The following is a 430502-nucleotide window of genomic DNA, read 5'->3' as shown; positions in this document are numbered from 1 at the left end:
CCTGCGCCTCGATCGGATCACCCAACGTCGTCCCCGTACCGTGACCCTCCACCACATCCACATCAGCAGCCACCAGCCCACCACTGGCCAACGCCTGTCGAATCACCCGCTCCTGCGACGGACCATTCGGCGCCGTCAAACCATTACTCGCACCGTCCTGATTCACCGCCGAACCCCGCACCACCGCCAGGACTTGGTGGCCGTTACGGCGCGCGTCCGAGAGTCGTTCGAGGAGGAGTACTCCGACTCCCTCGGAGAAGCCGACTCCGTCGGCGGCGGCCGCGTACGGCTTGCAGCGGCCGTCGGGTGACAGACCGCGCTGGCGCGAGAAGCCCGCGAACATGTCCGGGTCGGCCACGACGGAGACACCGCCCGCGAGGGCCAGGTCGCATTCGCCCTGGCGCAGTGCCTGTGCCGCGAGGTGGATGGAGACGAGGGACGAGGAGCACGCCGTGTCGACCGTCACCGCCGGGCCTTCCAAGCCGAAGGTGTAGGCGACCCGGCCGGACACCATGCTGCCGGTGCTCGCCAGGTAGGCGTAGCCCTCCAGTTGAGGGTCGGCCTCGGGGAAGGACTTGGCGTAGTCGTGGTTCATCAGACCGACGTATGTGCCGGTCAGGCTGCCCTTGAGCGTCGTCGGATCGATACCCGCACGCTCGAACACCTCCCACGACGCCTCCAGCAGCAAACGCTGCTGCGGATCCATCGCCAACGCCTCACGCCGATTGATCCCGAAGAACGCGGCGTCAAAATCCCCCGCGTCCGGCAGGAAACCGCCCTCGTCGGCGTAGCTGGTGCCGGGGTGGTCCGGGTCGGGGTGGAAGAGCCGTTCCAGGTCCCAGCCGCGGTCGGTGGGGAAGGCGCCCATCGCGTCCGTGCGGGCGTCGAGCAGGCTCCACAGGTCCTCGGCGGAGGTGACACCGCCGGGGAATCGGCAGGTCATGGCGACGATCGCGATCGGGTCGTCCGTGTCCGCCGTCGCCCGGCGTGAGCGTAGGACGACGGGGGCGGACGCCGATGCGGGTGCGGAGGCCGAGGCGCCTGCCAGGCGGTGCGCCAGGTGGGCGGCGAGGGCCTGGGGGGTGGGGTGGTCGAAGACGAGTGTGGCGGGGAGCCGTTCGCCGCAAGCGGCCGACAGCCGGTTGCGCAGTTCGACTGCCGTCAGCGAGTCGAAGCCCAGGTCCTTGAAGGCGACGTCGACCTTCACCTGGGCCGCCGACCCGTGGCCGAGCACGGCCGCGACGTACTCGCGTACGACATCGGTGAGGAGTTGCAGGCGGCCCTCCGCGTCGAGGCCCGCCAGGCGCCCCGCGAGGGCCCCGTCGGCGAGGCCCTCCGAGGCCACGCGCCGCCGGGTGCCGATGGCGGTGTCGGTGAGGGTGCGCAGGAGCGGGGAGAGGCCGTCGGTCACGGCGCGCGGGTCGAGGTCGGCCGCGACCACGTACGCGCGGTCGTGGGCCCGGGCGGCGTCGAACAACGCCAGGCCGCCTTCGTCGGTGAGCGCGGCAAAACCGGTGCGCTTCATGCGTGCCAGGTCCGTCCGGCTCAGCTCGCCCGTCATGCCGCTGGTCGCCTGCCACAGGCCCCAGGCGATGGAGAGGCCCGCGAGGCCCTGGGCCCTGCGGTGCTGGACGAGGGCGTCGCAGTACGCGTTGGCGGCGGCGTAGTTGGCCTGTCCGGGACTGCCGAGCGAGGCCGCCGCCGAGGAGAACACCACGAACAGGGCGAGGGGCGTCTCGCGTGTCGCCTCGTGCAGATGGCGCGCGGCGGTCGCCTTCGCTGCCCACACCCGCGCGAGGCTCTCGGGGGTCTGGGCAGTGACCACGGCGTCGTCCAGGACACCGGCGGCGTGGACCACCCCGGTCAGCGGATGCGCCGGGTCGACGGACGCGACCAGCTGGGCGACCGACTCCACGTCGCTGACGTCGGCCGTCGCGATGGTCACGGTGGCGCCCAACTCGGCCAGCTGCGACACGAGTTCCGCGCTCCCGGGTGCCGCGTCGCCCCGTCGGCTCGCGAGGAGCAGGTGGCGAGCCCCGCACTTGCGTACGAGGTGTTCGGCGACCAGTCGGCCCAGTACTCCGGTGCCGCCGGTGATGAGGATCGTCCCCCGCGGGTCGATGTCCGCCGACCCGCCGGACGTGCCGGAGCCGTTGGACGCGCCAGGCTCGGCGGCTGGTGTCATTCGGGGTTCGGCTCGGATGAGCCGCGGGACTCGTACCTCACCCTCGTGCACGGCGAGTTGGGGCTCGTCCAGGCGCGCCGCCATTATGGCCGCGGCGAGCGTGTCGTCCGGGCCCAGGTCGACCAGCGTGAAGCGGTCGGGGTGCTCGGACTGGGCACTGCGGACCAGGCCCCACGTTGCCGCGGCCGCCACGTCCACATCCACGTCCGCCCCACCATCGCCGTCCGTGCCGTCGCCCCCGCCGTCACCCTCGAAGGCCACCGCGCCCCGTGTCACCAGCACGAGGGGGGAGTCGGTGAGAGGTGCGGCGAGCCACGTCCGGACCAGGTCGAGGACTCGGGTGGCGAGGGCCAGGCCGTCGTCGCCGGAGTCGGGCGTGACGGGGGCGGCCACCAGCGACGGCACCGGAGCGCCGGCTTCGACGGACGCCAGCAGGGCGGGCAGGCTCGCGACGTCCTCGCCGAGGGTCACCCAGTCGGTGTTCTCGGGCGCGGTGTCAGGGGCGTTCTCGGGGGCGTTGCCAGTGACGCCCCCGGCTGCTGCCGCGACCGGCGTCCACTCCAGGTCGAACAGTCCGTGCCGGTCACGAGCCCCCGCCGCGGCGAGGCGGCCGGTGTCCGTGGGGCGGGAACGCAGATCCCGCACCGTGAGCACCGGTGCGCCCACGGCGTCGGCCACGGTGATCCGCAGGCCTTGGTCGATCCGGTCGCCGAGCAGGGTGAGCCGTACCCGGACCGTGGTGGCCCGCACAGCGTGCAGGGCCACGTCGTTCCAGGCGAACGGCAGCCAGACGTGTCCGGCTTCGGCGGCGGGGAGCAGCAGGGCCGCGGGCTGCAGAACCGCGTCGAAGAGGGCCGGGTGGATGCCGAAGCCGTCCGGTTCGCCGGCCTCCTTGGGCAGCGCCACCTCGGCCAGGACGTCGTTGCCGTGCCGCCACAGGGCGCGCACGCCCCGGAACGCGGGCCCGTAGCCGTATCCGGTCCGGTCGGCCCGCGCGTAGAGGTCGTCGAGGTCGGCCGGTTCGGCGCCGGCGGGGGGCCAGGGGCCGTCCAGGGCCTCGGCCGCGGCGTCCGCCGGCTCGGGGCCGAGCACGCCGGTGGCGTGGCAGGTCCAAGGGTGCGACGACGCGAAGGCGTCGTCGTCATCGGGGCGGGAGAACACGTGGACGTCGCGGCGGCCGTGGGCGTCGGCCGCTTCCACGACGACCTGGATCCGCAGGCCCCCGGAGTCGGGCAGGACGAGCGGCGTCTGCAGCGTCAGCTCCTCCAGGGCGGGGCAGCCCGCCTCGTCGGCAGCGCGCAGCACCCACTCCACCTGTGCGGCGCCGGGGACCAGTGCCTGGCCCACCACGGCGTGGTCGTCCAGCCAGGACGCCGACTGCCGGGAGAGACGGCCGCTCAGCAGGTGTACGTCACCGCCGGCGAGGCCGACGGAGGCACCGAGGAGCGGGTGTCCCGACGCGGCGAGGCCGAGCCCGGCGGGGTCGCCCGCCTTTCCGGCGGCGGGGGCGATCCAGAAGTCCTGACGCTGGAAGGCGTAGGTGGGCAGGTCGACGGTACGAGGAGCGGGGTCGGCCGGGAACCAGCGGCGCCAGTCGACGTCGGCGCCCGCCGTGAACGCCTGGGCGGCGGCGCGGGCGAGCTGGGTGGCGTCGCCGTGATCGCGCCGGAGCGTGGGGACAACGGTGGCGGAGACGTCCGCCCGTTCGATGAGCGCCTCCGTCGCCAGGTTGAGGACGGGGTGCGGGCTGACCTCGATGAACAGGCGGTACCCATCCGCAAGCAGCGCGTCGACCGTGTCGGCGAAACGTACCGTTCGACGCACGTTCCGCACCCAGTACGCGGAGTCCAGGGCGGTGGTGTCGGGGAGGTGTCCGCCGGTGACGGTGGAGTAGAAGGCGATGTCGGTGGGGGTGGGGTCGATGCCGGCGAGGCCCTCGGTGAGCTGGTCCATGATCGCGTCCAGCTGCGGTCCGTGCCCTGCGACGTCGGAGGCGACGGCGCGGGCGCGCAGGCCACGTTCCTTGGCGTCGGCGACGACGGCCTCGATACCCTCGGGCGGGCCCGAAATGACGGTGGACGAGGGGCCGTTGACGGCGGCGACGACGACGCCCGGGTGGCCGTCGATCAGTTCGGCGGCCTGCTCCTGGCTCATGCCGAGGGACGCCATGCCGCCGTGTCCGGACAGCTGTCGCAGCAGGATGCTGCGGACCGCGACGATACGCGCGGCCTCCTCCAGGGAGATCGCGCCGACGACGCATGCGGCGGCTATCTCGCCCTGTGAGTGGCCGACGACCGCGGCGGGCTCGATGCCCTGGTCGGCCCAGACGTCGGCGAGCGCGACCATGACGGCCCACAGCACCGGCTGGATGACGTCGATCCGGGACAGTTCCGTGCCGTCCGCGCGCAGCACGTCGGTCAGGGACCAGTCGACGTACGCGGAGAGTGCCTGCTCGCACTCGGCGATACGGGACGCGAACACGGGTGACTGGTCGAGTAGGTGGACTCCCATGCCCACCCACTGGCCGCCCTGTCCCGGGAACACGAGGACAGGTCCCGGGCCCTTCGCGCCCGCCGTGCCCGACACCACGTCCGGTGACACCTCGCCCGCCGCCAGCGACCGCAGGCCGGCGAGGAGTTCCGTGCGGTCCGCGCCGATGACGACGGCCCGGTTCTCGAACACCGATCGTGTGGTGGTGAGGGACCAGCCCACCTCGACGGGCGATGCCGATCGCAGGTCCGTCTCCACGTGCTCGGCCAGCCGGGCGGCCTGTGCCCGCAGCGCGTCCTCGCCGCGCGCAGAGACCACCCAGGGCACCACCGTGTCGGCCACCGGTCCAGCGGTCGTGGGCCGCTCGGTGGCCCCCTGGGGCGTCGTCCCCTGAGCCTCACCGGGCTCCGTAGGTTCCTTGAGCTCCGTGGGCGCCTCGGGCGCCTCCTCCAGGATAACGTGGGCGTTCGTCCCCGACATGCCGAAGGCGGACACGCCCGCGCGGCGCGGGCGTTCGCCGCGCGGCCACGGCACCGGTTCGCTCAGGAGCCTGACGGAGCCCGCGGACCAGTCGACGTGCGGGGTGGGCTCGTCGACGTACAACGTGGCGGGCAGCAGTTCGCGCCGCAGCGCCATCACCATCTTGATGACGCCCGCGACGCCCGCGGCGCCCTGCGGGTGACCGATGTTCGACTTGACCGAGCCGAGCCAGAGCGGCCGGTCCTCGTCCCGGTCACGGCCGTAGGTGGCGAGCAGGGCGCCGGCCTCGATGGGGTCGCCGAGCCTGGTGCCGGTGCCGTGCGCCTCGACCGCGTCGACCTCGGCGGCGCCCAGGCCCGCGTTGGCGAGGGCCGCCCGGATGACGCGTTCCTGCGAGGGGCCGTTGGGCGCGGTGAGACCGTTGCTCGCACCGTCCTGGTTGACGGCCGAGCCACGTATCACGGCCAGGACCTCGTGGCCGTTGCGGCGCGCGTCGGAGAGCCGCTCCAGCAGGAGCAGACCGGCGCCCTCGGAGAAGCCCGTACCGTCGGCCGAGGCCGCGAACGCCTTGGAACGGCCGTCGGGCGACAGCGCGCCCTGCCGCGAGAACTCGGTGAACGCGCCGGGCGTCGACATCACGGTCACGCCACCGGCCAGCGCCAACTCGCACTCGCCCATGCGCAGCGCCTGGGCCGCCAGGTGCATCGCGACCAGCGACGAGGAGCACGCCGTGTCGACACTCACCGACGGGCCCTCCAGGCCGAGGGTGAAGGAGATGCGGCCGGAGAGGACGCTGAGCGCGTTGCCGGTCAGCAGATGGCCCTCCACCGTCCTGTCGGGCTGCGCGCCGCCGAAGCCGAGCACTCCGGCCCCTACGTAGACGCCGGTGGCGGTGAGCTTCAGGTCCGCCGGGTCGATGCCGGCCCGTTCGAGGAGCTGCCAGGCGGTCTCCATCAGCACCCGCTGCTGCGGGTCCATGGCCAGCGCCTCGCGCGGGCTGATCCCGAAGAAGGAGGCGTCGAAGGCGGGGGCGTCGTGCAGGAACCCGCCGCGCCGCACGTAGCTGGTGCCGGGGTGGTCGGGGTCCGGGTGGTAGAGGCCCTCCAGGTCCCAGCCCCGGTTGGCGGGGAAGTCGCCGATGGCATCACCGCCCTCGGCCACCAGGTCCCACAGGGCCTCGGGCGTACGGGTGTCGCCGGGGAAGCGGCACGCCATGGAGACGATGGCGATCGGCTCCTGGGAACGCTCCTCCACCTCGCGTAGGCGCTGACGGGCCTGGCCCAGGTCCACGGTGACCCGCTTCAGGTACTGACGAAGCTTTTCTTCGTTACTCGCCATCGAACGTCACTTCTCCATCAGTGAAGGGCACCGGGGGTGGGGGAAGGTTGGGGGGCAGAGGGTCGCTGCTCTCGGTCGGTAGGGCGGTAGAGCGGTAGGGCGGTAGGGCGGTAGTTCAAGCGGCAGGTCGGCAGGTCATAGTTCGCGGTCGATGAACTCGAACATCTCGTCGTCGGAGACGTCGTCGAGTGCCTCCAGGCCCGCCACGCCCGCCGCTCCGGCCGCGGCACCGGCCCCCGCGCCGTTCACCTTCGCCAGCAAGGTGTTGAGGCGCCTGGTGACCCGGCCGCGCGCGTCGTCGTCGAGGGCCTGACCGAGGGCGTCCAGGGTGGACTCGATCCTGCCGAGTTCGTTGAGTACGGGGTCCGCGGCGTCCTTGAGGGGCGGCGGGGCGCCGTCGGGCGACAGGCGCTCAAGGAGGTGTTCGACGAGTGTGGCGGACTCCGGGTAGTCGAAGACGAGCGCCGCGGGCAGCTTGAGGCCGGTCGCCGCGGCCAGCCGGTTGCGCAGTTCCACGGCGGTCAGGGAGTCGAAGCCGAGCTCCTTGAACGAGGTGTCCGGGCGGACGGCGTCGTGGTCGGTGTGCCCGAGGACGCCTGCGACGTGTGTCCGGACGAGGTCGAGCAGCAGTCGGCGCCGTTCGGCGGGCGGCAGTCCGGCGAGCCGGGTGGCGAGACCGGCCGCCGCGGCGGCCGGAGCGCCCGCCGCCGCGGTCCGCCGGGCGCTCCGGCCGCCCGGAACCGTGGCGGCGATGGCGCGCAGGAGGACGGGCCGGGCATCGGTGGGCTGCGCGGCGACGGCTCGCGCGTCGAGGTCCAACACGACGACGTTCGGCCGGCCGTGGGCGCGGGCGGCGTCGAGCAGCGCCAGTGCGCGCTCGGTGGTCAGCGGGGTGAACCCGGTGCGTTTCATGCGTGCCAGGTCGGTCTCGCCCAGATGCCCGGTCATGCCGCTCGCGGTCCGCCACAGGCCCCAGCCGATGGAGAGGCCGGTCAGTCCCTCGGCCCGGCGGCGCTGGACGAGGGCCTCGGCGTAGGCGTTGGCGGCCGCGTAGTTGGCCTGGCCAGGGCTGCCGAGGGTCGCGGCTGCCGAGGAGAACACCACGAACAGGCCGAGCCGCATCCCGCGTGTCGCCTCGTGCAGATGGCGCGTCGCGGCCGCCTTCGCGGCCCACACCCGGGCGAGCCGGTCGGGGGTCTGCGCGGTGACGACCGCGTCGTCCAGGACGCCGGCGGCATGGATCACTCCGGTCAGCGGGTGCGCCGGGTCCGTCCTGCCGACGAGCTCCGCCACGACATCCGCGTCACTGACATCGGCCGCGACTACGCTCACCTCGGCGCCCAACCCCCTTAGCCGCACCGCCAGTTCAGAGCTTCCGGGCGCCTCGGGTCCACGCCTTCCGGCCAGCAGCAGATGCCGTACGCCCCACCGCGTGACCAGGTGCTCGGCCACGGCGGCAGCGAGGACACCGGTACCTCCGGTGATGAGCACCGTGCCGTCCGGGTCGAGAGCGGGCGGGATCTCCAGCACCAGCTTGCCGGTGTGCTTGGCCTGACTCATGAACCGGAAGGCGTCCCGCGCCCGCCCCAGCGGCCAGGACGTGACCGGCGGCGGGGCCAGAGCGCCGGAGGCGAACAGCTCTCCCAGCTCCGCCAGCATCACCCCGATCCGTTCGGGTCCGGCGTGCGGCACGAGGTCGAAGGCCCGGTACCAGGCGCCCGCGTGGTCGGCCGCGACCCGGTCGGGGTCCCGTTTGTCGGTCTTGCCCATGTCGACCATGCGTCCGCCCTCGGCGAGCAGGCGCAGCGAGGCGTCGGTGAACTCCCCCGCCAGGCTGTTGAGTACGACGTCCACGCCCCGCCCGCCCGTTGCCTCCCGCAGGACCTGCTCGAAGCCGAGATCGCGGGACGACGCGCGGTGGGCCGTGTCGATGCCCATGCCGTCGAGCACACCGTGCTTGCCGGGGCTCGCGGTGGCGTACACCTCGGCGCCCAGATGGCGGGCGATCTGGACGGCGGCCATGCCCACGCCGCCGGTACCGGCGTGGATGAGCAGCGACTCACCCGCTTGGAGGCGCCCGAGGTCGACCAGCCCGTACCAGGCCGTCAGGAACGCCACGGGCACCGCTGCCGCCTCCCGCAGACTCCAGCCCTCCGGCACCGGGACGACCATCCGGGCATCCGCGACCGCCAGCGGGGCGAACGCGCCCTCGAAGAGGCCCATCACACGGTCACCGACCGACAGATGGGTCACGCCGGGCCCGACCTCCGTCACATGGCCCGCGCCCTCGCTCCCGGCGAAGGTGCCCTTGTCGGGGTACATGCCCAACGCGATCAGCACGTCGCGGAAGTTCATGCCCGCCGCCCGTACGGCGATCCGCACCTGACCGGCCTCCAACGGTGCGAGCGCCTCCGGGGCGTCGATGACCGACAGGTTCTCCAGGGTGGCGGTGCCCGAGGTGCCGAGACGCCAGACGGAGGCGCCGGCCGGGGGGACCAGCTCTTCGGGCGCGCCCGCGGGCATCATCCTGGGGACGAGCACGGAGCCGCTGCGTAGGGCGAGTTGGGGCTCGTCGAGGTCTTCGACGGCTTGACGCAGCAGGGTTTGCGGCAGCTCGCCGCCGCCCAAGCCATCCAGGCCGTCCAGGCGGTCCAAGCCGCCCACCGCGGCACCGGGCTCGACGTCGAGCAGGGCCAACCTGCCCGGGTTCTCCGACTGCGCGGTGCGCACCAGGCCCCACACGGCCGCGGCGGAGGCATCCACGTCCGCATCGCCATGGGTGGCCACCGCGCCCCGCGTCACCACGAGGAGCCGCGAGTCCGCCAGCTCCGGCACGGCCAGGAACTCCTGCACCAGCGCGAGGACCCGCTCGACGACCGGCATGCCACCGTCACCGGCGGAGGCCTCGACGGGAGCGAGCACCGCCCAGGGCACGTCGCCGCCACCCGTCGGCACCACGTCGGCCGGACCGGCTCCGTTCGTCAGCCCGACCCAGCCGCCGCCGTCCGGCGCGGCGGCCCGCGGCGCGGGGAGCGGCGTCCACTCCACGGTGTAGAGCCCGTCGACACCGGTGTTGACGGCGGACGCCAGTTGCCGGGGGTCGGCCGCGCGCAGTGTCAGCGCGTCGGCCCTCAGAACGGGCGCGCCGGTACCGTCGGCGATCTCGACCCGCAGCTCCCGCTCGGCCGCATCCCCCTGCGGGCTGAGCCGGACACGGACGTGGGTCGCACCGTCCGCACTCAGGGACACCCCGCGCCACGCGAACGGCAGCCACATCTGTCCGTCGCCGGGCCGGTCGAGGAGCATGAGCGGGTGCAGGGCGGCGTCGAGCAGGGCGGGGTGAATCCCGAACCCGTCGCGTGTGCCCGCCTGTTCGGGCAGCTCAACCTCGGCGAGCAGATCAGAGCCGTGCCGCCACAGCGCCCGCAGCCCTTGGAACGCCGGTCCGTACGCGTATCCGGCCTCCGAGGCCCGCGCGTAGAAGTCCGCGACGTCCACCGCTTCGGCACCGGACGGCGGCCACTCGCCTGCCACCTGCGGCTCCGCAGGCACAGGTTCAGGGCTCACCGCGCCAACGGCATGGCACAGCCAAGCGGAGCCGCCATCCGCTCGGTCCAGTCGCGAGTACACGTGTACGTCACGTCGGCCGTCCTCGTCCGCCGCCCCCACGGTCACCTGGATCTGTAGCCCGCCGGAGTCGGGGAGTATCAGGGGCGCCTGGAGCAGCAGCTCGTCCAGGGTGGCGCAGCCCGCCTCGTCCGCCGCTCGCAGCGCCCACTCGACCATCGCCGCACCGGGCACGAGGGCCGTTCCGGCCACCACGTGTTCGGCCAGCCATGAGGGCGCCTTGGGCGTGAGCCGCCCGGTGAGCACGTACGAGTCGGACTCGGCGAGCTCCACGCAGGCGCCCAGCAACGGATGACCGACGGAGGACATCCCGAGGCCTGCGGCGTCACCCGTGCCTGCGGTGGGTTCCTCCAGCCAGTAGTGCTGGTGCTGGAAGGCGTAGGTGGGGAGGTCGACGGTACGGGGGGTGGGGTCGGCCGGGAACCAGCGCCGCCAGTCGATGTGGGCGCCTGCGGTGAAGGCGTGTGCGGCGGCGCGGGTGAGCTGGGTGGTGTCGCCGTGGTCGCGGCGAAGGGTGGGGACGACGGTGGCGGAGACATCCGCCTGCTCGATGGTCTCCTCCATACCGAGGTTGAGGACGGGGTGGGGGCTGGCCTCGATGAAGAGCCGGTAGCCGTCGGCCAACAGCGTCTCGATGGTGTCGGCGAAGCGGACGGGCCGGCGAAGGTTGGTGACCCAGTAGGCGGTGTCGAGGGCAGTGGTGTCGGCAAGCCGTTCCGCGGTCACCGTGGAGTAGAACGCCACGTCCGTACGGGAGGGCCGGATGTCGGCGAGACGCTCGGTGAGCAGGTCGTGGAGCTGGTCGATCTGAGGGCCGTGGGAGGCATACCCGACGTCGATGACCCGGGCGCGCAGGCCACGTGCCTCGGCATCCGCCACGACAGCGGCCACATGCTCGGGCGGGCCGGAAATCACCGTAGACGAGGGCCCATTGACGGCGGCGACGCACACGCCGGGCCGGTCGTCGCCGATCAACTCAGCCGCTTCCTCCGCACTCACCCCCAGCGAGGCCATGTCCCCGTGCCCCTGCAACTGCCTCAGCGCCTCACTGCGTACAGCAACGATCCGCGCCGCATCCTCCAACGACAGCGCACCGGCCACACATGCGGCGGCCATCTCGCCCTGCGAGTGACCGATCACAGCAGCGGGCTTGATGCCGCAGTCCGCCCACACGGCCGCCAGCGACACCATCACCGCCCACAACACCGGCTGCACCACCTCAACCCGGGACAGCTCACTCCCGTCCCCCCGCAGCACCTCCGTCAACGACCAGTCCACATACGCCGACAACGCCCGCTCACACTCAGCAATCCGACCCGCGAACACAGGCGACTCATCCAGCAGCCGAGCCCCCATCCCCACCCACTGCGACCCCTGCCCCGGAAACACCAACACCGGACCGGCACCGGAAGCCCCCCGCACAGCCCCTTCGACCACATGCGCCGACGGCTCACCCGCAGCCAGCGAACGCAACCCCGCCACAAGCTCCGCACGCTCCCGGCCCACCACCACAGCCCGGTTCTCGAACACCGACCGCGTCTTGACCAGCGACCAGCCGACTTCCGCCGACGCTGCCGCCGAGGTGCTCAGTGAATCCGCAGTCGCCAGGAACTCGCTCAGCCGACGCGCCTGTTCCCGCAATGCGGCCTCGCCACGTCCGGACACCACCCACGGCACCACAGCCCCGGGCGCCTCCTGCGACACCTCGGGAACCGTCTCCTCCGGCGCATCCTCCGGCGCTTCCTCCAGGATCAGATGCGCGTTCGTCCCCGAGATACCGAAGGACGACACCCCGGCGCGGCGCGCACGTTCGCCGCGCGACCACGGGACCGGTTCGGTCAGCAGGCGTACTCCGCCTCCTTGCCACTCCACGTGGGGGCTCGGCTCGTCGGCGTGCAGGGTGGTGGGCAATTGCTCGTGGCGCAGCGCCATCACCATCTTGATGACACCGGCGACGCCCGCCGCAGCCTGCGTATGGCCGATGTTCGACTTGATCGAACCGAGCCACAACGGCCGTTCCGCATCGCGCTCTTGGCCGTACGTCGCAAGGAGCGCCTGCGCCTCGATCGGGTCGCCCAGCGTCGTGCCGGTGCCGTGCGCCTCCACCGCGTCGATGTCTTCGGGGGCGTGGCCCGCGCCGGACAGGGCGGCGCGGATGACGCGTTCCTGGGAGGGGCCGTTCGGGGCCGTCATGCCGTTGCTGGCGCCGTCCTGGTTGACCGCCGAGCCGCGCAGCAGGGCCAAAACCTTGTGGCCGTTGTGGCGGGCGTCGGAGAGGCGTTCCAGGACGACGAGTCCGGCGCCCTCGCCCCAGCCCGTGCCGTCGGCCGCGGCGGCGAACGGCTTGCAGCGGCCGTCGGGGGCCAGGCCGCGCTGGCGCGAGAACTCGACGAAGGTGTTCGGGGTCGCCATGACGGTCGCGCCGCCGGCGAGCGCCAGGTCGCATTCTCCCTGCCGCAGCGACTGGGCCGCCAGGTGCATCGCGACCAGTGAGGAGGAGCAGGCGGTGTCCACCGTGATGGCGGGGCCTTCCAGGCCGAAGGTGTAGGCGATCCGGCCGGAGGCGACGCTCGGTGTGCTGCCGGTCATGATGCGGCCCTCGAAGCCGTCCGGTTTGCGGGCGAGGAAGCGGGAGCCGTAGTCGTCGTACATGATCCCGGTGATGACGCCGCAGGAGGTGCCCCGCAGGGCGGCCGGGTCGATGCCCGCGTGTTCGAAGGCCTGCCAGGCGGTTTCGAGCAGCAGTCGCTGCTGCGGGTCGGTGGCCGCTGCCTCGCGCGGGCTGATGCCGAAGAACCCTGCGTCGAACCGGGCGGCGTCGTAGAGGAAGCCGCCTTCGCGGGTGTAGCTGTGGCCGACCCGGTCGGGGTCGGGGTCGAACAGTGTGTCCGTGTCCCAGCCGCGGTCCTCGGGGAACGGGCCGACGGCGTCGGTGCCACTCGCCACGAGCTGCCACAGCTCTTCGGGGGAGGTCACGCCGCCCGGGTAGCGGCAGGCCATGCCGACGATGGCGATGGGGTCGTCGTCGGTGGCCGTGGTGCGTGCCGTCGGCGCGAGGGCGGCCGGGGCCGTGTGCCGGTCGCCGTCGGGCAGGAGGCTGCGCAGGTGGCGTACGAGGGCGTTGGGGCTGGGGTGGTCGAAGATGAGGGTGGCCGGGAGCCGGATGCCGGTGGCGGTGGAGAGGCGGTTGCGCAGTTCCAGGGCGGTGAGCGAGTCGAAGCCCAACTCCTGGAATGCGCGGCCCAGTTCGATGGCGTGCGGGGAAGGGTGGGCCAGGACGGTCGCGATGTGCTCGCGGATGAGTTCGCTGAGTGCGCGGTCGCGGTCGGCGTCGGTCAGGCGGGCGAGCCGGGCGCTCCATGAGGTGGGCGCGCTCTCTTCGGCGGTGGCGGCGGTGGCGGCGGTGGGGCGCGGGGCTCGTACCAGGCCGCGCAGGGCGGGCTGCAGGGTGCGGGCGGCGGCCTGGCCGCGCAGCACGGCCCGGTCGAAGCGGGTGGCGAGGACCGTGGGGTGCGGGGAGCGGAGAGCCGCGTCGAAGAGGGCGAAGGCCCGGCCGTCGTCGAGGCCGCGCACTCCGGTACGGAGGATGCGGGCGCGGTCGGCCTCGGCGAGCCGGGCGGCCATGCCTCCGGACGCCGACTCCCACAGGCCCCAGGCGACCGAGGTGGCGGCCAGGCCGCGGGCGCGCCGGTGCTCGGCGAGGGTGTTGAGGAAGGCGTTGGCGGCGGCGTAGTTGGCCTGGCCTGCGTTGCCGATGACGGAGGCGCCGGAGGAGAAGAGGACGAAGGCCGCGAGGTTCATGTCGCGGGTGAGTTCGTGCAGGTGCCAGGCCGCGTCGGCCTTCGGTGCGAGGACGGTGTCGAGCCGGTCGGGCGTCATCGCCGCGATGAGGCTGTCGTCGATGACTCCCGCGGCGTGGACGACGGCGGTGAGCGGATGCGCGGCGGGAATGTCGGAGAGGAGTCCGGTCAGCGCGTCGGGGTCGGTGATGTCGCAGGCCGCGGCGCGCACGTCGACGCCGTCACCGAGGTCGGCGAGCTCGGCGCGCAGCTCCGCGACGCCTTCGGCGGCTTCGCCCCGGCGGCCGGCGAGGAGCAGGTGGCGGGCGCCGTGTGCGGTGGCCAGGTGCCGGGCGACGGCCCGGCCGAGCCCGCCGGTGCCGCCGGTGATGAGGACGGTGCCCTCGGAGGCGATGGGCGGGGCAGAGGTGTCGGGGCGGGGCGGGGTGACGGCGAGGCGCGGCACGAGTGCGGTGCCCGCGCGGAGGGCGAGTTCCGGCTCGGCGTGGCTGACCGCGGCAGCCAGGGCGGACGGCAGCGCGCGGCGTGACGCGGCATCCTGGTCGATGTCCACCAGCAGGACGCGGTCCGGCTGCTCGGCCTGGGCGGCGCGGACCAGCCCCCAGAGGGGCGCGGTGGTCAGGTCGGCGGGGCCGTCGCCGGTGCGGGCGGTGACGGCACCGCTGGTGAGGATGACGAGCCGGGCGGCGGTGAGGCTGTCCGCGGCGAGCCAGTCGCGCAGCAGCTCCAGGGCGCGCAGGGCGTGGGCCCGTAGCTGGGTGGGGACGCCTGCCACGCCCCCCTCACGGGTGGGGGTGGCCGTCGTGCCGTCGACCTCTGCGGGGAAGGGAGCGAAGACGAGATCCGGCTCGGGTTCGCCGTTCGCGACGGCGGCCGTCAGGGCGGACAGGTCCGGGTGGTGGGCGGCGGGGCCGATTCCCGTGTCGTCGGAGCCGAGTACGGCCCAGGTTCTGCCGGTGAACGCCTCGTCCGCCAGCGGGAGTTGCTGCCAGTCCAGGTGGTACAGGGGTGAGGTCGTGGTGGGGCGGGCGGCGCGCCAGCGGTCGGCGGGGATCAGGCGCAGCCGCAGGGCGTCGATGGTGGCGACCGGGGCGCCCTCGGGGTCCGTCAGCGTCAGCCGCAGCTGGTCGTCGCCGCGGGGGCTGAGGCGGGCCAGCAGGCGGGTGGCGCCGGTGGCGTGCTGGCGTATGTCGCTGAAGGAGAACGGCAGCCGGACCGGGGCCTCCGCCTCCCCCTCACCGTCGTGGTAGAGCTCGTCGACGGCGTGCAGGGCGGCGTCGAGCAGGGCGGGGTGCAGGCCGAACGCGTCGGCTTCGGCGCGCTGTTCGTCAGCGAGGCGGACGTCGGCGTACAGGTCGTCGCCGTGCCGCCAGGCGGCGTGGACGGCGCGGAAGGCGGGCCCGTAGTGGTAGCCCTGCGCGTCGAGGCGGTCGTACAGCGCGTCGACGTCCAGAGCGGTGGCTTCGGCGGGCGGCCAGGGCGCGGCATCGGGCGCGGACGGTTCGGTGGCCGGGCCCGCTGCGAGGACGCCGGTGGCGTGGCGGCGCCAGCTGTGGTGTCCCGCGCTGTCGCCGCCGTCGTCGGCATCGGTATCGGCCCCGGCTCCGCTTCCACTTCCCCTGTCGGTGCCGGTGTTGTCGTCGGCTGGGCGGGTGTGGACGGTGAGGGTACGGCGACCGGACGCGTCCGGGGCGGTGAGGGCGACCTGTATGTGAACGGCGCCGGAAGCGGTACCGACACCGGGAGCGGTACCGATATCAGGACCAGTACCGATACCAGTACCGGCGCCCGCCTCGTCGAGCAGCAGCGGGCTTTCCAGGGTCAGATCGTCGACGGTGTCGCAGTCGGCGTACCGCCCCGCGAGCAGGGCGAGTTCGACGAAGGCGGTGGCGGGCAGCGGTACGCCGCCCGCGATGGTGTGGTCGGCGAGCCACGGGTGCGTACGCAGGGACAGGCGTCCCGCGAGCAGGAGGCCGCCGTCTGCCTGCCGGATGACGGCGGGCAGGAGCGGGTGGCCGGTTTCGTGGAGGTCGGCGGCGCGGGCGGGTGCGGCGACGTCGGGAGTCGTACGCCAGTAGCGCCGACGCTGGAAGCGGTAGGTGGGGAGCGGCAGTTGCGCGGCCCCGGCCGGGACGAGGGAGGTGAAGTCGGCGGTGTGGCCGTCGGTGTGCAGCGCGGCGACGGCGCTCAGGAGCGTGCGTGTCTCGTCGTGTCCGGCGCGCAGGACGGCGGTCACGACTGGCGCGGCCTCCTCGGCGGCGTCGGTGCCGGTGCCCGTGTCGGTGTCGTCCGCCGGAACCGCCCGGCCCGGGAGGCAGTCCTGGACCATGGTGGCGAGGACGGGGTCGGGCCCCAACTCCACGTACCGCACGACGTTCTGGCCGTCGAGCGTGACCAGCCCGTCGAAGAAGCGCACGGGGCGGCGGACGTGCCGCACCCAGTACTCGGGGTCGGTCAGGAGTTCCGCGTCGGCGAGTCGGCCGGTGAGGTTGGAGACGACGGGCAGCGTCGGTGGGTGGAGAGTCAGCGTGCGGACCACGCGCCGGAAGTCGTCGAGCATCGGCTCGATGAGCGGCGAGTGGAAGGCGTGGCTGACGTTGAGGCGCTTGGTCTTCACTCCGCCGGTCTTCCGTTCACCGTCCTTTGGTCCCCGCCCCCGCAGGGCCCGTTCGAGCTCCGTGACGGCGGTGGCCTCGCCCGAGACGACGACGGCGGTGGGGCCGTTGACTGCGGCGAGGGAGAGACGCTCCTCCTTCCCTTCGAGCAGCGGGAGCACGTCGTCCTCGGCCGCCTGGACGGCGAGCATGGCGCCGCCGGGGGGCAGGGCCTGCATGAGGCGACCGCGCGCCGCGACCAGTTTGCAGGCGTCCGGCAGGGAGAACACTCCGGCCACGTGTGCGGCGGCGATCTCGCCCACGGAGTGCCCGGTCAGCTGAGTGGGCTTGATACCGAAGGAGGTGACCAGGCGGTACAGGGCGACTTCGAGGGCGAACAGGGCGGCTTGGGTCACCCCGGTCCCGTGCAGCGCCGCCGCCTGCGCGGTGTCGGCTGCGGCGAACAGGACGGGCTTCAGCGGCTGGTCGAGCAGCGGGTCCAGGTGGGCGCAGATCTCGTCCAAGGCATCGGCGAAGACGTCGAAGTCCGCGTACAACTGAGCGCCCATGCCGGTGCGTTGGCTGCCCTGACCGGTGAACAGGAAGGCGGTGCCGCCGGGCCTCGCCGGGCCCGCGGCGCGGGTGAGGGCGGGGTGGGAGCGGCCCGCGGCGAGGGCTGCCAGCGCTGCGGCACACGCGTCGTGGTCGTCGCCGAGCACCACGGCGCGGTGCTCGAACAGGGTGCGGCGCAGCAGTGTCGCGCCGATGTCGGGCGCGGGGCTTTCGGGCCGGGCGGTGAGGTACCCGGCCAGCGCGTCGGCCTGGGCGCGCAGTGCGGCGGGGGTGCGGGCGGAGAGCAGCCAGGGCAGCGGCCGCCGTTCGGCGGTCTGCGGGAGTTCCGCAGTCTGCGGGCGTTCGACGGTCTGCGGGAGTTCGGCGTTCAGCAGCCGGGTGACGGGCCGTGGCGCGGCGCCTTCATCGGGGGCGCTCTCGGCGGCTGTCGGTTCGGCGCCGGTCGGAGGTGCCTCTTCGAGGATGAGGTGGGCGTTGGTGCCGGAGATGCCGAAGGAGGAGATGCCCGCCCTGCGGACCCGGCCGTCCCCCTGCGGCCAGTCGACCGGTTCGGTGAGCAGGCGTACCGCGCCCGACTCCCAGTCGGCGTGCGGGGTGGGCTCGTCGGCGTACAACGTCGCGGGCAGCGTCTGGTGCCGCAGTGCCTGGACCATCTTGATCAGGCCCGCGGCGCCCGCCGCGCCCTGGGTGTGGCCGATGTTGGACTTGACCGAGCCGAGCCACAGCGGCCGGCTCCCGTGCCGTTCCTGCCCGTACGTGGCGAGGAGCGCGTCGGCCTCGATGGGGTCGCCGAGCCGGGTGCCGGTGCCGTGCGCCTCGACCGCGTCGACCTCCGCGGGCGAGAGCCGCGCCCCGGCGAGGGCGGCGCGGATGACCCGCTGCTGGGCGGGGCCGTTGGGGGCGGTCAGGCCGTTGCTGGCGCCGTCCTGGTTGACGGCGGAGCCGCGGATGACGGCGAGCACCCGGTGGCCCGCGCGGCGGGCGTCGCAGAGGCGTTCCAGTACGAGGAGTCCGGCGCCCTCGGAGAAGGCGGTGCCGTCGGCGGCGGCCGCGAAGGGCTTGCAGCGGCCGTCGGCGGCCAGGCCCCGCTGGCGGGAGAACTCGGTGAACACGTACGGGTTGGTCATGACCGTGACGCCTCCCGCGAGCGCCAGGTCGCACTCCCGGCGGCGCAGCGCGTGGGCGGCCAGGTGCACGGCGACCAGCGACGACGAGCAGGCGGTGTCAATGGTCACCGCCGGGCCTTCAAGGCCGAAGGTGTAGGCGAGTCGGCCCGAGAGGACGCTGGGGGCGCTGCCGGTGACGAGGTGGCCCTCGGCCGCCGGGTCGATGTGCGGGGTGCCGAAGCCGGGCAGCGCGGCCCCCGCGTACACGCCGGTGCGGCTCCCCCGCAGGGACCGCGGGTCGATGCCCGCACGCTCCAGGGCCTCCCAGGCGCACTCCAGGAGCAGCCGCTGCTGCGGGTCGAGTACGGCGGCCTCGCGCGGGCTGATGCCGAAGAACTCCGGGTCGAAGAGGTCGGCGTCGTGGAGGAACCCGCCCTCGCGGGCGTAGCTCGTCCCCGGGTGGTCGGGGTCGGGGTGGAAGAGCCGCTCCAGGTCCCAGCCCCGGTTGTCGGGGAAGGGGCCCAGCGCGTGGCCGCCCGCGGAGACCAGGTCCCACAGGTCCTCGGGGGTGCGGATGCCGCCGGGGTAGCGGCAGGCCGTCTCCACGACGGCCACCGGTTCCTGGTCGCGCTCCTCGGCCTCGCGCAGCCGCTGTCGGGTGGCGTGCAGGTCCGCGGAGACACGCTTGAGGTAGTCGACCAGCTTCTCTTCGCTCACCATGTGCGCTTTAGCTCCCCGCCCGTGATCGCGGGGTGCGCCGCCGCCATGCGGCTCACACCCCGAGTTCGTTGTCGATGAAGTCCAGTACCTGCTCGGCGGTGGCCGTCTCCAGCTGGTCCGCCGCGTCGTCACCGCCCGCGCCGGTCGCCGTAGCTGATGTGGCCGATGCAGCTGATGCGCCTGATGCACCTGATGCGGTTGCCGTCGCCGTCGTCGCTGTCGCCGTCGCCGTCGCCGCTGTGAAGTGCGCGAGCAGCGCCTCCAGGCGGGCTGCGACCGCCGCCTGGTCCAGGCCCTGCGCGAGGGCGGCCGACAGGGTGTGCTCGACCCGTGCCACCTCTTGCAGGACCTGGGCGGTGGCGTCACCGGCCTGGGCCCGCGCCCCGTCGGGGGTGAGGCGTTCAGCGAGGTGGGCGGCGAGCAGGTGGGCTTGCGGGTAGTCGAAGACCAGGGCCGCGGGCAGCTTCAGGCCGGTCGCGGCGGCGAGCCGGTTGCGGAGTTCGACGGCGGTCAGGGAGTCGAGACCGAGCTCCTTGAACGGCGTGTCCACCTGCACCGACTCGGGATCGGCGTGACCGAGCACTCCTGCCGCGTGGGTGCGCACCAGGCCGGTGAGGAGTTCCCGTCGCCCGTCCGGGGTGAGGGCGGCGAGCCTGCTCCCCCAGTCCTCCGCCCCGGCGGCCGCGGTCGCCGCCGCGGTGGGGCGGGCGGCAGCCGGTGTCCCCGTGGCCGCGAGGGCGCGGAGCACGGCGGGAACGGCGTCGGGAGTCGCGCCGGAGCCGGCCGGTACGCGGGTGTCCAGGTCCATGGCGAGGAGGTCGGGGCGCCCGTGGGCGCGCGCGGCGGCCAGCAGGGCGCAGCCGCGGGCGGCGCTGGTCGGCTTGATGCCGTACCGGTCGATGCGGGCCCGGTCGGCGGCGGACAGTGTCCCGGTCAGGCCACTGGTGGTCTCCCACAGCCCCCACGCCACGGACAGTCCAGGGCGCCCCTGCGCCCGGCGGTGTACCGCCAATGCGTCGCAGTAGGCGTTGGCAGCCGCGTAGTTGGCCTGCCCAGGGGTGCCCAAGGTGGAGGCGAAGGAGGAGAACATCACGAAGAGCCCGAGCCTCATATCCCTTGTCGCCTCGTGCAGTTGCTGTGCGGCGGCGGCCTTGGCCGCCCACACGCGGGCAAGGCTTTCGGGGCTCTGCGATCCGATCAGGGCGTTGTCGAGTACGCCCGCGGCGTGTACGACACCGGTCAGCGGATGCGCCGGATCGATTCCCGCGATCAGCGACGCGACCGTGCCGGGCTCGCTCAAGTCGGCCGCGACGAAGGTGGCCTCGGCGCCCAACTCGGCGAGTCGCTTCCCCAGTTCGTTCGCTCCATCGGCGGCGGGTCCACGGCGGCCGGCGATCAGCAGGTGCTTGCTCTCGCCGGTACGCGCCAGGTGTTCGGCCACGGTGGCGCCGATGGTCCCGGTGCCGCCGGTGATGAGGACGGTGCCCTCGGGGTCGAGCCGCGCGGGTACGTCGAGGACCAGCTTGCCGGTGTGCTTGGCCTGGCTCATGAACCGGAACGCCTCCCTCGCCCGCCCCAGGGGCCACCCGGTGACCGGCAGCGGCTCCAGCGCACCGGAGGCGAAGAGTTCACCGAGCCGGTCGAGCATCTGCCCGAGCCGCTCGGGCCCGGCGTCGGCGACCAGGTCGAAGGCCCTGTAGGCCACCCCGGGGTGTACCGACCCGATGAATTCGGGCTCACGGAGATCGCTCTTGCCCATCTCCACGAACCGGCCGCCGTCGCCGAGCAACCGCAGGGAAGCATCGATGAACTCGCCGGTGAGGCTGTTGAGTACGACATCCACGCCACGCCCGCCCGTGGCCCGCCGGACGGCGTCCTCGAAGGCGAGATCCCGCGAGGAGGCCCGATGTTCGGCGTCGATGCCCATCGCTTCGAGCGCGGCGTGCTTGCCGGGACTGGCGGTGGCGAAGACTTCCGCGCCCAGGTGACGGGCGATCCGCACCGCCGCCATCCCCACACCGCCCGTACCGGCATGGATCAGCACACGCTCCCCCGGCCGCAAGCCCGCAAGCTCCACGAGGCCGTACCAGGCCGTCAGGAACGCGGCGGGGGCAGCGGCAGCCCGACGCACGTCCCAGCCGGCCGGGACAGGGGCAAGCATGCGCGCGTCGGCGACGGCCCACGGGCCGAAAGCGCCGTCCAGCATGCCCATCACACGGTCGCCGACCGACAGACGCGTCACGCCGGGCCCGACCTCCGTCACGACACCGGACGCCTCGGTGCCGGGCAGCGCGCCCTGGTCCGGGTACATGCCCAGCGCGATCAGTACGTCACGGAAGTTGATCCCTGCCGCGTGCACAGCGATCCGCACCTGCCCCTGCTCCAACGGGCGCAGCACCTCGTCACAGGCCTCCGCCACGACCGCGTCCAGCGTCCCGGACACTCCGGCGACCAGGCGCCAGGCCCTCGCTCCGGGCAGCGGCGCCAGCTCGGCGGGGCTGTCGGCGCGGGCCCAGCGGGGTACGAGTACGCGGGGGCCGCGCAGAGCCAGTTGGGGTTCACGGGTGTTGATGGCGTGTTGGACCGCCGCCAGGAGGGAGGGGTGGGGGCCGTCGGGCGCACCCGGAGCGTCGAGTGGCCCTGCGGTGTCGAGTGGTCCGGCAGTAGCGAACGGTCCGGCGGTGTCGAGCAGTATGAGCCGGTCCGGGTGCTCCGACTGCGCGCTGCGCACCAGGCCCCATACGGCCGCACCCGCCGGGGCCACGGAGCCGATGGGATCCGCCTCCACCGAGTCCATGGGTTCCACCGAGCCACCCATGGGGTCCTCCGCATGCACGGAACCGGACGCGTCCACCGCGCCCCGCGTCACGAAGACCAGGTGCGCCTGATCCAGACTCGGCGTGGCCAGGAACTCCTGGACGACACTCAGCACCCGCCCCACCACGTCGAGCCCGTCCTCACCGGCGGTGTCCACGGGAGCGAGGACCAGGGATGGCGAGGGGGCGGAGTCGGGGAGAGCGCCGAGAGTACGCACGTCCCGGCAACGGTCCAGGCCACTCAACGCCCGGCCGGTACCGTCCAGTTCGCGGAGCACAACATACCCGGACATGTCCCGCGCACCGTCATCCTCAGCGGCCGGTACGGGAAGCGGCGTCCACCGCAGTTCGTAGAGCCCGTCCGTGCCGGGCCCCGCCGTGGCCCGCACCTGCTGGGCGCTGGTGGAGCGCAGCCGCAGCTCCGCCACGTCCAGCACGGGGCCACCGGCGGGATCGGTCACCGTCAGCGACACCGTCTCCTCGCCGCCGCCGCGCAGCCCGGCGAGCCGCACCCGCACAGTGGTGGCCTCGGTGGCCCACAGTGACACACCGCTCCACGTGAACGGCAGCAGTACGTCGGCTCCGGCATCCCCGCCCTGCCCGCGCCGCGCGAGCAGCGGATGCAGGGCGGCGTCCAGCAACGCAGGGTGGACACCGAAACCGGCTGCCGACCCGGCCTGCTCAGGCAACTCCACTTCCGCCACCAGGTCCTGGCCGTGCCGCCACAGCGTCCGCAGCCCACGGAAAGCCGGGCCGTACTCGTACCCGGCCGCGGCGACCCCCTCGTAGAAGCCGCTCACGTCCACCGGCTCGGCGCCCGCCGGGGGCCACTGCCCGGCCTGCCCGGCCTGCCGGAAGGGCCGCTCCGCCGCCTCGCGCCCGAGCTCCCCGACGGCGTGGCACACCCACGCGGCCGAGGCGTCTCGCTCAAGGCGCGAGTACACGCTTACGTCACGTCGGCCGTGCTCGTCGGCCACCCCCACGGCCACCTGCACCTGGAGGCCGCCGGTCTCGGGCAGTACCAGCGGCGCCCGCAGCGTCAGCTCCTCCAACGTGGCACAGCCCGCTTCATCAGCGGCCCACAGCACCCACTCCACCAACGCCGCGCCCGGCACCAGTGCCGTCCCGGCCACCACGTGCCCGCCGAGCCAGCCACCGCGCTCCGCGGAGACCCGGCCGTTGAGCACCACTCCCCCATCGGCGAGAGCGACCGAGGTGCGCAACTGCGCGTGACCGGAACCGCTCCGGTCCCGTCCGGCGTTACGCGTCGCGGCGTCGGCCAGCCAGTAGCGCCGACGTTGGAATGCGTAGGTGGGGAGGTCGACGGTACGGGGGGTGGGGTCGGCCGGGAACCAGCGCCGCCAGTCGATGTCGGCGCCGGCGGTGAAGGCGTGTGCGGCGGCGCGGGTGAGCTGGGTGGTGTCGCCGTGGTCGCGGCGGAGGGTGGGGACGACGGTGGCGGAGACGTCCGCCTTCTCGATGGTCTCCTCCATGCCGAGGTTGAGGACGGGGTGGGGGCTGGCTTCGATGAAGAGCCGGTAGCCGTCGGCCAACAGCGTCTCGATGGTGTCGGCGAAGCGGACAGGCCGGCGGAGGTTGGTGACCCAGTAGTTCGTGTCGAGGGCAGTGGTATCGGCAAGCCGTTCCGCCGTCACCGTGGAGTAGAACGCCACGTCCGTACGGGAGGGCCGGATGTCGGAGAGACGCTCGGTGAGCAGGTCGTGGAGCTGGTCGATCTGGGGACCGTGGGAGGCATACCCGACGTCGATGACCCGGGCGCGCAGACCACGTGCCTCGGCATCCGCCACGACAGCGGCCACATGCCCGGGCGGGCCCGAAATGACGGTGGACGAGGGACCGTTGACGGCGGCGACGCACACGCCGGGCCGGTCGTCGCCGATCAGCTCAGCCGCTTCCTCCGCGCTCACCCCCAGCGAGGCCATGTCCCCGTGCCCCTGCAACTGCCTCAGCGCCTCACTGCGGACGGCGACGATCCGCGCCGCATCCTCCAACGACAGCGCCCCGGCCACACACGCAGCCGCCATCTCCCCCTGCGAATGCCCCACCACAGCAGCCGGTACGACCCCACAATCGGCCCACACCGCGGCCAGCGACACCATCACCGCCCACAACACCGGCTGAACGACCTCAACGCGGGACAGCTCACTGCCGTCCCCGCGCAGCACCTCCGTCAGCGACCAGTCCACATACGCGGACAGCGCCCGCTCACACTCCGCGATTCGAGCCGCGAACACCGGGGAATCGTCCAGCAGTTGAGCCCCCATCCCCACCCACTGCGACCCCTGCCCCGGAAACACCAACACCGGACCCGGACCCACATCCCCCACAGCCCCCGACACCACATCCTGCGACGCCTCACCCGCCGCCAGCGCCCCAAGACCCGCCGTCAACGCCTCCCGACCCCGGCCCACCACCACAGCCCGGTGCTCGAACACCGACCGCGTCGTGGCCAGGGACCACCCGACCTCCACAGGCAGCGCTTCCGGGTCGCCCGCGACGAACTCGCCAAGCCGCCGTGCCTGTTCACGCAGCGCGTCCGAGCCGCCCCGCCCGGAGACCACCCACGGCACCACCGCGCCCGGCGCGTGCTCAGGGGCCTCAGGAGCCCGCCGCTGCGGTTCTTCGGGTGTCTCCTCGGGTGCCTGCTCAAGGATCAGGTGGGCGTTCGTGCCCGAGATGCCGAACGCGGACACCCCGGCGCGCCGGGGGCGGCCGGTGTCGGGCCACGTGGTGGGTTCGGTGACGACCTCGACGGCTCCCGCGTCCCAGCCGACGTGCGGGCTCAGTTCCTCCACGTGGAGGGTGGCGGGCACCAGGCCGTTGCGGATGGCCATGACGGTCTTGATGACACCGGCGACACCGGCGGTGGCGTGCGTGTGGCCGATGTTGGACTTGAGGGAGCCGAGCAGGAGGGGACGGTCACGGTGTCGGCCGTAGGTTGCGAGCAGGGCGCCGGCCTCGATGGGGTCGCCCAGCTTGGTGCCGGTGCCGTGCGCCTCGACGGCATCCACTTCGGCGGGGGCGAGGCGGGCATGGTCGAGGGCGGCGCGGATCACCTGTTCCTGGGCGGCGTCGTTGGGTGCCGTCAGGCCGTTGCTCGCGCCGTCCTGGTTGACGGCCGAACCCCGGACGACGGCCAGAACGTTGTGGCCGTTGCGGCGGGCGTCGGAGAGGCGTTCCAGGAGGATGAGGCCGATGCCCTCGGAGAATCCGGTGCCGTCGGCCGCCGCGGCGAACGGCTTGCAGCGGCCGTCGGGCGCCAGACCGCGCTGACGGCAGAACTCGGTGAACATCAGAGGGCTCGACAGCACGAGCACACCGCCCGCGAGGGCCAGGTCGCACTCGCGCTGGCGCAGTGCCTGGCTCGCCAGGTGGATCGCGACGAGGGAGGCGGAGCAGGCCGTGTCGACGGTGACCGCGGGGCCTTCCAGGCCGTAGTTGTAGGCCACTCGCCCCGAGATCACGCTGGTGAGGCTGCCGGTGGTGGCATGCCCTTCGAACCCCTCCGGAATGCGCGGGAGTTGGGACATGTAGTCCTCGCTGGACACTCCGGCGTAGACGCCGGTGCGGCTGCCCTTGAGGGAGACGGGGTCGATGCCGGAGCGCTCGAAGAGTTCCCAGGACGTCTCCAGCATCAGCCTCTGCTGCGGGTCCATGGCCAGCGCCTCGCGCGGGCTGATGCCGAAGAAGTCGGCGTCGAAGGAGCACGCGTCGTCCACGAAACCGCCGTGGCGCACATAGCTGGTGCCGTAGTGGGCCGGGTCCGGGTGGTACAGGGCCTCCAGGTCCCAGCCCCGGTCGGTGGGGAAGTCCTCGATGGCGTCCTTGCCTGCGGCCACCAGGTCCCAGAGGTCCTCCGGCGAGGCCACTCCGCCCGGGAACCGGCAGGCCATGCCGACCACGGCCACCGGCTCCTGTCGGCGGTCCTCCTCCTGTGCGAGGCGGCGGCGGGTGTCGTGCAGCTCGGTGGTCACCCTGCGCAGATACTCGACCAGTTGCTCTTCAGTCGCCATGTGGGGTCACCCGGCCTTCGGAGTGGGGGTCGCGCGCGAGGTGTCGGGCCCGACACCAAGCTCGTTGTCGATGAAGTCGAAGATCTGATCGGCGGAGGCGGCCTTGAGCCGGTCGGCCGCGCTGTCGTCCTCGCCCTCGGCGGCGTTCGCGCTCTTCCACCGGGTGAGGAGCGCCTCAAGCCGTGTGGTGACCTCGCCCGTCTCTCCGTCCGACAGCTGGGCGGCGAGCGCCGTCAGGGTGTTCTCCAAGCGGGTCAGGTCGCTCAGTGCGTCACCGGTGACAGCGCCCGCACCGGCGCTGGCGCCGGTCGGCCCGGCGAGCGTCTGGGCGGTCGACTCGGCTGCGGTCGACTCGGCTACGGGCGTCTCGGCTACGGGCGTCCCGCTCCCACCGGTGAGCCGCTCGCGCAGATGCCCGGCGATGGCCGTCGGCGTCGGATAGCGGAACACGAGCGCGGTGGGCAGGCGCAGGCCGGTGTCCTCCACGAGCCGGTTGCGCAGTTCGACTGCGGTGAGCGAGTCCAGGCCGAGCTGCTTGAAGGTGGCGTCGCCGCGCAGCGCCTCCGGGTCGGTGCGGCCGAGGACCGCTGCGGCGTGGCCCCGTACGGCGTCGACGAGCCGGCGGAGCTGTTCCGCGGTGGACAGGCCTGCCAGGCGGGCGGACCAGTCCGTGGGCGGCCTGCGGTCGGCGGCGGCGGTACGGCGGGTCGAAGCCTGGGCCGCGGCCAGGGCGCGCAAGGGCGCGGGCAGGGCGTCGGCCTGCTCCGCCGTCGCCAGGGCGCGGGCGACGATCCGGACGCCGAGGAGGGGACGGCCGCCGTGTCCGCGGGCGGCGTCGAGCAGGGCGGGCAGTTGTTCGGGGGCCGTGCCCTTGACGCCGGGCCTCGGCGCGGTGGGCGGTCCGTAGGTCAGCGCCAGGCCCGATGTGGTCTGGGTGTGGTGTCGCAGGGCGGTGGCCTCGCGGAAGGCGTCGGCGCCCGCGGTGGCGGCCGTCCTGGGGATGCCCAAGGCCTCGCCCGCCGGGGACAGGACTGCGAAGAGGGCCAGTGGCTGGTGGGCGGTCGCGTCGTGCAGGGCGGCCGTGACGCCGGCGCTCGCCGCCCATGTCTCGGCGACGGCGGCCTCGCTGCCGTCGGCGGTGCCGGTTTCGGTGCCGACATCGGCGCCGGTGACGTGGATGACTCCCGTGAGGGGGTGCTCCTCGTCGACGGCTGCGACGGCCTGGGCCATGGCGGCCGGGTCCGTCGGGTCGGCGGCGACGAGTCGTACGGTGGCGCCCGCCTCCCGTAACCCCGCTGCCGTTGGCTCCAGTTCACCCTCATCGGAAAGATCGGAGAGGAGGAGCAGATGCGTGCACTGTCCGGTGCGTACGAGGTGTTCGGCGAGGGCAGTCACCGCCGCGCCCGCCGATCCGACGAGCAGCACGGTGCCGTCCGGGTCGAGGGCCCGCACTCCGTCCCCGGCGTCCGCGTTCCCGAGCAAGGTGAGGCGGGGGGCGAGAACTTGGCCTGCGCGTACGGCTAGTTGGGGCTCGTTCACGGCAAGAGCGGCGGTCACGGCATGGGCCAGAGCGGGTTCGCCTGCCCCGGTCCCGGCGCTCGTGCCCGTTCCCGCGTCGGTACCCATGTCGATGAGGAACACCCGTCCCGGGTGCCTGACCTGGGCGTCCTCGATCACCCCTCGTACCGCGGCGGCTGCCGGAGCGGGAACGCACCCGTCACCCGTGGCGACCGCGCCCCGCGTGATCAGCACCAGCGGGGTATCGGCCAGACGCACGTCGGCGAGCCAGCGTGCCACTAGTGTGCCGGTTCGTCGCACCGCGGCCAGACCGGCGTCCGCCTCGCCGCCCGCGGTACCGGAAGTGTCAGCGGATACGGCGGATACGGCGGGAGCGGTGGCGAGGACGACCGACGGCACCGGCGTCCCGGCGTCGAGGGCCGCGCCCAGAGCGTCCAGGTCCCGGTACCCGTCCTCTCCGAGCCATGCCCAGGCCGAGCCATCGGCCACCGACGTGGGTGCGGATGTGTGCGCGGACAGCGCGGGCCACGGGGTCCACTGCACGGCGTACAGATCAGGCAGATGGCCTCCCGCGGCCCGCAGCTCCCGGGAGCTCGCCGCCACGAGGTCCAGCCCTTCGCACGTCAGTACCTCGGCACCGGTCGGATCACTCACCCGGATCCGCCAGGTCCGCCCGTCCTGCGCCGCCCGCCCGTCCTGTCCGTCGTCCAGCGGGGTGAGCCGGACGCGTACGGAGGTGGCGCCGGTGGCCCACAGGGACACTCCGGTCAGGGCGAAGGGCAACCACACCCGACCGTCCTTGGCCGACGGCTCGCCGAGGAGCACGGCATCGAGGAGCGCGGGGTGCAGTGCGGCGTCGAGGAGCGCGGGGTGGATGCCGAATCCGCCCGCGTCCTGGGCATCTCGGGGCAGGGCCACCTCGGCGAACAGCTCCGCGCCCCGCCGCCACAGGGCATGCAGCCCCCTGAACACCGGGCCGTAGCCGACACCTGCCTCGGCGGCGCGCTCGTAGAACTCGCTCAGGCCGAGGGGCTCGGCACCGGACGGCGGCCACACCGCGTCCGACGCACCCATGGCGTCCGGCGCACCCACAACATCCGGCGATTCCGGATCCGCCGCCCTGCGCAACGCGGTGACGGCCAGCCGCCCACTGGCGTGACAGGTCCAGGCCGCACCCCTCCCGTCGGGCCTCGCCTCGTCCTCCGGGCGGGCGTACACGTGCAACTCCCGGTGCCCGCCCCGTACATCGGCCGAACCCACCACGATCTGCACCTGTACGCCCCCGGTCTCGGGCAGCGTCAGCGGAGCCTGGAACGTGAGGTCGTCGACGCCCGCGCAACCCGCCTCGTCGGCGGCGCGCAGCGCCCATTCCGCGAGGACGGACGCGGGGACGACGGCGGTGCCGAAGAGCGTGTGCTGGGCGAGCCACGGATGGCTTTGGCGACCGATACGGCCGGTGAGCAGGCGTACGCCACCGTCGGCGAGGTCCGCGGTCGCGCCCAGGAGCGGGTGTCCGACCGCGGCGAGACCCAGCCCGGCCGCGTCCTGCGTACCCGTGGGGGCGTTCAGCCAGTAGCGGCGCCGCTGGAAGGCGTACGTGGGCAATTGCGGTCGCAGGGGAGCCGCGTCCTCGACGGCCGAGGGGTCACCCGGCGCGGACGCACCACCGACGGGGAACCAGTTCTCCCACCGGACCGCGCATCCGGCGCCGAACGCCTGCGCCAGCGAGAGGGCCAGGCGCGTCAGGCCGCCGTCCTCGCGCCGCAGCGTCGGTACGGTGACCGCGGTGACCTCGGCCTCCTCGAAGGTCTCCTGCAGACCCAGGGTGAGGACAGGGTGGCTGCTGGACTCGATGAAGACCCGGTGCCCGTCGTCGAGGAGTGCGCCGACGGCGTCGGCGAACCGGACCGGTTGCCGCAGGTTGGTGACCCAGTAGTCGGCGTCGAGGCTCGTGGTGTCGACGCGGGTCCCGGTCACGGCCGAGTAGAACGCCACCGGGGTCGGGGCCTGGGCGGGGCGGACGTCAGCCAGGACGCGGGTCAGTTCGTCCGTGATGGCGTCGACCTGCGGGCTGTGCGAGGCGTAGTCCACGTCGATGACGCGGCCCCGCAGTTCGCGCGCCTCGGCGTCGGCGACGACGGCGGCCACCTGCTCCGGGGGGCCCGAAATGACCGTGGACGAAGGTCCGTTGACGGCGGCGATGCCTACGCCCGCGTACCCCTCGATGAGTTCGGTGGCCCGGTCCCGGCCCACCCCGAGGGAGGCCATGGCACCCTTGCCCGAAAGCTGCCGCAGCGCCCGGCTGCGCAGCGCCACGATCTTGGCGCCGTCAGCCAGGGTGAGTGCCCCGGCGACGACGGCCGCCGCGATCTCGCCCTGCGAGTGCCCGACCACGGCGGCAGGTTTGACGCCGTGGTCCGCCCACACAGCGGCCAGCGACACCATCACCGCCCACAGCACCGGCTGGACGACCTCTACCCGGGACAGCTCGCTCCCGTCCCCGCGCAGCACGCCGGTCAGGGACCAGTCGACGTACGCGGACAGCGCCTGCTCACACTCGGCGATCCGCTCCGCGAACACCGGTGACTCGTTGAGGAGTTGGGCGCCCATGCCCGCCCACTGCGACCCCTGGCCGGGAAACACCAACACCGGCCCCGGGCCCACATCACGCGCAAGCCCGGTCACCACGCTTCCCGGCGTCTCCCCCGCCGCCAACTCCCCGAGACCGGCCGTCAACGCCTCCCGGCCCCTGCCCACCACCACGGCCCGGTGCTCGAAGACCGCCCGCGTCGTGATCAGCGACCGGCCGACCTCCGCCGCCCCCACACCCTCCCGACCGGACACGAACTCGGTCAGCCTGAGGGCCTGTTCACGCAGTGCCGCCTCGGTGCGGCCGGAGACCACCCACGGCAGCACGGCGCCGTCCGCCGACTCGCCGCCGGGCCCCTGTGACGCCCGCTCGGCCGCCGCCGCGCCCTTCCCGCCGCGCGCCTCTTCCAGGACGAGGTGCGCGTTCGTACCTGAGATGCCGAAGGAGGAGATCCCCGCGCGGCGCGGACGGTCGCCGCGCGGCCAGGCGACCGGCTCGGTGAGCAGCCGGACCGTGCCCGTCGACCAGTCCACGTGCGCGCTCGGTTCGTCGACGTGCAGGGTGGCGGGCAGCTGCTCATGGCGCAGCGCCATCACCATCTTGATGACGCCCGCGACGCCGGCCGCGGCCTGCGTGTGACCGATGTTGGACTTCACCGAGCCGAGCCACAACGGCCGTTCCGCGGAGCGACCTTGGCCGTACGTCGCGAGGAGCGCCTGCGCCTCGATCGGGTCGCCCAGCGTGGTGCCGGTGCCATGCGCCTCCACCACGTCGACGTCGTCCGTCGCGAGCCGTGCGTCCGCGAGCGCGGCACGGATGACGCGCTGCTGGGAGGGGCCGTTGGGGGCGGTCAGGCCGTTGCTCGCGCCGTCCTGATTGACCGCTGAGCCACGGATCACCGCGAGGACGTCGTGGCCCTTGCGCCGCGCCGCCGAGAGGCGTTCGAGGAGGACGAGGCCCACGCCCTCGCCCCAGCCGGTACCGTCGGCGCTCTCGGCGAACGGCTTGCAGCGGCCGTCGGGTGACAGGCCCCGCTGGCGCGAGAACTCCGTGAACATCCCCGGCGTGGCGAGGACGGTGGCGCCCCCGGCCAGCGCCAGATCGCACTCGCCGCGCCGCAGCGCCTGGGCCGCGAGATGGAGCGTGACCAGCGACGACGAGCACGCGGTGTCGACCGTCAGGGCGGGCCCTTCGAGGCCGAAGCTGAACGAGAGGCGGCCCGAGGCCACGCTGGGGGTACTGCCGGTCAGGAGGTAGCCGTCGGTGGACAGGGACGGTTCGTGCAGCCGGGGGCCGTAGTCCTGGCCCGTCATTCCGACGAAGACGCCGGTGGGGCTTCCCTTGAGCGCCTGCGGGGTCAGGCCCGCGCGTTCGAACGCCTCCCAGGCGCATTCGAGGAGCAGCCGTTGCTGCGGGTCGACGGCGAGCGCCTCGCGCGGGCTGATGTCGAAGAACTCGGCGTCGAAGTCGGCAGCGTCGTACAGGAATCCGCCCCGTCGCGTGGAGCTGGTGCCCGACCGTGTGGCGTCGGGGTGGAAGAGCCGGTCCAGGTCCCAGCCGCGGTCGGTGGGGAACTCGCCGGTCGCGTCGGTACCTTCGGCGACCAGCCGCCACAGGGCTTCCGGGGTGACGGCGCCGCCCGGGTAGCGGCAGCTCATGGCGACGATGGCGATCGGGTCGCCGTCCGTGCCGGGCTCGTCCGTGCGGGTGGGCGGTGCGGTGCCGGGGTCGGCTGCCCCGATGAGCCGGGCGCGCAGGTGGGCGGCCACGGCCGAGGGGGTCGGGTGGTCGAAGGTGAGGGTCGCGTGCAGCGGCAGGCCGGTCGCCGTGCCGAGCCGTTCGCTCAGCTCCGCGGCGGCCATCGAGTCGAAGCCCAGCTGTTTGAAGGTACGGGCGGTACCGATCGCGCCCGAGGCGGACCCGAGTACCGCTGCCACGTGCCTGGCGACCAGGCCGATGAGGGTGCGTTCCTGGTCGGCGGCGGTGAGTGCGGTCAGCCGGCCGGCGAGTCCGGGCCGCTCGTCGGCCCCCGCGTCCGCCATCGCCCGTTCGCAGGGAGCGACCCGTCGGCTGTCCGTCGCGTCCGCCCGCGCCTCCCCCCGTACCAGGCCCTCCACCGCCGCGCCCACGGCGCTCGGCCCCGTGCCGGTGTCCGGCCAGTGCCGCTCCCGCTGGAAGGCGTAGGTGGGCAGGCTCGGGCGGCGCCCGGCGCGTACCGCGTCGCTGTCGTACGCGGCGGTGAAGTCGATGTCGCAGCCGCGCACGTACGCCTGGGCCAGGGCCGTCATGAACGTGACCGTCTCGTCGCGGCCCCGGCGGCACGCGGCCACCGTCGCGGGGCGCGGGCCGCCCGGCCCCGTGGACGGGGAGAAGCAGGCGCGGGCCATCGCGGACAGCGGTGCGTCGGGGCCGAGTTCGACGAAGGTGGTGACACCGCGTTCGCACAGCGCGCGCACACCGGACAGGAAGCGCACGGGCTCGCGCGCGTGCCGCGCCCAGTACTCGGGATCGGCGTGCTCGGTGCCGGTCACGGGCTCGCCGGTGACGTTGGAGACGACCGGGATGGCCGGTGCGTGGAAGGTCAGGCCCGCGGCGACGGCGCGCAGCTCGTCGAGGACGCAGTCCATGTGCGGCGAGTGAAAGGCGTGGCTGACGTGCAGGCGGTGTGCCTTGCGTCCCCGTCCGCGCCAGGCGGCGGTCAGCTCGTCGACGGTGTCGCGGTCGCCGGAGATCACCACGGCGTCGGGGCCGTTGACGGCGGCGACGGTGGCTCGCCGCTCATGGCCGGTGAGGAGTTCGGCCGCTTCGTCCGGGCTCGCCTGCCACGCGGCCATCGCGCCGGGCGCGCGTACGGCCTGCATGAGGCGGCCGCGGGCGGCCACCAGAGCGCTCGCGTCCGGCAGCGAGAGGACACCGGCCACGTGCGCGGCGGTGATCTCGCCGACCGAGTGGCCAAGGACGTAGTCGGGTCGCAGCCCGAAGGAGATGGCCAGGCGGTACAGGCTCGTCTCGATCGCGAACAGCGCGGGCTGGGTGTAGGCGGTCCGATCGAGGAGCGCCCGGTGTTCGCTTCCCTCGCCGAAGACGATGTCGCGCAGCGGGCGGTCCAGATGGACGTCCAGCGCCGCGAAGGCCTCGTCCAGGGCAGCGGCGAACACGGGGTACGCGGCGTACAACTGCCTTCCCATGCCCGGTTGTTGGGAGCCCTGTCCGCTGAAGAGGAAGGCCGTCCTGCCGTCGTCGTGCGCCTCGCCGCGCACCACGGCGGCGGTGTCCGCGCCCTCGGCCAGTGCGGTCAGGGAGTCGAGCAGGTCGGTGGTGCCGCTCCCGAGCAGGACCGCGCGGTGGGTGAGGGACGCGCGGGTGGTGGCGAGCGCGTGGCCGATGTGCGCGGCGTCGGGGGCGGCGGGGCTGTCGGCCAGGTGTGCGCGCAGTCTTCCGGCCTGGGCGCGCAGCGCGGGGGCGCTGTGCGCGGTGACCGGCCAGGGAATGGGTGGCGTGCCGGTCCCTGTCGAGGCCCTGCCCTGCTGCGAGGCCGACGCGTCGGGCCGCACGGCATGTTCCGAGGCAGACGTCTCGACCGGCTCCGCGGCCAGCACGACGTGGCTGTTCGTGCCGCCCATGCCGAACGAGGACACCCCGGCGATCAGGGGGAGTCCGGGGCGCGGCCAGTCGCCCGTTCGCCGCTGGACGGTCAGGCCGAGGTCGCTCAGGGGTATGGCCGGGTTCGGGGTGGTGAAGTTCAGGCTCGGCGCGAGCTGCCCGTGGTGGATGCTCAGCGCCGTCTTGAGCAGGCCGACGATGCCGGCGGCGGCTTCGAGGTGGCCGACGTTCGTCTTGGTGGAGCCGACCGCCAGCGGTGCGGTGCGCGCCGGGTCCCGGCCGAGGGCGGCGCCGAGCGCGGCTGCCTCGATCGGGTCCCCGACAGGCGTGCCGGTGCCGTGCAGTTCGACGTACTGGACCTGGTCCGGCGTCACCCCGGCCCGTCGGCAGGCCAGCCGCACCACGTCCCGCTGCGCCTGTCCGCTGGGCAGGGTGAGGCCGTCGGTCGCGCCGTCGCTGTTGACGGCGCTCCCCCGGATCACGCAGTAGACCGTGTCGCCGTCGCGCCGGGCCGCCGCGAGCGGCTTGAGCACCACGAGTCCGCCGCCCTCACCGCGTACGAAACCGTCGGCGCGGGCGTCGAAGGTGTGGCAGCGGCCGGTGGCGGAGAGACCGCCGAAGCGGGCCGCCGCCAGCTCGGTGCTGTGCGGGGAGCAGATGAGGTTGACACCGCCCGCGAAGGCGACCTCGCTCTCGCCGCCGCGGAGGCTCTCGCAGGCCAGGTGCACGGCGACGAGCGAGGAGGACTGCGCGGTGTCGACGGTCAGGCTCGGCCCCGCCAGGTGGTACGTGTACGAGATGCGGTTGGCCAGGATGCTGCGGTGGACGCCGGTCATGGTGTGCCGGGAGACGGTGTCTTCGGTGCCGCCCTTCAGGGTGTGCGCGTGGTCCAGGACGTGCGTGTAGTCGTCCCAGAGGGCGCCGACGAAGACTCCGGTGCGGCTGTGCGCCAGGGTGGACGGCGGGATGCCCGCGTCCTCAAGGGCCTCCCAGCTCAGTTCGAGGAGCAGCCGCTGCTGGGGGTCCATCGTCACGGCTTCGCGCGGGCCGATGTGGAAGAACGCCGCGTCGAATCCGTCGATCCGGTCCAGGTAGCCGCCGGGCCCGTGCAGGCCGGAGTCGGCTCGCCGGTGTTCGGGCGGTGCGGCGCGCACCGCGCTGCGCCCCTCGCGCAACAGCTCCCAGAACGCGTCCGGGCCATCGGCTCCGGGCAGCCGGCAGGCCATCCCGACGACCGCGACCGGCTCGGACACGGGGCGACGACTCGCGTCGGCCGGGTAGGACGACGACGCCGAAGCCGCCGAAGGCGCCGAGGGCGTGGCCATCACGTCAGCTGCGGTCGCGCTGGGAACAACTGGCTGCCACAAGACATCAACGGCGCTCCCGGTCCGAAATCGGAGATCGCTTCGAGTACCGGGCTCATCGTGGGCGGGCTCTCTAAAGGCGAACCAAACCCCGGCTAGCCACCCGCCGCTTTAGAGGCGCGCTATGGCGTGCGGCCAGCATCGGGGTCGAGCGGCACCGGCGACGTCGTGTCGGAGTGTCCGCGGCGGAGCGGGACGAGAGGGAGTGCGATGGACAGGGGCACGGCGCGGGTACCGCAGAAGACCGGGTCCGGGGTGTGGCTGCGCCGCTACCACGACGCCGCGGCGGCACCGGTGAGGCTGGTGTGTTTTCCGTTCGCGGGCGGTTCCGCGAGCTACTACTTCGGGCTCTCCGGGCTGCTCGCACCCGGCATCGAGGTGCTGTCCGTGCAGTATCCGGGGCGCCAGGACCGGCATGCGGAGCCGTGCCTGGAGTCGGTGGCCGAGCTGGCCGACGGCGTGGTGGCCCATCTGCCCGCGGACGGGAAGCCGTTCGCCCTGTTCGGTCACAGCCTGGGCGCCATCGTGGCGTTCGAGGTGGCGCGGCGTCTGCGGGGTCCGGCGGGTCCCGGCCTGCCGGTGCACCTGTTCGCCTCCGGAGGGATCGCGCGGCCCTACCGGCCCGCCGGTGGGGCCAGGCAGTTCGGGGACGCGGACCTCCTGGCCCACCTGCGGGCGATGGGCGGCACCGACGAGCGGTTCTTCGCCAGTCCTGAGCTGCAGGAACTGATCCTTCCCGCGCTGCGGGCCGACTACCGGGCCGTGGGCACCTACGAGGCGCCAGGACCCGGGCGTCTCGCCTGCCCGATCACGGCGCTGATCGGTGACGCCGATGGGCGGACCACCCCGGAGGAGGCCGCGGCCTGGCGGGAGCGCACCGCGGCGGGGTTCGATCTGCGGGTGCTGCCCGGCGGCCACTTCTACCTCGACGGCTGCCAGGAGCGGGTGGCCGACGTCATCGCGGCCGCGCTGGTGGCGGGGCCGGGGGCATGACACAGGCCGTGTAGGGGCGGACGGGCCCCTGGCGTGCTCCGCCGAGGGAAGTCGGAGCACGCCAGGTTGGACCGTACGCGGCAGCCGGGGGGACCGTGGCCGCGCGCGGTCGCCTCTCCCCCTGTGGGCCCCGCGCCCCTGCGGGGGATGTGAGAGGCGCGGGGGTCGTACGCGGCTGCCGAGGCCCGCCGCGTACGACGTCGGTCGAGGGGCGGGGAGGTGTTCCGCCCCTCCACGCCACGTCAGGGCCGCAGGTTCTCCAGGCAGTGGAGCGCCTCGTCCAGCGTGGTCGCGAAGTCCATCTCCGGGTCGTTGGCCCAGTCCATGGAGATCTGCAGCATCACTCCGAAGACGGCCCCGGTGTAGGCGCGCACCGCGGGGTCGCGCGGATCGCGTCCGGCCCGTTTGGCCACCTGCTCGCCCATGAGCTCCATGGTCTGGCTGATGTTTCCCAGACTGGCGCCCCAGAGCTCCGGCTCGGAGAGGATCAGGACGAACCGCTCGCGCTGGAGCGCCAGTTCCTGTTCGGGGATGTCCTCCAGTATCGATCGGATGGCTTGCCGTTCGGCCTGGATCGGTGACAGGTCGGGCGACTGGGCCTGGAACATCATCGCGAAGGGCAGGTCGTAGTCGTGAGAGAAGACCAGGTCCTGCTTGGTCGCGAAGTAGCGGAAGACGGTGCTGGGGGCGACCTCGGCGGCTTCGGCGATCTGCTCGATGGTCGTGGCGGAGTAGCCCTGTTCCCTGAACAAGCGCACCGCCTCCCGCTGAATCGCGGCCTTCGTTCTGGCCTTCTTGCGTTCTCTCAGTCCAGGCACAGTTTTGCCCTGGTCAGACTGCGTCTGCGGCTTCATGCTCAGATTCTGCGGGCTGGGCGGTGCTCTGACCAACATGGCGGGGCAGCCACACCACTGCGAGCAGCACGCCGAGCAGGCCGAGGGCTCCGGACACCACGAGGACGACGTCGAGGGCGTGGACGTACGCGGCGCGCACCGAGTCGGCGAGCCCGTTGGACTTGATCGCCTTGGCGACCGCCAGACCGCCGAAGACGGAGTCCTTGACCGCGCCGTGGGCTTGTTCGGGCACGCCGTCGAGGTCGAGCTTGCCGCGGTAGCCGGAGTTGAGGACGGAGCCGAGGATGGCCGCGCCGAAGCTGCCGCCGAGGGTGCGGATCGACTGGTTGACGCCGGATCCGACGCCTGCGGAGTCCTCCGAGAGGGCGCCGAGGGCCGCGTCCATGGCGGTGGGCAGGGCGATGCCGAGGCCGAGACCGTACGCCGCCGTCCATGCGGCGGCCAGGCCGGTGCCGCTGTCGGTCGCGGTGGTGGCGCCGTAGAACAGCGCGGCGGCCAGCAGGGCGAAGCCGATGCCGACCGAGGTCTTCGGGCCGAGCCCCTTGGCGACCTTGTTGGCGACGGTCACGCCCACGAGCAGGCCGCCGACCATCGGCAGCAGCCGGAAGCCGCTGCCCATCGCGTCGGTGCCGAGGACCGCCTGGTAGTACTGCGGCATGGTGAACAGCACACCGAACATGGTGAAGTTGATCACCGTGCCGAGCATGGTGCCCGAGGTGAACCGGGCCGAGCGGAACAGCGAGAGGTCGACCAGCGGGTCGGCCGTCCTCTTCTCCCAGAAGACGAAGACCACGATGGCGAGCGCGCCGCCGAGGGTCGGCACGAGCGTGGTGACGTCGGTCCAGCCCTTCTCGCCGCCCTGGATGACGCCGTACGTCATCGCGGCGAGACCCACGCTGGAGAAGACCAGGCCACCGATGTCGAACGGCTTGGCCTCCTTGGCCTTGGACTCCGGCAGCCAGGCGGACACCGCGAGGAAGGCGAGGATCACCACCGGCACGTTGATCAGGAAGACCGAGCCCCACCAGAAGTGGTTGAGGAGGTAGCCGCCCAGGATGGGGCCGAGCGGATAGGCCAGCATGGCCGCGCCCGCCACCGCTCCGATCGCCTTGGGCCGCTCCTCGTCGGAGAACATCACCGGCAGCAGCGACAGCGTGGTCGGCATGATCAGCGCGGCGCCGAGGCCGAGGACCGCACGCGCGCCGATGAACGTGCCCGAGGACGTGGCGTAGGCGCAGGCGAGCGAGCTGATGCCGAAGATCACCAGCGCCGTGAGCAGGACCTTCTTGCGCCCGAAGCGGTCACCGAGCATGCCCGCGGGGATCATTCCGGCCGCGAACACCAGCGTGTACGACGTGACGAACCACTGCAGTTCGACGTTGTTCGCACCCAGATCGTCGGCCATGGCCGGCAGCGCCAGGCTGAGGATCGTCACATCGAAGCCCACAACCATCGACGCGAGCACGAGAGCCCCGACGGCCCACCACCGCCGCGCACCCAGATCTGACACGAGAGTCGACCTCCTAAAGAGAGCTCAATCTTTAGTCGGAGCCTACTCTCATTTTTTTCGGCGCGGTACCACCCGTTCCGTAAGAGCCTGTGTCATATCCCCGGTCGGATCAGTGGGCGTCGTCTGGTGCGTGCGATCGCAAGGCGCCGGGAAGCCCTCGTAGCGGAGCTACTAGGGCTTTTCGGCAACGCGGCGAGCGTGCGTGCCAGGCGGCGACCACCCGGCCGGGGATATGACACAGGCTCTAAGGGAGCCGTCAAGACGCGCGGGCCCCCAGTAGGGGTGGTCGCGGAGTGCCCTTAGGGGCTGTTGAGGGGCAGGGCTGGGGTTGTGACCGCCCGCGGCGCGCCGTGACGCTGAGGCCGTGACGAAGAACGCGACGACCAAGAAGCCCCCGACGGTGAACAAGACCGTCGCCCCCGAGCCCAGCGACATCGGCCACTACTACGACCACAAGGTCTTCGATCTGATGACCCAGCTCGGAGACGGCAACCTGCACTACGGCTACTGGTTCGACGGCGGCGCCCAGGAAGCCACGTTCGACCAGGCCATGGTCCAGATGACGGACGAGATGATCCGGCGTCTCGACCCCGGCCCCGGCGACCGCGTCCTCGACATCGGCTGCGGCAACGGCACCCCGGCCATGCAGCTGGCCCGCGCCCGCGACGTCGAGGTGGTCGGCATCTCGGTGAGCGCCCGCCAGGTCGAGCGCGGCAACCGCCGGGCGCGCGAGGCCGGCCTCGCCGACCGCGTCAGGTTCGAGCAGGTCGACGCCATGAACCTGCCGTTCGACGACGGGTCCTTCGACCACTGCTGGGCCCTGGAGTCCATGCTGCACATGCCCGACAAGCAGCAGGTCCTCACCGAGGCGCTGCGCGTCGTGAAGCCCGGCGCGCGGATGCCCATCGCCGACATGGTCTATCTCAACCCCGACCCCGGCAAGCCGCGCACCGCCACCGTCAGCGACACCACCATCTACGCCGCGCTCACCGACATCGGGGACTACCCCGACATCTTCCGCGCGGCCGGCTGGACGGTCCTGGAACTGACCGACATCACCCGCGAGACCAACAAGACCTACGACGGATACGTCGAGTGGATCCGCGCCCACCGGGAGGAGTACGTCGACATCATCGGCGTCGAGGGCTACGAACTCTTCCTGCACAACCAGGCCGCCCTCGGCAAGATGCCCGAGCTCGGGTACATCTTCGCGACCGCGCAGCGCCCCTGAGAGGGCCCGCCCGTGAAGAACCTCCGCGTCCCCGTCTCGAAGACCGTCACCCTCAACGTCCGGCACCTGCCCGCAGCGGGTAAGGGAGCCGTGGGCCGCCCGTACCTGCTGCTGCACGGCATGCTCTCGAACGCCCGTATGTGGGACGAGGTCGCCGGACGCGTGGCCGCTGCAGGACACCCGGTCTACGCCGTCGACCACCGCGGCCACGGCGACTCGGACGCGCCGCCGGACGGCTACGAGAACGCGGCGGTCGTCGCGGACCTGATAGCGGCGGTCACCGCCCTCGGCCTGTCCGGCGCCCTGGTGGCCGGCCACTCCTGGGGCGCGCACCTGGCGCTGCGCCTCGCGGCCGGGCGGCCCGACCTGGTGTCCGGTCTGGTCCTGATCGACGGCGGCTGGTACGAGTTCGACGGGCCGGTGATGCGGGCCTTCTGGGAACGCACCGCCGACGTGGTCCGCCGGGCGCAGCAGGGCACCACCAGCGCGGCCGACATGCGCGCCTACCTGAAGGCCACCCACCCCAACTGGTCGCCGGCCTCCGTCGAGGCGCGCCTCGCGGACTACCGGATCGGGCCGGACGGAATGCTCGTCCCCCGCCTCACCGCCGAGCAGGTCATGTCGATCGTGGAGAGCCTGCAGCGGGAGGCCCCCGCCGACTGGTACCCGAGGATCGCCGTCCCGGTCCGACTGCTGCCCATCATCCCGGCCATCCCTCAACTCTCCGACCAGGTACGGGCGTGGGTGGCCGCCGCCGAAGCGGCCCTGGACCGGGTGACCGTGCGCTGGTACCCCGGCTCCGACCACGACCTGCACGCCGGGGCGCCCGACGAGATCGCGGCCGACCTCCTGCGACTGGCACGCGAGCTGGACGCGCCCGCGGGAGCGCCGCGGCCCGGCGGCAAGACGGGGGTTAGACCCGCTTAAGCAGCCGCGGCAACCCTGGCAGCGACAGGGTGCGGTGCACGCCCGCCCGCCCCGTACTCGGTCTCCTTGAGGCTCCTTGAGGCTCCCACCTGAGGCTTCACGCGCGAGAACAGGAAGGCTGACCATTCCCGTGGCGAATGAAGAGAAGCTCGTCGAATACCTCAAGTGGACGACCGCCGAACTGCACCAGGCGCGGCAGCAGCTGCGCGAGCTGAGGGCCGCGCGCCACGAACCGATCGCCGTCGTCTCCATGGCCTGCCGTCTGCCCGGCAAGACCCGCACCCCCGACGACTTGTGGGACCTCGTCTCCGAGGGGCGCGACGCCGTCACCGGTTTCCCCGACGACCGCGCCTGGGAGCTCCCCGAGGAACCCCCGTACGCGGAACTCGGCGGCTTCCTCGACGACGCGGCCGGATTCGACGCGGGCTTCTTCGGCATCGGCGCGACGGAGGCCGTGGCCACCGAACCGCTGCAGCGCCTGATGCTGCACCTCGCCTGGGAGACCGTCGAGCGCGCCCGCATCGCCCCGCACACCCTGCGCTCCTCCCTCACCGGCTGCTACGTCGGCGCCACCGGGCACGACTACGCGACGCGCCTGGAGACCGCGCCCGATGAGCTGCTCCCCTACCTCGGCGGCGGCACGTCCGGCAGCCTCGTCTCCGGGCGGATCGCCTACGCCCTCGGCCTTGAAGGCCCCGCGATCAGCGTGGACACGGCCTGCTCGTCGTCGCTGGTCGCCATCCACCTGGCCTGTCAGGCGCTGCGCCGCGGGGAGTGCTCCCTCGCGCTCGCCGGTGGCGGCACGGTGATGTCGACGCCGCACACGTTCCACGCGTTCGCCCACCAGAAGTCCCTTGCGCCGGACGGCCGTTGCAAGCCGTTCGCCGCGGCGGCGGACGGCATGGGCCTGGGCGAAGGGGTCGGCCTCGTCCTCCTGGAGCGGCTCGGCGACGCGCAGCGGAACGGCCACCCCGTGCTGGCCGTCATCCGCGGCTCCGCCGTCAACCAGGACGGTGCAGGCTACGGCCTCGCCGCCCCCAACGGCCCCTCCCAGCAGCAGGTGATCCGCGCCGCCCTCGCCGACGCCCGGCTCGCCCCCGACCAGGTCGACGCCGTCGAGGCGCACGGCACGGGCACGCCCATCGGCGACGCCATCGAGGTGCAGGCCCTCCTGGCCACCTATGGTGCGGACAGGACCGCCGACCGGCCGCTGTGGCTCGGCTCCGTCAAATCCAACACGGGCCACACGCAAGGTGCCGCCGGCAGCGCCGCGGTCATCAAGATGGTGCAGGCCCTGCGGCACGGCACGCTGCCCCCGACCCTCCACGTGGACCGTCCCACGCCCCTCGCGGCCTGGAAGAAGGGCGGGGTCCAGCTGCTCACCGAGGCGGTCGACTGGCCCCGCCGCACGGAGCCACGGCGGGTCGGCATCTCCGCGTTCGCCACGTCCGGCACGAACGCCCACCTCATCCTGGAAGAGCCTCCGGCCCCCGCGGAACCGGCTCAGGACGCGCCCACCGACCCCGCTGCCCCCGCGCGTCCGCCGGTGGTCTGGCCCCTCTCCGCACGCACCCCCCAAGCGCTCCGGGCGCAGGCCGACGCCCTCGTCACCCACCTGTCCGCCGCCGACCCCACGCCCTCGCCCGCCGAGGTCGCGTACGCGCTGGCCGGCACCCGCAGCCCCATGGAGCACCGCGCGGTCCTCACCGGCGCGGACCCCGCCGAACTCCTCGCCGCCACGCGCGCGCTGGCGGCGGGCGACGACCACCCGGCCCTGGTCCGCACCTCCCCCGACGACAGTCCCACAGCCCCCGAGAAGGCCGTCTGGCACTTCGACGGCGGCCCGTCGCCCGACGCCGAAGCGGGCGCCGACCTGTACGCGGCCTTCCCCGCGTTCGCGACCGCCTTCGACGAGGCCCGCGGCCTCCTCGGCACGCATCTGGCCAGCCCCCTGCCCGCCGGGCCCCTGCGCTTCGCGGTCCAGGCCGCGCTCGCCCGTCTACTCCTCGACGCCGGGGTCCACCCGCACACGCTCACCGGGGACGGCGTCGGCCACATCGCTGCCGCCTACGCCGCCGGCGTCCTCGGCCTGGATGACGCGTGCCGCCTGGCCGCCGCCCACGCCACGGCCACCGCCGACGGCACCCGGCCTCCCACGCCGGATGCCTACGACCCCGTACTGCAACAGCTGACGTTCCAGCCCCCCACGCTCACCCTCACGAGCACCGCCCCGAACGGCGCCCCTGTCACCACGCCCGCCTACTGGCACCACCACCTCACCACACCCCCCACCGCCACACCCCCCGACCCCGACGCCCCCACACTTCTCCGCCTCGGCGACCACTCCCCCCACACCCTGCTCAGCGCGCTCGCCGAGATGTACGTCAAGGGCGGCGCCGTCGACTGGACCCCACTCGTCCGGCGCACGCCCCACCCCCGGCCCGTCGACCTCCCGACGTACCCCTTCCAGGCCACGCGTTACTGGCTGCACGACCACACCGCGCACCCTTCGGTGTGACACGCCACCAACCCACTCACACAGGAGCATTCATGACCAGCACCGGCAACACCCCCGGCCAGGACGCCACCGAGCTGGAGAAGCAGCTCGCCGCGGCCACCCCCGAGGAGCGCGAGCGGCTCCTCACCGACACCATCCGCACCCAGGCCGCCACGCTCCTCAACACCACCCTCGACGACGACAGCAACTTCCTCGAGAACGGCCTCAACTCCCTCACCGCTCTCGAACTCACCAAGACGCTGATGACGCTGACCGGCATGGAGATCGCGATGGTGGCCATCGTCGAGAACCCCACGCCCGCACAGCTCACCGGCCACCTGAGCCAGGAACTCACGCACACCACCGCCTAAGAGCCTGTGCCGGGCGCCGGGGCGCAGGCGGGGGTTCAAAGACAGGCTCTAAGCTCGGCCCATGCGGTTGTTGCTGACCTCCGACACCCACGTGCCCGCGCGCGCCAAGCGCCTCCCCGACGCCCTGCTCGCGGGGATCGACCGGGCGGACGTAGTGATCCATGCCGGGGACTGGATCGACGAGGCCACCCTGGACCTGTTCGAGTCCAGGTCGCGGCGGCTGATCGGCGTGTACGGCAACAACGACGGCCCGGCGCTGCGCCGCCGCCTCGCCGAGGTCGAGCGGGCCGACCTCGCGGGGCTGCGGTTCGGTGTCGTCCACGAGACCGGCGCGGCGGCCGGACGCGAGCGCCGGTGCGCCGAGCGCTTCCCGGATCTCGACGTGCTCGTGTTCGGGCACAGCCACATTCCGTGGGACACCGAGGCCCCCGGCGGCCTCCGGCTCCTCAACCCGGGCTCGCCCACGGACCGCAGGCGCCAGCCGTACTGCACCTTCCTCACCCTGACCGTCTCGGACGCCGCGCTGCGCGACGTGACCCTGCACCGGCTGCCGCCGAGGCGCTGAGCACGCCGCCGGGCGCCGACCCGTGCGTACGGGTCGGCGCCCCTCGATGCGTTGGGCGGGTCAGAACTGCAGGGCCCAGGCGTTGATGGTGCCGGTGTCGTTGGTCCAGTTGTCGGTCACGCGCAGCTTCCAGGTGCCGTCGGCGTTCTCACCGGAGGCGTCGACGCGGTAGGTGGTCCTGACGTCGTCGTCGCTGTCATCGCTGTCGTAGTCCTTCAGGAGGTGGGCGGTGCCGTCAGGGGCGACGAGCTCGATCCTGAGATCACCGCGGTAGGTGTGGCGGATGTCCACTGACACGGCGAGGTCGGCCGGGGCCCTGCCGGCGATGCCGGTGACCGGCAGGGAGGATTCCACGGTGGCGTTGTCGCGGATCGGGTAGTCGTCGGTGTTCTCGAACTTCTTGCCGGTGGGCGGCGTGCCGTCGCCCGCGCCGGTGTGCAGGAGCTTGTTCGGGGAGCCGGTGCGGGCGTCGGTGACCTTGCCGGACGTGGCGTCCGCGACCAGCTTGTCGCGGACCTGGGCCGGGGACCACGTCGGGTTGGCGGCGAGCAGCAGGGCGGCCGCGCCCGCGGCGTGCGGGGAGGCCATGGAGGTGCCGCTCATCGTCTGCGAGGCGCTGTCACCGGAGGGGCGAGGACGCCCTGCGCGTCGTGGAGGCAGCGGCGGTACTCGACCGTGCGGTGCCCGTCACCGTGCTCGCCGAGGTGGCCGGAGTCACCCCCGAGGACGCCGAAGCGGCCGTGGACGCGTGCGTGCGCCGGTCCGTGCTGCGGGGAGGAGACCCTGAACCGCCTTGAGCGCACGGGCGGTTGGGTGTGGGCGGGAGAGGTGTCGCCCACCGCGGTGGAGGCCCTGCACGGCAGTGGGCAGACCGCGCGGGCCCGGCGGCTCGTCGCCGACTTCGCCGCGGGGACGGAGCGGCGGGACGCACCCGCCGCGCGCGCCGCCCTGACCATGTGCCGGGCGCTGCTCGCCGGGGCCGACGACCGGCCGAACGACGCGGTCGGGCTGCTCGGCGACGCGGAGGCGCAGTGGCGTGCGCTCGGCCGCCCCTTCGACGCCGCGCGGGCGGCGGAGGCCCGCGGACGGTGCCTGCTCGACCTGCACGGCGAAGCGGCGGCCGACGTGATCCAGGAGGTGAGCCAGACCTATCGGGAACTGGGCGCACGCTGGGACGTGGCCCGCTGCCAACGGCTGCTGCGCCGCCACGACATCGTCACCACCCACCGCCGCGGCCGCCTCGGCTACGGCGACCAGCTTTCCCCGCGCGAGCGGGAGGTGGCCCACCTGGTCGTCCAGGGCCGCGCGAACCGCGAGATCGCCGAGAGCCTGGTCCTGTCGACGAGGACCGTCGAGCACCATGTGGCGCGCATCATGCGGAAGTTGAACGTCACCTCCAGGACCGCCATCGCGCCGGCCGGCCGAGCGGACCACGAGCCGGAGGCCGGCCGGGCGTACTGACGGCGTTTCGGCCATGTCCCCTGCGGGCGGGTCCCGTTGGGGGCAAAGGGCCCATGCATCCCGCACCTTCCGCCGACCGCGGGAAACCGCGTTCCGCAAGTCGGCCGAAAGACACGTGTTCGAAAACGTGACGGGATCGTTGAAACCGACAGAGCCGCCACGACCGTCGGCCGTCGGCAAGCCGTCAGGAAGGAGCGACGTTGACACCCACCGGCCCACGCCGCGCCGCCCCGCAGAACCGGAAGAGCACGCAGAGCACGCAGAGCACGCAGCACACAGAGAGCACGACGAGCACGCGGAGCACGAACAACGCGAAGAGATCACCGGCGAAGGACTCCATCTCGAACGCGGAGCGCGAGCTGTACGGGGGCCGGTTGCGCTACGACCAGTCCTTCGTGCGCCACGCGAGCCCGCTGACCAGGCTCTCGTTCAGGCACATGGCCGCCGCGCTGCCCCGCATGGTCGCCCTGGTGCTCCGCACCGGCTGGGAGACGGACCGGCGGGCGATGGCGGCGGTGGTCGCCGCCCAGCTCGGCCTCGGGGTGAGCGCGGCATGGGGCCTTGTCGCGGTCAACAGCGTGCTCACGGACCTGTTCGCGCAGGGCCCGACGGCGGACAAGCTGCGCGAAGCGCTGCCCGCCCTGGCGGCGCTGGCGGCGACCGCGGTACTCGCGGCACTGCTGACGGCGTGGTCGACGGCGATGTCGGGGCGGCTTGAGCCACAAGTGGAGCGTGCCGTCTCTGCGCGGTACTACACGGCCGTCACCCGCGTCGAGCTGGAGGCGACCGAGCGCCCCGAGGTCCAGCGGGTGCTTGAGGCGGGCCGGTTCGGCACGGACTCGGCCCGCAGCATGCTGCGCCTTTCGGTCGGCGTCGGCAACGTCCTGATCGCGATGGTGGCGGCCGCGGTCGTCCTGGCGTCGCTGCACTGGCTGCTGCTGCCGATGCTGCTCGTCATCGCCCTGCCCAAGGGATGGGGCGCGGTCCGCTGCGCACGCCGCGAGTACGTCTCCAAGCTGCACTGGATCGACCACCGGCGGGCCATCGCCTCGCTCCTTGGCTTCCTGACCCGCCCGCACGCGCAGGGAGAGATCCGCGTGCACGCCGCCGGCGCCAAGCTGCTCTCCAGCTACGAGGAGATGTCCCGCCAGACCGAGGCGGAGCAGCGGCGCCTGGCTCGCGCGCAGGCCTCCACCGACCTGGTCGCGGGCGGGTTCGCGGGCGTCGCGTCGCTCGGCTGCTACGGGGTGCTGTGGTGGCTGCTGGCCGACGGCTCGCTGCCGCTCGCCGTGGGCGGCACCGCGGTCCTCGCGATCCGCGCCTCGACCGCCCGGCTGACCTCCCTGGTCCAGCAGGTCAACCGGCTCTACGAGGAGCTGCTGTTCCTCACCGACACCGAGGACGCCATCACCCTGGCCGCCGAGAATGCCATCCCCGCCAGGGGCGCCGCCCTGCCGTCCCGCGTCCACCGGGTCCGCGTGCAGGACGTGTCGTACACCTACCCGGGGGCCGACTCCCCCGCGTTGTGCGACGTCAGCCTGCGGGTCCCCCGTGGCGAGGTGACCGCGCTGGTGGGTGCGAACGGCTCCGGCAAGACCACCCTGACCAAGGTCCTTTCCGGGCTGCTGCTGCCCGCGGGCGGGAACGTGTGGTGGGAGGATGCCGAGGGCAGCGACCGGGTCGAGCTCGGCGACGCCGACAGGGCCGAGGTCTTCTCCCTGGTGGGGCTGCTCGCACAGGACTTCCCCCGGTGGGAGATGACCGCCGCCGCGAACGTGGCGATCGGAGCGGGTGACCGGGTCCGCGATATGGACCGGGTGAGGTCAGCCGCTTCGTCCGCGGGCGTACGCGACATGATCGAGGGCCTGCACCACGGCTGGGACTCGATCGTCTACAAGGGGTACGAGCGGGGCGTGCAGCTCTCGGGCGGGCAGTGGCAGAAGCTCGGCACGGCCCGAAGCCTGTACCGGGGCGCTCCCTTCCTCCTGGTCGACGAACCGACCTCGGCCCTCGACCCGCACGCGGAGATCGCCGCGTTCGACAGCCTGTGGACCCTCGCTCGGGAAGGCCACGCGGTCGTCCTCGTGACCCACCGCCTCGCGGCCACGGCCAACGCCGACCGCATCTACGTCCTCGACCGGGGCCGGGTGGCGGAAGAAGGCACCCACCAGCAGCTCATGGCCCGGCCCGAAGGCATCTACCGAGGCATGTTCACCGCTCAGGCCGCCCAGTACGAGGCACATGCCCCGTCCTAGGCGCCCTGGTCGATCAGGTCGAGCATGCGGCGCGGTTCGTCGTCGCCGCCCAGGCGGGCCATCGCGTAACGATAGGCGAGAGTGTCCGCGTAGACGCCCAGCGTGCTGTCGAGGCGGAGTTCGCTCGTCCACTGGTCGAACAGCCGCCACAGGCCGTCGCGTCCCAGCTCCGGCCAGCGGTCCTGAATCACCGACCAGAGCGGGCCGCGGCGCTTCGGCTCCCTGATGGTGTCGTGGACTGCCGCCGTCCACCGCGGGATCTGCTCGGCCGGGATGACGACGGCGATGTCGGCCAGTGCGTGCCACCGCAGGAGATCGGTGGGCCCGCCGACCTCGTAGGCCAGATCGAACGCGTCCTCGTGGGCGCCCAGTGCCGCGTAGCAGCCGGCCAGGGCTGCTCGGAGTGACATGCGTGTGGTGGTGGAGAGGATGCGGTCCTCGGTGGCCGAAAGCGCGTCCAGTTCGGCGAGGTCCAGAAGCGGTGTCAGCGGCTGGAGGCGGTACGCCCAGTCATCGATGCGCTGGTGCTCTTCGTCGTGATGGATGCCGTAATGCGTGCGCTCGACACCGTCGAGGAACCCGCCGTCGAAAAGCAGTTCCTTGACCGCGGGACGGGCGCGTGGCGCCAGCAGCCTGGCGAAGAAGGGCGTCCAGGAGTCCGTGCCCCGGACCAGCCAAGGGCATCGCTCGGGAAAGCCGACGTCCCGAGCCGAGGCCGCGGCACTCAGGGTCTTCTGCCGCAGCGCGCGCAGGCTCGACGTGATCTCTCTGAGGACGGTGTCGTAGCCGTCTCCCGGCGGGAGATGCGTTCCGGCCGCCAGCAGGGTAAGACGCTTCCAGGGGTCCGCCGCCGACTCCTTCGCCTCTTCGAGGAGTTGCGGCACGCCCCCCTCCGTCAGAACGCAGGCGCGGTCAAAGGCACGGTCGAGCAGTACCTCTGCTCTGTTGGCGCCTCCGTCGGCGGCCGGGTCCCGGGGCGGGCCCGGCCGCATCGGGTAGCGCCGCACTCCGCTGTCGTACACCGGTATGACGCCCGGCAGATCGATCTCCCGCTGCTCCCACCAGACTTCTCCGTACGCGGCTCGGCCGTTCGGCTGATGGACGGTGTCGGGCAGGTGGCGTTCCATGAGCTGACGCAGCTCACCGGGCAGGGCCTTGGGGTCGGACTGCTCGTATACGAGGTCCAGTGCACGAGCCGCCTCCTGTCGGCCGAAGGAGGCCAGCCGGGGCAGGAGGTATCGGCGTGGTGGACAACTCTCGCGGTCCGCGGGGTCGGGCGAGGTGATGGCCAGCGCGCGCTCGGTCTGGTCCCGCGTCAGCTCGGGGGCGAGACCCTCGATCCAGCCGTTGTCCGCGTCGAGGGTCCCTGCCTCGATCAGGTCCAGGATGCGGTCGGTGTAACCGGCGAACGCGGGGGCGTGGACGCGGGCGATGTCGAAGTGGTTGACCCTGGGAGGCCAGCGTGGCCGGGGGTCGCTGAAGCGGTACGGCAGGGTGTCGAAGACTTCGTCCGCCCGCGTCCGCCGGTCCTCTCCCTCCAGGGAGGGAAGCAGCTGGATGAGCGCCGGCGTGCGATCGTCGTCCGTCATGCGGCGGGTGATCTGCTCGGCCACCCAGGACGCGTAGCGCGCGGGGACGCCGCTCATCAGTCCGTCGTAGTCGTATGCGAAGGCGACCGGCACCTGGTTGCGTCGCGCGAAGGCGCCGCCCTGGTCGTCCCCGGTGGACAGTCGGCAGAGGACCCGCTCGTGCACCCTGTCTCCGAGCCAGCGGGCGACTGCCACGTATGCCTTGCCGTTTACTCCCACAGGGGGCACCCACCACGGGGAGGGGACGAAGGGCAAGGTGCTGTCGTTCCACTGGTCGAGGCTCGCGGCCAGCACCTGTCCCGGCCCGTAGGAGCCACCGGGTTCGTCGGCGTACCTGTCGAGACCGGGCTGACTGCGGGCGGCTCTGACCCACTCCGGGAGGGCCTCGTACGGTGTGGGCGGCCAGAGTTGCTCGGCCTGTTGCCTGGTGACGCACCGGGTCAGATGGCGGGCGGCGCGGTCGGGGTACCCGGTGGGCGTGGTGTTCCGCAGGACGGCGGTGAGTACGGTGCGGGCCAGCGGTTCCGGCAGCAGCCGAATCAGTTCGGCCTGGGTCCAGAGGCGGACGAAGGCGCGGTCCGGGTGTTCGTCGGGTGTGGCCGGGCCGCCGGGCGCATGAGGATCCAGCGCAGGAGGCGGCGGCTCGGGAGGGTGTTCGGCCAGCCAGTCGGCCACCGCCAGGGCTTCCTCCGGGCGACCGAGTTCCAGGAGGCGGTGTGCGTAGGCGGCTGTGGCGCGGGCGAGGTCTTCCGTCTCGCCGCTGTGGGGCCAACGCTCAAGGAGCCGGTACAGCCGCGGCAGGTCCTCGTCCCGCATGAAGGGGGCCAGGTGCGCGATGCCCATCAGACAGGTGTGGCTCCACAGTTCCGCGAAGCCTTCGAGATACGCCAGGGCCCGGCCGGGCCGCCAGAGGTCGTGGCGCACGAGCTGGGCGGCGAGTCCCGGGGTCATCTCGTCGGAGAGGGCGGTACGTTCACCGGCGAGGGCCGCGGCACACATGACCTGTTCGGGCAGGCGCGGCAGACTCCGGTCCGCGGAGAAGGCCCGCTGGTTGGCGCCGCGGACGGCCGCGGCGACCCGCGCCACGTCCCTGCGGTAGCCGTCGACGTCGTCCGCGGTCTCCTCCCGCACCTGCCGCCATCGGGGATGGACAAGCCGCAGGGCGTCGGAGAGGTACTCGGTCGCGTCGTCTCCGTACGACTCGGTGTCGGACTCGGAATCGGACTCGGACGCCGGTAGCAGGTGCTGGGCGAGGTGGCGGGCGAGGTAGCCCGGTACTCGGGTGGGCGCGAGGTCACCCGAGCGGAGCGCGTCGAGAGTCTGCCGCCCCCAGCCGGTGTACGCGTCCCGGTACTCGTCCAGCTCGTCGTTGTCCCGCAGCTGCCGTGTCCGCAGACCGGCCAGGAGGGGGTGGGCGAGAGCGACGGACGCTTCCCCGGAGCCGGGCAGGGTGAAACGGTCGAGAAGGGTCAGCGCCGCCGCCAGCCGGTCCCCGCTCACCTTCCTGTCGAGCACCTTGCCGGCCAGCAGCCGCAGTTCCCCCAGCGTCACAGGGCCGTGAGCGAGCGCCAGGACACTGAACAGGCACCCCGCGTCGTCGACGAGACCGGGCTCCTTCTGGCCCCAGAGCAGGTTCTGCTCCCGCCACCAGCGGTCCAGGAAACCCTCCAGGCCCGGTCGGGTGGTGCGCAGCCGCGAGATCCACTGTTCCAGGTCCTGGTCCGGCCGCCGGCGCAGGTCCTGGAGGTACAGGGCCGTGGTCACCGGGTCTCCCCCGGTCAGCCGCAGGAGGTGCGGCGCCGCGCGGTCGAGGGCCTCGGCGCTCGTCCCTTCACGGTCGGACACGGCCTGCCGGAGAAGTTCGGCGACCGCGTCGTCGCCCAACGCGGTCAGCAGGGCCGAAGCGCCGTCGGGGCGGACATCGATGGCGTCGAACCAGTGCTCGGCCGTGGGGAGTTGGCGGGTGCGGCGGGCGGAGAGCAGGATGCGGACGTCGCGGCCCGGCCGGCGTGGCAGGAGCAGCGGGTACGGCCGGCCGGACAGCCAGCCGTCGACCTCGTCCAGGGCGTCGATCACGACCAGCAGAGTCGTTCCGTGGGGAGCGGCGCGGGCGAGGAGAGCGGCCAGGGCGTCCCGCGGACTCGTGCCGTGGTCCTGCCGGTGTTCGTGCACGCGGGCGATCCGGTGCGCCAGGGCTTCGCAGACCGAGCCTGCCCCAGCGGTGTCGCTGCGCAGGCTGACCGGGAAGAACACGGTGTGCACCGTCGGGTCCGCCCGCTTGACCACGTCCTCGGCCCAGCGGGTGAGCAGGGTGCTCTTGCCGGTGCCCGCGTTGCCGGTGACCAGGTAGTAGGCAGGAGCGTCGGAGTCGGCGAGCCAGGAGTCGAGGGCCGTGAGTTCGTCCCGACGGCCCGCGAACGGGAGCCTGCCGCCGGGGCCGTTGAGGTGGGTGTCGAGGAAGTTGGCGACGAGAGGGTACCCAGGAGCGCCCGGATCACCGGCGAGCTCCTCCAGCGGCTGAACGGTGCGTGCCAGCCGGGGCCAGCGGCGGACGATGTCCTCGGCGAGAGAGGCGTAGACGGTGCCGCCCACCGCGCGCGAGGAGTCCGCCTCGTCCTCCTGCATCCAGCGCACGACGCCGACGGCCACCTGACCGCTCACGGTATCCGCGAGGACCGGCCCGCCGCTGAAGCCACGGGGCCGCAGCCCGAACCCCACCTCCCCGGAGAAGAGCTGCATGACCCGCCGGCCGTCGAGGATCGCGGTACTCTCCACAGCGATCTTGGCCGGCATGGTCTGCGGATCGGACGTCGAGGGACTGTACAAGGCCCAGCCGAGCGCTTCCACGGGTGTCCCTTTGGGTGCGTCCGCCGCCGTCCCGAGGGAAAGGGGATGCCATCTGCCGGGCAGCGGACTCCCCTTGTCCAGGGTGAGGAGTGCCACGTCGAGGACGGGGTCGTGGTCGCTGTACCTCGCGAGCAGGGTGACGTCCGGTCCCAGCCGTACGGAGAACTCCTCCTGGAGGAGCTCTCCCTTGGCGTCGATGAGGCAGTGCCAGCAGGTGACCAGGGTGCCCGCGTCGACGGCGAAGGCCGTGCCGAGGGAGCCGCCCGCGCCGACGACCTCCCCGACCGCCGGCCGGCTCATGGCTCTCCGGGGCCGCGGGACCAGGTGAGCGACACCTGGAAGGTGGCACCGCTGGAGACCTTCGAGATCAGCACGCCGGTCTCCGCCTCCAGGCTGACGGAGAACTGCAGGCTGACCTCGCCGAGCTCCCAGTCGGAGGCGGAGCCGCCGGCGAGGTGCTGCTCAAGGGATGCGCGAATGCGTTCGGCCATGGACCCGATGGACGCGCCCAGTTCCCCGGCCCGCACCTGGAACCGCTCGACCATCTGACGTGACGACAGGTTCCCGGCTTGCTGTGGGTCGGGGCGCACCTCGACCTGGATCTTCTCGAAGCCCTGGCCCGTGCTGCTGTCGTCCGGCGGTTCAGCGGCCCTGATCTCGGTCACGACTCCCCCACCCCACCCCGGGCTCGCGTTTCCGGGGGTGTCTCACATGGTCCGGCGCCCCGGGTCCGGTGACAACGGTCGGAGCGCGACCGCTCCCGCACAGGAGGCGACGACGCGGCTCAGTGGGCCTGTCCCTTCCCACCGGCGTCCCCGCCTTCGTCCGCCTCCTCGTCGCTGACGCTCCCCGCAGGCCTCGCGGGGGCCGCCGCCGCACGCGTGTTGACGTACGTGGTCAGCTGCCGCACCTGCCGCTCCAAGTTCTTGATGCGGTCCAGGATGTCCTCGGGAAGATTCGGCATCAGGGGCCCTCCATGCCTTCCAGGTAGAGTTCCGCCGTTTCGGTGCGGCCCCGCTCGGGGGCGGTGACCTTGACTCCGATGACGCGGTACGTCGCGTCGAGGCCCTCGCTGAACCACACGTCGTGGATGCGCAGCCGCACGGTCGTCCCGAGGAGCGAGGGCGTGGTGTCCGCGTCGAGGCGGACCCGGACGGCGGGGATCACGACCGGGCCGCCGAGCGCGCCGAGTTCGGTGTGGGCCAGGGCGTCGAGTGTCGCCTTGGCGGTGACGTTGCTGTGGTCGGACGTGGTGTCAAGGCGCGGGAAGCCTGCGCTGATCAGCGCGTGCGCCACCTGTTCGTCCGAGATGACGGGGCGGTCCTGGCCCTCGGGGGTGCCGCCGCGGGCGCGCGCGGTGGTGCCGCCGCGGGTGGCGTCGCGGGGGAAGGAGTACGTGAGGATGTCGCCCGGCAGGTCCAGGACGGTGGTGCCCTCGCCGACCTGGATGCGCGGGACGCCGAACAGCAGCCGCTTGGCGCGCTGCCCGGTCACCGGGTCGCGGTACACGCTCACCAGGTACTCGAAACCCGGTTCCATCGACGCCAGTTGGGCGATCGCCTCCTCCACCGTCGTCTCGTCGCCGTCGCGGTACGTCACCGTGCGCGGTGTGCCCCGTGGCGCGGGCGCGAAGCCGACGCCGATGTCACCGCCGGGCATGCTCTGGATGTGCTCCCACAGGCCGCGCACGATGGTGAGGTCGTCGGTATCGGTGTACGTGAGGTTCCGCCGGAGGTGGCGGTGGCCGGCGTACGAGTCGAAGGTGGCGGCCTGGAGCGCGACGGTGACCATGCCCTGCTCGTCCATGGCCGGGGTGAGCGTCCAGACGATGCCGCCCCAGCACACCTGGTCGCCACGTTCGAGGTAGACGGCGGTACGGCCCTCCACGAGCTCCCTGACCCGCCGTGCCATCCGCCGGTTGGGCACCGGCAGGGTGGCGCTGAGCGAGCCCGGCTTGCCGATGTAGTCGTCGAACTCCAGGCCCTGCATGGGGAGGGCGTCGATGGGGGTGCCCGTGCACAGGTCGGTGAAGTACGCGACGTAGGGGCTGTCCATGCGTCAGGCGACCGGATCGATGCGGATGAAACGGCTGTCGAACCAGGCCTTGGGGGACCCGGCCTTGTGGGCGGCGGTCGCGGTGTACACCACCCCCGGGGTGAGGCGCCCCAGGGGAAAGTTGGTGAACACGGAGGCCGAGCCCGCCCCGGTGTAGACGGCGGCCGCGTCGTCGGAGGCGGTGACGAGGAGTGCGCCGCCCGCCCGCGGCCGGACGTTCACCGAGAAGTAGCCGCCGCCTCCCTCACCCGCGATGCGCGCCCCGACCGATATGTGCACCCAGGTCGAGGAGGGTGCGGTGAACTCGGCGGTGAGCGGGCCCGCGTCGGTGAGGGTCTCGGTGTACGCCGTGGAACTGGTGTACCCCAGGGCCGAGCTGCGTTTGAGCATGGCGTCGGGGATGTACTGCTGCCACTGGCCGCCGTCCCAGCGCTCCAGCCGCCCGCCCGCGTCCCGGTACTGCCCCGCGTACGTGCCCTGGGCGCCGTGTCCGCCCCCGGCGGGCAGGATGCCGCCGAGTGCCGCGGTGTAGCGGCGCCGGTCGGCGACCGCCGTCGCCCAGGTGATGCCCCGCGTGGCGGAGGCGCCCGCACCGACCGACACCTCGTACAGCAGCTCGGCGCTCTTCGGCAGCGCGGGCGGCACCGGCGCGCTCGCGGGGGTGCCCTGGACGATCTCCAGGACGGCCTCGTAGCGCCCCGAGGCGTCGTAGTCCGCGTCGTACACCCGCACCACGAGCGCGTCGATGCGCGGCAGTGTGGCATGGCCGTCGGCGAAGGTGAGCTGCGTGTCGGCGTCCACGGTGACCGGGTAGCCGCCCTGGGCCGCCGCGGAGCCGCCGGGCACCCAGAGGCGGCCCGGGGAGAGGCGGGCCTGCATGCTGCTGGCCGCGCTGCCGGTCAGCTGGAGGCCGCCCACGGCACAGCCGCCGCGGGCGGTCAGCGGGCCGGAGGACGCCATCCCGAGGCTCATGGCGAGCCGGGTGTCCTCCCGGGTCTGTCCGGTGGGCAGGTGCCATGCGGAACGTGTCGTCATGGAACTCTCCAAAGTCGCGCGGATTGCCGGTCGGTGGGGTGGGCGCCGTCCCGCGCTCGGGACACGGGCCGGGCCCCGCGGTACGGGCTCACCACTCGGCCGACCGCCAGGCGACGGTGGCCGACGCCCGCTCCGCGTCGCCGGACTCGGCCCGGAAGGACAGCCGGGACGCGCCGGGGGCCAGGGTGAACAGCTCCTCGGGGACGCTGCCGACGACCGCGGTGTGGCGGCGCGAGGCCGTCCCGTTGAACAGCACGGAGCCTTCGGCGGTGTCGACCTCCAGCACGTCGCCGAGCAACAGGGACAGGTCGTACTCCAGCCAGGTGCCGCTGTCGTGGTTGGCCAGGCGCGGACCGGCACACGGCCCGGTGAAGGTGATCAGCGGGTGGGCGGGGGCGCTCCCCGCGTTCTCCGCCGTCGCCTCGCCGACGGACCCCGGGGTGCCCCAGTTCAAGGGCCACGTCAACGGCCAGGTCAGGCCCGGCTCCCGGCGCGGGAGCCCGATCTCGACCCGGCGCGCGACGCTCTCGTACCGCCGTGGGTCCATGGCCTTCCACTGGAGCGTCACCTTGGCCAGGCGGCCGGCGAGGAACTGCCGGTCCGTGGGCACGACGCGCTGGGTGACGCGCGCCCTCACGGCCAGCGTCTCGCCGTACAGGCGCACCGCGAGCCACTCCTCCTCGTCCCGTATCCCGGTGGCGGAGCGCAGCGCGCGCAGGGCGTCCAGGGCCGCTTCGGGGCCGCCGTCCGGGTCCGGGGCGAGCCACAGCTGCGCGGTGATGGTGCGGGGCTGGGCCCACTGGGTGCCCGGCCAGCCGCCGTGCCCGGTCGGGCGGTTGGCGTCGGACGACTCCAGGCCCGGCAGTTCCTCCCAGCCGGTGAGGCCCTCGGCCGCGACCCAGTAGGCGGTGCCTGGACCGAGCAGGAGCCCCGCCCACTGCACCTGCCCGTCCCTGTCGATCAGCGTCCCGGGCCCGGCGGCGGCCTCCGCCGCGCCGGGCGCGCCGGATCCGTACCGCGTCCCTGCGTCGTTCATCCGCTCACCACCCCCTCGCGCCTGGCCTTCATCGGGGCCTCAGCCCCTGGCCTTCATCAGGAACATCAGGTCCTCGGCGGTCTGGCGGGCGCTGCCGCCGCGTGCCTCGTAGTAGTTCTCGATCACCACACCGCCGCGCTGCTGCGGCCCCAGCGCACGGACCGGTCCCCCACCCGGCCGGGGCCTCCGCGCGAGCAGCGCCTCCAGCCTGTTCAAGGGCAGCACGGCCTCGGCCTGCCCGGCCTCACCGAGCAGGGCGAGCGTGCCGCCGGCACGGGGCAGCACGATGCCGCCCTGCGCCAGGGTGGGAATGGTCGGGAGGTTGACGCCGAAGGTCTTGCCGCCGACCCCGGGCACCCAGCCCGGGATGGACACCTTCACCCGGTTCAGCGCGCGGATGGCGTTGTTGACCAGGCCGATCACCGCGTTGATGGGCCCCTTCACGGCGCCGAGGACGCTGTTGAAGACGCCTTTGGTGAAGTTCGCCAGGCCGTTCCAGGCCCGGTGCAGGCCGTCGCGTACGGCACGGAACGCGGCCGGGATGCGCTCGCGGAGGAAGCCCAGCGCCGGTCTGATCACCGCGAGGATCGCGTGGATCACGGTCATGATGATGGTCTTGTAGATCGTGAAGTACGTCTTCACGACGGTCCAGATCACCCTCAGGACGACCTGGAAGGTGACCTTGATGCCGTTCCAGGTGGCCTGCACGACCTGCCGTGCCGCACGCATCGTCGTGCCGATCACCTGCCCGATGATCCGGAACGCCGTCTGCACGATGCGCTGCACGGTCTTGGACTGCATCGCCATGTCGATGAGCTTGGTGATCAGTGGGAGCAGCAGCGCCATGATCGCGCCGAAGACGTTCGCCTTCATGGCGGTGTTCAGGCCGCGCTGCGCGGTGCTGACGCCCTGGAGGCCCGACTTCATCCGTCCCATGAGCCCGCCGCCGCGGGTCGCCGACTTCCCGGCTCCGTCCATGGCCCGGTCGGCCTGCCGGGCGCTGCGGGCGGCGGCGTCCGCCTGCGTCCTGACCCCGCGGAAGGAACTCGCCGTGCGGTCGAGCCCGCTCTTGATCCGGCCGACGGCCCGGTCCGCCTGCTGCACGGTCGCCCGCAGCTTGCCGACCCCGGACTCGGCCTGCCCCGCGCCCGTCCGCAGACCACGGAATCCGGCGGCGGAGCGGTTGAGGGCTTGGACGAGTGACATGGGGTGCCTCCTTGCGGTGTTCCGGCCCTTGCGGGTGGTATCAGCTCAATGCGCGAGCGAGTCCGTCGACCCGACGCTCCAGTTCCCGGAGGGCGCGCGCGGTCTGCTGGATGTTTCGCGCGTCCATGCGCGGTGCGGGCTGCGGCCCACGCCCGGCGGGGGCACGCGGCGCGGCACGCTGTCGCCGCAGTGCGGCCTCCGCTTTGCGCACGCCGTCTCGCGCTGTGCGCAGCGCCCGTTCGGCCGTCGACTTGACCTCGACGACCGTATGCCGGTCCTGGCGGGCTCTCATGGTGCTCTGGGTGAGGGATCTACGGAGCAGAGTGGTGCGGTTCTTGAGTTCGGCGACCTGGCGGCCGACCTGTCGTTCCAGCGCGTTGATGGACTGTCTGAGGTCTTCGGGCCGCATGCGCGCGGCAGCGAGCCGGCCCTGCTCCTGGCGCTCCTTGCGTTCCTCGCTCATCCGCTCCATGTCGAAGAGGGAACGCTCGGCGTTGAAGATCTTGAAGCCGGCGGAGGCGCCGGTGAGCTCGGTCTTGGCCCACGTGGCCGAGGCCTCCAGCCCTTTGACCGACCCGGTCAAGGCCGTGACCTCGGCTTTGAGCCCATTGACTTCGGTACTGACGCCGGTGAGGCCCGTCTTGCGCCAGTCGGCCAGGAACTTGCCCAACCATTCCTTGAGCCACTTCGGTACTTCTGTCTCGGACATGGTCCCTCTCCAGGCGCGGGGTCAGCCGAAGAAGCGGGCCAGCTCGGTTGCGCTGGGTGCCGCGGAAGGAGGTGAATCGTCGGGCTGGACACCCGGCCGAGGCACCGGCTGCGGCGCCTCCGGTGCAGGCTCGTCCTCGTCCCGGTTGACCGAGGCGAACATCCAGTTGGCGATGGCCAGATGGTCGACCACCGCGGCGAGCAGGTGGTCGGTCAGTGACCACTGCGCCGCCTCGCCCTCGTGCGCGAGGCGGAACGCGCTGTCCCGCGGCAGGTGCCGCACCAGCACGGCGAGCCGCCGGGACGACAGCTCGCCGCGGTACCAGCCGAGCAGGTCGACGCCGTAATGGCGCAACAGATCCGCCTCCAGCGCCTCGGCGTGCTCCTCCACGAGCGCGCCGAGGCTCAGCCTTCCCCCACGCTCAGCCCTGTCGCCTCGCCGTAGGCGTTCAGGACGGCGGCCACGTCCTGAACGCTGACGTCGTGCTCGGCGAACCGCTTGTACTGCTCGTCGCCGAGCAGCAGGGCGAGCAGCCCGTCCAGGTCGTTGTCGTCCAGGGAGGAGAGGGCCTGGGCGGAGCGGCGCGGGATTTCGGTGGGGAGTGAGAAGGTCTCTCCGTCCACCTCGAACTCCCAGTTCAGGCCCAGCGTTTCGAGCCGCTGGGCGCGGGCGGCGTTGACATTGAAAGGCGCGGACATGGGGCTCCTGGGTCGATGAGTGGTGGGCCGGCCGGGTGACCGCCGCCGCTACTTCGCGAACGCGGGGTCGTTCATCAGCCAGGTCGCGAGCGGCGCGGCGTTGTCCACCGAGAGCGCGGTGAAGGTGATGCCGAGCTTGACCGACGCGGTACGGGTGAGCTGGACTTCCTCGGTCTCGGTGACCTGGCCGCGCGCGATGGTGAAGCGGTACTTGATGGCGTCGCCGTCCGCGAACTCCACGCCGAGCATCCGCTCGTCCTTCTTGGGCTCGGACGCCACCTGGTACGTGTAGAGCTTGGAGCCCTCCGCGGTCTCCTTGACCGCGTCGCCGCCGAAGAAGAACGGCAGGGTGTCCTCGTTGAGCTGGAGAAGGGCGAACTTCACGGTGAGGTCCCGGTCGGAGTAGACGAAGCGGGCCGGGCTGACCGACTGCCAGGTGTCCACCGGGTCGATCTTGTCCTTCTTGTTGAAGCGGATGCCGTCGGTGCTGGTGTAGCCCAGGTCGCGCCAGGGGGCGACCCAGTCTCCGGTCAGATCGACGGGCGGCCGCGTCCCGACCGGGGCGGTGAGGATGCGCCCCGTGCCGGCGACGCGGATCTCGTTCGGGTTCATTCCGGGCATGCGGACTCCTTCGAGCTGCTCAGGTCGGGCCGACCTCGCACGCGCACGGGCAACGGGCTACGGGCTCCGTCAGGCCGGGCGGATCGAGAGCCGGGTGGTGGACAGGTAGCGGCTGGCCGCCTGCCGGTTGTAGTCGGGCAGCCAGCGCGGCCCGTCCGCCTCGACGGCATCGGTGACTCGGGCACCGCCGTACGTGGTGCCGCGCACGGTCAGCAGTGCCGTACGGGCCGCGGTGGCCACCGTGTGCGCGGCCGGCTTGTCGGGGCCGTAGACCTCCAGGTCGATCAGGGGCTGGTCGAGGTGCTGGTCGTCGACCCACGCGCCGCCCGCCCGGGACACCAGGACGGCCTTCTGGGTACCGTCGAAACCGGGGGGCGTGCGGTTGTCGACGATGACCCCGGCCAGCTCGGGGCGGCTCTTGAGATGGTCGACGACGAGGCGTTCCACGTCCGGGAACACGATGGGCGGATCGCTCACGCGCAACTCCTTGCGTGGTCCGGGACGCTCATTGTGGCCCGCGTGCGGAGTGGGGGCAATGCGCCTGCAAGGGGTCACGGGCACTGTGCACGTGAACGTGATACTCCGTCAACTGGGGCGTTATACGGGCTAGTTGAGGAGCCCGACCCTCCGCATGCGTGGGTCACCTAGCTGCGCGCGGGCAGACAGGTGCGAAGTCGAACGGCTACGTGCTGGGCGGCCCGGTTGAAGGCGTGGATCTCCGGTGCGGTGTTGGTGACGAGCCAGGTGGGCGCCCATTCCAGGGGCGGCGCATCGCTCAGCGGCAGATAGGTGACGCCGGGGCGCGCGTAGAACCGTGACACCTGGGCGCCCATGACGAAAGCTCCTTCGTCGGCGTCGATCAGCGCCAGGGCCTCCTGGAGCGTCTCGAACTGGGGGCCCGGTGCGATGGGGCGGCCCGCGGGCGTCAGGCGGGGTGTGCGGTCTGCGCGCCAGTAGTCGGGAAAGGCCTCGGCCACCTGCAGCATCTTGACCGCGGCCAGGTCTTCCAGCGAAACGCTGTCACGGCGGGCGAGCGGGTGGCCGGACGACACCCCCAGCACCCGGGGTTCGGAGAACAGGACCGGCCCGGTGACCATGTCGGGTTCGTGGTGCGGCAGGCTCACGACCAGCAGGTCGACATCGCCTGCCCGCAAGCGCCGGAGGCCGTCGACGATCTGCATCTCCCTCAACCGGGCCCGCCAGCCGGGCCGGCCCTGGTCGAAGAGCCGAGCGGCCTGTGCCATGAGCTGTCCTGCGGCGGCGCCGAGGAACCCGACCCGGAGAACGCGGTCGATGCCGCGCGCGGCGTTGATCGCCTTCTCCACCCCGGCCTCGATCTGGTCGTAGGCCGGGCGCACGTCTGCGTGCAGCAGTCGGCCGGCCTCGGTGAGGCTGACATGGCGGCTGTTGCGCTCGAACAGCGGTGTGCCGATGTGCCGTTCCAGCTTCTTGATGGTCTGGCTGATCCGGGCGGTGCTCACGTGCAGGCGTTCGGCCGTGCGGCCGAAGTGCAACTCCTCGGCCAGCGTCAGGAAGGCCTCCAGCTCAAGCCGCTCCAGCACGCGCTCCTCCGAACGTTGAACCCACCTTAACGACCGTTGCACTATGCCAGCTTGTTGGCGCATCGGGCCCGTAGGAGCCTGAACGGGCCAGGCCGCACACGGCACTCGCGCCCGCTTGTCACGACGGAGCCCGGAGTTCCGAAGTCCCTTGCCCCGCAACCCATGTCCCGAGAGCAGGACCATGCGTTTGTTTCTTTCCTCCTGGAAAATGGGGGACGCCCCCGAACTCCTTGACGACCTCGCCAAAGGCGCCCGGAACGCAGCTGTCATCGGCAACGCGCTGGACGCCCTCCCCACCCCGCAGAGGCAGCAGGCCACCGGCCGGGAGATCGCGATGCTGCGCGAGCGCGGCTACCTGACGACCGAGGTGGATCTGCGGGACCACTTCGGCGACTCGGACACGCTCGCCGAGCGGCTGTCCGGCTTCGGCGTCGTCTGGGTCCACGGCGGCAATCCGTTCGTCCTGCGGCTGGCGATGGCCCTCAGCGGCGCCGACCGGATCCTGCCCGACCTGCTGCATCGCGACGCCCTCGTCTACGCCGGATGGAGCGCCGGCGCCTGCGTCCTGTCACCCAGCCTGCGCGGCCTCGAACTGGTGGACGACCCCGCCGACACCGTCACCGCCTACGACCGGCCGGTGCTCTGGGAAGGTCTCGGCCTCCTGGACTACACCTTCGTTCCCCACTACCGCTCGCCGATCCCCGAGAGCGAGCAGATCGAGCGCGTCGTCGAGCGCTACGACCGCGAAGGAGTGCTCTACCGTGCTTTCCGCGACGGCGAGGTCACCCTCGTCTCCTGACCACCGCCCCCTGCGATCCGATCGCCCCGAAGCAACTCCTGTTAGGGACATGATGAAGCTGCTACCGCCCGCGGGGCCCCCACGCACTCTCGCCCTGGCCCAGTTGAGCAACTCCGTCGGCGACGGCGCGTTCTACGTGACCTCCGCGCTCTACTTCACCCAGGTCGTCGGCCTCGCCCCCGCCAGGATCGGACTCGGCCTCGCGGTGGCCTGGGCCGTCGGCTCGATCGTCGGAGTGCCGCTCGGGCGCCTCGCGGACCGCAGGGGCTCGCGCGGTACGGCCGCGCTGCTCGCCCTCGCGACCAGTGCCTCCGTCGCCGCGTTCCTCGTCGTACGGGACTTCCTGCCGTTCCTCCTGGCCGCCTGTCTCTACGCCACTGCGCAGTCCGGCCTGGCCGCCGCCAGACAGGCACTCCTCGCCGGCCTGATCGCCAGGGAAGAACGCACCGGCACGCTCGCCCACCTCCAGTCCACTCTCAACGCGGGCCTCACCATCGGCGCGGCCCTCGGCGGCCTCGCTCTCTCCGCCGGTACCCGCAGCGCCTACCTGGCCGTTTTCGCACTCGACGCGGTGAGTTTCCTGCTTTGCGCTCTCGTCCTGCTGCGACTGCCGACGGTGGCCCCTCCCCCCGCGCCGAAGGGTGCCAAGCTCGCGGTGCTGCGCGATCGCCCGTACGCCGCCCTCACCCTCCTCAACACGGTGCTGCTGCTGCGGATGCCCCTGCTCAGCCTCGGCCTGCCGCTGTGGATCACCGAGCGCACCACCGCCCCCGCCTGGCTGGTCTCCGCGCTCTTCGTCCTCAATACCGTCGCGGTCATGTTCTTCCAGGTCCGCACCGCCCGCTCCGTCACCAGCACACCCAGCGCGGTCAAGGCCCTCCGCCGCTCCGGCGCCCTCATGCTCCTCACCTGCGCGGTCTTCGCCCTCTCCGCGGGAACGCCGACCTGGGCGGCCGTCGCCGCCCTGCTCGCGGGATCAGTACTGCTGGTCGCCGGGGAAATGCTCCAGTCCGCGGGCTCCTGGCAGCTCGGCTTCGACCTGGCCCCGCCCGACCGGATCGGCGAGTACCAGGGCTTCTTCGGCACCGGCGTCACCGTCGCCCGCACCGTCGGCCCGCTCGCGCTCACCACTCTGCTGATGGGCGTGGGGACCATGGGCTGGCTCCTCCTCGGCGCTCTCTTCCTGGCCGCATCCTGGGCCATGGGCCCGACGGCCCGCCGCGCGGCCGGAACCCGCCCGCTCCCGGCCCCCGCAATGACCGAGGCGGCCTGAACCCGGAGTCGGAGGACGGAAAGGCGTAGCTGGACGACCGGTTCCAGCAGGTTGGACCAGGTGCAGAAGCGCCTGGAGGACGTCGTGCGGAAGGCCGCCGTGGATGACGGCACCGACTTCGTGGACGTCTACGACCACACCGGGAGCAACACGGCGTCCGACGGCGCCAATCGGGGCATCGGCGACCTGCTGCGGCCGGACCGAGATGCTCACGAGTCCCGACGGCGCCCACGCCAGGCGGCCAATGGGGTGCTCTCTTCGCCGCGGCCACATCTCTGGTCTGGCTGCGGGGCACTGCTGCGGGTACCGGCGCGTGGGCGTCGGCCAACCAGACACCGTGGGACGGCAGGCGATGTCAGATCGATACCCCCACCGGCTGGGTGTGGAGCCACCACGGCACCGATCTCTGCAGCGCGTTCGCCGATGTCGCCCGGGCCGCGCGCGCTCTACCGGACGACGTGCTGGCCCTCGGAGACACCGACATCCGCCCACTCGGACAGGGTGCTGCCGAAGTCCGTAGCCGTGATGGTGCTGCGGCTGGACCAGCCGCCGGACGTCGAAGCCGCTGGTCGCCTACAAATCCGCGTCGGTACAGCTGAATTGACCCCGCGGCGGGCTCCGGAGCCTTTCGGGGCAATGCAGACTCGTTTCCTCACTGTCCATACGGGTGAAACACCGGTGCCGTTGGCGCTGAGCGGGCAATAGGGCCACGGCATGTTCCGTTCCCACCCGGCAGAAAGACCTCTCGATGCGTTTTCGCTCCGCCTTCACAGCCGTTCTCGGCGCCGCCCTGCTCCTGGCCGTGAACCCCGCTTCCGCCTCCGCCGCAACCGGCCAGTTCCGCTACGACTACGTCACCGGCGAGGGCTATGACGTCACCGGCTTCCTCACCAACCCGCCCAACGAGCAGTGCCTCACCCTTCCCGGCGTCGGCCAGGACAACCCCCAGCCCGGCCACTCCCCGAAGAACCGCACCGACGCCTGGGCCACGGTCTTCAGCGAGCCCGGCTGCCAGGGCGCGTTCTTCAAGCTCCGCCCGCACACCGGCGGCGCTTCGGAGCGGCTGAAGGTGCGCTCGGTCGTCTTCGACTGAGCGCGTTCTCATCCGCCGACGTCTCCTCAGGGCCGACTCGCCGCCAGGGCGGGCGGCCCCGGGAGCGGGCCGGCACCATGAGCGGCCGCCGCACACGGTGCCGCCCTCGAGCTCGGCTCCCGGTCCTCCAAGCCGTCGCCGGACTCCCCTCCCACCAGCGGGCCGCCGTCCTGGGTCCGGCACTCACAGGTAGCCAGGTCAGTTCGGTTGTCTCTCCTCGGCCGACCGGGAACGTGGCCGACCGTCCGCGGCCCGTGCCATGGATTGCCATGGCGGGTCCAGCATGTCCTGGACCAGCGCGTCGATGACGGCGACCTGCTCCTCGTCCAGATACTCCCGGAATCCGCCGACGACACCGCGCCGTGTCTTGTACGACTCCGGGTCGCCGGGGACGGACTGCCGCAGCTTCTCCGAGCGCAGTGTGTCGTCGCGTTCCATGGCCCGCATCGCGTCGAATCGGGCGTACTCCGCCGCCACCCGCAACGTCGTGGGTTCCGTGGCCCCGGGCAGGCCGCAGAACTCCAGGATGCGGGCGAGTTCGCCGGTGGTGTCCGCGCTCAGGCGCTCGTAGGAAGAGATCATGAAGGCGGCCGGTGTGCGTTGCTGGGCCTGCCAGATGTTCCAGAACTCCAGGCAGGTGCGTACGCTTCCGACGTCCTCGGACAGGAATTCATCGAGGGTTCCGGTGTAGGGGTTTCCCTCCCGCCGCGTCCGCTGGAAATAGTGGGACACGGCCACGTCCCGGATGTCCCGGACCAGCAGTACGACCTTTCGGTCCCGGTAGAACCCCTTGTCCGACGACAATTCGCCGGGTGCCCGCCACGCCACCTGGTCGTCGTGCCAGAAGACGATCCGGGGAACACCGGGGTCGGCCGCGGTGAAATGTGTCAGGTCCAGGTCCCGGCACAGCTCCATCGGAAGGCGATGCGCTTCCGAAATGGCGCGGGCCAGCAGGACCCGCAGCCAGGTACGGCCGCATTTGGGGAACGAGACGACGTAGACCTCCCCGTCCGCATCAACTGTCGGAGAACTCCGGTGTGCAGGCGCCGCGTTGTCAGGGGTCACAGCCCGGCATTGTCTCCGGCTCCCCAGCCGGTGACAACAGGTCCGCGTACGGCCGGGAGGACATCGGTCCAAGCCGCCCAGGACTGCCCCTCCTCCCGCAGGGCGCCCGCTACGGACCGCCGTGGTGACGATCAGGACAGCTTCGTCCGGCGAGATGCGTGGAGGCGGTTCATCACGGCACCCGACACATTCCTCACCCGCGCACCCCTGTCACATCCACCTCAGGGAGCAATTCTTTCCGGACGAACTTCGGTGCTTTTCTGCATGGTGGCTCGAAAGCCTGGAATTTTCGGCGATGGCGCTTTTGCGGCGGCTTCCCGAAGCCCCTTATTCGACGTGGCGTCCGTTGGGTAACCCCATGTCCGACCGGCGGTGAGAGCCGTCCATTCGTCACGGATGAACCCATCTAAGGAGTGATCCCATGGAGCAGCCGGAGATCGAGCAGGTCACCGAGGAACTTCCGGAGTTCGGCCTGATGATCGACATCCCCAGCGAGGACTGAGGCGCCCGACCCGTCCGCGTAGCAGCACAGGGTGCGTGGTGGTTCGTCCGCCACGCACCTCCGCGACCGAACAACGACGGAGGCCGGAACGTGCTTGTGACCCCTGACGCCGTGGCCGCCCGCCGCGCCGAGGACGCCCTCTGGCACGCCACCGACGCGGTGCTGCGCAGGACGGGAGCGGGCGGGGCCGCACCGCCCCGGCACCCTGCCCGCAAGGCCGCCGCCCATCGGGCCGGCGCGGAACCGCCGCCGCTGACCACCGCACCACCGGAGCGCACGGCCTCGGTCGGCGAGAATCTGGCAGCCGTTCCCCCGCCCCGTATGGCCGCCGGCCGCTGGGCGGTCGATCTCGCCGACCCGGCCCCCCACCTCGTCGCGGCGGTCGGCCGGGCACTCGCCTCGCTCCCGCAGGCGCGGGAAGCGAAGACGGGTACGGAGGGGCCGGGCACCACCGTCCGGGCCTGGGAGCCCGAGCAGGCCGCCGTGCTGGCCGAGACCGCCGAGCGGCTGGATGAGGTGTGGCCGGCGATGCTGGCCGAACTGCACGAAGGTGTACGGCAGATCGTCCTGCTGGCCGGGCGCGCCATCGACGGTTTCACCGACTTCACCACGCACGGCGCCGTGTTCGTCAACGCGACCCGGCTGACCGTGGGGCGCACCGGCCTGCCCCGCTGGGTCAGGCTGGCCGACGCCCTGGTCCACGAAGGCACCCACACCCGGTGCAACGCCGCTGCCTTCAGTACCCCGTTCCTCGTGTCCGCCACGGGGCCCGGCACCTCCGTCATGACCCCGCTGCGGCCGGATCCCCGGCCGCTGACCGGGCTCTTCCAGCAGACGGTCGTCCTGGTCCGTCAGACGGTCCTGTACCGGCTGATCCACCAGGAGGCGCCGCTGTCGGACCCGCAGCGGGAGGCCGTGGCCGAGCGCCGGGCCCGGCTGCTGGAGAAGGCGTTCCAGGGCGTCGACACGCTCGGCCGCCACCGCACCGCCCTCAGCCCCGCAGGTGAGGCCGTGCGCGCCGAGGCGGCAGGCCTGCTGGCGGCGGAGGCCGCGCGGGAAGAAGCGCGTACGGGGCGGCTGTCGGGAGGCCGTGCGTGAGCGTCTTTGCACCGACGGCCTGGGCCCCGGAGGTCTTCGCTCCGTGGCCGCACACCCCGGGCGCGCTGCTGGCCCGCGTCGCCGCCCGGTCAAGGGCCTTCGACGCGACCGGCGCAGGGGGCGGCACCTCTGTCCTGATCGGCAGCGCCGCGGGCACGACCGCCGCCGATGTCGGGCGGCGCGCCCGCGGCGAACTGATGGAACGCATGGGCAACGTGCTCGCCGGACGGGCCGCTGAAGCCGAGACCGAGGCGGAAGCCGGAGCGGGCCGCGCACGGCCGCCGGCTGCGGGCGTCGGGCAGGTCCGAACCTGCGACTGGTTCGCGCTGCGCCGCGACGGCCTCCCCGCCGCCGATCCCGCGGATCCCGCCACCGGTCCTGTCCACGGGGCCGGCCGCGGTATCCCGGCGCGCGAGGTGCGGCAGCTCTGGTGCCGGGGCCGGGCAGCAGGCTCCGGTGAGGACATCTGGGTACCCGCGGGCGCCGCGTTCCTCCAGCACCGCCCGCCGCCGGGCTGCGCGGCCACCCACCGGGCCGGGTCGACCGGCGTCGCCGCGCACCGGGACCCGGACGCGGCGGCAGCGCACGCCGCCTGGGAGATCCTGGAGCGCGACCTGGTACGCCGCAGCTGGTACGACCCGCTCCGCCACCCGCCCGTGCCGTTCGACGCCCCAGACGCGCTGCCGCCCGGTGCGAGCGAACTGCGTGTCCTGCTCTGCCGCGAGGGCCTGGAGGCCACCGCGCTCGCCCTCCCCGCCCCAGCGGGAGCCGAGGCCGTCGCCGTCTGTGTGCACGGGCCGGATCGCACACGTCAGACGTTCGGAGCCCGCTGCGGCCCCGCCCACGACCTTCAGGAGACGGTGGCTCGGGCCTGCTGGGAGGCGCTGATGGTCCGCTGGAGCATGAGCGCACCGGTCGCTGTCCGCGCCTGGGACCGTCTGTCACGCACCGGGGACCCGCGCACCGGGCTGGACCACGCCCTGTGGACGTTCCACGCCCAGGACGCGCTGACGCACTGGGCCGGACCGGCCACCACCCTCCGCGCCCCTCCTGCCCCGGCCTCGCGGCCCGCCCGAAACCCGGATCCGGTCGCGCTGCTGGCTGCGCACACCGGGCGCGAGGTGATCGCCGTCGACCGCTGCGCGGGTCCTCCGGCGGACGAGGGACTGACCGTCGTGCGGCTGATCGCCCCAGGAGCCTCGCCCCTGCCGGCCCGCCCCGTCCCCGGCGTACTTCCGCACCCGTTCGGCTGATCACCCCGGCGGCCCGTACGCGACAGCTACGCCGTGCTCCGGCCGACCGCGTCCACCGCTCCGTGCCCCGTCCACTCCTGCACCGGGAGGACCTCATGTCCGCGCTCCCGCACGACACTTCGGCACAGCCCTCATACGCCGCAATGTTCGCCGACCGGTACGACGACTGGTTCGCCGCGTCGACCACTGACTCCACCGTCGGCTTCCTGGCGGCCCTCGCCAAGGAGGGGCCGCCCGGCCCCCTGCTCGAACTGGGCAGCGGCACCGGGCGGGTGGTCCTGCCACTGGCCGCGCTGGGTCTGACCGTCGAAGGGCTCGACGCCTCCCCCGAGATGACCGCCCAGCTGCACGCCAAGCCCGGCGGCGGCGCGATCAGGGTGACGCTCGGCGACTTCGCCGCGCCCCCGGACCCCGCGGACACCGGGCGGTACGCGCTCGTCTACGCGGCCGGGGGCACCTTCGCCGAACTCGACACCCAGGAGGCCCAGCGCCGCTGCCTCGCCTCCACCGCCCGGCGGCTGAGGCCCGGCGGACGCCTCGTGCTCGACGCGCATCTGCCCGAGGCGCTCGCCACCCTCGGCAGCGGCACACAGCCGGTGGACACCCCTGGTGGGGGCTTCGTGCTCCGCACCCGCACGCTGCACCCCGCCCGCCAGCAGTACACCTCCGACTACGCGGTGCTCGACGACGGCAGGATGCGCCACGTACGCGTCTCCTTCCGCTACTTCTCCCCCGGAGAGCTCGACCTGCTGGCGGAGCTGGCGGGCCTGCGGCTGGTACGGCGTACCGGCGGCTGGTCGGGGCGGCCCCTGACCGATTCCTGTACCCACCACGTCTCCGTGTACGAACTGCCCGCATGACCGCCGCGAGCGCGTCGCGCGACCCCGGACGCTACATCGCGGACAACCACCGGCTCTGGCAGCAGTGGACCCCGCTCAAGGCCGCCTCCGACGACTACGACCTCGACGGTTTCCGTGCGGGCGGCAACCGGATGCGGCCGCTGGAGCGGGACGAGGTGGGCCCCGTCGAGGGCAAATCCCTGCTCCATCTGCAGTGCCACGTCGGCCTCGACACCCTGTCCTGGGCCCGGCTCGGCGCCCGCGTCACCGGGGTGGACTTCTCCTCCCGCGCCGTGGAGATCGCCACCGGCCTGGCCGCCGACGTCGCTCCGGACGCCCGCTTCGTCGAAGCTGACGTCCTCACCCTGCCGGACGTCCTCACCGGCAGCTACGACATCGTCTACACCTCCAACGGGGTCCTGGGCTGGCTCCCCGATCTGCGGACCTGGGCCCATGTCGTCGCGCGCTTCCTCGCACCCGGCGGCTTCCTCTACCTCTTCGAGTTCCACCCGTCCGCCTGGATGCTCGACACCGCCGTCGAGGGCCCCGAACTGCGCCTTCGCTACTCCTACTTCGGCGAGCCCGCTCCCCTGGCCTTCGAGTACCGCAGCCCCACCTCCGTACCCGAGGCCCGCATCCCGGACGTCGAGTACGTCTGGGGGCACACCATGGGCGACCTGATCACCGCCCTCGCCGACGCCGGGCTGCGGGTGGACTTCCTGCACGAATGGCCTTTCGTGGGCTGGCGCCCGCTGCCGTTCATGGAACGCGACCCGGACGGCTGGTGGAGGCTGCCCGGCACGCTCCCGGCGATACCTCTGTCGTTCTCGCTGCGCGCCTCCAAGCCCGCAGGACCCAGCCGCCCGTGACACCGCCACCGCCACCCACCGCCCGGAGGACCGCCGCATGCGCATCGCCTACCTGCACTCCGGCAGCATCCCGTCGGTCTACGCCAACGGCGTCCACGTCATGCGCATGTGCGACGCGCTGGCCGACGCCGGGCACGACGTGCGCCTCTACGCCCTGCGCGGCGAGATGACCTCCGACGACGTCCACGCCTACTACGGCACCCGCAACCGTTTCCCCGTGCGGACCTTCCCGATGCCCTGGCCGCCGCTGCTCGGCCCCTGGCTGCGCGCCTGGCAGGTGCGCCGCGCGATCCGCCGCGACGGTGTGCCCGACGCGGTGTACGGCCGCGACCTGCGCGCACTCGTGGCCGCCGGCGGCCTGGCGCCAAGCGTCTACGAAACGCACCTGCTGTGGGACAGCCGCCGGGAACGGACGGTCGAACGTCTGCTGCTGCGCGGCCGGTCCTTGCGCGGTGTCGTGTTCGTCTCGCAGGCGCTCGCCGACGACTACGCGCGCGCCTTCCCCGCGCTGCGCGCCGCCGGCGGACCGGTACAGGTCACCGCGTCCGACTGCGCCGACCCGCCCCCGCCCGGACCGGCAACTGATCTCCCCGGGCGGCCGGGCGCGCTCAGGATCGGTTACGTCGGCCATCTGTACCCGGGCCGGGGCACCGACATCATCCTGGCGCTCGCCGGCCGGATGCCGGAGGCCGACTTCCACGTCGTCGGCGGCACCGAGGCCGACCTGGAGCACTGGAGACAACGCACCGACCAGCCCCACCTGTACTTCCACGGCCACCGTCCGCCCGCCGGACTCCACCCGTACTACCGGGCGTTCGACATCGTGCTGGCCCCCTACCAGCAGCGCGTGGCCTGCGCGCAGGGCGTCGGGGACATCAGCCGCTGGGTCTCGCCCATGAAGCTGTTCGAGTACATGTCCCACGGGCTGCCCGTGGTCTCCTCCGACCTGCCCGTGCTGCGCGAGATCATGGCCGACGGCGTCAACTGCCTCCTCGTGCCACCCGACGACATCGACGCGTGGGAACGGGCGATCCGCCGGCTCGCCGCCGACCCGGCCCTCCGGGCGGCTCTGGGGGCGGAGGCCCGCCGCCAGTTGCTGACCACGTACACCTGGCGGCACCGCGCCGACCGCGTGCTGGCCCCGTTCACCGGGCCGCGCCCGGCCGCCGTCCCGGCCGCCCGTCCGGGGAGGCGCTGATGCGCGCGCTGGTCACCGGCGCGGCCGGTTTCATCGGATCCCATCTGTGCGAGCACCTGCTGGCGGCCGGTGACGAGGTCGTGGGCGTCGACTCCCTCACCGATCACTACGACCCGGCGGTCAAGCGCCGCAATCTGCGAACCGCCCTGAACAACCTCCGCTTCACCTTCCGCCGAGCAGACCTGCTCGGCACCGACCCGGCCGGGCTTCTCGCCGGTGCGGACGTCGTGTACCACCTGGCGGGCCAGCCGGGTGTCCGGCCGTCCTGGGGAGAACACTTCGCCCTCTACAGCAGCCGCAACGTGCTCGCCACGCAGCGCCTGCTGGAGGCCGCGCGCGCCCACCCGCCCGCCAAGTTCGTGTACGCGTCCAGCTCCTCCGTCTACGGAGACGCGCTCGGCCGCCCCACCCCGGAGACCGCGCACCCGCGGCCGGTCTCCCCGTACGGAGTCACCAAGCTCGCCGGCGAGCATCTCTGCGAGCTGTACCGCACGGTGCACGGGCTGCCCACGGTCGCGCTGCGCCTGTTCACGGTCTACGGGCCGCGGCAGCGGCCCGACATGGCGCTGGCCCGCCTGCTCTCCGCGGCGAGCGGAGGGCCTGCGTTCCGGCTCTACGGCGACGGCGAGCAGACCCGCGACTTCACGTACGTCTCCGATGTCGTGGCCGCGATGCGCGCCGCGGCCCGCAGTCCGTTCACCGGCGTCGCCAACATCGGCGGCGGCAGCCCGGTCTCCATGAACATGGCCGTCGCCGCCTTCGAACGCCTCGTCGGACCGGTGCTGTTGTCCCGTCACCCGGCCGTCCCGGGCGATGCCCGGCACACCGGCGCCGACATCGGCCGGGCCCGCGCCGCCTTCGGATTCCGGCCCCGCGTCGAGTTCATGGAAGGTCTGGCGGCCATGGCACGGGCTGCCGACCCGGCCTTCGCCCCGGCGCCGGGCCGGACCGCCGTCCCGGTGGGCGCACCACCCGTCCACCCGTCGGACAAGCGCGGTGGCGCGCGGACAGGAGACGACCGGTGATCCCGCCTTCCTCCCGCCCTCCGGGACCCACCGCCGTCCGGTCCGCCGCGCTGCACAGGGTGGAGCCCACTCCTGCCGGATTCCCCGTCGCACTGCGGCGGGTGCTCGCCGGGGACCTCGTCGTCCTCGCCGGTGGGCTCCGCCACCTCGGCCATCTGCCCGACATCGAACGGCTCGCCCGCGCGGCCACGGCCCACCGGCTGCCGGACAGCACGGCCGTGCAGGCGCCCCTGGACGAGCTGCACCGGCACGCCGACACCCGCGCGATCGAGGCGATCCGTACCGACCTGGAAACCCGGCTGCGCCCGCTGGGGCGACGCGTCCTGCACGACGTGACGGCCGCCATCACCCCGCGCGATACCCGCCCCTACCTCAGCGAGCACCTCGGCGTCCGCATCATGCCGCCGCTCGGTACGGTCACCGATCGCTCCGAATTCGCCTCGCGCGAGGGCTTCCTGACGCCCCGCGACGCCCACGTCGATTCCTGGTTCAACACAGCCCTGAACTCCGTCAATCTCTGGATGGCCATCACCCCCGTACAGCGCGGCAACGGCCTGATCCTCTATCCGGACGCCTTCCGCCGCCCCCTCCGCCACGACGGCCACACCCTGCTTCCCGGGCAGCACACGGGCGATCCGGTCGATCTCGCCCTCGAGCCCGGCGACATCCTCCTGTTCGCCGGAGACCACCTGCATGCCTCGCAGCCCAACACCACCGACGCCACCCGGTTCGTCCTGACCAAACGCTTCTCGGCCGGGCCTCCCCGCTACCCCTTGCGGGCCACCGGGTGGGTCCCCTACCTCGACCAGCGGCTGCTCAGCACCCCCCTCGCCCCGCTGGCCCCGCTGCGCTCCCGGCTGACGCCCGCCGGCCTGCGGCATGCGCTGCGAGGCCGCCAATGAGCCCCGGGGAGTCCCCCAGCCGCAAAATCTTCGGCATCGGCCTCTCGCGCACCGGCACCCAGTCACTGACCGCCGCCCTGCACGTCTTGGGGTACGACGTCGTCCACTACCCGGCGGACGAGGACACGTACCGGACGCTGTTGCGCGGTGACGCGCGCTTCCCGCTGCTCACCCGCCACGACGGGATCACCGACATCACGACCGTCCCCTACGTCGCCCAGCTCGACCGGGCGTGGCCAGGCGCGAAATTCGTCCTCACCGTCCGCGACGAGGACCTGTGGCTGCGCTCCTGCGCCCGCCACTGGAGCCGTCCACTACACCGCAAGACCGAGTACGGGGAGCGCTACGTCTCGCTGCAGCTCTTCCTGCGGGCTGCGGTCTACGGCTGCCACACGTTCGACGAGGGCCGGTTCCGGTACGTCCACCGCCGTCATCTGGCCGAGGTCCGCGCTCTGTTCGCCAACCGTCCGGACTCCCTGCTGATCCTCGATCCGTCCTCCCCGGCCCCCTACGCCCGTCTGGCCGCCTTCCTGGGCCGCCCGGTCCCGGAGACCCCATATCCGCACGAGGGCCGCTGGACCGCCTGATGTGGGGTTCCCATGCCGGCGGAATCCTGTTGCTCCCGAACACGAAGTAGGGGCCATCCGAAGATGACCCCTACCTGCGACGTTTCCGTCGGGACGACAGTTCGGTGTGTGGGTTGGCGAACCAACTTGAGGCCCAGATTCGGTGGAAGCGCCATCCGAGCCCCTGCAGATGTTCCTGGCGTAGGCGATCGCGGTCGCGGGCGCTGGGTGCTCGGTGGTAGCGGTCGCCGTCCGTTTCGACGGCAAGAATCATCTGGCCGGGCCGGTCGGGGTGGCCAAGCGCGAAGTCGATGCGGTAGCCGGACACGCCCCATTGCGGTGTGACCGGGACACGGGCGGCTTCGAGGGCGGCGAGGATCTGCTGTTCGAAACCGTTGAGGTTCCAGTCGGTGCGTGCGCTGCCGGTGCGCTGGAGGTCTCCCCCGTGGGAGCAGTACTCCAGGAAGGCACGCAGCATTTCAGGGCCGTGGTCGGGGCGGACTTGCGCGTCGACGATCTCCATGCGCAGTGGGCTGGTCTGGGTGGTGCCCGGAAAGGTGACGAGGGAGTCGTTGTAGATGGTGTGGTTGACGAAGGCGATGAGGCGTTCGTCGCGGCTGCGGTAGTGCCATTTGAGGGTGTGGACAGGCAGGCGGCTGCAGAGCATGTCCAGGAGAGATTCGAAGGCATCGGGTGCCGCATCGTCTGAGTCGGCGTCATCGGTGCGCTCGTCTGTGCCGCTGAGGAGCCGCTGGAAGAAGGTTGTCGGGGGCAGTTGGTGCGGATCTCCGGCGACGATGACCTGTCGCGCGCGCATGATGGATGTGATGGCGTCGTGCGGGAGGACTTGACTGGCTTCGTCGAAGATGACGACGTCGAAGAGGCGGGTGGCGGGAAGCACGCGGCTGACGACGAGTGGGGACATGGCCCAGCAGGGTTTGGCGGCCATCAGGACGTCTGGGGCTTTCCCGACGAGCCTGCGCAGGACGAGGTGCCGGGATTTGCGGTGTGCCTGAGTGCGCACGAGAGTGCTCTGGTCGGGGTGGGCGTCGCGGGCCTTTCTCAGGCGGGTGGCGACCTCGTAGCGAACGCGTGCAGGGTTGAGGTCGCGGTGGGTGCGGTCGAGGAGTTGGAACTGTTGGATCGTGTGGTCGTGCTCGGTTCCGGTGAAGGACCGCAGGTAGGGGTTGTGCATGCGGGCCTCGTCGAGGACGGAGGCCCACCAGAGATGGCGCAGGGTTGCGACAGCGACGTCAGGGGTGACGTCTGTGTCGGCGAGCTCGTCCAGGAAAGTGCCAAGGCCGGCCGCTTCCGGATGGTCGCTGAGCTGGTTGAGCTCGGGCATCCGCAATAGGGTGTCTCGGTCCTGGTCGAGTCGCTGGATGACCCGGTCGACCTCGTCGGATGTGGTCCTTTCCCATCCGTCCCGGCGCACGCACAGGGCTATCGCGGCCAGCTGGTTGCGCACTTCGGCAAATGAGGCGACGGCGGACGAGAGTCCAGGTACAGCCCAAGGGCTGCTTTCGCCGACCGTGGCCTGCGCCTGCCAGCGAGCTTTCTGCTCGGCAGCGTCCGTGAGTGCCGCGTGCAGCAGAGGGCGGGCGCGACAGCCGTCCTTAGCGAGTCCGCGCGCTCTTGCTGTCAGCTTGCGGCGCTGCCACCAACCGATTTTACAGGCGTGCTCCTTACGCCATGCGCGGTCAGCTGTCGCGGCGACCAAGTCGTCCAGATCGGAGACAAAGATCGCTGCCTCGAAACGAGTGAGAGTAGCGGTGACATCGTGCAGCAGCGTGAGAAGGGCTTGCCATCCTTCGACGTCGTCGGCTCGGCGCAGCCCCGCGGCATCCACCAGCTTCTCGACTGTGCGCCGCGCATCGGTCAAGGCACGGCCGGTGAGCTCATCCAGGCTGGCCACGACAGAGTGCAGTTCGCTGTCGGAGCGGACGGGCAGGTGAGACCAAGGTGAGGTTCCGCGTCGTACCTGGAGGCCGTTCTTGGCGACGAGAGCGCGTAGGTCCTTTTCAATCTGATGCAGCTGCGCTCCATGGAGGCGGTGCAGGTTGCTGCCGCGCAATCGCAGCCGGGTGTGCTGGTCGGGTGGGCTGCTCATCAGATGGGTGATCAGCTGGTGTGGGGTGACCTCCCACGGCGCCAGAGGCTGATGGAACTCCTGGACGTGCTGCAGAGCCTGCTTGCGATGGCCGTCAAGGTTTCTACGCAGGTCGTCAGGGCGAGGCGGGGGCTCCTGGCCGGCACGTTCCAGGGCCTCGTACAGTTGCTGGGCGGTCTGGCGGCGGCTGAGTTTGTTGCCGTGCAGGTCGAAGACCAGTCCATCGAGGTCGAGCTCCTCCGCCGGTGTAGGTTCGTATTTCTGACGTCCCTTTCTCATTGGCCGTGGCCCTTGTCCGGCCCAAAGGACGTTGCGATGAGTAGAACTCTGCCCTGTCGCATCGAAGCTGTCGGATTCTCACTGCGTCGCGCGCTGATTGATGACGTTTGCCCTGCATCTGGGGTTTGATCTCATCCTGCCGGCGTCAGTAGGGCGTGGACACGCGAATGTGCACTGTGCGTAGCCGATGGGGTGGGCGAACTGTTGCTCGTCCCATGGGCAGACGCCGAGGACCTGCCCCTCGCTGCTATGGGCGCGACCGCCTTTGAGGTTCATCGCTTGGTGGCGAGGTGTTGGAGGGTGCGGGTGGCGGCGTGTTCGCCGGAGCGGAGGGCACCGTAGGTGCTGGAGGGGCCGAAGTAGTCGCCGGCAAGCTGGATGCGGGGATCCCGGGTGCGGTGACGGGCGTTGAAGGCGCGCAGGGCGGCGTAGCCGCCGGGTGGGCGGACGACGAGGGCGGGGTCGCGGCGGGTGATGTGACTGGTCAGGACGGTATCGTCGATCTCGGGGAAGACGGTTGCGGCGGCGGCGATCGCTTGCTTGGTGATGGTGGTGTCGTCGGCGTTCCACCAGCGGTCGGTGAATTCCTGGCGGGGGTGGAGGGTGATGAGGCCGCGGCCGTCGTCCACGCGTCCGGGGATCTTGTTGTGGTGGAGTTCGATGCCGACCAGGGCGGGGTGGGCCTGTTGGGACAAGAAGAGCGCGAACGCCTCCTCCCGGGGCGGGCGTTCGAGGCCGAGCGAGATGACAAGCGCGCGGGAGTAGGGGACGGAAGTCAGGTAGTGGCGGTCCTGTGCGTCGAGGGTGGGCAGTAGTCCGGGGGCTTGTGGGGCGGGTACGGCGACCACCACGACGTCGGCGTGTTCGGTGTGCTCGCCTTGCCCGGCGGACCTCCAGGTGACCGTGACGCCGTCTCCGTTTGAGTGGGGTTGGGCCTGGGTGACGTGTGCGTTCATCTCCACGGGCACACGCTGAGCCAGGGTTCGGGTGAGCAGTCCGGCCCCTTGGGGGCTGTTGAAGTGCGGGACGAGGAGTTTGGCGGTGTAGAAGAGCATGTCGGCGGCGGCCAGGTGGTCGGGGGAGGCAAGGACGATGCCACCGCCGAAGAGGGGCTCGACGAGGTGGTCGATGGCTTCCTGGGTGAGTCGGCGCTGGGCGTATTGGGTGGCGCTGAGGGTGTCGAGGTAGGTGTTCTGGTCCATGGTGTCCCAGTCGAGCCGGCGCCGGTGGGCGAGGAACGTCGGCAGGGCTCTGAGGAGGGCGGCCTTCGTGCGTGTGCCGAGGAGCCGGGTGCTGAGCAGGTCGGCCCTGGAGTCGGTGCGCAGGCGGTGGACGGTGGTGTCGCGTTCGAAGCCGCACAGGGTGTTGGAGGGGCCGTACTGGTGGGCGAGGCCGAGCTCGTCGATGAGGCGGAGCATGCCGGTGTAGTTGCGGCCGAGGATGCTGGCACCGGTCTCGATGCGGAAGCCGTCATGGTCGAGGGTCTGCATGCGTCCGCCGGGGACGCTGTCGCGTTCCAGGACGCGGACGGTGAGACCGGCCTGGTGGAGGCGCCATGCGGCGGTGAGGCCGGCGATACCGGCGCCGACGACGATGACGCGGGCTGTGCTGGGTGTGGTGGGAATGGTGCGCTCCTTCAGGGACGGGTGCGGAGCAGGTGCTGGAGGTAGGGTTCGATCGCTGCGGCGCTGCCGTCGATCCAGCCCGCGATCGCGCGGGCCAGGTGTTGCTGGGACTCGGTGAGCGTGGAGTCGGCCCGGAGGCGGGCGTGGTCGGTGTCGAAGCGGTGCTTGTGCCCGGCGTGGAGGACGACCGTGGCCCGGTAGGCATCGGGCAGGGTCAGCCCGTATTCGTGGGCCAGGACGGTGACGGCGTTGACGGGGTCGCCCTGCTCGTGTTCGGTGGCGTGCCCGAGGAGGTCGTTGGCCAAGCCGCCGATGAGGAAGGCGAGTTCGGCAAGGCCACTCAGGGCGGCGGGCAGCGGCTCGCTGGGCGGTGGCATCCCCGGTGCCAGCCGGTGCAGGTACAGGGGGTGGCCACCGGCAGTGTGGGTGCGCCCGCGCAGGTAGGCATCGAGCGTGGGCGTCTTCCCCGAGGTGCGCCAGGGGCCTTCGCTCGCGCAGCTGTTCAAGTAGTGGCGGAGCCCCTCGGCGAGCTGCGGCAGCAGCTCTCGCCCGCCGCGTCCTGCGGTGGCGGTGATGTCCGAGCGGACGGCGGCCAGGGATGTGAGGTGGAGGCAGGGCGGCACATCGGGGTGCGTACGGCCGGACAGGAGGAGGCCGGGAAGGTCCCACGCCAGGTGCTCGGTCAGCCGGTCGGGGTGTTCGGCGACCGTGTCGTCGAAGTGGAACACCCAGGCCAGATAGCGGGTGGTGAGGCGGGCCACCGGCGTGGGCGCCTCGGGCATGCAGCAGCCCACGAGATGGCCGATGCGCCGACGCTTCAGCGCCTGGCCGCCGTCCGCGCAGAGTCCGGCATGCACCGCCCAGGACCGTACGTCGTCCTCCAGTTCCTCGCTCGCGGGGTGCCGGGCGGTGGGTGGGGACAGTCTGAGGAGGTGGCGGTGCGCGTAGGCGGCGAGGCCGGTGTTAGTTTCCGTGCGCGGGTGGTTCACGCGCCGAACCTCCGGTCCCGTCCGGCGAAGGAGGCGAGTGCGGCGTCAAAGGACGCCTTGTCGAAGTCCGGCCACAGCTGCGGAGTGAAGTACAGCTCGGCGGGGACGCTCTGCCACAGCAGGAAGCCGGACAGGCGCTGTTCGCCGGACGCGCGCAGGATCAGATCGCACTCGGGCTGCCCCCAGCGCTCCAGTTGTCTACCGACCGCCTCACCTGCGAGGGCCCCGGCTCCGCCCTCGTCCAGCAGCGCGCGAACGGCGGCCATGATCTCCTCACGGCCGTCGTACGCCACCGCCAGGTTGACCCGCAGCCCGCCCGCCGGACCGGCCGTGCCGCGGTCGCGGCGGGTACGGCCGGAGAGCGCCGAGAGTCCCAGGTCTTCGAGGTGCGCGGGCGAACCGAGCACATTCAGGCCCCACCCGTCGTGGCCGGTGAGAGCGTGCGTGAGTTCACCGATCGCATCGACCATGACCGGCAGCTCCTGCCGCTTCGCGGCGTTGTCCAGCGACAGGGCCCACACCGTGACCGTCTCCACCCCGGCCCGCTCGCACCACTGCAGCACCTCGACCGTCTTGGCCGCACCGCACCGGTAGCCCTCCAGCATCGGCACCCCGTGCAGACGGGCCCACCGCCGATTGCCGTCCGGGACAATCCCCACATGGCGGGGAACCGGCCCGCTCACCGGGCATCCACCAAGTGGCCTTCGGCTCCCGACAGGGCAGGCGCTGTCCGGCCCGCCAGGTGCCCCAGAGCGAGCAAGGTGAAGATGTCCCCCAGGACAGGAACGGTGAACACGAACGGCCGGGGCCCGATCGAATCCGGCCGCACCCCCACCAATCCACCCTCGCCCTGCGCGGCGGCCAGGAACGACGCGGCCGCGATCGCGGGCTCCGGATCGTCCTGCCCACATACGGCGATCAGCCCGTACGCGGTACTGATGACATCACTGGGCTCGCCCTCCTGCTGCCCCCAGCCCCCGTCCCCGTTCTGCTGGGAGACCACCAGTCGCCTGCTCCGTTCCACCATGCGCCGCGTCTGAGGCGACGGCTCGTACCCGGGACGGGAGGCGGCCAGCAGCACCCGGAAGACCGTGTGCAGCCGACTGCTGCTCCAGTCGGCGGGGAACGCCCCGTCGTCCCGCTGCTCTTCCGCCAGATAGCGCAGGCCACCGGTGATCAACTGCCCGTACGGTGCCGGGCGCACGGTGAGGGCGTCCACGACCGCCGCAGTCATGCACGCCTCGGACGGTGCGCCCGCCACATAGGTGGGAAAGCCGCCGTCCGCCCCGGCCACCGCCACCAGCGACCGCAGCCCGCTGTCGATCTGTTCCCGGTAACGCGTGTCGTCGGCCAGGTGCAGGAACTGCACGGCCACCGAGGTGTCGTCCACGTCCGTCTGACACGACACATCGGTGAAGGACCAACCGCCCGCAGGCTGCTGACGCTGTACCAGGTAGGCGGCCAGCCGGTTCAGCACCTCCTGCGGGGCCCCTGCGGTCGCCAGCGCCACCCCGGCGGTCGCAGTGCACCAGGTGTCGGTGTCCGTCACGAACGGCAGCCCGCCATCGGGTCGCTGGTGCGCCAACAACCGGCGCACTCCCTCCGCAACAACCGCACCGGTGCCGGGAAGCCGGGACAGCGCGTGCAGCACCGACAGATGGATGAGGACGTTGCCCTCCCACACGTGCGGACGGCGCTGCGTGTCCAACAGCAGCCGCACGTCTTCATCGCCGACCCGACCCGCGTGTCCCATCGCACCGGCCAGAACCACCTTCACGGCCGTGACCTGGATGGCAGCCCAGCTGTGCAGCCCCGGCAACCCGAAGGCCGCCTCGTCCCACTCCGGCAAGAACGTTTCATCAATCATGGCCGCAAGGGCATGCAGCAACGCGCGCTTGCGTACCGCTGTGAAGCCCGGGGCGGCTGCGAGCACCTCCCCGACGAACAGATCGCCGACGGCGATCCCCCTCCGCGCCAAAGCCGCAGCGAGCAGCACCCGCTCCACCCCCGTCGCCGACGCCTGCGCACGCAGGAAGCCGCGCAAGGCATCGGCAGCCTCAACATCGTGGCCAGTACGTTCCAGCAGCCGCAGCGCCAGTACCGACTCCAGGACACGGCTGCGGCACCCGTCGCGGACCGCGCCGTCCGCCCCCACCCTCGCCGACAACGACCACATCAGCCGCCCACGCGCCTGCGCAACCTCCGCCGGAATCAACTCGGCGGGCCAGCGGCCTGCCTCGGGCATCGTCCACAGCCTCAATTCGACATCCCCATTCCTCCGCAGTGACGACAGAGCACTGCCCCAGGCGACAGCCGCCCAAGAGAACCGAACGCGACTTCAGTGAACAAACCACCCCAGTGAGTGAGAGGAACCGAGCATTCGTTGCCCAGGTCAGGTGTGAACAGGTGAGTTCGGCACCCCGGTCGGATCCCAGCCGATCCCAGTACCCCCAGGGGAGCGCGGAGCGGGTGCGGATGGAACGCGAGCCCTGCCCGAGCGGCCTGTCGGATGAAGCCTGGAAGCTGATCAGGCCGATCATCACCGTCTGGAAGTCGAAATCACCCTTCGGTCAATGGGCACGAGGGCCAGCACGGTCTGTGAGTCCAGTGTGAGTGGCCAGTCCACTGGCCGCTGTCAGTCCAGCAGGACGGCGGTGGGAGCCTCGTCGGCGCAGCGTACGAACCGTGTGGTGACCTGCCAACGCTCGGGATGCGTAGACGAACTCGGTCGTAGCAGCGGCTACAGCGTTCAAGGGACAAGGCCGTGAGACGAATCGGCCGTGCCCTTCTAGTGAGACGACCGGGAAGTCCCAGCTCACCGCAACGGAACGGGAAATTCCGATTGCGGACCTACAGCCGGGGACGAACGGCATTGCAGGACTTTCCGGTCACGTGCGTAGAGGACCGCTGGCTCCACATCACCGTCGACCAGATCACCGACCGCGTAGGAGCGGAGATCACGCCGGCCGAACGCGACGCCCTCGTAGCGGAGCTGGGCAAGCGCCTCGCGGACGCCGAACCGTTCGACATCATCATCGGATCGCTTGAGTCGTACGCAACCGGAGTGATCGCCGACGTCCATCCCGATGAGCCCCTCAACGACCTCCACACCACCGTCCGCGACGCGATCCAGACGGTGCGCGGGCCCCACGCGACGGGCTACCCCACCAAGGTCCCGCACCTCACGCTCGGATACGCGGCCGAGGAATGCGGCTTCGACCAGGTCCAGAGGAAGCTGCGCAACGGAGTACGCCCGGGACACGCCCCGATGCGGGTGGACGCCGTTCACCTCGTGGACGTCACCGCGGACGCGCAGGCCAAGACAATCACGTGGGACCACGTTGCGACGATCCCGCTGGGCGGCGGCAGCTGAAGATCGCCGCTCAGCCCGCCGGACGTCAGCGGGCGTTCTCGCTCGTCTGATGCAACTCCCAAGGGTTCGCGTACGAGATCGTGAGGTACTGAAGCCCCCATGGGCAGCGCACCGCGTCGTCGCCCCGGACCGTACGGATGGCCTCACGGACGGCACGGTGGAGGGCGGCGAGCGGTCGTCCGGATGGAGGTACGCGACCACCCCCGTACACCAGAGGACTGCCCACGGTAACGGTGAAGGGGGAGACGCTGCCGTCTGCTTGGCCAGCTCGTTCTTCAGGGCCTGCCGTTCGGCCGGCGTGACCTCGGCGGCGAGCTTGCCGCCCAGCTGGTAGAGCGTGATGTGGAACCACTCGTCCCCGACGCGGGTGAGCGGATCGTCCTTGGTCGCGGTGCGTGCGCCCCGCAGGTCGGCGAGCTCCGGGTTGGCGCCGAGATCTACGGGAACGTAGGCGTGGACAAGGGACGGCGCCGCCCCTGCCTGCCAAGTCTTCTTGCTCTGCTGAAACTTGAACGGTTCCATGAGGAGCCAATGCGCCGGCCGCGTGCCAGCCAAAGAAGTTAGAGAGAGGACACAACGTCGTGCTGCCCCTCAACAGGCTATTCCGTGAGTTCCATTGTTCGACTGCACCATCAGCAACAGGTCGACGCGCCTGGACCAGAACGGTCTGACCTGGGCTTACTGACCTTTTCGGGGTGTTGTCGTCGGTTGGTGGGTCAGCTTGAGTCCGGTGCCAGTGAGGCAGCCGTCGATGAGTTCGGGGTGGCGTTGGACGTGCCGCAGACCGCGGCGGAGGATGCGTTCGAGGTGGTCGTCGTCCGTGAAGGCGACGTTGGCCAGCCGGCCGCGCCGCAGCAATGACCAGACGCCCTCCGCCGGGTTCAAGTCCGGTGCATAGGAGGGGAGATAGATGATGGTGAGCCAGTCGTGGTCGGCTGCGTACTGGCGCATCCCTGCGGTCCGGTGCGTGTTGAGGTTGTCCCAGATGAGGACGATGGGGGCCCTGAGCTGGATGTGGGCGCGCACGATGAGGTCGCGGTAGTCGGTCCAGGCAAAGCTGTTGCGGCCTTTGCCGCGGAACACACGACGTGCTGGCCCGCTGGTTCGGCGTGGACCGCTCCACCATCACCATCACCATCACCATCGGCGAGGTGCAGCTGCGGACCCTGACCGAGATCGCGGAGCAGCGTTCGAGCTTCTTCCTGTTCCCAGCCGCTTCGCGCCAACGGGCCGGGCCGAGAGCCCATGGAGAACACCATGCCGGGGTGACCTCATCATGTTGCCATCTCCCCGGCATGCTCCGCACCGCGCGCCGGGAGTCAGCTCCCGAGGACTAGCGTCTGTCCGGACCGGCTCCTGGCCCCCCTGAGCTTGTCGTCCGGTTACACCCCTTCTGAGATGCGAGGACGTCGGGACTACTAGAACGTACGGGTACGCTTGTCGGTTGACGGCTCTACTTGCTCGTCAGTCCCATGCGTTGAAGAGAACCCCGCCCAACGTGGTGATGCCGTGGGACCGGATCTCACGCCACTCGCCCTGTGTGAGCACTGAGGTGTCCACGTCGGAGAGGTGTGTGGCGAGTTGCTCGCTGCTCAGGACCGAGAAGCCCGCGTCGGTGAAGGCGTGGGCCCACGACGGCGGCGCGAGGAACTCCTCTCCGTTTCAGTCCTGGCGTGCCTGTGCGAAGGCGATCCAGGGATGATGTGCGTGACACAGGACGATGCTCTCGCCTGTGCGTCCGACGACGGTTGCTGTGTGGAAGGTCCGGGGATACGCCTGCTTCTCCACCTCGCCTACTGCGACTCCGGCGAGGCGGGCAGCGGGATACAGCACGGCGCGAAACGCCCGCAGGTCAGTCTCCGGGAGCGGGCCGTCCTTCGGCCGGAAAAAGCCTGTGGCCCCCCGCGGCAGCGTGAAGCCGATGTTTCCGTCGTTCATGCCGCTCATTTTGCCTTGCGGATTGCGCATCGGTTGTCGCAGATGCGGTGAGCTGCCGGCTCATGCCGCGTATCGGGGTTGGGCGGCCCGCCTTGTCGAGGAGGATATGCCTCGCTGGTGGCGGAGACTCCCCGGATCATCAACCACCTCGGTCCGCTCCTCGCACTATCGATACTCCACGGCCCACCAGGTCGACATCGACGCCGATACCCGCCCGGTCGGAGCGGACCGCGTACTCCAGGGCGAGACTGCAGGGGCAAAGCGCAACGCCTGGGCAGATCTCGAACCTGCCGGCAGCCGCGCCACCGACCTGCGGCGCCTGGGCCACCGCTCCTCCGGTTCTCCAGATCTTCAGATGTCTCACGAGACAGCGGGCGCGTGAAAGTGGTCCCGTCCATCGCCTTCGGCGTGCAGCAGGTCCTGCAGGGCTACACCCAGCATGGCGAGGACCGTCGTCCGGTCGTCAGTCCGCACGAGGGCGAGGAGTCCCAACGGTGACGATGCCGACGCCGCCGCCCGGCCCGAAGGGCCCGACGCAGGCAGGCCGGCGGCATCACCCTCGAACAGCTTGAACGCAGCATGGGCTGGTCTCGCTCCAAGCTCAGCGAACTCCTGCGTGCGGTAGGCCGCTACCCGCGTCTTCGTACGGGTGGCCGGCGGTCACCGCTGGCGTCCTCGCCGCCGTCGGTGCCGTCGGTGCCGTCGGTGCCGTCGGTGCCGTCGGTGCCGTCGACGCTATGCAGCTACAGGACGCGCTCTCAACGAAGTTGCGAGTTATTGCGGAGGGTCACCCAGCACGTCGATCGTGTCCCGGGTGGCCGTGCGGGCGACGTCGCCGTACATGGCCATCGACGCGAGGCCGGCGAAAGCCTTCGCGTAGTCGGCGAGCTCGCGCGGCTGCGGCACCTTGGTCATTCCCTCGGCCACGAGTGCGTACCTCAGCGGGATGCTGCGCCCCCACGCCCAGTGACCGCGCCCCTCTGTGCTCCCTGCTCCCCGCTCCCTGCTTGATCGCCATATCTCCGACAACCGCGCGCGGTCCCGCCGAGAGCTGTTCCGGCGGGACCGCGCCGCAGGTCAGCCCTCGACGGCCTCCAGGAAGTACTCGTAGGAATCCAGGTCGAGACTCACATCGGCAAGCCGACCGAGTGCGGCCGCCTGGCTCTCCTCAAGGGGGTACACGTCGACGAGACAGTCGGCCGGGATGCCCACCACGTCGGCTGCAGTCTCCAGGCCAATTGCCGAGACATCCAACTCCCGCTCAGGAGAGTCGGAGTCCTTCCTGTAGACGGTGATCAAAATCTTCACGGGGTTACCTCTCGTGACTTGTCCGCGGGCTTTGTCTCGGCGCCCGTGGTGGGGTCGTACTCGCCGAGATGTTTGCCTCGCTTGCTGTACTTCTCGACAGTGCCATGCTGGGAGTCCCATTCATAAATGTTGCCCTTCGGGTCCTTCCACCGCTTGCGAAGACCGCCACCGCCCTGGACGGGCGTCTTGGGCCTGACTTTGCTCGCTCCCGGGAATGCGGGGAGGTCAGTCGGAGCACGCACCGGGCCGGGGTCCGTCTTCCTGGTGACGCCCCCCTTGCTCTGAGCGTCACGCAGTGCCGCTCTGAGGCCCTCGTCGATGCGGCCGATGCCGTCGGCGGACGTGAACGCGCCGCCGACCACCAGCGTCGTGCTGGCCGCGATGGCCGGAGCTCCGGCGAGACAGCCGACTCCGGTGATGCACAGGGCCCCGCCGCCGACGTCGCCTGACGCTCCGCCCACCATCATCACGACACCCAGTGCCGTTTCACCGGCTCCCGCCCAGACGTCGGGGTTGGAGAGGATCGACGTACCGTAATCGACGACGGTTCCCGCAGTGTCGACGAATGTGTGAGCAGCGCCCTTCAGCCAGCCGGGCACCCAGCTGTCATCCTCGGCTGCGGCGGCCTCCTCCTCTACGTCGGCCTTCTTCCGGGCCTCTTCCGCCGCCCGCCAGGCGGCCTCTTCGGCTCGCTGTTTCACGACGGCCGCTTCAAAGGCTTCCCTCGGCGAAACCCCGTACGGCGTCTTCCCGGTACAGCCGGGCAAGATCTGGATCGACGGCCGCTATCTGCAGTCGACGCCCAGCGACGACGTGGACTTCGCCTTCCTCCACGTCGGCCCGAACGCCCGGGGCCAGCTCCTGGAGGACGCGACCGGCCGGGGGAACACGCTCACGATGGTGGACTCCGCTCGTCTGGCGCGCAAGAAGGTGACGGTCGCCGGATACCCCGGCGGCAAGAGGACTCCGTTGCAGTGCACCAATGACACGACCGCGTTCCACGGCCGATTCATGGAGATCCAGTGCGACGGATTCCGTACGGGGGTCAGCGGAGGCCCGTTCCTGGAGAACTTCGACGGCCGTCGCGGAAGCCTCGTCGGGGTCATCGGCGGTTACAAGACCGGCGGGCTCTACGACCACATCTCCTACACCTCGCAGTTCGACGACGATGTGTTCCGCCTCTACCGGCAGGCGGTCGGCGACGCGCCGCCGGACGAAGCAAGCGTCCTCGGCGACGCCAGGAACTGGCAGCGCGCAAAGGCCATGACCGCCGGACGGTTCCATACCGCCTCGGTACGCGACGCAATCAGCGACCTGGTCGTCCGCAGGAGCGACGGCGAAGTCACCCTGTACCGCGGCAACGGAAAGTTCGGATTCGGCAAGCAGGTCCGGCTGATCGGGCCCAACGGCACCTGGAAGCACGCCGAGGTGATCACCGCCGGGGACTTCACGGGCTCCGCCGCGTACGACCTCTTTGTACGGTGGTCCGACGGTGAACTGACCCTCTACAAGGACGTCGACGAGAACACCAAACTCCGCAACGAAATCCAGCTCCGGCGCCCGAACAGCCTCTGGAAGAACGCGAAGACCATCACAGCCGGTCACTTCACGTCAGCCGGCAGCAAAGCCGACGACCTGGTGGTCCGCTGGTCGGACGGCGAGCTCACGCTCTACCCCGGCGTCGACGCGAAGGGCACGCACACCGAGCGGAAGCTCATTGCCCCGAACAAGACCTGGACGCACGCGCGGGACATATCGGCAGGCAGCTTCGGCAACTCCTCCTCCGGACAGGATCTGTTCGTCCGCTGGTCCGACGGCGAGGTCTCGGTCTACGAGAACATCGCCGCCAAGTCCCTGAGGTCCGAACACCGGCTCCGCCCCGCGGGCTCCCCCTGGCGCCAGGCAACCCTGAGCACCGTCGGCGCCTTCGGCGGCGGCACCGCCCGCGAGGACGACGTCATGGTCCGCTGGTCGACCGGAAAGCTGGCCGTGAACGCCGACACCACCCCCAGCTCCCTGTCCCGTGAGCACGCCCTTGTCCCCAACCCGGGTGGCTGACGCCGTCGCTGACGAGGGCAGGTTCATGGTCCGAGCTGTGCCCGCACGGTCCGGGGACTGTTCTGGAGATGCCTTGGGTTCGGTCCTTGAGATCCCGTCCGATCGAGTCGATCGGACGGGGTCTTGCGGTTTTCGGGGGCAATTCGAGGATCGGCCCGTCTGCATGATCTCGCCCTCGCCGGATAGGCGACGGGCTCACCCAGTGGCTACCTGCCGATCACACGGGTCTGCAAGATCACTTACGGGACCAGCTTTTGAGCAGCACCTCCGATGCGCCAGCCTCCGTGCCACCACCGCCCGCCGCGACGGCACTACCTGAGGAGAATCCGGGGAGTATCGACGGCGCTGGGGCCGCCAGGGACGCGCGCACCCCCATCGATCGACGCAGGGCAGCGCCATCAGGTGGACAAGCAGGCCGAGGACGAGCTCCTCGACCCGCGAGCGCTGGCCCTTCCCGACTGGGAGACGCTCGTCGAGCTTGCTGACGCACTCGTGGCTGCCTCCTACGGCCAGTACCGCGGTTGGGGAGAGGTCGTCCTCTTCGCCGCGTGTACTGCCGCCCGCATCGGCGAGGTGTCCGGCTGCCGCGTCGGGGACATCGACACCACGAACTGGATCTGGACCGTCCGGCGCCAGACCACCCCCGCTCCCGGTGGCCTCGTCGACAAGGGCACCAAGGGCAAGCGGGCTCGCCAGGTCCCGATCATCGAGGAGATCCGCCCGCTCGTCGCCCAGCGCGTTCTGGCCGCCGGCCCCGATCCTGGGGCTCGCTTGTTCACCGGACCTCGGGGCGGCCGTATCTCCACTGCGGTCCTGCGTGACGCCACCCACTGGGACGACGTTGTCCTCAAGCTCGGGTACGAGCACTTGCGCCGCCATGGCCTCCGGCACACCGGACTCACCTGGTTCGCCGATGCCGGAGTTCAGGTGCACGTCCTGCGCAAGATCGCCGGGCACGGCTCGCTGACCACCACCCAGAGGTATCTGCACCCCGACGTGCACAAGATCACCGCTGCGGGTACCGCTCTCTCGGCCCACCTCACCGCGCTGCGCGCCCCGCGCTCCCTGCCGAGCCCGATCGTGGTCACCCGCTGACACGGTCAAGGGGCCTGGTCCCCAGCTGGTCCCCGAAAACGATCAAGGGGCCGTTTCAGATTACTCTGAAACGGCCCCTGATCTGCGACTCTTACGAGTCGGGACGACAGGATTTGAACCTGCGACCCCTTGACCCCCAGTCAAGTGCGCTACCAAGCTGCGCCACGTCCCGATGCCCGTGTGACCTGGGGTTTCCCCTGGCCGAACGCGCACCGAAACAATACCGCACTCTGACCGGTGATCGCTCACCCCTTTCCCGGGGCCGGGCCGCCCGCCGCCTCAGACGGCGCTGCCGCCACCCGTGGCGGCCCCGTACTCGTGGGCCCTGCCGCCACGCCATTCGATGAGCGGTGAGTCTCCCAGGACGAGGCCTTCCGCGTCGTCCAGGCCGGCCCGTCGCAGGAACTCGATCAGGTCGCGGTCGTCATGGGCCAGACCGAGGGGCACGGACCCCACCGTGACGCGACGGCCGCCGCCCACGGACGCGTACTGGACGACTATCGCGGGCGTCATGAGTCCGACGCATAGCGGCGCGCGAGCCTGCGCAGCTCCGTACGGGCAGCCGGGTCGCGCAGTCTCGGATGGAAGTGCAGCCGCGCGGTCAGGCGGATCAGGTGGCGGCGCAGCGCGGTGCGGCCGGGCTGGGCAACCAGCTTCTCGTACGTGAGGGTCCACTCCCGTTGGGTACGGATGAGGTCGTAGGGGATGGCGGTGTGACGCATGCTTCGATGGGATCATATGTTCGATTTTTAGAGCAAGCGGCGCGGGGCGGGGCGACCGGCAGAGGCTGCCCGCCGCTGTGCCCGTCACCCTGCCCGTCACTGCGTGGGGACGACCCCCAGCTCCGGGTGCGCTTCGAGGAGTCCGGGCGGCGCCGCCTGGCGCCAGGAGTCGGCCAGGATGTCGGTGAGTTCCTCGGTGTCCAGCGCCTCGAGCCGCACCCGCACCCAGGCGGAACCCGCCTCATGGGCGGCCACCCAGAACTTGTCCGGCTCGGCGAGGACCAGTTCCTCGCGTTCGACCTTCGGACAGCGCACGGCGAAGGACGTCTCGTCGTCGGGAACCGTCACGAACATCTTTCCCGCCACCCGGAACGTCGGCATGCCCCAAGCGATCTTCTCAGCCGTCTCCGGCATGGCGAGGGCGATGCGGCGCACGTCGTCGGAAGTGACGCGGGAACGGGAATCGGAACCGGCACGGGAATCGGAGCGGGAACCGGCACGGGATCTGGACTTCGACATGCCCCGAACCGTAGCCAACACCACTGACAGTGACCGCCCGCCTCACAACACCCGCTTGTCCAGCCAGGACGTCAGATCCTCCTGGACCTCGTCGCGGTTGGTCTCGTTGAGGATCTCGTGACGGGCGCCCGGGTACCCCTTCCACGTCAGGTCCTCGACGCCCGCGTAACGGAAATCCTCCAGGAGTTCGTGGACCAGGGTCATCCGCTGGTTGCAGGGGTCCTGCTCGCCCACCGCGACGTGGACCGGCAGATCGGCGGGGACGCGGGCGATGTTGCGCGGGTCGTTGATCTTCCGTACGGCACGCACCCAGTCCAGGCAGAGCCCCGCCGAGAAGGCGAATCCGCAGCGCTCGTCGGCGACGTACGCGTCCACCTCCGCCTCGTCCCGCGAGAGCCATTCGAAGCCGGTGCGGTGGGGGTACGGGTCGTTGAAGGAGGCGAAGAGGTCGGGCACGTACGAGGACCGGGCGGCGCGGCCGTGTTCGGCGACCTCGCGCTCCAGGGCGGTGATCGCCCCCTCCGTGTCGGCGCCGGGCAGCGAGCGGAACGCACCCGAGAGGATCACGCCCGCGAGTCCGTCGGCGTACTCCTGCGCGTAGTCCCGTGCGAGCATCGAGCCCAGGCTGTGCCCGAGCAGGAAGAACGGCGCGCCGGGATGCAGCGTGCGGACCTGGTCGCCGATGCCCTTGAGATCGTCGACGATCGCCCGCCAGCTGTCGGCGCCGTCCGGGTCCGTCCCCTCCGAGGTGACGCCGTAGCCGCCCGTGGCCTGCGCGGTGGCGCCGTGGCCCCGGTGGTCGGAGGCGACCACGCCGTAGCCGTGCGCGGTCAGATGGCGGGCGAAGCGGTCGTAGCGCAGGGCGTGCTCGGCGGCTCCGTGCGCGATCTGGACGTAGGCGCGGGGCCTGCCGTCGGTCGGCAGCCAGGTGTAGGTGGCGACGGGCACGCCGTCCGCCGCGTTGAGCAGTCCCGCGGTGTACACGGCGGTGGCGGGGGTGGTGGCGTCGTCTCGGTCGGACATCGTGGCGGACTCCCTGCGGTGCGAGGTGTTCGTACGGCTGGCTCGTACGGCTGCTGCGTGCGAGTGGTTCGTACGGCTGGCCTTCCTCCGGCCAGCCTCCCCCGCGCGCGGGACCTCATGCAGCCGAGACGATTTCGCACCTCGGAGGGGGCCCGCCTCCCCCTCCCCGCGTCGCGCAGCGCGTACTGCGCCGCTGCGCTACCGCCGTACCGCGTCCGTCCGCCCGGCGCCGAGCCGCTTGTGGAAGAGCGTGGTGGGGTGGAGGTTGCCCGCCGGGTCCGTCGCGTAGTCGGGGATGGTCCCGGACCGGGTCCAGCCCGCCTTGTCGTAGAGGGATTCGGCGGGGCTGCCGGTCTCGGTGTCGAGGACGAGGAGGGTCACGCCCGCCGCTGCCGCCGCCTCCTCGGCAGTGGTCAGGAGTGCGCGGGCGAAGCCCTGGCCGCGCGCACCGGGATGGACCATCAGCTTCACGATCTCGGCGCGGTGGCGGCCGTTGGGCTTGTCGACGAAGGCGACACTGACCGTGCCCGCGACGCGTCCGGGACGCCCTTCCGCGTCGCGGGCCACCCAGATGCCCAGCCGTCCGTCACCGACCGCCGCGTCGAGCCCGCGCCACCAGGCGGCGGCGGTGGCACGGTCCAGGTCGGCGAGGAAGCCGAGCGAGGCGCCGCTCCGCACCGTGGCGACCAGCAGGTCCCCCAAGGAGTCGGCGCAGGCGTGGAGTCGGGCAGTGTCGAGCCGGTCGATGCGGATGCGTGTGGTGGAGGGGGCCGTCACGGCTTCACGACCACGAGCGCGTACCGCACGGCCTCCTCGCCGCGGCAGCGGAACCGCGACGCGCCCCACAGGCGGTAGCGCAGGCAGTCGCCGATGGCCAGGGTGTGCGGTTCTCCCTGCACGGTGACCTCCAGGGACCCTTCCAGCACCCAGATGTGCTGCTCGAGGCCGGGCACGGGCGGCCGGTCGTACGCTATGTCGGCGCCGGGCTGCAGCCGGACCTCGACCAGCTCGCCGCGCATGCCGATGCGGGGCGGCGAGACCGACCAGCGCATGAAGCCCGCCTCGTCGTCGGCCCAGACCGCCTGGTCGACGGCGGGCACGAGCTGCGCGGGCTCCGCCTCCACCTCGCTCAGGAGCTGCGACATGGTGCGTTCGTAGACGGCGCAGAGCCGGTTCAGGAGAGCCGCCGTGGGGCTGATCTCCGCACGCTCGGCGCGCGACAGGGTGGAGCGGCTGATGCCGCTGAGTTCCGCCAACTCACCCAGGGACAGGCCGCGTTCGCCGCGCAGCTCGGCCAGTCGGGCGGCGAGGCGCGCGTCGACTCCTTCGTGCTCCATATCTGGCACAGTATCCCGGATATGGGATTGCGGTAAAGGTGAGGCGTCTCTCAGTCGCACGCGGTGAGCCGCCTCTCAGGTACGCCCCTCGGGTACACCCGGACCGGGTCAGCCGGAGACCGACAGCGCCTGCGGGTCGACTTCGCAGTGGTCCACCGAGTCGGCGAGGCCGCCGCCACCGATCTCCACCCGGACGGTCGCCTTGCCCCTGCCGGGCACCTTGACCTTCTCGGTCTGCTCGATGATGGTGATCCCGTCCGCGTCCACGAAGGTGACCGAGACGTAGAAGCGGTCCGACCTCGCGTTGCCGTTCGTGACCTTGACGGTCGCGTACGGGGCCGACTTGGTCGCGCATTTCACCAGCGTGGCCTTGGCGTCGTGCCTCGACCCGCCGCCCGGGGAGCTGGAGGCGGTCGAGTGGCTGCCGGGCCGCCGGTTGTAGGTACCGCCGCCCGTGGTGCTCCTGCCGCGGCCGCCACTCCCGTACGAGTCGCCGTAGTCATCGTCGTCGTCATGGCTCGAACCGCCCGACGTCGTGGAGCCGGACGACCCGGAGCCGCCGTAGCCGCCGGAGCTGCTCGACGAAGAACTGTCGTGATCCTGACTCGAACTGCTGCAACCGCCTCCGCCACCACCCCCGCTGCCGTGCCGGCTGCTGCCGCCGTGCCCCCGCCCCGTCGTGAACCCGGTCAGCGCGAGTGCAGTGAGCACCAGCGTGGCCGTGACCTTGAGTGTGCGCCCCCGATGTGTCATTCGGTCATCCTACTGAGACCCACGGAGGGACGATCAACGGGTGACGATGCTTCAACTTCGCTACGTATGGGCCCAGTTCGGGTCAAGTCGTCATATCCGGCGACCGGAGACAGAGGACAGGAACGTTCATGGATCTGCAGCTGACCGGCAAGGCCGCCCTCGTGACCGGCGCGAGCCGGGGCATAGGCCTGGCCACCGTCTCCAGGCTGGTGGAGGAGGGCGCGCGCGTGGTGGCCGCGGCCCGGACGATCGCCCCGGAGCTTGCGGGCACCGGCGCGACCGGTATCGCCGTGGACCTGGCCACCGCCGACGGACCCGCCCGCCTGGTGGCCCGGGCCGAGGCGGCCCTCGGCGGGCTCGACCTGCTGGTCAACAACGTCGGCGGCGGCGACGCGGACGCGGGGTGGACGAGCGGCTTCCTCGCCCTCACCGACCAGCAGTGGTACGACGCGTTCGAGCTGAACTTCTTCGCCGCGATCCGCACCACACGAGCCGCGCTGCCCCACCTCAGGACCTGCCGGGGCGCCGTCGTCAACATCTCCTCCACCAGTGCGCGGACCCCGCACGCCGGCCCCGTCACGTACAGCACCGCAAAGGCCGCGCTGACCGCGTTCGGCAAGGCGCTGGCCGAGGAGTTCGGCCCGGCGGGCGTGCGGGTCAACACCGTCTCGCCCGGCCCGGTCCGCACGCGGATGTGGGAGGGCGCCGACGGCTACGGGGCGCGGCTCGCCGAGTCCTTGGGCATGCCTCAGGAGCAGCTCCTGACCGAGCTGCCGGCCATCGCGGGCATGGTCACCGGCAGGCTCGCGGAGCCGTGCGAAGTCGCCGCTCTCGTCGCGTACTTGGCGTCGCCCCTCGCCGTCGGCATCACCGGGGCCGACCATGTCATCGACGGAAATTCCGTGAAGACGGCCTGATCGGTCCGGCCGGTCAGGCCGCCGCCTCGCCCAGCGCCTCGAGCACCGGCCGGATCAGTGGATGTTCCTCCGCCCCGCACCGCACCGCCGCGAACACCCTGCGGGTGGGGGCCGCGCCCTCCACGGGGCGGACCACGGCGCCGGACACGTCCATGCCGCGCAGTGCCGAGCGCGGCACCAGGGCGACGCCCGCGCCGGCCGAGGCGAGCGCCACCACTGCCCGGAAGTCGTCCGACCAGTGCTCCAACAGCGGCTGGAAGCCCGCCTGTTCGCAGGCGAGGACGACCACGTCGTGGCAGGGGTTGCCGGTGAAGGGGCCTATCCAGGTGTCCTTGGCGAGTTCGGCGAGGGCCACCCGTTCCGCGTCCGCGAGGCGATGGCCCAGCGGGAGGACCGCGTCGAAGGGCTCCGCGTAGAGGGGGACGCGGGTGAGCCGGGGGTCGTCGGCGCCCGGTGCGCCCCGGTACTCGACGGCGACGGCCACGTCCACCTGCCGGTCGAGGACCATCGGCAGGCTCGCGTCGCCCTCGGCGTCCTGGACGCGGACCCGGATGCCGGGCGCGGTGGCGGCGAGGCGGGTCAGGGCGGGGGCGACGACCAGGCCGATGCCGGTGGCGAAGGCGGCGACGGTGACGGTCCCCGCCTCGCCGGAGCTGTACGCGGCGAGCTCGGCCTCGGCGCGCTCCAGCTGGGCCAGGACGGCGTTGGTGTGCGTGAGCAGGATCTCGCCGGCCGCCGTCAGGCGCACACCGCGCGCGGAGCGCTCGACCAGGCGGTGGCCCGTCTCCTGTTCCAGGGCGGTGAGCTGCTGGGACACGGCGGACGGGGTGAGGTAGAGCGCGGCGGCAGCGGCCGTGACCGTGCGGTGGTCGGCCACCGCACGGAGGATGTGCAGCCGCCGCGCTTCGATCATGTTGTCGATTCTCCCAAACCTGCGGCCCCGGGCGCACCACCGGCCCCGCGCCGGTGACCGGCGCGGGGCCGCAGGCGTCAGGCCTCGCCCGCCTCCGCCAGCTCCGCGCGCGCCGCGACGAACGCGTCGACCGCGCGGTTCACGTCCTCGGTCGAGTGCGCGGCCGACAGCTGGACGCGGATGCGCGCCTTGCCCTGCGGCACGACCGGGTAGGAGAAGCCGATCACGTACACGCCGCGCTCCAGGAGCAGCTCGGCCATCCGTCCGGCAACCGCCGCGTCGCCGATCATGACCGGGGCGATGGCGTGGTCGCCGGGCAGGACGTCGAAGCCCTCCTCGGTCATCCGCGAGCGGAAGAGGGCCGTGTTCGCGGCGAGCTGTTCCCGCAGGTCACCGGCCGATTCCAGGAGGTCGAGCACCTTCAGGGAGGCCGCCGCGATCACCGGGGCGAGCGTGTTCGAGAAGAGGTACGGGCGCGAGCGCTGGCGCAGCAGGGCGACGATCTCGGCGCGGGCGGCGACGTAGCCTCCGGAGGCGCCGCCGAGGGCCTTGCCCAGGGTGCCCGTGATGATGTCGACGCGGTCCATGACGCCGTGCAGCTCGGGGGTGCCGCGGCCGCCGGGGCCCACGAAGCCGACGGCGTGCGAGTCGTCGACCATGACCATGGCGTCGTAGCGCTCGGCGAGGTCGCAGATCTCCGCCAGCGGGGCGACGTAGCCGTCCATGGAGAAGACGCCGTCGGTGACGATCAGCTTGCGCCGGGCACCGGACGCCTCCTTGAGCTGCTGCTCCAGGTCGGCCATGTCGCGGTTGGCGTAGCGGAAGCGGCGCGCCTTCGACAGACGGATGCCGTCGATGATCGACGCGTGGTTGAGGGCGTCGGAGATGACCGCGTCCTCGGCGCCGAGCAACGTCTCGAAGACGCCTCCGTTGGCGTCGAAGCACGAGGAGTAGAGGATCGTGTCCTCCTGGCCGAGGAACGCGGAGAGGCGCGCCTCAAGCTCCTTGTGCACCTCCTGCGTACCGCAGATGAAGCGGACGGACGCCATGCCGTAGCCCCAGCGGTCCAGGGCCTCGTGCGCCGCCGCGACGACATCGGGGTGGTCGGCGAGGCCGAGGTAGTTGTTCGCGCAGAAGTTCAGGACCTCGCCGGGGCGCCCGCCCGCGGTGACGGCGACCGTCGCGGACTGCGGGGTGCCGATGACGCGCTCGGGCTTGTGCAGTCCGGCGGCGCGGATCTCGTCGAGGGTGGCCTGGAGGTCTTCGCGTACGGAGTCGAACATGCGGGGTTCCTTAAGGAGTCGAGCCGGGAGAGGGCCGAGAAGCGGGCCGAGAAGCGGGCGTCAGGCGGTCCAGTCGAGGATGACCTTGCCGCCGCGGCCACTCGCCGCGTCGTCGAAGGCGGCCTCGAAGTCGCGGTGGCCGTACCTGCCGGTGATGACGGGCGCCAGGTCGAGGCCGCCTTCGAGCAGCACCGACATCGCGTACCAGGTCTCGAACATCTCGCGGCCGTAGATGCCCTTGATGGTGATCATCGAGGTGACGATCCGCGCCCAGTCGACGGCGAAGTCCTCGGCGGGCAGGCCGAGCATGGCTATCTTGCCGCCGTGGGTCATGTTGGCGACCATGTCGCGCATCGCGTGCGGGTTGCCGGACATCTCCAGGCCGACGTCGAAGCCCTCGCGCAGGCCGAGCTCGCGCTGGCCCGCGGCGATCGACGAGTCCGCCACGTTGAGGGCGAGGCTGGCGCCGACCTTGCGGGCCAGCGCCAGGCGCTCCTCGCTGACGTCGGTGATCACGACGTTGCGGGCGCCCGCGTGACGGGCGACGGCGGCCGCCATCAGGCCGATCGGACCCGCGCCCGTGATCAGTACGTCCTCGCCGACCAGCGGGAAGGAGAGGGCGGTGTGCACGGCATTGCCGAACGGGTCGAAGATCGCGGCCACGTCGAGGTCCACGGGGACGCGGTGCACCCACACGTTCGACGCGGGCAGCGCGACGTACTCCGCGAAGGCACCGTCCCGTCCGACGCCGAGGCCGACCGTGGCGCGGCACAGGTGGCGCCGCCCGGCCAGACAGTTGCGGCACTTGCCGCACACCAGATGGCCCTCACCGCTGACCAGGTCGCCCGCCGTGATGTCGGCGACGTCCCGGCCGGTCTCCACGACCTCGCCGACGAACTCGTGCCCGAGCACCAGCGGCGCGGTGATCGTCTGCTGGGCCCAGCCGTCCCAGGACCTGATGTGCAGGTCGGTGCCGCAGATCCCGGTGCGGAGCACCTTGATGAGCACGTCTCCGTGGCCGATGACCGGCTCCGGTACGTCCTTGAGGCTGAGACCCGGCTCCGCCTTCTCCTTGACCAGCGCCTTCAACGCCACGGCTCCCGTCGTACGTCGCTTCTTCCCCCGACGACACAGGAATCTTCCCTACGGAGGCGCCCCGGTCCATCGAGGATTTCTTAAGCGCCGCCGCAGCTTTCCTTCAGACCCTGTGGTTCAACGGGTCTGACCGCGTTCGAAATAGGCGATGAGCTCCGGGGTGAGCGCCGGCACCTCGCGCGGTGTCCCACCGTCCCGCAGCGACTGCGTCGCCCGTACGCCCGCCGCCACCGCCATGCGCGCCGCGACCGGCGAGGTGTCGGTGCGCCCTCCCTCACGTGCGAAACGTACGAACTCGTCGATCAGCAGCGGATCCGCGCCGCCGTGCCCCGCGTCGTCCCTGGCGTCCGGCACCGCGTACTCGGCGTCCGCCTGCGCCCGGTGGCCCGAGCGGCGGGCGTTCCACACCTTGACCGTCGCGCCGGGTCCGTCGCCGAAGTTCTCCAGGCGGCCCGCGTCGCCGATGACGGTGTAGTTGCGCCAGTAGTCGGGGGTGAAGTGGCACTGCTGGTAGGCGGCGAGGACGCCGTTGTCGAGACGCATGTTGACCAGGGAGACGTCCTCGACGTCGATGACGGGGTTGAGGCCGCGCTGGGTGTGCGGCGGCCAGTGGCCATCCTCGGTGTACCAGTCCTCGGTCTTCGGCTCGCCCGGCGCACGGCGGTGCGGATTGTCGCCGTAGACCATGAGGTCGCCGAGGGCCTGCACCTGGCGCGTGTAACCGCCCGCGAGCCAGTGGAGCACGTCGATGTCGTGGGCGGCCTTCTGCAGCAACAGGCCGGTGGTGTAGCGCCGTTCGGCGTGCCAGTCCTTGAAGTACCAGTCGCCGCCGTAGCCGACGAAGTGGCGCACCCAGACCGTCTTGACCGCGCCGATCTCGCCGCGCTCGATGATGTCGCGCATCAGGCGGACCACGGGCATGTGGCGCATGTTGTGCCCGACGTACAGCCGGGTGCCCGTCTCGTACGCGGTCCGCAGGATCTCGTCACACCCCTCGACGCCGACCTCCAGGGGCTTCTCCACGAAGACGGGCTTGCCTTCGCGCAGCGCCTCGCAGGTGAGCGCCGCGTGGGTGTGGTCGGGGGTGAGGACGAGGATCGCGTCGACGTCCGGGTCCTCGACGACCTCGCGGTGGCCGCTGGATATCAGCGCGCCGGGGAAGGCCACGGCCGCCTCGGCCCGGGCCGCGGCGTCGTGGTCGGCCAGCGCGGTGACGCGTGAGCCCGCGTCCGGCCGGTGGGCGGTACGGGCGAGCGAACCGCGCAGTCCGTAGCCGAGAACGCCGAGACGGAGGTCGGTCATGGAACTTCCTTCGCTAGAGCCGGTGTTGCGGGTGTGCTTGAACCGGTGTTGCGGGTGTACCTGAACCGGTGTTGCGGATACGTCTGAGCCGGTGTGACGGTGAGCTTGATCCTTCTCTATCCGGCCGCCCCGGCCGCTGTCGAGGCATGTGCACCACGATGAAGCCCTTGATCGGCCCAGCCGGAGACCCTCTTGCGCCTCGCAGCAAGCGCTTACATGCTGTCGCGGAACCACTCGCCCATCGAGGAGCCGCCGCCCCCATGCCCGCACCGCACCTCCCCCTGCCACCCACCGACCGCGTCCGCTCCCCGCTCACCGGCTGGACCCGGGCCCACTGGGAGGCGCTCGCCGACCGGCAGTTGGAGGCCCTGGTCCCGTACGCGACACCGGGCTTCGCGCAGTACCGGCTGCCGGGCCGCAACAGTTGGTCGGGGGTCGTCTCGGACGGCCTTGAGGGGTACGCGCGGTCCTTCCTGCTCGCCGCCTTCCGGATCGCCGGAGCGGGCGGCGAGGTGGACCCGCGCCTCGTCGAACGCTACGCACGAGGACTGGCCTCCGGCACCGACCGTGCGAGCGGCGAGGCCTGGCCCGAACTCACCGACTGCTCCCAGCAGATGGTGGAGGCCGCGTCCGTCGCCATCGCCCTGCACGAGACGCGCCCCTGGATCTGGGACAAGCTCGACGCCCGCGTCCGGGAGCGGGTCGTCGACTGGTTCTCCGGCTTCGTCGGCGGCCGGACCTGGGACAACAACTGGCGGCTCTTCCAGGTGGTCTCGGAGCAGTTCCTCGCCTCGGTGGGCGCGCCGTACAGCCGGCCGGACATCGAGGGCGGCCTGGACCGCATCGAGGACTGGTACCGCGGCGACGGCTGGTACAGCGACGGCGACGGACGGAACTTCGACTACTACATCGGCTGGGCGATGCACCTGTACCCACTGCTGTGGGCCCGGATGGCGGGCGAGGAGGACGGCGGTCGCGCCGAGGTGTACCGCGAGCGCCTCGCCCGGTTCCTCGCCACCTACCCGCACTTCTTCGGCGGCGACGGCGCCCCGGTCCACCAGGGCCGCTCCCTGACGTACCGCTTCGCGGCCGCCGCGCCCGTGTGGATGGGCGCCCTCACCGGCTGCACCCCGCTCGCGCCGGGCCTGACCCGGCGCCTCGCCTCCGGTGTCGCGCGGCACTTCGTGGAGCGCGGCGTCCCCGACGAGCGGGGGCTTCTGCCGCTCGGCTGGTACGGGACGTTCCTTCCGGCCACCCAGGCCTACTCGGGCCCCGCCTCGCCGTACTGGGCGAGCAAGGGGTTCCTGGGCCTGCTGCTGCCCGCCGGCCACCCGGTGTGGACGGAGCGCGAACTGCCGCTCCCTGTGGAGGAGTCCGACCAGTACACGGCGCTCCCGCAGCCCGGCTGGCTGCTGCACGGCACGCGGCACGACGGCATCGTCCGCCTGGTCAACCACGGCAGCGACCACAACCCCCTCGAAGGCCCCGCCGACGACGACCCGCACTACGCCAAGTTCGGCTACTCGACGGCGACCGCCCCGGAGACCGCCCCGCGCGCGTGGGGCCGCGCCGTCGACGGCCATCTGGCGCTGCTCGCCCCGGACGGCACGGCCTCGCGCCGCCGCCGCATCCACCCGCTGAGCTGCGCCGGCCGGGTGGCCGCCTCCCGACACGACGCCCAGTTCCCGGGCGGTGGCGAGGAGTTCCCCATCGAGACGACGAGCGCGCTGCACGGGCCGTGGGAGATCCGCGTGCACCGCGTGCGGGCGCCCGAGGGAGCGACCGTCCGCGAAGGCGGCCACGCGGTGGCGGACGAGACGCGGCCGCACGCCGAGCAGGGCCCCGGCTGGGCGCTCGCCCGCACGGTCACCGGCCTGACCAGCGCGGTCGTCGGCCTGTACGGCTGGGACGAGGAGGCGGGCGTGGCCCGTGAGGTGGCGGCGAACGCGTACGGGCCGCACTCCGCGACTCCGTACCTGACATCCGCGGCCCACCCCGGCGGCGCGAGTGTCCACGTCACCCTGGTCGCCCTGTCCCGGGACGCGGTCCGTCCGCGGGCGCTGCGGGAGTCCATCACCTGCGACGTGGCCGCCGGCCGTGTCCGCGTCCGCTTCCCCGACGGAACCGGACTCGACCTCTGACCCGCTCCAAACACCGGGTCCGCTGCGGCCCGCCTCAGATCCCGCCCGCCTCCCTCCGGTGGATCTGCTCGACCAGCTCCGCGGCCATCCGCTTGATCGTGTCGAGCCCCGCCGTGCCCCAGCGGCGCGGCTCGACGTCCACGACGCAGACCGTGCCGAGGGCGATCCCCGTACGGTCGATCAGGGGCGCGCCCAGGTACGAGCGGATGCCGCTCTCGTCCACCACCGGGTTGCCCGCGAACCGCGGATAGTCGCGGACGTCCTCCAGGACGAGGGCCTTGCGGCGCACCACGACGTGCGGGCAGTACCCGTGGTCGCGGGCCAGGTAGCGGCGCGCGTCGCCGCCCTCGGGCACCGGTTCCGTACCGAGGCGCGCGCCCTGCGGAGCGTGCAGGCCCGCGAAGAACTGCCGCTCCTCGTCGATGAAGTTGACCATCGAGCAGGGCGCGCCGGTCAGCTCGGCGAGCCGCTCGGCGAAGACGTCGAAGGCCGGGTCGGGGTACTGCCCGATGCCGAGCCCGCGCAGCCGCCGCACCCGCGCGGGAGCCTCCTTGTCGACGGGGGTGAGGAGCAGGTGCCCGGTCGGGTCGTACGTCACGTGTGGGCTCCGTAGCTCGGCGCCGGGGCATGGTTGAGGAGGTGCTTGACCAGGATCAGGAGGGTCTGGATGCCGGAACTGGAGATCCGTGCGTCGCAGCGCACGACGGGCACTTGCGGGTCGAGGTCGATGGCGGACCGTACCTCCTCGGGTTCGTAGCGGTGGGCGCCGTCGAATTCGTTGATCGCCACGATGAAGCCCATGCCGCGCTGCTCGAAGAAGTCCACGGCGGCGAAGCAGTCCTCCAGGCGCCGGGTGTCGGCGAGCACCACGGCGCCGAGGGCTCCTTCGGAGAGCTCGTCCCACATGAACCAGAACCGCTCCTGCCCCGGGGTGCCGAAGAGGTAGAGGACGTGCTCCGGATCGAGGGTGATCCGGCCGAAGTCCATGGCGACGGTGGTCGTGGTCTTGTTCTCCACGCCCGACAGGTCGTCGGTGGCCTCACTGACCGTGGTGAGCAGTTCCTCGGTGCTCAGCGGCGCGATCTCGCTGACCGCGCCCGTGAAGGTCGTCTTGCCGACCCCGAAGCCGCCCGCGATCAGGATTTTGAGTGCGGTGGGGAAGCGGTCAGAGCTGTCGTCGTAGTCCATCGAGCACTGCCTCCAACAGGGACCGGTCGGTGGGGTTGTGGTAGAAGTCCGGGGCCTTCTGGGTGAGGGACCCGCAGTCGAGGAGATCGCTCAGGATCACTTTGGTGACGACCGCGGGCAGCTTCAGCTGGGCCGCGATCTCGGCGACGGAGGTGGGCGCCTCGCAGAGGCCGAGGGCGGTGGCGTGCTCGGGTCCGAGGTAGCCGAGCGGGGTGGCGCCGGTGGCCATCACCAGGGAGAGCAGGTCGAGTTGGCTGGTGGGTCTGGTCCGTCCGTTGCTGACGGTGTAGGGGCGGATGAGCCGCCCGGCGGCGTCGTCGAGCCAGGGCCCGTCGTGCGGGGCCGCCACGGTCAGCGCCTCATCGGCGTGGGTTCGCCGGCGGGCTGCCGGGGAGCGGTGATCAGGTACGGGCGCACGCTCTTGACCAGCATCGCCATCTCGTAGCCGAGGACGGCGGCGTCGGCCTCGCGCCCCGCGAGCACGGCCAGACAGGTGCCCGATCCCGCGGTGGAGACGAACAGGAGGGTGGAGTCCAGTTCCACGACGACCTGGCGGACGTCCCCGCCGTCGCCGAAGCGGATGCCCGCGCTGCGCCCGAGCGAGTAGAGGCCCGAGGCCAGGGCCGCCATGTGGTCGGCGCTGTCCGGGTCGAGGCCGTGCACCGACTTCACGAGTCCGTCGGAGGAGAGCAGGACGGCGCTGTGGGTGTGCGGCACGCGCTGCACGAGGCCGCTCATCAGCCAGTCGAGATCGGATACATGGCCGGTCGGCGCATCGCTCGCCATGGTGGATCGACTCCTTGGGGTACAAACGTACGTAGGTCTGCGGGGGCAGAGGTGGTGGGGGGGCCGGGCCTGCCGGTGCTGGTCAGCCGTCTGCTCCTCGCCCGTCGTGGGGCGTGCCGGCCTCGTGCCCGGGCGGGGTGGGGTCGCGTGCGTCCTGGGCCTGGGCGAGGCCGATGCCGCGCTGGAACGCGGCCATCAGGCCCGGGTCGTGGCCGACGTCGCCGCTGTCGGGCCGCGGCGCCGGGGAGTCCCGCAGCTGGGGTGCGATGTGTTCCTGGGCGCGCCGCTTGGGGAGCTGCGGCCTGCCGACGCGTCCGCGTACGGCGCCGTTCAGGGGCGTCGGCGGTGTGACGGTGTGCTCGGCGACGGCCTGCCGGTCCTCGGGCCGGATGCCGGGGGCGGCGTCGGCGGGCGTGGCCCGGTCCTGCCGGGCTCCGCGCACGGGGAGGGGGGCGGGTGAGGAGCCGTTGGCGGTACGCGGCCGATGGGACGTGGCGGTGGGGGCCGGGCGCGGGGCGGAGTCCGCGTGCGGGCCGGGGGCGGAGCCGGGTGGCGCCTGGGGTGCGGTGGTCGGCCACGCCGGGGCCGGATCGCGTACGTCATCCGGTACGTTCCCCGGCTCCCCCGCGCCCCCGATGTCCCCCGCGCCGCCGTCGAGGGCGTCCCGCGCCGCCTCCTCGGCCGCCGGGCGGCGGGCGGCCGGCTCCGGCTGCTGCTCGGCGCCCAGCAGTTCCTGCGGCAGGATCAGTACGGCCTGGACCCCGCCGTAGATGTTGGTCTGCAGGCGCACCGCGACACCGTGCCTGCGGGCGAGGGCGGCGACCACGTAGAGCCCGATGCGGCCGTCCTGCAGCAGATGCGCGACGTTGACCTGGTCGGGGTCGGTGAGCAGCCGGTTCATCCGGTGCTGCTCGGCGGCGGGCATGCCGAGGCCGCGGTCCTCGACCTCGACGGCGAGTCCGGCGGTCACGGCGTTGGCGCGCAGCAGGACCTGGGTGTGCGGGGCGGAGAACACCGTGGCGTTCTCGACCAGTTCGGCCAGCAGGTGGATGACGTCGGCGACGGCGTGGCCGCGCAGGGTGCCGTCGATGGGCGGCACCAGTTTGACGCGCGAGTACTGCTCGACCTCGGCGATCGCCGAGCGCATCACCTCCGTCATGGAGACCGGATTGCTCCACTGGCGGCGCGAGACGGCGCCGCCGAGCACGGCGAGGTTCTCGGCGTGCCGCCGGATGCGGGTCGCGAGGTGGTCGACGTGGAAGAGGCCCTTGAGCAGCTCGGGGTCCTCGACCTCGTTCTCCAACTCGTCGAGCAGGGAGATCTCGCGGTGCACGAGCGACTGCAGGCGCCGGGCGAGATTGACGAAGACCTCGACCTTCTGCTCGCTGCCCGCGTGGCTGGAGAGCTGGGAGGCCTGTACGACGGCGCCGACGGCGACGTCCTGGGCGCGGCTCAGCTCGTCGGCGAGCTGGTCGAACTCGTCGCCGCCCGGACGGGTCCGCGGCGGGGTCGCGGGCTCCGGCGGCCGGCCGCCGCGGCGCAACTGATCGACCAGGCCCTGCAGTTCGGACTGGCCTCGTGCGGTGGCGCGGCGCAGCGCGCCGACCCGGTCGTGCACGGACTTCGCGGCGCGCTCCGCCGCGACGACGGCGGTCGCGATGCCCGCGAGGCCGACCAGGGCCGCGGCGGTGAGCACGCCGAGCAGGGCCGGTCCCGGCCGGGTGCCGGTCGAGCGCAGGGTGAACAGCACGGCCGCGCAGGCGCTCAGGCCCACGGCGACGGCCGGCAGCACCGCGATGCGCAGGAGCTGCGGCCGTATGTGGGTCTCGGGCAGGTTGGCGGCACGACTGCCCGGCCTGCCGTGCCGTCCGCCCTCACGGCGGTCTGTGCGGGCGGCCGGTGCGCGTAGGTGAGACATCTGCGTCCTCGGTACGTTGCGACGAGGGTCCGGCGGTCGAGCCGGTTCCTCTTTGCGGCGCGCTTGCGGCAGCGCCGTGCCGGCCGGCAGGTCGCCACGTCAGCCCTGCGTCGTGATCCCTGCGTCGCCCGACGGCCACACACGGTAGTCGGCAACGCATCATGTGCGGTGGGCAGTTGACAAAGTCAGCGGGGGTGCGTCCCGCTCTGGTATGACACCTCGCACGGGGGTCCGATTCATCTCGTACACAGGCGCGGTTCACGGCGCGTTGCGTGGCGGCCGACCTGTTGTAATGCCCTTATGCACCTCAACCCTTACGGCGAGGGCGCCGTGGATCTGGCCGCCGATCTCGCCAACCGCCGTCCGGTCGGCGTCGATGAGCTCGCGGACCGCTGCCGCGCCGCGGGCCTGACACTGGAACAGCCGATCGAACCCGGCGACTTGGCCCGGACCCAGGAGACCTTGGACGCCTGGGAGAAGGTCGTCGACGCCACCGATGAACAGGAGCGGGCCGAGTTGCTCAACGCCATGCTGGCGTCGGCCGCCGCCTACCCACGGCTGACCGACCACGCGGGCAGCGGCTGGCATCTGCACTACCGCGACGCCCGGCAGCCGCTCGGCGACCTGCTGTTCTCGCTGTTCTCCGTCGGGACGGCACTGCATCTGGCGGGCCGGGGCATGCACCGGCTGCGGCGGTGCGCGGTGACCGAGTGCACCACGATCTTCGCCGACACCTCGCGCACGGGGCGCCGGCGCTACTGCTGCCGGCCCTGCGCCAACCGCGACGCGGTCCGCCGCCACCGCGCTCGCGCCGCGTGAGCACGGGCGGCACGCAGGGGCCGGGACGCCGCGGGACGGGGCGGTTACCCGACGGACGTCGTCTCGTGCTCGCCGTTGTCCGTCCTGGGCGAGGCGACCGCGCGTACGACCAGCGTCGACGCGCCGAGCCAGCCGCCGTCCGGCACGACGGCGACGTCGCGCCACCACAGCGAGCCGGGATGGGAATCCGCGCCCGGCTCGAAGGGCTCGCCGGGGCAGGGCAGCGCGATCGTGGCGCCCGCCCGGCGCGCCGCGGCGACCGTGCCTTCGCCGGGCTCCGACCAGGCGTGCGGGGCGAGGTTGAACGTGGCCCAGTGGATCGGCAGCATGACGCCGCGCGGCGAGCCGCCCTGGAGGTCCAGGTGGGCCTGCATGCCCTCATCGGGCGTCATGTGGATGTCCGGCCACCACTCCGAGTACGCGCCGATCTGGATCATCGTGGCGTCGAACGGGCCGTGCTCCGCGCCGATGTCACGGAAGCCGGGGAAGTAGCCGGTGTCCCCGCTGTGGTACACGCGGTGCTCGGGCCCCGCCACCACCCAGGAGGCCCACAGAGTGTGCTGGGGATTGCGCAGTCCGCGGCCGCAGAAGTGCCGTGCGGGCGTGGCCGTCAGGGTCAGGTCCGCCACCTTCGCCGTCTCGTTCCAGTCCAGCTCGCGGAGCCGGTCCTGCGGCACGCCCCACCGCTCCAGGTGGGCGCCGACGCCGAGCGGCACCGCGAAGACCGTTCCGGTGCGTGCCAGGGCCTTGATCGTGGGCATGTCCAGGTGGTCGTAGTGGTCGTGCGAGATCACCACGGCGTCGACGGGGCCGAGGGCCGCCAGCGGCACCGGCACCGGGTGCAGCCGCTTGGGACCCGCGAAGGAATACGGTGAGCACCGCTCGCCCCACACCGGGTCGAAGAGCACCCGCCGCCCGTCGATCTCCACCAGAACGCTGGAGTGACCCATCCAGGTGACCCGCAGGCCGTCGGAGGGCGGCTTGGCGAGGTCGGCGAGGGTCGTGGGGTGCACGGGGACCGTACCGGCCGGACCGCGGCGCAGCCGCTCCTCCCTGCGGAAGTAGATCTTCGCGAACTCCAGGGACGATCCGGACGGCCTGGTCCGGGCGGCCACGGGATTCTGGAAGGTTCCCTCGGCGACGGAGAAATTCGGCGATCTGCGGATCCGGGCCAGCCGGGCGCCGGCGGGATCCGCACCGAAGGCAGCGGACCGCAGCGAGCGGAACCCGGGGATCAGGGACCGGGACACGGGACCTCCTGAGGGGGGTGGATAGGCCTTTCCATTATGTCCACCGCTCCCCGGCGAGTCCTGCGCGGGCGGTCGGTAGGGCGCCAGGGCGCGGGCCGCCAGGACCGCATACGTCGAAGGCGCCCGGGAAGGGCGCCTTCGACGTATGGACGTGCGGATGTCCGCGGAGTCGCTCACTCATGTGGAGCACCGGCTCCCGCTTAGGAAGCGGCCTCTATCTGCATCTTGATGGTGTGCGGGTTGCGAAAGCCCTTCGCCTCCACGTGGTCCCCGGAGCTCTCGCCCCGGATGCGCCGCCCGATCCACGGCACCAGGTACTCGCGGGCCCAGTGGATGTCGTCGCGCCGCAGGTCCAGAGCGCCGCGCGGCGGCAGCGGCGGCCACGCCTGGTCGGGATCGGCGGGCACGTCGAGGCCAAGCACCTGAGCGGCGCGCAGCGCCACGCGCGTGTGCCCCTCGGCGGAGAGGTGCAGCCGGTCGCCGTCCCAGGCACGGCGGTCCTGCACGGTCCTCAGCGACCACAGGTCGAGCACCGGGCAGCCATACCGGTCGGCGATGGCGCGGACGTGCATGTTGTACGTGGCGATCTTGCCGCGCAGATGCTTGAGCACCGCTACGCCACGGGTGTCGAAGCCGGTGGTCACCATGACCGTGCCGACCGCCGACGAGAGGTCGGCGACGGCCCGCTCGAACCGCTCGGCGACCTCGTCCGGGTCGGTGCCGGGCCGGATGATGTCGTTGCCCCCGGCACAGAACGTCACCAGGTCTGGGGCGAGTTCCTTGGCGCGCGGCAGCTGGTCCTCGACGATCTGGTCGAGGAGCTTGCCGCGGACGGCGAGGTTGGCGTACCGGAAGGTGTGCTCGGGCACCCGGTCGTCCAGCAGGACGGCGAGGCGGTCGGCCCAGCCGACGAAGGTTCCGTCGGGTCCCGGGTCACCCACGCCTTCGGTGAAGCTGTCGCCGACCGCTGCGTAGGAGTTGAAAACGCCGTTGTTGTTGGGGTGATGGATGAAGGATGTCGACTCTGCGCTCACGGAGTAACATCCTTCACCTCCCTAAGTGACCTACGCCACCGTAGGGAGGGGTTGACGGTGCGTGAGATAAGCCACCGGTCAAGATTCGTCCAACTCGGAATAAGTGCAAGACCCACCTTTCGCCGTCCGCCGCCGCGGTGAGCCCCCGCCTTGACATGCAGCCGCTCGGCTGCCAATCATGGATATGCAGCCTTACGGCTGCCTGACTGGGGGTGACGACGAGTGGACGCGGCGTTCAAGGCGCTGGCCGATCCGAGCCGGCGGCGGCTGCTCGACCGGTTGCGGGACCGCAACGGCCAGACCCTGCGCGAGCTGTGCGAGGGCCTGGACATGGCCCGTCAGTCGGTGAGCAAGCATCTGGCCGTGCTGGAGGCCGCCGAGCTGGTGACCACGGTGCGGCAGGGGCGGGAGAAGCTGCACTACCTGAACGCCGCTCCGATCAACGCCATCGCCGAGCGATGGATCAGTCAGTTCGACCGCGGCCGGGTGCACGCCCTCGCGGACCTGAAGAGAGCATTGGAGCAACCCCCCATGGACAGCAGGACGTTCGTGTACACGACGTACATCCGCACCACCCCCGAGCGGCTCTGGCAGGCGCTGACCGACCCGGCGTTCACCCGTCGGTACTGGGGCGTGAGCTTCACGACCGACTGGGCCGAGGGATCCCCGATGACCTGGACCGAGACCGGGGCCACCACCGAGGACCCCGAGCAGGTCGTTCTCGCCTACGAACCGCACCGCAGGCTGGCCTACACCTGGCACACCTTCAGCAAGCAGTGGGCGGAGGCGAACGGCATCGACGAGGAGCTGCGCGCGCGGCTGGCGAGCGAGCGCCGTTCGACGGTCGCCTTCGACCTGGAGCCGCAGGGCGACCAGGTCAAACTGACCGTCACGCAGGACTTCGACCCGGCAGGCACCCTGCACTCCATGTGCAGCCAGGGCTGGCCGCCCATCCTGTCCAGCCTCAAGTCGCTCCTGGAGACCGGCGAGCCCCTCGGCGCGACCGGCTGAACAGCTCGCTTCGAGAGGTCGGCCAGGGGAACACCACCCCGGTCCTCAGGCGGCGGACCTGGCGTCGGCCGTGCGGCGCCGGAGCGCCGGTGTGGTGAGGGACGGCGGGGACCACACACCGTCCGGAGCGTAGACATCCGTTCCGGGCGGCACGATCTCGTCGATCCGGTCGAGGGCCGCGTCGTCGAGCACCACGGACGCGCCCCCCAGCGTGTTCTGCAACTGCTCCATCGTGCGCGGGCCGATGATCACCGACGTGACGGCGGGATGGGCCAGCGGGAAGGCGACCGCCAGCTCCGGCAGCGAACAGCCCACGTCCTCGGCAACCGCCATGAGCCGCTCCACGGCCTCCAGCTTCGCGGCCGTACGCGGCGCGGCGGGGTCGAAGCGGTCCGGGAACAGGGTGGGGCGTCCGCTGCTCAGATCGAGGTCCCGGCCCTTGCGGTAGCGGCCGGTCAGGAAACCCGAGGCCAGCGGGCTCCAGGTCAGCACGCCCATCCCCAGTCGCTCCGCGACCGGCAGCAGACGGCTCTCGATCCCCCGGGCGAGCAGCGAGTACGGCGGCTGCTCGGTCCTGAACCGCTGCAGCCCTCTGCCCATCGCCACGTGGTGCGCCTCGACGATCTCGTCCGCGGGGAACGTCGAGCAGCCGAACGCCCGGATCTTGCCCTGGCGCACCAGGTCGGTCAGGGCGGAGAGGGTCTCCTCTATGTCGGTCGTGTGGTCCGGCCGGTGCACCTGGTAGAGGTCGATCCAGTCCGTGCCGAGCCGCCGCAGGCTCTCCTCCACCTCGCGGATGATCCAGCGCCGGGAGTTGCCGCCCCGGTTCGGGCCGTCCCCCATGGGGAAATGGACCTTGGTCGCGAGCACCACGTCGTCGCGGCGGCCCTTGAGACCCTTGCCGACGATCGTCTCCGACTCCCCGGCCGAGTACATGTCGGCGGTGTCCACGAAGTTGATCCCCGCGTCCAGCGCGGCGTGCATGATCCGGACGCAGTCGTCGTGATCGGCGTTGCCGATGTAGCCGAACATCATCGTGCCCAGGCAGTAGGGGCTGACCTCGATGCCGGTCCCGCCCAGAACGCGATGGCGCATGCAACTCTCCTCGGCCGATGTGCTGTTGGGTGCCGCGACTGTACGACCTGGAGCGCACTCCAGGGCAAGGGGTGCCCCGGCCCACGGAGCACCCTTGGGCCCGCTCGCGCGGGTTCACGGGAGAGCCGTACGGAGGGTGATTGCCCCAGGTACCGATGTCGTATCGTCGAAGACGCATTCACCGGCGAGCCGCGCCGGCCCGCAGAGCCCGAGGAGAGCCCGTGACGCAGCAGGTCCCGCCGACAGAGCTGGCAGAGTCGGCAGAGCCCGAGCTCGCCGGAGTGCGCAACTTCCGCGATGTGGGCGGGCTGCCGACGGTGGACGGCCGGCGCGTACGCGCGGGCGTGCTGTTCCGCAGCGGTCACCTGGCGCACGCCACCGCGGCCGACGCCGCGTTCCTCACGTCCCTGGGCCTGCACACGGTCTTCGACTTCCGCAACGCCGCCGACCAGCGGCTCGAAGGCCCCGACATCGCGCTGCCCGGCGTACGCAACGTGAATCTGCCGCTGACCGACCCGGCCGACGGCGCCGAGTTCTGGAAGATGGTGCGCGACGGCGACCTCGACCAGCTGCGCTCGATCCTCGCCGGCGGCAGGGCCGCGGAGCGGATGATGAGCGCCTACCGCGCGATCATCAAGGAGCGCACCGCCGAGCACAGCAAGGTGCTGCACGCGCTCGCCGAGGACAGCGTGCCCGCCCTGATGCACTGCGCGGCGGGCAAGGACCGCGCGGGCCTCTCCATAGCCGTGACGCTGCTCGCCGTGGGCGTCGAGCGCGACGCCATCGAGGCGGACTACCTCGAGTCGAGCGCGTCGCACCGCCGCTACAAGGTCCAGCGCAGCGACAGCTCCCCGGACGCGATGGCGCCCGAGATCGTGGAGCTCCTCGACCCCCTCTTCGACGCCCGGTCCGAGTACCTGGCGGCGGCGTACGAGACGATCGAGGAGACCTGGGGCGATGTCGACACCTACTTCGCCGAGGGCCTGAAGCTGAGCGCCGGGACCCGCGAGCGCCTTCGCGAGCGTCTGCTCGACTGAGCGGGCGGCCCCTACTGGTTCTGCGCGCCCAGCTCGAACAGCAGGTAGATGAAGGCCGCGAAGATGTGGCCCACCGCGACGTAGATGATCAGGCGGACCCAGAGCGCCCTGGGGAACTTCTCCTCCATGGTGCTGGGGTCGGGCCGCCTGGGCCGGAGGGGTTCCTGCTGTTCCGGTTCCGTCATGTCGGGTCTCCCTGAGTGGGGCCGCCGAGGCACAGCGCGGTGGCGGGGCTCTGCAGCAAGGTGTGGACGAAGAGGAGATCGGCGCCGTCCCGGTCGGCGGCGGCGATCCGGTGCGGGGTCAGCGAGTCGAAGTGCGCGCTGTCCCCCGGTCCGAGGGTGTGCGCCGTGTCCCCCAGACGCAGCCGAAGGCGTCCCTTCAGGACGTACAGCCACTCCTCACCGGGGTGGACGCGCACGATGTCGCCCTGCGCCCCGTGCGGCACGTGCACGCGCAGCGCCTGCATGCCGCGTCCCGGGGCGCCCGCCTGCCAGTAGGTCCAGCCACCGGCCCGGGTCGGCTCCATGTCCGAGGCGCGGACCACCGCGTCCCGGTCGGCGACCGTCTCGCCGAGCAGCTCCGAGACCGTCGTACCGTAGACACGTGCGAGCGTGAGCAGCATCGGCAGCGAGGGCTGGCGCTGCCCGGTCTCCAGGCGGGACAGATGGGCGGGCGAGAGCCCGGCGGTACGGGCGGCGGCCTCCAGGGTGAGAGAGGCGCGGCGGCGCAGTTCGCGCAGCTGGGGCGCCACGGCGGGCAGCGCGTCGGCCGCCGGTGACGGCTCGGCGGCCGCCCCGGGATCGGGCTCCGTGGGCTCGGCAGGGCTCATACCCTGATTGAGCCAGAGCTTTGCCCCCCGGGCAAATTTCTTGCCCGGGAGGCAAAATTCGTCGGCTCCGGCGGGTGGCGCCCGGCTCTCAGCGGTTCGCGACCGCCTGCTTCACCAACGTCCTGCCGAAGTCCCACATCAGGCCGCCACCACTGTGCGCGTCGTCCATCACCGCCGTGAAGGCCGCCACGAACCGGTCCACCTCCCGCTCCCCCACGGTCAGCGGCGGGATCAGCTTGATGACCTCCAGGTGGTCCCCGGAGACCTGGGTCAGGATGCGGTGCTTCTGCAGCAGCGGTACGACGACCATCTGCGCGAAGAGTCCCTTGCGGGCGGCCTGCAGCATCGTCCAGCGTCCGCGCAGCTTCAGCGACTTGGGGCGGCCGAACTCGATGCCGATCATCAGTCCGCGGCCACGCACCTCGCTCAGCAGCTCGTAGCGGTCCACGAGCGCGGCAAGCCGGGTCTTGAGCAGCTCGCCCGTGACCCGGGCGTTCTCGACGACCTTCTCGTCCTCAAGGACGGAGAGGACGGCGAGACCGGCCGCCATGGCCTGCGCGTTGGAGCCGAAGCTCGCCGAGTGCACGAGCACCCGGTCCATCGACGAGTAGACCTTCTTGAAGATCCAGTCCTTGCCGAGGGTCGCGCCGACCGGCACATAGCCGCCCGACAGCGCCTTGGCCACGCAGACGAGGTCGGGCTCGACACCCTCCTCGTGCTGGTACGCGTAGAAGTCGCCGGTCCTGCCGAGGCCGGTCTGCACCTCGTCGGCGATCAGCAGCGCCTTGTGCCGGTGCAGCAGCTCCTGGGCCTCGCGCAGGTATCCGGGCGGCGCCTCGTGCACGCCCTTGCCCTGGATGGGCTCGACGATGAGCCCGGCGACGTCGCCCTTCCGCAACTCCCGGCGCAGCGCGTCCAGATCGCCGAGCGGCACCGCGGTGTCGGGAAGCAGCGGTGCGAAACCGTCCCGGAATCCGTCCTCGCCGTTGACGGAGAGCGCGCCGGTGGTCAGCCCGTGGAAGGCGTGCGCGCAGTAGAGCACCCTCGGCTTCCCGGTCGCGTACCGCGCGAACTTCAGCGCCGTCTCGACGGCCTCCGTACCGCTGTTGCCGAAGAAGACCCGGTCCAGGTGCGGGCTGTGCGTGAGCAGCCGCTCCGCGAGCAGGCCGGGCAGCGGCTGGCAGTCGAAGCGGGTGAGGTCGGCGAGCGAGGCGTCCAGGACGTCGTGCAGTGCCTTGCGTACGACGGGGTGGTGCCGGCCGAGGCCCATGACGCCGAAGCCCGCGAGCATGTCGAGGTAGTCGTTGCCCTCCGCGTCCCAGAAGTACGCGCCCTCGGCCCGCTCGTAGATCTTGTCGAAACCGATGGTGTGCAGCATTCGCGGCAACTGGTGATTGAGGTGCCGGGCGTGCAGTTCGTACCGCTCGGCGCCGCGCTCGGCGAGGAGACTGCCGAGGTCGAACTCCTTGGTCATGCGCTGTACTCCTTGCCTGAACCCTGCGTCCGCGCGCCCTCCTTGGCCGCGAGCGTGGCGCTGATCCGTCCCGCGATGTCGACCGGGGTGAGCCCGATGTCGGCGAGGACCTCGCCCCGTTTGGCGTGCGCGAGGAACTGCTCGGGGATCCCGAACCGCCGTACGGGCACGTCCACTTCGGCCTCGCCGAGCGCCAGCGCGACCGCGGCGCCGACCCCGGACGCGCGGCTGTTGTCCTCGACGACCGCCACCACCCGGTGCCTCGCGGCGAGCCCGGGCAGCTCGGCGTCGACCGGCTTGACCCAGCGCGGGTCGACGACCGTGCAGCGCAGGCCGCGCGCCCGGAGCAGCTCGGCGGCCTGCAGACAGACGGGCGCCATCACCCCGACCGCGACGAGCAGCACCTCGGGGTCGGCGTCCTGGAGCAGCAGGTCCATGCCGTCGAGCCGGTCCACGGCCGGGATCGCGGGCCCCACCGACTCCTTGGGGAACCGGATCAGCGTCGGCGCGTCGTCCACGGCGACCGCTTCGCGCAGCTGCGTTCGCAGTTGTCCTGCGTCGCGCGGCGCGGCGATCCGCAGCCCCGGTACGACCTGGAGGACCGACATGTCCCACATGCCGTTGTGCGAGGCGCCGTCGACACCCGTGACGCCGGCCCGGTCGAGCACGAAGGTGACCCCGCACCGGTGCAGCGCCACGTCCATCAGGAGCTGGTCGAAGGCGCGGTTGAGGAAGGTGGCGTAGACGGCGACGACCGGATGGAGGCCGCCCGTCGCGAGCCCGGCGGCCGACACCGCGGCGTGCTGCTCCGCGATGCCGACGTCCCACACCCGGTCGGGGAAGGCCTCGGCGAACTTGGTCAGGCCGACCGGGCCCGGCATGGCCGCGGTGATGGCGACGACGTCGGCGCGCTCGGCGCCGATGCGGACGATCTCGTCGGCGAACACCGAGGTCCAGGAAGGGCCGTTGGACGGCGCGAGCGGCTCGCAGGTGAGCGGGTCCATGACGCCTACGGTGTGGAAGCGGTCCGCCTCGTCGGCGAGGGCGGGCTCGTAGCCGCGGCCCTTCTCCGTCAGGCAGTGGACGATCACGGGGCCGTGGAAGCGTTTCGCGCGTCGCAGGGCCGACTCGACGGCGCCGATGTCGTGCCCGTCGATCGGCCCGACGTACTTGAGCCCCAGGTCCTCGAACATGCCCTGCGGCGCGAAGGCGTCCTTGAACCCCTTCTTGGCGCCGTGCAGCGACTCGTACAGCGGCTGTCCGACGACGGGCGTGCGCTGGAGTACGTCCTTGCCCCAGGCGAGCACCCGCTCGTACCCGTCCGTCGTACGGAGCGTGGCGAGGTGGTTGGCGAGGCCGCCGATGGTCGGGGCGTACGAGCGTTCGTTGTCGTTGACGACGATGATCAGCGGCCGGTCCTTGGCGGCCGCGATGTTGTTCAGCGCCTCCCAGGCCATGCCGCCGGTGAGCGCGCCGTCCCCGATGACCGCGACGACGTGCCCGCGCTCGCCGAGGACGTCACGCGCCTTGGCGAGGCCGTCCGCCCAGCCGAGCGCGGTCGACGCGTGGCTGTTCTCGACGATGTCGTGTTCGGACTCCTCGCGCGAGGGGTAGCCCGAGAGGCCGCCCTTGCCGCGGAGTTTGGAGAAGTCCTGGCGTCCGGTGAGCAGCTTGTGCACGTAGCTCTGGTGGCCGGTGTCCCACACGAGCCGGTCCACGGGCGACTCGAAGACCCGGTGGAGGGCGATGGAGAGCTCCACCACCCCCAGATTGGGCCCGAGGTGACCGCCCGTCCTGGCGACCGCGTGCACCAGGAACTCCCTGATCTCCCCCGCCAGTTCGTCCAGCTCGGCCCCGGAGAGCCCCTTCAGGTCCCGCGGCCCCCGGATGGTCTCGAGAATGGTCATGCTCGGGCCCCCTCTCTGGTCGGTCCCATCTCACGGCGACGGAGGGCACCCCTGACGGAGTGCCCTCGACCGCCCGTTCATGACGTCACCCGCGGTTTCCCGAGACCGTCTCGCGGGCCGCGCGGATGGACTCCTTGAGGGAGCCCATGGTGGCGAGGACGGCGGTCGGCTCGTACCCGCAGTGGGCCATGCAGTTGGCGCAGCGCGGGTCCTTGCCGCGGCCGTACTTGTTCCAGTCGGTCTCCTCGATGAGCTGGCGGTACGTGGGGACGTAGCCGTCGCTCATCAGGTAGCAGGGGCGCTGCCAGCCGAAGAGCGAGTAGTTCGGGATCGCCCACGCGGTGCACGGGAAGTCCGCCTTGCCCTCCAGGAAGTCCAGGAAGAGCGGCGAGTGGTTGAGCCGCCAGCGCCGCCGGTTGCCGCCGGCGAAGGCCTTCTTGAAGAGCTCCCTGGTCTGCTCGACACCGAGGAAGTGCTCCTGGTCGGGCGCCTTCTCGTAGGCGTAGGCGGGCGAGAGCATCATCTCGTCGACCTGGAGGTCGTCGTTGAGGAAGTTCAGGACCTCGATGATGGTCTGCGGGGTGTCGGTGTTGAAGAAGGTCGAGTTGGTGGTGACGCGGAAGCCGCGCTTCTTGGCCTCCTTGATGGCCTCCACCGCCTCGTCGAACACGCCCTCCTTCGCGACGGACTCGTCGTGCCGCTCCCGCATGCCGTCGATGTGCACCGCGAACGCGAAATACGGCGAGGGCGTGAACTTCTCGATCTTCTTCCGCAGCAGCATGGCATTGGTGCAGAGGAAGACGTACTTCTTCTTCGCCACCAACTGCCGCACGATCTCATCGATCTGAGGATGCATCAGTGGCTCGCCGCCGGCGATGGAGACCATCGGCGCACCCGACTCAAGAACGGCGCCCACGGCCTGGGCCACCGGCATGCGCTGCTTGAGCACACCGGCCGGGTGCTGGATCTTGCCGCATCCCTCGCACTTCAGGTTGCAGGCGAAGAGCGGTTCCAATTCGACGATCAGTGGGAACTTGTCCCGCTTGCGCAGCTTCTGTTCAAAGAGATACGTAGCGACCTTGATGGACTGGCGAAGCGGCATGGCCATCTGGCTCACCTCCGGGGGAGCAGCGAAGAACGGTGCCATTCAAAGAAAGCCGGGAGCACGGCACGGAGAACGCGGAAAGCCGATATTCCACCGCGCACCGTGCCGATGCGGACGAGTTCGTGCTGGGGTGCGTCCACGACCACCCGGACGGCGGCAACGGACCGCCGCCCGGCGTGTACGGCGCTGTGCAGCGTCGCGGCGGACTCCATGTCCACGGCGATCGCGCCGGTGGCCAGGAGGTCACCGCGCTCCGGGCCGCGGACGACGTGGTCGGAACCGGTCAGCGGTCCGGTGTGCACGGCGCGTCCGGGCACGGCCCGCACCAGCTCCTCGACCAGCAGACCGGTTCCCGTACAGGTCGTGCTGCCGCGCGCGTCCCTGGTCTCCTCGGCGACGACGAGGTCGCCGGGGTGCATACCGGGGGCGAGTCCGGCGCAGAAGCCGGTGGCCAGGACGGCCGCGTCGCGCAGGGTTTCCTTGCCGAGCGCACCGCTGACGGCGCGCTCGGCGTTCTTGGGGCCCATGCCGGTGCGCAGCACGGTCATGGTGCCGGGGGCGCCGCTGCGGTCGCCCGTACGCAGGGCGAGGCGCTCGATGCCGAGCGCGCAGGCGATCAGCAGCGGCGCGGGGCCCGGCCGCGGGGCCGGGGTCGCTGTCATCAGCCGCCCTTGCCGGCGTGTGCGGCGGCGCCCGGTGCGAAGGGCTCGCCGTTGACGTACCGGCCGAGCGCGGTGAGCGGGAACACCTGCCGGTACAGGTGGTAGTTGATGGAGAAGTCCCAGGGGAAGCCGGTGCCGGTGAAGTACGGCTCGTCCCAGGAGCCGTCCTCGCGCTGCGCCTCGGCGAGCCAGGCGATGCCCCGCTCCACGGCCCTGCCCTCGCGCTCCCCCGCGGAGAGCAGCGCGAGCAGCGCCCACGCCGTCTGCGAGGCGGACGACGTGCCGTGTCCGACCCAGCCGCGGTCGCGGTAGGAACGCAGGTCCTCGCCCCAGCCGCCGTCGTCGTTCTGCACCGACTCGACCCAGGCGACCGCGCGCCGGATCGCGGGGTGCGATGCTGGTAGCCCGGCGGTGACCAGGGCGGGCACCACCGAACCCGTGCCGTAGATGTAGTTGACGCCCCAGCGCCCGAACCAGGCGCCGTTCTCCTCCTGTTCGGCGAGGAGCCACTCGATGCCGCGCCGGGTGCGCGGGTCGCGGGACCTGCCCTCGACGGCGAGCATCTCCACCACGTGCCCGGTGACGTCGGCGGACGGCGGGTCGATGACCTCGCCGAAGTCGCAGAACGGCAGCCGGTTGGGGAAGGGGCTCGTGTTGTCGACGTCGAACGCGCCCCAGGCGCCGTTCTTCGACTGCATGCCGAGGTTCCAGCGCACCCCGCGCTCGATGGCGTTCTCCAGGCGGGCCTTGTCCGGGTGCGCGACCCGGCGCAGCGCGAGGGCGACCTCGGCGGTGTCGTCGATGTCGGGGTAGTTGTCGTTGTGGAACTCGAACGCCCAGCCGCCCGGCGTCAGTCCGGGCCTGCGCACCGACCAGTCGCCGGGCCGCACGATCTGCTCGCCGAGCATCCAGTCGGCGGCCTTGACCAACTGCGGGTGATCCGGGGGCAGTCCGGCGTCGGCGAGGGCGATGGTGGCCAGACAGGTGTCCCATACCGGTGACTGGCAGGCCTCGATCATGCGGGCGCCGTCCTCGCGCCACACGGCGAACCGGTCGAGGGAGTCGAGTCCGGCCTTGAGGACGGGGTGGTCCAGGTCGTAGCCGAGCAGGTGCAGCGCGATGATCGAGTAGACGGCGGGCGGCTGGATCCCGCCCCAGCACCCGTCGTTCTCCTGTCGCTCGATGATCCAGCGCGCGGCGCGGTTCATCGCCGCCTTGCGCAGCCGGCGCGGCGCGACCTTGTGGTAGACGTGCAGCACCTTGTCGAGCCGCTCGAAGACACCGTCCCAACTGGCCACGGCGGCGAGGGGCTTGGCGGGGTTGGGGTCACGCGGGTCGGTGTGCAGTTCGTCGAGGGCGAAGGGCGCGGGGCGTACCGGCCGCTTGGCTGAGACGATGGTGAGCGGCACTATGGTCTGCCGCGCCCAGCAGCCGAAGTCGTAGATGTTGAGCGGGACCCACTTGGGGAAGTAGATGAGCTCCGGCGGGAGTTCGGGCAGGTCGTCCCACTTCCACCAGCCGAAGAGGGCGAGCCAGATCCGGGTGAAGACCCGGGCCGAGGCGATGCCGCCCCGCTCACGGATCCACGCGGAGGCCTTCGCCATGTGGGCCTCGTCGGGCCGGTCGCCGGCCAGGCGCAGCGCCACGTACGCCTCGATGGTGGTGGAGAGTTCGCCGGGCCCGCCGAAGAAGGTGGCCCAGGTGCCGTCGTCGCGCTGCTGGCCGCGGATGAAGAGCGCGGCGGCGCGGGTGGTCGGCTCGTCCCTGATCCCGAGGAACTGGCGCAGGAGGAGGTCCTCGGCGTCCATGGTCACATTGGTCTCGAGGTCGCCCTTCCACCATCCCTGGGCGTCCTGCCGGGAGAGCAGGAATTCGGTGGACCGGCGCATGGCGCGCTCGGCGGCCTCGCGGGTGCCCGCGGTCGCGACGGCCGTGTCGCTCCGGTCGACGGGTTCGGCGGGCCGGTCGGCGAGTTCGGTGGACGGGTCGACAAGTTCGGTGGGCTGGCTGGCCGAGGCTGCGCGGGGCGGGGCCGCTCCGGTGCTTCCGTCGGTCGTCGCTGTCATGGCTTCCCCTTCGTGCAGTGCGGTGGCTTCGTCTGCTGTGGGTCCGCCGTCGGCCGGCGCGACGCGCCGGCCGGCGACTGCCTGGATCTTCGGGGGTCACCCCTCGGAGATCCCGGATGTCCGCGCAATAATGATCATCTCTCTCGTACGACGACGAAGTCCGCGAGCGCGACGAGCTGCGCCCGCACCCGCTCGGGCATCCGCACGGAGTCCAGCGCCTCGATGGCGATGGCGTGCTGGCGCCGGGCCTCCTTGGCGGTCCACTCGCGGCCGCCCGCCTCCTCGATCAGGGCGGCGCGCGCGGCGAACTCCTCCTCGGAGAAGTTCTCGAACTCACTGCTCTTGGCGTCGGCGGCGAGCAGTTCGCCGAGCCGCTCGGACGCGGGGCCGCCCGCGGCGAGCGCGGCCACCACGGGCAGCGACTTCTTGCGCTGGCGCAGATCGCTCCACGTCTGCTTGCCGGTGGCCTCCGGGTCGCCCCAGATACCCAGCAGGTCGTCCACGGCCTGGAAGGCGAGGCCGAGGTGGTAGCCGTACTTCTCCAGGGTGTCGGCGGTGCGGTCGTCCGCGCCGCCGAGGACGGCGCCGATGGAGACCGCGCAGGCGAGCAGGGCGCCGGTCTTCTTGCCCTCCATCTCCAGGCACTCCTCGACGGTGACCCGGTCGCGGTGCTCGTAGCTGATGTCCTGGGCCTGGCCGTCGATCAGCGCGCGGGTGGCGGTGATGAGGCGGCGGGTGGCGCGGCCCGCCTCGACGGTGCCGAGTTCGAGGAGGATCTCGTTGCCGAGCGCGAAGAGGGCGTCGCCGACGAGGATGGCCTGTGCCGGGCCGTGCACCTTCCACACCGTGTCGCGGTGGCGGCGCTGCTCGTCGCCGTCCATGAGGTCGTCGTGCAGCAGCGAGAAGTTGTGTACGAGCTCGACGGCGACCGCGCCGGGGACGCCGACCTCGGGAGGCGCGCCGGCCGCCTCGGCGGAGAGCAGGGCGAGCGCGGGACGCACGGCCTTGCCGCCGTCGCCGTCGGACGGGTTGCCCTCGGCGTCGATCCAGCCGAAGTGATAGGCGGCGACGGTGTCCATGGGCGGCGCCAGACGGTCCACCGCGGCCCGCAGCACCGGGGTGGCCAGCGTCCTTCCTTGTTCGAGGGTTGAGGTCACGTCCACCGTGTCGGCAGCCGTTTTCTCGGCCGAGGGCACAGTCGGCACAGTTTCTCCTCTTGTTCCGGTGCTGGTTCTCTGGGGACCTGACCCCAGAAGGTGGAGCTTCACGCCGCCGCCTCCTCGAACGAGAAGAGGTGGTCACGGGGGCGGTCCAGGGTGGAGAGGGCCGCCTCGGCCGCGCTGATGCCGCTGCGTACGGCGCCCTCCATGGTCGCGGGCCACCCGGTGGCGGTCCACGCGCCCGCGAGGTACAGGCCGCGGGCCTTGGTGCGGGCACCGGGGCGGAGCCTGCCGACGCCGGGGGTGGGCGCGAACGTCGCCGTGCGCTCGCGGGTGACGAAGAAGTCGCGCACCTCGGCGCCGTGCGCGGCGGGCAACAGCCGCTCGAGCTCGGGGAGATAGCGCTCTCTGAGCGCGGCGACGGGCGCGTCGATCTCGTTCTGCGCGGCCGACTGGGAGAGCGCCAGGTACTGCCCCTCGGCGAGCCCGGACGCCTCGGTCCGGTCGAAGACCCACTGCACGGGGGTGCCGAGGGCGGCGAAGAACGGCCGCTTGAGCACCTTCCTGTCATACACGACATGGATGTTGAGGATCGGCGCGTTGTCGATGTCGAGCAGTCGGTCGGGCCGGTCGAGCGCGCCGTCCGGGAGGAGATCGTGCGCCTCGTGCTGCGGCACGGCGAGTACGACGCTTTCGGCCTCGATGCTCTCGCCGGGAACGTCCACGCGCCAACCGCCGTTCTCCATACGGGAGATGGAGGTGGCTCGTGTCTTCAGTTCGGTACGGACTCCCGCGGCGTCGAGCGCCCTGCGGGCCAGCTTGTCGTGCAGATCACCGAGAGGCGCGCGGGCCCAGCCGATGTCGGCGGCGCCCGGTTCGGAGAGCAGCCCGGTCTTGAACACCATCGCGGCGAGCCCCAGCGAGGCGTCGCCCGCGACGGCGTTGAGCGTCGCGACGCCCACGAGGTCCCAGAGGGCCTCGATGGCGCGCGCCGACTGGCCGTGCCGGGCCAGCCAGCTGCCGAAGTCCTGGCCGTCGAGCACCGGGTCGGCCGGGTCGAGCTTCTTGAGGGCGAGCGCCGCGCGCCCGACGTTGGCGCGCTCGGCGAGCGACAGATGCGGGTACGTGGCGAGGCTCGACGCCAGATGCAGTGGTACGGGCAGCGCGGTGCGCCGAAGGCGTCCGAGACGGTTCCGGTCGGCGTCGAGCACGGGCACGTCGAGACGTTCCTGCAGGGGCGCGAGGTGCGCCCCCTCGATGCGGTCGAGGAACCACCGGTAGGCGGTGCAGCAGCGCAGATAGACGTGCTGGCCGTTGTCGACGGTCAGCTCGCCGCGCTTGAAGGAGAACGCGAGGCCGCCGAGGCGCGGCCGTCCTTCGAGCAGCGTCACGCGCAGGCCCGCGTCGGCGAGCGCGAGCGCGGCGGTGACGCCCGCGAGGCCGCCGCCGACCACCACGGCGGCCGCCCCTCCGGGGCGGCCTGCGGCGTCCACGTTCAGCCCTTCCGGCTGCATGTCCTCACTCTTCATGCACCCACCCCTTCGGCCGTTGAAGTCTGGGACGCGATCTTGGGGCGGAGGGTTGCGCGCCGCTTCGCGGGCGCCGTCCCAGCTGCCCCGCGAGCACTCCGGGCGCACATCACGCACGCCTCCGGACGGTCTGCCGTGACACGCTCCGCGCGTCGAGCCCGGACAGGCCGCGCACCGCGACGTACGCCTTCTCGCGCCCCGGCAGCGAGACACGCCCGCGCAGGACCGCTTCGGGATCACGCTCGATGCGGTCGAGCAGCCTGCGGTAGATGCCGGCCATGGCCGCGACGCAGGCGCCGCTGCGCCGGTCAAGCATGGGCAGCAGGCGGTAGCCCTCGGCGAACAGGGCCCGCGCGCGGCGCACCTCGAAGTGGACGAGGCCCGCGAAGTCGGATCCGGCGGGTGGCTCGGAGCCGGAGAACCCGGCCGCGCAGCCGAACTTGGCGAGGTCGTCGGCGGGCAGGTAGGTGCGGCCGTCCTGCGCGTCCTCGCGAACGTCACGGAGAATGTTGGTCAGTTGGAGCGCGAGGCCGAGCGTGTCGGCATACTCCGGCGCGCGCTCGGCATGGAGCGCCCCGCGTTCGGTGCCGAACACGCCGAGCGAGAGCCGTCCGATGGCCCCCGCCACACAGCGGCAGTAGACCTTGAGGTCCTCCCACGTCTCGTACGTCCCGCCGCGTACGTCCATGAGGACACCGTCGATCAGCTCGTCGAGGCCGTCCATGGGGATCGGGAAGTGCTGTGCCGCGTGCGCGAGGGCGACGGCCACCGGGTCGGTGTCGTCCTCGGGAACGCCGCCCGCGCGGATCCGGGCAACCAGCGCCCGGGTGTCGTCGAGCCTGGCCGCCTTGGTCTCCGGCGCGAGCGCCCCGTCGCCGATGTCGTCCACCCGCCGCGAGAGGGCGTAGAGCGCGGACATGGCCCGCCGCTTCGGCGCCGGCAGCAGCCTGATGCCGTACGCGAAGTTGCGCGCCTGCTGCCCGGTCACGGTCTCGCAGTAGCTGTACGCGGCGAGCACCGGCGCGGACACGCGCGGATCCGACTCCACTGCCCGGCTCACCCCTCTCCTCGCAGAACTGCACCCGCCTCGCGCAGCATGCGTGGCTTGGTGGGTCTGGGCGGTCCGGGAAGCACGTCGTACCCGGCGGCGGCGATCGCCCGGACCGACGCCCTCCCCCCTGCCACGAATCCGGCCAGCAGCAGCTTCAGCCTGCCGTGGACGCTACCCACCAGGGGGGTGCCTTCATTCAGGAGGCCGCTGACACGTTCCGCTTCGTAGGCGACGAGGGCGCGCACCGACGCTCCCGCTGTCGGCCGGGACAGATCTGACTCGCTCACGTGGAACCGCTTCATATCCTCAACCGGCAGGTAGATGCGGCCGCGCCGCAGGTCTTCGGCGACGTCCTGGATGTGCTCGACGATCTGCAGCCCGGTGCAGACGGCGTCCGAGCGGCGGATGCGCTCGGGGGTCGCCGTGCCGGTGATGGCCAGGACGAGACGGCCGATCGGGTTCGCGGAGAGGGCGCAGTACGCCACGAGGTCGTCGAAGGTCTCGTAGCGCGTGACGGACTGGTCCTGGCGGTTGGCCTCGATCAGGCCGCGAAAGGGCTCCACGGTCAGCGTCCCGCGCTCGGCGGCCGGCCGCAGCGCCCGCACCAGCGGGTGCCCGGCGCCGGAGCCGTCGAAGACCTTGTCGAGGTCGGCCCCGACGGCGTCGAGGAGCCTCAGCGGGTCGTCGGCGCCGGGTCCTTCGAGGCCGAGGTAGCGGGCGTGGCCGGCCTCGGGCGCGAGGTCGCCGTCGCCGATGTCGTCGATGAGGCGGACGACGCCGTAGACGGCCATCAGGTCGTCGCGCCAGGCCCGGGGCAGGAAGAAGGGAGCCACCGGGAAGTTTTCGTCCGCGGCCTTGTCGAGGACGGCGGATGCATCGCGGAGCCGGAGATCATCCGTAGCCATTGCCGTCACATCTCCCGTTCTACACTGCCGACCCAATACATCCCATTTCGGACACGCCGCCCGGCCCCCTGCGAGGCGGACTGTGCTCCGAGCCGGGGCGCCGCGCGATATCGCCCCACTTGCCGCGAATCAGCACCGCTACAGCTTACGTTGTACAACCCCGCGCGCATCGTCGGGGTGCTCAGCGCATCACAACAACACACCGATTGGCGTCAAACTTCCCTGGCCGCCGGGGAGTTGAGTGGCTCAAGAGGCTCCTGGGAACACCATGTCATGACAGTGCCCCGCCGGAATCCTCCCGGCGGGGCACTGTTGTCGAACAAATGCACGTTCGATGGCTCAAACGGGCTACTTGCCCGTGAACTTCTCGTACTCCTTTATGACCTCGTCGGTCGGGCCGTCCATGCGCAGCTCGCCGCGCTCCAGCCACAGCACGCGGTCGCAGGTGTCGCGGATCGACTTGTTGTTGTGGCTGACCAGGAAGACCGTGCCGGCCTCCTTGCGCAGCTCGCGGATGCGGGCCTCGGAGCGCTTCTGGAACTTGCGGTCGCCGGTGGCGAGCGCCTCGTCGATCATCAGGACGTCGTGGTCCTTGGCCGCCGCGATGGAGAAGCGCAGCCGGGCCGCCATGCCGGAGGAGTAGGTGCGCATTGGCAGGGTGATGAAGTCGCCCTTCTCATTGATGCCCGAGAAGTCGACGATCTCCTGGTAGCGCTCCCTGATCTGCTCGCGGGACATGCCCATCGCGAGGCCGCCGAGGATGACGTTGCGCTCGCCCGTCAGGTCGTTCATCAGTGCCGCGTTCACACCGAGCAGCGAGGGTTGGCCGTCGGTGTAGACCTTGCCCTGCTCGGCGGGGAGCAGGCCCGCGATGGCGCGCAGCAGGGTGGACTTGCCGGAGCCGTTCGAGCCGATCAGGCCGATGGCCTCGCCGCGGTAGGCGGTGAAGCTGACACCGCGCACGGCGTGCACCTTGCGCACACCGCGCTCCTCGCCGCGCCGGAGCATGCGGCTGAGCGCGGAGGTCGCGCTGCCCTTGCCCGTCTTCGCGCCGTTGACGCGGTAGACGATGTGCAGTTCGTCGGCGATGACGGTGGGGATGTGCCCCTTGCCGGCGTTCTTGTCGTCAGCCACGGCCGTAACGCTCCTCAGCCTTCCAGAAGTACACGAAGCCGACCACGCCGAGCACGACGGCCCAGCCCACGGCGAAGGCCCACACATGCGGCGGCAGGTAGGAGGAGCCGTAGTCGTCGATCATGGCGAAGCGGATCAGGTCCATGTAGATGGAGGCCGGGTTCCACTGGAGCACGTCCCCGATCCAGCCGGGCACGTCCTTCTTGTCCGCGAGCATCGCCGGGATGCTGAACATGACGCCCGATGCGTACATCCAGGTGCGCATCACGAACGGCATCAGCTGCGCCAGGTCGGGCGTCTTGCTGCCCATCCGGGCGAAGATCAGCGCCAGGCCGGTGTTGAAGACGAACTGCAGCACCAGGGCGGGCAGCACGAGGAGCCAGGAGAAGGTGGGGTAGATCCCGAACCCGACCATGATCAGGACGAGCACGATCATCGAGAAGAGCAGCTGCTGGAGCTGCTGGAGCGCGAAGGAGATCGGCAGTGAGGCCCGCGGGAAGTGCAGGGCCCGCACCAGGCCGAGGTTGCCCGAGATCGCCCGCACGCCCGCCATCACCGAACTCTGCGTGAACGTGAAGACGAAGACACCCGTCACCAGGAAGGGCACGTAGATCTCGTGCGGAATGCCCTTACGCGCGCCGAGGAGCAGGCCGAAGATGAAGAAGTAGACCGCCGCGTTCAGCAGCGGCGTCGCCACCTGCCACAGCTGGCCGAGCTTGGCCTGGCTGTACTGGGCGGTCAGCTTCGCCTGGGAGAAGGCGAGGATGAAGTGGCGCCGTCCCCAGAGCTGGCGGACGTACTCGAAAAGTCCGGGCCGGGCGCCGCTGACGGTCAGACCGTACTTCTCGGCGAGTTCGGCCCGGGAGAGCCCGTCATCGGGCGACGGGGACGCGGTCACCGCGACTCCGCCGTCATGCGTTGTCTCACTCACGAGTGGAAACTTTCGTCTTCAGATGCGCAGCCGGTCGGGCGTAGGCATGGGCCAGGGACCGGGGTATGGCCCGAATGCTCTCAGACCCGAGCTTGTCAGATGACAGGAGGTCGGCCCAGCCGGGTCAGCCGCCACACCGTACGCCACTTCATGGGCCTGCGAGGTCCGCAGGGCGTGGTCCAGCCCTCCTTGAAGCCGCCGAACCAGGCCTTCAGGGCCGGGCCCGAGGGGCGCCGGGCGAGAGTGAGGAGCAGCCAGACGCCGAGGTAGACCGGGACGAGGAGCGCGGGGAGGTTGCGGCGGGCGAGCCAGACGCGGTTGCGGGCCACCATGCGGTGGTAGACCGCGTGCCGGGAGGGCGCCGTCGTGGGGTGGAGCAGGACCATGTCGGAGCGGTAGTCGATCATCCAGCCGGCGTTCAGCGCGCGCCAGGCGAGGTCGGTCTCCTCGTGCGCGTAGAAGAACTCGCCGGGCAGGCCGCCGACCTCGGCGAGGACCTTGGTGCGGACGGCGTTGGCGCCGCCGAGGAAGGTCGTCACGCGCGAGGAGCGCATCGGGTCGGAGGCCCGCAGGCGCGGCACGTGGCGGCGCTGGGTCTCTCCCGTGTCCGGGTCCGCGATGCGGAAGCTGATGATGCCGAGCTCCGGGTCGGCGGCGAAGGCCTCGCGGCACAGCTGAGCCGTGTCCATGGTGGCGAGGAGCCCGTCGTCGTCCAGGAAGAGCAGGATGTCGACGTCGGTGCCGCCGGGGCCGAAGGCCTCGATGCCGACGTTGCGGCCGCCGGGTATGCCGAGGTTCTCGGGCAGCTCGACGGTGCGTACAACCGACGAGGACTCCGCGACGTCCGGCACCGGGGCGCCGTTGCCGACCACGACCACCTCGACCGGGTCGCCGTCCTGCTTGGCGACCGAGTCGAGGAGGGCGCGCAGTTCCTGCGGCCGGTTGCCCATCGTGATGATGACGGCGCCGACCTTCAGCTTCCGTGCCGAGGTGCTCGGGGTTATCACTTCAGCCTGCTCGATACGAGGATGGACACGAGGTGGAGCAGGGTCTGAAGCAGCGCGATGCCCGCGAGCACGGCGACGCCGAGGCGCGAGAAGAACAGGTCGCCCCTGGCCTGGTCCACGAACGCGATCACCAGGATCAGCAGCGACGCCTCGACGCCGAGGATCAGGCGGTGGAACTTGAGCGCCGCGGCGGCCCTGCGGGCCAGCGCCATCCCGGAGGAGCGCGGCTCGGCGGCCGACTCCTTGACCGGCTCCTTGCCCGTCTGGTGGCGGGCGACGCCGACGAGGTCGGTCTCGGCCTTGATCAGGATGGCGCCGAGCGCGGCCAGCGTGCCGAGGAAGGCCCACAGCCAGTCGATGCGTCCCGAGCCCCAGATGTCGGCGGCGCGCAGCCCGAAGCCGACCAGGACCGCGGCGTCGCACAGGTAGGCGGCGACCCGGTCCAGGTAGACCCCGGCCATCGAGTACTGCTTCTTCCAGCGGGCGATCTCGCCGTCGACGCAGTCGAGCAGCAGGTACAGCTGGACCGCGAGCACGCCGAGCACGGCGCCCGTGATTCCCGGCACGAGGAGGGCCGGGGCGGCGAGGGCGCCGGCCACGGTCATCACGTAGGTCAGCTGGTTGGGCGTGACCTTCGTGTTCACCAGGTGCCGGTCGATGCGCAGGGAGACCTCGCGCATGTAGAGCCGGCCCGCCCAGTGTTCGCCGCTCCGCCGGTCCTTCACCCCCGGGGGGTGAACAACCGGGCGGAGCTCAGCTACCGATGGCTTTTGCATAGTCGGCGTATGCGTCCCTGATCTGGTCGGTGGACAGGTCGAGGTGTTCGAGGATCGTGTAGCGGCCGGGCCGGGTCTGCGGAGCGAAATCCACGACCTGGACGAACTCCTCCACGGTGAAGCCGATCTCCGCCGGCAGCACGGGCAGGCCGTGGCGGCGCAGCACCGAGGCCATGTACGCCGACTCCTCGCGGGCACCGCGCAGGTGCATCGCGAACGCCGCGCCCAGGCCGCACTGCTCGCCGTGGCTCGCGGCACGCTTGGGGAAGAGGAGGTCGAAGGCGTGGTTGATCTCGTGGCAGGCGCCGGACGCCGGGCGGGAGTCGCCCGACACGGACATCGCGATGCCGGTGAGGACCAGGCCCTCGGCCAGGACCTGGAGGAAGCTGTCGTCGCCGACGCCGCCGGGGTGGCGGAGCACGGCCTCGCCGGCCTGGCGCGCCATGGCGGCCGCGAGGCCGTCGATGTCCTCGCCGCGCTCGCGGGCTGCGAGTTCCCAGTCCCGGATCGCGGAGATGTTGGACAGGGCGTCGCCGATGCCGGAGCGGACGAAGCGGACGGGCGCCTCACGGATCACATCGAGGTCGATGACGACCGCTATGGGGTTCGGCACACCGTACGAGCCGCGGCCCGCGTCGTTGTCGAGCGTCGCGACGGGCGAGCAGAGGCCGTCGTGCGACAGGTTCGTCGCGACGGCGACCAGCGGCAGGCCGACGCGCGCCGCGGCGAACTTGGCGCAGTCGATGATCTTGCCGCCGCCGAGCCCGACGACCGCGTCGTAGCGGCCCTTCTTCATGGCGTCGGCGAGCTTGATGGCGTCGTCGAGCGTGCCACCGCCCACTTCGAACCACTCGGCGCCCGGCAGCGACTCCATGAGGCGGTCCCGCAGGACCGCACCGGAGCCACCGCTGATGGCGATGGCCAGTTTGCCGGTCGACGAGCAGATCCGCTGGTCGGCGAGGACACCGGCCAGGTCGTTGAGCGCCCCCGGCCGGATGTCGACGACGACCGGCGAGGGGATGAGCCTCGTCAGTACTGGCACGCGATCTCCCGGCCCTTGGCGAGGTCGTCGTGGTTGTCGATCTCGACCCACGAGACGTCGCCGATCGGGGCCACGTCCACCTTGAAGCCGCGGTTGACGAGCTCCTGGTAGCCGTCCTCGTAGTAGAGGTCGGGGTCGCGCTCGAAGGTGGTCTTCAGCGCGTCGGCGAGCTCCTCGGCGGCGGAGCCCTCGATGAGGGTGACGCCGATGTACTCACCGGTGGCCTCGGCCGGGTCCATCAGCTTGGTGATGCGCTGCACGCCCTTGGCGTCGTCGACGATGACCTTCATCTCCTCGTCGGCGAGCTGCTTCACCGTGTCGAGGGCGAGGATGATCTTCTGGCCGTTGCCGCGGGCGGCGAGCAGCGTCTTCTCGACGGAGACGGGGTGCACGGTGTCGCCGTTGGCGAGGATCACGTCGTGCTTGATGGCGTCACGGCCGCACCACAGGGAGTAGGCGTTGTTCCACTCCTCGGCCTTGTCGTTGTCGATCAGGGTCAGCTTGAGGTTGTACTTCGCCTCGAGCGCCGCCTTGCGCTCGTAGACGGCCTCCTTCTTGTAACCGACGATGATCGCGACCTCGGTGAGACCGATCTCGGCGAAGTTGCCGAGCGTCAGGTCGAGGATCGTGGTCTCCCCGTCGACGGGCACCAGAGCCTTGGGCAGGGTGTCCGTGTAGGGACGGAGACGCCGTCCGGCGCCTGCGGCAAGGACGAGGCCGATCATGCGGGTTCTCCTTCATCGTGTACGGCGGGTGCGCCACGCTTGTGAGCGGTCACCCAGAAGCGGATGCTCTCGACGAGCACCACGAGTGCCACGGCCACGGCGAGTGCCGTGAGCGCGACGGTGAAATCTGTGGCGGGCAGCAGGGTCGCGGCCAGCGCGACCACGAGGGTCCTGCCGTCCTGGCCGCCGATCGTCCGCACCAGCCAGCGCGGGGGCGCGCCGGTGCCGCCCTTGATGCGGTACACCGTGTCGTAGTGATGGTAGGCGACCGCCGCCACGAGCCCGAAAGCCGCGGGAAGCGCCCCGTTCACATCGGCTTTGGCCGCCAATACCAGAATCGTGCCGTACTCGGCGGCGCGGAAGAACGGCGGGACCAGCCAGTCGAGGGGACCCTTGAGGGGCATGATCAGCGCGAGACCCGAGAGGGCGACGTAGAACGCGGCCGCGACCACGACGGCAGGCCCGCCGTAGGGGGCGGTCAGGCTTGCGGTGACGACCACGGCGCCGCCGACGAAGGCGAGCACCGGGGCGGGCCGCAGCCACGTCCGGGGCCGGAGGGCGGCGAAGGACGAGGCGAGCGGGCCGTTGTCGGCCAGGTCGGCGAGGGCGTGTGCGGCCCGGTCGGTGCGGGTCGCCTTGCGGGTGAGCGAGCGCAGGACGCGTCCTGCCGTGGTGTAGCAGGCGGCGAGCGCGCAGCCGATGAGCAGGACGACGAGGGTGACGCGCGGGGTGGTGACCGCGGTGAGCACGGCGATCATCGCCCAGCGCTCGCCGATGGGCAGCACGATCATCCGGCGCAGCCAGACCGTCCAGCCGACGCTGTCGAGCTTGTCCGAAAGGGCCGCGGTGGGGCTGGTGTTGGCGGTCGCGTCGTGATTCGCCTCGTTGAAGGAGAAGTCCACGACGTGCCGGCAGGTCTGGAGGACCATCGCGCCGAGCGCGAGCGCCCATACGTCATCGCCGCCGCGGGCGGCGCCGAGCGCGAGGCCCGCGTAGTAGGCGTACTCCTTGGCGCGGTCGAACGTCGCGTCCAGCCAGGCGCCCAGCGTCGAGTACTGCAGGGAGTAGCGGGCGAGCTGCCCGTCGGTGCAGTCCAGGACGAAGGAGAGGAGCAGCAGCAGGCCCGCCGCGACGAAGCCGCCGCGCGTGCCGGTCGCCGCGCAGCCCGCCGCGATCAGGGCGGTGAGCAGCGAGGCGGTGGTGACCTGGTTCGGGGTCAGGCCCCGGCGGGAGCACCAGCGGGCGATGTAGCGCGAGTAGGGGGAGATGCAGTACGTCGTGAAGAAGCCGTCCCGCGACTTGACCGCGGTGCGCAGGCGTACGGCCTCGTCGTCGACGGCGGCGACGGCCTGGCGCGCCTCGTTCCGTGCCTGCGGGTCGCTGGGCACGGTGGCGACGAGGGTGCCGAGGTCGGGGCGGTGCACGTCGGTGGCGCCGGACTCCATGGCCGCCGCGATGCCGTCCGGGAGCGTGTCGAGCGTCACGACGCCGCCCGTGTTGCCCACGGTGGCGCGCAGGGCCCGGGTCAGTTCCGTGCGCGCCTCCGGTTTGGCGGTGACGGCGCCGGGCACTGCGCAGGCGGCGAAGCGGGGGTCGGTGAGGCCGAGGCGCAGCGCGTGGACGTGTCCGACGAAGCGCGCGTCGACGACCGCGACGCGCTGGTCGCCCGGCACGGCGGCGAGCAGCGTCTCGGCGTCCGCCGCGTCGGAGGCGACCCGCACGTCGAAGCCCAGGGACCGCAGATCGCCTTCGAGCGGCGACCCGGGGACCGGCTGACCGGTGAGGATGGCGGTCGACAGACGAACTCACTCCTTGAGTCCCGGCGCGGCTCGCGCCGGGCACATGCGTAAGGGGAGCGCCCCTGGCCACGGCGGCCGGGCGGCACGTCGGCAGAGGCTATCGGATGATGGGAAGCGGGCGTTCATCACCCGTTCACGCCCCGATAAGAGCCTGTGTCATCACCCCGGCCAGGTGGCGCCCACCCGGCCGGGGTCATGGCACGGGCTCTCAGGGCGGCCTGCGAGGGCCTCGGCCTTCGCGATCATCATGGTGGATGGGGGGCCACGCTCACAAACCGCACCCGCCCCGCGCCCGGCTTGCCCGGATAGCGGCCATAGCGACCACCTGTTCCGCACCGCGTCGTCGCTTAGTGTGGGCGCCCATGACATGGCTGATCACGGGTGGAGCGGGATACATCGGGGCACATGTGGCGCGGGTCATGGCCGGCGCCGGGGAGGGTGTCGTCGTGCTGGACGACATCTCCTCAGGGGTGCCGCAGCGGCTGCCCGCGGACATGCCCCTCGTGCGGGGCTCCTCGCTGGACGGGAAGCTGCTGCGCCGGGTCTTCGCCGAGTACGGCGTCACCGGGGTGGTGCACCTCGCGGCCCGCAAGCAGGTCGGGGAGTCGGTGGAGCAGCCGCTGCGCTACTACCGGGAGAACCTGGGCGGCCTGACGACGCTGCTCGAAGCGGTCGCCGAGGCCGGTATCACGCGGTTCGTGTTCTCCTCGTCGGCCGCGGTCTACGGCAATCCGCCGGACGCGGAGTTCGTGCGGGAGGACACACCCTGCGTCCCGGTGAGCCCCTACGGCGAGACGAAGCTCGCCGGGGAGTGGCTGGTGCGGGCCGCCGGGCGGGCGCACGGCATCGGGACCGTCTGTCTGCGCTACTTCAACGTGGCGGGCGCCGCCTCCCCCGAGCTCGCGGACACCGGGGTCTTCAACGTGATCCCGATGGTCTTCGACCGGCTGATGCGCGACGAGCCGCCGCGGATCTTCGGCGACACCCACCCGACGCCGGACGGCACCTGCGTGCGCGACTACGTCCACGTGTCCGATCTCGCCGAGGCGCACCTGGCGGCGGCCCGCCGTCTCACCGACGGCGCCCAGGGCGATCTGACGGTGAACATCGGGCGGGGCCGTGGCGTCTCCGTACGCGAGCTCGTCACGCTCATCGGCGAGGTGAGCGGGGACACCCGGCCTGCGCTCGTCGAACCGGCGCGGGCGGGCGACTCACCGCGCGCCGTGGCCGACGCCCGCCTCGCGGCCGAGGAGCTGGGCTGGACGGCCAGGCGCGGGGTGCGCGAGATGGTGGAGTCGGCGTGGGCGGGCTGGTGCCTGCACCACCCGGGAGCGCGCCGCGACTGACCGCGCCCACGTCCTGACCTGCACCCTCGCCCTGTCGGCAACCATTGCCATTTCCGCAGGTCAGGGAGATGACAACGGTGTTCAGTGCCGCGTTGCCAGATACCCCCCACCCGTAGTTCACTGTGGTCGCGCGACCAGCGGACGGGGCGGGACCGATGACCGACACGGGAGGCGGCTCCATGGGGGCTGGGCACGATCACGGACACACACACGGGGCACCCGCCACGGGGACCGCGGCCAACGCCTACAAGGGGAGGCTGCGCACAGCCCTCGCGATCACGGTCACGGTCATGGTGGCCCAGATCGTGGGCGGCCTCATGGCGGACTCGCTCGCGCTGGTCGCGGACGCGGCGCACATGGCCACGGACGCCCTCGGCCTCGGCATGGCGCTGCTCGCCATCCACTTCGCGAACCGGCCGGCCACGGAGAACCGCACCTTCGGCTATGCGCGCGCCGAGATCCTCGCCGCGCTCGCCAACTGCCTGCTGCTGCTCGGCGTCGGCGGCTATGTGCTGTACGAGGCGGTCGAGCGGTTCATCACGCCCGCCCGGACCGAGGGCGACCTCGCCATCTACTTCGGCGTCTTCGGCCTCGTCGCCAACATGATCTCGCTGTCGCTGCTGATGCGCGGCCAGCGGGACAGCCTCAATGTGCGCGGCGCCTTCCTGGAGGTCGTGGCCGACACCCTCGGTTCGGTCACGGTCATCGTCGCGGCCGCCGTGATCATGCTCACCGGCTGGCAGGCCGCCGACCCGATCGCCTCGCTCGTCATCGGCGTCATGATCGTCCCGCGCACGGTCAAGCTCCTCAAGGAGACCTTGAACGTGCTCCTGGAGTCGGCCCCCAAGGGTGTCGACATGGCGGAGGTGCGGGCCCACATACTCGCCCTGCCCGGCGTCGAGGACGTCCACGACCTGCACGCCTGGACCATCACCTCGGGCCTGCCGGTGCTCTCCGCGCACGTCGTGGTGAGCACCTGCACCCTCGACTCGATCGGCCACGAGAAGATGCTGCACGAACTGCAGGGATGCCTGGGCGACCACTTCGACGTCGAGCACTGCACCTTCCAGCTGGAGCCGGGCGGGCACGCGGAGCACGAGGCGAAGCTCTGCCACTGAGCCCCGGCTCCGCCTCTCCGGAGCACGGCGCCGTGGTCACCGCCGGTGCTATCCTGGCCAGAGTTCTTGAGTTTCCTGGAGGTGGGTTGATGACTGTCGCGGCCGGCGCTGCCCTGCGCGGCGACACGTACATCCCCGCTTCCCGGGCTCGCACCTGACGCTCCGTACGTCCGCGGGCCCCTCACTCAAGGGTTTCCCACGTTGACCGACCACAGTTCGCTCACCCATGCCTTCTTCGCCCTGCACCGAGGGCTCCACCGGCAGGGCCCCGGCTCCGCCGCCACCACCCGGCGGCTGCTCTCCCTCGCGGGCCCGCTGCCCGCGCGGCCGCGCGTCCTCGACCTGGGTTGCGGCCCCGGCAGGGCCGCACTCCTCCTCGCCGCCGAGGCCGGCGCCGAGGTGACCGCCGTCGATCTGCACGAGCCGTTCCTCGACGAGCTCCACGCGTCCGCGCGGGCTCTCGGGCTCGCCGGATCGATCACCACCCTCAACGCCGACATGGCCGAACTCCCCTTCCCGGACGGCTCGTTCGATCTGGTCTGGGCCGAGAGCTCGGTCTACTCCATCGGCTTCGACACCGCGCTGCGCGCCTGGCGGCGCCTGCTCGCTCCCGGCGGGGCGCTCGTCCTGACCGAGTGCGAGTGGACGACCGCCGAGCCGTCCGCCGCGGCCCGTACCTTCTGGGAGCGGCACTACACCCTCCGTACCGGCGAGGAGAACCTCCGGGCCGCGACCGGTGCCGGGTACCGCGTGCTCGGCGTGCACCCGCAGCCCGAGTCCGACTGGGACGAGTACTACGGGCCGCTTGCCGCGCGCGCGGACGCGGCGGACCCCTCGGCTCCCGGCATGGCCGAGGCGCTCGCCGCCACCCGCGAGGAGATCGCGATGCGGCGCGAGCACGGCACGGAGTTCGGGTACGCGGGCTACGTCCTGCGGCCCACGGACTCCTGGCCGACCCGTCCGGAGACCGCGTAGGACGTCGCCGCGGTGCACGCCGTCCACACAACCGCCTTCGAGACCGAGGCGGAGGCCGACCTGGTCGACGCGTTGCGCGCCGACCCCGGGGCCTGGCTGCCGGGCCTGTCGTACGTCGCCGAGGCGCCCGACGGTTCCGTGGCCGCGCACGCGCTGCTCACCCGCTGCCTGGTGGGCGGGGCACTCGCGCCGGCGCTCGCTCCGGTGGCCGCACTGCCCGCGCACCAGCGGACGGGGGTGGGGTCTGCGGTCGTCCGCGCGCTGCTCGACGCGGCACGTGCGCGCGGGGAGCGGCTCGTCGTCGTGCTCGGGCATCCCTCGTACTATCCGCGGTTCGGTTTCAAGCCCGCTTCCGGGTACGGAATCCGGCCAGGTTTCGAGGTGCCCGATGAGGCGATGATGGCGCTCGTACTCGACGGATCCGACGATTCCGCGGGGCCGGCGCGGGGCACGATCCAGTATCCGGCCGCCTTCGGCGTCTGATTCACCGCGCCGGGCGCCCCCTCGGGAGCGCCCGGCGCGGCGGGACATGCGGGCCCTCGAAGTGCCGGGGGCGTCCGGAACGTACGGCAGACTTGGGCTCAGGACCGAAGCGAAGGATGGGTATGCCGACCACACCTGCCACCGCGGCGAACAGTTCGTCGAACGGCACCGGAGAAGCGATCTTGCTCGAACTCGTCGACGAGGACGGCAGGACCATCGGCACCGCGGAGAAGCTCTCCGCGCACCAGGCGCCCGGGCAGCTGCACCGGGCGTTCTCCGTCTTCCTCTTCGACGAACAGGGGCGCCTGCTGCTCCAGCAGCGCGCCCTCGGCAAGTACCACTCCCCCGGCGTCTGGTCGAACACCTGCTGCGGCCACCCCTATCCGGGCGAGGCACCGTTCGCGGCGGCCGCCCGGCGTACGTACGAGGAGCTCGGCGTCTCGCCGTCGCTGCTCGCCGAGGCGGGCACGGTGCGCTACAACCACCCGGACCCGGACTCGGGGCTCGTGGAGCAGGAGTTCAACCATCTGTTCGTGGGCATGGTGCAGGCCCCGCTGCGTCCGGACGCCGCCGAGATCGGCGGGACCGCGTTCGTGACGGCGGCGGAGCTGGCCGAGCGGCATGAGCGGGAGCCGTTCTCCGCCTGGTTCATGACCGTGCTCGACGCGGCCCGCCCCGCGATCAAGGAGCTGACCGGCCCCTCCGCGGGCTGGTAACCGCGCTCCGCCCGGTCGGAGGGGCGGCTCCGGTTCGTTAGCATGTAATACATGCAAGCTGATGACGACTCTTACGAGCTGCGCACGGGAGTGCCGTCCGTCGAGACCTTCCGCCGCCTGCGGGCCGATGCCGGCCTCTCCGACAGGGCACCCGAGGCCGTCGCGCTCGCCCTGCCGAACACCTGGCACGGGGTGGTGCTCCACCACGCGGGCGAGCCGGTCGGCATGGGCCGGATCATCGGCGACGGCGGGACCGCGTTCCAACTCGTCGACATCTGCGTGCACCCCGCCCACCAGGGCCGTGGTCTCGGCAGGCGCATCATGGCCGCGCTCACCGGGGAGCTGGAGCGCCGGGCGCCCGCGACCGCGTACGTCTCGCTGATCGCCGATGGCCCGGCGCGCTTCCTGTACGAGAAGTTCGGCTTCACCGACACCGCCGCGCACGACTCGATCGGCATGTTCTGGTCCGGGCCCGCGAGTTGAGCCGAGTTGGTTCGCACCAACTCCTTGACGGGGCTTCGGGGCCTGCCTTAAATCAAGTACTGAACGAAGTGAGCGCGGCAGGTCTCCCGCCGCGTTCACTTTTCGATCACTACTTGTCATGCGCATGTTCCACATTCACCGCCCCCCCACGCGAAGCGATGTGATGACCGTGCACGCCTCTTCCCGCCGCCGCACCACGCTCTGCGCCCTCGCCCTGGTTTGCGGCGCCGCGAGCCTGACCGCTCTTCCCCCGGCCTCGGCCGAGCCCGCGCCCCGCTCCCCCGCCGCCGTCTCCACGACGGCCGCCACCTTCACGGACGACTTCGACGGCCCGGCCGGATCGGCGGTCGACGGCGCCAAGTGGCAGACCGAGACCGGCGACAACGTCAACAACCACGAGCGGCAGTACTACACCGCGGGCAACAGGAACGCGGCACTCGACGGCCGGGGCAACCTGGTCATCACCGCCCGCAAGGAGAACCCCGGCAACTACCAGTGCTGGTACGGCCGGTGCGAGTACACCTCGGCCCGGCTGAACACCGCGGGCAGGTTCACGCAGACCTACGGCCACGTAGAGGCGCGGATGAAGGTGCCGCGCGGCCAGGGCATGTGGCCGGCGTTCTGGATGCTCGGCTCCGACATCGGGGGTGTGGGCTGGCCCGCCAGCGGTGAGATCGACGTGATGGAGAATGTCGGCTTCGAGCCCGGCACCGTCCACGGCACGCTGCACGGCCCCGGCTACTCCGGCTCGGGCGGGATCGGCGCGGGCTTCACGCTGCCCGGCGGCGAGGCGTTCGCGGACAAGTTCCACACGTTCGCGGTGGACTGGTCGCCGAACAAGGTCAGCTGGTCCGTCGACGGCAAGGTCTACCAGACGCGCACCCCTGCCGACCTCAACGGCAACCGCTGGGTCTTCGACAAGCCCTTCTTCCTGATCCTCAACCTCGCGGTCGGCGGCTACTGGCCCGGCGACCCGAACGGCAGCACCTCGTTCCCCCAGCAGCTCGTCGTCGACTACGTCCACGTGACGACGGGAAGCGGAGAGCTCTGAGACACGCAACTCGGGCCTAGATCGGGGTCACGGGCCTCGCCGTCATGGGGCGCGACCTCGCCCGCAACTTCGCCCGCAACGGATACGCGGTCGCCCTCCACAACCGCACCGCCGCCCGCACACACCAGCTGATGGCGGAGTTCGGCGAGGAGGACACCTTCGTGCCGACCGAGACGGCCGAGGAATTCGTGGCCGCCCTCGAACGTCCCCGACGGCTCGTGCTCATGGTGAAGGCGGGCGAGCCGACCGACACCGTGATCAAGGAATTCGCGCCGCTCCTGGGGCCCGGGGACATGATCGTCGACGGTCCAGCACCCCGGGGCGCCGACCGCGAGGGGTCGTTCCACACGCTCTGGGGCGGCGACCGCTCCGAGACGGACGCGTAGACCGCCCTTTCGGTGACCGGGGCCACGTCGGGGAAGCGGTGGCTGTGAACCCACTCATAGGGGGCACGTCACATGCTAAAGGCGGTAGTAGGGAGCCGGGGCCACGGGCGTGGGGCCAGGGGCGTGCGGGGGAGGTCTCGGACGGGTGCCGCTGCGTAAGGGGGTAGTACGTCACACCTTTGCGCCCGGTGGGAAGCGCCGCTAACCCTGTTTGAGGTCTACGGGGCTCGTGGATCCCACCGGGCACAACCGCCCGCTCCGGATCGAGCCCCCTCACGTCCCCCCTGAGGAGTTCCCCCCGCATGGCCATGACCCGGACGCTCAACCGTGCCGCCCGCTTCCGCAAGCTCTCCGTCACCGGCATCGCCACAGCCGGCGCCGCGGCAGCGGCCCTCTCCCTGGCCCCCTCCGCCGCGCACGCCGCGGAGCCGGACAAGGTGAGCACGGTGGCGGCGCACGTGCAGGCGCAGGCGAAGGCGCAGGCCAAGGCCGCCAAGAAGCCGCACGCCGACAACCTCGACGGCTGGATCCGCCAGTCCCTCGACATCATGAAGGCCAAGGGCATCCCCGGCTCCTACGAGGGCCTGCACCGCAACATCATGCGCGAGTCCGCCGGTGACCCGAACGCCCAGAACGGCTGGGACGTGAACGCGCAGAACGGTACCCCGTCCAAGGGCCTGCTCCAGGTCATCCAGCCGACCTTCGACGCCTACCACGTCGAGGGCACCGCAAACTCCCTGACCGACCCGGTCGCCAACATCACCGCGGCCGCCAACTACGCCGCCGACAAGTACGGCTCCATCGACAACGTCGACTCCGCGTACTGAGTCCGGTCGGCGAGGAGAGTCAGCGCATGCCGCACGAGAGCGGGAACGAGCATCCGGCGCATCCGGCCGACGGCCCCGCGGCGCCCGCCTACGGGCCCGCGCGGGTACGGCGCTCCCGGCGCAGGCCCAGGAAGAAGGTGCTGCGCTACGTGGCGTGGGGCGCCCTCGGCGTGACTCTCGTCGGTGGCGGAGGCGTGGCCTATGCCTGGCAGCACCTCAACGGCCAGATCAAGGGCACGGACGTGAACGCCGCCCTCGGCCACGACCGGCCCGCCGGGCAGCGGGACGGATCGATGAACATCCTCCTGCTCGGATCCGACTCACGGGCAGGGACCCACGGCGAGTACGGCAGTGGCGTGAGCGGGGCCCGGGCCGACACGGCGATGGTCCTGCACGTCGACAAGACCCACAAGAAGGCCTCGGTCGTCAGCATCCCGCGCGACACGATGGTGCAGCGGCCCCGGTGCACGCAGTCAGGCGGCGGCGCGGCGGGCGCGCAGCAGGCCATGTTCAACTCGTCGTACCAGGTGGGCGGCCCCGCCTGCACCGTCAAGACGGTCGAGAAGATGTCCGGCGTCCGCATGGACCACTACCTCGAAGTCGACTTCAAGGGGTTCCAGAAGCTTCTGGACGAGCTCGGCGGCGTGGACATCACCACCCGCAAGGCCATCAAGGACCACAACAGCGGTCTCTCCCTGAGCGCCGGCACGCACACGCTGAAGGGCAAGCAGGCGCTCGAGCTCGTCCGCACCCGGCACGGCGTGGGCGACGGCAGCGACCTCGGCCGCATCCAGCTCCAGCAGGCCTTCATCAAGGCGCTGATCCACCGCGTGAACACCGTCGACCCGCTCAGCGACCCGGGCAAGTCCTACGACCTGGCGGACACCGCGACCAAGACCGTCAGCGCCGACTCCGACCTGGCCTCCGCGGACAAGCTCCTCGGGCTCGCCGAGGAGTTGAAGGGCATTAGCCCCGACCGCACCGACATGGTGACGATGCCAGTCACCTACGACGCGCGGGACGCGGGCCGCGTCAAGCCGCTGGACAAGGCCTCGCACGCCGTCTGGAACGCCCTGCGCGAGGACCGGACCATACCGAAGGACGCCACCCGGGGCTCGGTGGGCGACAGAACCGATTCGCCGGTGTCGGCCGGCTCCTGACCCGGATCTAGCCCTGGGGTTTGAGGGGCAGCGCCGCCCAGATGACCTTGCCGCCGCTCGCGGTGTGCTCGGCGTCGCAGGCGCCGCCCGCCTCCTGGGTGATCTCGCGGACGAGGAGGAGTCCCCTGCCGCCCGTCTGGCCGTGGTCCGCCACCAGGGCCGTCGGGCGGTAGGGGTGGTTGTCCTCGACGGAGACCCGCACCCACTCGGCGCCGACCGCGACCTCCACCGCGAGCATCGGCGAGAGCAGGGCCGCGTGCCGCACCGCGTTGGTGACCAGCTCCGAGACGATGAGGAGCAGGCCCTGGACGACGTCGTCCGAGGCGGGTACGCCCTGCCGCGCGAGGAGGTCGCGCACCGCGTGCCGGGCCTGGGGTACGGAGGCGTCGACGGCGGGGGCGGTGAAGCGCCATACGCCCTCGTAGGGCATCGGTCCGTCACGGCCGGGGAGTGGGCCGGGCCGCCTCCCGCCGTTCTCCATCGTCCGGTCGCCGCCCTTGCGCTCGATTGTCGCCACACATCGAGTGTTGGGAACGCTCTGGTCCGTGCCCCGCCACTGACCAGAAGTCAGCGATTATCGACGCGTTTTGACCGGTGGTGCGTGCCGCCGTCAGTCGGGTGACTGTTCCTGCCCCTGTTGTTCCGCTTTCAAGCGCTCTTCAGGTTGTACGAGGCTGACGATGCGGCGCCCTCCGATGCCCGTGGCGATCAGACCGAGGCCGTCGAAGAGCAGCGCCAGCGAGAAGAAGCACCCGATGACGTACTGACTGCTGCTGGGCCATCCCGCGAGGACCAGGACGCCGATCAGCAGGCCGAAGGCGCCCTGCAGCAGGGTCAGGGCGAACTGCGGGCCGCGTACCACCAGGCTGCCGACCAGGCGGAACACTCCGCCCGTGAGGAAGAGCAGGGCCGCGAACATGGTCAGCGCCTCGGCCGCCACCTCGGGCCTGCGCAGGATCACGACGCCCGCCGCGAGGTTCAGCGCGGCGACCACGACGCCCAGCCAGAAGAAGCTGCTGCCGCGCGACTGGACGGCGTGCAGCAGCCCGACGACACCGCCGATGAGCAGCAGCCAGCCGAAGAGCAGCATCGAGGTCAGCGTGGCGACGCCGGTGTAGACGAGGCCGACGAGCCCGGCCACGGCCAGGATCACGCCCAGCAGGGCGAGCCAACCGAAGCTGCGGCTCAGCCGGGCGCCCTGCCTGCCGCGGCTGCCGTTCGCGGGTTCGGTGGGCCTGGTGGTCCCGGCGTCCCTGGGTCCGGCCATCGGCGTCTCCCTCTCGCTCGGCGGAGCCTTGCGCGCCCTATGCACGTTACGCGCCTTATCTCCCCACCCCTCCTTGATCGTACGTTCGAGGAGTGCGGATAGCATCCGGCGCATGGAGCCGCAGCTGAGGCAGACCGTCACGGACGGCGTCGCCACCGTCCTCATCGACCATCCGGCCAAGCGCAACGCCATGACCGCCGACATGTGGCGCCAGGTGCCGCCGCTCTTCGCCGCCCTCGCCGCCGACCCGGCCGTGCGCGCCGTCGTGCTCACCGGCGCGGGCGACACCTTCTGCGCGGGCGCGGACATCTCCTCGCTGCGCGAGTCCCCGGGCGCGGCGCAGGACCTCGCCGTGCGCGCCGAGGAGGCCCTCGCGGCCTTCCCCAAGCCGACGCTCGCCGCGGTGCGGGGCTACTGCGTGGGCGGCGGCGCGCAGCTGGCGGGCGCGTGCGACCTGCGGTTCGCGGACGAGGGCGCCTCGTTCGGCGTCACGCCGGCCAAGCTGGGCATCGTCTATCCGGCGTCGTCCACCCGTCGCCTGGTGTCCCTCGTGGGACCGTCCGCCGCCAAGTACCTGCTCTTCTCCGGCGAGCTGATCGACGCGGAGCGGGCGCTGCGCACCGGCCTGGTCGAGGAGGTGCTGCCCGCCGGCGGCCTGGACAAGCGGGTCGCGGAGTTCACCCGGGTCCTCGCGGCGCGCTCGCAGCTGACGCAGGCCGCGGCGAAGGAGTTCGCGGCCGGGCGCACCGACCGGGACGCCCACTGGGCCGAGCGGGCACGCGGCAGCGGCGACACCGCCGAGGGTGTCGCCGCCTTCCTGGAGCGTAGGCAGCCGCGCTTCACGTGGACCGTGCGGGCGGACTGAGCCCCGGGCCCGTCCTGCAGAGCCTGGCTGCCCCCACTGCCCCCACTGTCCCTACTTGCCGCCTGCCGCCTCCTGCCCGAAGCGGCTCCGGTCGCGGATCCTGGCGACGAGGTGCGCGGGCGCCTTCCCCGGGGAGCCCGCGTCGTAGGGCGGCTGGGGGTCGTACTCGGTTATCAACTGGACGGTCTGCGCGTGCTCGTCACCCGCGATCCGGCCGGCCAGGGTGAGGCCCATGTCGATGCCCGCGGAGACGCCGGCCCCCGTGACGTACTTGCCGTCGAAGACGACCCGCTCCCCCGTCGACTCCACGCCGAGCCGGTCCAGCTCGCCGAGGGCGCACCAGTGGGAGGTGGCGCGGCGGCCCTTGAGGAGACCGGCGGCGGCCAGGGCGAGGGAGCCGGTGCACACCGAGGTCGTCCAGGTGCTCGTCGCGTCGACCGTGCGCAGCCAGTCGAGGAGCGGCTCGTTCTCCATCTGGTCGCTCTGGCCGGGGCCGCCGGGCACCACCACGATGTCGGGGCTGCGCACCTCGGCGAAGGACTTGTCTGCGACGAGGGCGAGGGAGCCGGTGTCGTCGCGGACGGGGCCCGCCTGCTCGGCCACGAAGACCGTCTCGTAACCGGGCAGGGAGCTCAGGGTCTGGTAAGGGCCGATGGCGTCCAGGACGGTGAAGCGCTCGTACAGGGCGATGGCGATCTGCATGGGGTCCCTATCGGTTGGCCAGTGGTTGGCGATCGGTCGGCTGTCGGTCGGTTCGACCGGTGGATGTGCCGGGCGGTGCGGGCGGCACCGGATGGAAGCGGCGGCGGTACTCGGCCGGTGCCGTGCCGAGCGTCTTGACGAAGGCGCGGCGCATCGCCTCCGGAGTGCCGTAGCCGCAGGCGCGCGAGACCTGTTCGACGCCGTCGTCGGTGTCCTCGAGCAACCGGCGGGCGTGCTCGACGCGGACGCGCTCGACGTACTTGCCCGGGGTGAGCCCGGTGTCCGCCCGGAAGGCGCGGGCGAAGTGGCGGGGCGAGAGCCGGGCGCGCGCGGCGAGCGCGTCGACCGACAGGTCGTCGGCCGGATGCTCGGTGATCCACTGCTGGACGTCGCGCAGCGGCTCGCGCCGTGCGGTCTGCGCGGCGAGCTGGACGCTGAACTGCGCCTGGTTCCCCGGGCGTCGCAGGAAGACGACGAGGTGGCGGGCGATGGTGAGCGCCGCCTCGCGGCCGTAGTCCTCCTCGACGAGCGCGAGCGCCAGGTCGATGCCCGCGGTGACCCCGGCGGACGTCGCGACATGGCCGTCGCGCACGTAGATGGGGTCCGGGTCGACCTCGACCCCCGGATGGTCCCTGGCCAGCTTCTCGCAGTACGCCCAGTGCGTCGTCGCGCGGCGGCCCTCAAGGAGGCCCGCCTCGGCGAGCCGGATGGCGCCGGTGCAGACCGAGACGAGGCGCTCGGCGCGCGGGCCGTGCTCGCGCAGCCAGTCGGTCAGCGCCCGGTCCGCGGGCCGGGTGCCCGGACCGCCCGGGACCAGCAGCGTGTGCGGCGCGGGCGCGTCGGCGAGCTTGGAGTCCGGGACCAGGGTGAGGCCGCTGGACGTGCGTACGGGGCGGCCGTCCAGGGACGCCGTGCGTACGCGGTAGCCGCTCCCGGGGTCTGTGAGGCAGACTCCGGCGCCCGCGAAGACCTCCGCGGGTCCGGTGACGTCGAGGCTCTGGACGTCGTCGAAGAGGACGACCAGGACGGTGCGCTGCTCCATGCCCCGATTCTTCGCCCGCCCCACGATGGCCGCAATGACGAGTAGCCCACCATTCCTGCCATCGTGCCTGTCGTTGTTCCGGTCCTCGTTCCGGTCTTCGTCCCTGTCATTCGGTCACACGTCACAGGGACTGACCACGGACGACATACCAACCAGTAGGTACCGTGCTCCCATGACCTCTTCGACGACCTCCTCCACGGCTACGGCACTGCCCCCGCACGCGGGACGCCGCTGTCACAACGTCCTCAACTCCCTGCACTCGACGCACTACTTCTCGCCCGACTCGGCGCGGGAGATGGCCGCGTTCGGCATCACTCACCCCGCAGCCGTCAACTTCGCCCTGCGCGCGGCGGCCCTCGGCGCCGTCGGCCCCGGGACCGTGACCGCCACGTTCTACAACTACAAGTACGAACTCGTCGCCGAGCACGTGCCGGAGGTCTGGAAGAGCGCCACGCCCGAGGAGGCCCGCGGCGCACGCCTGCGTGCCGTCGACACGACGCTGCGCCGGCTCCTCGGCGAGGAGCTCGTCGCCTCGCCCGAGATGGCGGAGGCCGCAGACCTCGCCCTGCGCGCCACCGAGGCCTGCGACCGCGCCGCCCGCCCCCTGTACTCCGCCCACGCCGACCTGCCCGTGCCCGACGCACCGCACCTCGCGTACTGGCACGCGGCGACGCTGCTGCGCGAACACCGCGGCGACGGGCACCTGACCGTACTGCTCTCCGCGGAACTCGACGGCCTGGAGGCCCTGGTGAGCCACACCGCCACCGGCAAGGGCATGACGCCCAAGTGGCACTTCGCCACCCGGGGCTGGAACAGGGCGGAGTGGGACGACGCCGTGCGGCGGCTGCGCGGGCGCGGACTGCTCGACGCCGAGGGCGAGTTGACGGAGGACGGCGTGGCCCTTCGCCGGGACATCGAGGCGGAGACGGACCGCCTCGACCGGGCCCCCTACGAGCACTTGGGCGCCGCGGGCGTCGAGCGGCTGACGGAGCTGGGCACCCTGTTCACCGGGACCGCGCTCCAGGCGGGCGCCTTCCCGGCGGATCTGCTCGGCAAGCGCTGAGAGCCTGTCTTTGAACCCCCGTCGTCCGCGCGAAGCGCGGGCGCAGCGGCGGATTGGGGCCTCCCCTGCTCGAGCGGAGCCGAGAGCTTGGGGAAGCGTGCGATCGGTGTGCGGAGTTCGAGGTCATGTGGCGGAGCCACCTGTCCTGGAACTCCGTGCGCCGAGGGCGCGTGCCGGGCGTCGCTGCGCAGGCGGGGGTTCAAAGACAGGCTCTCAGACCCGGTTCGGCCCGGCTTCGCGGGCGCGGTGGCGGGCGTCGGGGCGCGGGAGGGGGTTCAAAGCGGGGCTCCGAGGTACCCGGGCGTCTCCTGACCGCCACCCCCGGCCGCGCCGGGAGACGAAAGGGGAGATCCATGTTCCGTGCCATAGCGGATGTGCTGCGCCAGATCGCGAGCGCCATCGCCACCGTCGTCACCCTGCCGTTCCGGGCCGTTGGGCGGCTGTTCGGCGGAGCCTCCCGTTCCGCCGGACGGGGCGGGCGGGGCGGGCGGAGCACCGGCCGCCGCCCCGGGCGGATGGGGCGGACCCGCCGGGTCTGATCCCCCGCCAACGGCGCCACCTGCCACAATTGCCCGGCAACCTCAGCGAGAAGGCGGTACCGGAACGTGGCAGCTTTGAAGACGTCCACCCCTGCGTCCATCGAAGGCAGGATCGCCGAGGAGCTCGGCGTACGGGAGCGGCAGGTGAAGGCCGCCGTCGACCTGCTCGACGGCGGGTCCACGGTGCCCTTCATCGCGCGCTACCGCAAGGAAGCGACCGAGATGCTCGACGACGCGCAGCTGCGCACGCTCGAGGAGCGGCTGCGCTACCTGCGCGAGCTCGAGGACCGGCGCGCCGCGATCCTCGACTCGGTCCGTGAGCAGGGCAAGCTCACCGACGAGCTGGAGGCGCGGATCCGCGAGGCGGACACCAAGGCGCGGCTCGAGGACATCTACCTGCCCTTCAAGCCCAAGCGGCGCACCAAGGCGCAGATCGCCCGTGAGGCGGGCCTCGAGCCGCTGGCCGACGGGCTGCTCGGCGACCCGACGGTGGAACCGCCGGCGGCCGCCACGGCGTTCGTGGACGCCGACAAGGGCGTCGCCGACCCGCAGGCCGCCCTCGACGGGGCCAGGGCGATCCTCGCCGAGCGGTTCTCGGAGGACGCCGACCTGATCGGCGAACTGCGCGAGCGCATGTGGGTACGCGGCCGTCTCGCCGCCAAGGTCCGCGAGGGCAAGGAGGAGGCGGGCGCCAAGTTCGCCGACTACTTCGACTTCGCCGAGCCCTTCACCGAGCTCCCCTCGCACCGCGTCCTCGCGATGCTGCGCGGCGAGAAGGAGGAGGTCCTCGACCTCACCCTGGAGCCCGAGGAGCCCTCCGCCACACCGGGCGCCCCTTCCACGTACGAGGGGATCGTCGCCCAGCGCTTCGGCATCGCCGATCGTGGCAGGCCGGGCGACAAGTGGCTGCAGGACACGGTGCGCTGGTCCTGGCGGACCCGGATCCTCGTCCACCTCGGGATCGATCTGCGGCTGCGCCTGCGGACCGCCGCCGAGGACGAGGCGGTACGGGTCTTCGCCTCGAACCTGCGCGACCTGCTGCTCGCGGCGCCCGCCGGTACGCGCGCCACGCTGGGCCTTGACCCGGGGTTCCGCACGGGCGTGAAGGTGGCCGTCGTCGACGCCACCGGCAAGGTCGTCGCGACCGACACGATCCACCCGCACGTCCCGGCCAACAAGTGGGACCAGTCCCTGGCCACGCTCGCGAAGCTCGCCAAGGAGCACGCGGTCGACCTCGTGGCCATCGGCAACGGCACGGCCTCGCGCGAGACCGACAAGCTCGCCGCCGAGCTCATCGACAAGCACCCCGAGCTGAACCTCACGAAGGTGATGGTCTCCGAGGCCGGCGCCTCCGTGTACTCCGCCTCGGCCTTCGCCTCCCAGGAGCTGCCCGACCTCGACGTGTCGATCCGCGGTGCGGTCTCCATCGCCCGGCGCCTGCAGGACCCGCTGGCCGAGCTGGTGAAGATCGACCCCAAGTCGATCGGGGTCGGCCAGTACCAGCACGACCTCTCCGAGATGAAGCTGTCGCGTTCGCTCGACGCCGTCGTCGAGGACTGTGTGAACGGCGTCGGCGTGGACGTGAACACCGCGTCCGCCCCGCTCCTCGCCCGGGTCTCCGGCATCGGCGCGGGCCTCGCGGAGAACATCGTCGCTCACCGCGACGCCAACGGCCCCTTCAAGAGCCGCAAGGGCCTCAAAGACGTGGCCCGGCTCGGCCCGAAGGCGTACGAGCAGTGCGCGGGCTTCCTCCGCATCCGCGGCGGCGACGACCCGCTGGACGCGTCCAGCGTGCACCCGGAGGCGTACCCCGTCGTACGCAGGATGGTGAAGTCGGCGGGCGGCGACGTCGGTTCGCTGATCGGCAACACGGGGGCGCTGCGCTCGCTGCGGCCGGACGACTTCGTGGACGACGCCTTCGGTCTGCCGACCGTCACGGACATCCTGAAGGAGCTGGAGAAGCCGGGCCGCGACCCGCGCCCCGCCTTCAAGACGGCGACCTTCAAGGAAGGCGTCGAGAAGCTCTCCGACCTCGCCACCGGGATGGTGCTCGAAGGGGTCGTCACGAACGTCGCCGCGTTCGGGGCGTTCGTCGACGTGGGCGTGCACCAGGACGGCCTCGTGCACGTGTCCGCCATGTCGAAGACGTTCGTCAAGGACCCGTGGGACGTCGTCAAGCCCGGCGACATCGTCAAGGTGAAGGTCATGGACGTCGACATCCCGCGCAAGCGGATCTCGCTGACGCTGCGCCTGGACGACGAGACGGGCGGCGGGGCCGCCTCCGGCGGAGAGCAGCCGAAGCGGGGCGGCGGCCGGCCGCCCGAGCAGCGGCAGGGCGGCCGTGGTGGCGGTGGTGGCGGTCAGCGCGGGCAGAAGCCGCAGCGGCAGGGCCCGCCGCCCGCCAACGACGCGATGGCCGAGGCGTTGCGGCGGGCCGGTCTGGTGGATCCCAAGCGGCGCTGAGGCGCTGCCAGGGGGTGCGTGGAGGTCAGAGTGACAGTTCGGTCACTTTGCCCTCCGCCACCTCCAGGCGGCGTGTCACCTGGACCGCGTCGAGCATCCTGCGGTCGTGCGTGACCAGCAGCAGCGTGCCCTCGTAGGACTCCAGGGCCGACTCCAGCTGCTCGATCGCGGGCAGGTCGAGGTGGTTCGTCGGCTCGTCGAGGACGAGCAGGTTGACGCCGCGGCCCTGGAGCAGGGCGAGGGCCGCGCGCGTCCGCTCGCCGGGCGAGAGCGTGGCCGCCGAGCGCAGCACGTGTTCCGCCTTGAGGCCGAACTTGGCGAGCAGCGTGCGGACTTCGGCCGGCTCGGTGTCGGGGACCGCCGCGCAGAACGCGTCGAGCAGGGACTCCTCGCCGTGGAACAGCGCGCGGGCCTGGTCGACCTCACCCACCAGGACGCCCGATCCGAGGGCCGCGTGGCCCGCGTCCAGCGGAAGGCGTTCCAGGAGCGCGGCGAGCAGCGTCGACTTGCCCGAGCCGTTCGCCCCGGTGATGGCCACGCGGTCCGCCCAGTCGATCTGCAGCGTGAGGGGACCCAGCGTGAACGCGCCCCTGCGCACCTCCGCGTCGCGCAGGCTCGCGACGACCGAACCGGAGCGCGGGGCCGCCGCGATCTCCATGCGGAGCTCCCACTCCTTGCGGGGTTCCTCGACGACGTCGAGGCGCTCGATCATGCGCTGCGTCTGCCGGGCCTTGGCCGCCTGCTTCTCGCTGGCGTCGCTGCGGAGGTTCCGGCCGATCTTGTCGTTGTCGCCGCCCGCCCTGGCCTTGCGGCGGGCGTTCTTCACGCCCTTGTCCGACCACGAGCGCTGCATCTGGGCGCGGCTCTGGAGCGCCGACTTCTTGTCGGCGTACTCGTCGTACTCGTCGCGGGCGTGGCGCCGGGCCGTCTCCCGCTCCTCCAGGTACGCATCGTAGCCGCCGCCGTAGAGGTTGATCTGCTGCTGGGCCAGGTCGAGTTCGAGGACCTTGGTGACGGTGCGGGTGAGGAACTCGCGGTCGTGGCTGACCACGACCGTACCGGCGCGCAGGCCGCGTACGAAGCCCTCCAGGCGTTCCAGGCCCGCCAGGTCGAGGTCGTTCGTCGGCTCGTCGAGGAGGAACACGTCGTACCGGGAGAGGAGCAGCGAGGCGAGTCCCGCGCGGGCCGCCTGGCCTCCCGAGAGCGACGTCATGGGCTGGTCGAGGCTGACGGCGAGACCGAGGGAGTCGGCGACGTCCTCGGCGCGTTCGTCGAGGTCCGCGCCGCCGAGCGCCAGCCAGCGCTCCAGGCTCGTGGCGTACGCGTCGTCCGCGCCCGGGGCGCCGTCGACGAGGGCCTGGGTCGCCTCGTCCATGACGCGCTGGGCCTCGGCGACGCCGGTGCGCCGGGCCAGGAAGGCGCGGATCGACTCACCCGGGCGGCGGTCCGGCTCCTGGGGCAGGTGCCCGACGGACGCGGCGGGCGGCGAGAGCCTCAGCTCTCCCCCTTCGGGGGCGTCGAGGCCCGCGAGGAGCCTCAGCAGCGTGGACTTCCCCGCTCCGTTGGCCCCGACGAGACCGATGACGTCGCCGGGGGCGACGACCAGTTCAAGTCCGGAGAACAGGGTGCGGTCGCCGTGGCCTGCGGCGAGATCTTTGGCGACGAGAGTTGCGGTCATCAGGGGGTGATTGTAGGACGTGGGGCGGGGTGGCCTCCCGCCCCTCACGCTCTGTGGGTGACCCAGAGCGACTCCGCCGGCCAGCGGTGTGCCCAGTCGGGTGGGTCGGTCTCGTTGTAGCCGTTGGGTGTTCCGGGTTCGGGCCGCGGCTCTATGAGGTCGTCGATGATCAGACCCGCGCCGCGCAGGACCCTGACCCAGTCGCCGTAGGTGAGCTGATAGCTGGTCGCGCCGTCGCCCTCGGCGATGGTGTCCAGCCCGAAGTAGTCCTGCCGCAGCGTCGTGGTCACGCGGCTCGCGGCTTCGTCGTAGCACGCTTCGAACCATGGGCTTGCGACGTTGAACACCAGGCGCCCGCCCCGGCCCAGGACGCGTGCGGCCTCCGGGACGGCCAGCTGCGGGGGCGCCCAGCTGAGCCCGCCGAAGTCGCAGAAGACCAGGTCGAAGCTGTCGGCGGCGAAGGGGAGTCGTTCTGCGGCGCCCTGCACCAGCGGGTAGCGGGCCGCTCCCATCGCGTCGGCCGCCGCGGCGAGCTGGGCTTCGGACAGGTCGAGCCCGACCACGGTGGCGCCCTCGGCGGCGAGGGCTCTGGACCACTGGCCGGCGCCGCAGCCGAGTTCGAGGACGCGCTTGCCGGTGACGTCGCCCAGGGCGCGCAGGCGCGCGTCGGGGATGGAGTACATGCCCCACAGCCGGGGTGTGGCGCCGATTCGCGGGTCGTGCTCGTGCTGGTAGGCGCTGCTGATCCGGTTCCAGAGCCGCCGGTTGGCGGGGATGCTGTCCACGCGCCGACTCCAGCACTGCGTGGCGGGGGCGGTCAACACATTTGGAGCACTGGCCGGTCCTCACGTCGGCGGCGATCGCGGTCACGGCGAGGCCGGGGCGACCAGCACGCTCGTGGAGGTCCGGGCCACCACGTAGGCCTCGCCCTTCGTGGCCTTGGCCGGCAGCGGGACCCGGTGCCGCCCCGGCTCCAGGACCTCGTCGAGGACTTCGTGGGTGTGGGTGCGCGAGAGGCGGTCCGTGCGGTACGCCGTAAGCCGGACCCGGCACGCCGACGTGACCTCCAGCTCCGCCGCGCCGGGGCCCGCCGTGAGCCGGGTGAGGCGGCGCTGTTCCATCGGGCTGCGGTCCAGCGCGTACTCGATCTGGGCGAGCAGGACCGGGATGACCGGGGCGAGGCCGTCGACGTGGGCGACCTGGGCGCCCGCGCCGTCGAAGGCCGAGCGTACGGAGTGGCGGGTCGCCTCGGGGACCGCGCGGCCGAAGGCGACCGCGCCGTACGTGCGGAGTTCGTCGGGCGCGACGCCCGCCGCGTCCGCCGCGATCTCCGCGCCGATGCCGATCGTGCGCAGCGCCGCGGCCAGTTTGGCGAGGAGCGCCACGCGCGGGCCGATCAGCAGGACCCGGCGGCGGGCCTGGCGCTCTCCCGCGGTGAGCAACTGGCCGAGTGCCTCGCGGTATTCGGCGCCCCGGAAGCGGAAGGGCCCTATGCCGTGGTAGCCGTTGAGCACCAGGTCGACCGGCTCCGACGTCTGCCAGGCGAAGTCGCGCCAGACGAAGTCGTCGCTGCCGTCGGCGCTCTTCTCGATCACCGCCGTGACCGCGCCGCACTCCAGGCCCTCGCACTCGGGGCAGCCGTAGATGACGTAACGCCCCTCGCGCAGCGGCGCCTCGGCCTCCAGGAGCAGTCTGCGGACGTGCGCCGTGAAGATGGCCGGCGGGATGTCGGCGGCCAGCGGCGACACCGCGTCGAGGTCGGACAGCCAAAAGAGCAGGGGGCGCCCGTCCACGATGAAGTCGACGAAGTCGCGGTGTACTTGGTAGCCACCGTCGGCGAGGACCCCACCGGCGCGCATGGCCGGTGCCAGACCGAAGGTCGCGTACTCGGCAGACATGCTGTGAGTATCCCCACCCGGCATGTGATGTGAGCACGGCATGGCACATTCCGCTACGTTCCCGGTATGAAAGATGACGATGTGATCGTGGTGGGCAGTGGGGTCGTCGGGCTCACCACGGCCGTCGTGCTCGCCGAGTCGGGGCGCCGCGTGCGGGTGTGGAGCAAGGAGCCCGCCGAGCGGACCACCTCGGCCGTTGCGGGCGCCCTGTGGTGGCCCTACCGCATAGAGCCGGTGGCGGCGGCCGGTGACTGGGCGCTGGACTCGCTGGCCGTGTACGAGGAGTTGGCCGCTCGCGGCGGGTCCGGCGGCGTACGCATGGTCGAGGGCGTACATGCCGAGACAGGGCTGGACGCGTTGGGGCCGTGGGCGTCGCGCGTGGCGGGGCTGCGGCCCGCGGAGCGCGGCGAGTACGCGGGGCGTGGGCTCTGGGCGCGGTTGCCGCTCATCGACATGCCGGTCCATCTCGGCTGGCTGCGGGAGCGGTTCCGTGCGGCGGGCGGGGTGGTGGAGGAGCGTACGGTCGGGCGGCTCGCGGAGCCCCTGGCCGAGGCGCCCACCGTGGTCAACTGCTCGGGGCTCGGCGCGCGTCGGCTCGTACCGGACGACGCGGTGTACCCGGTGCGGGGTCAGCTCGTCGTCGTGGAGAACCCGGGGATCGAGACGTGGTTCACGGCGGCCGACGCCGCGTCGAGTACGACCACGTACTTCTTTCCGCAGCCGGGCGGGCTGCTGCTCGGCGGGACCGCCGAGGACAGCGTCTGGTCGGCCGAGCCGGATCCGGCGGTGGCCGAGGCCATCGTCGCGCGGTGCGCGGCCGTGCGGCCGGAGATCGCGGGGGCGCGGGTGCTCGGGCATCGGGTGGGGCTGCGGCCCGCGCGCCACCGGGTGCGCCTGGAGCGGGAGCGGACGCCGGAGGGCGGGGTGCTCGTGCACAACTACGGGCACGGCGGCGCCGGTGTCACGGTCGCCTGGGGGTGTGCGCGGGAGGCGGCGCGCCTGGCGGACGCCGCCTCCTGAGGGCCCGTCTTCGGGACGGAACGGGCAGAGCCTGACTCAGCGCTTCCTGACCGCCGTGCTGCCCGAGTCCTCGTCGTCGCCGTTGTCGTCCTGGGCCGGGCCGATCCGGATCTCGAAGTCGCCGGCGTACTGCTCGTGCCCGGCGATCACGGCCTTCTCGACCGCTTCCGTGCCGTGCTCACCGCGCACGATCAGCGGGTCGTGGCGCAGGTCCCGCATCAGCGACACACACATGCCGATCATCACGAGGGTGAAGGGAGCGGCCACCAGGATCGTGAGGTTGCGCAGGCCGGTGAGCGCGTCGTCCGAGCCGTCGCCGATCAGCAGCATGACCGCGCCGACGGCGCCGGTCACGATGCCCCAGAAGATCACCACGAACCGGCCCGGTTCGAGGGCGCCCTTCTGGGAGAGCGTGCCCATCACGATGGACGCGGCGTCGGCGCCCGAGACGAAGAAGATGCCCACGAGGATCATCACCAGGAGGCTGGTGACGGTGGCGATCGGATACTCGTGGAGCAGGCCGAAGAGCTGCGCCTCCTGCGTCGTCTCGCCCTTGAGTCCGCCCCGGTCCGCGACGGTCATGGCGCTGCCGCCGAACACGGCGAACCAGATGAGGCTGACGGTGCTCGGCACCAGGATGACGCCGCCGACGAACTGCCGGATCGTACGGCCGCGGCTGATCCGCGCGATGAACATGCCGACGAAGGGCGTCCACGAGATCCACCAGGCCCAGTAGAAGACCGTCCAGCTGCTCAGCCAGTCCGCGACGCCCTTGCCGCTGGACGCCTCGGTGCGGCCGATCAGCTGGGGCAGGTCGTCGAGGTAGGCGCCGAGCGAGGTGGGCACCATGTCGAGGATGATGACCGTCGGGCCCGCGACGAAGACGAACAGGACGAGCAGCGCGGCGAGCACCATGTTGATGTTGGAAAGCCACTGGACGCCCTTCTCCACACCGGAGATGGCGGACGCCACGAAGGCCAGGGTCAGCACGGCGATGATGACGACGAGCAGGCCCGTGCCGGCGTTCTCCATCCAGTCGAGCACCTCGATGCCGCTGCCGATCTGCAGGGCGCCGAGGCCGAGGGAGGCGGCCGAGCCGAAGAGCGTGGCGAAGATGGCGAGGATGTCGATGACCCGGCCCCAGGCGCCGTGCGCGTGCTTCTCGCCGATGAGCGGTTCGAAGACGGCGCTGATGGTCTGGCGCCGGTTGCGGCGGAAGGTGCTGTACGCGATGGCGAGGCCCACGACGGCGTAGATCGCCCACGGGTGGAGCGTCCAGTGGAAGAGCGTGGTGGCCATCGCGGTCTCCATCGCCGCGGGCGGATCGGCCGGATCGGTGCCCGGCGGTGGCGAGGTGAAGTGGGCCAGGGGCTCGCTCACTCCGTAGAACATCAGGCCGATGCCCATGCCGGCGCTGAACATCATGGCGACCCAGGAGACGGTGCGGAACTCCGGGTCCTCGCCCTCCCGCCCGAGAGTGATCTTTCCGTACCGGCTGACGGCCAGCCAGAGCGCGAAGACGACGAACCCGGTGGCGGTCAGCATGAAGAACCAACCGCCGTTGTGCATCAACCCGTTGAGCATGTCCGTGGAGACATCCTGCAACGAATCCGTCGACACCGCGCCCCAGACCACGAACGCCAGGGTGAGCACGGCGGTCACGCCGAACACCACCCGGTCCGTCTGTGGCGAGCGGCCGCCGGGGGCGGGCGCCATGATCTCCTGCGCCCCTCCCCCGTCGTCCGCTTTCCGCTGATCCTGCGTCACAAGGGGCACCTTTCGAGGGGACGTTTGTTTCCGGACTTTGTTCTCCGCTACCCCCTACCACATGTGACGCACCTCTCACTTCCTCAACAGGCCATGTCGGGCCGAGCCGTGACCACGTGATACGGCGCGCGCTCGTCGAGCAGGAGCGGGACGAGACGGCGCGCGGGCTGCCTCAGCGGTACGTACGCGCCGGACTTCCCGCGCCTCACGGTGACGCCGTGCAGGGCGAGTTCGTCCTTGATGTCGCGGTACTGGGCGGCGTCGAGGCGGTAGCCGCAGGGCGGGTCCTGGATGATCTCGGACGGTTCGGCGGGGTCGTTGTCGGCGCCGCCGATGTAGACCGGGCCGCGGTCGCGGAAGCCCTCGGCGCGGGCGGCGCCGGTGGCCGCCTCGAGCCGGTCACGACGCTCGTCCGTGAACTCGGCCAGGCCACCGAGCGCCGAACGCTGGGAGGCCACGCGCCGCCGGTTGTTCAGCGCCTCGTCCTTCTTCTCGGCGTCGGTCATCGGATCGACGCGGCTCTCGATGAGCAGTCCCGCCGCGTGCTTGATGCCGGACATGTTGCGCAGGATGCGTTCCTGGCCGTCGCCCGCGGTCTGCTTGATCGGGTCGCCGGTGACCGGGTCGGTCCAGATGCCGTACGTGCCGATGGTGTACGCGTCGTGCCGGGCGGCGGGGCGTACGTACGCCTCGGACAGGGTCTGCGCCTCCCTGTGCACGGCGTCGTCGGTGTTGAGGTTGCGCGGCCAGAGGTCGAACAGGTCTTTGTCGTAGTACTTGGGGGTGGCGCCGTACTCGTGCAGGTCGTAGATGACGTCGGGCTCGCGGTCGCGGATCACGGCGGCCACGGCGCGGGCCTCCGCGGTCTTCAGGGCGAGGTGGTCGCGGTTGATGTCCACGCCGTCGGAGTTGCCGCGGGTGTCGGCGGCGCGGCCGTCGGGATTGGCGGTGGGCAGGACGAGCAGCGTGGTGCGGGAGAGGAAGCGCCGGGTCTTCTTGTCCTTCGCGTATGCCAGGTCGCGGATCGTGGACAGGCAGGCCTCGCGGCCCGACGGCTCGTCGCCGTGCTGGCTGCAGATCAGCAGGATGGTGTTCTTCGAGGGGCGTTCGCCGATGCGGACCAGTTGGAGGGGGCGGCCCTGCTTCGTGGTGCCGATGCGGCTGACGGTGACCCTCTTGGCGGCCTTGTCGACGGTGGCGAGGAGTTCCTGTTCCTCCGGCTGGTTGGTCCAGCGCGCCCCGTCGGTCTCCTCGAATCCGGTACGGGGCGGGGTCTGCGTCGCCTGGGCGGGCGCCGTCAGAAGGGGCGCGGCGAGTGCGGCGGTGGCGCAGGCGAGCGCCAGGGTGCGTATGCGGGGCGTCATGAAGTGCGGCCTCCGGGAACGGGGTTGAGCGGGCGGGGCGGGGCCACGCCGTCGAGACGGGACCGGCCGGGTGTGCGGGGTGCGGTGGTGGTGAAGGAGTCCGCGCCGCCGGCCAGCGGCAGTTTCGCCGAGGTGCGGGCGAGGTCGATGGTGAGCGTCGGGGTGTCGGCGGGCGGCTCGATGAGATTCTTGTCGGTGCCCGCGACGATCAGCGCCAGGCGGTGCCCCTTGGGCACGACGTGGTCGCTCGCGGCGAGGTCGAGGGTGATGGTGTGCGGCTTGCCCGGGGTGAGCGGGTGGCCGTGCCGGGCATCGGCCCAGTTGCCGAGGTCGGCCCAGCCGCGGCTGAAGATCGTGTAGTCGACGGCGGCGGTCCTGGCGCGCGTCTCCTTGAAGCAGGAGCTGTCACCCGCGGTGCTCGCGCCCCAGCAGGTGCGTTCGGGAAGGGTGGTGATGCCCTCGCCCGGGGCGGAGTAGTCCCGGATGGTGTCGGGGCCGAGGTCGACGAGGACCGCGGAGAGGTGGGCGGTGCGGGTCGTCGGGGTCGCGGTGACGGTCACCGTGGAGGAGCCGGAGAGGCGCAGGTCGCGTCCGAGGGGGTCGCTGACGAAGCCCGCCTTGGCGGGGGTCGGCGTGCCGATGCGATCGGCCCAGTCGGTCTCGCTCAGCGAACGGTCGTCGGTGAAGGTCTCGGTGCCCTTGCCGGGCCGCAGTCCGAGGGTGCCGACACCGGGCGCCGCGCCCTTGGCCGGGCGGAGGGCGACCGCGTGGGTGCCGCGCGGCGGCCAGACCCGGTCGGTGGTCCAGTGGTCCGGGGCGCGTTCGATGTCGGCCATCGGCTCGCGGTCGACGCCGTTGTCGTAGCCGAGGAGTTCGTGGTCGAACCAGCGGTGCAGCGTGCGCACCCAGTCGCCGCGGCGCAGGTCGAACGGGTCGACGTGGCCGGCCTGGCTGAGCCACACCTTGCGGTCGACGCCGTTCTTCGCGAGGGCGTCCCACCACTGGCCGAAGTGCTTGGTGCGGACGTTGAGGTCCTGCATGCCGTGCACGGCGAAGACGCTGGCCCGGACCTTTCCGGCGTCCGGCACGTGGTTCCGTTCGCTCCACAGGCGGGTCCAGTCGCCGGAGCGCGGCGCCCCGTCGACCAGGCGCTGCTGCACGGCGCCGCAGCGGGCGCGGGCCTCGGGGCTCTCCACGGCGTTCGAGAGGCCGTCGGGGCCGCCGTCGTAGAGCGGCGCGCCCTTGGCGAAGTAGTAGTCGTACCAGGAGGAGATCGCGCCGATCGGCACGATCGTCCGCAAGCCCTTGACGCCGGTGGCGGCCACTCCGTTCGCGACGGTCCCGTCGTAGCTCTTGCCGATCATTCCGGTGGCGCCGTTGGTCCACGACGCCTTCGTACGTTCGCTTCCTGTGCGGCTCGTGTAGCCGCGGGCGCGCCCGTTCAGCCAGTCGACGACGGCCTTCGCGGACTGGACGTCGGAGCGGCCGCCGACGTCGACACAGCCGTCGGAGCGGTTGGTGCCCGCGAGGTCCACGGCGACGTAGCCGTAGCCGCGCGGCACGAAGTAGTTGTCGTAGTAGAGGGGGAGTTGGACGGGCTTGCCGTCCGCGTCGTACGTCTTCTTCTGGCTCTCGTTGCCCCGCCCGCAGCAGGAGTAGTACGGGCTCGCGTCCATGATCACGGGTATCCGGCGGCCCGTGCGGTCGAGTTCGCGGGGCCGGACGATGTCGACGGCGACACGGTCGGTCCTGCCGTCCGCGTCACCGTCGATCCTGGTGTCGACCCAGACGGATTCGCGGATCGCGTTCTCGTAGGAGTACACGGGCTTGCTCTCGCCCGGTGTACGCAGGCTCTGGCCCGGCGTGCGGGGGGACTGTGCCGCCCCCTGCGCCGCGCCCGGGGACATGAGGGTGGCGATCAGGGCGGCCAGGGCCGCCGCGAGAAGTGCTCTCCACAGGAGGCGGGTGCGTCGCGCACGTATCGGCATGGCGCGGAAGGTACACGGGCGAACTGCCGCGCGACAGGGGGCCGTAGGCGACATGTCAGGTGCGTGGGACATTGAGGCACATGTCGGCCGCATGGCGATCATGTGACGTTCGGGGCCATGGACATGACGCGTGCGGGCGGGGCTGAATAGGCTCGTCGACCAAGACGAACCGATCTTCAGACCCTACGACTTGGAGTTTGACGTGCACCGCAGACTCATCGCCCCGGGCGCGCTCGCGGCCTCTCTCCTGCTGGCGATCCCGGCATCGGCCGCGGACTTCACCCCCGGGGCGCCGGGCATCGGCGACCCCTACTACCCGGCCAGCGGCAACGGCGGATACGACGTCTCGCACTACGACCTGCGGCTGAAGTACCAGCCCGGGACCGACCTGCTCGAAGGCACGGCGACGATCAACGCCCGCACCACGCAGGACCTCTCCCGCTTCAACCTCGACTTCGGCCTCAAGGTCTCCGAGGTGCGGGTCAACGGCAAGAAGGCGAAGTTCGCGAAGACCGGCGACCAGGAACTGGAGATCACGCCGCCGGCGGGACTGTCCAAGGGCACGGCGGTCACGGTCGTCGTGCGGTACGCGGGCAAGCCCTCCGAGCTGAAGATCAACGGCTACACGGCCTGGCACCGGACGCCGGACGGCGGCGTCGCGGCCCAGGAGCCCGACTCGGCCGTGTGGTGGTTCCCCTCCAACGACCACCCGCTGGACAAGGCGACGTACGACGTGTCCGTCTCCGTGCCCGACGGCACCCAGGCGATCTCCAACGGCGTGCTGCAGTCGCAGAGTTCCAAGCTCGGCTGGACCCGCTACAACTGGCGCTCCAACAAGCCGCAGGCGAGCTACCTCGCCACCCTCGCGGTCGGCAAGTTCGACATCACGACCGACAGGACCGAGAGCGGCCTGCCGGTCCTCAACGCCTACAGCAAGGACCTCGGCGACAACGCGGGCTCGGCGCGGGCCAGCATAGAGCGGACCACCGAGGTCGCCGAGTGGCTGGAGACGGTCTTCGGCAAGTACCCCTTCAACGCGCTCGGCGGGTACGTCCCGAACGTGAAGAGCAGCTACGCCCTGGAGACCCAGACGCGGCCCTTCTACAGCCCCGCCGCGTTCGCGAACGGCTCCAACGCGTCGATCGTCGTCCATGAGCTGGCCCACCAGTGGTACGGCGACAGCGTGTCCGTGGACGGCTGGAAGGACATCTGGGTCAACGAGGGCTTCGCCCGCTACAGCCAGTGGCTGTGGTCGGAGAAGGAGGGCGAGGGCACTGCGCAGGAGCTGGCGGACTACGTGTACGCCCAGCACCCCGCGGACGACCCGTTCTGGCAGGTCAAGCCGGGCGACCCGGGGCCGGACAACCAGTTCCACGGTGCGGTCTACGACCGGGGCGCGCTCGCCCTGCAGGCGCTGCGCAACGAGGTCGGGGACAAGACGTTCTTCGCGATCCTGAAGCAGTGGCCGCAGCAGCACGCGTACGGCAACGCCAAGGTCAACGACTTCGTGAAGTTCGCCGAGAAGGTCTCGGGCAAGCCGCTGGCCGAGCTGTTCGACACCTGGCTCTACCAGCCGTCGCGTCCGGCGGCTCCCGCCGTGCGGGACGCCGGTATCGCCCGCTCCGCCGCCGCCCCGGCCAAGCCGAAGTCGTGGAAGCAGATCGCCGCGACGAACGGTGTGCACGAGCACGGTCACGGTCACTGAGGACCGGCGTGCCGGACCCGGGCGGCGCCGCCGCGCCGCCCGGGCGCGGCGCCACAGGCTCTCAGAGCCTGTCTTTGAACCCCCGCCTGCTCAGCGCGCCGCGGCGTACGCGCCCAGGATGACGTCGAGGGCCGCGTCCGGCTCCCGCACCGTCGGGAAGTGGTCGCTGTGCGCGAGGCGCACCGTGCGGCAGCCGGGGATGCGCCGCGCCATCGTCTCGTTCACGTGGATCACCTCGGGCTGGTCGAGCTCGCCGATGGCGAGGACGCACGGCACGTCGAGCTCGCCGAGCCGGTCGTAGGCGGGCGGGTCGGGCCTGTTGTGGGGGACGTTGGCGAACCACGCCGGGACCACCGCCCGCAGATGCGCCTCGACCTCCGGGTCGTCACCGGTCCCCGCGGCGCCCGAGGTGCGCCTCAGCAGCGCCACGATGCCGTCCACGTCGCCCGCCTCGGCGAGCCTGCCGATCTCGGCCATGAACGCCGCGGGAACGAGCTCGTCGGCGCCGGTGACGCCCGGCACCAGCAGGGCGAGGCTCGCCACCCGCGCCGGATCGCGGAGCGCGAGGCTCAGGGCCGTCGCACCGCCCATGCTCGACGCGGCGATGACGGCGCGGGCCACCCCGAAGTGGTCGAGGACGGCGATCAGGTCTTCGACCAGGGAGTACGGGGCGGTCGGGGCCGGCGACCTGCCGTACCCCCGCGCGTCGTAGCGGATCACCCGGTGCCGTGCCGTGAGGCTCGGGAGGATGCCGTCCCAGATGCGGGAGTCGCCGACCCCCGGGTGCAGCAGGACCAGCGGGAGGCCCGCGCCGTCCGCGCCGCCCGGGTCGCCTGAGTCCTGCGCCCACACTTCGCCGTCCTTGACCGACACCACGACGTCCATGCCGCCGAGTCTCCGCGGGTGCGGGTGGAACCGCCAGGGGGCCCGGCGGGCGAGGGCGCGAATGGGTAGGTCTAGCGACCGGAACCTGTCGGATCGGCAGCGGGCGGGTCGTCCGGGTCGTGGCTCCACAGGATGCCCGGCTCGCCGCCCGGCGCCACGGAGGCGCCGGTGTCCGGCACCGGCGGCAGCTCCGGGAGCGCTCCCGTGAACGGTGTCACGGGCAGCCCCGTCAGCGGCTCCGACGCGATGCGGCTCGCCAGCTCGGACGCCCACTCGGAGACCTGGCCGCGCAGTTCGGCCTCGGCCTCGGCGCGCTCCGCCTCTCCCCTGGCCTGCCCGGTGGCGAGAGCCCCGTCGCTCGCCACGCCGACCGCCTCCCGCGCGGGCCGCCCGACGTGCGCGCTCTCGCGACGGGGTTCGGAGAGCAACCTCTGCCGGGCCTCCGTATCGCCCCCTGCGTCCGTGAGGACCGGCCCCCGTCCTTCGAGGGCGCGGCCGGCGCGCGGCAGGAGGCGTCCGGCGAGGAGACAGAGGGCGCCGCACAGGACGACGGCGACCGCCAGTTCCTGGGCCTTCGGGCCGATCGGCCCGAGTTCCACGGGGATGGGTTGCATGCCGGTGCTCTACCCGCTCATCCGTGCGCGACAACGCACACCTGCGGGTCGGTTAGCGCCTGTCTTTGAACGCCCGCCCGCGCCCCGGGGCCCGGACGCGCCCTCGGCGCACGCACCGAACGGCGCGGTGGCGCCACCTCGGACATACGTGATCTCCGACATGACGCCACCGTGGGGGCTGCCACTGACCGTGGCCCTCTGTTGCCGTGACCGGCTACCGGTCCCGCGGCTCCGTGAGGCTCTGCGCCTCGCGTCCGACCCGGCGCCGCACGCCGAACCAGCCCGCGACCAGGGCGAGGCCCACGACCGGGATCAGGAACAGCGTCTTGCGGCCGACCTCGGCGTCCTTCCACATCAGGCAGAGGACGGCGAGCAGGAACGCGATCGTCACGTACTCGGTGACGCCGCTGAACGGGAGCTGAAACTTGGGCCGGGTGATCTCGCCGCGCTTGGCGCTGCGCACGAACGCCAGGTGGCAGACCATGATCGTGATCCAGGTGCCGATGATGCCGAGCGACGCCACGTTCAGGACGATCTCGAAGGCCTTGCCGGGGACCACCCGGTTGAGGCCGACGCCGACGACGCCGAGGGAGGCGGTGAGCAGGATGCCGCCGTAGGGCACCTGGTTGCGGTTCATCCTGGCCGTGAACCGCGGGGCGGAGCCCGACATCGCCATCGAGCGCAGGATGCGGCCGGTGGAGTACAGGCCGGAGTTGAGCGAGGACATGGCCGCGGTGAGGACCACGAAGTTCATCACGTCACCGGCGGCCGGGACGCCGATCTTGGACAGGACCGTCACGAACGGGCTCTGGTCGGCCGTGTACACCACGCCCGGGAGCAGCAGCGCGAGCAGGACCACGGAGCCGACGTAGAAGACGCCGACGCGCCACATGATCGAGTTCACCGCGCGCGGGACGATCTTGTGCGGCTCGGCGGTCTCGCCCGCCGCGACGCCGACCAGTTCCAGCGAGGCGTACGCGAAGACGACGCCCTGCATCACGATCACGACCGGCATCACACCGTTCGGCATGAGGCCGCCGTGGTCGGTGATCATGTTGAGGCCCGGCGTCTCGCCGCCCACCTTGTGCTGGCTGGCAAGCAGGTAGATGCCGATGATCATGAAGGCGCTCAGTGCGGCGACCTTGATGATCGAGAACCAGAACTCCATCTCGCCGAAGTACTTCACCGAGACGAGGTTCACCGAGAGCACGACCGCGAGGGCGATCAGCGCGAGCACCCACTGGGGTATGTCGGTGAAGAAGCTCCAGTAGTGGGTGTAGAGCGCGATCGCCGTGATGTCGGCGATGCAGGTGGTCGACCAGTTGAGGAAGTACATCCAACCGGCGAAGAACGCGCCCTTCTCGCCGAGGAACTCACGCGCGTACGACACGAAGGAACCGGACGACGGCCGGTAGAGGACCATCTCACCGAGCGCCCTGACCACGAAAAACGCGAAGATTCCGCACACGAGGTACGCGAGGGCGAGCGCGGGGCCCGCCGAGTGGAGGCGGCCACCCGCCCCCAGGAACAGGCCGGTGCCGATCGCGCCGCCGATCGCGATCATGTTGACGTGGCGGGCCTTGAGGTCCTTGCTATAACCGGCGTCGCCCGCGTCCGCGGGGGCCTGGGACGCAGCTGTGCGGGATGCGTCCGGGGCGGCCGAATCTACGGCTTCCTTGCTCACGGGGGGATCTACTCTCTGGTGCCCGAAAAACTCCGGGGTCCGGATGTGCTCCGGCCCGCGACACCCCTGACGTGCGCGCGGACCGACGGGACACCTTCCCCCACACACCCCGCCCCACGCGGTGGCGCACGTCACATAGCGGAACTTCTCACATGCTGGTCAGGGGGTGTACAGAGCATCGATGACCTGCTGGTACTTGTCCCGGATCAGTCGGCGGCGGAGCTTCAGGGACGGCGTCAGCTCGCCGGTCTCAGGACCCCACTCCTCCGCGAGCAGGCGGTAGCGCTTGATCTGCTCGGTGCGGTTCAAGCGCGCGTTGGCAGTCGCCACGGCGCGCGCCACCTCTTCCCGTACGGCCTCGTGGGCGGCCAGGTCCCCCTCGATCCCCCGCGCGGCGGCCCAGAGGGGCGCGAGGTCGGGGTCGAGGACGAGCAGCGCCACCAGATAGGAACGGCCGTCCCCGTGGACGAGTGCCTGCCCGATCAGCGGGTGCTCCTTGAGCGCGTTCTCGACGAGGGCGGGCGAGACGTTCTTGCCCGTCGACGTCACGATCATTTCCTTCTTGCGGTCGGTGAGCCAGAGGTAGCCGTCCTCGTCGAGCCGCCCGATGTCGCCGGTGGCGAACCAGCCGTCCGCGTCGCAGGCGCTGTCGACGCCGCCGTCGGGCCGCAGGTAGCCCTCGAAGACCGTCGCGCCGCGCACCAGGATCTCGCCGTCGTCGGCGATGCGTAGGCCGAGGCCTTCCAGGGGACGGCCGACCGACCCGAGCCTGAACGCGTCGGGGCGGTTCGTCGTGACCACGCCGGAGGTCTCGGTGAGCCCCCACGCGTCCATGATCACCAGCCCGAAGCCGGCCCAGAACCTGGACACGTCCAGCGGCATCGGCGCCGACGCGCTCGCCGTCCACACCAGCCGGTCGAACCCCGCGAGCGCGAGCAGCGGATCGAGCACCTCCCGTCTGGCCTCCTCGTACGCGGTGCGCAGCTCCGCGGTGGGCTCCTCGCCGCGCTCGCGGCAGGCGACGTGGGCGCGCGCCGTCCCGTTCGCCGCCTCGACGGCACGGCGCCGCTCCTCGGGCAGCGCGGCGAGCGCGGCCCGTACGGACGCGGCGAGCTTCTCCCACACGCGCGGGACGCCGAAGAACTGGACGGGGTGCAGTTCGCGCGCGGTGGCCGCCACCTGGGCGGGGTCCGCGCACAGGTAGACGTGGGCGGCGCGCAGCACCGGCAGGTAGATGCCGAGCAGGCGCTCCGCGACGTGCGCGAAGGGCAGGTAGCAGAGGTGCCCGGCGTGGTCGGGGAAGTCGACGACGCCGTCCAGGGCGATGCCGCCGACGAGGACGTTGCGGTGGGTGAGGCGGACGCCCTTGGGGTCGCCGGTGGTGCCCGAGGTGTAGACGACGGTGAGCGCGTCGCCGGGCCGGCTCTCGCGCCAGGACCTCTCGAAGGCCTCGGGGTCGAGGAGACGGGCGCCGGTGGCGCGCAGGGATCCGTGGGCGTGGTGCCCGCCCGCGTCGGCTCCCTCCACGACGACGAGGCGCTCCAGCGGGACCGTGCCGTCCGCGAGCAGCGGCTCCCAGCGCGGGAGTTCGCGGGCGCCCTCGATGATCGCGAGGCGGGCGCGGCTGTGCCGGGCGACGTGGGCGACCTGCTCGGGGGCCGCGGTGCTGTACACGCTGACGGGGACGGCGCCGAGGTGCACCAGGGCGAGGTCGCCGAGCCAGTGCTCGGGGCGGTTGCCCATCATCATCAGGACGTGCTCGCCGCGCCGCACCCCGAGCGCGCCGTATCCGGCGGCGAGAACGGCGACTTCGCGGCGCACCTCGCGCCAGGTGAGCGTCGACCACGCGCCGCCCGCCCGCCAGGAGAGCGCGGGGAGATCTCCGTGGTCCTCGGCGGCGCGGAGCAGCAGGGCGGGGAGCGTGAGCTCGGCGGGGTCCCCGGGGAGTCGCGGGGTCGTGGTCATGACCGCCTCCTGGCGCCATCGGCTGTGCGTGAGCGGACGGGTGCGTGAGGAGCGAGTGGCCGGGCGTGGACGGCCACGGGACTGGCCCGGAGGGTTTCACAACACTGGTGTGCCAGCAATACTGTTGCACCGGATTGATGCACGCCCGGCCAGGCACCGGACCGCTGCACCGACGGGGAGACGTCCGGAGAGCCGACCGGTCAGGGAGGGCGCGCGATGACGACGGACACGACCGGGACGAGGGACACGACGGACACGACGGCCGCCACGGACACGGCGCATACGACGGACGCCGAGGAGCCGAAGCTCACGGTCGACGAACTGGCCGCGCGCGCGGGCGTCACGGTCCGCACGATCCGCTTCTACAGCACCAAGGGGCTGCTGCCGCCGCCGGTGATCGGCGCGCGCCGTGTCGGCCACTACGGCCAGGAGCACCTGTCCCGGCTCGCGCTCATCGAGGAGTTGCAGCACCAGGGCATGACGCTCGCCGCGATCGAGCGGTACCTGGAGCAGCTGCCCGAGGATCTGAGCGCCCACGATCTGGCCATCCACCGCGCCGTGGTGGCCTCGTGGGCGCCCGACTCGGCGGAGGACGCCCCGCTCGCCGAGCTGGAGCGCAGGGCGGGCCGCACGCTCGGCGAGGCGGACCTGGAGCGGCTCGCGGCGATGGGCGTGATCGCCTTGACCGGGACCCCGGGGACGTACCGCGTGGACCTGGGGCTGCTGCGCCTGGGGGTGCAGCTCCTGGACGTGCCGATCGCGCACGAGACGATCCTCGCGGCACGCACGGTCCTGATGGAGCACACGCGTTCGGCGGCGCACGAGCTGTCCCGGCTCTTCCGCGACGAGGTCTGGGGCCCCTACCGCGAGCGCGAGTCGGACCCCGAGCACGTCGCGGCGATGCGCTCGCTCTCGGCGCACATGCAGCCGATGGTGGTGCAGGCGCTGGTGACCGCGTTCCAGCGCTCGCTCAGGGAGGAGCTGAGGGAGTGGCTCAAGGAAGGCTGAGCCACTCCCCCGCCGACGGCGGGATCACCCGTCGCTGAACTTCTCGCCGTTCTCCGCCTTCTCGACCAGCAGCGCGGGCGGCGCGAACCGCTCCCCGTACCGCTCGGCGAGCTCACGCGCGCGTGCCACGAAGCCGGGCAGCCCACCCTCGTAGCCGTTGATGTACTGCAGCACGCCGCCCGTCCAGCCCGGGAACCCGATGCCGAGGATGGAGCCGATGTTGGCGTCGGCGACCGACGTCAGGACGCCCTCCTCCACCAGGCGTACGGTGTCGAGCGCTTCGGAGAAGAGCATCCTCTCCTGCATGTCCTCGAACGGGATCTCGTGCCCCGGCTTGGTGAAGTGCTCGCGCAGGCCGGGCCAGAGCTTGGCGCGCTTTCCGTCCACGTAGTCGTAGAAGCCCGCTCCCCCGCTCCGGCCCGGGCGCCCGAACTCGTCGACCATGCGGTCGATGACGGTGTCCGAGGGGTGGCCCGCCCAGGTGCCGCCCGCCTCCTCGACGGCCTTCTTCGTCTCGTTGCGGATCTTGCGGGGCAGGGTGAGCGTCAGCTCGTCCATGAGGGAGAGCACCTTGGCGGGGTAGCCCGCCTGGGCCGCGGCCTGCTCGACGGAGGCCGGCTCGATGCCCTCGCCGACCATCGCGACGCCTTCGTTGATGAACTGCCCGATCACGCGCGAGGTGAAGAAGCCGCGCGAGTCGTTGACGACGATCGGGGTCTTGTTGATCTGGCGCACCAGGTCGAAGGCGCGGGCCAGCGCCGCCTCGCCCGTCCGCTCGCCCTTGATGATCTCGACGAGCGGCATCTTGTCGACGGGCGAGAAGAAGTGCAGGCCGATGAAGTCGGCCGGGCGCGTGACCCCTTCGGCCAGGGTGGTGATCGGCAGCGTCGAGGTGTTGGAGCAGAGCAGCGCGTCCGGCTCGACGACGTCCTGGATCTCCTGGAACACCTTGTGCTTGAGCGAGGTGTCCTCGAAGACGGCCTCGATCACGGCGTCGCAGCCCGCGAGGGCCCCCGGGTCCGCGGTCGGCGTGATGCGGGCGAGCAGCGCGTCCGCCTTCTCCTGGGTGGTACGGCCGCGCTGGACGGCCTTGGCGCAGAGCTTCTCGGAGTAGCCCTTGCCCTTCTGCGCGGCCTCGGCGGAGACGTCCTTCAGGACGACCTCGATGCCCGCGCGGGCACATGAGTACGCGATGCCCGCGCCCATCATCCCGGCACCGAGGACGGCGACCTTGCGGACCTGGCGCGGCTCGACGCCCTTGGGGCGGTTGGCGCCGGAGTTGACGGCCTGGAGGTCGAAGAAGAACGCCTGGATCATGTTCTTCGCGACCTGGCCGGTGACCAGCTCGGTGAAGTAGCGGGCCTCGATGGTCAGCGCGGTCTCGAAGTCGACCTGGGAGCCCTCGACGGCCGCGGCGAGGATGTTGCGCGGCGCGGGGTAGTTGGCGCCCCCCGTCTGCTTCTTGAGGTTGGCGGGGAAGGCGGGCAGGTTCGCCGCGAACTTCGGATGGGCCGGGGTGCCGCCCGGGATGCGGTAGCCGGGCTTGTCCCAGGGCTGCTGCGACTCGGGGTTGGCGTCGATGAAGGCGCGGGCCTTGTCGATCATCTCCTCGGGCGTGGCCGCCAGTTCGTGGACGAGGCCGTTCTCCAGAGCGCGCTTCGGGTTGTACTGGGTGCCCTGGAGGAGCACCTTCAGGAGCGCGTCCGTGATGCCCATGAGGCGCACGGTGCGGGTGACGCCGCCGCCGGCCGGGAGCAGGCCGAGGGTGACCTCGGGCAGGCCGATCTTGGAGCCGGACACGTCCAGGGCGACGCGGTGGTGGGAGGCGAGGGCGATCTCGTAACCGCCGCCGAGCGCCGCGCCGTTGATGGCGGCGACGACGGGCTTGCCCAGGGTCTCGATGCGGCGCAGCGAGTTCTTGATCGCGTTGCCCGTCTCGAACGCCTGCCGGGCGTTCTCCGGGCCGACCTTGATCATGTCCTTGAGGTCGCCGCCCGCGAAGAAGGTCTTCTTCGCGGAGGTGTAGATGAAGCCGCGGATCGCGTCCTTGTCGGCCGCGACGGCGGCCTCCGCGCGGTCGGCGATCGCCGCGATGGAGTCCTTGAACGCCTGGTTCATGGTGTTCGCGGACTGGTTGGGGTCGTCGAGGACGAGGGTGACGACGCCGGTGTCGTCCTGTTCCCAGCGGATCGTTGTGCTTTCGGTCATTTCTGATTCTCCGTGAAGTCTGTGGCAGGCGGAATCTGGGGAGGATGGCGGGGGATCGTGGCCGACTGACCGCGAGTGGGGGCTGGTCGCGCAGTTCCCCGCGCCCCTGAAGGCATGCGGCTGCGCCGCAGCCTTCCCCGATACGGGCCCCTGAGGCGGCGCACGCAGTGCGCCTTTCAGGGGCGCGGGGAACTGCGCGAGCAACCACGACGTACCCGCGGTTGGCGACGCACCCCGAACCCCTACGGCGAGGCCCCTTACAACCGCTCGACGATCGTCGCGATGCCCATCCCGCCCCCCACGCACAACGTGGCGAGCCCGTACCGCAGATCCCGCCGCTCCAACTCGTCCACGAGCGTCCCGAGGATCATCGCCCCGGTCGCCCCGAGCGGATGCCCGAGCGCGATCGCGCCGCCGTTGACGTTGACCTTGTCCAGCGACAGGCCCATGTCCTTGACGAAGCGCAGCACGACCGCGGCGAACGCCTCGTTGATCTCGACGAGGTCGATGTCGTCGATGGTCAGACCGGCCTTGGCGAGCGCCTTGCGGGTCGCGGGCGCGGGCCCGGTGAGCATGATCAGCGGCTCGGAGCCGGAGACGGCGGCGGAGACGATCCGCGCGCGCGGGGTGAGGCCGTAGCGCTCGCCGACCTCCTTGCTGCCGACGGCGACCAGCGAGGCGCCGTCGACGATGCCGGAGGAGTTGCCCGCGTGGTGGACGTGGTCGATCTCCTCGATCCAGTGGTACTTCTGCAGCGCGACCGCGTCGAAGCCGCCCAGGTCGCCGATGTCCTTGAAGGACGGCTTCAGCTTGGCGAGGGAGTCGGCGGTGGTGCCGGGGCGCAGGTGCTCGTCGTGGTCGAGGACGACCAGGCCGTTGCGGTCCTTGACGGGCACGACGGACCTGCCGAAGCGGCCGTCCTTCCAGGCCGCGGCGGCGCGCTCCTGGGAGAGGGCCGCGTACTCGTCGACGTCGCGCCGCGAGAAGCCCTCGATGGTGGCGATGAGGTCGGCGCCGATGCCCTGCGGCGCGAAATTGGTCTCAAAGTTGGTCATCGGGTCGGCGAACCAGGCGCCGCCGTCGGAGGCCATCGGCACCCGTGACATCGACTCGACGCCGCCCGCGAGCACCAGGTCCTCCCAGCCGGAACGGACCTTCATCGCGGCGAGGTTGACGGCCTCCAGGCCCGAGGCGCAGAAGCGGTTCTCCTGGACGCCGGCCACGGTGTCAGGCAGCCCCGCGGCGATGGCGGCGATCCGCGCGATGTCGGAGCCCTGGTCGCCGACCGGGCCGACCACACCGAGGACGATGTCGTCGATGGCGGCCGGGTCGAGGCCGGGGAAGCGGGCCCGGATCTCGTGGATGAGGCCGACGACGAGGTCGATGGGCTTGGTGCCGTGCAGGGCGCCGTTGGCCTTGCCGCGTCCGCGCGGGGTGCGGATCGCGTCGTATACGTACGCTTCGGTGGTCACGCGTGAGCCTTTCGGGTGTCCGGGAGGGTGCGGTTCTCGGGGGCGGAGGTCAGCCGAGGAGGGAGCGGCCGATGATCTCCTTCATGATCTCGGTCGTACCGCCGTAGATCGTCTGGATGCGTCCGTCGGTGAAGGCCTTGGCGACGCGGTACTCGGCCATGTAGCCGTACCCGCCGTGCAGCTGCAGACAGCGGTCGGCGACGCGCTTCTGCAGTTCGGTCGCCCACCACTTCGCCATCGACGCGTGGACGGCGTCGAGTTCCCCGTTCGAGTGATCGACGATGCACCGGTCGAGGAAGGTGCGGGTGACCGCGCACTCGGTCGCCATCTCCGCCACCTCGAAGCGGATGTGCTGCAACTTGGCCAGCGGCCGCCCGAACGCCTCGCGCTCCTTGACGTACGTCGTGGTGATCTCCAGGAGGTGCTCGGCGGCGGCGATCCCCGCGACGGCGATACCCATGCGCTCCTGCGCGAGGTTCGTCATCAGGTGGACGAAGGCGCCGTTGAGCTCGCCGAGGAGGTTCTCCTTGGGGACGCGTACGTCGTTGAAGAAGAGCTCGGCGGTGTCCTGGGACTTCTGGCCGATCTTGTCGAGGTTGCGGCCCCGCTCGAACCCTTCCGTGTCGCGCTCGACGACGAGGAGGGACAGACCGTGGGCGCCGCCTTCGGGGGACGTCCTGGCGACGACGATGACGAGGTCGGCCAGGATGCCGTTGGAGATGAACGTCTTGGAGCCGTTGAGCACCCAGTGGTCGCCGCGGTCCTCGGCGCTGGTGCGGATGGCCTGGAGGTCGGAGCCCGCGCCGGGCTCGGTCATCGCGATGGCCGTGATGATCTCGCCGGTGCAGAAGCCGGGCAGCCAGCGCCGCTTCTGCTCGTCCGTGGCCAGGGAGGTGAGGTACGGGCCGATGATGTCGTTGTGCAGGCCGATCGCGAGCCCGGCGGCGCCCGCGCGGGTGAACTCCTCGGCCAGGACGGCGGAGTAGCGGAAGTCGGTGTTCCCGCCGCCTCCGTACTCCTCGGGGACGGCGAGGCCGAGCAGCCCCTGTCGGCCCGCGGCGAGCCAGGCGTCGCGGGAGACGATGCCGTCCTTCTCCCACTGCTCGTAGTGCGGGAGCACCTCCTTGGCGAGGAAGGTGCGGACGGTCTCGCGGAACGCGTCGTGCTCGGCGGAGAAGATCTGCCGCTTCATCTGTACGTGGCCTCCTGGAGCCCCGGTTGTGACCGGCGAGCCCCTTTCAGAGCCAGCCATTGACGGTGTCGATCAGCTTGGCCGGCCCGGGGCCGACGGGTATGAGTCCCCCAGGGCCGGTACGTCCCAGTCGCGGGCCACTTCGGCGGTGTCGGCGCCGGGCTGCGCGGGGCCGGTGCGGACCTGCGTCGGGGTAGCGGAGAAGCGGGGGGCCGGGGCGGGCTGGGTGATGCCGCCGTGGTCGACGAAGGTGCCGCGCGCCGCGAGGTGCGGGTGGCCGGGGGCCTCGCGCAGGGAGAGCACGGGCGCCACGCAGGCGTCGGAGCCCTCGAAGACGGCCGTCCACTCGTCGCGCGTACGTTCCTTGAAGCGGGCGGCGACGGCCTCGCGCAGGTCGCCCCAGCGGGCCAGGTCCTTCTGGGCGGGTGCGGTCCCCGCGAGGCCGAGGAGCCCGATGAACTCGTCGTAGAACTGCTGCTCGAGGGAGCCGACGGCCATGTAGCCGCCGTCGGCGGTCTCGTAGTTGCCGTAGAAGGGGCAGCCGCCGTCGAGGAGGTTGGCGCCGCGGCGGTCCTGCCAGCCGCCGGCCGCGAGCATGCCGTGGATCATCGCGGAGAGGTGCGCCGCGCCGTCCACGATCGCGGCGTCCACGACCTGCCCGGCACCGTGCACGCGCGCGTGGTGCAGTGCCGCGAGGATGCCGACGACGAGGTAGAGCGAGCCGCCCGCGTAGTCGCCCACGAGGTTCGCGGGGATCGCGGGCGGCTCACCGGGGTTGCCGATCATGCCGAGGGTGCCGGTGATGGCGATGTACGCGATGTCGTGCCCGGCGCGCTGGGCGAGCGGCCCCTCCTGGCCCCAGCCGGTCATCCGGCCGTAGACGAGCCGCGGATTGCGGGCGTGGCACTCCTCGGGGCCGACGCCGAGGCGCTCGGCCACGCCGGGGCGGTACCCCTCGATGAGGACGTCGGCGCGCTCGACGAGGTCGAGGACGCGGGCCGCGCCGTCGGGGGCCTTCAGGTCGACGACGACGGAGCGCTTGTTGCGGTTGGTCACGTCGTACGCGGGGTCGATCGCGAGGCCGCCCCCGCGCGGGCGGTCGACGCGCACGACGTCGGCGCCGAGGTCGGCGAGGAGCATGGCCGCGAAGGGGCCGGGCCCGATGCCCGCGAGCTCCACCACGCGCACTCCGGCCAGCGGCCCGTGAACTTGCGTGCCCGGTACTGCCATTGAGCCCCCAGCGCTATGACACAAGTGATGTAACACCAATGATGCTAAGAACGTGTTCCACCGTGCACAAGCCCTTGACGAGCAAGCGCTTAGCCAATTTTGACTCCGCACGCTAGCCTCGGCCACCGACAACTGCGCGGGACCCACGGCAAAGAGGTGCCATGACTGCCATGACCAGTGGTAACAGCGAGAGTCACCGCAACAGGAACAGTGATCGCCCGTACGACATCGTGCTCTTCGGAGCGACAGGTTTCGTGGGGATGCTGACGGCGGAGCATCTCGCCGCCCACGCTCCCGACGGGGTGCGGTGGGCCGTCGCGGGGCGCGACACCGCGAAACTGGAGGCCCTGCGGGAGCGGCTCGCCGCCGTCAACCCCAAGTGCGCCGACCTTCCCCTGGTCCACGCGGATGCGGCCGACACCGCGTCCCTGCGGGAGATGGCCGCCCACGCGCGGGTCGTCGCCTCGACGGTCGGCCCGTACCTGACGTACGGGCAGGAGCTGGTCGCGGCGTGCGCCGAAGCGGGCACGGACTACGTGGACCTGACGGGTGAGCCCGAGTTCGTCGACCTCATGTACGTGCGCCACGACGCCCGCGCTCGGGAGACCGGCGCACGGATCGTGCACTCCTGCGGGTTCGACTCGGTCCCGCATGATCTGGGGGCGTACTTCACGGTGCGGCAGCTGCCCGAGGGGGTGCCGTTGCGCGTCGACGGGTTCGTGCGGGTCGGCGCGCAGTTCTCCGGCGGGACCTTCGCCTCCGCGCTCAACCAGTTCGCGCGCGGGCCGCAGATGCTGGCCGCCGCGAAGGAGCGGAAGCGGCACGAGCCGCGCCCGGTGGGCCGCAAGGCGTACGCCCCGCCGGGCGCGCCCCACTACGCGGCCGAGGTCGGCGCGTGGGCACTGCCGCTGCCGACGATCGACCCGCAGGTGGTGCAGCGCTCGGCGCGGGCCCTGGAGCGGTACGGGCCGGACTTCCGCTACCGGCACTACGCGGCCGTGAAGTCGCTGCCGGTCGCGCTGGGCGGCCCCGTGGCCATCGGCGGTCTGCTGGCGGCCGCGCAAGTGCCGCCCGTGCGGCGGTGGTTGTCCGGACGGCTCAAGCCCGGGGACGGGCCGAGCGAGTCACGCCGGGCCACGTCGTGGTTCACGGTGCGCTTCGTCGGCGAGGGCGGCGGCAAGCGCGTGTTCACCGAGGTCTCGGGCGGTGATCCCGGCTACGACGAGACGGCGAGGATGCTGGGCGAGTCGGCCCTGTGCCTGGCGCTCGACGACCTGCCTCCGACCGCGGGCCAGGTCACCACGGCGACGGCGATGGGCGACGCGCTGATCGAGCGGCTGCGCGCCGTGGGGATCTCTTTCCGAGTGGCGTCCGTGCGTTGAGCTGTGAAGCAAGGGAGTTCCCCCTGGCCGTTACGACCACACCCCGTTCCGTCCTTCTGGTCTTTCAGACTGTACGGACCGGTTGGTCACCGGCCGGTGCCGGATCGGTTTCGTAGGCTTCCGCGTCCGAGAGGTCGCGGTGCCGGGTCTCCTCGGCGCAGCCGAGGGCGATGACGGTGAGCAGGACGGCGGCCATGACGTAGAGGGCGATGGGCGCGGCGCTGTCGTACTCGGCGAGCAGGGCGGTGGCGATGAGCGGGGCCGGGGCGCCGGCGGCCACGGAGGAGAACTGGGCGCCGATCGACGCTCCGGAGTAGCGCATGCGGGTGGCGAACATCTCGGAGAAGAACGCCGCTTGCGGGGCGTACATCGCGCCGTGGAAGAGCAGGGCCACGGTTACGGCCGTGATGAGCGCCCCGAAGGAGCCCCGGTCGACGAGAGTGAAGAACGGGTAGATCCAGCCGCCCATGCCGAGGGCGCCGACGAGGTAGACGGGACGGCGCCCGGTTCTGTCGGAGAGGGCGCCCCACAGGGGGATGGTCACGAAGTGGACGGCGGACGCGATCAGGACGGCGTTGAGAGCGGTCTGCTTGCTCGTGCCGGCCTGCTCGGTCGCGTACACGAGGATGAACGCGGTGACGACGTAGTAGGAGATGTTCTCCGCCATGCGGGTGCCCATGGCGATGAGGACGTCGCGCCAGTGGTCGCGCAGGACGGCGAGGACGGGCAGCTTCTCACTGGCGCCGTGTTCGGTCTTGCGTCGTTCGGCTGCCGCGAGGGCGGCTTTGAACACGGGTGATTCGTCGACGGAGAGCCGGATCCACAGTCCGACCAGGACCAGCACGCCGGAGAGCAGGAACGGCACCCGCCAGCCCCAGGAGTCGAACGCCGCGTCCGAGAGGGTGGCCGTCAGTGCGGCGAGCACGCCCGTGGCCAGCAACTGCCCGGCCGGCGCTCCGGTCTGCGGCCACGACGCCCAGAAGCCGCGCCGTCTGGCGTCTCCGTGTTCCGCCACGAGCAGGACCGCGCCGCCCCATTCGCCGCCCAGGGCGAAGCCCTGGACCAGGCGCAGTGCGGTGAGCAGGAGCGGGGCGGCCGAGCCGACGGTGGCGTGGGTGGGGAGCAGACCTATCAGGAAGGTCGCGCCGCCCATCATCAGCAGGCTGTACACCAGGAGCTTCTTGCGGCCGAGCCGGTCCCCGAAGTGGCCGAAGACGAGGGCGCCGACGGGGCGGGCGGCGAAGCCGACGGCGTAGGTCAGGAAGGAGAGCAGCGTGCCGACCAAGGGGTCGGAGTCGGGGAAGAAGAGTTTGTTGAACACGAGTGCGGCGGCGGCGCCGTAGAGGAAGAAGTCGTACCACTCGATGGTGGTGCCGATGAGACTGGCGGCCACGATCTTCTTCAGGTCTTTGGGAGTCTGGGGGTGCGCTGGGGATGGGGACGACATGGGAAGCACCACTTTCGAGACGGGTGGCTGACGTTGTTCGCGGTGTCGTGCCAGGGTGGGGTTCTCGGCCCGCGACCCGTTATGTGTGCGGCGCACACTGCCCCTGCGGGGATGTCCTCGCCGCAGCCATACCGGGGGTCGCGCGGGCCCGGTCAGGTTCGTGGCCGCGCGCTGTGGCAGGTGAAGCTGCGCGCGGAGGCGGGTTCGCCGTGGCCGCGGTACTTCGGCCAGGAGGGGTAGGCGCACAGCGGCCGGGTGCGGGAGTTGCCGGCGGGGCCGGCGTCGGTGACGACGGGCCGTGTTGGCGGCTCGCCGTCCTCGGTCCAGCTCTCCAGTGCGCTCAGTGAGTCGTAGCTCGCCGCGAAGGACGCGTCGACGTTGACGTGATTGGCGCCGGGGATGAGATAGAGCCGGGCGAAGGCGTCGGTGGCACGGCGGCCCATGCGCTGCTGGACGCGCTCGAAGTACTCGACGGTGGAGCGGTGGCTGACGAGTTCGTCGGCGGTGCCGTGCAGCAGGAGGAGTTTCCCGCCTCCCTCGGCAAAGCGGCGCAGGTCGGGGTCGTTGACGTCCTGGAGGGCGGAGAGGTTGCTGATGCGTCGCTGCCGGACGCCGGGGCGGCGGGGGTCCACGGCCAGCGAATCGTGTGCCGGGTCGCGGGTGACGAAGTAGCGCACCCACTGGTCCCAGAACTGGACGCCGTAGCCGCTGTCCTTCGGCATCGGATGGCCGGGGGCGCGGGCGCCCATGCCCAGCAGTGGGGTGGTCATGTCGGCTCCGGAGAGGAAGGGGAAGCCGGGGTAGCCGCTTTCGCCACTGGCCAGTCGGTGTTTGAAGCGCAGGGGGGAAGAGAGCGCATCGACGGCGTGGATCTGGCGGTCCGACAGGCAGGTGTCCGCAGTGTCCCTGCCGCCCGGGCAGCGCAGGGTGCGGGGCTGGAAGCGACAGCCCGACTCGTCCGAGATGACGCCGTCGCGCAGGCCGTCGTCGCCGTCACAGGCGCTGATGACGCCGCGGTACAGAAGGTCCTGTTCGGTCGGGTCGAGGACGGCCCCGGGGCGGGAGAGGATCTGCGCTTCGTAGCCGAAGAAGAGGTTGAGGCCGACGGCGTTCCAGGCGGGGTAGGCGGCGATGACACCGTCGAAGTCGGTGGGCAGGCGCTGGGCGACGGCAAGGGCTTCGCGTCCGCCGCTGGAGCCGCCGGCGAAGTAGCTGTGGGCGGCAGTGGCGCCGTAGCGTGCGCGGATGATGAAGCGGGCGGCGTCATGGGTCTTCTTCAGCGCGTCGCCGGCGAAATTTCGCACCGCTTCGTCGTTGACGCCGAAGGAGCCGTCCAAAGAGGTGACCGGCTGGAAGTCCGGCGCCGCCCGGTGGCCGGAGTCACCGGCGTAGGTGGCGTAGCCGCGGCTGAGGGGGCGTGGCCGGCCGGTCGGGCCGAAGGGGACGCTGCCCGTGACATCGGGGATGGTGCCGTCGTAGCCTCCGCCGCCGAACATCATCGTCTTGTCGTTCCACCGCTGCGGCAGGGCGACGCGCAGGGTGATGTCGGGAGCGCGCGGGTCCATCGGGTGGATGACAGCGTCGACACGGCAGTACGCGCCGGTCGGCGAGGTTCCGCCGTCGGCCGGCGCGATGGTGTTCGCGGTGCTCACCTCGCCGCCCGTGGTGGGCAGCCCGATCACTGAGGCGGGTATGCGCAGGCCGCGCAGGTCGCCGCAGCCGTTCGGTCGCTCGGCGGCGTGTGCCGGGAACAGGAGCGTGCCGCTGACCAGAGCGCAGGCGAGCCCTGTCGCGGTGATGGCCTTCTTCATGGCGTCTCCGTAGCTCGTGCCTCGTGTCGCGAGGCGCAAAGGCTACGAAGGGTGCCGCCATGGACGGTATGGGCTCGGCGCACACAGGGGCGGCCCGCGAGGTGTGTTGGGCGCCGGGGGGGGCGGGTCAGTACTTGCTGACTTTCAGCAGCCGCAGGGCGACCTGGATCTCCAGGAGCCGTTCCGGGTCGCGCCAGGTGGTGCCGAGGAGCATCGACACCGCCGTCCTCGACGTGACGGAGAACGGCCTGGCCCTGGTGGAAACCGCCCCGGGCACCACCGTCGAGGACATCACCGACAGCACGGCCGCGCCCGTACGCGTACGTGGCGAACGGACCGTGTCCAGTGGTCCGGTGCCGTCGAAGTCCCTCAAGCGAGGGTGTTGAGGGACTTCGCGAGCCGATCCGTCGGCGTACCGGAGGTGCCGGTCAGAGCACCGGCACCGGGTACGTCGGGTACTCCACCCCGGAGACGTGCTGGACGACGCGGATCACCTGGCACGAGTAGCCGAACTCGTTGTCGTACCAGAGGTAGAGGATCGCGTTGTCGCCGTCGACCTTGGTGGCGCCCGCGTCGACGATCGAGGCGTGGCGCGAGCCGATGAAGTCGTTCGAGACCGCGTCGGGGGCGCTGGTGAAGTCGATCTGGCGCTTGAGCGGTGAGGTCAGCGACACGTTGCGGAGGTAGTCAAGGACTTCCTCGCGGTTGGTCTCGCGGCCGAGCCGCAGGCTGAGGATCGCGATCGAGACGTCAGGGACCGGGACGCGGATCGAGCTGCCGGTGATCGGCGCCTTGAGGTCGGGCAGCGCCTTGGCGACGGCGGAGGCGGCCCCGGTCTCGGTGATCACCATGTTGAGCGGCGCCGAGCGGCCGCGGCGGTCGGCCTTGTGGTAGTTGTCAAGCAGGTTCTGGTCGTTGGTGAACGAGTGGACAGTCTCCACGTGCCCGCGCACCACGCCGTACTCGTCCGCCATCGCCTTCAGCGGCGGCACGATCGCGTTGGTGGTGCAGGAGGCGCAGGACAGGATCTGCTCGTCCGGCTTGATCGTGTCGTGGTTGACACCGTGCACGATGTTCGGGACGTCGCCCTTGCCCGGCGCGGTGAGGACGACCTTGTCGATACCGGGCCGCAGGTGCTGCGAGAGGCCCTCGCGGTCGCGCCACTTGCCGGTGTTGTCGATGAGGATGGCGTCCTTGATGCCGTATGCCGTGTAGTCGACCTCGGAGGGGTCGTTGGCGTAGATCACCTTGATCTCGTTGCCGTTGGCGACGATCGTGCTGTTCGCCTCGTCGACGGTGATCGTGCCCTGGAACTGGCCGTGGATCGAGTCGCGGCGAAGGAGCGACGCACGCTTGACGATGTCCTGCTCGCCCCCCTTGCGGACGACGACGGCGCGCAGCCGCAGGCCGTTGCCCGAGCCGGACTTCTCGATGAGCAGCCGGGCCACGAGGCGGCCGATACGGCCGAAGCCGTAGAGGACGACGTCGCGCCCCTCGCGGCACTCGATCTTGTTGGCACCGGTGGCACCGGCGACGGCCTCGGCGGTGAACGCCTCGACCGTGAGCCCGCGGTCGTCGGCCTTGTACGTCGCGGCGAGCATGCCGATGTCGATCTGCGAAGGTCCGAGATCGAGCGTAGTGAGGGCCTGCAGGAACGGCAGCGTCTCGGTGACCGAGAGCTCCTCCCCGGCGATCTGCCGGGCGAATCGGTGGGTCTTCAAAATGCTGACCACCGACTTGTTCACCAAGGAGCGGCTGTGCAGCAGGACCGTCACGTCCCGCTCGCGGTGCAGCTTCCCGATGATCGGGATCATCGACTCCGCGATCTCCTCGCGGTGCTTCCAATTGGTGAACGAGTCGTCATTGACAGTCACAGGAGTATCTTTCGAGCTAGGCGGCGCTCATATGCTAACCCGCTCCTCATTTGATCGTTCATCGGGTGCCGCGGCACCACTGGTCGCCTCCCGCAAGGCCGTGCGGCACAAGGCGTCCGCGCGGCGCGTGGACTCCGGCAGGCGGTAGCGGGGCGTCAGGCGCAGAACGTGCTCGCAGGCGTTGGCGAGGCTCACGCGGTGGCCCACCGAGACGAAGACCGGCTTCACGTCCGCGCGGGTGCGCAGCGCACTGCCCACCTCCTCCGCGCCGTCCAGCAGCGGCGCCGCACTCCCGCGCGCGGGAGCCGGGTCCTCGTACGAGAAGGCGAAGGGGTTCTTGGCGACGCCCATCGTCGCCAGGCCCGTCAGCACGCCGAGGTGGCTCGCGAGGCCGAAGCGGCGCGGGTGGGCGACGCCGTAGCCGTCGCAGACGACGAGACCTGGGTCGGTCCGCAGCCCGGCGAGCGCGGCGAGGATCGCCGGGATCTCACGGAACGCCAGCAGACCCGGCACGTAGGGGAACGTCACCGTGCCGACCGCCGTCGACTCCTCGACCACGTCGAGCGTGCCCGCGTCAAGGACGACGACGGCCGCCGCGACGATGTCCCGCTCGTCGTCGTAGGCGACGTCCACGCCGGTCACGTGCCCCGTGCCGGGCGGCGGACCCGTCTCGTCCAGGACGACACGGGCGCGCAGCTCGTCCTGGACGGCGCGCGCCGTCCGCTCATCGGTGGGCCAGTCGGAAGGCTTGGCGTAGCTGGTCATAGTGCCGGGAAGCCTAGTTGGCGTTAATCCCCCCTCCCCCGCGGCCATCTCCCCACGGTCACCGCCGCGATCACGACCGCCCGGCATTAAAGAAGCGTAAAGATTGCCGGAATCAGGCAATGTCACGGCGCCGGACGCCATGTGATCATCGCTCCGTACCGAGGTGGGCGACGTGGACGGAGGAAGTGATCCGATGACGGTTTTTCTGGGTCTCGGCATCGCCGGAATCGTGCTGCTGTTGCTCTCGCTCGCCCTCGACGGGGTACTCGAAGGGCTCTTCGAAGGAGCGGGCGCGCTGGACGGGCTCTTCGACGGGCTCCTTTCCCTGCCCGTGATCGCCGGATTCGTCTCCATGCTCGGCTTCGGCGGGGCACTCGTCCTCGGTACGACCGGGCTCGGGGCGGGCCCCGCCGCCGTCGCGGGGACCTTCGCCGGAACCGGAGCGGGCTGGGTGACCTGGAAGTTCACCCGGGTCCTGATGCGCGAGCAGACCGCCCCTACCCCGCGCGGCACCGACCTCGTGGGGACCGCGGGCTCCGTGGTCACCGCGATCCCGGCCGACGGCTACGGCGAGGTACTGCTCCAACTCGCGGGCCAGCCCGTGAAGTTCGCGGCCCGCAGCTCGGCCGCGGTGGCGCGGGGCACCGAGATCTGGGTCGACGCGGCACTGTCGCCGACCTCGGTGGCGGTACGGCCCGTGGAGCGCTGACCACGCACCGGCCGGCCGTACACCGCTTCGCCACTTCACCGCTGCGCCGCTCGCGCAGCGACCGCCCCGAAACACGCACATCCATCACATAACCGATCTGCCGTCCCCGGGTGGCAGGGGGGAATGCACCATGAGTCCAGTCCTGACCGCCGTCATCGGAGTCGTCGTACTCCTCGTCCTCCTGGCGCTCGTCGTCATCACGCGCTACAAGGTCGCCGGGCCCAGCGAGGCCTTCATCGTGACCGGACGGCGCGGCAAGAAGTCCACCGACCCGGAGACCGGCCGGATCATGACCGACAACAGCGGCCAGAAGGTCGTGGTCGGTGGCGGCGTCTTCGTCATCCCGTTCGTCCAGCAGAAGTTCACCCTCGAACTGTCCTCGCGGCACATCCCGATCGCCGTGCGCGGCGCGGTCACCCTGCGCGGCGTGAAGGCGAACCTCGAAGGCGTCGCCATTGTGAAGGTCGGCGGCACCGAGGACTCGATACGGGCCGCGGCCCAGCGGTTCCTCGTGCAGCAGGACGGCATCGTCGGCTTCACCCAGGAAGTGCTCTCGGGCGCGCTGCGCTCCATCGTGGGGCGGATGTCGGTCGAGGACATCATCCGCGACCGCGCCGCGTTCGCCGGTCAGGTGGCGGAGGAGGCCGAGGCCAGCCTCTCCGGGCAGGGCCTCGTCCTCGACGCCTTCCAGATCCAGGACATCACCACCGAGGGCTCCTACCTGGAGGACCTCGGGCGCCCCGAGGCCGCCCGCGCCAAGCAGGAGGCGGACATCGCCGAGGCGGTGGCGCGGCGCGCCGCGGAGCAGGCGCGGCTGAAGGCCGAGGAGGAGATCGCGATCGCCCAGCGGACGTTCGCGCTGAAGCAGGCCGAGATCAAGGCCGAGACGGACGAGGCGGCGGCGCGCGCCGGCGCCGCGGGGCCCCTCGCCGAGGCGGCCAGGCAGCAGGACGTGTTGTCCGAGCAGGAGAAGGTCGCGCAGCGTCAGGCCGCGCTGACCGACCGGGAGTTGGACACCAAGGTCCGCAAGCCCGCCGACGCCGCCCGCTACCGGGCCGAGCAGGAGGCGGAGGCCCGCAGGATCGGCCTGGTCAAGCAGGCCGAGGCCGACGCCGAGCGGGCGCGCCTCACCGGTGAGGGCGAGAAGGCGCACCGTGCCGCGCTCGCCGACGCCGTACGCCTGGAGGGTGAGGCCGAGGCCGCCGCGATCGGCGCGAAGGGCTCCGCCGAGGCGGAGGCGATGCGCAAGAAGGCCGACGCGTTCACGCAGTACGGGGACGCCGCCGTCCTGCAGATGCTCGTCGAGGTCCTGCCGAGCGTGGTCGCCAAGGCGTCCGAGCCGCTCAGCGCGGTGGACAAGATGACGGTGATCTCGACGGACGGGGCGAGCCAGCTCTCCCGCACGGTCGCCGACAACGTCGCCCAGGGCATGGAACTCCTCAGCTCCACCACGGGAGTCGACCTCGCTGAGCTCCTGAAGGGCATCACCGGCGGCAAGGCGTCCGCCCCGGCCCCGGAGGCCACCGCGGCACCGGCCGCCGTCAACGGCCGGATCGAAGTGACCGACTGACGTCCGTTCGCCGTACCACCATCGCCAGGGTGTCGTCCTGGTGCAACACGTCACTGAGCAGATCCCCGGCCAGCAGGCCGGGGATCTGCTCGATCGGTCGTGCACGGTGGCGGCACAGGGCTTCCTTGAGCCGGGCCTCGCCCTCGATGGGGTCCCGCCGGCTCTCGGTGAGACCGTCGGTGTAGAGGAGCAGCACGTCGTCGGGTTCCATGGTCGTCGTCAGGACGCGGTCGCTGCCGGGCAGCGGGAACCCGATGCCGCGCCCGCGCACCTCGAGGTAGGTCGCGCTGCCGTCCTTGTGGGCGAGCAGCGCCGGCGGGTGACTGCCGTTGGCCAGGGCGAGCTTTCCGTCGGCCGGGTCCAGGCGGGCCAGCAGCAGGGTCGCCATGACGTTCTGGTCGAAGGGGGCGAGGATGGTGTCGGTCCGCGCCACGATGGTCTCCAGCGGGTGGCCTTCGAGAGCGAGGGTGCGCACCGCGTGGGTGACGGTCAGGGCGGTGCGGGTGCTGGTGATCCCGTGCCCGATCGCGTCGACGACGGTGATGTGGACCGTTCCGTCCGGGAGCGTGAACCAGTCGTACAGGTCTCCGCCGGTGGGCGCGTCGTCACTGGCCGGGGCGTAGTGCACGCCGAGTTCCAGGCCGTCGACGTGGAGCGGTCTCGGGCGCAGCGCGTCCTCGAGGGCGCGCAGGGTGCGGCCGTGCGCGGTGCGCAGCTGCTCGTCGCGCTCCTCCAGCTGTACGTACAGGGCGAGGACCCCGCTGTTGGTCTCCGCCAGTTCGTGCTTGAGCCGCTGGTGTTCGTCGGCCAGCGTGTCGGCGCGGGCGAGTGCGGCCCGGAGCTCCTCCTCCAGCAGGGCGATGTCGCTGTCTCCGTGCTGCGCCGCGGCGGCGGGGGTGGCCGGTGGGCGGCTCGCGGGGTGTCCCGGCCCACCGGCGGACGGCGCTCCCTGGCCGTGCGCGCCGCCGGTCGGCAGGGGCAAGTTCCAGACGACCGTGCCGTCAGGCTGGGTCCGCGCGCGCAGCGGCAGGCGGTCCGTCGCCAGTTCCGTACCGACGCACTGGTGCGGCAGGCGCAGCGCGAGGGTCAGCTGGTGGGCGCCGTCCGCGCTCGTCTCCCGCCCGCTGAGCAGGGTGACGGGGCGGCCGACGCCGAGGGCCGCGGCCGCCACCTCGCTCAGGGACAGGACGAGGCGCGCCCGGTCGTCGGCGGGGAGCCGGTGCCCGAGGGCGATGCTGCGCACGGTGTGCCGCAGGGCCTTGAGCGTACGGAAGGTTTCGCGGGTCATCTCATTCCCAGGTGCGGGCCGAGGGCCAGGATGGTCGCGTCGTCACGACAGCGGCGGTGGGTGTGGGCCAGGGAGGCCGCGAGGAGCACCGGGGGCAGCGTGAGGCGTGCGTCGGAGGGGGCGTACGCCCACCGGTGGTCGATCCCGTCGGTGTGCAGGACCACGGTGGTGTGCTCGGACAGCTCCAAAAGCCGGCTCCTGGGCCTGGGGAGGGTGTAGCCGACGATGCCGGCCTGACCGTTGAGCTGGTGGTGGACGCCTTTGGAGGACAGGGTCACGGCGCGGACGTTGCCGACGCCGCAGTACTCGGCGCGGGCGCCGGTGATGCGCAGGGCGGCCACGGCGGCGCCGCGCGTGTGCCGCAGGGCCTTGTGCAGTGCGGTGAGGATGTCCACCAGCGGGGCGACGGGATTCGACAGGAAGGTGCGTTCGGCGCGCTGGGCCGCCGTCGCGGCCTCGGGGCCGTGGCCGAGGCCGTCGATCACGAGAGCGGTGCGGACGCCGTCGTGCTCGGCGACGGCGTACCCGTCGCCGTTCTCCTGCTCCCCGTCGGCGGGCAGGCACAGGGCGGCCGGGACCGCCTGGACGCGCGGCGCGTCCGGGTCCGCCAGGCGGGCGTGGACGAGCGTGCCGAACCCCGCCTCCGAGCGGATGGCGAAGTCGGTGGCGATCCGGCGCGCGGCGCCCAGGCCCGCGCCCATCGTCTTGGTGGTGCTGTACCCGTCCCTGAGGCTCAGGTCGATGTCGGGCATGCCGGGGCCGCTGTCGACGGCGAAGAGGTCCAGCGCGCCGTCGAGGGACGAGCGCTGGACGAACAGGGCGCCGTTCCTCGCGTGCTTGAGGATGTTGCTCGCCAGCTCGCTGGCGAGCACGGCCGCCTGGTCAGGCAGCGCCCCTGGCATCTCCCGCGCGACCGAGCGGGCCCGGTCGGCCGCGCTCTGCACGGCGCTGGGGTGGTCTATGGCGATGTGCAGGGTGCGCGCCGCCGCGCCGGCGTTCATCGCCGTCCGTTCCATCGCACGGCGGTGATGACCGTGCCCCGGCCCGGGGCCGACTGCACCTTGAACTCGTCCATGAGACGGCGCGCGCCGCCCAGGCCGTGTCCGAGACCGGCACCGGTGGTGTAGCCGTCGGTGAACGCCTGGTCGAGGTCGGCGATGCCGGGCCCCTGGTCGCTCACCGTGAGCCGCAGCCCCCGCTGTCCGCCCTGGCCGATGATCTCCAGGGCGAGGGAGCCACCGCCGCCGTGCACGTAGGCGTTGCGGGCCAGCTCGCTGGCGGCCGTGACGATGCGTGTCTGGTCCACGAGTCCGAAACCGGCCCGCAGGGTCGCCTCCCGTACCGCGTGGCGCACCGCGAGCAGGTCCTCCTCGGCCCGGATCGCGTACTCGTCGCGGAGGCTCTCGCTCTCCGCGGACGGCGCCCGCATGCTCGCCATGGGCCGCTCGGAACGGGTGGGGGCGGGGACGGAGGGTGTCTTCTGGAGGTCACCGTAGAGGGACAACAGGACTCCCCTTGGGTGATCGGGAGGCCGGCTGCCAGCCCAGGGCGATCATTCCCTGTTCCGCGTTGAGCGTGGTCTCCACACCGGACAGCTCGAGCCCGAGCTCCACCAGAGTGATCGCGACCGCCGGTCGCATACCGGCCACTATCACCCGTGCCCCCAAGAGCCGTGCCGTCGTCGTCAGTTCCATCAGCGTGCGGGCCACGAACGAGTCGATGATCTCCAGCCGGGAGATGTCGATCAGGATCGCGCGGGCACGGTCGGCGACGATGCGCTGCGTGAGCTCATCGGTGAAGGCGATCGCCGCCCGGTCGTCGAGCTCGTTGAGCAGGCCGGTGACGAGCACGTCACCGAACCGCAGGATCGGGACGCTGCTCAAGCCGCCGCTCACCGCGCGTCCGCGAGAGACGCCCGCTGTTCCGGCTGGTCGGTGAGGAGCGGAATGGCGGCGGCGAGGGCGTCGGCCAGCGTCGAGCGCGTCAGGATGGCCGAGAGGTCGATGCCGAGCTGGGCGATGATCTGGGCGATCGGCGGGCGGATGCCGCTGATCACACAGTCGGCGCCCATCAGCCGTACGGCGTTGACCGTCTGCATCAGATGGTGGGCGACCGCCGTGTCCACCGTGGGGACGCCGGTGATGTCGATGATGGCGACCTGCGCCTCGTCCCGCTCGATGGCCTCAAGGAGGTTCTCCATGACGACCTGGGTCCGGGTCGTGTCGAGCGTTCCGATCAGCGGGACGGCCAGCACGCGGTCCCAGATGCGCACCACCGGCGTGGAGACTTCCAGGAGCTGGCGGCTCTGTCGCCGGATGATCTCCTCGCGGCCCTCGACGAAGATCTCGAAGGACATGGCGCCCGCGGTGTCGAGGAGGCGGTTGATGAACAGGGCGGCCTGGTAGAGCGCGGTGACGTCGCGCGTCTCCTGCTGCACCGCTTCGAGGAGTGCCTCCTTGAGCGCGAGGACGGCCATGTAGGTGGCCGTGGGGGAGGCACCTCCACGGGCGCGGCGCAGCGACAGGTCGGTGATGGCCTGGCGCAGGCCTCGCTGCGAGGCCACGACCTCCTGCACCGGGGAGTCGGTCTCCAGGCCGGCGAGCAGCGTCTCGACCAGGGAATCGGCTTCCTCGTTCAGTTCGTGTTCGGTGATCCCTGTCTCCAGGACCGACTGTTCCGACTGAAGCTGGACCCAGCGGTCGGCAACTTTCTCGCCCTGGTCACGCAGGGCGGCGATGACGCGCAACCGGGCCTCGGGCTCACTGGTGTTCATTCCATCCACCTTAGCAATTGTTGTCGCGCGGCAAATGTTATCCGAGGCGACGATCTCCCGAAGGCGGAGGCCGCGTGCGCGTCAACTGCGCGATTCAGCCGCACCGTTACCGGTCGTGTTCCGGCCACTCGCCGGTCCCCGGCGCCTCGTTCACCCGAACCTCACAGCTCTCGGTCCTTCACGACCGTCTGTGTGTACCTGGCTACGCCGGAAGTAAACCCGCGCGATCAGGCCAATGATCGGCGGGGACGGCGACATCGCACCGTCGCGGGCGTCAGGCGGACTCCGCCGAGTGGTCGTCCGTCGAGGCCGGCCGGGGTGTGGTGCACTCCACTGACCGGTGGAAGCCGCTCAACCCCTGCACGAGGGCGGAGCGTTCCGCGGGCCGCATCGCCGAGATGGCTTCGAGCAGCGCACTCTCCCGGCGGTCCCGCAGTTCGTTGAGGTATTTTTCTCCCCGGCTCGACAAGCGCAGTTCGAGCTCGCGGCGACTGGCCGAACTGAGGGAGCGCTCGATGAAGCCCAGGGCGTGAAGACGGTCACACATGCGGCTCACCGACGACGGCGCGGACCCCACATACTCGCCGAGGGTGCGGAGGTTGATCCCCCGAGCACCGTCCAGGGCGTACAGCACACGCAGCTGGGACGACGAGACCGGCGCCGTGGGCGTGATGTCCCTGCCTCTGCTCCACAGCACTTCGAGCAGCTCGATGACTTCCCGGGCAGCATGCGCGGCCGCATCCTGGTCGCCCCCGACGGAAGTTTCAAAATCCATGCCGTCAACTGTGACACTTCGCAATGACGCTGTCAGTCGCTGAGGCATGGCAGGCCGACGGCTCCTTCTCACAAGCTCGCATCCCGAACAGGAACAGGTGGTACCCGACAGGTGGACAGATTCACGTCCGTGGAACGTGCTCTGCGAAGATCCGCACCGCACGCCCTCCTCGAAGCGGTACAGGAGGCGCTCGCCGTCCACTACGCGGCCGACTCCGTCGAGCTGCTCATGGCCGACTACGCGATGACCATACTCCAACCGGTCAGCGCCATCCCGCACTCCGCGACACCCGTACCGGTCCACCTCGGCGCACCCGGCCGCGCGTTCGGATCCCAGGAACCGTTCCTCGAATCGGACGACCGTACGGACCAGATCACCGCGCATCTGCCCGTCACCGTACGCGGCGACCGCATCGGCATCCTCACCGCGCGTCTGCCCGCCCACGCCTGCGACCAGGCCACCGTGGACGAACTCGCCGAAGTGGCCGAGGTGCTCGGCCACGAGATCGTCGTGGCGGAACGCGACACCGACCTCTACGTCCGGGCCCGCCGGGCCGATCGGCTCACCCTCGCCGCCGAGATGCAGTGGCAGTTGCTGCCCGGCCGCTCCTGCTCCCGCCCCGAGTACGAGATCGGGGCCCAGCTCGAACCGGCCTACGCCGTCTACGGCGACAACTTCGACTGGTCCGCCACCGCGGACCACCTCACCCTCACCGTCACCAACGGGATGGGCAAGGGCGTCCAGGCCGCCCTGCTCACCCTTCTCGCCGTCACCGCGATGCGCAACGCCCGGCGCGCCGGACTGTCCCTGGCCGACCAGGCCTGCCTGGCCGACCAGGCCGTGTACGGCCACTTCCAGGGGGCGCTCCACCTCTCCGTGCTGCTCCTGCGCTTCCATCTCGGCACGGGCGAGACGGAGATCATCGACGCGGGCTCGCCGACGATGTGGCGGCTGCGCGACGGCAGGCCCGAGCCCGTCAAGCTGGACGCCCAGCTTCCGCTCGGCATGTCCGAGGACACGCCGTACACCACCGAGCACTTCCACGTCCGGCCCGGAGACCGGCTCATGTTCGTCAGCGACGGCGTCTACAACACGGCGTCGCCGACGTCCGAGTCCTTCAGCGAGCGGGTCCTCGGCCGGGCGATGACCAGCACCCGCCTCCTGCCCCCCTCGCAGGTGCCGCGCGCGGTGCTCAAGGAGCTCGCGGGGTACCGCGGGCCGATCGACGCCGACGACGACGCGATGATCGTGTGCCTCGACTGGCGAGGGCGCCCCTGACAGCCAACTCCCGCGCGCGGAGGCGGCGTTGGGCCGGTCGGCGATCCTCCTCGGCAGCAAGGGCGTTGAACCCGCCACTTTTCGGGCAAGAGTTCCTCTCGTACAGCCATCATCCGATATGGCCGACCCGAGGAAGTCCCAGGAAGGAGGAGGCATGCGGACACAGCACATACCGCTCGACGCCACCGGACCGCCGGCCACGGCCACCTTCGACAAGAGTCCCGAAGCGGTGGCCGACGCGCGGGCGCTCACCCGCGGCTTCGTCGAAGGACTCGTCCCCACCGTGGACGAGCAGCACGCGGCCGGAGTCGAGCTCGTCGTCTCCGAACTCATCACCAACGTGGTGCGCCACGCCCGCGGCGCCCTGTGCTCACTGCGCCTGCAGGCGCGGGCCGACACCATCACGGTCGCCGTCTCCGACGCGGACCCGCGCCCGCCCCGCGAACGCGCGCCCGACCTTCAAGGCGGTACGGGCGGCTTCGGCTGGCCCATGGTCCACCAGCTGGCCAGAGCCGTGGGCGTCACGCTCGGCCCGACCGGCAAGACCATACGGGCGGAGCTGGCGAGGTAGTACCCGGCAGGTCGCGCCGCGGCCGTACGGACCGGAAGGCAGCCGATGCACCCCGCCCGGTCCCCGCGGGGCCCGGTAGCCTCGCGATCATGTTCATTCTCGAATTGACCTACACCGCACCGCTCTCCGCCGTCGACGAACAGCTGGCCGCCCACGTCGACTGGCTCGACCAGCAGTACGAGGCCGGCCTCTTCATCGCCTCCGGCCGCAAGAACCCGCGCGACGGCGGTGTCATCCTCGCCGTCGCGGACGACCGCGCGCGGATCGAGAAGCTCCTCGCCACGGACCCGTTCACGGTGGCGGGGGTGTGCGAGTACCGCGTCACCGAGTTCCACGCGACGAAGACGGCACCGGCCCTCGCCGCGTACCGCGAGGAACTGCCCGCCTAGGCCGTGTGCGGGGCCGGTCTCAGTCTCGCTCCAGGCGGGCGACGCGGCCCTTCTCCCCCGCGGCCCAGCAGCCGCCGTCCGGGGCGCAGTCCACGGTGTCGTACGACCCCGTGTCGACCGTCCGCCAGCTGCCGCCCGCGTCCGTCGTGACGTCGGTGCCCGTCGGGCCGACCGCGAGGGCCGTGGAGCGGCTGTGCGGGAGCCACGTCACGCCCGAGCGGTAGGCGGGCGGCGGGCGCCCGGCCGGGTCCCAGCGGCGGCCCCCGTCCCGGGTCACCGCCGCCGCCCTCGGCGAGGCCTGGTCCGCGCGGTAGTCGCCGCCGACCGCGATGCCGTGCGCGCGGTCGCGGAAGGCGAGCCCGAAGACGCCGCGGGCCGGGTCGCCCGCCGGGACGGTCGCGTCGGTGGCCGTCCAGGTCAGTCCGCGGTCGGCGGAGTGCAGGACGCGTGCGCGCGCCGCCCCGCCGGTGGCCAGCCACACGTCGCGCGGCCCCGAGCTCACCAGGCACTGGCCGCTCGCCGCGAAGCTCGCCTCGCCGTCCTGCGCGGCGGGCATGCCGGCGTTCGGCAGCACCTTCCAGGAACGGCCGCCGTCAGCGGTGGAGAGAACGCGGTACTTGCCGCCGACCGGGTCGCTCACGGCCAGGCCGTGGCGGCGGTCGAAGAAGGTCATGCAGTCGTAGAAGGCCTTGGCGTCGGTGTTGCGGAAGGACTCCGTCCAGGTCGCGCCGCCGTCCTCGGTGCGCAGCACCCGCGAGGCCTCGCCCTCCCCGATGGCGAGCACCACGGCGCGGCGGCCGTCGAAGGCCTCGATATCGCGGAACTCCAGATCGGCGGCGCCGGGCGGGGAGACTTCACGCCAGGTCCTGCCGCCGTTCGATGTACGCAGCACGGTTCCCTTGGTCCCTGCCACCCAGGCGGCGTCGCGGCTGACGGCCGCGAGGCCCCGGAAGCGGGCGTCGGTACCGTTCTCCTTGAGCTGCCAGCGCGGACCGCGGTCCGGGCGGTGTGCGGGACCGTCCGCCTGCGCGGTGCCTGGCGCCGCGAGGACGGCCCCGGCGAGCGCCGCGCCGCAGAGTCCCGTGAGTATCGTCCGTCTCATCGCCTTCGTCTTCCCCATGCCCCTCATGGCGGGCGAAGCTAGCCGACGCGCGGGGGCTCGTCCAGATGGCCTGAAGGTGTCCCCCGTGGGGCGGGCTCCGGGAACCGCGGGCGCCGCCACGGTGTCGCGGTGACAGAGGTCACTCACTCCGACCCGCCCTCCATGTGCACGGATCCCGTCGTTTCGTCGTCTAGTCAGGTGCCGACCCCAGTCGTCCAGCAGTCAGTGAGGGAGCAGGCGTTGTCCACCGTCATCGAGCAAGCCGTAGAGGCCCGCCTCGTCGCCGCCGCGCCGCGGATGTCGACCATTCCCGCCACCCTCCACTACGACCGGCGCGACCCCTTCGCGGTCCGGATGAGCTTCCCCGCGCCCGCGACCCTGGAGGGCATCGAGGTCTACTGGACCTTCGCCCGCGAACTGCTCACGCACGGCGTGGAGCGGGCGGTCGGCGACGGCGACGTGCGCGTGCGGCCCTACGGCCACGACCGTACGGTCGTGGAGTTCCACGCCCCCGAGGGCACCGCGATCGTCCACGTCCGCACCGGGGACCTGCGCCGCTTCCTGCACAGCACGACGGCGCTTGTGCCGGTCGGCCAGGAGCACCGCCACGTCGATCTGGACCAGGATCTGGCGGAGCTGATGCGGGACGCCTGCTGAGGCGCTGGGGCCGGCCCCGGCCGCCGTCGCTGTCGTGCGTCGCGCCGCACTGTCGTGCGCCACGGCCTTCACGACAAGGCGCCTTCACGATAAAGCGTTGACACGGCCCGAAGGGGCTCCTACGGTGTACAGCGGTTCTGTTGCCGTCGACAGGAGTAGGACGTTGCTCGTCTGAGGTCATGAGACACCGCGTCACGCAGCTTTTCGCTGCCGTGTACGTCGCGTGCGACCTCGGCATACGAGCCGTCCCGTCCCCCGGCGCAGGCCTTTTTTCATTTTCCGGCCTCACACCTCCGCCGCGGTGTCTCCCACGCGTTGTCCCCGACCACGCTGCACACCACGCGACCGTGAGGCCTGTATGTCTACTTCCCCCACCTCCATCTCCTGCACCTCGCTCTCCTTCGCCTGGGCCGACGGCACCGGCGTCTTCGACGGGCTGCAGGTGACCTTCGGACCCGGCAGGTCCGGGCTCATCGGCGTCAACGGGTCAGGAAAATCAACCCTGTTGAAGCTGATCGCCGGTGAGCTGACGCCCGCCGAGGGCGCCGTGCGCGTCGTCGGCGAGGTCGGCTACCTGCCGCAGAACGTCACCCTCGACACCGGCCTGCGCGTCGAGGAGGTGCTCGGCATCGCCGCGACCCGCGCCGCGCTGCACGCCATCGAGGCCGGTGACGTGCGCGAGGAGCACTTCACGACGGTCGGCGACGACTGGGACGTCGAGGAGCGCGCCCTCGCCACCCTCGATCAGCTCGGCCTCGGCCACATCGGCCTCGACCGCACCACGGGCGAGGTGTCCGGCGGCGAGTCGGTGCTGCTGCGGCTGGCCGCGCTGCTGCTGCGCCGCCCCGACGTACTGCTGCTCGACGAGCCGACCAACAACCTCGACCTGTACGCGCGACGGCGCCTGTACGCGGCCGTCGAGGCGTGGTCCGGAGTCCTGGTCGTGGTCAGCCACGACCGCGGGCTCCTCGACCTCGTCGACCAGATCGCCGATCTGCGGGACGGTGAGGTCAGTTGGTACGGGGGCAACTTCAGCGCGTACGAAGAGGCCCTCGCCACCGAGCAGGAGGCGGCGGAGCGCATGGTGCGCGTCGCCGAGTCCGACCTGAAGAAGCAGAAGCGCGATCTGGCCGACGCCCAGGTCAAGTTGGCCCGCCGCAAGCGGTACGGCCAGAAGATCCAGGACAGCAGGAGCCAGCCGAAGATCCTCGTCGGGGCGCGCAAGCGGGCCGCCCAGGAGTCGGCAGGCAAGCACCGCGTCATGCACGAGGAGAAGCTCGCCGAGGCCAAGGAGCGCCTGGACGACGCCGTCGAGGCGGTGCGCGACGACGACGAGATCCGCGTCGATCTGCCGCACACCCTGGTCCACCCGGGGCGCACCGTGCTCACCCTGAGCGGGCTCCAACTGCGCTACGGGGCGCGGGTGATGAAGGAGTTCGAACTGCGCGGCCCGGAACGGATCGCGCTGATCGGGCGCAACGGCGCGGGCAAGACCACGCTGCTGCGCACCATCGCCGGGGAGCTGGAGCCCGTCTCCGGCGAGGCGCGCGCCCACGTGCCGGCACGCTTCCTGCCGCAGCGCCTCGACGTGCTCGACGGCGAGCTGACCGTCGCCGAGAACGTGGCGGCGTACGCTCCCGACGCGACCAACAACCGCGTCCGGGCACGGCTGGCCCGCTTCCTGTTCAAGGGGGCAAAGGCCGATCAGCGGGCGGCGACGCTGTCCGGCGGCGAGCGGTTTCGCGCGACGCTCGCGGCGCTGCTGCTCGCGGAGCCCGCGCCGCGGCTCCTGATGCTCGACGAGCCGACGAACAACCTCGACATGGCGAGCGTGAAGCAGCTCTCGACGGCCCTTGAGTCGTACGAGGGCGCACTGATCGTGGCCAGTCACGACCTGCCGTTCCTGGAGTCCATCGGCATCACGCGGTGGCTTCTCCTGGACGGGGAACTGAAGGAGATCACTCAGGAAAAGAAGACAGAAGCTGTCGGGTATTCCGCCTAGCTTCGGATGCATGCACCAGGACACACACCAGGGAACACACCCGTACATCACCATCGAAGGGGCCCGGGAGAACAACCTCAAGGAGGTGAGCCTGCGCATTCCGAAGGGCAGGCTCACCGTCTTCACGGGGGTGTCAGGGTCCGGGAAGTCGTCGGTCGTCTTCGACACGATCGCGGTGGAGTCGCAGCGCCAGCTGAACGAGACCTTCACCTGGTTCGTCCGCAACCGGCTGCCGAAGTACGAGCGGCCGCACGCGGACGCCATCGAGGAGCTCTCCCCCGCGATCGTCGTCGACCAGCGGCCGATCGGCGGCCACTCGCGCTCCACCGTGGGCACGATGACGGACATCTACTCCGTGATCCGCGTGCTGTTCTCCCGGTACGGCACGCCGAGCGCGGGCCCGGCGACGGCATACTCGTTCAACGACCCGGCCGGCATGTGCACCGAGTGCGACGGCCTCGGCCGCACCGTGCGCCCCGACTACGACCGCCTCCTCGACCCCGCCAGGTCCCTGGCGGACGGCGCGATCCTCTTCCCGCCGTTCGCCGCGGGAACCTGGCAGGGCCAGACCTACACCAACACCACCGATCTGGACCCGCACAAGCCGGTCGGCCGGTTCACCGAAGCGGAGCGGCGGTTCCTGCTGCGCGGCAACGGCCGCAAGAGGAAGGTCAGCGTCGGCAACACGGGCGGCGCGCGGGACATCGACTACGAGGGGCTCGCCGACCGCTTCGAACGGCTCTACCTCAACCGCGACCTGTCGACGCTCTCCCAGAGGACCCGCGACCTGGTGCAGGGGTTCCTGAACGAGGGCCCCTGCCCCGCCTGCCGCGGCGCCCGGCTCAACCCGGCGGCGCTCGCCACCCGCGTGGGCGGCCTCGGCATAGCGGACTGCACCCGGATGGAAGTCACGGACCTGATCGGGGAGTTGGACCGCATCGACGACGCGGTGGCGGGGCCGATCGCGCGCGCCGCCGTCGCGGCCCTCGAACGGATCGAGGCTATCGGCCTCGGCTACCTCAGCCTGGACCGCGAGACGTCCACGCTCTCCGGCGGCGAGGGGCAGCGCCTGAAGATGGTCCGCCACCTCGGCTCCAGCCTCACCGGCATGACGTACATCTTCGACGAGCCGAGCGTCGGGCTGCACCCGCGCGACGTGGGACGCCTGAACGACCTCCTGCTGCGGCTGCGCGACAAGGGCAACACCGTCCTGGTCGTCGAGCACGACCCGGACGTCATCGCGGTCGCCGACCACGTCGTCGACATGGGCCCGGCGGCCGGTGCCGGCGGCGGTCTCGTCGTCTTCGAGGGCACCCCCGACGAGCTGCGCCGCGCCGACACCCTCACCGGACGCCACCTGCGGCGCACGACCGGCGTCAAGGAGCGCCCGCGCGAGGCGACCGGCGGCCACTGGATCGAGGGCGCCGATCTGCACAACCTCAAGAACGTGAGCGTGCGGGTGCCGACCGGGGTGCTCACGGCGGTCACCGGCGTCGCCGGTTCCGGCAAGAGCACGCTGGTGTCGAAGGCGTTCACCGCGGCGCACCCGGACGCCGTCGTCGTGGACCAGTCGTCCATCGGCATCTCGGGCCGCTCCACCCCGGCGACGTATCTCGGGATCATGGACACGGTGCGGGGGCTCTTCGCGCGGGAGACCGGCGCGAAGGCGGGTCTGTTCAGCTTCAACTCCCACGGCGCGTGCGAGCGTTGCCAGGGGCGCGGGATCATCTACAGCGATCTGGCGTTCATGGACCCGGTGACCACGACGTGCGAGGCGTGCGAGGGGCGCCGCTTCAAGGACGAGGTGCTGCGGCTCACCGTGGACGGCCGGTCCGTCGCGGACGTCCTGGAGATGACAGCCGGGCAGGCCCTGGACTTCTTCGAGCGTTTCGACGACCCTGCGGTACGCCGCCGGCTGCGGGCCCTGCGCGACGTCGGCCTGACCTACCTCGCGCTCGGGCAGCCGCTGAGCACCCTCTCCGGCGGCGAGCGCCAGCGCATCAAGCTGGCCACCCAGCTGCACCGCACGGGCACGACGTACGTCCTGGACGAGCCGACCACCGGTCTGCACATGGCGGACGTCGACGGGCTGCTCGCCCTTCTCGACCGGCTCGTCGACGCGGGCAACACGGTGCTTGTCGTCGAGCACAACCTCGACGTCGTCAAGCACGCGGACTGGGTGATCGACCTCGGCCCCGACGGCGGCAAGCACGGCGGACGGGTCGTGTTCGAGGGGACGCCCGCGCAGCTCCTGGGCGCCGGGGGATCGTTCACGGCGGAGCATCTGCGCGGCGCGCCGGGCCTGGCCCGGGAGCGCGCCGCATGACGTGCGGCACGGCCCGGCCCCTCGCGCGGAGAGCCGGTCGAAGCCGACAGGCCGTGTGACGTCCCTCTCAGTGTCGCCGCGCGAACCGGGCGCCTGACCAGCAATGAGGCGGTTGTTGCCCTGGTGACGGGTGGGGCCCGGTCTCACAGGCTCTTTACGGCGGGTTTAACCTACGGCAACGTAACCTACGACACCGTAGGTAGTGCACCGCTCGCATTGCCGTAAGACACTCCCGTCCCCCTTCTGGAGCCCACGTGACGATCACCTCTCCCCACCTCGGCAGCACGGACAGCTGGACCGACGCCCGGTTGCTGTACGCGCTGGAGGAAGTGGTCGAGCAGGAACTCAATCGCCACCTCAAGGTGGCCAAGGACTGGATGCCCCACGAGTACGTCCCGTTCTCCGACGCCCGCAACTTCCCCGGCATCTTCGAGGACGGCGAGGCGTGGGAGAAGGGCCAGTCCCCGGTCACCGACATCGGTCGCATCGCCCTGGTGGTCAACCTGCTCACCGAGGACAACCTCCCCAGCTACCACCACGAGATCGCCTCCCTCTTCGGCCGCGACGGCGCCTGGGGCACCTGGGTGCACCGCTGGACGGCCGAGGAGGGCCGCCACGGCATCGTGATGCGCGACTACCTCCTCGCCTCGCGCGCCGTCGACCCGGACCAGCTGGAGCAGTTCCGGATGGCGCACATGAGCGAGGGCTTCGAGTCGGACAACCGCCACTCGATGCTGCACTCCGTCGCGTACGTCGCCTTCCAGGAGCTGGCGACCCGCATCTCGCACCGCAACACCGGACACCAGTCCGGCGACCCGGTCTGCGACCGCATGCTGGCGCGCATCGCCACCGACGAGAACCTCCACATGGTCTTCTACCGGAACCTGCTGAAGGCCGCCTTCGAGCTCGCGCCCGACCTGACGATGCAGGCCGTGCGGGACGTCGTGGTCAACTTCCGGATGCCGGGACACGGCATGCCGGGCTTCGAGCGGGCCGCCGCGCAGATGGCCATCGGCGAGGTCTACAACATGCGCATCCACCACGACGACGTGCTCCAGCCCGTGCTGCGCTTCCTGAAGGTCCTGGAGATCGACGGCCTCGGCCCCGAGGGGCTCAAGGCCCAGGAGGAGCTGGGCTTCTTCATGAACGGTCTCGACGCGGAGGCCTCGAAGTTCGACGAGAGGCTGGCCGCCCGCAAGGCGCGGATGGCGGCGCGCGGCGCCTGACCTCACAGGTGCGGAGGTGCGGGGACGGGGCGGCCGGATTCGCATCGGCGTGTTCCGGTTCTGGAGGCCGGTGCGACGTCCACGTCCCCGCTCACCACGCCGCCTCCCGGTAGTCCTTGAGGAAGACGCCCGAGACGGGATCGCCCGCCTCGCCGCGCACGATCGGGTCGTAGATGCGGGCCGCGCCGTCCACCACGTCGAGGGGCGTGCGGGAACCCGCTCCCGCGATGCGGTCCTTCTTGGGCGCCGGGTTCTCGTCCGTGATCCAGCCGGTGTCGACGGCGCACATGTGCACACCCTGCTCGGCGAGTTCGGCGGCGCTGGTGCGGGTGAGCATGTTCAGGGCGGCCTTCGCCATGTTCGTGTGGGGGTGCCCGCCCAGCTTGTTGCGCACGGCGAAGCGGCCCTCGACCGCCGTCACGTTCACGATGTACGTGCGGGGGTGCGGCGAGGCCAGCAGCAGGGGCAGCAGCCGGTCGCAGAGCAGGGCCGGGGCGAGCGCGTTGACGAGCTGGGTCTCCAGGACCTCCGCGGGGTCGAGGGCACCGAGCCGGGCGGACCAGGAGTTCTCCGGCGAGAGGTCGGGCAGCAGGCCCGCCTCGTCCGCGTCACGTGACAACCCCGTCCCCTCGGCGTCGCGCAGCACGAGGGCGAGCGCCCCCTGTCCCGCGGAGTGGGCTTCCGTCCGCATCGGCCGGAAGCCGGGGGCGCTGCGGGCGAGCGCGGGCAGCTCCGCCGCCTCGCCCGCCGCGAGCGCCGCGTACGATCCGGGCGGCCTGCGGACCGTCTGGGCCGCGTTGTTGACGAGGATGTCGAGCGGTTCGCCCGCCTCGCGCAACTCCTCGCACAGGCCGAGTACTTGGCGCGGGTCGCGCAGGTCGACGGCGAGCACGGTGAGGCGGTCCAGCCAGGCCCCGCTGCCCGGTACCGCGCGAAAGCGCCGCTCGGTGTCGTGCGGGAAGCGGCTGGTGACGACGAGGTCGGCGCCGTCGCGCAGCAGCATCAGGGCCAGCTGGAAGCCGATCTTCACGCGGCCCCCGGTGAGCAGCGCGCGGCGCCCGCGGAGATCCGTGGTGAGGGCGCGCCGGGCGCGGTTGTCGGCGGCGCAGTCCGGACAGAGCCGGTGGTAGAAGGAGTCGACCTGTCGATACGACGTCTTGCAGACGTAGCAGGGGCGGGGGCGCAGGAACGTACCGCCCGTGCCCTCGGCGACCAGCGGCGCGTCCTCTCGGCGGTCACCCGCGCCGGTCGCGGTGGCGGCCATGGCCGCGGCGTCGGCGGCGGACAGTTCGGCGCCGCGCGCCTTGCGTCTGCGCAGCCGCCCGTCGCGGGCGAAGGACGCGGCGACCTGCTCGGCGCGCAGCCGCACCGGGTCGTCGACGGGCAGTTCCCGCAGTCTGCCGACCACGTCGTGGAAGGCCGCGAGGTCCCGCTCGCTGATCCCGCCGCTCTGACCCATGCGCCCCGCCCCGCGTGTTCCGTTCCCGTGGTCCCGGCCGGATTCGAACCGGCGTATCCGCCCTGGAAAGGCGGCGAGTCTGCCTCTGCTCTACAGGACCCCCCGTCACACGCCTCGCGTGCGACCCCAGGATCGTAACGGTGGCCGCGCGCCTGTGTCGCATCGATTTACGACCGCCCCCTGCGGTGCAACTGTGGGCGAGGGGGTGAACCCATGGCGCAGACCCATGAGTGGATGTTCTACGAGGTCATGTGGCGCAGCTGGGCGGGCAGGGCGCAGGTGCCCTATCCCGTGCCGTGGTGGGCGCAGCAGGCCTTCCGGCGCTGGAGCGACGACTTCGACTCCGGCACGTACGAATCGAAGGAGGCCGCGCTGGCCTCCAACGCCCTCTACCGCTACTGGCACATGGTGGGCGTGAAGGACCACCGCCAGGAGTCCCTGATCGGCCAGGCCGGGGAGATCGAGCCGGTCTACGACAAGTACTGCCTGCTCTTCTTCCTGTACGACCCGGCGACGGGAGCCCTGCACCTGCCGCAGCTCGCCGAGGGCGGCACGGTGGCGCAGCGCATGGAGGCCCCGCATCTGCCGGTCGTCCTCACGGACTTCCGCACGCCGGACGGCGTCGCGCTCGTGCAGCGCACCTTCGCGACGACCGTGGGCGCGCGGCAGCGCGATCTGGTGGTGACCCGGCTGACGGTGGGCAGCGCGACCGGGCAGCCGCGCGAGGGCTGGCTGTGCGCGGCGGTCATGCCGACGGGTCCGAGCGGCTTCCAGCGGCACGACCGCAACGGGCGGCAGATCACCGACCGGAGGCTGACGTTCCTGCGTCATCTTCCGGCGGAGAACCGGGTGGAGACCAACAGCGGCTGGGGTCCGGTGTTCGACACCGCTCCCGAGCAGTACGGGGTGTACGGCAACCCCGATTTCAGCTACGACCCCGCCGCGTACCTGGCGCACAGTCCGTTCCACGACCTGGTGATGGGCGGCAAGCTGAACGGCGCCGGACAGGCGCAGGACCAGATCGCGGGGTTGTGCAGCGCGGCGTTCGCCTGGCCGTTCCGGGTCATCGACGACGAGGTGTTCGAGCTGGATGTGCGGCTGCCCGTCGATCTGTACAGCGGGGCCGACGACCTGGCCGAGATCAGGGCGACACCGGCCGCCGACCTGGAAGAGGCCAACCGGGCGTTCTGGACGTCGAAACTGCTCGGCCAGGGCGTGCAGCCCGAACTGCCGCGCCCCGTCGTGCACTTGACGGACCTCTTCCGCGAGTCCCGCGCCCAGCTGCTCATCCTCTCCGACCAGGGGGAGATCCACCCCGGCCCCACGGTCTACGACTCGTTCTGGATCCGTGACTCTTCCGTCGAGGCCACGGCCTGCTCGCTGGTGGGTGACGGCGCGCTCGCCGAGCATCAGCTCGGCACGCACTACCCGCTGAAGTTCAACCGCGGCACGGGCCGGATCGGTCCGTGCGCCGAGTACGGGTTCTACGGCGGCCCGCACGAGCGTGACGACCGCGAGTGGGACAGCAACGGGCAGGCGCTCTGGGCGATCGGCCGCTTCGACCGCACGAAGGGCCGGGCCGCCGCGTTCGGCGCGAAGCTCTACACGCCGTACGTCGCCGACGGCGCCCGGTGGCTGCGCGACAACCGTGACCAGTACGGCCTGCTGCACAGCGGCTGGAGCGCCGAGCACCTGGGCGAGCGCGACAAGCCGCACTACTGGGACGACCTGTGGGCGCTGGCCGGCCTGTACGAGGCGGCGCGGCTCGCGGAGCGCATCGGATCGCCGGACGTACCCGAACTGTGGGCCGCCTTCGACGACGTGAAGCGCGCGACGGCGGCCTCGATCCGCTGGGTCCTGGCGGAGCAGCGCGGGCGCGGGGCCTGGGAGACGTACATCCCGACCGGGCCGGGCGACGTGGGCCGGCTCGACTCGACGATGATCGGTGCCGCGGCCTTCTTCCATCCGCTGCGCCTGCACATGGGCAGCAAGCTGGGCCCGGACATCGACGCGGCGGCACGCTGCACGCTCGACACCATGTACGCCCGTTTCGTGTCGGGCGGCTACCGGCACGAGGCCGCGTGGAACGCCTACGGGCCCTACCTCACCCTGCAGTTGGCGCACGCGTACCTGCTCGCGGGCGATCCGGCGCGGATGGACGCGCTCCTCGACTGGACGGTACGGGCGTCCTTCCCCCGCACGCAGGAGCGGGCGGTCGCGCTCGGCGCGTGGAACGAGCAGCACGCCTTCACCGTCGCCTCCGACTTCCACGAGGTGCCGTCCCGGCACTGGTACATGGGCGACATCCCGCACGGCTGGGCCGCCGCCGAGTACCTGCTCCTGATCCGCGACATCCTGCTCTTCGAGGCGGACGAGGACCACGACCCGCACCTGTACATCGCGCCGGGCGTCCGCCCCCACTGGGTACCCGACGGTGAGACGGTGGCCGTCGACTCGGCGCCGACACTGTTCGGCGAGCCCTTCGGCTACCGGCTCACGCACGACACCGACCGACGGTCCGTGACGGTGGAGGTCACCCAGGCGCCGGGCGGGGTGCGATACGTGTACCCGTGCCGGTTCGGACCCGTCAGGTCGGTGTCGGCGGACGACCGGGAACTACCGGTGACCGGCGACGACGTGCAGGTGCCCGCCGGGACGCGGCGGTTCGTCGTGACGTACGGCTGAGGGAGGAACCCGAGCGGCAGCGCGAAGTGCTCCGAGAGAGCGCACCAAATCCCGAAAATTGGACATTCACACCTCTGGGCCGATTCTGGTCTGGTGGGTCCGCATCACGGGGCCTAGCGTCTGCCCCTGCCGGTTGCGCTTCACTGCCCATACCGGCTGCCTGCCCATCTCAGAGCAGGCGCCCCTCCCTATCTACGGGGGGCACAGTGAACATCTACAGGGGGCACAGTGAACATGCATCCGCTCTTGGCGAGACGCACACCTCACATCCGCGCCGCACTTGCGATGGCAGCGGGCTTCGTACTGGTCGGTGCCGGCGCGGCCGGAGCCTCCACACCCCCGACGCCCTCCCTGGGGCGTGACGCCGTCACCGTCCACGCCGGCGCCGCCCACCCCGACAGCACCGGCGCCATCAAGAACCTCAACACCGGGCGGTGCATCGACGACAGCGGCGCGTACGGGCTGCGCGCCTTCGGCTGCAACGGCCTCAACTACCAGTACTGGGCCATGACCGGTCAGTCCAACGGCAACTGGGTCCTGAAGAACGGCAACACCGGGCGCTGCATCGACGACAGCGGCGCGTACGGGCTGCGCTCGTTCGGCTGCAACGGCCTCAACTACCAGCGGTGGGCTCTCTACCGCAACGGCAACGGCAGCTTCACCTTCAAGAACGAGAACACCGGGCGGTGCATCGACGACAGCGGCGCGTACGGGCTGCGCGCCTTCGGCTGCAACGGCCTCAATTATCAGCAGTTCGCCGGTCAGTAGACGCACGTGAGCGAGCCGGACACCGATGTCCCACGCGATGTCCGGCTCGCTGGCGCAAACTTCCGTTGGGCTTCAGCCCAGGGGGACGCGCTCTCAAGCCCGGGGTTCGCGTCTGAGGGCGTACCGCTCCTTTTCGGAGAGGCCGCCCCAGACTCCGAAGCGCTCGTCGTTGTTCAGCGCGTACTCCAGGCAGGCCGAGCGCATCTCGCACATCTGGCAGATGTCCTTCGCCTCGCGCACCGAACTACCGGGCTCGGGGAAGAAGAAGTCGGCTCCTGTCTGGGCGCACAGCGCCTGCTCCTGCCAGGCGAGTTCCGGCTCGGCTGTCATGTCGATCTGCATGCCACCGATGGTGTCCCACCGCGCGAAACAAGCAATCAACGATTGATCAACGCACGGTTCCCCGGCCCGCCCTACTCCCCGGCAGCGGCCGGCTGAAGCACCGCGAACCGCGCACCCGCCGGATCCGCGAACTTGGCGAAGCGGCCCACGCCCTCCATGTCGACCGGCTCCATCCGGACCGTGCCGCCGCCCTGCCGCGCCTTCTCGGCCACGGCGTCACAGTCGTCCACCTGGAAGTACGGCAGCCAGTAGGGGCCCGATTCCGCCTCGGCGGGGTCGGCCGCGAGCGGTACCACGCCGCCGAACATGTCGTCCGGCGTGCCGTCCGCGGGATGCACCATCGTGTAGCTCCCGCCGGGGAAGGCCGCCTCGGTGGTCTGCCAGCCGAACACCGCGCCGTAGAACGCGACGGCCGCGGGGACGTCCGGTGTGTACAGCTCGGTCCAGACCAGGCTGCCCGGTTCGTTCAGGACATCGAGGCCCTTGAGCTCTCCCTGCTGCCACACCGCGAACGCGGCGCCCGCGGGGTCGGCGAGGCCCGCCATGCGGCCGAGGTCGAGTACGTCGACGGCTCCGAAGAGCGTGCTGCCGCCGGCCTGCTCGACCGCCTTCGCGGTGGCGTCCACCTCCGGTGTGCGGAAGTAGACCGTCCAGGCCGGGGAGCCCTCCTCCGCCGGCAGGGCCATGGCGCCCGCGACGGTCCTGCCGGACAGCTGGTACTGGCTGTAGCCACCTACGTCCTCGCCGCCGCGCTGGAGTTCCCAGCCGAAGAGCGAGCGGTAGAAATCGCCGACACCGCCCAGGTCAGGGGCGCACATGTCCACCCAGACGGGGGCGCCGGTGGTGAAACGGTTGTTGAGCATGATCGACTCCTTTGTCGCATGTCTCCTCCGTTCTTCCGAGTCTGGCACCCGCCACTGACAATCCACCGCTGCCAGGAAGCCGCCGTCGAAGCCGCCGGGAAGCCGTCGTCATTTGATGAAGCGAGAACATTTTTGAGAGCGCTCTCAGTCACAACTCTTGACGCCGCATTCGCCCGTCGGGACAGTGGTGCACCACCCCCACACACCCCCCACGCAACCGCGCAGGAGACCTTCCGTGATATCGCGTCGAACGTTCCTGACCACCGCAGCCGGCGCCGCGGGCGCCCTCACCTACCCCGTCTGGGGCAGCGCTCTGAGTCCCGGCGCCCGGGCGGGCGGCAAGGCCGCGCCCGCCACCTGCGAGCTGGCCCTCGCGAACAAGTCGCTCCCCGGCCAGGTCCGCGCCTACGTCACCGGCCACGAGCAGGGAACCGACCGCTGGGTGCTGCTCAGGCCGGACGGCGGCGTCTACCGCCCCGACTCCCCCTCGGCGCCCCGGACCCCGCTGCCCGTCGACTGCGCCATCCCCCTCGGCGCCGCAGGCTCCGCCCCCAAGGTCCTGACGCTGCCTCAGATGTACGGCGCCCGTGTCTACTTCGTACGCGACGACAAGCTGGACTTCTTCCTCAATCCCGGCCCCGCCCTGGTCGAGCCCGCCTTCGCCACCCGCGATGACCCCAACTACGGCCGCACGTGGTCGTTCTGCGAGTTCACCTTCAACTCCCAGCAGCTCTACGCCAACATCAGCTACGTCGACCTGGTGACCGCGCTGCCCATCGGCCTGACCCTGGAGGGCGACGGCAGACACACCGTCGCCCCGCTGCCCGACGGCGCCGTCGGCAGGATCGCCGCCGACCTCGCGGCGCAGGCGGCGAAGGACGGGCAGCCGTGGGACAAGCTGGTCATCCGCGGTGGCGGCGGGGGCGTGCTGCGGGTGATCTCGCCACAGAACCTCATGGCGCCGTACTTCGACAGGCCGGACCAGATGCCGTTCCGCGACGTATGGAACGGCTACATCGACCGGGTGTGGGACAAGTACCGCTCGACGGACCTCAGGATCGACCTGCAGGGCGGCCGGGGCGTGTTCACCGGGCGCGTCAGCGGCGGCGTACTGACGTTCAACGGCGGCCACTCCTTCACCAAGCCCACCTCGAAGGACATCTTCACCTGCAACCACGGTCCCTTCGCCAACAATCCCAACGACCCCGACGACAAGAAGGCCCTGCTCGCCCGGCTGGCGGCGGGCTTCAACCGCAGCATCATGCTCACCCACCCCGAGCAGCCGAACGGCACGTCATCGGCCGACTACTACCGGGACGCGGTGACCAATCACTGGTCACGGGTGGTGCACGCCAACTCCCCCATCGGGTACGCCTTCCCGTACGACGACGTGCGCCCCGACGGGCAGCCCGACGTGTCGGGAGCGGCGCACGACGGGAACCCGCGGCGCTTCACCGTGAGCGTCGGTTCCTGACCGCTCCCCCGGCCACGTCACGTCACGCCGAGGCCCTGCGCACCAGCGACGTCGGCAGGACCACACCGGCAGGCTCGGCGGCGGGCGCCCCGCCCGCCCTGCCCCGCAGAAGCATCCGGGCCATCAACCGCCCCATCTCCTCGATGTCCTGACGGACCGAGGTCAGCGGCGGATCGGTCTGCTCGGCCACCGGCAGCATGTCGTCGAAGCCGACCACCGCCACATCGTCCGGCACCCTCCTGCCCAGCTCGCGCAGCACCCGCAGGGCGCCGGACGCGGTCAGGTCGTTGGCGGCGAAGACCGCGTCCAACTCCGGTACTCGGTCCAGGAGTTCCCGCATCGCGCGTTCGCCGCCCGCCGGGGTGAAGTCGCCCTCGGCGATCAGCCGCGGATCCACGTCGGCCAGCACGTCGCGGAATCCGTCGAGCCGGTCGACCGCCGAGGTCTGGTCGAGGGCGCCGGTGATGTGCGCGATGCGCTCGCGGCCGAGACCGACCAGGTGGCGCACCGCCTCGCGCGCACCCCCGCGGTTGTCGCAGTCCACGTACGGCGCGCTCGGCCCTTCCGTGCTCCCCTGCGGCCAGCCGGGGCGCCCACCGAACACGGTCGGTACCCCCGCGCGCCGGATGATGCCGGGCAGCGGGTCGTCGAGGTGCAGCGAGAAGACGAGGGCGCCGTCGACATGGCCGCCCGCGAGATACCGGCCAACCCGCTCGTGATCGTCCCGCCCCTCGGTGAGCAGCAGCACCAGCTGAATGTCCTGTGATGTCAATTCCTTGCTGATGCCGCGCAGTTGGAGGCCGAAGAAGGGGTCGGCGAACACGCGCGTCTCGGGCTCGGCGATCACCACGGCGACCGCGTCGTGGCGCCGGGTGACAAGGCTGCGGGCGGCGCGATTGGGTACGTAGCCCAGTTCGTCGACCGCGTGCCGCACCTTCTCCGCGAGTACCTCCCGCACCCCGGGGTCGCCGTTGACGACACGGGAGACGGTGGCCCTGGAGACCCCGGCACGTGCGGCCACGGCCTCCAGGGTGGGGCGCGGTTCCTCGGTCACCTTCGGTCACTCCTCCCTGACGGTGTCAGGAGGCATCCTCCCGTATCACCTCCGGGGCGTGCCGACGAGGGGCGGACAGCGGGCACCCAGTCGGCGCCGAGCGCCCGCGGGGCCCTGGACCACCTGGTGGCGCGCGAGCGGGCCGCGACACCGCACACACCACAACGGCCTTCCCGGTGATCTCTCGTACTCCACGACGGAGTCGAGGATCACCGGGAAGGCCGCCCGTACTCCGCGATCACTCCGAGGTGACCCGGACGTACCGGAAGGTCCGCCGGACGATCAGCGGTTCGGCGGCGAGACCCAGCCCTTCTTCACCAACTGGTCGCAGTGCCACCTGCCGTGGGACGGGGACTCGCCCTTCTTCTTGGTGGCGGCCAGGCAGTCCGCGTAGGGGAAGGGCGGCCCGGACTTGGAGACGGCGGCGGCGCTCGCCATCGGAGCGGCCAGGCCGATGGCCACGACGGCCGTGGCCAGGGCGATGCTCATTCGACGCACAGAAGTTCACCTCTTGCTCAATACGGGACGTTTCGTGAACAGCAACGAGCCTGCCCGCCCTACGGCACGCACGGCGCCGAGACACCCCGCGAGCATCACCCAACGGGACGAACGACGCCGGCGAACGACGCCGCGGAACAAGTTCGGGAACGCCTCGGAGCCAGACTCTCAGTCGTGGCCGTGTTTCCCCGCGCCCTCCTTCGACGCGGCCGCACGGTGCGGCTCGTAGTCCGGAATCGTGCCGTCCGCCTTCTTCACCAGGAAGAGGCCCGCCATGCCCATGTCCGAGTGGCTCTGCACATGGCAGTGGTACATCCAGGCTCCGGCCCCCACGCCCTCGCCCGCGATGACCTGGAAGCCGAAGGAGTCGCCGGGACCCGTGATCTTGTCGTCGAGGATCTGGCTCGGGTCGTCGGGGCCGGTGAGCAGGCCCGTACGGTTGTCCGCCCAGCGGTGACCGTGTACGTGGAACGTGTGGTAGTACTCGCCGTGGGTGATCGAGACGAACTCCACCCGCTCGCCCACCGTGGCCTCGAAGGCAGGACTGTCGTGGCCCGCCCTGTTGTTGATCGTCATGTCGTTGAAGACGATCGTGAAGGTCTTGTCCGGCAGCAGGTCGCCCTTGCGCCGCACGATCAGCGGCCCGTAGAGCCCCTTGCGCACCCCGCCGGTGCCGTGATCGGTGCCGACCACGTGGTCGTGGTAGTGCCAGTAGCCGGCCGTGCCGGGGCGCCACGTGCCGTCCTTGCGGCGGCCCGGGGCGTGCGTGCGCCAGGTGTACGTGCGCTTGCCGCCCGGCTCGACGTGGCTGCCGGTGTGCCGCGTGCCGTCGCTGGAGATCTCGTAGTCCATGCCGTGGACGTGCAGGCTGGCGTCCACGTCCATGGCGTTCTCGAACTCGATGTGCAGGGTGTCGCCCTCGTTCAGCTCGATGAGCGGCCCGGGTATGGAGGCCTTGCCCTTCTCCAGGCCGTACCCCATCTGCCCGTCGGGGAGCTTCTCCGCGTACATCTTGATGCGCTTGACCTCGCCGCCCGCGGGCGCGGTCCGCGGTGCCCCCTCGGCGGTGCTCGCGTCCGGCGCGCCCGCGACCGACAACGATGTCACCCCCGCTGCCGCCGCCGCGCCGCCCACAAGCATTCGCCGGTTGAAACTCCGCCTGTCCACGTTCCGTCGTGCCATGACGAACCCCCGCTGCGGTAGGGAGACTGACGGGGCGTCGAAGGCCCCGGGGACGGCCACACGGTATCGGCCGGATCTTTGTTTATCCACACTCAGGACAAAGTTGGTGCTATCGCGGTGATACCTATTGGCGAGTTGCGAAAAGAGGTCTAGCTTCGTCGGCGCTGTTGCTGTGACCGACGAGGGGTGGGTGTACTCATGCGGCTCATACCGCATCAAGGACCCTTGACCGTACGAGGGTTGAGCAGAACGCGACCGGGACCGAACCGTTCGCGGCGGGCCTGGGCCGCCGCGCTGACCTCGGGAGCCCTGGTCACCGGGGCGCTCTCCGCGCAGGCCGCGTCCGCGCAGCCGTACCCGGAACCGCCGTTGACAACGATGTCCCTCCCCTCGCCGCCCGGTGGGGCCAACGTGAAGGTGCTGGTCTTCCACGGTTCGGCGGCGGGCGGCGACGAGTCCCCCGTCGTCGACGCCGGCATCGAGACCATCGAGAAGATCGGCCAATCCGGCCCGGCCGCGCAGCGATTCACCATCGAGGCGACGGACGACCCGGCCGTCTTCACCAACGAGCGCAAGCTCGGCAAGTTCAACGCCGTGGCGTTCCTGACCGGCGGCGGCGACATCCTCGACCCCGAGCAGGAGGCGGGTCTTGAGGCCTATATGGAGGCCGGCGGCGGCTTCCTCGGCATCCACGACGCGGCCCGCGCCGAGCCGTACTCGAACTGGTTCACCGGACTCGTCGGCGCCCGGCCGTCGGACGCGGGACCGACGAACGTGCAGCGGGCGACCGTCGAGGTGGGCGACCGGGAGAATCCGGCCACCAAGGACCTGCCGCTCCAGTGGAAGCGCCCCGACCGGTGGCTGAACTGGACGAAGAACCCCTCCGGCGACGTGCACACGGTCGCCCGCGTACGGGAGTCGACGTACCAGCCCGGCACCGGCAAGAACGGCGCGGACCACCCGGTGTCCTGGTGCCGCGACTACGACGGCGGCCGCTCCTTCTACACGGGCATGGGCGGCACCGCGGCCTCCTACGACGAGGCGGACTTCCGCAGCCATCTGCGGGGCGCCCTGCTCTGGACCACCCGCCTCGCGCGCGCCGACTGCAAGGCGACGATCAACGCCAACTACAAGGCGGAGCGCCTCACCCAGCCCAACCAGCCGGGCAGGAACGACCAGATCGGCGAGCCGCACGGGCTGGTCACCGCGCCCGACGGCAAGGTCCTCTACATCGGCCGCGGCGGCGCCGACTCCTCGCAGCCGGTCGTCACCGACTGGAACAGTCCGGACGTCGGCAAGGGCACGGGCGAGATCCACGTCTACGACCCGAAGACCAAGAAGTCGACGCTCGCGGGCGCGCTGACCGTCTTCGGCAACAAGGGCGGCGGCGATGAGCTGACCAAGGTCGAGGAGGGCCTGCTCGGCATCGAGCTCGACCCGAAGTTCGAGCAGAACGGCTGGGTGTACCTGCACTACACCCCGCACTCCAGGATCAACCGCGAGACGCACATGGCCGAGCGCTACGTCTCCCGCTTCACGCTCGACCGGAGCACGGACAAGCTGGCCATGGACAGCGAGAAGGTGCTGCTCAAGTGGCCGGTGCAGATCCACAGTTGCTGCCACGCGGGCGGTGGGATGGCCTGGGACTCCAAGAACAACCTGTACATCGCGACCGGTGACAACAACTCCTCCGGATTCAGCGACGGCTACTCGGGCAACAACCCGCAGCCGAACTTCAAGGGCGTCTCCTTCGCCGACGCGCGCCGCACCGCGGGCAACACCAACAACCTCAACGGCAAGATCCTGCGCATCCACCCCGAGCCCGACGGGACGTACACGCTCCCCGAAGGGAACCTCTTCACCGGCAAGGAGCAGGACGAGGGCGGCGGCAAGACGCGCGGCGAGATCTACGTGATGGGCGTCAGGAACCCGGCGCGCATCAGCATCGACAAGAAGACGGACACGCTGTACGCGGGCTGGGTCGGCCCGGACGCCGGTGCGCCGTCGACGACCTGGGGCCCGGCGAAGTACGACACGTTCGCCGCGATCACCCACGCCTCCAACCGCGGCTGGCCGTACTGCATGGGCAACAACCAGCCCTACCGCGACCGCAATCTGCCGGACCCGACGAAGCCGCTCGGCTGGTACGACTGCGAGAACCTCAAGAACGAGTCGCCCAACAACGACGGCCTGGTGAACATCCCGCCGGCCGAGCCGAACAACATCTGGTACTCGCCGCAGGGCGGCGGCGTCGACTACCCGCGCGACGCGAAGGGCGTGCCGAGCTACAGGACGGAGGAGCAGAAGATCCTCCTGCCGTGGCTCAAGGGCGGCGGCCAGGCGACCATGAACGGCCCGGTCTACCGCTACGACGCGGCCAACGCCGGCGCCGACAAGTGGCCCTCGTACTGGGACGGCAAGTGGTTCGTCGGTGACTTCTACGACGCCGACCAGCCGCGGCACGCGGTGCTCATGGACCCGAAGACGGCCGGCAGCGGCGGCCTGCCCGTGCACGCCGAATCGCTGAAGAAGATCATTCCGATCGGCAACGACGGCATCAAGAACCTCATGGACTGGAAGTTCGCGCCGGACGGCTCGCTGTACGTCCTCGACTACGGCAGGGGCTTCTTCACCTCGGACGCCAAGTCGGCGCTGTGGCGCGTGACGTACAAGGGCGGCGCGGCGACCCCGGCCGCCGACGACCTGGCGAGGAAGGCGGGATGATGCGTTCCCACACGACGAGGTCCCGGCGCGGGCGGAGACTGTACACAGCGCTGTTCGCCTCGCTCCTGATGGTGCTCGGCCTGACGTCGACGGCGGCCGTGGCGCGCCCCGACGACACCGCTCCGGCCGCGGCGCAGACCCTCACCTGGACCGCCGACAACGACATCGCCAAGTACCGGTCGGCGCCCACCACGGCGGTGGCGGGCCCGGCGACGATCGTCTTCGAGAACAGCGAGGCGACCGGCAACACGACGGGCATGCCGCACACGCTGACGTTCGACACCTCCGACCCGGAGTACAACAACGATGTCACGCTGAACATCCTGGCCAACCCCAATGACGACCAGGGCGGCAAGCACACCGCCGAGGTGACACTCACCCCGGGCCGCTACCGCTACCACTGCACCATCCCCGGCCACGGCTCGATGCAGGGAATCCTGGTCGTGACCGAGGGCGGCGGCCAGGACACCACGGCTCCGGAGACCTCGGCGAAGGTCGAGGGAGCCACCAACTCCGATGGCGCGTACGTCGGTTCGGCGGCCGTCGCGGTGACCGCGACGGACGAGGGCTCGGGCGTCGACAGGATCGAGTACGCCCTCGGGGCGGACGGCGCCTGGCAGCCGTACACCGCGCCGGTCGTCGTCGACCGGGTCGGCACGCACAAGGTCCGCTACCGGGCCACCGACAAGGCGGGCAACGTCTCGGCGGAGAAGTCCGTGGACTTCACGGTCGTCGCGCCGCCGACGGACGACAGGACGCCGCCGGAGACGTCCACCACGGTGACCGGTGAGAAGAACGACCAGGGTCAGTACATCGGGATGGCGACGGTCACGGTGACCGCGTCGGACACCGGTTCCGGCGTCAACAAGATCGAGTACGCGATCGGCGACGGCGCCTGGACCGCGTACACCGCGCCGGTCATGGTGCACGAGACGGGCGCCCACAAGGTCCGCTACCGCGCCGCCGACAAGGCCGGCAACCAGGCGGCCGAGAAGTCCGTCGAGTTCACGGTGGTCGCACCGCCCGTGCAGGACAAGACGCCTCCGGAGACCTCGGCGAAGGTCGAGGGCGAAAGGAACTCGGACGGCGCCTACCTCGGCAGGGCCAAGGTGACGGTCACCACCACGGACGCCGACTCGGGCGTCGACAAGGTGGAGTACTCACTCGACGGCGGCCCCTACCTCGCGTACGGGGCGCCGGTCGTCGTCGACCGCGCGGGGCGCCACAGCGTGGCGTACCGGGCGAGCGACAAGGCGGGCAACACCGCCGGGGCCAGGACGGTCTCCTTCACCGTCACCGACGGGGGCGGCGTGCCCGCGCCCAACTGCCCCGAGTTCGACGAACGGCTGACGGTCTTCGTGGGCACGGTCGACACCGGCATCCCGAACCGGGTCACCAACAACCGTTGCCGGGTCGGCGAGCTGATCGAGGACGAGAAGGAGTGGACGTCGCAGGCGCTCTTCCTCAAGCACGTCAAGAGCGTGACGGACAAGCTCCTCAGGGCGGGTGAGATCGACCAGCGCGAGTACAACAAGATCAACCGCGCCGCCAAGCAGTCCGGCATCGGCAAGCCCGGCCAGACGGAGGGCTACCGCAAGATCTTCGACGGCACCCAGGCCTCCCTGAACAAGTGGGAGCAGGTCGGCGGCGGCAAGTTCGGCCTGAACCCCGACGGCTCGATCACCAGCAGCACCACCGTCGAGGGCATGGGCATGCTCTGGTACCCCCAGCGCAAGTACGGCGACTTCTCGCTGAAGCTCCAGTGGCGGGACGACGCGCCGGGCAACGGCAACGCCAACGGCGGTGTGTTCGTGCGCTTCCCGCAGGTCCACGACCACCCGGAGGAATCGCGTCCGGAGTGGGTCGCCATCAAGTACGGGCACGAGATCCAGGCGCTCGACAAGCCTGACGGCGACATGTACAAGACGGGGTCGGTCTACGGCTTCGACCGGGTGGGTCTCGCCGGCGCGGGCGTCACCCCGAAGGGCACCTGGAACGACTACGAGATCCGCGTGGTGGACCAGCACTACTCGGTCTACCGCAACGGCACCCTGATCAACGAGTTCGACAACACGGGCGGCCAGGCCTTCACGCCCCCGCGCGCCGACGACCCGGGCACGGACGGGCGGCGGTACTCGTCCGGCTACCTCGGGCTCCAGGTGCACGGGGTCACCGATGTGATCTCGTACCGGGACGTGCGGATCAAGGAGCTGTAGGGGATCTCTGGTCCAGTCCCCGGGCCGGGCCGGGCGGAGCGCACCGGGTCAGTCCCCGCGCTTCGCCCGGCTCGGCTGTACCCGCTTCGGCTCGCCCGGCATCTTCGGGTACTCCGGGGGGTACGGCAGGTCGCCGAGCCCATGGTCCTTCTCGTCCTTGGTGGCCAGTTCGAGGAGTGCCTCCAGGGAGTACGCCCGTTCGTCCATGGCCGCGTGGACGTCGCCGACCTCGGCGAAGCGGGTCGGCATGGTCGCGAGGTCGAACTCCTCCGGGGCCGCGTCGTCCACCTCGTCCCAGCGCAGCGGTGCCGAGACGGGGGCGTGCGGGCGGGCGCGTACCGAGTAGGCGGAGGCGATCGTGCGGTCCCGGGCGGTCTGGTTGTAGTCCACGAAGATCTTGGCACCGCGCTCCTCCTTCCACCACGCCGTGGTGACCGCGCCCGGCATCCGCCGTTCGAGCTCCCGCCCGCAGGCGATCGCGGCCCGCCGCACCTGGGTGAAGGTCCAGCGCGGCTCGATGGGCACGAAGACGTGCAGGCCACGGCCGCCGGAGGTCTTGGGCCAGCCCACCAGGCCGCCGAACTCGTCCAGTACGGCACGGAGTTCGTGCGCGGCCCGCACCGCGTCCGCGTAGTCCGTGCCGGGCTGCGGGTCGAGGTCGATGCGGAGCTCGTCGGGGTGGTCGAGGTCGTCGCGCCGCACCGGCCAGGGGTGAAAGGTGAGGGTGTTGTACTGGGCGGCCCAGATGACGGCGGCCAGCTCCGTGGGGCACATCTCGTCGGCGGTGCGGCCACTGGGGAAGACGATGGTGGCGGTGGGGATCCAGTCGGGATGGTTCTTCGGGACGCGCTTCTGGTAGAAGAACTCACCGGCCGCCCCGTCCGGATAGCGCTGCAGCGTGGTGGGGCGGTTCCTGAGCGCGCGCAGGATGCCGGGTCCGACGGCCACGAAGTACCGGGCGAGGTCCAGCTTGGTGAACCCCCGCTCGGGAAAGACGACCCGGTCCGGACTGGAGAGCCGCACCTCCCGCTCCCCCGTGTCGATCTGCACGGCCGCGCTCTTGCCGTTGGCTGCACCCATGCGAGCCAGGCTAGGCGGGTCGGGCATTTGCCGCACACCGGGCGATACGCCGCAGCACGGAGCAGAATCGAGCCATGGACCTGCCGGTGATGCCGCCCGTGAAGCCCATGCTCGCCAAGCCCGTGGCGAAGATTCCGCCGGGCATGCAGTACGAGGCGAAGTGGGACGGGTTCCGCGCGATCGTCTTCCGCGACGGCGAGGAGGTCGAGATCGGCAGCCGCACCGGGAAGCCGCTGACCCGCTACTTTCCCGAGCTGGTGACGGCCCTGCGGGAGCGTCTGCCCAAGCGGTGCGTGGTGGACGGTGAGATCGTGATCGTCCGGGACGGGCACCTCGACTTCGACGCGCTCACCGAGCGGATCCATCCCGCCGCCTCCCGGGTGACGACGCTGGCCGACCGCACGCCCGCCTCGTTCGTGGCGTTCGACCTCCTCGCCCTCGCGGACGAGGCGCTGCTCGACGTCGGCCTGGCCGACCGGCGCACCCTCCTCGTACAGGCGCTTTCCGGCGTCACGCCACCCGTCCATCTGGCACCGGCGACCACGGACCCCGAGACGGCGCAGGTGTGGTTCGAGCAGTTCGAGGGGGCGGGACTCGACGGTGTCATCGCCAAGCCGCTGGACCTGCGCTACCGCCAGAACGAACGCCTGATGTTCAAGATCAAGCATGAGCGCACCGCGGACTGCGTGGTCGCGGGCTACCGCTTCCACAAGAGCGGCCCCGTCGTCGGTTCGCTGCTGCTCGGCCTGTACGACGACGAGGGCGCCCTGCAGCACGTGGGCGTGTGCGCGGCGTTCTCGATGAAGCGCCGCGCCGAACTCGTCGACGAGCTGGAGCCGCTGCGGATGGAGTCCGCGGCCGGGCACCCGTGGGCCGCCTGGACGGACGAGACGGCCCACGAGACGGCCCGCATGCCCGGCGCCCCGAGCCGCTGGTCGGGCAAGAAGGACCTCTCCTGGATGCCGTTGCGCCCGGAGCGGGTCTGCGAGGTGGCGTACGACCATATGGAGGGCGGGCGCCGCTTCCGGCACACGGCCGCGTTTCGCCGGTGGCGCGACGACCGGACCCCGGAGAGCTGCACGTACGCCCAGTTGGAGCAGCCGGTCCGCAACCCTCTGGCGGACGTGTTCGGGTCCGGTGGCTGAGCGGCGTACCCGGGGGCTCGATGTCGGGGCCGGTGGCTGAGCGGCGTACCCGGGGCCTCGGTTTCGGCGGGTGAGCGGCGGGCGTGGGACGTCCGCACCTTCGCCTCGCGCACCCCTGGCCCCCACACACGCCCCGCCCGCCCCCGCAAGCACCGCAATCGCGCCAATGTTCGGCCGGGCCCCCGCGCACCTTCCACCCCACCGGCCGTCACCGTAGGCTCCTGCGCCTGACACGTCAGTTACCGACGGTAATGGGGGCGGACATGGGGCGGGACATGCGGCGGCGGGGCACGGAGCGCGGGGAAGCCGAGGGGAGTACGCGGCGGCGGTTCGTCGCGGGGGCCGCGGCGGTCGGCGGGGCGGCGGCGCTGGGAGCGGGGGCGCTGCCCGCCGCGGCGGCCGTACCGGGCGCCGCGGGCGCAGCGGACGCGCCGCGGGCGAAGCCCTCCGTCGCGGTGCTCGGCGGCGGTGTCGCGGGGCTGACCGCCGCCCATGAACTGGCCGAGCGCGGCTTCGCCGTCACCGTCTATGAACGCCGGGCGCTCGGCGGCAAGGCCCGCAGCATGGATGTACCGGACAGCGCGAGAGGCGGCAGGAAGCCGCTGCCCGGCGAGCACGGCTTCCGCTTCATCCCGGGCATCTACCACAACCTCCCGGACACGATGCGCCGCATTCCCTTCCCCGGGAACGCCAACGGCGTCTGGGACAACCTCGTCGCCCCGCGCGAGATGATGTTCGCCCGCACCGGCCGCGAGGACATCCGGATGCCGATCCCCTGGCCGGGCAGCGAGCCGGAGAAGCTCACGCTCGACGACATCCGGCGGGCGCTCGCCGCGCTGCTCGACACCGCGTTCAACCTGCCGGCCCACGAGGCCGCGTACTTCGTCAACCGCGCCCTGGTCTTCCTCACCAGCTGTGACGAGCGCCGCGAGGACGACTGGGAGTCGACGCCCTGGTGGGAGTTCACCCGCGCAGCGAAGATGTCCAAGGACTACCAGCGCATCCTCGCCATCGGCGTGACCCGGAACATCGTGGCGACGAAGGCCGAGGAGGCCAGCACCCGCACCGTCGGCACGCTCGGCGAGGCCTTCGTCCTCAACGCGCTCGGCCAGGGCGCGGACGGCCCGCCCGACCGCATCCTCAACGCACCGACCAACGAGGCGTGGATCGATCCGTGGGTATCCCATCTCCGTGCGCTGGGCGTGGAGTTCCGGATCGGCTGGAACGTGCGGGAGCTGGGCTTCGACGGTGGCCGCATCACCAAGACCGTCATCGAGGACCCCGAAGGCGTACGGCGCGACATCACCGCCGACCATTACGTCCAGGCCATGCCGGTGGAGCACGCGCGCCGCACCTGGAGCGCGCAACTCAAGGCAGCCGACCCGCAGTTGGCGCGCTGCGACAAGCTGGAGACGGACTGGATGACGGGCATCCAGTTCTACCTGACGGAGCGTCCGGCGGTCGTGAAGGGCCACTTCAACCTCATCGACTCGCCCTGGTCGCTCACCGGCATCGCGCAGGCCGGACACTGGCCCGAGCGCGACTTCCCGGCCGACTACGGCGACGGCGTCGCGGTCGACTGCCTGTCGGTGGACATCTCCGAGTGGGACAAGCCGGGGATCCTGTACGGCAAGACCGCCAAGCAGTGCACCCGCGACGAGGTCGCCAAGGAAGTGTGGGCACAGCTCAAGGCCGCCCTCAACGACACCGGGAAGACGGTCCTGAGCGACAGCAAACTGCACTCGTGGTTCCTCGACCCGGGTGTGGACGGGCTCGGCACGCCGCACCCCACCAACGAGGACCAGCTGCTCATCCACCCCGTCGGCACGTTCCACAACCGCCCGTCGGCCGCCACGAAGATCCCGAACCTCTTCCTCGCCGGTGACTACGTCTCCGTGGACATCGACCTCGCGACGATGGAGGGCGCCAACGCCGCCGCCCGCCAGGCGGTCAACGCTCTCCTTGAGCGGGCCGGTTCGGGCCAGAAGCCGTGCACGGTGACGCCGTTGTACCGGGTCCCGGAGCTGGAGATCCTCAAGCGCCACGACCGCACCCGCTACCGGCTCGGCCTGCGGAACGCCCTCGATCTCGGCTGACGCGGCCACGGCCCCGCGCAAATGGGGTAGGACTCCCGCATGAGACGGCGGACACGGACGCGGACACGTACACGGGCGGCCGGGGCGGCGGTGGCGATCGCCGTCGCCGCCCTCGTGTCCGGCTGCACGATCGAGCCCTCCGGGGCGGACGGAGACACGCCGGGGCCGGGGAGAGGCGGCGTACTCGCCGTGAAGATCGACAACGTGGGCCCGGCCCGGCCGCAGACCGGCATCGACGCGGCGGACGTCGTGTACGTCGAGCAGGTGGAGGCGGGGCTCAGCCGCCTGATGGCGGTGTTCGCGTCCCGGCTGCCGGCCGCCGTCGGTCCCGTACGCAGTGCGCGCGAGACGGATCTCGAACTCCTGCGCCAGTTCGACGACCGGCCCACGCTCGCGTTCTCCGGGGCCCAGGCCAAGCTCCTTCCGCTGATCGCGGGCGCTCCGGTGCGGGCGCTGCCGCCCGGCAAGGCGCCCGGCGACGCCTACTACCGGGGCAGCAGGCGGGTCGCGCCGCACAACCTCTTCGTACGCCCGGACGCCTTGAAGGCCGCCCCGCGCGCGGGCGCCCTGGAGAGCACCGGCTTCCGGTTCGGGCCGCGCCCGGACGGCGGCACACCGCAGACCCGGCGGACGGTCCGCTTCCCCGCGGCCCGCTTCACCTTCGACTGGGTGGAGTACGAGGGGCGTTGGCGCGTCGCGATGGACGGGCGGGCGGCACGGACGTCCGACGGCAAGGCCCTCGGGCCGTCGACGGTCGTCGTGCAGTACGTGAAGGTGCGGCCGTCCCGCTTCCACGACCGTGCGGGCAGCGTCTCGCCGTTCACCGAGACGGTCGGCGAGGGCGATGTGAGCGTGCTGCGCGACGGGCGCGCCTACAAGGGCCGGTGGAGGCGCCCGTCGGCCGAGAGCGGCACCGATTTCACGACGGCCGACGGCAAGCCGCTGCCGTTCGCGAAGGGGCAGGTGTGGGTCGTGTACGCGAAGGGGTGAGCCGCGTCAGTCCACGACGGCCGCTGTGGTCGCCGTGGTCGCCTCGACCGGTTCCACGGGGTTGCGCAGATCCTCCGTGGCGTCCGCGACCCGCTGGATCAGTTCGAGGAAGACGGACCGCTCCTCGGCGGAGAGCGGCGCGAGGAGGACCTGGTTCATCCGGGCGGTCCGCACGGTCAGCCTGCGGTGCGTGCGCAGGCCGTCGTCGGTGAGGCTCAGCAGGAAGCGGCGGCCGTCCCGCGGGTCGCGGACCTTGTCGAGCAGTCCGCGGCGGATCAGCCGGGCGACGACCTCCGCGATGGTGGACCGGTCGAGGCCCACCCGCTGCCCCACGGTGCGCTGGTCGAGGCCGGGTTCGGCGACCAGGGCGTTGAGGACGGCGTACTGCGGCGAAGTGATCTCCTCGGACACCATCGCGTTCCACAGGAGGTGGTGCGCCTGCTGCAGCCGCCGGGCCAGATGCCCGGGGTGAGTGGCGAGGTCCACCGCGGCCATGAGTTCCTCCGCTCCGCCGGATTGGGTCCCCGACTGATTTCGCAGGTGCCCGGTCCGCAGCTGCTCGGTCGTCGGACACAGTAGTCGGTGCAGTCGGGGTAGTCGGTGCACTGAACAGTACGCGTCCGGAACTCCGCACTATGCGGGTCTTGTCAGGCAGTTGGGCGTGCTCCTATCCTCGCCGGAATAGTCAGTGCCCTGATTAATCGGCGGGGCGAGAGGGGGCACACGGATGGACAAGGTGGTGGCCACGGCTGCCGACGCGGTGGCCGACGTACGGGACGGCGCGTCGGTGGCGGTCGGCGGCTTCGGCCTGAGCGGCGTGCCGAACGAACTGATACGGGCGCTGCACCGGGCCGGGGTCTCGGGCCTGGAGGTCGTGTCCAACAACTGCGGGGCGATGGACTCGGGCCTCGCGGTGCTCCTGGCGGCGGGCCGCATCGCCCGCGTGACGGGCTCCTACATCGGCGCCAACAAGGAGTTCGCGCGGCAGTACCTGGGCGGCGAACTGGAGGTCGAGATGATTCCGCAGGGCACGCTCGCCGAGCGGCTGCGGGCGGGCGGCACGGGCATCCCCGCGTTCTACACCCCCGCCGGGGTCGGCACGCAGGTCGCCGAGGGCGGGATCCCCTGGCGCTACGACGGTGAGGGCGGGGTCGCCGTCGCGTCCCCGGCCAAGGAGGTACGGGAGTTCGACGGCATCCCGTACGTCCTGGAGCGCGGTATCCGTACCGACTACGCCCTGGTGCGCGCGGCCCGCGGCGACCGGCACGGGAACCTCGTGTTCGCCAAGTCCGCCCGCAACTTCAACCCGCTCGCGGCGATGGCCGGACGCGTGACCGTCGCGGAGGTGGAGGAGCTGGTGGAGCCGGGTGCGATCGAACCGGACGCGGTGCATCTGCCGGGGATCTTCGTGCAGCGGGTGGTGGCGCTCACCCCTGAGCAGGCCGCCGACAAGGGCATCGAACGACGCACCGTCTCGACGCCTGCCCCAGTTCCTCCTGCCGCTGCGACGGCGACCGGGACGGTGGCACGCTGATGGCCTGGACCCGGGAGGAGATGGCCGCCCGCGCCGCGCGCGAACTCCGGGACGGACAGTACGTGAACCTCGGCATCGGGCTGCCCACACTGGTCCCCAACCACCTGCCACCGGGCGTGGAAGTGGTCCTCGAGTCCGAGAACGGCATCCTCGGCGTGGGCCCCTACCCCACCGAAGCGGATGTCGACCCGGATCTGATCAACGCGGGCAAGGAGACGGTGACCGTGCTGCCCGGTGCCTCCTTCTTCGACTCGGCGCTCTCCTTCGGGATGATCCGGGGCGGTCACATCGACGTCGCCGTACTGGGCGCGATGCAGGTCTCCGCGCGCGGGGACCTCGCCAACTGGGCGATCCCCGGCAAGATGATCACCGGTATCGGCGGGGCGATGGACCTCGTGCACGGCGCGCGGACGGTCGTCGTCGTCATGACGCACACCGCCAAGGACGGCACACCGAAGATCGTCGAGGAGTGCGCGTTGCCGCTCACCGGCAAGGGCTGCGTGGACCGGATCATCACCGACCTGGGTGTGCTCGACGTGACGGGCGACGGTCTTGAGCTCGTCGAGTCGGCGCCGGGTGTCTCCGCCGAGGAGATCACCGCCAGAACCGCGGCCGAAGTCCGCGTCGCCACGGGCTTCGCACCTTGAACCCGCGCCCCAACGTGAAGAGCCGAGGAGGCCCGAGAATGTCCCTCCCCACCGACACCGACACCGACACCGACCCCGTCACCGTCACCGACACCGACACCGACCCCGACCCCGACACCACCGAACCGCTGCCCGCCGGACTCAGCCAGGACGCGATGGACGCCGAGATCGCCAAGGCACAGGCGAAGGCGAAGGCCCAAGCGCGGGCACAGGCCGTGGCGGGCGGCTCGCACCATCCGCCCCGCGACTACCCGCCCTACCGCAGCAGCCATCTGCGCCACCCCAAGCGGCCGCTGATCCCGCTGCGCGACCCGGAGGCCGTGGAGCTGAGCGGGCCCGCGTTCGGTGTCACCGATGTGGGCCCGTTGGACAGCGATCTGACGCGGCAGCACCCGGGGGAGCCGCTCGGCGAGCGCATCACCGTGAGCGGCCGGGTCCTGGACCGCAGGGGGCGGCCCGTGCGCGGCCAGCTGGTCGAGTTGTGGCAGGCCAACGCCTCGGGCCGGTACGCGCACCAGGTGGACCGGCACCCCGCGCCGCTCGACCCGAACTTCACGGGCTTCGGGCGCTGCCTCACCGACGACGACGGCGTGTACTCCTTCACCACCATCAAGCCGGGCGCCTACCCATGGCTCAACCACGTCAACGCGTGGCGGCCCGCGCACCTGCACTTCTCACTCTTCGGCACGGCGTTCGCACAACGCCTGGTGACCCAGATGTACTTCCCCGGGGACCCCCTTTTCCCGTACGACCCGGTGCTGCGCTCGGTGACCGACGCGTCGGCCAGGCAGCGCCTCGTCTGCGCCTACGACCACACCCTGTCCGTTCCCGAGTGGTCGCTCGGCCACCGCTGGGACATCGTCCTGGACGGCCCGTCCGCGACGCTCTTCGAGGAGGCCGAACCGCGCCGATGACGCACACCCCGACACCACCGCACCCCAGGGCCGCCCCCTCCACGGCGTCGTACGCCCCCACGCCCTCCCAGACCGTCGGCCCGTTCTACGGGTACGCGCTGCCCTTCCCGCGCGGCGGCGAGGTGGCGCCCGTCGGGGACCCGGACACGATCACTCTGCACGGGTACGTGCTGGACGGCGCAGGTCAGCCCGTGCCCGACGCCCTGATCGAGACGTGGCAGCCCGCGCCGGACTGTTCGCGCACGGGCGCGCCCGGGTCCCTGCGACATGATCCCGTCACGGGACGCGTCGTGGGGCGCGACGGCGTCGCGTTCACCGGGTTCGGCCGGGTCCCGACCGACGCGGACGGCCACTGGGCCGTACGGACGCTGCCACCGGGCGGCGTCTCGTACGTCTCGATCGCCGTCTTCGCGCGTGGTCTGCTTCATCATCTGTACACACGCGCGTACCTGGTGGAAGAACCCGGCGACGCGCTGCTCGCCTCGTTGGACGAGGAGCGGCGCGCGACGCTCGTCGCCCGGAGCGAGGCGCCGCGCACGTACCGGTTCGACATCCGACTGCAAGGGGCCGACGAGACGGTCTTCCTGGAATTTCCGCCGGAGGCCCCGTGAGCGGCCTGCTCTCCCCGGGGTGGGCGGGCTCCCCCGCCGCCGACGCGACGTCGGACACCGCGTTCCTCGAAGCCCTGCTGGCCGCCGAGGCCGCGCTGACCCGTGCGCAGGCCGCCGTGGGACTGGCGCCCCGGCACGCCGCGACGGCGGTGACGGCGGCCGCGGCGGACCTCGGCCGGTACGACGCGCGGGACATCGCGCTCCGCGCGCGGGAGGGCGGAAATCCGGTGATCCCGCTGGTGGCGGAGTTGACGGCGGCCGTACCGGCCGAGGCGGCTCCGTACGTCCACCGTGGCGCGACGAGTCAGGACATCCTGGATACGGCGCTGATGCTGGTGTCCGCGCGGACGCTGGAGCTGATCCTCGCCGACCTGGGGCGCACGGAGCGGGCGTTGGCCCGCCTCGCCCGCGACCACCGGGACACGGTGATGCCGGGCCGCACGCTGACACAGCACGCGGTGCCGACGACGTTCGGCCTGAAGGCGGCGGGGTGGCGGTCGCTGGTCCTCGACGCGCGGGACCGGGTGGCGGCCGTGCGCGGCGGGCTGCCCGTGCAACTGGGGGGCGCGGCCGGGACGTTGGCTGCGTTCGGGACGTACGGGGCGGGTGGCCGCACGGGTGAGGGGCCGGTGCCGGACGCCGCGGGAGCCCTCGTCTCCGCCTTCGCTCGCGAACTGGCCCTGCAGGCGCCCCCGTTGCCCTGGCACACGCTCCGCACCCCGGTCACCGACCTCGGCTCCGCCCTCGCCTTCACCGTCGGCGCCCTCGGCAAGACCGCGGCCGATGTGCTCGTCCTCTCCCGCACCGAGACCGCGGAGGTCTCCGAGGGCTCGGGCGGGGGCTCGTCCGCCATGCCGCACAAGGCCAATCCCGTGCGCGCGACGCTCATCGCCGCCGCCGCGCGCCGCGCGCCCGCCCTCGCGTCGATCCTGTACGGCTCGCTGGCCGCCGAGGACGAGCGGCCCGCCGGTGCCTGGCACGCCGAATGGGAGCCGCTGCGCGACCTGCTGCGGCTGGCGGGCGGCGCAGCCCGGGACGCGGCCGAGCTCGCCGAGGGCCTGCGTGTGCATCCGGAGGTGATGCGTGAACACCTGGGACTGACCGGCGGGTTGATCGTCTCCGAGCGGCTGGCCGCCGAGCTCGCGCCACCGCTCGGCCGTGCCCGCGCCAAGGAGCTGCTGACCCGGGCGGCCCGCCGGACTCACGCCGAGGGCCGGACGCTCGCGGAGGTCCTCAGGGAACTCCTCGCCGACGAGCCATCCTTGGAGAACGTCGATCTCACCGAGATGACCGACCGCCTCACCGACCCCACCCAGTACACCGGTTACGCCGGTGTCCTGACCGACCGCGCGCTGGAGCGACCTTGACCACCGCACCGAGCGGCAGGCTGCCGCACCACACCGTCGAGGGCGCCACCACCGCTCCCCCGCTCCTCCTCGGCCCGTCCCTGGGCACCTCCCTGTCCCTGTGGGACGCCGTCGTGCCCGAACTGCGCGGCGCCCACCGCGTCGTGCGCTGGGACCTCCCCGGCCACGGCGGCTCCCCCGCCGACCTGATCGGCCCCGGCGCGACCGTCGCCGAACTGGCGGACCTCGTCCTGACCCTCGCCGACTCACTCGGCATCGACCGCTTCGCGTACGCCGGGGTCTCGCTCGGCGGCGCCGTGGGCCTGGAGTTGGCGGCCCGGCATCCCGAGCGGCTTGCGAGCCTCGCCGTGATCTGCTCCTCGGCCCACTTCGGCGGCGCAGGACCGTGGCGGGAGCGGGCCGCGCTGGTGCGCCGCGAGGGTCTGGCTGGGCTCGCGGAGTCGGCTCCGCAGCGCTGGTTCACGCCCGGTTTCACGGTGCCCGCGCTGGTCGCGGACCACCGGGCGGTCGATCCCGGGGCGTACGCCGCGTGCTGCGACGCCCTGGCCGCGTACGACATGCGGGACGTGCTGGCGTCGATCGAGGTGCCGACGCTGGTCGTCGCCGGGCGCGAGGACCCGGCGACACCGCCCGCTCACGCGCGGGAGATCGTCGACGCCGTGCCGGGCGCGGCCCTCGTGGAGTTGGCGGGCGCCTCCCACCTGGCGCCCGCCGAACGCCCCGAGGCCGTGGCGACCGCGCTGCGCTCCCACTTCGCCGACGACGCACCGAGGAGCGGCACGGCCGTGCGGCGTGCGGTGCTCGGGGACGCCCATGTCGACCGCGCCCAGGCGAACACGACGGCGTTCACGGCGCGCTTCCAGGAGTTCATCTCCCGCTACGCGTGGGGCGAGATCTGGACCGACCCCACGCTGGCACGCCGCGAACGCAGCATGATCACGATGACCGCACTGGTCGCCCACGGCCACCTCGACGAACTCGCCCTGCACGTCCGCGCCGCCCGCAGGATCGGGCTCACGCCGCAGGAGATCGGCGCGGTTCTGCTGCAGACGGCGGTGTACTGCGGGGTGCCCGCGGCCAACTCGGCGTTCGCGGTGGCGCAGCGGGTGCTGGCGGAGGAGGGCGACGAGGGTTCAGAGACGGACTCTAAAGCCCGGCGCGTTCCATGAAGAGGGACCGCAGGTGTGCCAGGCCGCGTTCGGCCAGGGGGCGCAGTGCCGGGGCGACGGTGCGGGCGTCGGCGCGGAGGCGGGCCGCGGCTCCGGGGCCGAGGGCCTCGGCCGCCTCCGTGGCGAAGGACGGTTCGGCGAGCCAGTCGTCCAGGAGCTCCGGGGTGACCTCCAGGTGGAACTGGAGGCCCCAGGCCACCGGTCCGGCCCGGAAGGCCTGGCACTCGGTCGTGGCGGTGCGGGCGAGCACACGGGTCCCGGCGGCGGGCACGATGCGGTCGCCGTGCCAGTGGAGCACCGCGGGAGAGTCGGCCAGCGGGCCGACGACGGGATCGTCCCGGTCCACGTCGTGCAGCGGGGCCCAGCCGATCTCACCGGCGCGGCCGAGCTCGGCGCCCGTGCGGACGGCCAGACCCTGGGCGCGGGCGAGCAGTTGGGCACCGAGACACACGCCCAGCGTCGGAACGCCGGCCCGCAGCGCGTCGGCCAGGAGGTCCCGCTCCAGCTTGAGCGCCGGGTGGCCCGCCAGGTCGTCGGCGTTCATGGGGCCGCCCATCACGACGAGGCCCGCCAGCTCCGAGACGGACGGCAGGGCGTCCGCACAGGCATCCGGAGCGGGAGCGTCGAGCAGATTCCGTACGTCGACGTGGAGACCGCTGCCGTCCAGCGCGTCCAGGATCAGGCCGGGCTTCTCGACCTCGACGTGCTGGAGGATCAGGACGGTGCGCGCGGGCATGGCGAGGTCTCCTCGGCGGAACAATGGGGCGCCGATACCCTAACGCACCAGGTCAGAGGGGCGAAAAGGGCCTTGGACGGCGCGGCTGCCCCGGAACTGCGGACGGTGCGGGCCCGCGCGGCCCCGGCAGTTGACCCTGACGCAGGGGCAACCTCCCAGCATGGTCGGCATGACGACGAGAACCCATGCGATCGAGGTCACGGGAGTGCGCAAGTCGTACGGTGACCACACGGTGGTCGCCGAAGTCGACCTGACCGTCCCCACCGGCACCGTCTACGCCCTGCTCGGACCCAACGGGGCCGGCAAGACCACGACAGTCCGGATCCTGTCCACCTTGCTGCCCGCGGACGCCGGTGAGGCCCGGGTCGCCGGGTACGACACACGCCGCGAGGCAGACCGGGTGCGGGCGTCGATCGGTGTGACCGGGCAGTTCTCCTCCGTGGACGGGTTGCTGACCGGGCGGGAGAACCTGCGGCTGATGGCCGACCTCGGCCATCTCGACCGGCGCCGCGCGAAGGATGTGACGGAGCGGTTGCTGGAGCGGTTCCGCCTGGCCGATGCCGCCGACCGACGTGCGGCCACGTACTCCGGCGGCATGAAGCGGCGCCTTGACCTGGCCATGACCCTCGTCGGCGGGCCACGGCTGATCTTCCTCGACGAACCGACCACCAGCCTCGACCCGCGCAGCCGCCGCGACCTGTGGGACATCGTGCGGGAGTTGGTGGCCGACGGGGTGACCGTCTTCCTCACCACCCAGTACCTGGAGGAGGCCGACCAGCTCGCCGACCGGATCGGCGTCCTCGACGGGGGCCGACTGGTCGCCGAGGGCACCGCGGCCGAGCTGAAGCGGCTGGTCCCCGGCGGCCATGTCGAGCTGCACGCCGCCGACGGCGCACGTCTTGCCGAGCTGGCGCACCGGTTCCCCGGGGCGGACATGAACGCCGCGGCACTCACCCTGACCCTGCCGCACGACGGCAGCCTCACCACGCTGCGAAGGCTGTTGGCCGGGATCGACGACGACGCGGTCACCGGGCTCGCCGTGCACACCCCGGACCTGGACGACGTGTTCCTGGCCCTCACCGACCGCTCCACCGTCGAGGGCTCTCCCGAGGAGGTACCGGCATGAACACCGCGACGTACGCCGTCCGCGACTCGGCGACCATGCTGCGCCGCAACCTGAAACACATGGCCCGGTACCCGTCGCAGACGCTGATGCTGATCGGCCTGCCGCTGCTGTTCCTGTTGCTGTTCGTCTACGTCTTCGGCGCCACCATGGGCGCCGGTCTGTCCGGGGCTCCGGCGGGCGACCGCGGCGACTACCTGGTGTTCATCACTCCCGGGATCCTGGTGATGGCGGTGGCGAGCGTGTCCGTCAGCACCGCGGTCTCGGTCGCCACCGACATGACGGGCGGGATCATCGACCGGTTCCGGACCATGGCCATCGCCAAAGTCTCGGTGCTCACCGGCCATGTGCTGGGCGCGATGGTCCAGACGGCGCTGGCCCTCGCGGCGGTCTTCGGTGTGGCGTTTCCGCTCGGTCTGGAGAGCGCCGCATCCCCGGCGCAGTGGCTGGGCCTGATCGGCCTGCTCGCGCTGCTGTCGTTCGCCATGACCTGGTTCACCGTGGCACTGGGGCTGGTCAGCCCGAATCCGGAGGCCGCGAGCAACTGGCCGATGATCTTCATCATGCTGCCGTTCGTGGGCAGCGGGTTCGTGCCGGTCGAGTCGATGCCGACCGGGCTGCGGTGGTTCGCCGAGTACCAGCCGTTCACGCCGGTCATGAACGCTTTCCGCGCTCTGCTTGCCGGGGCGCCCGACGGTTCGGACGTGCTCCGGGCCATCGGCTGGTGCGCGGTGATCGGGCTGACCGGCTACTTCTGGTCGCGGCGGCTCTACCGGACCCGGGGCGCGCACTAGAGGAGCCGGAGGACCGGACGATCGGAGGACCGGAGGACCGGAGGACCGGACGATTCGTTGGAGACTTGATTCATGCTGACCATCGGCGAACTGGCGTCGTGCACCGGAGTGACGGTGCGCGCGGTGCGGCACTACCACTCCAAGGGGCTGCTGCCGGAGCCGGAACGGGACCACTCCGGCTACCGGAGGTACGGCGCGGGCGCCGTGGTCGAGTTGCTCAAGATCCGGACCCTCGCCGAGGCCGGGGTCCCCCTGGCCCGCGTGCGGGAGCTGCTGTGGGCCGACGAGGAGGAGTTCGCCGCGGCGGTCGCCGACATCGACAAGCGGCTGCGGGCGGAGATCCGGGAGCGGCAGCGCCACCGCGAGCGGATCGCCCGCCTCACCGCCGGGGAGAGCCTGGCGCTGCCCGGGGAGGTGGTCGAGTACCTCGACCGGCTGCGGGCGCTCGGGGTCGACGAACGGATCGTCCGGGTCGAGCGCGACGGCTGGATCCCGCTGGCCGCGCGTTCACCCGAGCGGGTCCCGGAGTGGATGGCCCGCAAACGGGAACAGCTCGCCGACCCGCAGGTCGTCGACTTCTACCTCACCTTGAGCGCGGCTCTCGACCACGCCGAGGACGACCCGAGACTGGTCGCGCTGGCCGACAGGCTGGCCGCCTACATCTCCCGGGTGGCCGAGGAGCAGGGCGATCTCTACGTCGACGACACCGGCATCGAGCCACGGTTCGCCCAGCTCCTCGACACCTATGTGTTCGCCACCCTGCCGGCGGCCCGTCGGCTGATCGAGCTGCTGACGGAACGGGGCTGGACCGGCTGGAGCATGCTGGAGCGGGTGGACCCGGCACGGGCACGGGGTGCGGCCACACGGTAGGTCGAGGACCCCGGCGAGCGGAACCCCTACTGGCGCGCCCCGTACACCGGCTGGGGCGTCTCCGCGTCCGCGAGGAGTTTTCGGGCCGTCTCCCCCGCCTCCGCCGGGGTCCAGCGGGCGCCCTTGTCGGCCGCCGGGCCCGGCCGCCAGCCCTCCATGACCGTGATGCGGCCCGCCTCCGCCTCGAAGACCCGGCCCGTGACTCCGGCGGAGGCGGTGGAGCCGAGCCAGACCACGAGCGGGGAGACGTTCTCCGGGGCCATCGCGTCGAAACCGCCGTCCTCGGGAGCAGCCATGGTGTCGGCGAAGGTCTGCTCGGTCATACGGGTGCGGGCGGCGGGTGCGATGGCGTTCACCCGTACTCCGTAGGCGCCCAGTTCGGCGGCGGCCACCATCGTCAAGCCGAGGATTCCGGCCTTTGCGGCGCTGTAGTTTCCCTGCCCCACGCTGCCCGAAAGCCCCGCTCCGGAGCTGGTGTTGACCACGCAGGCGTGCGGGGCACGACCCGCCTTCGCCTCGGCCCGCCAGTGCGCGCCCGCGTGCTTGAGGGGGAGGAAGTGCCCCTTGAGGTGGACGCGCAGCACGGCGTCCCAGTCGTCCTCGTCGAGGTTGACGAGCATCCGGTCGCGCAGGAAGCCCGCGTTGTTGACGAGGGTGTCGAGGCGGCCGTACGTGTCGAGGGCGGCCCGCACCAGTGAGGCGGCGCCCTCGGACGTGGCGATGTCACCGCCGTGCGCGACGGCTTCGCCGCCCGCCGCCCGGATCTCCGCCACGACGGTGTGGGCGGGGCCGCCGGACTCCCCCGAACCGTCGGGCCCCACGCCGAGGTCGTTGACGACGACCCGGGCGCCTTCGGCGGCGTACGCGCGCGCGTGCGCCCGGCCGAGCCCGCGGCCCGCACCGGTGACGATCACGACGCGGCCCTCACAGAGCCGGGACTTGGTAGCTGACGTCATGACGGAACTCCTCGGGTGTGGTCAGTGGCTCGGGTGTGGTCAGTGGCTCGGATGCGTGCCGTGGTTGGCGGTCGCCGCCGCGAGGAAGGCAGGGCGTTCCCCGCCGCCGTGCAGCCGGAGCGCGGCCCCGCTGATGTACCGGGCGCGGTCGGAGGCGAGGAACACGCAGGCGTCGCCGACGTCGGAGGGGTCGGCCAGGCGGCCCAGCGGGACGGTGCGGGCCACCCGGTCGATGCCTTCCTCGTCGCCGTAGTGGAGTGCGGCGCTCTCGGTGCGGGCGAGGCCGAGGACGACCGTGTTGACGCGGACGTCCGGGGCCCACTCGACCGCCATGGTCCCCGCGAGGTTCTCCAGGCCTGCCTTCGCGGCGCCGTACGCACCGCTGCCGGGCGAGGGCCGGGTCCCGCTGACACTTCCGATCATCGTGATACTGCCACCGGCCTCCTGGCCGCGCATCACCTCCCGGGCGGCGAGCGAGGCGTACAGCGGCGCGAGGAGGTTGAGTTCGACGATCCTGGCCTGGCGGGCCGGGGAGGTTTCGGCGAGCAGCCCGAACGGCGTGCCCCCGGCGTTGTTGACCACGGCGTCCACCGATCCGTGGTCCGCGGCCACTTGGCCGAAGAAGGTACGGGCCGCGTCCGCGTCGCGCAGGTCGAGGGGCCTGAACTCGGCGGCGGTTCCCGCCGCTTCGACGGGTTCGTCCGGCGGCCTGCGGGCGCAGACGACGACCCGCGCCCCAGTGGCCAGGAAGCTCCGGGCGATACCGGCGCCGACGCCGCGGGTACCGCCGGTGACGACGACCACCTGTCGTGTGTCAGTCATCGCTGCTACCTTTCCAACTAACAAATGTTTGGTTGAAGGCGTGTGGTCGAAAGGTAGCGGATCCTCTGATGTCTGTCTCCACCTCCGCCCCCGAGAAGGGCGTGGCCGTCGTCACCGTCGACTATCCGCCCGTCAACGCCGTGCCCGTCCGGGGCTGGTACGAGCTGGCGGAGGCGGTGCGCGCCGCCGGGCGCGCCCCCGAGAACCGCTGCGTCGTCCTGACCGCCGAGGGCCGCGGGTTCAACGCGGGCGTGGATATCAAGGAGCTGCGGCACGACACCGGCCACACCGCACTGATCGGCGCCAACCGCGGGTGCTACGAAGCGTTTTCCGCGGTGTACGAGTGCGAGGTCCCCGTCGTGGCTGCCGTCCACGGCTTCTGCCTGGGCGGGGGGATAGGCCTCGTGGGGAACGCGGACGCGATCGTGGCGAGTGAGGATGCCACCTTCGGCCTGCCCGAGCTGGACCGGGGGGCGCTCGGCGCGGCCACGCACCTGGCCCGTCTCGTGCCGCAGCATCTGATGCGCGCCCTGTACTACACCTCGCGGACCGCGGCCGCCGCCGAGCTGCATGCGCACGGCTCCGTGTGGCGGGTCGTCCCGCGCGCGGAACTGTTCGATGCGGCGCTGGAGTTGGCGCGGGAGATAGCCCGCAAGGACGGCACGCTGCTGCGCTTCGCCAAGGCCGCGATCAACGGCATCGACCCGGTCGACGTGCACCGCAGCTACCGCTTCGAGCAGGGCTTCACCTTCGAGGCGAACCTCAGCGGCCTGGCCGACCGCATCCGTGAGGACTTCGGCACGCAAGGGGAGGGCGGGTCATGAGCGACAGGACCGGCGGTGGGGCGGACGGCGCCACCGGCAGCGGGAGCCACAAGAGGATGACGCCCGACGAGATCGTGGGGCGCCTGGCGAGCGGGATGACGCTCGGCATCGGCGGCTGGGGATCGCGCCGCAAGCCGATGGCGCTGGTGCGCGCACTGCTGCGCTCCGACGTCACGGACCTGACCGTCGTCTCGTACGGCGGCCCGGACGTCGGGCTGCTCGCCGCGGCCGGCCGGATCCGCAAGCTCGTCACCGCCTTCACGACGCTCGACTCGATCCCCCTGGAGCCGCACTTCCGCGCGGCGCGCGAACGCGGCGCCTTCGAACTCGTCGAGCTGGACGAGGCGATGTTCATGCAGGGCCTCACCGCGGGCGCCCAGCGGCTGCCGTTCCTGCCGATCCGCGCGGGGCTCGGCTCCGACGTCCTGCGGGTCAACCCCAACCTGCGGACGGTCACTTCACCGTACGAGGACGGGGAGGAGCTCGTCGCCGTGCCCGCGCTGCGCATGGACGCGGCCCTGGTGCACATGAACCGCGCCGACCACCTCGGCAACGGCCAGTACCTGGGCCCCGACCCCTACTTCGACGACCTGTTCTGCGAGGCCGCCGACACCGCGTACGTCTCGTGCGAGCGCGTCGTCGACCCGGGCGAGCTCACGGCGCACGCCGCGCCCCAGACCATGCTGATCTCCCGGCACTCGGTGACGGGCGTGACCGAGACGCCCCAGGGGGCCCACTTCACGTCCTGCGTGCCCGACTACGGCCGCGACGAGCCCTTCCAGAAGGAGTACGCCACCGCGGCGGCCGACCCGCGGGCCTGGGCCGCGTTCCGCGGCCGCTTCCTCGCCGGCAGCGAACGGGACTACCACCTGGCTGTCCAGGCCTGGCACAAGGAGCAGCGATGACCTCGACCGCCGAGCGGGCCGTCACCCGTGCCGAGTACTGCGTGATCGCCTGCGCGGAGGCCTGGCGGGGCGACGGCGAGGTGCTCGCCTCGCCCATGGGCACGGTCCCGTCGGTCGCGGCCCGCCTCGCCAAGCTGACGTTCTCCCCCGACCTGCTGCTCACCGACGGCGAGGCCCTGCTCATCGGCGACGTCCCCGCGGTCGGATCCGCGTCGGCGGTGACCGAGGGATGGCTCCCGTACCGCAGGCACCTGACGATGGTCATGGGTGGCAAGCGGCACGTGATGATGGGCGCGAGCCAGATCGACCGGTTCGGGAACCAGAACATCTCCTGCATCGGCGACTGGTCGCGGCCCAGCCGTCAGCTTCTCGGAGTGCGCGGGGGGCCGGTCAACACGCTCAACAACCCGGTCAGCTACTGGATCCCGAGACATTCGCCGCGGGTCTTCGTCGAGAAGGTCGACATGATCAGCGGGGTGGGGTACGACAGCGCGGCGGCGGCCGGGCCCTCCGCGACCCGCTTCCACGAGCTGCGCCGGGTCGTCTCCGACCTGGGCGTCTTCGATTTCCGGACGCCCGATCACGCCATGCGCCTGGTGTCCCTGCACCCGGGCGTCACCCTCGGCCGGCTGCGCGAGGCCACCGGGTTCGCGCCGGTCGTGGAGGACGACGACGTCCCGTACACCCGTGAGCCCACCGCCGAGGAGCTGCGGCTGATCCGGGACGTGGTGGACCCGCGCAGCCTGCGCGAGCGCGAGGTGCGGCCGTGACGACGCGGGAGCCGCCGCCCGCGCCGCCCGCTCTGCGGACGCCGCTGACCAGGCTGGTCGGCGTCCGGCATCCGGTCGTGCAGACCGGGATGGGCTGGGTGGCGGGGCCCCGTCTGGTCACCGCGACGGCCGAGGCCGGGGCGCTCGGCATCCTCGCCTCCGCCACGATGACGGTCGGGCAGCTGCGCGCGGCCGTCCGCGAGGTCAAGTCCCGCACAACCGCGCCGTTCGGGGTCAATCTGCGGGCCGACGCGGGCGACGCGCGGGACCGTGTCCGGGTCATCGTCGAGGAAGGCGTGCGGGTCGCGTCCTTCGCGCTGGCCCCGTCCAGGGAGCTGATCGCGGAGCTGAAGGACGCGGGCGTGGTGGTCATTCCCTCGATCGGTGCGCGCCGGCACGCCGAGAAGGTCGCCGCGTGGGGCGCGGACGCGGTGATCGTGCAGGGCGGCGAGGGCGGCGGGCACACCGGCGAGGTCGCCACGACCGTGCTGCTGCCGCAGGTCGTCGACGCCGTGGACATCCCGGTCGTCGCGGCGGGCGGCTTCTACGACGGCCGCGGCCTGGTCGCCGCCCTGGCCTACGGCGCGGCGGGCGTGGCCATGGGCACCCGCTTCCTGCTCACCTCGGACTCGACCGTGCCGGACGCCGTCAAGGCCCGCTATCTGGCCGCCTCCGTCAAGGACGTCACGGTCACCACGCGCGTGGACGGCCTCCCGCACCGGATGCTGCGGACCGAACTGGTGGCGGCCCTGGAGAGATCGGGCCGCGTCTCGTCGCTGGCCCGTGCGGTGCGGCACGCCGCGGCGTTCCGGAAGGTCTCCGGCATGGGGTGGCGCCGGATGGCCCGCGACGGGCTCGCGATGCGGCACGGCAAGGAGCTGACGTGGAGCCAGGTCCTGCTCGCCGCGAACACGCCCATGATGCTCAAGTCCGCGATGGTGGACGGCCGTCCGGAGACCGGGGTGATGGCCTCGGGGCAGATCGCCGGACTGATCGAGGACCTGCCGTCGTGCGCGGAGCTGGTGGAGCGGGTGATGACCGAGGCGGAGGAGGTCATGGCCCGGTTGCGGCCGGACCGCTGACGTCCCCGGCCCCCGGCCCCTGCCCTCGGACCCCGCGGGTCAGCGCCGGGCCAGCGGCAAGTGGTCCAGTGCCCGCTCGGCGAGACCGTCCGCACCACACGTACGCGCCAGGGCCAGCCCGCGCTCCAGCTCGAGCGCGGAGTCCGCGGCGATGCCGTACTCGACGCGGGCGACGGCGTGTTCGTACGCGCAGGGCGAGGCCTCCAGATAGGTGACGGCTCTGCGGTACAGCGCGATGGCGCGCGGTCCCGTCTCCAGGGCCGCCGCGCACCGCAGGGCCTCACCGATCGCCGTGTCCGTCCCGAACCGCTCCGCCTGCATACGGGCGTCGGAGACCAGGTGCGCCGCCCGCCTGGGATCCTCGTGCGCCAGAGCCCTGGCGAGGTCGTATGCCCAGGGTGCGAGGACGGTGTTGTACTGGCCGCGCGCGGTCAACGCCTTCGCGGTGGCCTCCAGTTCGTTGAGGCCGTCCTTCGTACGTCCGAGTGCCAGCAGCAGTCGGCCGCGGACGGAGGGCGCGTCGGGGACGTAGATGGTGGATGCGGAGGGTGGCGCGAAGCCGTACCGCTCGGCGATGGCGCCCGCTTCCTCGACGTGCCCGCGCGCCAGGAGGGTGTCGATGAGCATGCTCGCCGCCTCCCAGTGCATCGGCAGGCCCTCGCCGACCCGGTCGGCGAGGCGCAGGCTCTCGCGCAGCGACCGCTCGGCGTCCGTCAGCCGCCCGCGCCTTCGGTACACATAGCCGAGGAAGGCGTGCGAGAGGGCGAGGTGCCCGCCGCTCCAGCCCGCGGTCTCATAGGCCCGCACGGCCTCCGTGAACAGGCTCTCCGCGCGGTCGAGCCGGTCCGAGAAGGCGTACGAACCGCCGAGCATCAGGCGGAGCTCGAAGCTCCACTCCGTGTCGGTCCAGCCGAGGCCGGGTGCGAGGCGGCCGTTGACGAGGGCGCGGTCGCAGAGCTCGACGACCAGTTCGGCACTCTCGCCGCGGGTCATGGCGTCGAACGCGCGCAGGATCAGCAGGGCGCGCTCGGCGTTGTCGCGGCCGGTGAGGGGGCCCGCGAGCTCGGCGAGCCGCCGCGAGCGGCCGGGCGAGTCCTCCTCGCCCGCGTGGATGCCTTCCCACATGTAGCGCACGGCTTGCAGGCGCAGCCGTGCGGGCCCCTCCTCCAGCCGGGCCGCCTCCTCGGCGATGGCCCGCAGGCCTTCCTCCAGCTGGTCGTTGTGGACGAGGGCCTGGGAGAGGCGGCAGACCGCGTCGACGCGCAGCTCCTGGGCGAGACCGGGGGTGGAGAGCGCCTCGCGCAGGTGGCGGATGGTGGTGACGGGCGAGGTGAGGAGGGTGGCGCAGCCCAGTTCGTAGAGCACGCGGGCGTGGATCTCGGGCAGCGGCGGCTCTTTCAGGGCGCGCTCCAGGCACCGGCGGGCCGCGTCGGGCGCGCCGACGGCGAGGTGTTCGGCGGCGGCCTCGCGCAACTGCTCCACCAGGTCGGGGTCGTCGTCCGGGTGGACCTCCAAGAGATGCCGGGAGGCGGCCGCGGCGCCGAGGCCGGAGTGGGTGATGACGGAGGCGGCCTGGCCGTGCATGGCGGTCTGGGTGGCCGCGGGGATGGAGTCGTAGACCGTGGTGGCGATCAGCGGATGGACGAATTCCAGGCCCTCGTCGCCGTCGACCAGGATGCGCGCCGTGCACAGCCGCTCCGCGCACCGCTCGGCGGATTCGAGTGTCATTCCGGCGAGCGAGGCGGCGAGTTCGGTGGAGATGGAGCTGCCGAGGATGGCGGCGGCCCAGGCGAAGCGGGTGGCGTCGGTGCCGAGGCCTTCGAGGCGGGCGACGAGGCCGCGGCCGCGGGCCGTGCGGTTGAGGGCGCGCAGTTCGTCGGCGGAGCTCTCGACCGGTTCGAGCTCGCTGTCCTGCACCTTGGCGAGGAGCTCGACGGATTCGTACGGATTGCCGCCGGTGACCGCCCAGACCTCGCGGCAGAACGGGGCGTCGGCGTGCTCGCCTAGCGTGGCGCGGGTCAGGCCCGCGGCGGCGTCCGGGGTGAGGGCGCGCAGGGTGGTGAACGAGCGGGCCTTGGCGGCGACGGCTGCCAGGTGGCGGGCGCTGTCGCCCTTGGCCTCGCCGGGCCTGCGGGCGACCACGACGAGTACGGGCAGTTCGTCCAGGCGCTGGGCGAAGGTGGCGAGCCAGTGCAGCGTTTCCTGGTCGGCCCAGTGCACGTCGTCGATGAGGAGGACGAGCGGCCAGTACAGCCTGGTGAGCCGGGAGACCGCTTCGACGAGGCCGTCACAGACGCCTTGCGGATCGGGCTGGCGCCCGCCGGGCTCGGCTATCCCGAGGGCGGGCCCCGCGATGTCGTAGCAGTCGCCGAAGTACTCGCGGGCCTGGTCGGGGGCGAGGTGGACGAGTGCGGGCTGCAGGAGTTGACGTACGACGTTGAAGGGGACGGAGGTGACCGCCTCTCCGCCGCGGGCGCTCCAGACCGTGGCACGGCCGTCGGCGATGCGGCGCACCTCGGCCAGCAGAGCCGTCTTGCCGATGCCCGCCTCACCGCTGAAGACGATGAGGCCGCCCATGGTGGTCGCGTCGGCGCACAGCTCCTCGACGGCCCGGGTCGCCGCGGCGAGTTCGACATCGCGCTCCCACAGCGGGGCCCAGGCTGCGGCCCCTCCGGGCCGTCCCTGCGTCATCGCGCTACCTCCCGGGGTCGCTCAATCGACGTACAGAAGTCGAGACTAGCCGGGTCGGAGCCGCGATGGAGCGCGGTCGGCGCAGGTACTCCCGCAAGGGGTGAGGAAGAGTCCGCTTCCGCATTCCGCATTCCGCTTCCGGGGCGGCCGGGCATATGACACAGGCTCTCAGAGCCGTTCGATGATCGTCACGTTGGCCTGGCCGCCGCCCTCGCACATCGTCTGGAGTCCGAACCGGCCGCCGGTGCGCTCCAGTTCGTGCAGGAGGGTCGTCATCAGCCGCACACCGGTGGCGCCGAGAGGGTGACCGAGGGCGATCGCGCCGCCGTTGACGTTGACCTTCGCGGGGTCGGCGCCGGTCTCCTTCAGCCAGGCGAGGACGACCGGCGCGAACGCTTCGTTGATCTCGACGAGGTCGATGTCCCCGATGCTCATGCCGGTCTTCTTGAGGGCGTACGCGGTGGCGGGGATCGGCGCGGAGAGCATCCGGATGGGGTCCTCGCCGCGCACGGAGAGGTGGTGGATGCGGGCGCGGGGCGTCAACCCGTGCTCCCGCACGGCCCGTTCGCTCGCGATGAGCATTGCCGCCGCGCCGTCGGAGACCTGCGAGGAGCAGGCGGCGGTGATCGTGCCGTCGTCGAGGACGGGCCGCAGGCCCGCCATCTTCTCCAGGGTGGTGTCGCGCCGCGGGCCCTCGTCGGTGGTGACTTCCCCATGGGCGACGAGTTCGCGGTCGAAGCGGCCCTCGTCGATGGCGCGAACCGCCCGCCGGTGCGAGCGCAGGGCGTACTCCTCCATGTCGCGGCGGGATATCCCCCACTTCCCGGCGATCAGCTGGGCGCCGTGGAACTGGTTGACGGGCCGGTCGCCGTAGCGCGAGCGCCAGCCCTCGCTGCCCGCGTAGGGGCCCTCGGTCAGACCGAGGGGCTCGGCGGCCTGCCGGGAGGCGAAGGCGATGGGGATCATCGACATGTTCTGGGTGCCGCCCGCGACGACGAGGTCCTGGGTGCCGGACAGCACGCCCTGCGCCGCGAAGTGCACGGCCTGCTGCGACGACCCGCACTGCCGGTCGATGGTGACGCCGGGGACCTCTTCGGGGAACCCGGCCGCCAGCCAGCTGGTGCGGGCGATGTCGCCGGCCTGCGGCCCGACGGTGTCCAGGCAGCCGAGGACGACGTCCTCGACGGCGGCGGGGTCGACGCCGGCGCGCTCGACGAGCGCCTTGAGGACATGGGCGCCCAGGTCGGCGGGGTGGACCTCGCTGAGGCCCCCCTTGCGCCTGCCGACGGGGGTGCGGACCGCTTCGACGATGTAGGCCTCGGCCATGACGGTGTACTCCTCAATCTCCTCGGTCGGGCGGCGCCGCGGGAGGAGGCGCCGCTCACTTGCGTAGCGAGATGCCGTCCAGGACCATCGACAGGTACTGACGGGCGATCTCCTCGGGGCTGTGGCCTCCGCCGGGGCGGTACCAGGACGCGGCGACCCAGACGGTGTCGCGCACGAAGCGGTAGGCGAGCCGGATGTCCAGGTCGTCGCGGAAGACGCCTTCCGCGACGCCGCGCTCCAGCGTCGTCAGCCAGGCCTTCTCGAAGCGCTGCTGCGAGTCCGACAGGTACTGGAAGCGCTGCTGTGCGACCAGGTGCCTGGACTCCTTCTGGTAGATCGCGACGGCGGCGCGGTGCCGGTCGATCTCCCGGAAGGACTCGGTGACGAGCGCTTCGAGCGTTTCGCGGGAGCCGAGCCGGGCCTGGAGCACGGTGTCGTACCCGTCCCACAGCTCGGTGAGGAAGGTGCGGAGGATCTCTTCGAGCATCGACTCCTTGGAATCGAAGTGGTAGTAGAGGCTGCCGGCGAGCATGCCCGCGGCGTCGGCGATCTTGCGGACGGTGGTCGCGTTGTACCCCTGCTCGGCGAAGACGTCGGCGGCGATGGCGAGGAGTTCACGGCGCCGCTCGGGCGAGGGGCTCACCGGGGCCTTCTTCTTGCTGGTCTGCTGTTTCGGATTCGGCACACGGTCATTCTCCGCCCAAGCGCTTCGCCGGATTCACCGTCGGGTCCCGCGAGCCGGCACGGGCCGGGCCCTAGGCGTGCTGGCTGCTGACCGAGACCGTCTCCCCCGTCATGTACGAGGAGTAGCCGCTGGCCAGGAAGACGATGACGTTGGCTATCTCCCACGGCTCGGCATGCCGCCCGAACGCCTCGCGTGCGGTGAGCTCTTCGAGGAGCTCCGGCGAGGTGACCCTGGCGAGGTGGGGGTGCATGGCGAGGCTGGGCGAGACCGCGTTGACCCGGATGGCGTGCGGGGCGGCCTCGACGGCGGCACAGCGGGTGAGGGCCATGACCCCGGCCTTGGCCGCCGCGTAGTGCGCCTGGCCCGCCTGGGCACGCCAGCCGAGCACCGACGCGTTGTTCACGAGTACGCCGCCCCGCCCGGCGGCCCGCATGCGGCGCAGGGCGGCGCGGGTGGAGCGGAAGGTGCCGTTCAGCGTGACGTCGATGACCTTGTCCCACTGCTCGTCGGTCATCTCGGCGAGTTCGGCGGTCCCCCCGAGCCCGGCGTTGTTCACCACGATGTCGAGGGGTCCGTGGTGCCGCTCCGCGAGGTCGAACAGCGCCTCGATCTGCGCCGCGTCGGTGACGTCGCACGGCATGCCGTCGACCCGGTCGGCGCCGAACTCCGCCGCGAGCGCCGCCACCGACTCCTTGGTGCGCCGCGCGTGTGCGTCGCCGATGACGATCCGCGCGCCCTCTTCGAGAAAGCGGCGCGCGGTGGCGCCGCCGATGCCCGCCCCGGCGGCCGCCGTGATCACGGCCGTGCGGCCCGCGAGCAGGTGGTGCGCGGGCACGTAGGCGGGTGCGTCCATGGTCTTTCCCCAGTTCCGGATTCGGGCTCTCGACTCACTGACCGCCTTCAGGGTAATCTACCAAACACTTGTTAGGGAAGAGTGCGAAGCGTTCCCGGCCGCGATCGCGGAACCGCATCCCGGATTCGAAGAGGTGGGCCACTGATGGACCTCGACTTCACCGCCGAGGAAGGCGAGTTCAGGCAGCGGGCGCGCGCCTGGCTGGCCGCGCACGTACCGGCCGCGCCGCTCCCCTCCCTGGAGACCGGGGAGGGCTTCGCCGCCCACCGCGAGTGGGAGCGCACACTCGCGGCCGACCGCTGGTCGGTGGTGTCCTGGCCGCACGAGTACGGCGGACAGGGCGTCGACATCGTCAAGTGGCTGGTGTTCGAGGAGGAGTACTACGCGGCGGGCGCGCCGGGCCGGGTCTCGCAGAACGGCATCAGTCTCCTCGCGCCGACCCTGTTCGACTTCGGCACCGAGGAGCAGCGCGCGCGGGTGCTGCCGCCCATGGCGAGGGGCGAGGTGATCTGGGCGCAGGCCTGGTCGGAGCCGGAGTCGGGCTCCGACCTCGCGTCGCTGCGCTCCACCGCCCGGCGCACGGACGGCGGTTGGCTGGTCAGCGGGCAGAAGACGTGGTCGTCGCGGGCCGCGTTCGCCGACCGCGCGTTCGGCCTGTTCCGCAGCGAGCCGCACGGGAACGGCGCGGACCGTGCGGCCAAGCCGCACCGGGGCCTGACATATCTGATGTTCCCGCTCGACGCGGACGGGGTGACGGTCCGTCCCGTCGGGCGCCTGGACGGCAAGCCCGCCTTCGCCGAGCTCTTCCTCGACGACGTGTTCGTGCCGGACGAGGACGTGATCGGCGAGCCGGGCCAGGGCTGGCGGATCGCCATGTCCACCACGGGCAACGAACGCGGCCTGACGCTCCGCTCCCCCGGCCGCTTCCTCGCCGCGGCGGACCGGCTGGCCGGACTGTGGCAGGCGCACGCGGACCCGGCCGACACGGCGCTGCGCGACCGGGTCGCCGACGCCGTCATCGGGGCCCGCGCCTATGAGTTGTTCACCTGGGCCAACGCGTCGCGATTCCTGGCCGGGCAGACGATCGGCGCCGAGTCGAGTCTCAACAAGGTGTTCTGGTCGGAGTACGACATCGCCGTGCACGAGACGGCGCTCGACCTGCTCGGCCCGGACGGCGAACTGACCGACGCGCCGCCGGTGGACGGCCCCGGCTGGGCCGAGGGGTACCTCTTCTCGCTGGCCGGCCCCATCTACGCCGGTACCAACGAGATCCAGCGCGACATCATCGCCGAGCGGCTGCTCGGCCTGCCGAAGGGACGCCGCTGATGAGGTTCCTCCTCGACGACGAGCAGCGGGAGTTCGCGCACTCCCTGGACGCGATGCTGACGGCGGCGGACACCGTGACGGCCACGCGCGCGTGGGGAGCGGGCGATCACGCGCCGGGGCGGGCGGTGTGGGTACGGCTCGCGGACGCGGGGGTCTTCGCGCTGCCGGTTCCCGAGGAGTACGAGGGTGTGGGGCCGCGGCCGGTGGCGACGGCCGTTGCGTTCGTCGAGTTGGGGCGGCACGCCGTGCCGGGGCCGGCCGTCGAGACGGTGGCGGCGGCCGCGCTCCTCGCACACCTCGCCGACGAGGGTGAGCCGGAACCGGCCAAACGCCTGCTGCCCTTCCTTGCCTCCGGCGCGGTGAGCGCGACGCTGACGCTGCCCGACGGGGGCCCGCACGCCCTGGACGCGGACGCGGCGGACCTGATCCTGGCCGTGACCGACGACGCCCTGCGGCTCGCCCCCGGGCACGCGCGCGTGCGCCGGTCCCTGGACCCGGCGCGGCGCCTCGCCGCGCCGCTGCCCGGCGGGGAGTTGCTCGCCTCGGGGCCCGCCCTGAAGACGGCCGCGCGGCACGCGGCACGCTGGGCGGCGCTCGCCACGGCAGCGCAGTCACTCGGCGTGGGCCTGGCGCTGCTCGACAGGACCGTGGCGTACGTGAAGCAGCGCACGCAGTTCGGGGCGCCGATCGGGTCGTTCCAGGCGGTCAAGCACCGGCTCGCGGATGTTCTGGTGGGCCTGGAGTTCGCCCGGCCGCTGCTGTTCGGCGCCGCGACGACCATGGCCCCCCGCGATGTCGCGGCCGCCAAGGTGACGACGGGCGAGGCCGCGTACGCGGCGGCCCGCGCGGCGCTCCAACTGCACGGAGCGATCGGGTACACGGCGGAGTTCGATCTGTCGCTGTGGCTCACCAAGGCGCGGGCGCTGCGGAGCGCCTGGGGGGACCCGGGGGTGTGGCGCGGGCGGGCCCTCGCGGCGTACGGGCAGCGGTCCGTCTTCCCGGAACACGAGCCGTCCGCGGCCCGCGAGGTGCGATGATCAAACGCATTCGGTGAGCCGACCGGGAAGGAGGCCCCACGTGCGCGTGATCGGGCTCATGTCAGGGACCTCGTACGACGCCATCGACGCGGCAGCCGCCGATCTGTCCCTGGACGGCGACCGTCTGACGCTCACTCCTCTCGGCCTGATCAGCCGCGGCTACGACGAGGGGCTGCGCGCCGACCTGGCCGCGGCGCTGCCGCCCGCGGCCACCACCCTCGCCGAGGTCTGCCGTCTGGACACCCGGATCGGCCGGGCCTTCGCCGCCGCCGCGGTCGAGGCCGACCGCGAGCTGTGCGACGGACGGGCCGAGCTGGTCGCCTCGCACGGGCAGACCGTCTACCACTGGGTGGCGGACGGGCAGGTGCACGGCACGCTGCAGATCGGGCAGCCCGCCTGGATCGCCGAGGCGACCGGCCTGCCGGTGGTCGCCGACTTCCGGCCCCGTGACATCGCGGCGGGTGGCCAGGGCGCGCCCCTGGTCAGCCTGGTGGACCGGATGTGGCTGCGCGGCAGGCCCGGCTCCCCGGCCGCCCTCAACCTCGGCGGCATCGCCAACATCACCGCCGCCGACGGCACCGCCTTCGACACCGGCCCCGCCAACGCCCTGATCGACGCCGCGGTGCACGAGGCGACGGGCGGGCGCCTCGCCTACGACCTGGACGGCGAGCTCGCCGCACGCGGCACGGTCGACGAGGAACTCCTCTCCCGGCTCCTTGCCGAGCCCTACTACGCACGTCCCGCGCCCAAGACGACGGGCAAGGAGCTCTTCCATCTGCCCTACCTGCGCGAGGCGTTGAAGGGGTACGAGGCCCTGCCGCCGGAGGACGTCGTCGCCACGCTCACCCGCCTCACCGCCCGCACGGTCGCCGACGCCGCCCGCACCGTCGGAGCCTGCGAGGTCGTCGCCTCCGGGGGCGGGACGCGCAACCCGGCCCTGATGGCCGCCCTGCGCGCGGAGTTGGGCAGGGGGATTTCGGTGCGCACCTCCGACGAGCTCGGTCTGCCCTCCGCGGCGAAGGAGGCGTACGCCTTCGCCGTCCTCGGCTTCCTGACCCTGCACGGGCTGCCGGGCACGGTCTCGGCCAGTACCGGAGCGCGGCACGCGAGCGTGCTGGGCTCGATCACACCGGGGCGCCCGGGAACGCCGTGGCCGAAGACGGTGGCAAGGAGCGAGGGACCGGTGCGGCTCGTCGTCAACGGGCGGGGGGACAAGGGCCGGTAGGGCGAGAACACGAGCCGATGGAGCAGGGGGCAGGGCCGACACGGCGGCTCCACACAAGAAGTGGCCCCTCTCATCCGCCTTTCACGCGGTGCTCCTACGCTGGCGGTCATGACCCAGATGACTCCCCCAGGCTGGTACCCCGACCCCGGCCAGATCGCCGGCGGTCCTCCCACCGAGCGCTGGTGGGACGGGAACGTGTGGACGGACCAGGTGCGGGCGGCCGCGGGCACCACGGCGTACCCGACGCAGCCGGCCTTCCCGGCGTACCCCGGGCAGCCTCCCGCCCCACGGCGGCGGCTGCGCATGGCGATAGCCACCGGCGTGGTGATCGTCGTCCTCGCGGGGATAGTCGGGGGCGTGTACGCCCTGACCTCCGACGACGACGGGGACGGCGGCGGCACCGCGGTCAAGGAGCCGTCGGCCGGCGCGCCGCGGGGGCCGGGGGCGTCCGAGTCGCCCCGCGCGCCGAAATCGCCGGGTGCGCCCGACGACCGGGCGCCGCAGGAGGACCCGGGTTTCGTGAGCGACCTGGTGAACGGCATCAGGATCCCCGTGCCGGACGGCTGGCGGGGTGGGAGCACCAAGGACGGCGCAGGGGTGCAGACCAACCCGATCCCGTGCCCCGGGAACACCGCGGAGCAGTGCACGCGCGGCAGCGCGTTCTCGCAGTCGGCCGAGCAGCTGAAGATCGACGCCACGACGCCCGAGGCGGCGGCCAAGGCGGACATCGGGAAGAACGCCGAGACCGGGTACGGCGGCAAGACCTACGGCAGGATCACCTCGCACAAGGTGCTGGCGTCCGAGGCGGTCACCGTGGCGGGCCGGAAGGGCTACCGCGTCCGGTGGAAAGCCGTCACGCAGAAGAGCGACGACGGGTACGTCGAGTCGCTCGCCTTCCCGTCGCCCGCCGACAAGTCGAAGATCGTCATCGTCCGCGTGGGCATCGACGTCAACGACAAGGCGCCGTCGCAGTCCGCCATGGACAAGATCGCCGCGGGGATCAAGGCCGGTCCGGTCGGCGGCGGCGGGGCCGGCAAGAACGTATAGCCGCGCGGCTACCCGCCCAGCGGGCCGGGCGGGGTTCCTCGCCGCTCAGGAGGAACCCCGTCCGGCCCGGGGGGTGCGCGCCGCCCCCGTCCCCACGGTGCGGCGCGGGCGGGCCCGGGTCGTCATCCAGCAGACCCGGGCCCACGATCAGGTGAGGCCCAGTGCGGGGAGCACACAGGCCTCGACGAAGCGGGTCAGATACTCCCCGTCGGCGTACACGCCCTCCAGGATGGGCCGGGCCCGCAGCACGCCGAACATCTGCACCGAGAGGAACTCCACCGCCGGGTGGCCCTCGGGGATCTCGCCGCGCTCGACGCCGCGCCGGATGATCTCGGCGACGGCCTGGAGTTCCGGCTCGACCAGCGTCTCGCGCAGCGCCCGCTGCAGTTCCTCGTCCTGGAGGACCGCGTGGCTGAGCGCCTGGACCAGCATCATGTCCCGGCCCGACTGCTCGCCCGCGGCGCGGGCCGCCTCCCGCAGGTCCCCGGCGAGGCTCCCGGTGTCGATGCCGGCGAAACGCACACAGCGGTTGGCGCGCAGCGCGGCGGCCACGAACTGGGGCTTGGTCTTCCACTGGCGGTAGAGCGTGGACTTGCTGCAACGGGTGCGGGCGGCCACGCCCTCCATGGTCAGCGAGTCGTAGCCGCACTCTCGGAGCTGGTCGAGGACGGCCTCGTAGAACTCCTGCTCACGCTCCGGCGTGATCTTCGAGCGGCTCGACGTCGACGTCATGGCTCTTCTCCTCGGTACGGCGGCCGATCGGCTCGATCGGCACCTTTCGAAACGCGAGTGTACCGGTACGCCTCCGTATCGGTACACTGGCGTATCGATGAGTGGGGCGATCCTCCGCTCAAGCACCGCACCACCCAGTCGTCACGTAAAGGGGCCGGGGGATGGAATCCCGAACCGAGCCTGCCGAACGGGAGCCGGACATAGAGGTCCGGGAGCCGGGCGCAACCGCCGTCCGGAAGCCGGACACATCTGCCCGACCGCCCCTCGTCCGCGAGCTCCTCCTCGTCGTAGGACTTTTCCTCGTCTACAAATTCGGCAGGCAGCTCGCCAACGGTCACACCGGCGAGGCCTTCCACAACGCGCACCGCGTGTGGGACGCCGAGCGCACCCTGCGCCTGCCGGGCGAAGGCGTCGTACAGCACGCCCTGCTCAGCAGCGAGTCGCTGATCCACGTCGCGAACACCTACTACGCGACCGTGCACTTCCCGGCGACGCTGCTCTTCCTGGTCTGGCTGTACCTGCGCCGCCCGCGGCACTACGTCTGGACGCGGCGGGTGCTCGCCGCGCTGACCGCCGCCGCGCTCGTCCTGCACCTCGGCTTCCCGCTCGCGCCGCCCCGGATGCTCGACGTGGCGCACCTCATGGACACCGCGCAGGTCTACGGGCCTTCGGTGTACGCCGCCAAACCCGCGACCGACACCATGGCGAACCAGTTCGCGGCCATGCCGTCCCTGCACTTCGGCTGGGCGCTGATGCTCGCCGTCGGCATGATCGTCGCCACCTCGACGCGGTGGCGCTGGCTGTGGCTGCTGCATCCGCTGCTGACCCTGCTCGTGGTGGTCGGCACCGCCAACCACTACTGGCTCGACGCCCTCGCGGCGACCGCTCTGCTCGGCATCGCGCTCGCGGTGATCCGGCTGCCGAAGGCGGGCCGCTCGCGGGTCGTGCGCCGCTCGGCACCGGCCCGGACGCGGACACCGGCACCAGCACCAGCACCCGAGCCCACGCCCGCACTCACAGCCACAGCCACAGCCACAGCCACATTGACACCCACACCGGCACCGGCGCCCGCACCGGAACTGATCACCTCGGGAGCCCGCCGATGAGCGCCACGCTTCTCGCCGTCGTACTCTCCCTCGTCTCGGCGGCCGCGTACGCCGCCGCGGCGGTCGCCCAGGAGCGGCTGGCCTCCCGTGTCGCCGAGGGCGAGAGCGGCGCCCTGCGGATGCTCGGCAGCGGCACCTGGTGGTCCTCGGTCGGGCTCAACGCGTCCGCGGCGCTGCTGCACGTGGCGGCCCTGAAGTACGGGCCGCTCACGCTGGTCCAGCCGCTCGGCGCGCTCACCCTGGTCGCGGCCGTGCCACTCGGCGCCCGGCTCGCGGGCCGCCGGGTCACGCGCCTGGAGTGGCGCGGCACGGGTCTCACCCTCATCGGCCTCGGCGCACTGCTCCTGACCGCGTCGGGGCCCGCGCCCGAGGACAGCCTGACGGTGCCCGAGGCGCTGACCGTCGCGGCGGCGACCATGGCGGTCATCGGGTTCCTCTCCCGGCCGGGCACCCGCCCCGGGCTGCGGCACGCGACCGCGTCCGGCTTCGCGTCGGGTGTCGCGTCGGCGCTCACCCAAACCCTGACGGTCGCCGTCACCGACCGCTCGGGACCGCTGCTCAGCCCGCAGGTGATCGTCGTGGCGCTCCTGGTGGCGGCGCTCGCCGCGGGCGGCCTGCTGCTCTCGCAGACCGCCTACCGCGGCGGCCTCGGCGCACCGCTCGCCGTGGTGACCCTGTCCAACCCGCTGGCGGCCTCGGTCATCGGCGTGGCGCTGCTCGGCGAGCGGCTCCAGGGCGGGGCCGGCGGCGTCGCCCTCGCGGTGGCGGGCGCCGGAGTGGCGGCGTACGGAGTGATCGTGCTCACCCGTTCGCCCCGGTCCGTCACCGGCGGTGCCGCGGTGGAGTCCCTGCTGTCCATCCCCGACCAGCCCGGGTCGCCCGAGGGGGCGCGACCGGCCCCGTCCGGCCTGCAGAGCGTGTGAGACGGACGGACAGACAGACGGAAACAGACAGACGGACAGACGGAAACGGCGCCGGTCGCCCCTGACGAAGGGGGCGGCCGGCGCCGTTGTCATACGAGAAGGCGGGCGAGAAGCCGGACGGCAGGGGGCACGGTCACCCGAAGCCGCGGGAGTCCTGCTTCAGCGCCGTGTCGACGGTGAGCGCGGTCGCCACGACCAGGCTCAGGAGCGGCTCGGGCAGCTGGTAGTGGATCTGCAGGACGTAGTTGTCCGCGGTGGTGAACATGGTCTTGGCGAGGCCTTCCCAGGTCTTCGTGATCCGGGCGACCTCGTTGTCGGCGTGGTCGACGATCGAGAAGTTCCAGGCGCGCCAGTTCTCCGCCTTGATCGCGCCGACCTGCCGGCCGTCCACCATCATCCCGAAGTTGATCTTGCCGATCATGTTCTGCTGGACGATCTCGCCGACCGGCTGCCCGTCCGGGCGCTCGACGATCACCCGGGACTTCATGAACTTCTTGGGGCGCGTCAGCGTGAGCTGCGGCTGGCCGTACGCGTCGCGGATCTCCAGCTTGTGCGTCATGAACTGGTCGATGCTGGAGACGAAGCGCGCGACCTTCTTCAGCGTGCTCTGGCCCACCTGGACGACCGAGCCGAGCGTGTTGCCCGCCTGGTCCATCACGCTGTACTCGTTCGTCAGCTCGATGAGCTTGGCCTTCTGGTTCACGACGAGGACCGGCTCGGTGAACAGCGAGCCGCCGCCCTGCGCGGACGGCGCGACGCCGGCCTGCTGCTGCACCTGGCGCTGCACCTTGGCCGGGTCGGCCGCCGGGGCCGCCTGCGGGTGCGGGTTCGCCTGCGGCTGGCCGAACTGCCCCTGCTGGGCCGGGGCCTGTGCCTGGCCGAACTGGCCCTGCGGCTGCGCGAACTGGCCCTGCTGCTGCGCGGGCTGGGCCTGCGGCTGCCCGAACTGGCCCTGCTGCTGGGCGGCGGCCGGGGCCTGCGCGTGCTGCTGCTGTTGCCCGGGCTGCTGCTGCGCCTGCTGCGGGACCTGCTGGGCCTGCTGCTGGGCCGAGGTGGTGTGCTCCGTCCATTGGGAGCCGTCCCACCAGCGCAGGAGCTGGGCTGCGCCGTGCGGGTCCGGGTACCAGCCTGCAGGAGTGTTCGAATGCGTGGTCACCCGGGTGACCCTACCCCCCGGGTACGGGCCGCCCGCCAGCCCCATGCTGAGTTGTGATGTCCGCCTCAGCCAGGGCGGGCGGCGCCCTCAAGGGGCGCACCCGAGCCGCTCAGAACACCACCTCGACCCGCAACGGCTCCGCCCCTTCCGCCTCCCGCAGCTCCACCGCCCCGATCCTGCCCGCCGCCCGCACGTCGTCCGCAACCGACGCGAAGCGGGCCAGGGCGGCGCGCGGGGCCGTCACCGACGCCCTCGCGACCTCCGTGCGCATCGAGAGGCCGGCCTGTGATTTCGCCTTGCGGACCGCGGCGACGGCCTCCGAGGCGACGGCGAGGACCTCCGCGTCGCCCGCACCGGCCCGCAGCCCGGCGGCGTCCGGCCACGCCGCGCGATGGACCGATCCCCCGCGCCACCACGACCAGACTTCCTCCGTGACGAACGGCAGGACCGGCGCGAGAAGGCGCAGCAGGACGTCGAGAGCCGTGCGCAGCGCCGCTCGCGCCGACCCCGCCGCGGCCGTGTCGCCGTGGTCGCCGTACGCGCGGGCCTTGACCAGTTCGACGTAGTCGTCGCAGAACCGCCAGAAGAGCTGCTCCGTACGTTCCAGGGCGCGCGCGTAGTCGAAGGCCTCGAAGGCCCGTGTCGCCTCCTCGACGGTCGACGCCAGCTCGGCCAGCAGGGCGCGGTCGAGCGGTTCCGTGACAGCGGCTTCGGGCTCCGGCGCGCCCTTGGACCCCGGCGTGCCCTTGGGCCCCCGTGTGCCCTCGGTTTCCGGCACGCCGAGGCCGAGGACGAACTTTCCGACGTTCAGGACCTTCGTGGCCAGGCGGCGGCCGACCTTCATCTGGCCGACGTCGAACGCCGTGTCCGTGCCGGGACGCCCGCTCGCCGCCCAGTAGCGGACGGCGTCCGCGCCGTGCTGTTCGAGGAGGTGATCCGGGGTGACCGCGTTGCCCTTGGTCTTCGCCATCTTCTTGCGGTCGGGGTCGAGGATCCAGCCCGAGATCGCCGCGTGCCGCCAGGGCAGCGCGTCGTGCTCGGCGTGGGCCCGCACGACCGTGGAGAACAGCCAGGTGCGGATGATCTCGTGGGCCTGGGGGCGCAGGTCCATCGGGAAGACCCGCGCGAACAGGTCCGGGTCCGCGAGCCACCCGCCCGCGATCTGCGGGGTGAGCGAGGACGTCGCCCAGGTGTCCATGACGTCCGGGTCGCCGATGAAGCCGTGCGGCTCGCCGCGCCGGTCCGCCTCGTAACCGGGCGGGGTCTCCGCGCTCGGGTCGACGGGCAGCGCGGAGCGGTCGGGGACGATCGGGTGCTCGTGGTCGGGTCTCCCCGCGCCGTCCAGCGGGTACCAGACGGGGATCGGGACGCCGAAGAACCGCTGCCGGCTGATCAGCCAGTCGCCGTTGAGGCCGCCGACCCAGTTCTCGTAGCGATTTCGCATGTGCGGCGGATGCCACGCCAGCCCGGCGCCACGGGCGAGGAGCCGCTCGCGCAGCGCGGCGTCCCTGCCGCCGTTGCGGACGTACCACTGGCGGGTCGTGACGATCTCCAGGGGCTTGTCGCCCTTCTCGAAGTACTTGACCGCGTGCGTGACGGCGCGCGGCTCGCCCACCAGGGCGCCGCTCCCGCGCAGCATGCCGACGACGCGTTCGCGCGCGGTGTGCGCGGTGGCGCCGGCGAGTTCGGCGTACGCGGCGACGGCGGCCGGTGCCTCGACGCCGGGCGGCGGCTCGGCGAGGAAGCGGCCGTCCCAGCCGATCACCGGCCGGGTGGCGAGGCGCAGTTCGCGCCACCATGTGACATCGGTCGTGTCGCCGAACGTGCAGACCATGACGGCGCCCGTGCCCTTGCCGGGCGCCGCCAGACGGTGGGCGAGGACGGGGACCTCGACGTCGAAGAGCGGTGTGCGGACCGTCGTGCCGAACAGGTGCCTGTAGCGCTCGTCGTCGGGGTGGCCGACGAGGGCGACGCAGGCGGGGAGCAGTTCGGGCCGGGTCGTCTCGATCAGGACGGCGTGGCCGTCCGCTCCGTGGAACGCGAGCCGGTGGCGGGCGGTGGGCCGCTCCCGGTCCTCCAGCTCGGCCTGGGCGACCGCCGTGCGGAACGTGACGTCCCACAGGGTGGGCGCCTCGGCGACGTACGCCTCACCGCGCGCGAGGTTGTTCAGGAAGGCGAGCTGCGCGGTGGCGCGGGCCTCGGCGCCGATGGTCCGGTAGGTCCTCGACCAGTCGACGGAGAGTCCGAGCCGCCGCCACAGCGCTTCGAAGGCCTTCTCGTCCTCGACAGTGAGGCGCTCGCACAGTTCGATGAAGTTCCGCCGCGAGACGGCTAGTTGATGCTTGCCGGGCTTCTCGGGCGGGACGAGGTCCGGGTCGTACGGCAGGGCGGGGTCGCAGCGGACGCCGAAGTGGTGCTGGACGCGGCGCTCGGTCGGCAGGCCGTTGTCGTCCCATCCCATGGGATAGAAGACTTCCTTGCCTCGCATGCGCTGATAGCGGGCGACCGCGTCGGTGTGGGTGTACGAGAAGACGTGGCCGACGTGGAGCGAGCCGCTGACCGTGGGCGGCGGAGTGTCGATGGAGAAGACCTCGTCCCGCGTCCTCGACCTGTCGAAGACGAATACGTCCGCCTGCTCCCATCGCCGGGACCACTTCTCTTCGAGCCCGTCGAGGACGGGCTTGCCGGGGGCGCCTGCACGGCGATGGGTGGCTGCCATGCCCCTGGATGCTATCCAGCGGTACGGGCCGGGGCCTCTTCTTTTCCGGCGCCGCTCCCGCCCCCCAACACCGGGGGGCGGGAGCGTGCGGAGGCCCGGTCAGCCGGTGATGATCGCCGGGTCGCTGACGCCCGCCTCGCCGGTCTCCACGTGGCCCGCGAGGCGCCGCAGGAATCCGGCGTCCGCGTCGGACTTCACGGTCAGGTCGTACCAGCGCTTGGTCGACCGCAGGTCGACGGTGTGCTGCACGGAGGCGCCGGCCTTGACCTTGAAGGTCTGGCGCGCGCCGCCGTAGGCGTTGGTCACCGTGAGGTTCACGTCGGCGCTGCCCGTGTTCTTCAAGGTCAGCTTGATGTTGCCCGTCGTGCCGTCGTGCCGGGCGACGACCTCGGGACCCGCTTTCTTGCCGGGGCCCCTGAAGGTGCGCAGGAAGCCGTTGGGGCCGAACACCGAGAGGTCGTAGCTGTCGTGGGAGTACTTCGAGTTCCACGTGTCGGAGACCGTCTTGCCCGCCTCCGCGGTGTACGTCCAGGGGCCGTCGGTGCGGTTGGCCGAGCGGACGTGGAAGCAGACGCCGGCCTTGGAACCGCCGCTGAAGGTGAGCGTGAACCTGCCCGCGGTCGCGTCCGCCGCGCCGTCGACCAGCGGGGCGTACGGCAGCGGGCGGGCGGGCCGGGAGCCGCGCTCCTGCTTGGGCAGCGCCGGGTTCGCGGGCGCCTTGGGCACGTAGTCGGGGTGCCGCTTGTCGTCCGGCGGCTGGTAGGCGGCGGTGTCGGGCAGCCGCGCCGGGCCGGTGTCCTTGCCCGCGAAGTCGAAGGCGGAGGTGAGGTCGCCGCAGATCGCCCGGCGCCACGGCGAGATGTTGGGCTCCCTGACGCCGAAGCGCCGCTCCATGAACCGGATGATCGACGTGTGGTCGAAGACCTCGGAGTTGACGTAGCCGCCGGTGCTCCACGGCGAGACGACGAGCATGGGGACACGCTGGCCGAGGCCGTAGTGCCCTGCCGCGTAGGAGGTGTTGCCGGGGAAGTAGTCCAGGGTGGTGTCCACGGTGGACTTGCCCTGGTTGGCGTCCTTCGGGACGTACGGCGGCACGATGTGGTCGAAGTAGCCGTCGTTCTCGTCGTACGTGATGAACAGCGCCGTCTTCGCCCACACCGCGGGGTTGGAGGTGAGGGCGTCCAGGACCTGCGCGATGTACCAGGCCCCGTAGTTCACGGGCCAGTTGGGGTGCTCGGTGAAGGCCTCCGGACACGCGATGTAGGAGACCTGCGGCAGCCGGTCCGCCTTCACGTCGGCCGTGAGGATGTCGAAGTAGCCGTCGCCCGCCTTGGCGTTGGTGCCGGTTCGGGCCTTCTCGTACAGCGGGTCGCCCGCCTTGGCGTTGCGGTACTTGTTGAAGTACAGCAGCGAGTTGTCGCCGTAGTTGCCGCGGTACGCGTCGTCTATCCAGCCCCAGTGCCCGGCCTTGTCCAGGCCGTCACCGATGTCCTGGTACACCTTCCAGGAGACGCCCGCCTGCTCCAGGCGCTCCGCGTACGTCGTCCAGTCGTAGCCCGCCTCCTGGTTGCCGAGGACCGGGCCGCCGCCCTTGCCGTCGTTGCCGACGTGGCCGGTCAGCATGTAGTAGCGGTTGGGGTCGGTGGCCCCCATGAACGAGCAGTGGTAGTCGTCGCAGACGGTGAAGGCGTCGGCGAGGGCGTAGTGGAAGGGGATGTCGTCCCGTTCGAGGTACGCCATCGTCCGCTCGGACTTCGCGGGGATCCACTGGTCGTAGTTGCCGTTGTTGAACGCCTTGTGGCCACCCGCCCAGTCGTGGTCGAGGCCCGCGATGAACTGCATGCCGAGGTTCTCGGCGTCCGGGTGGAAGGGCAGGACCTCCTTGGCGCCGCTCGGCTGGTGCCAGACCGGCTTGCCGTTCGGCAGCGTCACCGGGCGCGGGTCGCCGAAGCCGCGTACGCCCTTCATGGTGCCGAAGTAGTGGTCGAAGGAACGGTTCTCCTGCATCAGCACGACGACGTGCTCGACGTCCTTGATGGTGCCGGTGGCGCGCCGGGCGGGCAGGGACGCGGCCTTCGCGATGCTCTGGTTGAGCATCGCGAACGCGGCGGTGCCGCCGGTCAGCTGCATGAAGCGGCGCCGATTGAGTTCAGGCATGGGTAATCCGACCTCGTGTGATGTGGGGGACGCGAGCGGGGTGAAGTGTGCCAAGGGGAGCAAGCGATACGGAAGAGCCGGTGACGGGCGTGTGAAGAGAAGTCCAACCTCTGGTCGACAGGACACAAGGCCTCACCATTTCGGGACCGCCACCCCATAGCGGACATAAGACAAGGCCCGCACTTGACCAGTGCTTTCACAGCACATTCACATCACGTCTACGCCCTCGCGCCGGGCCCGCTTCGCCACACCCACGGCGTCGCGGGGGTAGGTGCCATGGGCAACCATGCGGAAGGATGGCGGCCACGGCCCTTCCCGCCGTCCCGCTCCGGCCACCGAGGAGAGTCATGACTGTGCGCGTCCACGGCATCTGCGCCCCCGGGTTCGAGGGCGTACGGAAGGAGTTCGAGCGGAGTTTCGCCGAGCGGGACGAACTCGGGGCGTCCGTCGCCGCCACCGTCGGCGGACAAGTCGTCGTCGATCTGTGGGGCGGCGACGCGGACCGCACGGGCACCCGCCCCTGGGAGCGGGACACGCTGGTGAACGTCTACTCCACGACCAAGGGCATGACGGCGCTCTGCGCCCATCTGCTCGCCGACCGGGGCCAGTTGGACTTCGACGCGCCTGTCGCGCGGTACTGGCCGGAGTTCGCGCGGGCGGGCAAGGCCGACATCCCGGTGCGCTGGCTGCTCAGCCACCGCGCCGGGCTGATCGCGCCGAGCGAGCCCATGGCACCGGGCGCGGCGTACGACTGGGAGAAGGTGACCGAGGCGCTGGCGGCGACGCGGCCGTGGTGGCGTCCAGGGACGGCGCAGGGCTATCACGCGGTGACGTTCGGCTTCCTGGTCGGCGAGGTGGTGCGGCGTGTCAGCGGTCTCTCGCTCGGCGCGTTCCTGCGCGCGGAGGTGACCGGGCCGCTGGGCGCGGACGTCCATATCGGCACGCCGGAGAGCGAGCACGGGCGGTGCGCGGACCTGGCGCCGCCCGTCCCGGCCGCCGGCGCGTCGTCGTCGGCCGCGCGCGGCACCTTCGGCGACGCCCCCAAGCCGCCGGTCGGCGGGCTGACGGACCATCCGATGGCACCGGTCACGCTGGCCCTGCACTATCTGCCGCTCGGCGACGTGAACAGCGCGGCCTACCGCAGTGCGGAGATACCCGCCGCCAACGGCCACGCCACCGCCCGCGGACTCGCCGCCGTCTACGCGGAGTTGGCGTGCGGGCGGCTCCTCTCCCCCGGCGCGCTGGAGCGGTTGCGCACGCTGCAGAGCGAAGGGGACGAGCCGGACCTGGTACTGCGGGCGGGCACCCCGCTCGCCGAGTCCTGGCCGTGGGGCCTCGGCTACATGCTCAACCAGTACGGGCAGGCGGGCCCCAATCCCCGGGCGTTCGGCCACGGCGGCATGGGCGGCTCGTACGCCTTCGCCGACCCGGAGAACGGCGTCTCCTACGCGTACGCCATGAACCGCATGGGCGCCGGGACGTCGGGCGAGGACCTGCGCAGCATCCACCTGGTGGGGGCGCTGTACCGGTGCCTGAGCGATCGGGGCCGGGGCGGGGGACGATGATGAGGACATGACTTCACGCACTACAGGCACTACAGGCACTTCACGCCCTGCGCTCAGAAGGGCCGTCTTCGCCACGGGAGAGCCGACCGACCCCCGGTACGGCGCGGTCACCACGGGCGACGAACGGGCCATGATCGTCAGCTTGTTGCGGGCCCAGCGGGCGACTCTGGAGCTCAAGTGCGCGGGCCTGACGGGCGAGTTGGGCCGACGGTCCGCAGCGCCCTCGGCCCTGTCGCTGCTCGGCCTGGTCCGTCACCTCACCGACGTGGAGCGCCGCTGGTTCCGGCGCGTCCTCGCAGGTCAGGACCCGGCGCCCCGCTACGCCACGCCCGACAACGCCGATGAGGACTTCGACGGAGTGGCGGCGGAGCCCGACCGCGAGGCCGTCGCCGCGGCCTGGGAGGCGTGGCGTGCGGAGGTGGCGTTCGCCGAGAAGTTCGTCGAGGAGGCCGAAGGCCTCGACTTCGAGGCGCAGGACCCCCGGCTCGGCCCGGTGTCGCTGCGCTGGATCCTCCTGCACATGATCCAGGAGTACGCACGCCACAACGGCCACGCCGATCTGCTCAGGGAGCGGATCGACGGGTCGGTGGGGTACTGAGCCGTAGACGTCGGCGGGGCGTGGCGGCGGGGGTGCGAAGGCAGGCCCTCACAGGCGCGGGTGCCTGCCCGGTCCCCGGTCGTTGGGGGCGAGCTTGCTGGGTGAGAGGTCCGTGGGGTCCTCCCCCGGTTCGAGGAGGGTGTTGGCGGGGCCGATGATCAGCGGATCGGCCTTGCCCACCGCCTCGGTGTCCTTCGCCTCGTAGTCGACCTGCAACAGCAGATGGCGCATGGCCTCCAGCCGGCCGCGCCGCTTGTCGTTGGTCTTCACCACCGTCCACGGGGCGTGGGGCGTGTCCGTGGCCCGGAACATCTCCACCTTCGCGTAGGTGTAGGCGTCCCACAGGTCCAGGGAGGCGAGGTCGGTGGAGGACAGCTTCCACTGGCGGACCGGGTCGACCTGCCGGATCGCGAAGCGCGTCCGCTGTTCGGCGCGGGAGACGGAGAACCAGAACTTGATGAGGAGGATGCCGTCGTCGGTGATCATCTTCTCGAACAGCGGGGCCTGCTCCAGGAAGTGCAGATGCTCCTGCGGCGTGCAGAACCCCATGACCGGCTCGACACCGGCGCGGTTGTACCAGGACCGGTCGAAGAAGACGATCTCGCCGGCCGACGGCAGCTGGGCGACGTACCGCTGGAAGTACCACTGGCCCGCCTCGTGCTCGTTCGGCTTGTCCAGCGCCACCGTGCGCGCGCCGCGCGGATTGAGGCGCTCGGTGAACCGTTTGATCGTGCCGCCCTTGCCTGCCGCGTCCCGCCCCTCGCACACCACCACGATGCGGCGGCCCTCCTCGCGCACCGACTTCTGCAGCTTCAGCAGCTCGATCTGCAGGATCCGCTTGCTCCGCTCGTACGCCGTCCGGCTCAGCTTCTTCTCGTACGGGTAGTTCTCCCGCCACGTCTGCAGGGGCTTCCCCTGCTCGTCGAGGAGCACCGGGCGCTCGGGCCGGGTGTCGTCCACGGACAGCCCCTCGAGCAGATCCTCGTCATTCCCGTCGGTCGGCACCACCGCGTTGACCTCTCCCTCGTCGGCTCAGAGCCTGCTCACCCGAAAGCTTGCCCCCGTTGTCGCACCTCAGCACCCCAAGTCCGGCCCGACCTGTCCCGGCCGGGAATAGCCGGGCGATCTTCATGGTCGTCCCCTGCACGGAAGCCGCCGGCCGACGATGAGCGGGCGGGCGATCGGAATGAGGGAGCCAGATGCCCAAGGTCTACGCGTACACCGCGCACGGCGGCCCCGAGGTGGAGGCCTTCCTCGACCTCGCGAAACCGGAGCCAGGCCCCGGGCAGCTGCTCGTCGCCGTGCGCGCGGCCGGCGTCAACCCGGTCGACTGGAAGCTGCGCGCGGGCAAGCGCCGTCCCGGCCAGCCGCCCCTGACCGGGGCCGAGGTCCTGGGCAGTGAGGTGTCCGGGATCGTTCAGGCGGTGGGTCCCGGCGTCACGGGGTTCGCGGCCGGTGACCCGGTGTTCGGCAATCCGGTCACCGGCGGGTACGCGGAGTTCACGCTGATCCCCGCCGACATCGCCGCGCACAAGCCGGACGCCCTCTCCTTCACGGACGCGGCCGTGCTGCCGGTCGCGGCGGCGACGGCGTACGACGGGCTGCGGCAGCTCGGTCTGCCCGCAGGTTCGACGCTGCTGATCACCGGGGCCGGGGGTGGTGTCGGGGTGGCCGCCACGCAGATCGCCCTGCACTTCGGGCTGCGTGTGGTGGGCACGGCGAGCGCGGGCAAGAAGGAGTTCGTCGAGTCGCTGGGCGCGCTCCACGTGCCGCCGGGCCCCGCTCTCGCCGAGCGCGTGCGGGAGGCGGCGCCGGGCCACCGTGTCGACGCGGTCTTCGACCTGGTCGGCGGCGCGGACCTGGTGGAGGTCGCCCAGCTCCTGACCGACCGGAAGAAGCTGATCACTGCGGCGGCCAAGGAGACCGTGGCCGAACTGGGCGGCGCCCCCGTCGCGCGGGCCCGCACCTCGGCCGTACTCGACGAGGTCGCGCTCCTCGCCGTGGCGGGCGTGCTGCGCCCGCACGTGACGGCGACGTACCCCCTGGACCGCGCGGACGAGGCGCTGCGCGCGGTGGAGGGTGGCCACGCACGGGGCAAGGTCGTGATCGAGGTCCCGGCCTGAAAGGAGGCTCGGGGCCCGGCCCGTCGGGCGGAAAATGACACGACGGCCCGCCGGGGCCGTTGATACCTTCCGGATCATGAAGTCCGTCAGTGAGAACGAGATCCGCGCGTCCTTCGTGAACTGCTCCAAGGGCGAGGCCCGCAGACTCGCCCTGCCTGCCGGTTTCGCCGACACGCCCTGGTCCGACCTGGACTTCCTCGGCTGGCGCGACCCCAAGGCGCCCGACCGCGGCTACGTCGTGACCTGGCGGGACGGCGAGCTCGTGGGCATCGCCCTGCGCGCCTCGACCGGGGCGCGCAGGAGCCTGTTCAAGTCCAGCATCTGCTCGGTCTGCGTGACGCCCCAGGCCGGTTCCGGCATCACGCTGCTCGTGGCCCCGAAGGCGGGCGCGGCGGGCCGCCAGGGCAACTCGGTCGGGCTGTACGTCTGCGCGGACCTGGCCTGCTCCCTCTACGTACGCGGGAAGAAGAAGACGGCGCTGGCCCGCCGCTTCGAGGAGAGCCTCACCCTGGAGGAGCAGAACGCCAGGACCGTGCAGAACCTCAACGGCTTCCTGGACCAGGTCCTGGCCGACTGAGCCGGACGCCGAGAGCCGGACGCCGAGAGCCGCGCACCGGCCAGGTCGTGCACCGGCCAGGACGCGCGCCGGCTACAGCGCGCGGGGGTCCACCAGCTGGAGTGCGAGCGTGGCCGACGGCTCGGCCAGGCCCGGGCCGCCCGCGGCGGCCCAGTCGAGTATCCCGTCGAGCGAGGCGTCGTCCGTGACGAAGCCGACCCAGGCCGCCCGGCCGCCCCGCCTGCGCCCTTCGTACGAGGGTTGGACCACGACGATGTTGGCCTGGCCGCACGGCCCGAGGCAGTCGCTCGTACGCACCGTGAACCGGCCGCGCGAGGCAGCCGCGGCGGAGCGCAGCCGCGCCAGCTGCCAGGCGTGGTCGATACCGGGATTCTTGCGCGCGTCACCGCAGCAGCAGCCCCGGCACACGACGAGTGTGCAGGGGCGGCGGGCGGCGGCACCGATGGAGACGACGGGACTCATGTCGTGATCATCTCAGGTACGCGAGTCCGGGGTGCACGCCCCGGTAGCCCTCCACCAGACGCCGCGCGACCGTCACCGAGTCCACCAGCGGGTGCAGCGCGAACGCCTTGACCGCCGTGGCGGCCGACCCGCTCCCGGCGGCTTCGAGCACCTCCCGTTCGACCGCCTTGACCGCGCACACCAGGCCGGTGGCGTGGCCGGGCAGCGGGGCCACCGACATGGGGTGGGGGCCGTTGGCGTCGACGGAGCAGGGCACCTCGATCACGGCGTCCGCGTCGAGGGCGGCGAGGGTCGTGCCGTTGCGGACGTTGAGGATCAGCGTCGCCCGCTCGTCCCGCGCGATGGCCCGCATCAGGGCGAGGGCGACCTTCTCGTACCCGCCGGACTCCAGGTCCTCCTCGGCCCGCTCCCCCACGCCCGCCGCTTCCCTGTTCTCCGCCATGTACGCCGCCTCGCGCTCGGCGAGGGTGGCGTGCCAGGTCTTGAGGGCGGGGGTGCCGGGGCGCCGCATGTCGGCGTAGAAGCGGCTCTGCTGGTGGTGGAGGAAGGCACCGCGGGTCCGCTCGGCCCGCTGATAGGCGCGGACGGTCTCGCGGTTGAAGTAGTAGTAGTGCAGGTATTCGTTGGGGATCGCGCCGAGCGACTGGAGCCAGTCGGCGCCAAAAAGCCTGCCCTGCTCGAAGGAGACGAGGAGCGAGGGGTCGGCGAGCAGGCGCGGCAGCTCGTCGCGGCCCCCGATGTGCAGCCCGCGCAGCCAGCCGAGGTGGTTGAGGCCCACGTAGTCGATGAAGGCTTCGTCGGGGTCGCCGCCGAGCACCTGCGCGACCCGGCGGCCGAGGCCCACGGGCGAGTCGCAGATGCCGATGACGCGGTCGCCGAGGTGGTGGGACATGGCCTCGGTGACCAGGCCCGCGGGGTTGGTGAAGTTGATGACCCAGGCGTCGGGGGCGAGCCGGGCGACGCGGCGCGCGATGCCGACGGCGACGGGCACGGTGCGCAGCCCGTACGCGATGCCGCCCGCGCCGACCGTCTCCTGCCCGAGGACGCCCTCGGCGAGAGCCACGCGCTCGTCGGCGGCCCGCCCCTCGAGGCCGCCGACGCGGATGGCGGAGAAGACGAAGTCGGCGCCGCGCAGCGCATCGTCGAGGTCGGTGGTGGCGGTGACGGAGGGCGCGTCCGCGATCCCGTCGGCCTGCTCGGCCAGGACGCGGGCGACGGCGTCGAGGCGGGCCGCGTCCAGGTCGTGCAGGACGACGTCGGTGACGCGGCCCTCCGCGCGGTCGCCGAGGAGGGCCCGGTACACGAGCGGCACACGGAATCCGCCCCCGCCGAGAATTACCAGCTTCACTTCTTCAACCGCCTTCTGTCGGACCGTTATCACCGGTGCTCACGTTACGTACGATGGCGCGGCAGCGTTCGGACCCCCCACGGAGGTAGCGCCCCGATGACCGTTTGGAAGGCATCAACCGCCCTGTTCGGCGCCGTCACGCTGGCGGTGACGACGGGCGGCGGCGCCTCGGCCGCGCCCGCGGGACCCGGCGGCTGGCAGGAGTCCGGCACCTCGTACGTCAACTCCCTCACCGGCAGCCAGGGGCTGGCGAGCCGCGCGGACGGCAGCCTGCTGCACCGCGGGCTCGGCTCGATCCCCCTCGACCTGCGGATCAAGGGCTGGGGGCACATAGGCGACCCGGACATCGCGGACGGCCACACCTTCGACGCGTACCAGGGCGGCGACACGGCCCGGTCGAAGATGTATGCCGTCACGACGCCGGCCGGGCAGCGCTACCTCTACGAGCACCAGCTCGACGCGGGCGAGAAGCTCAACAACTCCTTCGCGGCCGTCTCGCCGGACAAGCAGTGGCTGGTGTCCGGCGAGTGGGGCGACCAGAACCGCCTCCAGGTCTTCCCCACGCCGCTCCTCAACCCCTCGACCCCGCCGACCGGCGGCGCGCTCCCGCAGGCCGGGCGGATCTCGCTCGACAAGCCGGTCCGTGACATCCAGGGCTGCGACTTCGTCTCCGACACCCGCCTGCTCTGCGCCTCCAACGACGCGTCCAGGGAGCTGTGGCCCGAGGACCGCCCCGTCCTCCAGGTCGACCTGCCGGGCCCGCTGGCCGGAAAGCCGGTGACCGGACACGTCACGAGCCTCTTCGCCGCGCCGCGGCGCAGTGTCTGCTCGGGCACGTTCGAGACGGAGGGCATCGACTACGACACCGCGCGTCGCACCCTGCGCGTCGAGGTGGTGCCGCCCGCGCCGTGTCTGGTGACGACGGCGGTGCACGCGTACAGGCCGACGACCGGCTGACGCACGCCTGTCCCGGCCCGCCCTGTCCGCCTGCCGGACAGTACGTGTGGGGCGCCGCGACGTGGGGGAAAGTCGTGATCATGACACAGCACGACCAGCAGGTGATCGCCACCCTCCCCGCCCCCGAGCGGCGCCCGATACGGCAGTTGCTCGCCGCGTCGGTCGGCAACGCCGTGGAGTGGTACGACTGGTACGCGTACACCTTCCTCGCCACCTACATCGCCGACCAGGTCTTCCCCAAGGGGTCCGGCAACTCCCTCGTCCCGCTGCTCGCCACCTTCGCCGTCTTCGCGGTGGGCTTCTTCATGCGGCCCGTCGGCGGTCTGCTCATGGGCGCGGTCGCCGACCGGCGCGGCAGGCGCGCCGCGCTGACGGTCACGATCCTGCTCATGGGCGGCAGCAGCCTGCTGGTCGGCCTGACACCGACGTACGCGGCCGCGGGCGTGCTCGCCCCGGTCTTCCTGGTATGCGCCCGGCTGCTCCAGGGCCTGTCGGTGGGCGGCGAGTTCGCCGCGTCGACGACGTTCCTCGTCGAGTCGGCAGGACCCGGACGGCGAGGCCTGTTCTCCAGTTTCCAGTACGTCTCCACCAGCGCGGGCCAGCTCGCGGCGTCCGGCGTCGCGGCCCTCCTCGTCGCCACGCTCTCCGACGGGCAGATGGACGGCTGGGGCTGGCGGCTGCCCTTCCTGGCCGGCGCGGCGCTGAGCCTCGTCGGCTTCTGGATCAGGCAGGGCGCGCACGAGACGCACCGGGCGCCCGCCGAACCGGGCGACCGGCCCGGCCTCTTCGACGCGCTGCGCCACCATCCGCGCCAGTCCCTGCTGATCTGCGGCATCACGGCGGGCGGCACGCTCGCCTACTACACCTGGACGTCGTACCTGCCGACGTACGCCGAGCTGAACACCGACATCAGCAAGGGGCAGGCGCTCCTCGCGGGCACGGTCGCGCTCGCCTTCTTCGCCCTGCTCCAGCCGGTCGGCGGCCTGCTCTCGGACCGCTTCGGACGCAGGCCGCCGCTGCTCTTCTTCAGCATCGGGTTCGCCGCCCTGAGCGTGCCGCTGCTCAAGTCCCTCACGGGATCGTTCACTTCGCTGCTGCTCGTGCAGTGCGCGGGCATGGTGCTCCTGACCGGCTTCACGTCGATCTCGGCCGCCGTGAACGCGGAGGTGTTCCCCGCGAGGGTCCGGGCGGCCGGGATCGGCTTCCCGTACTCGCTCACCGTGGCCCTGTTCGGCGGCACGGCCCCGTACATGGGAACGCTCTTCAAGGAGATCGGGTCCCCCGGGCTCTTTCCCGTGTACGTGGCCGTGCTCTGCGTCGTCTCGTCCGCCGTCTACCTGCGGCTTCCCGAGACGGCGCACCAGCCCCTGAATTGAGACCTTCCGCCCTCGCATCGCATGCCGATATGCTCGGATCATGGCGCCTTTGGCCCCCGTATTCGTCAATGTCCGTGATTTCCACGCCATCCCCGGCCCCGAGGGCCGCTCGACCTGTTCGGACGCGTTCCAGAACGCCGTGGACGCCCTGGACAAGGACGCCGGCGGGGTCGTGTTCGTCCCCGCCGACCCCCAGCCCTATGAATTCCTGCGCTCGGTGCTTGTGGACCGCAACCGGGTCCGCATCGTCGGCGAGGGCAGGCGCACCAGCGCGCTGCGGGCCATCGGGGCCACGCCCCCGCTGACCTTCGGGCTGCGCCGCGTCACCCATGGGCAGCCGCTCAGCGACGGCCACTGGGCGGATCTGCGCGGCATGCTCGACACCTCGGTGACCGACCAGCGGTGGGGATGCCGCACCCGCGTCCCCTCCCCGGTCGCCGGCGGGCCGACGAGCGAGGCCACGGTGACCCTGCCCTGCTCGCCCTTCCAGTTCGGTCCGACGGACGGCGCCTACTGGTCGGCGGTGCGCCAGCTCACCGTCGACTTCGTCATCCGCAACGACGTCATGCCCTGGTCGGTGCAGCCGCTGTTCGGCATGAAGGACGCCTTCAACCAGCCGTCCCCGTTCTACGCGTACGTCAACGCGCACGAGAACCCACCGGCGGTCGTCTTCGTCTTCCGCACCGCCGACGGCCTGCACCGCGAGATCCGCATCCCCTTCGACCCGGCGCAGCCCGTGCTGCGCTGCTCCTTCCAACTCGACCTGGACGCCCGCACGGTGACGGCGTGGACGAACAGGCGCCAGGCCACCCAGCGCGTCCAGGTCCAGCCCGACCTCTCATTGATCAACGACGGCTGGGCCCCGCGGGAGCCCGGCCGGGAATTGGCGTTCACCCCCAACTGGTACGCCCCGTTCCGGCTGGCCGCGATCGGGCAGAACTCGTCGGGCCGGGCGGGCCTGCCCGGCAGCGAGGACAACCCCGTCGACCTCACCTTCGGCGCGCTGCGCTTCTCCGACGTCCTGCGCTACAAGGTCCTGGAGGAGGGGCAGGAGCAGCAGGACGCGCGCGGCAAGGTCGACGACCTGCGCTGCCTCACGGTGGAGAGCCGGGTCTTCGGCGCCCTGACGATGAGGGACCCGGTGCACAAGAGCGCCTCGGGCGTGCCCGATCTCCAGGTGCTGTGGGAGGGCGACGTGGGGGTGTTCGGACGTGGCTTCTTCGTACCGCACGACCTGCACGAGTACGTCGAGGGCAACGGCTGCGAGAAGCTCGACGTCCGGGGCTTCTCCTTCGCGCCCAAGGCGACCCACTACGGGCAGGCCATCGGCCTCGGGCTCGTCTACAACTTCGCCATGGACGACGTGGTCGTGGAGTTCGGCGCCCAGGGCCTGAGCTCGCACCACTTCGGGGTGAGCTACCCGGTGTCGCTGCGCTCCTGCACCTTCGAGCACCAGACCGACTGCGCGATCTACAGCTTCGGGCAGTACACCACGGCCACCGATCTGGCCCTCGCCTACTACGGCCGCTCCGCGTTCAAGGCGCTGAGGTCCCGGGTGGCCTACCGCGATGTCCCCTGTACCGACTCCGCCGTGTGCGAATCGGCGGTGAAGCTGTTCCAGAGCGAAGCGGTGCTCGACAACTGGATGATCGATTTCGAGGACTTCGACGGGGACCTGCCGCGCGACAGCTACATCTGGGTGAGCCTCGCGGACGACCTCGGCGGCCCGACGCAGTTGGTCGTACGCGACTGCGTCGGAAGCGCCGGAGGCGAACGCACGGTCGCGATCCGGCTCGTCGGCAACGAGCGCGGAGCGCTCGGGGACACGCGCAAGGGCGTCGGCTGGTGCAAGGTCGAGCGGTCGTTCAACCACCACGCCGATCTGCGGATGCCGGCCCTGATCGCGGTGGACGGCCCCCTCTGGCAGGGCCTGTACGAAGGCCTTCCGCCGACCGGCATGGCCCTGGCCGTCAACACGGCCACCCCCGGCGCCTCCGCCAGGATCGGCGTCGGCGCGGTGCCGCCCCCGGTGTCGGTGCCGCCGCTCGCGCCCTCGCCGTACGACCCGCTGCCGAGCCTGCCCGGTCTGATCGGCTACTACCGCGCCGACGCCCTGCGCGACAGCAAAGGCCTCCCGCTGCGCGACGGCAGCGCCGTCACCGAGCTCACCGACCTGAGCCCCGCGCACCACCACGGCGCCCCGGTGGGCAGCCCCGCCGTGTTCCAGACCGACGCCGTGAACGGCCTCGCGGCCCTGCGCTTCACCGGCGGCCACTACGCCTTCCCTGCCCTTCAGGGCTCCAGTGGCGCCGCGACCTGGTTCTTCGTGGCCAAGCGTCTGCCCACCTTCGACTCCGCTCCCGGCCGCTCGGGCTCGCTGCGCAGCAACGGGCAGGGGTGGCAGCTGGACCACCTGCTGATCTCACGCACCGCCGAGTCGGACAACCAGTGGGCGGTGTACGCCGTCCGCTGCGCGGCGGGCGCGGCCCGCAGGCTCCAGACGTACACCAACGGATACCCCTACGAGCTGCGCAGGGACGATCGGGTCCGCACGGTGGGCTGGTCCGGGCCGGTCTTCGGCTACCGCCCGGACCACGGCCATGCGTTCCAGGGCCTGGTGGCCACCGCGGTCCTCTGCGATGCGGCACTGACCGACGAGCAGATCGCCGACACCTGCCGCTATCTGCTCAACCGCTACCAGATCCCGCTGTGAGCGATCCGGTCAGCCGCTGCCGGCCGGGGCCGCCGTAAGCAGGCCGATCGAGCGGCCCGCCCAATCGGGTGCCGGTTCCGCAAGGGCATCGAGACGCTCGCGGATCCCGTCCGGGAACGGCGTCGTGCGGCCCGCGTTCTGGTCGACGTGGAGCGCGAGCAGTTCGGTGGTCGCCACGGGGGCGGCGTCCGGGGCGGGTGCGTCGCCCTCGGCCCCGACCACGTACATCTCGTGCGTGAAGCGCGCCTTCTTGGCGTCCGCGCCCAGCATGCGGGTGCGGACGGCGAGGTGGGCGCCCTCGGAGACGTCGTTCAGGTACCGCACGTGCGCCTCGACGGTGTAGAGGGAGCAGCCGGTGGACTCGCGGTAGCCCGCGTGCAGGCCGGTCCCAATCATCATGGCGTCAGTGGCGTAGCCGAAGACGAGGACGTAGAACGCCTCGCTCATATGGCCGTTGTAGTCGATCCACTCGGGCCGCACGGTGCGGTGCAGCAGGGGCAGGGACTCGCTCACTTCTTGCCTCCGTTCAGGCGGCCCGTGGCGCGCAGGACGTCGATGACGCCCTGGTCGCGCTCGGCGACGAGGTCCGCGATGGTGCGGCCGTCCGCCTCCTCGTCGCATCCGGCGACCACGGCGTCGTACAGCTTCTTGTCGAGTTCGGGTGCTTCGAGGCGCGTCCACGGCGACTTCAGGGACGGGCCGAAGTGGTCGAGCATGTGGGCCATGCCGCCCTCCCCGCCGGCCAGCGCGAAGGTGAGCATGGGTCCCATGAACGCCCAGCGCAGGCCGGGGCCCTCGGTGATGGAGTCGTCGATCTCCCGCACGGTGGCCTCGCCGTTGGCGACCATGTGCAGGGCCTCGCGCCACAGGGCTTCCTGGAGGCGGTTGGCTATGAAGCCGGGCACCTCGCTCTTCATCGTGATCACGGACTTGCCCGCGACCTCGTAGAAGCGGGACGCCCAGGCGACGGCCTCGGCATCGGTCAGCTCGCCGCCGACGACCTCGACGAGGGGGATGAGGTACGGCGGGTTGAAGGGATGCCCGACGACCAGGCGGCCCGGGGTGGCGGCCTCGGTCTGCATGTCGGTCATCGGGTAGCCGGAGGTGGAGGAGGCGATGACGACGCCGGCGGGCGCGGCGGCGTCCAGTTGGGCGAGCAGGTCGCGCTTGAGCTCCAGCTTCTCGGGGGCGCTCTCCTGCACGAACTGCGCGTCGCGGACGGTCTCTTCGAGGGTCGCGGTCACGGTGAGCCGCTCCTGTGAGGCGCCTTCGGCGAGGCCGAGCTGGGTGAGAGCGGGCCAGGCGGCCCCGACGAGCCGGCGCAGCCGCGTTCCGGCGTCGGGGGCGGGGTCCCATGCGGTGACGTCATAGCCGCGAGCCAGGAAGTGGGCGACCCAGCCGCCACCGATGACACCGGCACCGACACAGGCGACACGGCGCACTTCTTCGGGGGCGGTCGTTGTCGTGCTCGTGGTCGTTGTCATGAGGGTGGGGATCCTTTCGTGGGGGAGGGTGTGTCGGTGGGCGGGCGCTTCGGGGGGGGCGCTCTTCAGGGGCGCGGGGAACTGCGCGACCAGCCACAATGGGCCCGCAGCGCACACACCCTCGCAAGCCGGCGGACCGGCGAGACGGCAGGACGGCGCCCCGACACCCCGCTATCCCCGAGGCCGAAGGCCAAGCTTCTGCCGGGCCTCGTCCGGCGAAGCCACCCGCGAGCCAAGGCTCTCGGTGATCCGAACCGCCCGCTCGACCAACTGCGCGTTCGTCGCCTTGTTGCCCTTGCCCAGGTACAGATTGTCCTCAAGCCCGACGCGGACCTGTCCACCGAGCAGGATGGACTGGGCCACCCACGGCATCTGCATGCGACCGAGCGCGAAGCTGGCCCACTGCGCGCCCTCGGGAAGCATGTTGACCATGGATTGCAGGACCCCCGGGTCGGCGGGGGCACCCCACGGAACGCCCATGCAGAGCTGGAAGACGGTCGGCTCGTCGAGCAGCCCCTCGGCGAGTAGCTGCTTGGCGAACCAGAGCTGACCCGTGTCGAAGATCTCCAGCTCGGGGCGGACGCCCAGCTCCTGGATCCGCTTGGCACCCTGCCGGAGCATGTCGGGCGTGGAGACGTACAGGTTGCTGCCGTCGCCGAAGTTGAGCGATCCGCAGTCGAGGGTGCAGATGTCGGGGAGCAACTCCTCGACGTGCGGGAGCCGGTCGAGCCCGCTGACGAGGTCCGTGCCCGGCAGGTGCTTGAGCGGCTCGTCCGGGTCGATGACGAGGTCGCCGCCCATGCCCGCCGTCAGGTTGATGACGACGTCGGTGCCGGTCTCCTTGATGCGCTCGACGACCTCGCGGTAGAGGCGCGGGTCGCGGGACGGGTCGCCGCTCTCGGGGTCGCGGACGTGGATGTGCACGACGGCGGCGCCCGCCTCGGCTGCCTCGACGGCCGAGGCGGCTATCTGCTCGGGCGTCACGGGCACGTGCGGGCTCTTGCGGACGGTGTCGCCCGCACCGGTCAGGGCGCAGGTGATGATGACGTTGTCGTTCACGGGCATGCGGAACTCTCCCTCGGGGGTGGGGTAGAAGTGCAGGCGGCCTGGGAGTCAGTGCGCGGTCAGCGTCGCGTCGACGTAAGCGATGAGCGCCTCATGCATGGCGTCGGCACCGGTACCAGAACCGGGGCCGGTACCAGAACCAGGAGTGGTACCAGAACCACCACCGTCCGGCGCCGAGGCGAGCACCTGCGTGGCGAGCCCGTCGATCAGCGCCGTCAGCCGCAGCGCGGCAGCCTCGGGATCGGTGGAACGGAAGACGCCTTCGGCGGTACCGCGGCGGATGACGTCGGCGACGGTGGCGCGCCACTGCCGGTAGTAGTCGGCATGCAGGCGGCCCACGGCGGTGGAGCGCGCGGCCTCCGCCCACAGGTCGAGCCAGACGCTCCACTGCCAGCGCTGCTGCGGGGTGCGGGGGATCTGCAACTCGATGAGCTGGCGCAGTTCGTCGGCGGTGTCGGCGGCGTCCGCGATCCGGGCCACCCGGCGCGCGGTGTCCTCGTCCATGCACCAGCGCACGGCCGCTTCGAGGAGGTCGTCGCGGCCGGGGAAGTGGTAGTGGATGGCGGCGGTACTGGTGTCGCAGGCCGCCGCGATGTCCTGGACGCGGACGGCGTGGAAGCCGCGCTCCGCGATGAGGCGGACGGTCTCACGGACGATCTGCAACGGGCGGCCACCCTCCGGTGAGGGGGACGGCCCTCCGGCACGCTGCCGCCGGGCCGGGGACGCGGGAGCCTCCGTGCCGAGGAGCCAGCCCGCGTCGACGTGCCCGATGGCGGCGATCCGGGCCAGCTCGGCAGCGGTGAACCGGCGGGTGCCGCCCAGCGAGCGGGACAGCTTCGAGGGGTCCATCACGATCCGGCGGGCGAACTCCCGCTGGGTCACCCCGGCGTCCGTGATGACCTTCCGCACGCGCTCGGACACGTCGTCCCGCTGCTCTGACTGCATGGTGGGCCACCGTACCCATGCGTTGCGATATCCACAACACCAGGCCACATCAGCTCAAGCATCAGCAGCTCATTGCGATACTGACTGACACATCAGTCACCGATCTCTCATGCCGTTCGAGCAGCTCCCGAGCCGGAGATCGCAGGTGCGCCTTGAGGGTTGGTGGTGCGTGCCGCCCGGCTGCGGGAACCACCCGGCCACTTGAGGCACTCTTCTCCCTGTGTCGCACGCATCTTCGCTCCCCCCGCAGCGCCCGCCACTGCCCGCCCCCGGCCACATGGTCGTGTGCGGCAGCGACAACGCACTGGCCCACCGGCTCGCCGCCGAACTCCGCGGTGTCTACGGTGAGCAGGTCGTCCTCGTCGTCCCGCCCGCGGGCCGCGGCGAGGTCGACCGGCTGACGGGCCGGGCCAGGACGACGGCGCTCCTTGGGCGCATCACGGCGGCCGTCGCGCGCGGAACCGGCAACGGGGCCGGGAACGGCGAGGGCGGCAATCCGCCGGACCCGCCAAGGACGCTGGAGGCCGCCGAGCTCACCGACGCGGCCCTGGAAGGCGCGGGCATCCCGCAGGCCGCCGCGCTCGCGCTCGTACTCGACGACGACGAGACCAACATCCGCACCGCGCTCGCCGCACGCCGGCTCAACCCCCGGCTGCGCCTGGTCATCCGGCTGTACAACCGCAAGCTGGGCCAGCACCTGGAGGAGCTGCTCGATCAGGCGGCCGCCGTGGCCGGCCTGGCCACCACCGACGCCAGCGTCACCGTGCTGTCCGACGCGGACACCGCGGCGCCCGCCCTCGCGGCCACCGCGGTCGCCGGGACCAGCAAGGTCGTACACGCCTATGGACTGCTGCTGCGCGCGGTGGAGCGCACTCCCCCGGCACCCGGCGAGGTGGCACCGCAGGGCCTTGCGACCCTGGCGCTGCTCTCCGCCACCGCCAACGACCCTGCCGGGGCGGAGGGTTCGGAGGGCGCGGACAGCGGCGCGGGGCCCCGGCTGCTGCCGGACGACGCCGCCGTGGCGGCCGCTCCCGGGCGGGGCGCGCTCGTCCTGGAGGCCGTCTCGTACTCGGGCTCCACGCCACCGCCCGGTTTCCTCGCGGGGCGCGGCGTACCGCTGCGGCAGCTGTTCTCGCGGCGGTTGCGCTGGTCGGTGGCCGGATTCGCGGCGGCGGTGCTCGGCATGGCCATCGCGTCGATCGTCACCACCGACGACACCCCGCTGCACGCCACGTACCTGACGCTCCTCGACCTCTTCTCGATCAACGACCCGGCGACCGATGGGCCGATGAGCCGGCAGATCCTGCAGCTCCTCTCCGGCCTGGTCGGGCTGCTGCTCCTGCCGATCGTCTTCGCCGCCGTCCTCGAGGCGCTCGGCACCTTCCGCACCGCGTCCTCGCTGCGCCGCCCGCCGCGCGGCCTCTCGGGCCACGTCGTCCTGCTGGGTCTCGGCAAGATCGGCACCCGGGTCCTCGCCCGGCTGCGCGAGCTGGACATCCCCGTCGTGTGCGTGGAGGCGGACCCCGAAGCGCGCGGCATCTCGCTGGCGCGGCGCCTGCGGGTGCCCACCGTAATCGGCGACGTGACCGAGGAGGGCGTCCTGGAGGCGGCCAAGGTGCACCGCGCGCACGCGCTGCTCGCCCTGACCAGCGCGGACACCATAAACCTCGAAGCCGCCCTGTACGCACGGTCGGTGAAGCCCGATCTGCGGGTGGCGCTGCGCCTGTACGACGACGAGTTTGCGACCGCCGTGTACCGCACCCTGCGCGCCGCGCACCCGAACGCCCTCACCCGCAGCCGCAGCGTGTCCGCGCTGGCCGCGCCCGCGTTCGCCGGGGCGATGATGGGCCGGCAGATCCTGGGGGCGCTGCCCGTCGAGCGCTCGGTGCTGCTCTTCGCGGCGCTCGACGTCTCACGCCAGCCGCAGCTGACGGGCCGCAGGATCGCTCAGGTGTTCCGGCCGGGGGCGTGGCGCGTGGTCGCTCTGGAGCGCTCGTCGGACCACGGGCCCGGCCAGGCATCCGGTCAGGTGTCCGGCCGGACGTCGTCTCTGGAGTGGGAGCTCGACCCGGCGTACGAACTGCGTCCCGGGGACCGCGTCGTCATCGCCGCGACCCGCCAGGGCCTGGCCGAACTCCTCGCCCGCAGGCCACTTCCCGCGCAGCCACAGCCCTGACAAGCCCCCTTCTCACTCCGGTTCGGGCACGGGCAGGATCTGGCGCAGATGCGGGTCGGGGTGGAAGTCCCTGCGCCACTCGCGGGGATAGCCGACGGACGCCTCGATGTGCGGCACCCCGTCGTGCACGGTGGTGCGCGGGATGTGCAGGTGGCCGTAGACGACGGCCGCCGCTTCGTACTTCACGTGCCAGTCGGCGGTCCGCTCGGTGCCGCACCAGAGCGCGAATTCGGGGTAGCGCAGGACCCGGGTGGGTTCGCGCAGCAGCGGCCAGTGGTTGATCAGGACGGTCGGCATGCCCGCGGGCCGCTCGGCGAGCCGCTCCTCGGTCTGCTTGACGCGGGCGCGGGACCAGTCGTCGCGGGTCGCGTACGGGTCGGGGTGCAGGAAGTACTCGTCGGTGCAGACGACGCCCGCCTCATGGGCGACCTCCAGCGCCTGCTCCTTCGTGTGCGTCCCCGCGGGGCGGAAGGAGTAGTCGTAGAGCACGAACAGCGGGGCGACCACGACGGGGCCGCCCGCGCCGCGCCACACCGGGTAGGGGTCCTCGGGCGTGGCGATGCCCGACTCGCGGCAGAGTTCGACCAGGTGGCGGTAGCGCGCCTCGCCGCGCAGCTGGACCGGATCGTCCTTCGGCGTCCACAGCTCGTGGTTGCCCGGCGACCACACCACCTTGGCGAAGCGCCCGGCGAGCGTGCGCAGCGCCCACTCGATGTCGGCCATGCGCTCGGCGACGTCCCCGGCGACTATCAGCCAGTCCTCGTCCGTGCCGGGCCTGATGGTCTCGACGTACTTCCTGTTCTCCGCGTAGGCCACGTGGAGGTCGCTGATCGCCAGCAGCTTCGGAGTCTTCTCGGATGCCATCACGGTGCGAGGCTAACCGAGCCGCACCGTCAGTGGTGGTCGCCCTCACCTCGCTGGATCGCCAGATACTCCTCCGCAGTCGCCTTGGGGACCTGCGCCTTGGGGCCGTACATGGCGCGGGCGAGGCGGGCGCGGAGCCGGTCGGAGCGAGGGACCTTGCGCCTCACGCCGTTGGCGTCGACCAGGGGCCCGACCTCGTAGGGCCGCGGCTGTTCGTGGGCGGTGAGGCGGTAGAGCTCGGACTGCGGCAGCGGTTCGTGGACCTCGACGTACTCGCCGTGCGGAAGCCGTTTGACGGTGCCGGTCTCCCGCCCGTGCAGCACCTTCTCCTGGTCCCTGCGCTGCAGGCCGAGGCAGATCCGGTGCGTGACGAAGAAGGCGACGACGGGCCCGAGGAAGAAGCCGGCCCGCACGAACCAGGTGATCGCGTTGATGGAGAGGTGGAAATGGGTGGCCCACAGGTCGTTGCCGCCGCCGACCATCAGCACGCCGAAGAGCGCGAGCCAGGCGACACCGAGACCGGTGCGCACGGGTGCGTTGCGCGGCCGGTCCGCGATGTGGTGTTCCCTCTTGTCGCCCTTGACCCAGGACTCGATGAACGGATAGACGCCGATCGCGAGGAGGATCAGCGGGAAGAGGGTGAAGGGGATGAAGACGCCGAGTTCGAGCGTGTGCCCCCAGGCGTTGATCTCCCAGCTGGGCATCACCCGGATCAGCCCCTCGGAGAAGCCCAGGTACCAGTCGGGCTGGGCGCCGGTGGAGACCACGTCGGGCCGGTAGGGACCGATCGCGAAGACCGGGTTGATGGAGGCGACCGCGCCCATGATCGCGAGCACGCCGAAGACGAGGAAGAAGAAGCCGCCCGCCTTGGCGATGTAGACGGGCAGGAGCGGCGCCCCGACGACGTTCTTCTCGGTCTTGCCGGGCCCGGAGAACTGGGTGTGCTTGTGGTAGAAGACCAGGATCAGGTGGGCGGTGACGAGCCCCAGCATGATGCCCGGGAGCAGCAGCACATGGATCGGGTAGAGCCGCGGGATGATGTCCTGGCCCGGGAACTCCCCGCCGAACAGGAAGAAGGAGAGGTACGTCCCGATGACGGGGGTGGCGAGGATGGCGCCCTGCGCGAAGCGGATGCCGGTGCCGGACAGCATGTCGTCGGGGAGGGAGTAGCCGGTCAGGCCGGTGAGGATGCCAAGGAACAACAGGGTCCAGCCGAAGAGCCAGTTGAGCTCGCGCGGCTTGCGGAACGCGCCGGTGAAGAACACCCGCATCATGTGCACGAGCATCCCGGCGACGAAGACGAGCGCGGCCCAGTGGTGGATCTGCCGGATGAGCAGTCCGCCGCGGACCTCCATGCTGATGTCCACGGTGGATTCGTACGCCCGGGAGACCAGGACGCCCTTGAGCGGTACGTACGTCCCGTCGTAGGCCACCTCGGACATGCTCGGGTCGAAGAACAGGGTGAGGTAGGTGCCGGTCAGGATCAGGATGATGAAGCTGTAGAGGCAGATCTCCCCGAACATGAACGACCAGTGGTCGGGGAAGATCTTGCGCATCTGGGTCCTGGCCAGGGTGTTGATGCCGAGCCGCCCGTCCGCCCAGTCGGCGATCCGCTCCCCTTTGCCGTGCTGTACAGGTCGTGCATTCGTTCGGGTGCGCTCGATGCGTCCGCTCATGCGACTCCCTTTCAGGCGGTTCCAGGGTAGGTCGCATGGGTGACGGATCCAACAGCCGCGGATGTGACAACTTGCCACTGGCGTGAAGCTCACGCTCGCGGCGTCAACCGGTGCAGCCGCAGGGCGAGTTGGATCTCCAGGGTGCGGGCCGGGGTGTTCCAGTCGTCGCCGAGCAGCCGCGCCACCCGTTCCAGTCGCTGCACCACCGTGTTCACGTGCACGTGCAGCGCGGTCTTGGCCCTGGTGAGGCTGCGGTCCTGGCCGAAGTACGCCTCCAGGGTGCGCACCAGCTCCGTGCCGCGATCGGCGTCGTACTCCAGGACCGGGCCGAGCGTGGCCCTGATGTAGCCGCCCAGATCGGCCTGTTCGCCGATGAGCAGGCCGACGAAGCCGAGGTCCGCGAGGGTCGCGCCGTGCCCGGTGTGACCGAGGGCGCGCAGGGCGGAGAGGCAGCGCAGGGCCTCGGCGTGCGCGCCGGGCAGCCCGGCGGGTCCGGTGGCCGGGCCCGCCGCGCCCACGGTGACCGGGCCGCCCACGGCCTGCCCGAGCGCGGTGGCGAGCGCCCGCGCGTCGGCGTCCGGGGCGGTGGCGGGGGTCACGATCACCACGTTGTCGTGGTGCAGGCCGGCCAGGCCGCTGTGGACACGGGCGGTGCGGTGGGCGGCGGCGAGCAGCCGGGGCCGTGGCGCGCTCTCGCCGTGGGCGACGAACACCGCGTGCGGCCGGTCGAGCCGGACGCCCAGGCGGCGGGCGCGGCCCGTCAGGCCCGCCGGGTCGCCGGTGGTGGCGAGCAGGTCACCGAGAAGTTCGCCGCGCACCCGGTCCTCGGTCTCGGCCACCGACCTGCGCAGCAGCAGGAGCAGCGCGGTGACGACGCCGGCCCGCTCGAACAACCGCCGGTCGGCGTCGGCGAGTTCGGGGCGCCCGGTGAGGGCGATGCTGCCGAGGATCTCGGGGCCCGCGAGGACCGCGCAGACCCAGGTGCCGTCCTGCAGGACGGCGCGGCCACTGGTGCGCGAGGCGGCGACGGCGGGCGCGGGCGGCGGCAGCGGCCCGGTGCCGCCGGTGGTGCGGGCCAGTTCGACGCCGTCCGCGTCGTGGATGAGGACCCCGCCGTCGAGCAGCGCGGCGATGCCGTCGGCCACCTCGTCGGCGCCGCCGCCGCGCAGGACGAGATCGGTGAGCTGGTCGTGGGCCTGCTCCGCGCGGCGCATGGCGCTGCTGTGCGCGCGGATGGTCTCGTTGGCGGCGTTGAGCTCGACGAGCGCGGCGCGGGTCTCCTCGAGCAGGCGGGCACCGTCGATGGCGATGGCGGCGTGGTCGGCGAGTGAGGAGAGCAGCACGATCTCCTCGGTGGTGAACGTGCGGGCCGCGCGGTCGGCCGCGTAGAGCACGCCGATGACGCGTGGGCCCAGGCGCAGCGGTACGCCGAGGATGGCCCGCAGCCCTTCCTGCCGGACGGCGCTGTCTATGGCGTCGGTGTGGTGGAATCGGGGGTCCTGCTGGTAGTCGCCACTGACGTAGGGGCGGGCGGTCTGGGCGACGAGGCCGCCGAGGCCCTCGCCCATGCCGAGCCGCAGTTGCTGGAAGGCGGCGGCCACGCTGCCGTCGGTCACCCGCATGTAGGTGTCGCCCGCCGCCTCGTCGTTCAGGGAGAGGTACGTGACGTCGGTGCCCAGGAGCAGTTTGGCGCGGCGCACGATGGCGCGGAGCACGGCGTCCGGGTCGCGCAGCGCGGCCAGGTCGCTCGCGGTGTCGAACAGCGCGGTGAGTTCGGCCTCGCGGCGGCGGTGCGTGCCCAGGGTGCGGTGGACGCGCAGCGCCACGTCGGTGGCCTCGTCGAGGGCGGCCAGGTCGTCGGTAGTGGCGCCGGCCTCGCGGGCCCGTGCCGCGGGGTGGGCGAACTCCTCGGCGGGCGCGCCCCGGGCGAGCAGGTCGAGCAGCGTGCGCAGGGCCGCCCGGGGTTCGGCGGGGTCCGCGCCCGTGGTGGAGGGAAGCATGGGGCGATGGTCTCCCGGCGGGGTGGGCGCGGTCGATGGCCTGCGCGGGATCCGCCGTATCACCGCCCGGGGCGCGTTGCCCCTGCGCATGGCGGTGCCCGCCTCCGGGGGAGGGAGGCGGGCACCGCGACCGGGGGCTCGGCGGGGTCAGGCGTCCGTCGAGCTGTTGGCGTACGGCGGCTCGGCCGTGGGGGCGGGGGTGGTGGCCGGCGCGGGCTCGGGGGTCTTTTCGCTGAGGCCGAACCGTGCGTGGAACGTCCGCAGGAACCCGGGCGCGTACCAGGCGGAACGGCCGAGCAGGCGCATCGCGGCGGGCAGCAGGATGCCGCGTACGGCGAGGGCGTCGATGAGGATGGCGAGGCCGCTGCCCAGGCCGAAGAGTTGCAGGAAGCTGATCTCGGCCGTGCCGAAGGCGAAGAAGCTCACCGCGAGCAGGACGGCCGCCGCGCTGACGATGCGTCCGGTGTGCCCGAGGCCGTTCGCCACGGCGGACTCGTTGTCCTCGCCCCGCTCGTGGAGTTCCTTGATGCGGCTGGTGACGAACACCTCGTAGTCCATCGAGAGGCCGAAGGCGACGCAGAACATCAGGACGGTCATCGAGGTCTCCATCGGCTGCGCGGTGAAGCCGAGCAGGGAGGAGAGGTGGCCGTCCTGGAAGATCCAGGTCATGACGCCGAGGGTCGCGCCCAGGCTGATCATGTTGAGGACCAGTGCGCGCAGCGGCTGCACGACGCTGCCGGTGAACAGGAAGAGCAGCAGGAAGGTGGTGACGGCGATCAGGCCGACGGCGAGCGGAAGCCGGCCGCCGATGGAGTCGCCCGAGTCGACCAGTTCGGCGTCGGCGCCGCCCACCAGCGGATGCGTGCCGGCGGGCGGTTCGGCCGCCCTGACCTTGTCGACCAGGTCCTTGGCCTCGTCCGACTTGGGCGTCAGGGTGCTCACCACGTTGAGCTGCTGCGCGGTGGGGCGGCCGAGTGCCGTGCCCGCGGGTCCCGCCGCCTTGGCCCGTCCTTCGGCATAGACCCCCGTACCTGCCTCGACGCGGGCCACGCCTTCGAGTTCGGAGAGCGCCGCCGCGTACTTCGCCAGCGGCGCCTTGGCCACGCGCCCGTCGATGACGACGTGGAGCGCCGCCGCGTCGTTGCCGTTGAAGTTCTCCCGCAGCGCCGTCGAGACCTGGCGGCTTTCGGCGCCCTCGGGCAGCACGCGTTCGTCGGCCGTGCCGAAGGTGATGCCGAGGAGCGGGCTCGCCGCGAGGAGCAGGACCGCGAGCACGGGCACGGCGGTGAGTACGGGCCGCCGCATGACGGTGCGGGCGAGGCGGCCCCAGGCGGACGACCCCGATCCGGCGCGCTCCGGCTTCGCCCACGGCATCCGCCCGCTGTTGACGCGGTGCCCCAGGATGTTGAGCAGGGCCGGCATCACGAAGAGGGTGCCGAGCGCCGCGATGACGACGACGCCGACTCCGGAGTAGCCGAACGAGCGCAGGAAGTACTGCGGGAACACCATGAGCGCGGCCGCCACCGTCGCGGCGGAGAACGCGACCGTACGGCCCGCGGTGCTCATCATCGTCCGGACGGCGTCGTCCACGCGCGCCCCCGCCGCCAGCTGCTCGCGGAAGCGGCTGATCATCAGCAGGCCGTAGTCGACGCCGAGTCCGAGGCCGAGGGCGGTGGTCAGGTTGATCGCGAAGATCGATACGTCGGTGACGCTGCCGACCAGGAAGAGCTGCGCGAGCACACCGGCGATGGCGATGAGCGCGATGGCCAGCGGCAGCAGCGCGGCGACGACGCTGCCGAAGACGACCAGGAGCAGCAGGAGGATCAGGGGTATGGCGATGGTCTCGGCGAGGACCAGGTCCTCACCGGTCTGCGGGCCCATCTCGTAGCTCACGCCGGTGGCGCCGCCGGCCTTGACCGTCAGCGCGTTCTCGTACGCGCCGGCGTATTCGTCGATGACGCTCCTGGCGTTGTCGTTGCGCTGCGCGCCGTCGCCCTTCACCCGGGCGAGGACCACGGCCTCGCGGCCGTCCTCGGAGCGGAGGTCGGGGTTTTCCGTGTCCCAGAACGAGACGACGTTCTCGAGGTTCCGCTCGTCCTTGAGGTTGGCCACCAGGGCCCGGCCGGTCCGCTCGGCGGCCGGGGTGTCGATGCGGCCGTCGGGGGCGCGGACCAACAGCACCAGGTTGTTCTCGCCGCCGAACTCCTCGTCGATGACCTCCCTGGCGCGGGAGGACTGCGACGCCGGGTCGTCGAAACCGCCGTCCTGCAACTTCCCGAACGCACCGGCGCCCAGGGCGCCCATGAGGGCCACCACCACGGCGGCCACGACGAGTACCGGCCGCGACCGGCGGATCGCCAGTTCGGCTATGCGTTCAAACACGCGCGATCTCCTTTGATGTCCACACGAAAACGGCGCGAAGCGGCCGGAGCGGGTGGGGGCGCACTCTTTGTCGCCGCGAGCGACGCTAGTGAGGCTGAAGAAGATTTGGCAGTGTTAGATTTTCTTCACACCCTGCACGCTCGGGACACGCCCCGCACCCTCGGATCACGCCCCGCGTCCTCGGAGGTTCTCGCCATGACCCGGCCCACGCTGCGTGAGCGGCGCCGCGCCGCCGCCACCCTGGAGATCGTGGACGCCGCCGAGCGCCACATCGCCGAACACGGCCCCGCCGCCCTGTCGTTGCGCGCCGTCGCCCGCGACCTCGGCATGACCGTGCAGGCGCTCTACCACTACTTCCCGAACCGGGACGCCCTCGTCACGGCGCTGGTCACGCACGCGTACAGCGACGTGGCCGACGCCGTGCAGGCCGCCGTCGACCAGGCCGCGCCCGATCCTGACCTGCCGCGCCCGGTCGTCGCGGCCGAGGGCTACCGCCGCTGGGGCATCGCCCACCCGGAGCGCTTCCAACTCCTCTACGGCACACCGCTGCGCGGCTACGAAGCGCCCGCCGAGGGCCCGACCACGCAGGCGACGCGCCGGATGAGCCTGATCTTCGAGCGCGAGATGTTCCACGGGTTCACCGCGGCCCAACTCGCCGCGGCCGACGCCCCCGAGCTCTCACCGTCACTCCGGGCGCAGCTGTCCCAGCTGCCGCCGACCGGCATGGGCACGCTGCCGCCGCCCGCGACCGCTCTGCTCCTGAGCGCGTGGGGGCACATGCACGGCCTGGTGGTCCTTGAGGTGTTCGGGCACACGTCGTTCCTCGACGGCCACCAGGCGGAGATCTTCCGCATGTCGATGAGGAACATGGTCAGCGACATCCACCGCCGCATTCCGGCCGCTGCCCCACCTGGCAAGTGACCGGCGCGAGTTGACTACGGGCGGGACCGGTCCACGATCCCCTCGACGATCCGCATCAGCCGCTCGCCCGTCCGGTCGATGCTGCCGTTCTGCGTACTGACCTGGGCGCCTTCGAGTACGAAGGTGATCTCGGCCGCGACCTGCTCCGGATCGGTCAGCCCGGCGGCGGCACACATGCCCACCAGCCTGCGGGTCTGGTGGGCCTTGTGGTCCTCGATCACCTGCCGTGCGGGGTGGGCGCGGTCGGGCAGCTCGGCGATGGAGTTGATGAACGGGCAGCCCCGGTGCGAGACCGCGGGCAGCCCCTCGGCGATGAAGCGGGCGAGGCCCAGGATCTGCTCCCGGGGCCGGTCGGGGTACTCGGCCTCGACCCGGTCGAAGGCCGCCCGATAGTCGGCGGCGACGATCCGCAGCCACTCCGCGACCAGCGCGTCCTTGGTCTCGAAGTGCCGGTAGATCGCCATCTTGGTGGTCTTCGCCCGCTCGGCGATCGCCTGGACGCCGACCCGCCGGATCCCCTCGCTCTCGAAGAGCTCCTCGGCCGCGTCGAGGATGCGCTCACGCGGCGGCAGCTGCGCCACTCTGCTCGGCCTGCTGACGGTCGATGCCATGACCACTCCGTGCGTTGGCGTTCGTTGCCGGTCCTGCGACCCGCTGCTACGGTACCAGCCCGTGCCACGCGATACCGCGCGGTATCGTGCGACACCGCAAGGTATCTTCTTCTCTGCCGGGAGTGAGTGACAGTGCGCATCACCGAGTACGTGAGCCACGACGCGGTCGGGCTCGCCGAGCTGGTCGCCAAGGGTGAGGTGACCCCCGCCGAACTGGAGGCGGTCGCACGGGAGGCCGCGCGGGCGGTCGATCCGCGGATCAACGCCGTCGTGGAGACCTGGCCGGCCGACGACGAGCCCCGCCCCGGCAGTTCGCCGCTGGCCGGGGTCCCTTTCCTGATCAAGGACATCGCGGTGGCCATGGCGGGGCGGCGCATGGAGCTGGGCAGCCGGCTCGCGGCGGGCCACGTCTGCGCCACCGACTCCTTCCTGATGCGGCGGTTGCGCCGCGCCGGCCTCGTGACGTTCGGCCGCACCTCGACGCCGGAGATGGCCTACAGCAACACGACGGAACCCGTGCTGTACGGCCCGACCCGCAACCCCTGGGACCTGCGGCGCAGCGCGGGCGGCTCCAGCGGGGGCGCGGGCGCGGCCGTCGCCGCCGGGGTGGTGCCGATCGCCCACGCCACCGACGCCGCGGGCTCGATCCGCGTCCCCGCCTCCTACAACGGCCTCTTCGGCCTGAAGCCCACCCGGGGCCGGGTCTCCGCGGGCCCCGATTTCGACGAGATCTTCAACGGCCTCGCCGTGCACGGCAGCGTCAGCCGCACGGTGCGGGACAGCGCGGTGCTGCTCGACCTGATACGCGGCCCGGAGCCGGGCGATCCCTACTTCGCCCCGGAGCCGCCCCGGCCGTACGCGCAGGAGGTCACCCGCGCGCCGGGCGCCCTGCGGGTCGGCGTCCTCGGGCAGGCATGGGGCGGCCACCGCACCACCGCGCCCGTGGCCGACGCGCTCTCCCGCACCGCGGGTCTGCTCGAATCCCTCGGCCACCACGTGGTGGAGGCCGAGGCCGGTCTCGGGGTCGACTGGGAGGAGTTCGTGCTTGCCAGCGCCCGCCAGTGGACGGCGAACCTCACGGCGTCGGTCGACGCACTGGCGGCCGCCTTCGACCGGCCCGTCGACTCGACCACCCTCGAACCGCCGGTCCTTGCCAGCTACCACTACGGGCGGCGGGTGAGCGGCGCCGAGTTCGTCGACGCCCTCGCGGTCCGCAACCGGGTCTCCCGGAGCCTGGCGCGGCACTTCGACACGTACGACGTGCTGCTCACCCCGACCGTGCCGGAGCTTCCCGTACCCCTGGGCACCCACGCCGAGGGAGCGACCGAGCTCGACGGTCTTGGCTGGCTCCGCCGCCTGCTCGATCTGTCGCCGTTCACCGTGGCGTTCAATGTCTCGGGCACGCCCGCCATGTCCGTGCCCCTGATGGCCGACGCGGGCACGGGGCTTCCGATCGGCATGCAGTTCGCCGCCGGGTACGGGCGCGAAGGCCTGCTCTTCCGCCTCGCGGGACAGCTGGAGGAGGCGAGCCCGTGGTCGGTCCGTACCCCGGCGGTCTGGGCGGGCCACCACCTGGACAACCACCCGGACAACCGCCCGGACGACCACCCGGACCGCTGAGGGCCTCGCGCGGCTGGAAATTACTCATAGGTATGCCGTGACTTCACACACCCGCAGCAGTAGAACTCGTTTCCGTTCAGCCAAACGTGAGGAAGATCACATGAGTGCATCTGCCGCGCGTGGCACCACTTCTGATGGTGTGTCACGTCGAAGATTCATCGCGGGAACGAGTTCCATTCTGGGGGCGGTCGCGCTGGCCGGTCAGGCCTCCCCGGCGCGGGCGAGGGCCACGGCCGCACCGATCACCGACGGCGCCGACGTGCCGGCCCTGGTGATCGGGAGCGGATACGGCGGGTCCGTCGCCGCCCTGCGGCTCGCCGAGGCCGGTGTCGACGTGCACATGATCGAGATGGGCATGGCCTGGGACACCCCGGGCGCCGACGGCAAGATCTTCGCCAACACCACGGCCCCGGACGTCCGTTCGTACTGGCTGCGCACCCGGACCAAGCAGCCCATCAGCAACTTCCTGGGCTTCCCGCTCGACAAGGACGTGCCGCGCCACACCGGAATCCTCGACGCCGAGGAGTTCGGCGGCATCATCGTCTACCAGGGCCGCGGCGTCGGCGGCGGTTCCCTGGTCAACGGCGGCATGGCGGTCACCCCGAAGCGCGAGAACTTCGGCGCGATCCTCCCCACGGTCGACGCCGCCGAGATGTACGGCACCTACTACCCGCGGGCCAACGCGGGCCTGGGCGTGAACACCATCGACCCCGCCTGGTTCGAGACGGCCGAGTGCTACCAGTACGCCCGGATCGGCCGCAAGCACGCGCAGCGCTCGGGCTTCGGCTTCACCTTCGTGCCCGACGTCTACGACTGGGAGTACATGAAGCGGGAGCAGGCGGGCACCGTCCCCAGGTCGGCGCTCGCGGGTGAGATCCTCTACGGCAACAACCACGGCAAGAAGTCCCTCCAGCAGACCTACCTCGCCCGCGTCAGGGCGACCGGACGGGTCACCATCTCGCCACTGCACCGCGTCACCTCGGTCACTCCCGCGACCGGCGGCGGCTATACCGTCACGATTCTGCAGCTCGGCACCGGCGGCGAGACCACCGCCACCAAGTCGGTGACCGCCGATCGGGTCTTCTTCGCCGCAGGCAGCGTCGGCACCAGCAAGCTCCTGGTCAAGCTGAAGGCCACCGGCGCGCTGCCCCGCCTGAACGGCGAGATCGGCCAGGGCTGGGGCGACAACGGCAACGTCATGTGCGGCCGCGCCAACCACCTGTGGGACGCCACCGGCAAGCTCCAGTCGTCCATCCCGACGGCCGGCATCGACAACTGGGCCGCGGGCGGCGTCTTCGCCGAGGTGGCGCCGCTGCCCACCGGCATCGAGACGTACGCCTCGTTCTACCTGTCGATCACCAGGACCCCGCACCGCGCCGCGTTCAGCTGGAACGCGGCCGCGAACCGGGTCGACCTGAACTGGCAGACCGCGTGGAAGCAGGCCTCGATCGACGCCGCCAAGACGATCTTCGACAAGATCAACGCGAAGGAGGGGACGATCTACCGCACCGACCTCTTCGGCACCTACAAGATCTGGGGCGACCACCTCACGTACCACCCGCTCGGCGGCGCGGTGCTCGGCAGGGCCACCGACAACTACGGTCGCCTGCAGGGCTATCCGGGGCTCTATGTCATCGACGGCGCCCTGATCCCGGGCAACACCAGCGTCAACCCGTTCGTCACCATCACGGCGCTCGCCGAACGCAACATCGAGAAGATCATCGCCACGGATCTGTGAGTCCGCCGCCGGGGGCGAGGGCGGGGGTTCAAGGACTGGCCCTCAGGGCCGGGGCAGCACGCACACCGTGTCGAGCCCGAGTACGTGGTTGAGCCGGCCGAAGGCGAGCCACGACCCGATACTCATGCTCAACTCCACGATCTCCGCCTGGCTGTAGTGCGCGGTCATCCGCGCCCAGAACGCGTCCTCTAGATGGTGGTGGTCCAGGGCGTACCGCTCCGCGTACTCCGCGGCCAGCCGGGTGCGGTCGTCGAAGGCGTCGGTGGTACGCCACTGGGCCACCGCCTCGGCGAACTCGCTCTCGACCTTGTCCCCGTCCCGCTCGGTGCGCCAGTCCAGGCAGAACGCGCAGCCGTTGATCTGGGCGATCCGCAGCCGGGCCGCCTCGAACTCCCGCAGCCCCAGGGTGGTGTGGGCGTACACCGCGAGCGAGAAGTTCGACGCGGCCGCCCCGATCTCGGGCACCATGTCGCCCCACACGTACGGGATGGCGTCCTGGCCCTCGGGTATGTCGATGCGCAAGGGACCACTCATGCGTCACTTCCTTCCCAGTCGTCCCGCTGCCGGGCGCAGCGGGACGTCGAGCGCGTCATAGAGGCCGGGCTCGGCGTCCACCAGCCAGTCGACGGCGTTCACCAGGCGGCCCACCGCGGTGGCGTTGCCGCCCGCGGAGCGGTTCTCGTCCTCGTCGGTGGCCTCGACCGTGACCTCGATGCGCGGGCGGCCCTCGACGATCACGCGGTGGGCGCCGTCGCCGCCGTCGGGGGGCGAGGGCCAGTGGGGCGCGCAGGAGGGGTGGATGCGGGTGATGTGCTCGATGACGATGCGGGGTTCGCCCCCGACGACGCCCTGCACCTCGAAGCGGACCGCGCCCTGGGTGCCCGCCGCGAACTCGCCCATCGTGCGGGTGCGTACCGAGGCGTCGAGCGGATGGCGCTCCAACGTCTCGCGTAAGCCATCGAGTCCGACGTCCAGCGCCCGCGCCAGCAGTCGTATCTGTCCGCCCCACACCATGGTCGGCACCGAGGGCGCCAGCATGGGCGGCTCGTACTCCATCGGGTGCCCCATGCCGATCAGGTGCCGTACGGAATCCTCCTGGTCGTACGTCGAGTAGTCGAAGATCTCCTGGCAGCGGACCGCGTCGACGGTGGAGCCGAGGCCGCTGACAAGGAGCGGCAGGACGTCGTTGGCCCAGCCGGGGTCCACACCGGAGACGAACAGCGACCCGCCACCCGCCGCGACGGCCGCGAGCACCGGGTCCCTGAACTCCGGCGGCGCGCCCCGCCGTTCGTAGAGCGGGTACAGCGCGGGCGTGACGACCACGGCCCCGGCCCGCACCGCCCGCACGACGTCGGCGAGCGCCTCGTCGGGGCGCAGGTCGCCGGAGGCCGCGTAGACCACGGCGCGCGGTCCGGCGGCGAGGACCGCCGCCACGTCATCGGTCGCGGGCACCCCCAACCCCCGCCCCATTCGCGCCAGTTCACCGGCGTCGACACCGACCTTGGCGGGGTGGTGCACGAGCACGGCAGCGAGCGTGAGACCGGGATGGGCCACCACGGCGCGCACGGCCGCACGGCCGACGTTGCCGGTGCCCCAGACCACCGTGGGAATCATGCGCGGAGGGTAGCGAGGGGCGGCGACGGTTGACAGAGGCACGGCCCGAGAAGAAGAGATCCGTCCGCTTCCGTGCCTCTCCGAAGTCGCGTACCGCCGGTACGCTTTACGTATGCTCCTGGGGCGTTCCGCGGAATGCGCGCGTCTTCTCGCTCTCATCGACAAGGCACGCGGGGGCGAGAGCGGCGCCCTGCTCATCCGCGGTGAGGCCGGGATCGGCAAGACCAGCCTGGTCAGTCATGTCGCCGGGCAGGCCGACGACCTGCTGCGGCTCTCCACGCGCGGCGTCGAGGTCGAGTCCGACCTGCCCTATGTGGGCCTCGCCGACCTGCTGCGGCCCGTCCTGCACTTCCTCGACCGCATACCCGAACGGCAGGCGGCGGCGCTCACCGGCGCGCTGGCGCTCGGACCCGCCGTCGCCCAGGACCGCTTCGCGGTGGCCGCGGGCACGCTCAGCCTGCTCGGCGCGCTCGCCGAGGAGAGCCCGGTCCTGGTCACCGTCGACGACGCGCAGTGGCTCGACCCGTACTCGCTGGACGCGCTCGCCTTCGCCACCCGCAGGCTCGGCCGCGAGGGCGTCGTCGTCCTGTTCACCGCCCGCGACGAGCAGGAGGAGGCCGCGTCCCGGCTCGCCTCCATCGAGACGTTCACCCTCACCGGCCTCGACCCCGAGTCCGCGCACCGGCTGATCGCCGAGAAGGGCACCGCACAGCTCACCGAGCGGGAGGCCGCCCGGCTGCTCACGGAGGCGCGCGGCAATCCCCTGGCGCTGATCGAACTGCCCGCGCTGCTCGCCGGGAGCGGCGCCGGTGACGACGTGGACTCCGGGGCGCCGCTGCCCATCGGCGAGATGCTGGCCCACACGTTCGGCAGCGCCGTGGCCAGGCTGCCCTCGGAGGCGCAGGACGCGATGCTGCTGCTCGCGGTCCTCGGGACCCGGCCGCTGGCGGGCACCGAGGCGGCGCTGCGGGCGCACGGGCTCAGCTACGAGTCGCTGGAGACCGCCGAGGCCGCGGGCCTGGTCGTCGAGGAGCGGGACGGGTACGCCTTCCGGCATCCGCTGGTGCGTTCGGCGGTCTACCACAGCGCGACGGCCGTGCGCAGGCGGCGGGCCCACCACGCCATCGCCCGCTCCCTGCAGGGCGCCACCGCGCCCGCGCTCGAACAGTACGCCTGGCATCTGGCCGCCTCGGGCGCCGAACCGGACGAGCATGTGGCGTCCCTCCTGGAAAACGCCGCCGCCGGGGCCCCCGACACCCTCGCGTACCCCCTGGCCTCCCGGCTCTACGAACGGGCGGCGCGCTTCACGCCTGAGGGGCAGCGCAAGGCGGAGCGGCTGCTGTGCGCGGCCCGCGCCTCACAGGCCGCGGGATCCCTGGACGAGGCGGCCGCGATCCTGGACCGCGCCCTGGAACACGCCGAACAGCTCGGCACCCAGCTCGACATCCGCCAGCTCCGCTGCTACCTGGACGTGCAGCGCGGCCGGCCGACGCGCTCGCGCGACCTGCTCAGGTCGGCCGTCGACGAAGCCGAGAAGGTCGACCCGGCGCTCGCCGCGATCATGCTCGGCGGCATCGCGCTCACCGAACTTGCGGTCGGCGACCTCACCGCGGCCCGGCGCACCTCGGCCACCGCGATGGAGCTCGCCGACTCCGCGCACGAGCCGCCTGCGCCCGTGCGGCTGCTGCGCACACTGGTGCTGCTGCTCGGCGGGGACGCCGAGGCCGGCCGGGCGCTCCTGCGCGAACTGGCGGGCCCGCTCGCCGCGCCCGACCCCACCTTCCCCTACCCGGTCGCCGGGGTGGGCGGCCTGTGCCACCTCGCGGCGGAGGAACTCGACGAGGCGCACGACCTGTTGGACCGCGCCGCGTACACGGCGCGCGGTTCCAGCGCGGTGGGGCTGCTCTCGCACCTGCTCGGCACGCTGTCGGTGGTCGAGTTCTGGCGGGGCCGCTGGACGGCGTCGCTGGCCCACGCCGACGAGGCGGTGCGGCTCGCCGAGGCGTCCGGGCAGCTGATCGAGGTGTCTCGCGGGCTCGCCGCCCTGGTCAGGACCGAGGCCGCCGTCAACCGCGAGGAGGACTGCCGACGGCACGCGGCGCAGGCCATGGAGTGGGCCGCCTCCACCGAGCTGCAACTCGACGCGGCGCGGGCGCTCGGCGGGCTCGGCCTCCTGGAGCTCGGCCTCGGCCGCTTCGAGGAGGCCGTGCACCACCTGGAGGAGGTGCGGGCCTTCTCGCAGCGGCACGGGCGGGGCGACGGCCTGTATCTGACATGGGCGGCCGACCTGGCGGACGCGTACGTCCATCTGCACAGAACCGCGGAGGCGCGCGAGGTCCTCGACGTCCTGGAGTACGAGGCGGCCCGCGGTCACCGTCCCGTCACGGCGGGGGCGGCGGCCCGGTGCCGCGGGCTGCTGGAACCGGGCGATCCGGAGGCGGCGTCGCGGCACATGAGGCGCTCCCTCACGCTGCTCTCCGAGCGGCCCGTGCCCTTCGAACGGGGCCGGACCGAGTTCGCGTGGGGCGAGCAGCTGCGCAGGCAGGGACGGCGCAGTGAGGCCCGGCGGCTGCTGGAGCGGGCGCTCGCCACGTTCGAGCGGCTCGGCGCGGCGGGGTGGGCGGCGCGGGTGGCGGCGGAGCTGCACGCGGCGGGCGGCACCGAAGTGCGGCCCGAGCGGGCCCCGTTGCAGCGGCTGACGCCGCAGGAACTGCAGGTCGCGCTGGTGGTGGGCCGTGGTCTGACCAACCACGAGGTGGCGGAGCGGCTGTTCCTCAGCGTGAAGACCGTCGAGTTCCACCTGAGCAACATCTACCGCAAGCTCGACGGGGTGCACCGCAGGGCGCAGCTGGTCCGCCTGCTCGCGCAGGCTTCCGAGGTCTCCGAGGCGTCGGGGGTCTGAGGGCCCGTCCCTGAGAGCCTGTCTTTGAACCCTCGTCGTCCGCGCGAAGCGCGGGCGCAGCGGTGTTCGGTGCGTGCGATCGGAGTGCGGAGTTCCAGGACATGTGGCGGAGCCACCTGTCCTGGAACTCCGTGCGCCGAGCGTGCGTGCCGGGCGCCGGGGCGCAGGCGGGGGTTCAAAGACAGGCTCTGAAGGTCGGGCGGGGCAGTCCGGCCTTGACCGGACCGTCGGGGCCGGGTCGCGCGGGCTCCGGGCCCACTTCGCGCCGCGTGCGGCCCCCACAGCCGTACGGGCAGCGATGGCGTGCGCCCGGTCCCGGATACGTCCCGTACCCGAGCGGGGGTGCCTACGGGCACCCCCGCCCCCCGCCCTCGCGACGGTCGCTCCCCCGATGCTGACGGGCCGTCCGTCCGGCCGTACACCCCCGTAGTACGTCCGGCCACCGGTGTTGCTCCCCTGTTCCGGTGTTTCGGGTCCGCCGCGTCTTCGCGACCGTGGGTACACCATGGCCCCGTACGCGGACGGGGGCGACAGTGAAAACCCTGGGGTCCGGTTACGGGGGCCACGGCGGTCTGTCGGGCTCGGCGGGGCGGGCGGGGCAGGTGGGGCGTACGACCTCGAACGCAGTGTCGGTGAACCGGTGGCCCCCGGGCCCGGCCGCGCCCCGGGGCGGCCCGACCCAGGGTTTTCCTCGGGCAGTCCGCGGCGGGTCAGCCGGCGCCCCAGCCGCCGTCCACGGGCAGTGAGGCGCCGGTGATGTAGCCGGTGTGCGGTCCGCAGAGCCAGCGTGCCACGGCGGCGACCTCGGCGGGCTCGATGAGGCGTTTGATCGCGGAGCGGTCGAGCAGGACGTCCGTGACGACGTCGTGCGGGGCGATGCCGTGCACGGCGGCCTGGTCGGCGATCTGCCCCTCGACCAGTGGCGTACGTACGTAACCGGGGTTGACGCAGTTGCTGGTCACACCGTGCGCGGCGCCTTCGAGCGCGGCGACCTTGCTGAGCCCCTCCAGGCCGTGCTTGGCGGCGACGTACGCGGACTTGAAGCGGCTGGCCCGCAGTCCGTGCACGCTGGAGATGTGCACGGCCCGGCCCCAGCCCCTGCCGTACATGTGCGGCAGGCAGTGCCGCAGCAGCAGGAACGGCGCGGTGACCATCAGGCGTTGGAGGAGTTCGAAGCGGGCCGGGTCGAACTCCTCGATGGGCGCGATGTGCTGGGCGCCCGCGCTGTTGACCAGGATGTCCACGGCGGTGGGCAGTGCCTGGACCGCTCCCGCGTCGGTGAGGTCCACGGCGTGCGGGACACCGTCGACGGCGTCGGCCACCGCCTTGGCCGACGCCCCGTCGATGTCGACGACGTGGACGAGGGCACCAGCGGCGGCGAACGCCTCGGCGCAGGCCCGCCCGATGCCGCTGCCGCCGCCGGTCACCAGGGCGGTGCGTCCGGCGAGGTCCACGTGGTCGGGGCCTCCATCGGTGCCGTTGCCGGTGCGCGGGTGCCCGGCGGGGCCGGGATGTTCGCTCGTCATGGCCGAAAGGCTAGTGAGCGACGGCCGTTCCTCCCTTGGCCGCGGGCACCACAGTGCGGGGTGCGGAGGTGTGAGCGGGCCCTGTGCCCCGGCACCTCTCGTGGCGGCCTTGCCGCTCTCCCCCCCTGCCGACAGTTCACGGCAGGTGTCAACCGAAGGTTGACGGTGCCCAACTGTCAACCTACGGTTGTCACATGACACCTTCCGACGGCACATCCGGTACGTCCGGTACAGCAGGCCCGTCCCCCACCACCCCTCAGTCCCCGATCCGCCTCGACGATCTCATCGACGCCATCAAGACGGCGCACACCGACGCACTCGACCAACTCTCCGACGCGGTCATCGCCGCCGACCACCTGGGCGACGTGGCCGACCACCTCATCGGCCACTTCGTGGACCAGGCGCGGCGTTCCGGCGCCTCCTGGACCGACATCGGCAGGAGCATGGGCGTCACGCGGCAGGCGGCCCAGAAGCGGTTCGTACCCAAGAAGCCGGGCGAGAGCTCCGACCTCGACCCGAACCAGGGCTTCAGCCGCTTCACCCCCCGGGCGAGGAACGTCGTGATGGCCGCGCACAACGAGGCCAAGGCCACCCAGCACGACGAGGTCCGCGCGGAACATCTGATCCTGGGCCTCCTCAGCGAGCCGGAGGCGCTGGCCGCCAAGGCGATCGTCGCCTCGGGCGCCTCCCTGGACGACGTCCGCCGGGCCGCCCTCGACGCGCTGCCCGCGACGGCCGCCGAGGCCCCAGAGCTCATCCCGTACGACGCGGGGGCGCGCAAGGTGCTTGAGCTGACGTTCCGCGAGGCGCTGCGCCTCGGCCACAACTACATCGGCACCGAGCATCTCCTGCTGGCCCTGGTCGAGTTCGAGGACGGCGCGGGTCCGTTCACCGGCCTCGGCCTCCAGAAGGAGTCCATCACGGCCTGGGTCACCGAGGCGCTCGACAGGCTGCACCCGAAGAGCGCGTAACGCTTGGCGGCCCGTGCCCCGGCCGGGGCACGGGCCGTCCGCGACTACCACGCCGAGGGGCTCCCCGAACAGACCGGGGTGCTTGATTCCGCCATAAACTACCCAGTTGTCTAGACCCATTGACACCCCTTCCGGCGCTCCCTAATGTCGCCATTACCGCTCGAAGAACGTCACCGCACATCGATCATGCGTGGGGGGTTCGTGAACAGCACACCTGCTGCCGGCGATATTGGAATGGCATTCCCGCAAAATCGCGAGGGCCTGCCCATCGTCAGCCTCGATCAGGCACACTCACCGCAGAAAGTACTCGCCCACGGAGAATTGCTGCGGCGATTCGTGGCGGACGAGGAGATCAAGCCGGTCCATATGCGCATCGGCATCATGGGCGCCTGCAATATGCGGTGCAATTTCTGCAACTTCCACTCCCCCAACGAGGAACAGTTCTACGACCTGTTCTCGTTCAAGGACTCCATCGCCACCGACAAGGCCGTCACCCTGCTGCGCGAGTTCGCCGCCAACGACGGGCGCGCCGTGACCTTCTGCGGCAGCGGCGAGTGCACCATCCATCCCGGGTACACGGAGATCTGCCGGGCCGGGCACGCGGCCGGACTGCGCATCGGCCTGATCACCAACGGCTCCCGGCTCGGCCGTCCGAAGGTCGCCGAATGCGTCGCCGCGACCCACACCTGGGTCCGCATCGGCCTGAACGCGGGCACGGAAGCCACCTTCGACGACATCACGCGGGACCGCGAACAGACGTTCTCGAAGTTCATCGGCTCGGTCGGCAAGCTCCGCGAGAAGGCCGTCGACCCGGACTTCCGCATCGGCTTCAACTACGTCATCACCCTGCAGAACTACCGGGAAATCATGGAGGCGGCCCATATCGCCCATGAGTCCGGGGCGCATTACGTACGCTTCGAGCCCGAGTTCTACAGCGCACTCGGACACGAGACCATCGAATCCGTGATGCCGGAGATCTCCGACTCCCTCCAGCGCGCCGCCGAGCTCTCCACGGACGCCTTCGAAGTGTCGGTGCCCAAACTCGACCGGGGCCCCATGGACCAGGTCGAGGAGGTCGAGGGCGATTTCGAGCGCTGCCACTACAGCCGCTTCGTCACGGCCGTCGGCGCCGACGGAAATCTCTACCCCTGCCCGCAGGTCCACCTCAACAGCCGCTACCTGATCGGCAATGTCGTCGAGCAGGGGTACGCACAGGTCCTGGAAGGCGGGCCGCGCGCCGAATGGGAGGCGTCCAACCCGCGCAGGACCGACCTGTGCAAGTCGTGCTTCTACCGGCCGCAGAACGAGCTCCTGGAGCTCCTCAAGCGCGGTCAGATCAAGCTCGACGAGGCCCTGGACGCCTACTCGCTGGAAGTGCCGAGCACGTTGCACGGCGACTTCGTCTGAGCCGCGCATGCAGCTACGTCACCTCCAGAGGCTGCTCGCCGCCGAGCCGGCCCTGCGCCCCACCGAACCCGACAGCACCGACAACAGCACCGGCGCCACCACCGCGAACAACACCGAAGCGCACGCGACCCGGTCCCGCCGGGTCCGTGCCGTCGTCGAGCGGATGGCCCGCGTGGAGCGGGCCCCGCTCGCCGTCGCCGAATCCACCTCCTCCGCGCGTGACGGGCTGCACCACGAGCGGCTCCTGCTCGAATCCCCCGTACGCGGCCCCTTCCACGCCACCCTCCTCGCCCCGCCGAACGCCGCCCCGGGACCGGCCGTCCTCGTCCTCGGCGGCAAGAACGCCCGCCTGGACCAGCTCACCGGAGACGTGCCCCCGGACCACCCCGACCGCAATGTGGCCGAGCACCTGGCGAGGGCCGGTTTCGTCACGCTCTCCTTCGACCACGGCATCGGCGGCGCCATGGACGCCGACCGCAGGGCCGGCCGGGACGAAGGGGCGCTGCTGGCCCACGCGTTCGCCCTCACCGGCCGCTCCCTGCTCGGCGCCCTCACCGGGGACGCCCTCGGCGCGCTGGACGTCCTCACCGCGCACCCGCTCGTCGACCCGCACCGCGTCGGTCTGTTCGGCCACAGCCTCGGCGCGGCGGTCGCCCTGCACACCGCGCTGCTCACCGAGCGCCGGGACCTCCCGCTCTGCGCGGCCAGCCACATCGGCAGCTACCCGGCCCTGTACGAACGGCTGTTGACCGGTTACGAGGGCGCGGTGCTCCCCGGCATCCTGGAGTACGCCGACCTCCCCGACCTGTACACCGCCCTCGCCCCGGCCCCGCTCCAGCTCCAGTACGGCACGGCCGACACCTACCTGGAACCGGCCGACGCGCGCGCCGCGGCCGACCGCGTCCTTGCGGCGTACACGGCCGTCGGGGCGGACGCGGAGATCCACGCGCTGCCCATGGGGCACGGCACCCACGTCGGCCACGCGGCGGACTTCTTCAGACGTACGCTCCCACCGCGGACCGCACCGGACGGCAAAGCCCCGGGCGCCGGGCGTCAAGTGCCCGCCCAGCGCATCCACTTCGAGGTGTCCGAGCGCCGCGCCGTACTCGACCGGGTCGACGCGGCGCTCGCCTCCGGCATCCTCACCCAAGGTCCACAGGTGGCCCGCTTCGAGGAGCTCGCCCGCCCCTGGACCGGCGCGGACACCGCGGCGGTCGCCTCCGGCTCGGCGGCCCTGGAGATCGCGCTGCGCATCGTCGGCGTGGCGGGCCGCACGGTGCTCGCACCCGTCAACACATTCTTCGCCACGGCCGCGGCGGCCGTACGCGCCGGGGCGGCCGTGCGCTTCGTCGACATCGAGCTCGACGGTCTGGGCATGGACCCGGACGCCCTGCGCGCCGCCCTCGCCCGGCATCACGACACGGCCGCCGTACTGCCCGTGCACATCGGCGGCATCGTCTCGCCCGCGCTCGACGCGGTGCTCAAGCTCTGCCAGGAGCGCGGCATCCCGGTGGTCGAGGACGCCGCGCACGCCTTCGGCGCCACGCTCGACGGGCGTCCGGCCGGGAGCTTCGGCCGGTTCGGCGCCTTCTCCTTCTTCCCCACGAAGGTCGCCGTCAGCGGTGAGGGCGGACTGCTCTGCGCCGCCTCGGCGGACGACCTGGAGCAGGTGCGGCGCTGGCGCGACCACGGCAAGAGCGCCCCGGGCTCCACGCTGCACGACCGGCCCGGCGGCAACTGGCGGCTGAGCGAACTGCACGCCGCGGTGGGCACGGTGGACCTCGAGCGCTTCTCCCGCACGCTCGCGGCGCGCCGTGCGCTCGCCGCGCGGTACGACGCGCTCCTCGCCGACGTGCCGGGAGTGCGGACGCACGACGTGCCCAAGGCCGCGGGCAGCAACTTCTACAAGTACGTCCTCTACCTGGCCCCCGACGCCCCACTGGACCGTCCACTCCTCAAGAAGCGGCTGCGCGAGCGGCACGGCGTCGCCCTGGCCGGCGAGGTCTACGACCATCTGCTCTGCGACCACCCGTACTTCACGCCACAACGACAACAGGACGCGGGCGACGGCGCGTTCACGCGGGCCCGCTGGTTCGCGCGGCACCACATCGCCCTTCCGCTGTACCCGTCCCTCACGGAGGCCGAACAGATTCAGGTGGCCGCCGCGCTCCGCAGCGAGCTGCCGTGACCGCCGTGCTCCGCGCTTTCCGCAGGGGCGAGTGGCGGACGTCGCTCGACCAGGTGCCCCTGCCGGGCCCGCCGGGCAGCGGACTCTCGCTGGTCCCGGAGATCGTCGCCGCCGCGGACCGGCGCTGGTGGGACAGCGCACTCCCGCAGCTGCCTCCGCTCACCGGACGCCGTGAACTCCTGCACGCCGCAACAGAGTTGTTCGACCGGGGCACCCTCGCCGTCGGTGGCATCGGCGAGCAGAGCGCCGGGGACTTCCGCTCGGCGCTGTGGGAGAGTGCGGGGCTGCCGCCCGCCCTGGTCGACCGGTGGTGCGCGATGCTGCGGGACGGCCTGCTCGAGCGGGGCGGGGCCCCGGAGCCCGACGGCCGCCTCGCCCTGGTCGCACTGCCGGGCAACACCTTCACCTGCCTGGAGTCGGTCTGCGACCAGGCCGAGTGCTCGGCGGGCGTGTGGGTGCGCCCGAGCCGGCGCGAACCGCTCTCCGCCGCCCGGTTCGTCGCCGCCCTGCTCGCGGCGGGCTGGCCCCCGGAACGCCTCGGCCTGTACCCCACCGAACAGCGTTTCCTGCCAGGCCTGTTGCGGCTCACGGACCGGCAGGTCGTGTACGGCGGCGCCGGGCTCGCCGCCTCGGTCCGCGACTCCCCCGCACTCACGCTGCACGGCCCCGGCCGGGGCTGCGCCCTGGTGCCGCCGGCCATGCCCGTCGACGAGGCCGCGTCCTGGCTGCTGCCGCTGGTCGCGGCGGACTCGGGGCGGTTCTGCAGCAACGTACGCACCGTCGTCTGCGAGGCCCCCGACGCGGCTGAGCCCCTGGCCCTGGCCCTCGCCGCCGCACTCGACGCGCTCCGGCCCGACGGCGAGTGGCCGCTGACCGCCTTCCGTGAGCCGGGCGCGGCCGAGAGCGCGGCGCGCACCGTCCACGACCGCCTGCGCCCCGGCGACCGGCTCCTCACCCGCCTGCCGCCCGTCACGCACAGCGCGACGCCCGACGTCCACGCAAGGCCTCAACTCGCCCTGCTCGGAGGCCATTTCACGACAGACACCGTCTCCCACCCCCTCATCGGCCACGAGGTCCCCTTCCCCTTCGCCGCCATCCTGAGCGCATCGCGCGAAGCAGTGCGCGCCATCACCGCCGAGTCCCTGTTCGTGTACCGCCCAGCGAAGTGAGGCCCGGATGACCACCGCCTTCGGCACGCTGCCCGACGTGCTGCGCGAACGCGTCCCTGAGCTGGGCGTCGACCTGGACGCCTGGACGCGCCGCATGATGCGCTGGCACTTCGACCCGGAGACCGGCAGCCCCTTCTGGGTGGCGCGGCGCGACAAGCTCGGCTTCGACCCGGTCAGGGACATCGACGGTTTCGCCGCCCTCGACCGCTTCGGCCTCTTCGACAAGGCCGAGCTGCGTGCCGCGAGCGCCCGCGACCTGCGGCCGCGCGGCTACCACGACCGGCCCTTCCGGGTCTTCGAGACCGGCGGCACCACGGGCGCGCCCTGCCGGATCGTCAACGTCACCCGCCTCGCGTACGACGTGGAGATCTACCGCACGGTCCTTGAGGCGCGCGGGGTGGCGGGCGGCGACGTGCTCGCGATGACGCCGAGCGGCCCGCACGCGTACGGGCACTTCGTGGAGGGGCTCGCGGACAGCTGGCGCGGCGCGGTGCACGCCATCGACTTCGATCCGCGCTGGGTGAAGGCCGCGCTGCGCTCGGGCGGCACGGCCGACGCCTACACCGCCCACCTGATCGACCAGACGCTCGCGCTGCTCGCCGCCGAGCGGCCCGCGCTGCTCTTCACGACCTCGCGGCTGCTCGTGGAACTCGCGATGCGGCTGCCCCGCCCCCTGCACACGTACGGCATCCGGGCGGTCTGCACCGGCGGCACCTCGTGCTCCGCCGCGGAGGCGGAGTTCCTGCGCGAGGAGCACCTGCCGGGGGTGCAGTGGATCGACACCTACGGCAACACCCTGGTCGGCCATGCGCTGCAGGCCGACGCCGTGGCCGGCGCGCCCGCCGTACCGGGCGGGACCGGCCACTCCTATCATCTGCCGCCACCCTTCGCGGTGTTGCGGGTCGTCGACCCGGCGGACCCCTGGCAGGAGGTCGCGGTCGGGCAGCGGGGCCGCGTACGGGCCACGACCCTCCTGGAAGACCTCTTCCTGCCCAACCTTCTGGAGCGGGACAGCGCGGTGAGGACCGGGCCGCACCCGTGGTTCCCCTGGGACGGAGTCGCCGCCGTGCGGCCCTTCCAGGAGTCCGCGGAGGCGGTGGAAGGCGTCTACTGACCGAAGGATCGAGGGACACGCACCGTGAACTTGTCGTCGAACGGCGTACCCATACCCTTCACGCCGGAGCTCTTCGGCCCGCTGCGATCCAGCGCGGACCTCCGGGCACCGGCGGCCGACCCCGACGTGCTGCGGGAGCGGCTGCACGCGGACGGCTACCTGTACCTGCCGGGGCTGCTCGACCGCGCCGAGGTGCTGCGGCTGCGCGGCCGGTACTTCGCCCTCTTCCCACCGGGTCTGCTGGCGCCCGGAACCACCCCCGTGGACGGCGTCTTCTCCGGGCGGGTGCCCTCGGGCGTGCCTGAGCACGGGGTGGAAGGCCATCCGGCCCATGCCTTCGTGCGCTCGGCGCCCTTCGCCCACTTCGTGAGCAATCCGGTCCTGGCCGAGCTCGCCGCCCACCTCCTGGACGGCAAGGCGGAGATGCTGCCGCGCCGCATCCTGCGCCACTTCCACCGGGGCACCCGGCGCGCCTCGCGTGCGCATGTCGACTTCGACTACATGGACGAGGGGTCCCCGCGCGTCGTCACCTTCTGGATCCCCGTCGGCGACTGCCCGCCGCGCACCGGCGCCCTGGTCTACCTGGAGGGCTCGCACCGGCTGTCGCCCGAGGAGTACGCCCCGCTGCGCGACGTCACCGACCGGCCCGGGGACCGCCGGCAGATCTGCCACGACCTGGAGCTGACCGCCCGCACGCTGGGCCGCCGCTGGCTGCACGCCGACTTCTCGGCGGGCGACGTGATGGTGCACCTGCCGCGCGTCATCCACGCCTCCCTGGACACGACGACGGACACGATGCGGCTGTCCGTCGACGCCCGTTTCGTACGCTCGGGCGACACCCCGGACCCTCGCTGGCTGCGGCCGTGGTCGGCGGACGACGGCGCTTGAGGGCACCTGCGGTGGGGAAACTGTGACGGAGCCGGAGGGGCATCCGCCGCGAAAGGGAGCACCATGACCGACGAACCGGGCGCCGCGCCGGACAGCACCGCGATGCGGACCGCGCTCTGGCGGGCCCTGCACCTCCGTGTCGACCAGCCGCCGCACGTGGTCGAGGACGAGGTCGGCCTGCGCCTCGTGGCCCCGGACGAGGCGTGGCGCGACCGCCCGGACATGGACGCGCGGGCCACCAGCGCCTTCCGGGCGTCCGTCGTGGTCCGCGCCCGTTTCGTCGACGACCTGATCGCCGAGCAGGCCGCCCTCGGCGTCACCCAGTACGTCATCCTGGGAGCAGGCCTCGACACCTTCGCCCAGCGCAAGCCCGGCCTCGCCTCGCGCCTGCGGGTCTTCGAGGTCGACCGGTCCGCCACGCAGACCTGGAAGCGCCGCCGGCTGGTCGAACTCGGCTACGGCGTCCCGGACTGGCTGCACCTGGTGCCGGTCGACTTCGAGGCCGGTGCCTCCTGGTCCGAGGAGCTGGCCGCGGCCGGATTCGATCCCGCCCGGCCCGCGGTCGTCGTCTCCACCGGCGTCAGCATGTACATCAGCAAGGCCGGCACCACGGCCACGTTCCGCCAGGCCGCGGCCCTCGCCCCCGGCTCGACGTTCGCCATGACCTTCCTGCTGCCGTACGACCTCGTCGACCCCGCGGAGCGCCCCGGCCTGCGGACGAGCGAGGAAGGCGCACGCCGGTCGGGCAACCCCTTCGTCAGCTCCTACGCTCCGCGGGAAGTGCTGGCCCTGGCCCTCGAAGCAGGCTTCAAGGACGCCCGGCACGTGGCGGGTGTCTCGCTCGCACAGCGCTACCTGGCCGACCGCACCGACGGCCTCCACCCCTCGACCGGCGAGGACCTGCTGCTCGCCTTCACCTGACACTCGCCTCCCCCTCAGCGCCTGACAGGTTCAGCCCCACGGCCTGACCGCCCGTCCGCCCGCCGCGTCCGAGCGCTCCGCCGCGACGATCACGTCGTCGACCAGCACGGCCTCGGCCAGGGGACAGACGGGGGCGGTGCCCGTCGCGACGGCGGTCGCGAAGTCGGCGATCAGCGGCTGGTGCGGGTTGGCCCCGGGCGGCAGCAGGAGCGACGACGACGGCCCGGCAGCGCCTTCGACGCGGCCGGAGTCCAGCGGGTCCAGGCGGACGGCGCGGCCCCCGCCGGTGAGCCGCATCCGGTCCACCGGCGCCCCGTCCCCCCACTCCACGAGGCAGTGCGCCCGCAGCCCCGAGCGCCAGCGCAGGGTGACCTCGGCCTGCCGCTCGGCGCCGCGCGGGAAGCGTCCGCCGAGCCGGGCCGTGATCTCCTGCGGCCGCCCGAACAGGTGGAGCAGCAGATCGATCCGGTGGCTTCCGGCGTCCGCGAGGACACCGCCGCCCGACACGGCGGGGTCGGTGCGCCAGCGCATCGGATCGTCGGGCCCCGGCTCGAAGGAGCACCGGAACCGCACCTCCACCCGGTCGGGCGTCCACCCCTCCAACTCCTCGCGCAGCCTGCGTACGGCGGGTGCGAGCCTGCGGTAGTAGGCGACGCCCGCGCACGGCCCCGCCGTGTCGAGGGCGCCGCCGGTGCCGAGGCCGCCGGCGAGCGGCTTCTCGATCAGTACGGGCAGCCCGGCCGCCAACACGGCCTGGGCGAGCGGCACATGGCCCACGACGGGCGTGGCGACATACACGGCGTCCACACCGGACAGCAGCACGCCGGGGTCGCCGCCGGACCGCGCGACGCCGTGCCGTTCGGCGATGTGGGCGGCGCGGCGCGGGTCACGGCCCCAGAGGGCCACCGGTACCTCACCGAGCGCGTGCAGGGCGGGCAGCACCCGCCGGGTCACGATGTCGCCGTATCCGGCGATGCCCCATCTCACGCCGTTTCCCCCTTCTCCCACGCCTCGCCCCTTGCCCCTTGCCCCTTGCCCCTTGCCCCTTGCCCCTTGCCCCTTGCCCCTTGCCCCTCAGGGGACGATCGCCACCTTCAGCGTCGCGGGGGGCGGGCCGTCGTAGGGGGCCTGTTCGGCGTCCGGGAAGAGGGAGCGGCTCGCGGAGAGCTGTTCCATGGCCTTGGGGAGTTCATCGAGCGGGTAGGTGTGGGTGAGGAGGTCGGGCAGGCGCAGGGCTTCGGTGCGGCGGTGGGCGAGACGTTCGGCGACGGCGAGCGCCTCGGCGCGAGCGGTGTCCAGCGGCTCTGCGGAGCTGTGCACGCGCAGGCCCTTGCGCTCCCAGGTGACCAGGTCGACGGTGACGTGCGTGTCCACGTGGTGGGTGCCGAGGAGGACGACGAGGCCGTTCTGCCGTACGAGTCGCACGCAGGCGTTGAGGGTGGTGGGGGTGCCGACGGCGTCCACAGCCACGTCGAAGTCGGCGCCGATGGCGGCCAGTTGTTCGGCGCTGCCGTCCACGCGGCGTACGGCGTCGGCTCCCGCCGCCAGGGACCGCTCCAGGCGCCAGTCGTCGAGGTCGACGGCGACGACCTCGGCGGCGCCGCGCGCCACGGCGACCCGCAGCGCCATCTGCCCGACAGGCCCCTGCCCGACGATCGCCACCCGGTCGCCGAGCCTGACCCCGCGCGTGGCGTGCACGGCCAGTGGAAGGAGCTGCAGGATCGCGCCCTGCTCGAAGGGTACGGAGTCGGGGAGCGCGCCCACGGCGACCTCCCTGGCGAGCGCGTAGTCGGCGTATCCGGTGGTGAGCGGCGTCCGCACGAAGACCCGCTGGCCGGGTACGACGCGGCGCACACCCGCGCCGGCCGCTTCGACGACCCCGGCGATCTCGTGGCCGAAACAGCCCTGGGCACAGTGTTCCCGCAGCCCGTGGTAGTGGAAGTAGGCGAGATCGCTGCGGTTGCAGACCGTGCAGGCCCGGACCCGGACGAGCACCTCGAGCGGGCCGGGTTCGGGCACCGCGACGTCGGTGACCAGCCTGATGTCGCGCCTGCCGACGAGTTCGTACCTGCGCATGACCCTCTCCTCCAGCGGATGCGATCAGCGGTTGCGATCAGCGGAAGTCTCAAGGATTCACCAACTCGCGCCGTGTCATGGTGTATTCGCCCGGCTCGACCGGTTCCGACTCCTTGACAGCCCTGTTTGGTACGAGCCAATATCCACTATCCGATTGGCCTGGACCAATCAGCAGGAGTCCCACTGCACGACCGGTGCACCGTACGTCTCACGCATCGTCCTGCGCCCACCCACCCGCATCAGCCACGTACCCGCATCTTCGGAGGTCGCGCCATGGCACCGAGCAGTGACCCGACTCTGGAGCACCTCGCCCACTCCGTGCTGCAGCCCGGCTTTGAGGGCACCACGGCCCCCGACTGGCTCCGCCGCAGGATCGCCGACGGCCTGGGCTCCGTCGTGCTGTTCGCGCGGAACATCGAGACGCCCGAACAGGTCGCGCGGCTCACCTCGGACCTGCGCGCGGAGAACCCGGACCTGATCGTCGCCATCGACGAGGAGGCCGGCGACGTGACCCGCCTGGAAGCCTGGACCGGATCGTCCCGCCCCGGCAACCTCGCCCTCGGCGCCGTCGACGACATCGACCTGACCGAGCACGTCGCCCACGACATCGGCCGCGACCTGCACGCCGCGGGCATCTCGCTCAACTTCGCGCCCAGCGCCGACGTGAACTCCAATCCGCTCAACCCGGTCATCGGCGTGCGGTCCTTCGGGTCCCGGACCGCCGTCGTCTCCCGGCACACCGCCGCCTGGATCCGCGGTCTGCAGGGGGCCGGTGTCGCCGCCTGCGCCAAGCACTTCCCCGGCCACGGCGACACGGTCGTCGACTCGCACTACGGCCTGCCCCAGGTGAAGGGCTCCGCCGAGGAGATCGCGCTCACCGCGCTGCCGCCGTTCATCGCGGCGATGGAGGCGGGCGTCCGCGCGGTGATGACCGCGCATCTGCTCGCCCCCGCGTACGACCCGGACCTGCCCGCGACCCTCAGCCCCCGCATCCTGGTGGAGCTGCTGCGCGGGGAGCTGGGCTTCGACGGTCTGCTGGTCACCGACGGCATCGAGATGGGCGCGGTGACCGACCGCTACGGCATCGACGGGGCGACGGTGATGGCGGTGGCCGGTGGCGTGGACGCGGTCTGCGTGGGCGGCGAGAGCGCCGACGAGGCAACGTTCGACCTGCTCTCCACGGCCCTGGTGAAGGCGGTGCTCGAAGGCACGCTCCCCGAGGCGCGGCTGGCCGAGGCCGGCGCGCGCGTACGGGAGTTCGCCGCCTGGTCGGGCGAGCGGTCCCGGGCCGTGGCCCGTGACGCGGGACCCTCCGACATCGGCCTGGTCGCGGCGCGCCGCGCGGTGCGGGTACGCCACCGCTCCGGCACCGCGAAAGCCGCCCTGCCGCTCGCCGGCACACCGCACGTCGTGGAGCTCTCCCCCACGATGAACCTCGCCGTCGACGGCCACACCCCCTGGGGCGTCGCCGTACCGCTGCGCGACCTGCGCCCGGGCACCACGTCCGTACGCCTGACGGAGCCCGAACTCGCCCACCACGGGGACCTCGTCGACCGCGAGGTGCTGACTCCGGCGACGGGCCGCGCCCTGGTCGTCGTAGTGCGCGACGCGGCCCGGCACCGCTGGATGACCGATGCCCTGAGCCGGATCCTGCGCAGCCGCCCCGACGCCCTGGTCGTCGAGATGGGTGTCCCGGCGGGCGACGCGTTCGGCGCCACCCACCTCGTCACGCACGGCGCGACCCGGGTGTCGGGGATCGCGGCGGCGGAACTGCTCGCGGGCGCCGCGAGCTGATCCGCCGCCCCTCGGGGTTTCGGTCACAGAGCAGGCTCTCAGCCCTTCAGCGGGCCCTCGCAGCCGAAGTCGGCACTGCCCGCGCGGCCGTCGGACCAGATGTCGACCTTGCCGAACGTGCAGTTCATGTCGGCCAGGTTGTTGTCACCGGCCGCGGAGCGGTCGAGGAGGAAGTAGTCCACCGTCTCCGACATGTCCTCGAAGACGGCGTCCGGGTCACCGGCCGCGCCGAGGTTCGCGGTGATCCGGCCCGTGCAGATGTACCGCGGACGCTCCGGCGCGCCGTTCGTGCGGCAGTCGGGCGTGATGCCCGTCGTGGCCACGAAGGAGGCGCGGACCTGCGCGGCGGTGGTGTCGCGCAGCGCGCTCACCGGCACATACCTCGTGTCCGGCACGAAGAGGTCGTCGACGTGCGCGATCTGCTTGTCGAGGAAGGCGTCGTACCGGCTCTGCAGGCCCCCGTCCCCGCCGAGCCGGTCGCGCCAGGCGTCGAAGCCCGCCGGGTCGTCGGCCCGCAGGTACCCGTACATCTCCTTCAGGAGCGCGGGGCGCTCGCTCCACAGGAACTCGAAGAACGTGCCGGCGTAGTCGTAGAAGCGGAAGCCGTCGCCGTCGTACGTGGCGTGCAGGAGCTGGTCCACGCTCATCCGCGGCCCGCCGTTCGCCGTGTCGTCGATGATCCCCCTCACCAGTGACTTGCGGACCTTGATGCCGTCGTCGCGGGTGGCGCCGTCGAAGAACTCGGCCGTTCCCTCGTCCATCGCGGTGGTCCGATCGCCCTCGTACCACCGGCCCTCACCGAAGAAGCCCGGCACCGCCCAGCGGCCGTTGAGGTAGTGCGTGTACTCGTGGCGGAAGAGCTCCTCCAGCGTCAGCGTGGAGTCCTGCGGGACGCGGCGCTGGTAGGTGTAGAAGGTCGCGCCGCGCTCGATGTAGACGCCGCCGTTGTTCGTGTCCATCCCGGTGAGCAGGGGGTGGTAGTTCTCGTAGTCGGCGCGCGAGGCGTAGAGGACGGTCGTCAGTCCGGTGTTGGGGTCGCCCGCGAGGGGCTCCTCGGTGCCGACGACGCGGTGGAAGTGCGCCTTGACCTGCTTGCTCGCGTAGTAGAGCTGGTCGACTGTGTCCTGGCCGAGCGCCGTACGGACCTTCATCCCGCCCTTGTCGTACGTATAGGTCCGCGGGAAGAGGCGTCGCTCGATGTCCTCCTTGCACACCTTGTACGGCGCGCAGGCCCCGAACGTGTTCAGCCAGGTGGCGACCTTGGCCCAAGGGGCGCTGCCCTCTCCGAAGTTGCGGGCGGTGACGGCGACGAGGCCGCCGAGCCCGGAGACGGTCTCCTGGGTCAGTCCGTCGATCTGCCCGAGCCTGCCGTACTCGCTCAGTGCGTCCCGCACCACCCAGGCGTTGCCGGTGCCCTTGAGGTGGGTGTACGCGCCGAAGGCCTTGAAGGCGGCCCGGTAGGAGGGGTCGGCCTTCACCGCGGCGTGGAAGGCGGTGTCCTGGTTCCCGGGATAGACGCCGAGGTAGCTCAGGGAGAGCGCGGCGAGCGCGGACCCGGCCCAGCCCGCGTCCTTCGCGGTCTCAGGGTGAGCGGCGTCCATGGTGGACAACACTCGCTTGACCAAGGGGAGTTGGTGCTGCCGCAGCCCCGGGGCGCTCGCCGCGTAGAGCGCCTCGCGCAGCGACGCGGCGTTGGCCGGGGTCACGTCGAAGGTGCGGGCGGCCGAGCCGAAGGCGTCGACGGCACGGCGCATCGCGTCGACGGTCGGCCCGTCGGTCACGTCGATCTCGTCGTGCGAGAAGTCCTGGTAGGCGACGGCGTGGAGGTAGGTGAGCATCTCCAGGAGGTTGCCGCCGTTCCTGCCGTCGTGGGCGGGGGCGAGCCGGGATATGCGGCCCGCGACGGCCTGGACGTGGGCGTCCGACATGACGGGGGCGAGGCGCCGGTCCCAGGTCCAGACGAGCGTGCGCAGGCAGCCGTCGGCGGTGACGGCCGGGTCGGCGAGGAAGTCGGCGAACCGCTCGGGCGAGAGGCCGGTGACGCCGTCGAGGGTGCAGGGGGCGGCCTCGGCTCTCACCGTGCGCCGCTCCTTCGGTTCCGGCGTGCGCGCACCCGGGGTGCGGCCGCCCTTGAGCCCGCCGGGCGCCGGGATCTTGTAGGCGCTCGGCCTGGGAGCCTTCGCCTTCCGGTCGACGATGTCGAAGGGGCTCGGCTTGTCGGGCGTGTACGCCTGGGAGGTCGCGGAGGTCGCGGCGGCGCGGGGTCCGGCCGCCGCGGGAGAGGAAGTGGCCGCGTGCCCGTACTGGGCGGCCGAGACGCAGAGGACCGCCGCTATCGCGCCGGAGAGCGCGGATCTGCGCAGGGTTCGTGGACGTGGTCGGTACACCGATGGCTCCTGTGGGGTGGGAAGGCGAGAGGTGACACCTCGGTCAACTGGCGCGCCTGACGCCCTACTTGCGGGCCGCCGCCGCGCCATGTGATGCGTAACGTAGTAATGTGAAATTGCACTGACAACCCCTCAGACGCCAGGAAACGTCCCGCCCCCCCCCGCCTCACACACTCGCTCGCTGGCTCACTCGCTCAGGAGCGGGACACGGCTGCCGCCCCCGGCTCGCGCAGTGTGCGCAGTAGGAGCCAGCCGAGCGCGGGCAGCACGACGAGCGGTGCGAGCGCGACGTGCAGGGAGGTCGCGTCGGCGACGGTGCCGATCAGCGGGCTCGCGAGACCGCCGATGCTCACGGTCAGGCCGAGTGTGACGCCGCTCGCGGTGCCCACGCGCCGGGGCAAGTAGTCCTGGCCGAGGGTGATGTGCAGGGAGAAGGGCACGTACAGGGCGGCGGAGGTGAGCGCGACGAAGACGTACAGGAGGGGCCCGGGGACGAGGACGACGCCCGCGACGGCGAGCACCGACGAGGCGTACGACCAGCGGACGACCGGCAGACGGCCGTGCCGGGCGGCGAGCCGTCCGCCCACGACGGTTCCGGCCGCCCCGCCGACGTAGAGCACGAACAGCGCCACGGTGCCGGAGACTTCACCGCCGCCGGTGCGCTCCCGCACGTACAGGGCGATGAAGGTGCTCAGTCCGGTGAAGACGATGGAGCGGCAGACGATGGCGCCGGACAGCTTGACGAACGACGGCCAGTCGTCCTCGGCGGCAGCGGTCGAAGCCGGGACCTCGCTCTTGGGCTCCGCCGCCTCCCGAGCCCTGACGCTCCGCAGCGCGGCCACGCACAGCGCGGCTCCCGCGAGGGCGGGCACGACCAGGAGCGGGGAGGCGCCCAGGCCGCCCGTGGCGACGACGGCGGCGACCAGCAGGGGCGCGAACGCGAAACCGACGTTGCCACCCAACGAGAACCAGCTCATCGCGGTGTGGCTGCCCCGGCTGGCCTGCCGCGCCACACGCGCGGCCTCCGGGTGGTACGCGGCGACGCCGATGCCGGACACGGCGACGGCCAGCAGCGTCAGCACGTAGTTCCCGCCGACCCCGGCGAAGGCGACCCCCGCCCCGCCCACCAGCGTGCTCACCGGGAGCAGCCACGGCATGGCCCACTTGTCGGTGAGCGCGCCGAACAGGGGCTGCACCACCGAGGAGAGCAACGAGGCGGCGAGCACGATGCCGGACGCGGCGGCGTAGCTAAAGGCACGCTCGGAGACGAAGAACGGCACGAGGGCGGCCACGGCCCCCTGGTAGATGTCCACGCAGGCGTGGCCGAGGGAGAGGAGGGGGATGGGGCCGGGGCGGGAGGAGGGCCGAGCCTCGTTGCCGGGGGCGGGGCGGCGGCCCGGGACCGCGTTAGCCGCGTTAGCCGCGTTAGCCGCGTCCGGAGTCTGTTTCGTCGACATCGCCTCATCGTCGTCGCGGCCCGCCCTGGCCCGCTTCCGATAAAGTGCCAACCTGTGCCGAATATCCGCCACACCCCCGACGCCCCCACCGCAACCCGGGAGTTGGCTCCCGGCGAACGCATCGACGCGCACCGCCACGACAACCACCAGATCGTCTACGCGGGCTCCGGCGTGGTGGCCGTCACCACCGACGCGGGCACCTGGTTCGCGCCGGGCACCCGCGCCATCTGGGTGCCCGCGGGCTGCGTGCACGCGCACCGCGCCCACGGCCACCTCGCCCTGCACCTGGTCGGACTGCCCGCCGCCACGAATCCGCTCGGCCTCGCCACCCCGACCGTCCTCGCCGTCAGCCCGCTGCTGCGGGAACTGATCCTCGCCTGCACCCGGTCCCCGCACGACGAGTCCGCCGAGCGCCGCCGCCTGCGCGCCGTACTCCTCGACCAGCTGCGCGCGTCGCCGCAGGAGCCCGTCCAACTGCCCGCCCCTTCGGACCCCCGCCTCACCGCCGTCTGCGACCTGCTGCACCAAGACCCCGCGGACCCGCGCGGCCTGGCCGAGCTGGCCACCGCGGCAGGCGCCGGCGAACGCACCCTCAGCCGCCTCTTCCGCCGCGAGCTGGGCATGACGTTTCCCCAGTGGCGCACCCAACTGCGCCTCTACCACGCCCTGCGCATGCTGGCCGACGGCCTGGCGGTCACGGCGGTCGCACACCGCTGCGGGTGGTCGTCCACCAGCGCGTTCATCGACGTGTTCCGCCGCGCCTACGGCTACACACCGGGAACGCACCTCCGCCGCGACTGACCTCGAGCCGCACGCGCTCAACTGCCTTGTCCGTACGCCCCCTTGGCAGCGCCAGTGCCATGTGAAATATTACTGCCGTGCTCACGGGACATTCGTCCGGACCACCGGACCCCTCGGACCCCTCGGACCTCTCAGCTCCTCCGGACTCCCCGGGTCGCTCGGACCTCATCGTCGTGGGGGCGGGCGTGGTCGGCGCCGCCTGCGCCTACTACGCCGCGCGTTCCGGCCTCCACGTCACGGTCATCGATCGCGGCCCCGTCGCCGGCGGCACCACCGGGGCGGGCGAGGGCAATCTCCTCGTCTCCGACAAGGAGCCGGGCCCCGAGCTCGAACTCGCCCTCCTCTCCGCCCGGTTGTGGCGGGAACTCGCCCGCGAACTCCCCGCACGCATCGAGTACGAGACGAAGGGCGGCCTGGTCGTCGCCTCCAGCGAGCAGGGCCTGACCGCACTGCGCGGCTTCGCCGCCGAGCAGCGGGGCGCGGGCGTCGAGGCCGTCGAGGTCCCGGCCGACCGCCTCGCCGACCTCGAACCGCACCTCGCACCCGGCCTGGCCGGTGGTTTCCACTACCCGCAGGACGCGCAGGTACAGCCCGCGCTCGCCGCCGCGCACCTGCTGCGGGCGGCGGCCGACGCCGGACGGCTGACGCTGCGGCTGGGCGAGGAGGTCACCGCGTTCCTCACCGGACCGAGGGGCGAGATACGGGGCGTACGGACGCAGCGCGGCGAGGCGCGGGCGCCCCATGTGCTCAACGCCGCGGGCACGTGGGGTGGCCAACTCGCGCGCCTGGCGGGCGTGGAACTGCCGGTGCTCCCCCGGCGCGGTTTCGTCCTCGTCACCGAACCGCTGCCGCGCGTGGTGCGCCACAAGGTGTACTCCGCGGAGTACGTGTCCGACGTCGCGAGCGGCTCCGCGGCGCTGCAGACCTCCGCCGTGGTGGAAGGCACTCCGGCAGGCCCGGTGCTGATCGGGGCGAGCCGGGAGCGCGTGGGCTTCGACCGCACGCTGTCGGTGGAGGTCCTGCGGCGCCTCGGGGCCCAGGCGCTGCGCCTGTTCCCCGTACTCGCCGAGGTGCGCGCGATCCGCACCTACGCCGGGTTCCGCCCCTACCTCCCGGACCACCTCCCGGCGATCGGCCCCGACCCACGCGTCCCCGGCCTGTTGCACGCCTGCGGCCACGAGGGCGCGGGCATCGGCCTCGCCCCGGCGACGGGGGCGCTGCTCGCCGCGATGCTGACGGGACGTGAACTGCCGGTGTCGCCAGCTGCGTTCGCGCCGGGCCGCTTCGCTTCGGAACGCTACGCTGCGGACCGCCGCGCTTCGGACCGCCGCCCTTCGGACCGCCGCGTACGGGCGGACACCCCGCGATGAGGCCCCGCCGCGCCCTCGCCACCCACATCCCCACGGCCTCCGGGAGGAGTCGCCCACATGGCACGTGACGACCGGGCCCCCGCCGATCTCGTGAAGGCCGCCCCCGGGAACACCTTCCCGATCACCTTCGACGGACATCAACTCGACGCGCTGCCGGGCCAGTCCATCGCCGCCGTGCTCTGGTCCGCGGGAATCCTCGCCTGGCGGACCACCCGCGTCGGCGGTCGGCCGCGCGGTGCGTTCTGCGGGATCGGCCAGTGCTACGACTGCCTCGCGACCGTCAACGGAGTGCCCAACAGGCGAGCCTGCCTGGTCACCGCCCGGCCCGGCGACGCCGTCACCGCTCAGGAAGGGCATGGCCATGCCGGGCTCGACGTCTGAGGCGCCGCGAGGGCATGAGGCCATGGAAGGGGCTGATGCCATGGAAGGGCCTGAGACCTTGCAAGGGTCCGAGGCCACACAAGGGCATGAGGCTTCCGGGGCGCACTCCGACCTCGGGCGGTACGACGTCGTGGTGCTCGGCGCCGGGCCCGCGGGCCTTGCCGGTGCCGTACGCGCGGCCGAACTCGGCCTGACCGTGGCACTGTTGGACTCAGCGGGCCGACCGGGCGGCCAGTTCTACCGACACCCGGCCCCGGCCGCACGCGCCACCCGACCCGAGGCCCTGCACCACGACTGGCCCCGCTTCGCCGACCTGCGCGACCGCCTGGAGGCGAGCAACGCCACCCTGCTCTTCGGCCACCACGTGTGGACGGTGACGCGCGAGTCCGAGAACGACTGGACCGTGCACGCTCTCGCCGGCGAGGACGGGTGGGGCGGGGCGGGGGACACGGGTGAGGCGGGCAGGGCGGAGGACGCGCGTGAGGCGGGCAGGGCAGGCGGTCCGAGCGGGCCGGGACAGCGGCCGGTGATCGTGCGGGCCCGCACGATCCTCCTCGCCACCGGCTCGTACGAACGCCACCTCCCCTTCCCCGGCTGGGCCCTTCCCGGCGTGGTGGGCGCGGGCGGCGCCCAGGCCATGCTCAAATCCGGTCTCGCCCTGCCCGGCAGGCGCGTGGTCGTCGCGGGCAGCGGGCCCCTCCTGCTGGCCGCGGCCACCTCGCTCACGGCGGCCGGGGCGGAGGTACCCGCACTGATTGAGGCGTCCGGATATCTCGGCTACGCCCACCACCCCCGCGTACTCGCCGCCCAGCCACGGAAGCTGGCGGAGGCCGCACTCCACGGCACGGCGCTGCTGCGCCACAAGGTGCGTGTGCGCACCCGACACGCGGTGACCGAGGCGCACGGCACGGACCGGGTGGAGGCGGTGACGGTGTCCCGTCTCGACCACGGCTGGCGCCCGGTACCGGGCACGGGGCGCCGCATCGCCTGTGACGCGCTGGCCGTCGGCCACGGCCTGATTCCGCAGATCGACCTGGCGACCGGCCTGGGCTGCGCCACCCACCGCACCGCCGACGGCACGCACGCCCTCTCCCTCGGGCCACTGCAGGAGACCTCCCTGCGCGGGATGTGGGCGGCGGGCGAGACCTCCGGCATCGGTGGCGCGCAACTGGCGATCGCAGAGGGGGAGTTGGCGGCCCTTGCCATCGCCGCCAGGCTGACCGGGCGACGCCCTGCCCCGGCCTCGTACTTGCGCACCCTGCGGCGCGTCCGCGACCGGATGCGCGCCTTCGCCGACGTCATGGCCGCCGCGCACGCGCCGGGCCCGGGCTGGCTCAGGTGGCTCTCCGACGACACGGAGGTGTGCCGCTGCGAGGAGGTCACCGCGGGCCGCGTCCGCGAGGCCGTCACGGAATACGGCGCCCATGACGCACGCACCGTGAAGCTGCTCACCCGGGCCGGCATGGGCTGGTGCCAGGGCCGCATGTGCGGGTCGGCGGTGGCGTGCCTCGCCGCGTCGCCGGGCCCCGTGCAGGGACCTGCCCGTCCCATACAGGGACCTGCCGACCCCCGACCGCAGCCGTCCCCGCCCCCGGACCGCCGCCCGCTCGCCACCCCCGTACCGCTGGCGATCCTGGCCTCCCTCCCGGAAACCCCTCAGCCGGAATCCCCTCTGCCGGAGACTCCTCTGCCGGAATCACCACCCGTGGAACCACCCCCACCGGAAACACCACCGTCGGAAACACCACTCCCGAAGCCGCCCCTTCCAGAGGCCCAGCCCTCCGAAACACCGAACGCCTCCCTCCCGGACAACCCTGCCGCCTAAGCCACCCCAGCCCCCTCAGCCCCCTCACTCCCCCCAGCCGCCTCTACCGCCCCCACCTCCCCCACCTCCCCTCCCCACCCCACCGCACCCGACAGAAGGGCAGCCCTCATGACCTCAGCCACCTGGACCGCCGAACGCCCCTGGCGCGGCATCATGGTCGCCACCGCGCTCCCCCTGCGCGAAGACCTCTCCGTCGACTACGACGCGTACGCCGAGCACGTGCGCCACCTCATCGGCAACGGCTGCGACGGCGTCGTCCCGAACGGCTCCCTCGGCGAGTACCAGACCCTCACCGACGACGAACGCGCCCGCGTCGTCCGTACCGCCGTCGAGGCCGCGGGCGACGGGGCCCGCGTCATGCCCGGCGTCTCCGCGTACGGCAGCGCCGAGTCCCGCCGCTGGGCCGAGCAGGCGGCGGACGCGGGCTGCGGTTCCGTACTCCTGCTGCCGCCGAACACCTACCGCGCCGACGAGCGGGCCGTGCGCAACCACTACACCGAGGCCGCCAAGGCCGGGCTGCCCGTGGTCGCGTACAACAATCCCCTCGACACCAGGATCGACCTCACCCCGGAGCTGCTGCGGCAGCTGCACGGTGACGGCAGCGTCGTGGCCGTGAAGGAGTTTACCGGGGATGTCCGCAGGGCGTACGAGATCGCCGAGCTGGTCCCGGACCTGGACCTGTTGATCGGAGCGGACGACGTCCTGCTCGAACTCGCCCTCGCCGGCGCGGTCGGCTGGATCGCCGGCTACCCGAACGCGTTCCCGGCCTCCTGTGTCGAGCTCTACGACGCCGCCTACGCCCGTGACCTGGACACGGCGCTGCCCCTCTACCGTTCCCTGCACCCGCTCCTGCGCCAGGACTCCAAGACGGAGTTCGTGCAGGCGATCAAGTTGTCGATGGACATCGTGGGCCGTCGCGGCGGCCCGACCCGCCCGCCGCGCTCCCCGCTCTCCGGCCCCACGGCGGACCTGGTGCGCTCGGCCACCGAGAAGGCGCTGGCGGCGGGCCACCGCTGAGGCACCCGCCGCCCGCCAAGCCTCCCCCCGGCTGCTTGCCGATAGGCCCCCGCCACCGCGCCGAGACCGAGAACCGGAAGGGACCCATGCGCACCCGCAACGTCTTCCACGCCGTCGACTCGCACACCGAGGGCATGCCCACGCGCGTGATCACCGGTGGCGTCGGGGTGATCCCCGGAGCCACCATGGCCGACCGCAGGCTCCACTTCGTCGAACACCTGGACCACCTGCGCACCCTGCTGATGTACGAGCCGCGCGGCCACTCCGCGATGAGCGGCGCGATCCTCCAGCCCCCGACCCGCCCCGACGCCGACTACGGAGTGCTCTACGTCGAGGTGTCCGGGCTCCTGCCCATGTGCGGCCACGGAACGATCGGCGTGGCCACCGTCCTGGTCGAGACCGGCATGGTCCAGGTCACCGAGCCGGTCACGACGGTCCGCCTGGACACACCGGCGGGCCTCGTCTCCGTCGACGTACGCGTGAGCGACGGGGCGGCCACCTCGGCCACCCTGACCAACGTCCCCGCGTTCTGCGTCGCGCTGGACCGCAAGGTCGAGGTGCCGGGACACGGCACGGTCACGTACGACATGGCGTACGGCGGGAACTTCTACGCGTTCGTCCCGCTCGACGCGCTGGGGCTACCGTTCGACCGGGCGCGGAAGGACGACCTCCTCGCGGCGGGCCTCGCCGTCATGGACGCGATCAACGCGTCACCGGAGCGCCCGACGCACCCCGAGCAGCCGGACATCACCGGCATCAAACACGTCTACCTCGCCGCACCCGGCTCGGACGCCCGCCGCTCCCGGCACGCGATGGCGATCCATCCGGGCTGGTTCGACCGCTCACCGTGCGGAACGGGCACCTCCGCGCGCATGGCCCAGCTCCACGCCCGCGGCGAGCTCCCGCTTGACCGCGACTTCGTCAATGAGTCGTTCATCGGCACGGAGTTCACGGGCCGGCTGGTGGCGGAGACGGAGGTGGCGGGCCGGCCGGCGGTCGTCCCGCGCATCACCGGACGGGCCTGGATCACCGGCACGGCCCAGTACTTCCTGGATCCCGACGACCCCTTCCCCGCGGGCTTCGCCCTCTGACGCCCGAAGCCTCGTCTCCCTCTCCCCCAACTGACAACGTGACATTGTACGTTGGTGATCCGCGCGGGCGCGGGGACCACCGGAGGGGACACCATGGGGCACCTGAAGCAGAAGAACCTCATCACCACCAGGGAGCGGCTGCGCGACCAGGTCGGCCACGCGCTGCGGGCCGCCCTGATCTCCGGAGAACTGCGCCCCGGCGAGATCTACTCCGCGCCCGGCCTCGCCGAGGACTTCGGCATCTCGGCGACACCGGTCCGCGAGGCGATGCTCGACCTGGCGCGGGAGGGCCTGGTCGAGCCGGTCCGCAACAAGGGGTTCCGGGTCACCGAGGTCGACGAACGCGATCTCGACCAGTACACGGAGATCCGCAGCCTGATCGAGGTCCCGATGATCGGCCGGATCACCCGGACCGCGGCCCGCGAGGACCTGGAGGTGCTGCGTCCGGTCGCCGAGGAAATCGTGCGCGCCGCCCGCGACCACGACCTCATCGGCTATCTGGAGTCCGACCGCCGCTTCCACCTCTCGCTGCTCGCCCTCTCGGGCAACGACCGACTGGTCGAGACGGTCGGCGACCTCCGCAAGCGCTCCCGCCTCTACGGCCTGACGACCCTGGACGAACGCGACCAGCTGACCCCCTCGGCCGAGGAGCACATCGAGCTCCTGGACCTGATGCTGTCCGGCGACGCGGAGGCCGCGGAGCGCTGCATGGCGCGGCACCTGGGCCACGTGCGCTCCCTGTGGGCCGACGAACGCGCCACGACCCCGCACCCCGCGCGCTGACCACCCACGATCGTCTGTGGCGTGGTGCCGCGATCTCTGGTCAGCCCAGGGCCGCCACCGCACCCGCAATGAGGGAGCGGGCCGCCGCTCCCCGTGCGGCCTGCTGTGAGAGGCGTTCAAAGGCGCGGGCGTACAGCTCGACCTGACTCGGCTGTGTGAGGGTGGAGGCGGCATCCAGCGTGTCAGCGTGCACCCTCTGGTCGTCGAAGATCGTGAAGGTCGGCATGGGCCAGATGGCCCGCTGTGCCGAGAACGGGACGATGCCCACTGCGACGTTCTGAAGTTCCACGATCCCGAGTAGGTGGCCAAGCTGCGCCGCCATGGTGTCGGCGCCGCACAGCCGGTATCGCAACACCGACTCCTCCAGCACGAAGGAGAACCGGCGTCCGCCCTTGCTCAGCACCTCGTTACGCCGTATTCGAGCTGTCACGGCGTCGCTCACGTCATCCGGTGTCCCACGGAAATCCGCAATGGAGGAGAGCAACGCGGAGGCATACCCCGGAGTCTGAAGGAATCCGGGAATCACGTCGGATACGTAGACGCGGAAGGCTTTAGTTTGTTGGTACAGGCCGCCGGTGCTCTCTTGGAGTCTCCAGAGACCTGTTCGCTGGAGCCGCTTCCACTCCACATGTGCTTCAGCAGACTGCCTGTTGACCGCGATCAGATCGGGGGACTGTTCCTCGGCGGCGCAGGCCCGGCACCACGCTCGGATGTCGGCATCGGACGGAGGCGTCTTGGCGTTCTCGATCCGGGACGACTTCGATTCCGACCAGCCGCACCTGACAGCCAGCTCCCGCCCGCTGATTCCCGCGTCCTTCCGGATCTCACTCAGGCGGCTCGAAAGATTCTCTCGGGCCTTCTGGACGCGTGAAGAGGGGTGCGGGGTCATGAAGCTGGCTCTCGTCAGATCTTGTACTGGTGGTGCGGGATCGCTCGCTCCCAGACCGCTTCGAACGCGGCGCAGCACAGTTTCACGGCTTCCGGATCGGCCGTGATCTCGTCCTCCACCACCGCGCCATCACCCGAGAAGTGGTGCACCCGGAGCAGCGTGTCATCGAACAGCCAGAAGTCGTTCCCCGGCAGGGGGACAGTTGTGGCCCGCCGTCGTGGCAGCCAGCGGACTCGCTCACCTGCCGTGACGTTGGCGTGGGTGACGTAGTGCTCCCAGCGGATGTACTCCGATACCGGCTCGGAGACCACCCGCGCCCTTCGGATCACCACGCCTCTGGCCACTGTGTCAGCGATCATTTGGTCATAGGGGTGCCACCAGGACTCGCGATCCTCCCAATTGATCCGCTCGCCACGCTTCCACGCCTCAAACCGGTCCGTTGTGGCATACGAGTCGCGCAGCTCCAGGTGGACAGCGGATCGCTCGCACTGGCCAAGCAGCTCAGCGAAGCTGGGCACGCTCGACGGCATTACACGCCTCCCTGATCATCGGAATCATCCGGGCCGGAATCCTGACGATGGCCTCGCTGTCGGGCACCGGGCCATTCGCGGGGCTGGTGCCCTCGCATTCCGCCTGCGTCTCTGGGGTCGGCTTCCACCCCTGCAACAAGATCTCCTGCGCTTCCTCGTCCGCCCACACGGTGGGGCAGTGGTCCCGGTCAGTGTCAGGGTCGATGCCGACGAACTTCGCAGCCATGGCTGGCTCCCTGGTCCAGGGGCTTGCTCGGACTTGCACGAGCATCGCCGACCAGTAGAGACACCGTCAATACAGCCACCGGCCACGCTAATTGCTGTGCAAGCTCGTGCAAGTTCGTGGACCGGAGGCGTCGCTCGCGAGAACGATGCGTACATGGTCTGCGACGGCCGTTGGCCCGGGTGTCTTGTACGTGCCGAAAACGGGTCAGTACCGGCTCTAAGTCCGCCCCAGCACTGACCACACAGGAAGGCAACCATGCCCGAAACCGGAACCGACCTGTACAGCCTGCCCATCGACGGCGTCACGTTCCTCAAAGCGTGCGGAGGCAACACGCACCCTGACGGCGAGGCTTGCGCCACGCTGGCGAAGATCGACCCCCACGCATGGGCGTTGGGCGACAGCAAGCGGCCCGGTGCGGAGCCGCTGCGCTTCACCACCGAGGAACTGAACGCGGCCGGTATCGACCCGGCCCGCTTCGGCCTGTCCGTCTGACGGCCATCCCTGGCGCCCCCGGCCCTGACTCACCCCCGAGAGACAGGGCCGGTCGGGCACCCCCTCTTCTTCCTGCACTGAACGGGACGACAGTTGCACCACCACGGCTACCTGTGGACCGGCTCCAAGCAACGGTTCGACGACGAGGCACTGCGACGGCCCCCGCACCCTGACCCACCACCGGCCGACAAGCCGGAGCTGACCGCGCGGTACAAGGAAGTGAAGGCGGAGTTCCCGACCGTGGAGCTGCCACCGCTGGAAACGGCCCACTGGCTGATCAAGCCCGCGAAGCTGGTGTGCGGCACCTGGGAGGAGCCGAAGGAAGCGGCGGAATGGCTCGGGAACCAACTGGCCAAGTATGCGCCCCGGTTCGCCTCCGAGTCCGACCGTGACAGCACGCGGCCGGCACTACTGGTCCACTCCGCTGCGGAACGGCTGAGCTGGGGTGGAGACGTGTCCCACGGCTTCTACCTGGAAAGGCCCGCATTCCTGTCCGTAGCTCTGGTGACGTGCTCCCCGAACCGTGCCGCACCGGACCTTACCTGCCCGACTGTCCACACCTGATGAGGGGAGCACACCACGATGCCCCGTTCGATCCTGCGGTATACGAAGCATCGGATCACTCAGCAGCCGGACACAAAGGCGACGTTCGCGGCGAAGTGCCTGACGTGCGGGTGGGAGGCTAAGCCTGCGCCCCCACGGCGAGACCGTCGATGTGGAGTGCATGAGCCACACCGGTCGGACCCAGCACAATCGGTTCCGACGCCTGCGCGGAAGGGGTTGGAGTCGGCGAGCGGTACCGGACGCTTGGTCTTGGGCGCGGCCCCCGGGGTCTGCCTGGGCGTCGGGCGGTAGGCATCCATCTGCACGACCGTGGCGCGGTTTTCCTCCCGTTCCGAGGCGGCCGGCATGGGATCGCGAGAATGGGAGACCGGTTCCGGAGCGTGAGGGGAACTGTCACCGCGGAGCGTGAAAACGCTCTTCGGCCGTGGCTCCCACGTACGGCAGGATCTGGGACGACGTGGCCCGACCGCCGTGCATCTCGATCCGGGCTCGGACCTTGTCCGCCAGGCTGAGCGGCTGGCGCTTGCCGTGAGCGGTGACGCCACCGTTTGCGGCCCGACCTGCGGCGATGCGTACGGCGTCCTGGACAGAACGGTGCAGAAGCTGGCTGCGTCCAGTGCCTCTCGAATCGGCCTTGCAACCCTGGTCTGACCTGGGAACTCTCTGGACTGTCGGTCACGTGGTTGGTCACGCCGCACCCCAGAAACGCAGAAGACCCCAGATGAACTGGGGTCTTAGCTGGTGTCCGAGGGGGGACTTGAACTCTCCACTCGGGCACCAGCACTTTAGTTAGCTGACCTGGGACAACGCCCTCGACACGCCGCAGGCTTGACCAGCGCCGTTGGTCATGCGTTCCCCCTGTTTCGGGCCGTTTCGGACCGCTGTTGGTCATGCGTTGGTCACGTGACCAACCTTCCCTCACTCCGAGCGCGGCGCCGGTCCCGTGCCTCCTCTTCCCCGCCTCAGCCAAGGACTTTATGCAATGACGCGCATAGTCGCGATCCTGCATAGACGGCGCACCCACCCCGCTCGTACCGTCGTGACGTCCGGCCCGCAGGGGGCCCGCAGCAGGGGGTTCGTAGCCATGGCGCGTGAGGAACTGACCCGACTTACCGGCAACGGGAACGGCAACTGCAACAACGACGACTGTCCGAACGTATACAGGGCCTCTGACGGCTCCATCGTGGTGCAGGGGGACGCTGACGCCACCTTCCAGCCTCCGGCCGGGGAAGCTCTCGTTCGTATCCCTGAGAACGTGCTGAGGGAGGCCGTACGTGCTCTTGGATGGTGAGGACTGGACTGCCAAGGTTCAGGGGTTCAAACAGGAAGCGTGGCGACTGGAGACGCTGCCCTGGTACAGGGTGCCGAGCGAAGATGGGGATATCCGGGACTTCCTTTCCGGGCAACGGCTGGACCCTGAGAACTACTCTTCCGGCTACACAGAGGGCTTGAGGCGGATCAGGAGAGAGGGAAGGTCCAAGGGGCGCGTCCACATCATCACGCGACCTCTGACGGACTATCTTCGGTTTGAGTTCATGTACTACGACGTACACGAAGTCGCCGGGGATGACATCCGCATTCTCGACGTGACAGACCGCTCCAATCCTCTCGAAGGGGTTCAGGACTTCTGGCTCTTCGACCGGTCCGAAGTGGTTCTCATGAACTACGCGGAGGACGGTACGCAGATCAGTCGGGAACTGTACGAGGGTGATCCCGCGCCGTACGTCGAGTACCAGAGAATCGCGCTCGCGGAATCAGTGCCGTTCAGGGAGTACGTGAACCGGTGGCCATCGAGCCTGACCAGCTAGACCAGTCGGGCCGTGAACTAGCGGCCATGCTGAAGCAGCTACGCAAACAAGCCGGGCTCTCAGGAGTCCGGCTTGCCGCGCGTTGCAATATGAGTCAATCGAAGATCAGCCGGATTGAAGGCAACAAAACTCGCCCTTCACTGCTGGACGTTGAACAACTCCTACGGGGCCTTGAGGCTTCTCCCACCCTAGCCGCTGAGGTAATGGCCCTGGCTAGGATCGCGCAGACTGAATGGCAGGATGGCAGGACTCTTCGCAGGAAGGGTCTCGACAAGAAGCAGGTACAGCTAGCCGGGCTCGAAGCTTCATCGACTACGTTTCGATACTTCCTTCTGTCAATGATCACGGGACTCTTGGCTACGCCTGAGTACGTCCGCGCCAGCCTGACCCAGGCCCCTCCAGAGCAGCAGGCCAAAGCGGTCGCCATGAAGCTGGACAGGCAACGAGTGCTGTTCGATCGATCCAAGCACTTCACTTTCATTCTGACCGAGCAGGCCGTCAGGTACCCGCTCATCCCGCCTGATGAGCTAGCGATACAGATTGACCGTCTCGCTTCTTTGACTCACCAGCCGAACATTCGGCTCGGCGTAATACCCATGGGTGTTCGCTTCACATCCGGGGCCCTGAACACTTTCACGGTCTACGACGAGACACTTGCGACCGCTGAACTGGACCTCGGAGCCATCGTATTCCGCGACAGTCGCGACGTGCACGACCTGATTGGCCGCTTCAGCAGGTACGAGGAACACGCACTCTTCGGAGAGCAAGCTAGGGAGCAACTAGCGGCATGGGCAGCACACTGCCGTCGATGATCTTTATTCGACAACGCGCATAACGCTAGAGGTTCCATGCCTCCGGGCCGAGGATGTAGCCATGCCGACCGAACCGAAGAAGGACAGTCAGAAAGCGCCGCAGGGTTGGCGAATGGACCCAATCCCCAGCCGTCCGGCTTACCGGGATGATGGTGGGAACATTCGTGTGCCCATGTGGTTGACGAAGAACGGTCGGCATATGGCAGACACGGAAATGGTTCTGCTTCCGTCTGAGGCCGCCTTGCTGGCGGACAACCTGACCAACGCCATGCGGGACAGCTCCCGATCGATGCTGCATGAGTTGTTCCGGGAGTCGGCAACGGCTCTGAGTCCCGGCGTTGTGTACGTGTCAAAGTCGGAGCAATACCAGGTCTGAGCCTGCCCCGTCACTCCCACAGGAAAGGCACATCCATGCCCGGAACCGACCTGTACAGCCTGCCTCTCGACGGAGCTACGTTCTTCAAGGCGTGCGGAGGCAACACGCATCCGGACGGCGAGTCGTGCGCGACACTCGCGAAGATCGGCCCCAGCGCGTGGGCGCTGGGCGACAGCAAGCGCCCCGGTGCGGAGCCGTTGCGCTTCACCACCGAGGAACTGGACGCGGCCGGGATCGACCCGGCCCGCTTCGGCCTGTCCGCCTGACGGCCCTCCCTGACGCCCCCGGCCCTGGCTCACCCCCGAGAGACAGGGCCGGTCGGGCACCCCTCTTCTTCCTGCTCTGAACGGGACGACAGTTGCACCACCACGGCTATCTGTGGACCGGCTCCAAGCAACGGTTCGATGACGAGGCACTGAGACGGCCCCCGCATCCTGATCCACCTCCGGCCGATAAGCCGGAGCTTGTCCAGCGGTACAAGGAAGTGAAGACGGAGTTCCCGACCGTGGACCTGCCACCGCTGGAAACGGCCTACTGGCTGATCAAGCCCGCGAAGCTGGTGCGCGGTACCTGGGAGGAGCCGAAGGAAGCGGCGGAATGGCTCGGGCGACAACTGACCGAGTACGCGCCCCGGTTCTCTTCCGAGTCAGAGCGAGACAGTACGCGGTTGGCACTACTGGTCTACTCCGCTGCCGATCGGCTGGGCTGGGGCGGCGACGTGTCCCACGGCTTCTATCTGGAGAGACCCACATTTCTGTCTGTAGCTCTGGTGACGTGCTCCCCGAACCGTGCCGCACCGGACCTTGTCTGCCCGACTGCCCACATCTGAGGAGGGGGGACACCACGATGCCCCGTTCGATCCTGCGGTACACGAAGCATCGAATCACTCAGCAGCCGGACACGGAGGCGACGTTCGAGGCGAAGTGCCTGACGTGCGGCTGGGAGGCCAAGCCTGCGTCGGACGGTGCGTCCGTCGATGTGGAGTGCATGAGTCACACTGGCCGGACCCAGCACAATCGGTTCCGACGCCTGTGCACATCGGTCGCTCTGGTGGAACGGGCCGAGTAGGCCCGAAACAACGAAAGAGCCCCGGCCAGAAAATGGGCCGGGGCTCGCTTTGTTGGTTGGTTAGAGGAGCGCTCGGAAGGGGTTGGAGTCGGCGAGCGGCTCCGGACGCTTCGGTTCGGGTGTGGGCTCCGAGGCCTGCTTGGGCATCGAGCGGTACGCGTCCATCTGCACAACCGTGGCGCGATTCTCATCACGCTCTGGAGCGGCCGGCATCGTGTGCGGAGTCGAAACCGGCTGCTCTACGTGAACGGGAGTGTCACCGCGGATCGTGAAAACGGTGGCCGGTCGGCCGGTCTTACCCGAGCGGTCCACCGTTACGACGATTCCGGGCAGTGCCTTGACCTCAGCGGCCGACGCACCCACGTACGGGAGCACCTGCGACGAGGTGGCCTGACCGCCGTGCAGTTCGATTCGGGCTCGTACCTTGTCGGCGAGGCTGAGCGGCTGCCGCTTCACCTTCGGAGCATCGGCCCCCTTGTTGATCCGTACCGCGTCCTGAACGGAGCGGCGAACCAGGGTGAAGGCGGCCGTCAGGTTCTCGTCCGTGATGGTCTCGGAGCACTCGGAGGCGGCCAGGCAGGCGGCCACCCTGAGCGTCTGCTCTGCGGTCCGCTCGATGAACACGGCCTGACCCTCCGGCAGGGTCTCACCCAGGATGCGGGCGTACCGGCGAACGGTTCGCCACAGGGGCCGGGCGTCCTCGGAGAGAGTGATCACGCGGGGGCGGGCGGTGGCCCACCCGTAAGCGTCGGACAGTTCGGAGCCGTCGACCTTCGGCAGGCTCACGCGGTCGTCGTCCAGCATCGGGACGGACCCGAGGAGGAAGGGCAGGATGCGGTTGTACGAGCCTCCGGCCGCTTCTGACTCGCCCACGTACTTGGCCCAGTCGGACGGAGTGATGTGGGAGTGCAGGACCAATGCGGGGTCGCGGACTTCCTGCGCCTCTTCCTTGGTCGTGTTGCGCAGCGTTGCGCCGTCCCAGGCAGCGCGGAGTTTGGTGGTGAACGACGGGTCCCGCTTTACTCGCTTCAAGACCTCGGTCCATTCCTCTTCGATCACCAGGGCCCGCACGTCCCGCCCGTGCTCGGTCTCGGCCGTGGCCTCTTGTTGCTCCCACAGGTGGTGCACCATGCTCGCCCCGGACGTGATGCCGGATGTGGTGTGCGTTGCCAGGAAGCGGCCCAGGGAAGCGTCCAGGACGTGAAGCGCGGCCCGCAGCGCGGTTCCCTTGCCCCTGCCCGTTCCGGCGACCAACGCACTCCACAGAAGCACGGGCCGGGCGGAGCCACGGGACGACACCTTGACCGTGCCACCAATCGCGGCCGACCACATCGACAGGGCGGCCACGTACACCCCCAGGGCGTCCGCTTCCAGGAAAGGGGAGATCTTGCGGACGGCGCGGCCGATGGGACCGTACAGAACGGGGGTGTTCATGCTGCCTCTATCTCGAAAAGGGTTGCTTGGCTGGCCTCTGGCCGGGGAGGCCGGGCGCACTCAGCGCCCGGCATCGTGGGGGCGGCGCTCAGGCCGCTACCGCTTTTCCCTCGGATGCGTCCTGGTGAGCCAGTTCGTAGGCGTGACGGACCTGCATCGGGACGCGTCCCTGCACGGAGAGGTTGGGCCACCCGTTCTCGCGGGCCCATGCCCGGATCACACGGTTACGCTCCCGGTCGCTCATCCCCGACCGATCGACCTTGGCAGGCTCGGGGAGAGGGTCACTACCAACGAACTCACCGGAGAGAACGGCCGACTTGAAGCGGCCGGGCTTCCTCACGTCCATGCACGGAATGCCACGCTCGGACGCGTCCCGCAGCTTGTGACCGTTGCGCTCCCCGCCCTCACCCAGGATGAGCAGGACAGTGGAGCCATCGGCACGGCCCACCACCTCGAACCCTGCCCGGCGCACTGCCTCGCGGGCCGACTCCCAGTCGTACCCCGGCACCTCCCCCGCCAACATCACGGAAGGCACAGGCTCAGGTTCTGCCGCTCCCTCGCTCACGTCCTCCGCATCACGCTCCGACTCGGCAACAGGTGACGGCTCAGCCACGGGCACGGGCTCAGGTTCGGGAGCCACGATTACAGAGTCAGACTCAGTCTCCGACTCGTCAGCGTCCGGCAGACCAGCCCCCAGGGCATCCACTAGATACCCGCCGAACGTGGCCGCGTGTTCCGTGCACAGGTCCCACGCACGGGCCCCCAGGGTCAGCGTGTCGGTTGCCTCCACCTCGCTCGCATCCCGAGCTATGTGGGCATCGCAGTATCGACGCTGAACGGGAATCATGACGGTCCGGAGCATGGGTGCACGAATCCTTAGATAGGGAGGAGCGGTGAAGTCTCGGTGAGTGGCCGGAGTGAGTCTCTGACGGCCTCCGCATTTGGCGCTGCGGTGTGAGATCAACTCTGCCGATCTCCTATCACGGAACGGTAACGGAAAGATATCTAGAGTATTACTCTCGCGAATTCAACGACGGGGGTAATGGGAATTGGGAAGTGAATAGGACCCACCAGGGGTGCCTTCTTTCCACCGTTTGTTTGCCAATCAATTTTCAGCACTCGAAGCACGATTCCGGATCGTGTCGGCGGCCGTCGTTCCACGGTTCCGCTGTCCCATCCGTGGCCAGCCAGGCGGCGTGAAGGCACCAGGCCAACCAGCACTCTGAGCAGGTGTTACGGCACTCGATGCCCGCCTTGTGCTCCTGCTGCCTGGCGGGCTCGTACGGTGGGCTGACGTTCAGCTGTGCCCTGCGCCGGGCGAGTTTCTTACTCATCTCCCATCACCCACCCAAGGGCGCGCATTCCCTCAGGGGTGAGCCCGAGATCCTTGGTCAGGTGCCGGTATTCCATGTGCTGAGTGTTCGACGCTGTACCGGCCAGGATCGCAGACCAATAGACGACCACCGCTGCCACAATTCCGACGGTCGAGTCATCCCACTGCGATGCCTGTGAGGTCTCCCACAGTTCCTTCCAGTAGGCCCGCTCATGCTCCGACCAATCCCGGCCCTCCGGTATATCGGGTACGGGCAATCCGTGATCGAGCGGCAAGACAGTAATCCGCTGTGCCTCGCGATAGCGGGAATGGGGAGAGTGCGGGGCGCGTGGCTTGGGCATGGTGGAACCTCCGGTGTAGTCGCAGATTGTGACGGCCGGCATCGCGGCCGTATCGACTGAGCGTGAACGGGAGCGCCCGGAGCCCTCGCCAGGGCTCGAAGCAACAAAGAAGGGGCCTCTGCCGTTTCGGCAGAGGCCCCGGACCATTTCCTTCAAGAGCAACCCGTGACGTGGGTCAGGCGAGCTTGAGGCCGACCGAGCGCCGCTCGTCCAGAACGGTCGAGCCGACGTAGGCGTCCATGATGGAGCGCTGGTTCAGGCTGTCGTCGTTGAAGGTCATCAGCCAGCGCATCGAGTAGCCCTGATGCCCAGCCGAGGCGGAGAATTCACTCCGCACCACAGGCGGCGAGCAGACCGCCATGGCGAACGCCGAGCCGACGTAGGCAACGGCGGTCATGTCAGCCAGAAACGGCGAGTACACGACCGTGAAGCCGTACGCCTCACCGATGATGCCGCCACGCAGCGCCTCATCCGAACCGGCCTGGGCGACCTGAGAAAAGTTGTCGTCCTTCAGCAGGACGTTCTTCACGTCCGGGGAGACAGCCAGCCAACGGCGGCCCGCTGTGCGGCTCTTGTCCAGGACCGTGCCTGCGTCGATGATCGCGTGCCGGGGCTGGGTTGCCTTCATCGTGATCAAGCCCGGAGCGCCGTCGGCGGTGCGCTGGTTCATCGTGTTGGCGATGTTCTGTTCCAGGTAGTCACCGACTCCCGCGGACTGGGGAAGCGTGACCTGCTTCTCGAAGGTGTAGAGGTCGAAGCGCATCTCCTTGTCGGTGATCTCCACCGCCGAGAGGGCGTGGTCGGTGATCTTCAGCTCGATGGTCGTGTCCTTGACCGGCTGCACCATGCTGTTCACGGAACCGTTGAAGTTTCCGGCCTTAAGCACCTCTGGACGGCGGATACGTACCGAGTCACCAACACCGCCCCGGAAATCTTCCTCTGCATCCCGGTGCACAGTGTGTGCCAGTCCCTTGAATCCCACCAGCATGTCAAGGGCCGTGGAAGCAACAATCTTGGATATGGCGAAGCCGTTTTCAGACTGAACGGCTTCCTGGACGGTCATGGGCTTCTGATCGGTCATAGAAACTCCTGCTTAAGTCATCAAAATGGGAAGGGGAATCGTGCAGAGTCAGGAGCCCTCACGGATCAGGGCGTCAACAGCCGTGGCCTTGCGACGCTGCTCGGTGTCCTCACCCGTCATGAGAGACAGCAGCGGCGAGCACAGATGCCGCGACGCCAGCACGAGCATCCGAAGGCTCGGAGTGGTCTCCCCGGACTCCCACCGGTAGACGGTGGAGGGAGCCACAACCATTTCGTCAGCCAGCTCTTCGACGGACAGGCCAAGAGTGATACGGCGGGCAGTGAAAGCATGACGATCGAACATAAGGAACTCCTTGCGATTGATTGCTGAAACGCGAACCTGTGGGCAAAAGGAAACCCCCGTCCACCGAGAGGCGGACGGGGGTTGAAGGGACTGCGAGGGAAGTCATCTCACCCTATGCGTCGGTGAGATCTTCGTTGCGACTCTCGGTGACCCACGGAAGTGGGGCACAGCTCACACCGTGAGGTGAACTTCCCTCTCACTAATAATGTCGGCGTCCCCGCGAAGATCAGGGGACGGATACACGTGAAATTGAGACGCCCGTCACGAAGCGGGCGAACAGAATGCTGTAAACGCCTGGGCTGGCAGCAGGTCAAGTTTCAGTACAGGAGATGGGCTAGTCCCGAAAGACTGGCCCTTCTCCATCTCTCCTCAAACCACCCAGGCCACTTGGTAGAAATCACTCGGTAGGAGTCCCTTGGTGGGACTCCCTTGGTGAAACTCACTAGGTAGTAGGTCAGTGTGACGTGTGGTCGTATTCCCTGGCCCTGGCTCGCACATCTGTGAAGCTGTGTCCGTGATCGTGCCGGGGGATCGTCAGCCAATGGATGTCGCAGTCGCCCTTGCCCCTCGACTTGTGCTCCACCCACAACCACCCCTTTTGACGGCCGTACTTGATGGCTCGGCCCACGGTGCTGAGTGACGCCCCGGATGTCTCCGCTATGAGTTCCTGCGGGGCCCGCAGGTCGCGGCCGGTGTCGAAGGTGGCGAAGAACGACGCCGCCGCAAGGACGTGCTTGTACTTTCCGGGCACGTCGGGACAGTTCCATAGGGCCCGTTCCCACTCGTAGCGGATTACAGACCTCGGCGTCCGGGCCGAGCTAATCAACTCCCCTTCGCCGGTCCCGTTCACGCTCCGGAAGGCCGGCCGTGACCCTTCGCGCGGTTCGGTCCGCGCAATCGGTTCGGCCCTCTCCCAGGCCGGACGCTTGGCGAACGGGTCTGCGTCCAGGAAGCTCACTGCGCCCCCTGCTCGTCCAGCCACCGGTCAAGGTCATGGCGGCGGCAGCGGAGCGCCTGTCCTACCTTCTTGAACGGGATGCCCTGGGCCTTGTGGTTGTTGTAGATCCAGTGCTTCGGGCGGCCCAGATACTCGGCCACCTCGTCCACGGTCATCAGCTTGGTCAAAGAATCCTCCGAGAAAAAGAAAGCCCCCGATGGCCTCGGGGGCGTGGTCATGCAGGCGTGCAGAACGGGGACTACCGGGCTTCTCCCGCATCTGGCAGGGAATCGAGTACGGCCGTGGCCTTGTCGGTCAGTTCCCCACCGGCCTTGCCCGCGAGGGAACTCAAGTACCCGTCCCTGCGGGCCTTCTTGAGGTGGTCCCGGACAGTCTCCGGCCGTCGCTCGATCAACTGTGCCAGCCAATCGACAGGGCGACGCGCGCCGATGCTCGTCATCTGGACGTACACAGCCGACAGCATGACCAGGTAGGGAGCCGAGACCCCTTCGAGAGCGAGTAGCCGTCCGGCCGTCTTCGCCGCCTCCTCGATCGTCTGTGTGATCTCCCGAGCACCTTCTTCAAGGCTGGGGGCGGCCTTCTGTGCCGCCTGGACCGCTTCTGTGAGGTCGAGCCTGCGCAACACGGTGGTGGAGATGCCGCGCGCCACGTCGCGGGCAGGGGCGTCCTGTGCCTTCTCGATCGTGATGCGCTGTGGTCCTCCGGTCACCGGCCCGCTGGGCCACCACATGCGGATGTCCCACGCTCCCTGGTGCTGGGTGATCTCGAATCCGTTCTCGTCTCCATCCATTCCAGAACCGTACCACGGAGGGTGGTCCACCATTGGTTGACAAGAGATGGTGGTCCGTGATCAAACTGAGAGTGCCGGAGCGACGCACCGGCCCGGACCGGCGCACCGCCGACCGGCAGAGCAGACGAGAGAGCACCACCACCCGTGACAAAGCGTGGAAACGGGCTCGGCGGCACCCCCGTGGAGATCAAGCGGACGGGACGGCCGAACACCTGGGGTGTACGCACGCCCCTGCACTTCAACCCGGCAACAGGCAAGAAGGAGCGCTACTGGATAGGCCGCGAGTACAAGACCAAGACCGAAGCGGAACGAGCGCTCCGGCAGTGGCACAGCGATCACGAGGCGGGCGCCCTCACGCCCCGCTCTGACATGACCATGGGGCAGCTCATGGATTCCTGGCTCGCCAAGCACCGGGGCGAGGACACCACCAAGGAAGGCTACGAGCCGAAGATCCGGCTGCACATCAAGCCCCACATAGGAACGGAGAAGGTAGTGGAGGTGACAGACGATCGCCTGGACGAGCTGTACCGGCTCCTGGAGACCAAGCCCATTGACGGCAACGACAACAAGCCGCTCGGCCCCAAGAGCGTCCGCCACGTCCACAACATCATCTCGGCGGCCCTCGACTCCGTAACCGGACCAAGGAAGCTCCTCACAGTCAATCCCGCCCACACCGCCAATCCACCGACCGAGCGGCAGATCAAGGCGGCACAACCCGACTTCCCCACCCTCAACGATCAGGAGACGGCGCACTTCCTGAAGGAGATATGGGAGCCGTGCAAGAACCGCGTCTGTGACGGGTTCATGCATCACTGCCTGCGGGACGCTCCGCTGTGGACCTCCTACGCGGCCACCTCATGCCGCCGCAGCGAGACCTTGGGGTGGATGTGGGACCTGATCCACTGGGATGACTGCGCCATCGAACTGGCCTGGGTCGTCGTCGAGGAAGGCAATACCTACAGGCTCCGCAAGCTCACCAAGGACGGTGACGACAACGCGATCATCTACGTGGACCAGGCCCTGATGAATGTCCTCAAGTGGCAGTGGGAGCGCCAGCAAGCCGAGAAGGAACGGCTCGGACCGCTATGGGTAGATCACGGCCTGGTGTTCGCCCGCGACGGGTTCAAGCTCCAGAAGGGCCGAGAGGCCGGAGGCCCGCAGGACCCTGAGAAGGTGTCGGCACGCTGGCGGACGGCTCGCAATCGGCTGCACCTGCCGGACGACTTCCGGCTGCACGACTGGCGGGCCTCGAAGATCACGAACGATCTCGACAACCACGAGAACCCCGTAGAGGTCTCCGCTAACGCCCGGCACCACTCGCCTGGCTACACCATGAGCCGCTACGGCAGGCGTCGCGCCGAGGGAGCCAAGAAACTGGCTGCGTCCAGCGCCTCTCGAATCGGCCTTGCAACCCTGGTCTGACCTGGGGAATCTCTGGGCTGTTGGTCACGTGGTTGGTCACGCCACACCCCAGAAAAGCAGAAAACCCCACGTGAAGTGGGGTCTCAGCTGGTGTCCGAGGGGGGACTTGAACCCCCACGCCCGTTAAAGGGCACTAGCACCTCAAGCTAGCGCGTCTGCCATTCCGCCACCCGGACCGGGTGTCTGCCGAGCGGGTGTTCCCCGCGGCGACATGGACAACAATACCAAGGTTTCGGAGTGCCTTTCACCTGCGTATCCGCCCGTCCGCCGGGGGATGCACGGTGGCCCGCACCCAGCGGCCTACAGTCTCACTATGAGTGACGGGTCGATTACTGATACCGCTGGGGCGCTCGGCGACATGAAGGTGCGTCGGCCCCGGATGCTGTCCCCGCTGCGCGAGCACCTGCGGGACACCATGTGGTTCGCGCCGACCGCGGCGCTGGTGGCGGCGATGCTCCTGTGGTGGGCCGCGTCGGAATTGGACACCTTGATCGTGGAGACGCTGCGGGACAACGGCGACTACGACGGGATCAAGGACCTGATGGGCATCGCCGAGGACGCCAGGGCGGTGATCAGCACCATCGGCAGCGCCATGATGACGTTCATCGGTGTCGTCTTCAGCATCTCGCTGGTGGCCGTCCAGATGGCCAGCGGGCAGTTCAGCCCCAGGGTGGTGCGGCTGTACGTCCGGTCCCGCATCACCAAGATCACGCTTGCCGGGTTCATGGCGACGTTCCTCTTCTCCCTGATGACGCTCACGTCGTTCGACAGCGAACGGGACCCCCGGCTCCTGACGAGCGCACCGCTGGTCGAGGCGGTGATCGCGATGGCGATGGTGCTGCTGAGCCTGCTGTTGTTCGTGGCATACGTGAACGGGACGGTGCGGATGATGCGGATCGGTTTCGTGATCGACAGGATCGCGCACGAATCGTTCCGGGTGGCGGTGAAGCAGCCCACGGAGCTTCCGGTGGACACGGAGCAGCTCGGTCCCGAGACCGCCCGGGTCACCCACCGGGGCAGGGCAGGCGTGCTGCGGGACGTGAACATCGCGCGGGCCGTGCGGGCGGCCCGGCGCCAGGGGATCGTGCTGCGGCTGATCCCGCGGATCGGTGACTTCGTGGTGCCGGGGACGCCCGTGTTCACGGTGCACGGCGGGACCGCGCCTTCGCGCCGGGCGCTCGGCTACACCGTGTACGTGGGCGTGGAGCGCACCTTCCACCAGGATCTCGGGTTCGGTCTGCGGCAGCTCTCCGACATCGCGCTGCGCGCCCTCTCCCCCGCGGTGAACGATCCGACGACCGCCGTCCAGGCTCTGGACCGCATCGTGCAGTTCCTGGCGTCGATCGCCCCGTACCCCCTGGGCGCGCTCGGGCACCGCGACCGGCACGGGGCACTGCGACTCGTACAGTCCGTGCCGGACTGGACCGCCTTGGTCGATCTGGGGTTCACCGAGATCAGGGGGTGCGCGGCCGGTAACCCCCAGGTCACGCGCCGCATGCTGGCCGGTCTCGACGATCTGCTGCTGCTCGCCCCCGAGGATCGGCGCGAGCCGCTGCTGCGGCATCGAGGGCTCCTCACGCAGGCGGTGGAGCGCTCGGTGCCGGAGGCGGCGGACCGCGCGTTCGCGCTCCTCCCGGACCGACAGGGCATCGGCTGACATCTGGACGGACAGGGCATCGGCTGACGTCCGGAACGGCAGGGCATCGGCTGACGGACCCGTACCGTTCCATGGACATGTCGGTGTCGCCCCTCCGCGAGCACTCCCGTCTCGCCCCGGGCATCACACCATGCGGTGATGGCTCGGGAAGTTGCCCGGCAGCCCCTCTTCCGCGGGGCCCGGGTCACGGCACGCACGAGCAGCTCGCCGCGCACGAACGCGCCGCGCCAGGACCCACCGAACCCACCGAAGAGCTCCTCCCTGTCGCCGCGCGAGCGTGGTTGGCGGACAGGGTCCGGCCGTCGGTCCGCCATATGCCGTGACCACCGTGTCTGTCCGGATGCACTCCCCTGGCTCCCGAAAAGTGCCGCACGCCCCCTGTACACCACTCACCGGATGCGGGATAACAATCTGCATACAGTGTTCGTCGACTGTATGCAGTCTGCTCTGAGGGCGCCCGGAAAGCGTGTGAGCGCACTCCAACTCCCCAACGAAGGGACAGGACTTCGTCATGCCCGAGGACAACAGCCAGAACGACATCTCCGGTGGGCACCTGGTCGCCAAGGCGCTCAAAGCGGAGGGCGTCGAGGTCATCTACACCCTCTGCGGCGGCCACATCATCGACATCTACGACGGCTGTGTCGACGAGGGCATCGACGTCGTCGACGTGCGCCACGAGCAGGTCGCCGCCCATGCCGCCGACGGCTACGCCCGCATCACGGGCAAGCCGGGTTGCGCCGTGGTGACGGCAGGTCCGGGCACGACGGACGCCGTCACCGGTGTCGCCAACGCCTTCCGCGCGGAGTCCCCCATGCTGCTGATCGGCGGACAAGGGGCCCACAGCCAGCACAAGATGGGGTCACTCCAGGACCTGCCGCACGTCGACATGATGGCGCCGATCACCAAGTTCGCCGCGACCGTGCCCGACACGGCCCGCGCGGCCGACATGGTGTCCATGGCGTTCCGCGAGTGCTACCACGGCGCCCCGGGACCGTCCTTCCTGGAGATACCCCGTGACGTGCTCGACGCCAAGGTGCCGGCCGACAGGGCACGCGTCCCCGAGGCCGGCCGGTACCGCGCCTCCACCCGCTCGGCCGGTGACCCGGAGGCGGTCGAGAAGCTCGCCGACCTCCTGGTGCACGCCGAGAAGCCCGCGATCCTGCTCGGCGGCCAGGTGTGGACGACCCGTGGCACCGAGGCGGCCATCGAGCTCGTACGCACCCTCAACGTGCCCGCCTACATGAACGGCGCGGGCCGAGGCACACTGCCGCCCGGGGACCCCCACCACTTCCAGCTCTCGCGGCGATACGCCTTCTCCAACGCCGACCTCATCGTCGTCGTCGGCACCCCCTTCGACTTTCGCATGGGCTACGGAAAGCGGCTCTCGCCGGACGCCACCGTCGTCCAGATCGACCTCGACTACCGCACCGTCGGCAAGAACCGCGACATCGACCTCGGGATCGTCGGGGACGCCGGGCTGGTCCTGCAGTCGGTCACCGAAGCCGCGTCAGGACGCACCCTCCACGGAGACGGCAGCAGCGGGGCCACCCGGCGCAAGGAGTGGATCGACGAGCTGCGCACAGCCGAGCAGACCGCGATCGAGAAGCGCCTGCCGAGCCTGAAGTCCGACGCCTCACCCATCCATCCGTACCGCCTGGTGAGCGAAATCAACGACTTCCTTACCGAGGACTCCATCTACATCGGCGACGGCGGCGACATCGTCACCTTCTCGGGGCAGGTCGTCCAACCCAAGTCGCCCGGCCACTGGATGGACCCGGGACCGCTCGGCACCCTCGGCGTCGGCATCCCCTTCGTCCTCGCCGCCAAGCAGGCACGCCCCGACAAGGAGGTGGTGGCCCTCTTCGGAGACGGCGCGTTCAGTCTCACCGGCTGGGACTTCGAGACCCTCGTCCGCTACAACCTCCCCTTCGTCGGGATCGTCGGCAACAACTCCTCGATGAACCAGATCCGTTACGGCCAGAAGGCCAAGTACGGCGAAGAGCGCGAACGCGTCGGCAACACCCTGGGCGACGTCCCCTACGACAAGTTCGCCCAGATGCTCGGCGGACACGGCGAAGAGGTGCGCGATCCGGCCGGCATCGGGCCCGCGCTGCGCCGCGCCCGCGAGTCCGGCAAGCCCTCCCTGATCAACGTATGGGTCGACCCCGACGCGTACGCCCCGGGAACCATGAACCAGACCATGTACAAGTGAGGAGCCCGGCCATGACCAAGGCTCTCGAAGGCATCCGCGTCCTCGACATGACGCACGTCCAGTCCGGCCCCTCCGCCACCCAGCTGCTCGCCTGGCTCGGCGCCGACGTGGTGAAGCTGGAGGCCCCCTCCGGGGACATCACACGCAAGCAGCTGCGCGACCTCCCCGGCGTCGACTCCCTGTACTTCACGATGCTCAACTGCAACAAGCGGAGCATCACCCTCAACACCAAGACCGAACGCGGCAAGGAGCTCCTCACGGAGCTCATCCGGCGATCCGACGTCATGGTCGAGAACTTCGGACCCGGCGCCGTGGATCGTATGGGCTTCGCCTGGGACCGCATCCAGGCGATCAATCCGCGCATCGTCTACGCCTCGATCAAGGGCTTCGGAGACGGCCCCTACACCAACTTCAAGGCCTACGAAGTGGTCGCCCAGGCGATGGGCGGCTCCATGTCGACGACCGGCTTCGAGGACGGCCCGCCGCTCGCCACTGGCGCCCAGATCGGGGACTCCGGAACGGGCATCCACGCCGTCGCGGGAATTCTCGCCGCCCTCTTCCAGAGGGAGAGCACGGGTCGGGGCCAGCGCGTGAACGTGGCCATGCAGCACGCCGTGCTGAACCTCTGCCGAGTCAAGCTCCGCGACCAGCAGCGGCTCGCACACGGGCCGCTCGCGGAATATCCCAACGAGGACTTCGGGGACGAGGTCCCGCGCTCCGGGAACGCTTCCGGCGGCGGGCAGCCCGGGTGGGCCGTCAGGTGCGCGCCCGGCGGCCCGAACGACTACGTCTACGTCATCGTGCAGCCCGTGGGCTGGCGGCCGATCACCGAACTCATCGGTCGCCCGGAGCTGGCGGACGACCCCGACTGGTCCACTCCGGAAGCCCGGCTGCCCAAGCTCGGCAAGATGTTCCAGCTCATCGAGGAGTGGTCCGCGACGCTGCCCAAGTGGGACGTCCTGGAACGGCTCAACGCCCACAACATCCCCTGCGGCCCGATCCTGTCCACCAGGGAGATCATCGAGGACGCCTCGCTGATCGCCAACGAGATGGTCGTCGAGGTCCCGCACCCCGAGCGCGGCAGCTTCACCACCGTCGGCTCCCCGTTGAAGCTCTCCGACTCCCCCGTGGACGTGGTCGGTTCACCCCTGCTCGGCGAGCACAACGAAGAGGTGTTCATCGGCGAGCTGGGCCTCGGCGACGAGGAACTGCGCCTGCTCAAGACGGACGGGGTGATCTGAGTGACGGCCGAGGACAGCTTGCGGGCGGTGCGCACGCTCCTCGACGCGGTGCGCGCCGAGGGACGTACGGCGCTGACCGCTCCCGAGGGAAAAATCATCGCGGACGCCTACGGAATCGCCGTACCGGGCGAGGCAACAGCCAGTGATGTCGACGAGGCCGTGGCGCACGCCGCCGGGTTCGGCGGCCCAGTCGTCATGAAGATCGTCTCCCCGGACATCCTGCACAAGACCGACGCGGGCGGCGTGGTGGTCGGTGTGGAGGGCCCCGCCGACGTACGGGCGGCCTTCCACCGGATCGTCGAGAACGCGCGTACCTACGACGCGCGGGCCCGCATCGAAGGCGTCCAGATCCAGGAACTGCTGCCGGGCGGCCCGTCGGCGCAGGAGGTCATCGTGGGAGCGGTGACCGATCCGACGTTCGGGAAGGTCGTCGCCTTCGGGCTCGGCGGTGTGCTCGTGGAGGTCCTCAAGGACGTCACGTTCCGCCTGGCGCCCGTGGACGCCGACGAGGCCGCCTCGATGCTCGACTCGATCCGGGCGGCGGAACTCCTGCGCGGGGTGCGCGGCGCGGAGCCGGTGGACAGGCGGGCCCTCGCGGAGCAGATCCGCCGGGTCTCCCAGTTGGTCACCGACTTCCCGGAGATAGCCGAGGTCGACCTGAACCCGGTCATCGCCACCCCCCGGAGCGCGATCGCGGCGGACATCCGGATCATCCTCTCCGAAGAGGCCCCCCAAGCGCGGCGCACGTACACGCGCGCGCAGATGCTCGCCTCGATGCGCCGGCTCATGCAGCCCCGCTCCGTCGCCGTCATCGGCGCCTCCAACGAGCCGGGGAAGATCGGCAATTCGGTGATGCGCAATCTCATCGACGGCGGCTTCTCCGGGGAGATCCACCCGGTGAACCCCAAGGCCGATGACATCGTGGGCCGCAAGGCGTACAAGAGTGTCACGGACGTTCCCGGCGAGGTGGATGTGGCGGTCTTCGCGATCCCCGCCAAGTTCGTGGCGTCGGCCCTGGAGGAGGTGGGCCGCAAGGGCGTGCCCAACGCGGTCCTCATCCCCTCCGGGTTCGCGGAAACGGGTGAACACGCTCTCCAGGACGAGATCGTGGCGATCGGTGAACGGCACGGAGTGCGCCTCCTCGGCCCCAACATCTACGGCTACTACTCGACGTGGCAGGACCTGTGCGCCACGTTCTGCACCCCGTACGACGTGAAGGGCTCGGTCGCCCTGACGAGCCAGTCGGGCGGCATCGGCATGGCGATCCTCGGTTTCGCGCGCACTACGAAGACAGGGGTTTCGGCGATCGTCGGGCTCGGCAACAAAGCGGACCTGGACGAGGACGACTTCCTGACCTGGTTCGGCGAGGACCCCCACACCCAGTGCATCGCCATGCACCTGGAGGACCTCAAGGACGGCCGCGCCTTCGTGGAGGCCGCGCGGGCGACCGTCCCCAAGAAGCCGGTCGTCGTCCTGAAGGCCGGCCGCACCGCGGCGGGGGCGAAGGCGGCCGGGTCCCACACGGGCGCCCTGGCGGGCGATGACGCCGTGTACGACGACATCCTCAGGCAGGCGGGCGTGATCCGCGCGCCGGGGCTGAATGACATGCTCGAGTACGCGCGCGCGTTGCCGGTCCTGCCCACTCCGAAGGGCGACGGCATCGTCATCATCACGGGCGCCGGCGGGTCGGGGGTGCTGCTCTCCGACGCCGTGACCGACAACGGCCTGAAGCTGATGGAGATCCCCGACGACCTGGACGCCGCCTTCAATGCCTTCATCCCGCCTTTCGGGGCCGCGGGCAACCCCGTGGACATCACGGGCGGGGAGCCCCCCTCCACGTACGAGGCGACCATCAGGCTCGGCCTGGAAGACCCGCGCATCCACGCCCTCGTCCTCGGCTACTGGCACACGATTGTCACCCCGCCCATGGTCTTCGCCGAGCTGACGGCGCGCGTCGTCGCCGAGTTCCGTGCGCGCGGCATCGAGAAGCCCGTGGTGGCGTCGCTGGCGGGCGATGTCGAGGTGGAGGAGGCCTGCCAGTACCTGTTCGAGCGCGGCGTCGTGGCGTACCCCTACACGACCGAGAAGCCGGTCGCCGCGCTCGGCGCGAAGTACCGCTGGGCGCGGGCGGCCGGGCTCTTGGAGGGCGGCCGATGAGGTGACCGGTTCGGGGCCGGCCCGCGGTGCGTGCCCGTCGGCCCCGAATCCCGTGCGCACACGGAAGAGACGGAGAGGAAGGGCGGAAGGACCGGATTCGTCAACGGCGGATTCGCCTACGGCTCGGTCCCGTTCGTCCTTCTCTTCACCGGCTACATGGATCTCACGAATGTCCGCTGGGTCCTGGTGGCCGTCGGCCTCCTCCTCGCGACGACGGTCGCGGCGGCGGGCTACTTCTTCCAGGACCCGCCGAAGAACTGGTGACCCGCGAACGTCGACCCGCTGCGCCCGGCGCGCCATGCCGACTTCATCGCACTGTTCCTGTCGCAACCCGGCAGGCCGAAATCCAAGGACATCAGCCCCAATCCGCAACCCCTCGGTGAGGAGATGGCTTGATATGACGGCGGAACCCATCGCCGGCCCCCATGCGGCGGCCGACCGCGACACGCCGTACAGAGAGCTCAAGGACGCGCGCGGTCGCGTCTACCGCATCGGCGAGAGCGACCGGGACATCCTCGGCCGGCCCCGCTGGACGATGGTGGCGTTGCCCTGGGTGGCCATGCTCGCCATCAGTGTCTTCGAGTACGCGTTCGGGGCGGCGGAGGACACCCTGTCCGCCGCGCACCACTGGACGTCGTCGAACACGTTCTGGGTGCTCAGCGTCTGGATCTTCTTCCAGGCGGGGGTCTCCTTCCCCGCGGGCAAGCTGCGCGAGAAGGGGCTCCTGACGAGCAGGGCGGCGATGCTGACGGGCTCGGTCCTGTCTCTGCTCGGCTTCGTCAGCCTCAGCCACGCGCCGAACGTGGCGGTGGCGATGGCCGGCTTCGGCCTGCTCGGTGGCGTCGGTTCGGGTCTGATCTACTCGACGTGCGTGAACATGGTCGGCAAGTGGTATCCCGAGCGGCGCGGTGGCAAGACGGGCTTCGTCAATGGTGGGTTTGCCTACGGCGCGGTGCCGTTCATCTTCCTGTTCTCGTACGGCTTCGACACCTCCAACTACCGGACGGTGCTGGATCTCGTCGGCTTCTACGTCCTGGCCGTGACGCTGGTGGCGGGGCTGTTCTTCAAGGACCCGCCGAAGAACTGGTGGCCGGCCTCGGTGGACCCGCTACGGCTCGACGGGGACCCACGCACGGCGGCGGCCCTGGCCAAGAACCCGCCCGCGGTACGGCAGTTCACGCCCGGCGAGGCCCTGCGCACCGGGGTGATCCCCCTCATGTGGGTGGGCATGCTGTGCTGCGCCGGAGTGTCGATCTTCGGAATCTCCTTCCAGGTGCCGTTCGCGAAGGAGATGGGCTTCGGCCCGCTGATCGCCGCCTCGTCGATGGGCGTCATGTCGGTGATCAACGGCACGGGACGCGGCGTGGTGGGCTGGCTCTCGGACCGGATGGGCAGGCAGCCGACCTTGACGTACGTCTGTCTGGCGCTCTCGGTGGCGCAGTTCGGGGTGCTGTGGGCGGGCGAGATGCGCAACCAGCCGTTGTTCCTCGTCTTCGCGTTCCTGTCCGGATTCGCCGGCGGCGCCTTCTATCCGCTCTTCGCGGCACTGGTACCGGACTACTTCGGAGAGAACAACAACGCCTCCAACTACGGCATGGTGTACAGCGCCAAGCTGGTGTCCGGCCTGTTCGGCGGTGGCATGGGGGCCATGGTCGTGGACTCCTGGGGGTACGTCGGCGCGTACACGACCGCCGGGGTGGTGTCGTTGGTCGCGGCGGGCCTCTCCTTGCTGCTGCGGCAGCCGGGGGCGCCACGCGCGCGTGAAGCCCTGGTCTAGCGTCCGCTGCGGTCACTTCCGGGTGGGGCCCTCCGCCGTCGGGCGGCAGGGCCCCGTCCGTGCTGCCGTACGGTCAGTCGCCGCAGCGGCCGGAGCGCAGCGAGTGCAGGTGCTCGCTGGACTTGCGGGCGAAGGCGTAGGACTCGGCCGGATTGTCGTGCTCGGTCTGCCAGTGGTGGTAGCGCCGGCCCTGGTGGGTGCGGGCGGTCACCTTCGACAGGAACCTCTTGTAGTCGATGTCACCGTCGCCTACGTCCGTCATGCGGTATCCGTCACGGGTGCTCTCGTCCCGGACGCCGTCCTTGACGTGGAACAGGGGGTAGCGGTGCGGCTGCTTGAGTACGTAGTCGAGCGGCTGGAAGGGGGCGGGGGTACCGTCGGGCCGCTTGCCGAAGCGGAACTGGGCGCTGAACGCCCAGTAGATGTCCATCTCCAGGTACACGAAATCGGGATCGGTCTCGGCGAGCAGCACGTCGTAGAGCCGGACGTTCGGCTTGTCGGTGGCGAAGGAGAACTCCTCGGCGTGGTTGTGCTGGTAGAACTTCATGCCGCGCTTGCGGGCCGCCTCGCCGTACGTGTTGAAGTCCTCCGCGGCACGCTTCCAGGCGTCGACGGTGCTGCCGTAGCGGAAGGGTCCTGAGGCGGTGCCGATGTGCTTCAGGCCGAGGGCCTCGGCGTCGTCGAGCACCTTCGTGAGGTTCTGGGCGAACGTGTACGCGCCGGGGTTGCTGTCGTCGTAGTAGCCGACGTGGGAGCCGATGGGGTGCAGTCCGTGATCGCGGGCCAGCGCCCTGAGCTGGGCGAGGGTGATAGCGCCCGCCGAGCCCTGGGTGTATCCGGCGAATTCGATCTCGTCGTATCCATACTTCTCCAACTCGGCGAAGACCGGGCCGAATCCGACGGTGGAGACCTTGTCGCGCAGGCTGTACAGCTGGATGCCGAGCCGCCCCGGCGGCAGGACGGGGTGGCCGTGACCGTGGCCCCGCCCCTGGGTGGGTGCGGCCGTGGCGGTGGGGGCGGCGGCGCTCACGAGGGCCGCGGCGGTGGCCCCGGCTGCCACGCCCAGCATGCCGCGTCGGCTGAGTCTGCGGGCGAGCTCGGGGTCGGTGGCGGACGGCTGGTGGCTCATGCGGTTCTCCTCGGCAGGGTCAGGGGGGTCAGGGATGGGTCAGGGATGGGTTCGAGGAACGGATCAGGGATCGCTGGGGGCCGGGCCCTGATGGCAGGGTCCGAGCCCTCTGGTTCAGTGGAGATCAAGCAGATTCAGCGGCGCGGCGGGCGGACATCAGCGCAGTCCCGCGAGGTCGAGCAGGAGCGATTTCACATCGGTGGCCGCGACGGGGCCGCTGACGGCACGGGGGGTGGAGCAGAGAATGAGCGGACTTTCGTCCTCACTCGTGGGGAGGCGGCCATGGCTGCCGCGAATAGGTGACGGGTCCAGGGGCACGACCGCCATGCGGTAGCGCATGCCGAGCTTCTTGCGGGCCAGCACGCTCGCGACCTTGACGCGGACGTAGGGGTCCTGGGGGTCCATGAAGAGCTCGACGGGGTCGTAGCCGGGTTTGCGGTGGATCTCGACGAGCTGCGCGAAGTCGGGGGCGCGGGTGTCGTCGAGCCAGTAGTAGTACGTGAACCAGGCGTCCGGCTCCGCGACGGCGACGAGTTCACCGGCGCGCGGGTGGTCCAGATGGTGCGCCTTCTTGCCTTCGTCGTCGAGGAGTTGCTCGATGCCGGGGACGTCCTTCAGGGCGGCGCGGGTGGCGTCGAGGTCCTCCGGCCGGCGGACGTAGACGTGGGCGATCTGGTGGTCGGCGACGGCGAAGGCGCGGGACGCCATCGGGTCGAGGTACTCCATGCCGTCCTGGGTGTGCACCTCGAGCAGCCCGGCACGGCGCAGCACCCGGTTGATGTCGACGGGGCGGTTCACCCGAGTGATGCCGTACTCGGACAGGGCGACGACGGTCCGGCCCTCCGCCTTCGCGTCATCGAGGAGCGGGGCGAGGGTCGCGTCCAGGTCGCTGGCCGCCCGCAGGGAGCGCGGGTCGTCGGGTCCGAAGCGCTGCAGGTCGTAGTCGAGGTGAGGGAGGTAGCACAGGGCCAGGTCGGGGTGGCGGGTGTCGATGATGTGCCGGGTGGCGTCCACGATCCAGCGGCTGGACACGATGTCGGCGCCGGGTCCCCAGAAATGGAAGAGGGGGAATGTGCCGAGCTTCTCGGTGAGCTCGTCGTGGAGGCCGGGGGGCCGGGTGTAGCAGTCGGGTTCTTTGCGGCCGTCGGCGTAGTAGACGGGACGGGGGGTGATGGTGAAGTCGGTGTCGGCGCCCATGGCGTACCACCAGCAGATGTTGGCGACGGTGTAGCCGGGGTGCGCGCGACGGGCGGCGTCCCACAGCTTGTCGCCGGTGACGAGGCCGTTGTGCTGGCGCCAGAGGAGTACGTCGCCGAGCTCGCGGAAGTACCAGCCGTTGCCGACGATGCCGTGCTCGGCGGGGGTGGTGCCGGTGAGGAAGGTGGACTGGGCGGCGCAGGTGACGGCGGGCAGGACGGTGCCGAGCGGGGCTCTGGATCCGGACTGGCCGAGCGCTTTGAGGTGGGGCATGTGGTCGAGGAGGCGGGGGGTGAGGCCGACGACGTCCAGGACCAGCAAGGGGGTCGGGGTCATGGGAGTTCCTTGAGGCCGAGGTCGGTCAGGAGGTCGCGGGCGAGGGCGAGCTCGGCGGCGATGCCCTCGGCGAGCTGGGGGCGGCCGCGCGGGCGGAGTGCGGGCGGGAGCGCCTGCCAGGTGTAGGTCTCGACTTCGAGATGGCGGGTGAGGGGTTCAGGACCGCCGACGAGTCGGGTCAGGGCGTTCTGGAGTACGGGAAGCGTGGAGGTGAGGGGCGCGGCGGGGGCCGCGTGCAGGGGGACGTGGAAGTGGGCGCGCCAGGGCGCTGTGTCGGGCAGGGTGCCGGCGGTGAGTGCCTCACCGAGGTCGTCGGTGCCGTGCAGTCCGGTGCTGGTGAGGGTGCGGGTCTGGTGGAGGAAGCGGGGTTCGTCGAAGGCCGAGAGTGCTTCGCGTACCTCGGGGAGGTGGGGGTGTTCGGCATGGAGCGCGGCGGACAGCTGCACCTTGACGACGGGGATGTTCGCAGCGGCGAGGGCGTCGAGTGCGGTGTCCGGGTTCTCGAAGGAGGTGGCGAGGTGACAGGTGTCGACACAGACACCGACGCGGTCGTGGCCGACCGCGGTGAGCGGGGTGATGGCATCGGCGGTCGTCTCGACGGTGCAGCCGGGTTCCGGTTCGAGGCCGATACGGATCGAGCGGCCGGTGAGTTCGGCGAGGGCGTCGAGGCGCTGGGCGAGCGTGGTGAGGGCTGCGCCGGCGGTCTCGGCGTGAGTGGCGTCAAAGGGGCTGCGCCAGGCGAGCGGAAGGGTGGAGATGGACCCTTCGGTGACGTCGTCGGGGAGCAGGGCGGCGAGCAGCCGGGCCAGTTCGGTGGTGTGGCTCAGCCGTTCCGGGTCGGTCCAGTCCGGTTTGTACACGCGGTACTTGACCTGTTCGGCGCCGAAGCCCTCATAGGGGAATCCGTTGAGGGTGACGACTTCGAGGCCTCGCCGGTCGAGTTCGGTGCGCAGGCCGCGCAGGGCGGCCGGGTCGGCGCCAAGGGCGCGGGCGGCGTCCTTGGCGAGCCAGAGTCCGATGCCCAGGCGGTCTCTGCCCAGCCGTTTGCGTACGGGCTCGCAGTGGTCGCGGAGCTGAGCGAGTACGCCGTCGAGGGTCTCGGCCGGCTGGACGTTCGTGCAGTAGGCGAGGTGGACGGTGGAACCGTCGGGGTGCCGGAAGCGCATGGTTCACGCCCCGCCGCGCAGTATGGAGTTGCCTTCGTGGGTGGCTGCGTCCGGTTCCCGCGCGTCGAGCTGGAGGCGTCCGCTGAGACTGTAGAAGGCCACGGGATTGCGCCACAGCACGAGGTCTACGTCGTCCTCGTCGTATCCGGCCGCCAGCATGGTGTCGGCGACCTTGCGGGTCTTGAGGGGGTCGCTCTTTCCCCAGTCGGCGGCGGAGTTGATCAGCACTTGGTCGGGTCCGATGTCGCGCAGGATCGCGACCATGCGTTCCTCGTCCATCTTGGTGTCGGGATAGACGGAGAAGCCGAGCCAGCAGCCGCTGTCCTTGGCCTCCTTGACGGTCGTCTCGTTGAGGTGGTCGATCAGGACGCGGTCCGGGGGCAGGGCGGACTCGCGGACGACGTCGATCGTGCGGCGCAGGCCGGCGAGCTTGTCGCGGTGCGGGGTGTGCACGAGGGCGGGCAGCTCGTGGTCGGCGGCGAGATGAAGCTGGGTGGCGAGCGCGGTGTCCTCGGCCGGTGTCATGGAGTCGTAGCCGATCTCGCCGACGGCGACGACGTTGTCCTTGACGAGATAGCGGGGCAGTTCGTCGAGGACGGGCGTGCAGCGGGGGTCGTTCGCCTCTTTGGGGTTGAGGGCGATCGTGCAGTGGTGGGAGATGCCGTACTGGGCGGCGCGGAAGGGTTCCCAGCCGAGGAGGGAGTCGAAGTAGTCGAAGAAGGAGGCGGGCGAGGTGCGCGGCTGGCCGAGCCAGAAGGCGGGTTCCACGACCGCGCGGACACCGGCGGCGTACATCGCCTGATAGTCGTCGGTGGTACGGGAGGTCATGTGGATGTGGGGGTCGAAGATGCGCATCAGGACTTCTGCTCCTCGCCGGTCGAAGGGGCCGCGGGGGCCGAGGGAGCCGCCGGGGCCGCGGTGGGCTCGGGGGCGGTCAGAGACAGGACGCGATGCAGGTCACCGGGGACGGGACGGCCGGCGGCGGTGCGCTCGCTCGCGTAGTCGCCAAGCATGCGGGCGAGTTCGCCGTCACCGCGTGCGCGTCTCGGCAGGTCGGCGACGGCATCCACGGGCACGCCGGTGAACAGGCACTTGAGGACGGCGTGGCGCCAGTCGTGCGGGGCGAGGTGCGCGGCGGCGTAGGGTCCGACGGCCGCGGTGACGAGCCGGGTGTCATTGGTGCGCAGGGCGTCCTCGACGAGCGGAAGGGCGTCGGGTCCTGGCACCAGGTGGGGCAGGGCGTGCAGGACGGCGCGGCGCTCGGCGGCGGTGCCCTGGGCGTAGACGCGGGTGAGGGTGTCCGGGGACGCGTTCGCCGCGTGCAGGAGGAGGACGCGGGCGGCGTCCACGTGGTCGGGGCCGCAGCGGCGCCCGGCCTCGGCGAACCTCATCTCCCAGGTGGGGACGGGCCCCTGCCTCTCTCCTTCCTCTCGCTCGCTGTACGCGGTGGCCTCGGCGACGGCCTGGTCGAGCCAGGCCCGTGCGGCGCCGCCGAGGTCGGTTTCGAGACGGGCGCGGAGGGCGGCGATCCCGGGGGTGTCGGTCACGGGGTACCTCCTTCGGCGGGAGCGGCGGATGCGGTGGCGGCCACCGGGGCGGCGGCTACCGGGGTTGGGGGCTCCGAGGTTGGGGCCGCCGGAGCAGGGGCCCCTGGGGCGGTTGCTGCTTCCGCTGCTCGGTTGAGGAAGGCGATGGAGCGGGCTGCGAGTTCGGGGCCCGCGTGGGAGTGGCGGGGCAGTTCGACGACGGTGAGCCCTTGGTAGCCGCCTGCGACCAGAGCTTCGAGGACGGGCGGGAAGTCGATCTCACCGTCTCCGAAGGGCAGGTGCTCGTGGATTCCGCGGCGCATGTCCTCGATCTGGACGTGCCGCAGCCAGGGGATGGCGGCGCGTACGCACTCCGCTGGAGGGAGCGGTTCGAGGCACTGGCAGTGGCCGATGTCGAGGGTGAGACCGAGGAGTTCGGGGTCGGGGTCGTCGAGCTCGTGGCGCAGACGGTGGAAGTCGGCGAGTGAGGAGAGGAGGTGGCCGGGTTCGGGCTCGACCGCCAGCGGTACATCGGCGCCCGACGCGGCGTCGAGAACGGGACCGAGCGCGTCGGCCAGGCGCCGCCACGCGACGTCATCGGCGGTGTCCGCCGGGAGGATGCCGCTGAAGCAGTGCACGGCATGGGCACCGAGGTCGGCGGCGACCTGGACGGCGCGGGTCAGCAGGCGGACGCGGGCGGAGCGTTGTTCCGGGTCGGGGTCGAGGAGGGAGGGACCGTGTTTGCGGCGCGGATCGAGAACGTATCGGGCGCCCGTTTCGACGGTGGCGGTCAGCCCGAGACGGTCGAGACGGCGGGCCACCGTGCGGGTGCGGGCGGCGAGATCGGGGGCGAGGGGGTCGAGGTGCATGTGGTCGAGGGTCAGTCCGACGCCGGCATAGCCGAGGTCGGCGAGGAGGCCGAGGGCGTCGTCGAGACGCAGGTCGGTGAGGCCGTTGGTGCCGTAGCCGAACCGGAGCCCGTCGGGCGGGGCCGGGCACCGAGGAGTGTTCTCGCTCATGTGACGCTCACCTTCCGTGCGAACTTCCGGGCGGCGGGGGCGAGGGCGACGGTCAGCAGAGCGGTGCCGGCGGCGCCGGCGCGGGCGGCAAGTGCGGCCTGCAACGGGATCATGGCGCGGATCCCGCCGCCGACGGCACGTTGGGTGAGGGGAGGTGATGGATTGAGAGCAGCGTGGAACAGGGGCTTTGCGGCAGTCCCGATGTAGGCGAGGGACAGCGCGCCGGGGAGGAGCCGCCGGGCGGTTTGGAGGGGAGTGATGAGGGGGGTGACGAGGGGGGTGTTGGCTCGGATCCCTCCGCTTCCTCTGCTGCCTGGGGTCTCTTCGCTGCCTCGGGTCCCGCCGCTGCCTCGGGCCCCGCCGCCTTCTCGGCTTCCTCCGTTGCCTCGGGTCCTACCGCTCCCTGCGCCTCCTCCGCTCCTCTCGTCCCCTGCGCTCCCTCCGCCCCAACGGTTCCCCGTACCGTCAAAGTGAGGGCGGCGGTCGCCTCCCACCAGCCGGGCCAGCACCGTTGTCACTGCCAACGCGGCCAAGGGGGCGGCGGAGGAGCCGCCCTGGGCCTCGCGGCGGGAGACCGCGGTGACGGCGAGGGTGTGGGCGGCGAGTGCTGCCGCGGAAGGTATGGCGGCCTTGGCACTCCGGCTGTCACCCGAGTACGGGCTCCACCTCCGACCCCGACCCCAACCCGTACCCACACCCACATCCGCACCCGCACCCGCACCCTCGCCAGCACCCGCCCCCACCCCCGCCGTAGCCGTCGCGCCGAGGAGTAGGTCGAGGCCGCGTGCCGTGGCCATGGCCACCGGGCCCGCCGGTGTGTGCTTCAGGCCGAGGTCGTAGGCCCACACCGTCGCGGCCAGGGCGCCCGCTGTGGCCAGGGAAGGCCGACCCGCGCTGGAGGCGAGGGCCAGGCCCGCGGCGGTGAGGGCGGTGGCCGCGGCGAGGGCCGCGGGTGGGGTGATGCGGCCGGAGGGGAGGGGGCGCTCGGGGCGTTCGACGGCGTCCTCGGTTCGGTCGGCCCAGTCGTTGAGGGCCATTCCGGCTTCGTACAGGCAGAGGGAGGAGCTGATGGCCAGGAGGGTGCGGCGGTTGGGGCGCAGGCCGGTCGTCGCCGCGCCGGCGAGGGCGTCGCCGGGGACGGTGAACAGGGCGGGCAGGCGCAGGAGTTCGGCCCAGGCGCGGGCGGCCGTCATGAGGCCTCACCCGCCGGTACGGAGTGCGGAGGTCGAGCCGCCGGGCGAGGGGCGTGGCGCAGGTCGCTTCCGGAAGCGGGCGCGCCGCTCATCCTTCCCCTCCCAGCTGTGCCGCGAAATCGAGCAGCGCCGCATACTGCTCGCCCAGTGCTGACGGGGCGCCGGGGTCCGGGTCCTTGAAGTAGAAGGCGAGGGCGGGGAGCGCTCCGGAGAGGCCGCGTTCGTGGGCGCGGGATGTCAGGCGGGCGAGGTCCAGGACCAGGGGGGCGGCGAGGGCCGAGTCGCAGCCCTGCCAGGTGGTCTGCAGGACCATGCGGGTGCCGAGGAAACCGTCGAAGGCGATGTGGTCCCACGCCGTCTTCCAGTCACCGAGGGAGGGGACGTCGTCGATGTGGACCTCGCCCTCGGGGGCGGCGCCCAGCGTGTCGGCCAGGACGCGTTCCTTGCCCGCGTTCTTCGCGGCCGCGGCGGCCGGGTCGGCGAGGGCGGCGCCGTCCCCGCCGCCCAGGAGGTTCGTGCCGGACCAGGCGCGCACGGCGAGGGCCCGTTGCGCGAACATCGGGCCGAGGACGGAGCGCAGCAGGGTCTGGCCGGTCTTGCCGTCCCGGCCCGCGTGCGGCAGGCCGCTGGCGTGCGCCGCCTCGGTGAGGCGGGGGTGGTGCAGACCGGTCGAGGGGGTGAAGTTCACGTAGGGGCAGCCCGCCCGGAGTGCTGCCGCCGCGTAGAGGGAGCTGGCGGGGAGTCGCTCGTCGGTGTCCGAGGGGCGTGGTTCGGTCTCGGTGTCCGAGGGGCGTGGTTCGGTCGAGGCGACGTTCACCACCACGGCGCGGGCCAGGCCACGGCGGCGTAGGAAGTCGCGCAGGTCGGTAGCGAAGGCGTCGATCAGTTCCTCGTCGCTGCGGGTGTCGCCCGGTTGTGGCCCGCCGGGGCGTATCTCGGCGTCGGCGGCGGCGAGTTCGGCGCGTACCGCCGAGGGCAGGTCGTGCGGCAGGACGCCGCCCGCGGCGAGCTCCTCGGCGCGTTTGGGCAGCGGGCAGCTGGTGGTGTCGTGGCCGCCGAAGACGAGGGAGGACAACGTCGGCAGGGAGCGGTCCAGGAAGGGCGCCGTCTCGGTCACCATGCCGGTGGGCGGGTGCAGACCGGCCGCCATGGCCGCGCAGCCCGCGACGGCCGTGGTCGCGACCGAGCCTCGTGCCCCGATCAGCCAGACCCCGACGGGCCGGGTATCGGCGGGCGGGGCGTCAGCGGACGAGGTACCGATGGGTGAGGTCCCGGTGGGCGAGGTCCCGAGGGGGGAAGTAGAGGGCGCGGATGTAGAGGTCGCGGATGTGGACACGGCTGCCTCCTGCCATGGTTCAAGAGCTCGGGACTCGGGACACGACTCAGGAGCTCGAGGAACGTGAGTGCGGTGCAAGACGGCGGGCGGAGGTCCGGCGTCCTCCGCCCGCCGCCGTCTAGCGACCCGCGCCTGAACCGCTCGGCGCGGATGAACCAGTGGGTTCGGATGAACCAGTTGGTGCGGATGAACCGGTTGGTGCGGATGGGCCAGCCGGTCCGGGCGAACCAACTGGCGCGGGCGCACCAACCCGCCCTGGCGTACCAACCGTTCCGGACGAACCAACCCGTCCGGACAAACCACCTAATGCGGACGGACCAACCGTCCCCGCACCTCCCGCACCCCTCCCCGGCAGTTCCCTCAGCCGGATGTTGCGGAAGGAAACCTCATCGTCGTCGCCGTGGTTCTGGATGCCGACGTGGCCTTGGAGCAGGCTTCGTGCCGGGTCCGTGTTGGTGAAATCGTTGATCTTGATGCCGTTGAGGTAGACCCGAAGGCGTTCGCCCTCGACGCGGATCTCGTACGTGTTCCACTCCCCCGGCGGGTTCAGCGCCCGGTCGCGCTGCTGCAGGTCGGCGGAGCGGAATCCGTAGACGGAACCGGTGGTCTTCTCGGGGACGTCGGTGGCGTCGATCTGGATCTCGTAGCCGTTGTTCACGGCCGACCAGGGGTCGTCGGAGGGCGGGAAGCCCACGAAGATGCCGGAGTTGTCGTCCCCGGCCATCCTCCAGTCGAGCTTGAGCGAGTACGAGCCGAGTTCGCGGCGGTCGTACCAGAGCATGCCCATGCCGCCGGTGGTCGTGAGCGTCCCGCCGTCCGCGTTGAGGGCGAAGGAGCCGGGCCCCGCCTGCTTCCAGCCCTCCAGCGAGGCCGCCGTGCCGTCGAAGAGCGGCGCGTACCCCTTCTCCGGCCGGCAGTCGGCCTGGGCGGCGCCGACCGCCCAGCGTATGCCGCCCAACAGGTGCTTGCGGAAGGCCGGTTCGGCGAAGGACTCCTTGGTGTGGCCGCCCCCGGTGTAGAAGGAGCGGCCACCCTCGTAGCCCTGGCACCAGGCGATGGGGTGGTCCCCCGACATGGTGCCGCCCGTGTACGACGACTCGTCGAGCGTGGCGAGGACGCGGGCCCGCTCGCGCGGGTTGGAGCGGTAGTTGTACCACTCGTCGGTGCGGTCCCAGGCTCCGGTGCCCAGGTGGGACGTGGCCGGGTGCGCGTGATCCTCGACCCGCACCTTCGCGGGCTGGATCGCGGGGTGCGACTGGAAGTACGCGCCCGCGAGCCCGCCGTAGAAGGGCCAGTCGTACTCGGTGTCGGCCGCCGCGTGCACGCCGACGTAGCCGCCGCCCGCCCGGATGTACTTCTCGAACGCCGTCTGCTGCGCGGCGTTCAGCACGTCTCCGGTGGTCGAGAGCCAGATCACGGCGTCGTAGCGGGCGAGGTTCTTGGCCGTGAAGGCACCCGCGTCCTCGGTGGCGTCGACGGTGAAGCCGTTCTCCGCGCCCAGTTCCCTGACGGTGGCGACGCCTGTGGGGATCGAGTCGTGCCGGAATCCCGCGGTCTTGGAGAAGACGAGCACTCGCTCGCCCGCCCGGCCGGGCCCCGGCTGGGAGGCGGCCGGACCCGAGGCGCAGCCGATGAGCAGGGCGGCCACCGCCGTCGCGGTGACGACGCGGGCACGTGCGCGCATCGCGGTCACCCCTTCCGGCCGGTGACGGCCCTGGTGGTGAAGGTGAAGTCGTCCACGTCGTACAGCGCTCCGGTGCCCGAGCCCTTGAAGACCAGGTACAGGGTCGTGGTTCCCGTCGGCGGCTTCGTAATGGCCGTGCTGACGTCGGTGTACGTCTCCCACGAGCCGGTCGGCGCGATCTTCGCGGAGCCGAGGAGCCTGCCCGTCGCCGATCCGCTGCGGACCTCCAGCGTGCCACCGGATCCGGCCGAGGCGACCCGCGCCGTCAGCTTGGTGGCGTTGCCGAGGATGTAGGGCTTGAAGGAGACCCAGTCGCCGTTGTGGATGTCGCCGACGGTCTTGCCGCCGTGGGCCGGGGCGTGGTTGATCACGGAGACGCCCTTGGAGTCGCCGTAGTGCTCGCCCTGGCGGTGCTTGGGCTGGACGATGTTCTGGTCGTGGGTGGTCAGCGCGGGCTGGCCGTTCGCGCCCTTGTCGGTGTACTCGGCGTCGAAGACCCCGAAGATGTTGGCGTTCGGGTCGTGCTCGCCGTCCGCCGACGTCTGGAGGGTGCCTTCGCAGCCGTTGGCCGAGGTGACGGGGTGGCCGTGGCTGTCGTGGCCGAGGATGTGGGTGACCTTGACCTTGGCGCAGTCGATGGTCCCGTCCTCGGGGTCGGTGACCTTCACCTTGAACGGGATCTTGTCGCCGAAGGTGAACAGCTGCCCGTCCCCCGGGAGTTCCAGGGTCACCTTGGGCGCGGTGTTGCCGACGGTGACGTGCGCGCTGGCCGTGCCGGTGCGGCCGGTGGTGTCCTTGACGGTCACGGTCGCGGCATAGACGCCGTTCTTCTGGTACGTGTGGGTGGGGTTCTGCTGGGTCGACCTGCCGCCGTCGCCGAAGTCCCAGGAGTAGGTGAGCGTCCCGCCGTCGGCGTCCGTGGCCTTGGCGGTGAACTTGCTCTTCAGCGGCGCCTGGCCGCTGGTCACCGAGGCGCTCGCCTCGACCACCGGCGAGTGGCCGTCGGTGGCGTTCTCGATGCGGAAGAGGGCGGAGTTCTCGTCGCCGTTGAAGTAGCCGGTGCCGTAGTCGAGGACGTAGAGGGCTCCGTCGGGGCCGAAGGCCATGTCCATGACCTGGGTGCCCGCCCACGGGAACGCGTTGATCTTGGAGACGGTGCCGTCGGCACCCTGCTCGATGCGCTTGATCCAGCGCCGGCCGAACTCGCCGGCGAAGAAGTCGCCGTCGTACGCCTCGGGGAACTTGACCGGGGAGGCGTTCGCCGCGTCATAGCGGTAGACGGGGCCACCCATCGGGGACTCGGAGCCGGTGCCGAACTCGGGCACCGAGCCGCCGTCGTAGGGGATCCAGGCCTCCTGCGCGGGCGGCAGGTCCGTCAGGCCCGTGTTGTGCGGCGAGTCGTTCTTCGGCGCCGCGCAGTCGAAGGCCTGGCCGGAGGTGCCGGTCGCGAAGTCGTAGTCGATGTAGGCGTCATTCTTGCCGGTGCAGTAGGGCCAGCCGAAGTTGCCGGGCTTGGTCACCCGGGCGAACTCGACCTGTCCCGCGGGGCCGCGCTTGGGGTCGGCGGCGCCCGCGTCGGGGCCGTAGTCACCCACGTACACCGTGCCTGTCGGTTTGTCGACGCTCATCCGGAAGGGGTTGCGGAAGCCCATCGCGTAGATCTCGGGGCGGGTCTTCTCGGTGCCCTTGGCGAAGAGGTTGCCGTCCGGGACCGTGTAGGAACCGTCGTCGGCGACCTTGATGCGCAGGATCTTGCCGCGCAGGTCATTGGTGTTGCCCGCGCTGCGCCGGGCGTCGAAGGCCGGGTTGCGGTTGGCACGCTCGTCGATGGGCGTGAAGCCGTCCGAGGCGAACGGGTTGGAGTCGTCGCCCGTCGAGAGGTAGAGGTTGCCGTCCTTGTCGAAGTCGATGTCGCCGCCGACGTGGCAGCAGATGCCGCGGTTCGCCGGGACGTCGAGGACCTTCTTCTCGCTGGCCGCGTCGAGGGTGCCGTCGCTCTTCAGAACGAAGCGGGAGAGCCGGTTCACGCCGTCGAACTTCTTGAAGTCCTCGGCCGTGCCGGTCTCCGGGGCGTCGCCCGCGGGGGTGTCCAGCGGGGGCGCGTAGTAGAGGTAGATCGCGTGATTCTCGCTGAACTTCGGGTCGATGCCGACGCCCTGGAGGCCCTCTTCGTCGTGGGAGTAGACCGGTATCCTGCCCGCGACCTTGGTGTCGCCCGCGGCGTTGGTCAGGCGCAGCGTGCCGTCGCGTGAGGTGTGCAGGACCGAGCGGTCCGCGAGGACGGCGAGCGTCATGGGCTCGCCCATCTCCGGTTCGCCCTTGGCGAGGGTGACCTGCTGGAAGTCCTCGGCGAGGGGGGCGGCCGCCGGGGGCGGGTCCGCGGGGGCGGCGCCGGCCGACGGGACAGTGAGGGTGAGGCTCGCGCCGGTGAGCACGGTGCCGGTGAGCAGGGCGAGTGTCGTGCGGAGTCTTGGGCGTTTCCTGTGCACGGGGTTCCTCCGGAAGGGGGGACAGTCGTACGGGAGTGGGTGCGCCGTGCGCCGGGGTGCGCCGTCACCCCGGAGACTTCATGTCCTGTACACCTCAGGGACGGTAGCCACGTTTGTCCCGGGCGGAAAGCCCTTACGCGGCACCGAAGTTGAACTTTTTCCTGTCAATGGACAAACAGGAGCGGGACCGGGGCTAGTCGGAGCCGCCGAACGCCGCGTCGAACGACGCCGTCGGGGGTTCGAAGTCGTACGCCTTCAGATGCGCCAGCGCCTCCGGGGCACCCTGGAGCCGGTCCATGCCCGCGTCCTCCCACTCCACCGAGACGGGACCTTCGTACGCGATGGAGCGCAGCATCCGGAAGACGTCCTCCCAGGGGACGTCGCCGTGGCCGGCCGAGACGAAGTCCCAGCCCCGGCGCGGGTCGCCCCAGGGCAGATGCGAGCCGAGGCGGCCGTTGCGGCCGTCCAGACGGCGCCGGGCCTCCTTGCAGTCCACGTGGTAGATGCGGTCGCGGAAGTCGTAGAGGAAGCCGACCGGGTCGAGGTCCTGCCACACGAAATGGGACGGGTCGAAGTTCAGCCCGAACGCGGTGCGGTGGCCCACGGCCTCCAGCGCCTTGTGCGTGGTCCAGTAGTCGTACGCGATCTCGGAGGGGTGCACCTCGTGGGCGAACCGCACGCCCTGTGCGTCGAAGACGTCCAGGATCGGGTTCCAGCGCTCGGCGAAGTCCTCGTACCCGCGCTCGATCATCGACTCGGGGGCGGGCGGGAACATCGCCACCAGGTGCCAGATCGAGGAGCCCGTGAAGCCCACGACCGTCTCGACGCCGAAGGCCGCGGCGGCCCGCGCGGTGTCCTTGATCTCCGCGGCGGCCCGCTGCCGCACGCCCTCCGCCTCGCCGTCGCCCCAGATGCGGGCGGGCAGGATCGCCCGGTGGCGCTCGTCGATGATGGCGTCGCAGACGGCCTGCCCGACGAGGTGGTTGGAGATGGCCCAGCACTTGAGCCCGTACTTGTCGAGCAGGGCGTGCCGCCCCTGGAGGTAGGCCGGATCGGCGAGCGCCTTGTCGACCTCGAAGTGGTCTCCCCAGCAGGCGAGTTCGAGACCGTCGTAGCCGAATTCGCTGGCGCGGGCGCAGACCTCTTCGAGTGGCAGGTCGGCCCACTGGCCGGTGAAGAGCGTGAACTTGCGCGGCATGACCGGGCCTCCTCAGGCAGGGATCAGGCGGGGATCGGCGTGTAGACGGAGTTCTTGGCGGCGCTCTCCTCGACCGCGGCGAGCACGCGCTGCACACAGAGGCCGTCGGCGAAGGAGGGTTCGGGCCGCGCCCCGGTGGTGATGGCGAGCAGCAGGTCGCGGGCCTGGTGCACGAAGGTGTGCTCGTAGCCGAGCCCGTGGCCCGGCGGCCACCAGCCCTCGAGGTACGGGTGGTCGGGTTCGGTCACGAGGATGCGCCGGAAGCCGGACGACGCGGCGGGCTCGGTGTGGTCGTGGAAGGAGAGCTCGTTCAGCCGCTCCAGATCGAAGGCCAACGAGCCTTGTGAGCCGTTGAGTTCGACCCGCAGCGCGTTCTTGCGGCCGGCGGCGAAGCGGGTCGCCTCGAAGGAGGCGAGGGCGCCGGAGGGGAACCGTCCCGTGAAGAGCGCCGCGTCGTCGACGGTGACCGTGCCGAGCCGGCCGCCGCCGCCCGCCGCGGTGAGCCCGCTGGACGCGCCTTCCAGGAGCGGCCGTTCGCGTACGAACGTCTCGGTGAGCGCCGACACCCCTGCCACCGGCTCCCCCGCGAGGAACTGTGCGAGGTCCACGATGTGCGCGCCCAGGTCGCCGAGCGCCCCGGAGCCCGCCCGGTCCTTCCGCAGCCGCCAGGTGAGCGGGAACCCGGCGTCGACCAGCCAGTCCTGAAGGTACGTCAGGCGTACGTGGCGCAGGGCGCCGAGCCGCCCCTCGGCGACCATCTGCCGGGCGAGCGTGAGGGCGGGCACCCGGCGGTAGTTGAAGCCGACCATGGCCACCTGGCCCCGCGCGCGGGCCCGCTCGGCGGCCTCGGCCATCGCCTCTGCCTCCTCGACGCTGTTGGCGAGGGGCTTCTCGCACAGCACGTGCTTGCCCGCCTCCAGAGCGGCGAGGGCGATCTCCGCATGGCTGTCGCCCGGCGTGCAGATGTCGACGAGGTCGACGTCGTCCCGGGCGATCAGCGCGCGCCAGTCGGTCTCGGCGTGGGCCCAGCCGAGCCGGTCGGCGGCGGCGCGCACGGCGCCGCCGTCGCGCCCGCAGACGGCCGAGAGCACCGGCCGCACCGGCAGGTCGAAGACGCGCCCCACGGTGCGCCAGCCCTGGGAGTGGGCGGCGCCCATGAAGGCGTAGCCGACCATGCCCACTCCCAGCGGCCGTTTGCCTGCCGCCCCGGAATCGGCCCCTGCCTCGGTGTCCGTCTCACGCATGCGGTACTCCTCCTCGTAAACGCTCGGTGGGGGGTGCGGGCGTGCGCATCACTTGAAGCCGGTGGACATGTACTGGCCGACGTTCTCCTTGTCGACCACAGCGGAGTAGCAGGTGACGAAGGACGGGATCTCGAACTCCGCCATGCCGCTGACGCCCTTGCCCTGGCCGAGGGCGCGCGCGAGGTCGATCGCGGAGGCGGCCATGGTGGGCGGGTAGAGGACCGTGGCCTTCAGGACGCTGTTGTCCGCCTCGATGGCCTGGAACGCGGAGAGCGCGCCCGCGCCGCCCACCATCAGGAAGTCGTCGCGGCCCGCCTGCTTGATGGCGCGCAGGGCGCCCACGCCCTGGTCGTCGTCGTGGTTCCACAGGGCGTCGAAGTTCTTCTGGGCCTGCAGGAGCTGGGACATCTTCGACTGGCCCGACTCGACGGTGAAGTCGGCGGCCTGCCGGGCGACCTTCTTGATGTTCGAGTAGTTCTTCAGGGCGTCGTCGAAGCCCTTGCTGCGCTGTTTGGTGAGTTCGAGGTTGTCGAGCCCCGCGAGCTCCACGACGCGGGCGTCCTTCTTGTCCTTGAGCTTCTCGCCGATGTAGTGCCCGGCGCTCAGGCCCATGCCGTAGTTGTCGCCGCCGATCCAGCAGCGGTAGGCCTGCGGGGTGGCGAAGACGCGGTCGAGGTTGACGACGGGGATGCCCGCCTTCATCGCCTTCAGGCCGACCTGGGTGAGCGCCTTGCCGTCGGCAGGCAGGATGACCAGGACATCGACCTTCTTGTTGATCAGCGTCTCGACCTGGCCGATCTGCGCCGCGGTGTCGTTGGAGCCCTCGGTCGCCTCCAGCGTGACGTCCGCGTACTTCGCCGCCCGCTTCCTGGCGTTGTCGTTGATCGCGTTGAGCCAGCCGTGGTCGGCCTGCGGCCCGGCGAAGCCGATGGTGACCTTCTTGCCCGGCTTGTCGTCGGCGACCTGCTGCGAGGTGTCCCCGGAGCCCTCGTCGTCCTTGGTCTCGTTGCTGGTGCACCCGGTGATCAGGGCCCCGGTGGAGAGGGCGGCGGCTCCGAGGAGCAGTCCTCTGCGGCTCGTGTTGGTTGGCATGGGTGAACCCCTCAGCTCAGGAAGTGTGGGCCGTACGACGTTGGACGAGCACCGCGGCGACGATGATCGCGCCCTTGGCGATCTGCTGGGTCGCGGTCTCCAGGTTGTTGAGCGCGAAGATGTTCTGGATCGTGGTGAAGATCAGCACGCCGAGCACGGAGCCCGTGATGGTGCCGCGGCCGCCGGTGAGCAGGGTGCCGCCGATGATCACCGCCGCGATCGCGTCGAGTTCGTACAGGTTGCCGTTGGTGTTCTGTCCCGAGCCCGCGAGGACGATGAGCAGGAAGGCCGCGATGCCGCAGCACAGGCCGGAGAGCAGATACAGATAGAGCCGCTGCCTGCGGACGTCGATGCCGGCGAGGCGCGTCGCCTCCGCGTTGCCGCCGACCGCCAGCGAGCGCCGCCCGAATGTGGTGCGGTTCAGCAGCAGCCAGCCGACCACGGTGACGCCGGCGAAGACGAGGACCAGCGGCGGGATGCCGAGGATGTAGGAGTCGCGCTCGCCGAGCTCCAGCACTCCGTCCACGGTGACCATCTGGGTCTTGCCGTCGGTGATCTGCAGGGCGAGGCCGCGGCCCGAGGCGAGCATGGCGAGGGTGGCGATGAACGGCACCACTCCGCCGTACGCGATGAGCAGGCCGTTCACCAGGCCGCACCCCAGGCCGACGATCACGGCGGTGAAGAGGATGCCCGCGAAGCCGTACTCCTGGGTGGCGACCGTCGTCGCCCACACCGAGGCGAGCGCGACGATCGCGCCGACCGACAGGTCGATCCCGCCGGAGATGATCACGAACGTCATGCCGACGGTGACCACGCCGATGACGGAGGCCTGGGTGAGGATCAGCTGGACGTTGTCGGTGTCGAGGAACGAGTCGGGCTGGGTGATGCCGCCGATCAGGATCAGCGCGGCGAGCACGCCGACCAGGGACAGCGTGCGCACGTCGGCGCGGGCCACCGTGGCGCGCCACGGCTTGCCGCCGTCGGTGGAGGCGGTCTTGCGGGCGGCGGCCTCGGCCGCCGGGGCTGGCTGGGTCATGCCGCCGGGCTCCCTTCGAGGACGAGGTCGAGTACGCGGTGTTCATCGAGGTCACGGGCGGGTGCGGTGTGCACGACGCGGCCTTCGCGCAGGACCAGGACGCGGTCGGCGAGGCCGAGCACCTCGGGTACTTCGCTGGAGACGAGCAGCACGGCGAGGCCTTCGTCGGCGAGGCGGCGGATCACCGCGTACAGCTCGGCGCGGGCGCCGACGTCGACGCCCCTGGTCGGCTCGTCGAGCAGCAGGACGCGGCAGCCGCGCAGCAGCCAGCGGGCCAGGACGGCCTTCTGTTGGTTGCCGCCGGAGAGGGTGCGTACGGGGACGTTCGGTTCGTCGGGGCGCAGCGACAGCTCGCGCGTCGCGGCGCCCGCGGCCTCGCGCTCGGCGCCCCGGTCGAGCCAGCCCCCGTGGCTGAAGCGGGACATGGAGGAGACCGAGACGTTGCGGGTGACGGACTCCAGCATGAGGAGGGCCTGCGCCTTGCGCTCCTCCGGGGCGAGCCCCAGCCCGGCGCGGACACCGGCCCGGACACTGCCGGGCCGCAACACCCTTCCGTCCACGGCGACTTGGCCGGTGCTGGGTTTGCGTGCGCCGTAGATCGTCTCCAGGATCTCGGAACGTCCCGAGCCGACGAGTCCGGCGAGGCCGACGATTTCGCCGGGGCGCAGATCGAGGTCGAGGGGTTCGAATTCGCCGTGCCGGGACAGCCCGCGCACGGTCAACACCGGGATCGCATCGGCCTGTACGGCGTCCGCGGGTGGCCGCTCCGGGAAGACGTATTCGACGTTGCGGCCCGTCATCAGCGCCACGACGTCTCTGGTCGGCGTCGTTTTGGCGGGGAGGCCGCCCGCGACGGCACGCCCGTCCTTGAGGACGGTGACGCGGTCGCCGATGCGGCGGATCTCCTCGAGGCGGTGCGAGATGTAGATGACGGCGACGCCGTCGGCGGTGAGGTCGCCGACGATACGGAAGAGGTTGTCGACCTCGTCGGGGTCGAGGGCGGCGGACGGCTCGTCCATGACGATCAGGCGGACCTCGTGGGAGAGCGCGCGGGCCATCGAGACGATCTGCCGCTGGGCGGCGGAGAGCTCGCCGACGAGCCGTCCGGGGGCGATCTCCGCATGCCCGAGCCGCTTGAGCAGGGTGGCGGTCGACGCCCTGGCCGCCCGGCCGCGGACGACGAATCCGGCGGCTGTCGGTTCGTGCCCGAGGTAGACGTTCTCGGCGACGGACAACCCCTCCACCAGGTCGAGTTCCTGGTAGATGGTGGCGATACCGAGCCGCATGGCGGCGATCGGCGAGCGGAACGTGGTGCGTTCGCCGCGCCAGGTGATCTCGCCGCCGTCGGGCTGGTGGGCGCCCGCGAGGACCTTGATGAGGGTGGACTTCCCGGCGCCGTTCTGGCCGAGGAGGCAGTGCACCTCCCCGGCCTGGACCTGGAGATCGACGCCATCGAGGGCGCGGACCCCCGGGAACGACTTGGTGATGCCGGACATGGTGAGCAGGGGTGGTGTGGATGCCATGACGGTTCCCCTCGGCGGCGGCCGCAGCAGGGCAGGACTGAGCTGGGCATGACAGATGAAGGCAGGGCGGGGCAGGACGGGAGGGCAGGACGGGATGTGCGCGCTGTACTGGGCGTGCTGATCTATGTGTCGCTACGTTCCGTACGGACCGGTCGTAGGCGGGCGTCGGCGGGTGTCGGCGGGCGTCGGCTCAGGCCGGTGAGAACAGGTGGTCGCTGATGAGCCGCGCGCCGCCGATGACCCCGGCGGTGGGACCCAACTCGCCGAGGACGATGGGGAGGTTGCCGGTCGCCAGGGGCAGCGACTGGCGGTAGACCTGGGTGCGGATCGCGGCGAGCAGGGTGTGGCCGAGGCCGGTCACACCGCCGCCGATCACCACGAGACCGGGGTTGAAGAAGCTGACGAGGCCCGCGATGACCTGGCCGGTGCGGTTGCCGCCGTCGCGGATGAGGTCGAGCGCCGTGGCGTCACCCGCCGCCGCGGCCGCCGCGACGTCGACGGCGCTGAGCCGCCCCGCCTCGTCGAGCCGCGTGGCGAACTCCGCCGAACGCCCCTCCCTGGCCGCCGCCTCGGCGTCGCGGGCGAGCGCCGCGCCGCTGAAGTAGGCCTCCAGGCAGCCCCTGTTGCCGCAGGCGCACGGGCGTCCGTCCGGTTCGGAGCGGATGTGGCCGATGTCGCCTGCGCTGCCCGTCGCACCGCGGTGGACCTCACCGCCGACGACGATGCCGCAGCCGATGCCCGTGCCGATCTTGACGCAGAGGAAGTCGCCCACGGAGCGCGCGACGCCCGCGTGCTGCTCCCCCATCGCCATGAGGTTCACGTCGTTGTCGACCATGACGGGGCAGCCGAGGTCCTGGCTGAGGGCCTCCCGGACGGGGAACCCGTCCCAGCCCGGCATGATCGGCGGCGCGACCGGCACGCCCTCGGGGAAGCGGACGGGCCCGGGGACGCCGATGCCGGCGCCGTCGAACCCTTCCGCGAGCCCGGAGGCCTTCAGTTTGGCCGCCATGGCGAGGACCTGCTCGAAGACCGCGACCGGGCCCTCGCGCACGTCCATGGGCTGGTTGATGTGGCCGAGTACCTCCAGCTCGGCGTTGGTCACCGCGACGTCGACCGAGGTCGCGCCGATGTCCACGCCGAGGAAGCGGAGGGCCGGGGCCAGGCGGATGTTGTGGGAGCGACGGCCGCCGCGCGAGGCGGCGAGTCCGTCGGCGACCACGAGGCCGGTCTCCAGGAGCCGGTCGACCTCGACGGCCAGTTTGGACCGCGAGAGGTCGACCTGATCACCCAGCTGGGCACGGGAGTTGGGTCCTCCGTCGCGCAACAGCCGCAACAGCCGCGCCTGGTGCGCATTGGCGGGTCGAGCCGTCATACGTCTCACGCGCCCCTCCCCGCCTCATCGGGCTTCCCATGCCGTTGCCCTCGGGCCGACGCGCCGTCGCCGCGGCCACCGTCGCCTTCGGGCTCCCTTCAAGCTTTCGAGGGGAACGTAGCAGCGCCTGCCGGGACTGGGAAGAAGTTGCGCACGAATTACCCATGACTTTCTCCAGTCACAGGACAAAGACCTGACGGGCGCGAAGACCGGACAACCGGCTCTCAGCCCTGTTCGCGCTGGTGGTACGTCCGGCGGGTGTGCTCGGTGTGGGCCCGCATGATGTCCGTGGCGCGCTGTTCGTCGCGCTCGGCGATCGCCGCGATCAGTTCGCGGTGCTCCAGCCAGGACTGGCTGCCGCGCTGCCGGGCCACGGGCGTGTAGTACCAGCGGACCCTGCGGTCCACCTGGGCCGCGAGCTCGGCGAGGACCACGTTGCCCGCCAGCTCCATCACCTTGGCGTGGAAGGCGGCGTTGAGGGCGACCACCTGGTCCACGTCGCCGTCGGCCACGGCCTGTTCGCCCTTGGTGCAGAGCTCGTCGAGCGCCGTGATGCCCGCGACGCCGGCGTTCGCGGCGGCGAGCCGGGCCGCCTCGGCCTCCAACAGGGTGCGGACCGAGAGGAGTTGGTCCGCCTCCTGCTCGGTGGGCTCGTGCACGAACGCGCCCTGGGCGGGCCGCAGATCGACCCAGCCCTCGGTGTTCAGCCGTTGCAACGCCTCGCGCACCGGCTGCCGCGAGACACCCAGGTGCCCGGCAAGCTCACTCTCGACCAGGTGCTGACCGGGCCGCAGCGAACGGTTCGTGATCAGTTCGAGCAGCGCATCGTAGACCCGCTCCCTCAGCGGCCCCGGCCGTTCGAGTCGGGGCACCGCCCCCTGCGGCAGTCCTGTGGACAACATCGCGGCCCCCTCCTCGACGATTGCCTTTTGTCTACAGTCTACGAGCCACTGGAGCCGCGCCGCCTTCACAGGCAGCGGTTCCCTTACGGGCAGCGCACGACCTGTCCCGCGTACGACAGGTTGCCGCCGAAGCCGAACAGCAGGACCGGGTCCCCGGAGGCGAGCTCGCCGCGCTCCACCAGCTTGGACAGCGCCATGGGGATGCTCCCCGCCGAGGTGTTCCCCGAGTCGATGACATCGCGCGCGACGACGGCGTTCACGGCGCCGATGCGCTCGGCGAGCGGCTCGATGATCCGCAGGTTGGCCTGGTGCAGGACGAGTCCGGCGAGGTCGGCGGGGGTCAGCCCGGCGCGTTCGCAGGCCGCGCGGGCGAGCGGGGGCAGCTGCGTCGTCGCCCAGCGGTAGACGCTCTGGCCCTCCTGGGCGAAGCGCGGCGGCGTGCCCTCGATGCGGACGGCGTTGCCCATCTCGGGCACCGAGCCCCACAGCACGGGACCGATGCCGGGCTCGTCGTCGGGGCCGCACGCCTCGACGACGACCGCGCCCGCGCCGTCGCCGGTCAGCACGCAGGTGGTGCGGTCCGTCCAGTCGGTGACCTCGGTCATCTTGTCCGCGCCGATGACCAGGGCACGGCTCGCGCCGCCGGCCCGTACGGTGTGGTCGGCGGTGGCGAGGGCGTGCGTGAAGCCCGCGCACACGACGTTGAGGTCCATCACGCAGGGCCCGGGGATGCCGAGCCGGGCCGCGACCCGTGCGGCCATGTTCGGCGAGCGGTCGATGGCCGTGGAGGTCGCGACCAGGACCAGGTCGATCGCGTCGGGGGTCAGACCGGCGGCCGCGAGGGCCTTGCCGCCGGCGTGCGCGGCCAGCTCGTCGACCGGCTCCTCCGGGCCCGCGACATGGCGGGTGCGGATGCCCACCCGAGAGCGGATCCACTCGTCGCTCGTGTCGACCAGGCCCGCCAGGTCCTCGTTGGTGAGGACCTTCGCGGGTTGGTAGTGGCCGACAGCAGCGATGCGCGAGCCGTGCATGTACGGGTCCCCCTTGTTGCCGGAGATGCGGGACCCTCCAGTCTGGTCAGCGACTCACGAGTAACGGTGCACGTGATGCGACAGGAAAGGAGCACAGGGTTTGGATGCTTCTCATGATGTGGTCACCCTCTGAAGAGTTGCGTGACCTTGTGTACGAGTTCGTACCCTCCGCACCCCAGTGGCAGCCCCACCCAGCGCCGGGCCGTGGTCATCGGCGGCGCCGAGCACGCGGCGCCTGCTCACATCGTTCACGATCAGGGTGGGGTTCACCCAGGCCGGAACCAGGTCGTAGTCCGCGTTGCACTTTTCGTGCAGCGGTACCACCGCCCGAATTCGCGGCTTCCTGCCCCAGCTGGCCTCCGCCGCCCGCTTCGCGGCGGCAGCCCTGCTGTTCTCCATGGCTGTGAGGGCGAGTTGGCGGCCCGTGAATCCCTGGGAGAACGGCACGCGCGCGGGCTCCTCGGCGACGACGCCCTCGGCCCGGAGTTCGACATGCGCGCCGCGGAGTCGGCTGCGACCTGACCCTGCACGTGCAGGACAATGAGATCGTGTAGGTCACCTCGCCGCACGCCAGCCCGGTGACCCACGGCAACCTCTGCGTCAAGGGCCGCTTCGGCTACCAGCACATACAGAACCGGGACTGATCACGACATGGGACGAGTCACTGAGCGACGCAAGGTGATACGGATCCGGGACGGGCACGTCTCGGAGCGGCCCGACACCCTGGTCGCCGAGGAACCCCTGGAGATCCGCCTCAACGGCAGGCCGCTCGCCATCACCATGCGCACCCCCGGCGACGACTTCGCGCTCGCTGCGGGGTTCCTGGTGAGCGAGGGCGTGCTCGGGTCCGCCGACGAGCTGCGGTCCATCGTCTACTGCGCCGGTGCGACGGCGGACGGCTCGAACACGTACAACGTGGTCGACGTGCAGACCGCCCCCGGCGTCGTGATCCCCGACATCACGCTCGAACGCAACGTCTACACCACCTCCTCCTGCGGCCTGTGCGGCAAGGCGAGCCTGGACGCGGTCCGCACCACGGCGCGCTTCCCGATCGCCGACGCTCCCCCGGTCCGGCTCGGGACCGAGCTGCTCGCGGCCCTCCCCGACCGGCTGCGCGCCTCGCAGCGGGTCTTCGACCGGACCGGGGGCCTGCACGCCGCGGCGCTCTTCGACGAGGACGGCGTACTGCTCGACCTGCGCGAGGACGTGGGACGGCACAACGCCGTCGACAAGCTCGTCGGGCGGGCCCTCCAGGACGGACGGCTCCCGCTCTCGCGGGCGGTCCTCCTCGTCTCGGGCCGCGCCTCCTTCGAGCTCGCCCAGAAGGCCGTGATGGCGGGCATTCCGGTGCTTGCCGCGGTCTCCGCGCCGTCCTCGCTCGCCGTCGACCTGGCCGCGGAGACGGGACTCACGCTGATCGGTTTCCTGCGCGGCTCCTCCATGAACGTGTACGCGGGCGAGCACCGCGTCGCCCTGCGGGCCACGGCCGGCCAGGGCTGACCCGGGCCGCCCGCCGCACGGCGGCGGCGGGCCACCGCCTAATCCCGCGAGGCCTCGACGCCGGAGATCCGGCCCAGCATGTCCAGGAACCGTTCGCGCTCGGTGGGCGTCAACGGCGCGAGGAGTTCGGCGTTGGCGTGCGCGGCCGCTTCGGCGCACCGTTCGACGGCGCGCCTGCCGTCCGCCGTGATGGTGATCGCGTTCTTGCGGCGGTCCCTGGGGTCCGGTGCGCGCTCGACGAGCCCGTCGGCCTGCAGGTCGTTCAGGACGCCGACCATGTCCTTGGGGTCGAGCGAGACGCTGCGGCCGAGCTCCGCCTGGGCGAGTGGGCCGAGATCGGCGACGGCGGACAGCACCACGTGGTGCCACATCTTCAGCCCCTCACGGGCCAGCGCGTCGGCGACAAGACCGCGCCCGCGGGCCGCGGCGCGACCGAGCAGCCAGCTGGGGAGGGTGCGGATCGTGCGGGGGGCGGGCGGTGTCGTGGCCATGGGAGAACCCTAGCCGCGGATCAACGTAATCGTTGGACTTCCCCATGACTTTGGGCTTACCGTTGGAACTCCCAACGATCCTACTTGGCGGAGGTGTACGGATGCGTCGTGTCCGGTACGAGCGCAGCGGCGGCCCCGAGGGCCTGTTCCTGGAGGACGTGCCCCTTCCCGAGCCGGGGCCCGGCGAGCTCCTCGTGCGGGTCGAGGCGGTAGGGGTGACGCTGCCCGTCGTCCGCAAGGTCCGCGAGGAGCGTGACCCGATCCCCCTCGGCGGCGAGGTCGCCGGTGAGGTCGTCGCGCTCGGCGAGGGTGTGAGCGGCCACGCGCCGGGCGACCGCGTCACCGGTCTCGTCTTCGGGCACGGCTACGCCGATTACGCGCTGCTCCAGGCCGCGATGGCCTCCCCGGTCCCGGACGGCGCGAGCGCCGTCGACGCGGTCGCGCTGGTCCGCTCCGGGCTCGTCGCGTACGGCGCCCTCGAAGCGGCCCGCCCCGCGCCCGGCGAGTCCGCGCTGGTCACGGCGGCGGCGAGCGGTGTCGGGCACCTCGCCCTGCAACTGTCCCGGCTGAAGGGCGCCGGGCGCGTCGTGGCCGCCGTGTCCGACCCGGGCAAGGCGGACTTCCTGCGCGAACTCGGCGCCGACGAGGTCGTCACGTACGACCGGCCTCAGTGGGGCGAGCCGGTCGACTACGTCCTGGACGCGGTCGGCGGCGAACTACTCACGCCCGCCGTCAGGTCCCTGGCCCCGCACGGTCGGCTGGTGGCCTACAGTTCCGGCGGCGGCACCGTGGCGGCGTACGACCTGCTCGTGGGCGCCAAGTCCGTCATCGGATTCCAGATGGGGCTCATCGCGCGCGGGCAGCCCACGCTGTACGAGGCGTGGCGGCGCGAGCTGTGGCGGCTGCACTCCGGTGGCGACCTGCGGGCCGCCGTGCACGGCGAGTACGCGTTGGAGGACGCGGCAGGGGCACATGAGGTGATCGAGGCGCGAAGGAACCGGGGCAAGGTCGTCCTGATCCCCTGACGCGTGCTCCTTGTGAGGTAATGACACCCCCACGTAGCGTCTGTGACACGCACATGGGACGTGGGATGTCAGGATGTCCGAACGTCGTTGTCAGGATGTCCGCACATCATTCCCATGTCTGTCGCCCCGGGCCCGGCCCGGGGCGCTTCGCACCGATCCGTCATCGCCATGAGTCGCCGTCGCCCCGAAAGGCGGACCGCACCATGCCATCGAGTCTCCGTGCACGCCTCAGACCGTTTCGCGCCGCGGCCGCCGTCCTGACCGCGGTCGCCGTCGGCGCCCTGCTGCCCGCGCCCTCGGCGCAGGCGTTACGCGCGGCACCGGCAGAGACACCGCCGTTTGAACAGCAGGTACTGTTCAAGGCCTCCCAGGACCCGGGGTACGCCTGCTTCCGCATCCCCGCCGTGGTGCGGACGGTCAAGGGCACGCTCCTCGCCTTCGCGGAGGGGCGGGTGAACGACTGCGGCGACGCGGGCGACATAGACCTGGTACTCAAACGGTCGCACGACGGCGGCCGGACGTGGGGGCCGCTCCAGGTCGTCAGCGAGGGGGCGGGTGACACCCACGGCAATCCGGCGCCGGTCGTGGACCGCAGGAGCGGCCGGATCCTGCTGGCCGAGACGTACAACACCGGCCGCACGGACGGCAAGAACTGCGACGTGCCGTGCGACCGCACCCCGCACCTGCAGTACAGCGACGACGACGGCAGCAGCTGGTCGGCGCCGCGCGACCTGAGCGACCAGATCCTGCCGGAGGACTGGAACTCCTGGTACGCGACCGGCCCCGTGCACGGCATCCAGCTGACCCGTGGCCGGCACGCCGGGCGGCTCGTCCTCACCGCCAACACCGAGACGTGGGACGGCGGCCGGGTCACCGCCAACCACGCCGCCCTCATCGTCAGCGACGACGGCGGCGACCACTGGAAGATCGGCGCCACGGACTCGTACCCGATACCGGCCGAGGGCACGTTCCGCCAGAAGCCGTCCGAGATGACGATCACGGAGCGGCCCGACGGGGCGGTCTACGTCAGCGGCCGCGAGCAGGACGGCACGGATCTGGGGCACCGCACCCACACGGTCAGCCGCGACGGCGGCGACTCCTTCGTCGCGCCCTTCCGGGCGATCCCCGACCTCTACACGCCCCAAGTACAGGGCTCCACGCTGCGGTTCGGCGGGCGCATGCTGCTCGCCTGCCCCGCCGACCCGGACCGCCGCCGCACCATGCAGATCCGCTCCTCCTACGACGGCGGCCGCACCTGGGACAGCGTCGACCGCGGCACGACGGTGACCGCGGACTGGTCGGGCTACAGCGACATGGTGCGGGCCGACGGCGAGCACGTGGGGGTGCTGTACGAGGGCGGGGCGGTCGACGCCCGCGACGAGATCCGGTTCGCCCGCTTCACCGAGGAGTGGCTGAAGCCGCGCCGCGGCCCGGACCCGACCACCGGCGACCGCGCGCCGGGCGCCCGCCCCGCGGCGGTGCTCGGCGGGGCGGACACGACCGAGGGGCGCTTCGGCCGGGCCATCGCCTTCGACGGCACCGACGACGCCGTACGCCTCCCGTTCCGCCAGCAACTCCCGCTGTACACACGGAATTTCACCGCGTCACTGTGGTTCCGGTACTCCGCGACGACCGGTGAGCAGCCCCTGCTGTGGATGGGCGGCATCGGCACCAACCAGCCGCAGGTGTGGCTGCGCGGCGAACCGGCGAGCAACCGCGTCACCGGCCTGATCACCACACGGGACGGCGCCACGCCCCCGAAGTCGGCGTCCGTGCGCACATCGAGCGCGTACAACGACGGCGAGTGGCACCACATCGCGCTGCGCCGCGGCGCGGGAAGCCTGACGCTGTTCCTCGACGGCGCCCAGGTCGGTGCCGTCGCCGACGTGCCGGGCTCGGTCAGCCGCAACTCGCCCTTCGGCGTGCACGTCGGGCAGCGCCTGGACAGCCGGGCCCACTTCACCGGCGCCATCGACGAAGTGGCGGTGTACAAGCGGGCGTTGGAGGACTCGGAGATCGAGGCCCTGGGCACGGGTGATGCTCCTGTGACACGGGACACCGTCGTCCGGCTCCCCATGGACCACGTGCGCGACAGCAACTAACGTCCCGGGCGTGTCCGCCCGCGAACGTACCGCGACGGGGCCGCGCAGGATCTTGCTGGTCCTGCTGCTGGCCCTGGCCTGCGCGGCCGTGCTGCTCATCGCCCTCCCGGACGACGACCGGGAGGGCGGTGCGGCGTGCGGGCCCCGCACCGTCGCCTCCTGGGCGGCCGACGCCGGGACCACCGCGGAGTTCGCGCGCTACGGCGACGACCCGACCCACGCCGACGACTGGACCGGCGGGGACGGCACCCATTCGGTGCGGCTTCCGGACGGGCGGCTGCTTTGGCTGTTCTCCGACACCTTCCTCGGCCAGGTCCACGCGCCCCCGAACCCGGTGGGCCAGCCGCACACCTGGCGCGACGCGAACACGCCGATGGTCCGCAACTCGGCGGTGGTGATGTCCCGTTCGGGCAGCCTGCAACGCACCCTCGCCGCGCCGCTCTTCCCCGACCCGGCGCCCCAGCAGTGGCGCTGGCCGGTGGCGGCCCGCGTGGAGCCCCGCTCGCCCGGCTCCGACGAGCGTGTCGTACGCGTCCTGCTGTGGAACCGCATGGCGAGCCAGGGCGGCCCGTGGATCTACGGCGTCCCCCTCGCCACCGAGGTCGCCACGCTCTCGCTGCCCGGCCTGCGCGTCGAGTCCATCGTGAAGGTCTCCGACCAGCAGGCGGTCGCCGATCCCGAGAAGCGGGTCCTGTACGGCACGACGACGGTCGACGACGACGGCTGGACGTACGTCTTCGGCGGCACCGACGCCCAGGCGAACGCGCGCCCCTCCTCCCACGCCTACGTCGCCCGGGTCCCGCACGGCAGGCTCGCCGAGGCCGCGGCGTGGGAGTACTGGGACGGCGAGGAGTGGGGGCCCGGTGTCACGCCCCGGCCGGTGCTCGGCGACGGCGGGCGCAAGGGGGTGGGCAGCGCGTTCACCGTGGTGCGGGACGAGGGGACGTACGTACTGTTCACCATGGCCGCCGGCACCGAGGGCATGACTACCGTCAACTCGTACTGGTCCTGCTCCCTCACCGGCCCCTGGCACGGCCCCGCCAAGGGCTTCGACGCGCCCCTGCCCAGGGACGGCGCGCCGCGGCAGGACACCGCGGCCTACAACCCGCAGGCGCACCCGGCGCTCGGCGGCGGGGGCCGCCTCGTGCTCAGCTACGACGTGAACTGGCTGGACCCGACGCCCGCGAACGCGCAGGCCAACATCAGCCGGAACGTGTCCCTGTACCGACCGCGGTTCGTGTCCCTGCGACTCTCGGCGCCTGGCTGACGGGCTCCTCCGGGTCCCGCGAGCGCCGCTTGGCGATGACCGCGCAGACCATCAGCTGCATCTGGTGGAAGAGCATCAGCGGCAGCACGGCGAGGGAGGCGTCCGCCCCGAACAGGACGCTCGCCATGGGCAGCCCGGCGGCCAGGGACTTCTTCGACCCCGCGAACTGGATCGCGATGCGGTCGGCCCGGCCGAACCCGAACCGTTTCGCGCCGTACCAGGTCAGCGCCAGCATGGCCGCGAGCAGCACCGCCTCGACACCGAGCAGCGCGAGCAGCCGCACGGGGTGCACCTGGCCCCAGATGCCCTGCACCATGCCCTCGCTGAACGCGGTATAGACGACGAGCAGGATCGAGCCGCGGTCGACGTAGCCGAGGATCCTCTTGTGCCGGGTGATGAACCCGCCCACCCAGCGGCGCAGGAACTGCCCGGCGAGGAACGGCACGAGCAGTTGCAGCACGATTCTGAGGAGCGAGTCGCCGGAGAAGCCGCCCCCGTCCCCGCCGAGCAGCGCGGCCGCGAGCAGCGGCGTGAGCAGGATGCCGGCGAGCGAGGAGAAGGAGCCCGCGCAGATCGCCGCGGGGACGTTGCCGCGGGCCATCGACGTGAAGGCGATGGACGACTGGATCGTGGAGGGCACCAGGGTGAGGAAGAGGAAGCCGCTGTAGAGCGCGGGCGTGAGCACGTACGGGACGAGCCCCTTCGCCGCGAGCCCGAGCAGCGGGAAGACGACGAACGTGCAGGCCAGGACGGTGACGTGGAGCCGCCAGTGCTTGAGTCCTTCGAGCGCCTCGCGGGTGGAGAGGCGGGCCCCGTAGAGGAAGAAGAGCAGGGAGACGGCGGCCGTGGAGGCGCCGGACGCGACATCGGCGGCGGCGTCGCGGGCGGGCAGCAGGGCCGCGAGCCCCACGGTCGCGAGCAACGCCACGATGTACGGGTCGACCGGCATCCAGGACGGCCACTTCAGGCGTTTCACGGTGCTCCATGCTCTCGGTACGGGGCAGTGCCCCCGTTCGGTGCGGACGGTGCCCCGCCGGGCGCGGGGCGTGCCCTCTCCATGATCCTCCCGAAACGGGTGATCGGGAATCCCGTACACCGCTCTGACTGCCATCACGTTCCGCGATGAGCAACGCTACGGTGGTCCGCATGTACGACCCCACGCAGCTCCGTACGTTCCTCGCGGTCGCCCAGACGCTCGGTTTCACGCGGGCCGCCCGCCGGCTGAACCTGCGCCAGTCGACCGTCAGCCAGCACGTGCGCCGCCTGGAGGATGCCGCCGGGCGGCAGCTGTTCACGCGCGACACCCACAGGGTGGAACTCACCGAGGACGGCGAGGCCATGCTCGGCTTCGCCCGCAGGATCCTCGCGGCGCACGAGCAGGCGGCGGCGTTCTTCACCGGTACGCGCCTCGGCGGGCGGCTACGCTTCGGGGCGTCGGAGGACTTCGTCCTGACGCGGCTCACCGACATCCTGGAGTCGTTCCGGCACGACCACCCCGACGTCGACCTGGAGCTGACGGTCGAGCTGTCCGGCACGCTGCACGAGCAGTTGGACGCGGGCAAGCTCGACCTGGTGCTCGCCAAGCGGCGCCCGGAGGACCCGCGCGGTGAGCTGGTGTGGCAGGACGACCTGGTCTGGATCGGCGCCGAGCGGCTCCGCCTCGACCCGGAGCGCCCGGTACCGCTGATCGTCTACCCCCCGCCGGGCATCACCCGGGCCCTCGCCTTCGAGGCGCTGGAGCGGCGGGGCCGCGCCTGGCGCGTGGCCTGCACGAGCGGCAGCCTCAACGGCCTGGTGGCGGCGGCCCGCGCGGGCCTCGGCGTGATGGCGCACTCGCGGGGCCTCATCCCGCCGGGGCTCGTCCGCGTCCCGGACCGGGCGGGCCTGCCGGAACTCGGCCCGGTCGACTTCGTCCTGCTGCACGGCGAGCGGCGCGCCCCGGCGCAGGAGGCCGCGGACGCCCTGGCGGGAGCGATCCTGGCGGGCGGGACCTTCGACACGGGCCTCAGCGCAGTGGCCGCGGGTAGGTGAGTTCCTTGAAGCGGCGCAGGTAGGGCGCCGACTCGACGTGCCGTACGCCGTCGAGCGCGCCGAGCTTTCCGCTGAGGTAGGCGTAGAGCTCCGCGGTGTCGCGGGTCACCGCGCTCGCCATCAGGTTGGCGGGGCCGGTGATCGCGGAGGCGTGGGCGATCTCGGGGTGTCCGGCCATCGCGCGGCCCACCGCGTCGAGCGCCCCGGGGTCGACGGTGATCCAGAGCATCGCGGCCGTCGTGAAGCCGACGCGGGCGGTGTCGTACTCGGTGTCGAGGTAGAGCCCGCCCGCGCCGAGCAGCGCGGCGATGCGCCGCTTCACGGAGGACTCGGAGCGGCCCGTGAGCCGCCGCAGTTCCGGGTAGGTGGCGCGGCCGTCCTCCTTCAGGGCGGCGGCCAGGGGCTCGTCCTCGGGGGTGATGCGGGCCGGTCCGGGGACGGCCGGGGGCAGGACGGGACGCAGCGCGGCGACCTGCTCGTCACCGAGCGGACGGTGCTTGCCGATCCAGCCGGTCCGGCCGCCGTAGAAGCGGTGGATCAGCTGGTGCGCGGTGATCTCGATGAGCTTGCGGCTGCGCAGCAGCTTGCCGAAGACGAGGTCGTCGTGGTCGCCCGGGGTGCGGGGCAGTGTCACGCAGGCGACTTCGGTGCCCGCCGACATGAGGTGGACCCAGGCCGTGTCGGGGCGGCGGGCCAGGGCGGCCGCGATGGCCTCGGCGCCGTCGGGGGTGCAGCGCAGCCGCAGCATCCACTCGTCCCTGCCGAGCCGTTGCATGTCGCGGACGGCGATCACGCGCAACCCCGCTTCGGCGCGCAGCCTGCGGTAACGGCGGGCGACGGTCTGGTCGGAGGCGCCGAGGACGGCGGCGATACGGCTGAAGGAGGCCCTGCCGTCGACTTCGAGCGCGTGCAGCAGTTGCAGATCCAGCTGATCGAACGGACGGAACGCCTCGGGCGCCGTGCCGGAGGCATCGGATTCCACCACTGTCTCCTCATCTGATGTCGGATTGCATCGATCTGCCGTCCCGCGACACCGGGATCGTCCGCCGGAGGGCTCATCGTACGAGGACAGACGCATCCGTCGTACGACGAGTCGGAGGAACAGGGAAATGCGTAGATGGGGGCCGCTCACGGCGGTGTCTCTGGGAACGTTCATGCTGCTGCTGGACGTGACGATCGTGATCGTGGCGCTGCCCGACATGGCGCGGGCGCTGGACGCCTCGCTGAGCGATCTGCAATGGGTCATCGACGGCTACGCGCTCGCGCTGGCCGCGCTGCTCCTCGGTATCGGCGCCGCGGCCGACGTGCTCGGCAGGCGGCGGATCAATGTGGGCGGCACCGCGCTGTTCGCGCTCGCCTCGCTGGGCTGCGGGCTCGCCTCGGACGCGGACCTGCTGGTGGCGGGCCGCGCCGTGCAGGGCCTCGGCGCCGCCGCGATGCTCGCGACGACGCTGCCGCTGCTCGGCGCCGCCTATCAGGGGCGGGAGCGGTCGGCGGCGCTCGGGGTGTGGGGCGCGGTGAGCGGGGCGTCCGCCGCGCTCGGGCCGATCGTGGGCGGACTCCTCACGGAGGGGCCCGGCTGGCGCTGGATCTTCTTCGTCAACCTGCCCGTGAGCGTGGCGTCGATCTGGCTGACGCTGCGCGTGGTGCCGGAGTCGAAGGGTCCGGCCGGCCGGCGGGTCGACTGGGCGGGCACGGCGACGTTCGCGTCCTTCGCGGGCGCGGGGACGTACGGGGTGCTGCGGGGCGGCGCGGAGGGCTGGACCTCGACGGCCGCCGGTACGTCCTTCGCCCTCTCCGCGCTCGCGCTGCTCTGCTTCGTCCTCGTCGAGCGGCGCGTCGCACAGCCGCTCCTCGACCTGCGGCTGCTGCGCAAGCCCGCCTTCACCGGGGTGCTGATCGGCGCCGTCGGCTACAACGCGGCGGCCTTCGGCGTCATCCCGTACCTCTCCATCTGGCTGCAGACGGTGCTCGGCATGAGCCCGCTGCACGGCAGTCTGGTGCTACTTCCGCTCGGTGCGACGTCGTTCGCGGTGGCGCTGGTCGCCGGGCGGCTCCTGCACGGCGCGGCGCCACGGCTCGTCATCGGTGGCGGGCTGCTGCTGATCGGTGCGGGCGGTCTGTGCCTTGCGGTGCTCGACGCCGGGTCGTCGTGGGAAGCGCTCGTGCCGGGCCTCGTGCTGGGGGGCTTCGGCTCCGGTCTGGTCTCACCGGGTCTCGCGGGGGCGGCGCTCGCCGCGGTGCCGCCCGCGGAGGCCGGGATGGCGGGCGGTGCGGTCAACACGTTCCGCCAGCTCGGGTACGCGGTCGGGGTCGCCCTGTTCGGGACGGTTCTCACCACCCGTATGGAGGGCTCGCTCGGCCATGAGGCGGCGCACACCGTCGCGGGCGGCGGCGCGTCGGCCCTGCACGGGACGGTGCCGGAGCACGCGGTGCGGGCGGCCTTCGCGTCGGGCCTGAACGGGGCGTCGCTGGCGGCGGGCGCGGCGGGGCTGGTCGCGGGGGTCCTGGTGCTCGTGATGGTGCGGGGGCCTCGGCGGCGGGCGGGGGTGGTGGCTTCGGGCGCCTCGGGCGGTTCGAGCGGTGCGTCGTCGGCTGCGGGCGCGTCGGTCGGGGCGGCGGCGCCGTCGGAGCGGTGATCCGGCGGGGCGGTCCCGGGGCATCCGGCAGCGTGCCCCGGGACGCCCGCGGTTCCGCTCGTCCGCGCGAATTATCGGCCATTCACGGAGCGAGAGCACAGCGCCCCCGCATTCACCTTCCGGGTATATCGGTGCGGCGCTATCGTCACCTTCCCGGCCGATCGGCCGCGGGGAGGGATCAACCGGGCAGAGGAGATCTGCGCATGTCGAAGGTCGACACGTCGGGTACCTGGACCGCGATCAGCATCAACCCGCCCAACCTGGAAGGCTTGAGCTCCGACAACGTCAAGTGGGGAATTCCCGCGGGCGGCGGAAAGAGCGGCTATCTGTTCGCGGGCGGAACGGTCGAGGTACTCCTCGACGGCACGGAGTTCACACTGGGGACGTTCACCCACCAGAACTTCCCGATCCAGGGAATGCCGCAGAACCAGTTCGAGGTCGACCTCGCGGCGCGCGTCGTATTCGAGGACCAGGTCCCGCACGACTTCAGCTTCCGTTTCCAGCACAACGAGACACCCAACGTAGGCCCGAACCCCGAGGACATCGTCGAGCTGCCCACCAGGGTGTCGCCGGAGACGGTGGTGATCGACAACACCGAGTACGCGGTGGTCATCACGGGGTTCAAGCAGGGCGGTCAGATCGTCACCCGGTTCATCAGCCCGGAGAACAGCGCCAACAGCGCCGACCTCGTCGCGGTCCTGGCCCGCACCGGTCTCCCGGACGTCCACATCACCACCGTGCGGTTCAAGGGCGACGTCAAGCGCACCCAGGCCGACGAGTTCGTCGAGGTCGTCAACCGCGGCACCGCGCCCGCCGATGTCTCCGGATGGGTCCTCGGCGCGGACGACGCGGGGCAGAACTTCACCTTCCCGCCGGGCACGGTGCTGCTGCCTGGCGCGCGCATCCGCATCTACACCAACCAGGTCCACCCGGAGTGGGGCGGTCACACCTACGGCAGCGGCCGCCCGATCTGGAACGACCGGGGTGACGCCGCCAGACTCCGCGACACCGACGGCAACCTGATCTCCGAGTACGCGTACGGATCGGCCGCGACCACTCCTTGAGAGACGTCGAGGATGAGCACGGTTCGCCCAGTGGGGTCATCGAGATGGGAGGTACGCGCATGTCCGGATCCTCCGACGACAGGTCGCCGAAGGCCGTCGAAAGACAGAAGATCGCGTGGGTCGAGCAGGGGCTTTCCAAGCCTGACAGGGAAGCCACGAAGCGGATTCCGCGCTTCGTCTCCCGCGGGGAATGGGGAGCCGAGAAGGCTGCTCGGGAAAGCTACGAGTTCTTTCCGCAGAATGGCGGGATCACCGTCCATCACGAGGGTGGCGGCCACAAGATGCGGGGGCACCACTCGCTGTTCAATTGGCCAAGCGCCCCGAATCTGCCGGACAACTGCTACACGCAGGTGCTGCAGATTCAGCACCAGCACATGCATCCGCTTCCCTGGATAGGCGGTGACCGCTATTGGGACATCGCCTACAACTACCTCGTGTGCCACCACGGTTACACGTTCGTGGGCAGGGGCATCGGCGTCCAGCCCGGCGCCAACGGCACGCACTGGGCGAACGTGAACCTCTACTCCGTCTGCGGCCTCCTCGGCGCCGACGACGAACCGACGCGCGAGATGCTCGACGAGATCAAGGCCGTGTGCGACTGGGTCCGTGACAACGACGACGCAGGCGCGAATCTGCCCGGCCGCACGGTCGTCGGCCACAAGGACATCATCCCCGGCAAGACCGACTGCCCCGGCAACCTCTACCAGTACGTCAAGGACGGACGCTTCGAGTGAGGAAGGGCGACATCTGTGTGCCGCGTACAGATTCGGTGGAGATTGCGCCACCGAAACTTACTCCTCCGTAAGTAAGTTGTCCGGCCCTTCCCCTTGTGGCCGCATTTCCACCGGCTGACCTGTGCCGATGGTCCGTACCGGGCGCGCCTGGACCCCCTCCCGGAGGCGCGCGCCGTGGGGTACGGTCACGGCGCTGTGCGGAGCGCCACAAGGAGCATCATTGCGCGAGTTCTCGAATCCTCCGATGGCGACGGCGCCGCTGGTGGGCGGCCTTGCCGACGCCGTGTTCGACCATGCCCTCGAGGACCCCTCGCGCATCGCTTTCGGCCGCAAGACTGCGGGGCGCTGGACCGACGTCACCGCCGCCCGGTTCCGTGACGAGGTGCTCGCCCTGGCCAAGGGCCTGATCGCGCAGGGCGTGCGGTTCGGCGACCGGGTGGCCATCATGTCCCGCACCCGGTACGAGTGGACGCTCTTCGACTTCGCGCTGTGGACCATCGGCGCCCAGGTCGTGCCGATCTACCCGACCTCCTCGGCCGACCAGGTCCTCTGGATGCTGCACGACGCGCAGGTCTCGGCCGCGATGGTCGAGCACGAGGACCACGCGATGACCATCGGCTCCGTCATCGGCCGCCTGCCGCAGCTGCGCAAGCTCTGGCAGCTGGACGCCGACGCGGTGGGCGAGCTGGGCGCCGCGGGGCGGGACATCGACGACGAGGTGGTGCACCGCCACCGCCGCGCGGTCACGCCCGACTCGATCGCCACCATCATCTACACGTCCGGCACCACGGGCCGCCCCAAGGGCTGCCTGATCTCCCACGCGAACTTCATGTTCGAGGCGGACGTCATGGTCGCGCGCTGGGAGCCGGTCTTCCACTCCAAGCGCGACAGCGAGGCCACCACCCTGCTCTTCCTGCCGCTGGCGCACGTCTTCGGCCGCATGGTGCAGATCGCCGCGGTGCGCGGCCGGGTGAAGATGGGGCACCAGCCCAATCTCAACGCGGCGGCGCTCCTGCCCGACCTCGCCGCCTTCCGGCCCACGTTCATCCTGGCCGTGCCGTACATCTTCGAGAAGGTCTTCAACGCGGCGCGGCGCAAGGCGGAGAAGGACGGCAAGGCGGGTCCGTTCGACAAGGCCGTCGAGTGCGCCGTGCGCTACGCCGACGCGCTGGAGGCCAAGGCCTTCGGGACGGGACCCGGCCCCGCCGCGGCGCTGCGCATGCAGCACCAGCTCTTCGAGAAGCTCGTCTACTCCAAGGTCCGCGAGGCGATGGGCGGCCGGGTGCGGCACGCGATGTCGGGCGGCTCGGGGATGGACCGCCGCCTCGGCCTCTTCTTCGCGGGCGCCGGCGTGACGGTCTACGAGGGGTACGGCCTGACGGAGTCGACGGCCGCCGCGACCGCCAACCCTCCCGAGCGCACCCGCTACGGCACGGTCGGCCGGCCGATTCCCGGCACGACCGTGCACATCGCGGAGGACGGCGAGGTCTGGCTGCGCGGCGACAACGTCTTCCAGGGCTACCTCAACGACCCCAAGGCCACCGACGCGACCCTGCACGACGGCTGGCTGGCCACGGGCGACCTGGGCACGCTCGACGAGGACGGCTATCTGACCATCACCGGGCGCAAGAAGGAGATCCTGGTGACGTCGGGCGGCAAGAGCGTCTCGCCGGCCCAGCTGGAGGAGCGGGTGCGCGACCATCCGCTGGTCGCCCAGTGCATCGTCGTCGGCAACGACCGCCCCTACATCGCGGCGCTCGTGACCCTGGACGCGGAGGCCGTGGAGCACTGGCTGACCATGCGCCGCAAGCCCATGATGGCCCCGGCCGACCTGGTGCGCGACCCGGATCTGGAGACGGAGGTGCGCCGGGCCGTCGTCGCCGCCAACACTCTTGTCTCGCAGGCCGAGTCGATCCGTACGTTCCGCATACTGGCGCATCAGTTCAGCGAGGAGCACGGCCTTCTGACGCCGTCGCTGAAGCTGAAGCGGAAGGCGATCGAGACGGTGTACTCGGCCGAGGTCGAGGCGCTGTACCGCAGCTAGATCCCGCCGGGCACCCCTTCCTGACGGCGCATCAATTCCTCTCGCGCCTGTTCTTGACGGTTCATCAGGTCGCGCACAGAATCAGCCCCACTTCGATTCCAGGGGGTTCGACCGTGTCGCGATCGATCCGCACCATCACCGCCGCCGTCGCGGCCCTGCTGCTCGCCACCGCCTGCAACTCCGCGTCCGACAGCGGCGGTTCGGAGGGCGGCGGTGACGAGAAGGGCGGCGGTTCCACGCGCGGTGTGACCGAGGACTCCATCAAGGTCGGCGGGATCGTCTCCATGACGACGGCCAGCGGGTACAGCAAGAAGGACACCGACCTCGGCGCCAGGGCCCGGTACGACCGCGCCAACGCCGAGGGCGGCGTGCACGGACGGAAGATCGACTACCTGGGCGCGGAGGACGACGGGCAGGACCCGGGCAAGAACCTCGCGGCGGCCCGCGGGCTCGTCCAGCGGGAGAAGGTCTTCGCGATCTCCCCGATGAGCTCGGTCACCTTCTCCGGCGCCGGCTTCCTGCAGAAGCAGAAGGTTCCCACGTTCGGCTGGGGCACCGTCCCGCCCTTCTGCGGCCCGACGTACATGTACGGCTTCGGCGGCTGCATGGTGCCGATGCCCGGCGGCACCATCACCCAGAGCTGGCCCGAGGGGCTGAAGAAGGTCACGGGCGGCGCCAGGGGCAGGACGGTGGCGATCCTCGCCAACGACAACGACGCGGGCACGTTCGCCATCCGCACCTACAAGCAGAGCTTCGCGGCGGCCGGTTACGAGGTGACGTACGCCAAGTCGACCGTGCCCGCCACGTCGGTGCCGAGCGACTGGTCGGCGTACACGAAGGAGATCCTGCGCTCCGACGGCGGGAAGGCGCCTGACGCCGTCGTCTCCGTCATGCAGACCCCGTACAACATCGGCCTGTTCACGGCCGTCAAGCGTGCCGGGTTCAAGGGCGTCCTCACCGACCCCACCGACTACGACCCGGGCCTGCTCGCCAAGAGCGCCACGCGGAAGGCCCTGGACGGCGTGCACATCCTGCTGGCCTTCCAGCCCTTCGAGCAGGACAGCGCGGACATGAGGCGGTTCAAGGCGGACATCGCGAAGGCGGCGGGCAAGAAGGTGCCTCTCAACATGCACATGATGACCGGCTACATGTCCGCCGACCTCTTCCTCGCCATCGCCGAGAAGGCGGGCAAGGACCTCACCGTCGACTCTTTCCAGAAGGCGGCGGACGGCTACTCCGACACCGGCACCATGGTCGGGGACCGCAGACTGCCCGACGGGCGCAAGGAGTCGTTCGGCTGCGGCGCGCTCGTCCAGCTCCGCGACGGGAAGTACACGGTGTCGTCGCCCTTCAAGTGCTACGAACCGATCCCCTTCAAGTAGGGGCGGGCCGCCATGTCGGACCTGCTGGGATTCGTGCTGAGCGGTCTCGTCTCCGGTGCCCTGTACGCCCTCCTCGCCACCGGACTCGTCCTGTCCTACTCGGCGTCGGGCCTCTTCAACTTCGCGCACGGCGCGACCGCCTACCTCTGCGCCCTCACCTTCTACGAGCTGCACTCCGGCTTCGGCTGGCCCGCCGTGCCGACGGCGCTGCTGCTCGTCGCCGTGGTGGCCCCGGCCCTCGGCTGGGGCCTCGACCGGCTGATGTTCCGCAAGCTGGCCCGGGTCGGCGAGAGCGCGCAGATCGTCGCGACGATCGGCCTGCTCGTGGCGCTGCCCGCGCTCGGCCTGTGGGTGGTGGAGCTCCTCGCGGACGCGGGCGCCCCTGTCGAACCCGCGGAGAACCAGTTCGGGCTGCCGGGCGTCGGGCCGAGTCCGGCCAGGAGCTGGCAGCTGACGGACGGCGTCGGCATCGACTCCGACCAGCTGATCACCTGGGTGGCCACGGCGGTCGTCGCGGTCGGCCTGTGGATCCTGATGCGCCGTACGCCGCTCGGCCTCCGGCTCCGCGCCGCGGTCGACAACCGCTCACTCGTGGAGCTGCGCGGCATGAGCGCGGACCGCCTCTCGTCGGTGGCGTGGATGCTGTCGTCCGCTCTCGCGGGCCTGGCAGGCGTGCTCGCCACCCCCCTCCTCGGACTCTCCTCGCACGACTTCACCCTGTTCCTGTTCGTCTCCGCGACGGCCGCCGTGCTCGGCCGCTTCCTCTCCGTCCCACTGGCCTTCACCGGCGGACTCGGGCTCGGCGTCCTGCAGAACCTCGTCGCGGGGTACGCCGACTTCGCCGAGAAGATCACCGGATTTCGTACCGCCGTGCCCTTCCTGATCCTGTTCGCCGGACTGCTCCTGCTCACCCGCAGCCGGCGGACCGCGGGCACGGCGGCGGTCGACGCACCGCCCGTCGACTACCTCGCCGGACGGTCGTGGGCCCGCAGGTGGGGTCCGTGGACGGCGGCAGCGGTGCTCATGGCCCTCGCCCTCTACACGGTGACGACGCCCTTCTGGAGCGGCCTGCTCGCCCAGGGGCTCGCGATCTCGCTGGTGTTCGTCTCCTTCACCGTGGTGACGGGGCTCGGCGCGATGGTCTCCCTTGCGCAGGCCACCTTCGTCACGGGTGCCGCACTCGTCGCCGGGCTGCTGATGAGCCACGGCTGGCCGTTCCTCGCGGCCACTCTGGTGGGCACCTGTGCGGCGGCGGCGCTCGGCGCGCTCGTGGCGCTGCCCGCGCTGCGGCTCGGCGGACGCTCCCTGGCCCTCGCGACCCTGGCGCTCGCCTTCCTCGCCGATCAGGTGCTCTTCCAGATGGGGTGGCTGCGCAACGGCGACACGGGCTGGGAGATCCCCCGGCTGGTCTTCGGCCCGGTCGACCTCTCGGACGACCGGGCCATGGGCGTCGCGATGATCGTCGCCCTGCTCGGACCGAACGGCGCGGGCAAGTCCACCACGTGCCTCACGGCGGCGGGACTGATCCGCCCCCTCACGGGCCGGGTGTACGTCGACGGGCACGACGCGACCCGCTGGGGCGCCGTCGGCCGTGCCCGCGCCGGTGTCGTGCTCGCCCCCGAGGGCCGCGGCATCTTCCCCTCGCTCACCGTCGAGGAGAACCTCGCCCTCCACCTCAGGGACCGGGACGCGCGCGACGCCGTGTACGAGCGGTTCGCCGGGCTCGCCGCCCGGCGCAAGGTAGCCGCCGGCGCCCTGTCCGGCGGGGAGCAGCAGCTGCTCGCCCTCGCCCCGCTGCTGCGGCGCCCGCCGAAGGTGCTGATCGCGGACGAACCGTCGCTCGGACTCGCGCCCCGCGTGGTCGACGACGTCTTCCGCCTGCTGCTCGAACTCCGGGACGCCGGAGCCGGACTGCTGCTCGTGGAGGAGAAGGCCGCGGAGATCCTCGGTATCGCGGACACCGTGGCGTATCTGGCACAGGGCCGCGTCTCCTGGTGCGGCCCGCGCTCCGAGGTCCGGGCGGACCGGCTCACGGAGGCGTATCTGGGCATCGCCGCGGAGGACGCGGAGGGCGCGGAGGACGCGGACGGCGCCGGCGCCGGGCGGCGGACGACGAAGGGCGTGACGCGGCCATGACGGAAGAGGCCTACGTCCTGCGGGCCGCGGACATCGAGGTCCGCTTCGGCGGGATCCGCGCCCTCGACGGAGTGGACCTGGCCGTACGCCCCGGCGAGATCTGCGGACTCATCGGCCCCAACGGAGCGGGCAAGACCACCCTGTTCGACGTCTTGTCGGGCATCCGCAGGCCGGACCGGGGCCGGGTGCTCGTCAACGGCCGTGACGTCACGCGCCGCTCCCCCGTGTGGCGCGCCCGCCACGGCATGCGCCGCACCTTCCAGCGGCAGCAGCTCTTCGGGCAGCTCACCGTCGCCGACCATCTGGTCCTCGCGCAGGAGTGGCGGGGTGGTGGCGGCGGTCTCGCCGCCGATCTGCTGGCCGCGCCGACCCGGCGTACGCACGAGGCCGCGCGCCGGGACCGGGCCGCGGCGGTGCTGCGCGCGTGCGGCCTCGAAGCGCTCGCCGGGCGGTACGCGGGCGCGCTGCCGGTCGGGCAGGCCCGCATGGTGGAGCTGGCGCGAGCGGTGGCGGACCCGCCCAGGGTGCTTCTCCTGGACGAACCCGCGTCCGGGATGACGGCCGATGAGCGGCGCCGCCTCTCGGCCGTCATCCGCCGTCTGGCGGACGACGAGGGCTGCGCGGTGCTGCTCGTCGAGCACAATGTCGCCTTCGTGATGGAGCTCAGCGCCCGCGTCGTCGTCCTCGACCTGGGCCGGGTCCTGGCGCACGGCACGGCGGCGGAGGTGCGCGCGGACCCGAGGGTGCGGGACGCCTATCTGGGTACTTCGCCGGGCGCAGGGGCGGCCGCGGATTAGCCGCGGGGGCGGCCGCGGACCAGCTGCGGGGGCCGGTTGATTCCCGGCGGGTTCCGTGTTGATTCCGGGGCGGCCCGCCCCCAGGAATGCGACATCGCCGCTGATCGTTGACCATGGAAGCACCAACCGACGACTGAAGGATCGAAAGCTCGTGAGCAAGGTTCCCCCGATCATCCTGAACAACGGCGTCGAGATGCCCCAGCTCGGCTTCGGTGTGTGGCAGGTTCCGGACGACGAGGCCACCAAGGCCGTCGCGCTGGCCCTGGAGGCCGGGTACCGCAGCATCGACACCGCGGCCGTCTACGGCAACGAAGAGGGCACGGGCCGGGCGATCGCCGCCTCCGGCGTGCCCCGCGAGGAACTGTTCGTCACGACGAAGCTCTGGAACGGCGACCATGGCCACGACGCGGCACTGCGGGCCTTCGACACCTCGCTGGCCAAGCTCGGCCTCGACTACGTGGACCTGTACCTGATCCACTGGCCGCTGCCGTCCAAGGACAGCTACGTGGACACGTACAAGGCCCTGGAGAAGATCCTCGCCGACGGCCGCGCCAAGTCCATCGGCGTCTCGAACTTCCTCCCCGAGCACCTGCGGCGGCTCCTCGACGAGACGTCGGTCATCCCGGCCGTCAACCAGATCGAGCTCCACCCGCAATTGCAGCAGCGCACCCTGCGCGAGTTCCACGCGGAGCAGGGCATCGCCACCGAGGCGTGGTCGCCGCTCGGCTCCGGCAAGGGCCTTCTGGAGGTCCCAGCGATCATCGCCATCTCGCGGAAGCACGGGCGCTCACCCGCACAGATCGTGCTGCGCTGGCACGTCCAGCTGGGCAACGTCGCGATCCCCAAGTCCGTGACGCCGTCGCGGATCAAGGAGAACATCGACGTCTTCGACTTCGAGCTCGACCCCGAGGACATGGCGGCGATCTCCGCGCTGAACGAGGACCGCCGGACCGGCCCGGACCCGGCGACGTTCGACGTGGTCTGAGGGAGGGGCCCGCTGGGGCGATGCCCGGGGCGGGCGGCGGGTGCGGTTCCGCGCCGCCCGCCCGAAAGGCGGCGTCAGCAGGTCTCGCGGTACTCGGTGTCCGGCAGGTACGTGCGCCACTGCTCGCGTGTCAATCCACCGCGGGCCCGGACACATGTCCTGTCCGCCGCCCGCTCCGCCGCGACCAGGACGCCGCGGACCGTGCCACGGGAGGTCGTGACGCGCAGCTCGTCCCCGGCGAAGCCGAGGGCCAGGACGGGCCCGTCCGCCGCCGGGTACCGGGCGCCGGTGAGGCGCGGGGTCTCCGTCTCCCACACGCGGACGGAGCCGTCGGCGCCGCTCGCTGCGAGGTGGCGGCCGTCGGCGGAGAAGGCGACGGCCGGCACGGGCTCGCCCCCCACGGGCCCCTCCTCCCACAGGACGGCGAGGGGGTGGGCGGCTCTGCCGTCCCACAGGGCGAGTCTGCCGTTGTCGTCGCAGACGGCGAGGAAGCGGCCGTCGGGGCTGAACGTGGCGGATGTCAGCGAGTCCTCGCCGTGCAGCGCGGATCGCGTGCGCCCTGTCGCGATGTCGGTCATCGTGCCGTCCAGGGAGAGGAGTTCACGGCCGCCGGGTGCGAGGACCGGCAGGCCGGGGAGTGTGCGGTACGGCAGGCGGGTGCGGGCGTGCCCGCCGATCCGCCAGACGGCGATCTTCGGAGCGTCATTGTCCTGCGTCCCGAGCGGCGCGCCCGCGGCGAGGGGCGGCCCGCCTCTTTTGGGCAGCGCAAGGTTCTCCACCCGCGACGGCACGGCCGTCCTTGCCGTCTCCTCGCCGCGCCGCAGGTCCCACCGCCGGACCGTCGAGCCCTTCGCCGCGTCGACGCTGTACGCGAGGGCCCCGCTGTCCGGGGAGAATGCCAGGACCGGGGCGCCGCAGTCCGCGCAGATCCGGCCGGGCAGCGTGCGCAGCACCGTGCCGCCCCGCCCGTCGCGCAGCAGCAACCGCCCCTCGCCGGCCCGGCGTTCGAGCGCGACCAGGGTGCGGCCGTCCGGACTGAAGTGAGCCTCCTCGAAGGGGGGCGGTGGTGCGCGGCGCGGCTCGGCCAGGACGTCGCGGACGTCCAGGGTGCGGATCACCCTGGCACTGGTCTGTACACGGATCGCCCCGGCCGCCTCGTCAAGGCGCACTCCTGTCGCCGTCAGCTCACCCATGCGGTGCCGCAGCAGCGGAGTCCGCGGAGCGGCGGTGCGCCACAGGACCACCTCGCCGTCGCCGAGGGCCACCGCCGTGGCGCCGTCGGCGCTGAAGTCCACGCTCGGTTCGTGCGCGCCGGGGAGGTCGAGCCCGGGCCGCTCATCGCCGGTCCTGACGTCCCAGGTCCGTACGCCGCCTTCCACGGGGACGGCCAGCGTCCGGCCGTCCGGTGTGAAGGTCGCCTCCTGCGCCAGGCAGAACGCCCGGTCGAGCGCGCGCGGCCAGGTCCTGGCGAGGTCACGCCTCGTGTCCACCTCCCGTACGAGGAGCGGTCCTTCGTCTCCCGTACAGGTCGCGAGGAGCCGGTCGTCGGGGCTCATGACGGAGAAGGGGGAGCTGCTCGCCCTCGCTCCCCCGACCGTGGTGACGACCCTGTGCCGCCGCACGTCCCACACCTGGACGTTGTGCCGTGCCTCGTCCTGGACGATGAACATCCGTCCGCTGGGCGAGAACCTGCCACTCGTATCCGACCCGCCGCCACTCGCCAGCGTCCGCCCCACCGCGCGTTCGCTGCGCAGGTCCCAGATCTGGAATCCCCGCCCGGTCGACCGCGCGATCAGCCGGCCGTCCGCGCTGACGTCCGCGTCAAAGCCGTCGGCCCCGAAGGAGCCCGGTCTGTCGTACGTGCTGATCCGCCGCCGGCCGCTCAGTCCCCAGCGCGTCACCCGGCGCCCGGTGGAGCTGGTCAGGATGCGCCCGTCCGCGCTGAGGAACCGGGCCGTCGCGGGCGGCTCCGCCCCGCCGCTCCCGAAGAACGTGTCCTGCTCCCGCTGCGCGGACGCGCCGCGCACCGCCTCCCGGGTCTCCGGCAGGTCCGCGATCCGCCAGGCGGCCACGCTCAACCGCATCGCGGTGACCGGGTCGGACGTGCGCAGCGTCGCCGCGATCCCGGCGATCCGCCGCGCCCGGGCCTCGTCGCTCCGCCGCTGTCCGTTCCTGTTCTGCTGCCAGGCCAGCGCGCCCGCGACCGTCGCGAGACAGAGGACCACGGCGAGCGCCGCGAGGAGCACGCGGGTACGGCGTCGGGCGCGCGTGCGGGCCCGGACGCCCTGGTCGTGGGCGGTGACGGCGGCCCGCAGGAACTCGGCCTCCATCGCGGTCAGTTCACTGTCGCCTCTGCCGCCCTCGAACGCCTCACGTGCCGCCTTGAGCCTCGCCCCCCGGTACAGCGCCCCGGCGTCCCGGCCCAACTCCTGCCAGGCGCGGGCGGCTTCGGTCAGCGCCCGGTGCAGTCGCAGCCGCTCCCTGTCCTCCTCGATCCAGCCGCGCAGCCGTGGCCAGGCGCCGATCAGCGCCTCGTGCGCGAGGTCGACCGTCGTGCCGTCGACGGTCAGCAGGCGGGCCGCGACCAGCCGTTCGAGGACGCCGTGGCAGCCGGGCGGCAGTTCGGTGCGGTCGACGGGGCGCCGCGTGTCCTGCGTCCCTTCGCCCGGTGCCACCATGCGCAGCAGCAGCGTGCGCGCCCGTGCGGCCTCCGTCACGTGCAGACTGCCGTAGACGTCCTCGGCGGTGTGCGCGACGGCGCCGCGTACCCCGCCGATCGCCTCGTACGCCGCCTCTGTCAGCGTCCTTCCGCTGCGCCGCCGCCACACTTCGCGCAGCGCGTGGGCCATCAGCGGCAGCCCGCCCGGCTCGTCCGCCACGTCGGCGACGATGCGGGCGGTCAGGGCGCGCTCCACGACGAGCCGGCCGGCCCCGGCAGGTCCGACGACGGCTTCGCGCAGCCGGCCCGGCGACATCGGACCGACCAGGACGTTGGCGTCGCCCAACGCCTCGGCCAGCGGTCCGTGTTCGGCGCACCGGCCGTAGAAGTCGGCCCGTACGGCGAGGAGCACGCGGAGCCGGGAGGCGGTGTCGCGCGCGGTGAGCAGCCCGTCGAGGAAGGCGTTCCGCTCGGCCGGGTCGTGGCAGAGCGAGAAGACCTCCTCGAACTGGTCGACGACGAGCAAGGTGTCGCCGTCACCCTCCACCGGCGTGAACAGATGGCGGTGGGTGCGGGCCGGGCGCTCCCCGGGGGCCAGGATGCGGATCGCCGCGGGGCGCGCGGGTCCGGTCGACTGCCGTAGGGCCGGGATGAGCCCGGCCCGCAGCAGGGACGACTTGCCGCTGCCCGACGCACCGATCACCGCGACCACGCGCCGCAGGGCCGTGAGAGCCTGTGTCATATCCCCGGTCGGATCAGTGGGCGTCGTCTGGTGCGTGCGATCGCAAGGCGCCGGGAAGTCCTCGTAGCGGAGCTACTAGGGCTTTTCGGCAACGCGGCGAGCGTGCGTGCCAGGCGGCGACCACCCGGCCGGGGATATGACACAGGCTCTGAGCGCCACCAGCTCGTCCACGAGGTCGTCACGGCCGAAGAAGCGTTCCCGGTCGTCGGCGCCGAACCGGGCGAGGCCCGGGTAGGGCGACTCGCCCTCGTCCGTGCCGCGTCCGGCGTCCTCGGCCACCGTCTCGTACCAGTACCGCTCCCATTCCTCCGGGTCGCCCTCGCACGCGGTGACGTAGGCGCGCAGCACGGGCAGCGTCGGCAGTCGATCGCCCGCGGCCGCCGCGGAGAGCGTGGGCGCCGAGTACGGGACGCGCTGCGCCATCGCGCGGTACGTCGGGCCGCCCGCGTCGACGCGGAGCTTGCGGAGCCGGTGCGCGAGGTGCTGGACGGGGCCCGCCGTCGGCTCAAGCGGCTTCTCACGACGCCCCACCGCGAACCCCCCTCCCCCGCACTCGTCGGCGCCCCGGCCGACGCCGTCACCGGCTCTCCCGGTTCAGACCTGCGCCACGCTAGCAATTGATTGACGCGGCGGAACAGGGCTGCCCATCAATCCGCGCGCCGCTGAACTCGGCCTTCCGGGCCCGCTCTTGGGCCCGTCGGCCCCTTCGCAGCGCACTCTCGGGAGCACGTCATCGTCACCACCCGGCCCCTCCCCTCGACCGACGTCCGCCGCTCCACGCGGGACGGCCCGCACCGGCCCCGGCTCCGCGCCCGCGCACGTTCGGCGGCCATCGCCCTGCCCGGACTGCTGCTGGCGATGGGCCTCGGCCTCTGGGGCATCCGCCGGGACGGCACGATGTGGCGGGACGAGGTGGTGACGTACGACGTCTCACGACGCGACCTGTCCGACCTCTGGCACACACTCGGCAACGCGGACGCCGTGCACGGGCTCTACTACCTCCTGATGCACGGCCTGTTCCGGATCACCGGAGGCGCCGACCCGCTCCTCGTCATGCGGATTCCCTCCGTCCTCGCCATGAGCGCGGCCGCCGCGGGTGTCGCGCTGCTCGGCGCCCGGCTCGCGGGGCCGCGTACGGGAGTGCTCACCGGTGTCGCGTTCGCGGTGTTCCCGCTGATCCAACGGTTCGCGCAGGAGGGCCGCTCCTACGCTCTGGTCTGCGCGCTGGTCGTCTGGGCGACGTCCGCCCTCCTCGACGCCGTCGCAACCGATGAACCGCGCTCGGCACGCATGTGGTGGCGGTACGGCGCGCTGATGCTGGTGGCCTGCTGGCTGCACGAGTTCGCGGTGTTCGCCCTGGCCGGGCACGCGATGGCGATTCCGCGTGCGGCTCGTCGTCGGTGGGGCGTGGTCGCGGGCGCGGTGGTCGCGGGACTCGCGCCGCTCGCCGTACTGAGCGAGCGGCAGCAGGCGCAGGTTTCCTGGCTCTCCTTCAGCCCTCGTCAGTACGCGGCGACCCTCGGAGTGTGCCTCGTGGGCGTGGGTTGTGCCGTGCTCCTCAGGAAATGGCTTCCCCGGGGCGCGGTGTCGAGGGACGGGCTCGTCCGGGTGGCGCTGCCGCTGCTGGTCGCCCCCACCGTCCTGCTGATGCTCCTCACGCCGTTCAAACCCCTGTTCGTTGACCGCTACGTCCTCTACATCTGGGCCGGTCAGGCCCTCCTTCTCGGCGCCCTGTCGGACCGGGCCCTGCGCGCCGGGCCCAGGCAGACCGCCGTCGCCACGGTGGCCGTCATGGTCGCTCTCACCTCACTGGTCCCCCTCTCCCTGCAGCTGCGGGCCCCCGGCAGCCGCCTCGACGACGCCACCGCCGCCGCGCACTCGATCGAGGCCGCCGGCCGCACGGGGGACGCGGTGGTCTACCTGCCGTCGCGCCGCAGGGTGTGGACGCTTGCGTCACCCGATGCCGTCGAGGGGCTGCGCGACATCGCCCTGGACCGCGGCCCGGTCGCCTCGCGCACCCTGTACGGCACGGAGGTGCCCGCCCAGGTCGTCCGCGACCGCATGACGGCGGAGCCGCGCATCGTCCTCGTCACCGATCCGTCGGGCGAGACCTCCGACGCCGTGGAGCAGGAGACCGTGAAACGCCGTGTCATCGAGGACCGCTTCGCGAGGTGCCGGTCCTGGCACACGCGCGGGGCGCGCGTCACCCTGTACGCGCGCCCCGGTCACTGCTGAGCCCCCTTGCCCCGCTCTAGCTTTGCCCCCCGTCCCGCACCGCCACATGCACCGTCTGCGCCGTCAGGAGGAACAGGTCGCGGCGCTGGTGCAGGCTCTCGGGGTCGTTCTCGTCCAGGAGGCGGTCGAGGGTGGTGAGGTCGTCGGGGGCGAGGCGGTCGGCGTGCATCTCGCGGCGGCGGGTGAGCTCCGTGACCACGTGGGCCCTCGCGTCCTGCGAGAGGGGAGCGGGCAGGTCGAGGAGGAAGGTGCGCGTGGCCTCGTACCGCAGGCCCGCGTCGGCGAGCAGCGTCGGCCAGTCCTCGGTCGCCTCCTTCGCGCCGTCCAGACCCGCGCGCATCCCGGTGAACCACTCCTCGTCCGCCGCCTCAAGCCGGGCCTGGAGTCCCGGACGGCCGAAGCCGATGTCGCGGGGCAGGGAGCGGGCGCTCAGCCCGCCCTCAAGCAGGGCGATGGCGCCACCCGGTGCGAGGTGTCCCGCGAGGGTGGCCAGCGCGGCGCCCTGGTCACCGACGTGGTGCAGGGACTTGCACAGCCAGAGCAGGTCGGCCGTCGGCACGTCGTCGACGGCGTCCGGGAGCGCGGCGCGCACCGTGCCGAAGCGGCCCGCCAGGCCCTCGCGTTCCGCGCGCTCGCGGGCCCGCTCCAGGAGGGGCTCCTCGGGGTCCGCGGCGACGATCCGTGCCTCGGGGAACGCCTCGGCCAGCAGGAAGGAGATGGCGCCCGGACCGGAACCGACGTCGGCGACGACGCCCGGGGCCGGGGCCCAGCGCTTCAGCCAGTCGGTCACCCCGCCGTACAGGGGCGCGGCGACCCGTGCGTAGCGCTCGAGCATCTCGCCCATGGCTGCCCAGTCCATGTCGCTGTCGTGCCCGTGTCCGTGGCCCTGTCCGTGCCCGTGGTGATGGCCCATCGTCTTCCGCCGCCTTCCGGTCGAGCCGCCTCGATGACGTCCTGTCGTGTCGGTGTCGATCCGTCCTCGTCTCGACAGGGACAGCCTGCTCCGGGTTTCCGGTATCCGCCCAACGGTATTGCCGGACCCGCAAATTTCTGTTCAGCGCTGCTTGCGGTACGCGCGCAGGCTGAACTGCGGGTCGGGCCGGGGAACGTCCTGGTCCGGCAGAGCCGCCAACCGCGCCGCGAAGCGGGCGGCGCGCGGCCCGTCGGGCGGGATCTGCGTGAACCAGCCGCGTCGCAGGTCCGCGACCGTGGAACGGGGCGAGCGGCCCTGGCCGTGGCCGCTGAAGCGGGCCCGCCCGGCCGGGACCAGGCCGTGAGCGGCGGCGTACGCGTCGACGGTCTCGGCCCGGTCGGCGGCGGTGAGGACCGGGCGTGACGCGAGTACGGCGTCGATGTCGCTGCGTACGTCGTGCGAGGCGGCCTTGTCCACGGTGGTGATGTAGACGCCGCCGGGCCGCAGCACCCGTGCGCACTCGGCGACGACCGACGAGGCCTCCTCGGGTCCGGCGAGCAGATGCAGCAGCCATACGGTGCTCACCGCGTCGAAGGAGCCGTCGGCGAAGGGGAGTCGGCGGCTGTCGCCGAGGACGACGGCGCCCGGCAGCCGTCCGGCGGCCATCCGGGCCATGCGGTACGCGGCGTCGACGCCGGTCACCCGCAGCCCCTGCCGCGCGGCGAGGCGCCGGGTGACCAGGCCGGTTCCGCAGGCGGCGTCGAGGAGCGTGCCGGTCCCCGCGGGAAGCAGGCCGAGGACCGCGGTGGCGGCGGCCTCGGCGCGCGGCTCACCGCCGCGTGAGGCGTCGTACCGGTCGGCTTCCTTGCCGTAGTCGAGCATCGGCGGTCATTCGGCGCCGTGGGCGGGGGCCAACTCCGCGACCCGGCGGGCCAGTTCGAAGTCGAGGGCGGTGAGCGCGCCGCCCGCGCTGTGCGTGTGCACGGCCAACGTGACGGTGTTGTAGCCGAGGGTCAGGTCGCAGTGGTGGCCGAGCTCCTCCTGCGTCCGGGCGATGTGGACGACCAGGCCGGTCGCGGCGAAGTGTGAGGCGAGCCGGTAGGAGCGGGTGATTTTGCCGTCCGTCACGGTCCAGCCGGGCAGCTCCGCCAGGCGGGCCTCGATCTCCTTCTGCGAGAGCGGTTCGGGGGTCATGGGTCACGCTCCTTCGGGGAAGTCCGGCGCTGTGACCGGGGAGAAGCCGGTCTCCGGCTCACCTTGCCACAAAGTGTTTCGTTTACCGTCTACGTATGACAACCGCCGCGCCCGCCACGGGGAACACCAGAGGCAAGGCCAAGGGGGCCGTCAACGAACACGCGGCCGGCGTGGGACCGCTGCTGCGCGGCTGGCGCGAGCGGCGCCGGGTGAGCCAGCTGGAGCTGGCCCTGCGCGCCGACTCCTCCGCCCGGCACATCAGCTTCGTCGAGACGGGCCGGTCGCGGCCGAGCGAGGAGTTCCTGCTGCGCCTCGCCGAGCATCTCGACGTGCCGGTGCGGGAGCGCAACTCCCTTCTGCTCGCGGCCGGTTACGCGCCCCACTACCGGCAGACCCCGCTCGACGACCCCTCGATGGGCGCCCTGCGCGAGGGCCTCGATCAGCTCCTCGCCGGTTACGAGCCCTATCCGGCCCTGGTCGTCGACGCGACGTACGGCGTGATCGCGGCGAACCGCGGCATCGCGATGATGCTCGAAGGCCTGCCCGAGCACCTCCTCGCGCCGCCCCCGAACGCGATGCGGCTCACCCTCCACCCGGAGGGCCTCGCCCCGCGGATCCGGAACCTGCGGGAGTGGCGCGGTCACCTGCTGCACCAGATGGAGCGCCAGATCGCCCTGCAGCGGTCGGACGCGCTGCGGGCGGTGTACGAGGAGGTGGCGGCGTATCCGGTGGAGGATCCCGGGATGGACGCCTTCGAGGCGGGGCCGTCCGGGGGCACGGTGCCCTACTTCGCGCTGCCGCTGCGGATCGAGCACGGCGGGCAGGTGCTGTCCTTCATCTCCTCGATCTCGACGTTCAACACGCCGATGGACGTGACGGTCGCCGAGCTGGCCATCGAGACACTGCTCCCGGCCGACCCGGCGACGGTCAAGTACCTGCGGGCGCACGTGTCCTGAGCCGGCGGGCTCTTGCGGACGGCGAGGCATCCGGCTCCCGCGGCGGAAGCGGCCCCGGGGCGGCGGCGTGCGCGAGGCCGTTGCCCTCGGTCACGGCCGCGTCCAACCCGTACGGCGGCGGTCGGCAGGTGCTCCGTGATCACCGCGTCTAGGTTCGGTGGGAGGCACACCTAGGGAGCTCCACGGTGACAGAGACGACCGAGCCCGCCGCCGCCCTGCTGCGGGCGGGGAAGTTCTTCCGGCGCGGCACGGCCGCCCCCGACCTGCACAGCGTCCGGCTGACCGGCGGGCGGGACGCGGACGCCTTCTACCGGGACCGGTGGAGCCACGACAAGGTCGTGCACTCCACGCACGGCGTGAACTGCACCGGCTCGTGCCGCTGGAAGGTGTACGTCAAGGACGGCATCATCACGTGGGAGACGCAGGCGACGGACTACCCGAGCGTCGGCCCCGACCGCCCCGAGTACGAGCCGCGCGGCTGCCCCAGGGGCGCCGCGTTCTCCTGGTACACGTACTCGCCCACGCGTGTCCGCTACCCGTATATGCGCGGCGTCCTCGTCGACATGTACCGGGAGGCGAAGGCGCGCCTGAAGGATCCGGTGCTGGCCTGGGCGGACATCCAGGGCGATCCGGAGCGGCGCCGGGCCTACCAACTGGCCCGGGGCAAGGGCGGACTGGTGCGGGCGAGCTGGGACGAGGCCGTCGAGGTCATCGCGGCCGCGCATGTGCACACGATCAGGACGTACGGCCCCGACCGGATCGCGGGGTTCTCCCCCATCCCCGCGATGTCGATGGTGTCGCACGCGGCGGGCGCCCGCTTCATGTCGCTGATCGGCGCGCCGATGCTGTCGTTCTACGACTGGTACGCGGATCTTCCTGTCGCCTCGCCGCAGGTCTTCGGCGACCAGACCGACGTGCCGGAGTCGGGTGACTGGTGGGACGCCGCGTATCTGATGATGTGGGGCTCCAATGTGCCGGTGACGCGGACACCCGACGCGCACTGGATGGCCGAGGCCCGCTACCGGGGCCAGAAGGTCGTCGTCGTGGCTCCCGACTACGCCGACAACGCGAAGTTCGCCGACGAGTGGCTGCACCCGCATCCGGGCACGGACGGGGCGCTGGCCTTCGCCATGGGACATGTGATCCTCAAGGAGTTCTTCGTCGACCGGCAGACGGAGTTCTTCACCGACTACGTGCGCCGGTTCACCGATCTGCCCTTCCTGGTGACCCTGGAGGAACGCGACGGCGCGTACGTCCCCGCGAAGTTCCTGCGCGCCACCGACCTCGGCGAGGACGGTGAGGGCGGGGAGTGGAAGACGGTGGTGCTCGACGCGGCCACCGGCCGTCCCGCCGTCCCGAACGGCTCGCTGGGCTTTCGCTGGACCGAGTCCGGCAAGGGCAAGTGGAATCTGGAGCTCGGCGACATCGAGCCGGTGCTGACGTTGCGGGGCTCCGACGTGGCGGTGGGCGTCGAGGTGCTGCTGCCCCGCTTCGACACGGAGGGCGGCACGCACGGGCAGGGCCGCGGTGAGGTCGTGCGGCGCGGGGTGCCCGCCACCCGGCTCGGCGGTCAGGGCGGACCGCTGGTCACCACCGTCTTCGATCTGCTGCTCGCGCAGTACGGCGTGGGGCGCGCGGGGCTGCCGGGCACCTGGCCCGCCTCGTACGAGGACGCGGACGCGCCCGGCACCCCGGCCTGGCAGGAGGCCCACACCTCCGTGCCCGCCGCCAAGTGCGTGCGGATCGCCCGGGAGTTCGCCGCGACGGCCGAGAAGTCCAGGGGCCGCTGCATGATCCTCATGGGGGCGGGGACCAATCACTGGTTCCACTCGGAGACGATCTACCGGTCCTTCCTCGCACTGCTCCAGCTCACCGGCTGCCAGGGCCGCAACGGCGGCGGCTGGGCGCACTACGTCGGGCAGGAGAAGTGCCGCCCGGTGACCGGCTGGGCGACGCTCGCGGGCGCGGGCGACTGGAGCAGACCGCCGCGGCAGATGATCGGCGCCGCGTACTGGTTCCTCAACACCGACCAGTGGCGCTACGACAGGTTCGCGGCGGACGTCCTCGCCTCGCCGCTGGGCGAGGGCCGGTTCGCCGGGATGACCGGCGCCGACTGCCTCGCCCTGTCCGCGCGCTCCGGCTGGATGCCGTCGTACCCGACCTTCGACCGCAACCCCCTCGACCTGGCCGACACGGCGGGCGATCCCGTGGCGAACGTGGTCGACGCACTCAAGGCAGGCACCCTCAAGTTCGCCTGTGAGGACCCGGACGCCCCCGAGAACTGGCCGCGCGTGCTGACCCTGTGGCGCGCCAACCTCCTCGGCTCGTCCGCGAAGGGCGCCGAGTACTTCACCAAGCATCTGCTCGGCACGCACTCCTCGCTGCGCGCCGAGGAGGCGGCACCGGACGAGCGTCCCTCGACGGTGACGTGGCGCGACGAGGCGCCCGAGGGCAAGCTCGACCTGCTGGTCTCCCTGGACTTCCGCCAGACCTCGTCGACGCTGCTCTCCGACGTCGTACTGCCCGCGGCCACCTGGTACGAGAAGCACGACCTCTCGACCACCGACATGCACCCCTACGTGCACTCCTTCACCCCGGCCGTCGACCCGCCCTGGCAGGCCCGCACCGACTTCGACACCTTCCGCGCCATCGCCGACCGGCTCAGCGAGCTGGCCGTGGACCACCTCGGCGTACGCAAGGACGTCGTCGCCACCGCGCTCCAGCACGACACCCCCGGCGAGACCGCGCAACCGGGCGGGGTGGTCCTGGACTGGCGTAAGGGCGAGTGCGAGCCGGTCCCGGGCAGGACGATGCCGAACCTGGCGGTGGTGGAACGCGACTACACCGCGATCGGCGCGAAGTTCGCCGCGCTCGGCCCGCTCGTCGAGCAGCTGGGGCTGCCCGCGAAGGGCATCGCCCTCCACCCCGACCAGGAGGTCGAGGAGCTGCGCGAGCGCAACGGTGTGGTGCGCGGCGGGCCCGCGGACGGGCGGCCCGCCCTGGACACGGCGGTGAAGGCCGCCAACACCATCCTCGCGTTGTCCGGCACCACCAACGGCCGCCTCGCCACCCAGGGCTTCCACACCCTGGAGGCGCGCACCGGCCAGGAGATGGCGCACCTGGCCGCCGAGCACGAGGGCAAGCGCGTCACGTACGCCGACACGCAGGCCGCGCCGGTGCCGGTGATCACCTCGCCGGAGTGGAGCGGCAGCGAGGCAGGCGGGCGCCGGTACACGGCGTTCACGCTCAACACCGAGCACCTCAAGCCGTGGCACACCCTCACCGGCCGCCAGCACTTCTTCATCGACCACGACTGGATGCACGAGCTGGGCGAGGCGATGCCCGTCTACCGGCCGCCGCTGGACATGAACCGGCTCTTCGGGGAGCCGCGGCTCGGCCCGGACGGCGAGCGGGAGGTGACCGTCCGCTACCTCACGCCGCACAACAAGTGGTCGATCCACTCCGAGTACCAGGACAACCTCTTCATGCTGTCCCTGTCGCGCGGCGGCCAGTGCCTGTGGATGGCGCCCCAGGACGCGGACGCGATCGGCGTCAAGGACAACGACTGGATCGAGGCCGTCAACAGGAACGGCGTGGTGGTGGCGCGCGCGATCGTCTCGCACCGCATGCCGGCCGGCACGGTCTACATGCACCACGCGCAGGAACGCACCGTGAACGTCCCCAAGGCGGAGGCCACCGGGAAGCGCGGTGGCATCCACAACTCGCTGACCCGCCTCATCCTCAAACCGTCCCATCTCATCGGCGGCTACGCCCAGTTGTCATGGGCGTTCAACTACCTCGGCCCGACGGGCAACCAGCGCGACGAGGTGACGGTCGTCCGCCGCCGCAGCCAGGAGGTTCAGTACTGATGCGCGTGATGGCTCAGATCGCGATGGTCATGAACCTCGACAAATGCATCGGGTGCCACACCTGCTCGGTCACCTGCAAGCAGGCGTGGACCAACCGCGACGGCATGGAGTACGTCTGGTTCAACAACGTCGAGACCCGGCCAGGACAGGGCTATCCGCGCCGCTACGAGGACCAGGAGAAGTGGCGCGGCGGCTGGGAGCTGAACAAGCGCGGGGCCCTGAAGCTGAAGAACGGCGGCCGGATCAAGTCGCTCCTGGAGATCTTCTCCAACCCCAAGCTCCCGGAGATCAAGGACTACTACGAGCCCTGGACGTACGAGTACCGGAACCTCACCGACGCCCCGCTCGGCGACGACTACCCGGTGGCCGAGCCGCGCTCGCTGATCTCCGGCAAGCCCATGAAGATCGAGTGGTCGTCGAACTGGGACGACAACCTCGGCGGTACGACCGAGCACGGCCACCTCGACCCGATGGTCGCCAGGGCCCGCCAACAGGCTGCCGACAAGGTGCAGTTCGCGTTCGAGCAGACGTTCATGTTCTATCTGCCGCGCATCTGCGAGCACTGCCTGAACCCGTCGTGCGTGGCATCCTGCCCGTCCGGCGCGATGTACAAGCGCTCCGAGGACGGCATCGTCCTCGTCGACCAGGACCACTGCCGCGGCTGGCGCAAGTGCGTGACCGGCTGCCCGTACAAGAAGGTGTACTTCAACCACCGCACCGGCAAGGCCGAGAAGTGCACGATGTGCTACCCGCGCGTCGAGGTGGGCCTTCCCACCATCTGCTCGGAGACCTGCGTGGGGCGCCTGCGCTACCTCGGGGTGATCCTCTACGACCCCGACAAGGTGACGGAGGCGGCCTCCGAGCCGGACGACCACAAGCTGTACGAGGCGCAGTTGGGCGTCTTCCTCGACCCCGCGGACCCCGAGGTGCGGCGCGACGCGGAGCGGTCCGGGATCTCCCACGACTGGATCGAGGCCGCGCGCCGCTCCCCCGTGCACGCGCTCATCAGCACGTACAAGGTGGCGCTCCCGCTGCACCCGGAGTACCGCACCATGCCGATGGTCTGGTACATCCCGCCACTCTCCCCGGTGGTGGACGCGCTGACGGAGACCGGGCACGACGGCGAGGACCTGGGCAATCTGTTCGGCGCCATCGACACGCTGCGCATCCCCCTCGAATACCTCGCGGAGATCTTCACGGCCGGTGACGTCGGGCCCGTGCGCTCATCGCTGGAGAAGCTGGCCGCGATGCGGGCGCACATGCGGGCCATCAACCTCGGTGACGAGCCGCCCGGTTCGGTGGCCGGGGCCGTGGGCATGTCGGGCCGGGAGATCGAGGAGATGTACCGGCTGCTCGCCGTCGCGAAGTACGAGGACCGGTACGTCATCCCGACCGCGGCCGTCGCGGACGCGCGGCGCCTGGAGGAGTCGGCGCTCCCGGACTCGTGCAGCCTCGACTACGAGGGCGGGCCCGGCATGGGCGCCGACGGTCCCTTCGGGCAGGACTCCGGCCGCAGGCAGCTGCCCCTCGTCACCATCGAGAACTTCCACACGCTGCGGGCCCGGCAGACCGCCGACAAAGAACCCAGCGCGGCTCAGAAGGCCCACGCGGCCAAGGAGGAGGACGACAAGTGACCCGCAACGCCCTGCTCTACCAGGCCGCCGCCCTCTGCCTGGCCTACCCCGACGACGAGTTCCGCGAGCGGCTGCCCCTGCTCACCGCTGCCGCGCCCCCCGAACTGGGCGGCTTCCTCAAGTACGCCGCGGCCACCGCCCCGCGCGAGCTCGCCGCGCACTACGTCCAGGTCTTCGACTTCAAGAACCGCCACAGCCTGTACCTGAGCTGGTGGCGGGACGGCGACACCCGGCGGCGCGGCATGGCCCTGGTGCGCTTCAAGGAGGTCTACCGCGAGCACGGCCTGGAGTTCACCGGCGAGGAGCTGCCGGACTTCCTGCCCGCCGTCCTGGAGTTCTCCGCGCAGGCGGGCCCGGTGCTGCTCACCGAGCACCGCAGCGGCCTGGAACTGCTGCGGATCGCACTCACCGACTGCGGCACGCCGTACGCCGCGGTCCTCGACGCGCTCTGCGCGACGCTGCCGGGCCCCTCTCCCAAGGACCGCGCCGAAGCGCTGGCCCTCGCCCGGTCGGGACCGCCGCGCGAGGACGTCGGCCTTCAGCCCTTCGCACTCACCGGGGAGCGGCCGTCATGACCACGCTGCTGTGGGGCGTGCTCCCCTACGTCGCCTTCGTGCTGCTCGTCGCGGGCACCGTCTGGCGCTACCGCTACGACAAGTTCGGGTGGACGACCCGTTCCTCACAGGTCTACGAGTCGAAGCTGCTGAACATCGCCTCGCCGATGTTCCACTACGGCATCCTCTTCGTGCTCGTCGGCCACCTGGTGGGGCTGTTCCTGCCGCAGTCGTGGACGGACAAGGCGGGCCTGAGCGAGCACATGTACCACCTGTTCTCGCTGTACGGGGGCACGGCGGCCGGTGTCCTGCTCGTCCTCGGCATCCTGCTGCTGCTCTACCGGCGGCGCACCAACACGCCGGTGTTCCGCGCCACGACCGCCAACGACAAGCTGATGTACCTGGTGCTGTTCGCGGCGATCGTGCTCGGCATGGTCGCCAAGCTGACGCACGCCTCCGGCGACGGCTACCACTACCGTGAGTCCATCGCCCCCTGGGCGCGCAGCCTGTTCACGCTCCGGCCCGACATCGACCGGATGACGGGCGTGCCACTGCTGTACGGCATCCACGCGGTGGCCGGGATGCTCCTCATCGCACTGGTGCCCTTCACCCGGCTCATCCACATGTTCAGCGCACCCGTGCAGTACCTCTTCCGGCCGTACGTGGTCTACCGCGCCCGGGACCCGAAGCGGGTCGGGGCGCGGCCCGAGCGGCGGGGCTGGGAGCGGACGGAGTCGTGAGCCCCGCCCGCCCCCGCGGCACCTACTGGGCGCCGCCCTTCTCCCCGGCACTCTTGTCGTCCTCGTCCACGATCTCGGCGTCCACCACGCTCTCCTCGGCGGGGGCCTCCGCGGCCGTCTCCTGCTGGGCGCTCCCGCCGGCATTCGCGTACATCGCCTGGCCCATTTTCTGGCTCACCGCGGCCAGCTTCTCCGCGCCGGTCCGCAGCGCCGCCGTGTCGTCGGCCCGGTTCTTGAGCAGTTCCTTCAACTCGTCGGCAGCCGACTCCACTTCGGCCTTCGTGTCGGCGGGCACATTGTCGCCGTTCTCCCGCAGGAACCGCTCGGTCTGGTAGACGAGCTGCTCGGCCTGGTTGCGGGTCTCGGCCGCCTCGCGCCGCTTGCGGTCCTCCTCGGCGTGCTCCTCCGCCTCCCGCACCATGCGGTTGATGTCGTCCTTGGGCAGCGCGGAACCGCCCGTCACCGTCATGCGCTGCTCACGTCCTGTGGCCTCGTCCTTCGCGGAGACGTGCATGATCCCGTTGGCGTCGATGTCGAAGGTGACCTCGATCTTGGGGACGCCGCGCGGGGCGGGCGGCAGGCCTGTCAGGTCGAAGACGCCGAGCTTCTTGTTGTACGCGGCGATCTCCCGTTCGCCCTGGAAGACCTGGATGCCGACGGAGGGCTGGTTGTCCTCCGCGGTGGAGAAGGTCTCCGAACGACGGGTGGGAATCGTGGTGTTGCGCTCGATGAGCTTGGTCATGATGCCGCCCTTGGTCTCGATGCCGAGGGAGAGCGGGGTCACGTCGAGCAGCAGGACGTCCTTGACGTCGCCGCGGATCACCCCGGCCTGCAGGGCGGCGCCGAGCGCCACGACCTCGTCGGGGTTGACGCCCTTGTGCGGGTCCTTGCCGGTGAGCTCCCTGACCAGGTCGGTCACCGCGGGCATCCGCGTGGAACCGCCCACCAGGATCACGTGGTCCACGGCGGAGAGTTTGACGCCCGCGTCCTTCACCGCCTGGTGGAAGGGCTCCTTGCACCGGTCGAGCAGATCCGCTGTCAGCTCCTGGAACTGGGCGCGGGTCAGTTTCTCCGCGAGGTGCAGCGGGCCCTCGGCCGACGCGGTGATGTAGGGCAGGTTGATGTCGGTCTCACTCGACGAGGAGAGCTCGATCTTCGCCTTCTCGGCCGCCTCGCGCAGGCGTTGCAGCGCCATCTTGTCCTTGCCGAGGTCCACCCCGTGCCCGTTCTTGAACTGGCGCACCAGGTACTCGACGATCCGCTGGTCCCAGTCGTCGCCGCCGAGCTGGGTGTCGCCGTTGGTGGCCTTCACCTCGATGACGCCCTCGCCCATCTCCAGGAGCGAGACGTCGAAGGTGCCGCCGCCGAGGTCGAAGACGAGGACGGTCTCGTCGTCACCCTTGTCGAGGCCGTACGCGAGGGCCGCCGCCGTCGGCTCGTTGATGATGCGCAGGACGTTGAGCCCGGCGATCTCACCGGCCTCCTTGGTGGCCTGGCGCTGGGTGTCGTCGAAGTACGCGGGCACGGTGACGACCGCGTCGGTGACGTCCTCGCCCAGGTAGGACTCGGCGTCGCGCTTGAGCTTCTGCAAGACCCGCGCGGACAGCTCCTGCGCGGTGTAGCGGGTGCCGTCCACGGAGCCGCTCTCCGGGAAGCGCCAACCACCGTCGCCCATATGGCGTTTGACGGAACGCGCGGTGCGCTCCACGTTGGTGACCGCCTGCCGCTTGGCGACCTCGCCCACCAGGACGTCACCGTTCTTCGCGAAGGCGACGACCGAGGGCGTGGTGCGCGCGCCCTCCGCGTTGGCGACGACGGTGGGCTCACCGCCCTCCAGTACGGCCACCACTGAGTTCGTCGTACCGAGATCGATCCCGACCGCACGTGCCATGGTTCAGTCCCTTCCGCCGTGAGCTCACATCCCCCGTATCCAGGTCTACTCGGTTCTCCATCACAAAACTTGAGCGCGCTCTTGTCAATGCCGGGCGTGACAATGCCGCCACCCCTTTTCGGGGTGACGGCCTCGTCAACTCGGTCGCGCTCAGGCCAGCTTGGCCGAAAGCGTGATGGTGGTGCCCGACAGTGCCTGGCTCACCGGGCAGCCGCCCTTGGCCTTCTCGGCGGCCTCGACGAAGGCCGCCTCGTCGATGCCGGGCACGGTGCCCTCGACGGTGAGGTGGATGCCGGTGATGCCGGTACCCGGCTGCAAGGTCACGTCGGCGGAGGTGACCAGGCGGGTGGGCGGGTTGCCCGCGCCGGTCAGTGTGTGCGACAGCGCCATGGCGAAGCAGCTGGAGTGCGCGGCGGCGATGAGCTCCTCCGGGCTGGTCCTGCCGTTCGCCTCCTCGGCGCGCGACGGCCAGGACACCGCCTGCTCCCCGATGCCGGAGGAGTCGAAGGTGACGGTGCCCGAGCCCTCTGCCAGAGAGCCTTCCCAGACCGTGTGCGCGGAGCGCGTGGTTGCCACGATGCAGATCCCTTCAGTGCGGTTCCGTGATCGGAAGTTCCGTTGGCCCCATCCGATCACACTCCGGGCCGGAACGGGCCGCGCGGAGACGGTACGGATCAGGCCTTGCGTGCCACCGCCCCGTACATGGCGATGGCCCGGTCGTCGATGCCGTCCTGCAAGGGCCCCGGACGCCACGTGTGCACCTGGGTGACGCCAGGGTCGACGAGCTCCATCCCCTCGAAGAACGACGTGGCGGTCTCCAGATCGCGCAGCACCATGGGCATCCCCTGCTGCTCGTACTCCTCGGCCACCCGGCCGACCTCCTCGGGCGCGAAGTCCGCGGTGCCGATCGTCAGCGCGAGGAAGCTGCCCGACGGCAGCGGTTCGAGCAGCCGCCGCACCAGGCGCCGGTCATCCGGCGGCAGAATGAAGTGCAGGATCCCGATGACCATCAGGCCGACCGGCTCGTCCAGGTCTATCAGCGCGCGGAACTCGGGGCTCTCCAGGATGGCTTCGGGATCGTGCATGTCGGCGTCGACGTAAGCGGTCGCCCCCTCCGGGGAGCTCTGCAGCAGGGCGCGGGCGTGGGCCAGCACGATGGGGTCGTTGTCGACGTAGACCACCCGGGACTCCGGCGCCACGCCCTGCACCACCTCGTGCAGGTTGGGGGCGGTGGGCAGCCCGGTGCCGATGTCGAGGAACTGCCGGATGCCCTGCTCCTGGGCGAGGTGGCGTCCGGCGCGGTGCATGAAGCGGCGGTTCTCCAGCATGTGCACCGGCAGCGCAGGCCAGTGCCGGCACATGGCGTCGCCCGCCTCGATGTCGACGAGGTAGTGGTCCTTGCCTCCCAGGATGTAGTCGTACACCCGCGCCGAGTGGGCCGTCGAAGTGTCAATACGATCACCCGCGTTGTGCATGTGCCGCTCCGCTCTTCACCGTTGTCAGTGGTTCCCAGAGGCTATAGCGGACCCGGGCCCGGCCCGCACGCGCACGGCGCCGCGGTGAACCCGCGAGGGCCTCCCCCGGTGCCCGGGAGACCCTCGGGTGAAAACGGGCCGCGCGGGGCGCGGCCGGGTCACCGAGGTGTTCGAGCGGGGGCCGCAGGTGCGCGTCGGCCGATACGAACACGTTGTGTGCGCCGCCACGCCACAGGGGCCTCTGAGGTGCGGGAACAGACGCGTGGCAGGGGGCCTATGGCCGGAATGGCAACTGGGCAAGGCGCGTCGGCGGTGACACTTTGAGGCCCCCTCGCGCACGACAGCGAGGAGATCCTCTCAGGGGGTAAGGCCATGCGCATCAACTACTCGGACCGCGGTCCCTCTCCACTGGAACCGGAGAAGCCCGGAGCGGCCGGCGACCGGGACTCGACCTTCGGATGGTGGGGGGCCTTCAGCATCCAGAAGTTCGTCAACCAGGCCACGCTCTACCACACGCACGAGGACGCCACCGGCTGGCTGGCGTACCTCCAGCAGTTCTACGACCGCAACTTCTGGTTCGCCGACGGCGGCGCGCAGGTGTGGGCGTACGAGGAGACGTACGACAACTGGCAGGACCGCTACGGCATGGACGCGGTCGTCGCCGTCTACCACTCGGGCCACGGCGGCATGGACGGCAACGGCGTCTTCTTCGCGCCACTCGGCGCCGCCTGGGACGGCCGCAGCGACGCCGTCTCCAACCGGATGGCGCTCGGCAACGAGAAGGCGAACTACGTCTTCTGGTCCACCTGCGACTCGCTCAAGGTCACCGGCGGCCACTCCCCGATCCGCACCTGGGCCGGACCCAACGTCGGCTTCCGGATGATCTTCGGCTTCGAGACCACCAGCATCGACAGCGGAGACTACGGAAAGAAGTTCTGGGAGAAGTGGCGGGCCGGGCAGACGTACTGCGACGCCTGGCTGAACGCCAGCTGGGACATCTACCACGGTCAGGCGCCCTCGGTCTGCGCGGTCGGCTCCACCCAGGCGGAAGCCACCAACCGCCTCAACACCGAGCGCAACTTCTACCGCGACCACGTGCCGGACAACTGGTACGCGTGGCGCTGGTACTACGCCCGTGCGGGCATCAGGGAACTGCTCACCCAGCTCCCCGGACAGCAGCAGATCATCCAGCTCGCGCCCCGCGACCCGAGCGCCGAACTCGGCCGCCTCGGGCAGCTCGCCGACTTCCCGTCGGCGGCGCTCCAGGAGGTGCACGTCGAGCGGATGGGCGTGCTCAACGCGACCTCCGGCGACCGCATCATCTCCACCGCTCCGCAGGGCAACCGGTGGATCAAGCTCGCCGAGCCCAACCACCGCAACACCCAGCAGCTACCCACCGAACGCGCCGTCCAGACGGCGCGCGCGTTCGCCGAGCGGTACGCCGAGGGCGCCGAACTCGTCGTCGACAGCGTGCACGACCTGATGCAGAACTCGGGGACGAAGGACGGCTCCGAGGTCGGGCGCCCCGTCTCGCTGCAGACGCACGTGACGTTCCGGCAGGTCTTCGACGGCATCCCCGTCATCACCCCGGGCCGCGGCCTGATCCGCGTCGCCCTCGACAACGACGGCACGCCCGTGCAGGCGCAGATCGCCACGCGCCGGCCCACCGGCGTCACCCGCGAGCCGAGCACCGAGGTGTCGCCGCCCGCACCCAAGGGCGGCAGGGCCACGGCGGCGCCGCTGGAGCGCGACCCGCGCAACGCGCTCGACGCGGCGCAGCGCAGGCTCCTCGCCCACCTCGCGGCGGTCACCGCCGACGAGTCGGGCCGGGGCGCGGCGGCGGAGCGTCCGCCGCAGGTCAACGACGTCCCCGGCACATTCGAGGTCGGCTACGAGATGGAGGGCAACGAGGCGTACCCCGCCGCCCGCAAGCTGATCGAGATCAGCACACAGGGCAGCATCTTCAAGACCCGCCGCTGGGTCGTCGCGCCGCTGGCGCGGTAGGCGCGAGCGGCGGCGGACCGGGGAACCGGTTCAGCCGTTCACGGTGGCGGCCCGCTGCTTGCGGGCCGCCATCAGCGCGTACACGAGCACGCCCACGAAGAGGAACAGCACGCCCTGGTAGACGGCCGCGTAGCCGGACCCGGCGACCAGCCACATGGAGAACGCGAAGGCGACGCCCGCGAGGACCGCGTCCCGCACCAGGCGCCCGCGGTCGACGCGCTCGCGCTGCCCGGAGACCAGGAAGTAGATCTGCGCGACGGTGGCCAGGAGGTACGGCACGGTCGCCGTGAACGTGGTGATCAGGACCAGGGACTCGAAGACGCCGCTCGAACCCGCCGTGTAGTTGTAGACGGTCAGCAGCGAGGCGAGGACGACGGTGACGAGGACGCCGACGGTCGGCACCCCGCGCCTCTTCCTGCCGAACGCGCTCGGGAAGAGCCCGTCCTGGGCCGCCGCGTACGGCGTCTGGGCGCTGAGCAGCGTCCAGCCGTTGAGGGCGCCGACCATCGAGATCAGCGCGGCGACGGCGACCGCGGTGCCGCCCCAGGAGCCGCCGAACATCACGTCGACGGCGTCCGAGAAGGGCGCGGTGGAGGCCACCAGCTTGTCGTGCGCGACGGTGCCGAAGACGGCGAGGGTGCCGAGCAGGTAGACGAGGGCGGCGCCGAGGGTGCCGAGGATGGTGGCGCGGCCGACGTTGCGCCGCGGGTCGCGCACCTCGCCCGCGCTGACGGCGGCCGACTCGACGCCGAGGTAGGAGAAGAGCAGGATCGCGGCGGCGGCGGAGACGGCTCCCGTCGGGCTGTCGTCACTGGCCCGGAAGGGGCCGAGGTTGCCGCTGTCGAAGAAGAAGAGCCCGCCGACCGCCACGAGCAGCAGCGGCAGGAACTTCAGGACGGTGGCGACCAGTTGGACGGCGCCGACGTACCGCGTGCCCGCGAAGTTCGCGAGGGCGGGCAGGAGTTGCAGGACCAGGGCGGCCAGACAGGCGGTCCACCTGTGGTCGTTGACCGGGATCAGGACGTCGAGGTACCCGACGGCGGCGACGGCCAGGGCCGCGTTGGAGACCCAGGTGGTGATCCAGTACGACCAGGCGGCCAGGAACCCCGCGAAGTCGCCGAAGGCGGCGCGGGCGTACACGTAGGGTCCGCCGGTGCGCGGGTCGCGCTGGGCGAGCCGTCCGAAGACGAGCGCGAGAGCGATGGCCCCGGCGGTCAGAACGCCGAACGCGACGAGGCTGATGGTGCCGAACGGGGCGACGGAGGCCGGCAGCAGGAAGATGCCGCCGCCGATGATGTTCCCCATGACGAGGCAGGTGGCGACCGGAAGACTGAAGCTCCGCGCGTGCTTGCTCTGCGCGCCCGCAGGCGCGTCCACCCCGGTCGACGCGTCCCCTGCTGTGTCGGTCGGCGCCGATTCTCCCTGGTGGGAGGCCGGAGCCGACGGTTCCACGGTTCCGGTGTCGTGCATGGGGTGGTGCGCCTCTCGTCGTGCCCTGCCGCCCGGCGTCGCCGGGCGGAAGCCATGGTCGGGCACGGCGGACGCTGCTCAAAATCAGTGTGTTTTGTCCTGCGCGGCATGGTCGGGAGCCGCAAAAGCTGTGCTGTCCGGCCCGTCGAACAGAGAATCGTTCAGGGGTACGGGAGCGGGGGTGAGCGCGGGCGCGGGGGCGGGAGTGGGCGCGGCCACGGGAATCTCCGGCCCCAGGGCCTCCCTCAGCCAGCGCCGCAGGACGCGGTGGACCTGCTCGGCGCCGACCAGCTCCGTGCCGTCCGCCACCGGGTCGGGGAGCACCAGCGGCGACAGCAGGAAGGGGCGGCCCTGCGCGCCGCCGAGCCCGCCGTGCGAGCCGATCTGCTCCTCGAAGGCGAGGACCTCGCCCTCCTCCGGGTCGTACCAGGAGTTGACCATGATGTCGGCGACGTGCGGGAACCCGTCGGTGCGCCGCACGGCGTCCGCGGCGCCGGGCCCGAAATCGGCGAGCGGCCCGAGACCGTCCTGGCCGGGTTCCTCGTCCAGATACACCTCGGCGCCCCGCGCCCCGAGCACGAGCGGGCCCCGCTCCGCGCTGCGGACCAGGAGGAAGCCGACCCCCGGATGGTTGGCGAGCGTGGTGAGCAGCGCCGGATGGCGGCGGTCGATCTCCTCGCGCGTCATCCGGTGCGGCACGTCGGGGAACGACACGAGCCCGAGATTGCCCGACGCGAGCACGATCGGCTCGGCGCGGCGGGCCGGCCTGTGCTGGTCGGCGCCCTCCTCTACGGGCCTGCGCAGCGCCGCCCGCACCGCCGAACGGGCCTCCGCGCCGCTGTGCGTACGCTGCGCCTTGCGCGGCACCGGCAGCCCGCAGCCGGCCCGGACCAGGTCGCCGAGGGTGAGGCCGTAGCGAGTCCGGAAGGTCTCGCCCGGGCTCTGCCCGTGATCCGAGAGCACCACGATCCGGTAGGCGCGCGGCGCGTGCTCGGCCACCTGATCGAGCAGCGCGAGCGACCGGTCCAGGCGCCGCAGCACCTTCTCGACGTCCTTGCCGGACGGCCCCGAGTGGTGCGCCACCTCGTCGTACGCGACGAGGTCCGCGTAGACCGCGCTGCGCCCGGCGAGCATGTCCCCGATGACGGCGGCGACCACGACGTCCCGCTCGACGACGGTCGCGAAGGCGCGGATGAACGGATAGAGCCCGCCCCGGCCGACCCGCGGACGGCGCCGCTCGATCCGGGCGCGCGTGGACTCACCGATCTCCCTGAACACCTCGGCGACGAAGGAGAGGGCGGTGCGGACGGCGTTGGCGGGATCGGAGAAGTACGCGAAGTACCCGGCCCGCGACCGGTTCTCCCTCCCCCTGCGTGCCGCGATCGACAGCACGAGGGCGAGCTGCTCGGCGCCCCCGCTGAAGAGGTTGCCGCGGCTTGCGCCGTCGACGGTGAGGAGCCCGCCGTCCCCGGTGCGGCCGACGGCCCGCCGCTGCAGCTCCGCGGCGGAGGCGGGCCGGTTGCTGACCATCACCTCGCCGGTGTCCTTCTCGTACCACCGGAACGCGGGCACGTCGTGGTTGGAGCCGTGCAGGATGCCGAGCTGGCTGGCACCGGTCTGGCTGGACCAGTCGGTACGCCACGGGGTGAGCCGGTGGGTGGGACGCCCCGCCGCCGCTCCCTCTCCCTGCCCCAGCCAGCGGGCGACGGTGGGCATGAGCCCCTTGCCGACAGCCGCGCTGAGCACGTCGTGCCCGACACCGTCGAGCTGGATGAAGACGGTGCCGGGGGTCGTGGGCCCCGGGGCGCCGCCGGAACCTCGCCGGCGGCGGCGGTCGGCAAGCCGGTACAGCCGCCGGCGGTAGGCGTCGTCGTCCCGGACCGCGAGGGCGCCGCCGGTGGCCGAGGCGACGGCGGACATCACCGCGGCGACGACGACGGCGGTCTCCGCCCCCGCCTCACCGCGCCCCTCAGGGATGAGGCTCAGGGCGAGCAGGAGCAGCGACCCGTTGAGGAAGAAGGCGAGCAGTCCGAGCACGAGGGCGGGGACGAGGAGCAGGGCGCGTACGAGCAGCGGCCACACCAGGACGGAGAGCAGACCGAAGGCGCCCGCGCCGAGGGCTGCGGTGGTCGCGACGCGGGTGGCGCTGTCGCCGTTGTCCGCCTGGAGCTTGAAGTCCGGGAGGATGCCGGCGAGCACGAGCATCGTGAGCGTACTGACGGCCCACACAGCCACCACGCGCCACAGCGCGCTGCCAACTCTCCGCCATCGCCCTTGCCCCACACCAAGCCCTTTCCCACGCCGCCCCGAACCGGCCCCCAGCGTGACACAGCCCGGGACCTCGCCGCGGAGTACGGGTGGGCGGGTGGGAGAAGCCGCCGCGGAGCGGCGCAAGGCAGGAGAGACCCCGCAAAAGCAGCAGAGCACTCGAACTAGCGCCCGTCGTACCCCGCCGTAGGCATGGACAACCGCCGATGCACCCGCGCCTTCATCTGCGCGTCGTACGCCGGCTCCGCGAGCCCCGCCGTCTCCACCCGCACCCCCCGCCGCGCACACTCCGCCGTGAACTCGTCCGCCGACCGCAGCGCCAGCTCCAGGACCCGGCGGCTCGGCACCACGAAGAGGTCCACGAGGCCCGCCTCGACGTCCCCCCACAGCACCGCGTGGTCCGCGCGCAGCCCCCGTACGACGAGCTCACGAGTGATCACGTACCCCTGCGCGGCCGCCCACCGCGCGCACATCGCGTGCTGGCTGCGCGAGTCGACGAGGAAGGGGTCGGCGTCGAGCTCCTCCAGCGGCGTGAGGCTGGCGATCGCCGCGACGCGCACGGCGGCGGCATCACCACGCACGACCGTGCCGACGGCGAAACCCGCACCGGAGCCCACGACATCTCCCATGGCGTCCCCTCACCCTCGGCGTAGGCCGCCGACCCTACTCCTGGCCGTAGGCTCGGAGACAGTCGCACGAAGGAGGAACCGGGTGCCCGTCGAGGTCACATGGTGGGGTCACGCCACATGCACGGTCGAGGACTCGGGTGTCCGCGTACTGACCGATCCCCTTTTCGCCCGCCGCCTCGCGCATCTGCGGCGCCGCAGGGGTGCGCCGCCACCGCCGACGGCCGCCGTCGCCGACGTCGTGCTCCTTTCGCATCTGCACGCCGATCATCTGCACGTCCCTTCGCTCGCCCGGCTCGCGGCGGGCACCCGTGCGCTGGTTCCGCGCGGGGCGGCGCGTTCGGTGCCCGGTCTGGCCCGCAGGCTCCGCCATCTCCACTTCACGGAGGTCGTGCCGGGCGACGAGGTGCGGGTCGGCGACCTGGTCGTCCGCGTGGTCTCCGCGCTGCACGACGGTCGGCGGATGCCCGTGGGGCCGCACCGCTCGCCCGCCCTCGGCTACGTCGTCAGCGGCGAGGCGCGGACCTACTTCGCCGGGGACACCGGGCTCTTCGACGAGATGGCCGCCGAGGTCGGCGACATCGACGTGGCGCTGCTTCCGGTGGGCGGCTGGGGCCCCTGTCTGGGCCACGGTCATCTGAATCCGGCCCGCGCCGCCGAGGCGCTCCACCGGATCTCGCCGCGGAGCGCGATCCCGGTGCACTACGGAACGTACTGGCCGATCGGCATGGACGCCGTACGGCCGCATGAATTCCACGCGCCCGGCCACGAGTTCGTCCGCCACGCGGCCCGACTCGCCCCCGGGGTGACGGTGCACCGGCTCGCGCACGGGGAGAGCGTGCTGCCGGAGGTGGCCCGGTGATATTCGACGCGGCGACCCGGATACCGCCGGAGAGCACTCAGCAGGCGCTCGGCTATCCGTCGCTGTTCCTCCTCGTGGTGATCGGCGCGCTGGTGCCGGTGGTGCCGACGGGGGCGCTGGTCAGTTCGGCGGCGGTGGTCGCCTTCCATCAGACGACGCCGTTCTCGCTGCTCGTCGTCTTCGGTGTCGCGGCGTTCGCGGCGTTCCTCGGCGATGTCGGCCTGTACTGGCTCGGGCGGCGCGGCATGCGCTCGAAGAACGGGTCGCGCTGGCTGGCGGCGATCCGCGACCGGGCGCCCGAGGAGCGCCTCGCGCAGGCGCAGGAGAAGCTCGAGGACCACGGTGTGATGGTCCTCGTGCTGTCCCGGCTCGTCCCCGCGGGCCGCATCCCGGTGATGCTGGCGTGCCTGATGGCGAAGATGCCGCTTCGTCAGTTCGCCCGCGGGGACGTCCCTGCGTGCCTCGCCTGGGCGGTGACGTACCAGCTGATCGGCATTCTCGGGGGCTCCCTCTTCAAGGAGCCCTGGGAGGGCGTCGCCGTGGCGATCGTGCTGACGGTGCTGATCAGCGTGGCGCCCGCGCTGTGGCGCAAGGTCAGGCGCACCCCGGCCTGACGCCCCGCCGGAGCCGGAGCCCCGCCCTCAGGTCGTGAGGACCCGCGACGCCCCCACCGGCAGGTCCCAGAGGTCCTCGCGGGGCCGCCCCGTCCGCTCCCAGGCCGCGCGGACCCGGGTGAGGGGTTCGAGGACCGGTTCGGCGGAGAGCAGGAAGGTGCCCCAGTGCATGGGGGCCATCCGGCGGGCGCCGAGGTCGCCCGCCGCCCGGACCGCGTCCTCCGGGTCGCAGTGGACGTCCCTGAGCCACCACCGCGGCTCGTACGCGCCGATCGGCAGGAGCGCCAGGTCGATGCCGGGATAGCGGGCGCCGATCCGCTCGAACCAGTGGCCGTACCCGGTGTCGCCCGCGAAGTAGACCCGTTGGCCCTCCGCGTCCGTGAGCACCCAGCCGCCCCACAACGTGCGGCAGGTGTCGAACAGGGTCCGCTTGGACCAGTGGTGGGCGGGCACGAAGTCGATTTGCACCCCGCGCAGTTCGGCCCCTTCCCACCAGTCGAGTTCGGTGACGTGGGTGAAGCGGCGGCGGGTGAACCAGCGGCCGAGGCCCGCAGGCACGAAGACGGGCGTGTCCCTGGGGAGCCTGTTCAGGGTCGGCGCGTCCAGGTGGTCGTAGTGGTTGTGGCTGATGACGACCGCGTCGACGCGCGGCAGGGCGCCCCAGGCGACACCGACGGGGGTGACGCGGGCCGGGGTGCCGAGGATCTTGCGGGACCAGACGGGGTCCGTGAGGACGGTGAGGCCGCCGATGCGGACGACCCAACTGGCGTGCCCCGCCCAGGTGACGGCGACAGTCCGGGTGTCGACGCGCGGCAGCGGTCCTGGTTCGAACGGCAGCCGTCCGATGTCCGCGAGCCCCTCGGGGCGCGGCCGCAGGGCCCCCTCGCGCGCGAACCGCGCCATTCCCCGCAAGCCGGGCAGCGGCGCGGTCAGCCGGTCGGCGAACGACTTGGGCCACCGTCTGACGCCGCCCGGTGCCCGCGGCGGGGCGAGCGGCTCGGCCTCTTCCCGCGCGTATATCTGCGGCTGTGTCTGCTGCTCCACCTGCTGGGTCATCGAGGGGGCTCCATTCGCCGGTCTGCTGCGCCGAGGTCGTCCAGGGCCGCTTCGAACGTTCCCAACGCCCGCTTCACGTGGGGAAGTTCCAACGGGTCGGGTGCGGCGAGCGACGCCAGGCGTTCCTCCGGGGTCGTGCCGAGGAGCGGTCCCGTGGACAGTCGTACGCGCAGGGCGTCGATGTCGTCGCCGAAGCGGTGGCCGCCCGGCGCGGGCATGCCGAGCCGTTCGACGAGGAAGTCCTCGAGTTCCTGCGCGTCGCCGACGCCGCGCGCGGCGAGCGCGGACCGCAGCGGGCCGAGGTCCGCGTACAGGTGCCGGCCCGCCTGCGGGGGCCGGGACAGGGCGCCGGCGGCGAGCACGGCGCGGTGCGCGGCGGCGGCCACGCGCGCGTGCAGGCGGACGGCGGCGGCGAGCCGCCCGGTGATCGCGTCCGGTTCGCCGAGTGCGTACGCGGCGGCGGCCGCGGCCGGGGCGGCGAGGGTCGCGCCGAGCGCGGTGAGGACGTCGAGGGTGCGGGCGCGCAGGGCGGCGCCCGCGTCGCCCGTGGGGAAGCGGGCGACGGCGGCGGGCAGGGCGGGCGGCAGCAGGGATCCGGCGAGGTCGCACAGGACGGTCACCCGTTCGTGGTCCATCTCGGCCGGGCCGATCAGGACGGTGTCGCGGGGGTGGTGCAGGGTGTCGCGCCAGGTCTCGTCGCTGACGATGTGCAGGCCCTCACCTGCCGCCGCCTCCACCGCCTCGTGCAGCACTTCGGGGGGCGGCACGGTGGCGGTGGGGTCGTCGGCCACGGAGAGCACGAGGAGCCGGGGTCTGCCGCCCTCGGCGCGGACCCGGCGGACGGTCTCCAGGAGGGCGTACGGGTCGGGGACGCCGCCACACTCCGCGGGCGTCGGCACGTGGTAGACCCCGCTGCCGAGCAGCCGCGCCTGGGGCGCCCACCAGGCGGGGCACGGGCGGGGCAGCAGCACGTCTCCGCCGAGGGCCGCGGCGAGGGCGAGGAGCAGGGGCGGGGCGCCGGGGGCGGCGGCGGTCAGGCCGCGTTCCACGGGCAGGCCGCGCCGGGCCCAGTAGCCGCTCGCGGCGTCGAGGAGCGCGGGGCCGCCGCCCGCGGGCTCGGCCGGGGAGCGGCCCGCTGCCGCGGCGGCGGCCGCCGCGACCTCGGGCAAGACCGGGAGGCCCGGCTCGGGCGGGGGCGGCCCGTACCGGACGGGGCCGTGGCCCTCCGTCGCCGTCCGCCTCATCCGTACCTCCGTGCACTCACGTGACTCTGTTCCCCTCATGCCCCGATGACCCGGTCCGTACCCAGGACCTGCCGGAACATCGCCGCGGGCCTTCATCACCTCGTACGTCTCCGTCACCGTCACGTCCTACGTCTCCATCACAACGCGGCGCCCCACTGCGTGCCCGCCCGGGTGAGCCGTCCGGAGCGCGCGAAAGGCCCGGACCAGCCGTTTCCGGCCGGTCCGGGCCGAAGCCCGCGGTTCTCAGCGGGCCAGCGAGACCAGTTCGCGTTCCAGGCCGCGTCCCCTCGTCTCGACCAGTGCGGCCGCGACGTCGGCCAGCTTCCGGTTGGTCGTCTGGGAGATCCGCCGGAGCACGCCGAAGGCGGCGTCCGCGTCGCACCCGAGGACGTGCATGACGATCCCGGATGCCTGGTCCACGACGGGCCTGGTCCGCATGGCCGCGCCCAGCTGGTCCAGCTCGGTCAGCGCGGCGCGGTACTGCCGGTCGCGCACGAAGCTCGTCGTGGCGAGGTCGCCGAGCGCCTGGGCGGGCCCGTGTTCCGCGTCGTCGAACGCGCCCGGGCGGAAGCTGAACAGGGTCAGGGTGACGGTGAGTCCGCCGCGCGGGAAGGGCAGCGTGACGCAGGAACGTACACCTGAGTCGAGCGCCATCGCGCGGTACTCGGGCCATCGTTCGTCCCGCAGCAGGTCCTCGGCGTCGACCGGCGCGCCCTTCTCCTCCGCGGCGGGAATCGGCCCGTCGCCCGACCGCAGCTGTACCGCGACGAGTCCGGCAAGGTCGGGGTGGGTGACCGCGGCGGGGTGCTCGTCACCGCGGTCGGAGACCGTCGTGCTCGCGCCGCAGCAGGCGGGCGTGCAGCGTACGGCCTGCTCGGCCAGTTCGGCTAACCTGCGGCCGGGCGACGACGATTCCGGTCGCAGCAGGTCCAGATCCGGCAAGGGGGCCATGGGTGTTCCTCCTCTCTCCTACGGCTTCCCGGCAAGGCCTCCGGAAAACGGTCCCAGCGGCTAGGTTCGACACATGTCTCAAATGGAAGAGTTCGGTGAAGAGCTCGCGGATTTTGTGCGCCGCATCAGCGAGTTGAAGGCGGCTCGTTCCGTTCCCGCGAGCGACCTCAGCACCGTGCTCGACGCGGCGATCTTCGAACTCGACCACGCGGCAGGCCAGTTGTGGCCCACGTACGAACGCCTCGCCATCAACGGGCAGTGGGACAGCGCCACGTCGGACCGGGACGAGCAGCGGCTGCTGCGGGCGCTCTTCCAGCGAATGCCGCTGCCGGTCGCGCTGATAGACAGGGAGACCGTGGTCCGTCGCATGAACTTCGCCGCGACGGGCCTCACCGGGGTCCGCGCGGGATACGCGACGGGCCGGCCGCTGACCGGGTTCCTGGTGCACGCGGACCGCGTCGCGTTCCGCTCGCAGACCGCGGCGGTCGCGCGCGGCGAGGGTGACCGCAGCCTCAACGTCCACCTGCAGCACAGCCCCGGCACGCCGGTCCGCGCGACGCTCACGGCGCTGCGTCCCGGCACCGAGCCCCGCATGGCGGTCCTCGTCGTGCTGCAGCCCGCCGGGGAGCGCGCGCACGGGGGGCCGAGCGCGCCGGGCCCCGCCCCCGACCTCGGGGAGGCGACCCGGCACGCGGCCCAGCTCGATCTGGCGGACGCCATGACGACGGCGCTGCTCACCGCGTCCGCCGGTGACCGTACGGCGGTCCTCGAACGGGCCGCGGCGGTCCTGCACGGGCGGTTCGCCGACTGGGTGATCGCCGACGAGGGGGCGGCGCGGCCGCGGCGCGTGACGGTCCTCGGGCCGCCGGACGCACCGGTCGCCGACGTCCTCGGCCAGGACCCCGCCGCGTGCCCCCTCGTCGTGGAGGCGGCGCGCGGCGGGGCGGCTTCGCTGCAGGTGCGCCCGGAGGACCCGGACGCCTTCGGCAGGGACGCGTCTGGCGCGCACGTACTGGTCCGCGCCGAGGTCACCTCACTGCTGTGCGTGCCGCTGACCGCTCATGCGCACGGTCCGGTGGACGGCGTCCTCACGCTCTTTCGCAGCGGCCCGCGGCTCGCCTTCTCGATGGCCGAGGCGCGGGCGGTCGACGTGCTCTCCCGGCACGTGGCGCTCGCCATGCGCCGCGGCGCGGCCCGCTGAGGAGGCGGGGGCGCGGCGGCGCGGAACGGCCGGTCGTCAGGCGGCGTCCCGCATGACCTGGTCGCGCAGCCGGTCGCAGCAGCGGCTGATGAGCCGTGAGACGTGCATCTGCGAGATGCCCATCTCGTCGGCGATGCGGCTCTGCGTCATGTCGCCGAAGAACCGCATGTAGAGGATGGTGCGTTCGCGCTCCGGCAGCTGGGCGATGCGCGGCTTGACGGCCTCGCGGTCGACGACGACGTCGAGCGCGGGGTCGGGGCCGCCCAGGGCGTCGCTCAGCGAGTAGCCGTCCTCGCTGCCCGGCAGTTCGGCGTCGAGGGAGAGCGCGGTGAAGCTGTCGAGCGCCTCGAGGCCGGCCCTCGCGTCCTCCTCGCTCATCTGCGCGTGCGCGGCGATCTCGGCGATGGTGGGGGCCCGGCCGGAGACCGACTGGGAGAGGTCCTGGCGGGCGAACCGCACGCGGTTGCGCAGGTCCTGGACGCGGCGCGGCACGTGCAGGGTCCACATGTGGTCGCGGAAGTGCCGTTTGATCTCGCCGGTGACGGTCGGCACGGCGTAGCTCTCGAACGCGGTGCCGCGCCGCGGGTCGTAGCGGTCGACGGCCTTGACCAGGCCGAGGGCCGCGACCTGGCGCAGGTCGTCGAGGGACTCGCCCCGGTTGCGGAAGCGGCCCGCGAGGCGCTCGGCCATGGGCAGCCAGGCCTGGACGATCTCCTTGCGCAGGGCGTCGCGTTCGGCGCCCTGCGGCAGCTCGACGAGACGCTCGAAGGCCTCGGTGGTGTCCGGGGCGTCGTCGTGCGGGTGACGCTTGGTCCGCGCGGGTACGGCGGTGCCGGTCGTCCGTGCGGGCACCGCGATGGGGACGGTGTCCGCGGATGCCGCGGCGTCGGTCGTCCTCGCGGGTACTACGGCGGTACTGGTGTGGGATCGCATGGTGCGTCGCAACTCCCTAGAAATCGGTGCCTTGGGTGGACGGTCACCGTGGGAGTGCGTGCACGCCGGACCACGGCGGGGCACACCCGGGAAGAACGACGCAGCCGCTCCCACGGACGTGCCTCCGGTCCGAAGCACTTTCTTCCGCCTGCCCCGCGCGCCCAGTGACAAACACCCGGAGGTTTTCCGCCGGTTCGATCGGAAACCCGGGCGTGATCGCCGTTTCCGAACCGGCCGGAGGGTTCCGTCATGAGCGTCAAGGTCGCCGACCACATCCTGGAGAGGCTGCGCGCCTGGGGCGTCGAGCAGGTCTTCGGCTGTCCGGGTGACGGCGTCGACGGCCTGCTCACCGCGTGGGGCAGGGCCGGGGGCGGGCCGCGCTTCGTACGGTCCCGGCACGAGGGGACGGCCGCGTTCGAGGCCGTCGGCCACGCCAAGTCCGGCGACCGGTTGGGGGTGTGCGTGGCGGCGTCGGGGCCCGGTGCGGTCCGCCTCCTGGGTGGCCTGTACGACGCGCGGCCCGACCACGTGCCGGTCCTCGCCGTCGTCGGCCTGACGGACCGCGGCGCGACGGGCGGCCCGTACCAGCAAGGGATCGACCTGCACGCGCTGTTCAAGGACGTGGCGGGCGACTTCGTGGAGACCGTGACGGAGCCCGGGCAGCTGCCGGACGTCATCGACCGGGCGATCCGCACGGCATACGCGCGCCGCTGCCCGACGGCCGTGATCGTGCCGGCCGACGTCCAGGAACGGGAGTACTCGCCTACCGGCGGCGCGTGCAGGACGATCCCCTCCGTTCCCGGCCGCGACGGCCGGGCGACGACGCCCTCACCGACGGCCCTGCGGAGGGCCGCGGAGGTCCTCAACGCCGGTGAGAAGGCGGCGGTCCTCATCGGCCGGGGCGCGGTGGGCGCACGCGCCGAGGTCGAGGAGATCGCGGATCTGCTCGGCGCTGGCGTCGCCAAGACGCTGCTCGGCAAGGACGCGCTGAGCGACGAACTCCCCTACGTCACCGGCGCCGTCGGCCCGCTCGGCACCCGCCCCAGCCACGAGCTGATGCGTGACTGCGACACGCTCCTGACGATCGGGACGGGCGTCCCCTGCGCACAGGTCCTGCCGGAGTCCGGCAAGGCGCGGGGCGTACGGATCGACGTCGATGCGTGCCCGGCCGGAACGCGCCACCCGTACGAGGTGGATCTCGTCGGCGACGCGCGGGCGACGCTGCGCGAACTGATCCCGATGATCGACGAGGGCCGCCGCGCGGTGAGCCGCGAGTGGCGGGACGAGATCCGTGCCAACGTCACGCGCTGGCACGCCGTGCTGGAGCGCAGGGCCGCGCTCTCCGCCGATCCCGTCAACCCCGAACACGTGGCGCGCGCCCTGGACCCGCTCCTCCCCGACAACGCGGTCGTCACCTGCGACTCGGGCTCGGTGGCGGCCTGGTTCGCGCGCCACCTCACGCTCCGCGGCGACATGCGCGCCTCGCTGTCGGGCACGCTCGCCACCACGGGGTGCGGTGTGCCGTACGCGATCGGGGCGAAGTTCGCGCACCCCGACCGGCCCGTCATCGCCCTGGTGGGTGACGGCGCGATGCAGCGGAACGGCATGGCCGAGCTGATCACGGCGGCCGAGTACCGGCACCTCTGGGACGATCCGCGGCTGGTGGTCGGCGTGTGGAACAACCAGGACCTGAACCGGGTGACATGGGGGATGCGGGCGGTGGAGGGCGCTCCGGCCTTCCTGCCCGCGCAGTCGCTGCCTGACGTGCCGTACGCGGAGTTCGCCCGCTCCATCGGCCTGACCGGCATCCGGGTGGAGCGGCCCGAAGACGTCGGGGCCGCCTGGCGGGCCGCACTCGCCGCGCCGGGCCCCGTGGTCCTCGATTTCCGCACCGATCCCGCGGTACCGCCTCTCCCGCCGCACGCGACGTGGGCCCAGCTTGAGGCGACGGCCACGGCGGTCGTCAAGGGGGACGCGGACCGGGTGTCGATGGTGCGTCAGGGGCTGAAGGCGAAGGTGCAGGAGTTCTTGCCGAGTGCGGGGGCCGAGAGCGGGGGCGAGGAGCGGTAGGACGCCGGGCACGGCGGTGCGGCGTCCCGCGACGACGTCCACCTCGTCCGGGTTCCGTACGGGCGGCAGCAGCAACTCCTCGTACCGGCCGAGTGCCAGGACCACGCCCAGCATCACCAGCGGGATGAATATAGCGAGTACCGCCATGACACCTGCCCTCCCAGATGGATGTGGGGGGTGTCACGGGGCGGGTTCCCTGGCGCGGTGGAGCAAACCTCCACGGGGCGGCAAGGCATAGCACGAGGGTGCAGGGGTACTGCGGCGGAGCACCACGACGAACGAGGCACGTACGACGAACGTTTGCAGGAAGGGCTCAGCCATGGCTGATTTCGTAAGGGACGTCATGACGCCGGGCGTCGTGGCGGTACGCCCCGACGCTTCTCTCGTCGAAGCGGCGCAGTTGATGCGCGCCCAGGACATCGGCGATGTGCTGGTCGCCACGGACGGCCGGATCCTCGGCGTGCTCACCGACCGGGACATCGCGCTGCGCGCCGTGGCCGACGGCGCCGATCCGCTGACGGTCAGCGCGCAGGCGGTGTGCACGCCCAACCCCGTCGTGGTGGCACCCGACGACCCGGTGTCGGACGCGGTCGGGCTGATGCGTGATCACGCGGTGCGCCGTCTGCCGGTCGTCGAGGACGGCAACCCGGTCGGGATGGTGAGCCTCGGCGATCTCGCGCTGGCCCAGGACCCGTCGTCGGCGCTGGCCGACATCAGCAGGGCCGCCCCGGACGGCCGGCCGGGCATCGTCTGAGAGCCCCTGAGAGCCGGGAAGCGCCCACGGATCAGCCGGGCCCGGTCGGCTCAGGCCGGATCAGGGCAGGCCGGATCAGGTCAGGCAGGTCGTCGCGGCGAGACCCAGGGACGTCGCGCCGCCCCGGGCGCCGTCGCCGGTCTCCACGTGCTCCCGGGCCCACCAGTCCGCGTCGCCGTCCTCGATGTAGCGCAGCAGGATTCCCTCGCGCAGCGCCCAGGGGCAGACCGTCACCGCCTCGATCCCGGTCAGCTTCATCGCCGTGTGGGCCACCACCGCGCCGGCCACGCACTGTTCGGCGCGCGCCGCCGAGATCCCGGGCAGCTGCGCGCGCCGGTCGGTGGGCAGCCCGGCCAGTTCCTTCAGCGCCTCGCCGAGCGCGCGGCGGTCCAACTGCCGTTCGACGAACGGGCCGTACCTGCCGGGTGCCGCCCCGCACAACCGGGCGAGCTGCTGGAACGTGCGGGACGTGGCGACGGCCGTGTGCGGCATCTCCCAGCGGATCCGGGCGGCCACGTCCCGCAACTGGTGGCGCACTTGGCGGCGGACGGCCTTGAGGTGCTCGGGGCGGGGCGGGTCCTGGCCGTCGAAGAGTTCCCGGGTGAGGCGTCGCGCGCCCAGCGGCAGCGAGGCCGCGTAATCGGGCAGGCGACTGCGGCCGAAGGCCACCTCCAGGGACCCGCCGCCGATGTCGAAGAGCACCAGCGGCCCGGCGCGCCAGCCCATCCACCGCCGGGCGGCGAGGAACGTCAGCTCCGCCTCGGCCTCACCCGAAAGGGTGCGCAGCCGGACCCCCGCCCCCGACTCCACCGCCTGGAGCACCTCGGCCCGGTTCGGGGCGTCACGCACGATCGACGTCGCGAAGGCGAACGGTTCCGCGACGCCCCATCTCCGGGCCTCGTCCTGCACCTCGCGCACCGCGTCGACCAGCGCCCTGACCGGCTCATCGCCGAGTCGCCCGTCGCCGTCCACGTGCTCGGCGAGCCGCAGCCGCCGCTTCGCCGTGTGGACCGGCAGCGGCACCTGGCCGTCGGCGTCCGCGACGACCAGGCGCACCGTGTTCGATCCGACATCCACCACGCCAACTCTCATGCACACACGCTTCCCTCTGTGCGCGGGAGCAAGCAAGCGGCGGACGTCACACCAGGGGCCACACCATGAGTCACACCGCGAGTCACACCTGACGTCCCAGGAGGCTCAGCAGCTTCGTCTGCTCGTCGGCGTCGGCCGGCGGCTCCACCGCGGGGGCGAAGAGCCCGCTCTTCTGCAACTCGTCCGCGTACGGCGACACTTCCCGCAGCGCGAAGGCGACCACGTCCTCGGGCAGCTTCTCGTCGGCGCCGATCGCGCGGGACAGGTCCCAGGCGTGCACCACGAGGTCGGTGGTCATCTGGCCGCAGTAGAACGTGGCGTCGGTGGGCCCGAAGGAGAGGTGGACGGTGCGCTCCAGGGCGCCCGGCTCCAGGAAGGCCGCGCGGGCGGCGGCGGACGCCGTGTCCCAGGACGCCACCGGGTCGGGGCCGAGCATGTCGCCGTCGAAGGCGTCGCCGACGGATTCGGTGGTGGCTCCGTCCCTGACCAGGGCGGGCACCCACAGCTGCTCGACCGTCAAGTGGTTCACCAGGTCGCGAACGGTCCAGTCGGTGCAGGGCGTGGGTGCGTCCCACTGGTCGGCGCGGATGGCGTGCACGCGGTCGGCGAAGAGGTCGAGCGCCTCGCCGTGCCGGTCGAGGACGACCGGCCGCGCCTCGCCCACCCCGCTTGTCGTGTCTGCGTGGTCGCTCATGAATTGGTGGTTCCCTTCTCCCGGTCGCGCGCGCCCGCGCGGGTCCGTCCGTCCGCCACCGACCTGCGCGGATGGCGGCGCAGGTACTCGCCCTCCAGTTCCGCCATGCGTTCGTTGTGGGTGCGCAGGGCGTCGTTCGAGCCGTGCAGCAGGGTGCTGTGGCGGGTGCGGTGGATCGTCTCCAGCTCCTTGATGAGCTGCTGGTCGTCCAGCCGACCCGGGTCGACTCCGGTCATGGATCGCTCCGATCGTTCAGTCGCGTCGCTCCCAGCGCCGGGTACCCGTTCAGCCCGTACTACCCAGGATGCACCGCAAGCGGTCCGCGCGCGCACCGCGCGGCGCGAGTGGCGGGCACGGGACGCCGGGACACGCGCGCGACGGCGGTTCCGCCGGGGGAGGCAGAGGGCACTGTTTCCGCGTCCCTCCGGTCGGCAGAGCAATACGGCAGGCAATACGGCAGAGCAATACAGCGCAGTTTCCGAAGAGCAGTTCCGACCGGAAGGACCGCCCACGTGCCCCACCGCACACCGAGACGCCGCCTCTTACCGCTCCTCGCCCTCGGCACGGCCGCCACCCTGGCGCCCGGCCTCGTCACGACACCCGCCTCCGCCGCACCACGACAGGCCGCAGAAGGCCGGCCGCTCGCGCGGTTCACGGACCAGAAGCCGGACTGGAAGCGCTGCGGCGCCGATACGCCCGCGCGCTTCAAGTGCGCCACCATCAAGGTGCCGCTCGACTACCGCTCCCCCGGCGGCGGCACCATCGACCTCGCGATATCCCGGCTCGCGGCGGGTGACGCCACCAAGCGCCGCGGCGTCCTGCTGTCCAACCCCGGCGGTCCTGGCGGTCCTGGCCTGGACCTCCCGCTCTACCTGGCCGAGAAGATGCCGAAGTCCGTGAAGGACCGGTACGACCTCATCGGGTTCGACCCCCGCGGCATCGGCCGCAGCACACCGGTCGACTGCGGCCTCGACGAGAGCGAGCGGGACTGGCCGCGTACCTACCGGCCGTTCCGCGAGAGCGTCGCCCGGGCCAGGTCGGTGGCGGACAAGTGCCGTGCGAAGGCGGGCAGCACCCGCGCGCACATCACCACCCGCAACACCGCACGGGACATGGACGTCCTGCGGGCCGTCCTCGGCGAGAAGAAGATCTCCTACTTCGGCGTCTCGTACGGAACGGCCCTCGGCGCCGTCTACACCCAGCTGTTCCCCGGACGCGCCGACCGGTTCGTCCTGGACAGCGCCATTGACCCCGAACGCATGTGGCGCGAGATGTTCCGGATCTGGGCGCCGGAGGTGGAGCCCGCGTTCGAGCGGTGGTCGCGGTGGACCGCCGAGCACTCGGCGACGTACGGCCTGGGCAGGAGCGGGGCCGAAGTCCGGGCCACGTTCTGGGGGTTGGTGAAGCGGGCCGACCGTGACCCGATCGTCGTGGGCGACGACAAGGTCACCGGCACCGACATCCGCGCGATCCTGCGGCGCGAGTTCTTCACCGTCCGCAGCGCCGCCGAGCTCGTCGCCGTCCTCAGGGACGCCGCCGCGGGCAAGCCGGTCCCGGAGTTCCCGACGGTGCCCGAGGACACGGACAACGGGGTCTCGGCGCTCTGGGCCGTCGTGTGCGGCGACTCCGCGTGGCCGCGCGATCCGGGCACCTACCTCCGTGACTCGGCCCGCGACGCCGCCCGCCATCCGCTCTTCGGGGACTTCGCCTCGAACATCTCGCCGTGCGCCTTCTGGGACGGCCCGGTGGAGCCGGTCACCCGGGTGGACAACACGGTCGACGCGCTGATCCTGCAGAACGAGTGGGACTCACAGACGCCGCTGACGGCCGCGCGCAGCATGCACCGCGCGCTCAAGGGCTCCCGCATGGTGACCGTCGACGAGGGCGAGGGCCACGGCATCGCGTACGGCATGGCTCCGGGCCCGACCAACCGGTGCGCGCAGGACACCGCCACGGCGTACCTGGTCACGGGCGTCCTGCCGGGCAAGGACGTGACGTGCCGGGCGGTGCCGGGCGCCGCGCCGACGAAGCCGGTACGCCCGGCGTTCGGCTGAGGCACCCGGGCCCGCCGCCGGTGGGTCCTGCGGCGGGCGGCGGGTCTACCGCACGCGGTCGACCCGCCGCTCGTCCCACACCGGCTCCGGGGTCTCCCTGACCTGTCCGTCGCTGCCGAAGACCAGATAGCGGTCGAAGGAGCGGGCGAACCAGCGGTCGTGGGTGACGGCGAGGACCGTGCCCTGGAACGCTTCGAGGCCTTCCTGGAGGGCCTCGGCGGACTCCAGGTCGAGGTTGTCGGTGGGCTCGTCGAGGAGCAGGGCCGTGCAGCCCTCCAGCTCCAGGAGCAGGATCTGGAAGCGGGCCTGCTGGCCGCCGGAGAGCCGCTCGAACTTCTGCTCGGCCTGCCCCGTCAGCTCGTACCGCCGCAGCCGGGACATCGCGGCGCCGCGGTCCTGCGCGTGCTCGCGCCACAGGATGTCCAGGAGCGGGCGGCCGACCAGCTCGGGGTGGGCGTGGGTCTGCGCGAAGTGCCCCGGTACGACGCGCGCGCCGAGCTTCCAGGTGCCGGTGTGCGCCACCGGGTTGTCGGGGTCGCCCGCGAGCAGCCGCAGGAAGTGCGACTTGCCCGAGCCGTTCGAGCCGAGGACGGCGACCCGCTCGCCGTAGAAGACCTCCAGGTCGAAGGGTTTCATCAGACCGGTGAGTTCGAGGTTCTCGCAGGTCACCGCCCGCACGCCGGTGCGTCCGCCGTGCAGGCGCATGGTGATGTCCTGCTCACGCGGCGGCTCGGGCGGCGGGCCCGCCTCCTCGAACTTGCGGAGCCTGGTCTGTGCCGCGTGGTAGCGCGAGGCCAGCTCGTGGCTGATGTCGGCGGCCTGGCGCAGCGTGCGCACCAGCTTCTTCAGCTGCTCGTGCTTCTCGTCCCAGCGGCGGCGCAGCTCCTCGAAGCGCGCGAAGCGCTCCTTGCGGGCCTCGTGGAACGTCTCGAAGCCGCCGCCGTGCACCCAGGCGTCCGCGCCCCCGGGGCTCTGCTCGACGCTGACGATCTTCTCGGCGGCGCGGGCGAGCAGCTCCCGGTCGTGGGAGACGAACAGGACGGTCTTGCGGGTCTCCTTCAGCTGCCCCTCCAGCCAGCGCTTGCCGGGGACGTCGAGGTAGTTGTCAGGCTCGTCGAGGAGCAGCACCTCGTCGGTGCCGCGCAGCAGCGCTTCGAGGACGAGGCGTTTCTGCTCGCCGCCGGAGAGCGTGCGGACCTCACGGAACTGTGCCTTGTCGTAGGGGACGCCGAGCGCGGCCGTGGTGCAGATGTCCCACAGCGTCTCGGCCTCGTACCCCTGGACCTCGGCCCAGTCGGAGAGCGCCTGCGCGTATCCCATCTGGGCGGCCTCGTCGTCGACCGTCATGATCGCGTGCTCGGCGGCGTCGACGGCCTTCGCGGCGTCCCTGATCCTCGGGTGGGAGACCGAGACGAGCAGGTCGCGCACGGTGGTCTCGTCGCGCACGGAGCCGACGAACTGCGGCATCACGCCGAGGCCGCCGCTCACGGTGACGGTGCCGCCGTGCGGCTGGAGCTCGCCGGAGATCAGCCGGAGCAGGGTGGTCTTGCCCGCGCCGTTGGCCCCGACGAGGGCGACGACGGCGCCCTCGCCGACCCGGAAGGAGACATCACCGAGCAGCGCCCGCCCGTCCGGCAAGTAGTACTCGAGGTGTGCGGCTTCCAGATGTCCCATGTGCGGGATTGTCCGTGGCCGACCGCCGCTCGGGCAAACCGTTTCGGGGGCCGGGCGGGCAGGGGCTCCTCGCACGGCTCCCACCTGCGGCTGCGGCTACGCCCTGGCGGGCGCCTGATTCGCGGCGCTCGGGGTACGCGGGCGCCATGAGCTCTGACACCCCGGACGTCTCCGGCCTCGACCTGTCCCGGCCCGCCGCCGGGCACCGCCCGTTCAAGGCCCGCCTGGTCTCCGTCGACAGCCGGCTGTTCGACGCGGTCGCCAAGCGGCACTGGCCCGGCGCCGACCGGCTGCTGCCCCGGCTGAGCCAGAGCGCCAACCACGGAGTGCTGTGGTTCGCGGCGGCCGCGGGGATCACCGCGACCCGCACCCCGCGGGCCCGGCGGGCCGCCGTGCGCGGCGTGGCCTCGCTCGCGCTGGCCTCCGCGACCATCAACACGCTGGGCAAGCGCTCGGTGCGCCGCGCCCGGCCGCTGCTCGACGCGGTGCCGCTGATCCGGCAGCTCAAGCGGCAGCCGATCACCAGCTCCTTCCCGTCCGGCCATTCGGCGTCCGCCGTCGCCTTCGCCACGGGTGTGGCGCTGGAGTCGCGGGCCTGGGGCGCGGCCGTCGCGCCGCTCGCGGCCGCCGTGGCGGTGTCCCGGATCTACACCGGGGCGCACTTTCCGAGCGATGTCGTGGTCGGCGGGGCGCTGGGCGCGGGCGCGGCGTTCGCGGTGCGCGGTCTGGTGCCGACGCGGGCGCAGCTCGCCCCGCCCGGCCGCCCGCGGGTGACGGCGCCCGCGCTGCCGGGCGGCGCGGGCCTGGTTCTCGTCGCCAACGCGGCGGCGGGCACCTCCCAGCGGGTGAAGGCGCTGCACGACGCCCTGCCCGATGCGGAGATCGTCGTCGCCGAACCCGCCGACCTCGGCGCCGAGCTGGAGAAGGCGGCGGCCCGCGCGACGGTCCTTGGCGTGTGCGGCGGCGACGGCACCGTGAACGCCGCGGCCACCGTCGCGCTGAACCACGGGCTGCCGCTTGCGGTGCTGCCCGGCGGGACGCTCAACCACTTCGCGTACGACCTCGGGGTCGAGGACGCCCGTGATCTGTCCGGCGCGGTGGAGGCCGGCGAAGCGGTCGCCGTCGACGTCGGCCGGTTCACGTCGGGGGACGGCACCGGGGCCGAGGGGCGCGTGGAGCGGTACTTCGTCAACACGTTCAGCCTCGGGGTGTATCCGAAGCTGGTGCGGTTGCGCGAGCACTGGTCGAAGCGCATCGGGGGCAAGCCCGCGTCGGTGCTCGCGGCCTGGAAGGTGCTCCGCTCGGACGAGCGGCCGATGGTCGCGCAGTTCCGGGGCAGGGAACGGGCGTTGTGGCTGCTCTTCGCGGGCAACTGCACCTACCACCGGCCGGGGTTCACCCCGGGCCGCCGCCTCGACCTGGCGGACGGGCTGCTCGACGTGCGGATCGTGCACGGCGGGCGCAAGCCGGGCGCCCGGCTCCTCGCCGCCGCGCTGACGGGCTCCGAGGTGCGCTCCCCCGCGCAGGCGGCCGTGCGGCTGCCCCGGCTGCGGGTGGACGGGCTCAGCGCGGGCACGGTCGTGGCGTACGACGGTGAAGTGACGCGGATCCAGGGCTCGCTGACGATCGACAAGCTGCCCGAGGCGCTGACGGTCTACCGTCCGCTGAGCCCCATACGCTGACCATCGCGTCGACCACATCCTGAGACAGCGGTCTCATTATTCGGCATAGCGGCGTACATTCCCCGTACACGTACTCCAGTACACGTACACGAAGGGGTTCCGCCATGCCGCAGGAGACCGCCGTCTACACGCACGGGCACCACGAGTCGGTGCTGCGTTCCCACACCTGGCGCACCGCCGCCAACTCGGCCGCGTACCTGGTCGGTTCGCTGCGGCCGCACATGAACGTCCTCGACATCGGCTGCGGGCCCGGCACCATCACCGCGGACCTGGCCGAACTGGTCCCCGAGGGCCGGGTCACGGGCGTGGACCGGGCACCCGGCATCCTGGAGACGGCGCGCGCCACCGCCGCGGGACGGGGCCTGGAGAACGTCGGGTTCGCCGTCGCCGACGTGCACGACCTCGACTACCCCGACGACACCTTCTGCGTCGTCCACGCCCATCAGGTGCTCCAGCACGTGGGCGATCCGGTGCGGGCGCTGCGCGAGATGCGGCGGGTCTGCAAGCCGGGCGGCATCGTGGCGGTACGCGACGCGGACTACGCGGCGATGACCTGGTACCCGGAGGTGCCCGCACTGGACGACTGGCTGGGGCTGTACCGGCGGGTGGCCCGCGCCAACGGCGGCGAGCCCGACGCGGGACGCCGTCTCAAGGCGTGGGCGCTGGCGGCCGGCTTCACGGACATCACCACGACCGCGGGCACCTGGTGCTACAGCTCCGAGGAGGAGCGGACCTGGTGGAGCGGGCTGTGGGCGGACCGCACGCTGGCTTCCACCTACGCCGAGCGCGCGGTGGACGGCGGGCACACGGACCGGGAGGGGCTGCGGGCCGCCGCGGAGGCCTGGCGGGAGTGGGGCGCCCACGAGGACGCCTGGTTCACCGTCCTGCACGGGGAGATTCTCTGCCGGAAGTGACGCGAGGCATGCCGTCGGACCCCCGCCTGCGCAGCGGCGGGGGTCCGGTCCGGTCACTCCCTGGGCAGCAAGGGGCCGAGCGGTCCGAGATCCAGGTTCAGGTCCTCGGGCCGCAGCCCGTACCGGTCCCGGAGTTCGGCCATCCGGTCCTCCAGGAGCATCAGTGTGAGGCCGACCCGCTCCTCCTGGTCCTCGGTCAGCTCACCGGTGTCGAAACGGCGGATGGCTTGCCGCTCCATCAGCTGCCGCAGGAGTTCGACGACGGTCAGGACCAGTTTCACGAGGTCCCGCTCGACGGTGTCGGGATCCAGGTCCATGCGTTTGCGGCGGTCTGGCTCCATGGTTCACTCCGTCTCCGGCCACGGCGCCGGCACTTGCTCGTTCACCGAGCTGATCAACGCGTTCAGGTCGATGCGTACGAGGTCGACGTCGGCGATCCGCAGGGTGATGTCGCCCGCGATGACGACACCGCCCGCGAGCAGCCGGTCGAGCAGATCGACCAGCGCGACTTCCCGGCGCTCCACGACGGTCATCGGGCACCGTCCTTCTCGTCGCCGGTGAAGGAGTACGCGGCCCACGGCCCCGTCAGCTCCACTCGCAGGCCGCTCCCCCGCTCCTCGTCCTTGGTGCGGTCCACCAGCTCGACGAACTCCTCGGAGTCGGCGCGGGGCACGAGGTAGGCCGCGTTCAGGACGTTGCGGCCCGGCGTGCGGGAGAGCTCCGGGTTCTGCGGGGCGTGCAGCCGGGAGTCGTCGGCGCGCCGCGCGAGCGTCTCGTGCAATTGGCGTGCGAAGGCCTCGGCGCGCTGCCAGTTCTCCTCCTGGGCCGTCCGCTGGCTGCGCCGCATGCGCAGGTAGTCGCGGCCGCTGCCGGGACCGGTCGGCCGGGGCGCGGCGGCAGGAGCCGCCGACGCGGCGGGCTCCTCGCTCTCCATGTGCACCTTCACGCCCCATTCGACGCGCCCGTCGATCCGCTCCAGTACGCGGTGGAACCGCTCCGCCCCCTCCTCCAGCATGGCGCGCACGCCGCTGTCGTCCCGGAACACGGTCGCGAGGCGCAGCGGCAGCGGGCAGGTGACGGAGGTGAGCCCGTCGATCACCCGCTGGTGCGCGCGGGCCGTCGCGGCGAGCCAGTCCAGGTCCTCCAGGTGCGCGCGCAGCGGTGCCTCGGCGAAGTCCCGCTCCGGCACCGGGCCCACGAGGGCGACCAGGCCCTCGTGGGTGAGCTGGCGGGGCGGGACGCCGCCGACCCCCGTGAGGTCGGCGGCGAGCGGCGCGGCGAGCGGGCGGCAGACCGCGTAGACGTACCGCAGGTCGTCGTGGTGCGGTCCTTCGTGGTGCAGGCCGTCGCCGTGCGGGTCATCGTTCACGGCGTTCATGTGTCTCCTTCTCGGCCGGCTCCAGGGATTGGCGCTCCTCCAGTTCTGCCAGACGCTGCCTCAGTTCGGCGTTCTCCCGGGAGAGTTCGGCGCGCCGCGCCCCCGTGGAGAGCGCCGGATCGTCCTCCCACCAGTCGATGCCCATCTCCTTGGCCTTGTCGATGGAGGCGACGATGAGGCGGAGCTTGATGGTGAGCAGCTCTATGTCGAGCAGGTTGATCTTGATGTCACCCGCGATGACGATGCCCTTGTCCAGGACGCGTTCGAGGATGTCTGCGAGGTTGGCCCCTCCGCCGTTGCTGCCGTAGGGGCCGGGCAGTCCGCCGCCCGCGGAGGTGGTCATCGACGGTCCCGTCCGCCGCCGGCCGCCTCGGCGTACTCGCGCTGCTTCTCGTCCTCGGCGTCGGGCTCGGTGTCGGCCTCGTCCTCGTCCTCTTCGTCGTACTCGGCCTCCGGCTCGCCCTCGGCCTCTTCCTCGGGCTCGTCCTCGTCCTCGTACTCCTCGACGGGCTCGTCCTCGCGGTCGGCCTCATCCTCGCCCTCTTCGGCCTCCTCGTCGTACTCGGCCTCCGGCTCGCCCTCGACCTCTTCCTCGGGCTCGTCCTCGAGCTCCTCGTCGGCCTCGGCCTCGGCCCCGTGCTCGTCCTGCCCGTCGTGCTCGTCCCGCTGGTCTTCTTCCTGCCGGTCCTCGTCCTCCTCGGCCACCACGTCCTCGTGGCTGCGGACGACCTCGCCGTCGCGGATCTCGCCGCGCCAGCCGTCGCTCGCCTCGCCGCGGATGGTGATGTGCCGGGCGAAGTGCTTGAGGTCCAGGCGTGCCCTGCGGCCCTGGGCGCGCCAGATGTTGCCGGTCTTCTCGAAGAGCCCCTTCGGGTAGTACTCGATGACCAGCAGTACCCGGGTGAGGTTCGCGCCGAGCGGGTGGAAGGTGACGACGCCCTTGGTCGTGCCCTTGGCGCCCTCCGACGTCCAGCTGATCCGCTGGTCCGGCACCTGCTCGGTGGTGTGCGCCTTCCAGCTCCGGTTGGACCAGAAGACCTTGAGCTTCCAGTCGGACTCCGTCTCGTTCGCCACGGTGGCGCCCTTGACGCCCTTGGCGAAGGTGGAGAACTCCTGGTACTGCGTCCACTGGTCGTAGGCCTCCCGGACCGGGACACCGACGTCGACGTACTCCAGGATGACGGTGGGCTTCTGCCCCGCGCCGCCCTTCTTCCGTCCGCCGCCGCCGATGCCCTTGACGGCCTCGGTGACCTTGTCCTTCAGGTGGCCGCCGCCGAGCTCCAGCGCGCTGCGCACCGGGCCCTTGCCCTCGGAGACCTTCTTGCCCGCCTTCGCCGCCAGCTTGCCGAAGCCGGGGCTGTTGCCCTCGGCTATGTCGTTCAGCTTGACGGTGGCGTCACCGAGCCGGTGGCCGACACCGACGAGCAGGCGTTCGGCCTGCGCCATGAGGTAGGCCTGTGCCTCTTCCTTCAGGCGGTCGGCGGCCGGGCTGTGCGTGATGTTGTTCAGCGGTGACTCAGCCATGGTCGCTGCCTCCCTTCGTCCTGCCGCCGCCCGTGCGGGCGGTCGAGGCGGCCCTGCGGGCGCCGCCGCGCGCCCCCGCGGTGGACTTCTTCTGGGCGGTCTTACGGGCTGTGTTCTGCGCGGTCTTCTTGGCCGGCGTCTTCTTCGCCGCGGTCTTCTTCGCGGCGGACTTCGCGCCCTGCTTCGACTCGGACCGCTTCGCCGGCGCCTTCCTGCGCGGCTCGGACCGCTCGGACTCCGCGTCCTCGTCCCGGCCCCGGCCCTCCTCTTCGCCCTCTTCGCCCTCTTCGCCCTCGTCGTCGTCGCGCTCGGCGGCTCCCTTGACGTCGTCGGGCACCACACCGGAGATGCGGTCCTGGACGTCGGCGGTGCGGTCGTGCAGACGGTCGGCGAGGCCTTCGAGCTGCCGGTTGAGGAGCGATCCGGTGGCAGCCTTGCCCACGCCCCGCAGGTCCTGGCGCAGCTGGTCGCCGATCTCCTTGAACTGCGGGTTGTTCTGCAGCTGCTGGGTGACCATCTCACCCAGCGCCTTGGGGCTCAGATTGAGCCGCTTGCCGGCCACCATGGTGCCGACGGCGAACGCCAACTTCGCCTTCTTCGTGCGTCCGAGGACGTATCCCGCGCCCACGGCGAGGCCCACTGCCATTCGGTTCATACTCAGAAGTCCCGTCCTGTGCTCTGCTGCAGCCGGTCGAGGAGCTCGTCCTCGTGCCGCTCGAACTCGGCCTCGTCGATCTCTCCCGCCTCCAGGAGTTCCTCGAGGCGGGAGAGTTCACGACGGATCGCCGAGGGGTCGTAGTACTGCCGCTCCGCCTCGTCGACCACCTGCCTGAGCACCCAGAGGGAGCCACGGGCAGGGGCCAGAGGCAGCAGGAGCAGTTCACCGATCAATCCCATGCGTCACGTCCCTGCGTCACTTCCCTCGCGTCACTGCGCGGGGTCGGCGGGCCCCGGGTCCACGAAGCTGTACGGGGGCAGCGGACCGTGCACCCGCAGCTCCAAGTGGGGCTGCGCGGCCTTGAGTTCCTCCACCGCGGCGAGGAAGCCCTCGGAGGACTTGCGGTTCACCAGGAACGAGACGTTCGCCAGCCACCCGGTGCCCTCGGGGCCGTCGCCGACCGCTTCGGCGGCCGGTTCCAGCGCGCGCCGCACCGCACCGGCGTCGCTCGTCTCGCGGGCCCGCACATGGGAGGTGATCGCCTCGCCGAGCTGGAGCTTCTGCTCGTGGGTGCCGCCGCCCTGGCGCTGGTTGGCCTCGACCATGGCGCGCAGCTCCGGGTTCTCGGCGAGCACCTGGTGCAGCACGGCCTCCTCGTTGTGGGTGGCCTTCACGTTGTACTCGACCCTGCCGTCGAGGGCCCTGAGGCGCTCCTCGTAGTGGTCGGACCGCTCCCCGAGGACGGAGATCACCGTCTCGTCGTCGGGGGCGAGGCTGCCGAAGCGCATCGGGAGCACGGAGCCCGCGGCGCCCGCCTCCGACAGGACGTTCTGGTGCGCGAGCAGGTCGCGCCGCTTCGGCTTGAGGTCCTCGGGAGCGTCGCTCACGATGGCGGCGAGCTCACCGTTCTTCAGGACGCGCACCGGGCAGGCCGGCCGGCCGATGCCCTCCATGCCGTCCGGCAGCGCCGGGTGGGAGCTGCTCGCGATGCCGTAGACGTACGTAGTCACTCCTTCTCCTCCTTCCGGCGGGACGTGGTGGAGCGCCGGGCCCGCGGCCGGTCCTCGCTCTGGCGCTGGCCGTCCTCACGGGACTGCTTGAACGCGTCCGATATGGTCTCGGCCGCTCCGGAGAGCGCGCCCTTCGACTTGCCCTTGGCGCCCGACTCCGTGATCTCACCCACGAGGTCGGGCAGCCCGGGGTCCTTCTTCCGTCCGGATTCCAGGTCGAGGCGGTTGCACGCCTCGGCGAACCTGAGATAGGTGTCGACGCTCGCGACGACGACACGGACGTCGACCTTCAGGATCTCGATGCCGACGAGCGAAACGCGTACGAAGGCGTCGATGACGAGTCCTCGGTCGAGGATGAGCTCCACGACGTCGTACAGGCCACTGGTGCCGCCTCCGCCGCCGGACTGTTGTGCCGGGACTACGGTCATGCCGACTGTGCCTCCTTGGCTCTTGCCTCTTGGCTTCTGCCGCTTGGCTGTTGCCCTTTCGGCTGTTGCCTCTTGGCTGTTGTCCGGTGTCTTGTCTGTGGTGTCTGGCGTCTTGTCTGTGGTGTCCGGCCTTGTCCCTCGGGCCTTGTTCCCCCGCGGTACGCGGGGGCGGCGGCCTAGTGGCCGCCGGTGCCGCGGGGTTCCGAACGTCCGCGCTCGTAGCGGCGCAGCCGCCGGTAGCCGGTGAGTTCGCCGCGCGGGTCCAACTGCACCTCGTAGCTGGCGAGGAGACTCATCGTGTCGGGGACACGGGAGAGTTCGAGGACCTCGACCTCAAGGAGCCAGCCGTCCTCGGTGCGTTCGAAGGACGACACCGACTCGGGCGTCATGCCGGTCAGCTCGGCGAGCTGCTCGCGGGCGCCCCGCAGGACGGCCATGGGGCCCGGCAGCGCGTTCCCGCCACCGTCGTTGTCCGATGCCCCTCCCTGCGAGGACGTGCCCCGCGAAGTCCTGGCCTCCGACGCTTCGGACTCCGACGCCTTGGCCTCCGGCGCCTTTTCGCCTGATGTCTTGCTGTCTGTCGTCTTACGTGTCGTATTGGCCATGTTCACCTCCTCCATCGAGTTACCGCTTGAGCCTTGGCCAAACGTGATCGCTGAGTATCCGGCGCGTACCCGGCCGGGGCGCCGCGGGACGCTCAACCGCGCAGCGCGCGCAGCTTGCGACGGGCCGGACCGAGCGCCCGCCCCGAGCGCAGGACTCCCGCCCACGGCTCGCTGCGGGCCTGCCCCACAGCGTTGTCGATGGTCCAGCGGCGGGCGTGCACGGACGGGTCGTCGAGCTGCTGCCACGCGAGCGGTACGGCCACCGGGGCGCCCGGCGCGGCCCGTACCGAGAAGGGGGCGACAGCGGTCTGCGCGTACGCGTTGCGCTGCACGTCGAGGTAGAGCCGGTCGCCGCGCGCCTGCTTGCGGGCGGCCGTGGTGAACCGCTCGGGGTGGGCGGCGGCGAGGGTCTCGGCGACTTCCCTGGCGAAGTCGCGCACTTCGTCGAAGTCGTGATGGCCGTTCAGCGGCACGATCACGTGGAGTCCGCGCGAGCCCGTCGTCATCAGCACGGACGGCAGACCCATGTGGTCGAGGAGCTCACCGAGGAGCCGGGCCGCGTCCCGCACGGTGTCGAAGTCGTCCTTCGCGGGGTCGAGGTCGAAGACCATCCGGTCGGGGTGGTCGATCCGCCCCGTACGGGAGAGCCAGCGGTGCAGCGTGAGACAGGCCTGGTCGGCCAGGAACAGGAGCGTCGCGGTGTCGTCGCACACGGTGTGCGTGACGGTGCCGCCCTCCTTGGCCACCTCGGCGCGGGTGATCCAGTCCGGATAGTGGTCCGGGGTGTCCTTCTGCATGAACCGCGGGCCGTCGACGCCGTCCGGGTGGCGTTCCAGCATGAGGGGACGGCCGCGCAGGTGGGGCAACATGTAAGGGGCGACGGCCCGGTAGTAGTCGAAGAGATCCTGCTTGGTATGGCCGCCGGCCTCCGCACGGCCGTCGTCCTTCGCGTGCCCCGGGCCGTCGCGGGCCGGGAAGAGGACCTTCTGCGGCCGGTGCAGCTCTACGGTGCGGCGGCCGGCCCGCACCGTCCGTACGTCGCTCATGGGGCTCCCTTCGCCACGCTTCGCCGGTTCCGACGTCTTGGCCGGGTACCCCGGGCGGCGCCCGGTAGTCGTGCCCTGCCGCGTCGGGGACGGTGGTGTTCACCCTGGTGGAGAGGGTGGCTGGCACCACCGGGAAGTGGGGGGACGACGGGCGTGTCCGGGCGGCTCGGGGCCGGAAGGATCGGAGGTACCGACCAGCCGTCCCGCTCCCGTGAGGCCCGCCATGACGCACAACTCCGACACGACGCACGCGACGTACGACTCCGGCGCTCCCGCACCCCGAAACGAGCCGCCCCGCCTCCCCCGCCACCGTCCCGCGCCCCGCTCGCGCGAGCCGCGGTTCCTGGCCCGCATGCTGCCGGGGACGGACGAGCCACCCGCTCCCGACGCCGTCGGGGCCGCCTTCGCGCTCTGGCTCACCGCGGTCGCCGCGGGCGTTTTCGCGACGGTGCTCGCCGCCGTCGCAGCGGCGTCCGGGGACGGTTCCGGCGCCGCTTCCGGGCGGCTCGCGGGCACGGGCGCCGACGGTCTGCCGCTCCGTATGGCGGTCCTCGCGGCGGCCGTCCTCGTCGCGGTGCGCATGCGCCGGGGCGTCGGCTGGGCACGCCCGGCCCTCGCCTGCGGACTCGGCGCGCCCGGCGTGTTCTCCGTCCTCGCCGGGCCCGCCCGCCACCTGGCAGAACTGCACGCCCCGGCCGACGCCTTCCGGGACGCGGGGGCCGTCGGCGTCCTGCTCGGCGCGAGCAGTGCACTGCACCTCGCGGCCGTGCTCGCGGCGACCGTACTGATGTTCCGCCCCGCGGCGAACGCCTGGTTCAGAGCGGCGCGGGGCCGCTGACCGCTCTCACCGTACGACCGCCTCCTCCACCAGCAGCCGCGCCGCCGCCGTGATCGACTCCGCGTCGATGCCCGCGGCGTGCAGCTGCTGCTCGGGCGACGCCGAGCCCGGCATCGTCCGCACCGCGAGCCGCACCAGGCGCGGCACCGGCCCGCCGTCGGTGAACGCGTCGAGGACCGCGTCGCCGAGACCGCCCTGCTCGCGGTGGTCCTCGACGGTCAGCAGGCAGCCGGTGCGCTCGGCCGCCTCGCGCAGGGTGCGGCGGTCGACGGGCTTGACGGAGTACAGGTCGATGACGCGTACGGGGATGCCCTCACGCTCCAGCGTCTTCGCCGCGGCGAGCGCCTCGTGGACGGTGACGCCCGCGGCCACCACCGTCAGCCGGTCCGCGTCGCTGGAGCGCAGCACCTTGGAGCCGCCGACCGGGAACCTCTCGTCGGGACCGTAGATGACGGGGGACTTGCCGCGCGAGGTGCGCAGGTAGCTGATCCCGTCGAGCCCGGCCAGCTGCGCGACGAGCTCCGCCGTCTGGTGGGCGTCGCACGGGTAGAGCACCGTGGAGCCGTGCACCGCGCGGAACAGGGCGAGGTCCTCCAGGCCCATCTGGGACGGGCCGTCCTCGCCGATCGCGACGCCCGCGTGCGAGCCGACGAGGTTGATGTCGGCGCCGCTCACCGCGGCCATGCGCACGAAATCGTGGGCGCGGGTGAGGAAGGCCGCGAACGTCGACGCGTACGGCACCCAGCCGCGCGCCGCCAGCCCCACGGCGGTGGCGACGAGTTGCTGCTCGGCGATGTAGCACTGGAAGTACCGGTCAGGGTGTTCCTTGGCGAAGTACTCCGTCCGGGTCGAGTCGCCGACCTCGCCGTCCAGGGCCACCACGTCGCCGCGCGCGGTGCCGAGCGCGGCGAGCGCCTGACCGTACGCGTCGCGGGTCGCGACGGAGTCGCCCGGCTCGTACCGCGGCAGTTCGAGCCGGCCGTTGCGCACCGGCTGCATCGCCCGCGCGTCGGCCGGCCTGCGCATCTCCACCCGTACGTCGCGTACGCCGCCCAGCTCCTCGACGGCCGCGTCGGCGTCCGGCAGCGGCTTGCCGTGCAGCCCCTCGCGGTTCTCCACGGAGGCGACGCCCTTGCCCTTGACGGTGCGGGCGAGGATCACGGTGGGCTGTCCGACGGTGGAGCGCGCTTCCTCACAGGCGCGGTCCACGGCGTCGACGTCGTGGCCGTCGGTCTCGACGACGTGCCAGCCGAACGCCTTGAAGCGGTCGGCGTAGGCGTTCAGATGCCACTCGTGGCGGGTCGGACCGCGCTGGCCCAGACGGTTGACGTCGACGATCGCGGTGAGGTTGTCGAGGTGCTCGTACCCGGCGTGCTCGGCGGCCTCCCAGACGGAGCCCTCGGCCAGCTCGCTGTCGCCGCACAGCACCCACACGCGGTAGGGGACGCGGTCGAGCCGCTTGCCGGACAGGGCCATGCCGACGCCGACGGGCAGCCCCTGCCCCAGCGATCCCGTGGCGACCTCGACCCAGGGCAGGGCGCGCGGTGTGGGATGCCCCTGGAGGCGGCTGCCCTGCCCGCGGAAGGTGAGCAGTTCCTCGTCGGTGAGCGCACCGGCCGCCTTGTACGCGGCGTACAAAAGTGGCGACGCGTGGCCCTTGGAGAGGATGAAACGGTCGTTGCCCGGGTGGTCGGGCCGCTCGAAGTCGTAGTGCAGATGGCGGCTGATGAGCACCGCCATCAGGTCGGCGGCCGACATCGACGACGTGGGGTGCCCGGAGCCCGCGGCGGCCGCGGCCCGGACGGAGTCGACGCGCAGCTGCCGGGCGAGGGCGTCCAGTTGCTCTGTGCTGTGGGGCATGGGGGGGTCCTCCTTGGACGGCGGGTACGGCGAGCGGTTCTCGGTGCGGTGGTCACCGGCCTCGGTGCCCGGGCCACCTGCGGTGATGCGGCGTCCAGCGGCAACCATCATGAGCGGACCGGACCCGCGTGAGCGGGTCAGCGACGACCGCTCGGCGCGCCGCGCCGGTGTGGCGCCGGGTACGGCGTGGCGCCGGGTACGGCGTGCCGGGAGCGGCTGACGGGGAACCTCCCGCGGTTTCGCGCCCCCCGCGTGCCCCTGCGCGGCGGACGCCAAACTCCCGTACGGGACGGGGCGGGGCACTCCGGCCGCGGGCGCCCGAAAGTGCGGTCCGGACGCCGGGCCGTCGCCGTTTGCCCCCGCGCCCGGGGGTTACCCGCAGTCGTATCCGTCCAGCTCCGCACGCCGCTCTCCGGAGGTGCACCCCCATGCCCGAGTACGGATACTTCCTGGCGACCGAGGAGTTCGGTCCCGCCGAACTCGTCGAACAGGCCCGCATGGCCGAGCAGGCCGGATTCCAGGCGCTGTGGATCTCCGACCACTACCACCCGTGGAACGCGGCGCAGGGCGAGAGCCCGTTCGTCTGGTCGGTGATCGGCGCGCTCACCGAGGCGGTGTCCCTGCCCGTCCAGACGGCGGTGACCTGCCCGACCGTGCGGACGCACCCGGCGGTCGTGGCGCAGGCGGCGGCGACCAGCGCGGTCATGTCGGGCGGGCGCTTCCGGCTCGGCGTCGGCACGGGCGAGGCGCTCAACGAGCACATCGTGGGCGGGCCCTGGCCGCCGGTCCACGTCCGCCTGGAGATGCTGGAGGAGGCGGTCCAGGTGCTGCGGAACCTCTTCACCGGCGAGGAGGTCAATCACCGCGGCACGCACTACACCGTGGAGAACGCCCGCCTGTACACGGTGCCGGACGAGCCGGTCCCCATCGACATCTCGGGCTTCGGCCCCAAGGCGACCGCGCTCGCGGCACGCGTCGGCGACGGCTTCATCACGGTGGCGCCGGACGAGACGCTCGTCTCCCACTACCGCAAGGGCGGCGGGGGCGGGAAGCCGGTCAGCGGTGGTCTCAAGGTCTGCTACGGCCCCGACCGCGAGGCGGCCGTGCGCCGGGCGCGCGAGCTGTGGGGAAGTCAGCTGCTGCCCGGTGAGACGGCCCAGCTGCTGCCGACCCCGCGCCACTTCGAGCAACTGGACCCGCTGGTCACCGAGGCGCGGGCCGCGTCGTCCTTCACCTGCGGCGATGACGTCGACGAACACGTCGGGGCGCTCTCCGCGTACGCCGACGCCGGGTTCGACCGCGTGTACGTGGGCCAGATCGGCCCGGACCAGCGGGGCTTCTTCGACTTCTACCGCACCAAGGTGCTGCCGCAGGTGCAGAGCGCGGCGCCCGCCTCTCCCGAGGACGGAGGGGTCCGCTGACGCCCGGCGGTGCGACGGGCCACCACCAGCCCCCTCCCGGGGCCCATCCCCACACTCCAGGAAAGATGCGATGAAGCACGAAGTTCCGATCGAACGGCCCGCCGTCTCCGCGTACACGGTGCCCGCGGACGCACCCGAGGCGGACGGGACCTTCGCCTGGGACACCACGACCATGGTCGTCGCCGAGATCACCGCGGGCGACGCGACGGGCACCGGCTGGACCTACGCCCCCGCCGCCGTGGCCGCCCTCATCGACGAACAACTCACGCCCGCCATCCGGGGACTCGACGCCCTCGACATCCCCGCGGCGCACGACGCGATGACGAAGGCGGTCCGCAACACCGGCCGCCCCGGCGCCGCCTCCTGCGCGATCTCCGCGGTCGACATCGCCCTGTGGGACCTGAAGGCCCGGCTTCTGGAGCTGCCTCTCGTACGGCTTCTCGGGGCGGCCCGCGACGAGGTCCCCGTCTACGGGAGCGGCGGCTTCACCACGTACCACGACACGCATCTGGCGGCCCAGCTGAACGGCTGGGTGCACGGGCAGCACATCCCGCGCGTCAAGATCAAGGTCGGGGAGGGCTGGGGCCGGGCGGCCGCCCGTGACGTGTCCCGGGTCCGCACCGCGCGCGACGTGATCGGTCCGCAGGCCGAGTTGTACGTCGACGCGAACGGCGGCTACACGCGCAAGCAGGCGGTACGCGTGGGCAAGGTGCTCGCCGAATACGGCGTGGGCTGGTTCGAGGAGCCGGTCTCCTCGGACGACTTGCGGGGGCTCGCGCTGGTCAGGGACGCGCTGGTGTGCGACGTGACGGCGGGCGAGTACGGGTACGACCTGCCGTACTTCGCCCGCATGATCCCCTCCGTGGACTGCCTCCAGGTGGACGCGACGCGCTGCGGGGGCCTCACGGAGTGGCTGCGCGCGGCGGCCCTCGCGCAGGCGCACGGCCTGGAGGTCTCGGCGCACTGCGCGCCGCACGCGCATGCCGCGGTCGCCGCGTGCGTGCCGAATCTGCGGCATATCGAGTGGTTCCACGACCATGTGCGGATCGAGTCGATGTTCTTCGACGGCGCGCTCGACCCCACCGGGGGTGTGGTCCGCCCGGACGGCGGTGTCGGGCACGGTTTGCAGCTGCGCACGGGTGACGTGGAGGAGTTCCGGATCGTGTGAGCGGGCCGGGGGGAATACCGGTCGCGCCGGGACGGGCCGCCCTGACAGGCTCGCGCGATGGAGAGAGACACACGATCGCTGACTCCGCCGCCGTGTGACACGGGCGGGCGCACGGAGGCGTTGCTCATCGGGGGCCGGTCCGGCGTCGGCAAGTCGTCGGTCGGCTGGGAGGTGGCGGCGCGGCTGCGGGCGGCGGACATCGGCCATGCCCTGATCGAGGGCGACCTCCTCGACGCGGTCCACCCGGCTCCCCCGGGCGACCCGCAGCGCTCGGGGATCACGGAGCGGAACCTCGCCGCCATCTGGGCCAACTACCGGGAGCTGGGCTGCCGCCGGCTCGTCTACACGAACACGGCGGGCGTCCTCCCCAGCGAGGAGCACCTGTTCACGAAGTCGCTGGACGGGCCACGCCTCATCCGCGTCCTCCTGACCGCGACGGACACCACGGCGGAACGCCGCCTCAGGGCCCGCGAGTTGGGCTCGGAACTCGACCAGCAGCTGCACCGCAGCGCACTCATGTCCCGCCACCTGGACGAACACGTGCCCCCGGACACCCACCGCATCCCCACGGACGACCGCGACCTGGGGGACATCGCGGCGGACGTGCTGAAGGCGACCGGGTGGCTGTGATCCGGCACCCCGCCCGCTCGCTCGGCCGCTGACACGCGGGGCCCGGGAGACCCCGGGCCCACTACTCGCGGCGGGCGGGATCCTCGGAGTCGTCGGCACGGTCGGCCGCGGGGTCCGGGGCGGACGTGGGCGCGGTGGCGGGGACGGTCGGCGGCTTCGGCGGGAGCGGCGGTACGCGCGGCCCGCCGGGCGTGAGGGGCTCGCCGGGGGCCGGGGGCGCGGGGGCGGCGGGGCCGCCGGAAGAGGGCTCGTCCGTGGCCGCGGGTTCGCCGTGGTCCGGGGACCCGACTGGCGCGGTGGCTCCGCTGGGAGCGGCAGGTCCGACAGACTGCGTGGAGCCACCGGGGGCCGCGGGACCACCAGCGGCGGGACCGGCCGCAGCCGCGCTTTCGCCGCGATCCACGGAACCGCTCGCCGCCGCGCCTCCGCCAGAAGCCACACGGCCGCCCGAACCCGCAGGCCCGCGCGCAGCCGTGGAACCGTCGGGAGCCGCAGGCCCGCTCGCAGCCGTGGTGCCGCCGGAAACCGGACCGCCCGGCGCCGCGGAGCCACCAGGAGCCGCAGGACCACCAGCAGCCGGACCGGCCGCAGCCGCGCTTTCGCCGCGATCCACGGAACCGCTCGCCGCCGCGCCCCCGCCAGAAGCCACACGGCCGCCCGAACCCGCAGGCCCGCGCGCAGCCGTGGAACCGTCGGGAGCCGCAGGCCCGCTCGCAGCCGTGGTGCCGCC

Annotated in this window: 349 protein-coding genes, 3 tRNA genes and 10 pseudogenes; 158 read left to right on the top strand and 204 right to left on the bottom strand. The window is 71.6% G+C overall.

What is annotated here, in order from left to right:
- The 4 genes from AC07DI_RS05195 to AC07DI_RS05180 all read right to left on the bottom strand — a co-directional run.
- On the bottom strand, positions 1-6460 hold a 6460-nt coding region (locus AC07DI_RS05195; RefSeq protein WP_478902303.1), incomplete at its 3' end, for a type I polyketide synthase.
- Between the two features lie 168 nt (positions 6461-6628).
- A complete protein-coding gene (locus AC07DI_RS05190) occupies positions 6629-18913 on the bottom strand; it encodes an SDR family NAD(P)-dependent oxidoreductase (protein WP_478902262.1) in 12285 nt (4094 codons plus the stop codon).
- Between the two features lie 52 nt (positions 18914-18965).
- Positions 18966-25763 (bottom strand): SDR family NAD(P)-dependent oxidoreductase, encoded by a 6798-nt coding sequence (locus AC07DI_RS05185; protein WP_478902260.1) that lies wholly within the window; start codon positions 25761-25763, stop codon positions 18966-18968.
- A gap of 6 nt (positions 25764-25769) precedes the next feature.
- A complete protein-coding gene (locus AC07DI_RS05180; RefSeq protein WP_478902258.1) occupies positions 25770-34799 on the bottom strand; it encodes a type I polyketide synthase in 9030 nt (3009 codons plus the stop codon).
- Positions 34800-35048: 249 nt separating this feature from the next.
- Here AC07DI_RS05180 and AC07DI_RS05175 point away from each other — a divergent pair, with 249 nt between their 5' ends.
- Positions 35049-35831 carry a thioesterase II family protein gene (locus tag AC07DI_RS05175; protein ID WP_478902257.1) on the top strand — a complete coding sequence of 261 codons (783 nt, stop codon included), beginning with the start codon at positions 35049-35051 and terminating at the stop codon, positions 35829-35831.
- Positions 35832-36073: 242 nt separating this feature from the next.
- On the opposite strand, the gene AC07DI_RS05170 is transcribed toward AC07DI_RS05175, so the two are convergent.
- Positions 36074-36589 carry an acyl-CoA-like ligand-binding transcription factor gene (locus AC07DI_RS05170; RefSeq protein WP_478902255.1) on the bottom strand — a complete coding sequence of 172 codons (516 nt, stop codon included), beginning with the start codon at positions 36587-36589 and terminating at the stop codon, positions 36074-36076.
- Between the two features lie 73 nt (positions 36590-36662).
- Complete coding sequence (locus AC07DI_RS05165) at positions 36663-38195, bottom strand: DHA2 family efflux MFS transporter permease subunit (RefSeq protein WP_478902254.1); 1533 nt, start codon at positions 38193-38195, stop codon at positions 36663-36665.
- Between the two features lie 364 nt (positions 38196-38559).
- On the opposite strand from AC07DI_RS05165, the gene AC07DI_RS05160 reads away from it, so the two are divergent.
- The 5 genes from AC07DI_RS05160 to AC07DI_RS05140 all read left to right on the top strand — a co-directional run bounded on the left by AC07DI_RS05160 (position 38560) and on the right by AC07DI_RS05140 (position 43786).
- The gene (locus AC07DI_RS05160) at positions 38560-39426 is read left to right on the top strand and encodes an SAM-dependent methyltransferase (protein WP_478902252.1); all 867 of its coding nucleotides are present in this window, start codon (positions 38560-38562) and stop codon (positions 39424-39426) included.
- Between the two features lie 12 nt (positions 39427-39438).
- On the top strand, positions 39439-40353 hold the full coding sequence (locus tag AC07DI_RS05155; RefSeq protein ID WP_384247327.1) for an alpha/beta fold hydrolase: 915 nt from the start codon (positions 39439-39441) through the stop codon (positions 40351-40353).
- Between the two features lie 130 nt (positions 40354-40483).
- Complete coding sequence (locus AC07DI_RS05150) at positions 40484-42871, top strand: type I polyketide synthase (RefSeq protein WP_478902250.1); 2388 nt, start codon at positions 40484-40486, stop codon at positions 42869-42871.
- Between the two features lie 32 nt (positions 42872-42903).
- Positions 42904-43221 (top strand): acyl carrier protein, encoded by a 318-nt coding sequence (locus AC07DI_RS05145; protein WP_478902248.1) that lies wholly within the window; start codon positions 42904-42906, stop codon positions 43219-43221.
- Positions 43222-43282: 61 nt separating this feature from the next.
- Positions 43283-43786, top strand: coding sequence for a metallophosphoesterase family protein (locus AC07DI_RS05140; protein WP_478902247.1), 504 nt, complete (start codon positions 43283-43285; stop codon positions 43784-43786).
- 60 nt (positions 43787-43846) lie between these two features.
- On the opposite strand, the pseudogene AC07DI_RS05135 reads toward AC07DI_RS05140, so the two are convergent.
- Positions 43847-44413, bottom strand: a pseudogene (locus AC07DI_RS05135) (proprotein convertase P-domain-containing protein); the annotation flags it as partial.
- Between the two features lie 23 nt (positions 44414-44436).
- Here AC07DI_RS05135 and AC07DI_RS05130 point away from each other — a divergent pair.
- The 3 genes from AC07DI_RS05130 to AC07DI_RS05120 all read left to right on the top strand — a co-directional run bounded on the left by AC07DI_RS05130 (position 44437) and on the right by AC07DI_RS05120 (position 47502).
- Positions 44437-44583 carry a hypothetical protein gene (locus tag AC07DI_RS05130; protein WP_478902246.1) on the top strand — a complete coding sequence of 49 codons (147 nt, stop codon included), beginning with the start codon at positions 44437-44439 and terminating at the stop codon, positions 44581-44583.
- A gap of 31 nt (positions 44584-44614) precedes the next feature.
- Positions 44615-45247, top strand: coding sequence for a helix-turn-helix transcriptional regulator (locus tag AC07DI_RS05125; RefSeq protein ID WP_478902244.1), 633 nt, complete (start codon positions 44615-44617; stop codon positions 45245-45247).
- 200 nt (positions 45248-45447) lie between these two features.
- Positions 45448-47502, top strand: coding sequence for an ATP-binding cassette domain-containing protein (locus AC07DI_RS05120; RefSeq protein WP_478902243.1), 2055 nt, complete (start codon positions 45448-45450; stop codon positions 47500-47502).
- Here the strand turns inward: AC07DI_RS05120 and AC07DI_RS05115 are convergent.
- The 13 genes from AC07DI_RS05115 to AC07DI_RS05055 form a co-directional block, all read right to left on the bottom strand.
- On the bottom strand, positions 47499-52238 hold the full coding sequence (locus AC07DI_RS05115; RefSeq protein ID WP_478902241.1) for an AAA family ATPase: 4740 nt from the start codon (positions 52236-52238) through the stop codon (positions 47499-47501). The two genes, AC07DI_RS05120 and AC07DI_RS05115, sit on opposite strands and share 4 nt — an antisense overlap.
- Positions 52235-52603, bottom strand: a complete 369-nt coding sequence (locus AC07DI_RS05110) for a CU044_2847 family protein (protein ID WP_478902240.1) — start codon at positions 52601-52603, stop codon at positions 52235-52237. Before AC07DI_RS05110 ends, AC07DI_RS05115 begins: the two co-directional genes overlap by 4 nt.
- Before the next feature lie 119 nt (positions 52604-52722).
- A complete protein-coding gene (locus AC07DI_RS05105) occupies positions 52723-52902 on the bottom strand; it encodes a hypothetical protein (RefSeq protein ID WP_384247347.1) in 180 nt (59 codons plus the stop codon).
- The gene (locus AC07DI_RS05100) at positions 52902-53993 is read right to left on the bottom strand and encodes a hypothetical protein (RefSeq protein ID WP_478902239.1); all 1092 of its coding nucleotides are present in this window, start codon (positions 53991-53993) and stop codon (positions 52902-52904) included. The genes AC07DI_RS05105 and AC07DI_RS05100 overlap by 1 nt, the downstream gene beginning before the upstream one ends.
- Positions 53994-53996: 3 nt before the next feature.
- Complete coding sequence (locus tag AC07DI_RS05095; RefSeq protein WP_478902237.1) at positions 53997-55028, bottom strand: hypothetical protein; 1032 nt, start codon at positions 55026-55028, stop codon at positions 53997-53999.
- 88 nt (positions 55029-55116) lie between these two features.
- Positions 55117-56064, bottom strand: coding sequence for a phage distal tail protein (locus AC07DI_RS05090; protein WP_478902236.1), 948 nt, complete (start codon positions 56062-56064; stop codon positions 55117-55119).
- A 39-nt stretch (positions 56065-56103) separates the two neighbouring features.
- Complete coding sequence (locus AC07DI_RS05085; RefSeq protein WP_478902235.1) at positions 56104-57270, bottom strand: hypothetical protein; 1167 nt, start codon at positions 57268-57270, stop codon at positions 56104-56106.
- 40 nt (positions 57271-57310) lie between these two features.
- Entirely contained in the window at positions 57311-57979 is a 669-nt protein-coding gene (locus AC07DI_RS05080) for a hypothetical protein (protein ID WP_478902233.1), read from the bottom strand.
- A gap of 21 nt (positions 57980-58000) precedes the next feature.
- Entirely contained in the window at positions 58001-58369 is a 369-nt protein-coding gene (locus AC07DI_RS05075) for a hypothetical protein (protein WP_478902232.1), read from the bottom strand.
- Positions 58370-58383: 14 nt separating this feature from the next.
- Positions 58384-58677 (bottom strand): hypothetical protein, encoded by a 294-nt coding sequence (locus tag AC07DI_RS05070; RefSeq protein WP_478902231.1) that lies wholly within the window; start codon positions 58675-58677, stop codon positions 58384-58386.
- A gap of 48 nt (positions 58678-58725) precedes the next feature.
- Entirely contained in the window at positions 58726-59298 is a 573-nt protein-coding gene (locus AC07DI_RS05065) for a phage tail tube protein (RefSeq protein ID WP_478902230.1), read from the bottom strand.
- A 69-nt stretch (positions 59299-59367) separates the two neighbouring features.
- On the bottom strand, positions 59368-59775 hold the full coding sequence (locus AC07DI_RS05060) for a hypothetical protein (RefSeq protein WP_384247373.1): 408 nt from the start codon (positions 59773-59775) through the stop codon (positions 59368-59370).
- 167 nt (positions 59776-59942) lie between these two features.
- Complete coding sequence (locus AC07DI_RS05055; RefSeq protein WP_478902228.1) at positions 59943-60860, bottom strand: LysR family transcriptional regulator; 918 nt, start codon at positions 60858-60860, stop codon at positions 59943-59945.
- Between the two features lie 208 nt (positions 60861-61068).
- On the opposite strand from AC07DI_RS05055, the gene AC07DI_RS05050 reads away from it, so the two are divergent.
- From AC07DI_RS05050 to AC07DI_RS05040, 3 genes are all read left to right on the top strand, one after another.
- Positions 61069-61659, top strand: a complete 591-nt coding sequence (locus AC07DI_RS05050; protein ID WP_478902227.1) for a Type 1 glutamine amidotransferase-like domain-containing protein — start codon at positions 61069-61071, stop codon at positions 61657-61659.
- Positions 61660-61708: 49 nt separating this feature from the next.
- Positions 61709-62932, top strand: coding sequence for an MFS transporter (locus tag AC07DI_RS05045; protein WP_478902225.1), 1224 nt, complete (start codon positions 61709-61711; stop codon positions 62930-62932).
- Positions 62933-63680: 748 nt separating this feature from the next.
- Positions 63681-64025 carry a hypothetical protein gene (locus AC07DI_RS05040; RefSeq protein WP_478902223.1) on the top strand — a complete coding sequence of 115 codons (345 nt, stop codon included), beginning with the start codon at positions 63681-63683 and terminating at the stop codon, positions 64023-64025.
- Between the two features lie 198 nt (positions 64026-64223).
- On the opposite strand, the gene AC07DI_RS05035 is transcribed toward AC07DI_RS05040, so the two are convergent.
- Entirely contained in the window at positions 64224-65090 is an 867-nt protein-coding gene (locus tag AC07DI_RS05035) for a sulfotransferase domain-containing protein (RefSeq protein ID WP_478902222.1), read from the bottom strand.
- A gap of 592 nt (positions 65091-65682) precedes the next feature.
- Between AC07DI_RS05035 and AC07DI_RS05030 the strand changes: the two genes are divergently transcribed.
- The 8 genes from AC07DI_RS05030 to AC07DI_RS04995 all read left to right on the top strand — a co-directional run bounded on the left by AC07DI_RS05030 (position 65683) and on the right by AC07DI_RS04995 (position 73363).
- Positions 65683-66690: an aKG-HExxH-type peptide beta-hydroxylase gene (locus AC07DI_RS05030; protein WP_478902220.1), complete on the top strand. Its 1008-nt coding sequence runs from the start codon at positions 65683-65685 to the stop codon at positions 66688-66690.
- Positions 66687-67943 carry a YcaO-like family protein gene (locus AC07DI_RS05025; RefSeq protein WP_478902219.1) on the top strand — a complete coding sequence of 419 codons (1257 nt, stop codon included), beginning with the start codon at positions 66687-66689 and terminating at the stop codon, positions 67941-67943. The genes AC07DI_RS05030 and AC07DI_RS05025 overlap by 4 nt, the downstream gene beginning before the upstream one ends.
- A 95-nt stretch (positions 67944-68038) precedes the next feature.
- Positions 68039-68803 carry a class I SAM-dependent DNA methyltransferase gene (locus AC07DI_RS05020; RefSeq protein ID WP_384247395.1) on the top strand — a complete coding sequence of 255 codons (765 nt, stop codon included), beginning with the start codon at positions 68039-68041 and terminating at the stop codon, positions 68801-68803.
- Positions 68800-69651 (top strand): class I SAM-dependent methyltransferase, encoded by an 852-nt coding sequence (locus tag AC07DI_RS05015; protein ID WP_478902217.1) that lies wholly within the window; start codon positions 68800-68802, stop codon positions 69649-69651. Before AC07DI_RS05020 ends, AC07DI_RS05015 begins: the two co-directional genes overlap by 4 nt.
- A gap of 37 nt (positions 69652-69688) precedes the next feature.
- The gene (locus AC07DI_RS05010; RefSeq protein WP_478902215.1) at positions 69689-70849 is read left to right on the top strand and encodes a glycosyltransferase family 4 protein; all 1161 of its coding nucleotides are present in this window, start codon (positions 69689-69691) and stop codon (positions 70847-70849) included.
- On the top strand, positions 70849-71874 hold the full coding sequence (locus tag AC07DI_RS05005) for an NAD-dependent epimerase/dehydratase family protein (RefSeq protein ID WP_478902213.1): 1026 nt from the start codon (positions 70849-70851) through the stop codon (positions 71872-71874). The genes AC07DI_RS05010 and AC07DI_RS05005 overlap by 1 nt, the downstream gene beginning before the upstream one ends.
- Positions 71871-72776, top strand: coding sequence for a phytanoyl-CoA dioxygenase family protein (locus tag AC07DI_RS05000; RefSeq protein WP_478902212.1), 906 nt, complete (start codon positions 71871-71873; stop codon positions 72774-72776). The genes AC07DI_RS05005 and AC07DI_RS05000 overlap by 4 nt, the downstream gene beginning before the upstream one ends.
- A complete protein-coding gene (locus tag AC07DI_RS04995; RefSeq protein WP_478902211.1) occupies positions 72773-73363 on the top strand; it encodes a sulfotransferase family protein in 591 nt (196 codons plus the stop codon). The genes AC07DI_RS05000 and AC07DI_RS04995 overlap by 4 nt, the downstream gene beginning before the upstream one ends.
- Positions 73364-73433: 70 nt before the next feature.
- Here AC07DI_RS04995 and AC07DI_RS04990 read toward each other — a convergent pair whose 3' ends face one another.
- From AC07DI_RS04990 to AC07DI_RS04970, 5 genes are all read right to left on the bottom strand, one after another.
- Positions 73434-75731 carry an AAA domain-containing protein gene (locus AC07DI_RS04990; protein WP_478902210.1) on the bottom strand — a complete coding sequence of 766 codons (2298 nt, stop codon included), beginning with the start codon at positions 75729-75731 and terminating at the stop codon, positions 73434-73436.
- A gap of 272 nt (positions 75732-76003) precedes the next feature.
- Positions 76004-77326: a protoporphyrinogen/coproporphyrinogen oxidase gene (locus AC07DI_RS04985; protein WP_478902301.1), complete on the bottom strand. Its 1323-nt coding sequence runs from the start codon at positions 77324-77326 to the stop codon at positions 76004-76006.
- Between the two features lie 41 nt (positions 77327-77367).
- A complete protein-coding gene (locus AC07DI_RS04980) occupies positions 77368-78345 on the bottom strand; it encodes a terpene synthase family protein (protein WP_478902208.1) in 978 nt (325 codons plus the stop codon).
- Entirely contained in the window at positions 78342-79004 is a 663-nt protein-coding gene (uppS, locus tag AC07DI_RS04975) for a polyprenyl diphosphate synthase (RefSeq protein ID WP_478902299.1), read from the bottom strand. The genes AC07DI_RS04980 and uppS overlap by 4 nt, the downstream gene beginning before the upstream one ends.
- Positions 79005-79024: 20 nt before the next feature.
- Positions 79025-80590, bottom strand: coding sequence for a prenyltransferase/squalene oxidase repeat-containing protein (locus AC07DI_RS04970; protein ID WP_478902207.1), 1566 nt, complete (start codon positions 80588-80590; stop codon positions 79025-79027).
- Between the two features lie 627 nt (positions 80591-81217).
- Between AC07DI_RS04970 and AC07DI_RS04965 the strand changes: the two genes are divergently transcribed.
- Positions 81218-81718: a 2'-5' RNA ligase family protein gene (locus AC07DI_RS04965; protein WP_478902206.1), complete on the top strand. Its 501-nt coding sequence runs from the start codon at positions 81218-81220 to the stop codon at positions 81716-81718.
- A gap of 678 nt (positions 81719-82396) precedes the next feature.
- Here AC07DI_RS04965 and AC07DI_RS04960 read toward each other — a convergent pair.
- Positions 82397-82786 (bottom strand): annotated as a pseudogene (locus AC07DI_RS04960) (transposase); the annotation flags it as partial.
- A gap of 20 nt (positions 82787-82806) precedes the next feature.
- On the opposite strand from AC07DI_RS04960, the gene AC07DI_RS04955 reads away from it, so the two are divergent.
- Positions 82807-83055, top strand: a complete 249-nt coding sequence (locus AC07DI_RS04955) for a hypothetical protein (RefSeq protein WP_478902205.1) — start codon at positions 82807-82809, stop codon at positions 83053-83055.
- Positions 83056-83380: 325 nt separating this feature from the next.
- Here AC07DI_RS04955 and AC07DI_RS04950 read toward each other — a convergent pair whose 3' ends face one another.
- The 4 genes and pseudogenes from AC07DI_RS04950 to AC07DI_RS04935 form a co-directional block, all read right to left on the bottom strand.
- Positions 83381-83656, bottom strand: coding sequence for a hypothetical protein (locus AC07DI_RS04950; protein ID WP_478902204.1), 276 nt, complete (start codon positions 83654-83656; stop codon positions 83381-83383).
- A gap of 774 nt (positions 83657-84430) precedes the next feature.
- A pseudogene (locus tag AC07DI_RS04945) lies at positions 84431-84565 on the bottom strand (transcriptional regulator); the annotation flags it as partial.
- 168 nt (positions 84566-84733) lie between these two features.
- Positions 84734-84964, bottom strand: a complete 231-nt coding sequence (locus AC07DI_RS04940) for a DUF7683 domain-containing protein (RefSeq protein ID WP_478902202.1) — start codon at positions 84962-84964, stop codon at positions 84734-84736.
- On the bottom strand, positions 84961-85731 hold the full coding sequence (locus AC07DI_RS04935; protein WP_478902201.1) for a colicin E3/pyocin S6 family cytotoxin: 771 nt from the start codon (positions 85729-85731) through the stop codon (positions 84961-84963). The genes AC07DI_RS04940 and AC07DI_RS04935 overlap by 4 nt, the downstream gene beginning before the upstream one ends.
- Positions 85732-85777: 46 nt before the next feature.
- Here AC07DI_RS04935 and AC07DI_RS04930 point away from each other — a divergent pair, with 46 nt between their 5' ends.
- On the top strand, positions 85778-87022 hold the full coding sequence (locus tag AC07DI_RS04930) for a hypothetical protein (RefSeq protein ID WP_478902200.1): 1245 nt from the start codon (positions 85778-85780) through the stop codon (positions 87020-87022).
- Between the two features lie 408 nt (positions 87023-87430).
- A pseudogene (locus AC07DI_RS04925) lies at positions 87431-88117 on the top strand (tyrosine-type recombinase/integrase); the annotation flags it as partial.
- Between the two features lie 98 nt (positions 88118-88215).
- Here the strand turns inward: AC07DI_RS04925 and AC07DI_RS04920 are convergent.
- The 8 genes from AC07DI_RS04920 to AC07DI_RS04885 form a co-directional block, all read right to left on the bottom strand.
- A tRNA-Pro gene (locus tag AC07DI_RS04920) sits at positions 88216-88289 on the bottom strand.
- Positions 88290-88396: 107 nt separating this feature from the next.
- Entirely contained in the window at positions 88397-88630 is a 234-nt protein-coding gene (locus AC07DI_RS04915) for a hypothetical protein (protein ID WP_384247448.1), read from the bottom strand.
- The gene (locus AC07DI_RS04910; protein WP_478902199.1) at positions 88627-88839 is read right to left on the bottom strand and encodes a hypothetical protein; all 213 of its coding nucleotides are present in this window, start codon (positions 88837-88839) and stop codon (positions 88627-88629) included. Before AC07DI_RS04910 ends, AC07DI_RS04915 begins: the two co-directional genes overlap by 4 nt.
- Before the next feature lie 96 nt (positions 88840-88935).
- A complete protein-coding gene (locus tag AC07DI_RS04905; protein ID WP_478902298.1) occupies positions 88936-89253 on the bottom strand; it encodes an MmcQ/YjbR family DNA-binding protein in 318 nt (105 codons plus the stop codon).
- Positions 89254-89400: 147 nt separating this feature from the next.
- The gene (locus AC07DI_RS04900) at positions 89401-90381 is read right to left on the bottom strand and encodes an alpha/beta fold hydrolase (protein WP_478902197.1); all 981 of its coding nucleotides are present in this window, start codon (positions 90379-90381) and stop codon (positions 89401-89403) included.
- A gap of 198 nt (positions 90382-90579) precedes the next feature.
- Positions 90580-91134, bottom strand: coding sequence for a GNAT family N-acetyltransferase (locus tag AC07DI_RS04895; protein ID WP_478902296.1), 555 nt, complete (start codon positions 91132-91134; stop codon positions 90580-90582).
- A gap of 20 nt (positions 91135-91154) precedes the next feature.
- On the bottom strand, positions 91155-91718 hold the full coding sequence (locus AC07DI_RS04890; RefSeq protein ID WP_478902195.1) for a helix-turn-helix domain-containing protein: 564 nt from the start codon (positions 91716-91718) through the stop codon (positions 91155-91157).
- Positions 91719-91826: 108 nt separating this feature from the next.
- Positions 91827-92471, bottom strand: coding sequence for a hypothetical protein (locus AC07DI_RS04885; protein ID WP_478902193.1), 645 nt, complete (start codon positions 92469-92471; stop codon positions 91827-91829).
- 128 nt (positions 92472-92599) lie between these two features.
- Between AC07DI_RS04885 and AC07DI_RS04880 the strand changes: the two genes are divergently transcribed.
- Positions 92600-93388: an oxidoreductase gene (locus AC07DI_RS04880; protein ID WP_478902191.1), complete on the top strand. Its 789-nt coding sequence runs from the start codon at positions 92600-92602 to the stop codon at positions 93386-93388.
- A gap of 13 nt (positions 93389-93401) precedes the next feature.
- Here the strand turns inward: AC07DI_RS04880 and AC07DI_RS04875 are convergent, their stop codons facing one another.
- The 4 genes from AC07DI_RS04875 to AC07DI_RS04860 all read right to left on the bottom strand — a co-directional run bounded on the left by AC07DI_RS04875 (position 93402) and on the right by AC07DI_RS04860 (position 97981).
- A complete protein-coding gene (locus AC07DI_RS04875) occupies positions 93402-94301 on the bottom strand; it encodes a LysR family transcriptional regulator (RefSeq protein ID WP_384247465.1) in 900 nt (299 codons plus the stop codon).
- A gap of 77 nt (positions 94302-94378) precedes the next feature.
- A complete protein-coding gene (locus tag AC07DI_RS04870; protein WP_478902189.1) occupies positions 94379-95584 on the bottom strand; it encodes a glycine C-acetyltransferase in 1206 nt (401 codons plus the stop codon).
- 60 nt (positions 95585-95644) lie between these two features.
- Positions 95645-96673 (bottom strand): L-threonine 3-dehydrogenase, encoded by a 1029-nt coding sequence (tdh, locus tag AC07DI_RS04865; protein WP_478902295.1) that lies wholly within the window; start codon positions 96671-96673, stop codon positions 95645-95647.
- A 123-nt stretch (positions 96674-96796) separates the two neighbouring features.
- Positions 96797-97981, bottom strand: a complete 1185-nt coding sequence (locus tag AC07DI_RS04860) for a Gfo/Idh/MocA family protein (RefSeq protein WP_478902188.1) — start codon at positions 97979-97981, stop codon at positions 96797-96799.
- A 260-nt stretch (positions 97982-98241) separates the two neighbouring features.
- On the opposite strand from AC07DI_RS04860, the gene AC07DI_RS04855 reads away from it, so the two are divergent.
- Positions 98242-100122, top strand: a complete 1881-nt coding sequence (locus AC07DI_RS04855) for a DUF2264 domain-containing protein (RefSeq protein WP_478902186.1) — start codon at positions 98242-98244, stop codon at positions 100120-100122.
- Positions 100123-100156: 34 nt separating this feature from the next.
- Here the strand turns inward: AC07DI_RS04855 and AC07DI_RS04850 are convergent, their stop codons facing one another.
- The 5 genes from AC07DI_RS04850 to AC07DI_RS04830 all read right to left on the bottom strand — a co-directional run bounded on the left by AC07DI_RS04850 (position 100157) and on the right by AC07DI_RS04830 (position 104014).
- Positions 100157-100720 carry a GAF domain-containing protein gene (locus AC07DI_RS04850; protein ID WP_478902184.1) on the bottom strand — a complete coding sequence of 188 codons (564 nt, stop codon included), beginning with the start codon at positions 100718-100720 and terminating at the stop codon, positions 100157-100159.
- On the bottom strand, positions 100717-101310 hold the full coding sequence (locus AC07DI_RS04845; protein ID WP_384247478.1) for a GTP-binding protein: 594 nt from the start codon (positions 101308-101310) through the stop codon (positions 100717-100719). Before AC07DI_RS04845 ends, AC07DI_RS04850 begins: the two co-directional genes overlap by 4 nt.
- Complete coding sequence (locus tag AC07DI_RS04840) at positions 101288-101659, bottom strand: DUF742 domain-containing protein (RefSeq protein WP_384247480.1); 372 nt, start codon at positions 101657-101659, stop codon at positions 101288-101290. Before AC07DI_RS04840 ends, AC07DI_RS04845 begins: the two co-directional genes overlap by 23 nt.
- A gap of 2 nt (positions 101660-101661) precedes the next feature.
- A complete protein-coding gene (locus AC07DI_RS04835) occupies positions 101662-102096 on the bottom strand; it encodes a roadblock/LC7 domain-containing protein (protein WP_384247482.1) in 435 nt (144 codons plus the stop codon).
- A gap of 82 nt (positions 102097-102178) precedes the next feature.
- Positions 102179-104014, bottom strand: a complete 1836-nt coding sequence (locus tag AC07DI_RS04830) for a sensor histidine kinase (protein WP_478902181.1) — start codon at positions 104012-104014, stop codon at positions 102179-102181.
- A gap of 300 nt (positions 104015-104314) precedes the next feature.
- Here AC07DI_RS04830 and AC07DI_RS04825 point away from each other — a divergent pair, with 300 nt between their 5' ends.
- Positions 104315-104833, top strand: a complete 519-nt coding sequence (locus AC07DI_RS04825; protein ID WP_478902180.1) for a CGNR zinc finger domain-containing protein — start codon at positions 104315-104317, stop codon at positions 104831-104833.
- A gap of 44 nt (positions 104834-104877) precedes the next feature.
- Here the strand turns inward: AC07DI_RS04825 and AC07DI_RS04820 are convergent, their stop codons facing one another.
- A complete protein-coding gene (locus AC07DI_RS04820) occupies positions 104878-106083 on the bottom strand; it encodes an MBL fold metallo-hydrolase (protein ID WP_384247489.1) in 1206 nt (401 codons plus the stop codon).
- Positions 106084-106283: 200 nt separating this feature from the next.
- Positions 106284-107117 (bottom strand): SGNH/GDSL hydrolase family protein, encoded by an 834-nt coding sequence (locus AC07DI_RS04815; protein ID WP_384247491.1) that lies wholly within the window; start codon positions 107115-107117, stop codon positions 106284-106286.
- Between the two features lie 222 nt (positions 107118-107339).
- Here AC07DI_RS04815 and AC07DI_RS04810 point away from each other — a divergent pair, with 222 nt between their 5' ends.
- Positions 107340-108128 carry an ArsR/SmtB family transcription factor gene (locus AC07DI_RS04810; RefSeq protein WP_384247494.1) on the top strand — a complete coding sequence of 263 codons (789 nt, stop codon included), beginning with the start codon at positions 107340-107342 and terminating at the stop codon, positions 108126-108128.
- 45 nt (positions 108129-108173) lie between these two features.
- Here AC07DI_RS04810 and AC07DI_RS04805 read toward each other — a convergent pair whose 3' ends face one another.
- Complete coding sequence (locus AC07DI_RS04805) at positions 108174-109223, bottom strand: aldo/keto reductase (RefSeq protein ID WP_478902179.1); 1050 nt, start codon at positions 109221-109223, stop codon at positions 108174-108176.
- 221 nt (positions 109224-109444) lie between these two features.
- On the opposite strand from AC07DI_RS04805, the gene AC07DI_RS04800 reads away from it, so the two are divergent.
- Positions 109445-110260, top strand: coding sequence for a tyrosine-protein phosphatase (locus tag AC07DI_RS04800; RefSeq protein ID WP_478902177.1), 816 nt, complete (start codon positions 109445-109447; stop codon positions 110258-110260).
- An 11-nt stretch (positions 110261-110271) separates the two neighbouring features.
- Here AC07DI_RS04800 and AC07DI_RS04795 read toward each other — a convergent pair whose 3' ends face one another.
- The 18 genes from AC07DI_RS04795 to AC07DI_RS04710 form a co-directional block, all read right to left on the bottom strand.
- Positions 110272-110388, bottom strand: coding sequence for a DUF6126 family protein (locus AC07DI_RS04795; RefSeq protein ID WP_362326896.1), 117 nt, complete (start codon positions 110386-110388; stop codon positions 110272-110274).
- 53 nt (positions 110389-110441) lie between these two features.
- Positions 110442-111092 carry a helix-turn-helix domain-containing protein gene (locus tag AC07DI_RS04790; protein WP_384247501.1) on the bottom strand — a complete coding sequence of 217 codons (651 nt, stop codon included), beginning with the start codon at positions 111090-111092 and terminating at the stop codon, positions 110442-110444.
- Between the two features lie 88 nt (positions 111093-111180).
- Positions 111181-112566: an aspartate aminotransferase family protein gene (locus tag AC07DI_RS04785; protein WP_478902174.1), complete on the bottom strand. Its 1386-nt coding sequence runs from the start codon at positions 112564-112566 to the stop codon at positions 111181-111183.
- Entirely contained in the window at positions 112563-114473 is a 1911-nt protein-coding gene (dxs, locus tag AC07DI_RS04780) for a 1-deoxy-D-xylulose-5-phosphate synthase (RefSeq protein ID WP_478902173.1), read from the bottom strand. Before dxs ends, AC07DI_RS04785 begins: the two co-directional genes overlap by 4 nt.
- 85 nt (positions 114474-114558) lie before the next feature.
- On the bottom strand, positions 114559-115581 hold the full coding sequence (gene hpnH, locus AC07DI_RS04775) for an adenosyl-hopene transferase HpnH (protein ID WP_384247508.1): 1023 nt from the start codon (positions 115579-115581) through the stop codon (positions 114559-114561).
- A gap of 5 nt (positions 115582-115586) precedes the next feature.
- Positions 115587-116240, bottom strand: a complete 654-nt coding sequence (locus AC07DI_RS04770; RefSeq protein WP_384247511.1) for a phosphorylase family protein — start codon at positions 116238-116240, stop codon at positions 115587-115589.
- A complete protein-coding gene (shc, locus tag AC07DI_RS04765; protein ID WP_478902171.1) occupies positions 116240-118306 on the bottom strand; it encodes a squalene--hopene cyclase in 2067 nt (688 codons plus the stop codon). The genes AC07DI_RS04770 and shc overlap by 1 nt, the downstream gene beginning before the upstream one ends.
- Positions 118307-118440: 134 nt before the next feature.
- Entirely contained in the window at positions 118441-119574 is a 1134-nt protein-coding gene (locus AC07DI_RS04760; protein WP_478902170.1) for a polyprenyl synthetase family protein, read from the bottom strand.
- Complete coding sequence (gene hpnE, locus AC07DI_RS04755; protein WP_384247991.1) at positions 119571-120980, bottom strand: hydroxysqualene dehydroxylase HpnE; 1410 nt, start codon at positions 120978-120980, stop codon at positions 119571-119573. The genes AC07DI_RS04760 and hpnE overlap by 4 nt, the downstream gene beginning before the upstream one ends.
- Before the next feature lie 124 nt (positions 120981-121104).
- The gene (gene hpnD, locus AC07DI_RS04750; RefSeq protein WP_478902169.1) at positions 121105-122055 is read right to left on the bottom strand and encodes a presqualene diphosphate synthase HpnD; all 951 of its coding nucleotides are present in this window, start codon (positions 122053-122055) and stop codon (positions 121105-121107) included.
- Entirely contained in the window at positions 122052-122951 is a 900-nt protein-coding gene (gene hpnC, locus AC07DI_RS04745; RefSeq protein ID WP_384247521.1) for a squalene synthase HpnC, read from the bottom strand. Before hpnC ends, hpnD begins: the two co-directional genes overlap by 4 nt.
- A 348-nt stretch (positions 122952-123299) precedes the next feature.
- Complete coding sequence (locus tag AC07DI_RS04740) at positions 123300-124103, bottom strand: ABC transporter ATP-binding protein (RefSeq protein ID WP_384247992.1); 804 nt, start codon at positions 124101-124103, stop codon at positions 123300-123302.
- Positions 124078-125016, bottom strand: coding sequence for an ABC transporter permease (locus tag AC07DI_RS04735; protein WP_478902167.1), 939 nt, complete (start codon positions 125014-125016; stop codon positions 124078-124080). The genes AC07DI_RS04740 and AC07DI_RS04735 overlap by 26 nt, the downstream gene beginning before the upstream one ends.
- Positions 125017-125111: 95 nt before the next feature.
- Positions 125112-125993, bottom strand: coding sequence for a glycosyltransferase family 2 protein (locus AC07DI_RS04730; protein WP_384247994.1), 882 nt, complete (start codon positions 125991-125993; stop codon positions 125112-125114).
- Positions 125994-126019: 26 nt separating this feature from the next.
- Complete coding sequence (locus AC07DI_RS04725; protein WP_079074470.1) at positions 126020-126799, bottom strand: CDP-alcohol phosphatidyltransferase family protein; 780 nt, start codon at positions 126797-126799, stop codon at positions 126020-126022.
- Positions 126777-127841, bottom strand: a complete 1065-nt coding sequence (locus tag AC07DI_RS04720) for an iron-containing alcohol dehydrogenase family protein (RefSeq protein WP_478902165.1) — start codon at positions 127839-127841, stop codon at positions 126777-126779. The genes AC07DI_RS04725 and AC07DI_RS04720 overlap by 23 nt, the downstream gene beginning before the upstream one ends.
- Positions 127829-128566 (bottom strand): phosphocholine cytidylyltransferase family protein, encoded by a 738-nt coding sequence (locus AC07DI_RS04715; protein ID WP_478902163.1) that lies wholly within the window; start codon positions 128564-128566, stop codon positions 127829-127831. Before AC07DI_RS04715 ends, AC07DI_RS04720 begins: the two co-directional genes overlap by 13 nt.
- Positions 128563-130365: a DUF5941 domain-containing protein gene (locus AC07DI_RS04710; RefSeq protein ID WP_478902293.1), complete on the bottom strand. Its 1803-nt coding sequence runs from the start codon at positions 130363-130365 to the stop codon at positions 128563-128565. The genes AC07DI_RS04715 and AC07DI_RS04710 overlap by 4 nt, the downstream gene beginning before the upstream one ends.
- 362 nt (positions 130366-130727) lie before the next feature.
- Here AC07DI_RS04710 and galE point away from each other — a divergent pair, with 362 nt between their 5' ends.
- The 9 genes and pseudogenes from galE to AC07DI_RS04665 all read left to right on the top strand — a co-directional run bounded on the left by galE (position 130728) and on the right by AC07DI_RS04665 (position 138910).
- Positions 130728-131711 carry a UDP-glucose 4-epimerase GalE gene (galE, locus tag AC07DI_RS04705; RefSeq protein ID WP_478902162.1) on the top strand — a complete coding sequence of 328 codons (984 nt, stop codon included), beginning with the start codon at positions 130728-130730 and terminating at the stop codon, positions 131709-131711.
- 179 nt (positions 131712-131890) lie between these two features.
- Positions 131891-132829 carry a cation diffusion facilitator family transporter gene (locus AC07DI_RS04700; protein WP_384247997.1) on the top strand — a complete coding sequence of 313 codons (939 nt, stop codon included), beginning with the start codon at positions 131891-131893 and terminating at the stop codon, positions 132827-132829.
- A 201-nt stretch (positions 132830-133030) separates the two neighbouring features.
- Positions 133031-134287 (top strand): annotated as a pseudogene (locus AC07DI_RS04695) (GNAT family N-acetyltransferase).
- A gap of 122 nt (positions 134288-134409) precedes the next feature.
- Entirely contained in the window at positions 134410-135003 is a 594-nt protein-coding gene (gene idi, locus AC07DI_RS04690; RefSeq protein ID WP_384247531.1) for an isopentenyl-diphosphate Delta-isomerase, read from the top strand.
- A 51-nt stretch (positions 135004-135054) separates the two neighbouring features.
- Positions 135055-135486 carry a GNAT family N-acetyltransferase gene (locus AC07DI_RS04685; RefSeq protein ID WP_384247532.1) on the top strand — a complete coding sequence of 144 codons (432 nt, stop codon included), beginning with the start codon at positions 135055-135057 and terminating at the stop codon, positions 135484-135486.
- 163 nt (positions 135487-135649) lie between these two features.
- Positions 135650-136537 (top strand): glycoside hydrolase family 16 protein, encoded by an 888-nt coding sequence (locus tag AC07DI_RS04680; protein WP_478902161.1) that lies wholly within the window; start codon positions 135650-135652, stop codon positions 136535-136537.
- A 20-nt stretch (positions 136538-136557) separates the two neighbouring features.
- Positions 136558-136866, top strand: a pseudogene (locus AC07DI_RS04675) (NAD(P)-binding domain-containing protein); the annotation flags it as partial.
- A 359-nt stretch (positions 136867-137225) separates the two neighbouring features.
- A complete protein-coding gene (locus AC07DI_RS04670) occupies positions 137226-137750 on the top strand; it encodes a transglycosylase SLT domain-containing protein (protein ID WP_384247535.1) in 525 nt (174 codons plus the stop codon).
- Positions 137751-137776: 26 nt separating this feature from the next.
- Entirely contained in the window at positions 137777-138910 is a 1134-nt protein-coding gene (locus AC07DI_RS04665) for an LCP family protein (protein WP_478902159.1), read from the top strand.
- A 7-nt stretch (positions 138911-138917) separates the two neighbouring features.
- Here the strand turns inward: AC07DI_RS04665 and AC07DI_RS04660 are convergent, their stop codons facing one another.
- On the bottom strand, positions 138918-139427 hold the full coding sequence (locus AC07DI_RS04660) for an ATP-binding protein (protein WP_478902158.1): 510 nt from the start codon (positions 139425-139427) through the stop codon (positions 138918-138920).
- A 93-nt stretch (positions 139428-139520) separates the two neighbouring features.
- Positions 139521-140177, bottom strand: coding sequence for an HdeD family acid-resistance protein (locus AC07DI_RS04655; RefSeq protein WP_384247541.1), 657 nt, complete (start codon positions 140175-140177; stop codon positions 139521-139523).
- Positions 140178-140289: 112 nt separating this feature from the next.
- Here AC07DI_RS04655 and AC07DI_RS04650 point away from each other — a divergent pair, with 112 nt between their 5' ends.
- Positions 140290-141042, top strand: a complete 753-nt coding sequence (locus tag AC07DI_RS04650; protein WP_478902156.1) for an enoyl-CoA hydratase/isomerase family protein — start codon at positions 140290-140292, stop codon at positions 141040-141042.
- 51 nt (positions 141043-141093) lie between these two features.
- Here the strand turns inward: AC07DI_RS04650 and AC07DI_RS04645 are convergent, their stop codons facing one another.
- The gene (locus tag AC07DI_RS04645) at positions 141094-141744 is read right to left on the bottom strand and encodes a DJ-1/PfpI family protein (RefSeq protein ID WP_478902154.1); all 651 of its coding nucleotides are present in this window, start codon (positions 141742-141744) and stop codon (positions 141094-141096) included.
- A 7-nt stretch (positions 141745-141751) separates the two neighbouring features.
- Positions 141752-142786, bottom strand: coding sequence for a GlxA family transcriptional regulator (locus AC07DI_RS04640; RefSeq protein WP_478902153.1), 1035 nt, complete (start codon positions 142784-142786; stop codon positions 141752-141754).
- A 172-nt stretch (positions 142787-142958) separates the two neighbouring features.
- Here AC07DI_RS04640 and AC07DI_RS04635 point away from each other — a divergent pair, with 172 nt between their 5' ends.
- The 3 genes and pseudogenes from AC07DI_RS04635 to AC07DI_RS04625 all read left to right on the top strand — a co-directional run bounded on the left by AC07DI_RS04635 (position 142959) and on the right by AC07DI_RS04625 (position 146851).
- Positions 142959-143849, top strand: coding sequence for an SCO6745 family protein (locus AC07DI_RS04635; RefSeq protein WP_478902151.1), 891 nt, complete (start codon positions 142959-142961; stop codon positions 143847-143849).
- 353 nt (positions 143850-144202) lie between these two features.
- Positions 144203-144331, top strand: a pseudogene (locus AC07DI_RS04630) (LPFR motif small protein); the annotation flags it as partial.
- A gap of 123 nt (positions 144332-144454) precedes the next feature.
- Positions 144455-146851 carry a Tex family protein gene (locus tag AC07DI_RS04625; RefSeq protein ID WP_478902149.1) on the top strand — a complete coding sequence of 799 codons (2397 nt, stop codon included), beginning with the start codon at positions 144455-144457 and terminating at the stop codon, positions 146849-146851.
- A 25-nt stretch (positions 146852-146876) separates the two neighbouring features.
- On the opposite strand, the gene AC07DI_RS04620 is transcribed toward AC07DI_RS04625, so the two are convergent.
- From AC07DI_RS04620 to AC07DI_RS04610, 3 genes are all read right to left on the bottom strand, one after another.
- Complete coding sequence (locus AC07DI_RS04620; protein ID WP_478902147.1) at positions 146877-148529, bottom strand: ABC-F family ATP-binding cassette domain-containing protein; 1653 nt, start codon at positions 148527-148529, stop codon at positions 146877-146879.
- Positions 148530-148573: 44 nt separating this feature from the next.
- Complete coding sequence (locus tag AC07DI_RS04615) at positions 148574-149314, bottom strand: class I SAM-dependent methyltransferase (RefSeq protein WP_478902146.1); 741 nt, start codon at positions 149312-149314, stop codon at positions 148574-148576.
- An 81-nt stretch (positions 149315-149395) separates the two neighbouring features.
- The gene (locus AC07DI_RS04610) at positions 149396-150427 is read right to left on the bottom strand and encodes an oxidoreductase (protein ID WP_478902144.1); all 1032 of its coding nucleotides are present in this window, start codon (positions 150425-150427) and stop codon (positions 149396-149398) included.
- A 66-nt stretch (positions 150428-150493) separates the two neighbouring features.
- On the opposite strand from AC07DI_RS04610, the gene AC07DI_RS04605 reads away from it, so the two are divergent.
- Entirely contained in the window at positions 150494-151447 is a 954-nt protein-coding gene (locus tag AC07DI_RS04605) for an FAD-dependent oxidoreductase (RefSeq protein WP_384247561.1), read from the top strand.
- A 36-nt stretch (positions 151448-151483) separates the two neighbouring features.
- Here the strand turns inward: AC07DI_RS04605 and AC07DI_RS04600 are convergent, their stop codons facing one another.
- The 3 genes from AC07DI_RS04600 to AC07DI_RS04590 form a co-directional block, all read right to left on the bottom strand.
- Positions 151484-153163: a BCCT family transporter gene (locus tag AC07DI_RS04600; protein WP_478902291.1), complete on the bottom strand. Its 1680-nt coding sequence runs from the start codon at positions 153161-153163 to the stop codon at positions 151484-151486.
- A 134-nt stretch (positions 153164-153297) separates the two neighbouring features.
- On the bottom strand, positions 153298-154578 hold the full coding sequence (locus tag AC07DI_RS04595; RefSeq protein ID WP_478902143.1) for a M14 family metallopeptidase: 1281 nt from the start codon (positions 154576-154578) through the stop codon (positions 153298-153300).
- The gene (locus tag AC07DI_RS04590) at positions 154575-156566 is read right to left on the bottom strand and encodes a Xaa-Pro dipeptidyl-peptidase (RefSeq protein WP_478902142.1); all 1992 of its coding nucleotides are present in this window, start codon (positions 156564-156566) and stop codon (positions 154575-154577) included. The genes AC07DI_RS04595 and AC07DI_RS04590 overlap by 4 nt, the downstream gene beginning before the upstream one ends.
- A 202-nt stretch (positions 156567-156768) precedes the next feature.
- On the opposite strand from AC07DI_RS04590, the gene AC07DI_RS04585 reads away from it, so the two are divergent.
- Positions 156769-158271, top strand: a complete 1503-nt coding sequence (locus AC07DI_RS04585; protein WP_478902140.1) for a M1 family metallopeptidase — start codon at positions 156769-156771, stop codon at positions 158269-158271.
- Between the two features lie 90 nt (positions 158272-158361).
- Here AC07DI_RS04585 and AC07DI_RS04580 read toward each other — a convergent pair whose 3' ends face one another.
- The 4 genes from AC07DI_RS04580 to AC07DI_RS04565 form a co-directional block, all read right to left on the bottom strand.
- Positions 158362-159156 (bottom strand): alpha/beta fold hydrolase, encoded by a 795-nt coding sequence (locus AC07DI_RS04580; RefSeq protein ID WP_478902138.1) that lies wholly within the window; start codon positions 159154-159156, stop codon positions 158362-158364.
- A 71-nt stretch (positions 159157-159227) separates the two neighbouring features.
- Complete coding sequence (locus AC07DI_RS04575) at positions 159228-159770, bottom strand: hypothetical protein (protein WP_478902136.1); 543 nt, start codon at positions 159768-159770, stop codon at positions 159228-159230.
- Between the two features lie 214 nt (positions 159771-159984).
- A complete protein-coding gene (locus tag AC07DI_RS04570; protein WP_384247572.1) occupies positions 159985-161454 on the bottom strand; it encodes an amino acid permease in 1470 nt (489 codons plus the stop codon).
- Positions 161455-161613: 159 nt separating this feature from the next.
- Positions 161614-163419, bottom strand: a complete 1806-nt coding sequence (locus AC07DI_RS04565) for an AMP-dependent synthetase/ligase (RefSeq protein WP_478902134.1) — start codon at positions 163417-163419, stop codon at positions 161614-161616.
- Positions 163420-163635: 216 nt separating this feature from the next.
- On the opposite strand from AC07DI_RS04565, the gene AC07DI_RS04560 reads away from it, so the two are divergent.
- Positions 163636-164427 carry a MerR family transcriptional regulator gene (locus tag AC07DI_RS04560; protein WP_478902133.1) on the top strand — a complete coding sequence of 264 codons (792 nt, stop codon included), beginning with the start codon at positions 163636-163638 and terminating at the stop codon, positions 164425-164427.
- 24 nt (positions 164428-164451) lie between these two features.
- Here AC07DI_RS04560 and AC07DI_RS04555 read toward each other — a convergent pair whose 3' ends face one another.
- The 4 genes from AC07DI_RS04555 to AC07DI_RS04540 form a co-directional block, all read right to left on the bottom strand.
- On the bottom strand, positions 164452-166635 hold the full coding sequence (locus AC07DI_RS04555; RefSeq protein WP_478902131.1) for a 3-hydroxyacyl-CoA dehydrogenase NAD-binding domain-containing protein: 2184 nt from the start codon (positions 166633-166635) through the stop codon (positions 164452-164454).
- Positions 166636-166892: 257 nt separating this feature from the next.
- Positions 166893-168107: an acetyl-CoA C-acetyltransferase gene (locus AC07DI_RS04550; RefSeq protein WP_384247584.1), complete on the bottom strand. Its 1215-nt coding sequence runs from the start codon at positions 168105-168107 to the stop codon at positions 166893-166895.
- A gap of 49 nt (positions 168108-168156) precedes the next feature.
- Positions 168157-169299, bottom strand: a complete 1143-nt coding sequence (locus AC07DI_RS04545) for an acyl-CoA dehydrogenase family protein (protein ID WP_478902129.1) — start codon at positions 169297-169299, stop codon at positions 168157-168159.
- Positions 169300-169371: 72 nt separating this feature from the next.
- On the bottom strand, positions 169372-170529 hold the full coding sequence (locus tag AC07DI_RS04540; protein WP_478902127.1) for a CaiB/BaiF CoA transferase family protein: 1158 nt from the start codon (positions 170527-170529) through the stop codon (positions 169372-169374).
- A gap of 161 nt (positions 170530-170690) precedes the next feature.
- On the opposite strand from AC07DI_RS04540, the gene AC07DI_RS04535 reads away from it, so the two are divergent.
- Entirely contained in the window at positions 170691-171911 is a 1221-nt protein-coding gene (locus AC07DI_RS04535; protein WP_478902126.1) for a saccharopine dehydrogenase family protein, read from the top strand.
- Between the two features lie 64 nt (positions 171912-171975).
- Here the strand turns inward: AC07DI_RS04535 and AC07DI_RS04530 are convergent, their stop codons facing one another.
- The 5 genes from AC07DI_RS04530 to nfi form a co-directional block, all read right to left on the bottom strand.
- Entirely contained in the window at positions 171976-173358 is a 1383-nt protein-coding gene (locus tag AC07DI_RS04530; RefSeq protein WP_478902125.1) for an MFS transporter, read from the bottom strand.
- A gap of 152 nt (positions 173359-173510) precedes the next feature.
- Positions 173511-175169, bottom strand: a complete 1659-nt coding sequence (locus AC07DI_RS04525; protein ID WP_478902123.1) for a tannase/feruloyl esterase family alpha/beta hydrolase — start codon at positions 175167-175169, stop codon at positions 173511-173513.
- 127 nt (positions 175170-175296) lie between these two features.
- Positions 175297-175542 carry a hypothetical protein gene (locus AC07DI_RS04520; RefSeq protein ID WP_478902122.1) on the bottom strand — a complete coding sequence of 82 codons (246 nt, stop codon included), beginning with the start codon at positions 175540-175542 and terminating at the stop codon, positions 175297-175299.
- Positions 175543-175597: 55 nt separating this feature from the next.
- Positions 175598-177043: a glyceraldehyde-3-phosphate dehydrogenase gene (locus AC07DI_RS04515; RefSeq protein WP_384247594.1), complete on the bottom strand. Its 1446-nt coding sequence runs from the start codon at positions 177041-177043 to the stop codon at positions 175598-175600.
- Between the two features lie 27 nt (positions 177044-177070).
- Positions 177071-177808: a deoxyribonuclease V gene (gene nfi / locus AC07DI_RS04510; RefSeq protein ID WP_478902121.1), complete on the bottom strand. Its 738-nt coding sequence runs from the start codon at positions 177806-177808 to the stop codon at positions 177071-177073.
- A gap of 193 nt (positions 177809-178001) precedes the next feature.
- On the opposite strand from nfi, the gene AC07DI_RS04505 reads away from it, so the two are divergent.
- Both AC07DI_RS04505 and AC07DI_RS04500 read left to right on the top strand, forming a co-directional pair.
- Positions 178002-178517, top strand: coding sequence for a hypothetical protein (locus tag AC07DI_RS04505; protein ID WP_478902120.1), 516 nt, complete (start codon positions 178002-178004; stop codon positions 178515-178517).
- A gap of 130 nt (positions 178518-178647) precedes the next feature.
- The gene (locus tag AC07DI_RS04500; protein ID WP_384247599.1) at positions 178648-180087 is read left to right on the top strand and encodes a flotillin family protein; all 1440 of its coding nucleotides are present in this window, start codon (positions 178648-178650) and stop codon (positions 180085-180087) included.
- Here the strand turns inward: AC07DI_RS04500 and AC07DI_RS04495 are convergent.
- The 6 genes from AC07DI_RS04495 to AC07DI_RS04470 all read right to left on the bottom strand — a co-directional run bounded on the left by AC07DI_RS04495 (position 180059) and on the right by AC07DI_RS04470 (position 184923).
- Positions 180059-181375: a PP2C family protein-serine/threonine phosphatase gene (locus tag AC07DI_RS04495; protein ID WP_478902119.1), complete on the bottom strand. Its 1317-nt coding sequence runs from the start codon at positions 181373-181375 to the stop codon at positions 180059-180061. The genes AC07DI_RS04500 and AC07DI_RS04495 overlap by 29 nt on opposite strands.
- Positions 181372-182376: a SpoIIE family protein phosphatase gene (locus AC07DI_RS04490; protein ID WP_478902118.1), complete on the bottom strand. Its 1005-nt coding sequence runs from the start codon at positions 182374-182376 to the stop codon at positions 181372-181374. The genes AC07DI_RS04495 and AC07DI_RS04490 overlap by 4 nt, the downstream gene beginning before the upstream one ends.
- Positions 182373-182813, bottom strand: a complete 441-nt coding sequence (locus AC07DI_RS04485) for an anti-sigma regulatory factor (RefSeq protein WP_478902290.1) — start codon at positions 182811-182813, stop codon at positions 182373-182375. The genes AC07DI_RS04490 and AC07DI_RS04485 overlap by 4 nt, the downstream gene beginning before the upstream one ends.
- Before the next feature lie 49 nt (positions 182814-182862).
- Entirely contained in the window at positions 182863-183258 is a 396-nt protein-coding gene (locus tag AC07DI_RS04480; RefSeq protein WP_384247603.1) for an STAS domain-containing protein, read from the bottom strand.
- A gap of 8 nt (positions 183259-183266) precedes the next feature.
- Positions 183267-184148, bottom strand: coding sequence for an STAS domain-containing protein (locus AC07DI_RS04475; RefSeq protein WP_384247604.1), 882 nt, complete (start codon positions 184146-184148; stop codon positions 183267-183269).
- 274 nt (positions 184149-184422) lie between these two features.
- A complete protein-coding gene (locus AC07DI_RS04470) occupies positions 184423-184923 on the bottom strand; it encodes a MarR family winged helix-turn-helix transcriptional regulator (RefSeq protein ID WP_384247606.1) in 501 nt (166 codons plus the stop codon).
- Positions 184924-185034: 111 nt separating this feature from the next.
- Between AC07DI_RS04470 and AC07DI_RS04465 the strand changes: the two genes are divergently transcribed.
- The 3 genes from AC07DI_RS04465 to AC07DI_RS04455 all read left to right on the top strand — a co-directional run bounded on the left by AC07DI_RS04465 (position 185035) and on the right by AC07DI_RS04455 (position 187161).
- The gene (locus AC07DI_RS04465; RefSeq protein WP_478902117.1) at positions 185035-186201 is read left to right on the top strand and encodes a PP2C family protein-serine/threonine phosphatase; all 1167 of its coding nucleotides are present in this window, start codon (positions 185035-185037) and stop codon (positions 186199-186201) included.
- A gap of 154 nt (positions 186202-186355) precedes the next feature.
- A complete protein-coding gene (locus AC07DI_RS04460) occupies positions 186356-186772 on the top strand; it encodes an ATP-binding protein (RefSeq protein ID WP_478902115.1) in 417 nt (138 codons plus the stop codon).
- A gap of 89 nt (positions 186773-186861) precedes the next feature.
- Positions 186862-187161: a YciI family protein gene (locus AC07DI_RS04455; protein WP_384247610.1), complete on the top strand. Its 300-nt coding sequence runs from the start codon at positions 186862-186864 to the stop codon at positions 187159-187161.
- Between the two features lie 19 nt (positions 187162-187180).
- Here the strand turns inward: AC07DI_RS04455 and AC07DI_RS04450 are convergent, their stop codons facing one another.
- Entirely contained in the window at positions 187181-188263 is a 1083-nt protein-coding gene (locus AC07DI_RS04450) for a WD40/YVTN/BNR-like repeat-containing protein (RefSeq protein WP_478902113.1), read from the bottom strand.
- A 240-nt stretch (positions 188264-188503) separates the two neighbouring features.
- On the opposite strand from AC07DI_RS04450, the gene ssgD reads away from it, so the two are divergent.
- The 4 genes from ssgD to AC07DI_RS04430 all read left to right on the top strand — a co-directional run bounded on the left by ssgD (position 188504) and on the right by AC07DI_RS04430 (position 194474).
- Positions 188504-188920, top strand: a complete 417-nt coding sequence (gene ssgD / locus AC07DI_RS04445; protein ID WP_384247613.1) for a spore wall synthesis regulator SsgD — start codon at positions 188504-188506, stop codon at positions 188918-188920.
- A 358-nt stretch (positions 188921-189278) separates the two neighbouring features.
- Entirely contained in the window at positions 189279-190922 is a 1644-nt protein-coding gene (locus AC07DI_RS04440) for an ABC-F family ATP-binding cassette domain-containing protein (protein WP_478902111.1), read from the top strand.
- A 10-nt stretch (positions 190923-190932) separates the two neighbouring features.
- Entirely contained in the window at positions 190933-193248 is a 2316-nt protein-coding gene (locus AC07DI_RS04435; protein WP_478902109.1) for an ATP-binding cassette domain-containing protein, read from the top strand.
- A gap of 254 nt (positions 193249-193502) precedes the next feature.
- The gene (locus tag AC07DI_RS04430; RefSeq protein ID WP_384247617.1) at positions 193503-194474 is read left to right on the top strand and encodes an acyl-ACP desaturase; all 972 of its coding nucleotides are present in this window, start codon (positions 193503-193505) and stop codon (positions 194472-194474) included.
- Positions 194475-194565: 91 nt separating this feature from the next.
- On the opposite strand, the gene AC07DI_RS04425 is transcribed toward AC07DI_RS04430, so the two are convergent.
- Together AC07DI_RS04425 and AC07DI_RS04420 are read right to left on the bottom strand one after the other, a co-directional pair.
- Positions 194566-195933, bottom strand: a complete 1368-nt coding sequence (locus AC07DI_RS04425; protein ID WP_478902107.1) for an SDR family oxidoreductase — start codon at positions 195931-195933, stop codon at positions 194566-194568.
- A gap of 28 nt (positions 195934-195961) precedes the next feature.
- Positions 195962-196033 (bottom strand) — tRNA-Gly (locus AC07DI_RS04420).
- A 113-nt stretch (positions 196034-196146) separates the two neighbouring features.
- Here AC07DI_RS04420 and AC07DI_RS04415 point away from each other — a divergent pair.
- Both AC07DI_RS04415 and AC07DI_RS04410 read left to right on the top strand, forming a co-directional pair.
- Positions 196147-198618, top strand: coding sequence for a hypothetical protein (locus tag AC07DI_RS04415; protein WP_384247620.1), 2472 nt, complete (start codon positions 196147-196149; stop codon positions 198616-198618).
- Positions 198619-198903: 285 nt separating this feature from the next.
- A complete protein-coding gene (locus AC07DI_RS04410) occupies positions 198904-199386 on the top strand; it encodes an RICIN domain-containing protein (RefSeq protein ID WP_478902105.1) in 483 nt (160 codons plus the stop codon).
- Positions 199387-199479: 93 nt separating this feature from the next.
- On the opposite strand, the gene AC07DI_RS04405 is transcribed toward AC07DI_RS04410, so the two are convergent.
- A complete protein-coding gene (locus AC07DI_RS04405) occupies positions 199480-199728 on the bottom strand; it encodes a WhiB family transcriptional regulator (RefSeq protein WP_384247623.1) in 249 nt (82 codons plus the stop codon).
- A gap of 71 nt (positions 199729-199799) precedes the next feature.
- Entirely contained in the window at positions 199800-200591 is a 792-nt protein-coding gene (locus AC07DI_RS04400) for a VOC family protein (protein ID WP_478902103.1), read from the bottom strand.
- A 235-nt stretch (positions 200592-200826) separates the two neighbouring features.
- Here AC07DI_RS04400 and AC07DI_RS04395 point away from each other — a divergent pair, with 235 nt between their 5' ends.
- Positions 200827-202065 carry a glycoside hydrolase family 64 protein gene (locus AC07DI_RS04395; RefSeq protein WP_478902102.1) on the top strand — a complete coding sequence of 413 codons (1239 nt, stop codon included), beginning with the start codon at positions 200827-200829 and terminating at the stop codon, positions 202063-202065.
- Between the two features lie 22 nt (positions 202066-202087).
- Here AC07DI_RS04395 and AC07DI_RS04390 read toward each other — a convergent pair whose 3' ends face one another.
- The 3 genes from AC07DI_RS04390 to AC07DI_RS04380 all read right to left on the bottom strand — a co-directional run bounded on the left by AC07DI_RS04390 (position 202088) and on the right by AC07DI_RS04380 (position 204784).
- The gene (locus AC07DI_RS04390; protein WP_478902100.1) at positions 202088-203119 is read right to left on the bottom strand and encodes a LacI family DNA-binding transcriptional regulator; all 1032 of its coding nucleotides are present in this window, start codon (positions 203117-203119) and stop codon (positions 202088-202090) included.
- 282 nt (positions 203120-203401) lie between these two features.
- Positions 203402-203608, bottom strand: coding sequence for a hypothetical protein (locus tag AC07DI_RS04385; RefSeq protein ID WP_384247629.1), 207 nt, complete (start codon positions 203606-203608; stop codon positions 203402-203404).
- A 177-nt stretch (positions 203609-203785) separates the two neighbouring features.
- Positions 203786-204784: a multicopper oxidase domain-containing protein gene (locus AC07DI_RS04380; RefSeq protein ID WP_478902288.1), complete on the bottom strand. Its 999-nt coding sequence runs from the start codon at positions 204782-204784 to the stop codon at positions 203786-203788.
- A gap of 213 nt (positions 204785-204997) precedes the next feature.
- Here AC07DI_RS04380 and AC07DI_RS04375 point away from each other — a divergent pair, with 213 nt between their 5' ends.
- Both AC07DI_RS04375 and AC07DI_RS04370 read left to right on the top strand, forming a co-directional pair.
- Entirely contained in the window at positions 204998-207523 is a 2526-nt protein-coding gene (locus tag AC07DI_RS04375; RefSeq protein ID WP_478902098.1) for a ThuA domain-containing protein, read from the top strand.
- Positions 207520-209739 carry an OmpL47-type beta-barrel domain-containing protein gene (locus AC07DI_RS04370; protein ID WP_478902096.1) on the top strand — a complete coding sequence of 740 codons (2220 nt, stop codon included), beginning with the start codon at positions 207520-207522 and terminating at the stop codon, positions 209737-209739. Before AC07DI_RS04375 ends, AC07DI_RS04370 begins: the two co-directional genes overlap by 4 nt.
- Positions 209740-209787: 48 nt before the next feature.
- Here the strand turns inward: AC07DI_RS04370 and ligD (AC07DI_RS04365) are convergent, their stop codons facing one another.
- Complete coding sequence (gene ligD / locus AC07DI_RS04365) at positions 209788-210819, bottom strand: non-homologous end-joining DNA ligase (RefSeq protein WP_478902095.1); 1032 nt, start codon at positions 210817-210819, stop codon at positions 209788-209790.
- Positions 210820-210893: 74 nt separating this feature from the next.
- On the opposite strand from ligD (AC07DI_RS04365), the gene AC07DI_RS04360 reads away from it, so the two are divergent.
- From AC07DI_RS04360 to AC07DI_RS04350, 3 genes are all read left to right on the top strand, one after another.
- Positions 210894-211964, top strand: a complete 1071-nt coding sequence (locus tag AC07DI_RS04360) for an ATP-dependent DNA ligase (protein ID WP_478902093.1) — start codon at positions 210894-210896, stop codon at positions 211962-211964.
- Between the two features lie 263 nt (positions 211965-212227).
- Positions 212228-214060 carry a hydroxysqualene dehydroxylase gene (locus tag AC07DI_RS04355; protein ID WP_478902091.1) on the top strand — a complete coding sequence of 611 codons (1833 nt, stop codon included), beginning with the start codon at positions 212228-212230 and terminating at the stop codon, positions 214058-214060.
- A 39-nt stretch (positions 214061-214099) separates the two neighbouring features.
- The gene (locus tag AC07DI_RS04350; RefSeq protein WP_478902090.1) at positions 214100-215050 is read left to right on the top strand and encodes a DUF3048 domain-containing protein; all 951 of its coding nucleotides are present in this window, start codon (positions 214100-214102) and stop codon (positions 215048-215050) included.
- Positions 215051-215056: 6 nt separating this feature from the next.
- Here AC07DI_RS04350 and AC07DI_RS04345 read toward each other — a convergent pair whose 3' ends face one another.
- On the bottom strand, positions 215057-215545 hold the full coding sequence (locus AC07DI_RS04345; protein ID WP_478902088.1) for a MarR family winged helix-turn-helix transcriptional regulator: 489 nt from the start codon (positions 215543-215545) through the stop codon (positions 215057-215059).
- A gap of 232 nt (positions 215546-215777) precedes the next feature.
- On the opposite strand from AC07DI_RS04345, the gene AC07DI_RS04340 reads away from it, so the two are divergent.
- The 6 genes from AC07DI_RS04340 to pcaDC all read left to right on the top strand — a co-directional run bounded on the left by AC07DI_RS04340 (position 215778) and on the right by pcaDC (position 221292).
- Positions 215778-216584: a CoA transferase subunit A gene (locus AC07DI_RS04340; RefSeq protein WP_478902087.1), complete on the top strand. Its 807-nt coding sequence runs from the start codon at positions 215778-215780 to the stop codon at positions 216582-216584.
- Positions 216584-217231: a CoA transferase subunit B gene (locus AC07DI_RS04335; RefSeq protein ID WP_478902086.1), complete on the top strand. Its 648-nt coding sequence runs from the start codon at positions 216584-216586 to the stop codon at positions 217229-217231. The genes AC07DI_RS04340 and AC07DI_RS04335 overlap by 1 nt, the downstream gene beginning before the upstream one ends.
- A gap of 155 nt (positions 217232-217386) precedes the next feature.
- The gene (gene pcaH / locus AC07DI_RS04330; protein ID WP_478902287.1) at positions 217387-218145 is read left to right on the top strand and encodes a protocatechuate 3,4-dioxygenase subunit beta; all 759 of its coding nucleotides are present in this window, start codon (positions 217387-217389) and stop codon (positions 218143-218145) included.
- Positions 218142-218756 carry a protocatechuate 3,4-dioxygenase subunit alpha gene (gene pcaG, locus AC07DI_RS04325; RefSeq protein ID WP_478902084.1) on the top strand — a complete coding sequence of 205 codons (615 nt, stop codon included), beginning with the start codon at positions 218142-218144 and terminating at the stop codon, positions 218754-218756. The genes pcaH and pcaG overlap by 4 nt, the downstream gene beginning before the upstream one ends.
- The gene (gene pcaB / locus AC07DI_RS04320) at positions 218753-220123 is read left to right on the top strand and encodes a 3-carboxy-cis,cis-muconate cycloisomerase (RefSeq protein WP_478902082.1); all 1371 of its coding nucleotides are present in this window, start codon (positions 218753-218755) and stop codon (positions 220121-220123) included. The genes pcaG and pcaB overlap by 4 nt, the downstream gene beginning before the upstream one ends.
- Positions 220120-221292, top strand: a complete 1173-nt coding sequence (gene pcaDC / locus AC07DI_RS04315; protein WP_478902081.1) for a bifunctional 3-oxoadipate enol-lactonase/4-carboxymuconolactone decarboxylase PcaDC — start codon at positions 220120-220122, stop codon at positions 221290-221292. The genes pcaB and pcaDC overlap by 4 nt, the downstream gene beginning before the upstream one ends.
- On the opposite strand, the gene AC07DI_RS04310 is transcribed toward pcaDC, so the two are convergent.
- A complete protein-coding gene (locus AC07DI_RS04310) occupies positions 221270-222028 on the bottom strand; it encodes a type 1 glutamine amidotransferase (RefSeq protein ID WP_478902079.1) in 759 nt (252 codons plus the stop codon). The genes pcaDC and AC07DI_RS04310 overlap by 23 nt on opposite strands.
- Before the next feature lie 169 nt (positions 222029-222197).
- Here AC07DI_RS04310 and AC07DI_RS04305 point away from each other — a divergent pair, with 169 nt between their 5' ends.
- The 3 genes from AC07DI_RS04305 to AC07DI_RS04295 all read left to right on the top strand — a co-directional run bounded on the left by AC07DI_RS04305 (position 222198) and on the right by AC07DI_RS04295 (position 224815).
- Complete coding sequence (locus tag AC07DI_RS04305; RefSeq protein WP_478902077.1) at positions 222198-223154, top strand: ABC transporter ATP-binding protein; 957 nt, start codon at positions 222198-222200, stop codon at positions 223152-223154.
- Positions 223151-223945: an ABC transporter permease gene (locus AC07DI_RS04300; protein WP_478902075.1), complete on the top strand. Its 795-nt coding sequence runs from the start codon at positions 223151-223153 to the stop codon at positions 223943-223945. Before AC07DI_RS04305 ends, AC07DI_RS04300 begins: the two co-directional genes overlap by 4 nt.
- Positions 223946-224017: 72 nt before the next feature.
- Positions 224018-224815: a MerR family transcriptional regulator gene (locus AC07DI_RS04295; RefSeq protein WP_478902073.1), complete on the top strand. Its 798-nt coding sequence runs from the start codon at positions 224018-224020 to the stop codon at positions 224813-224815.
- Between the two features lie 26 nt (positions 224816-224841).
- Here AC07DI_RS04295 and AC07DI_RS04290 read toward each other — a convergent pair whose 3' ends face one another.
- Entirely contained in the window at positions 224842-225771 is a 930-nt protein-coding gene (locus AC07DI_RS04290) for an SDR family oxidoreductase (protein WP_478902071.1), read from the bottom strand.
- Between the two features lie 39 nt (positions 225772-225810).
- Complete coding sequence (locus AC07DI_RS04285) at positions 225811-226593, bottom strand: SDR family oxidoreductase (protein WP_478902069.1); 783 nt, start codon at positions 226591-226593, stop codon at positions 225811-225813.
- 68 nt (positions 226594-226661) lie between these two features.
- On the opposite strand from AC07DI_RS04285, the gene AC07DI_RS04280 reads away from it, so the two are divergent.
- From AC07DI_RS04280 to AC07DI_RS04265, 4 genes are read left to right on the top strand one after another with little or no spacing between them, the layout of a single operon-like run.
- Positions 226662-227417: an enoyl-CoA hydratase family protein gene (locus AC07DI_RS04280; RefSeq protein WP_478902067.1), complete on the top strand. Its 756-nt coding sequence runs from the start codon at positions 226662-226664 to the stop codon at positions 227415-227417.
- Positions 227414-228322, top strand: coding sequence for a CoA transferase subunit A (locus AC07DI_RS04275; RefSeq protein ID WP_478902065.1), 909 nt, complete (start codon positions 227414-227416; stop codon positions 228320-228322). The genes AC07DI_RS04280 and AC07DI_RS04275 overlap by 4 nt, the downstream gene beginning before the upstream one ends.
- Positions 228319-229092 (top strand): CoA-transferase subunit beta, encoded by a 774-nt coding sequence (locus AC07DI_RS04270; RefSeq protein WP_478902064.1) that lies wholly within the window; start codon positions 228319-228321, stop codon positions 229090-229092. The genes AC07DI_RS04275 and AC07DI_RS04270 overlap by 4 nt, the downstream gene beginning before the upstream one ends.
- 32 nt (positions 229093-229124) lie before the next feature.
- On the top strand, positions 229125-230174 hold the full coding sequence (locus AC07DI_RS04265; protein WP_478902286.1) for an NAD(P)H-dependent flavin oxidoreductase: 1050 nt from the start codon (positions 229125-229127) through the stop codon (positions 230172-230174).
- Positions 230175-230213: 39 nt separating this feature from the next.
- On the opposite strand, the gene AC07DI_RS04260 is transcribed toward AC07DI_RS04265, so the two are convergent.
- The 4 genes from AC07DI_RS04260 to AC07DI_RS04245 form a co-directional block, all read right to left on the bottom strand.
- The gene (locus AC07DI_RS04260; RefSeq protein ID WP_478902063.1) at positions 230214-232865 is read right to left on the bottom strand and encodes an ATP-binding protein; all 2652 of its coding nucleotides are present in this window, start codon (positions 232863-232865) and stop codon (positions 230214-230216) included.
- Positions 232866-233033: 168 nt separating this feature from the next.
- A complete protein-coding gene (locus AC07DI_RS04255; RefSeq protein ID WP_384247665.1) occupies positions 233034-234191 on the bottom strand; it encodes an acetyl-CoA C-acetyltransferase in 1158 nt (385 codons plus the stop codon).
- 55 nt (positions 234192-234246) lie between these two features.
- Complete coding sequence (locus tag AC07DI_RS04250; protein ID WP_478902062.1) at positions 234247-234876, bottom strand: TetR/AcrR family transcriptional regulator; 630 nt, start codon at positions 234874-234876, stop codon at positions 234247-234249.
- Between the two features lie 70 nt (positions 234877-234946).
- Entirely contained in the window at positions 234947-235729 is a 783-nt protein-coding gene (locus AC07DI_RS04245) for an SDR family oxidoreductase (RefSeq protein WP_478902061.1), read from the bottom strand.
- 144 nt (positions 235730-235873) lie between these two features.
- On the opposite strand from AC07DI_RS04245, the gene AC07DI_RS04240 reads away from it, so the two are divergent.
- From AC07DI_RS04240 to AC07DI_RS04225, 4 genes are all read left to right on the top strand, one after another.
- The gene (locus tag AC07DI_RS04240; protein WP_478902060.1) at positions 235874-237055 is read left to right on the top strand and encodes an acyl-CoA dehydrogenase family protein; all 1182 of its coding nucleotides are present in this window, start codon (positions 235874-235876) and stop codon (positions 237053-237055) included.
- Positions 237055-238092: an acyl-CoA dehydrogenase family protein gene (locus AC07DI_RS04235; protein ID WP_478902059.1), complete on the top strand. Its 1038-nt coding sequence runs from the start codon at positions 237055-237057 to the stop codon at positions 238090-238092. Before AC07DI_RS04240 ends, AC07DI_RS04235 begins: the two co-directional genes overlap by 1 nt.
- 40 nt (positions 238093-238132) lie before the next feature.
- Positions 238133-239317 carry an anhydro-N-acetylmuramic acid kinase gene (locus AC07DI_RS04230; RefSeq protein ID WP_478902057.1) on the top strand — a complete coding sequence of 395 codons (1185 nt, stop codon included), beginning with the start codon at positions 238133-238135 and terminating at the stop codon, positions 239315-239317.
- Positions 239318-239425: 108 nt separating this feature from the next.
- A complete protein-coding gene (locus AC07DI_RS04225) occupies positions 239426-240364 on the top strand; it encodes a DUF2510 domain-containing protein (RefSeq protein ID WP_478902056.1) in 939 nt (312 codons plus the stop codon).
- 147 nt (positions 240365-240511) lie between these two features.
- Here the strand turns inward: AC07DI_RS04225 and AC07DI_RS04220 are convergent, their stop codons facing one another.
- A complete protein-coding gene (locus tag AC07DI_RS04220) occupies positions 240512-241096 on the bottom strand; it encodes a TetR/AcrR family transcriptional regulator (protein ID WP_384247675.1) in 585 nt (194 codons plus the stop codon).
- Positions 241097-241257: 161 nt separating this feature from the next.
- Between AC07DI_RS04220 and AC07DI_RS04215 the strand changes: the two genes are divergently transcribed.
- Together AC07DI_RS04215 and AC07DI_RS04210 are read left to right on the top strand one after the other, a co-directional pair.
- Positions 241258-242202 (top strand): phosphatase PAP2 family protein, encoded by a 945-nt coding sequence (locus AC07DI_RS04215; RefSeq protein WP_478902055.1) that lies wholly within the window; start codon positions 241258-241260, stop codon positions 242200-242202.
- Positions 242199-243125 carry a DMT family transporter gene (locus AC07DI_RS04210; protein ID WP_478902053.1) on the top strand — a complete coding sequence of 309 codons (927 nt, stop codon included), beginning with the start codon at positions 242199-242201 and terminating at the stop codon, positions 243123-243125. Before AC07DI_RS04215 ends, AC07DI_RS04210 begins: the two co-directional genes overlap by 4 nt.
- A gap of 133 nt (positions 243126-243258) precedes the next feature.
- Here the strand turns inward: AC07DI_RS04210 and AC07DI_RS04205 are convergent, their stop codons facing one another.
- The 3 genes from AC07DI_RS04205 to AC07DI_RS04195 all read right to left on the bottom strand — a co-directional run bounded on the left by AC07DI_RS04205 (position 243259) and on the right by AC07DI_RS04195 (position 249157).
- Entirely contained in the window at positions 243259-244281 is a 1023-nt protein-coding gene (locus tag AC07DI_RS04205) for an LURP-one-related family protein (protein WP_478902051.1), read from the bottom strand.
- 109 nt (positions 244282-244390) lie between these two features.
- Positions 244391-247000 carry a valine--tRNA ligase gene (gene valS, locus AC07DI_RS04200; protein WP_478902049.1) on the bottom strand — a complete coding sequence of 870 codons (2610 nt, stop codon included), beginning with the start codon at positions 246998-247000 and terminating at the stop codon, positions 244391-244393.
- A 99-nt stretch (positions 247001-247099) separates the two neighbouring features.
- On the bottom strand, positions 247100-249157 hold the full coding sequence (locus AC07DI_RS04195; RefSeq protein WP_478902048.1) for a phosphocholine-specific phospholipase C: 2058 nt from the start codon (positions 249155-249157) through the stop codon (positions 247100-247102).
- Between the two features lie 347 nt (positions 249158-249504).
- Here AC07DI_RS04195 and AC07DI_RS04190 point away from each other — a divergent pair, with 347 nt between their 5' ends.
- Entirely contained in the window at positions 249505-250722 is a 1218-nt protein-coding gene (locus AC07DI_RS04190; protein ID WP_478902046.1) for a serine hydrolase domain-containing protein, read from the top strand.
- Between the two features lie 7 nt (positions 250723-250729).
- Positions 250730-251320: a DinB family protein gene (locus AC07DI_RS04185; protein WP_478902045.1), complete on the top strand. Its 591-nt coding sequence runs from the start codon at positions 250730-250732 to the stop codon at positions 251318-251320.
- 48 nt (positions 251321-251368) lie between these two features.
- On the opposite strand, the gene ppk2 is transcribed toward AC07DI_RS04185, so the two are convergent.
- Complete coding sequence (gene ppk2, locus AC07DI_RS04180) at positions 251369-252328, bottom strand: polyphosphate kinase 2 (RefSeq protein WP_384247686.1); 960 nt, start codon at positions 252326-252328, stop codon at positions 251369-251371.
- A gap of 191 nt (positions 252329-252519) precedes the next feature.
- Here ppk2 and AC07DI_RS04175 point away from each other — a divergent pair, with 191 nt between their 5' ends.
- Positions 252520-253443, top strand: a complete 924-nt coding sequence (locus AC07DI_RS04175; protein ID WP_478902042.1) for an NADP-dependent oxidoreductase — start codon at positions 252520-252522, stop codon at positions 253441-253443.
- Positions 253444-253519: 76 nt separating this feature from the next.
- Positions 253520-254020 carry an FBP domain-containing protein gene (locus AC07DI_RS04170; RefSeq protein ID WP_384247689.1) on the top strand — a complete coding sequence of 167 codons (501 nt, stop codon included), beginning with the start codon at positions 253520-253522 and terminating at the stop codon, positions 254018-254020.
- Positions 254021-254092: 72 nt separating this feature from the next.
- Here the strand turns inward: AC07DI_RS04170 and AC07DI_RS04165 are convergent, their stop codons facing one another.
- Together AC07DI_RS04165 and AC07DI_RS04160 are read right to left on the bottom strand one after the other, a co-directional pair.
- A complete protein-coding gene (locus AC07DI_RS04165) occupies positions 254093-254482 on the bottom strand; it encodes a (2Fe-2S) ferredoxin domain-containing protein (protein WP_478902040.1) in 390 nt (129 codons plus the stop codon).
- A 7-nt stretch (positions 254483-254489) separates the two neighbouring features.
- Positions 254490-255830, bottom strand: a complete 1341-nt coding sequence (locus AC07DI_RS04160) for a 6-phospho-beta-glucosidase (protein WP_478902039.1) — start codon at positions 255828-255830, stop codon at positions 254490-254492.
- A gap of 96 nt (positions 255831-255926) precedes the next feature.
- Between AC07DI_RS04160 and AC07DI_RS04155 the strand changes: the two genes are divergently transcribed.
- The 3 genes from AC07DI_RS04155 to AC07DI_RS04145 all read left to right on the top strand — a co-directional run bounded on the left by AC07DI_RS04155 (position 255927) and on the right by AC07DI_RS04145 (position 260876).
- Positions 255927-256787: a hypothetical protein gene (locus AC07DI_RS04155; RefSeq protein ID WP_478902038.1), complete on the top strand. Its 861-nt coding sequence runs from the start codon at positions 255927-255929 to the stop codon at positions 256785-256787.
- Between the two features lie 80 nt (positions 256788-256867).
- A complete protein-coding gene (locus AC07DI_RS04150) occupies positions 256868-258163 on the top strand; it encodes an MFS transporter (protein WP_478902036.1) in 1296 nt (431 codons plus the stop codon).
- A gap of 40 nt (positions 258164-258203) precedes the next feature.
- The gene (locus AC07DI_RS04145) at positions 258204-260876 is read left to right on the top strand and encodes a hypothetical protein (RefSeq protein ID WP_478902034.1); all 2673 of its coding nucleotides are present in this window, start codon (positions 258204-258206) and stop codon (positions 260874-260876) included.
- Positions 260877-260885: 9 nt separating this feature from the next.
- Here AC07DI_RS04145 and AC07DI_RS04140 read toward each other — a convergent pair whose 3' ends face one another.
- The 4 genes from AC07DI_RS04140 to AC07DI_RS04125 all read right to left on the bottom strand — a co-directional run bounded on the left by AC07DI_RS04140 (position 260886) and on the right by AC07DI_RS04125 (position 264370).
- Positions 260886-261389, bottom strand: coding sequence for a thioesterase family protein (locus AC07DI_RS04140; protein ID WP_478902032.1), 504 nt, complete (start codon positions 261387-261389; stop codon positions 260886-260888).
- Positions 261386-262360 (bottom strand): 3-hydroxyacyl-CoA dehydrogenase NAD-binding domain-containing protein, encoded by a 975-nt coding sequence (locus AC07DI_RS04135; protein ID WP_478902031.1) that lies wholly within the window; start codon positions 262358-262360, stop codon positions 261386-261388. The genes AC07DI_RS04140 and AC07DI_RS04135 overlap by 4 nt, the downstream gene beginning before the upstream one ends.
- 171 nt (positions 262361-262531) lie before the next feature.
- Positions 262532-263425, bottom strand: a complete 894-nt coding sequence (locus AC07DI_RS04130; protein ID WP_384247701.1) for a beta-keto acid cleavage family enzyme — start codon at positions 263423-263425, stop codon at positions 262532-262534.
- A 48-nt stretch (positions 263426-263473) separates the two neighbouring features.
- Positions 263474-264370, bottom strand: a complete 897-nt coding sequence (locus tag AC07DI_RS04125; protein ID WP_478902029.1) for a TetR/AcrR family transcriptional regulator — start codon at positions 264368-264370, stop codon at positions 263474-263476.
- A gap of 277 nt (positions 264371-264647) precedes the next feature.
- On the opposite strand from AC07DI_RS04125, the gene AC07DI_RS04120 reads away from it, so the two are divergent.
- Complete coding sequence (locus AC07DI_RS04120; RefSeq protein ID WP_478902284.1) at positions 264648-266546, top strand: NAD-binding protein; 1899 nt, start codon at positions 264648-264650, stop codon at positions 266544-266546.
- Between the two features lie 12 nt (positions 266547-266558).
- Here AC07DI_RS04120 and AC07DI_RS04115 read toward each other — a convergent pair whose 3' ends face one another.
- The 4 genes from AC07DI_RS04115 to AC07DI_RS04100 all read right to left on the bottom strand — a co-directional run bounded on the left by AC07DI_RS04115 (position 266559) and on the right by AC07DI_RS04100 (position 273468).
- Entirely contained in the window at positions 266559-267410 is an 852-nt protein-coding gene (locus AC07DI_RS04115; protein ID WP_384248011.1) for a metallophosphoesterase family protein, read from the bottom strand.
- Positions 267411-267439: 29 nt separating this feature from the next.
- A complete protein-coding gene (gene qcrB, locus AC07DI_RS04110; protein WP_384247704.1) occupies positions 267440-269086 on the bottom strand; it encodes a cytochrome bc1 complex cytochrome b subunit in 1647 nt (548 codons plus the stop codon).
- Between the two features lie 89 nt (positions 269087-269175).
- Complete coding sequence (locus AC07DI_RS04105; RefSeq protein WP_478902026.1) at positions 269176-271086, bottom strand: helix-turn-helix domain-containing protein; 1911 nt, start codon at positions 271084-271086, stop codon at positions 269176-269178.
- A 147-nt stretch (positions 271087-271233) separates the two neighbouring features.
- On the bottom strand, positions 271234-273468 hold the full coding sequence (locus AC07DI_RS04100) for an MMPL family transporter (RefSeq protein WP_478902025.1): 2235 nt from the start codon (positions 273466-273468) through the stop codon (positions 271234-271236).
- Positions 273469-273663: 195 nt separating this feature from the next.
- Between AC07DI_RS04100 and AC07DI_RS04095 the strand changes: the two genes are divergently transcribed.
- On the top strand, positions 273664-274389 hold the full coding sequence (locus AC07DI_RS04095; RefSeq protein WP_478902023.1) for a TetR/AcrR family transcriptional regulator: 726 nt from the start codon (positions 273664-273666) through the stop codon (positions 274387-274389).
- A 14-nt stretch (positions 274390-274403) separates the two neighbouring features.
- On the opposite strand, the gene AC07DI_RS04090 is transcribed toward AC07DI_RS04095, so the two are convergent.
- Positions 274404-275000: a TetR/AcrR family transcriptional regulator gene (locus tag AC07DI_RS04090; protein WP_384247710.1), complete on the bottom strand. Its 597-nt coding sequence runs from the start codon at positions 274998-275000 to the stop codon at positions 274404-274406.
- A gap of 132 nt (positions 275001-275132) precedes the next feature.
- Here AC07DI_RS04090 and AC07DI_RS04085 point away from each other — a divergent pair, with 132 nt between their 5' ends.
- Positions 275133-276620, top strand: a complete 1488-nt coding sequence (locus AC07DI_RS04085; protein ID WP_478902021.1) for an amidase — start codon at positions 275133-275135, stop codon at positions 276618-276620.
- A 100-nt stretch (positions 276621-276720) separates the two neighbouring features.
- Positions 276721-278358, top strand: coding sequence for a GMC oxidoreductase (locus AC07DI_RS04080; RefSeq protein ID WP_478902020.1), 1638 nt, complete (start codon positions 276721-276723; stop codon positions 278356-278358).
- Positions 278359-278400: 42 nt separating this feature from the next.
- Here the strand turns inward: AC07DI_RS04080 and AC07DI_RS04075 are convergent, their stop codons facing one another.
- Positions 278401-278892: a carboxymuconolactone decarboxylase family protein gene (locus AC07DI_RS04075; RefSeq protein ID WP_478902019.1), complete on the bottom strand. Its 492-nt coding sequence runs from the start codon at positions 278890-278892 to the stop codon at positions 278401-278403.
- A 3-nt stretch (positions 278893-278895) separates the two neighbouring features.
- Positions 278896-279972 (bottom strand): NAD(P)H-dependent amine dehydrogenase family protein, encoded by a 1077-nt coding sequence (locus AC07DI_RS04070; RefSeq protein ID WP_478902018.1) that lies wholly within the window; start codon positions 279970-279972, stop codon positions 278896-278898.
- Between the two features lie 112 nt (positions 279973-280084).
- Here AC07DI_RS04070 and AC07DI_RS04065 point away from each other — a divergent pair, with 112 nt between their 5' ends.
- Positions 280085-282874 (top strand): ATP-binding protein, encoded by a 2790-nt coding sequence (locus tag AC07DI_RS04065; protein ID WP_478902016.1) that lies wholly within the window; start codon positions 280085-280087, stop codon positions 282872-282874.
- 710 nt (positions 282875-283584) lie between these two features.
- Here the strand turns inward: AC07DI_RS04065 and AC07DI_RS04060 are convergent.
- Positions 283585-284328 carry an SDR family oxidoreductase gene (locus AC07DI_RS04060; protein WP_478902282.1) on the bottom strand — a complete coding sequence of 248 codons (744 nt, stop codon included), beginning with the start codon at positions 284326-284328 and terminating at the stop codon, positions 283585-283587.
- Between the two features lie 266 nt (positions 284329-284594).
- Between AC07DI_RS04060 and AC07DI_RS04055 the strand changes: the two genes are divergently transcribed.
- The 7 genes from AC07DI_RS04055 to AC07DI_RS04025 all read left to right on the top strand — a co-directional run bounded on the left by AC07DI_RS04055 (position 284595) and on the right by AC07DI_RS04025 (position 293058).
- Entirely contained in the window at positions 284595-285371 is a 777-nt protein-coding gene (locus AC07DI_RS04055; protein ID WP_478902014.1) for a Clp protease N-terminal domain-containing protein, read from the top strand.
- Between the two features lie 234 nt (positions 285372-285605).
- Positions 285606-286778 (top strand): radical SAM protein, encoded by a 1173-nt coding sequence (locus tag AC07DI_RS04050; RefSeq protein ID WP_384247722.1) that lies wholly within the window; start codon positions 285606-285608, stop codon positions 286776-286778.
- A gap of 7 nt (positions 286779-286785) precedes the next feature.
- Positions 286786-288966 carry a DegT/DnrJ/EryC1/StrS family aminotransferase gene (locus AC07DI_RS04045; RefSeq protein ID WP_478902012.1) on the top strand — a complete coding sequence of 727 codons (2181 nt, stop codon included), beginning with the start codon at positions 286786-286788 and terminating at the stop codon, positions 288964-288966.
- Positions 288963-290135 (top strand): hypothetical protein, encoded by a 1173-nt coding sequence (locus AC07DI_RS04040; protein ID WP_478902010.1) that lies wholly within the window; start codon positions 288963-288965, stop codon positions 290133-290135. The genes AC07DI_RS04045 and AC07DI_RS04040 overlap by 4 nt, the downstream gene beginning before the upstream one ends.
- Positions 290136-290142: 7 nt before the next feature.
- Positions 290143-291249, top strand: a complete 1107-nt coding sequence (locus tag AC07DI_RS04035) for an acyl-CoA synthetase family protein (protein ID WP_478902008.1) — start codon at positions 290143-290145, stop codon at positions 291247-291249.
- Positions 291250-291273: 24 nt separating this feature from the next.
- A complete protein-coding gene (locus tag AC07DI_RS04030) occupies positions 291274-292137 on the top strand; it encodes a phytanoyl-CoA dioxygenase family protein (protein ID WP_478902006.1) in 864 nt (287 codons plus the stop codon).
- 63 nt (positions 292138-292200) lie between these two features.
- On the top strand, positions 292201-293058 hold the full coding sequence (locus AC07DI_RS04025) for a class I SAM-dependent methyltransferase (protein WP_478902004.1): 858 nt from the start codon (positions 292201-292203) through the stop codon (positions 293056-293058).
- A gap of 30 nt (positions 293059-293088) precedes the next feature.
- On the opposite strand, the gene AC07DI_RS04020 is transcribed toward AC07DI_RS04025, so the two are convergent.
- Entirely contained in the window at positions 293089-294045 is a 957-nt protein-coding gene (locus AC07DI_RS04020) for a Gfo/Idh/MocA family protein (RefSeq protein ID WP_478902002.1), read from the bottom strand.
- Positions 294046-294132: 87 nt separating this feature from the next.
- Positions 294133-295134, bottom strand: a complete 1002-nt coding sequence (locus AC07DI_RS04015) for a zinc-dependent alcohol dehydrogenase (protein WP_478902000.1) — start codon at positions 295132-295134, stop codon at positions 294133-294135.
- A 273-nt stretch (positions 295135-295407) separates the two neighbouring features.
- Here AC07DI_RS04015 and AC07DI_RS04010 point away from each other — a divergent pair, with 273 nt between their 5' ends.
- The gene (locus AC07DI_RS04010) at positions 295408-296928 is read left to right on the top strand and encodes a glycoside hydrolase family 3 protein (RefSeq protein ID WP_478901998.1); all 1521 of its coding nucleotides are present in this window, start codon (positions 295408-295410) and stop codon (positions 296926-296928) included.
- Positions 296929-296966: 38 nt separating this feature from the next.
- On the opposite strand, the gene AC07DI_RS04005 is transcribed toward AC07DI_RS04010, so the two are convergent.
- Complete coding sequence (locus tag AC07DI_RS04005) at positions 296967-299315, bottom strand: collagenase (RefSeq protein WP_478901997.1); 2349 nt, start codon at positions 299313-299315, stop codon at positions 296967-296969.
- A gap of 194 nt (positions 299316-299509) precedes the next feature.
- Entirely contained in the window at positions 299510-300658 is a 1149-nt protein-coding gene (locus tag AC07DI_RS04000) for an MFS transporter (protein WP_478902280.1), read from the bottom strand.
- Positions 300659-300826: 168 nt separating this feature from the next.
- Here AC07DI_RS04000 and AC07DI_RS03995 point away from each other — a divergent pair, with 168 nt between their 5' ends.
- The 7 genes from AC07DI_RS03995 (at position 300827) to AC07DI_RS03965 (ending at position 308040) form a co-directional block, all read left to right on the top strand.
- Positions 300827-301573 (top strand): AraC family transcriptional regulator, encoded by a 747-nt coding sequence (locus tag AC07DI_RS03995; protein ID WP_478901995.1) that lies wholly within the window; start codon positions 300827-300829, stop codon positions 301571-301573.
- 167 nt (positions 301574-301740) lie between these two features.
- On the top strand, positions 301741-302943 hold the full coding sequence (locus AC07DI_RS03990) for an NAD(P)/FAD-dependent oxidoreductase (RefSeq protein WP_478902279.1): 1203 nt from the start codon (positions 301741-301743) through the stop codon (positions 302941-302943).
- Between the two features lie 57 nt (positions 302944-303000).
- Positions 303001-303324: a (2Fe-2S)-binding protein gene (locus tag AC07DI_RS03985; RefSeq protein ID WP_478901993.1), complete on the top strand. Its 324-nt coding sequence runs from the start codon at positions 303001-303003 to the stop codon at positions 303322-303324.
- A gap of 40 nt (positions 303325-303364) precedes the next feature.
- Positions 303365-305149: an FAD-dependent oxidoreductase gene (locus tag AC07DI_RS03980; RefSeq protein WP_478901991.1), complete on the top strand. Its 1785-nt coding sequence runs from the start codon at positions 303365-303367 to the stop codon at positions 305147-305149.
- Positions 305150-305257: 108 nt separating this feature from the next.
- Positions 305258-306166: a dihydrodipicolinate synthase family protein gene (locus tag AC07DI_RS03975; protein WP_478901989.1), complete on the top strand. Its 909-nt coding sequence runs from the start codon at positions 305258-305260 to the stop codon at positions 306164-306166.
- Between the two features lie 86 nt (positions 306167-306252).
- Positions 306253-307257 carry a proline racemase family protein gene (locus tag AC07DI_RS03970; protein WP_478901987.1) on the top strand — a complete coding sequence of 335 codons (1005 nt, stop codon included), beginning with the start codon at positions 306253-306255 and terminating at the stop codon, positions 307255-307257.
- 93 nt (positions 307258-307350) lie between these two features.
- The gene (locus AC07DI_RS03965; protein ID WP_478901986.1) at positions 307351-308040 is read left to right on the top strand and encodes a GntR family transcriptional regulator; all 690 of its coding nucleotides are present in this window, start codon (positions 307351-307353) and stop codon (positions 308038-308040) included.
- A gap of 40 nt (positions 308041-308080) precedes the next feature.
- Here AC07DI_RS03965 and AC07DI_RS03960 read toward each other — a convergent pair whose 3' ends face one another.
- The 3 genes from AC07DI_RS03960 to AC07DI_RS03950 are packed head-to-tail and all read right to left on the bottom strand — an operon-like array spanning position 308081 to position 309685.
- On the bottom strand, positions 308081-308929 hold the full coding sequence (locus tag AC07DI_RS03960) for a helix-turn-helix domain-containing protein (RefSeq protein WP_478901984.1): 849 nt from the start codon (positions 308927-308929) through the stop codon (positions 308081-308083).
- Positions 308930-308943: 14 nt separating this feature from the next.
- A complete protein-coding gene (locus tag AC07DI_RS03955) occupies positions 308944-309459 on the bottom strand; it encodes a DUF6879 family protein (RefSeq protein ID WP_478901982.1) in 516 nt (171 codons plus the stop codon).
- Positions 309431-309685: a hypothetical protein gene (locus AC07DI_RS03950; RefSeq protein WP_478901981.1), complete on the bottom strand. Its 255-nt coding sequence runs from the start codon at positions 309683-309685 to the stop codon at positions 309431-309433. The genes AC07DI_RS03955 and AC07DI_RS03950 overlap by 29 nt, the downstream gene beginning before the upstream one ends.
- Before the next feature lie 255 nt (positions 309686-309940).
- Between AC07DI_RS03950 and AC07DI_RS03945 the strand changes: the two genes are divergently transcribed.
- The 9 genes from AC07DI_RS03945 (at position 309941) to AC07DI_RS03905 (ending at position 314805) form a co-directional block, all read left to right on the top strand.
- Complete coding sequence (locus AC07DI_RS03945) at positions 309941-310177, top strand: DUF397 domain-containing protein (protein WP_478901979.1); 237 nt, start codon at positions 309941-309943, stop codon at positions 310175-310177.
- Between the two features lie 93 nt (positions 310178-310270).
- Positions 310271-310741: a hypothetical protein gene (locus tag AC07DI_RS03940; RefSeq protein WP_478901978.1), complete on the top strand. Its 471-nt coding sequence runs from the start codon at positions 310271-310273 to the stop codon at positions 310739-310741.
- A gap of 1084 nt (positions 310742-311825) precedes the next feature.
- On the top strand, positions 311826-312032 hold the full coding sequence (locus tag AC07DI_RS03935) for a hypothetical protein (RefSeq protein WP_401812502.1): 207 nt from the start codon (positions 311826-311828) through the stop codon (positions 312030-312032).
- Positions 312016-312549, top strand: coding sequence for a DUF6879 family protein (locus AC07DI_RS03930; protein WP_401812292.1), 534 nt, complete (start codon positions 312016-312018; stop codon positions 312547-312549). Before AC07DI_RS03935 ends, AC07DI_RS03930 begins: the two co-directional genes overlap by 17 nt.
- On the top strand, positions 312525-313361 hold the full coding sequence (locus AC07DI_RS03925; RefSeq protein WP_478901976.1) for a helix-turn-helix domain-containing protein: 837 nt from the start codon (positions 312525-312527) through the stop codon (positions 313359-313361). The genes AC07DI_RS03930 and AC07DI_RS03925 overlap by 25 nt, the downstream gene beginning before the upstream one ends.
- A gap of 61 nt (positions 313362-313422) precedes the next feature.
- Complete coding sequence (locus AC07DI_RS03920) at positions 313423-313737, top strand: hypothetical protein (protein ID WP_401812288.1); 315 nt, start codon at positions 313423-313425, stop codon at positions 313735-313737.
- Between the two features lie 35 nt (positions 313738-313772).
- Positions 313773-314003: a DUF397 domain-containing protein gene (locus AC07DI_RS03915; RefSeq protein ID WP_401812286.1), complete on the top strand. Its 231-nt coding sequence runs from the start codon at positions 313773-313775 to the stop codon at positions 314001-314003.
- 92 nt (positions 314004-314095) lie between these two features.
- Entirely contained in the window at positions 314096-314566 is a 471-nt protein-coding gene (locus tag AC07DI_RS03910; RefSeq protein ID WP_478901975.1) for a hypothetical protein, read from the top strand.
- Between the two features lie 17 nt (positions 314567-314583).
- Positions 314584-314805, top strand: coding sequence for a DUF7848 domain-containing protein (locus tag AC07DI_RS03905; protein WP_478901973.1), 222 nt, complete (start codon positions 314584-314586; stop codon positions 314803-314805).
- Positions 314806-314865: 60 nt separating this feature from the next.
- On the opposite strand, the gene AC07DI_RS03900 is transcribed toward AC07DI_RS03905, so the two are convergent.
- The 8 genes from AC07DI_RS03900 to AC07DI_RS03865 form a co-directional block, all read right to left on the bottom strand.
- Entirely contained in the window at positions 314866-316239 is a 1374-nt protein-coding gene (locus AC07DI_RS03900) for a DUF3987 domain-containing protein (RefSeq protein WP_478901972.1), read from the bottom strand.
- Positions 316240-316327: 88 nt separating this feature from the next.
- Positions 316328-317101 (bottom strand): Lsr2 family DNA-binding protein, encoded by a 774-nt coding sequence (locus AC07DI_RS03895; protein WP_478901971.1) that lies wholly within the window; start codon positions 317099-317101, stop codon positions 316328-316330.
- A gap of 464 nt (positions 317102-317565) precedes the next feature.
- Positions 317566-317913, bottom strand: coding sequence for a hypothetical protein (locus tag AC07DI_RS03890; protein ID WP_401812278.1), 348 nt, complete (start codon positions 317911-317913; stop codon positions 317566-317568).
- A 175-nt stretch (positions 317914-318088) separates the two neighbouring features.
- Complete coding sequence (locus AC07DI_RS03885; protein WP_478901970.1) at positions 318089-318994, bottom strand: major capsid protein; 906 nt, start codon at positions 318992-318994, stop codon at positions 318089-318091.
- Positions 318995-319042: 48 nt separating this feature from the next.
- Positions 319043-319297 (bottom strand): helix-turn-helix domain-containing protein, encoded by a 255-nt coding sequence (locus AC07DI_RS03880; RefSeq protein ID WP_401812274.1) that lies wholly within the window; start codon positions 319295-319297, stop codon positions 319043-319045.
- 454 nt (positions 319298-319751) lie between these two features.
- The gene (locus AC07DI_RS03875) at positions 319752-320048 is read right to left on the bottom strand and encodes a hypothetical protein (protein WP_478901968.1); all 297 of its coding nucleotides are present in this window, start codon (positions 320046-320048) and stop codon (positions 319752-319754) included.
- 203 nt (positions 320049-320251) lie between these two features.
- Entirely contained in the window at positions 320252-320422 is a 171-nt protein-coding gene (locus tag AC07DI_RS03870) for a helix-turn-helix domain-containing protein (protein WP_469922053.1), read from the bottom strand.
- Between the two features lie 71 nt (positions 320423-320493).
- Positions 320494-321045 (bottom strand): hypothetical protein, encoded by a 552-nt coding sequence (locus AC07DI_RS03865; RefSeq protein WP_478901967.1) that lies wholly within the window; start codon positions 321043-321045, stop codon positions 320494-320496.
- Between the two features lie 144 nt (positions 321046-321189).
- On the opposite strand from AC07DI_RS03865, the gene AC07DI_RS03860 reads away from it, so the two are divergent.
- A complete protein-coding gene (locus tag AC07DI_RS03860) occupies positions 321190-322467 on the top strand; it encodes a tyrosine-type recombinase/integrase (protein ID WP_471215988.1) in 1278 nt (425 codons plus the stop codon).
- 88 nt (positions 322468-322555) lie between these two features.
- Here AC07DI_RS03860 and AC07DI_RS03855 read toward each other — a convergent pair.
- A tRNA-Leu gene (locus tag AC07DI_RS03855) sits at positions 322556-322643 on the bottom strand.
- A gap of 137 nt (positions 322644-322780) precedes the next feature.
- Here AC07DI_RS03855 and AC07DI_RS03850 point away from each other — a divergent pair.
- On the top strand, positions 322781-324124 hold the full coding sequence (locus AC07DI_RS03850) for a DUF2254 domain-containing protein (protein WP_478901966.1): 1344 nt from the start codon (positions 322781-322783) through the stop codon (positions 324122-324124).
- 123 nt (positions 324125-324247) lie between these two features.
- On the opposite strand, the pseudogene AC07DI_RS03845 reads toward AC07DI_RS03850, so the two are convergent.
- Positions 324248-324408: pseudogene (locus AC07DI_RS03845) on the bottom strand (aldehyde dehydrogenase family protein); the annotation flags it as partial.
- Between the two features lie 227 nt (positions 324409-324635).
- Between AC07DI_RS03845 and AC07DI_RS03840 the strand changes: the two are divergent.
- From AC07DI_RS03840 to AC07DI_RS03820, 5 genes and pseudogenes are all read left to right on the top strand, one after another.
- Positions 324636-326336, top strand: coding sequence for a thiamine pyrophosphate-binding protein (locus AC07DI_RS03840; RefSeq protein WP_478901965.1), 1701 nt, complete (start codon positions 324636-324638; stop codon positions 326334-326336).
- 11 nt (positions 326337-326347) lie between these two features.
- Positions 326348-327577, top strand: coding sequence for a formyl-CoA transferase (gene frc / locus AC07DI_RS03835; protein WP_478901963.1), 1230 nt, complete (start codon positions 326348-326350; stop codon positions 327575-327577).
- Positions 327578-329734, top strand: coding sequence for an acetate--CoA ligase family protein (locus AC07DI_RS03830; protein ID WP_478901961.1), 2157 nt, complete (start codon positions 327578-327580; stop codon positions 329732-329734).
- Between the two features lie 72 nt (positions 329735-329806).
- A pseudogene (locus AC07DI_RS03825) lies at positions 329807-329995 on the top strand (MFS transporter); the annotation flags it as partial.
- A 136-nt stretch (positions 329996-330131) separates the two neighbouring features.
- Positions 330132-331511, top strand: coding sequence for an OFA family MFS transporter (locus AC07DI_RS03820; protein ID WP_384247775.1), 1380 nt, complete (start codon positions 330132-330134; stop codon positions 331509-331511).
- Between the two features lie 73 nt (positions 331512-331584).
- On the opposite strand, the gene AC07DI_RS03815 is transcribed toward AC07DI_RS03820, so the two are convergent.
- The 19 genes from AC07DI_RS03815 to AC07DI_RS03725 form a co-directional block, all read right to left on the bottom strand.
- Positions 331585-332640 carry a sugar phosphate isomerase/epimerase family protein gene (locus AC07DI_RS03815; RefSeq protein WP_478901959.1) on the bottom strand — a complete coding sequence of 352 codons (1056 nt, stop codon included), beginning with the start codon at positions 332638-332640 and terminating at the stop codon, positions 331585-331587.
- Between the two features lie 156 nt (positions 332641-332796).
- Positions 332797-334173 (bottom strand): alkaline phosphatase family protein, encoded by a 1377-nt coding sequence (locus AC07DI_RS03810; RefSeq protein ID WP_478901958.1) that lies wholly within the window; start codon positions 334171-334173, stop codon positions 332797-332799.
- Positions 334170-335339 carry a metabolite traffic protein EboE gene (eboE, locus tag AC07DI_RS03805; protein ID WP_478901957.1) on the bottom strand — a complete coding sequence of 390 codons (1170 nt, stop codon included), beginning with the start codon at positions 335337-335339 and terminating at the stop codon, positions 334170-334172. Before eboE ends, AC07DI_RS03810 begins: the two co-directional genes overlap by 4 nt.
- 3 nt (positions 335340-335342) lie before the next feature.
- Positions 335343-336194 carry a TatD family hydrolase gene (locus tag AC07DI_RS03800; RefSeq protein WP_478901956.1) on the bottom strand — a complete coding sequence of 284 codons (852 nt, stop codon included), beginning with the start codon at positions 336192-336194 and terminating at the stop codon, positions 335343-335345.
- Positions 336194-336886 carry an EboA domain-containing protein gene (locus AC07DI_RS03795; RefSeq protein WP_478901954.1) on the bottom strand — a complete coding sequence of 231 codons (693 nt, stop codon included), beginning with the start codon at positions 336884-336886 and terminating at the stop codon, positions 336194-336196. Before AC07DI_RS03795 ends, AC07DI_RS03800 begins: the two co-directional genes overlap by 1 nt.
- Complete coding sequence (locus AC07DI_RS03790; protein WP_478901952.1) at positions 336883-337884, bottom strand: sugar phosphate isomerase/epimerase family protein; 1002 nt, start codon at positions 337882-337884, stop codon at positions 336883-336885. Before AC07DI_RS03790 ends, AC07DI_RS03795 begins: the two co-directional genes overlap by 4 nt.
- Positions 337881-339077 carry an SCO3242 family prenyltransferase gene (locus AC07DI_RS03785; RefSeq protein WP_478901950.1) on the bottom strand — a complete coding sequence of 399 codons (1197 nt, stop codon included), beginning with the start codon at positions 339075-339077 and terminating at the stop codon, positions 337881-337883. The genes AC07DI_RS03790 and AC07DI_RS03785 overlap by 4 nt, the downstream gene beginning before the upstream one ends.
- Positions 339078-339165: 88 nt before the next feature.
- Positions 339166-340338, bottom strand: coding sequence for an inositol-3-phosphate synthase (locus tag AC07DI_RS03780; RefSeq protein WP_478902277.1), 1173 nt, complete (start codon positions 340336-340338; stop codon positions 339166-339168).
- 193 nt (positions 340339-340531) lie between these two features.
- Complete coding sequence (locus AC07DI_RS03775) at positions 340532-342097, bottom strand: ThuA domain-containing protein (RefSeq protein WP_478901949.1); 1566 nt, start codon at positions 342095-342097, stop codon at positions 340532-340534.
- A 5-nt stretch (positions 342098-342102) separates the two neighbouring features.
- Positions 342103-344586, bottom strand: coding sequence for a PQQ-dependent sugar dehydrogenase (locus AC07DI_RS03770; RefSeq protein ID WP_478901948.1), 2484 nt, complete (start codon positions 344584-344586; stop codon positions 342103-342105).
- 193 nt (positions 344587-344779) lie between these two features.
- On the bottom strand, positions 344780-345784 hold the full coding sequence (locus tag AC07DI_RS03765; RefSeq protein WP_384247792.1) for a sugar phosphate isomerase/epimerase family protein: 1005 nt from the start codon (positions 345782-345784) through the stop codon (positions 344780-344782).
- A 23-nt stretch (positions 345785-345807) separates the two neighbouring features.
- Positions 345808-347028, bottom strand: coding sequence for a Gfo/Idh/MocA family protein (locus tag AC07DI_RS03760; protein ID WP_478901947.1), 1221 nt, complete (start codon positions 347026-347028; stop codon positions 345808-345810).
- 48 nt (positions 347029-347076) lie between these two features.
- Positions 347077-348120 carry a substrate-binding domain-containing protein gene (locus tag AC07DI_RS03755; RefSeq protein ID WP_384247795.1) on the bottom strand — a complete coding sequence of 348 codons (1044 nt, stop codon included), beginning with the start codon at positions 348118-348120 and terminating at the stop codon, positions 347077-347079.
- A 16-nt stretch (positions 348121-348136) separates the two neighbouring features.
- A complete protein-coding gene (locus AC07DI_RS03750; RefSeq protein ID WP_384247796.1) occupies positions 348137-349156 on the bottom strand; it encodes an ABC transporter permease in 1020 nt (339 codons plus the stop codon).
- Positions 349153-350679, bottom strand: a complete 1527-nt coding sequence (locus tag AC07DI_RS03745; RefSeq protein WP_478901945.1) for a sugar ABC transporter ATP-binding protein — start codon at positions 350677-350679, stop codon at positions 349153-349155. Before AC07DI_RS03745 ends, AC07DI_RS03750 begins: the two co-directional genes overlap by 4 nt.
- A gap of 190 nt (positions 350680-350869) precedes the next feature.
- Positions 350870-352051 carry an ROK family transcriptional regulator gene (locus AC07DI_RS03740; RefSeq protein WP_478901943.1) on the bottom strand — a complete coding sequence of 394 codons (1182 nt, stop codon included), beginning with the start codon at positions 352049-352051 and terminating at the stop codon, positions 350870-350872.
- A gap of 224 nt (positions 352052-352275) precedes the next feature.
- On the bottom strand, positions 352276-352953 hold the full coding sequence (locus tag AC07DI_RS03735; RefSeq protein ID WP_478901942.1) for a GntR family transcriptional regulator: 678 nt from the start codon (positions 352951-352953) through the stop codon (positions 352276-352278).
- Between the two features lie 83 nt (positions 352954-353036).
- The gene (locus AC07DI_RS03730; RefSeq protein WP_478901941.1) at positions 353037-353984 is read right to left on the bottom strand and encodes a beta-ketoacyl-ACP synthase III; all 948 of its coding nucleotides are present in this window, start codon (positions 353982-353984) and stop codon (positions 353037-353039) included.
- Positions 353985-354106: 122 nt separating this feature from the next.
- Positions 354107-354196 (bottom strand): MFS transporter small subunit, encoded by a 90-nt coding sequence (locus AC07DI_RS03725; RefSeq protein WP_478901940.1) that lies wholly within the window; start codon positions 354194-354196, stop codon positions 354107-354109.
- Positions 354197-354487: 291 nt separating this feature from the next.
- Here AC07DI_RS03725 and AC07DI_RS03720 point away from each other — a divergent pair.
- Together AC07DI_RS03720 and fdhD are read left to right on the top strand one after the other, a co-directional pair.
- Positions 354488-354628 (top strand): annotated as a pseudogene (locus AC07DI_RS03720) (2Fe-2S iron-sulfur cluster-binding protein); the annotation flags it as partial.
- A 7-nt stretch (positions 354629-354635) separates the two neighbouring features.
- Entirely contained in the window at positions 354636-355484 is an 849-nt protein-coding gene (fdhD, locus tag AC07DI_RS03715) for a formate dehydrogenase accessory sulfurtransferase FdhD (protein WP_478901939.1), read from the top strand.
- Between the two features lie 38 nt (positions 355485-355522).
- Here the strand turns inward: fdhD and AC07DI_RS03710 are convergent, their stop codons facing one another.
- Positions 355523-355975 (bottom strand): MarR family winged helix-turn-helix transcriptional regulator, encoded by a 453-nt coding sequence (locus AC07DI_RS03710; RefSeq protein ID WP_478901938.1) that lies wholly within the window; start codon positions 355973-355975, stop codon positions 355523-355525.
- A gap of 101 nt (positions 355976-356076) precedes the next feature.
- On the opposite strand from AC07DI_RS03710, the gene AC07DI_RS03705 reads away from it, so the two are divergent.
- From AC07DI_RS03705 to AC07DI_RS03695, 3 genes are all read left to right on the top strand, one after another.
- A complete protein-coding gene (locus AC07DI_RS03705) occupies positions 356077-357000 on the top strand; it encodes a quinone oxidoreductase family protein (RefSeq protein ID WP_478901937.1) in 924 nt (307 codons plus the stop codon).
- A gap of 203 nt (positions 357001-357203) precedes the next feature.
- Positions 357204-359102: an exo-alpha-sialidase gene (locus tag AC07DI_RS03700; protein WP_478901936.1), complete on the top strand. Its 1899-nt coding sequence runs from the start codon at positions 357204-357206 to the stop codon at positions 359100-359102.
- A gap of 10 nt (positions 359103-359112) precedes the next feature.
- Entirely contained in the window at positions 359113-360369 is a 1257-nt protein-coding gene (locus AC07DI_RS03695) for a DUF4185 domain-containing protein (protein ID WP_478901934.1), read from the top strand.
- On the opposite strand, the gene AC07DI_RS03690 is transcribed toward AC07DI_RS03695, so the two are convergent.
- Entirely contained in the window at positions 360305-361345 is a 1041-nt protein-coding gene (locus tag AC07DI_RS03690; RefSeq protein WP_478901932.1) for a bile acid:sodium symporter family protein, read from the bottom strand. The genes AC07DI_RS03695 and AC07DI_RS03690 overlap by 65 nt on opposite strands.
- A 170-nt stretch (positions 361346-361515) precedes the next feature.
- On the opposite strand from AC07DI_RS03690, the gene AC07DI_RS03685 reads away from it, so the two are divergent.
- A complete protein-coding gene (locus AC07DI_RS03685) occupies positions 361516-362400 on the top strand; it encodes a LysR substrate-binding domain-containing protein (RefSeq protein ID WP_478902275.1) in 885 nt (294 codons plus the stop codon).
- Here the strand turns inward: AC07DI_RS03685 and AC07DI_RS03680 are convergent.
- Positions 362375-363382: an Lrp/AsnC family transcriptional regulator gene (locus tag AC07DI_RS03680; RefSeq protein ID WP_478901931.1), complete on the bottom strand. Its 1008-nt coding sequence runs from the start codon at positions 363380-363382 to the stop codon at positions 362375-362377. The two genes, AC07DI_RS03685 and AC07DI_RS03680, sit on opposite strands and share 26 nt — an antisense overlap.
- Positions 363383-363509: 127 nt before the next feature.
- On the opposite strand from AC07DI_RS03680, the gene AC07DI_RS03675 reads away from it, so the two are divergent.
- From AC07DI_RS03675 to AC07DI_RS03640, 8 genes are all read left to right on the top strand, one after another.
- On the top strand, positions 363510-365039 hold the full coding sequence (locus AC07DI_RS03675) for an MFS transporter (RefSeq protein WP_478901929.1): 1530 nt from the start codon (positions 363510-363512) through the stop codon (positions 365037-365039).
- 203 nt (positions 365040-365242) lie between these two features.
- Positions 365243-366103, top strand: coding sequence for a lamin tail domain-containing protein (locus tag AC07DI_RS03670; RefSeq protein ID WP_384247817.1), 861 nt, complete (start codon positions 365243-365245; stop codon positions 366101-366103).
- Positions 366104-366162: 59 nt separating this feature from the next.
- A complete protein-coding gene (locus tag AC07DI_RS03665) occupies positions 366163-366837 on the top strand; it encodes a peptidoglycan recognition protein family protein (protein ID WP_478901927.1) in 675 nt (224 codons plus the stop codon).
- A gap of 244 nt (positions 366838-367081) precedes the next feature.
- The gene (locus AC07DI_RS03660; protein WP_478901926.1) at positions 367082-368881 is read left to right on the top strand and encodes an AMP-dependent synthetase/ligase; all 1800 of its coding nucleotides are present in this window, start codon (positions 367082-367084) and stop codon (positions 368879-368881) included.
- 113 nt (positions 368882-368994) lie between these two features.
- Entirely contained in the window at positions 368995-370263 is a 1269-nt protein-coding gene (locus AC07DI_RS03655) for an ABC transporter substrate-binding protein (protein ID WP_478901925.1), read from the top strand.
- A gap of 12 nt (positions 370264-370275) precedes the next feature.
- On the top strand, positions 370276-372399 hold the full coding sequence (locus tag AC07DI_RS03650) for an ABC transporter permease subunit (RefSeq protein ID WP_478901923.1): 2124 nt from the start codon (positions 370276-370278) through the stop codon (positions 372397-372399).
- Positions 372396-373196 carry an ABC transporter ATP-binding protein gene (locus tag AC07DI_RS03645; RefSeq protein ID WP_478901922.1) on the top strand — a complete coding sequence of 267 codons (801 nt, stop codon included), beginning with the start codon at positions 372396-372398 and terminating at the stop codon, positions 373194-373196. The genes AC07DI_RS03650 and AC07DI_RS03645 overlap by 4 nt, the downstream gene beginning before the upstream one ends.
- Before the next feature lie 193 nt (positions 373197-373389).
- Positions 373390-374181, top strand: a complete 792-nt coding sequence (locus AC07DI_RS03640) for an aldo/keto reductase (RefSeq protein ID WP_478902273.1) — start codon at positions 373390-373392, stop codon at positions 374179-374181.
- 74 nt (positions 374182-374255) lie between these two features.
- On the opposite strand, the gene AC07DI_RS03635 is transcribed toward AC07DI_RS03640, so the two are convergent.
- Complete coding sequence (locus AC07DI_RS03635) at positions 374256-377582, bottom strand: nSTAND1 domain-containing NTPase (RefSeq protein WP_478901921.1); 3327 nt, start codon at positions 377580-377582, stop codon at positions 374256-374258.
- A gap of 75 nt (positions 377583-377657) precedes the next feature.
- Positions 377658-378113 (bottom strand): helix-turn-helix domain-containing protein, encoded by a 456-nt coding sequence (locus tag AC07DI_RS03630; protein WP_478901920.1) that lies wholly within the window; start codon positions 378111-378113, stop codon positions 377658-377660.
- Between the two features lie 327 nt (positions 378114-378440).
- Here AC07DI_RS03630 and AC07DI_RS03625 point away from each other — a divergent pair, with 327 nt between their 5' ends.
- Positions 378441-379817 (top strand): glycosyltransferase family 39 protein, encoded by a 1377-nt coding sequence (locus AC07DI_RS03625; RefSeq protein ID WP_478901918.1) that lies wholly within the window; start codon positions 378441-378443, stop codon positions 379815-379817.
- A 16-nt stretch (positions 379818-379833) separates the two neighbouring features.
- Here AC07DI_RS03625 and AC07DI_RS03620 read toward each other — a convergent pair whose 3' ends face one another.
- The 3 genes from AC07DI_RS03620 to AC07DI_RS03610 form a co-directional block, all read right to left on the bottom strand.
- Positions 379834-380676 carry a class I SAM-dependent methyltransferase gene (locus AC07DI_RS03620; protein WP_478901916.1) on the bottom strand — a complete coding sequence of 281 codons (843 nt, stop codon included), beginning with the start codon at positions 380674-380676 and terminating at the stop codon, positions 379834-379836.
- Positions 380677-380871: 195 nt separating this feature from the next.
- Complete coding sequence (locus AC07DI_RS03615; protein ID WP_478901915.1) at positions 380872-381612, bottom strand: class I SAM-dependent methyltransferase; 741 nt, start codon at positions 381610-381612, stop codon at positions 380872-380874.
- A gap of 6 nt (positions 381613-381618) precedes the next feature.
- Entirely contained in the window at positions 381619-381924 is a 306-nt protein-coding gene (locus tag AC07DI_RS03610) for a 4a-hydroxytetrahydrobiopterin dehydratase (RefSeq protein WP_478901913.1), read from the bottom strand.
- A gap of 95 nt (positions 381925-382019) precedes the next feature.
- Here AC07DI_RS03610 and AC07DI_RS03605 point away from each other — a divergent pair, with 95 nt between their 5' ends.
- The 5 genes from AC07DI_RS03605 to narI all read left to right on the top strand — a co-directional run bounded on the left by AC07DI_RS03605 (position 382020) and on the right by narI (position 389677).
- The gene (locus tag AC07DI_RS03605) at positions 382020-382880 is read left to right on the top strand and encodes a helix-turn-helix domain-containing protein (protein ID WP_478901911.1); all 861 of its coding nucleotides are present in this window, start codon (positions 382020-382022) and stop codon (positions 382878-382880) included.
- A 185-nt stretch (positions 382881-383065) separates the two neighbouring features.
- Positions 383066-386749, top strand: a complete 3684-nt coding sequence (locus AC07DI_RS03600; RefSeq protein ID WP_478901910.1) for a nitrate reductase subunit alpha — start codon at positions 383066-383068, stop codon at positions 386747-386749.
- Positions 386749-388383, top strand: coding sequence for a nitrate reductase subunit beta (narH, locus tag AC07DI_RS03595; RefSeq protein ID WP_384247842.1), 1635 nt, complete (start codon positions 386749-386751; stop codon positions 388381-388383). The genes AC07DI_RS03600 and narH overlap by 1 nt, the downstream gene beginning before the upstream one ends.
- Positions 388380-388958: a nitrate reductase molybdenum cofactor assembly chaperone gene (narJ, locus tag AC07DI_RS03590; protein WP_384247844.1), complete on the top strand. Its 579-nt coding sequence runs from the start codon at positions 388380-388382 to the stop codon at positions 388956-388958. The genes narH and narJ overlap by 4 nt, the downstream gene beginning before the upstream one ends.
- Positions 388955-389677 (top strand): respiratory nitrate reductase subunit gamma, encoded by a 723-nt coding sequence (narI, locus tag AC07DI_RS03585; protein WP_478901908.1) that lies wholly within the window; start codon positions 388955-388957, stop codon positions 389675-389677. Before narJ ends, narI begins: the two co-directional genes overlap by 4 nt.
- Positions 389678-389699: 22 nt before the next feature.
- On the opposite strand, the gene dnaK is transcribed toward narI, so the two are convergent.
- The 3 genes from dnaK to AC07DI_RS03570 all read right to left on the bottom strand — a co-directional run bounded on the left by dnaK (position 389700) and on the right by AC07DI_RS03570 (position 393043).
- Complete coding sequence (dnaK, locus tag AC07DI_RS03580) at positions 389700-391568, bottom strand: molecular chaperone DnaK (RefSeq protein ID WP_478901906.1); 1869 nt, start codon at positions 391566-391568, stop codon at positions 389700-389702.
- Positions 391569-391718: 150 nt separating this feature from the next.
- Complete coding sequence (locus AC07DI_RS03575; protein ID WP_384247850.1) at positions 391719-392144, bottom strand: OsmC family protein; 426 nt, start codon at positions 392142-392144, stop codon at positions 391719-391721.
- 98 nt (positions 392145-392242) lie between these two features.
- On the bottom strand, positions 392243-393043 hold the full coding sequence (locus AC07DI_RS03570) for an SAM-dependent methyltransferase (protein ID WP_384247852.1): 801 nt from the start codon (positions 393041-393043) through the stop codon (positions 392243-392245).
- A 372-nt stretch (positions 393044-393415) separates the two neighbouring features.
- On the opposite strand from AC07DI_RS03570, the gene AC07DI_RS03565 reads away from it, so the two are divergent.
- Positions 393416-395047 carry a DUF6345 domain-containing protein gene (locus tag AC07DI_RS03565; RefSeq protein WP_384247854.1) on the top strand — a complete coding sequence of 544 codons (1632 nt, stop codon included), beginning with the start codon at positions 393416-393418 and terminating at the stop codon, positions 395045-395047.
- A 30-nt stretch (positions 395048-395077) separates the two neighbouring features.
- Here the strand turns inward: AC07DI_RS03565 and AC07DI_RS03560 are convergent, their stop codons facing one another.
- From AC07DI_RS03560 to AC07DI_RS03550, 3 genes are all read right to left on the bottom strand, one after another.
- On the bottom strand, positions 395078-396517 hold the full coding sequence (locus tag AC07DI_RS03560; protein WP_384247855.1) for an amino acid permease: 1440 nt from the start codon (positions 396515-396517) through the stop codon (positions 395078-395080).
- 84 nt (positions 396518-396601) lie between these two features.
- Complete coding sequence (locus tag AC07DI_RS03555; protein ID WP_478901903.1) at positions 396602-398800, bottom strand: alkaline phosphatase family protein; 2199 nt, start codon at positions 398798-398800, stop codon at positions 396602-396604.
- Between the two features lie 149 nt (positions 398801-398949).
- Entirely contained in the window at positions 398950-399414 is a 465-nt protein-coding gene (locus tag AC07DI_RS03550; protein WP_384247858.1) for a hypothetical protein, read from the bottom strand.
- A gap of 82 nt (positions 399415-399496) precedes the next feature.
- Here AC07DI_RS03550 and AC07DI_RS03545 point away from each other — a divergent pair, with 82 nt between their 5' ends.
- Together AC07DI_RS03545 and AC07DI_RS03540 are read left to right on the top strand one after the other, a co-directional pair.
- Positions 399497-400273: an MBL fold metallo-hydrolase gene (locus tag AC07DI_RS03545; RefSeq protein ID WP_384247859.1), complete on the top strand. Its 777-nt coding sequence runs from the start codon at positions 399497-399499 to the stop codon at positions 400271-400273.
- Entirely contained in the window at positions 400270-400887 is a 618-nt protein-coding gene (locus tag AC07DI_RS03540; RefSeq protein ID WP_478901902.1) for a DedA family protein, read from the top strand. The genes AC07DI_RS03545 and AC07DI_RS03540 overlap by 4 nt, the downstream gene beginning before the upstream one ends.
- A 27-nt stretch (positions 400888-400914) precedes the next feature.
- On the opposite strand, the gene AC07DI_RS03535 is transcribed toward AC07DI_RS03540, so the two are convergent.
- The 3 genes from AC07DI_RS03535 to AC07DI_RS03525 form a co-directional block, all read right to left on the bottom strand.
- On the bottom strand, positions 400915-401943 hold the full coding sequence (locus AC07DI_RS03535) for an MBL fold metallo-hydrolase (protein ID WP_478901900.1): 1029 nt from the start codon (positions 401941-401943) through the stop codon (positions 400915-400917).
- On the bottom strand, positions 401940-403187 hold the full coding sequence (locus tag AC07DI_RS03530; protein WP_478901899.1) for an aminotransferase class I/II-fold pyridoxal phosphate-dependent enzyme: 1248 nt from the start codon (positions 403185-403187) through the stop codon (positions 401940-401942). The genes AC07DI_RS03535 and AC07DI_RS03530 overlap by 4 nt, the downstream gene beginning before the upstream one ends.
- A 243-nt stretch (positions 403188-403430) precedes the next feature.
- Positions 403431-404138, bottom strand: coding sequence for an ANTAR domain-containing response regulator (locus tag AC07DI_RS03525; RefSeq protein ID WP_478901897.1), 708 nt, complete (start codon positions 404136-404138; stop codon positions 403431-403433).
- A 73-nt stretch (positions 404139-404211) separates the two neighbouring features.
- Here AC07DI_RS03525 and AC07DI_RS03520 point away from each other — a divergent pair, with 73 nt between their 5' ends.
- Entirely contained in the window at positions 404212-405339 is a 1128-nt protein-coding gene (locus AC07DI_RS03520; RefSeq protein ID WP_478901896.1) for a PAS domain-containing protein, read from the top strand.
- A gap of 36 nt (positions 405340-405375) precedes the next feature.
- On the opposite strand, the gene AC07DI_RS03515 is transcribed toward AC07DI_RS03520, so the two are convergent.
- Positions 405376-406272 (bottom strand): RNA polymerase sigma factor SigF, encoded by an 897-nt coding sequence (locus tag AC07DI_RS03515; RefSeq protein ID WP_478901895.1) that lies wholly within the window; start codon positions 406270-406272, stop codon positions 405376-405378.
- A gap of 249 nt (positions 406273-406521) precedes the next feature.
- Between AC07DI_RS03515 and AC07DI_RS03510 the strand changes: the two genes are divergently transcribed.
- Together AC07DI_RS03510 and AC07DI_RS03505 are read left to right on the top strand one after the other, a co-directional pair.
- Entirely contained in the window at positions 406522-408342 is a 1821-nt protein-coding gene (locus tag AC07DI_RS03510) for a thiamine pyrophosphate-requiring protein (protein WP_478901894.1), read from the top strand.
- Between the two features lie 319 nt (positions 408343-408661).
- A complete protein-coding gene (locus tag AC07DI_RS03505) occupies positions 408662-409096 on the top strand; it encodes a CBS domain-containing protein (protein ID WP_384247870.1) in 435 nt (144 codons plus the stop codon).
- A 75-nt stretch (positions 409097-409171) separates the two neighbouring features.
- Here AC07DI_RS03505 and AC07DI_RS03500 read toward each other — a convergent pair whose 3' ends face one another.
- The 3 genes from AC07DI_RS03500 to AC07DI_RS03490 form a co-directional block, all read right to left on the bottom strand.
- Complete coding sequence (locus tag AC07DI_RS03500) at positions 409172-410188, bottom strand: Ppx/GppA family phosphatase (RefSeq protein ID WP_478901893.1); 1017 nt, start codon at positions 410186-410188, stop codon at positions 409172-409174.
- Between the two features lie 82 nt (positions 410189-410270).
- On the bottom strand, positions 410271-410882 hold the full coding sequence (locus tag AC07DI_RS03495; protein ID WP_384247873.1) for a TIGR03086 family metal-binding protein: 612 nt from the start codon (positions 410880-410882) through the stop codon (positions 410271-410273).
- On the bottom strand, positions 410879-411118 hold the full coding sequence (locus tag AC07DI_RS03490) for a DUF6158 family protein (RefSeq protein ID WP_478901892.1): 240 nt from the start codon (positions 411116-411118) through the stop codon (positions 410879-410881). The genes AC07DI_RS03495 and AC07DI_RS03490 overlap by 4 nt, the downstream gene beginning before the upstream one ends.
- A gap of 276 nt (positions 411119-411394) precedes the next feature.
- Here AC07DI_RS03490 and AC07DI_RS03485 point away from each other — a divergent pair, with 276 nt between their 5' ends.
- The gene (locus AC07DI_RS03485; RefSeq protein ID WP_478901891.1) at positions 411395-412936 is read left to right on the top strand and encodes an alpha/beta hydrolase; all 1542 of its coding nucleotides are present in this window, start codon (positions 411395-411397) and stop codon (positions 412934-412936) included.
- 45 nt (positions 412937-412981) lie between these two features.
- On the opposite strand, the gene AC07DI_RS03480 is transcribed toward AC07DI_RS03485, so the two are convergent.
- Complete coding sequence (locus AC07DI_RS03480; protein WP_384247876.1) at positions 412982-414610, bottom strand: ABC-F family ATP-binding cassette domain-containing protein; 1629 nt, start codon at positions 414608-414610, stop codon at positions 412982-412984.
- Positions 414611-414756: 146 nt separating this feature from the next.
- Between AC07DI_RS03480 and AC07DI_RS03475 the strand changes: the two genes are divergently transcribed.
- Together AC07DI_RS03475 and AC07DI_RS03470 are read left to right on the top strand one after the other, a co-directional pair.
- Positions 414757-416292, top strand: coding sequence for a bifunctional phosphatase PAP2/diacylglycerol kinase family protein (locus tag AC07DI_RS03475; RefSeq protein ID WP_384247878.1), 1536 nt, complete (start codon positions 414757-414759; stop codon positions 416290-416292).
- Positions 416293-416396: 104 nt separating this feature from the next.
- On the top strand, positions 416397-417206 hold the full coding sequence (locus tag AC07DI_RS03470) for a class I SAM-dependent methyltransferase (protein WP_478901888.1): 810 nt from the start codon (positions 416397-416399) through the stop codon (positions 417204-417206).
- 53 nt (positions 417207-417259) lie between these two features.
- Here the strand turns inward: AC07DI_RS03470 and AC07DI_RS03465 are convergent, their stop codons facing one another.
- The 11 genes from AC07DI_RS03465 to ligD (AC07DI_RS03415) form a co-directional block, all read right to left on the bottom strand.
- Positions 417260-417547: a gas vesicle protein K gene (locus AC07DI_RS03465; protein ID WP_384247880.1), complete on the bottom strand. Its 288-nt coding sequence runs from the start codon at positions 417545-417547 to the stop codon at positions 417260-417262.
- A 3-nt stretch (positions 417548-417550) separates the two neighbouring features.
- A complete protein-coding gene (locus AC07DI_RS03460) occupies positions 417551-417739 on the bottom strand; it encodes a gas vesicle protein (RefSeq protein ID WP_055567556.1) in 189 nt (62 codons plus the stop codon).
- The gene (locus AC07DI_RS03455) at positions 417736-418584 is read right to left on the bottom strand and encodes a GvpL/GvpF family gas vesicle protein (RefSeq protein WP_478901886.1); all 849 of its coding nucleotides are present in this window, start codon (positions 418582-418584) and stop codon (positions 417736-417738) included. The genes AC07DI_RS03460 and AC07DI_RS03455 overlap by 4 nt, the downstream gene beginning before the upstream one ends.
- Positions 418565-418927, bottom strand: coding sequence for a gas vesicle protein (locus tag AC07DI_RS03450; RefSeq protein WP_384247883.1), 363 nt, complete (start codon positions 418925-418927; stop codon positions 418565-418567). Before AC07DI_RS03450 ends, AC07DI_RS03455 begins: the two co-directional genes overlap by 20 nt.
- Positions 418924-420108 (bottom strand): SRPBCC family protein, encoded by a 1185-nt coding sequence (locus AC07DI_RS03445; protein WP_478901884.1) that lies wholly within the window; start codon positions 420106-420108, stop codon positions 418924-418926. The genes AC07DI_RS03450 and AC07DI_RS03445 overlap by 4 nt, the downstream gene beginning before the upstream one ends.
- Positions 420101-420763 (bottom strand): DNA primase, encoded by a 663-nt coding sequence (locus tag AC07DI_RS03440; RefSeq protein ID WP_478901883.1) that lies wholly within the window; start codon positions 420761-420763, stop codon positions 420101-420103. Before AC07DI_RS03440 ends, AC07DI_RS03445 begins: the two co-directional genes overlap by 8 nt.
- Before the next feature lie 2 nt (positions 420764-420765).
- Complete coding sequence (locus AC07DI_RS03435) at positions 420766-421005, bottom strand: gas vesicle protein GvpG (RefSeq protein WP_384247887.1); 240 nt, start codon at positions 421003-421005, stop codon at positions 420766-420768.
- Positions 421006-421035: 30 nt separating this feature from the next.
- Entirely contained in the window at positions 421036-421776 is a 741-nt protein-coding gene (locus AC07DI_RS03430; RefSeq protein ID WP_384247889.1) for a GvpL/GvpF family gas vesicle protein, read from the bottom strand.
- Positions 421773-422204, bottom strand: a complete 432-nt coding sequence (locus AC07DI_RS03425) for a gas vesicle structural protein GvpA (RefSeq protein ID WP_384247890.1) — start codon at positions 422202-422204, stop codon at positions 421773-421775. The genes AC07DI_RS03430 and AC07DI_RS03425 overlap by 4 nt, the downstream gene beginning before the upstream one ends.
- A 176-nt stretch (positions 422205-422380) precedes the next feature.
- The gene (locus AC07DI_RS03420) at positions 422381-422809 is read right to left on the bottom strand and encodes a gas vesicle protein GvpO (RefSeq protein ID WP_478901881.1); all 429 of its coding nucleotides are present in this window, start codon (positions 422807-422809) and stop codon (positions 422381-422383) included.
- A 92-nt stretch (positions 422810-422901) separates the two neighbouring features.
- Positions 422902-423855, bottom strand: a complete 954-nt coding sequence (ligD, locus tag AC07DI_RS03415; protein ID WP_478901880.1) for a non-homologous end-joining DNA ligase — start codon at positions 423853-423855, stop codon at positions 422902-422904.
- A 223-nt stretch (positions 423856-424078) separates the two neighbouring features.
- Here ligD (AC07DI_RS03415) and AC07DI_RS03410 point away from each other — a divergent pair, with 223 nt between their 5' ends.
- Positions 424079-424693 (top strand): hypothetical protein, encoded by a 615-nt coding sequence (locus AC07DI_RS03410; protein WP_478901878.1) that lies wholly within the window; start codon positions 424079-424081, stop codon positions 424691-424693.
- Positions 424694-424699: 6 nt separating this feature from the next.
- Here the strand turns inward: AC07DI_RS03410 and AC07DI_RS03405 are convergent, their stop codons facing one another.
- Positions 424700-426553 (bottom strand): transketolase, encoded by a 1854-nt coding sequence (locus tag AC07DI_RS03405; RefSeq protein ID WP_478901877.1) that lies wholly within the window; start codon positions 426551-426553, stop codon positions 424700-424702.
- A 428-nt stretch (positions 426554-426981) separates the two neighbouring features.
- Between AC07DI_RS03405 and AC07DI_RS03400 the strand changes: the two genes are divergently transcribed.
- The 3 genes from AC07DI_RS03400 (at position 426982) to AC07DI_RS03390 (ending at position 429772) form a co-directional block, all read left to right on the top strand.
- A complete protein-coding gene (locus AC07DI_RS03400; RefSeq protein WP_384247895.1) occupies positions 426982-427974 on the top strand; it encodes a TIGR03557 family F420-dependent LLM class oxidoreductase in 993 nt (330 codons plus the stop codon).
- Positions 427975-428044: 70 nt separating this feature from the next.
- Entirely contained in the window at positions 428045-429142 is a 1098-nt protein-coding gene (locus AC07DI_RS03395) for an enolase C-terminal domain-like protein (protein ID WP_478901875.1), read from the top strand.
- Between the two features lie 57 nt (positions 429143-429199).
- Positions 429200-429772, top strand: coding sequence for a nucleoside/nucleotide kinase family protein (locus tag AC07DI_RS03390; protein ID WP_478901874.1), 573 nt, complete (start codon positions 429200-429202; stop codon positions 429770-429772).
- Positions 429773-430502: the final 730 nt, after the last annotated feature.

This window comes from Streptomyces sp. NPDC044106, from assembly GCF_056433985.1.
This window is presented reverse-complemented; position numbering and strand designations above follow the sequence as displayed.

Bases quoted from the DNA above. Each gene is read 5' to 3' on its own strand.
- AC07DI_RS05190 (WP_478902262.1), bottom strand. From the start codon at position 18,913: ATGGTGAGCGAAGAGAAGCTGGTCGACTACCTCAAGCGTGTCTCCGCG.
- AC07DI_RS05185 (WP_478902260.1), bottom strand. From the start codon at position 25,763: ATGGCGACTGAAGAGCAACTGGTCGAGTATCTGCGCAGGGTGACCACC.
- AC07DI_RS05180 (WP_478902258.1), bottom strand. From the start codon at position 34,799: ATGGCCACGCCCTCGGCGCCTTCGGCGGCTTCGGCGTCGTCGTCCTAC.
- AC07DI_RS05175 (WP_478902257.1), top strand. From the start codon at position 35,049: ATGGACAGGGGCACGGCGCGGGTACCGCAGAAGACCGGGTCCGGGGTG.
- AC07DI_RS05145 (WP_478902248.1), top strand. From the start codon at position 42,904: ATGACCAGCACCGGCAACACCCCCGGCCAGGACGCCACCGAGCTGGAG.
- AC07DI_RS05140 (WP_478902247.1), top strand. From the start codon at position 43,283: ATGCGGTTGTTGCTGACCTCCGACACCCACGTGCCCGCGCGCGCCAAG.
- AC07DI_RS05115 (WP_478902241.1), bottom strand. From the start codon at position 52,238: ATGAGCCGGCCGGCGGTCGGGGAGGTCGTCGGCGCGGGCGGCTCCCTC.
- AC07DI_RS05105 (WP_384247347.1), bottom strand. From the start codon at position 52,902: ATGCCGAATCTTCCCGAGGACATCCTGGACCGCATCAAGAACTTGGAG.
- AC07DI_RS05100 (WP_478902239.1), bottom strand. From the start codon at position 53,993: ATGGACAGCCCCTACGTCGCGTACTTCACCGACCTGTGCACGGGCACC.
- AC07DI_RS05095 (WP_478902237.1), bottom strand. From the start codon at position 55,028: ATGACGACACGTTCCGCATGGCACCTGCCCACCGGACAGACCCGGGAG.
- AC07DI_RS05090 (WP_478902236.1), bottom strand. From the start codon at position 56,064: ATGAACGACGCAGGGACGCGGTACGGATCCGGCGCGCCCGGCGCGGCG.
- AC07DI_RS05085 (WP_478902235.1), bottom strand. From the start codon at position 57,270: ATGTCACTCGTCCAAGCCCTCAACCGCTCCGCCGCCGGATTCCGTGGT.
- AC07DI_RS05080 (WP_478902233.1), bottom strand. From the start codon at position 57,979: ATGTCCGAGACAGAAGTACCGAAGTGGCTCAAGGAATGGTTGGGCAAG.
- AC07DI_RS05070 (WP_478902231.1), bottom strand. From the start codon at position 58,677: ATGTCCGCGCCTTTCAATGTCAACGCCGCCCGCGCCCAGCGGCTCGAA.
- AC07DI_RS05065 (WP_478902230.1), bottom strand. From the start codon at position 59,298: ATGCCCGGAATGAACCCGAACGAGATCCGCGTCGCCGGCACGGGGCGC.
- AC07DI_RS05050 (WP_478902227.1), top strand. From the start codon at position 61,069: ATGGGGGACGCCCCCGAACTCCTTGACGACCTCGCCAAAGGCGCCCGG.
- AC07DI_RS05045 (WP_478902225.1), top strand. From the start codon at position 61,709: ATGATGAAGCTGCTACCGCCCGCGGGGCCCCCACGCACTCTCGCCCTG.
- AC07DI_RS05040 (WP_478902223.1), top strand. From the start codon at position 63,681: ATGCGTTTTCGCTCCGCCTTCACAGCCGTTCTCGGCGCCGCCCTGCTC.
- AC07DI_RS05020 (WP_384247395.1), top strand. From the start codon at position 68,039: ATGTCCGCGCTCCCGCACGACACTTCGGCACAGCCCTCATACGCCGCA.
- AC07DI_RS05015 (WP_478902217.1), top strand. From the start codon at position 68,800: ATGACCGCCGCGAGCGCGTCGCGCGACCCCGGACGCTACATCGCGGAC.
- AC07DI_RS05010 (WP_478902215.1), top strand. From the start codon at position 69,689: ATGCGCATCGCCTACCTGCACTCCGGCAGCATCCCGTCGGTCTACGCC.
- AC07DI_RS05005 (WP_478902213.1), top strand. From the start codon at position 70,849: ATGCGCGCGCTGGTCACCGGCGCGGCCGGTTTCATCGGATCCCATCTG.
- AC07DI_RS04995 (WP_478902211.1), top strand. From the start codon at position 72,773: ATGAGCCCCGGGGAGTCCCCCAGCCGCAAAATCTTCGGCATCGGCCTC.
- AC07DI_RS04990 (WP_478902210.1), bottom strand. From the start codon at position 75,731: ATGAGAAAGGGACGTCAGAAATACGAACCTACACCGGCGGAGGAGCTC.
- AC07DI_RS04970 (WP_478902207.1), bottom strand. From the start codon at position 80,590: ATGCCCGAGGCAGGCCGCTGGCCCGCCGAGTTGATTCCGGCGGAGGTT.
- AC07DI_RS04950 (WP_478902204.1), bottom strand. From the start codon at position 83,656: ATGAACGACGGAAACATCGGCTTCACGCTGCCGCGGGGGGCCACAGGC.
- AC07DI_RS04915 (WP_384247448.1), bottom strand. From the start codon at position 88,630: ATGACGCCCGCGATAGTCGTCCAGTACGCGTCCGTGGGCGGCGGCCGT.
- AC07DI_RS04910 (WP_478902199.1), bottom strand. From the start codon at position 88,839: ATGCGTCACACCGCCATCCCCTACGACCTCATCCGTACCCAACGGGAG.
- AC07DI_RS04905 (WP_478902298.1), bottom strand. From the start codon at position 89,253: ATGCCGGAGACGGCTGAGAAGATCGCTTGGGGCATGCCGACGTTCCGG.
- AC07DI_RS04900 (WP_478902197.1), bottom strand. From the start codon at position 90,381: ATGTCCGACCGAGACGACGCCACCACCCCCGCCACCGCCGTGTACACC.
- AC07DI_RS04890 (WP_478902195.1), bottom strand. From the start codon at position 91,718: ATGGAGCACGAAGGAGTCGACGCGCGCCTCGCCGCCCGACTGGCCGAG.
- AC07DI_RS04885 (WP_478902193.1), bottom strand. From the start codon at position 92,471: ATGACACATCGGGGGCGCACACTCAAGGTCACGGCCACGCTGGTGCTC.
- AC07DI_RS04880 (WP_478902191.1), top strand. From the start codon at position 92,600: ATGGATCTGCAGCTGACCGGCAAGGCCGCCCTCGTGACCGGCGCGAGC.
- AC07DI_RS04875 (WP_384247465.1), bottom strand. From the start codon at position 94,301: ATGATCGAAGCGCGGCGGCTGCACATCCTCCGTGCGGTGGCCGACCAC.
- AC07DI_RS04870 (WP_478902189.1), bottom strand. From the start codon at position 95,584: ATGTTCGACTCCGTACGCGAAGACCTCCAGGCCACCCTCGACGAGATC.
- AC07DI_RS04860 (WP_478902188.1), bottom strand. From the start codon at position 97,981: ATGACCGACCTCCGTCTCGGCGTTCTCGGCTACGGACTGCGCGGTTCG.
- AC07DI_RS04855 (WP_478902186.1), top strand. From the start codon at position 98,242: ATGCCCGCACCGCACCTCCCCCTGCCACCCACCGACCGCGTCCGCTCC.
- AC07DI_RS04845 (WP_384247478.1), bottom strand. From the start codon at position 101,310: ATGGACTACGACGACAGCTCTGACCGCTTCCCCACCGCACTCAAAATC.
- AC07DI_RS04835 (WP_384247482.1), bottom strand. From the start codon at position 102,096: ATGGCGAGCGATGCGCCGACCGGCCATGTATCCGATCTCGACTGGCTG.
- AC07DI_RS04830 (WP_478902181.1), bottom strand. From the start codon at position 104,014: ATGTCTCACCTACGCGCACCGGCCGCCCGCACAGACCGCCGTGAGGGC.
- AC07DI_RS04825 (WP_478902180.1), top strand. From the start codon at position 104,315: ATGCACCTCAACCCTTACGGCGAGGGCGCCGTGGATCTGGCCGCCGAT.
- AC07DI_RS04805 (WP_478902179.1), bottom strand. From the start codon at position 109,223: ATGCGCCATCGCGTTCTGGGCGGGACCGGCATCGAGGTCAGCCCCTAC.
- AC07DI_RS04795 (WP_362326896.1), bottom strand. From the start codon at position 110,388: ATGGAGGAGAAGTTCCCCAGGGCGCTCTGGGTCCGCCTGATCATCTAC.
- AC07DI_RS04790 (WP_384247501.1), bottom strand. From the start codon at position 111,092: ATGAGCCCTGCCGAGCCCACGGAGCCCGATCCCGGGGCGGCCGCCGAG.
- AC07DI_RS04785 (WP_478902174.1), bottom strand. From the start codon at position 112,566: ATGACCAAGGAGTTCGACCTCGGCAGTCTCCTCGCCGAGCGCGGCGCC.
- dxs (WP_478902173.1), bottom strand. From the start codon at position 114,473: ATGACCATTCTCGAGACCATCCGGGGGCCGCGGGACCTGAAGGGGCTC.
- hpnH (WP_384247508.1), bottom strand. From the start codon at position 115,581: ATGGCCATGCCGCTTCGCCAGTCCATCAAGGTCGCTACGTATCTCTTT.
- AC07DI_RS04770 (WP_384247511.1), bottom strand. From the start codon at position 116,240: ATGACAGCGACCCCGGCCCCGCGGCCGGGCCCCGCGCCGCTGCTGATC.
- shc (WP_478902171.1), bottom strand. From the start codon at position 118,306: ATGACAGCGACGACCGACGGAAGCACCGGAGCGGCCCCGCCCCGCGCA.
- hpnE (WP_384247991.1), bottom strand. From the start codon at position 120,980: ATGCAGCCGGAAGGGCTGAACGTGGACGCCGCAGGCCGCCCCGGAGGG.
- hpnC (WP_384247521.1), bottom strand. From the start codon at position 122,951: ATGGCTACGGATGATCTCCGGCTCCGCGATGCATCCGCCGTCCTCGAC.
- AC07DI_RS04725 (WP_079074470.1), bottom strand. From the start codon at position 126,799: ATGCAAAAGCCATCGGTAGCTGAGCTCCGCCCGGTTGTTCACCCCCCG.
- AC07DI_RS04715 (WP_478902163.1), bottom strand. From the start codon at position 128,566: ATGATCGGCCTCGTCCTTGCCGCAGGCGCCGGACGGCGTCTCCGTCCC.
- galE (WP_478902162.1), top strand. From the start codon at position 130,728: ATGACATGGCTGATCACGGGTGGAGCGGGATACATCGGGGCACATGTG.
- AC07DI_RS04700 (WP_384247997.1), top strand. From the start codon at position 131,891: ATGGGGGCTGGGCACGATCACGGACACACACACGGGGCACCCGCCACG.
- idi (WP_384247531.1), top strand. From the start codon at position 134,410: ATGCCGACCACACCTGCCACCGCGGCGAACAGTTCGTCGAACGGCACC.
- AC07DI_RS04685 (WP_384247532.1), top strand. From the start codon at position 135,055: ATGCAAGCTGATGACGACTCTTACGAGCTGCGCACGGGAGTGCCGTCC.
- AC07DI_RS04680 (WP_478902161.1), top strand. From the start codon at position 135,650: ATGACCGTGCACGCCTCTTCCCGCCGCCGCACCACGCTCTGCGCCCTC.
- AC07DI_RS04670 (WP_384247535.1), top strand. From the start codon at position 137,226: ATGGCCATGACCCGGACGCTCAACCGTGCCGCCCGCTTCCGCAAGCTC.
- AC07DI_RS04665 (WP_478902159.1), top strand. From the start codon at position 137,777: ATGCCGCACGAGAGCGGGAACGAGCATCCGGCGCATCCGGCCGACGGC.
- AC07DI_RS04655 (WP_384247541.1), bottom strand. From the start codon at position 140,177: ATGGCCGGACCCAGGGACGCCGGGACCACCAGGCCCACCGAACCCGCG.
- AC07DI_RS04650 (WP_478902156.1), top strand. From the start codon at position 140,290: ATGGAGCCGCAGCTGAGGCAGACCGTCACGGACGGCGTCGCCACCGTC.
- AC07DI_RS04645 (WP_478902154.1), bottom strand. From the start codon at position 141,744: ATGCAGATCGCCATCGCCCTGTACGAGCGCTTCACCGTCCTGGACGCC.
- AC07DI_RS04640 (WP_478902153.1), bottom strand. From the start codon at position 142,786: ATGGAGCAGCGCACCGTCCTGGTCGTCCTCTTCGACGACGTCCAGAGC.
- AC07DI_RS04635 (WP_478902151.1), top strand. From the start codon at position 142,959: ATGACCTCTTCGACGACCTCCTCCACGGCTACGGCACTGCCCCCGCAC.
- AC07DI_RS04620 (WP_478902147.1), bottom strand. From the start codon at position 148,529: ATGACCGCAACTCTCGTCGCCAAAGATCTCGCCGCAGGCCACGGCGAC.
- AC07DI_RS04610 (WP_478902144.1), bottom strand. From the start codon at position 150,427: ATGTCTGCCGAGTACGCGACCTTCGGTCTGGCACCGGCCATGCGCGCC.
- AC07DI_RS04605 (WP_384247561.1), top strand. From the start codon at position 150,494: ATGAAAGATGACGATGTGATCGTGGTGGGCAGTGGGGTCGTCGGGCTC.
- AC07DI_RS04600 (WP_478902291.1), bottom strand. From the start codon at position 153,163: ATGGCGCCCGCCCCCGGCGGCCGCTCGCCACAGACGGACCGGGTGGTG.
- AC07DI_RS04595 (WP_478902143.1), bottom strand. From the start codon at position 154,578: ATGACGCCCCGCATACGCACCCTGGCGCTCGCCTGCGCCACCGCCGCA.
- AC07DI_RS04590 (WP_478902142.1), bottom strand. From the start codon at position 156,566: ATGCCGATACGTGCGCGACGCACCCGCCTCCTGTGGAGAGCACTTCTC.
- AC07DI_RS04580 (WP_478902138.1), bottom strand. From the start codon at position 159,156: ATGGACGTCGTGGTGTCGGTCAAGGACGGCGAAGTGTGGGCGCAGGAC.
- AC07DI_RS04575 (WP_478902136.1), bottom strand. From the start codon at position 159,770: ATGCAACCCATCCCCGTGGAACTCGGGCCGATCGGCCCGAAGGCCCAG.
- AC07DI_RS04565 (WP_478902134.1), bottom strand. From the start codon at position 163,419: ATGACCACGACCCCGCGACTCCCCGGGGACCCCGCCGAGCTCACGCTC.
- AC07DI_RS04560 (WP_478902133.1), top strand. From the start codon at position 163,636: ATGACGACGGACACGACCGGGACGAGGGACACGACGGACACGACGGCC.
- AC07DI_RS04555 (WP_478902131.1), bottom strand. From the start codon at position 166,635: ATGACCGAAAGCACAACGATCCGCTGGGAACAGGACGACACCGGCGTC.
- AC07DI_RS04545 (WP_478902129.1), bottom strand. From the start codon at position 169,299: ATGAAGCGGCAGATCTTCTCCGCCGAGCACGACGCGTTCCGCGAGACC.
- AC07DI_RS04540 (WP_478902127.1), bottom strand. From the start codon at position 170,529: ATGGCAGTACCGGGCACGCAAGTTCACGGGCCGCTGGCCGGAGTGCGC.
- AC07DI_RS04535 (WP_478902126.1), top strand. From the start codon at position 170,691: ATGACTGCCATGACCAGTGGTAACAGCGAGAGTCACCGCAACAGGAAC.
- AC07DI_RS04530 (WP_478902125.1), bottom strand. From the start codon at position 173,358: ATGTCGTCCCCATCCCCAGCGCACCCCCAGACTCCCAAAGACCTGAAG.
- AC07DI_RS04525 (WP_478902123.1), bottom strand. From the start codon at position 175,169: ATGAAGAAGGCCATCACCGCGACAGGGCTCGCCTGCGCTCTGGTCAGC.
- nfi (WP_478902121.1), bottom strand. From the start codon at position 177,808: ATGACCAGCTACGCCAAGCCTTCCGACTGGCCCACCGATGAGCGGACG.
- AC07DI_RS04505 (WP_478902120.1), top strand. From the start codon at position 178,002: ATGACGGTTTTTCTGGGTCTCGGCATCGCCGGAATCGTGCTGCTGTTG.
- AC07DI_RS04500 (WP_384247599.1), top strand. From the start codon at position 178,648: ATGAGTCCAGTCCTGACCGCCGTCATCGGAGTCGTCGTACTCCTCGTC.
- AC07DI_RS04495 (WP_478902119.1), bottom strand. From the start codon at position 181,375: ATGACCCGCGAAACCTTCCGTACGCTCAAGGCCCTGCGGCACACCGTG.
- AC07DI_RS04490 (WP_478902118.1), bottom strand. From the start codon at position 182,376: ATGAACGCCGGCGCGGCGGCGCGCACCCTGCACATCGCCATAGACCAC.
- AC07DI_RS04485 (WP_478902290.1), bottom strand. From the start codon at position 182,813: ATGGCGAGCATGCGGGCGCCGTCCGCGGAGAGCGAGAGCCTCCGCGAC.
- AC07DI_RS04475 (WP_384247604.1), bottom strand. From the start codon at position 184,148: ATGAACACCAGTGAGCCCGAGGCCCGGTTGCGCGTCATCGCCGCCCTG.
- AC07DI_RS04470 (WP_384247606.1), bottom strand. From the start codon at position 184,923: ATGGATTTTGAAACTTCCGTCGGGGGCGACCAGGATGCGGCCGCGCAT.
- AC07DI_RS04460 (WP_478902115.1), top strand. From the start codon at position 186,356: ATGCGGACACAGCACATACCGCTCGACGCCACCGGACCGCCGGCCACG.
- AC07DI_RS04455 (WP_384247610.1), top strand. From the start codon at position 186,862: ATGTTCATTCTCGAATTGACCTACACCGCACCGCTCTCCGCCGTCGAC.
- AC07DI_RS04450 (WP_478902113.1), bottom strand. From the start codon at position 188,263: ATGAGACGGACGATACTCACGGGACTCTGCGGCGCGGCGCTCGCCGGG.
- AC07DI_RS04440 (WP_478902111.1), top strand. From the start codon at position 189,279: ATGTCTACTTCCCCCACCTCCATCTCCTGCACCTCGCTCTCCTTCGCC.
- AC07DI_RS04435 (WP_478902109.1), top strand. From the start codon at position 190,933: ATGCACCAGGACACACACCAGGGAACACACCCGTACATCACCATCGAA.
- AC07DI_RS04425 (WP_478902107.1), bottom strand. From the start codon at position 195,933: ATGGGTCAGAGCGGCGGGATCAGCGAGCGGGACCTCGCGGCCTTCCAC.
- AC07DI_RS04415 (WP_384247620.1), top strand. From the start codon at position 196,147: ATGGCGCAGACCCATGAGTGGATGTTCTACGAGGTCATGTGGCGCAGC.
- AC07DI_RS04410 (WP_478902105.1), top strand. From the start codon at position 198,904: ATGGCAGCGGGCTTCGTACTGGTCGGTGCCGGCGCGGCCGGAGCCTCC.
- AC07DI_RS04405 (WP_384247623.1), bottom strand. From the start codon at position 199,728: ATGCAGATCGACATGACAGCCGAGCCGGAACTCGCCTGGCAGGAGCAG.
- AC07DI_RS04400 (WP_478902103.1), bottom strand. From the start codon at position 200,591: ATGCTCAACAACCGTTTCACCACCGGCGCCCCCGTCTGGGTGGACATG.
- AC07DI_RS04385 (WP_384247629.1), bottom strand. From the start codon at position 203,608: ATGAGCATCGCCCTGGCCACGGCCGTCGTGGCCATCGGCCTGGCCGCT.
- AC07DI_RS04375 (WP_478902098.1), top strand. From the start codon at position 204,998: ATGCGGCTCATACCGCATCAAGGACCCTTGACCGTACGAGGGTTGAGC.
- AC07DI_RS04370 (WP_478902096.1), top strand. From the start codon at position 207,520: ATGATGCGTTCCCACACGACGAGGTCCCGGCGCGGGCGGAGACTGTAC.
- ligD (WP_478902095.1), bottom strand. From the start codon at position 210,819: ATGGGTGCAGCCAACGGCAAGAGCGCGGCCGTGCAGATCGACACGGGG.
- AC07DI_RS04360 (WP_478902093.1), top strand. From the start codon at position 210,894: ATGGACCTGCCGGTGATGCCGCCCGTGAAGCCCATGCTCGCCAAGCCC.
- AC07DI_RS04355 (WP_478902091.1), top strand. From the start codon at position 212,228: ATGGGGCGGGACATGCGGCGGCGGGGCACGGAGCGCGGGGAAGCCGAG.
- AC07DI_RS04350 (WP_478902090.1), top strand. From the start codon at position 214,100: ATGAGACGGCGGACACGGACGCGGACACGTACACGGGCGGCCGGGGCG.
- AC07DI_RS04345 (WP_478902088.1), bottom strand. From the start codon at position 215,545: ATGGCCGCGGTGGACCTCGCCACTCACCCCGGGCATCTGGCCCGGCGG.
- AC07DI_RS04340 (WP_478902087.1), top strand. From the start codon at position 215,778: ATGGACAAGGTGGTGGCCACGGCTGCCGACGCGGTGGCCGACGTACGG.
- AC07DI_RS04335 (WP_478902086.1), top strand. From the start codon at position 216,584: ATGGCCTGGACCCGGGAGGAGATGGCCGCCCGCGCCGCGCGCGAACTC.
- pcaH (WP_478902287.1), top strand. From the start codon at position 217,387: ATGGACGCCGAGATCGCCAAGGCACAGGCGAAGGCGAAGGCCCAAGCG.
- pcaG (WP_478902084.1), top strand. From the start codon at position 218,142: ATGACGCACACCCCGACACCACCGCACCCCAGGGCCGCCCCCTCCACG.
- AC07DI_RS04310 (WP_478902079.1), bottom strand. From the start codon at position 222,028: ATGCCCGCGCGCACCGTCCTGATCCTCCAGCACGTCGAGGTCGAGAAG.
- AC07DI_RS04305 (WP_478902077.1), top strand. From the start codon at position 222,198: ATGACGACGAGAACCCATGCGATCGAGGTCACGGGAGTGCGCAAGTCG.
- AC07DI_RS04300 (WP_478902075.1), top strand. From the start codon at position 223,151: ATGAACACCGCGACGTACGCCGTCCGCGACTCGGCGACCATGCTGCGC.
- AC07DI_RS04295 (WP_478902073.1), top strand. From the start codon at position 224,018: ATGCTGACCATCGGCGAACTGGCGTCGTGCACCGGAGTGACGGTGCGC.
- AC07DI_RS04290 (WP_478902071.1), bottom strand. From the start codon at position 225,771: ATGACGTCAGCTACCAAGTCCCGGCTCTGTGAGGGCCGCGTCGTGATC.
- AC07DI_RS04285 (WP_478902069.1), bottom strand. From the start codon at position 226,593: ATGACTGACACACGACAGGTGGTCGTCGTCACCGGCGGTACCCGCGGC.
- AC07DI_RS04280 (WP_478902067.1), top strand. From the start codon at position 226,662: ATGTCTGTCTCCACCTCCGCCCCCGAGAAGGGCGTGGCCGTCGTCACC.
- AC07DI_RS04275 (WP_478902065.1), top strand. From the start codon at position 227,414: ATGAGCGACAGGACCGGCGGTGGGGCGGACGGCGCCACCGGCAGCGGG.
- AC07DI_RS04270 (WP_478902064.1), top strand. From the start codon at position 228,319: ATGACCTCGACCGCCGAGCGGGCCGTCACCCGTGCCGAGTACTGCGTG.
- AC07DI_RS04260 (WP_478902063.1), bottom strand. From the start codon at position 232,865: ATGACGCAGGGACGGCCCGGAGGGGCCGCAGCCTGGGCCCCGCTGTGG.
- AC07DI_RS04255 (WP_384247665.1), bottom strand. From the start codon at position 234,191: ATGGCCGAGGCCTACATCGTCGAAGCGGTCCGCACCCCCGTCGGCAGG.
- AC07DI_RS04245 (WP_478902061.1), bottom strand. From the start codon at position 235,729: ATGGACGCACCCGCCTACGTGCCCGCGCACCACCTGCTCGCGGGCCGC.
- AC07DI_RS04240 (WP_478902060.1), top strand. From the start codon at position 235,874: ATGGACCTCGACTTCACCGCCGAGGAAGGCGAGTTCAGGCAGCGGGCG.
- AC07DI_RS04235 (WP_478902059.1), top strand. From the start codon at position 237,055: ATGAGGTTCCTCCTCGACGACGAGCAGCGGGAGTTCGCGCACTCCCTG.
- AC07DI_RS04225 (WP_478902056.1), top strand. From the start codon at position 239,426: ATGACCCAGATGACTCCCCCAGGCTGGTACCCCGACCCCGGCCAGATC.
- AC07DI_RS04220 (WP_384247675.1), bottom strand. From the start codon at position 241,096: ATGACGTCGACGTCGAGCCGCTCGAAGATCACGCCGGAGCGTGAGCAG.
- AC07DI_RS04215 (WP_478902055.1), top strand. From the start codon at position 241,258: ATGGAATCCCGAACCGAGCCTGCCGAACGGGAGCCGGACATAGAGGTC.
- AC07DI_RS04210 (WP_478902053.1), top strand. From the start codon at position 242,199: ATGAGCGCCACGCTTCTCGCCGTCGTACTCTCCCTCGTCTCGGCGGCC.
- valS (WP_478902049.1), bottom strand. From the start codon at position 247,000: ATGGCAGCCACCCATCGCCGTGCAGGCGCCCCCGGCAAGCCCGTCCTC.
- AC07DI_RS04195 (WP_478902048.1), bottom strand. From the start codon at position 249,157: ATGCCTGAACTCAATCGGCGCCGCTTCATGCAGCTGACCGGCGGCACC.
- AC07DI_RS04190 (WP_478902046.1), top strand. From the start codon at position 249,505: ATGACTGTGCGCGTCCACGGCATCTGCGCCCCCGGGTTCGAGGGCGTA.
- AC07DI_RS04185 (WP_478902045.1), top strand. From the start codon at position 250,730: ATGACTTCACGCACTACAGGCACTACAGGCACTTCACGCCCTGCGCTC.
- AC07DI_RS04175 (WP_478902042.1), top strand. From the start codon at position 252,520: ATGCCCAAGGTCTACGCGTACACCGCGCACGGCGGCCCCGAGGTGGAG.
- AC07DI_RS04170 (WP_384247689.1), top strand. From the start codon at position 253,520: ATGAAGTCCGTCAGTGAGAACGAGATCCGCGCGTCCTTCGTGAACTGC.
- AC07DI_RS04165 (WP_478902040.1), bottom strand. From the start codon at position 254,482: ATGAGTCCCGTCGTCTCCATCGGTGCCGCCGCCCGCCGCCCCTGCACA.
- AC07DI_RS04155 (WP_478902038.1), top strand. From the start codon at position 255,927: ATGACCGTTTGGAAGGCATCAACCGCCCTGTTCGGCGCCGTCACGCTG.
- AC07DI_RS04150 (WP_478902036.1), top strand. From the start codon at position 256,868: ATGACACAGCACGACCAGCAGGTGATCGCCACCCTCCCCGCCCCCGAG.
- AC07DI_RS04145 (WP_478902034.1), top strand. From the start codon at position 258,204: ATGGCGCCTTTGGCCCCCGTATTCGTCAATGTCCGTGATTTCCACGCC.
- AC07DI_RS04135 (WP_478902031.1), bottom strand. From the start codon at position 262,360: ATGACAACGACCACGAGCACGACAACGACCGCCCCCGAAGAAGTGCGC.
- AC07DI_RS04130 (WP_384247701.1), bottom strand. From the start codon at position 263,425: ATGCCCGTGAACGACAACGTCATCATCACCTGCGCCCTGACCGGTGCG.
- AC07DI_RS04125 (WP_478902029.1), bottom strand. From the start codon at position 264,370: ATGCAGTCAGAGCAGCGGGACGACGTGTCCGAGCGCGTGCGGAAGGTC.
- AC07DI_RS04120 (WP_478902284.1), top strand. From the start codon at position 264,648: ATGGTCGTGTGCGGCAGCGACAACGCACTGGCCCACCGGCTCGCCGCC.
- AC07DI_RS04115 (WP_384248011.1), bottom strand. From the start codon at position 267,410: ATGGCATCCGAGAAGACTCCGAAGCTGCTGGCGATCAGCGACCTCCAC.
- qcrB (WP_384247704.1), bottom strand. From the start codon at position 269,086: ATGAGCGGACGCATCGAGCGCACCCGAACGAATGCACGACCTGTACAG.
- AC07DI_RS04105 (WP_478902026.1), bottom strand. From the start codon at position 271,086: ATGCTTCCCTCCACCACGGGCGCGGACCCCGCCGAACCCCGGGCGGCC.
- AC07DI_RS04095 (WP_478902023.1), top strand. From the start codon at position 273,664: ATGACCCGGCCCACGCTGCGTGAGCGGCGCCGCGCCGCCGCCACCCTG.
- AC07DI_RS04090 (WP_384247710.1), bottom strand. From the start codon at position 275,000: ATGGCATCGACCGTCAGCAGGCCGAGCAGAGTGGCGCAGCTGCCGCCG.
- AC07DI_RS04080 (WP_478902020.1), top strand. From the start codon at position 276,721: ATGAGTGCATCTGCCGCGCGTGGCACCACTTCTGATGGTGTGTCACGT.
- AC07DI_RS04075 (WP_478902019.1), bottom strand. From the start codon at position 278,892: ATGAGTGGTCCCTTGCGCATCGACATACCCGAGGGCCAGGACGCCATC.
- AC07DI_RS04070 (WP_478902018.1), bottom strand. From the start codon at position 279,972: ATGATTCCCACGGTGGTCTGGGGCACCGGCAACGTCGGCCGTGCGGCC.
- AC07DI_RS04065 (WP_478902016.1), top strand. From the start codon at position 280,085: ATGCTCCTGGGGCGTTCCGCGGAATGCGCGCGTCTTCTCGCTCTCATC.
- AC07DI_RS04055 (WP_478902014.1), top strand. From the start codon at position 284,595: ATGACACCTTCCGACGGCACATCCGGTACGTCCGGTACAGCAGGCCCG.
- AC07DI_RS04050 (WP_384247722.1), top strand. From the start codon at position 285,606: ATGGCATTCCCGCAAAATCGCGAGGGCCTGCCCATCGTCAGCCTCGAT.
- AC07DI_RS04045 (WP_478902012.1), top strand. From the start codon at position 286,786: ATGCAGCTACGTCACCTCCAGAGGCTGCTCGCCGCCGAGCCGGCCCTG.
- AC07DI_RS04035 (WP_478902008.1), top strand. From the start codon at position 290,143: ATGACCACCGCCTTCGGCACGCTGCCCGACGTGCTGCGCGAACGCGTC.
- AC07DI_RS04025 (WP_478902004.1), top strand. From the start codon at position 292,201: ATGACCGACGAACCGGGCGCCGCGCCGGACAGCACCGCGATGCGGACC.
- AC07DI_RS04015 (WP_478902000.1), bottom strand. From the start codon at position 295,134: ATGCGCAGGTACGAACTCGTCGGCAGGCGCGACATCAGGCTGGTCACC.
- AC07DI_RS04010 (WP_478901998.1), top strand. From the start codon at position 295,408: ATGGCACCGAGCAGTGACCCGACTCTGGAGCACCTCGCCCACTCCGTG.
- AC07DI_RS03985 (WP_478901993.1), top strand. From the start codon at position 303,001: ATGGCACGTGACGACCGGGCCCCCGCCGATCTCGTGAAGGCCGCCCCC.
- AC07DI_RS03980 (WP_478901991.1), top strand. From the start codon at position 303,365: ATGGAAGGGCCTGAGACCTTGCAAGGGTCCGAGGCCACACAAGGGCAT.
- AC07DI_RS03975 (WP_478901989.1), top strand. From the start codon at position 305,258: ATGACCTCAGCCACCTGGACCGCCGAACGCCCCTGGCGCGGCATCATG.
- AC07DI_RS03970 (WP_478901987.1), top strand. From the start codon at position 306,253: ATGCGCACCCGCAACGTCTTCCACGCCGTCGACTCGCACACCGAGGGC.
- AC07DI_RS03965 (WP_478901986.1), top strand. From the start codon at position 307,351: ATGGGGCACCTGAAGCAGAAGAACCTCATCACCACCAGGGAGCGGCTG.
- AC07DI_RS03960 (WP_478901984.1), bottom strand. From the start codon at position 308,929: ATGACCCCGCACCCCTCTTCACGCGTCCAGAAGGCCCGAGAGAATCTT.
- AC07DI_RS03955 (WP_478901982.1), bottom strand. From the start codon at position 309,459: ATGCCGTCGAGCGTGCCCAGCTTCGCTGAGCTGCTTGGCCAGTGCGAG.
- AC07DI_RS03950 (WP_478901981.1), bottom strand. From the start codon at position 309,685: ATGGCTGCGAAGTTCGTCGGCATCGACCCTGACACTGACCGGGACCAC.
- AC07DI_RS03945 (WP_478901979.1), top strand. From the start codon at position 309,941: ATGCCCGAAACCGGAACCGACCTGTACAGCCTGCCCATCGACGGCGTC.
- AC07DI_RS03935 (WP_401812502.1), top strand. From the start codon at position 311,826: ATGGCGCGTGAGGAACTGACCCGACTTACCGGCAACGGGAACGGCAAC.
- AC07DI_RS03920 (WP_401812288.1), top strand. From the start codon at position 313,423: ATGCCGACCGAACCGAAGAAGGACAGTCAGAAAGCGCCGCAGGGTTGG.
- AC07DI_RS03915 (WP_401812286.1), top strand. From the start codon at position 313,773: ATGCCCGGAACCGACCTGTACAGCCTGCCTCTCGACGGAGCTACGTTC.
- AC07DI_RS03905 (WP_478901973.1), top strand. From the start codon at position 314,584: ATGCCCCGTTCGATCCTGCGGTACACGAAGCATCGAATCACTCAGCAG.
- AC07DI_RS03900 (WP_478901972.1), bottom strand. From the start codon at position 316,239: ATGAACACCCCCGTTCTGTACGGTCCCATCGGCCGCGCCGTCCGCAAG.
- AC07DI_RS03895 (WP_478901971.1), bottom strand. From the start codon at position 317,101: ATGCTCCGGACCGTCATGATTCCCGTTCAGCGTCGATACTGCGATGCC.
- AC07DI_RS03890 (WP_401812278.1), bottom strand. From the start codon at position 317,913: ATGCCCAAGCCACGCGCCCCGCACTCTCCCCATTCCCGCTATCGCGAG.
- AC07DI_RS03885 (WP_478901970.1), bottom strand. From the start codon at position 318,994: ATGACCGATCAGAAGCCCATGACCGTCCAGGAAGCCGTTCAGTCTGAA.
- AC07DI_RS03880 (WP_401812274.1), bottom strand. From the start codon at position 319,297: ATGTTCGATCGTCATGCTTTCACTGCCCGCCGTATCACTCTTGGCCTG.
- AC07DI_RS03865 (WP_478901967.1), bottom strand. From the start codon at position 321,045: ATGGATGGAGACGAGAACGGATTCGAGATCACCCAGCACCAGGGAGCG.
- AC07DI_RS03850 (WP_478901966.1), top strand. From the start codon at position 322,781: ATGAGTGACGGGTCGATTACTGATACCGCTGGGGCGCTCGGCGACATG.
- AC07DI_RS03840 (WP_478901965.1), top strand. From the start codon at position 324,636: ATGCCCGAGGACAACAGCCAGAACGACATCTCCGGTGGGCACCTGGTC.
- frc (WP_478901963.1), top strand. From the start codon at position 326,348: ATGACCAAGGCTCTCGAAGGCATCCGCGTCCTCGACATGACGCACGTC.
- AC07DI_RS03820 (WP_384247775.1), top strand. From the start codon at position 330,132: ATGACGGCGGAACCCATCGCCGGCCCCCATGCGGCGGCCGACCGCGAC.
- AC07DI_RS03815 (WP_478901959.1), bottom strand. From the start codon at position 332,640: ATGAGCCACCAGCCGTCCGCCACCGACCCCGAGCTCGCCCGCAGACTC.
- AC07DI_RS03810 (WP_478901958.1), bottom strand. From the start codon at position 334,173: ATGACCCCGACCCCCTTGCTGGTCCTGGACGTCGTCGGCCTCACCCCC.
- eboE (WP_478901957.1), bottom strand. From the start codon at position 335,339: ATGCGCTTCCGGCACCCCGACGGTTCCACCGTCCACCTCGCCTACTGC.
- AC07DI_RS03800 (WP_478901956.1), bottom strand. From the start codon at position 336,194: ATGCGCATCTTCGACCCCCACATCCACATGACCTCCCGTACCACCGAC.
- AC07DI_RS03790 (WP_478901952.1), bottom strand. From the start codon at position 337,884: ATGAGCGAGAACACTCCTCGGTGCCCGGCCCCGCCCGACGGGCTCCGG.
- AC07DI_RS03785 (WP_478901950.1), bottom strand. From the start codon at position 339,077: ATGACGGCCGCCCGCGCCTGGGCCGAACTCCTGCGCCTGCCCGCCCTG.
- AC07DI_RS03775 (WP_478901949.1), bottom strand. From the start codon at position 342,097: ATGCGCGCACGTGCCCGCGTCGTCACCGCGACGGCGGTGGCCGCCCTG.
- AC07DI_RS03765 (WP_384247792.1), bottom strand. From the start codon at position 345,784: ATGCCGCGCAAGTTCACGCTCTTCACCGGCCAGTGGGCCGACCTGCCA.
- AC07DI_RS03760 (WP_478901947.1), bottom strand. From the start codon at position 347,028: ATGCGTGAGACGGACACCGAGGCAGGGGCCGATTCCGGGGCGGCAGGC.
- AC07DI_RS03755 (WP_384247795.1), bottom strand. From the start codon at position 348,120: ATGCCAACCAACACGAGCCGCAGAGGACTGCTCCTCGGAGCCGCCGCC.
- AC07DI_RS03750 (WP_384247796.1), bottom strand. From the start codon at position 349,156: ATGACCCAGCCAGCCCCGGCGGCCGAGGCCGCCGCCCGCAAGACCGCC.
- AC07DI_RS03745 (WP_478901945.1), bottom strand. From the start codon at position 350,679: ATGGCATCCACACCACCCCTGCTCACCATGTCCGGCATCACCAAGTCG.
- AC07DI_RS03740 (WP_478901943.1), bottom strand. From the start codon at position 352,051: ATGACGGCTCGACCCGCCAATGCGCACCAGGCGCGGCTGTTGCGGCTG.
- AC07DI_RS03735 (WP_478901942.1), bottom strand. From the start codon at position 352,953: ATGTTGTCCACAGGACTGCCGCAGGGGGCGGTGCCCCGACTCGAACGG.
- AC07DI_RS03730 (WP_478901941.1), bottom strand. From the start codon at position 353,984: ATGCACGGCTCGCGCATCGCTGCTGTCGGCCACTACCAACCCGCGAAG.
- AC07DI_RS03725 (WP_478901940.1), bottom strand. From the start codon at position 354,196: ATGACCACGGCCCGGCGCTGGGTGGGGCTGCCACTGGGGTGCGGAGGG.
- fdhD (WP_478901939.1), top strand. From the start codon at position 354,636: ATGGGACGAGTCACTGAGCGACGCAAGGTGATACGGATCCGGGACGGG.
- AC07DI_RS03710 (WP_478901938.1), bottom strand. From the start codon at position 355,975: ATGGCCACGACACCGCCCGCCCCCCGCACGATCCGCACCCTCCCCAGC.
- AC07DI_RS03705 (WP_478901937.1), top strand. From the start codon at position 356,077: ATGCGTCGTGTCCGGTACGAGCGCAGCGGCGGCCCCGAGGGCCTGTTC.
- AC07DI_RS03700 (WP_478901936.1), top strand. From the start codon at position 357,204: ATGCCATCGAGTCTCCGTGCACGCCTCAGACCGTTTCGCGCCGCGGCC.
- AC07DI_RS03685 (WP_478902275.1), top strand. From the start codon at position 361,516: ATGTACGACCCCACGCAGCTCCGTACGTTCCTCGCGGTCGCCCAGACG.
- AC07DI_RS03675 (WP_478901929.1), top strand. From the start codon at position 363,510: ATGCGTAGATGGGGGCCGCTCACGGCGGTGTCTCTGGGAACGTTCATG.
- AC07DI_RS03670 (WP_384247817.1), top strand. From the start codon at position 365,243: ATGTCGAAGGTCGACACGTCGGGTACCTGGACCGCGATCAGCATCAAC.
- AC07DI_RS03665 (WP_478901927.1), top strand. From the start codon at position 366,163: ATGTCCGGATCCTCCGACGACAGGTCGCCGAAGGCCGTCGAAAGACAG.
- AC07DI_RS03660 (WP_478901926.1), top strand. From the start codon at position 367,082: ATGGCGACGGCGCCGCTGGTGGGCGGCCTTGCCGACGCCGTGTTCGAC.
- AC07DI_RS03650 (WP_478901923.1), top strand. From the start codon at position 370,276: ATGTCGGACCTGCTGGGATTCGTGCTGAGCGGTCTCGTCTCCGGTGCC.
- AC07DI_RS03645 (WP_478901922.1), top strand. From the start codon at position 372,396: ATGACGGAAGAGGCCTACGTCCTGCGGGCCGCGGACATCGAGGTCCGC.
- AC07DI_RS03640 (WP_478902273.1), top strand. From the start codon at position 373,390: ATGCCCCAGCTCGGCTTCGGTGTGTGGCAGGTTCCGGACGACGAGGCC.
- AC07DI_RS03635 (WP_478901921.1), bottom strand. From the start codon at position 377,582: ATGACACAGGCTCTCACGGCCCTGCGGCGCGTGGTCGCGGTGATCGGT.
- AC07DI_RS03625 (WP_478901918.1), top strand. From the start codon at position 378,441: ATGGGCCTCGGCCTCTGGGGCATCCGCCGGGACGGCACGATGTGGCGG.
- AC07DI_RS03620 (WP_478901916.1), bottom strand. From the start codon at position 380,676: ATGGACTGGGCAGCCATGGGCGAGATGCTCGAGCGCTACGCACGGGTC.
- AC07DI_RS03615 (WP_478901915.1), bottom strand. From the start codon at position 381,612: ATGCTCGACTACGGCAAGGAAGCCGACCGGTACGACGCCTCACGCGGC.
- AC07DI_RS03610 (WP_478901913.1), bottom strand. From the start codon at position 381,924: ATGACCCCCGAACCGCTCTCGCAGAAGGAGATCGAGGCCCGCCTGGCG.
- AC07DI_RS03605 (WP_478901911.1), top strand. From the start codon at position 382,020: ATGACAACCGCCGCGCCCGCCACGGGGAACACCAGAGGCAAGGCCAAG.
- narH (WP_384247842.1), top strand. From the start codon at position 386,749: ATGCGCGTGATGGCTCAGATCGCGATGGTCATGAACCTCGACAAATGC.
- narI (WP_478901908.1), top strand. From the start codon at position 388,955: ATGACCACGCTGCTGTGGGGCGTGCTCCCCTACGTCGCCTTCGTGCTG.
- dnaK (WP_478901906.1), bottom strand. From the start codon at position 391,568: ATGGCACGTGCGGTCGGGATCGATCTCGGTACGACGAACTCAGTGGTG.
- AC07DI_RS03570 (WP_384247852.1), bottom strand. From the start codon at position 393,043: ATGCACAACGCGGGTGATCGTATTGACACTTCGACGGCCCACTCGGCG.
- AC07DI_RS03565 (WP_384247854.1), top strand. From the start codon at position 393,416: ATGCGCATCAACTACTCGGACCGCGGTCCCTCTCCACTGGAACCGGAG.
- AC07DI_RS03560 (WP_384247855.1), bottom strand. From the start codon at position 396,517: ATGCACGACACCGGAACCGTGGAACCGTCGGCTCCGGCCTCCCACCAG.
- AC07DI_RS03550 (WP_384247858.1), bottom strand. From the start codon at position 399,414: ATGGGAGATGTCGTGGGCTCCGGTGCGGGTTTCGCCGTCGGCACGGTC.
- AC07DI_RS03535 (WP_478901900.1), bottom strand. From the start codon at position 401,943: ATGACCCAGCAGGTGGAGCAGCAGACACAGCCGCAGATATACGCGCGG.
- AC07DI_RS03530 (WP_478901899.1), bottom strand. From the start codon at position 403,187: ATGAGGCGGACGGCGACGGAGGGCCACGGCCCCGTCCGGTACGGGCCG.
- AC07DI_RS03525 (WP_478901897.1), bottom strand. From the start codon at position 404,138: ATGGCCCCCTTGCCGGATCTGGACCTGCTGCGACCGGAATCGTCGTCG.
- AC07DI_RS03520 (WP_478901896.1), top strand. From the start codon at position 404,212: ATGTCTCAAATGGAAGAGTTCGGTGAAGAGCTCGCGGATTTTGTGCGC.
- AC07DI_RS03515 (WP_478901895.1), bottom strand. From the start codon at position 406,272: ATGCGATCCCACACCAGTACCGCCGTAGTACCCGCGAGGACGACCGAC.
- AC07DI_RS03510 (WP_478901894.1), top strand. From the start codon at position 406,522: ATGAGCGTCAAGGTCGCCGACCACATCCTGGAGAGGCTGCGCGCCTGG.
- AC07DI_RS03505 (WP_384247870.1), top strand. From the start codon at position 408,662: ATGGCTGATTTCGTAAGGGACGTCATGACGCCGGGCGTCGTGGCGGTA.
- AC07DI_RS03500 (WP_478901893.1), bottom strand. From the start codon at position 410,188: ATGAGAGTTGGCGTGGTGGATGTCGGATCGAACACGGTGCGCCTGGTC.
- AC07DI_RS03495 (WP_384247873.1), bottom strand. From the start codon at position 410,882: ATGAGCGACCACGCAGACACGACAAGCGGGGTGGGCGAGGCGCGGCCG.
- AC07DI_RS03490 (WP_478901892.1), bottom strand. From the start codon at position 411,118: ATGACCGGAGTCGACCCGGGTCGGCTGGACGACCAGCAGCTCATCAAG.
- AC07DI_RS03480 (WP_384247876.1), bottom strand. From the start codon at position 414,610: ATGGGACATCTGGAAGCCGCACACCTCGAGTACTACTTGCCGGACGGG.
- AC07DI_RS03475 (WP_384247878.1), top strand. From the start codon at position 414,757: ATGAGCTCTGACACCCCGGACGTCTCCGGCCTCGACCTGTCCCGGCCC.
- AC07DI_RS03470 (WP_478901888.1), top strand. From the start codon at position 416,397: ATGCCGCAGGAGACCGCCGTCTACACGCACGGGCACCACGAGTCGGTG.
- AC07DI_RS03465 (WP_384247880.1), bottom strand. From the start codon at position 417,547: ATGGAGCCAGACCGCCGCAAACGCATGGACCTGGATCCCGACACCGTC.
- AC07DI_RS03460 (WP_055567556.1), bottom strand. From the start codon at position 417,739: ATGACCGTCGTGGAGCGCCGGGAAGTCGCGCTGGTCGATCTGCTCGAC.
- AC07DI_RS03455 (WP_478901886.1), bottom strand. From the start codon at position 418,584: ATGAACGCCGTGAACGATGACCCGCACGGCGACGGCCTGCACCACGAA.
- AC07DI_RS03450 (WP_384247883.1), bottom strand. From the start codon at position 418,927: ATGACCACCTCCGCGGGCGGCGGACTGCCCGGCCCCTACGGCAGCAAC.
- AC07DI_RS03445 (WP_478901884.1), bottom strand. From the start codon at position 420,108: ATGGCTGAGTCACCGCTGAACAACATCACGCACAGCCCGGCCGCCGAC.
- AC07DI_RS03440 (WP_478901883.1), bottom strand. From the start codon at position 420,763: ATGAACCGAATGGCAGTGGGCCTCGCCGTGGGCGCGGGATACGTCCTC.
- AC07DI_RS03435 (WP_384247887.1), bottom strand. From the start codon at position 421,005: ATGGGATTGATCGGTGAACTGCTCCTGCTGCCTCTGGCCCCTGCCCGT.
- AC07DI_RS03425 (WP_384247890.1), bottom strand. From the start codon at position 422,204: ATGACCGTAGTCCCGGCACAACAGTCCGGCGGCGGAGGCGGCACCAGT.
- AC07DI_RS03420 (WP_478901881.1), bottom strand. From the start codon at position 422,809: ATGGCCAATACGACACGTAAGACGACAGACAGCAAGACATCAGGCGAA.
- ligD (WP_478901880.1), bottom strand. From the start codon at position 423,855: ATGAGCGACGTACGGACGGTGCGGGCCGGCCGCCGCACCGTAGAGCTG.
- AC07DI_RS03410 (WP_478901878.1), top strand. From the start codon at position 424,079: ATGACGCACAACTCCGACACGACGCACGCGACGTACGACTCCGGCGCT.
- AC07DI_RS03405 (WP_478901877.1), bottom strand. From the start codon at position 426,553: ATGCCCCACAGCACAGAGCAACTGGACGCCCTCGCCCGGCAGCTGCGC.
- AC07DI_RS03400 (WP_384247895.1), top strand. From the start codon at position 426,982: ATGCCCGAGTACGGATACTTCCTGGCGACCGAGGAGTTCGGTCCCGCC.
- AC07DI_RS03395 (WP_478901875.1), top strand. From the start codon at position 428,045: ATGAAGCACGAAGTTCCGATCGAACGGCCCGCCGTCTCCGCGTACACG.
- AC07DI_RS03390 (WP_478901874.1), top strand. From the start codon at position 429,200: ATGGAGAGAGACACACGATCGCTGACTCCGCCGCCGTGTGACACGGGC.